This is a genomic window from Pseudomonas sp. KH_027 (assembly GCF_057838565.1).
In genome coordinates this window covers 1-437,580 of the sequence record NZ_JBYQOM010000002.1, presented here as the reverse complement: position 1 = coordinate 437,580, position 437,580 = coordinate 1, and the positions used below count along the sequence as shown (strand labels likewise).

At 57.9% G+C, this 437,580-nt stretch carries 494 protein-coding genes and 13 pseudogenes (1 of these 507 only partly in view); 370 read left to right on the top strand and 137 right to left on the bottom strand.

Going from position 1 to position 437,580, the window contains the following annotated elements:
* Positions 1-37 carry the 5' portion of a hypothetical protein gene (locus AC3IYG_RS25050; protein WP_489314151.1) on the bottom strand. Its footprint begins 980 nt before the window's first position, so the window shows 37 of its 1,017 coding nt (coding positions 1-37); the start codon lies at positions 35-37; its stop codon lies off the left edge, out of view.
* A 290-nt stretch (positions 38-327) separates the two neighbouring features.
* On the opposite strand from AC3IYG_RS25050, the gene AC3IYG_RS25045 reads away from it, so the two are divergent.
* From AC3IYG_RS25045 to AC3IYG_RS24995, 11 genes are all read left to right on the top strand, one after another.
* Entirely contained in the window at positions 328-795 is a 468-nt protein-coding gene (locus tag AC3IYG_RS25045; protein WP_489314150.1) for a hypothetical protein, read from the top strand.
* A gap of 72 nt (positions 796-867) precedes the next feature.
* A complete protein-coding gene (locus AC3IYG_RS25040; RefSeq protein ID WP_489314149.1) occupies positions 868-1,050 on the top strand; it encodes a hypothetical protein in 183 nt (60 codons plus the stop codon).
* Positions 1,051-1,055: 5 nt separating this feature from the next.
* Positions 1,056-1,508, top strand: a complete 453-nt coding sequence (locus AC3IYG_RS25035; RefSeq protein ID WP_489314148.1) for a hypothetical protein — start codon at positions 1,056-1,058, stop codon at positions 1,506-1,508.
* A complete protein-coding gene (locus AC3IYG_RS25030) occupies positions 1,477-2,037 on the top strand; it encodes a hypothetical protein (RefSeq protein WP_489314147.1) in 561 nt (186 codons plus the stop codon). The genes AC3IYG_RS25035 and AC3IYG_RS25030 overlap by 32 nt, the downstream gene beginning before the upstream one ends.
* A gap of 293 nt (positions 2,038-2,330) precedes the next feature.
* On the top strand, positions 2,331-2,672 hold the full coding sequence (locus AC3IYG_RS25025) for a hypothetical protein (RefSeq protein ID WP_489314146.1): 342 nt from the start codon (positions 2,331-2,333) through the stop codon (positions 2,670-2,672).
* Between the two features lie 33 nt (positions 2,673-2,705).
* Entirely contained in the window at positions 2,706-3,146 is a 441-nt protein-coding gene (locus tag AC3IYG_RS25020; RefSeq protein ID WP_489314145.1) for a hypothetical protein, read from the top strand.
* 141 nt (positions 3,147-3,287) lie between these two features.
* Positions 3,288-3,554 (top strand): hypothetical protein, encoded by a 267-nt coding sequence (locus AC3IYG_RS25015; RefSeq protein ID WP_489314144.1) that lies wholly within the window; start codon positions 3,288-3,290, stop codon positions 3,552-3,554.
* A 36-nt stretch (positions 3,555-3,590) separates the two neighbouring features.
* Positions 3,591-3,989, top strand: a complete 399-nt coding sequence (locus tag AC3IYG_RS25010; RefSeq protein WP_489314143.1) for a hypothetical protein — start codon at positions 3,591-3,593, stop codon at positions 3,987-3,989.
* 130 nt (positions 3,990-4,119) lie between these two features.
* Positions 4,120-4,515: an antitoxin Xre-like helix-turn-helix domain-containing protein gene (locus AC3IYG_RS25005; RefSeq protein WP_369317326.1), complete on the top strand. Its 396-nt coding sequence runs from the start codon at positions 4,120-4,122 to the stop codon at positions 4,513-4,515.
* Positions 4,509-5,207 carry an RES family NAD+ phosphorylase gene (locus tag AC3IYG_RS25000; RefSeq protein WP_489314355.1) on the top strand — a complete coding sequence of 233 codons (699 nt, stop codon included), beginning with the start codon at positions 4,509-4,511 and terminating at the stop codon, positions 5,205-5,207. Before AC3IYG_RS25005 ends, AC3IYG_RS25000 begins: the two co-directional genes overlap by 7 nt.
* 117 nt (positions 5,208-5,324) lie before the next feature.
* Positions 5,325-6,080 carry a GIN domain-containing protein gene (locus AC3IYG_RS24995; protein WP_489314142.1) on the top strand — a complete coding sequence of 252 codons (756 nt, stop codon included), beginning with the start codon at positions 5,325-5,327 and terminating at the stop codon, positions 6,078-6,080.
* Between the two features lie 9 nt (positions 6,081-6,089).
* Here AC3IYG_RS24995 and AC3IYG_RS24990 read toward each other — a convergent pair whose 3' ends face one another.
* Complete coding sequence (locus AC3IYG_RS24990) at positions 6,090-7,268, bottom strand: competence protein CoiA family protein (RefSeq protein WP_489314141.1); 1,179 nt, start codon at positions 7,266-7,268, stop codon at positions 6,090-6,092.
* 146 nt (positions 7,269-7,414) lie between these two features.
* Between AC3IYG_RS24990 and AC3IYG_RS24985 the strand changes: the two genes are divergently transcribed.
* From AC3IYG_RS24985 to radC (AC3IYG_RS24885), 21 genes are all read left to right on the top strand, one after another.
* Complete coding sequence (locus tag AC3IYG_RS24985; protein ID WP_489314140.1) at positions 7,415-7,729, top strand: hypothetical protein; 315 nt, start codon at positions 7,415-7,417, stop codon at positions 7,727-7,729.
* Positions 7,730-8,073: 344 nt separating this feature from the next.
* Positions 8,074-8,601 carry a hypothetical protein gene (locus AC3IYG_RS24980; RefSeq protein WP_489314139.1) on the top strand — a complete coding sequence of 176 codons (528 nt, stop codon included), beginning with the start codon at positions 8,074-8,076 and terminating at the stop codon, positions 8,599-8,601.
* Positions 8,602-8,737: 136 nt separating this feature from the next.
* Positions 8,738-9,082 carry a hypothetical protein gene (locus AC3IYG_RS24975; RefSeq protein ID WP_489314138.1) on the top strand — a complete coding sequence of 115 codons (345 nt, stop codon included), beginning with the start codon at positions 8,738-8,740 and terminating at the stop codon, positions 9,080-9,082.
* A gap of 143 nt (positions 9,083-9,225) precedes the next feature.
* Positions 9,226-9,780, top strand: a complete 555-nt coding sequence (locus tag AC3IYG_RS24970; RefSeq protein WP_489314137.1) for a hypothetical protein — start codon at positions 9,226-9,228, stop codon at positions 9,778-9,780.
* 237 nt (positions 9,781-10,017) lie between these two features.
* Positions 10,018-10,155 (top strand): hypothetical protein, encoded by a 138-nt coding sequence (locus AC3IYG_RS24965; RefSeq protein ID WP_305579023.1) that lies wholly within the window; start codon positions 10,018-10,020, stop codon positions 10,153-10,155.
* Positions 10,156-10,157: 2 nt separating this feature from the next.
* Positions 10,158-10,505, top strand: a complete 348-nt coding sequence (locus AC3IYG_RS24960; protein ID WP_489314136.1) for a zinc ribbon domain-containing protein — start codon at positions 10,158-10,160, stop codon at positions 10,503-10,505.
* Between the two features lie 32 nt (positions 10,506-10,537).
* Positions 10,538-10,720: a hypothetical protein gene (locus AC3IYG_RS24955; protein ID WP_489314135.1), complete on the top strand. Its 183-nt coding sequence runs from the start codon at positions 10,538-10,540 to the stop codon at positions 10,718-10,720.
* A gap of 11 nt (positions 10,721-10,731) precedes the next feature.
* Positions 10,732-10,995, top strand: coding sequence for a hypothetical protein (locus tag AC3IYG_RS24950; protein WP_489314134.1), 264 nt, complete (start codon positions 10,732-10,734; stop codon positions 10,993-10,995).
* Positions 10,996-11,013: 18 nt separating this feature from the next.
* Positions 11,014-11,241 carry a hypothetical protein gene (locus tag AC3IYG_RS24945; RefSeq protein WP_489314133.1) on the top strand — a complete coding sequence of 76 codons (228 nt, stop codon included), beginning with the start codon at positions 11,014-11,016 and terminating at the stop codon, positions 11,239-11,241.
* 142 nt (positions 11,242-11,383) lie between these two features.
* Positions 11,384-11,635, top strand: coding sequence for a hypothetical protein (locus AC3IYG_RS24940; RefSeq protein WP_489314132.1), 252 nt, complete (start codon positions 11,384-11,386; stop codon positions 11,633-11,635).
* A gap of 34 nt (positions 11,636-11,669) precedes the next feature.
* Entirely contained in the window at positions 11,670-11,870 is a 201-nt protein-coding gene (locus AC3IYG_RS24935) for a hypothetical protein (protein ID WP_489314131.1), read from the top strand.
* Between the two features lie 110 nt (positions 11,871-11,980).
* Entirely contained in the window at positions 11,981-12,172 is a 192-nt protein-coding gene (locus AC3IYG_RS24930; protein WP_489314130.1) for a hypothetical protein, read from the top strand.
* 250 nt (positions 12,173-12,422) lie between these two features.
* Positions 12,423-13,244: a hypothetical protein gene (locus AC3IYG_RS24925; protein WP_489314129.1), complete on the top strand. Its 822-nt coding sequence runs from the start codon at positions 12,423-12,425 to the stop codon at positions 13,242-13,244.
* Between the two features lie 354 nt (positions 13,245-13,598).
* Entirely contained in the window at positions 13,599-14,846 is a 1,248-nt protein-coding gene (locus AC3IYG_RS24920) for a ribonucleotide-diphosphate reductase subunit beta (RefSeq protein ID WP_489314128.1), read from the top strand.
* 294 nt (positions 14,847-15,140) lie between these two features.
* Complete coding sequence (locus tag AC3IYG_RS24915) at positions 15,141-15,749, top strand: nucleoside triphosphate pyrophosphohydrolase family protein (protein WP_489314127.1); 609 nt, start codon at positions 15,141-15,143, stop codon at positions 15,747-15,749.
* Positions 15,750-16,039: 290 nt separating this feature from the next.
* Positions 16,040-16,918 (top strand): hypothetical protein, encoded by an 879-nt coding sequence (locus tag AC3IYG_RS24910; RefSeq protein ID WP_489314126.1) that lies wholly within the window; start codon positions 16,040-16,042, stop codon positions 16,916-16,918.
* A 54-nt stretch (positions 16,919-16,972) separates the two neighbouring features.
* Positions 16,973-17,629, top strand: coding sequence for a hypothetical protein (locus tag AC3IYG_RS24905; RefSeq protein ID WP_489314125.1), 657 nt, complete (start codon positions 16,973-16,975; stop codon positions 17,627-17,629).
* A gap of 109 nt (positions 17,630-17,738) precedes the next feature.
* A protein-coding gene (locus AC3IYG_RS24900; RefSeq protein WP_489309979.1) for an IS3 family transposase occupies positions 17,739-18,913 on the top strand; the annotation gives its coding sequence in 2 pieces (ribosomal slippage) (positions 17,739-18,006 and positions 18,006-18,913; 1,176 coding nt in all).
* A gap of 251 nt (positions 18,914-19,164) precedes the next feature.
* A complete protein-coding gene (locus tag AC3IYG_RS24895) occupies positions 19,165-20,364 on the top strand; it encodes a tyrosine-type recombinase/integrase (RefSeq protein WP_001062689.1) in 1,200 nt (399 codons plus the stop codon).
* A complete protein-coding gene (locus AC3IYG_RS24890) occupies positions 20,361-21,425 on the top strand; it encodes a PDDEXK nuclease domain-containing protein (protein ID WP_003092331.1) in 1,065 nt (354 codons plus the stop codon). The genes AC3IYG_RS24895 and AC3IYG_RS24890 overlap by 4 nt, the downstream gene beginning before the upstream one ends.
* 351 nt (positions 21,426-21,776) lie before the next feature.
* The gene (gene radC, locus AC3IYG_RS24885) at positions 21,777-22,286 is read left to right on the top strand and encodes a RadC family protein (protein WP_003092330.1); all 510 of its coding nucleotides are present in this window, start codon (positions 21,777-21,779) and stop codon (positions 22,284-22,286) included.
* Between the two features lie 66 nt (positions 22,287-22,352).
* Here radC (AC3IYG_RS24885) and AC3IYG_RS24880 read toward each other — a convergent pair.
* A pseudogene (locus tag AC3IYG_RS24880) lies at positions 22,353-22,616 on the bottom strand (hypothetical protein); the annotation flags it as partial.
* Between the two features lie 98 nt (positions 22,617-22,714).
* Between AC3IYG_RS24880 and AC3IYG_RS24875 the strand changes: the two are divergent.
* Entirely contained in the window at positions 22,715-23,677 is a 963-nt protein-coding gene (locus AC3IYG_RS24875; protein WP_017846754.1) for an IS30-like element ISPsme1 family transposase, read from the top strand.
* Between the two features lie 2 nt (positions 23,678-23,679).
* Here the strand turns inward: AC3IYG_RS24875 and AC3IYG_RS24870 are convergent, their stop codons facing one another.
* Positions 23,680-25,878 (bottom strand): ATP-binding protein, encoded by a 2,199-nt coding sequence (locus AC3IYG_RS24870; RefSeq protein ID WP_489314174.1) that lies wholly within the window; start codon positions 25,876-25,878, stop codon positions 23,680-23,682.
* Between the two features lie 392 nt (positions 25,879-26,270).
* Between AC3IYG_RS24870 and AC3IYG_RS24865 the strand changes: the two genes are divergently transcribed.
* The 4 genes from AC3IYG_RS24865 (at position 26,271) to AC3IYG_RS24850 (ending at position 30,609) form a co-directional block, all read left to right on the top strand.
* Complete coding sequence (locus tag AC3IYG_RS24865) at positions 26,271-27,098, top strand: DUF932 domain-containing protein (RefSeq protein ID WP_003092327.1); 828 nt, start codon at positions 26,271-26,273, stop codon at positions 27,096-27,098.
* An 80-nt stretch (positions 27,099-27,178) separates the two neighbouring features.
* Positions 27,179-29,248, top strand: coding sequence for a ParB/RepB/Spo0J family partition protein (locus tag AC3IYG_RS24860; protein ID WP_000994919.1), 2,070 nt, complete (start codon positions 27,179-27,181; stop codon positions 29,246-29,248).
* A 61-nt stretch (positions 29,249-29,309) separates the two neighbouring features.
* Positions 29,310-29,519, top strand: a complete 210-nt coding sequence (locus AC3IYG_RS24855) for a hypothetical protein (RefSeq protein ID WP_022580212.1) — start codon at positions 29,310-29,312, stop codon at positions 29,517-29,519.
* Positions 29,520-30,294: 775 nt separating this feature from the next.
* The gene (locus AC3IYG_RS24850) at positions 30,295-30,609 is read left to right on the top strand and encodes a DUF736 domain-containing protein (RefSeq protein WP_001273857.1); all 315 of its coding nucleotides are present in this window, start codon (positions 30,295-30,297) and stop codon (positions 30,607-30,609) included.
* Positions 30,610-30,921: 312 nt separating this feature from the next.
* Here AC3IYG_RS24850 and AC3IYG_RS24845 read toward each other — a convergent pair whose 3' ends face one another.
* Positions 30,922-31,215 carry a helix-turn-helix domain-containing protein gene (locus AC3IYG_RS24845; RefSeq protein ID WP_006379425.1) on the bottom strand — a complete coding sequence of 98 codons (294 nt, stop codon included), beginning with the start codon at positions 31,213-31,215 and terminating at the stop codon, positions 30,922-30,924.
* 287 nt (positions 31,216-31,502) lie between these two features.
* Between AC3IYG_RS24845 and AC3IYG_RS24840 the strand changes: the two genes are divergently transcribed.
* The 9 genes from AC3IYG_RS24840 (at position 31,503) to AC3IYG_RS24800 (ending at position 38,961) form a co-directional block, all read left to right on the top strand.
* Positions 31,503-31,850, top strand: a complete 348-nt coding sequence (locus AC3IYG_RS24840; protein ID WP_016487838.1) for a DUF2958 domain-containing protein — start codon at positions 31,503-31,505, stop codon at positions 31,848-31,850.
* Positions 31,851-32,192: 342 nt separating this feature from the next.
* Positions 32,193-32,963, top strand: a complete 771-nt coding sequence (locus AC3IYG_RS24835) for a DUF2285 domain-containing protein (protein WP_003092318.1) — start codon at positions 32,193-32,195, stop codon at positions 32,961-32,963.
* Positions 32,964-33,074: 111 nt separating this feature from the next.
* The gene (locus AC3IYG_RS24830) at positions 33,075-33,359 is read left to right on the top strand and encodes a helix-turn-helix transcriptional regulator (protein WP_001247107.1); all 285 of its coding nucleotides are present in this window, start codon (positions 33,075-33,077) and stop codon (positions 33,357-33,359) included.
* A 14-nt stretch (positions 33,360-33,373) separates the two neighbouring features.
* Positions 33,374-34,231 carry a replication initiator protein A gene (locus AC3IYG_RS24825; RefSeq protein ID WP_003092315.1) on the top strand — a complete coding sequence of 286 codons (858 nt, stop codon included), beginning with the start codon at positions 33,374-33,376 and terminating at the stop codon, positions 34,229-34,231.
* A gap of 241 nt (positions 34,232-34,472) precedes the next feature.
* Positions 34,473-35,111, top strand: coding sequence for a ParA family partition ATPase (parA, locus tag AC3IYG_RS24820; protein ID WP_003092312.1), 639 nt, complete (start codon positions 34,473-34,475; stop codon positions 35,109-35,111).
* The gene (locus AC3IYG_RS24815; protein ID WP_000147048.1) at positions 35,108-35,371 is read left to right on the top strand and encodes a hypothetical protein; all 264 of its coding nucleotides are present in this window, start codon (positions 35,108-35,110) and stop codon (positions 35,369-35,371) included. The genes parA (AC3IYG_RS24820) and AC3IYG_RS24815 overlap by 4 nt, the downstream gene beginning before the upstream one ends.
* On the top strand, positions 35,368-35,925 hold the full coding sequence (locus AC3IYG_RS24810; RefSeq protein ID WP_023093372.1) for a DUF2840 domain-containing protein: 558 nt from the start codon (positions 35,368-35,370) through the stop codon (positions 35,923-35,925). The genes AC3IYG_RS24815 and AC3IYG_RS24810 overlap by 4 nt, the downstream gene beginning before the upstream one ends.
* The gene (locus tag AC3IYG_RS24805) at positions 35,922-36,509 is read left to right on the top strand and encodes a S26 family signal peptidase (RefSeq protein ID WP_003092304.1); all 588 of its coding nucleotides are present in this window, start codon (positions 35,922-35,924) and stop codon (positions 36,507-36,509) included. The genes AC3IYG_RS24810 and AC3IYG_RS24805 overlap by 4 nt, the downstream gene beginning before the upstream one ends.
* A gap of 448 nt (positions 36,510-36,957) precedes the next feature.
* Entirely contained in the window at positions 36,958-38,961 is a 2,004-nt protein-coding gene (locus tag AC3IYG_RS24800) for a relaxase/mobilization nuclease domain-containing protein (RefSeq protein ID WP_000132148.1), read from the top strand.
* A 66-nt stretch (positions 38,962-39,027) separates the two neighbouring features.
* On the opposite strand, the gene AC3IYG_RS24795 is transcribed toward AC3IYG_RS24800, so the two are convergent.
* The 9 genes from AC3IYG_RS24795 to AC3IYG_RS24755 all read right to left on the bottom strand — a co-directional run bounded on the left by AC3IYG_RS24795 (position 39,028) and on the right by AC3IYG_RS24755 (position 48,710).
* On the bottom strand, positions 39,028-39,627 hold the full coding sequence (locus AC3IYG_RS24795; RefSeq protein ID WP_003124411.1) for an ABC-type transport auxiliary lipoprotein family protein: 600 nt from the start codon (positions 39,625-39,627) through the stop codon (positions 39,028-39,030).
* A gap of 92 nt (positions 39,628-39,719) precedes the next feature.
* Entirely contained in the window at positions 39,720-40,649 is a 930-nt protein-coding gene (locus AC3IYG_RS24790; RefSeq protein ID WP_000433686.1) for an MlaD family protein, read from the bottom strand.
* Between the two features lie 91 nt (positions 40,650-40,740).
* Positions 40,741-41,553 carry an ABC transporter ATP-binding protein gene (locus tag AC3IYG_RS24785; protein ID WP_024944155.1) on the bottom strand — a complete coding sequence of 271 codons (813 nt, stop codon included), beginning with the start codon at positions 41,551-41,553 and terminating at the stop codon, positions 40,741-40,743.
* 5 nt (positions 41,554-41,558) lie between these two features.
* On the bottom strand, positions 41,559-42,716 hold the full coding sequence (locus AC3IYG_RS24780) for an MlaE family ABC transporter permease (RefSeq protein ID WP_000063629.1): 1,158 nt from the start codon (positions 42,714-42,716) through the stop codon (positions 41,559-41,561).
* The gene (locus AC3IYG_RS24775; protein ID WP_000837791.1) at positions 42,713-43,333 is read right to left on the bottom strand and encodes a DUF3313 family protein; all 621 of its coding nucleotides are present in this window, start codon (positions 43,331-43,333) and stop codon (positions 42,713-42,715) included. The genes AC3IYG_RS24780 and AC3IYG_RS24775 overlap by 4 nt, the downstream gene beginning before the upstream one ends.
* Before the next feature lie 15 nt (positions 43,334-43,348).
* Positions 43,349-43,696 (bottom strand): DMT family transporter, encoded by a 348-nt coding sequence (locus tag AC3IYG_RS24770; protein ID WP_038421338.1) that lies wholly within the window; start codon positions 43,694-43,696, stop codon positions 43,349-43,351.
* Positions 43,697-43,776: 80 nt separating this feature from the next.
* Positions 43,777-46,881 (bottom strand): efflux RND transporter permease subunit, encoded by a 3,105-nt coding sequence (locus tag AC3IYG_RS24765; protein ID WP_003092293.1) that lies wholly within the window; start codon positions 46,879-46,881, stop codon positions 43,777-43,779.
* A 24-nt stretch (positions 46,882-46,905) separates the two neighbouring features.
* Complete coding sequence (locus AC3IYG_RS24760; protein ID WP_223294861.1) at positions 46,906-48,048, bottom strand: efflux RND transporter periplasmic adaptor subunit; 1,143 nt, start codon at positions 48,046-48,048, stop codon at positions 46,906-46,908.
* 20 nt (positions 48,049-48,068) lie between these two features.
* Complete coding sequence (locus AC3IYG_RS24755) at positions 48,069-48,710, bottom strand: TetR family transcriptional regulator (RefSeq protein WP_431670700.1); 642 nt, start codon at positions 48,708-48,710, stop codon at positions 48,069-48,071.
* A 100-nt stretch (positions 48,711-48,810) separates the two neighbouring features.
* Here AC3IYG_RS24755 and AC3IYG_RS24750 point away from each other — a divergent pair, with 100 nt between their 5' ends.
* The 3 genes from AC3IYG_RS24750 (at position 48,811) to AC3IYG_RS24740 (ending at position 51,479) form a co-directional block, all read left to right on the top strand.
* Positions 48,811-50,214 (top strand): efflux transporter outer membrane subunit, encoded by a 1,404-nt coding sequence (locus AC3IYG_RS24750; protein WP_000078291.1) that lies wholly within the window; start codon positions 48,811-48,813, stop codon positions 50,212-50,214.
* Positions 50,215-50,307: 93 nt separating this feature from the next.
* Positions 50,308-51,213 (top strand): LysR family transcriptional regulator, encoded by a 906-nt coding sequence (locus AC3IYG_RS24745; RefSeq protein ID WP_000405670.1) that lies wholly within the window; start codon positions 50,308-50,310, stop codon positions 51,211-51,213.
* A 32-nt stretch (positions 51,214-51,245) separates the two neighbouring features.
* Entirely contained in the window at positions 51,246-51,479 is a 234-nt protein-coding gene (locus AC3IYG_RS24740) for an EexN family lipoprotein (protein WP_431670699.1), read from the top strand.
* Here AC3IYG_RS24740 and AC3IYG_RS24735 read toward each other — a convergent pair.
* The gene (locus AC3IYG_RS24735) at positions 51,469-52,431 is read right to left on the bottom strand and encodes an IS30-like element ISPsme1 family transposase (RefSeq protein ID WP_017846754.1); all 963 of its coding nucleotides are present in this window, start codon (positions 52,429-52,431) and stop codon (positions 51,469-51,471) included. The genes AC3IYG_RS24740 and AC3IYG_RS24735 overlap by 11 nt on opposite strands.
* Before the next feature lie 205 nt (positions 52,432-52,636).
* Between AC3IYG_RS24735 and AC3IYG_RS24730 the strand changes: the two genes are divergently transcribed.
* Positions 52,637-52,954: a DMT family transporter gene (locus AC3IYG_RS24730; protein ID WP_000539741.1), complete on the top strand. Its 318-nt coding sequence runs from the start codon at positions 52,637-52,639 to the stop codon at positions 52,952-52,954.
* A gap of 228 nt (positions 52,955-53,182) precedes the next feature.
* On the opposite strand, the pseudogene AC3IYG_RS24725 reads toward AC3IYG_RS24730, so the two are convergent.
* The 3 genes and pseudogenes from AC3IYG_RS24725 to AC3IYG_RS24715 all read right to left on the bottom strand — a co-directional run.
* Positions 53,183-53,362 (bottom strand): annotated as a pseudogene (locus tag AC3IYG_RS24725) (integrase core domain-containing protein); the annotation flags it as partial.
* A 101-nt stretch (positions 53,363-53,463) separates the two neighbouring features.
* Positions 53,464-53,994, bottom strand: coding sequence for an SRPBCC family protein (locus AC3IYG_RS24720; protein ID WP_000043569.1), 531 nt, complete (start codon positions 53,992-53,994; stop codon positions 53,464-53,466).
* A 281-nt stretch (positions 53,995-54,275) separates the two neighbouring features.
* On the bottom strand, positions 54,276-55,181 hold the full coding sequence (locus tag AC3IYG_RS24715; protein ID WP_023093368.1) for a LysR family transcriptional regulator: 906 nt from the start codon (positions 55,179-55,181) through the stop codon (positions 54,276-54,278).
* 305 nt (positions 55,182-55,486) lie between these two features.
* Here AC3IYG_RS24715 and AC3IYG_RS24710 point away from each other — a divergent pair, with 305 nt between their 5' ends.
* The 14 genes from AC3IYG_RS24710 to AC3IYG_RS24645 all read left to right on the top strand — a co-directional run bounded on the left by AC3IYG_RS24710 (position 55,487) and on the right by AC3IYG_RS24645 (position 68,511).
* The gene (locus AC3IYG_RS24710) at positions 55,487-57,484 is read left to right on the top strand and encodes a conjugal transfer protein TraG (protein WP_001163195.1); all 1,998 of its coding nucleotides are present in this window, start codon (positions 55,487-55,489) and stop codon (positions 57,482-57,484) included.
* Positions 57,481-57,957, top strand: coding sequence for a ribbon-helix-helix protein, CopG family (locus AC3IYG_RS24705; protein ID WP_000085131.1), 477 nt, complete (start codon positions 57,481-57,483; stop codon positions 57,955-57,957). The genes AC3IYG_RS24710 and AC3IYG_RS24705 overlap by 4 nt, the downstream gene beginning before the upstream one ends.
* On the top strand, positions 57,954-59,024 hold the full coding sequence (gene trbB, locus AC3IYG_RS24700) for a P-type conjugative transfer ATPase TrbB (RefSeq protein ID WP_023093367.1): 1,071 nt from the start codon (positions 57,954-57,956) through the stop codon (positions 59,022-59,024). Before AC3IYG_RS24705 ends, trbB begins: the two co-directional genes overlap by 4 nt.
* Positions 59,021-59,407, top strand: coding sequence for a TrbC/VirB2 family type IV secretion system protein (locus AC3IYG_RS24695; protein WP_000150010.1), 387 nt, complete (start codon positions 59,021-59,023; stop codon positions 59,405-59,407). Before trbB ends, AC3IYG_RS24695 begins: the two co-directional genes overlap by 4 nt.
* Positions 59,404-59,673 carry a VirB3 family type IV secretion system protein gene (locus AC3IYG_RS24690; protein WP_003092280.1) on the top strand — a complete coding sequence of 90 codons (270 nt, stop codon included), beginning with the start codon at positions 59,404-59,406 and terminating at the stop codon, positions 59,671-59,673. Before AC3IYG_RS24695 ends, AC3IYG_RS24690 begins: the two co-directional genes overlap by 4 nt.
* Positions 59,674-59,685: 12 nt before the next feature.
* A complete protein-coding gene (gene trbE / locus AC3IYG_RS24685; RefSeq protein ID WP_000933135.1) occupies positions 59,686-62,136 on the top strand; it encodes a conjugal transfer protein TrbE in 2,451 nt (816 codons plus the stop codon).
* A complete protein-coding gene (gene trbJ / locus AC3IYG_RS24680) occupies positions 62,133-62,876 on the top strand; it encodes a P-type conjugative transfer protein TrbJ (protein WP_003092277.1) in 744 nt (247 codons plus the stop codon). Before trbE ends, trbJ begins: the two co-directional genes overlap by 4 nt.
* Before the next feature lie 12 nt (positions 62,877-62,888).
* Positions 62,889-63,215, top strand: a complete 327-nt coding sequence (locus AC3IYG_RS24675; RefSeq protein WP_014603538.1) for a hypothetical protein — start codon at positions 62,889-62,891, stop codon at positions 63,213-63,215.
* Positions 63,212-64,579: a P-type conjugative transfer protein TrbL gene (trbL, locus tag AC3IYG_RS24670; RefSeq protein WP_001000746.1), complete on the top strand. Its 1,368-nt coding sequence runs from the start codon at positions 63,212-63,214 to the stop codon at positions 64,577-64,579. The genes AC3IYG_RS24675 and trbL overlap by 4 nt, the downstream gene beginning before the upstream one ends.
* Before the next feature lie 18 nt (positions 64,580-64,597).
* Positions 64,598-65,302 (top strand): conjugal transfer protein TrbF, encoded by a 705-nt coding sequence (trbF, locus tag AC3IYG_RS24665; protein ID WP_001211312.1) that lies wholly within the window; start codon positions 64,598-64,600, stop codon positions 65,300-65,302.
* Complete coding sequence (trbG, locus tag AC3IYG_RS24660; RefSeq protein ID WP_000776560.1) at positions 65,299-66,291, top strand: P-type conjugative transfer protein TrbG; 993 nt, start codon at positions 65,299-65,301, stop codon at positions 66,289-66,291. The genes trbF and trbG overlap by 4 nt, the downstream gene beginning before the upstream one ends.
* A 2-nt stretch (positions 66,292-66,293) precedes the next feature.
* A complete protein-coding gene (locus AC3IYG_RS24655; RefSeq protein ID WP_003092274.1) occupies positions 66,294-67,574 on the top strand; it encodes a TraB/TrbI/VirB10 family type IV secretion system protein in 1,281 nt (426 codons plus the stop codon).
* Positions 67,571-67,816, top strand: a complete 246-nt coding sequence (locus tag AC3IYG_RS24650) for a DUF2274 domain-containing protein (RefSeq protein ID WP_000108283.1) — start codon at positions 67,571-67,573, stop codon at positions 67,814-67,816. The genes AC3IYG_RS24655 and AC3IYG_RS24650 overlap by 4 nt, the downstream gene beginning before the upstream one ends.
* A 434-nt stretch (positions 67,817-68,250) precedes the next feature.
* The gene (locus AC3IYG_RS24645) at positions 68,251-68,511 is read left to right on the top strand and encodes a hypothetical protein (protein WP_489314175.1); all 261 of its coding nucleotides are present in this window, start codon (positions 68,251-68,253) and stop codon (positions 68,509-68,511) included.
* 128 nt (positions 68,512-68,639) lie between these two features.
* Here the strand turns inward: AC3IYG_RS24645 and AC3IYG_RS24640 are convergent, their stop codons facing one another.
* Positions 68,640-69,143, bottom strand: a complete 504-nt coding sequence (locus AC3IYG_RS24640) for a helix-turn-helix domain-containing protein (RefSeq protein ID WP_489332337.1) — start codon at positions 69,141-69,143, stop codon at positions 68,640-68,642.
* 464 nt (positions 69,144-69,607) lie between these two features.
* On the opposite strand from AC3IYG_RS24640, the gene AC3IYG_RS24635 reads away from it, so the two are divergent.
* The 7 genes from AC3IYG_RS24635 to AC3IYG_RS24605 all read left to right on the top strand — a co-directional run bounded on the left by AC3IYG_RS24635 (position 69,608) and on the right by AC3IYG_RS24605 (position 75,752).
* Positions 69,608-70,381 (top strand): hypothetical protein, encoded by a 774-nt coding sequence (locus tag AC3IYG_RS24635; protein WP_489314177.1) that lies wholly within the window; start codon positions 69,608-69,610, stop codon positions 70,379-70,381.
* Between the two features lie 71 nt (positions 70,382-70,452).
* Entirely contained in the window at positions 70,453-71,037 is a 585-nt protein-coding gene (locus tag AC3IYG_RS24630) for a hypothetical protein (RefSeq protein WP_489314178.1), read from the top strand.
* Positions 71,038-71,248: 211 nt separating this feature from the next.
* On the top strand, positions 71,249-72,070 hold the full coding sequence (locus tag AC3IYG_RS24625; protein WP_489314179.1) for a hypothetical protein: 822 nt from the start codon (positions 71,249-71,251) through the stop codon (positions 72,068-72,070).
* A 166-nt stretch (positions 72,071-72,236) separates the two neighbouring features.
* Complete coding sequence (locus tag AC3IYG_RS24620; RefSeq protein ID WP_489314180.1) at positions 72,237-74,075, top strand: phosphoadenosine phosphosulfate reductase domain-containing protein; 1,839 nt, start codon at positions 72,237-72,239, stop codon at positions 74,073-74,075.
* 324 nt (positions 74,076-74,399) lie between these two features.
* Complete coding sequence (locus AC3IYG_RS24615) at positions 74,400-75,119, top strand: hypothetical protein (protein ID WP_489314181.1); 720 nt, start codon at positions 74,400-74,402, stop codon at positions 75,117-75,119.
* 35 nt (positions 75,120-75,154) lie between these two features.
* Complete coding sequence (locus AC3IYG_RS24610; RefSeq protein WP_489314182.1) at positions 75,155-75,439, top strand: hypothetical protein; 285 nt, start codon at positions 75,155-75,157, stop codon at positions 75,437-75,439.
* A 67-nt stretch (positions 75,440-75,506) separates the two neighbouring features.
* Positions 75,507-75,752 (top strand): hypothetical protein, encoded by a 246-nt coding sequence (locus AC3IYG_RS24605; RefSeq protein ID WP_489314183.1) that lies wholly within the window; start codon positions 75,507-75,509, stop codon positions 75,750-75,752.
* Between the two features lie 192 nt (positions 75,753-75,944).
* Here AC3IYG_RS24605 and AC3IYG_RS24600 read toward each other — a convergent pair whose 3' ends face one another.
* Positions 75,945-76,382, bottom strand: coding sequence for a hypothetical protein (locus AC3IYG_RS24600; protein ID WP_489314184.1), 438 nt, complete (start codon positions 76,380-76,382; stop codon positions 75,945-75,947).
* A gap of 186 nt (positions 76,383-76,568) precedes the next feature.
* Between AC3IYG_RS24600 and AC3IYG_RS24595 the strand changes: the two genes are divergently transcribed.
* From AC3IYG_RS24595 to AC3IYG_RS24445, 31 genes are all read left to right on the top strand, one after another.
* On the top strand, positions 76,569-77,105 hold the full coding sequence (locus tag AC3IYG_RS24595; protein WP_489314185.1) for a hypothetical protein: 537 nt from the start codon (positions 76,569-76,571) through the stop codon (positions 77,103-77,105).
* A 314-nt stretch (positions 77,106-77,419) separates the two neighbouring features.
* On the top strand, positions 77,420-78,469 hold the full coding sequence (locus AC3IYG_RS24590; protein ID WP_489314186.1) for a hypothetical protein: 1,050 nt from the start codon (positions 77,420-77,422) through the stop codon (positions 78,467-78,469).
* Positions 78,470-78,677: 208 nt separating this feature from the next.
* Complete coding sequence (locus AC3IYG_RS24585) at positions 78,678-79,034, top strand: hypothetical protein (RefSeq protein ID WP_489314187.1); 357 nt, start codon at positions 78,678-78,680, stop codon at positions 79,032-79,034.
* Positions 79,018-79,455: a hypothetical protein gene (locus AC3IYG_RS24580; protein ID WP_489314188.1), complete on the top strand. Its 438-nt coding sequence runs from the start codon at positions 79,018-79,020 to the stop codon at positions 79,453-79,455. Before AC3IYG_RS24585 ends, AC3IYG_RS24580 begins: the two co-directional genes overlap by 17 nt.
* Positions 79,440-79,766 carry a hypothetical protein gene (locus AC3IYG_RS24575; RefSeq protein WP_489314189.1) on the top strand — a complete coding sequence of 109 codons (327 nt, stop codon included), beginning with the start codon at positions 79,440-79,442 and terminating at the stop codon, positions 79,764-79,766. The genes AC3IYG_RS24580 and AC3IYG_RS24575 overlap by 16 nt, the downstream gene beginning before the upstream one ends.
* 21 nt (positions 79,767-79,787) lie before the next feature.
* On the top strand, positions 79,788-80,930 hold the full coding sequence (locus AC3IYG_RS24570) for a hypothetical protein (RefSeq protein ID WP_489332264.1): 1,143 nt from the start codon (positions 79,788-79,790) through the stop codon (positions 80,928-80,930).
* A 140-nt stretch (positions 80,931-81,070) separates the two neighbouring features.
* Positions 81,071-81,280: a hypothetical protein gene (locus AC3IYG_RS24565; RefSeq protein WP_489314191.1), complete on the top strand. Its 210-nt coding sequence runs from the start codon at positions 81,071-81,073 to the stop codon at positions 81,278-81,280.
* 19 nt (positions 81,281-81,299) lie between these two features.
* Complete coding sequence (locus AC3IYG_RS24560; protein WP_489314192.1) at positions 81,300-81,509, top strand: hypothetical protein; 210 nt, start codon at positions 81,300-81,302, stop codon at positions 81,507-81,509.
* A gap of 38 nt (positions 81,510-81,547) precedes the next feature.
* On the top strand, positions 81,548-81,892 hold the full coding sequence (locus tag AC3IYG_RS24555; RefSeq protein ID WP_489314193.1) for a hypothetical protein: 345 nt from the start codon (positions 81,548-81,550) through the stop codon (positions 81,890-81,892).
* Positions 81,893-82,348: 456 nt separating this feature from the next.
* Entirely contained in the window at positions 82,349-82,780 is a 432-nt protein-coding gene (locus AC3IYG_RS24550; protein ID WP_489314194.1) for a phage protein NinX family protein, read from the top strand.
* Between the two features lie 24 nt (positions 82,781-82,804).
* Positions 82,805-83,209: a hypothetical protein gene (locus tag AC3IYG_RS24545; RefSeq protein ID WP_489314195.1), complete on the top strand. Its 405-nt coding sequence runs from the start codon at positions 82,805-82,807 to the stop codon at positions 83,207-83,209.
* Between the two features lie 5 nt (positions 83,210-83,214).
* Positions 83,215-83,511, top strand: a complete 297-nt coding sequence (locus tag AC3IYG_RS24540; protein ID WP_489314196.1) for a hypothetical protein — start codon at positions 83,215-83,217, stop codon at positions 83,509-83,511.
* A gap of 154 nt (positions 83,512-83,665) precedes the next feature.
* Positions 83,666-83,926 (top strand): hypothetical protein, encoded by a 261-nt coding sequence (locus tag AC3IYG_RS24535; protein WP_489314197.1) that lies wholly within the window; start codon positions 83,666-83,668, stop codon positions 83,924-83,926.
* 11 nt (positions 83,927-83,937) lie between these two features.
* Positions 83,938-84,201, top strand: a complete 264-nt coding sequence (locus AC3IYG_RS24530) for a hypothetical protein (protein WP_489314198.1) — start codon at positions 83,938-83,940, stop codon at positions 84,199-84,201.
* Between the two features lie 202 nt (positions 84,202-84,403).
* Positions 84,404-84,652 (top strand): hypothetical protein, encoded by a 249-nt coding sequence (locus tag AC3IYG_RS24525; RefSeq protein WP_489314199.1) that lies wholly within the window; start codon positions 84,404-84,406, stop codon positions 84,650-84,652.
* Positions 84,649-84,891 carry a hypothetical protein gene (locus tag AC3IYG_RS24520; RefSeq protein WP_489314200.1) on the top strand — a complete coding sequence of 81 codons (243 nt, stop codon included), beginning with the start codon at positions 84,649-84,651 and terminating at the stop codon, positions 84,889-84,891. Before AC3IYG_RS24525 ends, AC3IYG_RS24520 begins: the two co-directional genes overlap by 4 nt.
* Entirely contained in the window at positions 84,878-85,117 is a 240-nt protein-coding gene (locus tag AC3IYG_RS24515; RefSeq protein WP_489314201.1) for a hypothetical protein, read from the top strand. Before AC3IYG_RS24520 ends, AC3IYG_RS24515 begins: the two co-directional genes overlap by 14 nt.
* Positions 85,107-85,457, top strand: a complete 351-nt coding sequence (locus tag AC3IYG_RS24510) for a hypothetical protein (RefSeq protein WP_489314202.1) — start codon at positions 85,107-85,109, stop codon at positions 85,455-85,457. The genes AC3IYG_RS24515 and AC3IYG_RS24510 overlap by 11 nt, the downstream gene beginning before the upstream one ends.
* A gap of 20 nt (positions 85,458-85,477) precedes the next feature.
* Positions 85,478-85,801 (top strand): hypothetical protein, encoded by a 324-nt coding sequence (locus AC3IYG_RS24505; protein ID WP_489314203.1) that lies wholly within the window; start codon positions 85,478-85,480, stop codon positions 85,799-85,801.
* Positions 85,802-85,803: 2 nt separating this feature from the next.
* A complete protein-coding gene (locus AC3IYG_RS24500) occupies positions 85,804-86,112 on the top strand; it encodes a hypothetical protein (RefSeq protein ID WP_489314204.1) in 309 nt (102 codons plus the stop codon).
* Positions 86,113-86,533: 421 nt separating this feature from the next.
* Positions 86,534-87,109 (top strand): DUF262 domain-containing protein, encoded by a 576-nt coding sequence (locus AC3IYG_RS24495; RefSeq protein ID WP_489314205.1) that lies wholly within the window; start codon positions 86,534-86,536, stop codon positions 87,107-87,109.
* A gap of 154 nt (positions 87,110-87,263) precedes the next feature.
* Entirely contained in the window at positions 87,264-87,491 is a 228-nt protein-coding gene (locus AC3IYG_RS24490) for a hypothetical protein (RefSeq protein ID WP_489314206.1), read from the top strand.
* Positions 87,492-87,498: 7 nt separating this feature from the next.
* Positions 87,499-87,723, top strand: a complete 225-nt coding sequence (locus AC3IYG_RS24485) for a hypothetical protein (RefSeq protein ID WP_489314207.1) — start codon at positions 87,499-87,501, stop codon at positions 87,721-87,723.
* Between the two features lies 1 nt (position 87,724).
* Positions 87,725-88,159 (top strand): hypothetical protein, encoded by a 435-nt coding sequence (locus AC3IYG_RS24480; protein ID WP_489314208.1) that lies wholly within the window; start codon positions 87,725-87,727, stop codon positions 88,157-88,159.
* Between the two features lie 115 nt (positions 88,160-88,274).
* A complete protein-coding gene (locus AC3IYG_RS24475) occupies positions 88,275-89,000 on the top strand; it encodes a hypothetical protein (protein ID WP_489332262.1) in 726 nt (241 codons plus the stop codon).
* Positions 89,001-89,018: 18 nt separating this feature from the next.
* A complete protein-coding gene (locus AC3IYG_RS24470) occupies positions 89,019-89,333 on the top strand; it encodes a hypothetical protein (protein WP_489314210.1) in 315 nt (104 codons plus the stop codon).
* A gap of 15 nt (positions 89,334-89,348) precedes the next feature.
* Positions 89,349-89,792, top strand: a complete 444-nt coding sequence (locus AC3IYG_RS24465) for a hypothetical protein (RefSeq protein WP_489314211.1) — start codon at positions 89,349-89,351, stop codon at positions 89,790-89,792.
* A 16-nt stretch (positions 89,793-89,808) separates the two neighbouring features.
* Positions 89,809-90,405: a hypothetical protein gene (locus AC3IYG_RS24460; RefSeq protein ID WP_489314212.1), complete on the top strand. Its 597-nt coding sequence runs from the start codon at positions 89,809-89,811 to the stop codon at positions 90,403-90,405.
* 35 nt (positions 90,406-90,440) lie between these two features.
* Positions 90,441-91,193 carry a hypothetical protein gene (locus tag AC3IYG_RS24455; protein WP_489314213.1) on the top strand — a complete coding sequence of 251 codons (753 nt, stop codon included), beginning with the start codon at positions 90,441-90,443 and terminating at the stop codon, positions 91,191-91,193.
* Positions 91,194-91,219: 26 nt separating this feature from the next.
* Positions 91,220-91,666, top strand: a complete 447-nt coding sequence (locus AC3IYG_RS24450; RefSeq protein ID WP_489314214.1) for a hypothetical protein — start codon at positions 91,220-91,222, stop codon at positions 91,664-91,666.
* A 74-nt stretch (positions 91,667-91,740) separates the two neighbouring features.
* On the top strand, positions 91,741-91,959 hold the full coding sequence (locus tag AC3IYG_RS24445; protein WP_489314215.1) for a hypothetical protein: 219 nt from the start codon (positions 91,741-91,743) through the stop codon (positions 91,957-91,959).
* A 34-nt stretch (positions 91,960-91,993) separates the two neighbouring features.
* Here the strand turns inward: AC3IYG_RS24445 and AC3IYG_RS24440 are convergent, their stop codons facing one another.
* Positions 91,994-92,281: a DUF7740 domain-containing protein gene (locus AC3IYG_RS24440; RefSeq protein WP_489314216.1), complete on the bottom strand. Its 288-nt coding sequence runs from the start codon at positions 92,279-92,281 to the stop codon at positions 91,994-91,996.
* Positions 92,282-93,073: 792 nt separating this feature from the next.
* Between AC3IYG_RS24440 and AC3IYG_RS24435 the strand changes: the two genes are divergently transcribed.
* The 20 genes from AC3IYG_RS24435 (at position 93,074) to AC3IYG_RS24340 (ending at position 104,984) form a co-directional block, all read left to right on the top strand.
* Positions 93,074-93,757 carry a hypothetical protein gene (locus AC3IYG_RS24435; RefSeq protein WP_489314217.1) on the top strand — a complete coding sequence of 228 codons (684 nt, stop codon included), beginning with the start codon at positions 93,074-93,076 and terminating at the stop codon, positions 93,755-93,757.
* A gap of 192 nt (positions 93,758-93,949) precedes the next feature.
* Positions 93,950-94,363 (top strand): hypothetical protein, encoded by a 414-nt coding sequence (locus tag AC3IYG_RS24430; RefSeq protein WP_489314218.1) that lies wholly within the window; start codon positions 93,950-93,952, stop codon positions 94,361-94,363.
* A 336-nt stretch (positions 94,364-94,699) separates the two neighbouring features.
* Entirely contained in the window at positions 94,700-95,446 is a 747-nt protein-coding gene (locus AC3IYG_RS24425) for a hypothetical protein (RefSeq protein ID WP_489314219.1), read from the top strand.
* A gap of 145 nt (positions 95,447-95,591) precedes the next feature.
* Positions 95,592-95,921 (top strand): hypothetical protein, encoded by a 330-nt coding sequence (locus AC3IYG_RS24420; RefSeq protein WP_489314220.1) that lies wholly within the window; start codon positions 95,592-95,594, stop codon positions 95,919-95,921.
* A gap of 472 nt (positions 95,922-96,393) precedes the next feature.
* Positions 96,394-96,714 carry a hypothetical protein gene (locus AC3IYG_RS24415; protein WP_489314221.1) on the top strand — a complete coding sequence of 107 codons (321 nt, stop codon included), beginning with the start codon at positions 96,394-96,396 and terminating at the stop codon, positions 96,712-96,714.
* Positions 96,715-96,908: 194 nt separating this feature from the next.
* Positions 96,909-97,778, top strand: a complete 870-nt coding sequence (locus tag AC3IYG_RS24410) for a hypothetical protein (protein WP_489314222.1) — start codon at positions 96,909-96,911, stop codon at positions 97,776-97,778.
* Positions 97,744-98,331 carry a hypothetical protein gene (locus tag AC3IYG_RS24405; RefSeq protein WP_489314223.1) on the top strand — a complete coding sequence of 196 codons (588 nt, stop codon included), beginning with the start codon at positions 97,744-97,746 and terminating at the stop codon, positions 98,329-98,331. The genes AC3IYG_RS24410 and AC3IYG_RS24405 overlap by 35 nt, the downstream gene beginning before the upstream one ends.
* A gap of 27 nt (positions 98,332-98,358) precedes the next feature.
* Positions 98,359-98,607 carry a hypothetical protein gene (locus AC3IYG_RS24400; protein WP_489314224.1) on the top strand — a complete coding sequence of 83 codons (249 nt, stop codon included), beginning with the start codon at positions 98,359-98,361 and terminating at the stop codon, positions 98,605-98,607.
* Between the two features lie 120 nt (positions 98,608-98,727).
* Positions 98,728-99,258, top strand: coding sequence for a hypothetical protein (locus tag AC3IYG_RS24395; RefSeq protein WP_489314225.1), 531 nt, complete (start codon positions 98,728-98,730; stop codon positions 99,256-99,258).
* 118 nt (positions 99,259-99,376) lie between these two features.
* Positions 99,377-99,745: a hypothetical protein gene (locus tag AC3IYG_RS24390; protein ID WP_489314226.1), complete on the top strand. Its 369-nt coding sequence runs from the start codon at positions 99,377-99,379 to the stop codon at positions 99,743-99,745.
* Between the two features lie 163 nt (positions 99,746-99,908).
* On the top strand, positions 99,909-100,289 hold the full coding sequence (locus AC3IYG_RS24385) for a hypothetical protein (protein WP_489314227.1): 381 nt from the start codon (positions 99,909-99,911) through the stop codon (positions 100,287-100,289).
* Between the two features lie 331 nt (positions 100,290-100,620).
* Positions 100,621-101,010, top strand: coding sequence for a hypothetical protein (locus tag AC3IYG_RS24380; protein ID WP_489314228.1), 390 nt, complete (start codon positions 100,621-100,623; stop codon positions 101,008-101,010).
* A gap of 169 nt (positions 101,011-101,179) precedes the next feature.
* On the top strand, positions 101,180-101,629 hold the full coding sequence (locus AC3IYG_RS24375) for a hypothetical protein (protein WP_489314229.1): 450 nt from the start codon (positions 101,180-101,182) through the stop codon (positions 101,627-101,629).
* Positions 101,630-101,742: 113 nt separating this feature from the next.
* Complete coding sequence (locus AC3IYG_RS24370) at positions 101,743-101,997, top strand: hypothetical protein (RefSeq protein WP_489314230.1); 255 nt, start codon at positions 101,743-101,745, stop codon at positions 101,995-101,997.
* Positions 101,998-102,065: 68 nt separating this feature from the next.
* On the top strand, positions 102,066-102,506 hold the full coding sequence (locus AC3IYG_RS24365; protein WP_489314231.1) for a hypothetical protein: 441 nt from the start codon (positions 102,066-102,068) through the stop codon (positions 102,504-102,506).
* Between the two features lie 29 nt (positions 102,507-102,535).
* Positions 102,536-102,910 carry a hypothetical protein gene (locus AC3IYG_RS24360; RefSeq protein ID WP_489314232.1) on the top strand — a complete coding sequence of 125 codons (375 nt, stop codon included), beginning with the start codon at positions 102,536-102,538 and terminating at the stop codon, positions 102,908-102,910.
* A gap of 496 nt (positions 102,911-103,406) precedes the next feature.
* Positions 103,407-103,613 carry a hypothetical protein gene (locus AC3IYG_RS24355; protein WP_489314233.1) on the top strand — a complete coding sequence of 69 codons (207 nt, stop codon included), beginning with the start codon at positions 103,407-103,409 and terminating at the stop codon, positions 103,611-103,613.
* A 20-nt stretch (positions 103,614-103,633) separates the two neighbouring features.
* Positions 103,634-103,918: a hypothetical protein gene (locus tag AC3IYG_RS24350; RefSeq protein ID WP_489314234.1), complete on the top strand. Its 285-nt coding sequence runs from the start codon at positions 103,634-103,636 to the stop codon at positions 103,916-103,918.
* Positions 103,918-104,499 (top strand): hypothetical protein, encoded by a 582-nt coding sequence (locus AC3IYG_RS24345; protein ID WP_489314235.1) that lies wholly within the window; start codon positions 103,918-103,920, stop codon positions 104,497-104,499. The genes AC3IYG_RS24350 and AC3IYG_RS24345 overlap by 1 nt, the downstream gene beginning before the upstream one ends.
* 137 nt (positions 104,500-104,636) lie before the next feature.
* Positions 104,637-104,984, top strand: coding sequence for a hypothetical protein (locus AC3IYG_RS24340; protein WP_489314236.1), 348 nt, complete (start codon positions 104,637-104,639; stop codon positions 104,982-104,984).
* A 151-nt stretch (positions 104,985-105,135) separates the two neighbouring features.
* Here the strand turns inward: AC3IYG_RS24340 and AC3IYG_RS24335 are convergent, their stop codons facing one another.
* A complete protein-coding gene (locus tag AC3IYG_RS24335) occupies positions 105,136-105,843 on the bottom strand; it encodes a hypothetical protein (RefSeq protein WP_489314237.1) in 708 nt (235 codons plus the stop codon).
* A gap of 384 nt (positions 105,844-106,227) precedes the next feature.
* Here AC3IYG_RS24335 and AC3IYG_RS24330 point away from each other — a divergent pair, with 384 nt between their 5' ends.
* The 19 genes from AC3IYG_RS24330 to AC3IYG_RS24240 all read left to right on the top strand — a co-directional run bounded on the left by AC3IYG_RS24330 (position 106,228) and on the right by AC3IYG_RS24240 (position 118,336).
* Positions 106,228-106,428: a hypothetical protein gene (locus AC3IYG_RS24330; protein ID WP_489314238.1), complete on the top strand. Its 201-nt coding sequence runs from the start codon at positions 106,228-106,230 to the stop codon at positions 106,426-106,428.
* 100 nt (positions 106,429-106,528) lie between these two features.
* Complete coding sequence (locus AC3IYG_RS24325; RefSeq protein WP_489314239.1) at positions 106,529-106,888, top strand: histone-like nucleoid-structuring protein, MvaT/MvaU family; 360 nt, start codon at positions 106,529-106,531, stop codon at positions 106,886-106,888.
* A gap of 484 nt (positions 106,889-107,372) precedes the next feature.
* Positions 107,373-107,840, top strand: coding sequence for a hypothetical protein (locus AC3IYG_RS24320; protein WP_489314240.1), 468 nt, complete (start codon positions 107,373-107,375; stop codon positions 107,838-107,840).
* An 82-nt stretch (positions 107,841-107,922) separates the two neighbouring features.
* Entirely contained in the window at positions 107,923-108,717 is a 795-nt protein-coding gene (locus AC3IYG_RS24315) for a hypothetical protein (RefSeq protein ID WP_489314241.1), read from the top strand.
* Between the two features lie 203 nt (positions 108,718-108,920).
* On the top strand, positions 108,921-110,012 hold the full coding sequence (locus AC3IYG_RS24310) for a ParB/RepB/Spo0J family partition protein (protein WP_489314242.1): 1,092 nt from the start codon (positions 108,921-108,923) through the stop codon (positions 110,010-110,012).
* A 50-nt stretch (positions 110,013-110,062) separates the two neighbouring features.
* Positions 110,063-110,416: a hypothetical protein gene (locus AC3IYG_RS24305; protein ID WP_489314243.1), complete on the top strand. Its 354-nt coding sequence runs from the start codon at positions 110,063-110,065 to the stop codon at positions 110,414-110,416.
* 41 nt (positions 110,417-110,457) lie between these two features.
* A complete protein-coding gene (locus tag AC3IYG_RS24300; protein WP_489314244.1) occupies positions 110,458-111,570 on the top strand; it encodes a hypothetical protein in 1,113 nt (370 codons plus the stop codon).
* Between the two features lie 28 nt (positions 111,571-111,598).
* Positions 111,599-112,150, top strand: coding sequence for a hypothetical protein (locus tag AC3IYG_RS24295; RefSeq protein WP_489314245.1), 552 nt, complete (start codon positions 111,599-111,601; stop codon positions 112,148-112,150).
* Positions 112,147-112,647, top strand: coding sequence for a hypothetical protein (locus AC3IYG_RS24290; RefSeq protein WP_489314246.1), 501 nt, complete (start codon positions 112,147-112,149; stop codon positions 112,645-112,647). The genes AC3IYG_RS24295 and AC3IYG_RS24290 overlap by 4 nt, the downstream gene beginning before the upstream one ends.
* A gap of 11 nt (positions 112,648-112,658) precedes the next feature.
* Entirely contained in the window at positions 112,659-112,943 is a 285-nt protein-coding gene (locus tag AC3IYG_RS24285) for a hypothetical protein (protein ID WP_489314247.1), read from the top strand.
* A 513-nt stretch (positions 112,944-113,456) separates the two neighbouring features.
* Complete coding sequence (locus tag AC3IYG_RS24280) at positions 113,457-113,816, top strand: hypothetical protein (RefSeq protein WP_369317218.1); 360 nt, start codon at positions 113,457-113,459, stop codon at positions 113,814-113,816.
* Positions 113,817-113,973: 157 nt separating this feature from the next.
* Positions 113,974-114,258 (top strand): hypothetical protein, encoded by a 285-nt coding sequence (locus AC3IYG_RS24275; protein WP_369317217.1) that lies wholly within the window; start codon positions 113,974-113,976, stop codon positions 114,256-114,258.
* A 126-nt stretch (positions 114,259-114,384) separates the two neighbouring features.
* On the top strand, positions 114,385-114,993 hold the full coding sequence (locus AC3IYG_RS24270) for a phiTE_072 family protein (RefSeq protein WP_489314248.1): 609 nt from the start codon (positions 114,385-114,387) through the stop codon (positions 114,991-114,993).
* A gap of 53 nt (positions 114,994-115,046) precedes the next feature.
* A complete protein-coding gene (locus tag AC3IYG_RS24265) occupies positions 115,047-116,219 on the top strand; it encodes an ATP-binding protein (protein WP_369317215.1) in 1,173 nt (390 codons plus the stop codon).
* Positions 116,216-116,653 (top strand): GTP pyrophosphokinase, encoded by a 438-nt coding sequence (locus AC3IYG_RS24260; RefSeq protein WP_489314249.1) that lies wholly within the window; start codon positions 116,216-116,218, stop codon positions 116,651-116,653. The genes AC3IYG_RS24265 and AC3IYG_RS24260 overlap by 4 nt, the downstream gene beginning before the upstream one ends.
* An 88-nt stretch (positions 116,654-116,741) precedes the next feature.
* Positions 116,742-117,059 (top strand): hypothetical protein, encoded by a 318-nt coding sequence (locus tag AC3IYG_RS24255; RefSeq protein WP_369317213.1) that lies wholly within the window; start codon positions 116,742-116,744, stop codon positions 117,057-117,059.
* 154 nt (positions 117,060-117,213) lie between these two features.
* Positions 117,214-117,648 carry a hypothetical protein gene (locus AC3IYG_RS24250; protein ID WP_489314250.1) on the top strand — a complete coding sequence of 145 codons (435 nt, stop codon included), beginning with the start codon at positions 117,214-117,216 and terminating at the stop codon, positions 117,646-117,648.
* A complete protein-coding gene (locus tag AC3IYG_RS24245) occupies positions 117,645-117,947 on the top strand; it encodes a hypothetical protein (protein ID WP_489314251.1) in 303 nt (100 codons plus the stop codon). The genes AC3IYG_RS24250 and AC3IYG_RS24245 overlap by 4 nt, the downstream gene beginning before the upstream one ends.
* A gap of 245 nt (positions 117,948-118,192) precedes the next feature.
* Positions 118,193-118,336, top strand: coding sequence for a hypothetical protein (locus AC3IYG_RS24240; protein WP_162962046.1), 144 nt, complete (start codon positions 118,193-118,195; stop codon positions 118,334-118,336).
* 23 nt (positions 118,337-118,359) lie between these two features.
* Here AC3IYG_RS24240 and AC3IYG_RS24235 read toward each other — a convergent pair whose 3' ends face one another.
* From AC3IYG_RS24235 to AC3IYG_RS24205, 7 genes are all read right to left on the bottom strand, one after another.
* Complete coding sequence (locus tag AC3IYG_RS24235; protein ID WP_489314252.1) at positions 118,360-118,623, bottom strand: hypothetical protein; 264 nt, start codon at positions 118,621-118,623, stop codon at positions 118,360-118,362.
* The gene (locus AC3IYG_RS24230) at positions 118,620-118,826 is read right to left on the bottom strand and encodes a hypothetical protein (RefSeq protein ID WP_489314253.1); all 207 of its coding nucleotides are present in this window, start codon (positions 118,824-118,826) and stop codon (positions 118,620-118,622) included. The genes AC3IYG_RS24235 and AC3IYG_RS24230 overlap by 4 nt, the downstream gene beginning before the upstream one ends.
* A gap of 3 nt (positions 118,827-118,829) precedes the next feature.
* Positions 118,830-119,096, bottom strand: a complete 267-nt coding sequence (locus tag AC3IYG_RS24225) for a hypothetical protein (RefSeq protein WP_489314254.1) — start codon at positions 119,094-119,096, stop codon at positions 118,830-118,832.
* Positions 119,097-119,104: 8 nt separating this feature from the next.
* Positions 119,105-119,419: a hypothetical protein gene (locus tag AC3IYG_RS24220; RefSeq protein ID WP_489314255.1), complete on the bottom strand. Its 315-nt coding sequence runs from the start codon at positions 119,417-119,419 to the stop codon at positions 119,105-119,107.
* A 357-nt stretch (positions 119,420-119,776) separates the two neighbouring features.
* Positions 119,777-120,406, bottom strand: coding sequence for a hypothetical protein (locus AC3IYG_RS24215; protein WP_489314256.1), 630 nt, complete (start codon positions 120,404-120,406; stop codon positions 119,777-119,779).
* Positions 120,407-120,411: 5 nt separating this feature from the next.
* The gene (locus AC3IYG_RS24210) at positions 120,412-120,621 is read right to left on the bottom strand and encodes a hypothetical protein (RefSeq protein ID WP_489314257.1); all 210 of its coding nucleotides are present in this window, start codon (positions 120,619-120,621) and stop codon (positions 120,412-120,414) included.
* Positions 120,618-121,181, bottom strand: a complete 564-nt coding sequence (locus AC3IYG_RS24205) for a hypothetical protein (RefSeq protein WP_489314258.1) — start codon at positions 121,179-121,181, stop codon at positions 120,618-120,620. The genes AC3IYG_RS24210 and AC3IYG_RS24205 overlap by 4 nt, the downstream gene beginning before the upstream one ends.
* A gap of 669 nt (positions 121,182-121,850) precedes the next feature.
* On the opposite strand from AC3IYG_RS24205, the gene AC3IYG_RS24200 reads away from it, so the two are divergent.
* From AC3IYG_RS24200 to AC3IYG_RS24145, 12 genes are all read left to right on the top strand, one after another.
* Positions 121,851-122,534 carry a GNAT family N-acetyltransferase gene (locus AC3IYG_RS24200; protein ID WP_489314259.1) on the top strand — a complete coding sequence of 228 codons (684 nt, stop codon included), beginning with the start codon at positions 121,851-121,853 and terminating at the stop codon, positions 122,532-122,534.
* A gap of 106 nt (positions 122,535-122,640) precedes the next feature.
* On the top strand, positions 122,641-122,892 hold the full coding sequence (locus AC3IYG_RS24195; RefSeq protein ID WP_489314260.1) for a hypothetical protein: 252 nt from the start codon (positions 122,641-122,643) through the stop codon (positions 122,890-122,892).
* On the top strand, positions 122,867-123,073 hold the full coding sequence (locus AC3IYG_RS24190; protein WP_489314261.1) for a hypothetical protein: 207 nt from the start codon (positions 122,867-122,869) through the stop codon (positions 123,071-123,073). Before AC3IYG_RS24195 ends, AC3IYG_RS24190 begins: the two co-directional genes overlap by 26 nt.
* A 13-nt stretch (positions 123,074-123,086) precedes the next feature.
* Positions 123,087-123,542 carry a hypothetical protein gene (locus tag AC3IYG_RS24185; RefSeq protein WP_489314262.1) on the top strand — a complete coding sequence of 152 codons (456 nt, stop codon included), beginning with the start codon at positions 123,087-123,089 and terminating at the stop codon, positions 123,540-123,542.
* A gap of 35 nt (positions 123,543-123,577) precedes the next feature.
* Positions 123,578-123,736, top strand: a complete 159-nt coding sequence (locus AC3IYG_RS24180; RefSeq protein ID WP_489314263.1) for a hypothetical protein — start codon at positions 123,578-123,580, stop codon at positions 123,734-123,736.
* A gap of 95 nt (positions 123,737-123,831) precedes the next feature.
* On the top strand, positions 123,832-124,029 hold the full coding sequence (locus AC3IYG_RS24175; protein WP_489314264.1) for a hypothetical protein: 198 nt from the start codon (positions 123,832-123,834) through the stop codon (positions 124,027-124,029).
* Between the two features lie 17 nt (positions 124,030-124,046).
* A complete protein-coding gene (locus tag AC3IYG_RS24170; protein ID WP_489314265.1) occupies positions 124,047-124,292 on the top strand; it encodes a hypothetical protein in 246 nt (81 codons plus the stop codon).
* A gap of 392 nt (positions 124,293-124,684) precedes the next feature.
* Positions 124,685-125,500: a hypothetical protein gene (locus AC3IYG_RS24165; RefSeq protein WP_489314266.1), complete on the top strand. Its 816-nt coding sequence runs from the start codon at positions 124,685-124,687 to the stop codon at positions 125,498-125,500.
* 24 nt (positions 125,501-125,524) lie between these two features.
* On the top strand, positions 125,525-125,863 hold the full coding sequence (locus AC3IYG_RS24160; protein WP_489314267.1) for a hypothetical protein: 339 nt from the start codon (positions 125,525-125,527) through the stop codon (positions 125,861-125,863).
* Between the two features lie 31 nt (positions 125,864-125,894).
* Complete coding sequence (locus AC3IYG_RS24155; RefSeq protein ID WP_489314268.1) at positions 125,895-126,218, top strand: hypothetical protein; 324 nt, start codon at positions 125,895-125,897, stop codon at positions 126,216-126,218.
* A 152-nt stretch (positions 126,219-126,370) separates the two neighbouring features.
* Positions 126,371-127,036, top strand: coding sequence for a YiaD family glycine zipper/OmpA-like lipoprotein (locus AC3IYG_RS24150; RefSeq protein WP_489314269.1), 666 nt, complete (start codon positions 126,371-126,373; stop codon positions 127,034-127,036).
* 52 nt (positions 127,037-127,088) lie between these two features.
* Positions 127,089-127,526 carry a hypothetical protein gene (locus AC3IYG_RS24145; protein ID WP_489314270.1) on the top strand — a complete coding sequence of 146 codons (438 nt, stop codon included), beginning with the start codon at positions 127,089-127,091 and terminating at the stop codon, positions 127,524-127,526.
* A gap of 47 nt (positions 127,527-127,573) precedes the next feature.
* Here the strand turns inward: AC3IYG_RS24145 and AC3IYG_RS24140 are convergent, their stop codons facing one another.
* Positions 127,574-128,137 (bottom strand): hypothetical protein, encoded by a 564-nt coding sequence (locus AC3IYG_RS24140; RefSeq protein WP_489314271.1) that lies wholly within the window; start codon positions 128,135-128,137, stop codon positions 127,574-127,576.
* On the bottom strand, positions 128,134-128,595 hold the full coding sequence (locus AC3IYG_RS24135; protein ID WP_489314272.1) for a hypothetical protein: 462 nt from the start codon (positions 128,593-128,595) through the stop codon (positions 128,134-128,136). The genes AC3IYG_RS24140 and AC3IYG_RS24135 overlap by 4 nt, the downstream gene beginning before the upstream one ends.
* 188 nt (positions 128,596-128,783) lie before the next feature.
* Between AC3IYG_RS24135 and AC3IYG_RS24130 the strand changes: the two genes are divergently transcribed.
* The 9 genes and pseudogenes from AC3IYG_RS24130 to AC3IYG_RS24090 all read left to right on the top strand — a co-directional run bounded on the left by AC3IYG_RS24130 (position 128,784) and on the right by AC3IYG_RS24090 (position 134,082).
* Entirely contained in the window at positions 128,784-129,194 is a 411-nt protein-coding gene (locus AC3IYG_RS24130; protein ID WP_489314273.1) for a hypothetical protein, read from the top strand.
* 1 nt (position 129,195) lies between these two features.
* Positions 129,196-129,618, top strand: coding sequence for a hypothetical protein (locus AC3IYG_RS24125; protein WP_489314274.1), 423 nt, complete (start codon positions 129,196-129,198; stop codon positions 129,616-129,618).
* 143 nt (positions 129,619-129,761) lie between these two features.
* Complete coding sequence (locus AC3IYG_RS24120) at positions 129,762-129,896, top strand: hypothetical protein (RefSeq protein WP_489314275.1); 135 nt, start codon at positions 129,762-129,764, stop codon at positions 129,894-129,896.
* A gap of 547 nt (positions 129,897-130,443) precedes the next feature.
* Positions 130,444-131,563 (top strand): annotated as a pseudogene (locus tag AC3IYG_RS24115) (phosphoadenosine phosphosulfate reductase domain-containing protein).
* Positions 131,564-131,996: 433 nt separating this feature from the next.
* The gene (locus AC3IYG_RS24110; protein WP_489314276.1) at positions 131,997-132,260 is read left to right on the top strand and encodes an Arc family DNA-binding protein; all 264 of its coding nucleotides are present in this window, start codon (positions 131,997-131,999) and stop codon (positions 132,258-132,260) included.
* 94 nt (positions 132,261-132,354) lie between these two features.
* Positions 132,355-132,573 carry a hypothetical protein gene (locus tag AC3IYG_RS24105; protein ID WP_489314277.1) on the top strand — a complete coding sequence of 73 codons (219 nt, stop codon included), beginning with the start codon at positions 132,355-132,357 and terminating at the stop codon, positions 132,571-132,573.
* 84 nt (positions 132,574-132,657) lie between these two features.
* Positions 132,658-133,167, top strand: a complete 510-nt coding sequence (locus tag AC3IYG_RS24100; RefSeq protein WP_489314278.1) for a hypothetical protein — start codon at positions 132,658-132,660, stop codon at positions 133,165-133,167.
* Positions 133,168-133,266: 99 nt separating this feature from the next.
* Complete coding sequence (locus AC3IYG_RS24095; RefSeq protein ID WP_489314279.1) at positions 133,267-133,788, top strand: hypothetical protein; 522 nt, start codon at positions 133,267-133,269, stop codon at positions 133,786-133,788.
* Between the two features lie 12 nt (positions 133,789-133,800).
* Positions 133,801-134,082, top strand: coding sequence for a hypothetical protein (locus AC3IYG_RS24090; RefSeq protein ID WP_489314280.1), 282 nt, complete (start codon positions 133,801-133,803; stop codon positions 134,080-134,082).
* A 54-nt stretch (positions 134,083-134,136) separates the two neighbouring features.
* On the opposite strand, the gene AC3IYG_RS24085 is transcribed toward AC3IYG_RS24090, so the two are convergent.
* Positions 134,137-134,673 carry a DUF4262 domain-containing protein gene (locus AC3IYG_RS24085; RefSeq protein ID WP_489314281.1) on the bottom strand — a complete coding sequence of 179 codons (537 nt, stop codon included), beginning with the start codon at positions 134,671-134,673 and terminating at the stop codon, positions 134,137-134,139.
* Positions 134,674-134,869: 196 nt separating this feature from the next.
* Here AC3IYG_RS24085 and AC3IYG_RS24080 point away from each other — a divergent pair, with 196 nt between their 5' ends.
* The 5 genes from AC3IYG_RS24080 to AC3IYG_RS24060 all read left to right on the top strand — a co-directional run bounded on the left by AC3IYG_RS24080 (position 134,870) and on the right by AC3IYG_RS24060 (position 138,504).
* On the top strand, positions 134,870-135,265 hold the full coding sequence (locus tag AC3IYG_RS24080; protein ID WP_489314282.1) for a hypothetical protein: 396 nt from the start codon (positions 134,870-134,872) through the stop codon (positions 135,263-135,265).
* 164 nt (positions 135,266-135,429) lie between these two features.
* Positions 135,430-136,944, top strand: coding sequence for an IS21 family transposase (gene istA / locus AC3IYG_RS24075; protein WP_025163931.1), 1,515 nt, complete (start codon positions 135,430-135,432; stop codon positions 136,942-136,944).
* 20 nt (positions 136,945-136,964) lie between these two features.
* Entirely contained in the window at positions 136,965-137,720 is a 756-nt protein-coding gene (istB, locus tag AC3IYG_RS24070; protein ID WP_025163932.1) for an IS21-like element ISPsy14 family helper ATPase IstB, read from the top strand.
* Between the two features lie 110 nt (positions 137,721-137,830).
* Positions 137,831-138,136 carry a hypothetical protein gene (locus AC3IYG_RS24065; protein ID WP_489314283.1) on the top strand — a complete coding sequence of 102 codons (306 nt, stop codon included), beginning with the start codon at positions 137,831-137,833 and terminating at the stop codon, positions 138,134-138,136.
* A gap of 74 nt (positions 138,137-138,210) precedes the next feature.
* The gene (locus tag AC3IYG_RS24060) at positions 138,211-138,504 is read left to right on the top strand and encodes a YebG family protein (protein ID WP_489332260.1); all 294 of its coding nucleotides are present in this window, start codon (positions 138,211-138,213) and stop codon (positions 138,502-138,504) included.
* 76 nt (positions 138,505-138,580) lie between these two features.
* Here the strand turns inward: AC3IYG_RS24060 and AC3IYG_RS24055 are convergent, their stop codons facing one another.
* Together AC3IYG_RS24055 and AC3IYG_RS24050 are read right to left on the bottom strand one after the other, a co-directional pair.
* A complete protein-coding gene (locus AC3IYG_RS24055; protein WP_489314285.1) occupies positions 138,581-138,958 on the bottom strand; it encodes a hypothetical protein in 378 nt (125 codons plus the stop codon).
* On the bottom strand, positions 138,955-139,281 hold the full coding sequence (locus AC3IYG_RS24050) for a hypothetical protein (RefSeq protein ID WP_489314286.1): 327 nt from the start codon (positions 139,279-139,281) through the stop codon (positions 138,955-138,957). Before AC3IYG_RS24050 ends, AC3IYG_RS24055 begins: the two co-directional genes overlap by 4 nt.
* Positions 139,282-139,525: 244 nt before the next feature.
* Here AC3IYG_RS24050 and istA (AC3IYG_RS24045) point away from each other — a divergent pair, with 244 nt between their 5' ends.
* Both istA (AC3IYG_RS24045) and istB (AC3IYG_RS24040) read left to right on the top strand, forming a co-directional pair.
* Positions 139,526-141,025 (top strand): IS21 family transposase, encoded by a 1,500-nt coding sequence (gene istA / locus AC3IYG_RS24045; protein ID WP_489314352.1) that lies wholly within the window; start codon positions 139,526-139,528, stop codon positions 141,023-141,025.
* Positions 141,018-141,821, top strand: a complete 804-nt coding sequence (gene istB, locus AC3IYG_RS24040) for an IS21-like element ISPst3 family helper ATPase IstB (RefSeq protein ID WP_011911830.1) — start codon at positions 141,018-141,020, stop codon at positions 141,819-141,821. Before istA (AC3IYG_RS24045) ends, istB (AC3IYG_RS24040) begins: the two co-directional genes overlap by 8 nt.
* 423 nt (positions 141,822-142,244) lie before the next feature.
* Here istB (AC3IYG_RS24040) and AC3IYG_RS24035 read toward each other — a convergent pair.
* Positions 142,245-143,419 (bottom strand): IS3 family transposase gene (locus tag AC3IYG_RS24035; RefSeq protein WP_489309979.1). Its coding sequence is split into 2 segments (ribosomal slippage): positions 142,245-143,152 and positions 143,152-143,419, totalling 1,176 coding nucleotides; the frame shifts between segments, so codons are not numbered across the junction.
* A 109-nt stretch (positions 143,420-143,528) separates the two neighbouring features.
* On the opposite strand from AC3IYG_RS24035, the gene AC3IYG_RS24030 reads away from it, so the two are divergent.
* The 8 genes from AC3IYG_RS24030 to AC3IYG_RS23995 all read left to right on the top strand — a co-directional run bounded on the left by AC3IYG_RS24030 (position 143,529) and on the right by AC3IYG_RS23995 (position 156,011).
* Positions 143,529-143,924, top strand: coding sequence for a hypothetical protein (locus tag AC3IYG_RS24030; protein ID WP_489314287.1), 396 nt, complete (start codon positions 143,529-143,531; stop codon positions 143,922-143,924).
* Between the two features lie 66 nt (positions 143,925-143,990).
* On the top strand, positions 143,991-144,671 hold the full coding sequence (locus AC3IYG_RS24025; RefSeq protein ID WP_489314288.1) for a COG3904 family protein: 681 nt from the start codon (positions 143,991-143,993) through the stop codon (positions 144,669-144,671).
* A gap of 51 nt (positions 144,672-144,722) precedes the next feature.
* Positions 144,723-145,897 (top strand): IS3 family transposase gene (locus tag AC3IYG_RS24020; protein ID WP_489309979.1). Its coding sequence is split into 2 segments (ribosomal slippage): positions 144,723-144,990 and positions 144,990-145,897, totalling 1,176 coding nucleotides; the frame shifts between segments, so codons are not numbered across the junction.
* A gap of 994 nt (positions 145,898-146,891) precedes the next feature.
* Positions 146,892-147,275 (top strand): hypothetical protein, encoded by a 384-nt coding sequence (locus tag AC3IYG_RS24015; protein ID WP_489314289.1) that lies wholly within the window; start codon positions 146,892-146,894, stop codon positions 147,273-147,275.
* A gap of 433 nt (positions 147,276-147,708) precedes the next feature.
* The gene (locus AC3IYG_RS24010; RefSeq protein ID WP_489314290.1) at positions 147,709-148,461 is read left to right on the top strand and encodes a hypothetical protein; all 753 of its coding nucleotides are present in this window, start codon (positions 147,709-147,711) and stop codon (positions 148,459-148,461) included.
* 96 nt (positions 148,462-148,557) lie between these two features.
* Positions 148,558-149,358, top strand: coding sequence for a hypothetical protein (locus AC3IYG_RS24005; protein WP_489314291.1), 801 nt, complete (start codon positions 148,558-148,560; stop codon positions 149,356-149,358).
* A gap of 179 nt (positions 149,359-149,537) precedes the next feature.
* Positions 149,538-151,169 (top strand): DUF4942 domain-containing protein, encoded by a 1,632-nt coding sequence (locus AC3IYG_RS24000; RefSeq protein WP_489314292.1) that lies wholly within the window; start codon positions 149,538-149,540, stop codon positions 151,167-151,169.
* 3,678 nt (positions 151,170-154,847) lie between these two features.
* A complete protein-coding gene (locus AC3IYG_RS23995; RefSeq protein ID WP_489314293.1) occupies positions 154,848-156,011 on the top strand; it encodes a TrfA in 1,164 nt (387 codons plus the stop codon).
* Here the strand turns inward: AC3IYG_RS23995 and AC3IYG_RS23990 are convergent.
* Positions 156,008-156,502 (bottom strand): YcbK family protein, encoded by a 495-nt coding sequence (locus tag AC3IYG_RS23990; RefSeq protein WP_489314294.1) that lies wholly within the window; start codon positions 156,500-156,502, stop codon positions 156,008-156,010. The two genes, AC3IYG_RS23995 and AC3IYG_RS23990, sit on opposite strands and share 4 nt — an antisense overlap.
* 478 nt (positions 156,503-156,980) lie before the next feature.
* Here AC3IYG_RS23990 and AC3IYG_RS23985 point away from each other — a divergent pair, with 478 nt between their 5' ends.
* The 8 genes from AC3IYG_RS23985 (at position 156,981) to AC3IYG_RS23950 (ending at position 162,555) form a co-directional block, all read left to right on the top strand.
* Complete coding sequence (locus tag AC3IYG_RS23985) at positions 156,981-158,486, top strand: DNA cytosine methyltransferase (protein ID WP_489314295.1); 1,506 nt, start codon at positions 156,981-156,983, stop codon at positions 158,484-158,486.
* A 532-nt stretch (positions 158,487-159,018) separates the two neighbouring features.
* Positions 159,019-159,414, top strand: a complete 396-nt coding sequence (locus AC3IYG_RS23980; protein WP_489314296.1) for a hypothetical protein — start codon at positions 159,019-159,021, stop codon at positions 159,412-159,414.
* A gap of 143 nt (positions 159,415-159,557) precedes the next feature.
* Positions 159,558-159,806 carry a hypothetical protein gene (locus AC3IYG_RS23975; RefSeq protein WP_489314297.1) on the top strand — a complete coding sequence of 83 codons (249 nt, stop codon included), beginning with the start codon at positions 159,558-159,560 and terminating at the stop codon, positions 159,804-159,806.
* 10 nt (positions 159,807-159,816) lie between these two features.
* Positions 159,817-160,344: a hypothetical protein gene (locus tag AC3IYG_RS23970; protein WP_489314298.1), complete on the top strand. Its 528-nt coding sequence runs from the start codon at positions 159,817-159,819 to the stop codon at positions 160,342-160,344.
* A 152-nt stretch (positions 160,345-160,496) separates the two neighbouring features.
* The gene (locus AC3IYG_RS23965) at positions 160,497-160,766 is read left to right on the top strand and encodes a hypothetical protein (RefSeq protein WP_489314299.1); all 270 of its coding nucleotides are present in this window, start codon (positions 160,497-160,499) and stop codon (positions 160,764-160,766) included.
* 105 nt (positions 160,767-160,871) lie between these two features.
* Positions 160,872-161,309, top strand: a complete 438-nt coding sequence (locus tag AC3IYG_RS23960) for a hypothetical protein (protein ID WP_489314300.1) — start codon at positions 160,872-160,874, stop codon at positions 161,307-161,309.
* A 54-nt stretch (positions 161,310-161,363) separates the two neighbouring features.
* Positions 161,364-161,900, top strand: coding sequence for a single-stranded DNA-binding protein (gene ssb / locus AC3IYG_RS23955; protein WP_489314301.1), 537 nt, complete (start codon positions 161,364-161,366; stop codon positions 161,898-161,900).
* A complete protein-coding gene (locus AC3IYG_RS23950) occupies positions 161,875-162,555 on the top strand; it encodes a hypothetical protein (protein WP_489314302.1) in 681 nt (226 codons plus the stop codon). The genes ssb and AC3IYG_RS23950 overlap by 26 nt, the downstream gene beginning before the upstream one ends.
* Positions 162,556-162,993: 438 nt before the next feature.
* Here AC3IYG_RS23950 and istB (AC3IYG_RS23945) read toward each other — a convergent pair whose 3' ends face one another.
* The gene (istB, locus tag AC3IYG_RS23945) at positions 162,994-163,743 is read right to left on the bottom strand and encodes an IS21-like element IS1474 family helper ATPase IstB (RefSeq protein WP_003460139.1); all 750 of its coding nucleotides are present in this window, start codon (positions 163,741-163,743) and stop codon (positions 162,994-162,996) included.
* On the bottom strand, positions 163,631-165,316 hold the full coding sequence (gene istA, locus AC3IYG_RS23940; protein ID WP_041506137.1) for an IS21 family transposase: 1,686 nt from the start codon (positions 165,314-165,316) through the stop codon (positions 163,631-163,633). Before istA (AC3IYG_RS23940) ends, istB (AC3IYG_RS23945) begins: the two co-directional genes overlap by 113 nt.
* Positions 165,317-165,778: 462 nt before the next feature.
* On the opposite strand from istA (AC3IYG_RS23940), the gene AC3IYG_RS23935 reads away from it, so the two are divergent.
* From AC3IYG_RS23935 to AC3IYG_RS23885, 11 genes are all read left to right on the top strand, one after another.
* Positions 165,779-166,321: a hypothetical protein gene (locus tag AC3IYG_RS23935; RefSeq protein WP_489332258.1), complete on the top strand. Its 543-nt coding sequence runs from the start codon at positions 165,779-165,781 to the stop codon at positions 166,319-166,321.
* Between the two features lie 52 nt (positions 166,322-166,373).
* Complete coding sequence (locus tag AC3IYG_RS23930; protein WP_489314304.1) at positions 166,374-166,985, top strand: YheU family protein; 612 nt, start codon at positions 166,374-166,376, stop codon at positions 166,983-166,985.
* A gap of 49 nt (positions 166,986-167,034) precedes the next feature.
* Positions 167,035-167,388 (top strand): hypothetical protein, encoded by a 354-nt coding sequence (locus AC3IYG_RS23925; RefSeq protein ID WP_489314305.1) that lies wholly within the window; start codon positions 167,035-167,037, stop codon positions 167,386-167,388.
* 67 nt (positions 167,389-167,455) lie between these two features.
* Positions 167,456-168,589: a tetratricopeptide repeat protein gene (locus AC3IYG_RS23920; RefSeq protein ID WP_489314306.1), complete on the top strand. Its 1,134-nt coding sequence runs from the start codon at positions 167,456-167,458 to the stop codon at positions 168,587-168,589.
* A 28-nt stretch (positions 168,590-168,617) separates the two neighbouring features.
* Positions 168,618-168,992, top strand: coding sequence for a response regulator (locus AC3IYG_RS23915; protein WP_489314307.1), 375 nt, complete (start codon positions 168,618-168,620; stop codon positions 168,990-168,992).
* Positions 168,993-169,267: 275 nt separating this feature from the next.
* A complete protein-coding gene (locus AC3IYG_RS23910) occupies positions 169,268-169,582 on the top strand; it encodes a hypothetical protein (RefSeq protein WP_489314308.1) in 315 nt (104 codons plus the stop codon).
* A gap of 62 nt (positions 169,583-169,644) precedes the next feature.
* Positions 169,645-169,980: a hypothetical protein gene (locus tag AC3IYG_RS23905; RefSeq protein ID WP_489314309.1), complete on the top strand. Its 336-nt coding sequence runs from the start codon at positions 169,645-169,647 to the stop codon at positions 169,978-169,980.
* Positions 169,981-170,110: 130 nt separating this feature from the next.
* On the top strand, positions 170,111-170,755 hold the full coding sequence (locus AC3IYG_RS23900) for a hypothetical protein (RefSeq protein ID WP_489332256.1): 645 nt from the start codon (positions 170,111-170,113) through the stop codon (positions 170,753-170,755).
* Entirely contained in the window at positions 170,755-171,132 is a 378-nt protein-coding gene (locus AC3IYG_RS23895; RefSeq protein ID WP_489332255.1) for a helix-turn-helix transcriptional regulator, read from the top strand. The genes AC3IYG_RS23900 and AC3IYG_RS23895 overlap by 1 nt, the downstream gene beginning before the upstream one ends.
* Complete coding sequence (locus tag AC3IYG_RS23890) at positions 171,129-171,329, top strand: hypothetical protein (RefSeq protein WP_489314311.1); 201 nt, start codon at positions 171,129-171,131, stop codon at positions 171,327-171,329. Before AC3IYG_RS23895 ends, AC3IYG_RS23890 begins: the two co-directional genes overlap by 4 nt.
* Positions 171,330-171,473: 144 nt before the next feature.
* Complete coding sequence (locus tag AC3IYG_RS23885) at positions 171,474-171,872, top strand: hypothetical protein (protein WP_489314312.1); 399 nt, start codon at positions 171,474-171,476, stop codon at positions 171,870-171,872.
* 32 nt (positions 171,873-171,904) lie between these two features.
* Here AC3IYG_RS23885 and AC3IYG_RS23880 read toward each other — a convergent pair whose 3' ends face one another.
* On the bottom strand, positions 171,905-172,258 hold the full coding sequence (locus AC3IYG_RS23880; RefSeq protein WP_489314313.1) for a hypothetical protein: 354 nt from the start codon (positions 172,256-172,258) through the stop codon (positions 171,905-171,907).
* Between the two features lie 99 nt (positions 172,259-172,357).
* Here AC3IYG_RS23880 and AC3IYG_RS23875 point away from each other — a divergent pair, with 99 nt between their 5' ends.
* Positions 172,358-172,762 carry a hypothetical protein gene (locus AC3IYG_RS23875; protein ID WP_489314314.1) on the top strand — a complete coding sequence of 135 codons (405 nt, stop codon included), beginning with the start codon at positions 172,358-172,360 and terminating at the stop codon, positions 172,760-172,762.
* Positions 172,763-173,207: 445 nt separating this feature from the next.
* Positions 173,208-173,597, top strand: coding sequence for a hypothetical protein (locus AC3IYG_RS23870; RefSeq protein WP_489314315.1), 390 nt, complete (start codon positions 173,208-173,210; stop codon positions 173,595-173,597).
* Here the strand turns inward: AC3IYG_RS23870 and AC3IYG_RS23865 are convergent, their stop codons facing one another.
* Positions 173,598-173,876, bottom strand: coding sequence for a hypothetical protein (locus AC3IYG_RS23865; protein WP_489314316.1), 279 nt, complete (start codon positions 173,874-173,876; stop codon positions 173,598-173,600).
* A gap of 503 nt (positions 173,877-174,379) precedes the next feature.
* Here AC3IYG_RS23865 and AC3IYG_RS23860 point away from each other — a divergent pair.
* From AC3IYG_RS23860 to AC3IYG_RS23845, 4 genes are all read left to right on the top strand, one after another.
* Positions 174,380-175,033: a hypothetical protein gene (locus tag AC3IYG_RS23860; protein WP_489314317.1), complete on the top strand. Its 654-nt coding sequence runs from the start codon at positions 174,380-174,382 to the stop codon at positions 175,031-175,033.
* A gap of 8 nt (positions 175,034-175,041) precedes the next feature.
* Entirely contained in the window at positions 175,042-175,365 is a 324-nt protein-coding gene (locus tag AC3IYG_RS23855) for a hypothetical protein (RefSeq protein ID WP_489314318.1), read from the top strand.
* Positions 175,366-175,373: 8 nt separating this feature from the next.
* Complete coding sequence (locus AC3IYG_RS23850) at positions 175,374-175,847, top strand: hypothetical protein (protein ID WP_489314319.1); 474 nt, start codon at positions 175,374-175,376, stop codon at positions 175,845-175,847.
* 301 nt (positions 175,848-176,148) lie between these two features.
* Positions 176,149-176,601, top strand: coding sequence for a hypothetical protein (locus AC3IYG_RS23845; protein WP_489314320.1), 453 nt, complete (start codon positions 176,149-176,151; stop codon positions 176,599-176,601).
* On the opposite strand, the gene AC3IYG_RS23840 is transcribed toward AC3IYG_RS23845, so the two are convergent.
* Positions 176,598-176,882, bottom strand: a complete 285-nt coding sequence (locus tag AC3IYG_RS23840) for a hypothetical protein (protein ID WP_489314321.1) — start codon at positions 176,880-176,882, stop codon at positions 176,598-176,600. The genes AC3IYG_RS23845 and AC3IYG_RS23840 overlap by 4 nt on opposite strands.
* A gap of 623 nt (positions 176,883-177,505) precedes the next feature.
* Between AC3IYG_RS23840 and AC3IYG_RS23835 the strand changes: the two genes are divergently transcribed.
* The 4 genes from AC3IYG_RS23835 (at position 177,506) to AC3IYG_RS23820 (ending at position 182,154) form a co-directional block, all read left to right on the top strand.
* Positions 177,506-178,417: a hypothetical protein gene (locus tag AC3IYG_RS23835; protein ID WP_489314322.1), complete on the top strand. Its 912-nt coding sequence runs from the start codon at positions 177,506-177,508 to the stop codon at positions 178,415-178,417.
* Between the two features lie 161 nt (positions 178,418-178,578).
* Positions 178,579-179,166, top strand: coding sequence for a hypothetical protein (locus AC3IYG_RS23830; protein ID WP_489314323.1), 588 nt, complete (start codon positions 178,579-178,581; stop codon positions 179,164-179,166).
* The gene (locus tag AC3IYG_RS23825) at positions 179,163-180,479 is read left to right on the top strand and encodes a hypothetical protein (protein WP_489314324.1); all 1,317 of its coding nucleotides are present in this window, start codon (positions 179,163-179,165) and stop codon (positions 180,477-180,479) included. Before AC3IYG_RS23830 ends, AC3IYG_RS23825 begins: the two co-directional genes overlap by 4 nt.
* A 160-nt stretch (positions 180,480-180,639) precedes the next feature.
* On the top strand, positions 180,640-182,154 hold the full coding sequence (locus tag AC3IYG_RS23820) for a sigma-70 family RNA polymerase sigma factor (protein ID WP_489314325.1): 1,515 nt from the start codon (positions 180,640-180,642) through the stop codon (positions 182,152-182,154).
* A 2-nt stretch (positions 182,155-182,156) separates the two neighbouring features.
* Here AC3IYG_RS23820 and AC3IYG_RS23815 read toward each other — a convergent pair whose 3' ends face one another.
* Entirely contained in the window at positions 182,157-182,327 is a 171-nt protein-coding gene (locus tag AC3IYG_RS23815) for a hypothetical protein (protein WP_489314326.1), read from the bottom strand.
* A gap of 440 nt (positions 182,328-182,767) precedes the next feature.
* Here AC3IYG_RS23815 and AC3IYG_RS23810 point away from each other — a divergent pair, with 440 nt between their 5' ends.
* On the top strand, positions 182,768-183,760 hold the full coding sequence (locus tag AC3IYG_RS23810) for a hypothetical protein (protein ID WP_489314327.1): 993 nt from the start codon (positions 182,768-182,770) through the stop codon (positions 183,758-183,760).
* Positions 183,761-183,905: 145 nt separating this feature from the next.
* On the top strand, positions 183,906-184,187 hold the full coding sequence (locus tag AC3IYG_RS23805; protein ID WP_489314328.1) for a hypothetical protein: 282 nt from the start codon (positions 183,906-183,908) through the stop codon (positions 184,185-184,187).
* Between the two features lie 19 nt (positions 184,188-184,206).
* Here AC3IYG_RS23805 and AC3IYG_RS23800 read toward each other — a convergent pair whose 3' ends face one another.
* The 6 genes from AC3IYG_RS23800 to AC3IYG_RS23775 are packed head-to-tail and all read right to left on the bottom strand — an operon-like array spanning position 184,207 to position 194,329.
* Positions 184,207-185,136 (bottom strand): chemotaxis protein CheB, encoded by a 930-nt coding sequence (locus tag AC3IYG_RS23800; RefSeq protein WP_489314329.1) that lies wholly within the window; start codon positions 185,134-185,136, stop codon positions 184,207-184,209.
* Positions 185,133-190,679 carry a hybrid sensor histidine kinase/response regulator gene (locus AC3IYG_RS23795; RefSeq protein WP_489314330.1) on the bottom strand — a complete coding sequence of 1,849 codons (5,547 nt, stop codon included), beginning with the start codon at positions 190,677-190,679 and terminating at the stop codon, positions 185,133-185,135. The genes AC3IYG_RS23800 and AC3IYG_RS23795 overlap by 4 nt, the downstream gene beginning before the upstream one ends.
* Positions 190,676-191,458 (bottom strand): CheR family methyltransferase, encoded by a 783-nt coding sequence (locus AC3IYG_RS23790; protein ID WP_489314331.1) that lies wholly within the window; start codon positions 191,456-191,458, stop codon positions 190,676-190,678. Before AC3IYG_RS23790 ends, AC3IYG_RS23795 begins: the two co-directional genes overlap by 4 nt.
* Positions 191,459-191,466: 8 nt before the next feature.
* The gene (locus tag AC3IYG_RS23785) at positions 191,467-193,455 is read right to left on the bottom strand and encodes a methyl-accepting chemotaxis protein (RefSeq protein ID WP_489314332.1); all 1,989 of its coding nucleotides are present in this window, start codon (positions 193,453-193,455) and stop codon (positions 191,467-191,469) included.
* Positions 193,456-193,956: a hypothetical protein gene (locus tag AC3IYG_RS23780; protein ID WP_489314333.1), complete on the bottom strand. Its 501-nt coding sequence runs from the start codon at positions 193,954-193,956 to the stop codon at positions 193,456-193,458.
* Positions 193,949-194,329, bottom strand: coding sequence for a response regulator (locus tag AC3IYG_RS23775; protein ID WP_489332253.1), 381 nt, complete (start codon positions 194,327-194,329; stop codon positions 193,949-193,951). Before AC3IYG_RS23775 ends, AC3IYG_RS23780 begins: the two co-directional genes overlap by 8 nt.
* 131 nt (positions 194,330-194,460) lie before the next feature.
* Between AC3IYG_RS23775 and AC3IYG_RS23770 the strand changes: the two genes are divergently transcribed.
* The 17 genes from AC3IYG_RS23770 to AC3IYG_RS23690 all read left to right on the top strand — a co-directional run bounded on the left by AC3IYG_RS23770 (position 194,461) and on the right by AC3IYG_RS23690 (position 214,143).
* A complete protein-coding gene (locus AC3IYG_RS23770) occupies positions 194,461-195,159 on the top strand; it encodes a hypothetical protein (RefSeq protein ID WP_489314335.1) in 699 nt (232 codons plus the stop codon).
* A 263-nt stretch (positions 195,160-195,422) separates the two neighbouring features.
* On the top strand, positions 195,423-196,358 hold the full coding sequence (locus AC3IYG_RS23765; RefSeq protein ID WP_489314336.1) for a ParB/RepB/Spo0J family partition protein: 936 nt from the start codon (positions 195,423-195,425) through the stop codon (positions 196,356-196,358).
* Between the two features lie 65 nt (positions 196,359-196,423).
* Positions 196,424-198,310 carry a coiled-coil domain-containing protein gene (locus AC3IYG_RS23760; RefSeq protein WP_489314337.1) on the top strand — a complete coding sequence of 629 codons (1,887 nt, stop codon included), beginning with the start codon at positions 196,424-196,426 and terminating at the stop codon, positions 198,308-198,310.
* 470 nt (positions 198,311-198,780) lie between these two features.
* Complete coding sequence (ltrA, locus tag AC3IYG_RS23755) at positions 198,781-200,196, top strand: group II intron reverse transcriptase/maturase (protein ID WP_020308553.1); 1,416 nt, start codon at positions 198,781-198,783, stop codon at positions 200,194-200,196.
* A gap of 368 nt (positions 200,197-200,564) precedes the next feature.
* Positions 200,565-201,518: a ParA family protein gene (locus AC3IYG_RS23750; protein ID WP_489314338.1), complete on the top strand. Its 954-nt coding sequence runs from the start codon at positions 200,565-200,567 to the stop codon at positions 201,516-201,518.
* Between the two features lie 9 nt (positions 201,519-201,527).
* Entirely contained in the window at positions 201,528-202,910 is a 1,383-nt protein-coding gene (locus tag AC3IYG_RS23745) for a hypothetical protein (RefSeq protein ID WP_489314339.1), read from the top strand.
* A gap of 835 nt (positions 202,911-203,745) precedes the next feature.
* Positions 203,746-203,895 carry a hypothetical protein gene (locus AC3IYG_RS23740; protein WP_489314340.1) on the top strand — a complete coding sequence of 50 codons (150 nt, stop codon included), beginning with the start codon at positions 203,746-203,748 and terminating at the stop codon, positions 203,893-203,895.
* Between the two features lie 231 nt (positions 203,896-204,126).
* Complete coding sequence (locus tag AC3IYG_RS23735; RefSeq protein ID WP_489314341.1) at positions 204,127-205,371, top strand: DUF7146 domain-containing protein; 1,245 nt, start codon at positions 204,127-204,129, stop codon at positions 205,369-205,371.
* A gap of 105 nt (positions 205,372-205,476) precedes the next feature.
* Positions 205,477-206,151: a helix-turn-helix domain-containing protein gene (locus tag AC3IYG_RS23730; RefSeq protein WP_489314342.1), complete on the top strand. Its 675-nt coding sequence runs from the start codon at positions 205,477-205,479 to the stop codon at positions 206,149-206,151.
* Positions 206,152-206,655: 504 nt separating this feature from the next.
* Positions 206,656-207,153, top strand: a complete 498-nt coding sequence (locus AC3IYG_RS23725) for a hypothetical protein (protein WP_489314343.1) — start codon at positions 206,656-206,658, stop codon at positions 207,151-207,153.
* Positions 207,154-207,241: 88 nt separating this feature from the next.
* On the top strand, positions 207,242-207,496 hold the full coding sequence (locus tag AC3IYG_RS23720; RefSeq protein WP_489314344.1) for a hypothetical protein: 255 nt from the start codon (positions 207,242-207,244) through the stop codon (positions 207,494-207,496).
* A gap of 323 nt (positions 207,497-207,819) precedes the next feature.
* Positions 207,820-208,932: an AAA family ATPase gene (locus AC3IYG_RS23715; RefSeq protein WP_489314345.1), complete on the top strand. Its 1,113-nt coding sequence runs from the start codon at positions 207,820-207,822 to the stop codon at positions 208,930-208,932.
* 156 nt (positions 208,933-209,088) lie between these two features.
* A complete protein-coding gene (locus AC3IYG_RS23710) occupies positions 209,089-209,316 on the top strand; it encodes a hypothetical protein (protein ID WP_489314346.1) in 228 nt (75 codons plus the stop codon).
* Positions 209,317-209,427: 111 nt separating this feature from the next.
* Entirely contained in the window at positions 209,428-211,503 is a 2,076-nt protein-coding gene (locus AC3IYG_RS23705; RefSeq protein WP_489314347.1) for a hypothetical protein, read from the top strand.
* 171 nt (positions 211,504-211,674) lie between these two features.
* On the top strand, positions 211,675-212,895 hold the full coding sequence (locus tag AC3IYG_RS23700; RefSeq protein ID WP_489314348.1) for a DUF3150 domain-containing protein: 1,221 nt from the start codon (positions 211,675-211,677) through the stop codon (positions 212,893-212,895).
* 74 nt (positions 212,896-212,969) lie between these two features.
* Complete coding sequence (locus AC3IYG_RS23695) at positions 212,970-213,641, top strand: hypothetical protein (RefSeq protein ID WP_489314349.1); 672 nt, start codon at positions 212,970-212,972, stop codon at positions 213,639-213,641.
* A gap of 91 nt (positions 213,642-213,732) precedes the next feature.
* Positions 213,733-214,143 carry a hypothetical protein gene (locus tag AC3IYG_RS23690; protein WP_489332332.1) on the top strand — a complete coding sequence of 137 codons (411 nt, stop codon included), beginning with the start codon at positions 213,733-213,735 and terminating at the stop codon, positions 214,141-214,143.
* A 3-nt stretch (positions 214,144-214,146) separates the two neighbouring features.
* Here the strand turns inward: AC3IYG_RS23690 and AC3IYG_RS23685 are convergent.
* Positions 214,147-215,321, bottom strand: a protein-coding gene (locus tag AC3IYG_RS23685; protein WP_489309979.1) for an IS3 family transposase whose coding sequence is annotated in 2 segments (ribosomal slippage) — positions 214,147-215,054 and positions 215,054-215,321 — 1,176 coding nt in all. Because the reading frame shifts where the segments join, the coding sequence is not laid out codon by codon here.
* A 69-nt stretch (positions 215,322-215,390) separates the two neighbouring features.
* Here AC3IYG_RS23685 and AC3IYG_RS23680 point away from each other — a divergent pair.
* The 6 genes from AC3IYG_RS23680 (at position 215,391) to AC3IYG_RS23655 (ending at position 220,392) form a co-directional block, all read left to right on the top strand.
* Positions 215,391-215,561 (top strand): hypothetical protein, encoded by a 171-nt coding sequence (locus AC3IYG_RS23680; protein ID WP_489332330.1) that lies wholly within the window; start codon positions 215,391-215,393, stop codon positions 215,559-215,561.
* Positions 215,562-216,130: 569 nt separating this feature from the next.
* Positions 216,131-216,934 carry a hypothetical protein gene (locus tag AC3IYG_RS23675; RefSeq protein ID WP_489314351.1) on the top strand — a complete coding sequence of 268 codons (804 nt, stop codon included), beginning with the start codon at positions 216,131-216,133 and terminating at the stop codon, positions 216,932-216,934.
* Positions 216,924-217,814, top strand: a complete 891-nt coding sequence (locus tag AC3IYG_RS23670; protein ID WP_489314006.1) for a hypothetical protein — start codon at positions 216,924-216,926, stop codon at positions 217,812-217,814. The genes AC3IYG_RS23675 and AC3IYG_RS23670 overlap by 11 nt, the downstream gene beginning before the upstream one ends.
* Before the next feature lie 53 nt (positions 217,815-217,867).
* A complete protein-coding gene (locus AC3IYG_RS23665; RefSeq protein ID WP_489314007.1) occupies positions 217,868-218,554 on the top strand; it encodes a hypothetical protein in 687 nt (228 codons plus the stop codon).
* 5 nt (positions 218,555-218,559) lie between these two features.
* Positions 218,560-219,912 carry an ATP-binding protein gene (locus tag AC3IYG_RS23660; RefSeq protein ID WP_489314008.1) on the top strand — a complete coding sequence of 451 codons (1,353 nt, stop codon included), beginning with the start codon at positions 218,560-218,562 and terminating at the stop codon, positions 219,910-219,912.
* Positions 219,913-219,987: 75 nt separating this feature from the next.
* Positions 219,988-220,392, top strand: coding sequence for a hypothetical protein (locus AC3IYG_RS23655; protein ID WP_489314009.1), 405 nt, complete (start codon positions 219,988-219,990; stop codon positions 220,390-220,392).
* Positions 220,393-220,401: 9 nt separating this feature from the next.
* Here the strand turns inward: AC3IYG_RS23655 and AC3IYG_RS23650 are convergent, their stop codons facing one another.
* The gene (locus tag AC3IYG_RS23650) at positions 220,402-221,925 is read right to left on the bottom strand and encodes an HD domain-containing protein (RefSeq protein ID WP_489314010.1); all 1,524 of its coding nucleotides are present in this window, start codon (positions 221,923-221,925) and stop codon (positions 220,402-220,404) included.
* Positions 221,926-222,057: 132 nt separating this feature from the next.
* On the opposite strand from AC3IYG_RS23650, the gene AC3IYG_RS23645 reads away from it, so the two are divergent.
* From AC3IYG_RS23645 to AC3IYG_RS23565, 17 genes are read left to right on the top strand one after another with little or no spacing between them, the layout of a single operon-like run.
* Positions 222,058-222,972: a hypothetical protein gene (locus tag AC3IYG_RS23645; RefSeq protein WP_489314011.1), complete on the top strand. Its 915-nt coding sequence runs from the start codon at positions 222,058-222,060 to the stop codon at positions 222,970-222,972.
* 12 nt (positions 222,973-222,984) lie between these two features.
* Complete coding sequence (locus AC3IYG_RS23640; protein WP_489314012.1) at positions 222,985-224,637, top strand: type II secretion system protein GspD; 1,653 nt, start codon at positions 222,985-222,987, stop codon at positions 224,635-224,637.
* Positions 224,637-225,587, top strand: a complete 951-nt coding sequence (locus AC3IYG_RS23635) for a hypothetical protein (protein ID WP_489314013.1) — start codon at positions 224,637-224,639, stop codon at positions 225,585-225,587. Before AC3IYG_RS23640 ends, AC3IYG_RS23635 begins: the two co-directional genes overlap by 1 nt.
* On the top strand, positions 225,584-226,051 hold the full coding sequence (locus AC3IYG_RS23630) for a hypothetical protein (protein ID WP_489314014.1): 468 nt from the start codon (positions 225,584-225,586) through the stop codon (positions 226,049-226,051). Before AC3IYG_RS23635 ends, AC3IYG_RS23630 begins: the two co-directional genes overlap by 4 nt.
* Before the next feature lie 2 nt (positions 226,052-226,053).
* Positions 226,054-226,740, top strand: a complete 687-nt coding sequence (locus AC3IYG_RS23625) for a hypothetical protein (protein ID WP_489314015.1) — start codon at positions 226,054-226,056, stop codon at positions 226,738-226,740.
* A gap of 2 nt (positions 226,741-226,742) precedes the next feature.
* Complete coding sequence (locus tag AC3IYG_RS23620) at positions 226,743-228,512, top strand: GspE/PulE family protein (RefSeq protein WP_489314016.1); 1,770 nt, start codon at positions 226,743-226,745, stop codon at positions 228,510-228,512.
* Between the two features lie 26 nt (positions 228,513-228,538).
* The gene (locus AC3IYG_RS23615; RefSeq protein ID WP_489314017.1) at positions 228,539-229,033 is read left to right on the top strand and encodes a type II secretion system protein; all 495 of its coding nucleotides are present in this window, start codon (positions 228,539-228,541) and stop codon (positions 229,031-229,033) included.
* 15 nt (positions 229,034-229,048) lie between these two features.
* The gene (locus tag AC3IYG_RS23610) at positions 229,049-230,209 is read left to right on the top strand and encodes a type II secretion system F family protein (RefSeq protein ID WP_489314018.1); all 1,161 of its coding nucleotides are present in this window, start codon (positions 229,049-229,051) and stop codon (positions 230,207-230,209) included.
* Positions 230,209-230,733 carry a prepilin-type N-terminal cleavage/methylation domain-containing protein gene (locus tag AC3IYG_RS23605; RefSeq protein WP_489314019.1) on the top strand — a complete coding sequence of 175 codons (525 nt, stop codon included), beginning with the start codon at positions 230,209-230,211 and terminating at the stop codon, positions 230,731-230,733. The genes AC3IYG_RS23610 and AC3IYG_RS23605 overlap by 1 nt, the downstream gene beginning before the upstream one ends.
* Before the next feature lie 18 nt (positions 230,734-230,751).
* Positions 230,752-231,753: a type II secretion system protein gene (locus AC3IYG_RS23600; RefSeq protein WP_489314020.1), complete on the top strand. Its 1,002-nt coding sequence runs from the start codon at positions 230,752-230,754 to the stop codon at positions 231,751-231,753.
* Positions 231,754-231,762: 9 nt separating this feature from the next.
* A complete protein-coding gene (locus AC3IYG_RS23595; protein WP_489314021.1) occupies positions 231,763-232,962 on the top strand; it encodes a radical SAM protein in 1,200 nt (399 codons plus the stop codon).
* The gene (locus AC3IYG_RS23590) at positions 232,962-234,104 is read left to right on the top strand and encodes a radical SAM protein (protein WP_489314022.1); all 1,143 of its coding nucleotides are present in this window, start codon (positions 232,962-232,964) and stop codon (positions 234,102-234,104) included. The genes AC3IYG_RS23595 and AC3IYG_RS23590 overlap by 1 nt, the downstream gene beginning before the upstream one ends.
* On the top strand, positions 234,101-235,219 hold the full coding sequence (locus AC3IYG_RS23585) for a radical SAM protein (RefSeq protein ID WP_489332328.1): 1,119 nt from the start codon (positions 234,101-234,103) through the stop codon (positions 235,217-235,219). Before AC3IYG_RS23590 ends, AC3IYG_RS23585 begins: the two co-directional genes overlap by 4 nt.
* Before the next feature lie 40 nt (positions 235,220-235,259).
* Positions 235,260-235,634: a hypothetical protein gene (locus AC3IYG_RS23580; RefSeq protein ID WP_489314024.1), complete on the top strand. Its 375-nt coding sequence runs from the start codon at positions 235,260-235,262 to the stop codon at positions 235,632-235,634.
* Positions 235,635-235,640: 6 nt separating this feature from the next.
* The gene (locus tag AC3IYG_RS23575) at positions 235,641-236,978 is read left to right on the top strand and encodes a hypothetical protein (RefSeq protein ID WP_489314025.1); all 1,338 of its coding nucleotides are present in this window, start codon (positions 235,641-235,643) and stop codon (positions 236,976-236,978) included.
* A gap of 38 nt (positions 236,979-237,016) precedes the next feature.
* Entirely contained in the window at positions 237,017-238,078 is a 1,062-nt protein-coding gene (locus tag AC3IYG_RS23570; RefSeq protein WP_489314026.1) for a radical SAM protein, read from the top strand.
* On the top strand, positions 238,071-239,798 hold the full coding sequence (locus AC3IYG_RS23565) for a radical SAM protein (protein ID WP_489314027.1): 1,728 nt from the start codon (positions 238,071-238,073) through the stop codon (positions 239,796-239,798). The genes AC3IYG_RS23570 and AC3IYG_RS23565 overlap by 8 nt, the downstream gene beginning before the upstream one ends.
* Before the next feature lie 24 nt (positions 239,799-239,822).
* On the opposite strand, the gene AC3IYG_RS23560 is transcribed toward AC3IYG_RS23565, so the two are convergent.
* Together AC3IYG_RS23560 and AC3IYG_RS23555 are read right to left on the bottom strand one after the other, a co-directional pair.
* Positions 239,823-240,227 (bottom strand): hypothetical protein, encoded by a 405-nt coding sequence (locus AC3IYG_RS23560; RefSeq protein WP_489314028.1) that lies wholly within the window; start codon positions 240,225-240,227, stop codon positions 239,823-239,825.
* Between the two features lie 15 nt (positions 240,228-240,242).
* Complete coding sequence (locus AC3IYG_RS23555; RefSeq protein ID WP_489314029.1) at positions 240,243-240,644, bottom strand: hypothetical protein; 402 nt, start codon at positions 240,642-240,644, stop codon at positions 240,243-240,245.
* A 95-nt stretch (positions 240,645-240,739) separates the two neighbouring features.
* Here AC3IYG_RS23555 and AC3IYG_RS23550 point away from each other — a divergent pair, with 95 nt between their 5' ends.
* From AC3IYG_RS23550 to AC3IYG_RS23505, 10 genes are all read left to right on the top strand, one after another.
* A complete protein-coding gene (locus tag AC3IYG_RS23550; protein ID WP_489314030.1) occupies positions 240,740-242,542 on the top strand; it encodes a radical SAM protein in 1,803 nt (600 codons plus the stop codon).
* The gene (locus tag AC3IYG_RS23545) at positions 242,539-245,886 is read left to right on the top strand and encodes a hypothetical protein (protein WP_489314031.1); all 3,348 of its coding nucleotides are present in this window, start codon (positions 242,539-242,541) and stop codon (positions 245,884-245,886) included. Before AC3IYG_RS23550 ends, AC3IYG_RS23545 begins: the two co-directional genes overlap by 4 nt.
* Positions 245,879-247,540 carry a radical SAM protein gene (locus AC3IYG_RS23540; RefSeq protein WP_489314032.1) on the top strand — a complete coding sequence of 554 codons (1,662 nt, stop codon included), beginning with the start codon at positions 245,879-245,881 and terminating at the stop codon, positions 247,538-247,540. Before AC3IYG_RS23545 ends, AC3IYG_RS23540 begins: the two co-directional genes overlap by 8 nt.
* Positions 247,530-248,732, top strand: coding sequence for an SPASM domain-containing protein (locus tag AC3IYG_RS23535; RefSeq protein ID WP_489314033.1), 1,203 nt, complete (start codon positions 247,530-247,532; stop codon positions 248,730-248,732). Before AC3IYG_RS23540 ends, AC3IYG_RS23535 begins: the two co-directional genes overlap by 11 nt.
* A complete protein-coding gene (locus tag AC3IYG_RS23530; RefSeq protein WP_489314034.1) occupies positions 248,723-249,364 on the top strand; it encodes a 2OG-Fe(II) oxygenase in 642 nt (213 codons plus the stop codon). The genes AC3IYG_RS23535 and AC3IYG_RS23530 overlap by 10 nt, the downstream gene beginning before the upstream one ends.
* A complete protein-coding gene (locus AC3IYG_RS23525) occupies positions 249,364-250,116 on the top strand; it encodes a hypothetical protein (protein WP_489314035.1) in 753 nt (250 codons plus the stop codon). The genes AC3IYG_RS23530 and AC3IYG_RS23525 overlap by 1 nt, the downstream gene beginning before the upstream one ends.
* 131 nt (positions 250,117-250,247) lie before the next feature.
* Entirely contained in the window at positions 250,248-251,357 is a 1,110-nt protein-coding gene (locus AC3IYG_RS23520) for a radical SAM protein (RefSeq protein ID WP_489314036.1), read from the top strand.
* A 3-nt stretch (positions 251,358-251,360) separates the two neighbouring features.
* On the top strand, positions 251,361-251,696 hold the full coding sequence (locus AC3IYG_RS23515; RefSeq protein ID WP_489314037.1) for a hypothetical protein: 336 nt from the start codon (positions 251,361-251,363) through the stop codon (positions 251,694-251,696).
* Positions 251,680-252,837 carry a radical SAM protein gene (locus AC3IYG_RS23510; protein ID WP_489314038.1) on the top strand — a complete coding sequence of 386 codons (1,158 nt, stop codon included), beginning with the start codon at positions 251,680-251,682 and terminating at the stop codon, positions 252,835-252,837. Before AC3IYG_RS23515 ends, AC3IYG_RS23510 begins: the two co-directional genes overlap by 17 nt.
* 12 nt (positions 252,838-252,849) lie before the next feature.
* The gene (locus AC3IYG_RS23505) at positions 252,850-253,878 is read left to right on the top strand and encodes an ATPase, T2SS/T4P/T4SS family (protein WP_489314039.1); all 1,029 of its coding nucleotides are present in this window, start codon (positions 252,850-252,852) and stop codon (positions 253,876-253,878) included.
* A 96-nt stretch (positions 253,879-253,974) separates the two neighbouring features.
* Here AC3IYG_RS23505 and AC3IYG_RS23500 read toward each other — a convergent pair whose 3' ends face one another.
* Entirely contained in the window at positions 253,975-254,766 is a 792-nt protein-coding gene (locus tag AC3IYG_RS23500) for an EAL domain-containing protein (RefSeq protein ID WP_489314040.1), read from the bottom strand.
* Positions 254,767-255,038: 272 nt separating this feature from the next.
* Between AC3IYG_RS23500 and AC3IYG_RS23495 the strand changes: the two genes are divergently transcribed.
* The 3 genes from AC3IYG_RS23495 (at position 255,039) to AC3IYG_RS23485 (ending at position 261,482) form a co-directional block, all read left to right on the top strand.
* On the top strand, positions 255,039-257,720 hold the full coding sequence (locus AC3IYG_RS23495) for a PD-(D/E)XK nuclease family protein (protein ID WP_489314041.1): 2,682 nt from the start codon (positions 255,039-255,041) through the stop codon (positions 257,718-257,720).
* Positions 257,721-257,820: 100 nt separating this feature from the next.
* Positions 257,821-258,087, top strand: a complete 267-nt coding sequence (locus tag AC3IYG_RS23490) for a hypothetical protein (protein ID WP_489314042.1) — start codon at positions 257,821-257,823, stop codon at positions 258,085-258,087.
* Positions 258,088-258,164: 77 nt separating this feature from the next.
* Complete coding sequence (locus tag AC3IYG_RS23485; RefSeq protein ID WP_489314043.1) at positions 258,165-261,482, top strand: UvrD-helicase domain-containing protein; 3,318 nt, start codon at positions 258,165-258,167, stop codon at positions 261,480-261,482.
* Between the two features lie 126 nt (positions 261,483-261,608).
* Here the strand turns inward: AC3IYG_RS23485 and AC3IYG_RS23480 are convergent, their stop codons facing one another.
* The 4 genes from AC3IYG_RS23480 to AC3IYG_RS23465 all read right to left on the bottom strand — a co-directional run bounded on the left by AC3IYG_RS23480 (position 261,609) and on the right by AC3IYG_RS23465 (position 264,556).
* Positions 261,609-262,139: a hypothetical protein gene (locus tag AC3IYG_RS23480; protein WP_489314044.1), complete on the bottom strand. Its 531-nt coding sequence runs from the start codon at positions 262,137-262,139 to the stop codon at positions 261,609-261,611.
* 266 nt (positions 262,140-262,405) lie between these two features.
* Positions 262,406-263,086, bottom strand: coding sequence for a hypothetical protein (locus AC3IYG_RS23475; RefSeq protein WP_489314045.1), 681 nt, complete (start codon positions 263,084-263,086; stop codon positions 262,406-262,408).
* Positions 263,086-263,502 (bottom strand): hypothetical protein, encoded by a 417-nt coding sequence (locus tag AC3IYG_RS23470; protein WP_489314046.1) that lies wholly within the window; start codon positions 263,500-263,502, stop codon positions 263,086-263,088. The genes AC3IYG_RS23475 and AC3IYG_RS23470 overlap by 1 nt, the downstream gene beginning before the upstream one ends.
* A 70-nt stretch (positions 263,503-263,572) precedes the next feature.
* A complete protein-coding gene (locus tag AC3IYG_RS23465; RefSeq protein ID WP_489314047.1) occupies positions 263,573-264,556 on the bottom strand; it encodes a hypothetical protein in 984 nt (327 codons plus the stop codon).
* An 86-nt stretch (positions 264,557-264,642) separates the two neighbouring features.
* On the opposite strand from AC3IYG_RS23465, the gene AC3IYG_RS23460 reads away from it, so the two are divergent.
* A complete protein-coding gene (locus tag AC3IYG_RS23460) occupies positions 264,643-265,011 on the top strand; it encodes a PilZ domain-containing protein (RefSeq protein ID WP_489314048.1) in 369 nt (122 codons plus the stop codon).
* Positions 265,012-265,396: 385 nt separating this feature from the next.
* Here the strand turns inward: AC3IYG_RS23460 and AC3IYG_RS23455 are convergent, their stop codons facing one another.
* From AC3IYG_RS23455 to AC3IYG_RS23445, 3 genes are read right to left on the bottom strand one after another with little or no spacing between them, the layout of a single operon-like run.
* Positions 265,397-266,533, bottom strand: coding sequence for a peptidase M16 family protein (locus tag AC3IYG_RS23455; protein ID WP_489314049.1), 1,137 nt, complete (start codon positions 266,531-266,533; stop codon positions 265,397-265,399).
* Positions 266,526-267,650, bottom strand: a complete 1,125-nt coding sequence (locus AC3IYG_RS23450; RefSeq protein WP_489314050.1) for a hypothetical protein — start codon at positions 267,648-267,650, stop codon at positions 266,526-266,528. The genes AC3IYG_RS23455 and AC3IYG_RS23450 overlap by 8 nt, the downstream gene beginning before the upstream one ends.
* 35 nt (positions 267,651-267,685) lie before the next feature.
* Complete coding sequence (locus AC3IYG_RS23445; protein WP_489314051.1) at positions 267,686-268,624, bottom strand: DNA replication terminus site-binding protein; 939 nt, start codon at positions 268,622-268,624, stop codon at positions 267,686-267,688.
* Positions 268,625-268,775: 151 nt separating this feature from the next.
* Here AC3IYG_RS23445 and AC3IYG_RS23440 point away from each other — a divergent pair, with 151 nt between their 5' ends.
* Genes AC3IYG_RS23440 through AC3IYG_RS23430 form a run of 3 tightly spaced genes read left to right on the top strand, consistent with a single transcriptional unit; the run spans position 268,776 to position 271,216 of the window.
* Positions 268,776-270,422, top strand: coding sequence for an SEL1-like repeat protein (locus AC3IYG_RS23440; protein ID WP_489314052.1), 1,647 nt, complete (start codon positions 268,776-268,778; stop codon positions 270,420-270,422).
* Positions 270,423-270,429: 7 nt separating this feature from the next.
* Positions 270,430-271,011, top strand: coding sequence for a DUF922 domain-containing protein (locus AC3IYG_RS23435; RefSeq protein ID WP_489314053.1), 582 nt, complete (start codon positions 270,430-270,432; stop codon positions 271,009-271,011).
* Positions 271,012-271,057: 46 nt separating this feature from the next.
* Positions 271,058-271,216 (top strand): hypothetical protein, encoded by a 159-nt coding sequence (locus AC3IYG_RS23430; RefSeq protein ID WP_489314054.1) that lies wholly within the window; start codon positions 271,058-271,060, stop codon positions 271,214-271,216.
* 61 nt (positions 271,217-271,277) lie between these two features.
* Here AC3IYG_RS23430 and AC3IYG_RS23425 read toward each other — a convergent pair whose 3' ends face one another.
* Both AC3IYG_RS23425 and AC3IYG_RS23420 read right to left on the bottom strand, forming a co-directional pair.
* Positions 271,278-271,553: a hypothetical protein gene (locus AC3IYG_RS23425; protein WP_489314055.1), complete on the bottom strand. Its 276-nt coding sequence runs from the start codon at positions 271,551-271,553 to the stop codon at positions 271,278-271,280.
* Positions 271,554-271,755: 202 nt separating this feature from the next.
* Positions 271,756-272,451 (bottom strand): cyclic nucleotide-binding domain-containing protein, encoded by a 696-nt coding sequence (locus tag AC3IYG_RS23420; protein ID WP_489314056.1) that lies wholly within the window; start codon positions 272,449-272,451, stop codon positions 271,756-271,758.
* Positions 272,452-272,629: 178 nt separating this feature from the next.
* On the opposite strand from AC3IYG_RS23420, the gene AC3IYG_RS23415 reads away from it, so the two are divergent.
* A complete protein-coding gene (locus AC3IYG_RS23415; RefSeq protein ID WP_489314057.1) occupies positions 272,630-275,035 on the top strand; it encodes a hypothetical protein in 2,406 nt (801 codons plus the stop codon).
* A gap of 40 nt (positions 275,036-275,075) precedes the next feature.
* On the opposite strand, the gene AC3IYG_RS23410 is transcribed toward AC3IYG_RS23415, so the two are convergent.
* Together AC3IYG_RS23410 and AC3IYG_RS23405 are read right to left on the bottom strand one after the other, a co-directional pair.
* Positions 275,076-275,735, bottom strand: coding sequence for a Crp/Fnr family transcriptional regulator (locus AC3IYG_RS23410; RefSeq protein WP_489314058.1), 660 nt, complete (start codon positions 275,733-275,735; stop codon positions 275,076-275,078).
* A gap of 71 nt (positions 275,736-275,806) precedes the next feature.
* Complete coding sequence (locus tag AC3IYG_RS23405) at positions 275,807-276,505, bottom strand: ERCC4 domain-containing protein (protein ID WP_489314059.1); 699 nt, start codon at positions 276,503-276,505, stop codon at positions 275,807-275,809.
* A gap of 175 nt (positions 276,506-276,680) precedes the next feature.
* Here AC3IYG_RS23405 and recA point away from each other — a divergent pair, with 175 nt between their 5' ends.
* Positions 276,681-277,721: a recombinase RecA gene (recA, locus tag AC3IYG_RS23400; RefSeq protein WP_489314060.1), complete on the top strand. Its 1,041-nt coding sequence runs from the start codon at positions 276,681-276,683 to the stop codon at positions 277,719-277,721.
* Between the two features lie 67 nt (positions 277,722-277,788).
* Complete coding sequence (locus AC3IYG_RS23395; protein ID WP_489314061.1) at positions 277,789-278,358, top strand: hypothetical protein; 570 nt, start codon at positions 277,789-277,791, stop codon at positions 278,356-278,358.
* 395 nt (positions 278,359-278,753) lie between these two features.
* Here the strand turns inward: AC3IYG_RS23395 and AC3IYG_RS23390 are convergent, their stop codons facing one another.
* Complete coding sequence (locus tag AC3IYG_RS23390; protein ID WP_489314062.1) at positions 278,754-279,668, bottom strand: hypothetical protein; 915 nt, start codon at positions 279,666-279,668, stop codon at positions 278,754-278,756.
* A 248-nt stretch (positions 279,669-279,916) separates the two neighbouring features.
* Here AC3IYG_RS23390 and AC3IYG_RS23385 point away from each other — a divergent pair, with 248 nt between their 5' ends.
* The 3 genes from AC3IYG_RS23385 (at position 279,917) to AC3IYG_RS23375 (ending at position 283,401) form a co-directional block, all read left to right on the top strand.
* On the top strand, positions 279,917-281,617 hold the full coding sequence (locus AC3IYG_RS23385; RefSeq protein WP_489314063.1) for a DUF4942 domain-containing protein: 1,701 nt from the start codon (positions 279,917-279,919) through the stop codon (positions 281,615-281,617).
* Between the two features lie 153 nt (positions 281,618-281,770).
* On the top strand, positions 281,771-282,418 hold the full coding sequence (locus AC3IYG_RS23380; RefSeq protein ID WP_489314064.1) for a DUF6088 family protein: 648 nt from the start codon (positions 281,771-281,773) through the stop codon (positions 282,416-282,418).
* Complete coding sequence (locus AC3IYG_RS23375) at positions 282,367-283,401, top strand: nucleotidyl transferase AbiEii/AbiGii toxin family protein (protein WP_489314065.1); 1,035 nt, start codon at positions 282,367-282,369, stop codon at positions 283,399-283,401. Before AC3IYG_RS23380 ends, AC3IYG_RS23375 begins: the two co-directional genes overlap by 52 nt.
* Here the strand turns inward: AC3IYG_RS23375 and AC3IYG_RS23370 are convergent.
* Entirely contained in the window at positions 283,398-284,066 is a 669-nt protein-coding gene (locus AC3IYG_RS23370) for a hypothetical protein (RefSeq protein WP_489314066.1), read from the bottom strand. The two genes, AC3IYG_RS23375 and AC3IYG_RS23370, sit on opposite strands and share 4 nt — an antisense overlap.
* A gap of 908 nt (positions 284,067-284,974) precedes the next feature.
* On the opposite strand from AC3IYG_RS23370, the gene AC3IYG_RS23365 reads away from it, so the two are divergent.
* The gene (locus tag AC3IYG_RS23365) at positions 284,975-285,325 is read left to right on the top strand and encodes a hypothetical protein (RefSeq protein ID WP_489314067.1); all 351 of its coding nucleotides are present in this window, start codon (positions 284,975-284,977) and stop codon (positions 285,323-285,325) included.
* A gap of 577 nt (positions 285,326-285,902) precedes the next feature.
* Here the strand turns inward: AC3IYG_RS23365 and AC3IYG_RS23360 are convergent.
* Complete coding sequence (locus AC3IYG_RS23360) at positions 285,903-286,223, bottom strand: hypothetical protein (RefSeq protein WP_489314068.1); 321 nt, start codon at positions 286,221-286,223, stop codon at positions 285,903-285,905.
* A 174-nt stretch (positions 286,224-286,397) separates the two neighbouring features.
* Between AC3IYG_RS23360 and AC3IYG_RS23355 the strand changes: the two genes are divergently transcribed.
* The 5 genes from AC3IYG_RS23355 to AC3IYG_RS23335 all read left to right on the top strand — a co-directional run bounded on the left by AC3IYG_RS23355 (position 286,398) and on the right by AC3IYG_RS23335 (position 290,964).
* Complete coding sequence (locus tag AC3IYG_RS23355) at positions 286,398-286,829, top strand: hypothetical protein (protein WP_489314069.1); 432 nt, start codon at positions 286,398-286,400, stop codon at positions 286,827-286,829.
* A complete protein-coding gene (locus tag AC3IYG_RS23350; RefSeq protein ID WP_489314070.1) occupies positions 286,789-288,336 on the top strand; it encodes a hypothetical protein in 1,548 nt (515 codons plus the stop codon). The genes AC3IYG_RS23355 and AC3IYG_RS23350 overlap by 41 nt, the downstream gene beginning before the upstream one ends.
* Before the next feature lie 93 nt (positions 288,337-288,429).
* Positions 288,430-289,479, top strand: a complete 1,050-nt coding sequence (locus tag AC3IYG_RS23345; RefSeq protein ID WP_489314071.1) for an endonuclease — start codon at positions 288,430-288,432, stop codon at positions 289,477-289,479.
* Between the two features lie 613 nt (positions 289,480-290,092).
* Positions 290,093-290,530, top strand: a complete 438-nt coding sequence (locus AC3IYG_RS23340; RefSeq protein WP_489314072.1) for a hypothetical protein — start codon at positions 290,093-290,095, stop codon at positions 290,528-290,530.
* Positions 290,531-290,574: 44 nt separating this feature from the next.
* A complete protein-coding gene (locus AC3IYG_RS23335; RefSeq protein WP_489314073.1) occupies positions 290,575-290,964 on the top strand; it encodes a response regulator in 390 nt (129 codons plus the stop codon).
* 131 nt (positions 290,965-291,095) lie between these two features.
* Here AC3IYG_RS23335 and istB (AC3IYG_RS23330) read toward each other — a convergent pair whose 3' ends face one another.
* Together istB (AC3IYG_RS23330) and istA (AC3IYG_RS23325) are read right to left on the bottom strand one after the other, a co-directional pair.
* The gene (istB, locus tag AC3IYG_RS23330) at positions 291,096-291,851 is read right to left on the bottom strand and encodes an IS21-like element ISPsy14 family helper ATPase IstB (RefSeq protein WP_025163932.1); all 756 of its coding nucleotides are present in this window, start codon (positions 291,849-291,851) and stop codon (positions 291,096-291,098) included.
* A 20-nt stretch (positions 291,852-291,871) separates the two neighbouring features.
* Entirely contained in the window at positions 291,872-293,386 is a 1,515-nt protein-coding gene (gene istA, locus AC3IYG_RS23325) for an IS21 family transposase (protein WP_025163931.1), read from the bottom strand.
* Positions 293,387-293,618: 232 nt separating this feature from the next.
* Between istA (AC3IYG_RS23325) and AC3IYG_RS23320 the strand changes: the two genes are divergently transcribed.
* Positions 293,619-294,158: a prepilin peptidase gene (locus AC3IYG_RS23320; RefSeq protein ID WP_489314074.1), complete on the top strand. Its 540-nt coding sequence runs from the start codon at positions 293,619-293,621 to the stop codon at positions 294,156-294,158.
* Positions 294,159-294,412: 254 nt separating this feature from the next.
* On the top strand, positions 294,413-295,744 hold the full coding sequence (locus AC3IYG_RS23315; RefSeq protein WP_489314354.1) for a tyrosine-type recombinase/integrase: 1,332 nt from the start codon (positions 294,413-294,415) through the stop codon (positions 295,742-295,744).
* A gap of 12 nt (positions 295,745-295,756) precedes the next feature.
* Here the strand turns inward: AC3IYG_RS23315 and AC3IYG_RS23310 are convergent, their stop codons facing one another.
* Both AC3IYG_RS23310 and AC3IYG_RS23305 read right to left on the bottom strand, forming a co-directional pair.
* Positions 295,757-296,323: a 3'-5' exonuclease gene (locus AC3IYG_RS23310; protein WP_489314075.1), complete on the bottom strand. Its 567-nt coding sequence runs from the start codon at positions 296,321-296,323 to the stop codon at positions 295,757-295,759.
* A 242-nt stretch (positions 296,324-296,565) separates the two neighbouring features.
* Positions 296,566-297,675, bottom strand: a complete 1,110-nt coding sequence (locus AC3IYG_RS23305; RefSeq protein WP_489314076.1) for a DNA-binding protein — start codon at positions 297,673-297,675, stop codon at positions 296,566-296,568.
* 504 nt (positions 297,676-298,179) lie between these two features.
* On the opposite strand from AC3IYG_RS23305, the gene AC3IYG_RS23300 reads away from it, so the two are divergent.
* On the top strand, positions 298,180-298,719 hold the full coding sequence (locus AC3IYG_RS23300; RefSeq protein WP_489314077.1) for a hypothetical protein: 540 nt from the start codon (positions 298,180-298,182) through the stop codon (positions 298,717-298,719).
* A gap of 202 nt (positions 298,720-298,921) precedes the next feature.
* Here AC3IYG_RS23300 and AC3IYG_RS23295 read toward each other — a convergent pair whose 3' ends face one another.
* Positions 298,922-299,674, bottom strand: coding sequence for an AAA family ATPase (locus AC3IYG_RS23295; protein WP_489332325.1), 753 nt, complete (start codon positions 299,672-299,674; stop codon positions 298,922-298,924).
* 776 nt (positions 299,675-300,450) lie between these two features.
* Between AC3IYG_RS23295 and AC3IYG_RS23290 the strand changes: the two are divergent.
* A pseudogene (locus tag AC3IYG_RS23290) lies at positions 300,451-300,804 on the top strand (outer membrane protein transport protein); the annotation flags it as partial.
* A 147-nt stretch (positions 300,805-300,951) separates the two neighbouring features.
* Here the strand turns inward: AC3IYG_RS23290 and AC3IYG_RS23285 are convergent.
* The 15 genes and pseudogenes from AC3IYG_RS23285 to merR form a co-directional block, all read right to left on the bottom strand.
* Entirely contained in the window at positions 300,952-302,328 is a 1,377-nt protein-coding gene (locus AC3IYG_RS23285; RefSeq protein WP_487382932.1) for an NAD-dependent succinate-semialdehyde dehydrogenase, read from the bottom strand.
* Positions 302,329-302,547: 219 nt separating this feature from the next.
* Positions 302,548-303,303 (bottom strand): class II aldolase/adducin family protein, encoded by a 756-nt coding sequence (locus AC3IYG_RS23280; RefSeq protein ID WP_487382933.1) that lies wholly within the window; start codon positions 303,301-303,303, stop codon positions 302,548-302,550.
* 93 nt (positions 303,304-303,396) lie between these two features.
* Complete coding sequence (locus AC3IYG_RS23275; protein WP_487382934.1) at positions 303,397-304,365, bottom strand: WD40/YVTN/BNR-like repeat-containing protein; 969 nt, start codon at positions 304,363-304,365, stop codon at positions 303,397-303,399.
* 15 nt (positions 304,366-304,380) lie between these two features.
* Complete coding sequence (locus AC3IYG_RS23270) at positions 304,381-306,441, bottom strand: efflux RND transporter permease subunit (RefSeq protein WP_489332322.1); 2,061 nt, start codon at positions 306,439-306,441, stop codon at positions 304,381-304,383.
* A gap of 103 nt (positions 306,442-306,544) precedes the next feature.
* Positions 306,545-307,294 carry an IS21-like element IS1474 family helper ATPase IstB gene (gene istB, locus AC3IYG_RS23265; protein WP_003460139.1) on the bottom strand — a complete coding sequence of 250 codons (750 nt, stop codon included), beginning with the start codon at positions 307,292-307,294 and terminating at the stop codon, positions 306,545-306,547.
* The gene (gene istA / locus AC3IYG_RS23260) at positions 307,182-308,867 is read right to left on the bottom strand and encodes an IS21 family transposase (RefSeq protein WP_041506137.1); all 1,686 of its coding nucleotides are present in this window, start codon (positions 308,865-308,867) and stop codon (positions 307,182-307,184) included. Before istA (AC3IYG_RS23260) ends, istB (AC3IYG_RS23265) begins: the two co-directional genes overlap by 113 nt.
* Positions 308,868-309,070: 203 nt before the next feature.
* Positions 309,071-309,388, bottom strand: coding sequence for a hypothetical protein (locus AC3IYG_RS23255; protein WP_489332320.1), 318 nt, complete (start codon positions 309,386-309,388; stop codon positions 309,071-309,073).
* A 55-nt stretch (positions 309,389-309,443) separates the two neighbouring features.
* Positions 309,444-311,297, bottom strand: a complete 1,854-nt coding sequence (locus AC3IYG_RS23250) for a DUF1302 domain-containing protein (RefSeq protein ID WP_489332318.1) — start codon at positions 311,295-311,297, stop codon at positions 309,444-309,446.
* Between the two features lie 56 nt (positions 311,298-311,353).
* Entirely contained in the window at positions 311,354-312,712 is a 1,359-nt protein-coding gene (locus tag AC3IYG_RS23245; RefSeq protein ID WP_489332316.1) for a DUF1329 domain-containing protein, read from the bottom strand.
* Positions 312,713-312,842: 130 nt separating this feature from the next.
* Entirely contained in the window at positions 312,843-313,136 is a 294-nt protein-coding gene (locus tag AC3IYG_RS23240) for a hypothetical protein (RefSeq protein ID WP_489332315.1), read from the bottom strand.
* 104 nt (positions 313,137-313,240) lie between these two features.
* Positions 313,241-313,612: a c-type cytochrome gene (locus AC3IYG_RS23235; protein ID WP_023082850.1), complete on the bottom strand. Its 372-nt coding sequence runs from the start codon at positions 313,610-313,612 to the stop codon at positions 313,241-313,243.
* A complete protein-coding gene (locus tag AC3IYG_RS23230) occupies positions 313,609-315,066 on the bottom strand; it encodes a flavin monoamine oxidase family protein (protein ID WP_023082851.1) in 1,458 nt (485 codons plus the stop codon). Before AC3IYG_RS23230 ends, AC3IYG_RS23235 begins: the two co-directional genes overlap by 4 nt.
* 194 nt (positions 315,067-315,260) lie before the next feature.
* Positions 315,261-316,262 carry an AraC-like transcriptional regulator QhpR gene (qhpR, locus tag AC3IYG_RS23225; RefSeq protein WP_037015371.1) on the bottom strand — a complete coding sequence of 334 codons (1,002 nt, stop codon included), beginning with the start codon at positions 316,260-316,262 and terminating at the stop codon, positions 315,261-315,263.
* 209 nt (positions 316,263-316,471) lie between these two features.
* Positions 316,472-316,774 (bottom strand): annotated as a pseudogene (locus AC3IYG_RS23220) (ATP-binding protein); the annotation flags it as partial.
* 91 nt (positions 316,775-316,865) lie between these two features.
* A complete protein-coding gene (gene merR / locus AC3IYG_RS23215; RefSeq protein ID WP_003089120.1) occupies positions 316,866-317,264 on the bottom strand; it encodes a mercury resistance transcriptional regulator MerR in 399 nt (132 codons plus the stop codon).
* A gap of 74 nt (positions 317,265-317,338) precedes the next feature.
* Between merR and AC3IYG_RS23210 the strand changes: the two genes are divergently transcribed.
* Genes AC3IYG_RS23210 through AC3IYG_RS23200 form a run of 3 tightly spaced genes read left to right on the top strand, consistent with a single transcriptional unit; the run spans position 317,339 to position 318,197 of the window.
* A complete protein-coding gene (locus tag AC3IYG_RS23210) occupies positions 317,339-317,689 on the top strand; it encodes a mercuric transporter MerT family protein (RefSeq protein ID WP_003089115.1) in 351 nt (116 codons plus the stop codon).
* 12 nt (positions 317,690-317,701) lie between these two features.
* Entirely contained in the window at positions 317,702-317,977 is a 276-nt protein-coding gene (merP, locus tag AC3IYG_RS23205) for a mercury resistance system periplasmic binding protein MerP (RefSeq protein WP_003150552.1), read from the top strand.
* Positions 317,978-317,984: 7 nt separating this feature from the next.
* The gene (locus tag AC3IYG_RS23200; RefSeq protein ID WP_003089113.1) at positions 317,985-318,197 is read left to right on the top strand and encodes a GDCCVxC domain-containing (seleno)protein; all 213 of its coding nucleotides are present in this window, start codon (positions 317,985-317,987) and stop codon (positions 318,195-318,197) included.
* A 12-nt stretch (positions 318,198-318,209) separates the two neighbouring features.
* Here AC3IYG_RS23200 and AC3IYG_RS23195 read toward each other — a convergent pair whose 3' ends face one another.
* The 3 genes from AC3IYG_RS23195 to AC3IYG_RS23185 are packed head-to-tail and all read right to left on the bottom strand — an operon-like array spanning position 318,210 to position 321,856.
* Positions 318,210-321,203 carry a Tn3 family transposase gene (locus tag AC3IYG_RS23195; protein ID WP_003299771.1) on the bottom strand — a complete coding sequence of 998 codons (2,994 nt, stop codon included), beginning with the start codon at positions 321,201-321,203 and terminating at the stop codon, positions 318,210-318,212.
* A gap of 3 nt (positions 321,204-321,206) precedes the next feature.
* A complete protein-coding gene (locus tag AC3IYG_RS23190; RefSeq protein ID WP_003150546.1) occupies positions 321,207-321,617 on the bottom strand; it encodes a putative toxin-antitoxin system toxin component, PIN family in 411 nt (136 codons plus the stop codon).
* Positions 321,617-321,856 (bottom strand): ribbon-helix-helix domain-containing protein, encoded by a 240-nt coding sequence (locus AC3IYG_RS23185; RefSeq protein ID WP_003089107.1) that lies wholly within the window; start codon positions 321,854-321,856, stop codon positions 321,617-321,619. Before AC3IYG_RS23185 ends, AC3IYG_RS23190 begins: the two co-directional genes overlap by 1 nt.
* Positions 321,857-322,057: 201 nt before the next feature.
* On the opposite strand from AC3IYG_RS23185, the gene AC3IYG_RS23180 reads away from it, so the two are divergent.
* Positions 322,058-322,987: a recombinase family protein gene (locus tag AC3IYG_RS23180; protein WP_003150544.1), complete on the top strand. Its 930-nt coding sequence runs from the start codon at positions 322,058-322,060 to the stop codon at positions 322,985-322,987.
* Positions 322,988-323,021: 34 nt separating this feature from the next.
* Here AC3IYG_RS23180 and AC3IYG_RS23175 read toward each other — a convergent pair.
* From AC3IYG_RS23175 to AC3IYG_RS23130, 10 genes and pseudogenes are all read right to left on the bottom strand, one after another.
* Positions 323,022-323,759: pseudogene (locus AC3IYG_RS23175) on the bottom strand (IS1380-like element ISPa33 family transposase); the annotation flags it as partial.
* A gap of 57 nt (positions 323,760-323,816) precedes the next feature.
* The gene (locus AC3IYG_RS23170; RefSeq protein WP_258189466.1) at positions 323,817-324,461 is read right to left on the bottom strand and encodes an AraC family transcriptional regulator; all 645 of its coding nucleotides are present in this window, start codon (positions 324,459-324,461) and stop codon (positions 323,817-323,819) included.
* 147 nt (positions 324,462-324,608) lie between these two features.
* On the bottom strand, positions 324,609-325,028 hold the full coding sequence (locus AC3IYG_RS23165) for a hypothetical protein (protein WP_181087132.1): 420 nt from the start codon (positions 325,026-325,028) through the stop codon (positions 324,609-324,611).
* Between the two features lie 223 nt (positions 325,029-325,251).
* The gene (locus AC3IYG_RS23160) at positions 325,252-326,211 is read right to left on the bottom strand and encodes a WD40/YVTN/BNR-like repeat-containing protein (RefSeq protein WP_181087133.1); all 960 of its coding nucleotides are present in this window, start codon (positions 326,209-326,211) and stop codon (positions 325,252-325,254) included.
* Between the two features lie 11 nt (positions 326,212-326,222).
* A complete protein-coding gene (locus AC3IYG_RS23155; protein WP_489332335.1) occupies positions 326,223-328,538 on the bottom strand; it encodes an efflux RND transporter permease subunit in 2,316 nt (771 codons plus the stop codon).
* A gap of 107 nt (positions 328,539-328,645) precedes the next feature.
* Positions 328,646-330,319 (bottom strand): DUF1302 domain-containing protein, encoded by a 1,674-nt coding sequence (locus AC3IYG_RS23150; protein ID WP_489332304.1) that lies wholly within the window; start codon positions 330,317-330,319, stop codon positions 328,646-328,648.
* A 21-nt stretch (positions 330,320-330,340) separates the two neighbouring features.
* Complete coding sequence (locus AC3IYG_RS23145; protein WP_489332303.1) at positions 330,341-331,762, bottom strand: DUF1329 domain-containing protein; 1,422 nt, start codon at positions 331,760-331,762, stop codon at positions 330,341-330,343.
* 769 nt (positions 331,763-332,531) lie between these two features.
* Complete coding sequence (locus AC3IYG_RS23140) at positions 332,532-335,561, bottom strand: efflux RND transporter permease subunit (RefSeq protein ID WP_181087135.1); 3,030 nt, start codon at positions 335,559-335,561, stop codon at positions 332,532-332,534.
* 4 nt (positions 335,562-335,565) lie between these two features.
* Complete coding sequence (locus AC3IYG_RS23135) at positions 335,566-336,657, bottom strand: efflux RND transporter periplasmic adaptor subunit (protein WP_181087136.1); 1,092 nt, start codon at positions 336,655-336,657, stop codon at positions 335,566-335,568.
* Between the two features lie 44 nt (positions 336,658-336,701).
* Positions 336,702-336,983 carry a hypothetical protein gene (locus AC3IYG_RS23130; RefSeq protein ID WP_431657232.1) on the bottom strand — a complete coding sequence of 94 codons (282 nt, stop codon included), beginning with the start codon at positions 336,981-336,983 and terminating at the stop codon, positions 336,702-336,704.
* A 502-nt stretch (positions 336,984-337,485) separates the two neighbouring features.
* Here AC3IYG_RS23130 and qhpR (AC3IYG_RS23125) point away from each other — a divergent pair.
* The 7 genes and pseudogenes from qhpR (AC3IYG_RS23125) to radC (AC3IYG_RS23095) all read left to right on the top strand — a co-directional run bounded on the left by qhpR (AC3IYG_RS23125) (position 337,486) and on the right by radC (AC3IYG_RS23095) (position 343,262).
* Positions 337,486-338,619: an AraC-like transcriptional regulator QhpR gene (gene qhpR / locus AC3IYG_RS23125; protein ID WP_489332301.1), complete on the top strand. Its 1,134-nt coding sequence runs from the start codon at positions 337,486-337,488 to the stop codon at positions 338,617-338,619.
* 13 nt (positions 338,620-338,632) lie between these two features.
* Positions 338,633-339,070: an AraC family transcriptional regulator ligand-binding domain-containing protein gene (locus AC3IYG_RS23120; RefSeq protein WP_431657234.1), complete on the top strand. Its 438-nt coding sequence runs from the start codon at positions 338,633-338,635 to the stop codon at positions 339,068-339,070.
* A gap of 186 nt (positions 339,071-339,256) precedes the next feature.
* Positions 339,257-340,942, top strand: a complete 1,686-nt coding sequence (gene istA, locus AC3IYG_RS23115; protein WP_041506137.1) for an IS21 family transposase — start codon at positions 339,257-339,259, stop codon at positions 340,940-340,942.
* Positions 340,830-341,579 carry an IS21-like element IS1474 family helper ATPase IstB gene (gene istB, locus AC3IYG_RS23110; protein ID WP_003460139.1) on the top strand — a complete coding sequence of 250 codons (750 nt, stop codon included), beginning with the start codon at positions 340,830-340,832 and terminating at the stop codon, positions 341,577-341,579. Before istA (AC3IYG_RS23115) ends, istB (AC3IYG_RS23110) begins: the two co-directional genes overlap by 113 nt.
* Positions 341,580-341,705: 126 nt before the next feature.
* Positions 341,706-341,885: pseudogene (locus AC3IYG_RS23105) on the top strand (AraC family transcriptional regulator ligand-binding domain-containing protein); the annotation flags it as partial.
* 39 nt (positions 341,886-341,924) lie between these two features.
* Positions 341,925-342,359 carry a helix-turn-helix domain-containing protein gene (locus tag AC3IYG_RS23100; RefSeq protein ID WP_244169010.1) on the top strand — a complete coding sequence of 145 codons (435 nt, stop codon included), beginning with the start codon at positions 341,925-341,927 and terminating at the stop codon, positions 342,357-342,359.
* 396 nt (positions 342,360-342,755) lie between these two features.
* Positions 342,756-343,262, top strand: a complete 507-nt coding sequence (gene radC, locus AC3IYG_RS23095; RefSeq protein ID WP_217474408.1) for a RadC family protein — start codon at positions 342,756-342,758, stop codon at positions 343,260-343,262.
* A gap of 36 nt (positions 343,263-343,298) precedes the next feature.
* On the opposite strand, the pseudogene AC3IYG_RS23090 reads toward radC (AC3IYG_RS23095), so the two are convergent.
* Together AC3IYG_RS23090 and AC3IYG_RS23085 are read right to left on the bottom strand one after the other, a co-directional pair.
* Positions 343,299-343,526 (bottom strand): annotated as a pseudogene (locus AC3IYG_RS23090) (NYN domain-containing protein); the annotation flags it as partial.
* 185 nt (positions 343,527-343,711) lie between these two features.
* Entirely contained in the window at positions 343,712-344,290 is a 579-nt protein-coding gene (locus AC3IYG_RS23085) for a TetR/AcrR family transcriptional regulator (RefSeq protein ID WP_428617050.1), read from the bottom strand.
* A 152-nt stretch (positions 344,291-344,442) separates the two neighbouring features.
* Here AC3IYG_RS23085 and AC3IYG_RS23080 point away from each other — a divergent pair, with 152 nt between their 5' ends.
* The 4 genes and pseudogenes from AC3IYG_RS23080 (at position 344,443) to AC3IYG_RS23065 (ending at position 348,267) form a co-directional block, all read left to right on the top strand.
* Positions 344,443-345,336: an alpha/beta hydrolase gene (locus AC3IYG_RS23080; protein WP_244168998.1), complete on the top strand. Its 894-nt coding sequence runs from the start codon at positions 344,443-344,445 to the stop codon at positions 345,334-345,336.
* 10 nt (positions 345,337-345,346) lie between these two features.
* Entirely contained in the window at positions 345,347-346,183 is an 837-nt protein-coding gene (locus AC3IYG_RS23075) for an SDR family NAD(P)-dependent oxidoreductase (RefSeq protein WP_092320698.1), read from the top strand.
* Between the two features lie 9 nt (positions 346,184-346,192).
* Positions 346,193-346,390: pseudogene (locus AC3IYG_RS23070) on the top strand (DUF1329 domain-containing protein); the annotation flags it as partial.
* A gap of 50 nt (positions 346,391-346,440) precedes the next feature.
* The gene (locus AC3IYG_RS23065) at positions 346,441-348,267 is read left to right on the top strand and encodes an FAD-dependent oxidoreductase (RefSeq protein ID WP_208605339.1); all 1,827 of its coding nucleotides are present in this window, start codon (positions 346,441-346,443) and stop codon (positions 348,265-348,267) included.
* A gap of 236 nt (positions 348,268-348,503) precedes the next feature.
* Here the strand turns inward: AC3IYG_RS23065 and AC3IYG_RS23060 are convergent, their stop codons facing one another.
* Entirely contained in the window at positions 348,504-349,001 is a 498-nt protein-coding gene (locus tag AC3IYG_RS23060; RefSeq protein WP_092320697.1) for a ProQ/FinO family protein, read from the bottom strand.
* Positions 349,002-349,327: 326 nt separating this feature from the next.
* Between AC3IYG_RS23060 and AC3IYG_RS23055 the strand changes: the two genes are divergently transcribed.
* The 8 genes and pseudogenes from AC3IYG_RS23055 to AC3IYG_RS23020 all read left to right on the top strand — a co-directional run bounded on the left by AC3IYG_RS23055 (position 349,328) and on the right by AC3IYG_RS23020 (position 355,801).
* Positions 349,328-349,840, top strand: a complete 513-nt coding sequence (locus tag AC3IYG_RS23055) for an antirestriction protein ArdA (RefSeq protein ID WP_003116664.1) — start codon at positions 349,328-349,330, stop codon at positions 349,838-349,840.
* Positions 349,841-350,347: 507 nt separating this feature from the next.
* A complete protein-coding gene (locus tag AC3IYG_RS23050) occupies positions 350,348-350,719 on the top strand; it encodes a helix-turn-helix domain-containing protein (protein ID WP_092320696.1) in 372 nt (123 codons plus the stop codon).
* Between the two features lie 11 nt (positions 350,720-350,730).
* On the top strand, positions 350,731-351,558 hold the full coding sequence (locus AC3IYG_RS23045; RefSeq protein ID WP_092320695.1) for a replication initiator protein A: 828 nt from the start codon (positions 350,731-350,733) through the stop codon (positions 351,556-351,558).
* A 244-nt stretch (positions 351,559-351,802) separates the two neighbouring features.
* Positions 351,803-352,441, top strand: a complete 639-nt coding sequence (parA, locus tag AC3IYG_RS23040) for a ParA family partition ATPase (protein WP_489332295.1) — start codon at positions 351,803-351,805, stop codon at positions 352,439-352,441.
* On the top strand, positions 352,438-352,680 hold the full coding sequence (locus AC3IYG_RS23035; protein WP_092320693.1) for a hypothetical protein: 243 nt from the start codon (positions 352,438-352,440) through the stop codon (positions 352,678-352,680). The genes parA (AC3IYG_RS23040) and AC3IYG_RS23035 overlap by 4 nt, the downstream gene beginning before the upstream one ends.
* Positions 352,677-353,204, top strand: a complete 528-nt coding sequence (locus AC3IYG_RS23030) for a S26 family signal peptidase (protein ID WP_092320692.1) — start codon at positions 352,677-352,679, stop codon at positions 353,202-353,204. Before AC3IYG_RS23035 ends, AC3IYG_RS23030 begins: the two co-directional genes overlap by 4 nt.
* A 349-nt stretch (positions 353,205-353,553) precedes the next feature.
* Positions 353,554-354,633, top strand: a pseudogene (locus tag AC3IYG_RS23025) (DUF3363 domain-containing protein); the annotation flags it as partial.
* 82 nt (positions 354,634-354,715) lie between these two features.
* Positions 354,716-355,801, top strand: a complete 1,086-nt coding sequence (locus AC3IYG_RS23020) for an IS5-like element ISPst12 family transposase (RefSeq protein WP_011913346.1) — start codon at positions 354,716-354,718, stop codon at positions 355,799-355,801.
* Between the two features lie 218 nt (positions 355,802-356,019).
* Here the strand turns inward: AC3IYG_RS23020 and benC are convergent, their stop codons facing one another.
* The 3 genes from benC to AC3IYG_RS23005 are packed head-to-tail and all read right to left on the bottom strand — an operon-like array spanning position 356,020 to position 358,361.
* Positions 356,020-357,030: a benzoate 1,2-dioxygenase electron transfer component BenC gene (gene benC, locus AC3IYG_RS23015; protein WP_037018498.1), complete on the bottom strand. Its 1,011-nt coding sequence runs from the start codon at positions 357,028-357,030 to the stop codon at positions 356,020-356,022.
* A gap of 9 nt (positions 357,031-357,039) precedes the next feature.
* Positions 357,040-357,213: a hypothetical protein gene (locus tag AC3IYG_RS23010; protein WP_489332293.1), complete on the bottom strand. Its 174-nt coding sequence runs from the start codon at positions 357,211-357,213 to the stop codon at positions 357,040-357,042.
* Complete coding sequence (locus AC3IYG_RS23005; RefSeq protein WP_489332283.1) at positions 357,210-358,361, bottom strand: aromatic ring-hydroxylating oxygenase subunit alpha; 1,152 nt, start codon at positions 358,359-358,361, stop codon at positions 357,210-357,212. The genes AC3IYG_RS23010 and AC3IYG_RS23005 overlap by 4 nt, the downstream gene beginning before the upstream one ends.
* Before the next feature lie 78 nt (positions 358,362-358,439).
* Here AC3IYG_RS23005 and AC3IYG_RS23000 point away from each other — a divergent pair, with 78 nt between their 5' ends.
* Positions 358,440-359,108 (top strand): TetR/AcrR family transcriptional regulator, encoded by a 669-nt coding sequence (locus AC3IYG_RS23000; RefSeq protein WP_083236627.1) that lies wholly within the window; start codon positions 358,440-358,442, stop codon positions 359,106-359,108.
* Here AC3IYG_RS23000 and AC3IYG_RS22995 read toward each other — a convergent pair.
* The 3 genes from AC3IYG_RS22995 to AC3IYG_RS22985 are packed head-to-tail and all read right to left on the bottom strand — an operon-like array spanning position 359,080 to position 361,481.
* On the bottom strand, positions 359,080-360,318 hold the full coding sequence (locus AC3IYG_RS22995; protein WP_489332285.1) for an MFS transporter: 1,239 nt from the start codon (positions 360,316-360,318) through the stop codon (positions 359,080-359,082). The two genes, AC3IYG_RS23000 and AC3IYG_RS22995, sit on opposite strands and share 29 nt — an antisense overlap.
* Positions 360,319-360,334: 16 nt before the next feature.
* Positions 360,335-360,670 carry a hypothetical protein gene (locus AC3IYG_RS22990; RefSeq protein ID WP_489332286.1) on the bottom strand — a complete coding sequence of 112 codons (336 nt, stop codon included), beginning with the start codon at positions 360,668-360,670 and terminating at the stop codon, positions 360,335-360,337.
* The gene (locus AC3IYG_RS22985) at positions 360,627-361,481 is read right to left on the bottom strand and encodes an MFS transporter (RefSeq protein WP_489332288.1); all 855 of its coding nucleotides are present in this window, start codon (positions 361,479-361,481) and stop codon (positions 360,627-360,629) included. Before AC3IYG_RS22985 ends, AC3IYG_RS22990 begins: the two co-directional genes overlap by 44 nt.
* 74 nt (positions 361,482-361,555) lie before the next feature.
* Here AC3IYG_RS22985 and AC3IYG_RS22980 point away from each other — a divergent pair.
* The 3 genes and pseudogenes from AC3IYG_RS22980 to istB (AC3IYG_RS22970) form a co-directional block, all read left to right on the top strand.
* Positions 361,556-361,846, top strand: a pseudogene (locus tag AC3IYG_RS22980) (FAD-dependent oxidoreductase); the annotation flags it as partial.
* Positions 361,847-361,878: 32 nt separating this feature from the next.
* Positions 361,879-362,577: pseudogene (istA, locus tag AC3IYG_RS22975) on the top strand (IS21-like element ISSsp5 family transposase); the annotation flags it as partial.
* On the top strand, positions 362,574-363,341 hold the full coding sequence (gene istB, locus AC3IYG_RS22970; RefSeq protein WP_007011060.1) for an IS21-like element ISSsp5 family helper ATPase IstB: 768 nt from the start codon (positions 362,574-362,576) through the stop codon (positions 363,339-363,341). The pseudogene istA (AC3IYG_RS22975) and the gene istB (AC3IYG_RS22970), both read left to right, overlap by 4 nt.
* Positions 363,342-363,424: 83 nt before the next feature.
* Here the strand turns inward: istB (AC3IYG_RS22970) and AC3IYG_RS22965 are convergent, their stop codons facing one another.
* Entirely contained in the window at positions 363,425-364,120 is a 696-nt protein-coding gene (locus AC3IYG_RS22965; RefSeq protein WP_489332290.1) for an NAD(P)-binding protein, read from the bottom strand.
* A gap of 74 nt (positions 364,121-364,194) precedes the next feature.
* Between AC3IYG_RS22965 and AC3IYG_RS22960 the strand changes: the two genes are divergently transcribed.
* The 3 genes from AC3IYG_RS22960 to AC3IYG_RS22950 are packed head-to-tail and all read left to right on the top strand — an operon-like array spanning position 364,195 to position 366,596.
* Positions 364,195-365,049 (top strand): MFS transporter, encoded by an 855-nt coding sequence (locus tag AC3IYG_RS22960; RefSeq protein ID WP_489332288.1) that lies wholly within the window; start codon positions 364,195-364,197, stop codon positions 365,047-365,049.
* Entirely contained in the window at positions 365,006-365,341 is a 336-nt protein-coding gene (locus AC3IYG_RS22955; protein WP_489332286.1) for a hypothetical protein, read from the top strand. Before AC3IYG_RS22960 ends, AC3IYG_RS22955 begins: the two co-directional genes overlap by 44 nt.
* Positions 365,342-365,357: 16 nt before the next feature.
* A complete protein-coding gene (locus tag AC3IYG_RS22950; protein WP_489332285.1) occupies positions 365,358-366,596 on the top strand; it encodes an MFS transporter in 1,239 nt (412 codons plus the stop codon).
* Here the strand turns inward: AC3IYG_RS22950 and AC3IYG_RS22945 are convergent.
* Positions 366,568-367,236, bottom strand: a complete 669-nt coding sequence (locus AC3IYG_RS22945) for a TetR/AcrR family transcriptional regulator (RefSeq protein WP_083236627.1) — start codon at positions 367,234-367,236, stop codon at positions 366,568-366,570. The genes AC3IYG_RS22950 and AC3IYG_RS22945 overlap by 29 nt on opposite strands.
* Before the next feature lie 78 nt (positions 367,237-367,314).
* On the opposite strand from AC3IYG_RS22945, the gene AC3IYG_RS22940 reads away from it, so the two are divergent.
* The 3 genes from AC3IYG_RS22940 to AC3IYG_RS22930 are packed head-to-tail and all read left to right on the top strand — an operon-like array spanning position 367,315 to position 369,041.
* Entirely contained in the window at positions 367,315-368,466 is a 1,152-nt protein-coding gene (locus AC3IYG_RS22940) for an aromatic ring-hydroxylating oxygenase subunit alpha (RefSeq protein WP_489332283.1), read from the top strand.
* Positions 368,463-368,765: an SCP2 sterol-binding domain-containing protein gene (locus tag AC3IYG_RS22935; RefSeq protein WP_022676120.1), complete on the top strand. Its 303-nt coding sequence runs from the start codon at positions 368,463-368,465 to the stop codon at positions 368,763-368,765. The genes AC3IYG_RS22940 and AC3IYG_RS22935 overlap by 4 nt, the downstream gene beginning before the upstream one ends.
* A 6-nt stretch (positions 368,766-368,771) precedes the next feature.
* Positions 368,772-369,041, top strand: coding sequence for an HNH endonuclease family protein (locus tag AC3IYG_RS22930; protein ID WP_082209094.1), 270 nt, complete (start codon positions 368,772-368,774; stop codon positions 369,039-369,041).
* A 3-nt stretch (positions 369,042-369,044) separates the two neighbouring features.
* On the opposite strand, the gene AC3IYG_RS22925 is transcribed toward AC3IYG_RS22930, so the two are convergent.
* Entirely contained in the window at positions 369,045-369,305 is a 261-nt protein-coding gene (locus AC3IYG_RS22925; protein WP_022676121.1) for a hypothetical protein, read from the bottom strand.
* A gap of 78 nt (positions 369,306-369,383) precedes the next feature.
* Positions 369,384-370,460 carry a tyrosine-type recombinase/integrase gene (locus AC3IYG_RS22920; protein ID WP_219852819.1) on the bottom strand — a complete coding sequence of 359 codons (1,077 nt, stop codon included), beginning with the start codon at positions 370,458-370,460 and terminating at the stop codon, positions 369,384-369,386.
* A gap of 194 nt (positions 370,461-370,654) precedes the next feature.
* Here AC3IYG_RS22920 and AC3IYG_RS22915 point away from each other — a divergent pair, with 194 nt between their 5' ends.
* A complete protein-coding gene (locus tag AC3IYG_RS22915; RefSeq protein WP_037014129.1) occupies positions 370,655-371,998 on the top strand; it encodes an IS1380 family transposase in 1,344 nt (447 codons plus the stop codon).
* 87 nt (positions 371,999-372,085) lie between these two features.
* Here AC3IYG_RS22915 and AC3IYG_RS22910 read toward each other — a convergent pair whose 3' ends face one another.
* Positions 372,086-372,289 (bottom strand): hypothetical protein, encoded by a 204-nt coding sequence (locus AC3IYG_RS22910; protein WP_037014132.1) that lies wholly within the window; start codon positions 372,287-372,289, stop codon positions 372,086-372,088.
* A gap of 801 nt (positions 372,290-373,090) precedes the next feature.
* Between AC3IYG_RS22910 and AC3IYG_RS22905 the strand changes: the two genes are divergently transcribed.
* Complete coding sequence (locus AC3IYG_RS22905; protein ID WP_037014135.1) at positions 373,091-373,492, top strand: single-stranded DNA-binding protein; 402 nt, start codon at positions 373,091-373,093, stop codon at positions 373,490-373,492.
* 117 nt (positions 373,493-373,609) lie between these two features.
* Here the strand turns inward: AC3IYG_RS22905 and AC3IYG_RS22900 are convergent, their stop codons facing one another.
* The gene (locus tag AC3IYG_RS22900) at positions 373,610-373,840 is read right to left on the bottom strand and encodes a DUF6437 family protein (RefSeq protein ID WP_037014137.1); all 231 of its coding nucleotides are present in this window, start codon (positions 373,838-373,840) and stop codon (positions 373,610-373,612) included.
* A gap of 460 nt (positions 373,841-374,300) precedes the next feature.
* Between AC3IYG_RS22900 and istA (AC3IYG_RS22895) the strand changes: the two genes are divergently transcribed.
* Both istA (AC3IYG_RS22895) and istB (AC3IYG_RS22890) read left to right on the top strand, forming a co-directional pair.
* Positions 374,301-375,794: an IS21-like element ISSsp5 family transposase gene (istA, locus tag AC3IYG_RS22895; protein ID WP_011608156.1), complete on the top strand. Its 1,494-nt coding sequence runs from the start codon at positions 374,301-374,303 to the stop codon at positions 375,792-375,794.
* Entirely contained in the window at positions 375,791-376,558 is a 768-nt protein-coding gene (gene istB / locus AC3IYG_RS22890; protein ID WP_007011060.1) for an IS21-like element ISSsp5 family helper ATPase IstB, read from the top strand. Before istA (AC3IYG_RS22895) ends, istB (AC3IYG_RS22890) begins: the two co-directional genes overlap by 4 nt.
* A gap of 83 nt (positions 376,559-376,641) precedes the next feature.
* Here the strand turns inward: istB (AC3IYG_RS22890) and AC3IYG_RS22885 are convergent, their stop codons facing one another.
* Positions 376,642-377,337: an NAD(P)-binding protein gene (locus AC3IYG_RS22885; protein ID WP_489332290.1), complete on the bottom strand. Its 696-nt coding sequence runs from the start codon at positions 377,335-377,337 to the stop codon at positions 376,642-376,644.
* Between the two features lie 74 nt (positions 377,338-377,411).
* Here AC3IYG_RS22885 and AC3IYG_RS22880 point away from each other — a divergent pair, with 74 nt between their 5' ends.
* From AC3IYG_RS22880 to AC3IYG_RS22870, 3 genes are read left to right on the top strand one after another with little or no spacing between them, the layout of a single operon-like run.
* Entirely contained in the window at positions 377,412-378,266 is an 855-nt protein-coding gene (locus tag AC3IYG_RS22880; protein ID WP_489332288.1) for an MFS transporter, read from the top strand.
* Positions 378,223-378,558: a hypothetical protein gene (locus AC3IYG_RS22875; protein ID WP_489332286.1), complete on the top strand. Its 336-nt coding sequence runs from the start codon at positions 378,223-378,225 to the stop codon at positions 378,556-378,558. Before AC3IYG_RS22880 ends, AC3IYG_RS22875 begins: the two co-directional genes overlap by 44 nt.
* Positions 378,559-378,574: 16 nt before the next feature.
* Positions 378,575-379,813 carry an MFS transporter gene (locus tag AC3IYG_RS22870; protein ID WP_489332285.1) on the top strand — a complete coding sequence of 413 codons (1,239 nt, stop codon included), beginning with the start codon at positions 378,575-378,577 and terminating at the stop codon, positions 379,811-379,813.
* On the opposite strand, the gene AC3IYG_RS22865 is transcribed toward AC3IYG_RS22870, so the two are convergent.
* Positions 379,785-380,453 carry a TetR/AcrR family transcriptional regulator gene (locus AC3IYG_RS22865; RefSeq protein WP_083236627.1) on the bottom strand — a complete coding sequence of 223 codons (669 nt, stop codon included), beginning with the start codon at positions 380,451-380,453 and terminating at the stop codon, positions 379,785-379,787. The two genes, AC3IYG_RS22870 and AC3IYG_RS22865, sit on opposite strands and share 29 nt — an antisense overlap.
* Positions 380,454-380,531: 78 nt before the next feature.
* Here AC3IYG_RS22865 and AC3IYG_RS22860 point away from each other — a divergent pair, with 78 nt between their 5' ends.
* The 3 genes from AC3IYG_RS22860 to AC3IYG_RS22850 are packed head-to-tail and all read left to right on the top strand — an operon-like array spanning position 380,532 to position 382,258.
* Positions 380,532-381,683 carry an aromatic ring-hydroxylating oxygenase subunit alpha gene (locus tag AC3IYG_RS22860; RefSeq protein ID WP_489332283.1) on the top strand — a complete coding sequence of 384 codons (1,152 nt, stop codon included), beginning with the start codon at positions 380,532-380,534 and terminating at the stop codon, positions 381,681-381,683.
* Complete coding sequence (locus tag AC3IYG_RS22855) at positions 381,680-381,982, top strand: SCP2 sterol-binding domain-containing protein (protein ID WP_022676120.1); 303 nt, start codon at positions 381,680-381,682, stop codon at positions 381,980-381,982. Before AC3IYG_RS22860 ends, AC3IYG_RS22855 begins: the two co-directional genes overlap by 4 nt.
* Positions 381,983-381,988: 6 nt before the next feature.
* On the top strand, positions 381,989-382,258 hold the full coding sequence (locus tag AC3IYG_RS22850) for an HNH endonuclease family protein (RefSeq protein WP_082209094.1): 270 nt from the start codon (positions 381,989-381,991) through the stop codon (positions 382,256-382,258).
* A gap of 3 nt (positions 382,259-382,261) precedes the next feature.
* Here the strand turns inward: AC3IYG_RS22850 and AC3IYG_RS22845 are convergent, their stop codons facing one another.
* Entirely contained in the window at positions 382,262-382,522 is a 261-nt protein-coding gene (locus AC3IYG_RS22845; protein WP_022676121.1) for a hypothetical protein, read from the bottom strand.
* Positions 382,523-382,600: 78 nt separating this feature from the next.
* Positions 382,601-383,677 (bottom strand): tyrosine-type recombinase/integrase, encoded by a 1,077-nt coding sequence (locus AC3IYG_RS22840; protein ID WP_219852819.1) that lies wholly within the window; start codon positions 383,675-383,677, stop codon positions 382,601-382,603.
* A 194-nt stretch (positions 383,678-383,871) separates the two neighbouring features.
* Between AC3IYG_RS22840 and AC3IYG_RS22835 the strand changes: the two are divergent.
* From AC3IYG_RS22835 to AC3IYG_RS22795, 9 genes and pseudogenes are all read left to right on the top strand, one after another.
* A pseudogene (locus tag AC3IYG_RS22835) lies at positions 383,872-385,134 on the top strand (IS1380 family transposase); the annotation flags it as partial.
* Positions 385,135-385,658: 524 nt separating this feature from the next.
* Complete coding sequence (locus AC3IYG_RS22830) at positions 385,659-385,934, top strand: ASCH domain-containing protein (protein WP_489332281.1); 276 nt, start codon at positions 385,659-385,661, stop codon at positions 385,932-385,934.
* A gap of 126 nt (positions 385,935-386,060) precedes the next feature.
* Positions 386,061-387,176, top strand: coding sequence for an extracellular solute-binding protein (locus AC3IYG_RS22825; protein WP_489332279.1), 1,116 nt, complete (start codon positions 386,061-386,063; stop codon positions 387,174-387,176).
* Positions 387,177-387,257: 81 nt separating this feature from the next.
* Positions 387,258-387,500: a hypothetical protein gene (locus AC3IYG_RS22820; protein WP_489332277.1), complete on the top strand. Its 243-nt coding sequence runs from the start codon at positions 387,258-387,260 to the stop codon at positions 387,498-387,500.
* Between the two features lie 8 nt (positions 387,501-387,508).
* A complete protein-coding gene (locus AC3IYG_RS22815) occupies positions 387,509-387,925 on the top strand; it encodes a hypothetical protein (protein ID WP_489314078.1) in 417 nt (138 codons plus the stop codon).
* Positions 387,926-388,050: 125 nt separating this feature from the next.
* On the top strand, positions 388,051-388,254 hold the full coding sequence (locus tag AC3IYG_RS22810) for a hypothetical protein (RefSeq protein WP_489314079.1): 204 nt from the start codon (positions 388,051-388,053) through the stop codon (positions 388,252-388,254).
* Between the two features lie 117 nt (positions 388,255-388,371).
* Complete coding sequence (locus tag AC3IYG_RS22805) at positions 388,372-389,271, top strand: TonB C-terminal domain-containing protein (protein WP_489314080.1); 900 nt, start codon at positions 388,372-388,374, stop codon at positions 389,269-389,271.
* Positions 389,272-389,600: 329 nt separating this feature from the next.
* Positions 389,601-390,476, top strand: coding sequence for a site-specific integrase (locus AC3IYG_RS22800; protein ID WP_489314081.1), 876 nt, complete (start codon positions 389,601-389,603; stop codon positions 390,474-390,476).
* A gap of 35 nt (positions 390,477-390,511) precedes the next feature.
* Positions 390,512-390,991: a hypothetical protein gene (locus tag AC3IYG_RS22795; protein WP_489314082.1), complete on the top strand. Its 480-nt coding sequence runs from the start codon at positions 390,512-390,514 to the stop codon at positions 390,989-390,991.
* A 183-nt stretch (positions 390,992-391,174) separates the two neighbouring features.
* Here AC3IYG_RS22795 and AC3IYG_RS22790 read toward each other — a convergent pair whose 3' ends face one another.
* The 3 genes from AC3IYG_RS22790 to AC3IYG_RS22780 all read right to left on the bottom strand — a co-directional run bounded on the left by AC3IYG_RS22790 (position 391,175) and on the right by AC3IYG_RS22780 (position 395,225).
* The gene (locus AC3IYG_RS22790) at positions 391,175-391,720 is read right to left on the bottom strand and encodes an Arc family DNA-binding protein (protein ID WP_489314083.1); all 546 of its coding nucleotides are present in this window, start codon (positions 391,718-391,720) and stop codon (positions 391,175-391,177) included.
* Between the two features lie 7 nt (positions 391,721-391,727).
* Positions 391,728-392,570: an alpha/beta fold hydrolase gene (locus tag AC3IYG_RS22785; RefSeq protein ID WP_489314084.1), complete on the bottom strand. Its 843-nt coding sequence runs from the start codon at positions 392,568-392,570 to the stop codon at positions 391,728-391,730.
* A gap of 63 nt (positions 392,571-392,633) precedes the next feature.
* Positions 392,634-395,225, bottom strand: coding sequence for an autotransporter family protein (locus AC3IYG_RS22780; protein WP_489314085.1), 2,592 nt, complete (start codon positions 395,223-395,225; stop codon positions 392,634-392,636).
* A 373-nt stretch (positions 395,226-395,598) separates the two neighbouring features.
* Here AC3IYG_RS22780 and AC3IYG_RS22775 point away from each other — a divergent pair, with 373 nt between their 5' ends.
* On the top strand, positions 395,599-396,285 hold the full coding sequence (locus AC3IYG_RS22775; protein WP_489332275.1) for a hypothetical protein: 687 nt from the start codon (positions 395,599-395,601) through the stop codon (positions 396,283-396,285).
* Between the two features lie 91 nt (positions 396,286-396,376).
* Here AC3IYG_RS22775 and AC3IYG_RS22770 read toward each other — a convergent pair whose 3' ends face one another.
* From AC3IYG_RS22770 to AC3IYG_RS22755, 4 genes are all read right to left on the bottom strand, one after another.
* Positions 396,377-396,796 carry an RNA chaperone Hfq gene (locus AC3IYG_RS22770; protein WP_489314087.1) on the bottom strand — a complete coding sequence of 140 codons (420 nt, stop codon included), beginning with the start codon at positions 396,794-396,796 and terminating at the stop codon, positions 396,377-396,379.
* A 49-nt stretch (positions 396,797-396,845) separates the two neighbouring features.
* The gene (locus tag AC3IYG_RS22765; RefSeq protein WP_489314088.1) at positions 396,846-398,138 is read right to left on the bottom strand and encodes a Y-family DNA polymerase; all 1,293 of its coding nucleotides are present in this window, start codon (positions 398,136-398,138) and stop codon (positions 396,846-396,848) included.
* Positions 398,087-398,536 carry a LexA family protein gene (locus AC3IYG_RS22760; protein ID WP_489314089.1) on the bottom strand — a complete coding sequence of 150 codons (450 nt, stop codon included), beginning with the start codon at positions 398,534-398,536 and terminating at the stop codon, positions 398,087-398,089. The genes AC3IYG_RS22765 and AC3IYG_RS22760 overlap by 52 nt, the downstream gene beginning before the upstream one ends.
* Before the next feature lie 184 nt (positions 398,537-398,720).
* Complete coding sequence (locus tag AC3IYG_RS22755; RefSeq protein WP_489314090.1) at positions 398,721-399,452, bottom strand: energy transducer TonB; 732 nt, start codon at positions 399,450-399,452, stop codon at positions 398,721-398,723.
* Between the two features lie 186 nt (positions 399,453-399,638).
* On the opposite strand from AC3IYG_RS22755, the gene AC3IYG_RS22750 reads away from it, so the two are divergent.
* Positions 399,639-400,136, top strand: a complete 498-nt coding sequence (locus AC3IYG_RS22750; protein WP_489314091.1) for a hypothetical protein — start codon at positions 399,639-399,641, stop codon at positions 400,134-400,136.
* Between the two features lie 232 nt (positions 400,137-400,368).
* Here AC3IYG_RS22750 and AC3IYG_RS22745 read toward each other — a convergent pair whose 3' ends face one another.
* The 6 genes from AC3IYG_RS22745 to AC3IYG_RS22720 form a co-directional block, all read right to left on the bottom strand.
* Entirely contained in the window at positions 400,369-400,623 is a 255-nt protein-coding gene (locus tag AC3IYG_RS22745; RefSeq protein ID WP_489314092.1) for a hypothetical protein, read from the bottom strand.
* A 216-nt stretch (positions 400,624-400,839) separates the two neighbouring features.
* Positions 400,840-401,391, bottom strand: a complete 552-nt coding sequence (locus AC3IYG_RS22740) for a hypothetical protein (RefSeq protein WP_489314093.1) — start codon at positions 401,389-401,391, stop codon at positions 400,840-400,842.
* A gap of 211 nt (positions 401,392-401,602) precedes the next feature.
* Positions 401,603-402,157, bottom strand: a complete 555-nt coding sequence (locus tag AC3IYG_RS22735; protein ID WP_489332273.1) for a hypothetical protein — start codon at positions 402,155-402,157, stop codon at positions 401,603-401,605.
* 7 nt (positions 402,158-402,164) lie between these two features.
* Positions 402,165-402,587: a hypothetical protein gene (locus AC3IYG_RS22730; RefSeq protein WP_489314095.1), complete on the bottom strand. Its 423-nt coding sequence runs from the start codon at positions 402,585-402,587 to the stop codon at positions 402,165-402,167.
* Between the two features lie 90 nt (positions 402,588-402,677).
* The gene (locus tag AC3IYG_RS22725) at positions 402,678-402,953 is read right to left on the bottom strand and encodes a hypothetical protein (protein ID WP_489314096.1); all 276 of its coding nucleotides are present in this window, start codon (positions 402,951-402,953) and stop codon (positions 402,678-402,680) included.
* Between the two features lie 621 nt (positions 402,954-403,574).
* Positions 403,575-403,877 (bottom strand): hypothetical protein, encoded by a 303-nt coding sequence (locus AC3IYG_RS22720; protein ID WP_489332271.1) that lies wholly within the window; start codon positions 403,875-403,877, stop codon positions 403,575-403,577.
* 336 nt (positions 403,878-404,213) lie between these two features.
* Between AC3IYG_RS22720 and AC3IYG_RS22715 the strand changes: the two genes are divergently transcribed.
* The 5 genes from AC3IYG_RS22715 to AC3IYG_RS22695 all read left to right on the top strand — a co-directional run bounded on the left by AC3IYG_RS22715 (position 404,214) and on the right by AC3IYG_RS22695 (position 407,693).
* On the top strand, positions 404,214-404,795 hold the full coding sequence (locus AC3IYG_RS22715; protein WP_489314098.1) for a hypothetical protein: 582 nt from the start codon (positions 404,214-404,216) through the stop codon (positions 404,793-404,795).
* A 193-nt stretch (positions 404,796-404,988) separates the two neighbouring features.
* Entirely contained in the window at positions 404,989-405,504 is a 516-nt protein-coding gene (locus AC3IYG_RS22710) for a hypothetical protein (protein WP_489314099.1), read from the top strand.
* Positions 405,505-405,782: 278 nt separating this feature from the next.
* On the top strand, positions 405,783-405,965 hold the full coding sequence (locus AC3IYG_RS22705) for a hypothetical protein (RefSeq protein WP_489314100.1): 183 nt from the start codon (positions 405,783-405,785) through the stop codon (positions 405,963-405,965).
* 104 nt (positions 405,966-406,069) lie between these two features.
* A complete protein-coding gene (locus tag AC3IYG_RS22700; protein ID WP_489314101.1) occupies positions 406,070-407,152 on the top strand; it encodes a hypothetical protein in 1,083 nt (360 codons plus the stop codon).
* 250 nt (positions 407,153-407,402) lie between these two features.
* Positions 407,403-407,693: a hypothetical protein gene (locus tag AC3IYG_RS22695; protein WP_489314102.1), complete on the top strand. Its 291-nt coding sequence runs from the start codon at positions 407,403-407,405 to the stop codon at positions 407,691-407,693.
* Positions 407,694-407,793: 100 nt separating this feature from the next.
* Here the strand turns inward: AC3IYG_RS22695 and AC3IYG_RS22690 are convergent, their stop codons facing one another.
* Entirely contained in the window at positions 407,794-408,195 is a 402-nt protein-coding gene (locus tag AC3IYG_RS22690; RefSeq protein ID WP_489314103.1) for a TraR/DksA family transcriptional regulator, read from the bottom strand.
* A 184-nt stretch (positions 408,196-408,379) separates the two neighbouring features.
* On the opposite strand from AC3IYG_RS22690, the gene AC3IYG_RS22685 reads away from it, so the two are divergent.
* From AC3IYG_RS22685 to AC3IYG_RS22590, 20 genes are all read left to right on the top strand, one after another.
* Positions 408,380-408,718: a hypothetical protein gene (locus AC3IYG_RS22685; RefSeq protein ID WP_489314104.1), complete on the top strand. Its 339-nt coding sequence runs from the start codon at positions 408,380-408,382 to the stop codon at positions 408,716-408,718.
* An 11-nt stretch (positions 408,719-408,729) separates the two neighbouring features.
* The gene (locus AC3IYG_RS22680) at positions 408,730-409,011 is read left to right on the top strand and encodes a hypothetical protein (RefSeq protein ID WP_489314105.1); all 282 of its coding nucleotides are present in this window, start codon (positions 408,730-408,732) and stop codon (positions 409,009-409,011) included.
* 73 nt (positions 409,012-409,084) lie between these two features.
* The gene (locus tag AC3IYG_RS22675; RefSeq protein WP_489314106.1) at positions 409,085-409,357 is read left to right on the top strand and encodes an HU family DNA-binding protein; all 273 of its coding nucleotides are present in this window, start codon (positions 409,085-409,087) and stop codon (positions 409,355-409,357) included.
* A gap of 307 nt (positions 409,358-409,664) precedes the next feature.
* Positions 409,665-410,024: a hypothetical protein gene (locus AC3IYG_RS22670; RefSeq protein ID WP_489314107.1), complete on the top strand. Its 360-nt coding sequence runs from the start codon at positions 409,665-409,667 to the stop codon at positions 410,022-410,024.
* Positions 410,025-410,087: 63 nt separating this feature from the next.
* Positions 410,088-410,333 carry a hypothetical protein gene (locus AC3IYG_RS22665; RefSeq protein ID WP_489314108.1) on the top strand — a complete coding sequence of 82 codons (246 nt, stop codon included), beginning with the start codon at positions 410,088-410,090 and terminating at the stop codon, positions 410,331-410,333.
* 369 nt (positions 410,334-410,702) lie between these two features.
* Entirely contained in the window at positions 410,703-411,203 is a 501-nt protein-coding gene (locus tag AC3IYG_RS22660) for a hypothetical protein (protein ID WP_489314109.1), read from the top strand.
* The gene (locus AC3IYG_RS22655; RefSeq protein WP_489314110.1) at positions 411,200-413,368 is read left to right on the top strand and encodes a helix-hairpin-helix domain-containing protein; all 2,169 of its coding nucleotides are present in this window, start codon (positions 411,200-411,202) and stop codon (positions 413,366-413,368) included. The genes AC3IYG_RS22660 and AC3IYG_RS22655 overlap by 4 nt, the downstream gene beginning before the upstream one ends.
* Positions 413,369-413,475: 107 nt before the next feature.
* Positions 413,476-415,170, top strand: a complete 1,695-nt coding sequence (locus AC3IYG_RS22650) for a type IV secretory system conjugative DNA transfer family protein (RefSeq protein ID WP_489314111.1) — start codon at positions 413,476-413,478, stop codon at positions 415,168-415,170.
* A 102-nt stretch (positions 415,171-415,272) separates the two neighbouring features.
* Entirely contained in the window at positions 415,273-415,614 is a 342-nt protein-coding gene (locus AC3IYG_RS22645) for a hypothetical protein (RefSeq protein ID WP_489314112.1), read from the top strand.
* Between the two features lie 93 nt (positions 415,615-415,707).
* The gene (locus tag AC3IYG_RS22640; protein ID WP_489314113.1) at positions 415,708-416,052 is read left to right on the top strand and encodes a hypothetical protein; all 345 of its coding nucleotides are present in this window, start codon (positions 415,708-415,710) and stop codon (positions 416,050-416,052) included.
* Between the two features lie 2 nt (positions 416,053-416,054).
* Positions 416,055-416,405 (top strand): hypothetical protein, encoded by a 351-nt coding sequence (locus AC3IYG_RS22635; RefSeq protein ID WP_489314114.1) that lies wholly within the window; start codon positions 416,055-416,057, stop codon positions 416,403-416,405.
* A gap of 7 nt (positions 416,406-416,412) precedes the next feature.
* On the top strand, positions 416,413-416,796 hold the full coding sequence (locus AC3IYG_RS22630; protein WP_489314115.1) for a hypothetical protein: 384 nt from the start codon (positions 416,413-416,415) through the stop codon (positions 416,794-416,796).
* A 2-nt stretch (positions 416,797-416,798) separates the two neighbouring features.
* Positions 416,799-417,434, top strand: coding sequence for a hypothetical protein (locus tag AC3IYG_RS22625; protein ID WP_489314116.1), 636 nt, complete (start codon positions 416,799-416,801; stop codon positions 417,432-417,434).
* Between the two features lie 2 nt (positions 417,435-417,436).
* Positions 417,437-418,231 (top strand): hypothetical protein, encoded by a 795-nt coding sequence (locus AC3IYG_RS22620; RefSeq protein WP_489314117.1) that lies wholly within the window; start codon positions 417,437-417,439, stop codon positions 418,229-418,231.
* Complete coding sequence (locus AC3IYG_RS22615) at positions 418,228-419,766, top strand: TraB/TrbI/VirB10 family type IV secretion system protein (protein WP_489314118.1); 1,539 nt, start codon at positions 418,228-418,230, stop codon at positions 419,764-419,766. Before AC3IYG_RS22620 ends, AC3IYG_RS22615 begins: the two co-directional genes overlap by 4 nt.
* A gap of 13 nt (positions 419,767-419,779) precedes the next feature.
* Complete coding sequence (locus tag AC3IYG_RS22610; protein WP_489314119.1) at positions 419,780-420,106, top strand: TraV family lipoprotein; 327 nt, start codon at positions 419,780-419,782, stop codon at positions 420,104-420,106.
* Positions 420,094-420,585, top strand: coding sequence for a hypothetical protein (locus tag AC3IYG_RS22605; protein ID WP_489314120.1), 492 nt, complete (start codon positions 420,094-420,096; stop codon positions 420,583-420,585). The genes AC3IYG_RS22610 and AC3IYG_RS22605 overlap by 13 nt, the downstream gene beginning before the upstream one ends.
* Complete coding sequence (locus AC3IYG_RS22600; protein ID WP_489332269.1) at positions 420,582-423,470, top strand: VirB4 family type IV secretion system protein; 2,889 nt, start codon at positions 420,582-420,584, stop codon at positions 423,468-423,470. The genes AC3IYG_RS22605 and AC3IYG_RS22600 overlap by 4 nt, the downstream gene beginning before the upstream one ends.
* Complete coding sequence (locus AC3IYG_RS22595; RefSeq protein ID WP_489314123.1) at positions 423,451-423,840, top strand: hypothetical protein; 390 nt, start codon at positions 423,451-423,453, stop codon at positions 423,838-423,840. The genes AC3IYG_RS22600 and AC3IYG_RS22595 overlap by 20 nt, the downstream gene beginning before the upstream one ends.
* Entirely contained in the window at positions 423,833-425,044 is a 1,212-nt protein-coding gene (locus tag AC3IYG_RS22590) for a hypothetical protein (RefSeq protein ID WP_489314124.1), read from the top strand. The genes AC3IYG_RS22595 and AC3IYG_RS22590 overlap by 8 nt, the downstream gene beginning before the upstream one ends.
* Here the strand turns inward: AC3IYG_RS22590 and AC3IYG_RS22585 are convergent.
* Positions 425,034-425,996 (bottom strand): IS30-like element ISPsme1 family transposase, encoded by a 963-nt coding sequence (locus tag AC3IYG_RS22585; protein ID WP_017846754.1) that lies wholly within the window; start codon positions 425,994-425,996, stop codon positions 425,034-425,036. The two genes, AC3IYG_RS22590 and AC3IYG_RS22585, sit on opposite strands and share 11 nt — an antisense overlap.
* Before the next feature lie 229 nt (positions 425,997-426,225).
* Here AC3IYG_RS22585 and AC3IYG_RS22580 point away from each other — a divergent pair, with 229 nt between their 5' ends.
* The 10 genes from AC3IYG_RS22580 (at position 426,226) to AC3IYG_RS22535 (ending at position 434,924) form a co-directional block, all read left to right on the top strand.
* Positions 426,226-426,885, top strand: coding sequence for a hypothetical protein (locus AC3IYG_RS22580; RefSeq protein WP_489314173.1), 660 nt, complete (start codon positions 426,226-426,228; stop codon positions 426,883-426,885).
* Positions 426,882-427,583 (top strand): lysozyme family protein, encoded by a 702-nt coding sequence (locus AC3IYG_RS22575; RefSeq protein WP_489314172.1) that lies wholly within the window; start codon positions 426,882-426,884, stop codon positions 427,581-427,583. Before AC3IYG_RS22580 ends, AC3IYG_RS22575 begins: the two co-directional genes overlap by 4 nt.
* On the top strand, positions 427,555-428,364 hold the full coding sequence (locus AC3IYG_RS22570; RefSeq protein WP_489314171.1) for a hypothetical protein: 810 nt from the start codon (positions 427,555-427,557) through the stop codon (positions 428,362-428,364). Before AC3IYG_RS22575 ends, AC3IYG_RS22570 begins: the two co-directional genes overlap by 29 nt.
* Positions 428,365-428,376: 12 nt before the next feature.
* Entirely contained in the window at positions 428,377-429,252 is an 876-nt protein-coding gene (locus AC3IYG_RS22565; protein ID WP_489314170.1) for a TlpA family protein disulfide reductase, read from the top strand.
* A gap of 11 nt (positions 429,253-429,263) precedes the next feature.
* The gene (locus tag AC3IYG_RS22560) at positions 429,264-430,682 is read left to right on the top strand and encodes a hypothetical protein (protein ID WP_489314169.1); all 1,419 of its coding nucleotides are present in this window, start codon (positions 429,264-429,266) and stop codon (positions 430,680-430,682) included.
* 13 nt (positions 430,683-430,695) lie between these two features.
* Entirely contained in the window at positions 430,696-432,708 is a 2,013-nt protein-coding gene (locus tag AC3IYG_RS22555; protein WP_489314168.1) for a hypothetical protein, read from the top strand.
* 83 nt (positions 432,709-432,791) lie between these two features.
* Positions 432,792-433,697 carry a hypothetical protein gene (locus tag AC3IYG_RS22550; protein WP_489314167.1) on the top strand — a complete coding sequence of 302 codons (906 nt, stop codon included), beginning with the start codon at positions 432,792-432,794 and terminating at the stop codon, positions 433,695-433,697.
* A 2-nt stretch (positions 433,698-433,699) separates the two neighbouring features.
* Positions 433,700-434,215 carry a hypothetical protein gene (locus AC3IYG_RS22545; RefSeq protein ID WP_489314166.1) on the top strand — a complete coding sequence of 172 codons (516 nt, stop codon included), beginning with the start codon at positions 433,700-433,702 and terminating at the stop codon, positions 434,213-434,215.
* A gap of 17 nt (positions 434,216-434,232) precedes the next feature.
* Positions 434,233-434,658 carry a hypothetical protein gene (locus AC3IYG_RS22540; protein WP_489314165.1) on the top strand — a complete coding sequence of 142 codons (426 nt, stop codon included), beginning with the start codon at positions 434,233-434,235 and terminating at the stop codon, positions 434,656-434,658.
* Complete coding sequence (locus AC3IYG_RS22535; protein ID WP_489314164.1) at positions 434,655-434,924, top strand: hypothetical protein; 270 nt, start codon at positions 434,655-434,657, stop codon at positions 434,922-434,924. Before AC3IYG_RS22540 ends, AC3IYG_RS22535 begins: the two co-directional genes overlap by 4 nt.
* A 55-nt stretch (positions 434,925-434,979) precedes the next feature.
* On the opposite strand, the gene AC3IYG_RS22530 is transcribed toward AC3IYG_RS22535, so the two are convergent.
* The 3 genes from AC3IYG_RS22530 to AC3IYG_RS22520 are packed head-to-tail and all read right to left on the bottom strand — an operon-like array spanning position 434,980 to position 437,580.
* On the bottom strand, positions 434,980-435,528 hold the full coding sequence (locus tag AC3IYG_RS22530; RefSeq protein WP_489314163.1) for a hypothetical protein: 549 nt from the start codon (positions 435,526-435,528) through the stop codon (positions 434,980-434,982).
* Positions 435,525-436,574 carry a ParM/StbA family protein gene (locus AC3IYG_RS22525; protein WP_489314162.1) on the bottom strand — a complete coding sequence of 350 codons (1,050 nt, stop codon included), beginning with the start codon at positions 436,572-436,574 and terminating at the stop codon, positions 435,525-435,527. Before AC3IYG_RS22525 ends, AC3IYG_RS22530 begins: the two co-directional genes overlap by 4 nt.
* A gap of 10 nt (positions 436,575-436,584) precedes the next feature.
* Positions 436,585-437,580 carry a hypothetical protein gene (locus AC3IYG_RS22520; protein WP_489314161.1) on the bottom strand — a complete coding sequence of 332 codons (996 nt, stop codon included), beginning with the start codon at positions 437,578-437,580 and terminating at the stop codon, positions 436,585-436,587.

Genomic DNA, 437,580 nt, shown 5'->3' with positions numbered 1-437,580 from the left:
ATAGGCACAGATCGGAGACGCAGGCCGATTCGTTCATACACCCTCACATTCCTCGATTCAAAGGTTTGGGCTCAAGGCACCCGCCACGCAGGCAAAGGTCGGAACCCCCATACAAGATAATGGGGAGTCGAAACCCCCTTTCTGAGAGGTGCCATGTATCAAAACTGGCTCAATACTCAGGTTCGGGTCTGAGAGTGGCATGAAGCCAGGTATCCCGATTCCCAGTCCGAGCGGCGAGGATTTGTAGCTGTCTCGGCTTACCCGGCGATGACACAGACCACGACGCATGAGGATGAGCACATCCCAATCAGACAGAGGACATGCGTCATGACCACCACCACTCAAGCCCAAGCACAGCAATCAGCACTGGCTGCACGCGTAGAGCAGGGACACGAAGGCGACTGCGCTAAGCGATTCACAGGCGCCGCTGAATGCACCTGCGGGCATGCAGATGCGGAGGCCGACCTGGAAGCGCTTGGTACTGCGAGTGGAGCCACCTACTCCCTGTTCGCCCTGGTCACTGCTGCGGATACGGTCTACGTCGAAGCGATGGAGGCAGCCGAGGTAGGTTTCGGTCACTTCGTTGATACCGCCACCAGCAAAGACCAGCTCCGCCTCAGCTGTTCTGACGACTGCGACTATCACTTCGAAGACCAGCAGGTGGTGCTGATGCCCACTGGTGAGGTGATGGCTATCGAGTGCCCTACCGATCCCGAGGATGAAGCAACGACCTATCGGCTGCTCCTGACAGTGGATCGCCCCCTGAGCGCAATCGACCTACAGGCTCAGGCCTAACTCTGCACTCTGAATCAGACCCAGCGAATGCAGCGTGCTGGGCCTGATCCCCTCACAAGGAAATGCCAATCCATGAAACTGTTCTTGGAAGGACACAACGTGCGGCGTGGATACGCCGTTGGCGTTGAGTACAGCGACGATGAAATCCGGCACCTTCCGGCTCCGACCGAGCCAGAAATGCCGGTGCGTTTCTATGCCAGCCGCAAAAAGGCAGAGCGGGTGATAACGCGCTTCAATCGCCGGTTTGGGAAGTGACGGGCATGAGACTCGACTGGTCAACCCTCTCCCCCGCCGAGCTGCTTGCCGAGGCCGAAGGATTTCAGCATGACAACGACGATGGGTCAGATTGCTACTTCGACCCTTCTGAGGCGCAGTGGAGTCTTCAAGTCATCGATCCGGCCAGCGTTGACGCCTTTGAGAGCGACGAAGCTGCAAAGACCTGGATCAGCGAGGAAATAGCCGCACTACGCAAGGACGGCATGGATAGCAGGGCTGCGTTGTACGAGTCGATGATCCTGGACGGTTTTGAAGACCCGGTGATTATCGGGGCATGCAACGGTCGCCGGGCCATCTGGGACGGATGGCACCGCACAGCCATAGCCATGGTCAGGTGCGAGCTTCTGCTCGCAATCCTGGGTGATAGGCCATACCCCAGCCCAGCCCCCAGCTTAGGCGCCGAGCATGTTTCTCCTGTCGCTTTGGCTGCGCGGTGACACAGCCGTCCTGGCCTCATTCTGTGCCCATACCAACCACTACGAGGGCAAAGCCATGACCAACCTTCCCGCGATCAAGACCGAACTGGTATCCGATGAAAACGGATTCCTCGACTATGACGTGATCGCCCACCCGGTGCTTCGCCGGGCTGCCGTTCCGAGCGGTATCCGCATTGGCGAGCAGTTCAACGTCTACCACGGCGAGAGCAGCAAGAGCGGTGCTGTGTGGCGTGGCTCGGTCAACACCTCGCTCAAGAGCTGGCTCGAAGCGCAGCCCAAAGAAGTAGGCGGACTCAAGGCCATCAGTGACGTAGCCAAGGCCTTGGTTCCACGACTCGCGGAGCTGGGTTATCAGGCTGCCCCCGGCTACTGGTGCGGTCGCACGTTCTGCCTGGGGGTTGCTGTTGAGAACATCGCAGAAGCTTGCCGCCTTGGTAGCCTGCTTGGCTCGGAGGTAGGTGGCGTTGAGTGGGATCGGCAGGGGCACCAGCAGATTGTCGTGTTCCGAGACGCGATAGTGAGTTACTGAAATCAGGGGCCAGCAGGCCCCTTTTTCATGCCCGCCTGACGGCGGTCACAGTGTTATTCAGGCAAGAGCTGGGTGGTGGGGTGGCGGGCGACCAGCCCGGATCACAACTGAGCATTTGGCGGAGGATGGCGAATCAGAACCGTGCATCCCGGCATGCGAGCCAGGGCACCCCGCGAATCCTCACGCCCCAGATTCAGCTGCCACGATCTGCACGCAGCACCGATGACACAAGCCTTCCGGGATCATCATAGGCCCATCGAATCAACGACCGGGCCAAGCCCAGAGGATCAAACATGAACACTGCAACCATCGCCGTCACCAAAGAATCCGCCCTGGAAGCCGTGCAGTGCCTCGCCGATGACGTTTCCTTGCTGGCCTCGGGTGATTGGCAGGGTGACGACGAAGGCTGCGAGGCCTCTCTCGGCATGGTCGAGCGCCTGACCACCTTCATCAACACTCAGCAGTTCCCAGAGTCTGAGGAACTGGACGGTGCCAAGAAAGCTGTTGCGTGCCTAGGCGAGGATTTTGCCCTGCTGGCAGCTGGTGACTGGACACCAGACGACGATAGCTGCGAGGCCTCCCTGACCATGATCGAGCGACTACGCACGTTCATCACCGCAACTGCATCCGTTTGAACGGCATTGGCACTCACTACAGGCGAGCCCAGCATGAGCACCAGCACCAGCACCAGCACCAGCACCGAGGCGAAGTATCACCTGCACCACGGCCTCATGTTTCTTGTCCTGGCCGAGTTCCCGGAAACCGAAGAAGGGATTCGGGAGGCCAATCAGTACATGGAGGCCAACCCCGGCGTTGGGGTTCTGGCCGTGGAAGATGGCACTGTCATCCTGGTACACAACGACGACCCTGGCGCTTCGACCGATGTTGATCTGGTGATCGAGCGCATGAAGCGTGCGGCTAAAGCTGATCGGTGGGGCCGGCACGGGGAAACCGTAGGCCTCACGCTAATCATCGTTGACGCAAGCCGTAGCGGTTCGTTTGCCTGGAAGATTGCCGGTCGGCGTGTGCGGCTGGCTGAGATTCGAGCGCTACTGGAGGATGCGGCTGCGAGGGGCGAGCTACCCCGCGCAATGCCCCGCAAGTCGTAACCAGCGCCAGCACCACCAGCCGCATGCCTCGGTTCCCGCATTGGGTGCTGAGCATTGTGTTAAACAAGACCCTTGGTCACGGTGACACAGCGGTGCTGGCCTTATCGTTACCCCATCGTCAATCAACACGGGGTATCCGTCATGACCTGCCTTCATATGCGCTTCTACCTTGCCGGCTACAGCGGCCTTCTGCTGCCTCGGGCAATGCGCCGCCTACTTGCCCGGACGACCATCCACCGCGCTTGGCTGTCCGGCTACATGGGCGTGTTCCAGGAGGAATCCCCGGAAGGGATGGTAGGACGCGGCGTGTGCGACCGGCCAACCATGCACTACCGCAAGGGCTCGAACCGGGCACCAGCAAAGCTGCGCACCATCACTAAACACCTGCTTACCCCGTACAACAACTGATCCGACCACAGCGCCAGCACCGAGGCTACTGACCCGATGAAAGCTATCACCCCACTCAAGAGCGCCATTTACCGCAGCTGGGAACAAGGCGACAGCACCACCCTGATCGTTGTCGTTACCGAAGATGGGGTTTCGCTCCAGCACATCGACGACCGTCACACGGAGACAGAATCGACTCTGCTCCAGATGACCCCTAGCGAGGCAAGAGAGATTGCCGAACGAATCCTGCGCGTGCTGCGTGGAGTGCCAGCAAACAACCCTATCGATCAACCCGCCCCGCAGCTATTCGTGACGCGCAAAACCGATGGGGAGCCATACCGAGAGGGAGTGGCAATGACGCTGAGTAATGGCGACTGGATGCGTGATTTCCAGTTCAACATGACCAACGAGATTGCGCATGAACTCGCCCTCATCATGCACGCGGCAATGGACTGACAGGCGGAGTGGTTCTCGGACGCAAAGATGGGGTTTCGGGCTTGACCGCTGCCCCACGCAGGCGCACCTTGTATCTGTAGACGCAGGAATACTAGAATTGATTCTACAGACGCACACAGGAAAGGCCGTCATGGGAACTCCAGTCAAAGCACCAGCATTCACCAAGGATCAGGCCCGCGTGGTCTTGAGCACCGCGCTGAACATCCTGATGAAATGGGACGCTTCAACAGAGCAGTCCTGCAACATCTTGCGCGTTTCTCGCAGCACGGTCACTCGCGCACTCCAGGGCAAGGGCGTGGAGCTGGACGGCGATCAACTGGAACGCGCCAGCATCGTTCTGAACTGCCACGCAGCCCTGCGCCTTGTTTTCGACAACCCGGAGAACGTCTATGGCTTCCCTCGGATGGAGAATCACAATGACTTCTTCAATGGCCGCACGCCCCTTGAAATCATGGCCCAAGGCGACCTGCTGTCCCTGTTCGAGACATACAAGCGAATTGATGCCCTGCGTGGAGGTGGCTGGTGAGTCTGTCTAGCCTCCCTCTGCTGGCCGGCGACCCGGTGCAAGCCTACCGACTGGTCAACTCGAAGTTCCCGCCCATTTCCCTGTTCGAGGACGTGGCGAACGCGGAGGACTTCGAAGTGCTGTACCAAGTCCAGGCGCTGACCAATCCTCGAATCCTAAACGAGGTTGGGAGGCTGGAGCTGATCCCCCGATCCGAGATTCCTTTCGGCATTACCGGCTGCTCCTATGCCACTGCCCCCTTCACGCACGTCAATCAAGATGGCTCGCGGTTCAGCGATGGCCGCTTTGGGGTTCTCTATGCGGCTGATGACATGGACACGGCGGTTGCCGAGGTGAGCCACCACCAGACCCGGTACTGGTCGAACGTCCCAGAGCTGCGATTCGAGCGGTTCGTGTTCCGTGGCTTGAGCTGCAAGTTCACCGACGAGGGCATGCGTGATGCGTGCGGCGTGGCGATCAATGACCCGATCTACAGCCCGGACGACTACTCGTCAGCGCAGAGTCTCGGGTTTGAGGCCAAGCGTGCGGTGTGTACTGGCCTGCGTTACAACTCAGTTCGCGCACCAGGGCACATCTGCTGGGCGCTGCTGACGCCACGGGTCGTAACCTCGATCATCCAGACGGCGCACTTCGAAATGGTCTGGAACGGAGCGATCACCAGCATCAACAAGCTCCAGATGATCAGTAGCTAGGCTGCCTCCCCTATCCTCGAATCTGATGCTGGGTGGCGACGATTCGAGCAGGCTTCCGATGACACAGGGCTTCCAGCCGTATCGTATCCCCATCGTTCCCGATTGGACTTGAAAGCCATGAACAACCCGATGCTGACAAACACGCCTAACAGTGATTCTGCCTGGGATCGCGCCGCCAACTATGTGAAAGAAGAACGCAGTATGCGGGCGGTAGACAGGATCGTGGTTAAGGGCGCACTCGACGTTGTGTTCTTCCGTGCTGCTACGGCGCACATGGTCGTAGCCGGTGAGAACCAAGAAGCCATTCGAGGCATCAAGACCCGCTTCGACGGCACCAAGCTGATCATCGAGCAGGAAGGTACTTCTATCAGCGTGGCCGGTGGCAGCATCCATGTTTCAGGCTCTGGCAACATCGTGGCCGGTGGCAACATCTACATGGGCAGTCGCCGGGGTGGCGTGAGCATGCAGTTCAATGGCCCAGTCGGTGGTATAGCTACCGGCGCCGGTCGCTGCATCGTCGGTATAGCGCTGCCGGAAGCCCCGAGTATCCGCCTCAAGGGTAGCGGTGACATTACCCTCTACGATCTACAGCAAGCCGTCCTGGATATTGCAGTAAAGGGTGCGGGTGACATTACTGCATTCGGGAGCGTTGACCACCTGGAGGCCGAGGTAGCCGGCGCTGGGAACGTGGATGCTCGGAAACTGATCGCCAGGACTGCCACTCTGTTGGTTTCTGGGGCCGGCGACGTAAAAGCCCATGTAAGCGAGGCGGTGAAAGCACGGGTTTCCGGCTGCGGGGACATTGTTGTCCGGGGAAATCCTGCCCAGCGAGATAAATCTGTCTCTGGCGTCGGCAGCATAAAGTTCAAATAGCAGGCCCCCTCAGTACACCCCTTCCTCTGGCGCCAGCATGAGCATGCTGGCCCGCGCCCGATCAATGAACCTGACCTTCCATTCGGCATTACTCATCACCGATTCCACTTTTGGGGTGTGGGGTTCAACGAACCAAGTGGGTTCTAGCTTTAGAGCCGGCCTCGCATCCACATGGGCGACAACGGGCAAGGGGCACCGCACCAGCTCATCACCTGGGATGGGTGTAGCGAAGCCGCTTGTACCTCTTGTATGCACCCGCAAGCGGCACTGAGGGCAGGCGTAGTCCCGGCGATACACAGCACCAGCATTCGTTCGCGCCCTCGTAGCAATCCTGAATTCCCCAACTGTGATCCCGTAGGTTTCGGCAGCACGCCAAAAGACACTCAAGTACCGGCGCAGCTGATCCTCAGCTTCACTCATTGTGATCGAGCGCCCGCGCCTCTTAGCTGACGTGACAGAGCAAGAGGCATAGACCGGCTTGAGGTCGCCGCGAATACGGTTGGGCAGCAGAACAACACCTATCGGTCGCAACCAGCTCAACCCGCACTTGCACGCAACCTTCACCCCTATTGGCCGGGCGGGGGTCTGTTCGAAGCCACTCAGATCGTCGAAGAATGCCGACCCTGAACATACGGCTTGAGCAATGGCGGCTGCGTGGGTGGCGTCCTCAGCTACGAACACAGGGTTTGAAGCCAGCAAGTCAGCCCCAACGTGCCCCGTGCTGGCGTTTTTACCGAAAAGCCATAGCGTGGGGACACCTGACGCGGAACGCTGCTCTGTGCGCTCGTAGGTGGCTTGAGCGGACTGTCGAGTGAGCTGCACCTCGATGGCAAGGGATGGGCCGAATGCCGAAGGCCCAACCAGAACATCTGCACGCCAATCATCCATGCCGGCTTCCAGCTCTACCGTGAAACCCAGTTCTTGGAGCCGAGCGTAGATGGCCAGCTTTTGAGCTGCGTGCTCTGGGCTTTCGTTGCAGGTGTAGCCCTCGGGTGCCTCGCCTGGGAAGTGAGAGAAGAACCGGGTAATCCCGCCACGCCACCTAACGGTTTTCGCCAAAGCAGGAAGCTTGGTGTCTGGCATGAATACCTGCCTCTGCTTAGACAGCTTCACGACTCGACGCCATTCCTCATCAGGCAAGAACGCACCTATCACGCGCTTGCCATCAACGATTGCGGTGCAGCCCATGCGCCTCTATCCCCTTCAAATCTCAAATCTCAAAACCGGCATCGAGCATTAGCGGCTTATGCCAGATCGTAACCGATGACACACCCAGTACCCGGTGATGATTTGTCCCGTACCTAAGACAAGCCACAGACCAGAGGACAAAGGCAATGGGGATCAAGGCGCAGAACGGCTTCATGGCGTTAATGGCAAAACAGATCGTCGCGGCGATTAGCAACTGCGGGAATCCGTTCGTTGAGGAATACCTGGACAGCATGGATTGCAGCGTTGAGGCCGAAATAACGAACCTTGAAGCCTTCCAGCGGAGCGTTGCCCGCAATCCTGGCGGCGATCATAGCCTCGCCTCTGACGCGCTCAGGAAGTGGTTGTTCGGCTGGAAGGAAGCCGACAAGTGCCTTGCGTGCATGGGCCTCAAGTCATCTGCTGCATGGGCAGAGGCTTACTTCAAGGCCGGTCGAGCGTAAGCGCTCGTACCTGCCGTCACATCACAATCGAGGTTTTCACATGTTCAAACTAATCGCCGAACTCATCGAACGTCGCCGGCAGCGTCGCTACTGGCGGTACATGACCAAACTCATGCGTGAGTCTGGCCCGGTAGTCGTGCAGACATACCCTGTACAGCCAGCAAAACGGAAGTAGACGGCACCAGCTGGTGCCGGGTGATGGATGCTGATTTCCAATATTGGGCGACGAGCATTACCAGCTTCTTCGCCCACGCATCCGGTGACACGGCGGGACGCATGGGAGGATTCACCCCATCGAGAACACCCCAACCGCATTTAGGTTGGGTTCAGGCCTGGAGGCGATGATGCACGAAATTCAGATTGGTCAAGCCCACTACGTCCAGAGTGGTTTCCAGCTCTATCAGCACTCTGAGGCAGTGGTAGATGCGGCCAGCAAGGTTGCGTGGGCAGAAGGCGTTTTGACCGAGAACAACGCCTGGCTCACGCCTGAGAATTTGCCGGCTGACACGGCCAACAAAGTGTTGGTTCTGGCGAAAAGTGCGCTGGCACAAGCCGAGGTAATCCTCGCGGCCAATCTGCATGGCCCGGTGCTTGTACGCCCTGAGCGCCCTCTCAAACCCTCAACCGAGGCGGCACCAGCAGAGCGGGTAGCGACACTGCTATTCCAGTTCGTTGAACGCGGTTCGCTAGCAGCGCTGACACCCCTTGAGGTTGTCACGGTAGAACGAGGCGTGAACGAGCCCGACCAACTGCTGGAACTGCGTGCCCGGTGCGCCTATTTGGCCGAGTTGCAGCACATGATCAAAACTGTGCCAGCCATACGCGCCAAGCTTGCAGGCCGTGAATGGTGCCTCGATTGGACGCGGGTCTAACCCTCAACAAGCCCGAAAGTCTGGGTGGCTAACCCCGACTCCCCAACCCAGGTAGCGGGGAAAATACTGTTCGGAGCGTGACACAGCCAATCCTGCTGGATGATGGCGACACGTAAACAAACCGAGGACAGCCATCGTGAACACCACCACACCTGAACTATGCAGCGTCGATACCCAGGACAGCGCCAGCAAAGCCACCTACGCCCTGTTTAGCCTTATCGATCTGGCAGACACTGTGCTCATTGACCAGATGGACTCAGACGAAATTGGCTTCGGTGACTTCCTCCGCGACGGTCGTAACCTCATGCGAATCACTGGCGGGGATGGTGATGTGTACATCGCTGATCAGCAGGTCCGGCTGTTGGACGGCGGAAATGTCGATGCCGTTACGACCTCTAAGAACAAGGACAATGATGGAATCACTGTCCGCCTGACCTTGAAAGTTGAACGCGGCCTGACAAGCAGTGACCTGCCGGCGTAGCTCCCGCAATCTGAACCAAGAGTAAAGGGGCTGCTGCCCCTTTTTCGTGAGCGCCTGTAAGGCTATGGTGAGTTTCAGGCAAAGGCTTGATTGAGCCTACCCGTTCACCACACCAAGCAATTTCATCTTTGGAGGATCGGACTTTGAACCTGTTTGGCACGGAGACACCGAGTTTAGAAGGTAGACGCCTTGTCAAAAGGTTCGCCGAATCGTTGCAGGGGCTGGCGGAAGCAGAACGGCTTCCCGAATCCGCCTTTGAGACTTGGGGTGAGGTTTTCGCGAAAGAAAGCATGACTCTGGAAGAAGCCGAGTGGCTGGGAAACTGGTACAGCATGTACCACAAGCGCAGTCCTAGCCTCGGTTACATCATGCATGCACTGCGCAAGCTGCGTGCAGAAGGCGAGCTTCCAGAGCACATGATCGCCGGCAGCGAAGACCTACTGGCTCAGAAGATAATCAAGTTCCTGCACGATGAAGGTGCAAGCGGAGATAATGCGGTGAATAGCCTTTTCATGGCCGCTGCACTCTCTCACGTTGCGTATTACCGGAAACACCACCCGAGCATTGATCGGGTACATCTGCGCTCTGAGCTTGAGGGTAAGGCGCGGGTAAGCGATTGGATGGCAGATGAGGTGCTTGATGAGATTGAAGCCGGCGTGGGGGATTTGAAGGCGTTGAAGCCAATCTTGTTTCCTTGATCGATTGCAGCACCAGCACCCTTCCCCAATAAGCCTGCTCACGCGGGCTTTTCGTTTTCTGGCTTGGCACCGTGCCATTGCCATGAACGCCCCACGCAGCCACTCCTGCCTTTCGATCCTGACGCCTCAACATCGGAAACGAGAATATCTGCTCCCCCCTCCGTGACACAGCCATACCCGGTGGAAGATGGCCACATGCAAATCAGACCACTTACAATTGCATGGAGGGCCGAACCGATGGCCAATCAGAACAACAAGCTTCCCTCCGCCACCCAGCACCAGGGCAGCCAGCACGACCGTTACGAAATCTACCGCGCCAACGCCGAGAGCCTGGGCTGGCCGGTGAAAACCTTCGAAGAATGGCTGGACAGCTAACCATGCAGATTGCCAAAGACTTCCTGATCCTCCGGGGCATCAAAGCAGACGGGCGAATTTCCCTCGCCCTGGAGCGCAAGCCCCTCAAGGTGGCAACGCTGCTGGATGAGGAACAGTTCAACCACAACGGCCACGGCCTGCTGCACAACCGCACGGTGTTCCTCGAAGACCAGATGCACGACTGGGCATGGGAGAACGGGCGCTTTCGCTACTTCTCCCTCGTGGCAGGCGTGGCAGACGTACTGATCGTCTACGAGGTGGGTGACGTTTTCTTCTGTCCCCAGTGCGGCACCAAGAAAGAAGTCCTGGACACCCTATGTGGTAGCTGCGGGCACAACCCCGGCGCTTGACCCAGCGCCAGCTCCAAACCGAGGAAGTGAGCATGTCCTATGAACGCTGGAAGCAAGAGGTAGTGCGGGAGCTGATCGATCAGGGAGCAGACATGATCGAGGCACCCCACATCGTCGAGGAAAACGAAGATTGGTTCCGTGAGCAGTTCGATAACGGTGCTTACACTGGCATCACCGCCACCGAGTGGATGGCGCACCACTACACCCCAGAGTGAGGGACGCAGAAATGCAGAACGACCCGGCCCAGAACGTCTCGGATGACGAGATTGTCGCCGACCTTTTCCGCCTCGCCCGGTCAGGCCAATATCTGAAAGCAAAACCACTGCTGGCAGCTGGCGCGTTGTTGTACCCGCAGGAGCCCCAGGAACGAATCAAAAACTGCTTGGTGCGCCTCGGTGAGATTCTGTGGGATACCGATCATGGAGGCTTTGCGACCGAGTACAAGCTACATCGACGACACGAACGCAGCAGCCTTACTGCTAGCGCTTGACCGAACAGGGGAACAGTCATGCATACCGAACCAATCACAGATGTTGAGGTGTACCGGGCGACCCTCGCAGCTTGCGTGCAAGCCGAATCCAGCAACCAGACCAAACTGGCAAATGTGCTGCGTGCTTGGGTTGATGGCTCGCCGTTTCATGGTTGCCCGACCTGCAATGGTCGAGCGCCATGGCGTAATGAGCCGCCCTGCAAGACCTGCAACGGCGACGGCTTTGTGCCGGACGCCGAATTTTAAAAGGGGACACGAAGGCTGGCAGGATTAGCTCGGACCCCATATTGGGGTCTTAGCATTTCCGTATTCCGGCGAACTCTAGCGATGACACACCCGCTGACGCGTGATGATGACCACATCGAAAACGCACTACGGAGTGCCAGCAATGTCCCTTACAGCCGAAGAAATCCTCGCCATCGCCAACCGCCCGTCCACGCCCGTCTTCACCTTCGGTAGCCCCGAGCTGGCTGAGTGGAACAAGCAGCAACGCGGCGGCTACTCTGGCTGGTATGTCGTGCTGCATCTGACACCGCATATCCCCAATTCACCGAGTTTCCGCGTGCTCTCCTGCTGGTATTACGGTAACGGCGTTCCGCTCTCTCTCGACGTGCCCCAGTCCATCAAAGCGGCTGCGTGAGCGGCCTACCCACTCCCCCATCGAGGAATGAACAATGAGCCGTGAAGCCTGCATCATCGAAGACCGCCTCCACGCAGCGGGCTACAAGACCGAACGTATCGGTGGTGAAGTGAACGCCTACGACCCGGTGTATCGGTCTGTTGCCGGCTCCAATCAGCTGGTGCTGAACAACTGGAAGCTCCAGGAGATTCGCTCGATCAGTCAGGCCTGGGCCTTCATCCAGGAGCGCGAATGAACCCGGCCAAGGCGCAACGGCAGGAACAGATCGCGGATCACTGCTCCGGCCACATCAACACCAGCCGCACGCGGCTGACCTGATCAAACCCCAAGATTGGAAGTCACACCATGAGCGAGCTGGCATATATCGCAGTAACGAAGACTGGCTATGTCGAGGGGGCTTGCCTCGTCGATGCGGAAGTCAGTCAGTCTTGGGTTGGAGAAATGGAAAGCGCCGGCATGGCGATCCAGCAAGTGCCTATGGCCGAAGCCAAGGTCATGCTTTACACCCAACGTCCACAAGCCACTCTTGAAGCATAGGAATCGAGCATGCAGCACTCCAGCCCCATTCACGCCCGACGCGTTCTGACCTTTACCCTGCTGGTGGGATTCCTGGGCTTCCAGGTTGGCAGCCTGTTCCAGCCCGCAGATACGGCGAGTTCTGGCGCTTTAGACTGCAATTCCCCAACCGAGCTGCCACGCCTTGCGTGTGTGTCCTCTGTAAGCCCGGCAGATGCCTCTCCCCTTCCTCCGCAGGGTTAAGCCCCATAACCAGTGACAAGACCAAGACATGAAACCACTGACATTCAAAGACACCTGCGGTAAACGGATCGACACGCCTGCCATGGCCAAGATCGTCAACTTCGTTGCTGAAAAAGTGGGTGCTAACCCCGCCTTCATTTTGACCAAGAGCCAACTTGATCAGGCTATGGCGCACCTCCAGAGCATTACCCCCGAGAGTGAACGCGCCGCTCTTGCTGAAAGCCTACAAGCCCTGAATGAGCAAGCGCTAAGCGCCTATATGTCTGGCCTCAACCCGTTCGCTGCGCGAGCCGTAGAGGGGCTGATCGCAGACGTGAAGGCAGGACGTAAGCCACAGGCGGAAAGACTGGATCACATCAACGAGCTGACGAATCATTCCCGCTGGAGCGACTTCCAGGCAACAAAGACTCTGCCTGATACCTGCGGGCAAGAACTTCACCCGTTACACGCGGCGACTGTTCGCGTGGTGAGTGAGGCCTTGGCCATTCCCGAATCCAGTATTAGGACTCAGAGTCAGCTCAGTCATGCCATGGACATTCTGCGGCATACGTGCAAAGACGAAGAATCGCTGGAAGCACTCAAGCTAAAGCTCAACGAGGCTCGCTTTGCGGGCCTTGAAGAAGTAAAGCCGTTGGTGAATGGGCTAGGCAGCGAAGCGCTCAATGCCCTAACCGAGCTGGTGAAGTCCAACGGGAAGCTAGACATGGAGCATGCTCAGCGTTTGGTCATGGGTATCCAGCGAAGCATGCTGCAAGACCTCAAGCGCAAGTACCCAGACTTGGAGCAGCAGATCGCAGAATCCGGCGATGAAGAAGCTCAGAAACTATTGGCGTATCTACAGGGCAGCTGACTCGCCTACGACTTGATGCAATCAGCCCCCGCAATGGGGGCTGATACTCACGCCTCTCCCCGCATTCAACGCCCCCACCAGCCCCAGGCGCAGCAGGGAAACTGCATCGGCTTCGAGTGAAATCGCAAGGTCAGCCCCCCTATTCTCAGTAACTCAAGACGGCAGGTGTGGTTCAAGCAAAGGGCGGTTCGCCGTTCTCCGGGCGGGGCCTTCCTAGGCTCCAAGCATAGGGTTCGACGAGTTTCGTCTATCTCAATGCTGAGCCGATGACACAAGCCCTTATGGCCTGATCATAGCCACATCGCCAAAGCACATCCGCTACTGGCCCCATACAGAACTACCGAGGCACGCATCATGCTGAGCTGGAACGACGCTGACGACACTATCGAAACCGTAGAAACCGTAGAAACTGTTGCCGAAGCTGCACCAGCAGTTCAGGCCACCCCAACGCCTGACAACTACGAAGCCACCGTTGCCGCCGCTCGCATGGTATCGAGTGACGATAGCGAGGCTGTAGCTCAGGCCAAGAAAGCGCTGAATGACCTGGATATTCAGGAAGGTTTGGACGATCTGGATGGCGCCGCCGCCCGCGTTCACGTTGGCGACAAGATGATGATCAACGCTCGCGCTGACCTCAACCAGCTGGTGCCGTTCAAGTACGACTGGGCATGGCAGAAGTACCTGGACGGTTGCGCGAACCACTGGATGCCCCAGGAAGTGAACATGAACGCTGACATTAGCCTCTGGAAAGACCCAGAAGGCCTGTCTGATGACGAGCGCCGCATTATCATGCGCTCGCTGGGCTTCTTCTCCACTGCCGACTCGCTGGTGGCCAACAACTTGGTACTGGCCGTGTACCGCCTGATCACCAACCCCGAGTGCCGTCAGTACATCCTGCGTCAGGCTTTCGAGGAAGCCATCCACACTCACGCATACCAATACTGCATCGAATCGCTGGGCATGGACGAGGGCGAAATTTTCAACATGTACCGCGAAGTCCCGAGCGTCGCCAAGAAGGCTGCGTGGGGGCTCAAGTACACCCGCTCAATCTCTGATCCTCAGTTCCAAACCGGCACAGTGGAAAGCGACCGGCAGTTCCTCAAGAACCTGATTGCGTATTACTGCGTCCTGGAAGGCATGTTCTTCTACTGCGGCTTCACGCAGATTCTCTCGATGGGTCGCCGCAACAAGATGACCGGCGTGGCTGAGCAGTTCCAATACATCCTGCGTGATGAGTCGATGCACCTGAACTTCGGCATTGACGTGATCAACACGATCAAGATGGAGAACCCGCACTTGTGGGATGTGCAGATGCAGGAAGAAGCCACCCAGATGATCCTGCAAGGCACCCAGCTGGAGATTGAGTACGCACAGGACACCATGCCGCGTGGCGTGCTGGGAATGAACGCCGCGATGATGACGGACTACCTCAAGTTCATCGCTAATCGCCGTATGGTTCAGATAGGGCTGAAAGAGCAGTTTCCCGGCGTCAGCAATCCATTCCCGTGGATGAGCGAGATTATGGACTTGAAGAAGGAGAAGAATTTCTTCGAAACCCGTGTCGTTGACTACCAAGTTGGCGGCGCACTGAGCTGGGATTAATTTTTCAGCCAAAAAACGACACATAAGCTTGCACAAAACGACACATAAGTTTCCACGCAACCATTCAATCCGAACCAGGGGTAACGATCATGTTGAGCTGGGATGACGCAGAACAGAACGACGCCGAAGACTTTTTGGCCCAAGCAAACGAAGAAGGTGAGGCACCAGCACCAGCAGCCTGCCCCCTGAATCCAGAAGGGCTCGAAGGCTGCGAGGCCTGCCAAATCACGAAGAATGGACGCTGGTAGGCCCTGTGCCAGCGTCACAACCACTCTCTCAATAGCGAGAACACCCATGACCCCTACTCACCTGCAACAAGCTATCGCTCGCGCCACGGACGCGGGCGATGAAATGATGGTCGCCCTGCTCCAACGGGCCAGCCGCGACTATTTCCCTGGATCAGCTGAGATTAACCAGCTGGTGGGCAATCTTGAAAACTCCGGCTGGGAAGCCGCAGACAAGCAGATCGGGATCATCGAAAGTGAATTCCACGAAACTGCGGATGACGGGATCAAGGCCCGTAACGTGTACGAGTTACGTGACGGCGTGGGGGATTTGATCTTCACCACCCTAGGGCTTGCGCACCGTACCGGCCTGGATGCAGCGGCAGACTATGCGCAGGTAGTCGCCAGCCAGTACAGCAAGTTCGACCCAACCGAGCAGGATGCCCTCAAGACCAAGGCGAAGTACGACGCCCTGAATATGGAAACCCGCTACGAGCACCGGCAAATCCCCGGTACTGATGATTGGGTCTACGTCACCTTCTCCGCCAAGGATCAGATCGACGGCGAGGGCCGCAAGTGCGGTGCCGGCAAGTGGTTGAAGTCCTACCGCTTCGCCAACCCGGTTTTCAAAACCCTGCCGCCAGAAGTGGCAGCAAAGCTGGGCGAGAACCAGAAATAGCAGCCACCAATCACAAACAGTGCATTACCTCGGGCGCTGCGTCGCAAATTCAAGCATTTGCACCAGTGCCCAACAGCACCAGCACTGAATACCCATTCCTCGCCTTGAGAAGAACCAGCTAAAAATCCATCATCGGGCACTGATCACCAAGCACCTTGTGTGCAAATCCAACACCATTGGAATGGTGAGTGGATTTAATAGGCTGATCAAGAAAGTGTATTGAGTTCGGTGGAGCCGAAGGCTAAAGCTGGCCTAGCATCCCATTGTCTTGTAGCGGCCAGATAACACTCATGCTTGAACCGACCAAATCACCCCGCAAAAAGTATAAGAATTCAGCAATTATTCCGGCTGAAATAATCGAACTTTTCGGCATAGAAAGTGATTCTGATCTGGCTCGCAAATCCGGTTTATCTCGAAGCGTAATCCGCCATGCACGACTGGCCAGAGGCATTGAAACAAATGGTGAGCATCACCTCCCGCTAGAAATCATCAATAAGCTCGGGACTATGCGTGACGGCATGCTTGCCGACTTATGCGGGCGCTCAGAGAGCACAATACGCTCAGCCAGAGAGCGTCGCGAAATCCCAAGATTTGTTCCTAGCCACGTAAGTATTTTAATAAATGAAGTACCAGAGCCGGATACGGATGCTCATTTACAAGGGTTATTAGCCGCGCTCACTGAGGATCAACATGCCTTCCTCAAAGCTAAGATGCCTCATTGGACACTGGCGCGAATTAGCCGTGCGACCGGGCTTCATGTAAATGACCTATTTGCTTTGCGCAAGCATCTGAAAATCCCTGCATTCGCGCTTAGGGTTGCGCCAAGTCCCGCATTACTTTCTGCACTTGGTAAAGAACCGGATCGAGTGGTTGCCAGTAAATTCAACGTCAAATACTCATGGGTACATAGAGTTCGAAACGCTTATTACATCGCTCCCTACAAATTACCTGCTGCTGAGGTCAAGATATTTACTCCTTTACTAGGCAAGGTAGCAGACAAGTCACTAAGTCGTTATTTTGGCAACACACCTTATGCCTACAGATCATTGCGGAAACGCCTTGGAATACCTGCTTACCCGGTGAAGGGTAGATACAGCGGCTTACCTAACGACAACGTGAGAGAGCTGCTTGAACAGTTCTCGGCATACCGCATTGACGACAAGCAATAAGTGTTTGCCGCTTCTGTATATTGGTATTGAGAATTACCCAAGAGTTGATCGCACATGAACGACCAAGCTAAGTCTAAGAAATTACCTGGAAATTTCATTGAGAATCGAGTGTCTTGGACACCAGAGCTTTTAGCGGCGCTGGGTACTGCGATTGATTTGGATATAGCCAAACGATTCGGAACATCCAAAAGTACGATCACAAAGAAACGCATAGCGCTGGGTATACCGCCTTACGATGACCCCGAATCCACTCGAACACGCGGCCTCTATACGCCAGAAGTCCTTGCCTCTTTGGGCACAGACACAGATAGAGCGATTGCCAAGCGGTTAGGTGTATCGAAGGAAGCCGTTAAGAAAAAACGTCAACGCTCGGCAATCCCTCATTACCCGGACGCAGCGCCAGAAAACCTCGACCACCTGTTCACCCCGGATGTAATTGCACTCCTTGGCGTTGAAAGCGACGTGAAGATTGGTCAAATGCTCGAATGTGACAGCGAGTCAGTTCGTGCCCGGCGCATCGCCCTTGGCATCGCCCCGGTCGTCGTAATGACCAAACTGCCCGAAGAAGCTTACGGCCTACTTGGCACCATGCCAGACACTGAGATTGCGAAGAAATATGGCGTTGGGATTTATGCCATCCGGGGTGCAAGGAAAAAACGTGGAGTCCCGGCATTTGACTCGGGAATCGGCAAGCTAAAAGCTAAAAGCTAAAAGCTAAAAGCTAAAAGCTAAAAGCTAAAGGGCGATAACGAAGCCTGTGGTGGTCTAATTTCCCTGGACACCTCGATAGGTGGAAAATCCACCGACAGAGGAGTCATGTATGAGCCGTAAACGCAGAGGGTTCGACGCCAGCTTCAAGCTGCAAGTCGTTCAGATGGTTAAGGAACAAGGCCTGAGCATTCCTCAGATCTGCCAGGATATGGATCTTGGTGAGACGGCAGTTCGTCGTTGGGTTCAACAGTACGAAGCAGAGCTATCCGGGCAACCTGGGATAGGTAAACCGCTGACACCCGAGCAGCAGCGGATCCGCCAGCTCGAAGCCGAGAATCGTCAGCTGAAACAGGATAACGATCTGTTAAAAAAAGCATCGGCCTTCTTTGCCCGGGAAATGAAGTGATCCATCGCGTGATCGCTCAGGAGCAACAGAAGGCCATGACCACAAGGCTCTGCCGGCTGCTCGGGGTCAGCCGTTCGGGGTATTACGCCGCACGGAGCCGCCAGCTGCGGCCGATCAAGGCGTGTCCGGTGGTCGTATCCCTAAAAGCCCTGTTCATGGCGAATGGTAGGGCTTACGGCAGCCGTCGCTTGCAGGCAGCGCTCAAGGCCCAGGGCGTCTACGTGGGGCGCTATCGGGTCAGGCGAATGATGGCTCAACACCAACTCCGTCCAACCTGGAAGCGCAAGTTTGTCCATACAACAGACAGCAAGCATGACCTGCCGATAGCGGGCAATATTCTGAATCGGCAGTTCAATCCTGAAGCGGTCAATCTGGCCTGGGTCGCCGATATCACCTATATCCGCACACGCAGCGGCTGGCTGTATCTGGCCGCGGTAATGGACTTGTACTCGCGCAAGATCGTCGGTTGGGCGATGGCGCCGAACATGCCAGCAGAACTGGTCTGCTCGGCGTTACAGATGGCGATTGCGCAACGCCAGCCCGCTGCGGGACTGGTCGTTCATTCGGATCGGGGCAGCCAGTACGCCAGCGCAGCCCATCGGGCCGTGCTTGAGCGGCATGGCTTGGTGATGAGCATGAGCCGCAAGGGTAACTGTTGGGACAATGCGGTGATGGAGCGCTTCTTTCTGAACCTGAAAATGGAGCGGATCTGGCAGCGTGACTACGCCAATCACGCCGAGGCGATGACAGATATCGCCGACTACATCGTCGGCTTTTACAACAACGTGCGTCTGCACTCGAGTCTTGGCTACCAGCCGCCAACGGCTTACGAGCAGGAACAGGCAAAACAACCTATCGCAGTGTCCGAAATTATTTGACCACTACAGTCAACCCCTCAAACCGCCTATGTGGCGGCTACCCCTACGAAACCGCCTACCACTGGCGGTTTTTTGTTTCACGATGACTCCAGCCCGGTAGTTCGCTGGACTGCGACGTAGCCCGATACAGCAGGTTTATCAATAGCTTACGCGCTTCCATCATATGCCGGTGCTTTCTGAAACTTGACCCGGTTCTCCCTCGCGCCGCTCCTATCTGGCTCCTGGAATCCGGGTCGTTCCAAGGAGTCATCATGGCAAAGATCAAGCTCACCAAGACCGCCGTAGAGTCGGCGCAACCCCAGGCGAAGGACATCGAACTACGGGATACCGTCGTGCCCGGCTTCCTTTGCAAGATTACCTCGACGGGACGCCGGGTGTTCATGCTCCAGTACCGCACGAACTCTGGCCAGCCCCGCAAGCCCTCGCTGGGACTCTACGGGGAGCTAACCGTCGAACAGGCGCGGGTCAAAGCGCAGGACTGGCTGGCCGAGGTTCGCCGGGGTGGTGATCCCGGCGGTGCCAAGGCCGAGGCGCGCAAGGCGCCCACGATGGCCGAGTTGTGCAAAAAGTTCATGGAGGACTACTCCAAGAAGCGCAACAAGGTCAGCACGCAGGACGGCTACCAGGGCGTCATCGACCGCAACATCATCCCGCTGCTGGGCCGCAAGAAGGTGCATGACGTGAAGCGGCCCGACATTGCGGGGCTCATGGAAAAGCTGGCCTACAAGCCGACCGAGGCCAACAAGACCTTCGGCGTGCTGCGCAAGATGTTCAACTTGGCCGAAGTCTGGGGCTTCCGCCCGGACGGCACGAATCCGTGCCGCCACGTCCCGATGTACCCGCCGGGCAAGGAAACCCGGCTCATCGTGGACGAGGAAATGGTGCGGATCTTCCGCCAGTTGGAGAAACTGGAGGCGGAGGGGCTGGAGAACTACGTCATCCCGTTGGCGATCCGGCTGCAATTCGAGTTTGCGGCGCGGCGCTCCGAAATCTGCCCGCTCGAATGGAGCTGGCTGGACTTCGAGAACCGGCGCGTGGTGTGGCCCGACAGCAAGGTTGGCGGCATTTCCAAGCCCATGAGCGAGGAAGCCTATCGGCTGCTTTCGACGGCGCCGCGTCTGGAAGGCTGCCCTTACGTCCTGCCGTCGCCGAACGACCCGGCCAAGCACCTGACCTTTGGCGAGCACTATGGCGGCTGGTGCCGGACGCTCAAGGCCGCCAGCGTGCCGCACGTAGGCACGCACGGCATCCGTCATCGCTCGACCACCGACATTGCCAATTCCGGTGTGCCGACCAAAGTGGGAATGAAGCTGACGGGCCACAAGACCGTGGCGATGTTCATGCACTACGTCCACACCGAGGACAAGCCGGTGCGCGAGGCGGCCGAGCTGGTGGCCAGCCGCCGCCAAGCCATCACGGGCGCGCGGCAGCTTGCGGAGGCGGTGGCATGAACGGGCGCCGGCCATCAGCAGCATCGCTCGCAGCGCCCGCGGCGCTGCTGGGCGACATTCGGGCACTGATCGAGGCGGCGCGCTTGCGCGCCGCCTCGACGGTGAATAGCGAGCTTACGATGCTCTACTGGCGCATCGGCCAACGCATCCACACGCAGGTCTTGGACAGGCGCCGGGGCGCCTACGGCAAGGAAGTTCTGCCCACCTTGGCTGCGCAGTTGGTGGAGGAGTACGGCAGCAGCTTTGCAGAGCAGAACTTGCGCCGCATGGTGCAGTTCGCCGCCACCTTCCCCGACGAGCGAATTCTCGTATCACTGATACGAGAATTGAGCTGGACGCACTTCATCGCCCTGATGCCGCTGAAAGACCCGCTCCAGCGGGACTACTACGCACAGATGGCCAGCACCCAACGCTGGAGCGTGCGGACGCTGCGCGAGCGTATCGACTCGATGCTGTACGAGCGCACGGCGCTTTCCCAAAAGCCGGAAGAAACCATAGCGCAGGAGTTGGCGACCCTGCGCGATGCGCAGCGCATGTCGCCGGCCCTGGTCATGCGCGACCCGTACATCCTCGACTTCCTGGGCCTGCGGGACACTTGGCAGGAAGGCGACTTGGAAGCGGCGATCATCCGTGAAATGGAGTCCTTCCTGCTGGAGCTGGGCGCGGGCTTCTCATTCGTCGCCCGGCAGAAGCGCATTCCGATCGACGACGAGGATTTCCACCTTGACCTTCTGTTCTACAACCGCAAGCTGCGGCGGCTGGTTGCGGTGGAGTTGAAGGTAGGTGACTTCAAGGCGGCCTACAAAGGGCAGATGGAGCTTTACCTTCGGTGGCTAGACAAGCACGAACGGGAGCCGGAGGAAGCCTCGCCGCTCGGGATCATCCTTTGCACCGGCAAGAAGCGCGAGCAGATCGAATTGCTGGAGCTGGACAAGTCCGGCATCCACGTTGCCGAGTATCTGACCGCCTTGCCGCCGAGGGGCGTGCTGGTGGAGCGGCTGCAACAGGCAACGCAACGGGCGCAGTTGCAAATCGAGCAGCGCAAGACGGACAACGAGTAGTCCTGTCCCAAGCAGTCGGGCGTCCCGGCGTGCCGCCGTCGCGCTGTCGTGCTGCGCATCGAGCTTCGCTGCGCGAGTCTCGCCCCTGTCGGGCTTCCATCACTGACGCCTCCGTCCCGGCTCGTTGATCCGGGCCTGCGCGCTCCGCTTGCCAAAAATCGACTCTGTGCAGTGGGCGGGTGTGGGCGGTCTTGCTGTTCCCTTCACCGTATCACGGCGTTCTCGCCGTCAAGGGCGGCGCGCGCCATGCGCGCTTGCGTCCTGGCGGCCGTCTGCGACCCCTGACTGCTTGCGCTGCGCCGTGCTGCCGCCGGTTCCGGGCAATTCCGCCCGAGCAACCGGAGCACGATCATGTCGCAACTGTCCTTTCCCTCGTTCGATTCCTGTCTGCTGGTGCGCGACGCGCACGGGCGCTATCTACCGGCATCGGCCGACGACATTCTGGAAGCTGCGCGCCAGGTCATTGACCGGAAAATGCGGCGCGGAGCAGAGTTCACTTCGCCGGCGGCGGTCAAGGAATACTTGCGTACAAAGTTGGCCAGCTTCGAGCATGAGGTGTTCGTAGTGCTGTTCATGGATACGCGCCATCGTCTGATCGAATACAGGGAGATGTTCCACGGCACTATTGACGGTGCGTCGGTGTATCCGCGCGAAGTGGTCAAGGAGGCGCTGCGGCTCAATGCGGCGGCGGTCGTCGTTTCGCACAACCATCCGAGCGGAAACCCCGAGCCGAGCGCGGCTGACCGGGCGCTGACCCAGCGGCTCAAGGAAGCGTTGGGTCTGGTGGACGTGCGCGTGCTCGATCACATCATCGTTGCGGGCAACGAAACGGCATCGTTCGCCGAGCATGGGCTGATCTAGCCCAAGGGGCTTCGGCCCCTTTTTGCTGCGCCTGGTGGCATAGCTATGGCCCTCGCGGCCTGATGCTCAGGCCGTCGCAACCTGAATCATCTCGTCGTAATGTTTCTTGTCCACCTCTTCCAGCCACTGGAAGATGTTCCCGATGACGCTGTGGCTTTCGCCTGCCAAGTTTTCTGCGGATTCCTCTGTTATCTCAATAACGTCGCTATGTGAATACTTATTGATAAAGCGGTAGATTTTTTCTTTAAGCTCTGGTGTCGTGATGGTGCAATCTTTTAGGCCAGCCTCCATCAATTGACTAATGTCGCTTCGACGCCTTGGATATTTGAAGGCCTGAATTCATAGAATAAGTGCAACGTTTGAAACGATAGGCAGAGAGTCAGCCACCGGTAGAATCCAGGCTCTCACACCGAAGGATTCAAGCGCAGATGACTACGCATTACCGGCAGCTAACTCAGGGCCAACGTTACCAGATTGAGGCCGGTCTGAGCGCCGGAAAAAGCCAGGCAAGCATCGCGAAACAGGTTGGCGTACATCCCTCGACGATAAGTCGTGAGGTTCGCCGCAACAGCTCCCAGAAGACCTACAAAGCGGTTGCTGCGACCCATGAAAGTGATGCCCGTCGAGCGCAGGCGCGCAAGCACTGCAAGCCATTAACGTGGTTCAGCCATTATCTGCCGCTCTGGCTAAAACACGGTATGAGCCCGGAGCAGATTGCTCAGCGCCTGAAGCAAGAGCAGCCGGAGCGCGCGGTCAGTCACGAGTGGATTTATCGGTTTATCGCCACCGACAAACACGCAGGTGGCGAGTTATACAAGTATTTGCGGCACCGCAGGAAGCTGTACCGAAAACGCTACGGAAGCCACGACCGGCGCGGACAGTTGCGTAATCGCGTATCGATAACCGAGCGCCCTGCTGAGGTCGAAGCCCGCGAGCGTCTAGGTGATTGGGAGGGTGACACGGTGCATGGCGTAGGCGGCAATCTGGTCACGCTGGTTGATCGTAAAAGCGGCTACCTGAGCGCCTATCCGGTCAAGCGCAGGACGCGCCGGCAGGTAACGCGGGCGATCAATCTGTTGCTCAAGGGGCATGCTGTTCACACGCTGACGCTGGATAACGGGAAGGAGTTTGCCGGGCATGAACGCATTGCGCATCGGAGCCAGTGCCAAGTCTTTTTTGCAGAACCCTATTCATCCTGGCAGCGAGGCACTAATGAAAATACCAACGGCCTGCTCCGGCAGTATTTTCCCAAGGGCGGCGACTTCAGCAAGCTGACCGTCGAGGCGGTCAGTCGCGTGGTAACGAAGATCAATTTACGCCCGCGAAAACGCCTGGGCTGGAAGACGCCGTACGAAGTTTATGCAGGGGTGAGCGTTGCACTTATGTGTTGAATTCAGGAGGTGAAAAACGATTCAACAAGCTTTCGGGCGAGGTTGGCGGTCAAGAACGCCTCATCTCGATTGAGTGTTGTGTGCGCCCTATATTCGTAGAGCTTCTTGAAGATATAGTGGTACTCGGAACCGTAGTTCTTGAGTGAGTCGTCGGCATCCACAAGTAGGGAGTGACGAGGGGAGCCAGGTGGCGCATCCAGGCGATAAAAGAAGCAATTCTCGGCGTTGCCTTTTTTGACTCGATTCCTATTGGTGCCAGTGAACCAGTCTCTCACTAGCTTAAAGTAAGTGAAGTTGTGAGTCAGCACAAAAAGTTGCTTGGCTTCAGTGCATTGCGTTCTCAAAAACGAGTAGGCGTGAAACAAGTGATTAGAATCAAAGCTTGAGACCGGATCGTCAACGACGACGATCGTATCCTTGATGTTATTTCCATTTTCTTTGAGCTTCGTGATGAAATAGACAAATGCAATCGCAGTTTTCTCACCTTCGCTCAAATTCCCATCGTGCTCACCAACCCCGTTTCTGATGATCTCATAGCCTTTCTTCTTCTGATTGAAGTTCAGGCAAAGCTCAGAGCGGCCAATGAAGCGATGCAGGATGTCATTGAACTCCTTTGCCCCGACCGTTTCATTCGAGAGCGCCGCTTCTATGGCTCCGACCTCTAGACTAATTTTTTCAATTTCCTTATGGTCGTTCTTTGCTTCTGACTCAAGGTCATTGCACTTCTTCTCACTTCCAGCATAGTCAAACTCTTGCACCTCAGCCGCAGCAAAGTGAAGCTCCAGTGCCACCTTGCTTTTTGAGGTCTCAGATTTGAAATTTGAAGTCTTATTGTTGTGCTTTCCAACGAGAGCAACAATCGATTTCAGGATGTCATTGAAATTGGTGACATCGTCTTCAACCACATCCGAGATCTGAATGTCTGTCTTCCCAGGGTCTGTGATCTTGGCCTTCAGGGCTTCCCGCCAGGCGTCGATTTGCTGGTCGATCTTTTCAGCAGCAGTTGCGTAGTCCTTTTGAAGCTTCTCTGCCTCGGCCGATAGTTCTTTATAAAACTCGGTCGATGCGGGAAACTGATTAGCTGGAGCGCCTTGAGATTCAATCCATGTCGCCGCGTTCTGAAGTCGGCTCTGAAACTCCGTGAACTCCTTGCTGAAGTGGGCAGCAAGCGCCTCGGCACGAAGCTGGGCGAACGGAGAGCCGCAGAACTCGCAGGATTGCGAGTCGTGGTTTTTATGGATTTCCAAGCCTGCTTGAACCCATTCGCGGATTTCCGGGTTATCGGTCAGCCGCTGGATTGCTTGATTGACCGCCGTAGTCCCAATCAAATCTCTGATGCGGCCCGCCGCTTTCTTAAAGTAGTCCGGCTCAATGGCCGTTGAGGCGAAAGCAATGCTTGGAAGCTGATCTGGCTTGGCGGCATTCGTAAGGTCGATAACCCTCTCATCTGGAAGAACCGACTCCGCCTTGATAATTGTCTCGCCGTTATTCTGTATGAAGTTGAAGAGCTTGCGGCGGTCGTAATTCAAGTAATAACTGTCGCTCGTATCAATCGCCTGAAGTCCAAGCTTCATTTTCTTGGCAGCATTGGTCAGGAACTTCTCTAATGCCTCACGCTGCTTCTTGATATCGCTTTGCTTGTCGTCGTGAGCCTTCTTTTTCGACTGAAGCTCGCTCTTCAGCTTCTCCAGCTTCTGCAAGTCATCAATCTTCTCTTTCGCAATAAGAAGGATGCTCTTTACGGATTTGTCCCAATCAATGTTCTCATGCACGAAGCGTTGATTGAAAACATGAATATTCAATTGGGATGAGTGGAGTGTGGATTCCGTGATCGTTGAGCCATCCTCCAGAACTACTGAAAATTGGCCCGTGCTGAAGCGGGGAACCATCGAGCGAAGCTCAAAGCAAGAGAATAGATTCGATAACGTTGACTTGCCTGTTCCATTCCAACCATAGACCAGGTTGTACCGGCCGAACTTTTGGATCTTCGTTCCATTGAAGTCGCTGAAGATTCCGAACTGTTTGAGGCGGTTGATGCAGACAATCATCTCTATATCTCCGTGTTCTTGCTTTCCCATCATTTGCTTGCGAAACAAATGGTAAACGAAGAGTCCTCTTGCGTCTCCGCTTCGCGGATCGCGCTGCTCCAGGTTCGCTAGTCGCTCATCCCTGGCGGGACTGGCTTCGCCAGCCTTCCGCATCGCTGACGCCTACGGCCCGGCTTCCAGCTTCGGGCCTGCGCGCTTCGCTTGCGTGCGGTCAGCACAAAGGGATGGCCGTTGCCTTGTCCAGCCGTCTCCCCTGACTTCATCACCTTACCCGCGACCGTAGCCCGCGACCGTGTGCCGTCAAGGCGCGCAGGGCCGTGTCCTCGGCTGCGCCTGCGGGCCGCACCAACCCTGCGCTTGGCTCCTTGACGGCCCCCGTCCGCGCGCTCCTTTGGGCGCGGGCGATGAACTCAGGAAAGACGGTGGCAACAGGGCCAACCGGGTTCCTCGTGCCGACCGCACCAAACAGCCGAAAGGCTGGGCTCCGAATCTAGAAATCCGGTGTGCGGTGTGAACAGCAAACCTCTTTTGTCAGGAGAAAGACCATGCAACTCGCATCCCGTTTCGCTTTCCGCTCCCCCTCGCTGCGCAGCGATTACCCGCTGTCCGACGACCAGATTCACCGCGTGGCCCCGTCCATCTTCGCGGATGCCCCGCACGAGAGCCGTTCGCAGCGGTACGCCTATATCCCCACCGCCGCCGTGCTGACCGAGCTTCGCAAAGAAGGCTTCCAGCCTTTCATGGTGACGCAAACCCGCGTGCGCGACGAAGGCAAGCGCGAGCACACCAAACACATGATTCGCTTGCGCCATGCCAGCCAGATCAACGGCGCGGAGGCCAACGAAATCGTGCTGCTGAACTCGCACGACGGCACCAGCAGCTATCAGATGCTGGCCGGAATGTTCCGGTTCGTGTGCAGCAATGGCCTTGTCTGCGGCAACACCGTGGCCGATGTGCGAGTGCCCCATAAAGGCGACGTGGCCGGTCTGGTCATTGAGGGGGCTTACGAAGTCTTGAGCGGTTTCGATCGGGTGAAGGAATCGCGCGATGCCATGCGCGGCATCACCTTGGACGATGGCGAATCCGAAGTGTTCGCCCGCGCCGCGCTCGCCCTCAAGTACGACGACCCCGACAAGCCCGCGCCCATCACGGAATCGCAAATCCTGATGCCGCGCCGCTTCGACGACCGCCGCCCCGACCTGTGGAGCGTGTTCAACCGCACCCAAGAAAACCTGACCCAAGGCGGGCTGCGTGGCCGCAGCGCCAACGGGCGCCGACAGCAAACCCGCCCGGTGCAGGGCATCGACCAAAACATCCGACTAAATCGCGCCCTCTGGCTGCTGGCCGATGGCATGCGCCAGTTGAAAGCCTGAATCCCCACGCGGCAGGGGCAGGCAGCAGCCCTTGTCGCTTTCTTCGCTGCTGCATCCCTGAACCGATAGGAGTTATCACCATGAACGCCGTTACCCAAACCGAAGCCCGCGCCATCAACACCGCCGCCGCTATCCCGCTGGAAGCCGCTGATCCGACCAAGAACCTGATTCTGGTTCCGCTGTCGCGGCTGGTGTCGCGTCCCACTGGCCGCAACGTGCGCAAGACCCCGCGCATGTCCATTCCCGAACTCGCCGCCAGCATCCAGCGTGTCGGCCTGCTGCAAAACCTCATCGTGATTGCCGCCGCCGATGGCGAGCATTACGAGGTCGTGGCCGGTGACCGTCGCCTCGCAGCGTTGAAGCTGCTGGCGAAAAAGCACCGCATTAGCAAGGAATGGGAGGTGCCTTGCCTGCTGGTGGCCGATGGCACCGCCCGCACGGCCAGCCTCACCGAGAACGTGCAGCGCGAAGCCATGCACCCCGCCGACCAGTTCGAGGCGTTCGCCGCGCTCGTGGCCGAAGGCCGCAGCATCGAGGACATTGCAGCGGATTTCAGCGTCACGCCGCTGGTGGTGCAGCGCCGTCTGAAACTCGCCAACGTGTCGCCGCGCCTGCTGGCCGACTACCGGGCCGAGGCCGTGAGCCTTGACCAGTTGATGGCCCTCGCCATCACCGACGACCATGCTGCGCAGGAAGCCGCGTTCTACGATGCGCCCACATGGCAGCGCGGCCCGCACAACCTGCGCGACCGCCTGACCGAACGCGAAATCGACGCCTACCGGCATCCGCTGGTGCGCTTTGTCGGGCTGGACGGCTACGAGCAGGAAGGCGGTGGCATCCGCCGCGACCTGTTCGCGGAGGGCGACAAAGGCGTGTATCTGACCGATGCCGCACTGCTGGAACGGCTGGCGCAGGACAAGCTGGCAGGTATCGCCGCCAAGGTGCAGGCCGAGGGCTGGGCGTGGGTGGATGCCACGCCGGGCATGACCCATGCCGATCTGCAAGCCTTCCAGCGTGCGCCAAGGGAACGCCGCAGTCCGAACAAGCGCGACGCGCAGCGCATCGAGAAGCTGCAAACCAAGCTGCACGAACTGGCCGAGGCGGTGGATGCCGCGCTGGACGACGAGGACGAGGAAAAGGCCGATGCCTTGCAGGAAGAAGGCGAACGCCTGGGCGAGCAGTTGCAGGCGCTGGAAGATGGCTTGCTGGACTATGCGGCCAACGTGAAGGCCGCAGCCGGTGCCATTGTCACCATCGACCGCGACGGGCAGGCCGCGATTCATCGCGGGCTGCTGCGCGAAGCGGAGGCCAAGGCACTGCGCACGCTGGAGCGGCTGCGGCAGGGTTTCGGCAGCGAAGGCGAAGCCGCGAACGAGGACGCAGGCGAGGACGACGAGCAGCCCAAGACCGCCGCCATGTCTGACCGACTGGCGCAGCGGTTGAGCGCGCACCGTACCGCTGCGCTGCAAATCGAAGTTGCACGGCATCCGCAAGCAGCGCTGGCCGCCGTGGTGCATGGCATGGTGCAGACCGTCTTGCAGGAAAGGCACTACGGGCACGACCTGCCGCTGGGTGTGCGCCTCACGGTGCAAGACCGGCTGGAAGGCATGGCCCCGGACTGGCCGGAATCACCCGCCGCCGTGGCGCTGCGCGAACTGCAACAGGTGGCAGGCGAAACCTTGCCGGAGGACAGCGCCGAACTGTTCGCCGCGCTGCTGGCGAAATCACAGGATGAACTGGTGCGGCTGTTGGCCGTGTGCTTAGCTTCCACGGTGGACGTGGTGACGCCTCGCGCCACGCCGCACCAGCCCGGCGCGGAACTGGCGCAGGCCGTGGGGCTGGATATGGCCGCGTGGTGGCAGCCCACCAATGAGGGTTACTTCCGGCATGTGCCGAAGGCCGCGATTCTGGAAGCCGTTGGCGGGTTCGCGCCCTCGCACGTCACCCGACTGGCGAAGTTGAAGAAGGGCGACATTGCCAGCGAAGCCGAACGGCTGGCCGCTGGCACCGGCTGGATGCCCGCCATCTTCCGCTCCGAAGGCCCGCAGCAGACCGGGCAGGACGCGCCGGCGGATGGCGAAGCCGAAGCACAGGAAGAAGTGGCCGCCGTGGCGGATGACCAGCCGCAGGCCGAGGCTTTGGCCGCGTGACTTCGCACCGTAGATAGCGCCCCGGTTCCGGCCGGGGCGCTTCATGTTGAGGATGCCTGCCATGACCCACCAACCCGCAAACCGCCCCCGCATAGCTGCGACCTATGCCTCCGGCACGGTGCGCGCCCGCCGCTGGCACGGCGACGGCGACGTGCGCGGCTACCGTCCGCCGCGTGGCTGGACGGCCCGCGCCGACCTGACCGATCTGCATCCCCTCACGGGCCGCGCCTTGCCGCGCGCCGTGTGGTGGATCATCGAAACCAAGGAATAACGAGCCGCACCGGCCCCAAGCCGTGCCGCCTTGGGGCCGGTGGTCGAAAACTCCGGGCGCGGCGGTGGCCGCGCCCGGTTTCACTGCTCAAAGCCAAAACGCCCCATCGCCGCCTTCGGACAGGCGGCGATGGGGCCACGCACAAGGGCGCTCGTGCGCGAAATCCACGAAGCCAGCAAGTGTGGCGGCGCATCGCGCCGCCAACGATTCGACCGAGCCCCGCCGCAATGGGCGGGGCTGGTGTGGCTACGCCCCGGCTTGCTGCGGCAGGTTGCACGAAAGCGTGCCGTCCCCGACGCTGGCGGTTCGTTGTCTGTACGTCACGAAAGACGGTTCACCGACACGCCGCCCAGCCTCGCTTCTATGGAGCTTCCACACCACGCCTCAGTATGTGGCCGTGAGCTGCGGCAGGGGCGCTCTGGCCTTGTCGTCGGGGCATTGACCTGGCCCGCGTCAGGGCGCAAGCCGGTGCAGCCGTCACGCGGGGATGCCGAGTTGGCCACGTCTCCATTCGGGAGCGGGCGGCCTGTGCGTCCTTGTCTTGTTGTGAATCCTGGCGGTGGCGCGGCTGCGCCTTGTGCTTGATGGCCGCAACCTTGCAGCGAAAACAATTTCCCCTGCGCTGCGCGCATTCCTCGCGGGACAAATTCTTTTCGCTTCCAGGTTCTCCACGTTGTTGCGACCGCTGTGCGGTGCGACCAGCCCATCCCCCGCCGGCCGGATCACAACAAGGACGCACTGGCGCGACCTTGTTCAACCCGAAAGGAGAAACATCATGGCTAACATCGGCACCTTCACCGCAGAGAAAGACGGCTTCACCGGCACGCTTCGCACCCTGACGCTCAACGTCAAGGTCAAGCTGGTTCCCAACGACAAGGGCGACACCGAGAACGCCCCCGACTTCCACCTGCAAGCGGCTGGCCACGAAGTCGGCGCAGCGTGGAAGAAGACCAGCGAGGCCGGGCGGGAATACCTGTCCGTATCCATCGACGACCCTTCGTTCCCGGCGACGGTCTATGCCCGCCTGATCGAGAACGAGGACGGCACGCACGACCTGATCTGGTCGCGCAACAAGCCGAAGGCGGCCTGACAGCCGCTTACCGCGTCCCGCCCACTGCGGCGGGGCGCGATGCTGCTGATCGCAGCACCGCACGCGCAGGATTTCTGCTGCTGCCGCGTGCTGGATACGCCCGTCACGGCGGGCCTGCATGCGTGCCTTGTGGCTCGCAATCCGTGTCAACGAGCGGTGTGTGGCGTGTCGGCGCTGTAAGCGCCGCCGGGCTTTCGGGCTTCGCCCCGTGCCGGCAAGCCGTCACGGCCATCCGGCTTCAATCCCTCACGCCTTCGCGCCTGCGGCGCTGCGCGCTCCGCTTGCTGCAATTCAGTACCACACGCCAACGCGCTAAGGCGTGTCGGGCTCTTCCAATATCGCCCTGAGTTCCTGGCGCACCTGTGCCAGCAATTCATCAGCTTCGCGGGTGCTGTCACCGGCATAAGCCAATGTGAGCAGCGTGAGCGGATGCACTTCCATGACCTCGCACAGATCGGCCAGCTTCTGGATGGTTGGGCTTTTCAGGTCGCGCTCCAGCGTGCTCATGTAGGTGCGACTGGACACGTTGGAGAACGCTTCCTGGCTCAAACCACGCGCCTTCCTTACCGTCCGAATCGCCGCTGCCAATGAGTTCTTCGCTGCCACCTATGGTTTCCCCAAAAAACCAAGATGACAGCCCATTGCGCCCTATAGGACTACAATCTATAGTGTTCATTTGGTGGTGATGTTTTCCTTTTCCGTGCTTTTACGGAGATCCGCATCTGCGGATTTCCTCAGACCCAGGGAACCGCATCCGTGTCTTTCCTGACTTCCACCAATACGCCTTCGTGCCTCTCCGCTTTTGCGGCTTCGTGCGCTTGCGCATACGTGCATCCGTCCGCAGGCACAGATGCGCCTCGGCGATTGCGTGTGTTCGTGGAAGGGGCGCGGCCTTGACCACGCTTGTCACCGAGGAAGACCGGGTGCACCTACTGGCCCACGGCCTCACCCGCGCCGCAGGCCAGGAATGTGACCCGCTGCCCGTGGTGCGCCTGTTCACACCGGACGCACATGCGACCTGGCTATTGGCCGCGCTCGATCCGACCGATGGCGATACGGCCTACGGCCTGATCGACCTCGGGATCGGGATGCCTGCCCTGGCGACGGTGAAGCTGTCCGATCTGGCGTCCATCGTCGGGCCGCTCAAGCAGCCCGTGATACGAGATCGGTATTTCCAGCCGACGCGGCCGCTGTCGGAATACGTTCGACTGGCTCAGGAAAACGGTTCGATCACCGATTGACGCATTCCAGCGCGACCAGGCAAAAAGTATCGCATTGTGACTATTTCGGTCTTAGCCAAGACCTGGCAAGTCTTGATCCGCATGCTTGCACCAGGGTGGTGCGCTCCTGACCAAAACAGTCATGATGCCAGGCGCGAGATTCGGCACGGTGTTCAATGCTGCACCCCATTTCCGGGCGGTGCAGTCGTCGCATTTAGACGATTTCGGCAATGCACTGGAGCGAATCTGTCTTGACACCAGCAGTTAAAGCGTAACCCGAGTTTGATGACCACTTGATGGCGATTCGATAGCTCCCGCACAGCGGAATTGTGGCGACGTTCCCAGAAACAGGGAGGTTTCGCCATGACTGACCGCAGCAGCCAACACTGGTATCCCACGGCCGCGTATCTCTACACGCTGCACCTCGATGGCCCAGCGCTGGCTTGGGAGTATTTGCGCAGGAATCCAAGCTACCGGCGCGACTGGCTACGCCGGCGTCGCAAGCCTGATGCGGCGCAGGCCTGGGGCCTGCGCCTGCTGGAAGATCCCGGCCTGGATGCGCGCGACGCACATCCTGCTTGGTTCCCCGATCACGATGCCGTGGTGCAGCTATACCCCGACGCCGACCCACCACCCGATGCGCATACCTTCGAGTTCTGGCGCATTCCTGGGCGCAAGCAACTGACCCACGACGGCAAGCGCCTGGTGCTCGTATCGCATTGGCCAGGCTGCTGCGTTCGGCTGGCACTCGCACCCGACCTGGAAGATGGTTCGGCCTATCTCTACGCCACACGCGCCTGCGCCACGCCCTGTGCGCGCTACCGCACGCTCGCTGCGAAGCTGGATGCGCTATCTGCCGCAACCGTGGCCACGCCTGTGGCAACAGCCCGCTCCCGCCCCACGCCCGCCGCGCTGCTGGAACTGCATACCTTGCAAGCGCTCGACGCGACCCTCGCGGGAGCCTCCTTGCGCGAGGTGGGCGAAGGTCTGTTCGGCGCGGATGCCGTCGCGGCCGACTGGCACAAAGACAGTGCATTGCGTGCCCGCGTACGGCGGCTGGTACGCCGCGGCGATGAGCTGATGCACGGCGGCTACCGCCGACTAGCGCAGCTTCCAATGTTCCCGTCGCATTAGGAGGGACGTTTCTCGACCCGTGCGAATCGTCCCTTAGCAAGAAGCCTTGCTTTCTTGAGAGTGCCTCTATCCGGCCGCGTGGTGTGGCCGGGCTTGATGGAGGTACATCCCATGCGACCTGCTCCCTCGCGGCCTGCCGCCGCTGCCGTCACTGCGACCTCGCAGCCTCAACGCTACCTGACAAACGACGAAGCCGCCGACTACCTGCGGCTGTCGCCGCGCACGCTGGAGAAGCAGCGGGTGATCGGCGGCGGCCCCAAGTTCCGCAAGTTCGGCCGCCGCGTCATGTACGCGGTGTCCGACCTCGATGCCTGGGCCGACCAGCGCAGCTACGAGGCCACGTCCGATCCCGAATACGCCGAGCGCCACGCGGGCGACTACCGTGATGGCCGCTGATCGTCGGCGCGTGGGTGGCCTTCGCCATGTCCAGCCCGCCAGGGCAAGCCTTGCCGCAGCGCGAACAGCTCGATCTGTTCCGCGCGCTGCCGGGCGACATGGCGCCACGCGATTCCCAGGACTTGATGGCCTTTCCGTTCTTCTCGCTTGCCAAGTCGCGGCGCACGGCGCCGATCGACTTCCGCAGCGGGAACGTCACCATTCGCGTGGAAGGCACGCAGGAGCACGGCATCGCAACGATATGGGATGCCGACGTGCTGATATGGGCCGCCTCGCAGATCGTGGAGGCGCGCGACGCGGGCCTGCGCCCGTCGCGCTGGATACGCGCCACGCCTTACGAGATTTTGCGCTTCATCGGGCGCGGCACGTCCCTCAACGACTACCAGCGCCTGAAGGCCGCCCTCGACCGGCTGCAATCGACCACGGTGGCCACGTCCATCCGCGAAACCACGGGAAGGCGCTTGCATCGCTTCTCGTGGATCAACGAGTGGAAGGAACTCGCCGACGCCAGCGGCACCCCGCTGGGCATCGAGCTGATCTTGCCGGACTGGTTCTATGCCGGCGTGCTCGACGCCGCCCTGGTGCTGACCATCGACCCGGCCTATTTCCGCTTGAAGGGCGGTATCGAACGCTGGCTGTACCGCCTGGTGCGCAAGCATGGCGGGCGGCAGGAGCACGGCTGGCAATTCGACTTCCGACACCTGTACCGCAAATCCGGCAGCGCGGCCCGCTTCTCGGACTTCGCCTACGACGTGCGCGCCCTGGTGGCGCGGCAGTCGTTGCCCGGCTACGTCCTCGGCATCGAGCGGATGCCGGACGACAACACCGAGCTGCTGACCTTCCGGCCCGTGCCGCACGCGGCACGGGGATAACTGCGGGAGAACCTGTGGACGGCCTCGTGCTATCAGGAGTACCGGGTATCGTGCTATCAGGAGTACGACCCTCGTGCTATCAGGAGTACGAAAACGCCGGAAAGCCAACAACGGCGCGGGTTTGCGTTCCCTCTAACTTACCTAACAAGAAATACATAACTTTTAGTAGAAGCGCGCCGTTTCGGTGGACAACCACGAAACGGCACGGCCAGGCCGGCTTTCCAGCTCGGAGGGCCGCGCCATGATCTTCGCGTTTCTCAACCAGAAAGGCGGCGTCGGCAAGACCACGCTCGCCACGCACATCGCCGGCGAACTGGCGATGCGCGGCCTGCATGTCATCCTGCTGGATGCCGACCCGCAGGGGTCATCGCTCGACTGGACGCAGCGGCGTAGCCAGCAGGGCCTGCCCCGTCTGTTCAGCGCCGTGGGCCTTGCCCGCGAAACGCTGCATCAGGAAGCGCCAGAACTCGCCAGGCGGGCCGATCACATCATCATCGACGGCCCGCCGCGCATCGCCGCCCTCGCGCGTTCCGCGCTGCTGGCGGCCGAGCGCGTGCTGATCCCCGTGCAGCCCAGCCCCTACGACGTATGGGCTTCTGCCGAGATGGTCGCACTGATCCGCGAAGCACAGGTGTTCCGGCCAGCGCTGCGCGCGGCCTTCGTCATCAACCGGCGCGTCAGCACCACCATCATCGGCAGGGAGGCACGGCAATCGCTGGCCGAACAGCCGCTGCCCGCGCTGCGCTCGGAGATCCACCAGCGCATCGTCTTTGCCGACAGCGTAGCCGCTGGCCGGCTCGCCCGCGAAACCGCGCCCGACAGCGCCGCTGCCCGCGAGATCGCCGCGCTCACCGACGAACTGCTGCGGTGGCCGACATGACTGGGAAGCCACCACCACGCAGCAAGCGCGTCGGCATCGGTGCGCGTCCCCCAGCGAATCCGCACGCCGAAGCGTGGATTCGCCAGGGCGACGCAGATGCCGTGCAGAAAGGCGACCTCTACACCGCTCGACTGACGCTCGACATCACGCCCGCCATGCGGGCGCGCATCAAGGTGTCGGCCTTCACGCGAGGCGTGACCGTAGCCGAACTGCTGCGCGACCTGCTGGAGCGGGAGTTTCCCCCGGAGGGCACGCCGTGAACGCATCCGCTTCGACCGCCCACACCCCCAAAGCAAGTGCGCCCACGGCTGCGCCGCCGCCGGCGCCTTCGACACTCGCCGGCCAGGCCGGCAACGTGCCGCTGACGCGCGTGGCGCTGGCCTACATCGAACCGCGCTTCAAGCTCTACCTGCGCTTCGGCGAACCGGCGCGCACGCTCCAGCTCGACCGCTGGCGGCGCTGCGCCGTGTTCCTGCCGAACGCGGTTCTGTGCCGCATCCGTTGGCAGGCCAACGACTACGGCACGATCCGCTGGCAGCTCATGGTGATGCAGACCGCCACGCCGCTGGACGCCGTGCAGCGCATCCCCGGCGTGCAGCCGGGCGCGCGTCTGCTGCTGCACGCCGAAGGCGATGCCAACGTGCGCGCCGTGCTGGAACGCATCGACGGCATCGAGGCGCTGGGCATCGCAGCCGCAGACACATCGCCCGCGTACTGGCGCACGCTCGCGAACCGGCTCGCAGCGCGCTCGGCGCTACCCACATACACCGCAGAACGGCACGCCGCCTGGCTGGCCGGGAGGGCATTGCCATGACCACGATTTCCACGACCGGCCCCGTGCCGCATCCTCGCTCGCGCCTGCGCGCTCGCCTCGTGCTGGCAGGCTTCGCCACCGTCGGCCTCGCTGCGCTGGCCTGGGCGGCGTTCGTGCAGCCCCTGCCGCGAATGGCCTACAACCCGTCCGACAGCGTGGCGGTCGGTTGGTATCGCATCGAACCGTTCGACCCGCGCACCGCCTCGCGGCCACGTCCGCTGTCCGTGGACAGCATCGTGCTGATGCCGCTGCCCGACAGGGCCGCCATGCTGGCTGCGCAGCGCGGCTACCTGCCGACCCGCGTTCCGCTGCTCAAACGTGTGGGCGCAGTCGCGCCACAACACGTTTGCATCGTCGCCGGCCAGGTTCGCATCGACGGCGTGCCGGTGGCCGCCGCCCTGCCTGCCGACCGGCTGGGCCGGCCGCTGCCATCCTTGCAGCTTTGCCGCCGTCTCCAACCGGGCGAACTGTTCCTGTTGAGCGCGACCAACCCGGCGTCGTTCGACAGCCGCTATTTCGGGCCGGTCAGCGCGTTCGCCGTGATCGGCGTTGCGCATCCGATCTGGCTGGAGACACGTCCATGATGGCCGCCGATTCGCTGCACTTTGCCGCGCCTCTCATCGTGCCATCGGGCATGTCGTTCTACTGTTCGTCGCCGTGTCGTCGCGCGTGCAGTGCGGGTGCATTCGCACCGCACTTCGCGCTGCCTTCGGCGCAGCCGCCCAACGTGCAGGCGTCTTGCCTCGAACGCGCCTGGCCTGCGGCCATTGGCGTGTTCGCCGGCGGGCTGGCTGCTCGTGCAGCAGCGCCGCCGGGCCGCCGATGCCCGGAGCGGGAGCGAGGGGCAAAGGCGGAAGGCAAGACAAAAGGGTTCGGCACTCTGCCGCCCGCAAAGCCAGTCTGCACGTGGGGGTGGCGCGGCACGGCGCGGCTTCGCCGCCGTGCCGCGTGGGGCGCGAGGCACGCGCCGATGCAGGCATGTCCGCGTGCTTCGCACGCTCGGACACGCCGGAGCTTGCAGGGAGCACAGCCATGACCGACCGCGGCGACCATGATTTCTGGGTGCGCCCTGGCGCGCCGAAGAACCGAGGCAAAGGCCAGGGCCAGAGCTTCGTTTCCAAGGTGCTCAAGCAGGCTGGCAAGGCCAGCGGCGGCAAGTCGGCGGTGCGCCGTCCTACCGCTGGCGGGAGCGGCCAGCACGCCGGCCAGCGGCCCGGCTCACGGCTTGGACGCGGCCATACGGCGGCGCGCTTCGCAGGCGCAAAGCTGACCCCTATGTCACGGCGCGTGACCATCAAGACGCTGCTGGTCAACCAGCGCAACGCCAGTCCGCAGTCGCTCGCCAAGCACCTGCGCTACATCGAGCGCGACGGTGCCGGCCGGAACGGCGAGCCGGGCCGTGCCTACGGGCCGCAGACCGACGAAGCCGACCTCGATGCCTTCAAGGAACGCTGCCAGGACGACCGACATCATTTCCGCTTCATCGTCTCACCTGAAGACAGTGCGGAGCTGGACGACCTGCGCACCTACACCCGGCACCTGATGAACCGGATGGAGGCCGACCTGGGGACGCGGCTGGATTGGGTGGCGGTCGATCACTGGAACACCGACAACCCGCACACGCACCTGATCGTGCGCGGACGCGACGATACCGGCAAAGACCTCATCATCGCGGGCGACTACATCGCCCACGGCTTCCGCCATCGCGCCGCCGAGCTGGCGACGGAATGGCTGGGGCCGCGCACCGAACTGGAGATCCAGCAGACCTTGCAGCGCGAGGTGGAGCAAGAGCGGTGGACGAGCCTCGACCGCACGTTGCAGCGCGAGGCCGGCGAGGATGGCCGGGTGCAGATCGAACGCTTCAACGAACCCCGGCTGCAACGCCAGCGCCTGCTGCTGATCGGCCGCCTGCAACACTTGCAGCGCCTGGGCCTGGCCGACGAGGTGCAGCCCGGCACCTGGGCCGTCCATGCGGACGCGGAGAAGACCTTGCGTGCCCTGGGCGAGCGTGGCGACATCATCCGAACGATGCAGCGGGCCATGAGCGGCAAGCCTCGCGAGCTGGCGGTGTTCGAGCCGGGCGACGACGGCCGCACTATCGTCGGTCGCGTGGCTGCTAAGGGTCTGGCCGACGAGCTGCACGACCGCGGCTATCTGGTCATCGACGGGTTGGACGGCAAAGCCCACTACGTCGCGTTGGACGCCCGCGACGAGCTGGCGAACTATCCCATCGGCGCGGTGGTGGAGGTACGCGGTTCCGCCGAGGTGCGGGCGGCCGACAAGAACATCGCCACGCTGGCGAGCAATGGCCTGTACCGCACCGATCACCACCTGGCGATCGAGCAAGGCCGAGCCAAGCCCGGCCGCGACCCGCAAGAGGCTGTGGCGGCCCATATCCGCCGGCTGGAAGCCCTACGGCGGGCCGGCATCGTGGAGCGCGTGGCCGAGGGGTTATGGAAGGTGCCGGACGACTTGGCCGAGCGTGGCCGCCAGTACGACGCGCAGCGGCTGGGCGGCGTGGCGGTCGAACTGAAATCGCATCTGCCGATTGAACGGCAGGCCCGCGTCATCGGCGCGACCTGGCTGGATCAGCAGTTGATCGGCGGCGGCAAGGGACTGGGCGACCTGGGCTTTGGCGGCGATGCTAGGCAAGCCTTGCAGCAGCGCGCCGACTTCCTCGAAGAACAGGGGCTGGCCCAGCGGCGCGGGCAGCGGCTGATTCTCTCCCGGAATCTGCTGGAAACGCTGCGCAATCGGGAGCTGGCGCAGGCCGCCCAGCACATTGCCGCCGATAGCGGATTGGAGCATCGGCACGTCACAGACGGGCAGCGCGTAGCCGGCATCTACCGGCGCTCGGTCATGCTCGCCAGCGGTCGCTATGCGCTGCTCGATGACGGCATGGGATTCAGTCTGGTGCCTTGGCGGCCGATAATCGAGCCACGACTGGGGCAGCAGATCGCCGCGACTGTACGCGGCGGCGGTGTGTCATGGGAGGTTGGACGGCAAAGAGGTCCTGGGATTGGATCGGGGCCGTAGGCTGTCGTACCGAGTTAAGGTGTCGAGCAGCGTTTTGGCCCTAGCTTCTGTGCTCCGTTAAGACGACTAGTCTGTGCTTATCGACGACGCTGTGGGTGCATGGTTGCTTGCCAATTCCGGTGCAACTCGCAAACGCGCTGCCCCGACCTGAACTGCCCATTCAACGATCTGCCCGGCCAATATATCCGTGGCGACACCGAACGCGCTCACCACATCGGCCTCTCGCTTGCTGCCTGTGGCTTGGATTGCTTCGAAGCGTCTACTGGCAATAGCAGTCCGTTTGGCCGGATCGACCAGTTGCACATCGAGCCGAACCGCGGCGATCGCTTCAGTGCCGCGGTATTCGAGCTGGAACGCCCGCAGCGTACTGCGCAACTCCATATCGGCGCTCATTGGGGTGCTATCGGTAATCACGGAAGTCGACCGCCCATCGCGCATGAAGGCTTCGACGATTCGGTCACGCAGCAGCACCGGTGCGGGGTCGGCCCAACGCACTCCTTGCCAAGCCGACAAGCGACCATCGGGCTGCGCAATGAACAGCCGCTCCGAATCCAGGACGCGACTACTCTCAGGGGCGTAGACGCGCAGCGCCCCGGGTCCCGGAACGGCGCGCGGCGTACTCTCCGCCTGGGCGATGTGATAGTCGGGCAATTTGTAGGTGACCATTGGAGCTGCTTTGGGAAGCACACTGCACGCGGACAAGCCGAGTACTAGCGTCATAGTCACGGCAGCGACGGGAATCATCCTGGCGGAAGTGTTCACGGCTTGGTTTCCTCAATGTTCTCTCCACCGAGCAGGTATTGCGCCGGATTGCGATCCAGTCGGCGCAGCACGGTGTTTAGATTGGCCAGCGCCTGCTGGAGTTCGTGCATGGCAGGACCTGTGGCGGCCAAGCCCTGGTTCAGCGATTCCTGATTGTTTTGCAGTAGCGTCTCAACCCTGAAAGCGGCGCGTTCGAGGGATGCCGTTGCATCACGCGTGTTCACCATGATTTGCTTACCATCGTTATTTAGTAGCAGGTTGGCATCGCGAAGAGTGCTATTTGCTTGGCGCACGGCAGCTGTCGATTCTCTGCTTGCTTCGGTCAGATTGCTGATTAACGTCGCGATCTCGGCCCTCTGGTCAGCGACCGCGCCCGTGGTCTGTTCAAGATTCACCAGACTGCGGTGCACAAGAGCCAAATTCTCCTTCGACAGTAACTCCTGCGTGCGCAGCAAGATGCCGTTGAGTGTCGTCATGCTGTTCCCCTCACCGGAGACCAGGGATGCCATCGCCGAACGTGGTGCGAGGATCAACGGTTCCTCGTCCTCTCTCCGATCCAGCAATGGCACGTTTGGCCCACCGTCGCTCAACTCGATCACCGCGTTGCCGGTAATTCCCGTGATGACCAATTCAGCGCGGGTATCCTGCCGGACCGGGATGGTGGCATTGATGCGTACGCGCGCTATCGCCCGCCTTGGGTCTCGCGGTGAAAGAGAAAGTGCAACGACTTCGCCAATCGTGATTCCGCTGTACTGAACCTGGCTGCCGGGCGTAAGCCCGGTCACTGGCTCATCGAACATAATCCGGTAATACTGGTAATCGTGGTCGGAACGTGTGTCGCTGAGCCAAAGCGCGAAGCCAATACCAATCGCACCGAGCAGCACGACGAACAGACCAATGAATACATGATGGGCACGTGGTTCCATGATCAGACCACCTCGTTCTCAGAGTTTAAATATTGCGTGCGCCCAGCCCAATGCGTGCGCGACGGAAGAATGATGCAGATGCGGAGGGGTTTCATGGCTGCGTCTCTTGGCTGGAAGCACCAGTGGCCTGTGCGGCCGCACGGCCACGGGGGCCGTGAAAGTATTCCTGTATCCACGGGTGCTTGAAGCGCTCGACTGCCTCGATGCCGTCGTTGATGAGTACCTTCTGGTTCGCCAGGACCGCGACACGGTCGCATATGGTGTACAGCGTATCGAGGTCGTGGGTTACCAGAAACACCGTGAGGCCCAGTGCATTGCGCAGGGTCAGAATCAATTGGTCGAAAGATGCAGCCCCGATTGGATCCAGTCCTGCGGTGGGTTCGTCAAGAAACAGGATGTTCGCATCAAGCGCCAAGGCTCTCGCCAGTGCTGCTCGTTTCACCATGCCTCCGGACAACGAGGCCGGATACTTGTCTCCCGCTCCGGCAGGCAACCCCACCAAGCCCAGCTTGCTTCTTGCCAAACGCTCGGCAAGAGGCCGCGCCAGACCGACATGCTCGATCAAAGGAAGAGCGACGTTCTCCAAGACGGTCAGCGATGAATACAACGCGCCCTTCTGGAACAGAATGCCGAACCTTCGCTCCATACGCGCGCGCGCAAGCCATTGGGCTCGCAGTAGGTCGCGCCCCCCGATACGGACCACGCCCGAATGCGGCTTCTGCAGCCCGACGACGCTACGCAAGAGCACGGATTTCCCGGTGCCTGACCCTCCCACCACGCCAAGGATTTCCCCGCGCCGCACGTCCAGGTCTAGGTCCTGATGGACCTGCTGGGTTCCAAACCTGTTGTCCAGGCCGCGCACTTCAATAGCGTGTCGCACACCGTTGTCGGTGTCTTGCTTCACCGCGCTCACCAGCCCATCTCCATGAAGAACAGTGCAGCGATGGCGTCTATCAGGATCACCATGAAGATTGATTGCACGACACTAGACGTCGTGTGGTCGCCTACCGACTCAGCGCTACCGGCGACCTTGAACCCTTCATGGCAGCCGATAGCGGCGATCATCACCGCGAAGAGCGGGGACTTGCTCATTCCGACAAGAAAATGGCGCACCTCGATTTTTTCCTGCACGATGGCAAGGAACTGTGCGGGAGGAATTTCCAAGCTCAGTGCGCATACGGTGGCGCCGCCCGCAATGCCAGCCAAGATGCCTACTAAGGTGAGCAGTGGCAAGGACACAAGAAGCGCCAGCACGCGTGGCAGCACCAGTAACTCGATGGGGTCGAGCGCGTTGGAGCGAAGCGCATCGATCTCTTCATTTGCCTTCATCGAACCGATTTGGGCGGTGTACGCGCTTGCGGTACGGCCTGCAATCAATATGGCCGGGAGCAGCACTCCGAACTCGCGCATGAACGAGAAGGCGACCAGATGCACCGAGAAGATGCTCGCACCGAAGTTGGCCAGCACCGTTGCTCCCAGGAACGCCACCACCATTCCTACCATGAAGCTCAGTAGCGCCACGATGGGAATGGCGTCCACCGCTGATCGCTGGATTTGAGCGATCACCGAGGTCGCGCGCCAGCGACGCGGGTGACGAACGGTACGGCTCCATGTTTCGATGATCTGGCCCACGAACCCGGCCAGACCAAGACACGCACGACAGCCCTGTTCCAAGGTCAGGCCTATGCGTCCCAGACCGCGGAGCAGAGGATTCCCGCTCACCGCTGCTTTCTCCGTCTTCTGCTGATCGGTAGCAGCGGCGGCCAGCGCTCTCATTAGGGCGAGGCGATCCGAGGACAGATTTGGAGCTGCCTCCGGCCGGTCGAGTATCGAGTCTGGCCCGAGAATTTCCACCAGCAGAGCCGCGCCGGCGGTGTCCAGTCTCTGGACTTGCGTCCAGTCGAGTAAGGGAGTGGCGTACCCCTCGGCATGACTGATGCGGGCGGCGGACACGGATTTTGCCAGACTGGCGTAGTGCTCTATCGTCCAGTCGCCACCCGCCAGCCATTTGTGATCACCGCCGACCATGGCATCCTGCCGGAGCCAAGCCTGTGAAGCGTTGCTCATGGCTGCGTGTCCCGCCAAGCGCTGTCGATGCGCTCGATGCAGTTCGTGATCGCCGCTTTGGCATGACCCAGCAATGTGTACGAACCGGCGAACTCTTTAATGACGTTGCCGCGCTCGAAGCAACTGGCGGCAGCAACCCGGCGTCCCGTCCTTAAATCGACTGCTTCGAACTCTAGGCTGGCACCACCCGTCGTCACGGGTCCAACCAGCAGGGTCGTCATTGCATTGACTGCCCGATTCGGTGTCTGCAGTTCGGTGACCGCTACACGCACCCGAACCTGTCCCGCGCCACCTGGGGGGGCGGGACTTTTGCCTTCCTGGCGTTTCAGTTCGCTCGTCACATGGTCTAGCACTTCGCGCTGCTGCGCGTCATCGAGCCCATCGATGCGACCCGAGGCGGTCTTGATCTGCGCTTCTTCCACCACGACAGCGGCATAACGCTTGGGCTCGAATCCCGCTGCGCGGTACATCAGTACGTTCTCGTATCGTGTCGGCGATAACTTCTCGTAGTCGCCGAGAAATCCGGAGCGCGTCATGCTGTTGGTCGCGCATCCAGAGAGCGCGCCTGCTACGCAAAAAAAGATGCCGCCGCGGATCAATGCAGTTTTGCTCTTCATAATGGGTCTCCTTGATCAAACGAAACTAAGACAGGCAATGCCTGCTGCGATGAGGGCGGTGCCAGACCAGCGCGTTACCGATGCGACATCGCCTAGTAGGAGGGCGCCGACGCCCAAGTTTCCAAGTAGCCCGATTCCTGCCCAGGCTGCAGAGGCCGCGCTGATCGGAATCCGCTTGAGCGCGAACCACAAAAGTGCGCCGCTGGCCGCCATGCACGTCACTGCCACACAGAGGCCGACCCAGCGCATCGGACCGCCCGCCGTGATGGCCCGCAGGCCCAGTGGATAGCCCGCTCCTAGAACCCCTGCGGCAATGACAATCGACCAGGATTTCCAGATCAGCGGATGGGTGCTGAATCGCATAAGCCTAGCGAGACATACGCATGAAGCGTGGGTGCATACGAATTCTGAGAATGCGCAGCACGCGGCGGCTCGCAAGAGACTCATGAGCGATCTCCATGCGCGGTGGCGACACTCAGGTTCCACGGCCCAATTCGCTTGATTCCAAACAGGACTTCGTAAAGCAGCGGAATCAAGCCCAACGTCACCAGCGTTCCGAGTGCCAGCCCACCGATCATCGCGATCGCCATCCCTTTCCATAATGGTCCGGAGAAGAGCATGAGTGGCACCAGTCCCGAAATGCAGGTGACCTTGGTCATCACGATTGGACGAAGCCGTTGTATCGCGGCCCCAACCAAGGCTTCATGGCGTGGCAGGCCTTCCGCTAGCCCCTGGTCGATGCGTTCCAGCAAGAGCACGGCGTTGTTGACAATGATCCCGAACAGGGCCAGTACGCCGAAGGTCGCCATGAAGCTGAAAGGTGTGCCGGTCAGCTTCAGAGCCAATACCACGCCGATAAGCGTGAAAGGGATCGTCGCGAGGATCACACCGAGCTTGCGGAAAGAATTGAACTGCCATACGAACAGCATCAGCATCGCCAGAAATGCGAGGGGCATGTAGGTCGACAGCGCGGCGTTCGATTCGGCGGCTTCCTCGATCTCGCCGCCAAGTTCAACCGAGTAGCCCGCGGGCAGGTCCAGGGCAGCGACGCTAGGCGCCAGGCGGTTGATGATCTCCTGGGCGGTGTAAGAGGTGTTCTGTCCTTGCACGGTGATCGTGCGGATGAGATTGCGCCGTTGGATGACCGAGGGCTCGCTCGCGAGCGATACGTCTGCGACCTGAGCCAGCGTCACCGCTGGACCGCCGTTGGTGGGATAGATGAGCGTCGCGCCTACGTCTGCCGTGCTGCGACGCTCGCTTACGATACTGCGCAGGACGATCGGGACGGAGGTGTCACCGTCGCGAATAACCGAGATCGATCTGCCGCTGTAGCGGACATCCAGCCCGCCAGCGATGTCTTCAGTCGTCACGCCCGCCCGACGCGCGCGGTCCTGGTCGACCCGTACGTCGATGCGGCCAACGCGCGTATCCCAATCGTTCTTGACGTTGATGGTGCCGGGCAGCTTGCGCAGCGCTGCTTCGATTTTGGACGCGGCCCCCAACAATACCTCCTCATCCGGACCGCTGACGCGATAAATGGCAGTCCCTGACTCGGTCGCACCGAGCGAGAAACGCTTGGGCTCGGCGCGCACGTCGCCATGTGCTTGCGCAAAGTAGCTGCGGGTGCGGGCGAGGACGGCGTCGATGTCGCTCTTCGGCTTCAATGTGACAACGAAGTACGCGATGTTCGATGCCGGCAGTGGTGGATTCAGGCTAAGGATGAAGCGCGGGCCACCATCGGCGACGTAGCCGATGTGATCGGAGACTTCTGGATTGATGTTCGTGTCGCCCAGCCAACCACTGATCTGCTTCACGCGGGCGAGCGTTTCGCGCGAGTCGGTACCGGGGGCGAGCTGCACCGGAATCTGGAACTGAAGCCGGTCGGACTTGGGCATGAAATCGTACGGCAGGGTGGTGAAGCCATACAGCGCAATGGCAAGCGCCGCGATCATCGACGCTACATAGACCGCCTTATGGTGGAGCACCCACTCCAGTACGCGCCGGTAGCCACGGTAGAAGCGGGTGTCATAGGCGTCGCCCTGCTCCTGCTTGTGATGGGGTTTGGCGAAGTGGTAGCACAATAGGGGCGTGACAGTCAGGCACAGCAGCCACGAAGCGAACAACGTCAGTGCCAGCACGACCACGAGATTGTGCAGATACTCGCTCGTGGCGTTCTGGCCAAAAAAGAACGGCGAGAACACGATCACGATCACGAGCGAGGACGTGAGCAGCGGAATGGCGAGCGTGCGGCCCGCCTCGAGGCAGGCATGCTTACGATCTTCGCCACCGGCCAGGCGGCGTTCGATGTCTTCGGCAATCACAATGCCGTTGTCCACCAACAAGCCGAGCGCAATGATGATGGCGCCCATCGAGACGTTCTGAAGCTCGATGTTCATCGCGCGCATGACGATGAGTGCACTGAGGATCGTCAACGGCACGATCATGCCCACGATGATCCCGGTGCGCCAACCGAGAAATAGCACGACGACACCGAGGACGACGATGATCGTCTCCATCATGACGTGGTTCATTTTGCCCATCTCGTGCTTGACGACATCGGCCTGGAAAGTGACGTATGACAGATCGAAACCCGCCGGCAGCAGCTTCTCCTGGTCTGCAACCCGTGCTTTGAGCGCTTTTCCGAACTGCTCCACGTTCTGACCGGAGGCCATCGAAACCGCCATGACGACAGCGGGCTGGCCTTTGTAGATGGCAGCAGATTCCGGCGGATCGGCTGGCCGCACACTCACCTGCGCCAGTTCACCCAATGCGATCGTCGGCACGGGCGCCGTACTACTTTGCGGTCGTGGCAGCGCGATCGGCATTGCTCGCAGGGAGGGAGCGTCACGCACTTCGCCACTGACCGCCAAGGTTGCATTGATGCCGCCGACAACAATTTGTCCACCCGAAGCGACGACGTTCTGTTTGACGAGTTGGTCGATCACCCCCTGTGGTGTCAGCTCCAATCGCGCGAGCCTAGGCCGATCGAATTCGAGATAGACGCGCTCTTCCTGCAGGCCGTAGAAAGTGATGCGCTCAATACCAGGCACGGTGTACAGGCGGTCGCGCATCTGCTTGAGCGCGACGCGCATCTCGCTCATGGAGTAACCTGGTGCAGTGACCGCAATCGAGGCAACCGCGACGCGGCCGAAGTCTTCGTCGACGAAAGGCCCCATCGTGCTCTGTGGTAAGGCATCCTTCGAATCGGCGACCTTGGCCCGGACGCGCTGCCAGATCGGTGCCAAGTCGGTGTAGCGGTCCCAGATCGTGACCTGGATCATGGCGCTGCCTGCGCGCACGGTGCTCGTCACGCGCTTGACCTCTGCCAGTTCGCGCAAGCGCTCCTCGATCGGCCGGGCAATGAGTTGCTCAACGCGTTCGGCGGGCAGCCCCGGGTTCAACGCCGTGACCATCGCATCGCGGACCGTGACAGTCGGCTCCTCCTGAGAAGGAAAATTCAGGAAGGTCGCGATGCCGGCGACGAAAATGATGAGCGCTACAAAGTAGGTAAGTCGACTGGCGCGCAGCGCCATCTCGGTGATCTTCATGATGAAGTAACCTGGTGGATCGCGTTAGCGCTTGGTCAATTGAGTGGTGGCTTCCAGTGGTGTCACTGGCTGTCCATCGGTGAGCCATCCTCCTCCGGCGGCAACCACCGTCTCGCCGGGCTTGAGTCCAGCGAGGACGCGCGCGCTGTCTCCTTCCTGTACCGGCGTGAAGCGCACCGCGCGACGGTGCACCTTCTTATCTTCAGGGGTGTAGACGAAGACGGAAGCCTCGCCCGGCTTCGTGCCGAGCACCAGCGAGGCATAAGGTATGGATACAGTCTCGGGCCGAGAGGTCTTGGAGGTTGCCGCAGGTGCGTCGAGCACGACCTGTACGGGAATACCTGGCCGAAGTGCGCGCGCTTGCGCGTTATCTTCAGGCACTAGCACCACGGGTAGGAGCGAGCCATTTTCGGCGCGCAGACCGACACGACGTACCACCGCTCGGATTGGTTGTTCGGCTCCGCTCCAGCTCAGTTCTGCGCGTTGGCCGACATCTATGTGAGGTGCCTGTGTAGTAGACGCGTTCGCGATGATCTCAGTGCCACTGCGCACGCCGTCGACCTGAAATACCGGCGCACCAGCAGCAATGTCGGTGAACGCCAAAGCCAGCTTTTCCGCCACGACACCATCGAAAGGAGCGACGATCATCGTGCCACGTTGTGCTCGTTCGGCCAGGCCAAGCGCCGCCTTGGCAGTGCGCGCTTGACCCTCTGCGACCGCTAGCTGCGCCTTCGCGCTCTCGAACGCAGCAGGGGAGATGACTTCGCTTTCGAGCAACCGGCGCTGTTGATCTGTCTGTACACGTCGATCCATCAGGCCGGCTTCGGCGGCCGCCAGGGATGCTTGCGCTTGTGTCACGCGAAGCCGGTCAGGTTGCGCATCAAGTTCTGCCAGGACTTGGCCGCGGGAGAACCGTTCACCCACGTCGACGTTCAACTTGGCGATCCGTCCTCCTGTTTCAAATCCTAGGATGCTGCGCTCGGTTGCTCGCGCCGAGCCAGTCAATTCGATGCGAGAGCTATGCGGGAGATCCGACTGCGCGGCGGCGAGCTTCACTGCGCGCGGAGGCTCGGATACGGTGGATTGCGAGTTTCCGCACCCTGAGAGCAGAGTCGAAATGGATAGTGTGCAAGCAACCGCCAAGGAGCGCGGTGCGCACGCGGTCATGACACCGCTACGGACGCGACTCATGTGCGTCCTTTTGCCGGGACAAGTTCGAGATGGCCCGAGGCGAGATCCTGGAGCGCCCGAAAGAAATGCCGCCGCTCTGCGGGTGCGAGTATTGGCAAACCCAGAAGATCGGCGAACAGGGCGCCATCCAATGCCAGCATGATGAGTGCCGCGGTCTCGGTGCCACGCGGGGATCGACGCACGCGTTCGTACTGCACGCGGTACCACTCGCGCAGTGGGTCGAGAAGTGTTGGATCTTCCGCAGCTGCCGCGAGCAGCGCTGCGCCCTTCTTCTGCATCTCGTCGTCGGGCATCGCTTCCACCTGGCTCGACAGCCAGGGGTCCGGATCTCCGGCAAACCTGCGCTCGTGATTGGCTTGTACCGCGTCGAACGCCCGGATCATCTCGTCGATCAGTGTCACGAACAAATCGCGTTTGGTCTTGAAGTGATAGAGAAACGCCCCTTTGCTCAACCCGGCCCGCACAACGACGGCGTCCAGTGTCAAGCGACTGGCACCTTCCTCCAGCACCAGTTCGCGGGCGGCCTGCAGGATGCGGTCGCGAGTTCGCTGGGCTCCTTGCTGGAGGCCGGGCTGCGCATCGGCGCTGCTATGGGCAGTGGACGGGGGGGGCAACTTTGTTTTCGCGCGGGGCGGCATGGTCGTGCTCCAAAAAAGCTTGAGTCATATACAGTCCAGACGGTATAGTAGAAGCCATACAACAGTCCGTCAAGACTTTTTCGGAACGCAAGGAGCTGCCATGTCTCAAATTCTTGAACGCTATCGCCTCATTGCCATGATTTCTCCGCTACTGCTTCTTGCGGCCTGCAGCCATGCCCCGCACTCTGCCGATCCACCTCGCCTGGATGTACCGGCCCATTTCTCAAATGAAGAGGGAGGTGAAGGCATCTTGGACAAATCGTCCCGCCGTACTCTTCCCGTCGATTGGTGGACGGCCTACGGCGATCCGCACCTCAATGCCTTGGTCCGGGCGGCGCTGGAGCGCAATACCGAACTGACGATTGCGCGAGCGCGCGTGGACGAGGCATCGGCCGCCACGCGGCGAGCACGGGCCTCCCTGCTCCCCTCGTTGTCCGCGGGCACGCAGGCAACTCGAGGACGCGACTATTCAGAGAACGTTGCAATCGGCAATGATGGCCGCGCCACGTTGTCCGCATCGTGGGAGGCAGACCTGTCGGGACGGCTTTCGCAGGCAGCAGAAGGTGCGCGCCTGGATGCGGTGGCAGCCGAACAAGCGTGGGTTGCCACGCGGTGGCAGGTCGCGTTTGAAACAGTGTCGGCGGCTGTGCAGCAGCGCCAAGCCAGTGAGCTCGAAGCGCTAGCCGCGGCGCGGCTGGCATCCGCAGAACGACTCGTCTTGCTGATGCAACGGAAGTTCGAGGCCGGACAAGCTACCGGCTTCGACATCGAGCGTACCCGCGCCGGCGTCGTCGCACTGCGCGTGGAGCAAGAGCAACTGCGGCGTGCGCGCGGCGAGGCGACGCATGCACTCGATGTACTAGTGGGACAAACGCCCGGAGCGCCTGCAGCTTCCCCAACTCTTGCGTCGCTCGCCGTCCCGGACTGGACACCGACACGCATACCTGCGGACCTGCTGAGTGAGCGGCCCGACGTGCGCGCCGCCGAAGCGAAGTTCGCCGCCGAAACCGCGCGCTGGAACGCAGCCGAAGGCGAACGCTTCCCCAGGCTGGTGTTGGACCTGAGCGGCGGACGGCAGCGCGTAGAGAGTGTGGGAACCCGCATCACTGGAAACATTTTTTCACTTGGGGCCGGGGTGTCGTTGCCGATCTTCGATGGTGGCGCGATCCGTGCCGGCATCGAGACCGGAGAGGCGCGCAGCCGAGCTGCCCGTGCGGAGTTCGAGCGCACTTTGTTGAGTGCTTTGCAGGACGTAGAGAACGCATATCTCGGTTGGCATACGCAGCACGCAGCACTGGAGCATCAGGCCGAGGGTGTCGCAGTCGCGGAGCGTCAGCTCGATCGCAGCCGACGTCTGTTCGAGGCGGGACAAGTGGACGCCACGGTGGTGGCCGAGGCTGAGGCCGGGGTGCTGTCAGCGCAGGCTTCGCTGATCCGCACGCGGGCCGAGACAGCCATGCAATGGGGCGTCCTGGCAAAAGCATTATCCGGCTCTCCTGTTTGATCGCAGAAACATGCTGGAGCAGCTTGCGAAGGCTAGCTAAATAGCGTGACGCAAGGCGAAGGTGGTGAGGCCTGAGTGATGAGGAATGCGAACATGGAAATTCGACACCTGCGCTACTTTCTGGCGGTGGCAGAGGAGCTGCACTTTGCCCGAGCCGCAGAGCGCCTCCACATAGAGACATCGCCGCTGTCGCGCGCCATCAAGGAACTTGAGGAAGAGTTGGGCGTAGCGCTATTTGCGAGAACCACTCGGAGCACCCGCTTGACTCGTGCGGGCAGGCTCTTCTTTGAGAGCGTGCCGCGTGTCTTCGCAGCTTTGCAGCAGGCGCGCGACAGTGTGAACGCCGCAGCCAATGGCTTTCATTGCCAGCTCCGTATTGCATTGTCTGATGGAATCACGCCATCGCGCCTGCCTGCGTTGTTGGCGCTCTGCCGGCAGGAAGAGCCGGAAGTGGAAGTTCGCTTCTTCGAGGTGCCTTTGGCACAGCAAATCAAGGGATTGTGTGGCGAACTGTACGATCTCGGCTTCGCTCAATCGGATGAAGTCGGCGAAGGCATCATCGCCGTGCCGGTGTGGAGTGACCCTCTGATGGTAGCTGTGCCCGCACGGCACCCCTTGCTATCCCACAAACAGATTCCCCTAGAAGAGCTGTTGCGGTATCCGCTGGTGCTCTGCGACGCGGTGGCGTGTGAGGGCCATGCTCGGCAAGTTGAACGGGTGCTACGTCGCGTGGACATAGAGCCACTGATTGCCGAACGCGTGACTTCCAGCGATCTAATGATGGTCCTGGTTTCGGCGGGACTTGCACTAGGCCTCACAGGAGGCGCGCATATCACAGCCAGCAGGGAACAGGGGGTGGTCGCACGGCCGCTGACTGGACGTTCGCCAATGCTCACGACCTATCTACTACGGCCGGCCAGCGAGCCGTCAGAAATGCTGACTCGCTTCATGGAACGCGTTCATTCGATCAAATCTCCAGATGCCAAAGGTCGGCGGTAAACCATCACACAATCTCCCAAAGAAAATTAACCATGAAGAAGATTGCTCTCATATTGCTTTCCTCGACATTGGCAGCCTGCAGCCCATCTGGGAAACCAGATAAAGCCAACCTTCCGACAGTCGATGAATTAGCGCTCAATCCTGAGCGTCTGAAAGAGTTGCGCAAGCAATGCAAGTTGGATCGACCAATGCTGGGCGACCAACTATGTAACCGGGTTGCCGAGGCTACGCGAAAGCGCTTTTACGAACCTGAATTCAACACATAAGTGCAACGCTCACCCCTGCATAAACTTCGTACGGCGTCTTCCAGCCCAGGCGTTTTCGCGGGCGTAAATTGATCTTCGTTACCACGCGACTGACCGCCTCGACGGTCAGCTTGCTGAAGTCGCCGCCCTTGGGAAAATACTGCCGGAGCAGGCCGTTGGTATTTTCATTAGTGCCTCGCTGCCAGGATGAATAGGGTTCTGCAAAAAAGACTTGGCACTGGCTCCGATGCGCAATGCGTTCATGCCCGGCAAACTCCTTCCCGTTATCCAGCGTCAGCGTGTGAACAGCATGCCCCTTGAGCAACAGATTGATCGCCCGCGTTACCTGCCGGCGCGTCCTGCGCTTGACCGGATAGGCGCTCAGGTAGCCGCTTTTACGATCAACCAGCGTGACCAGATTGCCGCCTACGCCATGCACCGTGTCACCCTCCCAATCACCTAGACGCTCGCGGGCTTCGACCTCAGCAGGGCGCTCGGTTATCGATACGCGATTACGCAACTGTCCGCGCCGGTCGTGGCTTCCGTAGCGTTTTCGGTACAGCTTCCTGCGGTGCCGCAAATACTTGTATAACTCGCCACCTGCGTGTTTGTCGGTGGCGATAAACCGATAAATCCACTCGTGACTGACCGCGCGCTCCGGCTGCTCTTGCTTCAGGCGCTGAGCAATCTGCTCCGGGCTCATACCGTGTTTTAGCCAGAGCGGCAGATAATGGCTGAACCACGTTAATGGCTTGCAGTGCTTGCGCGCCTGCGCTCGACGGGCATCACTTTCATGGGTCGCAGCAACCGCTTTGTAGGTCTTCTGGGAGCTGTTGCGGCGAACCTCACGACTTATCGTCGAGGGATGTACGCCAACCTGTTTCGCGATGCTTGCCTGGCTTTTTCCGGCGCTCAGACCGGCCTCAATCTGGTAACGTTGGCCCTGAGTTAGCTGCCGGTAATGCGTAGTCATCTGCGCTTGAATCCTTCGGTGTGAGAGCCTGGATTCTACCGGTGGCTGACTCTCTGCCTATCGTTTCAAACGTTGCACTTATTCTATGAATTCAGGGAAGATGGCGATGTGCCCCACACCACGCCTAAAGAGCCGCCGAAGTTCTAAGCTGGTGGTCATGCCGGAGTATGTATGCCGGATATGAAAAATTTGAAGGAGAATCGCAATGGGTTGGATCTATCTTGTTTTGGCTGGATTGTTTGAAATCGGATGGCCGGTCGGGCTGAAAATGGCGCAAGAGCCAACATCGCGTTGGAGTGGGGTCGCAGTAGCCGTCTCTTTCATGACAATTAGCGGCGCCTTCCTATGGCTTGCTCAGCGTCAGATACCGATTGGGACTGCTTATGCGGTGTGGACGGGTATCGGAGCGGCGGGAACTTTCTTAGTCGGAATTCATTTCTATGGCGACCCAACCTCCCTGATGCGATACCTTGGCGTGGCGTTGATCATCCTGGGCGTTATCACGCTCAAGTTATCGAGTTGATCGCTAGCTCCATTGGTAGCGTAGTCGCTAGGCGACCCAGCTCCCAGAGTGGATCGGGCGCTGGGAACTCGTACGGTCACCTCCTCTCTCTAGTCGCTATGTGACGAGCTTGCCGGCGCCTCGGGAGAGTTCGAGCCAGTGCGCGTAAGGCGGTGGGAGCACCCATTCCGGGTGGCTCCACCTTCAGTGCCTGCGCCAAGGTGACCTGAGTACGAACTTTGTAGCCAGTCAGGCAGTGAGTTCGGAGGGGATGCTATCGGATTGGATCCAGTTGCGCCGGATCGTCGCCGGCGGTTTGTAAGCATGCGCGCTATGCGGCCGCTGCTCGTTGTAGAACTGTCGCCAACGTTCGATCAGCACCTTCGCTTCGGTCCGACTGCGGAACCATTCGCGGTTGAGCAGTTCGTCGCCCATCGTTGCCTGCGAAGTCAGGACCAGCAGAATCCTGAGGGGAGTTCTCATCATGGTTTTCTCCGTTCAGACGCTTGGGATCAAGCGGCCGGAGACCACTACGCCTGCTTGGCTTTGCGCGCTGCCTCGACCAAGCTGTCGAGCCAGTCCTGATGGCCGTTGATCATCGGGTTGGGTTTGGCGTTGTGCAGCTCCTCGGCCGGTTTGCCCTTCTGAGTTTCCTGCGTGAGGATGCGCACGCGCCTGCCGTCCAGGTTCTCAACCAGCCAGGCGTGATGCACATCCAGGCGCGTATCTGTGCCTTCCTCGCCGGACCAGCCGTGCCAGGCCACGCGGCCGGGTTGCCCATCCGCAGGTGGCACGTATTCGTTGCACTGCCCCTCTACCGGGAAGCCGAAGGTCTCGAAGTAAAACCGATCGCCGTCGGCCAGTACCGGGCCTTTGCCGTCATGAAAGCACACGTTAGCCGAGTTGGCGTAGTAGCTTGGCCACAGCGATGGTGTGACGAGTAGAGGCCATACGTCGGCCGCGCTCAAGCCGGCGGCGATGATCTCATTGGAGGCGAAATTCTCAGTAAAGCCCGGCGTGTAGCCTTCGGGCCAGAGGATGGCGTTCTGTTGCTTGCTCATATCGAAGCTCCTTCACAAAATGTCGATGACGCAACAGGGGTGGCTGCGTCATTCAAGTGGTCATGGAGCAAATCATGAGCCTCCATCTGCAATAAGTGAAATCCTAAGTTTCTATTTTTGATATCATAAAATATGATATCAAGGCCTAGGTTCTGCCATCCACCGACTAGGCTATCTCGCAGCGGCGCTACGAAAGGGCGCGTCTCCAATTGAGCCGACTGATTGCTTATTTGTAGTGCGAGGTAGAGTTGTGCTGAGCATGACGATAGGAGCGATCTTGCCTACTTGTTGTTAGCACAGGAAGTGAACAGCAGTGCTCGTATCCAGCGATGTGCTGGATCGTGATGGGTGCGTTCGTGCCAAGCAGCCGTCTTGGTGAACCCCGGTATCTTCACCGGCGGCAGGGAGATAGCCAGCTTGTCCATACCGGCGACCAAGCGGCTCGGCAAGATCGCAACCATGTCACTGGCACGCAGGATGTCTGGCAAGATCAGAAAGCTCTTGACCGACAGTGTGACGCTGCGTCGTTTGCCCAACTGTTCTAGCGCATCGTCGGTGACGCCGCGGAAACCTCCACCATCGTAGGAAACAAGCGCATGGTCGAGAGCACAGAACTGTTTAACGGTCAGCTTGCGCCCCATAGCCGCAGGATGGTCTTCCCGCAGGACACACACATAGTGTTCCTTGAACAGCTCTCGGGCATGCAGATTTGGCGGAGTGATCTCTGGCGTCAGGAGGGCTAAATCGATCTGACCGCGCTCAAGCTGGTTCTGTAGCTGCCCGCTCTCGACTGGCACTAATGAGACTCGTACACGCGGTGCGTGCCGTTTAAGTGCCGATAGAAATGGGACAGCAACGGCACGCAGCGCATAGTCCGTCGCGGCGATGGAGAAGGTCAGTTGTGCGGTGGCCGGATTGAAGGAAGGTGGCTGGAGCAGCGCGTCGATTTCGGCGAGCACCTGCTTGACAGGCATCCCTAGATCCAGCGCCCGCTGCGTTGGAACGATACCCCGCTGCGAGCGCGCGAAAAGCGGGTCACCGAAGCTCTCGCGCAACCGCGTCAGCATGCCACTCAAGGCCGGCTGGGTTAGTCCCAGACGGGCCGCCGCCCGTGTCACATTGCGTTCGTCTAACAATGCGTCCAGCGCCTTGAGCAAGTTGAGATCCATACTCTTGATATTTTTCATTTTTATTCCAATCTTAAATATCATCGTTTTTCATGATATCTAAATATTGCCTATGAGTGGAAGCAAGGCCCATTGACGGCTTTTTTTGGGTAACTTGCTTGGAACTCTGTATGCGCCGCAGTGCGCTTTCGCTTGCGGCGCTTTTCTTTGACTCGCCACCGCGCTCATTCTTTCTTTTCCCTCGACCATTGTGCTGCGAACGGTCTTTGACCGGCACTAGCCCAGAACCGATCCTGACGCCTGCGACACCCCCTGTGCAACGCTTTCAATGAGACACCAGCGCAGGAGAAATCGGAGGACAGGTCATGCAAGGGACGAACGTTCTGTTCGGCCAGATCGCTGTGGTAATCGGCATCGTGATCGCCGGCGTCTGGGGCGCCACACAATGGACAGCAGCGACCCTTGGCTATCAAGTACGCCTCGGATCGCCCTGGTTCGATCTTCTAGGTGTACCGGTTTATCACCCGTGGCGCTTGTTCGAATGGTGGTTCTTCTTTGATGCCTACGCGCCGCACGTCTTCGACACAGGCGGTGCGATTGCGGGTGGTAGCGGTTTGTTCGCTTTACTCGTCGCCATCGCCATGTCGGTATGGCGTTCTCGGCAGTCGCGGCTGGTTACGACTTATGGTTCGGCACGCTGGGCCGATGCCGTCGACATCCGCAAAGCTGGACTGACCCTCCCGGCGGGCGTCTTCCTCGGCCAACACGACGACCAATACCTCCGACATGAGGGGCCGGAACATGTCCTGAGCTTCGCACCCACGCGCTCGGGCAAGGGCGTGGGCTTGGTGGTGCCTACGTTGCTTTCGTGGCCGGCGTCCGCCGTCATTCACGACATTAAGGGAGAGAACTGGAAGATCACGGCGGGCTGGCGTTCGCGCTTTTCGCACTGCCTGCTTTTCAACCCCACCGATAGGCAGTCGGCCGCCTACAACCCGCTGCTTGAAGTCCGGCGCGGCGCACATGAAGTGCGCGACGTGCAGAACATCGCCGACATTCTGGTTGACCCTGAAGGTGCGTTAGAGAAGCGCAATCATTGGGAGAAGACCAGCCACGCGCTACTGGTCGGTGCAATCTTGCATGTTCTGTACGCAGGCGAGGACAAGACGCTGCGCGGCGTCGCCAACTTCCTCAGCGACCCGGCGTGTCCGTTCGAGCTGACGCTGCACCGGATGATGACGACGAAGCACCTGGGCGATGCGCCTCACCCGGTTGTCGCATCCGCTGCCCGCGAAGTGCTCAACAAGTCGGACAACGAGCGATCGGGCGTGCTCTCCACCGCCATGTCGTTTCTCGGCCTGTACCGCGACCCGACCGTGGCCGAAGTCACATCGCGCTGCGATTGGCGCATCGCCGACCTGATTTCCGCCGAGCACCCGGTATCGCTCTATCTGGTGGTGCCGCCCTCCGACATAAGCCGCACCAAGCCGCTGATCCGGCTCATCTTGAACCAGATCGGGCGGCGGCTGACCGAATCGCTCGACGGCAGCGATGGCATCGCGCGCCGGCACAAGCTGCTGCTGATGCTGGACGAGTTTCCGGCGCTGGGTCGCCTCGATTTTTTCGAGTCCGCGCTTGCCTTCATGGCCGGCTACGGCATCCGCAGCTTTCTCATCGCTCAAAGCCTGAACCAGATCGACAAGGCGTATGGGCAGAACCATTCCATCCTCGACAACTGCCATGTCCGGGTGACTTTCGCCACCAACGACGAAAGGACGGCGAAAAGGATTTCCGAAACCCTCGGCACCGCCACCGAGCTTCGCGCGCAGCGCAACTACGCGGGCCACCGCCTCGCTCCGTGGCTGGGGCACCTGATGGTGTCGCGTCAGGAAACTGCACGTCCGCTGCTGACGCCCGGCGAGGTGATGCAGCTTCCACCTGAGGACGCCGTAGTCATGGTGTCCAGCGTTGCCCCGATCCGCGCGAAGAAGCTGCGTTACTACGTCGACGCCAATTTCAAGGATCGCGTCCTGCCACCGCCCGTGCTCGCAGTCGGGAGGTACGCCGACGCGCCGCCAGCCCGCCCCGACGACTGGAGCGGCTTGGCGATCCCGGCCGTACCTACGGCGCCGACCTCGGTATCCGCCGATGGTCCGGGCGGCACCGATGACGGCGGCCCGCGCCGCCAGCTCGAACTCTCCGAAACCGTCGCCTACGAGCCCGAGTTGGACGCGTGTGCGAACGACCTGGAGCTGCTCGATGACGACGACCTGGCGCTCCCGCTTCCCGGCCAGCTCGACCCGGCCATGCAGCGCACGGCCCGGCTGGCTTCTCTCGACCCCAACGACGGAATCGACCTATGAGCCAATACCGCCTCAATCTTTTCATCCAGCCCGAGCACGCCAAGCGCCTGGATGAACTTGCCGCCAAGAAAGGCGTGTCCAAGTCCTCCATCGTCGCAGCGGCCTTGGCGTCCTGGCTGTCACCCGATGCGGGCGACCAGCGTGAGGCCGCCATTGCCAAGCGGCTGGATCGACTGTCGCGGCAGACCGAACGCATGGAGCGCGACCAGAACATCCAGATCGAAACGCTGGCGCTGTTCATCCGCTATTTCTTGACCATCAGCACGCCGGTGCCAGAAGCCCACAAGGACGCGGCCCGCGCCCAGGGCAAAGCGCGCTTCGAGCAGTTCGTCGAGCAGTTGGGTCGCCACCTGCTGCGTGGCCGCAGTCTGGTGCGCGACGTGGTGGAGGAACTGCACCCCGATCCGATGCGGATGGATGACGCAGCAGCGATGGCGTCCGCCGATGAGCGAGCTGCAGAGCGTGCGTCATGAGTGCCGTTCCGCAGATTCCGCCTGAATCTCGCTCATCCGCCGCGGCGTCCCAGGATCGCCGCATCCAGATGCTGCGCACGGCGATGGGGCCGCTGATCGCCGCTGCGCTCGAAGATCCGGATGTTGTGGAAATCATGCTCAACCCCGATCGCACCCTGTGGGTGGATCGGCTGTCGTCGGGTCGCTCGCCGCTGGGCGTGGAGATGCCCGAGGCCGATGGTGAACGCATCATCCGCCTGGTCGCCGCGCATGTCGGCGCGGAGGTGCATCGCGGCCAGCCGCTCTTGACCGCCGAGTTGCCGGAAACCGGCGAGCGTTTCGAGGGCATCCTGCCTCCGGCCGCCCCGGGGCCAGCCTTCGCGCTACGCAAGCGGGCCGTGAGCATCATCGGCCTGGATCGCTACGTGGCCGACGGCATCCTGACCGCCGGGCAGGCCGAGTTCCTGCGCCGCGCCGTGCGCGAGCGGCAGAACATCCTGATCGCCGGCGGCACCAGCACCGGCAAGACCACGCTGGCGAACGCGCTGCTGGCCGAGATCGCCGCCACAGGCGACCGCGTGCTGGTGCTCGAAGACACCATCGAGCTGCAATGCGCGGCCCGCGACCATGTGCCGCTGCGCACCCGCGCCGGCGTCGTCACAATGACCGAGCTGGTGCGGGCCACGATGCGCCTGCGGCCTGACCGCGTGATCGTCGGCGAAGTGCGTGGCGGCGAAGCCCTGGACTTGGTGAAGGTCTGGGGCACCGGCCACCCCGGCGGCATTGCCACCATCCATGCCGGCTCCGCCTTGGGCGCACTGCTGCGTCTGGAGCAACTGATCCTCGAAGTGGCAGTGAATCCGCCCCGCGCCCTGATCGCCGAGGCGGTCAACGTGGTGATTCACATCGCAGGCCGTGGCCGCAAACGTCACGTCGAAACCATCTCCCGTGTCGTCGGCTTCGACGGTGCGGGCTATCGCCTGACAGATGCGCTGGAAACGCCGTTTCCCGAGCTGCCGCCGGTTCCTCTTGCAGCCGCTGCCGCTGCGCCTTCCTCGACCCCTGACCAACCTGGAGAACTGCCATGACGCACGTTGATGCTTTCCGTCTTTCCGTAAATCCTATTTCTCGCCTGTCCAGCATGGCGCGGCTGCGCCACCTGGCCCGTCCCGCAGGGCAAGGGCTGCTGCTGGCCGCGCTGATGCTGTTGCTGGCGGGCACGGCGCAGGCCGCCGGTTCCTCGATGCCGTGGGAAGGGCCGCTGACCTCCATCCTCGAATCCATCCAAGGGCCAGTCGCCCGGATCGTGGCGGTGATCATCATCATCTCGACGGGGCTTGCGCTGGCGTTCGGTGATACCAGCGGCGGCTTTCGCAAGCTGATCCAGATCGTGTTCGGCCTGTCCATCGCGTTCGCCGCGTCCTCGTTCTTCCTGTCGTTCTTCAGCTTCTCCGGAGGGGCCGTCGTATGAGTAAGGCCACCGATCTTCCGGGCTTTGAAGTGCCGCTGCATCGCTCGCTGACCGAGCCGATCCTGCTGGGCGGTGCGCCGCGCACCGTGGCGATTGCCAACGGCACGCTAGCCGCCGCCGTCGGGCTGGGCCTGCAACTGTGGATTCCCGGCGTGGTGCTCTGGATCGTCGGCCACTCGCTGGCCGTATGGGGTGCGCGCGTCGATCCGCAGTTCATGCAGGTCTTCGCGCGGCATATCAAACACCGCCCGCTTCTGGACGTGTGAGGGGAGGACGCCATGCTGAACCTTGCCGAATATCGTCAGCGCCCGGCCTTGCTTGCCGACTGGCTGCCCTGGGCCGGGCTGGTCGCGCCGGGCGTTGTGCTGAACAAAGATGGTTCGTTTCAACGCACGTTCCAGTTTCGCGGCCCCGACTTGGACAGTGCGACACAGGGCGAGCTGATTGCCACGTCGGCGCGGCAGAACAACGCGCTTCGCCGTACCGGGTCTGGCTGGGCCTTCTATATCGAGGCCGAGCGGATGCGGGCATCGAGCTATCCGCAATCCTCCTTTCCCGAACCACTGTCCTGGCTGGTGGATGAGGAGCGACGCGCGGCGTTCGAGGAGTCGGATGGCCATTTCGAGAGCGTCTATCACTTCACGTTGCAACACCTACCGCCGCAAGAGTCTCGCGCCCGTGCGGCTGGGATGCTGTACGAGAACCGGCCCACTGAGGGTGTGGACTGGCGTGGTCGGCTTGATTCCTTCGTGGCAGAGACCGATCGCGTGTTCGACCTGCTCGATGGTGTGATGCCGGAGATTGCCTGGCTGGACGATAGCCAGACGCTGACCTACCTGCATGCCACAGTCTCCACGCGGCGCTATCGCGTCGGCGTGCCCGACGTGCCGTTCCATATCGACGCACTGCTGGCCGATGCCGCGCTGGTCGGCGGCCTGGCGCCCATGCTGGGCGATCAGCACCTGCGCGTGGTGTCGGTACGAGGCTTCCCGACCTCGACCTGGCCGGGGATCTTGGACGACCTCAACCGCCTGGGCTTTGCGTATCGCTGGAGTACGCGCTTCCTGTGCCTGGACAAAGCCGAGGCGGAACGGGAATTGGGGCGCTTGCGGCGCCAATGGTTCGCCAAGCGCAAGAACGTCATCGCGCTGCTGCGCGAAACGATCTTTCAGCAGGAAAGCCCGCTGGTCGATACCGATGCCAGCAACAAGGCCGCCGACGCCGATGCCGCCTTGCAGGAGCTGGGCAGCGATCAAGTCGCCTTCGGCTACCTCACCGCCACGGTGACGGTGCTCGACGCCGACCCGGCCGTGGCCGACGAGAAGCTGCGCATGGTGGAGCGCGTCATCCAGGGCCGGGGTTTCGTGACCATCCCCGAAACCCTCAACGCAGTCGATGCCTGGCTGTCGTCCGTCCCCGGCAACGCATACGCGAACGTGCGTCAGCCCATCGTTTCGACGCTGAACCTGGCGCACATGATGCCGATGTCAGCGGTATGGGCTGGGCCGGAGAAGAACGAACACCTCGATGGCCCGCCGCTGATCGTCACCCGCACCGATGGCGCGACGCCGTTCCGGCTGGTGACGCACATCGGCGACGTGGGGCACACCCTTGTCGCCGGGCCGACCGGCATGGGCAAGTCGGTGCTGCTCGCCATATTGGCCATGCAGTTCCGGCGCTACTTCGGCTCGCGGATCTTCGCCTTCGACATGGGGCGCTCGATGCGCGCCACCATCCTCGGCCTTGGCGGTGAGCACTACGACCTCGGTGCCGATGGCGGCATCGCCTTCCAGCCACTCGCGCGAATAGCCCACGAGGGCTACCGCACCTGGGCCGCCGAATGGGTGGAGGGCCGGCTGCTGCACGAAGGCGTGACGGTCGGCCCGGACGAGAAGGCTGCCATTTGGTCGGCGCTGCGAAGCCTTGCCGGTGCGCCAGTGGAGCAGCGCACCATGACCGGCTTGTCGGTGTTATTGCAGTCCAACGCGCTGCGCCAAGCGCTCGCGCCCTATGTGTTGGGCGGCGCCCACGGCAAGCTGCTGGACGCTGACCACGACCGGCTGGGCATGGCCGACGTGCAGGGCTTTGAGATGGAAGAACTGATGCACAGCCCCGCCGCCGTGCAAGCAGTGCTGCGCTACCTGTTCGCCCGCTTCGACGAACGTTTTGACGGCGCGCCCACGCTGCTGATCCTCGATGAAGCGTGGCTGTTCCTCGATGAGCCGTCCTTCGCGGCCCGCATCCGGCAATGGCTCAAGACGCTCAGAAAAAAGAACGTCAGCGTCATCTTTGCCACGCAGTCGCTGGCCGACATCAAGGACTCGACCATCGCGCCAGCCATCATCGAAAGCTGCGCGAGCAGGATCTTCTTACCTAACCCGCAGGCCACCGAGCCGCAGATTCGCACGATCTACGAAGGCTTCGGCTTGAACAGCCGCCAGATTGAGATCGTGGCGACCGCACAGCCCAAGCGCGATTACTACTACCAGTCGCGCCTCGGCAATCGCCTGTTCGACCTCGACCTGGGGCCTGTCGCGCTCGCATTCGCGGGCGCATCCACCCCTCAAGACCAACGCGATATTGACCGCGTGCTGACGCAGGCCGGCGCTCCCGGCTTCGCCGGCGCGTGGCTGCGCCATCGCGGCCTCGGCTGGGCCGCCGACCTGCTGCCGTCCGCTCCGGCGGCAGCTTCCTTTCTCGCTTCTCAACCGCTGGAGGTTTCACCATGAAGACCAAGCCCCGTTTGCTCTCTGTCTCACTCGCTGCCGTGCTGTCGGTATCGCTGCTGGCCGTGCAGCCCGCATCCGCGCTGACGGTGTTCGACCCGTCCAACTTCGTGCAGAACACGCTGACCGCCGTGCGCACGCTGGAACAGATCAACAACCAGATCAACCAGCTTCAGAACGAGGCGCAGATGTTGATGAACCAGGCCAGGAACCTGGCAAATCTCGACTTCAACATCGTCAACCGCCTGCGCTCGACGCTCGCCACCACCGAGCGCCTGATCGCCGAGGCGCGCGGCTTGGCCTACGACGTGCAGAGCATGGATGCCACGTTCGCCCGCCTGTACCCGGAACAGTACGCCGCCACCATCAGCGGCGACCGCATGGCACAGGACGCCCGCGAACGCTGGCAGAACACCTTGAACGGCTTGCACACCGCGATGCGGATGCAGGCGCAGGTGTCGCAGAACCTCGCCCAAGACGAAAGCGCGCTGGCCGATCTCGTGAGCCAGAGCCAGTCGGCCACCGGCGCGCTGCAAGCGATGCAGGCGACGAACCAGCTCCTGGCTTTGCAGGCCAAGCAGTCGATCCAGGCGCAGCAGCTCCAGATCACGCAAGACCGGGCCGCTTCACTGGAACTGGCGCGGCAAGCGGCGGCTATGGAGCGCGCCCGCGAAGTGCGGCGGCGCTTTCTGGGCACCGGCACGCCGTACACGCCGCAGTCCGTCAACTTCTATAACAACTGACCGGAGGCGGCCATGCGATGCGCTTCCGTCCTGATGGCCGTGCTGCTGACCGCGTGCGGCCAGCAGCCGGCCGAGAACCTGGCCGACGCCCTGGCCGCAGATCCGGTGCGGCTCAAGGCGTTGCGCGGGCAATGCGCGGCCGACCGGCAGGCCGTGGGCGAGGATGCCTGCCGCGCCGCCGCTGAAGCCTTCCGGCGGCGCTTCTTCGCCGGCCATACCGGGCCGGATGAATACAACTCGCTGGCTGAACTCCCGCCGATTCCGCCGAGCTTCGATACGCCCGCAGATGAATTGCCAGAGGGCGCCGTTCCGCTCACTCCGCCCGAGGATTCGCCATGAACGACGTGACCATCATCGACCGTTTCCTCGATACGTTCTCGCGCTACATCGACTCGGGCTTCGGCTTATTGCAGGGCGAAGTGGCATTTCTCACCGCCACGCTCATCGTCATCGACATGACGATCGCTGGCCTGTATTGGGCCATGAGCCACGCCACCGGCCAGGGCGACGACGTGATCGCCAAGCTGCTGCGCAAGGTGCTCTGTGTCGGCGCGTTCGCCTACATCATCGGCAACTTCAACTGGCTGGCGAGCATCGTGTTCCGCTCGTTCGCCGGCTTGGGAATTACCGCTACCGGCTCGGCCATCACGATGGAGAACTTCCTTCAGCCGGGCCGGCTGGCGAAGACCGGCATCGACGCAGCCGCGCCGATTCTGGAACAGATCGGGGACATGGCTGGGTTCCCCGAGGTGTTCGTGAACATCGACCCTATCGTGGTTCTGTTCATCGCCTGGCTGGTGGTGATCCTCTGCTTCTTCGTGCTGGCCGTACAGCTTTTCATCACGCTGATCGAGTTCAAACTGACTACGCTCGCCGGCTTCGTCTTGATCCCGTTTGCACTCTGGAACAAGACCTCGTTCCTCGCGGAAAAGGTGCTAGGCAACGTGGTGTCGTCAGGCATCAAGGTCTTGGTGCTGGCCGTCATCGTCGGCATCGGTTCAGGCCTGTTCGCCGAGTTCCAGGTGCATCCCGACGAACCATCCATCGACCACGCGCTGGTCGTGATGCTGGCCTCGCTCGCGCTGCTGGCGCTGGGCATTTTCGGCCCCGGTATCGCCACCGGCCTGGTGTCCGGTGCGCCACAGCTTGGTGCGGGCGCGATGGCTGGTGCTGCGGTCGGGGCTGTCGGCACCGGCGTTGCCATCGGCGCCGCCGTAACGGGCGTGGGCGGCGCCGTCATGGCCGGGGCACGAATGGCCCCGGCGGCCGCAAAGCTGGCCGGTGCCGGTGCGCGTGCCGCGACTTCGGCGGCCGGCAGTGCCCGATCGGCGTTCCAGGCCGGTTCCGCTGCGGCCGGCGGCGGTGCCAAGGGCGCGGCGGCTGGCCTCGGCAATGTCGCCAAGACTGGCGCACAAGCCGCAGGCCGCAGCGTCACCTCTGGTGCTTCCGCTGTTGGGCAGAAGGTGGCCGACTCCTTCCGCGCTGGCTGGAACGGCACAGAAGCCGGCAGCGACGGTGCTGGCCCCGGCCAGACCGCAGACGGCACCGCAGGCTCGCAGAAGCAAGAGCAACCGGCCTGGGCCAAGCGGATGCACCGCCGCCAGCAGGCTACCCATGCCGCGACCACTGCCGCCCACACGCTGCGCGGCGGCGACGGCGGCGGCTCCGGGCAAGGCCCGAGCCTGCGGGATTCCGATACCTAACCTTCAAGGAGAACACCCATGCGATTCAAACGACCGCAGGTGCGCTACGCCGATACGCCGCAGCCTGCCACCCCGTATCAAGCCGCCGCCCAGGTGTGGGACGACCGTATCGGCTCCGCCCGCGTGCAGGCGAAGAATTGGCGCCTGATGGCCTTCGGCTGCCTAGTGCTCGCGCTGTTGATGGCCGGCGGCCTGGTGTGGCGCTCGGCGCAGTCCATCGTGACGCCCTATGTCATCGAGGTCGATCAAGCCGGGCAGGTGCGCGCCGTGGGAGAGGCCGCCACGCCGTACCGGCCCGGCGACGCGCAGATCGCGCACCACCTGGCGCGCTTCGTGACGCTGGTTCGCTCGCTGTCCATCGACCCCATCGTGGTGCGGCAGAACTGGCTCGATGCCTACGACTACACCACCGACAAGGGCGCGGCGGTGCTCAACGACTACGCCCGCACCAATGACCCATTCGCCCGCATCGGCAAGGAATCGGTAACGGTGCAAATCACCAGCGTGGTTCGCGCGAGCGACACGTCTTTCAACGTGCGCTGGACAGAGCAGCGCTATGTCAACGGTGCGCCCGCCGGCACCGAACGCTGGAACGCCGTGCTTTCGACCGTCCTGCAAACCCCGCGTACTGAACAGCGCCTGCTCAAGAACCCATTGGGTATCTACGTCAACGGCCTGTCATGGAGCCGCGAACTGGATTCTTCCGAAGGAGCCAAACCATGAAACTTCGTTTCCGCCTTTACGTTGTTCCTTTGACGCTGCTGGCCCTCGCGGGCTGCGCCTCGCAGGGGAAGCCGCCGCCATCCATCTCGCTCGACGAGACGGTGCTGGCCCAGCCGTTGCCCGAACCGCCCAAGCCCGTCGAAGTCGTCGCCGTCCCTGAACCGCTGGCGCTGCCGGCGCAGTTGAAGCCCCTGCCGGAACTCGATGAGGCCCCCGTTGCGCCGGAGCCGGCCGACGAAAAGGTGCGCGTTTCCCGTGCCAATGCAGAAGCGCGTATCGCGCCTACCCGTGAGGGCTACGTCAACGCGATTCAGGTGTGGCCGTTCACCGATGGCGCGCTTTATCAGGTCTATGCGTCGCCGGGGCGCGTGACGGTGGTTTCGCTTCAACCGGGCGAGGAACTGGTAACGGTCGCCGCCGGCGATACCGTGCGCTGGATCGTGGGCGACACGTCCAGCGGCGGCGGGGCCGATCTGCGCGTCAATGTGCTGGTCAAGCCTATCCGCTCCGGTCTGAAAACCAATCTCGTCATCACCACCAGTCGGCGCACCTACCTGCTGGAGCTGACCTCGACCGAGAGGGCATGGATGGCGTCGGTGTCCTGGGACTATCCGAAAGACCGAATGCTCGCGTTGCAGCGCCAGGCGCAGGCAGCGCAGGCAACAACGCCTGTCGATACGGGCCTGTCGCTGGACAAGATCCGCTTCCGCTACGCGGTATCGGGCAGCAACCCGCCGTGGAAGCCTCTGCGCGCCTTCGATGATGGAGAGAAGGTCTATATCCAGTTCCCGCCGGGCATCGCCCAGGGCGAGCTGCCGCCGCTGTTTGTCATCGGCGCGCAGGGCGACGGGCAACTGGTGAACTACCGTTTTCGCTCGCCGTACTACGTCGTGGATCGCCTGTTCGGCGCGGCCGAACTGCGGCTGGGCGGCGATGGCGGCGACGTGGTGCGGATCGAGCGCACCGATGGTGTTGCACGGAGGAACTGACCATGAGCCAGGATGACACTCCCGACCTTGCCGCGCCGCAGGCGGACAAGGTGGCGCCGGAGGCAGTGGCGCTGCGCGCCCAGCCGCGTCCAGTCACACGCCTGAACCGGCGCTCGCTGGCCATCCTTGCCGGCGTCCTAGCGGTCGCCGTGCTCGGCGCGCTGATGTGGTCGCTGCAACCTCATCGACGCAGCACAGGCGAGCAGACCGAGCTTTACAACGTCGATCGCGTGTCAAAGTCGGAAGGACTGGATGCGCTGCCGACGGACTATTCCAAGCTGCCGCCGGCGTTGCTGCCTGCCGTTCCCGAACTAGGGCCACCGCTGCCGGGCGATCTTGGCCCGGCTATCGTGAAGTCGCAGCAACCGGCGACGGCTGCCTACGCGGCCCCCGGTCACGACCCGAACGATGCCCTGCGAAAAGAAGCCGAGGCGGCCGCGGCCTCGTCCGTGTTCTTCCGCTCGGGTGGGCAGAATGCGGCGCCGGTAGCGCAGACACAGGTGGCCGCTGCGCCGGGCTTCGCCGCCAATGCGGCGTTTGACCCGCTGGCGGCCGGGCCGGCCTCCACGGCGGCCCAACCTGCTGACCCGACAGCGGTGCAAAACCGGCAAGACCAGAAAGAGGCTTTCATGAAAGCTGGCCCCACTGAAACCCGTAATTCCGGCAATCTGACTCTGCCAATTTCGCCGTATCAGGTTATGGCCGGAACAGTGGTCGCAGGTGCCTTGGTGACGGGCATCAAGTCGGACTTGCCCGGCGACGTGATCGCCACGGTGACGGAGCCGGTCTATGACACAGCCACCGGGCGCTTCCTGCTGATTCCGCAGGGTTCGCGCATCCTGGGCAAATACAACAGCCAGGTCAGCTACGGGCAGAGCCGCGTTCAAGTCGTCTGGAACCGGATCATCCTGCCGGACACGTCTTCGCTCACGCTCGACAACCTGGCCGGCACCGACCCAGCCGGCTATGCCGGGCTGGAGGACGATGTGGACTACCACTGGGGCCGCATCTTTGCCGGTGCGGCACTCACCACGCTGCTGGGCGTCGGTGCCGAGCTGGCCGCGCCGGAGAACCGGCAGGATGGTGATCGCGTCATCATCGCTGGGCGCGACAGCGCGCAGGACAGCATCAATCAGGTCGGCCAGGAGATGACCCGGCGCAACCTCAACATCCAGCCGACCTTAACGCAACGGCCGGGCCTGCCGGTTCGCATCATCGTCAACCGGGATCTGGTGCTGCGGCCGTACCAGCCGCTGTTCTTCAACCGGGGGACTTCACGATGAGCACGACCAAGAAGCTGCGGCTCGGCCCGCTGCCGAAGACCGAGAGCACCAAGCTGACTTTCGTTTGCCCGACCAGCTTGAAAGTCGACCTCGACCGCTACGCCGCGCTACACGCGCAGGCGTATGGCGAGGCCGTTGATGCGGCGACGCTGATCCCGCATATGCTGGAAGCGTTCATGGCGGGGGATCGAGGATTCAGGAAGGGCACGGCGACCCGCAGCACACCACCGAAGCCGCCATGATTGCACCGCATGCTATTCAACGGCATCCATCGAACGCGCAGCCCAGGCTGCGCGTTCTTCATTCTGGATGCCGCCGAGCCTGTTGGGCTATGATGATGCGACAGGCCCGCCGTTCCTCGGCAATCCAGCACTACACAGTGCGATGCGGCTTTCTCTCCCAACGCTCCTATGTCGCTCCTAGCCGACAACGCCGCTCTTCTTCTAAGCGGCCCCGAAAGGAGCTAACCTACTGTCCCATATACGGTTTCAAGTCCTTCTTGATTTGCGCGAAAGAATTGACACCGGCACTTTTTTGTTGCCCGGTGCCAGGGATGGGTTTGAGCCCGAATGGAGCGAACAGGACGAATCACTCAGGACTTCTGGCTTCCAAATATGGGCACCAGGAACAGGCGCCGGGCATAATCCAGTAATTGAACATGCGGAGGTAGGCACCTGTGTCGGACAACTGGGAATTGGCGTTGATCGCTGTCGTTGAGAAGGAGCTGGACCAGCTCAAATGGTTGATCCAGTGCGAGCACGACCGTACCGAGGGTGTTGAGCGTCAGGACATACATGCACAGGTAAGCCGCTTAGGCGGACTGACAGACCTTGCACATCCCCCCGGCCTGCCGTTAAGCGAAACCTGCATAGCCAAGCTGCACCAGCTGAATGAAACCGCCATGCGGCTTGTCCGGGATGGCGTGAACGCGCTGTAGCAAGCAAATGGGCGCAATGCCCAGTGTGGGGTTCATGGGTGGAGTGTTCGGTTGCGTGGGGCACCAGCAGCGGGATACAGCACCAGCACTGAAACCCCATCGCCGGCATCGGCATTGAGAAGGAACGACTACAAGCCTAACTGCTGGCATTCATCACGCAGCACCATGCGAGCAAAGCCAGGAGCAGCAGCCTTAGCAGCTTGGATTGTCCCCAGGCTGCGCATCACCCTCCCCAAGTAGATCAACTCGAACTCAGTATTCTCGAATGACCTGCGGCACAGCAGCATCTGGTTGCCTACATACTCACGACTGGCCAGAACCGGATTGTGCTCAACCCAACCATCACTAGCGGGCACAGAGACGGCTTCTGTGTTCGCCAGTTCTTCATGTTGGGACTTAGAACGCTGCCGGGCTCTATCGAGGTCGCTTTCGGACAAGCCAGCGGTTTTGATGAGCAGATCAGGTAGATCAATCCCGTAATAGCGCAGCAAGCCGATCAACGTGTCTTGAGGGAAGCCCTGCAACCCCCGCTCAACCCGCGAAAGGCCGCTGGTGAATATGCTCAGGTCACGTTCCACATCCTGGAGTGTCCGACTCCTTTGCAAGCGAATAGCCTTGAGAATGTTCCCCATGACTTTGTGGGCGGGGCTCTTTTCTGTCATTTGTCACCAAGCCGATTTGCGTATTTCGCCAAAAGCCTAACACCCCAAAACCGAAGAAAACCCATACTTTCAGGGCACCTGTGAAAGTTTCAGGTTCAGGTATGCCAGCATTTATTCACGCTCTTACCGCACATTTGACTGAGGCTTATAAGTGGATTCGAACCTGAGTTGAAACTTGAATCTGCCTCATGCTGGATGGGCAATATCACGGCCAGACCATTACGCCTGACCGAACACACAACTGCACTTGGTTGAGTGGCTGCGGCGATCCCTCACAACCTACGATTGGGATCATGGATAAACGACTGGCAGTTTCTCAAATCCCGCGCTGCGCACTGAGCATTGGCGTTGCCAGTTGATGCTCTTTCCGATGACACAACTTGTTCACCGCGAAACTGGTAACTCAATTTCAGCGGTACAAGGCACCACAGAGTATGAACCCAACCCCATGGAGCATCGCTTATCACTCGGGCATGAGTTCCCAATCCGACTTTCGAGCCTGCATCAACACTGGGGCACCAGCCGGCGTAGTAGCCGGCCTGCTGACTACCCAGCAGCTGTTCGGGGCGATTCCCCGGTTTATCCGGGAGGGCGGCAGCCTGTTCATCGACAGCGGTGCTTTCACGGCTTTCCGCAAGGGCGAACCGATGCAGTGGAAGCGTGTGTTTCAGGTGTATGACTTGGTGATCAGCAGCACCGATGGCTCTCCCAATGTCAGCATCGTGGCACCTGACGTGGTAGGTGATCAGGCGGCTACGTTCGCGCTCTGGAACGAGCACCGTGACTTGATTTGTTCCTGGATCGACAGCGGCGTGAGAGTGATCATGCCCCTGCAAACAGGCCCGATACCTGCCGACCAGCTGCTGCATGCAGCAATCGAGCTGCTGGGCACCGACCGATTCTGCGCCGGAATCCCAAGCAACGAAGCGGCAATGTCACCAGCTGAGTGCAGCCGGCTTCGCCACCATGACTTCCACATTCTGGGCCGGGTGAAGCTCAACGACGAGGTAGCTGCCAAGGTCGCAGCACTCAAAGCAAACTCCCCAGATGCCAACCTGACCGCCGACGCCAACTGGCTGCGCTCCCGGACAAGGAAAGCAGGACGGTTGCGTGAGGCAATGCCAATCCAGATGTTCGAGAGCCGGCGTACACAGGCCGTCAGTCACCTACTGCGCGAAGAAGGGTATGCCCTCGGCGTAGAGGCATAGCCCAGCACCAGCGAACCAGAATTAAACCCAGCGTATGAGCGCTGGGGTGATACAACCAACCAGGAGACACCATGCAAAAACTGTCCAAACTGTTCCTCGCCTTTGCTATCGCCGCAACGGCTTTCACCGCCCACGCCGCCGAGGTCGATGCCGAGGCCCAGGCCCAGGCCCAGGCCCAGGCCGCGAAGCGCTTCGCCATCCATACCGAAGTCACCAAGGGTGGCAAAGTGGTGAGTAAGGGCATCAAGGAAATCCAGAACGGCGGCACCGCGCAATTCTCCGATGCCAAGTTCAAGGAAATCGATGCCCAGGTCACGGTCAACTGCCGTACCGGCATGCAGCGCTGGGTGCAGTTCTACAAGCCCCGCTGCGACGAACCCGTCCGTGAAGTGGAAAAAGTGGCTATCGGTTTCAATGCTGAGGTTGGGGCGCGAGAAGCCAACGAGGGCAATATCCTGCTCTACGTGAAGGGCAGCTATGTGGACGTGATCAGCGAGTACAACCTGAAAGGCGTCGAGGCCGACCTGCGGGCGGCTTCTTTCCGCGATTCGTCCTTAAACTCGAACATGATCATCAACCCGGGCGAAGTCGTCGAAATCACTAACGGTATCAAGACCGACGAAATCCGCCTCAAGCTCTCCATCACCCCGATCTAAACCACCGGCAGGGGCAACAGGCTTAATCCTGCGGCCCCGCCCTCCCCGCCAAGAGCTTGGCTCTGCGAGTCGTCACGCAGCTCAAAGCCAAGATGATCGATTCCTTTCCTCAAGCCCCAGGATGGGGGGCGGCAATTATTGTGGCACTGGCAGTGACACAGCTGCCGGCGCGTGAAGATAGCTCCATCGAAACCAGACCGGAGCCATCCTCATGACCAACTACGATTTCGGCCAGTTGCTGCTAACCGACAAAACCCCAACGCTGACCCAGCGTGAGGGTGTGATCCGCAACAATCTGACCCATTGGCGTCTTGAGGGCGGCTACCTCCGAGTTCACAAAGTTGTCGTCACTTCGCCGGGCGAGTTCTATGCCTGCGTGAGCTACCCGTTCCGCTCCAACACCATGCAGACCTATGTTGCCGGCACTATCCAGTGCCACCGCAAAAAAGACGGCTACTGGCTCAAGTTCGAATGTTTCCTGGCTACCGCCAGCGTCCCGTTTACCCTGATCGGTTGCCCGCGTGAAATCTTCGAGGCCGGCAATGCCATGGGCACGATGACGAAAGTGAACGAGGACTGGTATCAGGCCTGCTTGAATACGCAGCTTATCCGCGACAAGGAACAAGCCGTGAGGAAAGGTGCAGTGTTCCAGCTTGAATCCGGTGCGCCGTCCCGCGTCCTGGGAGGCGAGCGTGCGACCTTTGCCGTTGTGCTGAGCAAGTCCAAGGCCCTGTATATCAGCCCCAGTTCTCGCGCCACGGTAGAGGGCGGCATCGAAGACCTGATTAACCACTACGACCCGGTTGACGCGAAAGGCATCCCCGAGTTCTTGGAACACCAGAGCTACACCGAAGTCGGTGAGCTGCTATTCGACTTGAGCGGTACAGCACCAGCACTCAAAGGCCGTCTTTCCAAGGGCGTGAAGGCCAAGCTCTTGGCAAAGGTGCAGAAAGAGCGCGACCGCGTAATGGTAGCCGCCTACGAGGCCGCAAACCGAGTGAACCCATTCACCACCGGGGCGTGGCTTGGCTGATCTTACAAGCCCGCACCTGCGGGCTTTTTTGTGCCCGCCGATCCTGGCTCTCCCGCCTCCCATTATTCGATCTGAGCATTGTTAGGTTTCTTTGCCGGCCCCCGATGACACAGAGGCTTGGCCTTGAAGATAGGCACATCGAAAACACAGCGCCGGGATCAAAGCCATGGGCATGCAACAGACCACCATCGAACTTATCGACGTGACCACCCAAGTGGCCGTTCATGAGGTAGCCCCAGCTCCAGTGCAGCAGCTGAACCTGACCGAGAAGGTGGCCCTCGCAGTCAAGGCGATCAAGGCCCAGGTGCTGGCTGGCCGGCATCTTTCGTGCGCATTTTCGGGTGGCAAAGATTCATCTTGCACGCTTGCCATCGCACTCATGGCTATGCGTGAGTTGATCGACGAAGGCGTCAGCGTGCCGACCCTGAATGTCTGCCACTCGGATACCAAGATCGAGTCGCCCGTGGTCAAGGCCTACAACACTCAGATGATCAAGCAGATCGAGGCCTACTCCAAATCGAGCGGTATCCCTGTTCGTGTGTGGATTGCCTCGCCGGGCCTTAGCGGTGACTACCTCGTTTCTGTGATCGGTGGCCGCACCATCATGTCAGTTGGCTCCAATGCCAAGTGCTCCATGATGATGAAGGTTGAGCCACTGAATAAGCTCAAGCGCCAGCTGCGCAAGACTATCGCGGCGGAGACGGGGAAGAAGACCAAAGAGGTCGAAATCGTGACCCTGATCGGCACTCGCTTTGAGGAATCAGCCGCACGCAACCGCGCAATGACCGAGCGCGGAGAGAGCGCCCTGGAAGCCGTTGACGCTATGAGCGACGGTCAATTGGTGCTCAGCCCGATTGCCCACTTCACCACCATGGAAGTCTTCGAATTTATCGGCAACGTGCGTGCTGGCCGGCTTGAGACATACGACAGCTGGGACAGTCTGGTGGAGATTTACCGCTCGGCGAATAACGGGGATTGCATGGTCACTGCCTACATTGCGAACCGAGAGCAGGCCCGCACTCCATGCTCGGCACGCACGGGGTGCTGGGGATGCCTTCGAGTCAGCACAGACTCATCGGCAAATAGCTTCCTGAACCACGAAGAAGGCAAGTACGAGTGGCTTCGCCCGCTGGTCAACCTGCGGGAGTACATGAAGCGCAAGCACTTCGATCCGAAGGCCCGCGCCTGGGTGGCTCGCGATGTTGGTGAGGACGGCTATATCCAGCTGATGCCCAACGCCTATAGCCCCCAGTACACAAAGGAGCTGCTGGGGATCATCCTGAGCATCCAGGCAGACGAGGAAATCGCCGCCCGTAAGCTTGGCATTGAGCCGCGCTTCGAACTGCTGACGCTCAAGCAGGTCATGGCAGTCGAACTCGCCTGGGGCCGTTACGGGTATCAATCCCCATGGACAGCAATGCGCGTTTATCGCTCGGTCTACGAGGAAGGCAAGCGGTTCCGAATCCCGGATTTGGAATCCATGCCGGTGTACACCGAGAAGGACGTTTCTTTCCGTGGCCGCATCCCGTTCGCTGATGGTCAGTACGACAGCCTGTTCAGCGGCCTTCGCAACGTTGATGCAGCTGCGGCAGATGCAGAAGACCTGATGGTGACACGCGACGGGCGCTTTCTGACCCGATGCCAGACCGGCGACGAGTACGACATTGACGACGAGGGCCTGGAGTTGTTCATGGCCTTTGAGCTTGACCGCGTACTGGAGGCACCGCGCCTTAACGACGCCCCCAGCGCCGCCGTTCACTATCTACTCGGCCTGGGCACAGTCCAGCTGTACAAGGGCACCCAGAGCGACTGGGATCGAATGCTGCGTGTGTCCAACCAGCTGCACCGCCACAACCTGCTGGAGGTGCTGAACGACCCGATAGCCATCGTGGCCCGCGTAGCAGAGAAGCTGAAAGCAATCGGGAAGTCGCCATCGCTGATCACCACTAACCAGCCGGTGGCAATCAACTTGACCCCCGAGCAGGGCTCGCTATTCGACGCCTGAGCTGCCGGGGCTGGACATAGGGTCAGCCCCAGCAGTTGGTGGGGTTCAAGGCGCGGGGCGTAGCGACCACGGCGACGCCGGCAGCCCATCGGCCATATCCGCTCAGCTTTCCACTTCCCGCGCCGCGAAACCGAGCATTTCTCCGGGGCTGGCGTAGCAAAACCGAGCACTCCAAAGCCTGCGAGATTCTGGCACCCCTGCTTGGGGACTGACGATCTTCACCCATTCGCGATGCACCAGCGATGACACCGCCATTCCCCCTGGATAGTTGACCCATCGAAAGCGCCGGGCAAGCCGCCCTGCCAGAACCACTGGAGCAGCATCATGGAACTGACCGTCAACTACAGCTACATCGAGCAGATCATCCCGCCGCGTTGCCGCAATCCCCGCCCCACGCGCTTTGACGATGGTGTAGCCGTTCTCTCGATCCGTGAAGTGACCAGTGAGCAAGCGCCGGTTGCCATTATCGGTAGCGAGAAGGACTACCAGAGCGATGACTACCTGGAGCCGGTTGTATACCGCTGGTTTGAAGGCCGTCTGTGGACTAACTGTGCTGTGTCCAGTTGCTCGCGCCGCCGCGCAACCAACTACCCGGCCATTGGCCCTACCCTGAATCTGGTCAAAGACAGCGCCGTGCTCTCGGATACTGCACTGGGAATCTACGTCTGCGCCCGTGAAGGGAGGCAGGGTATCGCTGACTACCTCCAGGCCTGCACCCGCGACTGGCTGATCATCGACGGCCAGTTGCACCGCCCTGCCGGCGAACCGATGTACTTGGTGATGACGTTCGGTCTGGGCGGGAACCATGGCGGTACTGCCCTGCTGACCGATGACTTCCTGAATCCCAATATCCGGGTCGAGGCTTACTTCTCCCTGCTGGAGCTGGAGCAGGCCACCGAGTACGCACTGAAAATTGCCAGTGAGCGCGGGGACACCAAGAAGGTCAGCACGGAATCTGGCTACAAGTTCGAGCTGCTGATCCCCGAGGCGATCAAGTGGAAAAATCCTGCTTTGCGTGCCGATGACACAGCACAGGCTGCCTGATCATTACCCCATCGAAAACGCAGCCGGAGACGGACATGAACACCACTGATCTTGAGCAACGCTACGCCAACACCATCGCCGAAATGGCAGCACAGGGCCTTGTTGATGCTGCCGAACTGACCTCCCTGCAAGAGCTGGTGCAGGTGATCAAAGACACCGTGGACGACGAGCCGCTGAGCTTCGCGGACTTCGAGCAGTTCTACGCGTGGTGGGACGTGACAACCGCCTATGACCAGATGGACGCGGAAACCAGCGCAGAGCACCACAAGCCGGCCCTGGCCATCGCCTACGAGGCGCTGGTCAACGAAGGCTTCTTCTGACCCTAATCCCAATCAGCAATGCGGGGATCGACGATCCCCGTCACGCAACCAACACCGGAGACACCCCATGCGCAGCCACCTGCTAGCCGTCGAACTCGATAGCGACATGGACTTGACCATCCTCGCCTCCCCCCGCGTACAGATCGAGGCGATTGCCAACAACCGTTACCGCGTGACGCCACAGATCAAGCTGTACAAGTGCGAGGGCCACACTTTCGTTGGCCGCTACCTGCGCCGCCGCGCCCCGCAACTGGGTTGGTATGCTGGCAACGCCAGTCGGCCCACGGGCTACTTCACGACCGGCAACGTGTGATTCAAGGATAAGATCATGGCCAAGATTGACGACTTCCATTGCAAGGGCTGCCAAAAGTGGTTCGACGTGTTCAAGAAGGGCGCGAAGAAGGGCTACTGCTTGTACTGCAAACCGCGCCCGGCCCCAAGCAAATAACCCCTCCCTGGCGCCTGATCCTCGGGCGCCAGCATTGGAGCCGAGCAATCGCTATTGTCACGCAGCGTTTGCAGGCCGCTTTTCAAAGATCATCATCGAATACGCAACGACCACGATCAGTGGCACCAGCCAGAAGGCTACCGTCGCTACTGCATGCGCCATGTCACCCAGCATCTTGGATGGATCAACCATGGCGCCTTGCGGGGCACCTACTGTTGCTTCTATCGCATGAATACCGCCTACCGCAGCCACCATGACCATTGCGACCGGGAACAGCATCAGCAAGCGCTTCCAGGTGCGGGCGGCAGGAGAGGTGACAAGGAGCCCGACGCTAGCCAGGAACCCACCCAGGAAATAGATCAACCCGAAAGGGCTGATACCAAGAAGATCAAGGCCGTCCAGGAACAGCTTCCCCTGCAACACTAATGTGCCAATGATGATGGCCAGAATGTAGCCGGTGACGATTCCAGCAAAGATTTTACCGATGGTACTCATGCAGCCTCCTATCCCATTTTGAGTGGAATGATAACGGCCCATGCCGTGTCCTTCCTCAGTTCAAATGATGGGTGTTGAGCAATTGCTGGAATCGCCCGACACCCCAATGACACAGCCCTCCCCCCTAGATACTGGCCACATCCAAAACGAAGGGCACACAGCCCGACTAGGCAGGGGGAATCACTAATGACTGCTCGCATGGACTCACTTATTGGTAACGGCTACTCCATCCTAAAGTTCGCAGACCTACCGGCGCATTGCCAACTGGCGACGGTTTGGTTCAACGTCATAGAGGGTGGTGTGTGGGATGACGTAGTTCTTCCCGATTGGGAGACTGATGAAGATGCTAAGGCCGGGCTTGCCATGCTGTTGCCTGAGTACGTTGAGCGTTACGGTGAAAACCTTTATGGCTTGGTAACGCTCAGCGTTGATGCGCTCAAAGCTTCGATTATGCAGGACGAGGACTTTGCTTCGAGTTGGGAGAGTTGGGAGGAATTTCACGCTTCATACGGAACCGGCCCGTCTGACCATCCAGCAGATAACCGCTGGCCTGTACTCCTGTCTTACGACAATTACGCAACCATCTGGGATGGCTGGCATCGTTTCAATAGCTACCTTCGTGATGGGGCTACCGAAATTCAAGCTATGTTCTACCCACAGAAGCATCATCTTGCTGCATGCGGGATCATACCAACGGCGTCACCGCAACCGGGTATGCGGTAAATACCTAACTGATCACGGGAGAACGGCCAAGCCTTACAGGCGGTAACTCCTGCAAGGCCCGCAGTCGGCTTCGGCGGCGTAGTAGCTAGCAATGGCTGTGCCTACGGAGCTGCTGGCCGGCTAAGTAACTCAAGATTCTACCCGGCCAAGGCTTGGCATATTTTGTCCCGCCCCCATCCATTCTCAGGCGCCAGTATTGGGGTTGAGCAATTTCGCATTCTCAGCCCTGGCCCCGGTGACACAGCCCTTCCCCTTAGATACTGGGCACATCCAAAACGAAGGGCACACAGCCCTACCAGACAAGGGGAATCACCATGGGCTCCACCGTATCCACCAACAAGCTTGCCGCAGCGTTCAAGACCACCAGCGGCAAGACCATGTATGTCCTGTTCGAGGAAACCTACGAGTCCAATTGCCACCCGCGCACCCCGCGCTGGGGCTGCCTGATGATTGGCGAGATTGCCAAGACCATGCGCGGCATCTTCCGCTCAGCGTCGAGCTGCGAGGGCGGCATGCTCCAGGGGTCTGGCGGGCGCTACATCACGCCCGAGGGCTATGTCCAAGGCTGGCTCAAGGAGCTGGCTAACCCGGTAGTGTTCCACGATCAAACCTTCGAGCTGGCCTTGGGCGATAGCCTGTACTCCACAGTTCCCAAGGATGGCTTCGAAGACACCAAGGCACGTCTGACCGCCAACGGCTTCGAGGCAGAAGCGGCCCAGCTGGAGAACGGCGAGAAGTTGACTGTCAGCCTGTATGAGCACGCCGAGCTGCTGGCCAGCATCTATGACGGCATTGTTGGCGCTTGGCGGATCATCCAGGGCCACAACGCCCCGATCTATGGCCTGCGCAACCCTGAGCTTGGCTATGCACCTGCGAAAGCCAAAACCTTCGAAATCGAAACCCATGCCTGCATGCGCCTTTTCAAGCATCGCGAAGACGTGGCACTGAAAGACCAAAACGGTGACTGGCGCAATCGTGGGTGGGCCTACAGCATCATTGGGAACTATGTGCGAGAGCTTTGGCAGGCAGAACTGAGCGAGCCGGGGAGCTACCGTGCCCGCATCAAGAATCTGCGCAACGCCATTCAAACCGCCCCGATCATGCCGTCTGATGCTGTTGCCGTGATCGACACCACTGTGAAGCTGGAGAGCTGGACTCAGGAAACCCTGAACCGCGTAGTCAACGAGAACCCGCATACCATCGTCGGCCACGAAATCCACATCGCAGTGCCGACTGAGCCGGATCAAGCCTACAACGTGTGCTGCCTGCATGAGGATTGCACCAAGTTCGTCTGCATCCCCCTTGCGGCAGAAGAACCAGCACCAGCAGCGCCGACCCTGCAACTGGACCTGCTCGCCGGCTAGTCCCTCCCCTTGGCAACCTTCCATGCCCGCCTAGCGCGGGCATTTTCATGTCCGGCACCAGCACCCCGCGAGCCAGTCTTGCGCCACTCCCTGGACTAGGGGTTGAGGAACTGTCGAGCGATGAACCCCGGTGGCGATGACACAGGGCCGGCACCCCGATGATGGACACAACTAAATCAGCGAGGCGCATGCCTCACGGGAGCCCAACATGAGCAACTTCATTGTCCGCGTGACCTGCTTTGAACTGAATTACCTTGGCCAAGTAGCCGGTCAAATCGCCGATGCTTACGTTCCAGTCGAAGCCCAGGACGAAGACGAGGCCTGCAAGCGTGCCGTTATTTGGCACGGAGACAATGGCGTCGCGGTTGAAGATGATGACCTGCAATGGCAGTGCGTCGCTGTAGAGCGCGCCCTGTTGTTTAAGGCAACCAAGTGCCTCGAAGTCACAGGTTCCGAACTGGACGTGTTTTTGAGCCTTACCCAAGGCCTGAGCGTGGCCAAGGTCATTGGACGATCCACTTCCTCTGCCATGAGTTCGGAGGCTGCCAATGGCCAGTCACACTAAGGGCGTGTGGTACAGCCAATACGGTATCGCCCTCATGGGGGATGAAGGCATCCACATCTGCGACGTGAAAGGCCTTTCCCGCACTGACAGCGAGAACGAAGCCAATGCCGCCCGGATCGTTGCTTGCGTGAACGCGTGTGACGGATACACGACCGAGCAGCTGGTGGAGCTGAAAGGGGGCAACGTAAAGCGCGAAGTCACCTATTACGCCGACAAGCTTTGCGAAGCAGAAGGCCGCTACCTCAAGGCGGAGCTGCATCGTGACAACCTACTGGCGGCACTGAAAGCACTGCTGGAGCATGAAGGCTCAATGGTAGAAACAGGCATCGGCATGATGGAGTCCGACGAGCTTCAAGAGGCACGCAAACAGGCTCAGGTCGCAATCCGGGAAGTGGAGGCCGCGCAATGCCACATCTTCTAGAGACAAGCACCGTCACTGCCATCGACGCCGACGCCATCCGCGCTTGGGTGGCCCGGAACCTTGCCCCGCTATGCCCGGAGGATGCAGCAATCTCGGTCATTAACCGTCCGTGGCACTGCAAGGGCGAGTCGGCCTACTTCGCAGCGGTGGATGTTGAGGAACCCATCACCATTGAGCAGCTGCGCCGCCTTGAAGTCACCGAGCATTCCCGTGCGCACTACCTGCACTTCTACGTTGATGACGTTATAGCGGCGGCGGTTGGGAGTGGCGCCCTGGCCGGCGACTATTTCCACGTCCACTACCGCTGGTAGAGCAATCCTCGGGCGCCAGCATTGGGGCTGAGCATTTGCGGCAATTCTTCCCTTCCGCCGATGACACAGCCCCTCCACCTAGATACTGGGCACATCGAAAACAAGGGCGAACCGCCCGACCAGACTAGGGGAATCACCATGGGCTCTACTGTATCGACCGGCAAACTGGCAGCAGCTTTCCAGGCCACTGGCGGCAAGATCATGTACGTGCTGTTCGAGGAAACCTACGAGTCGAATTGCTACCCGCGCACTCCGCGCTGGGGCAGCTACATGATTGGCGAGCTGCCTGCCGTTATGCGCCACATCTTCCGCGCCGCAGCCAGTTGCGAGGGCGGCATGCTCAAGGGCGCTGGCGGGCGCGATATTACCCCGGAAGGCTACGTCCAGGGCTGGATGAAGGAGTTGGAGAGCCCGGTTGAAATTGCCGACCGTAAGTTCGAGCTGTATGCCGTGAACAACTACATGGCACCGATCCCGACCGAGAACTTTGCTTGGGCCAAGGCTGCCATGGTCAGCGTGGGCCGCGATGCTGACGCCGTGAAGCTGGAGAATGGCGAGCATCTGATCGTCTCGCTGTACGACGACGCAGAGCTGCTGGCGGCTGTATACGATGGCATCCACTTCGGCGCCAACCGGATCATTAAGTCCGCAGCCGACGCCCTGTATGCGCCGCGTAATCCGCGCCTCGGCTACGCGCCGGCCAAGTCCAAAGTCGTGACCATGGACACCCCTCGCTTCCTGCGGGTCCGCGAAGGCCATAGCCACATTGCCAAACAGGACGCCAAAGGCGAGTGGCGCGGTGACGCCTCGCATTGCTTCATGAATTCGTTTATCACCAATCTTTGGAAGTCGGAGCTGGCTGAGCCGCTGACCTATCGCGGCAAGATGAAGGTTATGCGCGAAGCGATTAAGAACGCTGAGGTAATGCCGAGCAACGCGAAGCTGGTCATTGATACTAAAGCCATCGCCGAGCGCTACCACCAGGAATCCGTTGACTGGGCTCTGGCAAACACTAAGCACACCAAGTCCGGCGATGAAATTTACATCGATCTGCCGACCGACTACACAGCGCTTTACCGTGTCGCGACACTCAGTGAGAAGTTCGCCCGCTACGTCTTCACCGGCAACGCACCAGCACAGCAGCTTGACCTGCTGGCCTGCTGATCAGTGCCCGGCCCCGGATAGTCTGGGGCTAACCGGCCATCCTCACCTCCCAGACCGGGGAGTATGGCCGCTCAACGGTTAAACTATGAGAACCCCCGCAGGCGCTGGCGTGCAGGGGGGCAGAGCAAGAGGGATCGAACATGAAAGAAGCGGATGGAGTGATTCTGAGTGAGGGCGAATCGCTGAGCGCCCTGAAAGACTTGCCAGCGGGCACGCCGGTTGCCGTCTGCACCAAGGGCCAGTGGTGGCCCTACAAGAGCATAGGCAACGGCCTCAACAACCCGGTCGGGAGCTATAGCTTCTCCAAGGCCGAGCACGCATTGCAGGCGGCACGCTCCAGGCTGCACTGACCTTCACCAGGAATAACCCATGTACGAAGACCTTGAAGGTTTTGAGCTGTCTTTCAGCGTCCAGATTGACGGCAACCGAGTGCTTGAGCTGCATGTCGATGAATGCGAAACCGGCGACAGCGTATGGCAGACCACAAATTCCAGCGGTCAGATTCTCGACCGCTCTGAGCGCTACGAGGATCAAGCCCGTTGTTTGCGTGACGGCCTGAACAAAGTGCTGCCTCAATAATCATTCGCCAAATGGAAACATTGGAATCGAGACTGACCATGGCATACGAGCTAACCCCCGAGCAGATTGCGTCCATCACCAAACCGGAAATGGCTTTTTCCACTCAGCGGCTCTTGCCTGCATGGGAAGACATTCCAGAGGAATTCAAGTCCGGGAACATTTACACCAATCTGGCTTCTGCCATCTTTTACGGGACTGAAATGCCTGAATGCACTGTTGCCCTCAACGATGGAATTGAGCCCAAGGCTTTGAATGAGTGCATCCGAGCCCACCTCAAGTCATTCGGGCCGCAGCACGAACACAAGATTGCCGGGGTGGGTTACATGATTGCTTGCGCATGCAAACTGATACCCCCTGGCGGGGCCGGTGCCGAGGGTCAATGATGACGAAACTATGCAGGCTGCCCCTGCTGCCTTTCGCGGTGCTCGTAGAGCTTTCGCTACTGGCGGCGGCGTGGCTGCTTGCGCTTGCCTCCCCTTCTGCTGCTTGCGCTTTCATCGCGCTGGCCAAGCAACTACCAGATGCCGACTGGTACATGGGACGCCTATAGCCTCCCCGCCGTGGCCCGTGGCATAGCGCCCAGCATAAGCCTCTAATCAGCGCCGCCCCCTCCCTCCCCACAAATCCCATCGCCGGATTGCAGGCTATCTCTGCCTGTAGTCACTCCACGCAGCACGGCAGCGCTTAGTGCCCAGGATCGATGCCAGCCTTCTCGCATCAATGCCTTGCCCGAAGCCCAGCATGGGGGTTGGGGAATTTCGTTTTATTGCTCGCGCTCCCCGGTGACACAGCTGCACCAGGATGAGAATGGACACATCAAACGAACAAGGATCACGGCAATGGTTGAAGTAGAAGTAGGCACCCTGATCGGCCCGGCGCTGGACTATGTGATTGCGACCATCGAAGAACTGCCCATCCGGCATGACCCGATGGCGTTCGGCAACACCGCTAACGGCGGTTACTGGGTCTGGGACAACCGCCCTGGCGGCAAGATGCTCCAGATCGGCCCGAAGCCCGCGAGCCATAACGGCGGCTACTACAGCCCTTCCACTCGCTGGGATCAACTCGGCCCGCTGGTCATGAAGTACCCGATTGTCATGGGCAACCATGAGTCCGGGAAAGAAGACGGGAAGTTCTGGGGTAGTGCCCACTGCTTCGATAGCGGAACTGAGTTTCAAACCACCGATGGCGTCATGGTTGCTGCTTGCCGGGCCATCGTCGCTTACAAGCTCGGCCCAGTGGTGAAAATCCCACGCAGCCTTCTTCACTAACCGCACCCCAAGAGGACGCAAACGATGAGCCAGATTCAAACCATGCAAGTCGGCGCAGTCGAACTGCGAAAGACCTCCGAAGGTTGGCAGTACCTGAGCGAAGGGGTCGGCAACGATCCCGACCGCTGGTGCGATGCAACCAGCGTGCTGGCTCCTTTCGGCGGCTCGGGTGTGAGCACCCTTCTCGACGAGCTTCTGGCGGCACGACAAGAGGCCGAACAGAAAGCCGTAAGCGTGTGCGAGAACTGCCGCTACTGGGGCCAGATGTATGAGGGCTGCTGCGACTTCATCGACACCATTTCCGGCGAGCGAGTGGCGGAAACATCGGGTTGCCAGATCATCGCCACGGTAAGTGACGACACAGGGCTCAACACGTTGTTGAAGACCGGCCCGAATTTCAGCTGCCCGAATTTCAGCAAGCAAGAGTAATCACCATGCCAGCAGAAACCGTGAACCTGTTTGTCTTGAACGCCAACGGCCATTACTTCCAAATCAACATGCAGGAAGTGGCAGTGGAGAAGGATCAGTTGCGAGAGTGCCGGTTCTTCGACAACGAGCCGGCGCTACTGGAAGCTGTATGCAGTGCAACTGGTTGTGATCTTGAAGAAGTCGAAGGCAGCACTTTCTACATCACCATGCGCAATGGCGATCCCGCGATGATCGACGACCGGGGCTTTGAGCATGCCATTGATGGCCCTGTCGAAGACTTCATTGCCGACTTTGTTCTGTGATTGACCAATAGCATGCCCTCGAAGCCGCCATTGAGCATCGAGAGTTGCGCCAGTCATGCTGCTGTAGCAACAAGCCCGCGTGACACACGAATACCAGCCCTATGATTTTCATGGCCCGATGACAAGTAGGCCGGTCAGGAGCAAGGAGAGAACCATGTCGGAAAATGACCCGAACCAGTCAGCTGAAAAACTGATTTCCATGCGAGCTGCTGTGAGCGACGGATGGAGGGCGCGCACAGTTCGTGTGGCAGACGGGAAATATCCTCTCTGCACTTCGACCTACAACTACTGCCAGGACGAAGAAACCAAGTCCGAGATAGCTCGCCGAGTGGCGGCGCTATGGAACCTTGCAACAGGCATCCCAACAGCAGAGCTTGAGGCGCTGGATGCCTCCGGCTTCAAACTCCGCAAGTGAGCGAAAAATCCATGCAGACAACCGCAATTGACTTGAGCAACAACGTCCGTCATCCGTTCGCCGACTACTCGCTTTCGGATGCCGTCACGCTGGCAAACAACAATCGCAACCTGAACCTGATGCCCCCGGTTGAGTCCCTGGCCGAGGCCCGTGAAGTGGTTCAGGGGATGAGCAGCCGTGCCGGTGGCACTTGGATCACGGGCATGGCGGCACTGGATGTTCTCGATGCCGCCATTGAGAATCGAGATTTGCGCGCATCCTGTCGCCTGATTTAAGCGAACCCGGCGTGACACACGCCGGCTAGCCCTAATATACCCATGCCCAATTGACCAGAAGTGCGGTCAGGAGGGGCGACTAGCCCGAGTCAGTAGCCAGCCTGGACGGGTATCCGGTCATTGCGAAGCCCCTGAGCTAGAGTAGCGTGCCTTGAAAAATCGTCGCCCATCCTGAACGCATTTGAGCCCGAGGATCGTACCGATGGAACAAAAACCGCTTTGGACGAAGGACGAGATTGTCGAGTTCGACGATCTTGTGGATGGAGTGTCCAGCCCGAACCAGCTTGAGCGTATCGATTGCCGCATGCGTCTGAATAAGTTCGCGAGCACCCACGGCAAAGAGAAATGCGATGCCATGTTTGCCCACCTGGAGGACGGGGGCGCGAAAGAAGACGGCCCGCTGGTTGACGTTCCCGCTGACGGATCTAAATCCGATGGGGTGGCCCCGTGAGTATCGACACCCTACCGTCCACCAGCATCCTGGCGATGCCTGTACCGGATGACTGCACCGACCGCTATGCCTCCGGCTGGGCGTTTGCAGACGGGCATGTCCGCAAAGGCGGCAACCTCAATGCTGACGCTCCAGCTGAGTGGCATGAGGAAAAGGTCAACGGCTTCTGGGATCGGCTCAGCGCAGAGCGCAATGCCAAATCCACGGATGGCAATGGAGAAACCCATGGCCACCAGTGAGCAGAAGGTCAAAGCGGTCTATTCCCGCGCCAGCAAAAAGCGCTATAGCACCCACGGTGGTGGTGGCTACTACCTCATCTGGTCTGGCTTCCCGGAAGGACGGGATAGTGTGCGCCTCGGCGAAGGCAAGACCGCTTCCGCCGCATGGGTGGACGCAGCTAAGAACATCGAACGCGTGGCTGCGCAAGCCAGCAGTGCGGTACAGGAGAAAAGCGATGGACAATGAACGCGGCAACTGCATCGACTGCGGTGAGGCACTGTGTCACCTGGATGACGACCCCAACGGCGCCCGTAACGCCTCATGCGCCCGCTGCGTGGCCCACGACGCCCATGATTTCGACGCCGAGCCCAACGCCGTATTCAACCGCTCCGGCGAGCGCATCGACGACAAGCCTCAGCGCTCGGCCATGCCCCAGAACCTGCGCTCGGTTCTGGCAAGCCTTCCTCAGCTGTCACAGCGCCAGGATTCGACAGCAGCCCAGTTGGCTGACCTGCGGGTGATTGCAAACAAACTGGGGCTTTACGACGCCGCCGACGCCATCAAAAACATGCTTGACCGACCATAACGGGCCAGAGGACAGAACCCATGTCGCAGCAGATCAAGACCGAATACCAGCTGGAGCGCGAAGCACGCTGGAAATCCATGGGCTTCACCCTGATCGACGAGGCCAAGCCCGAGATTGGGAAGCTAGTCGAGGCCGTCCGCGTTCATCAGCCTCGCGGCTTTGGCGGGGTGATCCTGCGCACCGAATTTCTGCTGGTCAACATGGTGCGCGAGGAAGAATACAGCTACACCGACACCACCAACGGCGATAAACACCTCGCCGCCAGCGAGTTCGAGGGCTGGCGCGAAATTGGTGCTGGGCAAAGCAGCAACGATGATCAAGCGGAAACCAAGGGAGCAGCCTGACCATGGCAAGTATCGGGCGTGAGCCGCTGCCGGCAGGTGCTGTGATCGAGTATTGCGGCGAACACGGCGAAGTCATCCATGATCCGGGCGGCGAAGGCCGTGTAACGGTCAAGGTCGGCGACCATCAGGCGCAATGGTGGTGGACGTTCGAGGGGGTCACTTGCTCGGTAGTGTCGCTGCCCACCACCGCATGTGGTTCGTCGGAGGTCGCTGGCTTGCGTCACACTGGATCACAGGCCGAGCCCCTTCCTCAAGACGACTTCCCACCAGCTAGCCTGGGGGCACTGTTCGATGGCCTGGGCAGATCGTAAGCACTCAGCGCGGGAGCGGGAGTTGTCAGTAGCGATCATCGTAAGGATGGTGAGCATCACCATACTTGCCAGCGCTAATGTGATGGCTGCCGTGAAGTAGGCAGCTACCCCGCCGAGCCTGTTGTTGTGCGAGCTGGTGTTCAATGCTGAATTCCTACTGGCCTAAAGCAGCGAGGTGTATTGGTCTGTCAGAGAGGATAACGGCCCTTCGGGCAGTATCAATTGCTGCCCGCCATTCTCACATCCAGGTCAGGCCTTCTCAAACTGCTTGAGCGGGGTTAATCCATTCCTTCCCTCAAGCGCCAGCATAGGGTTCGAGGATTTCTGCGATCATTCATTCGTCGCGGTGACACACCATTTGGCACCTGACAATTGGCACCTCACCAAAACAGGCCAGCCGGCCCCGACGAGGATTTACGACATGGCACGCGAGCTTTCCGAGTTCGAGCAGCATGTGCTCACTATTGTCAGGCCGCTGCACACGGCCAAATGGCAAGCAGACTATCGCTGGGACTCGCTGGAAAAGTCCTTGGCTAACCTGGGCAATGACTATGGTGGCTTGGAGTTGAATCCTGACTTCCAGCGCGGGCATGTGTGGACGGCCTTTCAGCAAGCCCACTACATAGAAAACTGCATGCGCGGCATCGTCGCGTCGAGCGGATTTCTCATCCAGCTTAACTGTGCTGATTGGGGGGAGCCTGACCCCGAATCAGACCTCCCGAAGGGCTTGCAGTGCGTCGATGGATTGCAGCGGTACACCGCAGTTACTGAGTTCGTCAAAGGCAACGTCAAGCCGTTCGGCTTCACTGCTCAGGAGCTGTCTGGCACCCAGTTCTCACCGAAGCGCATCTACATGAAGGTCGCGATCCACGGATTCACCAAGCGGGCTGACCTACTTGCGCACTATCTCGCACTGAATGCCGGTGGCACACCTCACAGCGCCGAGGAAATCGAGCGAGTGCGTGGCCTGCTGGCCCAGGCGCAGGCCTCTGCCTGACCCATCCGCAAAGTCTTCTGGCTTCCTGCTTTCGGGGCTCAGGATTTCATGACCTGATGCAACTACTCGCCGTGACACACAGCGGCCAGGGCGAGAATAGGCACATCACGAAATCACACCGTCACCAGCACCAGCCCCGGACAAGGAACCTCTCATGAGCGCCTACTTCGCAGCCTTCGTCAATCTGCCAGTCGTTATCAGCGAACCAGGGGAGTACCTGACCCGTGGCGGAGAGCGAGTCACCATCGAGCAAGCATCAACCCGGCACAGCTTTGGGTGCGTCGGTGGTTATGCTGATTGCGGCACCCAGGATCGTTGGCACAAGAGCGGACGGCTTTACGCCGGCACTGAGTCGCGCAACGACATTGTTTCACGGGTGTAGAGCAGCCATGCCTGCCGGAACCAACAAGCGCACGCACTGCGACTGCGGCACTGAGCTGGAGCATCCCGGCTCAGTCGGCGGCAACTGGGGAGACTGGAAGTGCCGAAATCCCAAGTGCTGGTTTCGGTTCTGCCAGGACTGCGGGGCGCACCTCGACCAGAACAATGAGTGCGTCAGTTACCGCGATGCCCAGGATAGCCAGTACCAGGATCAACCAGAAGGCGCGAACTGACATGATGAGCCGTGAGCACATAGCGCAGTGCCAAGACGAGGGCCTGTGCTGCCATTGCGGTAAGGCAATCCGCTGGGGTGAAGATGCCGTGTATTCCATTACCGGGGCACACTACGACTGCCAGTTCCCCGATGGGCGCGAGGCTGTGCTCGGAATGCCGGCCCTCTTGCGTCCCACCGTGGGTTTTGGCACCAGCACGATCCCAGCGCTGGCGCGGGCGAATGGCGGGCACATGCTGCACTGGGTGATTCCCAGCACGGGCAAGGGTCTGTGTGGCCACAAACCCAAGGACAACGCTTGGCGCATGAAGTCGCGGGCCAAATGGTTCCTTGTGCCGGACGGCGCGGACGTGACCGGGCGGAAGCTCTGCGGCAAATGCGTTGAGCGCCACGCCCGATTACTAGCCGACCAAGAACAATGTGAAATTCAGGGCTGAGTGGCGCTGACACACAAGAACATGGCTCAGAATGAGCCTCAATAAACCAGTACCCCGGCGCCAGCGTGAGCCTACAGCTCCACTGGTAGCGAGAAAGCACAAAGAGGACAGATTGATGGTCGATAAACAGCTGCCCACGGTGACGCCCCTTGATGGCCCTATGGATGGCGAACGCTACCGACACCCCGCCTACGGGACTATTAGCCTCATGAAGGGGACTTGCGGCCAGGGAGGACTGGAGCTGTTTGGCTCCGACCTGAATCACCGAACCGTGCTGACGATTACCCTGAGTACCGCGCACCTGGATCGCCACCTCAACCGCGACTGGATTCACTCCGACCGCAACGTTGTTTCATTCCAGATGAGCGAGGCGCAGTGGGCGGGGTTCATCAGCTCCCAAGGCGGAGCCGCAGTGCCGATCACATTCGAGAGCCGCCCGGATGATGCCGCCCCCATCCAATTGGTTCCACGCATCGAATCCCCCGAAACCATGATGGAGCAGTTCGACCGCGAGATTCGCGAGAAATGCGCCAAGTACATGGAAACTGCAACGACTCTGCTGGAAGGCCTGGACAAAGCCCTGGAAGATGGCAAGGCAAACAAGGGCACGCTTAAAGAGCTGCGTGACTTGGCCAGCAGCCTGAGCGTAGGCATGCCCAACTCCATGGCTTTTGTGCAGAAGCAAATGGCAACCGCAATGGAAAAGACCGTAAGCGCCGGCAAGATCGAGCTGGAGGCCTACGTCAACGACATGGCGACCCGCACCGGCCTGGAGGCACTGCGCAACCAGTCCGTGTCGCTGATCGAGCACAGCGCTAAACCTGAAACCCCAACCGAGTAACCGGCAGAGACGCAGCGCATGGAAACCGTGGACACCCTCACCCTGCAACCTACGCTTTACGCCAACAAGCGAATTGCGTTTCGCCTCATGTCCGATGACGGCGAGCCCTACGGCGCCCTGACCTGCAACATCGTCGCTGCTCAGATTGAAGACGACGAGATTTGCATCCCAAGCTGGAACCTCCGGGAAGACCTTCTCGCCGGCTATCTCGCCACCGGCCAATTCGAGGAAACAGGTAAAGGCGCTGTCACAGGCTACGTTGTCGCCCCGGTCTGGCGTGTGGTCTGCCCCAAGTTGCTGGCCGAGGTCGCCCGGCTTCGCCAACAGGCCTGACGCGAGACAATCGAAATGACGCCCCCACTCGAAGTAGACGCAACGCAGTTCACCCGAAAGCGCTTGATGGTCACTCTCCGGCTGCCAAAGGAGGGCGACGATCAGTCGCCACAAGTCATTCTGGAGGCTGAGGACGGCTCTGGACTGGCTGTTGCGCTATTCGGCCCGGACTCGCCTGCTGCCAGGGCTGATGCCGCAAGAGTGATGACCCTCTGGAACGCCTCGCTACCGCTGGGGGACGCGATCATCGCGGCACCGAACGACTTCCCGGACAAGTCCAGGGCCTGGATCAAAGGGCGTGCCGCCGCGATCCTCTGGGGGGATGACTGGGAGTTTGAGGCCAAGTGCCCCTACAGCGTCGGCACGACTGAGGCCTCAGATTGGGAATCGGGGATTCAGGCTGGCCTCGACTACTTTTTCGCAACCGACACTGACCAGCGCAGCCCTGTTGCGGATTAACTGGAGAACACTACGCATGAGTTTTAATCCGCTGGATAGCCTACTCGACAAGCTTGGAGAGCAACGGGCTCGTACTACCCCGATGCAGCATGACCACCTGCGCATGTACTTGAAAACGGTATGTAAGAGCTGTTGTGATCGAGTCCCGCTGAAAGTCCGCAACCTGGGCGTGCCCTTCTACTTCGCTGGCGTCAATGACACCCATATTTTCCTGGCCCATGCCGAAACCTGCATGGTCAGCCATTTCGCCTTTGACGACCTGGAGCCCGTAACGCTGGGCGCCGTAGAGGAAATCCAGGAGCTGATCATTGCTTGGCTAGACAGCGCAGAGGGCGTTGCAGCCAGGGAGTTGATCGACAGCGCCCGCATGGCTTCCCAAGCAGGGGTTCGAGTCCCAGTGACGATCCGTTGGCCAGTAGGCGGCAATCAACGCCAGGGATTCCTGACCCTCGATAGCGTTGCCCACGGCGAAGCAAAGGCAAACTGGATTTGCGCAGTAGAAACCATGGAAGGCAAAAACGTGGCTTTCAGGTACGGGCTGACCCGCATTGCACGGGCAATGCACGATGGGAAGACCCTCACCATGATGCTCAAGCCCGGAACCATCTACTAAGACCTGCATGCGACACAGCGTGGAGACAACTACTCATGAATGACAATCCGGCAGAACATTGTTTCGCGCAGCGCTACTCCTTTTTCCATGGTGGCCACAACGAGCGGGCCGACTTCGTGCTGGCAACCGAACACGACACCCTGCGCATTGAGAAAGAGAGGCTTGAGCGGGAAGTCGCGGCACTGCACCAGCACAAAAATGACTACATGGAAGCTGCCGAGGCCACGCGCCGAGCCCTGGTTTCCGATATTGAGTTCTTGCGCCCGCAGGTAGCGGCGCTGCTGGGGTTCCTCTCCGGGCGCCTTATCCATCCAGAAGCCGGCACGGAGCTTCCCGCTCAAGTAGGGGTTGCTGTCCGCGCCCTGGCTGCCTTTGCTGCATCGCCGGTTCAGACCTGCTTGACGTTTCAGTCTCGCGTTCGCCCGTGGCTGCTGGAGTGCTTTGGCGAGGCCATCGCTGTTGATGGAATGGAGCGTAACCATCGTTTCCTTGAGGAAGCTCTTGAGCTAGTCCAGGCGTGCGGATGTACCGAGGATGAAGCGATCAAGCTGGTCGCTTATGTGTACGGGCGTCCGATTGGCGAGCGCTCGCAAGAGGTCGGCGGAGTTATGGTGACGCTTGCAGCGCTATGCCTCGCTCACAAGCTGGACATGCACGGTGCGGGCGAAACTGAATTGGAGCGAATCAGCCATCCCGAAACAATCAACCGCATCCGCGTGAAGCAGGCCGGTAAACCCGCTATGTCCCCGCTTCCAGGTGCATACCCAGATAGAATACCGGCCCTGTAACCTGCCCCGCTTTTTTGGAGTTTTCGATGATCGACTATCGCCATATGAGCGCCACCCGTTTTTTCACTGAGACAGTGCTTATTGCAGTCGGCATGTGCGCTGTCACCCTGATTGTCGGATACATGCAAGGCACTGACCTTTCGCTATGGTGGCTCCTTTTGGCCTTCCCTTTTTTCTTCGGCCTCGGCTATGCCGCCATGGTGCTCTCCGGGGCTGTCATGGTCGAAACTGACAAAAAGCAGGATGACCTAAACGCCTACCCCGATCAGTGCCCGCCCGCGAACGAAGTAACGCTGCTCACCCTCGGCATGGACGAGCATGGTCACAAGCTGCGCCTGCTAGTCGATGGCAAGCAAAAGTGGGTTCGGGTCGGATTCAAAGATGTAAAAAGTATGTTTCAGGGCCAGGAAATGATGGAACGACTGCGCCAGCGCGACGCCCAATCGAACAGCTCGCGAGACAAAGCCAACTGATCGAGCATCTGCATGAATCGTCGCAACTGCGTTTGCCGCCAATTCTCAAACCCCAGCCCTAGGGGTGAAGTCGCATGACCGACCAGAGTCGAGCAATTGCCCTTTTTGACGCAGCTGATAGGGCACTGTGCGAAATGTCGAAGGATGCTCAGCGCTGGCGGTACTACGCAGGCAGGGTCGCGGCCAAGCTTGGCGTAAGCATCGAGCAAATGGCCCGCGAGGTTGACCTTGCGATGGAAGCTGATAACGCTTCATCACAGGCCCAAATGCCGGGCTCAGCCCCTACCGATTAAGCCCCTACTCGCTTTCCCCCAAGTACCGGCGTGATTAGCCAGTGCCAAGCAGCGGCAAAGCCGGCGCCTTCATCTTCATTTCCAGGATTCTGTTCGGGAGGGTGGCCACGTACTGGTTCATGTGTGCCAAAGGCGATGCCGCGTTGATGATTGCCAGGACTACGGGCTGATAGTTCGGGCTCAACCCGGCCAATAGGCGGAATCCAGTCTCCATAACCGCCTTGTCGGTTCCATGAATCCTCGCAGCCAAGGCCAAAGCTGTGATCGCAGTGAGCAGGCTGACCTGCTTGGCGGGGCTCGGGGTTTTCATGGCTACCAGCATGCTTTTCTCAGACTCGGTGAACGTTGGTTAGGTGCGCCAGCACTGCTGGCTTGGCCATGAATTTTAACGCCCCTGCCGGGCCGCTACCGCTCAACCCCATGCTGTTCGTCGGTTCCTGGCGTAGGGAGTGAGGATATTTGCCTGACGTGCTCCTTGGCCGATGACACGGGCATGCAGACGTGATCATGGGCTTACCAGTTCAGATTGCCATAGGGATTCAGATGGAACTCACAACCGAAGTCTACGTGCGAGGCCCGGCTCGATTTGATATGTGCGGGCAAAGCCTTCCCACTCAAGTACACCTAACTGACGAAGTAATCAGTAGCGGCCTTGCACAGCGCCTAAAGCGTTATGCGGAGCGGTCGCTTGATACTGAGGGATTCCTGGAGGCGGTGAAAAACTGGGAGGTGGCAATTGGCACTGATGATGCCGAGGACAGCCCGGCAGATCGCCTCTATTGGGTCAGGTGGACGAATCCGAAGGGTGCGTCGCTTTCTGTCGTTGGCATTCTGACTTCGCGGGGATGGCCGCAGCTTGATCACGGCATGCAGATTGAGCGGGCATAGGGTCGCAGTAGCTATGCACCAATTGCCGCCGCTTAGGCGGCTCTCACCCAGGCGTATCAATCACTTAATCTCAGCCTCGGAAACTGGTGATCCCCCAGCGCCAGCGAAGCCACTCGTCGGTTCCAGTTTTGGGCTGCGAGGATGTTTGCGAGGAATCACTACCCCCCGATGACACGCAGCAGTTGCCAGCATCATTTGCCCATCAAACACAGCAAGGGCACTACCCATGAACAACCAGACCTTCACCCAAGCGCAGATCGAAGCCCAAGGCGTGAGCTGCACCTTCAAGAGCCATGGCATTGAACACGCCGGCTGGATCATGCCGAATGGCACCGGAGTCGATCACACGGACGGCTCGCAGAACCTCTACTTGGCCGAGACTATCTCGACCGAAAACACTGCTGCACTGCTCCTGGCCCGCCGTGCCGTTGCACAGAGCGCGTTCGCTAGCGGCCACTACGGGGACAAGGCCACCGAGACAGGCGAATGGCTTGAGGAAGACGGCAATCTGGTAATGGTTTTCACCGCAGTCGAGCGCGGAGCCCAAGTCCAAGTGCAGGTGACTGTCAGCTTCGTGAACCGGGCAGCAGCCTGGGCCAATGTCAGCTACTTCAACATCACTCGCGCACTGTCTGTCGATGCAGACTGGAAACCATCCTACAGCCCTTGGCGTCATGGCGGCTGGTACGTCAACAACACCTACCCCAGCGGCGCGACTGGCTGCGTGAGCAATAACTATGAAGATGGCCGCTGGCGAATCGTCTGTGACCCGCGCCGGGTAAATATTGGCAAGCCTGGAGATTTCACCTTCAAGACTCGCGACGCAGCAGCCCGCGCAGAGCGCGATCTTATCCGGCAGCAAGTCCTTGCGATGCTTGCCAAGCGCGACCAGCATTCGGTAGCGGCATAACCGGGGGCACCGGACGCCTCTCGGAAGACAAAGGCCCGCATCTGCGGGCTTTGTTTTGTCTGCCTGCTGGCCTTGTGGTCGGACGCCAGCATGGGGAGTGAGCATTTCTGCTTTCTGGCACCAGCTGGCGATGACACACCCACGCAGCATTGATACTGAGCCCATCAAAGACAGCTCAACAGGAGCGCCGCAATGACCCAGAAGTCGATCACCCTCTCCCTCGAAACCTTTGGCATGGACAACCTCAGCTCCGACCTGACCCCGGAGACTGTTGTCGTTCGCTTCACAGCCAAGACCTTGGCAGCTATTGATCACTTTGTGGAGCTGCTGAACAGCAATACCCGCATCAAGTCTCTGAGCGTAGACCTCGCCGAAGATGGCTTCGAAGCCAGCTTCCTCAATGAGGATGGTGACGATACTGACTTGGAGTCGGTTCTCGACCTGGAGCTGTTCCTGGACGCCTTCAACGAGGGCAGTCATATCCGGCTGGTGCTGTCCGGTTGCGACACCGAAATCATTGAGGACGATCATGTTTACGAGGCCACTGGCGAGTTCTTTGCAAATATCGCGGTCGCCGAACTGCGCGAGCTTCTGCAAGCCAACTAACTGACCATAGGTGCCCTCATGAATCTCTCTGCTGAACAGCAACTGAAATTGGTATCCGCCCTCGGCTGCTTGATCGAGTCTGTTACACCCCAAGACCATTCGCAGTCATGCTGCTGCCAACTCTGCCAGGATATTCAGTCAGCACAGGCGCTGCTGGATGAGGTAGACCCCCAGTAGTTCCACCATGCAAGGCCCGCGAAAGCGGGCTTTGTCTTTTCTGTCTTGCTGATTGTCTTCTCGATGCTCGGGTTGGTGATCGAGGATGTATGCGCGATTGCGATGACACAGCGTCTTGGCGTGGATGATGGCTCCCTATCCATCACAAAGGACATAGCCATGAGCTGGCAGCAACAAAGCATCGAGCGCATCGACATGATCGGCATCCAGTGTCGATTCACCTCCAACGGTTACACAGCCCTGGGCTGGATCATGCCGGACGGCACGGGGGTGATTCAGGAGTCTGGGGTTATGGTTGAGTGCAGCCCGGAATCCATCGTCACCGAGCACCCAGAAGGGCTCCGGCTTGCTCGCGCTGCCTCTGCCAGCAATCACTTCAAGCGATACGAGCAGGGCTACACGATCATCGAAGCTGGCGAGTGGCAGCCGCTTGGGGACAAGTGGGTCAGGCAGTACCGCGCCGGCTTGGCTGGCAACGAAGGAGCACTGGCCGTTCACGTCCAGTTCAAGGCTGGCTCTGCTGAGCTGCTGCGCTTTTACACCGAGTACGTGAGCAACCAACGGCCAGAACCAACCGAACAGGTTCGCCAGGGCCAAGTGGGCGGCGCATATTCAGCGGGCGAAGTCGTTCGCAGCTCATCAGGGCGCCTGTGCAGCTCGTTTCCCAAGGTAGACCTTGAGGGCGAGCGAAAAGCTTCCAACACTCTCAAGCGCGTTGATCAATGGCTTATGCAGAATGCACTGGACGAAGCAGAGGCCCGAGGCGACGAGTTCAACGCCCTCCAGTTCAAGGCGTGCTTGGCGAAGCCTCAGCAAGCCGACAAGGACTGCGCCGAGCAGTACCTGTTCGGGGTTCAGCCTGCGGTGATCCCCTCGCCCCTGAAATTCCTCACCTGCAACGGTTGAGGCTGCCGCAGACCGCAACCCCTGCCCCATTGGCGGCAGGGTTTCCGCACCCCAGACTTTGGCTCGGCGATTTGCCAGCTCGACTGCTGACACAGCTTCCGGTGCCACAGAATGTGCTCAAACCAACTGAACAGAGGCAACTCCCATGGCTGCTACCGCCAGCACAGACCTACTGACCCGAGTCAACGCCGCCCTCCGCAAGCCGCCTAAGATCGTGAGCCAATTCCTGAACGCCGGCCTTGTCGCCGCTGTTCATGGTGCTGGCGCAACCACGCCAATCGGCGGGGCTCCTGCTGGGGGATCGCCCAAAGGCTGGTGGAGCAACGGCGTCTACTTGATGTTCAAGGATCAAGCTCTTGCGTGCCGTTCCAGCGGTAGCCGTGTGCTGCTGGTGCTGGAAAGCTGTGCCGCCGCTGTCGCCGGCTCAGGTCTTGTTATCGGTCTTGAGGCTGTATCCGTGGCCAGTCTTGACTGAGCCGAAATCTTCAACAGAAACGCCTGGGTGATCACTATCAGGCACCGCTGAGGGTAATGCCGTGGGGCACATCGAACACTACGAGTTCACTGATATACGGTCGGGGGCCAACGGCGTGTGCTACACCGCCCCGACCGAGGCTGAGTTGCAAATCAAGTTGCAGGTCAAAGGTGTTGTGCCGGGATATAGCGGGCCTTTCATCAAGGTAGTTCGCGCGTTCCCACCTTCACCGCCTGCATCTGTGCTTCGTGATCGAGCCGAGCGCGAGAAATACGGCTACGCCGATGGTGAGGTTCAGTGGTAAGCGGGTTCCAGAGTCCTGAGCCCGACTGCGGATAGTTCTGGATCAGGCTGCCCAGTTCACAGCCATGGTATTGACGATTATCAGCTTGGTAGACCGAGCCGCGATGACACATAGCCATTGCCCTGATGATTGCCCCGTCAACCGGAAACCCCACACCAGGAACTAAACATGATCACCACAAACATTCGCACCAAAGACCCCGAAGACGTTGGCCTGCTGTTTCATTCGATCCTCCGCTACGGCGAAGCCAATGCTGATCGTCTCGACAAGTCGATCATTTCAATCGGATACGGCACGCTGATGGATCATGCTGAGCAAGCGGCACAGGCTCTTGGCGAGCACCACCAAGACACTGGGCCTGAGTGGGATGGGTGCGTGTGGCTGGAGCGCTTGGAGGACACCAGTGAAGGCAGTCTCGCGCAGATGCTTTACGCAGATAATCCCGATGTTCGCAGTATCGTCGCTCAATGGCTGACACGGTTTAGCTAGCCACAGATCACCGAAAGCAATGAGCCTGACAACAAGGCCGCTGGCAACTCCAGCGGCCTTTTTTTGCCTGTCAGTAGCGGTTGGATTGTCGATCCTGATCCTAGGAGGGCGGGATTTTTTTGTCGCGGCAATGACACAGGCATTCAGCCCGCATTGTTGACCAATCCAATACGACCGCAAGGGGAGGCAACAAAATGATCCGCGAACTTAACGCACAGCTCGCCGCAGAAAACCTGTCACAGATCATCGACGAAGCAGTCCACGCTTTTTGGGCAGAAATTGCAAAGGGCCACCCGCATATCAAAAGCGGCGACCTTGACCCAGGCACCGTGTTCGCTTTTGAGCAGGCGGCAGAAAAGGCTGTCCAAGTCTGGCTTGAGTTCAACGACCCTAAACATGCAAGCGAGGTAGATGCCAACTCTACCCTTTTCAAGGCTCGCCGCGACGCCATGAAGACCGCACTCAAGAGCTACGACTTCAATGCTCAGGTTCGGGCTGTAGATTTCTATGAGCAGACGGAAAACGACCAGATTTTCCAGCCGGTTATGTACTCAGGTAGCGCGGAACAGAGCGCATTACGTTTCGTCGTCGATTTCTTCCCTAGCAGTGCCGCCATCAAGCAAGCCAGCGCTTTTGACGAGGCCGGCAATCCGGCTGGAGAAGACACTGCCGTGCGGCTTTACAGCGCCACCACAGCAGGAAACATTGAGCTGACCGGCGTCAGCTATGAGGATGCACATGAGGCCAAGTGGCGCTTGATTGGTCAGGGCGTTGCAGCTGATGTGGTAAGTGAATGCGGTGTGACTATCCCGGAAAGCGACCCTGTTCTGGCAGCCAAAGAACGGCTTTTCAGAATCGCGGCTGAGCTTACCACTCAGGGCCGCTACTTCGACCTCAATAGCGACCCGGCTAACGCAGTAAGCAACCGCAGTGGCTCGGCAGAGCGCTTGTTCGATGACGCCGAAACGAATTTCTTGCGTAAAGAGCTTGCTGCCGCACGCGCCGCGCTTGGAAATGAAGGATTCTTGAATGCCGCTTCTGCGATGGAACAGCCACGCAGCTAATCAAGAGCTGCACCACTCCGCACTATGGCTTCAACACCAAGGCCGCTGGCAGCACCAGCGGCCTTTTTCATTTGCCGCCAACAGGCAGTTATGGATGCCAAAGCCAGTTATTGGTCGTGACGAATTTATGCGTGGGGCGATGACACGCGCCTGTAGGCCATATCGTAACCCCATCAAAACACGCAAACAGGAAAGTGACATGAGCCACGTATTTGCCCGCGCTATCACCCTCGCCGCTTCTCACTTTGTAGACGACCAGCTGATCAATTTTGATGCTGACGAGCTTTATCCACGTATGAAGCAGCTGGCAACCGAGGGCAACTGCCTCATCGCCTGCGAAATTACCGATTTCACCGTCAGTGCGGAGTATCAAAGCCTGACCGTGACTGAGCTGGTTGAGCGCGTCGAGGTGGCTGCCAACCAAATGATGGCTTTCGGGAAGCTGATGCTGGAAGCAGCACATTCTGGCTTGGTTGAGGCGGCGATTGATGGCTCTTTGGATTCCGATGCAAACACATGGCACCTGCCGAGCTTGGCAGAAGCCCACATCTGACTGTCACACATAAACGAGGATTCGACCATGGCCTGCACCGCCTTCCAGATCACCAGCGATGACGTTGAGAACGTTCTGAGCAGCTACTCGCTCCGCGTCACCAACACCAATGGCAAGTCATTCGCGCACATGGCAGAAGCGTTGATCGACGAGCTTGACCATGAGCGCATCGAGCGTGCGGCTCTCGCTGCCTCCACCGACTTGAACGAGCAAACCACAGCTGCCTACGAGGAAATCAAGAGCAACCTCGTAGAGCTGGGGGTTCTGGAGTTCTGATCCCCACAGCAGCTGGAGCCAAATCCAGGCTTTGGGGTTGACGATATTTCCATGCCTGCCCGTGACACGCGGTGGCAGGCCAGAGAATAAGCGCTAACAAATTCATCTGAGGAACACTAAATGGCGACTATCTGCGAGTTCGGTACTGCCCCTGATCAGGCAAAAGCTGGATACCAAATCACCGGCACCACCATTGGTACTGACGCGAGCGTCATGGCTGAATACGAAGGGCGCGATGTGCGCCTTGTGCGCGGCCCCTCGATCTTCGGTGATGACGGCAAATTTGAGTTCGCGGTCATGGGTCGCGAGCATTCCATTCAGGTGAAGCACTGGGACGCCTATGCCGATAGCGACATGCCGGTTACACACCAGATGGACATTGAAGACCGGAGAGCCAGCCATGGTCAGCTTAGCCTCACTATTGGCTCCCTCGAAGGCCATGTAGACGACATGCTGTCGGTAACTGCCGAGGTAAGCACCAACCCAGAGAACGGCGTGGATCAAGTTCCAGTCGTTCACATTCACTTTGATAGTAATGCCTTGGCATTCAGCGCTTTTAAGGTCAATGACAAGATCGTGCTGCGCCTTGAAGCAGGCGTATCCATGGAGCGGTTCATAACACCGGACGGCACGCTGTACTTGGTCGAATAAATACCGCTTTCGGCCCCCGGTTTCGGGAGTAGTGATTCTATTCACGCTCCCGACTACACCCGTTCGCCAGCCGCAGTTTGAGGACAGACCGATGAGCGCTACACGCGGAAATGACGGGATGAATAGCCATACGGAAACACTCCGCAGCTCCTACACCTGCGATGGCGTCCGGCTGTTCCTTTTGTTCGATGCGAAAGCCCGGCTGTATCGCCTCGCCACCCGCTGGTACTGGCTGAGTTCCTTTGATTCGATCTGGGATGCCTGCGATGCGTTTGAATGCCTTGAGCTGATCGAAGGCAGCGAGCAGCAGATTGCTCGAATCCTAAAGTCCGAAATCAAGCGCGTACCTCGATCTACCTTCGGCAAGGCCCGTAGCAGCATGGGTCGCCTCAACTACCTGATCAACAGCGCCGAGCGCCGCTTGCAGGGGCTGCGCCCTATCCGCTGTGGAAGCAAAGGCAGTGTTGAGCGCTGGATTCCGGCATAACCCTTCAATTTCGGGCGCAATGGCCAATATGAGTTTGCCCTGGCGGTTAGGGGTTGGCCTCGCTTCCCTGGATGGGGTTCCACGACTTTCGCGATGCCCCGATGACACAAGCGGGCTTGGCTGACGATGGGCTCACTTAAACAGCACCCATGAGGATTGCCCGATGAGCCTGATGAAGACCGATTCCCAGATTGACCAAGCAGCCGTTGCGATTGTGGAAGGCGCCCTGCCGTATCCTCGCGAGCTGCTTGAGCAATGCACCAACCTGGAGTTGCCGCACATCATGATCAACGGCGATATTTTCGGCCCAGCCCCGGATAACGCGGCTGCCTTCACGCAGTACGCCGCAGACTGGACTGGGCTGGCTGTAAGCAGCCGTTGCGGCGATACCAGCTACTGGCTGTACTACCGCTGCCCTATGACTCAGGAGCTTGCGATGGCCTGCCTAGGCCCGCAGCCGAGCGTTGCCGCCGCCCTCGATGCTGCCACACTTAGCGTCCGGGCCGACCTAGATTGCTGGGGCAATAAACGCCTCGCAGCTTGACTGGAATCGCCCCGGCTTGCATGGGGCTGAACCTTCAACGGCAACGAATGAGTACCGCCGCCATGATGACCAGATACACACCGCAGATACTGCCCCGCTTGATAGATTGCGAGTCGCCAAAGCTGATAGCGATGACTACCAGCCATGACCTGCACGTCCTGAAAGTCACGCATTACGATAGCTATGACGAGGACAGCACTCCCCATTGGAGCACCGCGTGTAGCGAAGGCTGGAAGGTTGATCCAGCCGAAATCATCTGGTGGGCCTACGCGGATGAGGTTCGAGAACTGGTCGAGTCGTCTACCGCTATTGATGCACAAGGAAACTCAAAGTGAGCACCGAACAATCACTCCAGCAGTACCTCTCCAGCCTCATGGTGGGCGACACTGTTTATCGCGAAGCTGGATCAAACAGCATCGAGCGCGTCCGCATAGCAAAGATCACCAAGACACAAATCGTCATGGTGACTGGAGGGCGTTACAACCTTCAAACCGGCGTATCAATCGGCACCTCGGCTGGCTGGGGTCGAAGCGTGATCCTACAGCCCACGCCTGAAATCAAGGCCAAGTGGCAAAGACTGTATCTGGCAAACTGGGCAACCAGTAGGCTGCCGGGCATCTTTAAGTCTCTGACTGCCGAGCAACAGGCCAATCTGTATCGCCAGATCAAAGACATGGAAGCGGAGAACAATGGCTCAGGCGCTGACTCAGGGGCAGATTGATACTGGCAATGAACCCACGCGGCCACCCGCGCAGTCGGTGTTTTTCCGCGCATGCGCGGGATTTTCTTCCACGCGCCTTAACTGCACCCGCTTGAGTTGATGCTTGAATGCTCGAATCCTAAGATGCTGAGCCAGCCTTTTGGCGCATGTTTTATCAAGCGGAGCCCAAATGTCAGCCACGATGTGTGAGTTAGTTCAGTTCGCAGTTTTGACCAAACTCAACGAGCTAGCATCACTGCCAGTTGGTTTCAGCAGCGGTCGGCGTATGACAGCTGACGATCTAAGACAGCACGGGATCAACCTTAACTCCGAGCAGCTTCATGAGGCGTTGTCACGCAACTTCTCAGATGTGGCCAGTCGCCTGGGCGTTGAGTTCTTCATGGGCCTGCCTGCCGCCCTTCTTGAACAGTTCACGCTGATGAGCATAAAGCGCAACGAAGACTGTGCCGGCTTAATAAAGAGTCTGATCAACAGCTTTCTGCTGACTTACGCAACCCCAGAAACTTCTGACGATGCTTTCTCGCACCTGGAAGATTTGGAGGCGCTGCGTGCGAGCGTTGCCAAGGCACGAAACCTTACGCCAGTTTCTATGCCGCCCTTCTCAGTTCGCCACTGCTGAGCAGTGCATTTCCAGCTCCCATGATTGGCAGTGACGACTTTTACCGACAGAGGATGACACGCGACCGTTAATGCGAAGCTTGATCCCACATCAACGCATGAAGGATCACTCCCATGTCCATCGCAAGCCAATCCCTTATTGCTACACATGCCCCGTTGGCGCTCTTGTCGGAGGTCATGTTCGATGCTGGCGATGAAGTTAAGGCCAGGAGCAGCAACCTCCCCTTCTGGATGACCGTCACCTCGGTGAATCAACGCACCGGGTTCTGCCAGTGCAACTTCGGCGCATCCGGGAACTATGCAGGCAACTTTCATCATTCTGAGCTGCGCTTCCACCGTGGAAACGAGTTCGCGCAGGCGGCAGGCTGACAATCATGAATCCTAAATCACACAGCACCCCTTCCCCACGCAAGCAAGGCGCCACTGTGGCGGTCGCCGTGAGCACCCTGACCACAATCCAGATCGACTGGCTGATTGCCCAGCAGGAAGGCGTTGCGGTGATGTTCGATGGTGCCTATGTCCGCTATGCGCTGGCTGATGAGAACGCTCTGGGCGCCGTCTACTCCCCATCGACCGACCCCGCGCTCGGCCACCCGCTGCTGGAGCGCGAGAAAATCCAGCTCCGACACATCGACAGCGATGGGCATTCGCGCCATGGGCTCTGGCTGGCGCAGGACTGTCGTTTCCGGCCAACGGGGAGTAGCGTCCAATGGAGTGAGTACGGTCGCTCCTACGCAGACTTGGATTTCGGCTACATCAGCGGGCCTACGATGCTGATCGCAGGTCTGCGCTTTATCATCGCAAAGACGCAGGTTGGAAAGACGAAAGACCCGAAGGTGAAAGTCCTCCGATCCCTCAGCAAAGCGCAAGCTGCTTGACGAGCAAACCCGGCTGCGAGGTTTTAGACATGAGCAATGATTTGCTGGCGCGGTTCAAACAGTACCGCCTTAGCGTGTGCCTGGAGCGCTTGCGGCTCAGCTCAGTTCCGGCTGACTTGCTGCCGTTGGTCAAAGCTTATCGCGAAGCGCTGAGCCGCCAGCTCTCCGATCCCGAGAACGAGAGCTGGGGTAGCCTCGGTCCAAACGAGCGGCACAACGCCTTGCAGGAGGTTTACTTGGCCTTTGCGCCGAAGACTGAGCGCCCCAAGGGAAACTGCCCACGCTGCGGAGGAACAGGCCACATCCAGGCCTACAGCCATGTACGCGGTGGGACTTGCTTGAAATGTGATGGTAGCGGCAACGTCAAGCCGACGCTGGGGGGCGCTGGAACGGCATCAAGCTGACCCGCCATGTAGGCGGTGGGGTGCTGGAACGGTATCAAGCAGACCCGAACTCATCATCGCTGCCCTATCACGGGGGCATTGGTCTTTGGGTCAATACCAATAATAGGGGCTGGCAGGCCTCCATTATCAGCATGTAAGGATAGGAGAATGACCATGCCAGCTTTAACCGAAGATGCCTCAGTAACTGGTAACGAACCCGCTATGTCCCTCGAACAACGCTACGACCATCTTGGGAAGCGCGTGCGTGACGCGGCCAGGATCAATTGCGGTCTGACGCTCAGCGCTGTTGAGGTCCAGGTGTTGAGCTTGACCACACTAGCTAGTAGCTCATGGGGCGACGAAGATTCTGCGAACTGATCAACCGCCCCGGTAGATGTGTAGATTCATGGCTTCCGATATTTGGGGGTGGTAGTTCAGTTCATGCTCTATGACACACGTTATCTTGCATGAACATGACCACAGATTTTCATACCACCCCTCCATCAAGGACAACGCAATGAAGCAACTCCGCATCTGGCTGATCAAACGCAAGCTGCGTGCTGCATACCTGTCGTACCGCGACATGCTTGACCGCTCCCACGCTGGCCGGCAGATGACCGAACAGCTGCCCAGCGTCGCCTCGCAAAAAGATCGCTGCAACAAGCTTCTGGCCAAGTTGGCCCAACTCGATCCGGCTAATTGCCCGGTCACTAGCATCGGCTGAGCCTTGGAGCGCGATAAACCATGAAGAAACTGGACGAAGCATTTGCAGGCGTCACGGCCCAGTGTTGCAACCCGGAAGACGCGTGTGCGTGCAGCGGCGCGGAGCGTGTATTGCGCGGTTACGCCTACGGCCCTGCCGGCGTTCTGCCCGTGATGACGGAAGACCAGCGCACGACCTGCCTCGACGAAATTGGAGCGGTCGAAGGCTACGAGCGCCAAGACTGGGTAGGCTCTACTGACGCTCAACTGGCAGGGGGCGTGTTGTCGGCGTGGCAGGACTACTGCCGTGATATTGGGATGTTCTGATGGCACAGACCTTGGGTGATCAGACCTACGGCATGCTGTGCCCCCACGCTGAGCGTGCCATGCAGTTCCTAAGCAAAATTGGTATTGCAGTGCAGGTGGAACCCAGCGCCAGCGGATTCATCGAGCACGTCGAGGTTGTGAACGGTGGCCTTCACGTTGACCCCCGCGCCCCGGCCTCTGGCCTCTTACATGAGGCAGGCCACTTGGCGATTGTCCCAACCGGGTTCAGGCACCTTCTGAGCGGCGATCTTGACGCAGGCATGGCGCAGATATTCGAGCACCTGGACGTGATGCAGCTTGAGCCTGACTCCCACCTACAGCGAGCCATGCTCCAGACTGGAGACGCCGAGGCTACCGCCTGGGCGTTTGCGGCTGGCAGAGCAATTGGATTGCCGGACGAATTGATCATCCAGGACGACGAATACAGCGGTGAAGGTCGCTTCATCCGCAAGTCTCTGGCTGCTGGTGCCTATTTAGGGATCAACGGCATTTCACACGCAGGCTTCTGCGTGCGCAGGGCCACGCCATATCGACCGCTCCCGGTTTATCCCGCGCTCGCGTACTGGCTCCAGCATTCCTAGCCAACTCGAATCAACCGCGGCGATCCTCGTTTCCCTCGTCGGGGAATGAGGATGGTGGATTGTTTGCGGCCCATCGGTGACACAGGTCTTGCTGGTTGAAGATAAAGACTCCAACAGATCAGTCAGGAGCAACCTTGATGCATCCATCTATCGGCCAGCTCAACGGCGGCAAGTTCTACAGCTACCTTAACGGCTATAGCGACGAGCCCTTCTTCGGCACTCTGGAAGAAGTCGAAGTAGCGATGGGCATCCGGCCTCAGCCTACCCCATGCTCTCCTGAGACTGCCGTAGCCAAGCGCAAATGCTTCGACGTGACCATGCGCTTTCAGTACCCGGCCTGGGATGAGGTGGATGGGATCATGTATCGGTTAATCGAGGCGGACTGCAAAAGCGAGGCGAACGCCATGGCCAGGAGGTTGGCAGACCAGGACGGCCACCTCGTAGGCGGCAAAGGCCGGGTAACGTTCAGCGCATGCGAGCAGTAACCGACCGGATCATCTGCCCTTTGCAGTCTTCTTCGAGCGCCCCTCGGGGAAAAAGTCCCGAATATCGGCAAATCCAGATTCCAGAAAGCTTCCGGTGAATGCGAACTCCAAGTCCTGGAGGTTGAGCTGGGTGACGTGACTGTCCTCCGGCTCAATGTCGGTATTGCAGTAATAGGGGCTTCAGGATTCGCCCGCCCGTGTTGACGACCATCACGAAGTAGCTGTCGCTAATGTGAGGCGCCGTGATCACGCAAAGTGAAAACCCGGTAGGGATGCGTCTGGCGTGAATAATCAGTTCTTCGATTGACTCAAAGGCGAACACCAGACGACTGACCTTGGCCTTGTCTGCGTCCCCTACAGGGCCATCGCAAACCATAAGGCGGGTCAGGCGCTCGACCCCGTGATAAGCGTCCAAGCCGACGAAGCAGCCGCTATCGCGCACAAACTTGCGACTTTGCTCGCTCAGTGACTCGGGGGTGAGGTCGCGGTAATGGGCAAGAGCGCCGTCGCAGTAGCCGAAGAAGGCTTCAAAGCGAGCAACTGCCGACTCGGCGGTAAACAAGGTGCTCATGCGACCTACCAACTCCAGCCGAGCGCTCAGTCGCTCATTGCCGGCGAGAATGTCCGCAAGGGTGAACGTCTCGGCCTCCGCGTACTGCCCTGCCAGCGTCTTAACCACCAGGGCCACAGTCAGGTCGTCACCCACAGTCTGCGCTTGCTGGACCCGCTTGTTGGCTTGATAGAGGTCGAATGAATGCCCGCCCACACGGAAGGTGTAGGAGCTGCTATTGACGGACTTTCCGGTCAGTTCTTCCCACAGGGCGACGGCCTGGGTGCTGATGCTCGCCTGTTCGCTCATGGTGCGTATTCCTTCATCGCTTAAATTTCTGACAACCATCGAATGCGCCTACGGTTGCCCCGCAGCATGCGCTGCCCACTGCGCTCTACGCATCACGTAAGCGCAAGCGCAAGCCCATATTGGGGCTTAGCTGTACGTGTCACTGTCAGTAATGAAAAATTGCCATTTCCCAGGTTGGTTTGTGGCTCAGTCTCTGGGCGTTGTGTTGGCCTAACGGAAAGCTGCGCTTCAAACTACCGCACGTTAATGCTGCTACTCAGGTTTGGTTGAATGCCTGCTAGTCCGTCCCGGTCATTGCGCAATTAATTTGCGCTTTGTCCGATGACACGCCTTTGGACAGGAGACGATAACTACAACCCCTCCAAACTAAACAGAAGTACATAAATGCAAAAGCATAATACCCTTCCGATCACCGAAGACGGTCTTTACTGGTACTTTGAGAACGGTGAGTCTGAACCGCGCCCGGTTATGATTAACAAGAGTCGATGGGGACAGTCTATGAAGTCATTTAACGGCGCACAGCAATCCTGGCTGCGCGAAGGTGAATATCTGATTGGTCCGCAGCCGGCACCACAACCCCAGTGAACCTTACTATTTAGAGCTTGTGATTTTTCAGCATGTAGGCTTGCCTCGAAGTTGTAAGCCTGCTCTGATCTAAACCCGATAACCCAACAAGTGAGCTGATATGTCGCTTATCAACGAATACCGCACTACCGAACAAGCTATCAAGGAGCTGCAAGAGCGCCTGCAATCCCTCTCGGCTGACGACCGCCTCAAAAAAGAGCTGGAGTTCGATCAGAAACTTCGCTCTCTTATGGCTGAGCACGGCAAGAGTCTGCGTGACGTGATTTCGCTACTCGATCCGAATGCCGGAAAGCAGAGCGTAAAGGCGTCCGGTACAGGCAAACGCGCCCCTCGCGAAATGAAGCGCTACAAGAACCCCAACACTGGGGAAGTGGTAGAAACCAAGGGCGGCAATCACAAAACCCTGAAAGCCTGGAAAGAGAAGTGGGGCGCTGAGGCTGTTCAGTCCTGGCTCCAGTAACCTGAGCAAATAATTCAACGCCTAAAGGGGAGCATTGCGCTCCCCTTTTTCATTATGGCCACTAGGAAACCTCGACGAGGAAGTGTTGCGTGTTTAGCTGAAAGCAAAGATTCAGCTGGGTAATATCGAACCATTGATTCCTCAGTTCCCTGCACGGTTTTGAGCAATATCTGCCAAGAAGTCAGCGTGCCGATGCCACAACCTGTAGCAGGTGATGATGGGTTCACACGACCACACTTTCGGTGCCATCCATGCCTCAACCAAACCACTTAGCCTTCCGCATTACCTTCAATGGCACCGAACTTTTAGCAGAACCTCGGGACTGCGAATCTCTTTATGAAGCGATGAGCCGAGCTATCGAGCAGCACGCCGGCTCTCTGGTTAATCAGTGGGGTCGGTGCAAGAAACGAGGCGAACATTACATTTACCCCGTGCTCTTAAAAAGCGGCCTTCGTGGCAGCGTCCTGATTGAGGAAAGCGCGTAATGGAGTTGAAACGATACCTCCCAAACGACCCTGCAATTCAAGGCCGTGAGGTTGTTCTTGCTAGTGAAGTCGAGCAGCTACAGCAAGCACAGGCGTCGGCTTTAGCGATCTGCAAAGCCCTCGATAGCAACGCCAGTTTGGATGAACGTCTAAAGGCTGCCGGAATGCTCACCGTAGCCGAAATACTTGCAGGTGCTCCGCTTGACGCATTCATCCGCCACGCAGGTGTCCATGATCTTGCAACGTTCGGCCAATGGCTTGAGAGGCGACGGGCTGAAACAGTCAGGATGCAATCCCGTTTCGTCTTGGAGAACCGCGAGGATGACGAGCTTTACGAGTGGGTAGTCGCACATGCGGCAGCATTCAGCGAGGCGTCAATCAATTTTCGGGCGGCCTGCGCGAAGGCCGAGCTGGAAGCTCAAAGCTTAACGCCGGAACCGGCAAAGCTATCTGACACCATTCAGTGATTACTACCCGATCAGCGGGGTAACGCACTCTACTTTTACCGATACCAATATCAACTAACTCAAATCGCAGCAGGTCAAACGCATGCCAAATCCGCTCTCCGATCAGATGAAGGAAGCTATCGAACGGCTTCGCCACATCGCAACACAAGCTTCCGGCGAAGTGACAGTATCTTCTGCTGACTTGCTATTGCTGCTCACTTCCACGTCCCAAACTGAGAATCCTGCCCCTGCTTTATCGTGCGACGAAGCTTTCGCACAGCGCTACAAGGCTGACCCAGGTGCGCCGGGCTTTTCTGAAAAGCTCGAAGTTTGGCGGGCCAGCTGGACCGATGCAGGTCGCGCTTTTCAAATTGAGTCAGGCCACCAAGTTCGCATTCTTGGTCAAGCCCTTGGCGACTGCATTGTGGATGCTGGCATTGTCAAACCGGGTGTTGGGCTTACAGGGCCTGAGCTTCTGATGTTCTCCAATGACTTGCGCACCCACATTAAGCAGTTGATGCAGTCCGAAGATGCTTCCAATGCGGTAATCAATTTCATCCTGGCCAATCCTTGCGAGTCCCCAATGGAGTTCCTGCGCTGCTGGAACGAAGGCAACTTCGACTCTTTGCGCAAAGAATGGCCGGAGGCACCAGATGAAATCTACATCGGGCCTGATCAGTTTCACCCGAAAAGCATCGGGTACGACACGTACCACGATGCTGGCTCCAATTCGCTTACCTCGGTACGTCTTCTGTACCAGTGCCGCGAATCCCTGGAAGAAGGTTCCAGCGAGACTGACGCGCTCATTGCAGAGGTAGATGCGTACCTGGCTGGCCAACCATTTCCTGCCGGCCTAAATGATGCTGCTGGTGTGGTTCAAGGTGAGCGGGGGTTTTGAAGGCAAGCCTGTCCATATCAACTCACTCGACGCACGCTCCCAGATAAAGGGAGCGCCTTACTCACGTTGTCGTTTTTCTCTCGGGCTCAGCCCCAATTATAGGGGCTGACGACTTTACCCGTAAGGGTGGGTATTTATGGAGACACAACCCTTTAGGGGTTAATATTCTTTCCATCAAATCCAACCGCGAAGGGAATACCGCAATGTCCATTTTCGAGCAAACCCAACTGGCTATCGATTCGTTCGACCTGACCCTCGTACCGGGCAGCGTTAAGAAACTTATGGCTGGTATCAAGGCCACCTATGAAGGTGCCGTAGATGCAGAGCACAAGATCAAGGGTGCTGGCGGTAGCTCTGACCTGTGGAAAGTTCCAGTCAACGAACTCAAGGTTCTGGAAGGCTTCAACGTCCGCCTGCCCGGCCCCGAGCTGGACGCCCACATCGACTTCCTGGCCAACAGCATCCTTGAAGAAGGCTTCTTGCAGCACAAGCCGCTAGCAGCGCTGGTGCTGGAGATTGACGGCGTACTGGGCCTGTATGTTTTCGATGGCCACTGCCGTCTGGGCGGCACTCACAAGGCGATTGCCAAAGGCTCCGAGATTGAGCTACTTCCCGTGGTTGTTCAGGATGGGCGCAACGTAAATCTCGACGATTTATACGTTCAGATGTACCGCGCCAACAAGGGCAAGGAACTCACCCCATTCGAGCTGGGCCTACTCTGCAAGCGTCTGGCCAAAAACGGTCTGGACGACGCTGTGATTGCCAAGCGCATGGGTATCAAGCCGCAGTATGTTGATGGCCTCCTACGTTTGGTGAATGCGCCTACGCCTCTGGTTGACGCGGTACTAAGCAACGAGCTGGCAGCCTCGGAAGCCATCAAGATGATCCGCGCCCACGGCAACGGCGGCGTAGTGCAAGAGCTGGAATCTCGCCGCGCTCGCGCTCTGGCCGAAATGCAGAGCAAAGCCCCGGCAACTGCCCTAGAGCCAGTTCAAGAATTGGCCTCGGAGCAGCAGGAGCAGTCCCCGGCTACCATCGCCCCGGTTCGGCCCCGCCTGACAGCCCGTCACGCCTCTGACGCGAACGTCAAGAAAGTGGTCCGCAAGCACGGCCTGGATGCGTTCAAGATCACCCGCGCCGTCAAGGACGATCCCGCATACGCCACTCTCGCGGAGGAAACCCGCGAGAAGCTGGAGGCTCTGCTGGCTCAGCTTGAAGAAGCCGAGAAAGCCGACACCGTGCCGGCTCAAACTGAGGAAGAAACCACCGAGGGCGGCGAGCAGGCTGACGCCTGATTCGCTGCCGGCTGGACCCACTCTCCCCTCTGTAACTGCGGAACCTCGACATGCTGATTGACTTGCGCAAGGTCGCCCCTGGCGACCTGCCAAACGAAGTTTTTGATGAACTGACTGCTGGCAACAACTATGGGCCAGAAATGGTCTGCGCCCTGCGCGACCATCTGGTCAATGGGGTGGATGTGAAGGAGGCGGTGAAGCATCACGGCGTCCACGCTCACAAGCTCAAGATGCGGCTGGATAAGCTGAAAGAAGACATTCAGCGCATCGGTCGAATCAATGCCCTGCTACACCCGGAGCAAGCCCAGATTGACCTGATTTTCTCTCTCTCCAGCAAGCTTGCTGTTGCTGTTGATGAACTGCGCTCGAACCGCGCAAGCGATCCCAGCGCCAGCGACGACTGAGCGAACCACTGCACTCTCAACCTCGAATCTAGGATTCCACGATGACCACGCAGTCCGCCGACTTCACTACTTCTGTGGTAGCCCCCATCCACCTCGGGGTAAGCGATGCGCTGAACCATGCTGCTCAGCGAATGGTGCGGGACAAGTACATCATGGACAAGGCGGTCAAGGATCATCGGGCCTCAATGCTGGCCCGCGACCTCTGCGATTACGGTCCAATTCCGCATGAGCCCGCCCCATTTCTTTACCGGGTGCTGCCATTTTTCTTCTTGAGCGACAAAACTTCCCGGCCTATCCCTGCCCTGGTGCCTACTTCAAACACTCTCGGTTGTAGCTGGAAACGCAGCATGAAGAACTTCGACTATGACGATGTTCCGGCCATGACTGACAAACTTACCGACACCAAGAAGATGCTTGATGGCTCTTTGGGCGCAACCCAGTACGACTGGATCAAGCCCCTAGGGCTTATAGCGCCGTTCGAGGGTAAGAATCGGGTCGATTTCCTTCGCGGCCAGGGTATCGACTACATCCCCGCCCTTGTAACCGAGCACAGCTACCCGAGCCCTGAACGGCTTAGCCTGCACAGCATTAAGGTCAATGGTTACTCGGCCATCTGGGCAGTCCTTGATGGTCGCTGGGTCACGGGAGTTGAGAACCCAAGCTGGACGGTGCCGATGATGGAAGCCTATGGAGTGGGAGTCAGTTCTTCATGGCCATCTGACTTCCCAGCACCGGAGCTGGTGATTCAGGCCCTGTTCGGCCCCCGAGGTACGACAACAGCCCTTGGGCACCCTGACGCACCAGAAGACCCCATCGTTGACCTCGACACCCTGAAAGCGACCGAGGCATACATGACGGAGCCCATGTCGGCAAACTTCGCGAGCCTGAACAACGCAAGGATCGATCCTCGGTTTTGGTTGATCACAGCCAGCCTGACGATTCTCGGACTGCTGGGGCTCGCGCTCGCACCCGACACCTGGGATGTATTCCGGCTGGCGGCAGCGATGATTTTTTCCGGCTCTCTGGTAGCAGCTCTACTACCCCTGTCTGCCCCGATTGCACTCACTCAGCGGCGGCACATCACAGAGCACCCGTATTTACCGCTTGAGCGATCCCTCAAGCACAAAGCAACAAGCAGCCGTCACCTCGGTTAGTCACCCCGACCTCACTGGATAGTGCGTTATGTCTCGCGATCTACCTTCCAACATCACGATCCCCGCTTTCGATGCCTATCAGGTTCGCATCGTGCGGGACGGCCATGAGTATTCAGCAACGTTTGCATGGGGGCGGTATGGGTCAAAGGATCAAGCGCTAAGCGAGGCTGTTGCGTGGCGTGACCGCATGCTTGCAAAACTTCCCCCGGCTGCAACAACCATCGGCTCGTTTCGCGTCACCCCACAGAAGAACAAGCGCTCTTACAACCGAGTTGGTATTTCCCGCTACATCGGTGTTGACCGGAGGAAGCTGGGAGCCCCTGGATACTTACGGTTCGCGGTCAACTGGGTAGATGACACAGGCCACAGCCGTGTGACTACATTTCAGGCGGGCAAGGTCGGTGCCTTCTCCTGGGAGGATGAGTTGCACGCCGCATGCACCGCCGAGGCATTCAGAACGCAATGGGAATTCAGCCGAGCTACTGGACAGTCTTTTGACCCCGCCAGCTATGAGGGCTGGCGACACAAGCAGTGCTACCCATTAAATCCAGATTTGTCGGATCAAGGAGAACACGAATGACGATCAAACAGAGCCGGAAGAAGGCCCGAGACTTTGTGGAGAAGAACGTTTCGGCCCTGTCTGCTGACGTGCTGATCTGGCGCAAGAGCGCGACACTCCCGCCCGAAAGCCCAGTACATGAACTGGCGAGTCTGTGCGTGCCATTCGCTGCTGATGGTGATCAGTACATCGAAGCTGAACGCCTGATTATTCAGCAGGCACTCGAATCAACCGCCGCACTGAGTGCAGGTACTGCATCCGATACAGAAACCCCGCAGGGCCTCGCCGCACGCGATAAAGAGGCATACCAGCGCCTGCTGCCAAAACTGGTGGAGCTGGCCGAGCAGATCGACAACATGTCGGAAGATGAGTACGGCAACTGGGTGGACGCACTCCCCAAGGAAGAATTCTTCGAGTTCATAGGCGTCGCGCATAATGAGCAGACGTTTAAATCAGCCCTTGCAGCTGCGAGAATGCTGATCAGCAAATCCGGCGAAGCTATCAACGCCGGTCAATGAGAGGATCAGAAATGCCAACTCCAGACTGGCGGTATGAGAAGTCGTCGAACACTGTCAAAGCACTGTGCCGACTATTGCGGACGGGCCTGAACGAAGAACAGCGGAGTGAGGTTGCCCTCGCTTTGCACGATTCGCTCAAACTGATGTGTGACGCGATCACAGCGGATGCACCCGAACGCGGGGAACTGTGGACGCCCAGCATGGTGAAGATTTTCTTTGATCAGCCGGAGCACTGCGAGCGCTGGCTTGCGCTGATCGACGAGCCGGACTTCAAGCCGGACTACTACATCACCTAGCCGATGCTGGGCATTGCAGACAGCCTTGCCCAGAGCCCTTTCCCCTCTCGAAGTTGATTTTCCAGTGATCCGCAAGCCAGTTATCTCCCAGGAAGAAACCGTCACTCTTGCTCGATGCCCAGCATGCCAGGGCGTATCGCTGTACTGCATCCAGCGTTTCATCAAGCCAGCTGACCGCAAAGAGTTGGAACGCCTGATCAGCATCGGCTACGAGGCTGAATCCAAGCCCCTGCGCTCGGTCGGTGACGTTGATGACTGCAACTGCTCTCCCTCCACTATCGCTCGCTTCAAGGCCAAGGTGGCTGCGCCATCTAAGGTGCCAGCGAGGGCCAGCTCAAGCACTCGCCCGGTGCTCTCATTGAAGGCCCGCCGCGCTCCCCAGGATTGAACACCCCGTATTCCTGATTTCCCGTTCTGCCGAGCGGGAAGTTTCTGTTCCTGGCTCGCCTGTCCGGTGACACAGCTCTCCCCGCCGTATTGTTTACCCAGTCAAATCGAACTGGAGAGAGCGCCATGACAACTGCCACCTCTATGCCCCACATCCTGCAACACCAAGTGCATGCGTTCGTTTGCCCGTGCTGCGGGTACGAAGAAGAAACCGTTGGGGAAGGCCCGCAGGCTTTTGGTGCCGAGGTGTTCGAGACAGTCACCTGCCCGCGCTGCAAGGAATCCTGGCGTAATGAGTACCGCCTTTACGCTACCCGGCACAAAGGCTCGGACGAGGTGGCCATCGTCCAGACACAGCCCCTGGCTGCGCTGATGGCGCTTGATGCCATGTCCTGGCTCGATGAAGACCCCTGTGACACTGCCGAGCTGGCTGCGGCCAAGAAACAGGCTCGCGAGGCCCTTGCCGCAGCACAAAAGCCGAACTGAAAGTGGTTTTCACGCTGCGCCTCCCGGCCCGATGGGTCGGTTTGCCACACCCGCACTTCGGCACTGAGGATGTTTGAGCTTTTCCGCGCTGTGCCGATGACACAGGCTTAGAGGCCATATCGTTACTCCATCCCCACAAGCTCAGAAGGAGAGCGCCATGTCCGATGCCTACGTTTTCGAGGTTCACCGTGATTCCGATGTGAAAGAGGTGAACGGGCACCGAGTGGTGACGGCGAAGTACGTGTTCGACCACCAGAAGCTGGAGGCCGTCCCGAACACCGACCCCAGCCGCACGATCCCTGTTATCTCTCGCCACAAGGACGGTCGGGTCTTCGCGCACCTGCTGCGCATGGATCGGGCTGAGTTCGAGCAATCCTCGATCCCGAGTGACTGCTACATCGAGTCGGCTTATCAATGCCGGCATCGGCCCGTCGCCTGTTAAGTCGCACGCCCAGGCCCTGCCTAGTAGGGCCTCGCCCATTCCGCCGCGCACAGGAGCAACTGACTCCTGTTCGATTGTGGCGTGCCGGTGCTCGCCAATATCCTGCATTCGCCAAGGAGTGAAAACTTGAAAATTACGTCTTCCCAAGTCACGAAGCTGGTTTTTAGCGAACTGCAAGCCTACCCGTTGGACCCAGTAACGGTTTATCTCGAAGACTCTGGCCCGAGCAATCTTCAAGATGGCTCTAACCAGGGTTCGGTGGTGATTGAGTGCTACGGTAAATCCTGGGCTGCTCGGTGGGCGCGTATCGGCAACCGAACGGTCAGTAAGTATTTTCAGTCCAGCGAGCCGAGTTACCTCGCCGGGTGCTTAGCGCCCACACTGCCTATGAGCCGGTTTTCGGGACGTGTGCTATGTCGCATGGCCAGAGCCAAGGTTATCGAGCGCCGCCGCATGAGCCCCAACACTGCTGGGCATCTGACCCAGGAAGCTGCGCGAACCCTTTACGACGCCGCTTCTGATTTTGGGTTCTCGGAAAGCATTGACCAAGCGCTGGCTCATCACGGCGATCTTCTTGCCGAGTTCTTCGGCCCTGAGTGGTGGCATGAAGCGTCTACAGCCACGGAGCCACACCCTGAGTACGCCTATCTGTGCCGCATCATTCGCGCCGTTCGGGACGGGTTGGCTATCCATGACGGAGTAAATTCAACCGATCAGGTGGCCGTTCTATCGTGATTCTATCCAGCAAGGTATAAACTATCGTTGAAGCGATAAATCAGGATAGTCACATGAGCCCTACCCGCCCTATCTTTCACCGCAAGGCATTAGCCGAGTCCCTAGTGCGGGACTTGGCAGGCGAATCCTTTGCCGACTACAGCTCCGGGATGTTCCTGGCTGCGCCGCGCCGCACCGGCAAAAGTACCTTCTTACGCTCAGACCTTGCTCCAGAGTGCGAGGCCCGTGGCTGGCTGCCGGTCTATGTAGACCTATGGGAAAATCGGGAGATTGACCCTGCGGAGCTGATTGCCGGTGCCATCGGCCAAGCGCTTGCTGAGTTTGACAGCACAGCTCGCAAGACAGCAAAGAAGGCTGGCATCGAGAAGGTCAATCTCCTTCGAACCCTCAGTTGGGATTTCAGTAAACCTCAACTGCCGGCAGGCACAACCCTGGCCAAAGCCTTGGATGTGCTGCATCAAGTCTCCGGCAAGATGGTTGTGCTGATCGTGGACGAGGCTCAGCACGCCCTGAACAGCGAGAGCGGGGTAAACGCCATGTTTGCCCTCAAGGCGGCGCGTGACCACCTGAACCGAGGCGGGTCCAGCCCCGATGCCCTGCGGCTGGTTTTCACAGGGTCGAGCCGGGACAAGCTGGCAAACCTTGTGCTCAAGTCAAAGCAGCCCTTCTATGGCGCACACATTACGCCGTTCCCGCTACTGGGCCGCGACTTCGTAGAGTTCGTGACGGGGGTCTGGAACGCCCGCCTCGCTGACACCAACCAGTTCAGCGCCGACGATATGGAGTATGCGTTCGGCTTGGTAGGCCGTCGCCCGGAAATGCTCAACGCCTTGCTTACCGAGGTCAGTGTCGGCCTTGGTGAAGCCAGCAATCTAGGCGACCTGCTGCGCACTGGAGCCCTGAACCACCAAGCTGGGGTCTGGAGCGACTACGAGAGCGCCTACAACGACCTTTCACCGTTGCAGCAAGCCGTGCTGGAGGTAATGGGAGAGCGCGTCATGCGCAAACAGCCCTTCACCCCGTTCTCCGAACAGACGTTCAAGGACGTGAACCGCAAGCTGGAGCTGGCCGGTGCCGAGGCAAATGCAAGCACACCCAACGTGCAAAAGGCACTCGACGTGCTGCGAGAGAAGGAACTGGTATGGAAGGCCTCTCGCGGCGAATACGCCCTTGAAGACTCGGGCATTGCTGAATGGCTGACCCGACAGGAGAAACGCGAACAATGACCACAGCTCAACCCCTGATCGAACTCGCCCTGCACCGTGCGCTCAAGGCCTACAGCGGCAAGGTGGACAAGGCCGGCAAGCCCTACATTCTTCATCCTCTGCGCCTTGCTGCACGCCTGGAAGACCAGATTAGCCAGTCGGTGGCATTGCTTCATGATGTGATCGAGGACAGCGACGCCACAGAAGACGATCTGCGGGACGATGGCTTCCCGGAATCGGTGATCAGCGCTGTTGTGGCTCTCACGCGCCGTAAGGGTGAAAGCTATGAGGCGTTCATCGACCGCGTTCGCGTCCACCCGCTGGCCAGGAAGATCAAGCTCCTGGACATTGAGGACAACATGAACCTGTTACGCCTCAATGCTGTGACTGAGAGTGACCTGCAACGCATCGCGAAGTACCACCGCGCCTGGAAGCGACTGGACTCACCAGAGTGAGGCGGGGGTCGCTGGGCGCGGAGCTTGTGTCATTCATAGAGGTAAACGCTCTCGGTTGAGTTGCAAGCATGGTCAATGCGCAGTGAGCATGGTTTCAATCATCACAACCATGAAGGCAATGGCCATGCGGCGCTTCAACTTCACCATGAAAGGATTCACTCAAGCAGCCAACCGACTGGAAGCGTCAGTCCAGGCCCAGATAATTGGCGTAGCAATTCCGTTCCTCAAGGCAGCTTCGGTGACGGCAATAGCCCTCATCGCCCTCTTTCTGTTCAATGCGAATCCACAGGCCGTTGCATTCTCGGACTTCCTCCACTTCGTCCAATCACCGGCATATCTGCTCTACACCTGCCTCGGCGGGGTCTTTCTGCCACTTGGCCGGCTTGCCCTCACCACGAGGCTGTAAATCCTCATTGCAGCTCAGCGGCCCCACCCGCCCCGCTCGAATCCAGTGACAGGCTTTGGCGATTTCATCAATCACGACTTCCATGCCTATGACACGCGCATCTGGGGCTGACAATGGCTTCACCTAATCAAGTAAGCCTCTGCCTGGAGCCGACATGAGCAACGCACCACAGTACATCACTGGCAATTGGAGCCACATCTTTGAGGGTGAGCGCAGCGAACGCATGACGCGTGTTGTGTTGGACACAGCCACCCAGAAGGTGCTGGTGCTGCAAGTGCAGCGCAACCGCGCAGTGACCGATAGCTATGGGCATTCCACGCGCACTGAGCTGCTGGATGTTGAGGATTCGATGGTCAATGCCAACCCGGAGCTGTTCGATGATCCGGGCGCTTTCGAGTTGGAGGTGACTGACTCCATGCCGGACTGGGCCACTTCCCAGATCGAGGAATCGGCGCTGAGGATAAAGCTGGCCGAGCTTCAAGGTGAGTTTGCGGCGGCAGGTGGCCGGGGTGTTGAGTTGGCGGAGCAGATTGATGACATTCAGCGCCAGCTTGGTGAATACGAAGCCGACGAAGGAGAAGACGAATGATGCTCGAAGTGCTGGAGTGGGCTGGAACCATCTGCGGAATCGCAGGTGCCGCACTGATCGCCAGCAACGTGCGGCTCTCACCGTGGGGCTGGTGGTTGTTCTTGGCCAGCAGTTTGATTCTGTCGCTGTACGGCCTTCTGATCGGTGCCTACGGGATCATGACGTTGAACCTGTGCTTTGTGATGACGAATTTGCTTGGCTTGGTCAGGGTATTTGTCCCCTACATGCGGTCGAGAACGATCAGACCCATTTGCACCCAGCCCTCCAACCAGATCAACAAGGGAACAGCAGCGCTATGAGCACGAACGCACCCGCCATCGAACAGAACGGGAACACGCCCTGTAAGCATTGCGGCAGCCAGGATCAGTCCTGGGCGACGAATATCGTTTCGCAGGGTGAAGCACAGAATGGTCGGCTGAGACTGAGCGACGTAGCGTGTCAATTCGTACTTGGCTGCAATCGCTGCTCAGAAACGCTGGTGGTGCTGAGCGCCGACCGCGTGGCAGGCTTGATGAATGGTGCCCTGGACTGACAAGGAGAGCGCATGCGATACCTCATCAGTGTCGCCAGACACTACCTGACAGGCAAGATCACTGCCGGGCATGCCATCTATGCTCTGCGCCAGCGACCTGTAGCAGTTGCAAGCAAAGGCAAAACTTGGATCATCGACCCCAGCTTTGCCGTCTAGATAGGCACGTCAGCACTGGCGGATCATCCAGAAATCGCTTCTGCTGACCGCGCTTCTCGGAAATCCTCAGCGGCGATCCTTTCACGAAAGCCTCTCGCCTTGTCTTCTATCCAGTCGGGGGGCACATCGAGTTTCACCCCCTCCCCCCGCACTATCGACATATCCGCGATTGCCCACCCTGCGGCATAGCTGTCTGAGCAGCCTTCTGGCAACGGCATTACCAGGGGCTGAATGTGATCGGCCACCTGCCGGGCGACATACCCTTGCTTGCCCAGCGCAGTTGTCATTGCAGGCTCCGGCGATGGTTATAACGCGCGCCTACGGCGCTGGCGCAGGGCTGTTGGCTTCGCTGGCTTTCCGCGCATGCGCGGAAATAACGGACGCGGGTTCGAGCAGGACAAAGGCGCTGCCTGCTTGCTGCCACCTGGAACAGCACCAGCGCCAGCATGAAAGCCAGTATCCCGGCTATCTCGTAGATGACACCGGGCATGGGCTACTCCGCCTCGCCGCAGGCGTTCTGCGCCGCCAGCTCGAAGTCGTAAGCAGCATGAGGTTTTTCCTCCCAGATCACCCCGAAGGCATCGACGATCTTTTCCTTGAAGGATGCCAGCAGCTCGCGGTGGGTATCCGGGTCTGTGTCTGCCGAGTTGAGCAGCCAGCCTGGGGCCGTTACCTCAGCAGATTCGCCGCCGATGCCTGCTTTGGGGTTGCCGTCAGTCCAGAGGTGTAGCGAGGTCACAACTTGGGAATTGGTACTCATAGGGGCACCTACTGTTGCTGCTTGGGGTTGGGTGACTTGTCGCAGGCGATACCGCCGATAAGCCACCCATGCTTCGCTTGGACGTGCTCAGGAGCCTGGGCCATATCGAGGGTACAGGCAGGATGGCCGCTGGCGCTCGTAACTGCGCTGGCGAGCCAGCCCTCACGCTTGATGATCGTCACCTCTACTTGCTCCGGCTTCACGCCATAGAGCTGGCCAATGAAGTTTGCGGCGGTATCAGCCGGCCCGTTGTCGCCGTTGTCGGTGGCATGTGCAGCGGCGCTGAACATAGCCAGCAGCACGCAGATGAAAGTGTTCTTCACGGATGATCCTCTGATGGAGCGCCTGCATTTCTCAGGCTTATGACAATAACGGGCGTGCTTGCCCTTTTAACCGCTCAGACCCGACACCTGTCACCCGAAGTCAATTTCGGCATCCTCGGGCACTTCGTAATCCTGACCGCAGTCTTCGCACTTGAAGGAGCCTCCACGGGGATCGTTGATGAACCCCATCTGAGGAACTGAGCAATGCGGACATTCGATATAGGTGATGTGTGCAACGATCTTCACTGGCTCGCACATGGGGCAGACTCCTGTTGAACTCGTCAGCCAGAGTGCAAAGAACCCCGAAGGCGGCGCAACTGAATGTCGCTCAGTTACCCATGGCCCAATGCTGCACAATCACAGCTCTTTCACGCCCCAATGAATTTCGCCTACCGGGATCACACCGCTGCGCTCGATCTTCACTGCCGAATACTGGGTTTCAGCATCGCCGGCCAGGGCCAATGCCTGCACCTGAGAGCAAACAGCGTCGAAATCATGCAGCAGACTCCCCGGCATGAGCCCCCAGGCGTCTTGGTCGGGCGTTTTCCAGGCCACCGCAAAAGCACCTTCGATGCGGATAGCAGAACGGCCTCCCGCAAGGCTACGGTCAAGCGGGTTGGTCGCGTTCTCGTCACGAATGGCGCGAGCTAGATTCAGCAAGGCCTCACGGACTTTCGGTGAGCGGCCACCCCCAGAGAAAGGGGTACAGAACTCAACATCAGCCATTTCCCCTTCGTTGGTGATCACGGCAATGGAAACGTCTGCATCGCCATCCAGGATCAGCCGCAGGCGTCCTAGCCCCATATCGTCAGGCCGGTCGAACTGTAATAGCGGTAGTGGGTCAGCGGGATCACTGGTTTGCTGCTCAAGCAGCTCGCGTGCGGCCTCGATGACTTGCCCACCAAAGAGCGAATCTCCGAATCGCCCGCCCTCGGCAAGCTCCATTTCCGCCGCTTCTTCGATGGCCAGTCCAGTGATCAATGCCATATCAGTCAGTTCCTTTGTTGGGTATTGAGGTGTTGAGCCGACTCGACTCGCTTGAGCAACACGTCGCGCATTTCAGCAAGCTTCGACTCTCGGACAGGTTTGGTGATGTTACTCAGGCGATACCAGCCACGCTGATAGGTGATCTGAGGCAGACCGACACCAGGGTTCGCCGCTTCGAATGCAGCTCGATACCCATTCACCAGATCGACGTTCATGCGCAGCTTTCCAATGCAGCAAGCGGCCCTGGAGGCGTACCGACATATTCGCCAGTCGCGACCAAGAGCGCATCATTCAGAGCCGGTCGCTCAACTCGAATTTGACCGAGCGAGGACAGCTCTGCGGTCAGAGTCGAGAAGAACTCGTCCGCAGAGTGGTAAGGCACCTGGAACTGGAGGCCAATGAAACCGGCCCCGTCATCACTGTTCGGCGCAAGCCAATGCAGGGACAACGGATCAGTCGTGAACAAAAGACCAGGGAAAACCGGGATTTCCGTGTGCTTGTTCCCCGGAACGAGCTGGCCGTATCGATGATCAGCCTGGACCGCCAGCGTGATGAAAATATCACCCTCGAAGTCGGGATCGGAGTGCGGCCACGCCTCGCGGCAGTATATCCAGCAAGTAGCGCAGTTCAGCGGCGCCGGCAGTTCGTCGATACCCTTTCGGCTCAGTTCGATTTCATTGAAGACGCTGCCCTGGCGAACCTCTTGGGGGATCGGCAGATGGCGCAGGCCTTCCCAAGTCAAGGTGGCGGCTTGTGGCATGGATTGGATGGTCATGCTTTGACCTCGCTTGCCTTTGCAGCTTTCCGCACCGCCTTACGGTACTCCGCCTTGCCCAAGCGCAGGGCCTCGTCGGAGTCTTTCGCCGGCACACGGTAGACGGTGCAATTGGCATAGTCGGGGTCATCCGGTGCGCCACCAGTTGACCAACTACCGTCAGGGAATCGGGCTACAGTCCAGGGCTTGGCATTCATCGAAGGCATTCCTTTGGGGTCAGAGGGCAATGCCCTGAACAGTAGGTACGCTGGACGGAGCAGGCGCACCTCGCTCGAAGCCGCGAGGCTCGATCCACTGGCAACGCTGTTCGCCGCCCAGCGATTGGCAGTTCGGCACTACGAAGACAGGTACAGCCGCCGCCCGGACGGGATTGGAAGCCGTCTCGTTTTGCTCGGCACTATGGCTGGTCACACAGCCAGCCAAGAGACAAGAAAGGGAGATGCAGGCTGCGCGGGTCAGGTTGATGCGGCTCACTGGTAATCCCTCGTTTGTGTAAGTGATGGCTGCATCTTGAGGCCACCCGGCCTGTGTCATCGGGCGACGATCAAAATCGTCGCGCCCCAGCATTGGGGTTGGAAAAGTACACAAGTTAGGCTACCGCGTGGACAGTCCGCCTGTCAGGATTGCCACTATTCAGACGCCCAAGTAATGCAGTCCCTAGGGAAAGCCATGATCAAGATCACTCACTACAGCAAGACGCCGCAAGAGCATATCGGGATGCAGATCGTCAGTTTGGCGGCTGAAAATTTCACGGAAATCAGCCTGCACGGCACGACGCCAAGTAACCCGCTGTACCCCGTTCATCAAGCCGTCCTGGCATTCGAAATTGGCACCTATCTTCATGCAATGGGTGAGTCGCCTGAGCGCCCTATTGGCCTCTACGTGGCCACCGAGCAGGATGATCCCAATCTGGTCATCGGGTTCCTCAAGTACCTGCCCCTCAAAGACATGCCGGACGCCTGCGGCATCACGTACATGGCTGTCCGGCAAGAAAAGCGGAGAAAGGGTGTCGCTCGCGCATTGATGGCTGAGCTGCTGGCCCGGCACCCACATGCAGAATTGACCTGTTTCGTTGAGAAGGTGCCGCTCTATGAGCGTCTTGGGTTCCAGGTCATTGGCCACCGGGACACTCAGGTGAGGATGTGTACCCGTGAGAAGACAGCCGAGGGCGTGATGGCGGTGCTGGATACCTCGCAGCTCTACACCACGCCGGCAATGCAGATGGTCATGCACGCACAAGTCCAGAAGATGGGGGCGAAGGCGATGCGCGATGCGGAGCGTCAGTTCTCAAGGCATGTGGATCAACGCACCCGCAAGGCCAAGGAATTCGCCGAATCCCGCCTTGGGATTTGAGATTTTATTCCCTACATGGGAAGCCACCGGGCCGGAGACGTGATCATTACCTTCACTCTGATGGCCTGCCTTTGGCAGCCGTTATAACCCCAGGAGACAGCGACGAATGATGAGTGAAGTACGGCTGAGCCTTGGAATCCTGAGTGTCATGATTGCTGGTGCATGCGCTGGATTCTCTTGGATCGAAGGAACCGCCGGCTTCGGAAGTGATTTCGCCCAGCGCAATCACGAACACCTGATGCTGGCCTTCCCCACCGCCGCCGCAATTTTCGGCATGCTCGGCGGTTTTTTGATTGGAACGGCGTTGGTGCAGCGAACCAAGGAGGCGACGAATGCCGTTGATGTTGCCGTGGAGTGATCACGAGCAGGCTGATGGCAGCATAGAGGTCAGATGCGGCGGCATTCCCAAGTTCTCTATGCTAAGGGCCGGTGATTTTGGGATGTGGGAGCTGCGGCGCGTGGGTGAGGAAGAAGTCATCGAGCGCGACCAGTACAGAAACGACCTTTTCTCCGGCATTCAATCGGGCCGAATCAAATGACAGGAAACCAACGATGAAACGTACCACCACATTCTTTATCGCAGCTCTACTGGCGCCGTTATCGATGGCGCAGACTCCTGATCAGTGGCCAACAATGATTCCGAAAATGGCCGCTCTCCCGGTGATCGTTGCGTCTCCAGGCGTGCTGACAACTGCAAAGATCAAAGACTTCGGAGGTCTGAGCGGCAACGACAGTCCTATCCTCAAGGCCAACGCCAAGATGGTTGATGAACTGATTCAGCGCGATTGCACCATCACCACGCAGGTAGCCCGAAAGGCAGACGAGAGTCGCGCCTATCGCTATTTCAGCGGCGACGAAGCGGCCATCACCTGCACTGAGCACGATGGCTCGACGTGCCGCATCGTGTTGGCTGGCAATCTTGTAAGCGAGCACGGCAGCCTCGGCCTCGACAAGCTTGAGAGTGGGACCAAGGCCTACTTCCTCGCGAAGCAAGCTGGCGGCATCTGACGCTGCCTGACACAGATCAAGCCATAGGTAGAAAGATGAAGAAGCCCAAACTCAGCCCAGCTCAAGCGAAGGTCATGCACTGGCTCAGCCAGGGCTGGGGCGCACGCGTCTCGCACGGCACCGCTGTTGAAATCAACGGCGAGCGCGTATGCAACGTAGACACCATGATGCGCTCAGCCGCATGGGCCTCGTAGAGCGCGAATCTCAACATCCGTGCTGGGTGGCTACTGACGAGGGCCGGAAACTCAGCCCCAACTACACCCCACCTGAATCGGAGTGAGTGCCGGAAATGGCTCGACCAAGCAAATACGGCAACATGCCCACGGCACCACAGTTCATCGCCAAGGTGAAAGGGGACGCAGGGTCATACAAGGTCTGGGGCTTCGACTGGATGCACCACAGGGTGCTGCTGGATCGTGCAGGCCTGGAGTGGGTGCCAATCAAGAATGTCGCTCTGGAACCCGCTCCCGCCGACCTCGATGACTGATGCCTAGGAGAAGCGATATGGCACTCACCACAGTTCAGCAGGCTCTTGTGGATGCAGCATTCCCAGAGTGCCGCAGCGACATGGCTGCATACCTGGAGAAGGCCACGGATGTGGTGATCATCCGCCAGCGCGAGTGCGGGGATGATGTACCGCCGTTCGCAATTGTGGCCAAGGGCAGCGATTTCTGGATCGACTGCGCTGACACAGCCGTCGCCGCAACCAGTCGGGCGCGTGACCTTGGGCTCAACGTTGTCCCTGTCTAACACGGTGAGGACTTCGACGATCCCCACCAGCACCTTTGTTGGGTTTTACGCTCGCTTACTGCTCTGCGGCCTTATCGCGACAGCGATGTTCGGATACTGGCTGTTCTTCGGCGCCGGCTATCGTGCGATGCAACCGACTGCCTACGAACTCACTACCAGCATGCTCCTGTCCCACCCAGCAACTGCAAGCGATGCTGCCCTGGCTATTCAGGCCGATGGCTACCTTAGCATCGCCGCTCAGCACCGCCTGCTTGATCGGATCGGCAGCAGATAGGTCGGTACTCTCGAATCCCATTGCGGTATTCGGCGATTTCTCTCGATTCCGAACAACCACCGATGACACACGATTGAGTCGATGAGTATGGGTACTCCCTAAACAGAGGAATGCCCCTATGAAAGACTTCCTGAAAAGCGTGACCAACAACTCCAAGATGCTGTCGGTCTACAGCTTCGACCGCACCCCCTTCCAAGCAGGCAATACCTGGACCCGCAGCCTTCTCTCGGGCGCCATCACCACCGCCATCACCGCTATCGGGGTCTACAGCGGCTATGTCGCGCTGGACGCCAACTACGCCGCTGCCCTCGGCACGCACGCTCAGAATTTCAAGCTGACCACGGGCGCAACCATCGTTGGCTTGCTGGGCTATTCCCTGCGCGACCTGTTCCGTTCGATCACGATGGATGTGAAGACACAGATTCGCGTGGCTCGGGCCAACAGCTGGCTGATGAAGGGCAGCGCGAGCACCGTGGAGTGCTCCAGCCACATTCACATGCAGCAAACTTCCCTCAGCATGGTTCGCTACGCGGAGGTCGAGGGCGGGATCAAGGTCTATGCCATCGCCCGGCATCATGAACATGAGTCGCCGATCCTGATCGACGCCATGCTGTTCGACGAGGACTACCCGGCACTCGCGACTTTCTACACCCACCCTGCCGACATTCGCAGCGCACTGGGCGAGGCCTGCGGCGAACTGACCGGCAAAGTTGCTCAGCAGCTGGGTATCGCCCTAGCCTCCCCTCAAATCCGCAAACAGGAGCTGGCGCCGTCAAGCTTTGAAGACGATGAGCTGGTGCTGGATGACGAACTTCTCGATGACCTGGAGGCTTCTCACCCCGAGGTCTTTGGCCGAGCTTCTGCCCCCCGGCTGCGCGGCGGTCAGGCACTTCGTGCTGCTGCCCAAGTCCCAACCGAAGCTGTGAAGCACTAACAACCAAAACGAGAGGATTAGAGCATGCTCCCCAGCCACTTACTGCGCATGGTCTACCTGTGCGTCTCCGGTGACTACGCCGATCCAGGCGTGCGTCACCGGATCAAGAATCAGTGCATCCCTTACCTTCGCCAGCACCGCCGTAATGTGCTGGCCGGAAGCTTCACTGGCCGGCACACCCGGCCAGTGGGGTTCATCGGTAAGATGATCGAGGACTCTCAACTGATTCGCCGGACGCTGATCCATTCGCACCAGCAGCTGATAGCGGCTGAGCCCCGTGGCAACGTTGCTTCATTCGAGGCAGCTGCACGCCGCCGAGCGCTGACCTCGGCCATCGCGATGACACAGCACTACCATGAGTAGCCTATGGCAATTACCTATCGAGGACTAAGCCATGACTGCCCGCACCCTGACCGCATTAGAAGTGGACATGACGACCCGAGCTATAGCAGCTGCCAAGGTGGCTCTAGGCCGCGAAATCGTCATTCAATCGGATGCAGACTTCACTCCGCCCGGCAAGCGCACAGTCCGGGTTGTGCGACACCAACTGAATGGTCGCCGTGCCAGCGCACACCTACGTTGGTACGTCTCCGGTAAGGCGTATCGCTCGCTGCCACTCACGCCCGGTAGTGTTTCGCTGAGCGAGTCCTGGAAAATGGCTGGACTCACTGAAATCACACAGCCGCAGCAATCTTCCCTGCTGCCTATCGCTCCATAATTTCAACCACCTCGCCGGCATCTTCGGTTGCCAGGGGTCGGCGCCAATCTCAGCTCCCAGGTTCTGGAGTGACGAAGTTTGTTCTCGCCCGATGACACAGGCTTACCCCCGTGATCATAGGCACGAACCAACTCAACGGAGATTTGCAGTAAATGAACATTCTCAAACTCGCTGGCATTCTCGTGATCTGCCTGTCCGTAACTGGCTGCGCAACCAATCCCGCTACCGGCAACTTCGAGATTACCCGCACAGGTGTCGGTCTTACTGTCGGCGCCGTAGGCGGGGCACTGGTCGGCGCCGCGCTCGGTGACAGCTCCATGGCCATCAAAGGTGCTGCGCTCGGCGCCGCAGCCGGGGGCGGTGCTGGCTACCTCTGGGAAAAGCGCTACCGTGCCATGCAGGCGGAACTGGCTTATACCGACCTCCAGGTGCAGCAAGCCTCTGTCAGCAGTGGCCAGCAATCACTGGTTGTGACCGTCCCCGCAGACGTGTTCTTCCGCGTTGGATCATCCGACATTGCCCCTGATGCTTATCCGGCGCTGAGCAAGCTTGCTGAATCATTGAAGGCCCAGCAGTACAAGGTCGGCATCACTGGCCATACCGACGACACTGGCTTGCCCGACATGAACAACCGCCTCAGCTATGATCGAGCCCGCTCTGTAGCCGCATACCTCACAGCAGCCGGTGTTCCTTATGACCGCTTGTTTGTTCGCGGAGCTGGTGCGAACGAGCCAAAATTCAGTAATGCTAATCCGCAAGGGCGTTCTCAAAATCGCCGGGTAGAGATTGCGTTAAGCGAAGTAGCCCCCGGCGCATAGCTTTGGGGCTCAGCAATCCCTCCAGTCTTCACGCATAACTAAGGAATCTGCAATGAAGCCAAGTGACTTTTTGAGTGTTCTGCTGCTTGTGGTGGCTGGTGCAGCCGTGGCCGGAATCGTCTGTATTAAATGGGTTGCCAGTCAGATGGGGCTTTCGTTCTGGGACGTTCTCAGTGAAGCGCGGCTTCTGCTTTCAGCACCTGTAACCCTGGTAATGGTGATGGTGATCCAAGCATCTGGTGCGCCACTGCCTTTGCGAGTTTCGAACACATGGCCGGTGATTGCTGCCCTGTTCTGGGCAGGTATTCATCAGCTGATCACGATGAAGGCTGAGCAAACAGCACTCGACCAGTTTGGCGGGAGCGCGGTGGGCTATGCGCAGCATGCAGACCTGCCGTGGTTCACAGCGAACTGGTTCATGATTGCGGTCGGAGCCGTGATTGTTGTCGGTGGCTACGTGCTGAGCGCTCAGCTCAGCAGCGACACCTGACACCACCTGGACGGTACACCATCAGCCTGCGTGGGTAGGCTGATATGTCAGAGCACCCAGTGTTCTTCGACCATGAAAAGCGGGCGCCCGCCCATGATTAGCTTTATCGCGACTATGTGGGCCAGATAGTCCGCTTCTGTGAAGCCCGTCCACCTGGGGTTGGTTGCCTGGGCTGAACGGAATGCCTCCCGCGCCGGGCCAAGTGCCGTTCTATTGGCCCAGAGGTATGATCGAAGCCCTTTGAACAGCTCGGAATCAAGGGGTGGATGCAACAGCTGAACCTGCGGGTGGTCGTGGTGGCCACCGCAGACCAGCGTGGTTTTCAGGTAAATGTTGACCAGTTTCTGGGCATGTCCGAACGAAAACTGCGGCACATTCCTGCTCGAAACCGCAGCCATGATTCGGCGCATGAAATCGAGCTGCCACGCATCAACATCCTCGCCAATGTCACTTGGGCCTGTCACCGCTTCCAGCCCACTGGCGTTGATCAGTGCAAAGGCAAGTTCGTTGCCTCCCCCGCCTAGCCCCCGGCCATATGCGCTCGCGGCACACCAGCTAGCGTACTGGTGTTTAAGCGCTTCGACAGTGAATGCCCCCCTCCGCAGAGTCATCGGCGTTCTCCTGCTTGCGCACGGTGCCTGTCCAAAGCCAGTTGCAAGCACAGCTCGCTCAGCATGGCGTTGTTCACGGATGCAAGATCACAGCGGATATTCGACAAGAAGCTGTCAGGGTCATTGAGCCTGCATTCAATCAAGGCCAGCAAGCCTTCGGCTAAGGGCTTCCTGGGCGACCAGTATGGGAATCGGCGAATCACAGTAAGCATCACCATGGCATAGCCAAGCGCGATCCCGAGCATACTCAGCTGGGACAGCTCTCCGAGCATCCCCATGCCGTACACGCCGACGATCACCATCGTCACAGCCAACGCTGAGGCCTGTACCCGGCGTGCGGCTAGGACAAAGCCTAGGCGCCCCATTATCTGGAAACTGTCCAGGATCGGGCTTTGCCGGAACCCCTGTTGCAGCCCGGCAAGTGCGCGCAAACGCTCAGTGAAGATTTCGCAGTCCATCAGATTGTTCCGAGAGCTAGTAGCCTTTCGCGCCATCATATCGCCGCAGTCGATCCCAGACCTTTGAATTGAGGTGACTTACATGCTGGCACCGATTCGGGGCATGGGTTTTCGCAATATGCGAGGCCAAGACGGTGACACAGCTAATCCGCCCGGATGATGGCGGCTCCACAACAGGAGTCGCAGGCATGCCGGACAACAACCCAGAATCGCTAGAACTTAAAGCTGGAGCTGTCTTCGAGTATGGCTCCGGGACCTATCGCCTGGACGCCTTCCTTTGCGAAGTTGAAGCCACACCTCCAGCTACCCCATTTTTGGCTCAGCTAATCGCCGAGCTTAATGCCGAGGAAGACGCAAAGATTCCTCAAGGACACAGGCGCATCAAGCTTCGCTTTTGCTTGCCGCATGAGGCCACCTATGTGGCGGGCAGCGGCGTCTGTGGCTGCGTTGCTGCAATCGCTGACATTGTGATTGTTGGCGCTGTTTCCTGGACCAGCCGCGAGCTGATTGAGCACCACGAAGAAGCGCTGGCCCTCGGGCGCGAGGGGCGCCTCTTAGACACAATCGTGCGCCCATGCCGCATGGAGGTACGTGATTGACATGGCCATCACTGACATTCAATTCGACATGTTCCCGGCGTGCCCTGCATTCAACCAGGGCGATGAAACGCTGGTACTTATGCGCCCGCACAAGTGGGCTCATGGGGAGGCAACCGAGCTGGCCCTGGCTTCAATCGAGCTTGTCTTTCATGCAGGACAATGGATGTGGGCTACCTGCCTGAACTCCCGAAATAGCGCCGCACAAGGCAGCCGAGCACTGCCCAAATGGAACCGCTTTGCCTCGACCAAGACCCAGGCATTGATGCGGGGTGCCGATGAGGTTCGAGCTTTCATGCAAAGGGCAACCGATGATGAGCAGGAACGGATTGCGGCATGGCTTGCGGCAGAGGTTTCGCGAGCCTTCGCCGCTGCCGATCAGCAACTGCACTCAGTAGAGTCGCAGGCCTGCCGCCTCCCAACGTAGGGTGCAAATCTAGCTGCGCAGTCATCGGTTCTCATTGTGGGTGGTGAGCATTTTCAGAGCCACCCATATGACACAGCGCCTTTCGCTGGATCATTAGCCTCAGCAAGTCAGGCATATCCCACTAACAAAGCATCGAGGCTCAAATGACCCTTTCATTCCCCTTCTTCGAGCTGCCAGAAATCATCCTGGCAGTCGGCATCGCATTCGTCGCCGGCTTGGCTGTCGGCTCTGCTGCCACTGCTGCGGCATTCCAGCGAAATCGCGGCGAGAACCCGTAACTTAGCAACCAAACACGCCGGCCCTTCGGGGCTGGCGGCATCAGCGCTAGGCTCTACTTCGCTAGCCAGCGATGATCAAAAGCTCCAGCCGGAACAACAACCCCCCACCACTCCAATGCTTTATCCCTGAACAACTGCCAATCAGCCTCACTTACTGGCCCGTGCGTGCAAAGCCTGCACTCTGGAATGCCTCGACGCTGATCGAGCACTGAGTTGTGCAGGTCAACGCCCATTCGGCCAAAGCGCCCGACTGTACTCCCATCGTTTAGGCAATGAATCCAGACAGCATTACGGCACTCGGAGAGCTGTAGCTCGTACCCTTTTGCTTGTTTGGTGGCTGCGGATTTTGCTCGATTCATACGTCTGTCATTGGGTCATGGATTCGCTTGGCTCGAATCCTAGCAACCTCAGTCGCAGGTCGCGACTGAGGCTGGTGGATTTCCCGGAACCCAGAATGCGCGCCGGCAATTTTGCGGGGGAATCCGGTGACACGGGATACCTACCCAGACAATGGGCGCATCAAAACGAAACCTGAGCAGGTCAGCCCATGAACGCAAAAGCCAACTACCTGGATCGCTACGACGACAGCGTAATCATCCCCGCTATTGGCCAACAGCTTTGCCTGATGGGCTTTGAGCAAGAGCCTGTTGCTAAGGCCGTTGGCACCTACTTTGATGCGCCCAATATCGACCTCGGCGACTACGACCGTATCGTAGTGGCAATGTCAGGGAAGGACTCGATAGCGTGCCTGCTGGCTTTGATTGAGCAAGGGGCCGACATGAGCCGGGTTGAAATCTGGCATCACGGCCGTGGACGGTCGCGAGGGCAGCACTCTCATGGATTGGGCGTTCAACGACAGCTTCATTGAAAAACTCGGGGAAGCATTCAACCTGCCGGCCTACTTCTCCTGGCTAAAAGGGGGCATTGAGGGAGAAATGCTCAAGCAGAACTCCCACTCTCAGCCTCATGTGATACAGACGCCTGATGGTCTTGTTGAGCTTGAGCGTGACACGAATCGTTCCCAGCCTGGGACGCGCCGCCAGTTTCCCCAACAGAGCGCGAGTCTAGCTACCCGCTGGTGCAGCTCAGCAGCGAAGATTGACGTTGGTCGCCGCGCCCTTACCAACCAGGATCGCTTCCTAGGGAAGAAGACCCTGTTTGTTACTGGCGAACGCCGCGCTGAAAGCTCCAACCGAGCCCGGTACAACCAGCTAGAGCCGCACGCTGTAGACCGCCGAAGCGGACGCCTGGGTCGCCATGTTGACGCGTGGCGTCCTGTCCTCCACTGGTCTGAGGAAATGGTTTGGGACGCCCTCGAACGCCATCGAGTTGAAGCGCCTGTCCCTTATCGCCTGGGCTGGAGCCGCAGCTCCTGCATGACATGTATTTTCAACAGCGCCGCTATATGGGCAACCCTTCAACGCTACTTCCCAGATCGGGTTCGTCCAATCGCCCGATATGAGGACGAGTTCAAGAGCACCATCAGCCGTCAGCGGATCAATGTGCTCGACCTGTCTTCGACAGCTGAGGCCTTTCGCATCACAGACCTCGAAGCGCTTGCTCAGGCTGATAAATGCGAATACACCCTGCCAATCTTCACGCCGGAAGGCCAGGAATGGCAGCTCCCTGCTGGTGCATTTGGAAAAGAGGGCTGCGGGTCCGTCTGATCTACCTACTATCCAGCCGGCCTGATTTCCGCGCATGCGCGGAAAATCAGGTGAACCAATATGCTTTAGAGTTCCGTGATGACCATTGACCACACCCGAATCCTGACTCTCACCTGTAGCGCCGCGCCTCTCGGCAACCCCCTGGATGAGTTCACCTTGGCTGAACTAAGGAACGACTGTTTCAATCGACTCCAGGGGGCATTGGGCGAGTTGATCAAGCAGGGCATTTTCAGCGGAACGCTGATCTACCAGGATCGGAACCCACCAGTGAATCTGAGCTGGTCGCTGAGAGTAGCTGACCATCCAGCCCTCTCGAACCCTGGTTCTCAGGTCGCAACTTAGGGCGTGGGGATTGTCGTCGCCCATCCCTCTCCCGAGGTGAGAACGAGGCTCTGCTCGTTATCCTTTCTTGGAATTGACGAGGAACCACAACATGAAACGAAAGCCAGTCTCGCGAGCTGCCGACAAATTTGTAATCCGCATGCCGGAAGGCATGCGGGAGCGCTTCCAGGATTACGCAACCAGCAAACATCTGTCGATGAACACGTCGCTTGTTCAGGGCATGGATAGCTTTCTGGATGGCCATGCTGAGCTTCAAATGCTACTCGCTGGCACTCGACTGCTCCAGCAACAGCTCTTGGAGCGATTGCGTGCCCTAGAGCAAGAACCTGACATGGGTGGGCCTCAATCATCGTAGGGGCACCCAGCTATCAAGCCTCTACCCCCCGGCGATGACACAGCTGGGCGCTCTGTATAGTTCGCCCTACATCCAATCAGCAAGGGGCTCTCGCATGACCGCTAATCCAAACTCACAAGAATCCATCATCAATACCCTATTGGATGGTGCAACAGCTCACGCAGACCGGGCTGGTGGCAATGATGCACACATAGAGTGCTTGCAGGAATTGGTGGTTGCAGCGTTCGGATTGATGAGCCCGGATCAGCGAGAAGCATTGACCTCCACTGAAATCGGCATGAAATTGACCCGCCACATGACCGCAGTGGAATAGCTGCCTTAACAGATCGCACTTGCGGATATATCAATCGCCCGCCTCAACTTTTCGGGCTATTTCATCGAATCAGAAGTGATCCATATGGCTGCCTGGACTGACCTCACCGCGATTGAAACACCTCCCAGAATTGCTGCGCTTCCAAAGGACGAGCGCGGCTATCCCATCTTTTTCACTGCCCTGGTTTCGCCTGATGGGAAGCCGAACTATCGAGCGCAGGACTCAGCGAAATGCTCTCTAGCACTTCGTGAAGGGCTCTGCGGGATGTGCGGGCAAAAGCTAGGGAAGCAATTTGCGTTCGTTGGCGGACCTATTTCGATCAAGAACCGCCTGTTTGCCGACCTACCAATGCACGAAAGCTGCGCGGTCTACGCCATGCAGGCCTGCCCCTTCATCGCAGCCCCGAAGTTCGCATACTTGTCCAGTGAAGCCACAGGCCTATCTGTTAACCCGCTGGTTTCCGACGCCCGGCCAGAACGATTTGGCATTGGAATCACGAACAAGATGAAGCTGGTCACTATCCAATGGCAAACCGTCATCAGGGCCGGTCGTTTCTCTCGGGTCCAATTTTGGGTTGGCGGGAAGCCCGAATAGCGCTGCGTTCGTGAAACTGCACAGGGTTTGGTGGATTCTCATAGAACCCCCGAAATAGAGTGGGTTCCATACGAAAAAACTGGCACCAAGGATTCGCAAATGTCCGATCAAGACGCCAAAAAAGATCGCGTCGTTTTCCGGGTAAACCCCTCGCTCTATGCAGCTATTTCAGAGCAAGCCAGCTCTGCCAACAGAAGCGTCAATGGTGAAATCTGTACGGCGCTGGACAAGTGGCTTTATGAGCGTGACAGCATGGTCTTGATGAAAGATCGGCTGATGGCCTCTACCAGCGCTGAGGCCATAACCGTAATTCGAAAAGCTACCCCCTCTTACCTGATAGTCTCTGGCGAGGAAGCTGATACGCGCAAAACCAACGTCCGCTTGAAAGAGTCTTTGGAGGCCGATCTTCGTGCAGCATGGGAATCCCATAAAAGCGAGGTCGGTCCTGTCTCTCTGAACTCATTCCTCAAGCATGTCGTCTCTTGGTGGCTTATCTACAGCTACCAGATGGAACAGTGCGCAAAAGCCCTTCACAAGGACTTCAATAACAGCATCCGCCCACCTGCTCGCGGCGCTGCAATCATTTCCTCACTGACCTATGGCAGCCTCGCGCTTGCCTGACACTGGATAACGATGGCGGACGGTATGCGGATTGCTCGATACACCATCCATGCAGTAAATGACCTGCATGTTGTCATAACCGATGACTTGGCCGATGACGCCCCATCTGTAACAAACAGCGCAGCAAGCGTCATCGAAGACCTCAATTCCCGGCTCGGCGGGCTTGGGCGCAGGCGTGTCTTTTACAGAGATTCGGTCATGCGCTTCGACGAGTTACGCCATGAAAACGGGGTTTTCTTGGGCTTTGCGCCCGCCAGCCCCAGCCAGCAAGAAGCATTCCGCGACCTGACCTAACTTCAATATCAGCTAATCAAAAAAGGGGCCTAAGCCCCTTTTTTCATTTCAGAGTCAGTTAGCTCGGCCTGACCCAGCCGCAACCCCAAGAACAGGCTGAAACTGGCGCTCCTGAGCCGCGTAATCGCTGCTCCACGGGTACGCCCCGCTCTCGTCAGCGAATACAAGCTGGACCACCTGTAGGTTGGGCCTGTCAATTAAGGCGTAAATATCGTGACAGATTGACAGCACATCGTGCGATTCAGGGTTGGTAATCGGTAAGGCCAGGACGTTCAGATCATGGATAATCTTTGTCCGCTCACCGGCCAGAAACTCGCGATCAAAGTCATGCCCCTCGAATAGTTCTTCGACGATGCCCTTGATCAACGGAGAGGGAACCCCAGTTAGCACCAGCTCGGGAAGGTCGCGCTGGAACATGCCCACCGTCACCCAGAAGGTGGCCTCAGTATTCCCGAGCTGATCCGAGGTGAGCTGCCCGATGAACACCTTGTTTTGTTCGAGCGTTTCCTGAATGTACTCAAGGTCATCCCGGTAGTTTCGGTTCTCAGCGATCTTACGTTCAACCTGTGTTTTCGACCGTTGCAGGGCCATTTATATGTGATCCTCACTACGAATAGGGCCATTCAAGCACGGGCGCTTACGGCGTTCACCCCAACTCGGAACAGTTTCTCCTGATGCCAAATCCAGGCCTCTGAACTCGCGACTTTTCCGCCTTCTTTGTCTCTCGCGGTGACACAGCCAGGACGCTATGACTATTGCTCCATCACCAACCGGATGGAGCGATCCTTTGAACAACATCGACACCATGGCCACACGAAGTGACAAGCTGTTTACGGCTGCATTCCAGCTGGCTGTCGAAGGCCAGCACGGCAATAGCGACGAGCTACTTGAGCTGGCGCATGAAATGCGCGAATTGGAATTGCGCCTCGCGCAAATAGCAGAGCATGCGCCTACGACTTTGGCCGTGCTCCTGGTCAAGGAGGCTCTGACCGGCTTCGATGAAGACACTGACGCCGATCAGTATTTGGAAGCCAACCGCGACTCGCTCAAGTTCTATGCCGAAAATGAGGCTCAGCTCCGGCTCTTGGTGAGCGCAGCCTTGAACCCAAAACCTTACGAATGGGGATTCCATGCGCACTTGGACACCCAGTCCACGAACACTTGGACAGCGATTCCACGCTGACTTGGACACTCATTCCACGGCCCCTTGGACACTGATTCCACGAGCACTTGGACAGTGATCTCTCACTGATCCGACCCCACGCTCAGGCAGGCAGCAACGCAGGATTATTCACTACCATCGACCTCTTTTCTCGAAGCGAAGAGGTCGTCGTGGAGCGTATATCCATGCGTAAAATCCGAGAGGTACTACGCCTAAAGTTCGACGCCGGCCTGTCCGTGCGCAAAATTGCCACCAGCCTACGCATCAGCAGCGGCAGTGCCGGCAATTACCTGCACCGCTTCAACGCTTGCGGGCTGACTTGGCCCACGCAGTTGTCGGACGCCGAACTGGAGCGATGTCTGTTCCCGCCAGCGCCGACGGTTCCTAGCGATCAACGTCCGATGCCGGACTGGGCTCATGTCCATGCCGAGTTACGTCGCCCCGGCGTCACCTTGGCCCTGCTCTGGCAAGAGTATCGGCTCACCCATCCGCAAGGCTTCCAATACAGCTGGTTCTGCGAGCACTACCGCCTCTGGGCTGCCAAGGTCGACGTGGTCATGCGCCAGGAACACCGTGCTGGCGAAAAGCTGTTCGTCGATTACGCCGGCCAGACCGTGCCGGTCATTGATCGGCGAACCGGCGAGATCCGCCAGACGCAGATCTTCGTCGCCGTCCTCGGCGCGTCCAGCTACACCTTCGCCGAGGCCACCTGGTCGCAGAAGCTGCCTGACTGGCTGGGCTCGCACGTACGCTGCTTCGCCTTTCTCGGCGGTACATCGCAGATCCTGGTACCGGACAATCTGCGCAGCGGCGTCACCAAGGCGCATCGCTACGAGCCGGATATCAACCCCAGTTACCGCGATCTCGCCGAGCATTACGGCGTAGCCGTGCTGCCCGCGCGCTCGCGTAAACCCAAGGACAAAGCCAAGGTTGAAGTCGGCGTACAGGTCGTCGAGCGGTGGATCCTGGCGGTGCTGCGCAACCGCCAGTTCTTCTCCTTGGGCGAACTCAACACAGCCATCGCGCTGCTGCTGGATCGCCTCAATCAGAAGCCCTTCAAGAAGCTGCCCGGCTCACGCCGCTCGGCCTTCGAGACCATCGACCAACCCGCACTGCAACCGCTACCAGAACATCCGTATGTCTACGCCGAATGGAAAAAGGTGCGGGTGCACATCGACTACCACGTCGAGGTCGACGGCCATTACTACTCGGTGCCGTACCAGCTGGTGAAACACCAACTCGAAGTGCGGCTAACCGCGAAGACCGTCGAGTGCTTCCACGCCAACCAGCGTGTGGCCAGCCATCTGCGCTCGCCGCACAAAGGCCGCCACACCACCCAAACCGAGCACATGCCCAAAAGTCACCGCGAACATGCTGAATGGACGCCGCAGCGACTGATCCACTGGGCTGAGCAGACCGGGCCGAACACCGCTGGTGTCATCGCTCATATCCTCGAACGCCGAATCCATCCGCAGCACGGCTTCCGCGCCTGCCTGGGGATCCTGCGCCTGAGCAAACAGCACGGCGAAGAGCGGCTGGAAGCCGCTTGCCAGCGAGCGCTGGCACTGGGCGCGTGCAGCTATAAAAGCCTGGAATCGATCCTGCGCCAAGGGCTGGAACGGCTGCCGCTTGCCCAGCAAAACCTGCCGTTACTGCCCGAAGAACACATCAACCTGCGCGGCCCTGGCTACTACCACTGACCTGAAAAAGGAGCACCAAAATGCTGCCCAACCCGACACTCGACAAGCTACAAACCCTGCGCCTGCACGGCATGATCAAGGCGCTTGGCGAACAACACGCAACGCCTGACATCAACGATCTTAGCTTCGACGAACGCCTCGGTCTGATGGTCGACCGCGAGCTGACCGAGCGCGAAGACGCACGCCTGACTACTCGCCTCAAGGCCGCACGACTGCGCCATAACGCCTGCCTGGAAGACATCGACTACCGCAGCCCGCGCGGCCTGGACAAATCTCTGATCCTGCAACTGGGTAGCGGCCAGTGGCTGCGCGACGGCCTGAACCTGATCATCGGCGGCCCAACTGGCGTAGGCAAAACCTGGCTCGCCTGCGCGCTGGCTCATAAGGCCTGCCGCGACGGTTACAGCGTGCGTTATCTGCGCTTGCCGCGCTTGATGGAAGAACTAGGCCTGGCCCACGGCGACGGCCGCTTCGCGAAACTGATGGCGGGTTATGCCAAGACCGACTTGCTGATCCTGGACGACTGGGGCCTGGCGCCGTTTACCGCTGCGCAACGGCGCGACATGCTTGAACTGCTGGACGACCGCTACGGCAACCGCTCGACGCTAGTGACCAGCCAGATGCCAGTGGACAAATGGCACGCACTGATCGGCGATCCGACCTTGGGCGATGCGATCCTCGACCGGCTGGTGCACAACGCTTATCGGATCGAACTGAAGGGCGAATCGATGCGCAGACGCGCAACGAAATTGACGGCGACAGAGACTTCAGACTAACAATGCAAACCTGCGTCGCTGCGCTCCGACTGCCTGTCCAAGTGGACGTGGATCAGGTGTCCAAGTGAGCATGGAACGAGTGTCCAAATGATCGTGGGCTGAGTGTCCAAGTGTCGTGGAATCCGCATTACGAACGGGTAAGCATCGGCATCCCGGCCAATGCGTTGTCCGATGCAAGCAAGGAAGTTCTTCGCCGCATTGAAGTCGATCCAGGGCGCAAATCCGTCACTGACCCGGTGATAACACCAGCCGCCATCGCGGCAAAAACCCTTGGGTTTACCGCATTCCTCTCTGCCGGGGGCTGCTCGATCTTGCGTCAATGCCCTGATTGCAAGAACAAATACAGCACAAAGGTTCATGCGAAAACTCGCATTTACTGGCATTGCCCTCATTGCAACACGATCAAGGAAGCCTAGGCGCATCCCTCCCGCATTTTAGCGCATGACGCGGGGCGTTATATTCCCTGCGTCCGTACCTGGAGACACACAGAATGGCTGTAGAAACTCTTTACCGTAGTAGTCGCGACCCGGAGTCCCACTTCATGAACAAAGCCGAAGCCGAGTCCCATGATCGCATGCTCGAAATTGGCGAAAACCTTTCGACCGTTTTCCGTCACGTCCTGCCGGCCTTGAGCGAAGAAGATGCTGAAACTCTGGGCATTTTCCTGTCCAAACGCCGGAACGAACTGGTCGCGGCAATTAAAAAGGACCCCGGAGCAATCCTTGATCTGATCAAGGAAGGACCGGCACAGACCACAGTCGTCGCCTTGGCGCATGCAAGCTAAAAATGACGAAGGGGCGCAGTGCGCCCCTTCTCTCTTTGCTTAACAGCTTTCTGGATTGAGCACGGCAGTTGCCCGGCTACTCAGCCAGTCTGAAAACAGTGGCACCGTCACCGTCAGGTCTAACAAGCTTGATCGAGCTTTCCCCGGCAACAACAGTCCAGCGCTCAACAACAACGCCTACGCTAGTCCCTACTGAAATCTCGAAGTCTTTGACATTCCTGCCTACCACCGTGCAGTGCTTCTCCATGTTTTCAGCCTCAACGCGGCCAACCATGGAATACCCACTGTCCGGGCACCGCTCATAGCCGATCACTTGAATCTGCTTTCCCGAGTCCAGTTTTATGTAGCCTGGAGCAATGGCCATATCTGGTTGGCTCAATAGCTCGGCTCTTTCAAAGCACCCGCTGATAGCCAGCGCTGCAAAGATCAGCGACGCATGTTTGAGCCACATCATCTGCACCCATCCAATTGCTGATCTTTGTCCATGGCCGAGCCGTTCATTAGCGTTTCAAATTGATGCTGGTTCAATTTGCCTCCACTCGCATAAACACTGGCGACTGCATCAGCTGCGGCCTTTCCGCCAATCCTCAAGATAGAAAGGTATACGTGCCGGCCCAAAACCCACAGAACGAACGGCCTGGAAATTCTCTCCAATATCACAGAGGCGACAAGCAGAATGAACAGCGCTCCTGCGAAGCCAAACAGCGGCTGCAAGCTGCCTGCAAATAAGTAGCCACTAGCGGAGCAGGCGCATCCGATCACGATGATGGATGACATGCCGCCCCCAATTGGGGACAGGCACGCAAGCGCGGGATATGCGCTATTGCTGTGCGGTTCAAACGGAGCGGATGGGCGGTTATGGAATTGCATTTTTGTTCCCGGTTTTACAGCAATCGGATAGCAGCCTGTTGCCGCTGACCGAAAACTGACCCAGTAGAGGCTGTTCTGCCGACTGAAAACTGACCCAGGTGTTCAACTGCTTCTGCTCAATTTTTGAGCAGGAGAACACAGGGTGATCAGTATGGAAATGATGGGCAAAATTCGCCGGATGTATTTCCGCGACAAGCTGTCGCTGCAGGAGATAGCCAAGCGCACCGGGTTGGCGCGCAACACGATTCGCAAGTGGGTCAGAGCACCTGAGGCCAAGCCGCCGGTCTACCAACGCCGCGCGATCTTCAACAAACTCAGCCCTTTTCACGCCACGCTGGAGCAGGCGCTAAAAGCCGATTCGCTGCGGCCCAAGCAACAGCGGCGCAGTGCCAAGGCGCTGTTGGCGCAAATCAAAGCCGAAGGTTATGACGGTGGCTACAGCCAGCTCACCGCGTTTATCCGTGCCTGGCGAGGGGGACAGGGCAAGGCGTCGCAGGCCTTTGTGCCGCTGACCTTTGCTCTTGGCGAGGCGTTTCAGTTTGACTGGAGCGAGGAAGGCTTGCTGGTCGGCGGCATTTACCGGCGTATGCAGGTGGCACATCTGAAGCTGTGTGCCAGCCGTGCGTTCTGGCTTGTGGCGTATCCGAGCCAGGGCCATGAGATGTTATTTGACGCCCATACACGCTCGTTCGGCTCCTTGGGCGGCGTGCCGCGCCGGGGCATCTACGACAACATGAAGACCGCCGTCGACAAGGTCAATAAGGGCAAAGGCCGGGCGGTGAATGCGCGCTTTGCGGTGATGTGCGCGCATTACCTGTTCGATCCGGACTTCTGCAACGTCGCCGCTGGTTGGGAAAAGGGCATCGTTGAAAAGAACGTGCAAGACAGCCGCAGGCGTATCTGGCTAGACGCCCAGGACTGCCAGTTTCACTCCTTCGAGGAACTCAATGCCTGGCTGGGCCAGCGCTGCCGCGCGCTTTGGAACGAGCTGACGCACCCTCAATACAGCGGGCTCAGTGTGGCCGAGGTACTGGAGTTGGAGCGCGCCGAACTGATGCCTATGCCCGCGGCCTTCGACGGTTACGTCGAGCGGCCTGCGCGGGTCTCCAGCACCTGCCTGGTCAGTGTCGGGCGCAACCGTTACTCGGTGCCGTGTGAGTACGCGGGTAAGTGGGTCAGCAGCCGTTTGTATCCGACCCGCATCGAGGTGGTGGCCGATGATGCGCTGATTGCCAGCCATGCGCGCTTGCTGGATCGCGAACAGGTCAGCTACGACTGGCAGCACTACATCCCGCTGATTGAGCGCAAGCCCGGCGCGCTGCGCAACGGAGCGCCCTTTACTGATCTGCCAGCGCCGCTGCGTCAGCTTAAGCACGGTCTGGGGCGTCATGCCGGCGGTGACCGGATCATGGCGCAAGTCCTGGCTGCCGTACCGGTCGCCGGACTCGATGCCGTGCTGGTAGCCGTTGAGCTGGTACTGGAGAGCGGCAGCCTGAGCGCCGAACACATCCTCAATGTCGTGGCACGGCTGACAGCATCCGAACCACCACCCAGCGTCGAAACCCACTTGTCGCTCAAGGAAGCCCCCGTCGCTAACACGGCGCGCTACGACCGCCTGCGTGGCCAGGCCGAGGAGGTCGGTCATGCGTGATTTGATGGCGGAACTCAAGGAGCTGCGCCTGCACGGCATGGCCACGGCCTGGGCGGAGTTAACTGCACAGGGTGAGTCGAACACAGCCTCGTCCAAGTGGCTGCTCGAACACCTGCTGGAACAAGAGCACACAGATCGCGCCATGCGCTCGGTGAGCCACCAGATGAACATGGCCAAGCTGCCGATGCACCGCGATCTGGCCAGCTTCGATTTCAACGCCTCTAGCGCCGACGCACGCCTGATCAGCGAGCTGGCCAGCCTGGCCTTTACCGACACCGCGCAGAACGTGGTGCTGATCGGTGGGCCAGGCACCGGTAAAACCCACCTAGCCACCGCGCTGGCCGTGTCCGGCATCACCCGGCACGGTAAGCGCGTGCGCTTCTACTCCACGGTCGATCTGGTCAATCTGCTGGAGCGCGAAAAACACGACGGCAAAGCCGGGCGGATCGCCCAGGCACTGCTGCGCATGGATCTGGTCATCCTCGACGAACTGGGTTATCTGCCGTTCAGCCAGGCTGGCGGTGCGTTGCTGTTTCACCTGCTGTCCAAGCTGTACGAACACACCAGCGTGGTGATCACCACCAACCTGAGCTTCGCCGAATGGTCGAGCGTGTTCGGCGACGCCAAGATGACCACCGCCCTGCTGGATCGGCTGACCCACCACTGCCACATCGTCGAAACCGGTAACGAGTCCTATCGCCTGCAACACAGTAGCTTGGCGGCCCAGGCCAAGATCAAATCACGGGAGCGAAAGCGTAAGGGCGGCCAAGAACCGGAGGACGATGAGCCGTTCTGATTTCATGGCGACGACGGCCTGCTACATGGCTGCGTGTGGCAGGTCTTAAACAACTGAACTGGGCTAGCGAAGGAGTGGGGGCAACAGCAGCTGCGCTGGTAGACTTATCCACAGTTGCTGGTAACAAAATCAGCAATCCGCCCTGGGTCAAATTTCAATCGGCAGGGTGGGTCAATTTTCCATCAGCGCCAACAAGCAGCCCACAAAGCTACCGAATCGCCGGATGCAACTCATTCGAACCGACCGCACTTCCTACTCCGGCCTGATGGAAAACTAAGTTTCAGTCACCCCTTCCCTGCCTACAGGGGTCAGGCTGGAGTGGATGGTTTCGGTCGTTATAATCGTGCTGAGAAACGATTTTAAGGACGTTCACATCCCCAGTTCGCATTCTGGGGTGGGAGGATTCATGGCAGTCTGTAGTGGTCAAATAATTTCGGACACTGCGATAGGTTGTTTTGCCTGTTCCTGCTCGTAAGCCGTTGGCGGCTGGTAGCCAAGACTCGAGTGCAGACGCACGTTGTTGTAAAAGCCGACGATGTAGTCGGCGATATCTGTCATCGCCTCGGCGTGATTGGCGTAGTCACGCTGCCAGATCCGCTCCATTTTCAGGTTCAGAAAGAAGCGCTCCATCACCGCATTGTCCCAACAGTTACCCTTGCGGCTCATGCTCATCACCAAGCCATGCCGCTCAAGCACGGCCCGATGGGCTGCGCTGGCGTACTGGCTGCCCCGATCCGAATGAACGACCAGTCCCGCAGCGGGCTGGCGTTGCGCAATCGCCATCTGTAACGCCGAGCAGACCAGTTCTGCTGGCATGTTCGGCGCCATCGCCCAACCGACGATCTTGCGCGAGTACAAGTCCATTACCGCGGCCAGATACAGCCAGCCGCTGCGTGTGCGGATATAGGTGATATCGGCGACCCAGGCCAGATTGACCGCTTCAGGATTGAACTGCCGATTCAGAATATTGCCCGCTATCGGCAGGTCATGCTTGCTGTCTGTTGTATGGACAAACTTGCGCTTCCAGGTTGGACGGAGTTGGTGTTGAGCCATCATTCGCCTGACCCGATAGCGCCCCACGTAGACGCCCTGGGCCTTGAGCGCTGCCTGCAAGCGACGGCTGCCGTAAGCCCTACCATTCGCCATGAACAGGGCTTTTAGGGATACGACCACCGGACACGCCTTGATCGGCCGCAGCTGGCGGCTCCGTGCGGCGTAATACCCCGAACGGCTGACCCCGAGCAGCCGGCAGAGCCTTGTGGTCATGGCCTTCTGTTGCTCCTGAGCGATCACGCGATGGATCACTTCATTTCCCGGGCAAAGAAGGCCGATGCTTTTTTTAACAGATCGTTATCCTGTTTCAGCTGACGATTCTCGGCTTCGAGCTGGCGGATCCGCTGCTGCTCGGGTGTCAGCGGTTTACCTATCCCAGGTTGCCCGGATAGCTCTGCTTCGTACTGTTGAACCCAACGACGAACTGCCGTCTCACCAAGATCCATATCCTGGCAGATCTGAGGAATGCTCAGGCCTTGTTCCTTAACCATCTGAACGACTTGCAGCTTGAAGCTGGCGTCGAACCCTCTGCGTTTACGGCTCATACATGACTCCTCTGTCGGTGGATTTTCCACCTATCGAGGTGTCCAGGGAAATTAGACCACCACAGTCTACTTTTTCCTGTTCTTCGTGGCTGGGCCTATCCTGGGCGCTGTGCTGTACGGTATTTACAGCTTCTGCAAGTCCCTTTCTGCTCCGCCTGAGCCTGTCCCGTATTGGGAGCAGCCCGCAGGCCGGATTCATCTTTTCCAGGGTGATCGCTACCTAGACAGTGATCCAGAAAACCCCTACGACCACAGCGCCCTAAACTGGGCTGATGGGCGGATTGGCTGTGCGCTTGCGGTCGAGCTTGCAGAGGAACCGAAGTATCAACCCGCTCTCATTGGCACCATTCAGGTTCTAAAGCCCGAGCAAGACAAAGGCATCATTGCGGTGATCCTGGATAACGAGAAAGCAACAGCTCTCGGCCTTCCCCCTGCCGGCCTGATTAGCGGCGCTCAGATGGTCGTTGATCGGGGGCTTCCTCCGCAGACTCTGCACAAGCATTAGTCGGCATCCTCGGTTCCCATTATGGGTTTCCGCTCCCCCTAGTCCTGTTCAGCGCAGTGGAACCCTATGCCAAAGCAGCATCATCATGAAATGCGGGGATTCAGCCGCTTCTCAGAAGTCCTCATCGCTGGGTCAGTCTCACTGGCGATGAGCCTTCTGCTTTCCATTCCCGTTTCAGCCTCAAGTATCACGCTTGACGACCCTCGCCTGACTCCAGCTCGTATAGTGAGTTACGACACATCTGGATTTACGCAGGTGTTCATAGACGGGTATATCCACAAGCCCACGGTTGAGTCCTTTTCAAAAGCTGCGTTCCAAAGGGGGCAAGACTTCGGAGTCGTTTACTTCAACTCGGGTGGAGGCGACCTGACGGCTGCACAAGAGCTTGGACGCATGATTCGAGCTAAGGGGTATTCCACCCAAATCGGCCAGCTCAGCGGCGATGGAAATCATATCCGCAAGGGTGTTTGCGAGAGCGCATGCCCTATCGCCTTTTTAGGCGGCAAGCACCGACTGCTTAACACCGACACCGGGCGGCTAGGCATTCATCGGTTCTACCTTGCCAAGCAAGGTCGATGGGCTTCTGACAGTGAGAGTCTATTTTCTGCTGAGCAAGATTTACGCAAGTACATTCATGACATGGGGATCAGCGCTGAATTCTTCGCGCTGCTCATGAAAACCTCGCCCGATAAGCTCCGCTACATGGGAAAGACGGAAATCTTCAACTGGAGTCTTGTGGTGGTCTAATTTCCCTGGACACCTCGATAGGTGGAAAATCCACCGACAGAGGAGTCATGTATGAGCCGTAAACGCAGAGGGTTCGACGCCAGCTTCAAGCTGCAAGTCGTTCAGATGGTTAAGGAACAAGGCCTGAGCATTCCTCAGATCTGCCAGGATATGGATCTTGGTGAGACGGCAGTTCGTCGTTGGGTTCAACAGTACGAAGCAGAGCTATCCGGGCAACCTGGGATAGGTAAACCGCTGACACCCGAGCAGCAGCGGATCCGCCAGCTCGAAGCCGAGAATCGTCAGCTGAAACAGGATAACGATCTGTTAAAAAAAGCATCGGCCTTCTTTGCCCGGGAAATGAAGTGATCCATCGCGTGATCGCTCAGGAGCAACAGAAGGCCATGACCACAAGGCTCTGCCGGCTGCTCGGGGTCAGCCGTTCGGGGTATTACGCCGCACGGAGCCGCCAGCTGCGGCCGATCAAGGCGTGTCCGGTGGTCGTATCCCTAAAAGCCCTGTTCATGGCGAATGGTAGGGCTTACGGCAGCCGTCGCTTGCAGGCAGCGCTCAAGGCCCAGGGCGTCTACGTGGGGCGCTATCGGGTCAGGCGAATGATGGCTCAACACCAACTCCGTCCAACCTGGAAGCGCAAGTTTGTCCATACAACAGACAGCAAGCATGACCTGCCGATAGCGGGCAATATTCTGAATCGGCAGTTCAATCCTGAAGCGGTCAATCTGGCCTGGGTCGCCGATATCACCTATATCCGCACACGCAGCGGCTGGCTGTATCTGGCCGCGGTAATGGACTTGTACTCGCGCAAGATCGTCGGTTGGGCGATGGCGCCGAACATGCCAGCAGAACTGGTCTGCTCGGCGTTACAGATGGCGATTGCGCAACGCCAGCCCGCTGCGGGACTGGTCGTTCATTCGGATCGGGGCAGCCAGTACGCCAGCGCAGCCCATCGGGCCGTGCTTGAGCGGCATGGCTTGGTGATGAGCATGAGCCGCAAGGGTAACTGTTGGGACAATGCGGTGATGGAGCGCTTCTTTCTGAACCTGAAAATGGAGCGGATCTGGCAGCGTGACTACGCCAATCACGCCGAGGCGATGACAGATATCGCCGACTACATCGTCGGCTTTTACAACAACGTGCGTCTGCACTCGAGTCTTGGCTACCAGCCGCCAACGGCTTACGAGCAGGAACAGGCAAAACAACCTATCGCAGTGTCCGAAATTATTTGACCACTACATCTTGCCACTGACAGCACCCAGATTGAATGGCATAGGGATGCCTCTGGGCGGTTGGTGGGAGTTTCAGACAGTCCGACTGGGCGCATAGCCATTGCCTTCAACTGTAATGGGGGGAGCCTTCACACCCAAGTTCGTATCAAGCCTTGGTTCCCGCCCACCGCCCTGCTCAACTACGAAGTTCACAGCATTGTCGTGGATGATGCCAAGTTCCCACTTGACGAAGTGACTGCCGGATTCGATAGCGTCAGCGGAGAAATAACTTTCGACGCGCTAACCCCGCCCACAGCCTTGAGCGAACTTGCCTCAGCAAAACAGGTTGGATACAGCCTGAACTTCGAGCACTCCCCAGGTGAGTACAGGCGCTCCCTTTACTTGGAGGGGCTTGGCACAGAGCTTTCGGAAATGGCTCTTAGCTGCCCTGGCCCTTAAAGCACACGGCCTGGATGCGATGCCTCAGTTCCTGGTATGGGTTCTGACGAGTTTTGTCTCTGGGTGTGATTTTCCTTGCAGCCAAGTCCATAATTCTGCCTTGGCTTTGTTTACGCAAAAGAGGCTGTAGATGCTGCTTACGATCTTTTTCCACAAGGGCTGCATTAAGAGTCGTTTCTTACGATCCGCGCTTCGAGTGATGGATTGGGAACTCAGAGAAGCCGACGCCGCAGACCCAAAATGTCAGGCTGAGTTGGTTCAATTGAAGACGAGCGCGGGTGCGGGGAACACTCCGATTATTCCGGCTATCTACACCACATGTGGGATGAAAATAAAGTTTCATCCTTGCAAATAAAGTGTCATCCCAACGGGATGAAAGCATTGATTTTGCTGGGCTGTAGCCGTTCTTACTGCTCAAATCACTGACTTTAGGATGAAACTTTAACCATCGTAGCGGGCTGGATCGCAACGTAATTTCTGGGTTTCAAGGCGGCGAAAGGATGAAACTTTATTTTCATCCAACACCACAGAGGCCTACAGCCACGAAATTTACCCGATGATCGAGTACCTGAACGAAAGGAGCCCAGACGGGATGTACCCCGCCGACCTCCCCACTCGGCTCTATGCTCGAACACTGATTCACCGCGTTCTGAGGACGCTCTCTGCTATGTGGCCAAGCTACGTTGCAACCTCCGACCCTCAGCCGCTTCTTGCGTACTACGATGAAATCGAAGACTTGATCGTAGACATGGTAAAAAATCGTGACTCCCTGCGCGTTCTTGAAGGCAGGCCGACATTCCTCGAAATGCTGTTCTTCTCACTGCTCATCGAGGTTGTGAAGCACCGGCAGGTCAGTAACAAACCCATCCTGGGTTGGTACAAAGAACTGGCGAACGACCCCAGGCTCTACCAACTGACGCAAGAAACGGACATGAGGTGATCCTGAGCGGTTTTCCAAACTGAACCAAGCTCTCACCTCGCTAAAAGCGAAACCGTTATTGTCATCGCCACTGAGAGGCTTGCAGACAGCCTCTCAGATTCTGGACAGCCTCCCCTGCTTTGTCCGACAGAGCCGCCCTCGGGCGGCTTCTGCTTTGAGGCCCCGTCATTCGCGCCGGGGTTCTCTCCCTGGCCGGATCAACAAGTCCCATGCCTTGCTCCTGGCCTGCGCTAACTCAGCCACTCCCCTCCAGCATCGTTTCGCTTAGCGATTTGCATGTGTTGTTCAGCCCAGAACTCGCAGCTATCCCTTTTAGGGTTCAAGTCGGGTAACGGTTTCGGGCCAAATTCTCGGGTTTGACGATCTTGCGTTGGTCCCGATGACACATCGCCTTATCGCCGAAGATAGTCCGGTAGCCCAAAGGAGTTCACCGATGCGTATCTATACCTCTGCCCAGTTGCACGACTTGAAAACCGTGAAAGCCCAAGGCCTGCGCATTGCGCAAGCATGGCGTGATCAGTGCGGCCAAGAGGTCGAGGTGAAGGCAATCAAGCGCACAGACGCTTTTGCCCAGGATCGCCAGGGTGGTTTTGTGGTGCTGGAATCCCTTTTCAGTACCTATCTCTGCCACTACGAGTTCGAAGGGCTTCGACTAGTTATCACACCCGAGCAGCAACTGAGCGCGGATCACCGCTGCTACCTCAAATGTCCGGCGCGTCTTCTCTCTCTGGCTGCGCCAACTAACAGCTTCTGGCGAGAGTGCGTGCGAGCGTATAGCTCAGCCACTAAGGAGCTGACGCAAGATCGCCTGACCGGCAACGTGACCTTGTTTCTAAAAAGATGCTACGAAACCCGCGAGTACGGTGAGCCGTTCTTCATCCTGCAAAAAAAAGATGGCCAGTGGTTCGGCATTGACTGCTACGGGGAGCGAAAGGCTGTTCACCTGGGTATTTCTGACATTCATGACCACTGCCCGGTGCTTATCGATCACGCATCGCTGCGCCCAATGGAAACCAATGACCTGGCATGCGACTGCGTGAACACTGGGGAACTGATTTACAAGGAATCCAACGGCAGAGCGGTGCTCTTGGGGCGCCCCATGACTCGGGCCGAGATTGTTCGTGATCGAATGAGTTTCGTTGTCCCTGTGAAGTTCGATCTTCATGGCGGGGTTGCGTGGGCTTGATGGGGCCTGGATGAGCTATCCCCTAAGCCGACAAATGCAACAAGTTCGGTTGCTACCGCATTACAAACGGCGGCACGGTAGAGGAACGATCAAGGCATGGAGCGTATGAACCTCATGGATGAAATTGCACAGCAACTATTGAGTGGTCTTCCTGATGGCTGGAGGCCGTTCACCCAACTTACTAAGCTTCCACCCCAAACCCGCCTTGTACTAAGCGCCAGTTCTGCGGCGCACCGGCTGGTCTTTCTTCTCGTCTACGGCCAAGTCCGAACAGCTACGCCTATTTTTGAGGTCAATGCCCAGCTCAGGAAGTCAGGGTGCGAAGTGGTTTGGCTGTTCGACGAGTGCGCAATACCTTCAACGAAACACATGGTATGTTCCGTGGTTGCCAAATCCTCAGACGGTGAAATTCAGGCAGCGATTGTCAACTCGACAGATGGTGGCATTAGCACCTCGGGAAGCATTAGCCTGCCCGCCCTAGCCAAGGCGGCGGCTGAGCACCGTCTTAAAGTCCAAGGATTTAAATCAGGTCAGCGCGTGGCCGTTCGCATGGATAGCCGGAAATCGCCATGCAGCACCTGCGGCAATTGGGTCTACGAGTTGCAACGCGCAACTATTCAACCATCAGGCGACCCCTGCGCCCCAGGCCTGGAGTTGCCGAAGGAGCATATAGGCCGTTGCATCGCCGCGATGATAGCTGGCGCTGTGGACAGCGAAAGCGGTATCCAATATGCCATCGGCGGCGCGGGGCGCACCTGCAAGGTATGTACAGGAGCCCATAGAGTTGGGCTTTTCCGTTTCCAGCAGATGCCGGCGTTCATCGACGGAATCAGCCTCACCAGCAGTGCAGCCTACGAGCTTGTCAAACGCAATCGGACGCATTGGTACATCGCCTGACAAAGAGTCCGACCGCTTACGCCCCAACTAACACGCCTTATTTCCGCGCATGCGCGGAAAAACAAGCACTCTCGGCACCCATGTTTGGGTGTGGCGAAATTGCTATCGAAACCCACCTCAAGCCATGACACAGCCTGACTGAGTTGATGATTGCCTCATCAAATTAGGAGGCAAAAGCCATGACCTCGTTCCAGCCCCAGCTTTTCGAAAGCAACCAAACAGCTACCCCCCATTCAGAAATCCTAATTGCCGGGGCTTCGGAAGCGGTTAATGGTCTAGCTCCGTTCGACATGATCGATCAACTGCTTGGCCAGTACCGGCAGCGTGAGCAGGCAATTGAATCCACAAAGCAATTCATCGACTCTGCATTCACACTCGGGGTAATGAGCTACTTCATTGATGGAGCCAGAATGGCCTATGGGCCTGAGTTCCGCTACTCAATCCCCAGCGACACTGATGCTGCTAAGGCAAGCCTGAGAGCTGAGTTTTGGAACCGCTTACTGAGCGAGGCCCAGGTATTTGAGGTCATGCCTACAGCTAAGCGTGAAAAAGCCCGAGCACAGTTCAGTGGGCTGGACTGCCCGCCGTTTGATGAGAGCACTGTAAGGCCGACGCTCGAAAATCTTCTCGCGTCGCGCAATACGTACTTTGCAGAGCGTGTTGATGGAGTTTTCAGTGGTCTTAGCCGTGCCCATATAACAAATGTGCCTTCTGGCTTTTCCAAGAAAATGATCCTGGCCAATGTGTTTTGCCAAAATGGGTTTCTCAGTACCTTTAAAGCGGGTCTTATCAGCGATCTTCGTGGAGTAGTCGGGAGGCTTACAGGACGCGGTGAGCCCAGCGAATATGCTACCCGCAAGTTGCTGGACAAGATTTACCGTAGCGCGATGGGGCGCAAGGTCGCAATTGATGGTGGTGCATTTACGGTAGTTGTCTACCGAGTTGGAACTGTCCATCTTGAGGTGGCGGAAGACGTAGCAATTGAGCTGAATAGCATCCTGGCGTCGCTGTATCCCCTAGCCATTCCTGCAAAGTTTCGCACTCCAGCTCTAAAGTCGAAAAAGCCAAGCCATTTCGACCTCAAGATGCAGCGCCTCCCCATGACTGTGATTGATCTTCTGACCTCTCTGGAGCGCAGAGGTGACAGCTATTCGGTCTATGTGTACTCAAAAAGCAAAGAAGCTGTAGATCAAACAATCCAGGTGCTTGAGGACGTTGGCGCTAGCGTTAAAACCAGCCCAGACAAGAATTATCTAAACGCCAAGTTCGATTTCGACCCAAGTGAAGTTATTGATCAACTGATTTACAGCGGCTCGGTGCCGGAGAAAGCTGCGTACCAGTGGTATCCGACACGTAGCGAAATTGGCTTAGAGGCTGCACGCCTATTAGACGCTCGCCCAGGCCATCGCTGCTGCGAACCGCAGGCAGGTACTGGGGACCTCGCTCAATACCTGCCATTGGAATCGACGCTCTGCATCGAACTGGCCCAGGTGCGTGCCAAGGTTCTTGAGGCAAAGGGCTATCACGTTGTTAAAGCTGATTTCCTGGCGTGGGTTGACGAGAACAGTGATGCGCGCTTCGACCGTATTCTCATGAATCCACCATTCAGCAATGGCCGAGCGGCAGCTCACCTTTGCGCTGCGGCTAAAACACTATCCCCTGATGGACGTTTGGTCGCGATATTGCCGGCGTCGATGGTCAACTCTCAGCCGCTACACGGGTTCAATCACAGCTGGTCCAAAGTATATGAGGATCAGTTCGAGGGGACCTCTGTCCGCGTAGCAATATTGACTGCGGAGCGTATGCAGTGACCAGCACTCTTAATCGCTCTAACACAGTTGTTGCGCTCGGAAGTATCGACCCGGAAATGTTTTCTATCCAACACATGCTTCGAAAAAGTGGCTATCGAACAGCCTTTGCTCAACGGTTTGGTAAGCGGTGCGTGAGTAGCAACGCATATCTTGCGGACTCGTTATCCCGCTACTCGGAAGACCAGCAACAGATTGTATGGGTCGAGTGCAGAAGTCCTGCATATCAGGCCGGTCGCGATCTTATTGTTGACCACCACGCGAGGGTGATCCTGGATACTCAGCCCCTCCTAGCGAATATTGGGAAGGGTCATCTATTGGTCAAGTAGCCACCATGGTGGGTGCCCAACATGCTGACTTTAAGCTCGTTGCAGCTGGCGATCATTGTCTCTCTGCTGCGATGCGAGGTGAATGCAAAGGCATCGAGCCGCGTGAACTCATGAGCTGGAGGATAAGTGCTCGCGCTGCTATGGCTCGTATCCAGCCTTGGGTTCTGAGGCGGCGAATAGAGCGCGCTGCGCAACGCGTACTGGAGCTGCCGCGATTGAACATAGCAGGTACAGCGGTTGTTGATGGTAGCTTCGAAAGAACGCCTGAGCTTCGGGATGCCGCTGCCCTTGTAGGCGTTCCTATTCTCACTACTAGGACGCTCACATCTGGGCAATTGAAGGTTGGCCTCTATGGCGCTGAGCCTGATGTTGTTTCAGCGTGGCTAACTGCAATGCGTGATTCTGATTCAGTTGATCACGCCTATGGTAATCCCTTCCGGGAGTTTGCAGGCGCCGTCCTGGATCAAGCTACCTCTGACCGACTGATCTGCGCTAACCGCAGCTTTCCTCAAAACTGTTCTTAACCTGACAAGTCTTTAAAGGGTTCCAACCAAGGTTGGAACCAAGAGGGTTACAAAAAGGCTTATTAGACGGGGTTATAGAGCTTGGGGTTATAGGGTGTTGATAAAGCGCTGCATGCCACGTCGCCATTCGGCTGCCCATGTTACGAGCGCACAGGAAATAACGGTTGACGCACACAGGATTCCAGTCTGCGTACTCAAGATTCCGGTGAGCGCTCACGGGATTCCGGTCTACGCTCACAGGATTCCGGTTGTCGTACACAGGATTCCGGTCAACTTCGTTTTGAGCTAGCCGCCTGTGCATAAGCCACCCTGTTTTTGTTAGCAACCTGTTTATATCCTGTGCGTATCCTGTTTGTAAATCTCGGCTTGCAGAGAGCGTAAGCGTCTGAAACCCGCACGGTTACTAGCGCCATAAGTATTTTGCTATTGAGTGGCGCGAACAGCCTCCCGAACCTTTGATCCAGGGCCGGCAAGGCCGCCCAGACCATATCCTACCTGCCTGTTCAATCTAACTCGACGTACTTCCATACCCTTCGGCGCCGCCGATCCTGCCTCGATAGTGGTTAGGACCGGAATCAGCCGAGCACCGCCCCGCCACTGAGGTTCCCTGGATTTCCACCGCTACCGGAATCCTGTGTACGCGGCAGCCCGAATAGACCGGAATCAGCCGAGCACCGCCCCGCCACTGGGGTTCCCTGGATTTCCACCGCTACCGGAATCCTGTGTACGCGGCAGCCCGAATAGACCGGAATCAGCCGAGCACCGCCCCGCCACTGGGGCTCCCTGGATTTCCACCGCTACCGGAATCCTGTGTACGCTGGAGTCTATTCGACAGGAATTTGGTGTACGCCCGGCGCCAAAGAGGCTCTTGGCGACCGTAATCAGCCGAGCGCCTGGAGCCTCAGTCCATCTTTACCATCCAGTCCAATTGACCGGAATTTGGTGTACGCCCACTGCCACGGGCGATCCAGCTGACCGGAATCAGCCGAGCGCTTGCCGCCAGTGCCAAAGCCGAACGACCGGAATTTGGTGTACGCCTAGTGCCACGGGGCTTACGTGGAGTTTGTATTCGCGACGCCCCCTCTTGGCGACCGGAATCAGCCGAGCGCTTGTCGTCAGTGCCCAAACCAAACAGGCCGGAATCCTGTGTACGCCACATGCAGCATCGACCGGAATTTGCCGAGCGGCCACTACCAGAAACGGCAATTCTGCTTCAACTCAACTGACCGGAATTTGGTGTACGCCTAGTGCTACGGGCGTTCCAGCCGACCGGAATCAGCCGAGCGCTGCCCAGATAGACCGGAATTTGCCGAGCGCCTGCCGTCTGAATGGCCTTACACAGCCGATCCGAACAGACCGGAATTTGGTGTACGCCTAGTGCCACGGGCGCTCCAGACGACCGGAATCAGCCGAGCACTGCCCCGGCCCAGGATCACAGCAATGCACAAGACCGGAATCCTGTGTACGCAGGCAGTCTGCATCGACCGGAATTTGCCGAGCGCCGATACCAGAAACGGCTAATCCGCTTCAATCCAACTGACCGGAATTTGGTGTACGCCTAGAGCCACGGGCGTTCCAGCTGACCGGAATCAGCCGAGCGCTGCCCAGATCGACCGGAATCAGCCGAGCGCCTGCCGCCTCAAAGGCCTTGAGCTACTGCAACTGAACAGGCCGGAATTTGGTGTACGCCTAGCGCCACGGGCGTTCCAGGCGACCGGAATCAGCCGAGCGGTGCCTACCAGAATCGCCATTTACGTTTCAACCCAACTGACCGGAATTTGGTGTACGCCTAGAGCCACGGGCGTTCCAGCTGACCGGAATCAGCCGAGCGCTGCCCAGATCGACCGGAATCAGCCGAGCGCCTGCCGCCTGAGCGGCCTAACACAGCCGATCCGCATAGACCGGAATTTGGTGTACGCCTAGTGCCACGGGCACTCCAGCCGACCGGAATCAGCCGAGCACTGCCCTGCCACTGGGGCTCCCCAGAATTGCACCATGACCGGAATCCTGTGTACGCCGCTGCCTGCATTGACCGGAATCCGCCGAGCGCAGCCCGGCAGAGCACAGGCAAAAACAGACCGGAACTTGGTGTACGCCTAGTGCCACGGGCGCTCCAGCCGACCGGAATCAGCCGAGCACTGCCCCGCCACCGGCACTCCCCAGAATTGCACCATGACCGGAATCCTGTGTACGCCGCTGCCTGTATTGACCGGAATCAGCCGAGCGCAGGCCGGCAGAGCACAGGCAAGAACAGACCGGAATTTGGTGTACGCCTAGTGCCACGGGCGCTCCAGCAGACCGGAATGTGCCGATCACCGCGCCACCTCTGCTGCTCCCCAGATTCGCGCCATGACCGGAATCCTGTGTACGCGGCAGCCCGCAATGACCGGAATCAGCCGAGCGCCTACTGGCAGATCACAGGCAATAACAGACCGGAATTTGGTGTACGCATCTGCCCGAAGTGACCGGAATCAGCCGAGCGCTCGCTACCAGAAATGGCATTTTCGATTCAACTCAAGTTACCGGAATTTCATGTGCGCCTAGTGCCACGGGCCTTTCAGGCAACAGGTAGTCCCGTTTTTCTCTCTGAATGACCGGAATCAGCCGAGCGGTGTTGTGCCTTTTGCAAGCGTGGGGACTGGCACGGATCAGGCGTTATCATTCTAGGGCCTAGATAGTGCGTACACAGGATTCCGGTAATCCTTTCATTGCCCCCTCAAAGCTCCGGTTTTTATTCGAAATTGGTCTTAAATTGGGGTTTTATTGGTGGTAATGATATATATGCTGTGCCAATTAGGTTTTCCGCTGCTGTTGCTATGGAGGGAGGTATGAGTGACGACTTGGTGTTGACGCAAGAGGAAATGATCCAAGGCGTCATCGACGAGCGCCGCTCGAAGCTCCGCGATAAATTTGACTTTGAGTCTGCTCAAGGCGTTCTGCCGTTTACCAATGAGAAGTTCTTCGAGCAAAGCAATCCGATAGTCAGGTCGGCATTGTTTACAGCCGGCAAGATGAGTGCCAGTGCGAACTCGCACTACACGGAATGGACCGAGATTTTCAGTCTTGGAAGTGGGAGCATCCATTATCGAGGCCCCCAACTTACCGTGGATCATGAAGTCGTCCTGGTTCGACTAATGGTTCTTGCACGGGGCCGGTCGCTTACTAAGCCAATCCACGCTATCCAGGCCGACATTCTTCGATGGCTTGACCTAGACCTTAAATCCGGCGCGAACTACAAAAAGGCACGTCGCATCCTGGACGATCTTGCAGCTGCTGAACTTCGTATCAGCAGCAAGCCTGCATTGGCTCGGCTACTCAGCATCCTTACATCCCCGCAGTTGTCTGAAATTGCTGACGGCAATTTTTTCCAGCAATACGTGAAGAATACTTTCGGCCCCCAGTTAAAGATGATTGCGGCTGGCCTTGAGAGCGATCAGCTGGTTGATGTAAGTATGAAGTTCATCACGAAGCAAACGCATAACCCCACCACTAAGCGAATGCTGATTAACCTTGACCCAATATCCGCCATCTTTTTTGATGGTGTGAATACCACACTGCTGCCTTTCGAAATTTGGGAAAAACTGGATCGCTTTGGTAAGAAGCTGCTTTCGTTGATTGCCTCGCATCGCGACGGTGTATGGCCTACGAAACTCGAAAAATATCATGAGTTCAGCGGGTCAAAATCGGAGTACCAGAAGGTAAAGCGTCGCTTCAAGGCAGAGCAGAAGACTCGCTTCACAGATTGGGAAGCCAAAGGCTACATCGTCCCTGGCTGGAAAATTGAGAAAAACACTGAGGGCGAAGAAATTGTCACTGGGTTGAAGGCCGGTGATGCTATCCGCATCAAGTCTTCGCTTGAGCTTCCAACTGCACTGGACTTGCAGGACGCGATTGACATGGACGATGACCAAGGAGCGCAAGACCGGCTCGACGCTTTTGCAGACAGAGCGGGCATGCCGCGTCAGCGGTCACGCAAGAAAAAAGCGAGCTAACCAGTCCACTGCCTAACCCGGCCTACATCAACGTGGACAAATCCGTTCCGCGAGTAGATGCCTACACCGCCCACCCCAACCGCCTTAGCAAGGCGCGTTAAGGCATCGACTTTGAGGCCGGGGATTCTAATGTCAGCAGCGTTCCCTTTAACGTGCTCCGAGTCTTTGGCTGCCTTTGCCAGTCTTGCGTTGTGCTCTGGGGTTCTATACCCGCTGAGTATGATGATGTGGTAGGGAAGCCCGTTTACCCTTAGCCATCCCTGTATCAGAAACAGAAGATCAATGAGCTTGGGGTTCATCGCGTGAGTGACGCCACTCTTAACGTCGCGCAGCAGGTGGCAGGCTATGTTGTAGCCTTCTCGCTCGAACCCAACCCCGTATCGGTAATACCTGAACTGCCCCTTCTCCCCGGTAGCAGCCCTCTCCAGGCTGAGCCATCTATCCCGATCTAGCAGCACCTGCCGCCAGTCTTTCTGCTGGGCTGCATACAAGGGCTCGGTTGCGAGCCCCCCGACCAAGCTGGCAGTTGCTACTGCCAGTCCTAGGGATAGGAATTTGCGTCGGGATGGATTGGGCGGCGTTGACAATGGTCTTGCTCATTTGTGCTTCGTCCCGCCCATTCTCGGGATTGCTTGCTTCGGCTCAACTCAACTTGATGCAGTTCCAGGTCAGTGGCGTGCTTGGCGGTAGGTTTACTTGCCCATCTGCCGGTGTTACAAATGAGCTGTTCTATGCAGCTCTCTAACGTGCCTGCACTGTACCTAGCCTCGCGTCATCGCGTGCCTTTGTGCAGACCTTAACCTTCGCGTCATCGAGAAGGAGCGGGTAGAAATCGTCAGACCATCCTCTATCGCTCGCCCGTGGCAAGACAAACATCTTGCCCTGGGCTTGGTGTATGTCCCCGCTATGCGCGCACAACACCACATACCCGACAGGAACTTCGTTTCGCTGCGGGTAGGGAGCACACATATGTCTACTACCGTAATCAACACCCTTGTTTCTGAGTCTCGCTCCGTCCCCCGTATCTGGTTGGAAGGGCAGCACTTGGCGCATGCAGGTGTAGAAATTGGCGTTCAGTACATGCTGAATGTCTGCAACAAACTCCGCCGAATCGAGTTGCGCCCAGCGCCGCAAGGTTTCGCAGGTAAAACAGTCAGCGTGAGCAAGCGCACCAGGAATGACCGGGTTTACCCGCTCATCGAGGTTCGTGATTCGATCATTGCTGCACTATTTGAGGTTGGGACCAAGTTGCGTGTGGCCATTCACAATGGTCGGATCGTAATCTCCATGTCCCACATCGCCATGCGGGTTCAAGAGCGAGTCAATCGCTTCCTGAACAAGCTCAAAACTGGCGAACCGCTCAGTGTTATTAGCCTTTTCCACGGAGCTGGCGTAGCAGATCGGGCAATCCATGAAGGTTTTCAACGAACCGGACTGGCAAGCTACGTCAAAGTCGCTGTCGAGCTTGAAGGCGAATACATCGACGCTTCTTTGCGCAACAACCCTCAGTTGTGGCGTGACGACAGCATCGTGATTAACGGCGATATTCGTGACGTAAACATCCTGGGCAATGGCATTCCGCAGGCTGAGGCTATCGTGTCCGGTATTCCATGCACAGGAGCTTCACGCGCTGGGGCCGCAAAAAATGGCCTTAGCTGTGCGGAAGAACACTCCACGGCGGGGACCCTTTTCTACGACTTTTTGGAGTGGGTAAAGGTCACGAACCCGTGCATTGTCATCCTTGAAAACGTGGTTGAGTACAGTAAATCTGCTGGAATGACCGTCATCCGTTCTGTGCTTACTCATCTGGGCTACCAGCTGAGTGAGACGGTTCTGGATGGTAGTTCCTTGGGTTCGCTGGAAAGGCGCAAGCGTCTGTGCATGGTTGCTACCACGCCAGGGGTTTGCGGGCCGGTTGACTTCGAGCAGCTGGAGCCGGTGCGTCAAAAGGAAGAAAAAATTGCCGATGTGCTTGAGGCCATCCCTGCCGATTCTGGCATGTGGAAGGCCTATGGGTATTTGGCAGAGAAAGAGTTGCGTGACAAAACCGCTGGAAAGGGTTTCGAGCGTCAACTTCTTTCTGGGGATGAAGACGGATGCGGGGTACTTGGACGAGGTTATGCCAAGGCTCGCAGCACCGAACCTTTCATCGTCGCTCCGCATGATCCTCAACTTTCAAGGTTGATGACCCCAGCTGAGCATGCACGCGTCAAAACGATTCCAGAGCAAATGATCGAGGGACTTTCGGCCACCAGGGCTCACGAAGTTCTCGGGCAATCCGTTGTTTTCTGCGCATTCGTTGCCGTAGGCGTGCTCATAGCCAAGTCAGTATCTGGCTTGGTGGCGCCGATCCGTAATCCCCAACCTGTGAATCGAGAGGAAAAAGTAGCATCGGCCAAAACTCCGGTGCAGGCGATCAGCAAGCATGGCGTTGATACCCAGGTAACTCTGCCCCTGTTTGCTCTAACCGCTTAATCCCCTCCCCTCCCCCTCCCCGCTTTGGGCTGCACTCCAGCCTAAAGGCTCGGCGTGCAGACCCAATGCGGTCACAACGCCAAGCTTCGGGACTTGGTGTTATCCAACAAATGCCTGCCCCGACAGGTCGGATAGACCCCATGAAAACTCAAACCCTCGCTGCACATGCAGTTCGGGCCGGCATGCAGGTTTACCTTGCCGGTAGCGTTTACACAGTCGAATCGAACCTTTTCGACCGCCACGGAAAAGCTCCATATCAAGCGCTCAACATCCTCGTTTGCAACTCTCATTCAACTGGGAGCAGCTACGGGGTAGGCGAGCACTTTGGTCTTCTACCCAGCACCCCTGTTACCGCCATCACAGGCTGTCACTGAGCTGGGCTCCATCGGCGTCTGAGGTTCCTCCAGCGTTGGCCTGACTCACCCCAGGCCGCGAGGCTTGAGCTGTCAGGACCTTGTTCTGCTACAGCCACCAAGCCTTGGGCACTTGGCGGCTAACTATCTTGCCTGTGCCCACAGGAAGGACGTACCAAATGCAAAACCAGAGCAATCCTGTTGGACAGACGACGCTTCGAGGCATCGTTAGGCAGGCTGTTGATCGTGGGGTATCCCACGACGAGGACTATCGAGGACACATGGATAGCAACCCCGACCGCATCGATTTCAAAATTGATGTGATCGATGGCCCGGCTGACTTGTTTTTCGATTGGTTCGACGAAATTGGTGGGTGCAACGTCATCCGTTATGGCAACGGCGCAGGCTTCTCGGAAATCGGCCCCTCTCAATGGAACATCCAGGAGGGGGCATTGATTGAGCTGAGTTTCGACCAGTTCTTAAATGCACGAATCGAGCGGCGTGTCGCTCATGCCCGCAACCAAATCCGCTGCGAGTGTCATAAGGCGCTCATGCGGATTGGGATTCATCAATAAAGCTTCATCATCGGCCTAGGCCTGAATCAGTTCAGGCCTATAGGGCTTGAGCTGGTCAGGTTAATGCCTGCAAAACCCGCCAAGCCTTAGAGCACTTGGCGTATTACCTCAAACGCCTGCGCTCTACAGGTCGGAGTAACACTATGAAAAAGCTTTATACCTCTGTCGCACTTTGCGCCTTCGCCGCCTTTTCAGGGGTTGGCATGGGTGCCATGGATGCCTTCCAGCACAACCAAAAGAAAGAAATGCAATTGAGCGCCACATGCAAAGTTCAGCCTCAGCTGGATGTTTGTCTGGAGCGTCAGGTTGCAGCTCAGGGCGTGCGTTATTTCTTCAATGGCCAAGAGTTCAACGGTGGCACTGCTACCTCGGCTCTCGGCGCGAATGAATAAGGAGGCAAACATGAAAGCGAAAAATCTGCGCAAAGAGTTCGCCAGTCGTGCAGCTAGCTTGCGTGAAGGCTTTGGAGATTCAACCCCTCTGGCTCAGCGCCTTGGCGGCTGGATCGAAGATGCCGCAAAGGAGCTGGATGCAAAACAGGTCATTCTCGATGAAATGTTTGCGCATTTCGATGAGCATGGTTTCGGTGCCATTTACAAGAACTCGCTCAATCAGTACGGATTCGTGCTGAAAGACGCGAGTGATGAAGGTGCGTACCGTTATCAACTGTTTGATGCCAAGGGGTTCTTTGGCCACTCAACGTTCAGTAGCGCCGAAGAAGCGCTGCTTGAGCTTTGCGATAATGGGCATACCGTCATGGTTAGCCCGGATACCTTGGACAAGCTCTCGGCCACACGTTTGTGGAAGTTTTCTACCGAGGCGCTTGCGCTAAGAACTGCCGTTGAGGTTGGGAAGTACACTTGGGATGAGGCCGACCGTCTATACGCCGACCTCCAACTGAAATACGACCCTGACCTTTGGGCAGCATGATGGTCTGAATGGGAAACCCTCCACGGAAACGTGGAGGGTTTTTTTTCGTCCTCAGAATGCGGATCGATCCAGTCGATGGGCAATGACGCCTACTTCGGTTGCTATGAATTCCGTGGGCACTGTAGTTTCACGTCCACATTTTGGAGGTCCCGATGACCGAGATACTTACCAGCTCTGCTGTAGTTTTGTGTGGCCTGCTCGCACTGTCATTCGCCCCGCCGATCAGCAGGCGCCTCCCCGGTGCCCCGCGCAGCTACCAACGGAAACTCCTAAAAGGCCTGATTGGCGTGCTCATTGTTTTTTCGCTTTACGAGACTATCAGCGAGACTGGCCTGATGTACGGAGTGCTTTTCAGCTTGATCCCCTTGGTTGCTGGCGCTGTTGTCCTGCACGGTTTTGGGCGCCACACATCCACTGGCTGAGGCTTCTCAACGCAAAGCCTTGGGTCCGACGAGTTATGACCTCTAACCCGTGACACGCGGTTTGCTAGGCGACGATGGTGGCTCATTTACAGGAGGCGCCTAGCCATGAAACATGATCTGCACCCGATGCTCAGCGACTGCAAAGTGGTTTTTGCACGCAATCTCCAGGGCTTCTATGTTTCAGAGGGATGCGCGGTCTTCAATGCCCCCAGGCCACTGCTCGGCGCTAGCCATGCTTGCAGTGATTGGTGCCACGGTCGCTTCTATGCAGAGGTCAATCTCGACGATTCCTATTCGGCTGCCTTCGTCCAGAAGAACATCGATCTTGATGCTCGCCTTGTAGTGACGGTCAACGATGCCGAGGTGGTCGAAATGCTGCTGATGGACAATGCCCGTGCAGAAGATTATCGCGAGTACGATTTTGAGGATCAGCTTGAAATGCTGCTCCCTCAGCTATCGAAAATTCAGCATCTGCCCTACGGGGAAGCAATGGCGCTGATTGATACCGCACGCGCTGTCCTTGCGGCTGATGCGATCAGCTAAACAATGGATTCACCATGATGCGGCCTGTCGTTCGCATCATTAACGGGAAGGCCAATGGTTCGTGGGGTTTGCAAAGTTTTTCTGATTGGCCGAGCGGGTGCAGATGGTGATCTGCGTTATACGCCTGCCGGCCATCCCATTTTGCGGGTCAGCCTCGCAACTGAATCAGGCCTAAAGCGCGGTTCAGGCTCATCAACCGCTGATTGGCACAGGGTTATCATTACAGGCCCCCAAGCCGAATCACGCGACAATGCTGTCCGCAAGGGGTGCATGTGCTTCGTAGAAGGTACTCTGCGCACCAGGGCTATCGAGGGCAAGCCCCTCGCCCAGCGCATTACCGAAGTGGTTGTGGGCGCTGACGGCACTTTCAGGGTGTACGATACCGGCCCTCCCGTGGAGAAGGCTGTGGCAGACCATGACCGTCCAAGCCCCAGCTCGGCTTTGAGCCCCAAGGCTCGCCTACCAGGGAGTCGTCTAGCCTCCGCCTACCCAGCTCCGAATGGTAGGCCGGCAGAATCGACCGTAGTGGACGATGAGTGGCTTAGCTTTGAAGGATTATTGCTGCATGACCGAACAGACGCACCGGATTAACACTCGCAGTGCGAGGTTTCAGAAAACACCTGACGCTGGGGCGAGCATCGAAGCCTTCTCCGATGAAGCCGACTTGGCCAGTCCTTTTGTATGCGCAGGCCGCTGGAAGACCGCAGATACCTTCGCTATGCGGAGAATCGTGTCAATCAAAGACGATAGTGGTTGCCTAGTCGGCTTCCGACCCATGATTCAACAGGGGTGGGGCGCCAATCGCCAGACCCACTCTGAGGTTTTCAGGATCACGCAGGTGGTCAATGAATCTATGGCCATGGCCATGGCACAGCGCTGGCGTGACAGGAAAGAGTCGGAACTCGGCATCCATTCTGGACGCATCAGTACAAAATCGGCGTCGCGATTCGTTCCTGGCATCAGTCTAGTCGTGTCCAGTTCGAGTCCATGCAGAGCAAGCTGGAAATGGTCTTCTGCTGGGCACCCTACCATCACAAAGTACATCAGCAAGAAGCTTGGGTATGCCTCTGCTTACCACGCGCTGGTTCAAAAAATCTGCGAGGTTCTTCGCTGCCAAGCGCCTGAAAGCCTCCAGGTGCCTATGCCGAACCCGGTTCAATACACCCGGTTGCAGTCAGCTGGTATTTCCGAGCTGCCGGATCGTCGATCCACATTTCGAGCGCACGGAGAGTCGATGGGTGAGTGAGTGCTGTGAGTTGGGTGGCGCTCATAGCACCCAGCTCATAACCTTGGCCCAGGTTTCAGATAGGGCTACGCCTTGAACATAAAGCGCCACCTCTCCCCTCTCCTACTCGCAGCTTCCCTATCAGGCTTTGCCTCGGCAGCAGAGCCCACGATCCAGGCTGTCACATTCAAGCATGCAGATGGCCGCTCAGCGCCCGCAGAGATTTATATCGACGGCGAGATTACCCCCGCGCTGCCTCGGCAGCTCGCTACATCGCTGGCTGCAAACAAGATCGAGCGTGCAACGATCTACATCAACAGCGTTGGGGGTGACTTACAGGCCGGGCTTGAGCTGGGTGAGGTTATCTGCGGATTTCGGTGAACGTGACCGAGCGTTTCGCTAATACGTGACCGGTGCTTCCACCCCGGTTGCGCGGGTTCTGGATTGTAATCGCATCGGTCACGATGCGGCTTGTTCCTCGGCTTTTTTTCGGCGCAGCGACTCGCCTTTCATCGTCAGCCGGTAGGCGTTGTGCACCAGGCGGTCGAGGATGGCATCGGCCAGGGTCGGGTCGTTGATCCAGCCGTGCCAGTGCTCGATGGGCAGTTGGCTCGTCAGGATGGTGGAGCGGCTGCCAGCGCGGTCGTCGATCACCTCCAGCAGGTCATGCCGGGCTCCTTCCTCCAGCGGGGCTAGCGCCCAGTCGTCCAGCACCAGGACGTCGACCTTTGCCAGCTGTTGCAGGGTACGGCCGAAGCTGCCGTCGCCATGAGCGATGCGCAGTTGTTCCAGCAGGCGCGGGGTGCGCAGGTACAGGGTGCTATAGCCCTGGCGGCAGGCCTGGTTGCCCAGGGCGCAGGCCAGCCAGGTTTTGCCGGCACCGGTCGGGCCGGTCAGCAGCAGGTTGTGCTGCTGGCGGATCCAGTCGCCACTGGCCAGGGTGGCGATCAGACGCTCGTCCAGGGCGCGACCGGAGCGGCGGTCGAGATCTTCCAGGCAGGCGTTGGCGTACTTGAGCTTGGCCTTCTTGCGCAGCCGTACCAGGCGCTGGTTGTCACGCCAGGCCAGTTCACGGTCGAGCAGCAGGCCGAGGCGCTCATCGAAACTCAGGCTGTGGCTGGCCGGCAGCGTCCATTGCTCTTCCAGGGCGCGGGCCATGCCGTCCAGGCGTAGCTGGTGCAGTTGATTCAGGGTGTGTTGCGGCATCATCGAACAGCTCCTGTTGCGGGGGTTGGTAGTAGTCGGCGCCACGGACGTTCTCGTGGTCGCCGGGTAAGGTCGTTTCGGCGGCACGCTGGGGCAGCGGCTGTTGATCCAGGCCTTGCTGGAGCAGGTTGCGCACGCTGCGCCCGGTGAAGGCGCGCAGGTGTACGGCACGTTCGGCAGCGGCTTCCAGGCGTGCATTGCCATAGCGCCGGGCCAGCGAGAGCAGGCCGAGGCAGGCGCGGTAGCCCATCTCCGGGTGCGGCTTGTGGGTCAGTTGGTGATCGATCAGTTGGCGCGTGTAGGGGCCGATCCGCGCGCCCCAGTCGAGCAGGCGTTGTGGCGTCCATTCGCGATGCGCCTGGTGCGCCGCGGGCATGTGCTCGCGCTGGGTACTGTAAGCGCCGCGTCGCCCCAGCAGCAGGTGGCTGGCCACCCGCCGGTTGCCATGCAGCACTTCCAGGGTGTGTGCCGTCAGTCGCACGTCCACGTTCTGCCGGGCCAGGGCGGAGGGCACGCTGTAGAAGCTGCCATTGACCTCGATGTGGTAGTCGATGCTGACCTTGCAGCGCTTGAAGGTGGCGACCTCGTAGGGATGCACCGGCAGCGCTCGCAAGGCCGGGCGATCCAGGCGCTCGAACCAGTCGCGCCGGCAGCCATCGAGCCGCTTGAACGGGCGCCGATTCAGATCCTCCAGCAGCTCGGCGATGGCCTGATTGAGCGCATGCAGGCTGAAGAACTGCCGATGGCGCAGCCGCGCCATGATCCAGCGCTCGACCACCTGCACCGCCACCTCGGCCTTGGCCTTGTCCTGAGGCTTGCGTGGCCGTGCCGGCAGGATCACCGTCTGGTAATGACGCGCGCACTCCAGCGTGGCCCGGTTCAGGCCCGGCTCGTAGCGATCCGGCTGGGCGACCAGGGCGCGCGGATTGTCCGGCACAACCATTTCCGGCACGCCGCCAAAGTAGGTCAGAGCCTGGCCCAGCGAGGTCAGCCAGTCCACCTGGGTTTCGCCTGGCGTCGCGCAGGCATAGGTGTAATTCGAGGCGCCCAGGGCGGCGACGAAGATGTGCGCCCGGCGCACTTCGCCGGTGGCCGGGTCGACCACCGGCAGCGTCGGCCCGGCATAGTCGATGAATAGCTTCTCGCCCGCACGGTGCAGCTGACGCATCGAACGTTTGAGCGTCTGGGCGTAGCGCCGGTAGTGCTCGACGAACTGGGTGTAGCGGTAGGTCGGCTGGCCCGCATGCGCGGCGAGATATTCCTCCCACAGCAGCTGCAAGGTCACGCCCTTGCGTCGCAACTCGCGGTGGATGCTCAGCACATCGGGCAGCACTCGCTCACCGCGCGGCTTGTTCGTCGACGTCGGTGCAAACAAGGCGGCCGCCAGCGCGGCCTCGTCCATGGCCACCAGCGCCGGCCAGTCCAGCCCGGCCACCCGCGCCGCCGCGATGTACTTGCTAACCACGCCCTTGGACAGCTGCAAGGCACGGGCAATCTTCTCGTGGGACAAGCCGGCCTCAAACTTGAGGCGCAGACATTCTTTGATGTTTCGCATGGCTACTCGCGGCGCCGCCATCTTCCTCTCCCGAAATCGGTCGAGGATGGCGGCGCATCAGGTCATGCGCAACGAAGGGGAAGGCTTTCGCTAAGTCGTGACCGGCGATTTCGGTAAGCCGTGACCACCTGTTTCGGAACAGGCGGAAAATCGGTCACGTTGCTACCGAAATGAGCGGTCACGCGTTAGCGAAATGACCGGTCACGATCAACCGAAACGGCCGGTCACGGTGCTCCGAAATCCGCAGTTATCCGAAAGCTAGGCTTCAATACCGCAATAGGAAAGCGCGGCAGTGCGCAGGGTAAGCCAATCCCAGGCTCTTGCCAGAGCGCTTGCCTGCTTGTCTTTGCTGGCGGGGTATATCGATTCGCCGACAGCGCTACCTACTTCGGCATTCACAGGTTCTTCTCACGTCGCTCCGGGCCACAGGACCTCGCGTTAGGGCAGGTAATTTCAGCTGCCATTACCGGGTATCTAATCCGCATGGACATATCACCCCAGTTGTTTGAGAGGATGGTTAATGCTGGGCCTTCGCTCCAGAAACTGCCTGTAAACGAGGCCGTTGCTCTGAACCTCGTCAACAACGGCGTGCTTCCCCCGAAGTGGGAAATCATTGGCCGAAGCGGGAGCGTATTCCTCCAGGGCGAGCAGAAGACTTGGAATGGTACGGGTCGGCTTCAAATGGCATGCGTCAAAGCTGGCGGGCTGGAAGTAACAGCTCAGTACGACGCAGACCAGAACACCCGGAAGATCATGTCGGAGGCCAAGCATCTATCTCTCAGGCTTGACGGTGGGTTCGTCGGCATTTCACCGAGCGCCCTTGTAACGCCGACTGCGCTTTCAGGTGAGTACCTGACAACAAAGTTCAGAGTCGCGGCGAGTATCGCCTCGGCTCTTGCCCATTCGCGCTCTCTAGGGTTCGCATGGGTGCCTGCTCAGTCGTCGATTTTCTACGGTTTCGAAATCCCCACTTCCCAACAATCGGATTTGGTTTTTTCTTTTGTCACGCATTGTTCGAGGCTATGACACAGCGCTGCATCGAGGATGATTTCCTTCAATCAACAGCCGGAGGTGTAGCATGCTGATCCCCCATACCCAACTCAAACCAGAAACCCTCGATGATCTGCTGACAGATTTCGTTACTCGCGTTGGAACCTATGGCGACGCAACGACTATTGATGAGCGGAAATCTCAGCTGCTCAGCCAGCTGGAAAGCGAGCAGGCGTTCATCACCTACAACTACGAACATCAGCAGCCATGCTTGGTTGCGCGGCACCAAGTAAGCGAATCCGCAATTCGTGACTTCAAGGTGATCAAGCAAGCGTTGCTCGATGAGGTTGCTGAGGAAGCAGCTGAGCGCGAGGCCATGACCGAATTCCTCGATCTACACCGCAAGCTCAGTGAGGACGGTGTATTCCCCATTGACCTCGGTCGCACCGTAATGAGTGGCGCAACAGGCGCTTTACTCCAGGCCGGCAAAGTTCGCCTGGATCAGCTCCAGGACCTGCTCTACCGTCATTCCAAGGGCGACTACGGCTTGGTTCCTTGGACTGACAAACTGAGCAATCTAAAATCCATTGCCACGAAGGACTATATGTTGTCCCGGTACGAGATTTCAGGTGTTCATCTATACGTGGAAATGCTGGCTGACTGGCCTCAAACCATGGTCATGCTTGTAAGCGAACGCTAAGTTCTTTCGAGCCGTTTAATCCAAGAGCGCACCTAAAGGTGCGCTTTATATGTCCACTCAGCTTCGAGGTTTACGTTTGTTTTTGAAACAGCCCACCAAAGACGATTTGAGAAAGCAGCTACAAGAACAGTGCGACCGCGCACTGCTCTTAGATAACTCGATCCACACCTTGTATGCGAGTCAGCCTATCCCGACAAAGGGAAAGAAAAGGCCTCGAAAACGACCAGACAGCGCCTACGCAGCTGAGCTGGAAAAGCTTTTGTCCGCCGAAGAATCGTCTGGGCGCGAAATCCAGTCCGAAGGTATATCTGATGAAAATCTGCACTCTGCTCAAGCAGGAAGCCTGGAAGGTTCGTTAGAGCGAGAGGTTGCGGAATTCATGCGCAACCGGCATAGGAAGTGAAGGCAGTTCGGTTGAAACAGGATCAGGGGACAGGAATTCTGTGAGGGAATCTATTTAGGGCTCAGCAATGATTTCCCGAGCATCCCCTTTTCGTATGTTCCTCCCACTGACCTGCTTGCTTGTAGGCGGTTGTGCAACAACCAACAACTACGACAGCGCAGCAAATCCGTTCGATGAGCCAGCAGCACCCAAAGCATATTCTTCTGACTATTCTGCAACGCCCCAGGCATCCCCTGTACAAGCAAAACACCAAGCACAGCTGGCCGTACATTCCGGCATGCCGGCTGGCGCTGTGGCATACGCATTGCCGGCTGGCCAGGATCAAGCAATTGAGGCCAGCGCCGCGCCTTCTGGCACCAGTCCGCACCTTCAAGAAATGATTGATGAGGCGAATCGGATTGGCGCCATGGGCGACCTACAGGGCAAGGTGTCACTTCTGACTCAAGCCGGCTACTCCGGCAGTCCTTCCGCGTTCTATGACTTAGCCAGGATGTATCTCGACGGGAGCTTCCCCCAAGACATGCCGCAGGCTCTGCATTTCATTAACCTGTCGCATAGCGGGGGTTATGCAGAGGCCACCCGTGTTCTCGGTATGCTCCACCTTCGAGGGCAAGGCGTGCCGGAAGATGAGCGCTACGGTCGCCAGCTGTTAGAGCATGCAAGCAAGAGCAGTCCGCGTGCTGCACGGGAGTATGGACTACTGCTGTTAAACATTCAGCGCCCTCACCTCAATGCCCCTGATCTTGGCATGCAGTATTTGCGTGATGCAGCCAACAGGGGGGATCAGGACGCAGCGCTGGCTCTTGCCAAGGAGCTAGAAAAGACCGGCTTGAGTTACGATGCTGGCCTACCAGCAGTTCAAAGCCCCGCCGATTCCAAACCTCTCGGTAGCGCCCTCTCCGCAAGCGATTCGTTGAAGGCCAGGGCTTTGCGTGGCGACTCCGCAGCAATGCTTCAATATGCCCAGAAGGTAATGATCGGCTCCATACGCATTGCGGAGCCTGAGTTCAATGCGTACTGCTGGATGGCAGTCGCTGACAAGCTCGGCAACGTTGAAGCTGGTAAAGAGTTGGCATTCATTCGAGGGGTGCGAGCAATTAGTGACAGCAAAGCTCCAGGCCGGCTGGATCAGTGCATCAGCGACCTGCACTATCAAGTAACCGGGCAGGATTCCACGCGACTTACTGGTATTAGCCAGTAGGCTGCCACGCAGATTTTAGGAGCGTTTCATGAGTGAAAGACAACATAGGGTCATGGTGATCGACGATTCGAAAACGATCCGAACCACGACCGAGGGTTACTTGCGAGAGCTTGGGCATGAGGTCATGTGCTGCACTGATGGATTCAATGGCATTAGCCACATGATCAGTTTTCAGCCGGACATTCTGCTCATCGACGTGGAAATGCCTCGAATGAATGGACTGGAGACTGCCAGACTTATTCGGGCAAACGACCAGTTCAAATCAACACCTATCGTTATGCTTTCGTCGAAAGACGGGATGTTCGACATGGCCCTGGCCAGTGCGGCGGGCGCCAGTGACTACATCGTTAAGCCTCCGGTGAAGGACGCTATTTCCGCCGTAATCACCAAGCACCTCGGTTGATGGTTATGAGTTCAAGGCCAACCTTGCTCGTCTTCACCCAGGCCCCGGCATTTTTGCCAGCAGGTGCCCCCTTGGAGCCTTACGAGGTCACGGCTGACACAAACTGCACCTTTGAGGTGGATGCACGCGGTCGGCTGATTCGGAAGGATCGTATCGACGGGACTCGCTGGGTGTCCACGGATTACACTGGCTTCTTCACGATCACAAACGTCCCGAAGTATTCGCAGACCCCTCACATGTACCAGCTGTCCGTTGTGTGCGGAGTCGTAACCCGTATGCACCAAGTGACGCCGGGAACACCTTCTATTCTGATCACCGCCGTATGTTTGTGGGCACTTGAATCGATGGTTGTTGATCGCGATGCAGTAAGCGCCGCCAAAACCTACAAGGGCTGCCTCCAGCTTATCCAGGATGCTGAGCTTTCACTGGGGTTCAAGACTGGAGACGGAAAACTGGACTGCATGATCGCCATGGCGCTTTGCCGCCCGGAACTTCTGCAAGGTAAATCGGCTCGCGATGCGCTATCTTCCCTAGAAGATCATCAGCTCCGAGCCATTTCAGCATGGCATCGAGCCCAATTGCTCGACTGACCCTCAATCCTGCGAGTGGGGGATTCGTTTCGTCGAGCGTTCTCGACCAATGAGTTTTCCCCATGGCTAATACCCCGCAGCCCCCAATTACAGCTCCTGTTCTGCACCACGAAGCCAAGATAGGGGGCGACTTGGCCGCCAACGAGACGTGCGATGCCTTGTCGGTCGCCTCCTACCTTGAGCAGGAAATCGCTCAACTCTTGGGGGCCGATTTCGTTGCGAAGATGCCTGCGGAGCTTCTTGAAGCCTTTTGCCTCGCTACAGTTGATCGCAACCACCCTACTGCGGAGCTTCTGTATAAGCTGGTAATCAACTTCATGATCGCCTATGCGTCCTCCAGCACTAATGAGGATGCGCTCAAAGCCTTCGACTATCTCGACTACCTGAGTGACAAATAAGGGCTGAGCAACCGCTCTCCCCTCCTCGCTTCCAGGCTTCGGTTCTCACGATTTGCCCCGCAGAGCCAAGCCTCGCCCGTGACACGCCCATACATCGCTGATCATTGACTCCATCAATACGGGAGCTTCAATGATGAGCGATCTACAACTCTCCTTTCTCGATGCCGACCCCCAGGCCTTTGATGTAAACGCCATCGATGACGGCGTTGTGATGTTCGGGACCGGCCTTGATGGCGCCGCTGCGCTCACGCTTTCCCAGCGTCCTGTTGACGACTGGGTGTTCGGCCTTGGCTTTACCAACTGGAAGGCTGTCATTGATCATGCAATCCGCTCGGGTCACTACGAGCTTTTTGACGGTGAGGAAGGTTGCCTCGGTCTTCGTAAAAGCGGGTACAAGTACGCCCCCATCCCAAGGCTTCCAGCGGGCGGCGCAACCTACGTTCAGCAGCGGCTGCTTATCATCGCATCCGAACGAAGCGCGGCTTTGAGCCGGAGCGAGAGGATGGTTGCGGCAGGCGCTGACTTTTCGCACAAGTGCGTTGTTGAGGGTGGCGCTTGTGATGTGACGATTAAGCAATCTGGTTTGGTCGTCAGGGCGGCTATCCAGGTCGATCAGATGAATTTTTCTGACGTGTCTAAGGCAGACCATTCTTCACTTGCAGTCCAGCTTTGCCATGCGCTGGTGCTTGCTGGAGCACATCCAGGTGTTCAGCTTGATAAGGGGTGCCAGTCACTGGCGGGTCATATCGTCCGCATCGTGAACGGGGTCCGCTGATGCAACGCAAGAAGGGCGTTGCGGGCAGCGACATGCACCACGCAAGGAAATGGCTCGGGCTGTCTCAGCAGCAACTGGGCGAGCTGTTAGATGTATCGCGGAACACCATCCGCAGCTGGGAGGCTGGAAAGGGGCCTGCCTTCCTCCCCCTGCTGTGCCGAGGGCTAAGGGCATACAAGGCTCTACCGCACCTGTTCATCGACCTTACAGGCCCCTGTTTGGCTGACATGCGCACGCGGATGGGCATGAATCAAGAGCAGCTGGCTAGTCGCCTATCGGTGTCGAGGCCGTCTGTCTCTCGATGGGAGAATGACACCCCGCCAAAATGGGTAGTATTTGCAGTCACTGCCCTAGCTTTTTTTGGATTAGAACCATGATTACCTTTGCTCACCCATTAGCGCCGACTGTCTCTTATGATTGCGAGCTAAAGAGGTCCATTGCCCTCTACGCCGCTGACCACCTGCATGAGTACGAGGTGTTCCTTATAGAGGCTGACACCTCCAAGTATGGGATCGGCATTGAAGTTGTGGACAAGCCTACCGGCAGCCACCTGGGTGTTGTCTCAATCCATTGAATGCGCAGTTGATCACTGGATTACCCGGACTACCGTTTTCGTCCAATAACCCGCGCATGCGCGGAAAAACAGATCGGAGTATTTTCCGCGCATGCGCGGGTTTTCTGATCTTTTAACGTGTGATTGGTTTTATGAAGGTGATCCATGCGTGACGCCAGCGACCCATTCCAAAGCTTCTATCGCTTGAAGCGTCCTTGCGCGAACTGTCCATTCCGCAAGGATGGCGCTATCGAGTTAATGCCCGGCAGGGTTGATAGCATCATCAGCGCATTGACCAAAGACGACTCGCAATCGTTTCTCTGCCACAAGACCTTGAATAGCGAGGGGGCAGATGACTGCGATGACGATGACGAGTTGCAGATGGGGCGCTCCGAGCCCAAGCGACCAATCCGGGAGGCCGAGAAGATGTGCGCTGGTGCTGCTGCATACCTGTTGAAAATCGGTAGGCCGACAGTTGGTATGCGCTACGCGATGATCACAGGCAGTGTTGCGCATGATCATTGGGCTGAGGCCGAAGGTGTCACTATCGACCCGGTAGGCTAGCGCAGCGCCCAGCCACCGGGTCCCGGCTGCCGCTACTGAGCCACAGCCTTCTTTCCGCCAAGCAGCTTCCCTTCAATCTGCTCGACCACATCGTGATGCACGGTAGGTATCCCGTTATCTTGTTGCTCGATGCGGTATCTGTTGTAGAGAAGGATCGATGGCTGTTCTACGCAGCCATTCTTTGAGTCGCACTTTGAGGCCTGCTTTCTCTTTAGGGGGTCTATCTGCACGCACTCTATATCTGAGAGCCGAGCTTTGCAGTCGAACCCATCCAGTCGCAGGTCGTTGACGAGATTCCTTGTTGCCGGACTCGGTTCTTTGATCCAGGCACTGGCGCAGCCTGTGAGTAACGCGCAGAGCGCCAGGGCAATTTGTGTTTTTCGCAATTGGTTCTCTCCAGGAGCAGTGTTTCCCCACGCTACTGACTGGCCACCGTATTTTCCACTCAAGGCAGTGCAGTTAATTTGCAGGAGAGGTATTCATCTATGTCGCGAAAACGTTTGATCGCTGGTGTTGTTGCATTCGGCGCGGTCGCCTCGGTTGCCTATGCTGCATTCGGAGTATTTGAATCGAGCCCGGAAGACAAGTGGGCCGAGCTGGAGGCGTTTAAGGCAGGTTTGCCGACACTGCTCGTAGATAGCCAGGGCGATCCCGCGAAGTTCAATTTGGTGGAGCTGGGCAATCAGCTTGGAAGCATTCGGGTTGATGGCATGCAGGTGTGTGCGCATGAGGAAATATCCGCAGATCAGTACGTGAAGCTTTCGGCAATAGCCGAGTCTCTTTCGGGAAAGCCGGGCGCGTCACGACAGCTGCGCACTTTGCTGGAAAGCAGTTCGTCGGTGACTGATTGCCAGTTCCGTGTTCTGGAAGCCTCAACCGGGATTCATTGATCCATCTCTGCGCCATTTTCCCGCGCATGCGCGGAAATTACCCAATGCTATCGGGATGATTGCTTTGATAGCCTGCGTCTCATTTTGAGCGGGTCGGGAAGGGCGCTTCTACGCGAAATCTTGTCGGGGTACGTGCTGCCGATTCGGTAGATTTCACGTACAAGCGCCATGATCCACGGCGAATGCCCATCTAGCGCTCAATGTAGTGCTTATAAATCAATGGTTTACAGAGGCAACCCTGCTCGTTTCTTCTGTCACGACTGAATCGGTTTTCCACTGATTTCAGGCTCTGCGCACCTTATTTTTCCGCACATGCGCGGCTATATAGGCTCTGCCTTTTGGCTTTGCTTCGGTGATTTGTATTTTCAATGCACGCCTATCGATGACACGCGCCTTTGCCGAGTGAAATGTGGCTTCGTATAAAGAAATGGTTGGAGGGTTCCATATGTGTGATGACAGCGCCACCTACACCGAGCGCGTAAAAGCATGGCTGAAAGAGCATGAGCCGACCCCTGCTCAAATTCAGGAGGCGTACACCAAGATGCTCGCTATGTTGGCAAAGAACCCTTCGCAGCAAAGCGAGGACTCCGATGCCTGCCTGGATATTTTGATTGAGGCGTATAGCGGCGCTGGCGGCTCGGTCGATGACCTGCTGGCCGCAGATGAGAAAGTGTCCGCACAGCATGGCGGATCGCAGCCTGAGTCCTGCGCACTCGATAGCGGCCCTCTTTATGAGGTGAGCGCTTCTCCAGTCACTCCGTTGCCGCCCTCGCAGAAAAGAGCTGCATTCCTCCAGCTCAAGCAGCAACTCAGTTCAAGAAGCATCGGCGCCTAATTATTCGGGCTTGCGCCCCCTCAGTCGCTCGGTCGGCAGTGAGGGGGCATGCTTCGCTTCAACGAAAATATCCGCATCGAAGTAAGACACCAAATCTTGGAGAGTTTGCTCCTTGAGTAGGCTTGCCAGTGCTGGATTGCTAGCTTGTATCTCTCCCCATGCCTTCTTTTTCATCGCGAGCGGAAGGCCGGTCAGTCGAACTAGGCTGGCGTCACCATCATATATTTTCACCGGGACAGGCCAGTTGTCTGGTCCCGTTAGCAAGTTCTTGTCTTCCATACCCCTCCCACATTGACGACTCTATTTGAGGGGATATTCCGTCCTGGCGCATGCCAACTCACGATAGTTACTCGTTATCATCCCCGTAACGCTCCAGCCTGGGAGCAATTACGGAGTACAGGAATGATCGTTGTCGTAGCCACCAGAAGCGCTGAGACTGCCTTTCAATACACGCTGCTGCTGAATGAGCTTGGCTATGAAACTCTTGCGGTGAGAGAAAGTGCCCCCCTATTGAGTTGCATCCAACACCCCATGTCATGTCTGCTGATGCTGGAAGACGGGTTCGCGGGGAACGCGTCAGCTCACGCCCTGATCAACCGTATACGCAGCATTCCTGGTCCAAAGTCGTCACTTCCAATCTTGCGGGTTTGGAAGGGGCCGATTCTGGCTAGCGGACATGACACTGGTCCGTTGGCGACCATCAGCGCTCCAGTCACTGGCTCGTCCATTGAGAGCGCACTGCTGAGTCTCGGCTTGGGAAGGGGAGAAAAGGCATCGACTCAATGCACAAGTTCACCCTGACCGCCATTGCGGCAGTTCTTTTGGCCGGCTGCGCGTCTGCGCCGCCTGAGCCTCCTGTTTCAACTTACACTTACGATTCCAAGGTCCACTCCGGGACTGTCATCGTCACGGAGAAGCACTACTCCAGCGATTCACTCACCTGTAAGTCCAAATGGCGTGAAGGCGAGGTGTTCCAGCCAACAGGCCTTCCGCCAATGGGCTATGACACGTTCAAAGTTGGCATTGAGGTTGAGGCCAGCGGTGATGGTGACGGTTACGTCTTCACGCATGCGGCCTTGGATGTTCCTCAAGGCCTTGGCCACCGAGTTTTCGCCAAAGACCTACAGCACCAGAAAACCTTCATGCTTGGCGCCGAGTCCAATGGACTCGTTCAGCAGGGTGAGTTGTTCGAGTACCCGGAAGGCTACTACGTCCGAGTCTCGGAAGCGTCTGTGAAAGGTGATGGCTTCGTTGCCTGCATCGGCATCGACCACATGTACGTCCTGGAAGCCGATCTACAGTCTTCAACCAATCCGCCCGTCTATCTGGATCGTGTGGTTGTTCCATTCTTTATGGAGCTGGCTGATCAGCCCGTTAAAGTCTCGTTCGGTAATAAAGTCCAACATACAGCCGAGATACGAGTTCAGCCCCAATGAATGCCAGCGTGATCAAGCTCGACAACAAGCGCCTCTACATCGACCTGCCTGCTTCCATGGTTCATGAGCTGCTGGCGGATATGGTTACGCGCTACGAGAGCTTTTTCACGTTTGGCCCCCCTGCTTATCCAGCCGGACAGCCCGCGCTCTTGTTTAAGGCGCTGGAAGAAGGTTACGGGCTCGCCAGTTGCAACGAGTCGGTGGGGCTGGAAGTGGTGGACCTTGGCACGCTGAAAGTCGTGGCGAACGAATGCCCTGATCCGAAGTGGAAAGACCTCCACGTAGGGAGGATTCTCGCCGAAGCTTTCGCGAGCACCATCAACCGTACATAGGAGTTTGAATGCGCTTACAAACACTGATCTTGGCCGTAGCCGCGTCTGCATCTGGCGTTGTTACCGCCGCCAATCTTGAGGTTGCCGTTTCTCAGGGCAGCCAGGAACCCATCAAGTTCACGTATCCACTGACCAGTGAACGGCAGACACTCGATCTGCGTGATTCTGGCCGGTACACGGTAGCCATCAAAGACAAAGCCCGTGGTAAGGAAATATGCCGCGAGGCAGAGTACCGCACGGGGATGGTGATGAATCTGCGACGCATCGATGACTCAGCCCCTGGCCAGTACAAGGTCGAGGTGGTGGGGCAGGTATCAAGCCTCAAAGGCATCGAGAAAAAGGAGCATCTAGGCTGTGGTGTGAATATGCAGCCGCTGATTGAAAACGCTGCATTCTCGGACACCTCGGTTATTGAGGCTGGCAAGCCAAAGGTGCTAGTCGTGGACGGGACAACAACTCTGTTACTCACCGTCAAGGAGTAGGCGCATGAGCAAGTGGACTTACGCCAGGATAGATCGCAACGAGCTAGCCCAAGTCCACTGTGTTTTCTGTAACAGAGCCCTCCGAAGTGGGCGCCTGATCGTCCTGCGGGACGAATCAGGCACTGAGGCCTACGCTGGCCCTGAGTGCGCCAAGAAGCATCTGGGAGCCCCCGCCGAGCCTGTCCTCGATCTTTCCAGGATGGCAATGCTTCTAGTCGCCAAAGGTCTACAGCCTTCATCTGGCGACCCAGGCGACAAACTCGATGGCTCAAAGTCTAAGCGTGCCGGGAGACAGGCTGGTATGCCGTTGATCAAGGCAGACGAGGTTGTCGATTACATACGTCTCCGGGTTGAGCACATGCGTGGCTTTTCCGGCAACGCCACTCAGAAATTGCGCGATTTCCACAGCCAGCTGCTGCGTGACGCCGGCATTACCTCAGATGCTCGCCTCTATGTTGAGAGGCTGCTTGCGAAGTCCAAGCAGGCCAACACTATTTACTCCCACCGGAACGTTGAGCGCTGCATTGGCGCCGACCACTGGTTGCGCGTTGCGATTGAGCACACGAAGCCTGATCGCAGGGATTTTTTGCTTGGCATGTTACAGAGCCTGCACGATCACTGGCGCCTTACGTCCAGGCAGATCGAAGCTATAAACCGCTGGGGGGAGGGCGTTCGGAAGTCCTTTGAGGTTTTTCCGGTCTTGGATGTAACGGCATTCGAAGGCGTTCATGCACCCCGCTTTGCGCAGGCTTAGAACAGCGGCAGTTGATTCGGATTGTTCTTCAATGCCGCTGTTTCTCGCGCATAGAACTTCCTGTACCCCATCAAGTTGAATCTCGCCTCGCACCCCTTGCAGATGATGAAGTTCTGGATGTTGCTCAAGTCGTCAGGATCGACCGGCGCACGCAAGGAGTGGAGTATTACCTCGCGGCAAAGTGATTCCGCAGGCTTCTTTCTGGCTCGCTTTGAATCCAGGCACAGGTGAACGATGCCACTGTGAAGCGCGAAAGCAACTTGGGTGTTGAGGCTGTTCATGGGAAGCAGGCCGAGTGGTTGATGACTCAATTCTAACGAGTGCCACCAATGTAGTAATCCGTACTCACGACCTTTGCGCCTGTGTTGAGTGGCAACGAGCAGCCTAGATGGCAGATAGTTGGCTATCGGCGTAACGACTGAGCCCACTTGGCATGCAACCCACTATTCATTTCTATGACGGCCAGTACATAGGCACACCCGCGCTTGGTCAGCTGGTGTCGTTTGACTCGCTGGCTTGCGGGCCGGCAGGCGCTACCCACTATTCGACCCAGATCACCATACGCCCTGACGCCTCATTCAACCCGCAGTCAATAGAACAGCTGGATTGCTTTGACCTGGACCTCCGGGCTGGCGTCAGCGAGTACGAGTGGTCGCGGAAGGCTCAGGGGCTTTTTGCGACCCCGGCTACTCTGCACGTAGGGCTTGGGAGCACGTCTACGCTCGACAACTTCATCCGATTTGCCATGTACAGGTGCCTCAGCACGCTCCCTAACACCGAGCTTCCTCATGGTGCCCACTACCTCGACTTGCTTACCGTTAGCAGGGCTCTATCTCTGCTTAGGCCTGAAACGTCGCCGCTCAGCATGCCGGCCAACTGGAATGAGCAGAGGCGGAGAGCTTTCGTGCTTTCCACCTATGCAGCTGAGTCGCGTGCTGGAAGCGTGATGGAGTTTGCGAGAGCAATAGCCGAGGCCAATCCAACCCTTTTAGCGCACGCTATTGCCCACTCGTCTCCAGGGCAAATCGCCACCCTATGCGGTCTTGTTGATGGTCAGGTCGAGAGCCTTGCATTGCTCAAGCCCGTGTTTGTCTGCCACGAACAGCTTATGAGTCCAACGCAGTTCGGGATTTTCCTGGCTATCGGGACGGACCCCCAGTACCGAAATATCGTGTACATGGTTGACCTCCAGTGCGATCTGACAGAGTTGATCGACGATGGTGGGGTATCGGTCGCTCGGTTCATTCGTTCAGGAGCCGGCGAGCCAGATAAGCCGGTAGTCAGGGTCAATCTCAATCGGGTTCCGTTCGTAAGCCCTCTGGGCGTTGTAGATCGCTACACAGCTTCACGCCTCGGCATCGCCCCATCAGTGATCAAGTCGCGCTTGGCGCTGCTCCAGAGCCAGCCAGACCTCAGTCTGGCCCTCATGGAGGTTTCTGGTGCCTCAGATGCGAGCTTGGTTGCGGACCCGGACTATCAGCTCTATGGCGCTGAGTACCTAGGCCCTGATATAGCCCTGCTGGACAGTCTTCATCGTCACGGGCCTTCCGATTGGGAGCGGCTGTTGACCCAGGCGAACGATGCGCGCATCACGGCACTAGGTATGCGGCTGATCAGGCGCTGCGCCCCTGCACTATTAAGAGAGGATGAATTGCAGGAATGGCTCGCACACTGCGCGAGTCGCCTTGTAGGCCGTGGGGGGCAGCCCCGCTTGCAGGCCATCAAGGAATACTGCGCGAATGTGGTTGGCACCCCAGGCTACCCGCTGGGAATGCGGGCTGCGGCACAACACTGGTTACAAACGACAGGTCTGTAATGAGCCCAGCAACAACGTTTGACCCTTTTGATCATATGCCCTTCACGGGGTACATCGATCCTATGACCGGGAGGCAGGAGCGTTATCTGTCCCTCGCGCACTTCATTCACTCTGAGAGACTTGCGGGGGTGGATGACCACTATCGGAGGTATCTTCTGAACTTGGATGACCCCGAACTGTTCAGGCTTGAGGTCGATGGTGTCGGCTTCACGGGTGGAGATAGGCCCGAGTGGGATGGCTTGCGCCAGCCTTTGATTTACGCGGGCATCTTTATGCAGGCGCTCTCCAATCGAGAGCACTATGGCCAGTTGATTGCCAATGCCTCAAACCTCTCCATCGCCAATTGCTCATTCAGCAATGAGGCTGCCGTGGCCATGGGGGAGTTCATCGGTGACATTCAGGCTCCGCAGGATAAGTTGAAGGTGGCATTCCTTGGGGCCTGCTCCGACCTGGATTACATATCGACATGTCTTGGGGTTATCTTCGCAAAGCGCGCCCCGCAGTGTCTGTTAGCGCTTGAGGATGACGCCAGTGCAATGGGTGTTTCGGCATACGCACGGAAGAACGGCCATCCGTTCTCTCTGTTCAGCGCCTCGCTGAGTGATCAGGCGATTGCCGAGAGCATCCGGCTTCGATGTACGCACGTCTTTAACTTTGCAGGGGAGGGTGGGTCGGCACTTACACAGGCCGTGGTTGCGATGCTGCGTGATAGTGGCATGAAAGTAACCCCCATCCAGCCCAAGCCATGAAATCGCTTATGCGGGGCGCGACAGGCCGCTTGCTGCCGGTTTCTCTAGCGCTCCTGTCCGGCTGCTCTACTCCTAATCCAGCATGGATAACCGCTCCTGTAGGGGCTTTTTGCGGTTCAAGTTTTGACGCTGCGTGCTTGAGGGCCTATGCCGAGCACGCGCACTATGAGGCAACTGCCGCTGCCGCTGCCGCTGCCGCTGCCGCTGCCGCTGCCGCTGCCGCTGCCGCCGCAGAAGCAGAAGCAGATGTTCCAAAGGCGCCTATCGATGCGGCTGTGGGTTCTGATGCGCAAGCTCCCGGCAGTGATGAACAAGAGCTGGCCATGTGTTTAATCCCAGACGAATCTGGCTCTGATTTAACCCCTTCGATCCAGGCAAGCAACCTACCCGGCAACAGTGAAGTGGGTGTGGAGGGCGATTCGGCAACGTTGAAGGATCAAGAGCAGTCCAAAAAAACTGGCTCTGATGCTGAGAGTGTTGAGCTGCCAGCCGATATTGATCACGGATCGATTCCGATCATGGGTTTTGGCGTGGAGGCCATTGGCGCAAACGCCAACTATGCGGCTGGCTACAAACCCAGCGAGCAGGTGACTGAATATCACAAAGCTGGTGCTCTACTCGACCTTGGTGATGGGGTAGTCATCGGTACGCAGGTTGAGAAAGCTTTGACCATTGGCGATCCCGAACTTCGCGCTAAAACGCTCACAGCATTGCTTACCCTCTATTCGCGGCGCATGACTGATGCGCAGCTGGGCGCTGCCCTCAACGCGCTTTACGACCTGGATCGTGAGCAATATGAGACGGCCCTAATTGTAAAGCTGCCCGGCCTGTTGAAGATTGGCGATCTTGAGCGAGCAAAGGCCCTTCGGCAGGAACTTCTCAATACGGTACAGAGCCCTTCCAGGCCCTTCTCAATGCTGGCCTACGTGGCGAGCTGTTACTCGATGGCAGGCATGAGTGGTGATGCTGGTGCCATTGTTCGCGAAGCGGCGAAGCGTGGCTCTCAGCTTTCAAAGGACGATGGAAACCTCGTAAGGATGGCAGTGGAGGTTAGTCGAGGCAGCTACCCAGCCCCGCAAGACTTTTATGACTTCCGAAGCGATGAAGCTCGGCTGGAGGCGTACTTGACCTTGGCTGTGCTGGCGAGACAGATCGAGAATCCAGTGATTGAGCGCCAAGCTATCTGGGGGGCGGTCAAGTTTCTCCAGAAATCATCAGTGCGAATCGACAAGCAAAAGGCCTTTGCGTCGATCCTGATGGTGGCTCCAGGTGTTGTTCATGACGGTCACTTATCCACTAAATCTATGGATTAAGCAGTGGATAACTTTGCCAAGCTCAAGTGCCACCTGCCCTTAGCTCGGTTGGTTGGTTTTTGATCAGCTAGCTGGTGTGTTTTTTTCACCGGCCTGCGATGACACACGGTTTTGCCCATGAAGATGAATCCATCAAATTCAGCTTCCAAGGGAGCAGGCCATGAGTTCGCAAGCCAATCTGAAACAGATCGCTCAGCCAGTCGGTTTTGTCGTGCCGGCGAATCTGCCCGATTTCCCCGTAACGCCACGCGCTGGCATTCGCCTCACTTTGGAGCAGGAGCAGGCCTTCGGCTTCACCGTTTTCCAGTTGACCCTCGATCAGATTCAGGCCCTCGCTTGTGATCGGGAGGTGGTGTCTGTCCTGCTCAGTGAAATGGAAGGCGCCTTCACCAAGGAGAATAAGGCAGAAAAGGCTGTGGCCCTGGTCAACGTCAACGGCCTTTGGATTCGTCAGGGTTCTATCCCAGGAGCAGAGTTCTCGAAGATTGCCCGCGAGCGCATTGTGGCTGTGCGTCAATGCCTCGTAGCGATGGACTCACTAGAAGGAGGCGAGCGCGATCTGTTCTACGTCGAAGCTCTGGACTCCCTTCGCAAGGAGCTTGGGCGGCTTGTCCCGTATGACGCGATCCTTGCTAAAGCAATCAATACCTTTAAGTCCCGTTGCGCGGACCTGAGCGCCGCATGTCGCGACTTGGTGATGTTTCTTGCAACTGAAATGCACTTGAGCCGAGCCACCGTGCAGCATCTGTGTGAGCAGTTCTGGCTGTCAAACAAGCTCCCCGCGATCTGCTTTGGTTCGAACCGCTACGTGCAATCGATCATGCCCCTGAAAGCAAAGCGCGAATTCCGACTGGGGGTACTTGAGCGGCAGCAGCGCATTGCGAAAGTAGCTCTTGCAACAGGTGTCCCAGTGATCGAGCTGCTTGGCAGCTGGTCAACCTTCCACAGGCTCTATCAGCGAATTGATCGCCTCTCCGGTGCGTTCGCGATGATCAACGCCGGGTTGGCTGAGAAGGTTGCGCGTGAGCATCGATTCGCGTCGGACTTTGATCAGGTCCGCTCTGCTGCGTACCAGGGTCTTACCCGCGCTATCAGTCTCTATGCTCCCGAGAAGGGTATGAAGTTTTCTACTTATGCGGTCACCTGGATCAAGCAAACGATCATTCGTGGGCTGATCCAGCAAGAGCTGATCCGTCTGCCGGAAGGCAGCCACAAAATGCTTGGGCGTGTTCGTGTTGTATACGCAGACCTCCCCAACGCAAGCGATGAGTATGTATGCAAGGCTGCTGGTATCAATCATTTTGAGCTGGAAGGATTGCGTCCGTATCTGCTTGGCAACGGCGCAATGTCTATGGATACCCTGGCAACCTCGGAAGGCGACGATGCAGGCATGCACAGCTTCATCGCTGACCAGAACAATGACTTCGTTGCCGAGCTGGAAGAAGAAAGTGATGCGGCCTATATCGTCGGGCTAATTCGTGAGGCTTTGAGTGAGCGAGATTTCTTCGTTCTTGCCCATCGCACGGGCCTGGCTGGCGCCCAGGTTATTCCGGTTGCAGAGCTGGCGCAGATGCTCGATACCTCCCCGCAGAACATCAGCCGTATGGAGAAGAAAGCTCAGGCCAAGCTGGCAGACATTGCCGAGCTAAAGGAGGTTTGGGACCTCATGGAGTGAGCTTAGGCGCACTCCATCTTGAGTTGATTTGCGCTAGTTTTCTGGCCCTTGGATGCCTCTTGGTTGTCGATTACCAGTTGGCACATTTCGGCGGCGCCTTCGAAATCGCCCATGCTGAAAAACTGGCTGGCAATCTCAAGGTGAGTTTTTGCCATTGGGTCATCATCTTCCATGGCGTGGCCTTGGTCTGGCTCCACAGGCGCTGGCGCTAGAGTTTTGGTTTGCTCTGGGTTTGTGGCTAGCTTTGCCTCACGCGCTTCTCTGGCGCCGCTGCTGACGGCTTTCTGCTCTACCGGGGATAGCGAGTAACCCCTACCTGCGAGCGGTCCATTAGACGGCCCTTGAGGCGCTGCGCTTGGTTCGTCCGACTCAATGGTCTTGGACCTGTTCTTTATCGACAGCAACCACAGACCGAAGAATGCAGCCATACCGAAAAGGAGGCACAAAAGGCCGAAGAATTGAGTACCCACGGGAAACCTCAGAAGTTGATGTAGCCCAACTTTATCTTGATTGCTGCGCCGCTTCCGCCGAACTGCATGCAGTTCAGGGTCATTGGGGGTAGCACTCTAAGACATAGGCCTCAGAGGAATTCCAGGTGATAGAAGTCCTACCAATGACACGCCGCCGCTTTAACAAGTTGTCAGCGGCAGCATTAGCTGCGAGCGCCATGGGTTTAGGCGTTGTGTCTCCCAAGGCGAGGGCGCAAGGCGCCAACATCGCTCAGCTTCTAAGCATCGATCCAGCGACCTTGGAGTACAAGGTTTTCAGCTCCTGCTGCTACTACTGCCAGGACTACATGATTGTTTCCCACTACCAACCCGTCGTTCTGTGCGAGGTGATAAAAGGTGGCGGTGATACAGCCATCGGGCAGTCGGTCGGCGGGCCGCTTTCTGCTGGTGTGGACAACAACGACTACACCAGCATGCACGTTCGACTCTGGGAAGTCCCTGATTGGGCAGTCAACATCGCTATGGCTGGGCAGGGATGCAAGATGTGCGGTGTTGATGCCGCAAAGACCAGCGACACCAGCATCATGGGTGGTTCTGGATTGTGCTCCGCAGCTACGGACAAGATCGTTGCGGAGGCAACGGAGCAAATGAACGATGCACTGCCGGACTGTTTCCCTAAGCTGCTCTACACGACCGAAAGCGATCCAGCTTGGAATACAGGCTGTCGAGATTGGCTGATGATCACCCCCACAGAGGTCGAGTGCTCATCCATAGGCAGTGCAATATCAAATATGTTTGGTTTCGAACGCTGCATCGGCACCAAATGGGGTCCTCTCTATCCGCGCCAAATGGCTACTGCGAATGACAACCCTGTCATTGCCGCTGGTATTGCAGCGTATCGTGCGTTGCACATCGCACGGAAGGCATTGGGGTCATTGCCGTTCGATACCGCCATTGCGGTTGGTAAGCTCCAGCAAACATCGCCTGACGCGACCGTGGGGTTTGGGGCCGGTAGCTATGCACTCGACACATATATCCGTCTTCACAACGTAAATTTCAGCCACATCTACACGTTTGTGTGGTGGTTGCCTGTTGTTTGCTGCAAAACCTACGACGAAATATTCGGTTTCTGCGAGCCGGAAAACCCCTGCTCCTGAGAAATAACCCGCGCATGCGCGGGTTTTCTTGCCTCCCAATTCCCTCGGTGCAGATCAATTTTCCGCGCATGCGCGGAAAAACGTACTCCCTCGATGACACACGATTTTGGCGTGGATCATCAATAAACCATTGAGGGAGGTTTATATGACCAGCAGCATCCAGATAATCACAGGCCCTACGCTCAGGCAGTTCGCTACGATTGTCGATGATGAGGACCTGATAGTTACCTCGAAACTTGGGGTCAGCACCCTAAGCAGGGTGAGGTTCAAGGTGGTGGATTTCCCTTCGGCTCCTGGCGACCGGGCAGACTTCATAAGAGAACTGGTTCTCTCAGAGTATCCCGTAGTCGCCAACGTCCTAGGGGGCATGCTCGATCAGTGCATCCTCGATCAGGCCCGAGCCATAGAAAATCTACTGGATGGTTAAGGTTAAGGGGCGCCCCTTGTCACACCACCCCAACCCCGTAGCATTTCGCGAGGCGCTTAGCTAAACCGGCAGCAGCGTGGCTCTCGTCAACTACGCCTGCCTGTCTCGCAGAATCAGGCATGGAGCGAGCGGCGCACTCAGCGGCGTCCTGCGCAAGAACCATGATGGTCTTGTGCTTGATTTCTTTTAGGGCCGCAGTCCCGTCATCCCCCAGGCCAGTAAGAATGATCACGCCCACTTCGCCGGTAGAGGTGCGCCTGATGGACCGCAAAGTGGCGTTGATAGACGGGCTAGGCTGGTTGGGCAGCTGGAAGTTCCTGGTGGTCATCCGACTGCCCTCAATCGACATTACGGTGTCACGCGGGACGATGTACGCGCATCCAGGATGCAATTGCATCCCGTCACCGCCAATTTCAATACCCCAGCGATCCTGGCGGCTGCTCAGCACCTTCTGGAGGGATGCAGAGCCACTATCGCTTCCGATGTGTTGGACGATGATGAGCGAAATGGGAAGGCGGGGCAGGGCTGACAAGAACGTATTCAGCGCATCTGGACCACCGGAGCTTGATCCAATAACCCACACGTCATGAACCTGAGTTGTTTCCTTCGAGGTGTTGATTTCGGAGGCCAAGTCAGGAAGTACGCGGACTATCTCGTTGACGATTTTTTTGCGCCAAGCCAGTCGCTCATCATGCTGTAGCGGGTAGAGCTGTTTCTCCGTCAGGATCACTTTTGGCTCATCGCGGCTGATCATTTCCATGACGCACTCTTTCTCCATGATTGAGTCCACGGAGTAATCGATGATCATGACGTGGGCGTTGCTCAGCATGAACTCGCCGCAGTCCATCGCGGCGTCATCATAGACAACTACCTCGCTAACAATCGGTTGCAGCAGCTCGGCAATGATGCCGGCCTGTGTGCCATTCTTCGACGCAATACCAATTCTCATGCGGCACCTGCGGTTTGTTGATCGGGGCACACAGCGCGAATCGCTTCATTGAGCACTGTCGCGTCGTATGGTTTAGGCAGGAAGCGATTCACTCCGAGCTTGAGTGCTTCTTCCTCCAGTTGGGCGCGGGTGGTGAGCATGATGATTGGGGTCCCGTCAAAGTGCTTTATCGCCCGAAGCTTCTCTGTCAACTCCAGGCCGTTCATGCGAGGCATTTCAACATCCACGACAAACAGAGACGGGGTGCTGAGGGTCGGTAACTTGTCCAGCGCATCTTGCCCGTTATGAGCTGATGCCACTTCCCAGCCTAGGGTTTGGAAGTGGCGAGTCAGGAGTTTCTGGTAACTGCTGCTGTCGTCAACAATGAGCACAAGAGGCCGCGCCTCGCGCTTCACTCTGCGGATGCGGAACAGCTTGGCCTTGTAACCTGCGTCAGTCATTTTCAGGTTCAGGCGGGCCAGCTCGATCACATCAAGCACTAGGGCTGGCGTGCCATCGTGAATCTCGGTGCTGCCAATAATGCCTTTCACGCTACTCAAGATGCCTTCGAACTTGGTGACGTGAATCTCTGGCATAGAAACACCGCTTTCTACCTCGATTGCGAGTCGTGTACCGCTCTGTTCAACCAGTACCAGACAGGTGTGACTTGGAGCCTGTGCGCTGTTCAGTTTGAGGTCAGGCACCGCCATGAGGTCGGCGAGGTGTACAACATCGAATGTCTTGCCCTCGTAGTTGATGGAGGCTTGCCCCGGCTTTGCTTTGATCGCAAGAAGCTCGGTAGTGGGATGATCCAGAACCTGAACCATGTTGAATGTGGGGATCGCGAACCACTGATCACTGATGCGGCATACAAGTGCTCGATTAGAACCTACGGTCAGTGGCAGCTCCAGAGAGATTGTCGTTCCCTTGCCGAGCGTGGACTCGATGTGAAGGTGGCCGCCAAGACTCGCAATGCGCGTGCGAACAATGTCCATCCCAACGCCTCGACCAGAAAGCTCGCTGACGGATTTCGCTGTCGAGAAACCCTGCTCAGAAATGAGGTGGATGATTTCCTGCTCCGTCAGTTGATCCTCTGGCTTTACAAGGCCAAGGCTCAATGCCTTTTTGTGGATAGCCTTCGGGTCAATGCCGCGCCCATCGTCGCTAACCTCAACGATCAATGACTTGGCTCGGCGGCTAGCCTTCACCCTGATCTTGCCCACTGCTGGTTTGCCGGCCTTCAAGCGTTCTGCCTCGGACTCAATGCCGTGAGCGACTGCGTTGTTTACGACATGGCGGAGAGGGTCGCGGATCGATTCGAGCAGCTGTCGGTCGATGCGTGTGTCGGTCCCCAAGACCTCCAGCTCTGCTTTCTTCTGGCTCAACTGTAGAGCCCCGGCAAGGGCGCCGTTCAGGCTCGGTTTCTCGTTGTCAAACATCACCAGCCGAGAAAGCAGAAGGTCACGCTGCAAGCTGGCCACGACCTCGCCTTGGTAGCCGAAAGCGCTATCAAGCAGGTTGGACTGGGTAATCATGTCCTGGGCGTCTTGCAGCATCTGCTCGATCTGTAGGATCGACTGCGTGTGGCTGTGAGAGAGGTGGTTGAACCGCTCCAGGTACAGCCGCTCGTCATTGTTGCTGCTTTGCACGGACGAATGTTGAGCGCCGGGGTTGCCGATGTTGTTGAAGTGCCGAAGTTGCACGGTGGTTTTGTTCAGGTGCATCAGCATCAGCGACAGCTTTTCACGCAGAGCAACAACGGACAGCTGCAACTCGCGATGCAGGGTGTTCTGGCGGTAAGAGGACGCTTTGAGTTCGTTGGACAGCTTTACCGAGTTGTCGAGCAGCTGGAGTTCGACCTTGATCTTCTCAGAACCTTTTACCGACTTCTTCTTGACTCGGATTGCCTCGCGGTCACTTTCCGCTGCACGCTGGAGCAGTGCCTGGACTTGCGTGCAGACTTCCTTGTTGACGGTGGTGGTGTCGGTGTACTCGGGTTCGCCGGGATTGAAAGACGCATCGAAGACAATGCCGTCTGCAACTGGCGCCTTCTTCGCCATCTTATTCTCGTAGTTGCGCTGACGTTCGCCATAGGCGCGACCCCGAGCACCACGGTATCCACGGCGACTTCCCCGACCTGTGTCGGATGAGTCTTCATAGTCAGAATCGTCTTCGCCAATAGCTTCGTCCGAAGCTTCCGGCTGGCTGGACGGCTCTGCTGATACTTCCCGTACAGGCTCGGGCACGACTGTTTCAGCAGCCTCAGCTTGAGGTTGAGCGGGCTCTACTGGCGCAGCCTGCTCTGCTGGTGCTGTCGAGGCGCTGCCTGCATTTGGAGCGCCGTAAGTCCCCTGAATCAGGGCTGCGAGCTTATCCCCATCGACTCGGCACATATCGCATGCGTCTTCAACCAACTCAATGAGTGTCGGAATGGTGCGATAGGCCTCACGATTGCGAACGGCGTCGCTCATGGTGATAAGTTCGTTTAGAACGAAGTTTGTGAGGTCGGCGCAGTTTTTGTCAGCAGTCATTGCACCGGACGCCATGGAGTCAAATAGGGACTCCATGTGGTGAGTCAGGCTGCGGATGGCAACGGCGTTGATGATCGCCGCAGCGCCCTTGAGCGTGTGCATATTGCGGCGGATGTTGACCGTAATTTCTTTGTCCGCCATGTCAGCCATCCAGGCTGAGATATTTCGCTGTAGCTCTGGGATTACATCGTCGGCATCGGTGAGGTACAGGTCGTACATTTCCAAGTCATAGTCTGGCTCAGAGCTGATAACGATAGCGACTTGGGCCAGGGTATTGATCTGGGGGGTTTCTGGGATTTCAGGCTCAGCAGCAACAACCACTTCTTGCCCAGCAGGCTCATGCACAGGCGTGGATTCATGGGCGGCGAATTCTTCGGCAGTGCTGGTCATCGCAACCTGTTCGTGGCTGACCTCCTGGTGGGCTTCCTCGGCATTCAGAGCACCCACAAGCGAGCCGGCAGCTTCGAGCCAGTTTGGAAGCTCAGAGGTGTGTGGTTCCCATGGGAAGCCGATCTGATATTGCTCAACTTCATCAAGCAGGGCAGACAGGGTTTCAGCCTGTTCAGCAGTGAGAGAGTCATCATTCGCTTTGAGCGCGTAAAAGCGGGCTTCAAGAACGTCGAACAGGGTGCTGACAGGGTGGCACGATGCCGAGCCCGAGCAGCCGTGGATGTTGTGGATTGCCCGGCACTCGGCTTCCGTGACGAGAAGATCGCTCCTGCCCAGGTACTCACGCAGTTTCGAAAGCTGCTCTGCGAATTCCTCGGCAAACAACGCCTGTAGCTGCGGGTCATAACCTTCCGGGTACTCGGGCGCTTTTTCTACCGGAGCCTCAACAGCCGGCTCGGCAGGGCTTTCTGTTGGATGCTCATTTGCAGCCGGCGCTTGCCCGATGATCGTTGCCACTTCGCGAATAGCATCGATCAAGAAAAGGTTCACTTTGCCTTTTGCTGAGTAGTCGTCCATGCAGCGGAGAATGGTTTCGCTGGCGCGAGCAAGAGTGGATACAGCCGCCTTCGAGTCAAACGATGGGTCATCTACCCGGCCAGGGATGATTTTTGCCAGCTCGGAAGCGTTCCGGCAAAGGTCCGCCAGCTTCTTCTCGTTCTTGATCATCGCTGCTGCGCTTAGGCGCAAGCAGGCCGTAGCGTATTGGTCCAGCTGGACGTGCGCATGTGCCGAGGGCTCCTTTTGCAGTTCCTCGATATATGGGCGCAGCTCAAAGATTTCACGCAGGAGAGCATCCAGGCCGTCATCTTCGATGCTGCTAGCCTCGAATTTGGCCTCAAGATCACTGTGGCTGACAATGCGGAAATCGCTCGCGTCCTGGCCAAGCTCGCGCACTGCGTCGTTTGCTGCCTCGATCAGGTTGGCCGGCGGTTGCAATTTTGAAGTGATGTACTGGAGGTACATTTCGAGTGCGACGAGTGCGCGAGCAGCGAGAGTCAGTCTATCCGACTCGATGAGCACGCTGCCGCGCACTTCTTCGCTGATGACGTTGACGATTGCCGCAAGAATTTTGGCGATGGCCAATGAACCAGCAAACTCGTAAACGCTAGCCAGCTCTCGAAGCGAGGCAAGAGCTGTAAGCAATTTATCGGAGCCCACGCCGCTATCGACGTGGGTAGCAATGATATGGCTCACCTTCTTGAGTTCAGCGGTCGTTTCGGTCGCGATTCGCTCAATCACGTCAGCCGTCACATTCTCGATTTGGAGCTGGTCCGCCGCTTCGTTGCGGCGCATGTGCGTGAGCCTGGAGTCCAAGAACAGGATTTGGCTTTTGACGGTGTTGATGACTTCTGGCGTGAACTCGGATGGGCCTTTGATGCCTTTTACGGCATCGGCCAGATAGAAGCTGACCTCGGATAGCTCCGACTCATTGAAGATGCCGAAGATGTTGGCGATGGTGCGCATCGCCTGATCGAAGGCTTGGTTCTGTACGGCGAAACCTTCTGGGTGCTTGGCGTTTACAGCCCGCCCAAAGGCGATCATGGCGGATTCAAGGCGCGGCTTTATCTCGGTCAGTACGTCAGTAATGCTCTGGACGCTCTGAGTCGCCAACTGCTGGCGCAGCTGGGCGATTCGATCTTCCTCAACGTTTTCCTTAACGTCGAAGTGTTTGACCACCTCCGCAGCAGTAGAAGTCAGCTTGCGGCTGATGGAGAGGGCGTTCAGCAAAGACGCGAACTTTGCCGGGCTTAGCGCCTGCTTGGCCGCGCTCTCGCCTTGGGGAAGGCGCTGCGTTGCGACCATTACGACGCGAAGCGCGGTAGTCATTACCGGAGTGATGTAGCAACCATCGGCAATGATTACGTCGATGATGGCTTCGCCCACCCACCAATAGCACCCCAGCTCGGGGTCATTCGTGACCCGCTGTAGTGCTCTCAGGTGGTCGCGCATTTCGGCCCATGCGGACTCTCCCGAATCTTTCATCGCCTGCGCGTAAAGGGGGCAGAACTGGGCGGCAGCTTTCTTGAACACACGTTCGCGCTCTGCGAGGTCGCAGTCGCTTTCATGAAGGGGAGGGCTTTTGTACCCGAAGTTGAGGTTTACGGTTAGGGCAGAGTCGTCGCTGATAGCGGGTACTTCCCGGATCGACCGAAGCTCGTTGATGTAGTTCAGGAGAACACCAGGAGAATCGTGCGCCCCTTCAATGACCATGCTGATGTAGCCGGGCAGGACCTGGAGAGCGTTCTGGATGGCCAGCAGGGCCTTGTCCTGGGTGGACGAATCCTTGGAAGCAAGAACCACGCTAGCCAGCGTCCTAGCTTCGTTCGCAAGGGCGTAACCACCACTGCTGTTGATTACCGAAAGAGCAGAGGCTATGCCTGACAAAAGGCTGTTCAGTTCCTCCTGGCTCTTTTCCAGCTTCTCGTTCTGATTGGCAAACCATATCGGCTCGGCGCCGGTCGGCGGAGTATTGATCCGGTCACGCATGCTAGTGATGTTGACCATGGCCTGCTTGCAGCGCTCGATGTACTTTTCAATCGGGCTGCGCACCCACGACAGATGTGCAATTTTTACAGGGTTCATGGCTTCTTCCTAAAAACAGTTGCGGGAAGGGAGTTGAGGCGTTCAAACCCCTCTGCCTTCCACTGGGCTTCTTCGGCTGACGCTGTGATGAGGTATCCCCCATCAGCAAGCATGCAAGACAGCGTGTCGAGGATTCGATAACGCGTCTTGGCTCGGTAATAGATCAGCATGTGCTGCGTAACGATGATGTTCGGCGACGCGAAGTTGATTGGTCGCTCACCTAGGATGTTGTGCTGGTCGAACGTAACGAACTCTTTCAGCCATCCGACGAAGCGCATCGCTTTGCCGGCTTCGGTACGTGGTGCGTACTTATCCGGGATGGATTCGTTGACCTTGTAGATTCCTGCCTTGGCTGTCTGGATGCAGGGCTCTGACACGTCAGTTCCGTGGATGTGAAAGTTGGCGAAGCCTTGCACGCCCAGCTCAACTGCCATGGAGTAAGGTTCCTCCCCGGTCGAGCACCCAACTGACAGGATGCGTGGCCTCGGAAACTCCCTGGCAAGGTTCGCAACTAGCTCAATCACAGACGGATTCCGGTAGAACCGGGTTTCGTGATTAGTCGCCAGATGGATAATCTGAGCCCAGCAAGCCTGGGGCAGCTGCCGTCGATTCGCTCGCAGCAGTAGCGACTCGACTGTCTCGTTGATCGTGGAGGCGTATGATTCCAGGGCGCGGAAAAGCGCGGGCTGGCGATCCTGCGCAACCTCAATCTTGAATCGCGTGTATAGGAGGTCTACCCACGCTTGCTGATCGTCGAGTGCAGCAATAGCTTCGGCCATTACAGTTCCTAGACCTTGAAGTGGGAAAGCGTCGAGCCCACCCGCTGAGCTTGGGCGTTCAGGTTGCTGATAGCGGTTGCGGTCTGCTCGCTCGCGGAGCTGTGGTCAGAGGCGTAGTGGTGGATTTGCTCCATCGTGTCGGCTACTTCTTCGGAGCGCTGATTGAGGTCAGCTGTCTTCCCGGCAACGCTGATGATCCCTTCCACAAGCTGACTTGTTTGGTCGCTGATAGCGGTCATTGCTTTCAGAGCGTTCGAGGACATGCGGGTCAGCGCCTTAATGTCTGTCTGGCTCTCATCCAGCACGTACTGGGTGTCCTTTGCCGCGACGTTGATCGCTTGCAGGTTCGTAGCGATCTGCTCGGCAGCTTCGGAGGCGTTGTTCGTGAGGTTGGTCATTGCCTCTGCGCTGATGCGGATGCGCTTGGAAAGGTCGTCATCGGTGATGGCGTCGGCAACAAGGTGGGCGTTGTAAGCGACGGTCGCCGCTTGGTTTGCTACGCGCCGCACCACATCCACAAGGTGCTCCAGGGTCTGGATGTTCTCGGTCATCGCCTTGGCGTGGTGCATGATGTTCAGGTTGGACTGCGAGAGTTTCACAACCCCTTCGTGTACTTCCTGAACTGCGGTGGAGCCGGTGTTGATCTGGGTGCTCACCGCGATAGAAGACTCGCGAGTGTTCTTGATTACGCCGTCGAGCTGCTTGGTAAAGCTGTTCAGCTCATCTACCAGTTTGGCGATGTGCTGGATGGCCTGTACCTGCTCGTTTCTGCTCCGCTCGGTATTCCGCGCCATGCTCAGGGTTTGCTCGGATGCAGCCGACAGGCTCACGATTGTTTGTTGCACGTCCTTTACGATTTCCCGGAACTTCGGGAAAACGGTGTTCAGTGTCGAGGCGATTTCATTCGTCGATGCGTTGCCTTCGCTGAACGCAACTGTCAGGTCGCCGCTTCCGACTTCCTCCATTTCGTCAATCAGCAGTCGAAGCTCTTGCGAGCGCTCTTTCTGTGAGGACTGAATGTTGTTGGCCAGAGATTGTGCTTGCTGTGTATGTGAGCGCGATTCCCGCAGGATAAGAGTGATCCCGCCGAGCACGATCAGCAGGGCGGCACCAATCGAGCTGAGCAGGATCAGTGGCGAGATAAGCCGCGATTTGTGCTGGGAAGCAATGGCGCTCTGCATCCCGTTGATCGCTGCATCGATGTTCTCGCGTTCAGCCCAGATAGCCCGAATGTGGGGTGCGTTATCCACGGTTCCACTGGAGGCTTCGATTGATCTGAGCGTCGAGCGGGAAAGGGCCTGCGCCGTCTTGTAGCTTTTCAGGAGCGGGTTGGTAAGGTTTGCGTCCCGTGGGATGGCTCTGCCGATGCTTGCAAGCGTTGCCACGTAGTTCTTGCTCGCATCCAAAGCCAGACCCAGGTTGTCAGAGTTCGGCGTGGTCGTATTGGCCAGCACCTCAACGCCCTCAACTACAGCAGCCTTTGCCTTTTCAAGGGCCTGCTTGACTCGTTGGTCCACTGCTGGACTTGCTTCCAGCGCGATAAGTGCGTCAGAGGCTTCTGTGATCAGGCTTGAAGCCAGCTGAGTCGATTCTGCTGCCTGACGCTCAAATGCGCTGTTGCTGCCGCGAGAAGCGGAAATCTGCTCAATGGCTGCAAGCGCCCGGCCCCAGGCATCTTCGAATCGACCCAGGCTTGCCTCTCCAGGACCCGGAAGGGGAGGGATGCTTGCGTTAGGGCTTCCTTGGCGAAGGGTGCTCACCGTCGAGTTCACTTGCTCGGCAAGTTGCTGCAACTGGCCAACGTAGCTTGCATCCGTAGATGCCCGCATGGAGAGGGTGATCGAGTTCAATGCCGAGTTTTGCAGGGTGCTCGCTTGCGCCGAGTAAAACCGATCTGCGTTTACACCGCTGGTGTACTGGAATGCACTGAATGCGGCGAGGCCTCCAGACAGCGCAATGGCTGCGATGCACGATGGGATCAGGAGATTCTTGCTCATTTAAGGCCTCTGGACTGGTAATTCGACGGAGCGAAAATTCGGATCGCGGATGATGTTGTCGAGGTGGATGAGTGCCCACAGTCTCGATCTTGCGGAGACAACGCCGACGCAGTACGGCGTCAGCTTGGCCGGGATGGCCAAGTCTTCTCGGGCTGCGTCTTCAAGTTCCGCAGCCGGGATGAATGCAATGATTCCGTCCGTTTGCAGTCCGTATACGCTGCTCGAAAGGGGGTCGCGCAGAATGAGAGTTGTCGGCTTGTCGTCGTGCGCTTCCTGCTGGGCATTGCTGTTCAGGCCCAAGAACGATGGCAAGTTGAAGTACGAAACGAGGTCGCGACCGATCTTTGCATTGCCGGTGAAGTAGGGCTTAGTGCCAGGGATGATCAAGGCATTGGCCGGTGTCGGAGTCACCGCGTCGAGGTTGGAGGTTGCGCACAAGCAATGTGTTTCCCCCAGCAGGAATGCCGCAAGGCGCTGATCCTTTTCGGCGGCGCTAGTCATACATGCCCTCCATTTCTGCCAGGGCTGCTTCGATGCTGTCTTTGGAGAAGGGTTTTGTCAGGTAGCGGTCAGCACCCGCGATTAGGCCCTTTTGATGGTCAAAGATGCTCGCGGCGCTCGAAAGCATGGCGATAGGCATTTTCTCGAACTTCGGGTTTGCTCTGATGATGCTCACCAGTTGCAGGCCGTTCAGTTCAGGCATATCGACATCAATGAAGCATGCGTCAGGCTCGGTCGTGTTGATCACGTCCAGGGCCTCGAAGCCGTTCGATGCCACTACCAATTCTTTCCCCAGCTGCTGAACCAGCACCCTGTTGGCAAGGGTCTGCATCGCCCTCGCGTCGTCTACTAAGCAGATTCTTTGAAGTCTCATGGGTCTAGATTCGCTCCACCATTTACTTGCAAGTGGGGAGCTAAAGGCCACGAATCGGCAGCTTTTCCTTCTGGGGCGTGTATTTTTTTCTCGCCGTTATCCTCCTGGGCAAGTCATAACCAGGAGGCGCTATGGCCAACAGATGGGCAATTGCCAAAGACCCGAAACTGCTCGTACGTATTGCCGAGCAGGAAGCCAGAAGATCAAAGGCCGTCCCAGCCGGCTCAATAGCGATCAAGCCCGCAGCGCAAGAGAACCAAACTGACTGTGCGCCGCAGAAGAAGCAGCCATCGGCAGCTACCTTGAGGGCCGGCAGGGTGGCCCTTAACAATCAGGACTCTCGGCGTGACAGCCTTCATTACGACGAGGCGAGTAATACCCTCGCGATATTGCTGCCTGGGGCGGAGCTGCTGAACCAGAACGTGGCATTGCGGATGCACAACGCCAAGCAAAGCAAGCTCAAGGCGACATGGATAAAGCGAATTGAGGCCCTGATGATCCTCAACATGCAGGTTTATGACCGCTGGAAGGAGAATCAGCAGCGAGCCTTCCCGCTGATTCTGGAGGAAGTCTATGCGACGGGGGAGGGCAACTGCTTGGATGTGGAGAGTGTCGTGGCTGCGTGCAAGCCAGTCGTTGATGCTTTAGTTCGGGTCAAGTTCATACCAGACGATAGTCGCGAATACATCGCCCAGCCCATCGCCTATACGTTCCGCCAGCCTAACAACGGGCTGGTGCTTGTGCTAAGGCCTTCACCCAGGCCTTGGGGGATGGTGTCGGACTCAACGATGGAGCTGGCGCAATCGATGCAAAGACTGCCGCAGGCGTGATCGTGCTTCTCGGCAGGTTTTACTAATACAGGTTGGCGAGAAAACTGCGTAAAAGGCGTTACACTTGCCCTATGCGTAACATGTCACGCGCACCAAAGCTTGGTCACGCGCGTAACATGCGGCAAGCAATTTTCACCCCTGCTGCTCTCTGCGAGCCCTAGTCAATCAGGGGCTCAGGCCTTGCACTGACAGGTAGCGGAGTTGGTTTGACCTAAGCGCTCAGTCTTTTGATGGCGCATGAACTCAATGAAGGATCGGCTCATATGCGCACCCCAGACCGGCAGCCGGCAGCACCCGCGAAGCGTGCGCGGCGTGCAAATTCAATGCAGCCGGTATCCGCAGTTGCTCGCGTGAAAGTCCTTGAGGCAGATCGCTTCGACATTCGCGCCGTGCCTCAAACCTTCAAACATCTTCCAGTTGAGTTGCTTCGCCCTGGCATGTTCCAGACGCGCCGCAACTTCAAGGATCGGGGGCTTAAAGAGCTTGCGGCCAGCATTGAGACTACCGGAACCAACATCACGCCCGTCATCGTCCGGCCCCTAAAGCACATGGAGGGCTTCGAGATTATTGGGGGCGAGAGGCGCTGGCGGGCTGCGCAGTTGGTTGCGATGCCGACACTACTTTGCTGCATTGGAGACTTCTCTGACGCTCAGGCTATATATCTAAGCGCTGTAGACAATATCCAGCGCGAGGGCATCAACCCTATCGAAGAAGCCGAATCCTATAACCAGCTGCTCCTAACTGGCATGACTCACCAGGACGTTGCTGACGACATTGGCAAGTCCCGGACTCACGTTACGAGCTACACGCGACTATTGAGCCTGCCCCTCGCAGTGCGCGACATGCTCGGCGACGAGCGCTTGAGCTATGCGCAGGCGCGACCACTTTGCAGCATCACTTCGCCCGGCTTGCAAACGAACATCGCCAGAGAAGCTGTTCAAAAGCGATGGTCCTCAAAGCGCATCGCTGACGAGGTATCAAAGTTGAAGGCCCAGCGAAGGGTCGCTAAGCCTGCTGACGTTGGAAGTGGTGACGTGGATGTTCAGAGGCTTCGGGAACTGGTTTCTGAGCAGACGGGCTACCCCTGTGTGATTGTCAAAACCCAGGCTGGCGGTTGGCAGCTGGGGTTGCACGCAGGGTCTGCTGACGAGTTCCAAGGGATTCTGGACAGGCTTGGTGTCAACACAGAGCAGATGTAGAAGCAGATCAGGGGTTTTCGCTGCGCATTATCAACTTAGAGATAGCTCGCCAACTTGAGATTCACATGCGAAGCAAATTTGCCCTCACGATACTAGCCAGCTCGATCCTGCTTAGCGGCTGTGCTTCCAGCACGGCGCCAGAGGTCGCACTGATTCAGCCTCAGTCGCAATATGACGACAGGATGCTCGATTCCCTTGGGAGTCAGCGTTATACCGAACAGCAAATGCTGTACATGCGCAAGGTAAAAGCCCTTGAGCATGATCTGGACACGCTTGAACAAAAGCGCCGGGCACTTGAGTCCTCTATCGGCGTTAGCCAACTAGAGGTCGGCGCTGGCAAGCTCCAGGCGAGCGACAGTGAAGCCGCTCGGATGAACGATTTTGCAACTGCGACTCATGAGTCCCAAACACGCATAGCCCAAGAGTCTGCGGGGCAGGCAGTAAATCAGGCCCTGATCGAGAACGACCGCGACCGCGTACTGCTGGAGGCCGAGCTGGAGGCAAATCGGCGGCTGGTTGAGCTTGACCAGAAGTACACGGCCTCAATCCAGGATGCGCAGAGTGAGTCAGACAAGGCTCGCCTTCGCAGCGAATTAGAGGTCGAGAAGGCTAAGGCTGAGGCGCAGCGGAAAAAGGCACAGGCTGAGGCAGACTCGGTGCGGGACATTTCCCGGCTTGAGCATGACTACCAGTCTCGCATTTCATCCGCAAAGCAAAGGGCCGCAGCAAGTAATCAAGCCGTATCCCAAGAAACCCAGGCACAACGAATCAAGGTGGCGTTGGCCAACGCCGATGCTAAGCGTCGCGTGAAGGATGACGTTTCTGAGACAGAGGCGGCGCTGTTGCAGCTCAAGGTCGAAAAGCAGGCGGCAGCCCAGCCGGTGCTGGACGAAATCGCAAGACTTAGTGCGCAGATCAATGCCGCTCAGGGGCGACTTGCAAGCATTGAGTCGTCATTCGAGTCTCAGATTGCGATGAAGCAGTCTCACCTGGACCTGCTCAATGCTCAGGGACAGCAGCTCGCAGAAGTTGAGCAGAGCCTGATTAACGCGCCCGTAATCGGCGCTGCTGGTGGTGCTGATCTCAGTCTTTCCCAGGAGTCGCAACGACTTGAGGCAGAGCTTCAACAGGCAAAGGCTGGCCTGCTTTCGCAAAAGGCTATTCGGCTTGCGGAAATCGAAGCGGAGCTTGGGCGCGATCTTGAGGTAATCGCAAGCCGGTTGACCGCAGACCTAAACGGTCGGCCTTCGGTGGGTTTAGAGTCAACAGCGCGAATAGAGAAAGCGGTTTCTGAGAATGCTATTCGGGCGGAGCTTGCGGCTAAGAAAACCCAGATCAATAACGATGCCAGAAGCAAGCTTGCGGAGCTGACTATCAAGACTGAAATTGCCAAGGCTTCGGTTGTTGCCCCTGTACTGACAAATCGAGCTGTCTACTCGGGCTCGTATGGTGATAAGCCCGAGGCGTTTGCTGTGAAGCAGGATCGATCTACTGGTGAGCTTCTGGCAAAAGCAAAGACTATCGAGAAGCCCCAAGTCGTTGCTAAGGCTGCTCCTGAAAGCAAGCCCCTGGTGCGAGAGGTTGCTCCGCTTGTCGTTGCTTCTACTTTCGAACCTCGAAAGCCAGGACCTGTATTGAGCAATGTGGAGGATGTTGTCATTGCCTCTGGCGTCATGGCCGGTGGCGACCTCAAGCCATTGATCATAGCGCCAACCGCTACAACCTACTCGGTCATCTATCGATATGCTGAGAAGGGCAGTGCAGATAAATTCATGGAGTATCTCCGGGCCTATGGCATAACTGACTTCAACTACCAATACTCCGAACAGCTTGGCCAGCATCTGCTTTTCATGGGCAAGTACACCAGCAAGGATCAAGCTGCTGGGCGCGTTGCGTTTTTGAACAAGACTACCAACACGACAAATGCACAGATCGTCGAGCGGGACCTGTAATGCTCAATGCTCGGAAAAGCCGCCCAAAGGGCGGTTTTTTTTGCGTGCGCCAGGCATGGCGCGTTGCGCGTAAGCGCAACCAGCTTGGCTGTGGTGGCCACGCTGGTGACTTGGAGGTGAAAGTCCTCTACACACCCGGCAAGGGGAAGTGTTAGCCGGAGGCAAGGGTGTCGCGGGTGACTGCGAATCTGAAGGAAGCCCGAGGCAAAATGCTGGCCTGACGAACAGGAAGCGGATTAGGCGGCGTAGCGGGGTAAGACGGCGCAAATCGTCAAAGCCCGATACTTGCACGGAACGCTACGACGTAGATCCGACAGGCATAAGCAGGAAGGTCGCGCGAATTACCCTGGGAGATCTGCACGTTTGCCACTGTGCTACCGAGCGCCGCGAGGCGCCGGGATGAGCGTGTAGAAGTCAGCCGAAGCCGTAGTAAGTGGCGAGTGACCACGCCACCAAGGGCCGAACAGGTTATGCCGCCAGTAGGCGTCAGAGTCTCGTCGAATGTCGAAAAGCAGAAATTTCTCCGAGGGAGAACTGTGACCCCTAGTTCCGGACAGAATCCGCGGGCGACGGCTGGCAGTGCGCAGACATCGACGGCGTCTGTGGCGTGGACGAACGCGGAGTCGGACACGCTGATGGAGCGGGTGCTGGCACCCGCCAACCTTAAGCGTGCGTATCACCGCGTGGTCAGCAACAAGGGCGCGCCGGGTGCCGATGGCATGACGGTCGCCGACTTGGCGGGCTACGTGAAACAGTATTGGCCGACGCTAAAGGCAAGGCTGCTGGCCGGTGAGTATCACCCGCAAGGTGTACGCGCCGTCGACATCCCCAAGCCCAAAGGCGGGACAAGACAACTGGGTATTCCCTGCGTCGTGGATCGCCTGATCCAACAAGCGTTGCTGCAACAGCTCACGCCGATCTTCGACCCGCGGTTCTCGGACTACAGCTATGGTTTTCGTCCGGGCCGAAGCGCTCACCAAGCCATCGAAACAGCCCGTGCCCATGTGGCGGCGGGTCACCGCTGGTGCGTGGAACTTGATCTTGAGAAATTCTTTGATCGAGTTAACCACGACGTGCTGATGGTCCATATAGAGCGCCATGTTGAAGATAAGCGAGCACTCAGGCTGATCCGCCGTTACCTCGAAGCGGGGGCGATGTCGGGCGGGCTTGTCGGCCGACGGCAGGAAGGGACGCCGCAAGGCGGCCCGCTCTCGCCGTTGCTGTCGAACATCCTGCTCAACGAACTCGACCGTGAGTTGGAACGGCGGGGCCATCTCTTCGTGCGCTATGCCGATGACGCGAACATCTATGTGCGTAGTCGGCGAGCTGGCGAACGCGTGATGGCCAGTGTCGAGCGCTTTCTGAACCGGCGTCTGAAACTGACGCTGAATCGGGAAAAGAGCCGGGTGGCAAGGTCGTGGGTCTGTGACTATCTGGGCTATGGAATGAGCTGGCATCAACGGCCGAGGCTGAGAGTGGCGACGATGAGTTTGGGTCGCTTGCGCGACCGGCTCAGAGAGCTGCTGCGTGGAGCGCGGGGCTGCAAGATGGCGAACGTCATTGAGCGAATAAATCCCGTGCTGCGTGGTTGGGCAGGCTATTTCAAGCTAAGTCAGAGCAAGCGGCCACTTGAGGAGCTGGACGGCTGGGTGCGTCACAAACTTCGTTGTGTTATTTGGCGCCAATGGAAGCTGCCCTCTACGAGGGCGCGCAACCTGATGCGCCTGGGACTCAACGAAGCACGGGCCTGTAAGTCAGCATTCAATGGTCGCGGCCCATGGTGGAACTCGGGGGCGCCTCATGTGAATCAGGTGCTGCCGAAGAGGCTGTGGGATCGACTTGGGTTGGTCTCGATACTGGATACGATAAACGGCTTAGCCGCATAGTCTGAACCGCCGTATACGGAACCGTACGTACGGTGGTGTGAGAGGACGGCGGATGTAAATCCGCCTCCTACTCGATCCTGATCCCGCGCATGCGCGGAAATTAAACATCACCGTGACGGGCGCAGGCGGCATCATTTAAACGCATTGCGCGGGAATTTATGGGGTTTATGCCCGGCTGGAGCGATGTGGTCGAAAATAATTTAAGCCGACTCTAATCACCTAAAGCCTAGTGGTGTGTGGGTTGTAAGGTTTTGGAGTGGGACAAGTCATATTTGATTCTTCCGCATTGCGCGGAAAATTGCGTAAAATTGCTTGAAAAGCCGCCTCTAGCGGTTAAAGTAGTCGTCGGCACTATTAGGAGATAGGCTATGACTACTCAATCCAAAACCAAGAAACCAGCGTTGGCCAAGCTCGCGGCAGTGATTCAGGCCGCACTGACCCCTCCTGAGCATCGGCTCAGCAAGGTCATTGCCATCACTAACCAAAAAGGCGGCGTTGGCAAAACCAGCACCTCTTTCAACTTCGCTCACTACCTGAACGAGCTGGGCTATCGCGTTCTGGCGGTTGATCTGGACGGGCAGGGCAACTTTACTGAGCTGTTCTTCGATCAGAGTGTGTTGACCCAGTACGTCCACACGCCGGCTCTGGCTCTGTTCGAACAAGGTGCCTGCGATAACTTCCAGCCCTTGACTCATCCGAGCGGCATCGAGGTTCTGGCTACTCCGCGCAACTGTCACGAACTGAATGAAATCGATAGCCGGCCCATCAGCGTTGCGGAGGTGTTTTTCAACAACATCACCACTATCGCTCAGGACTACGACTTCATTCTCTGCGACACGCCGCCAGCGCCGGGTGTACGCACCACTGCGGCATGTGCATCGGCTGACTACATCTTTGCGCCCGTTCTGGTGGATACGTTCGCCGACTCCGCCCTGGAGGGTGTGATCAGCAGTATCCAGAACATCGGCCTAATGCTTGATGCTGAGCTGAGCCTGACCGGCATTCTGATCAATCAGCTGGTTCTTGACGGCACAGCAGACACTGCGCAGCAGTACAAGAACCTGGCCTCCCGTATCGGGCCGGCTCTTATCCCGACCCCGATTCGCCAAACGAAGCCTTTCAGTCGTGCGCAGCGCCAAGGTATTCCGGTTTGGCATCTGCGCCAAAGCGGTAGCGAGCGCTCCACCAGTCATGAGACTCGCCAAGCATATGGCGAAATGGCAGCGCGTATTCCTGAAATCCAGGCTGAGCGAATCGCGTTTTTCAATGAAGTGAGCCGAGCAGTACGCGCCAAAATCGCGGCTGAGGCCAAAGCGGTATAAGGGGGGGGTATGAAAGTACGTAATTTCGGGAAGCTGGGCGACAGCTCCGCAGCTGCACTGAATGCAGGCACTATCGGCATCCAGAAGGACAAGGTAGTCCACCTTGATCCGACCACTGAAATCCTCTACGACTCGGCTGAGAACATTCGAAACGGTCAAGTGGTGGATGACAGCATTGAAGGCTTGATCGCGCTTCGCCTGACTATGGATGGAGCGGAACAGCTCCAGCCAATCCGCGTCTATCCGCTGCCGCCTGAAAAGCTTGATCCCGCTAAACCGGCGATGAAGTACGGTATTGCTTATGGGCATCGCCGAACGCTGAGCTGCCGGCTGACAACTGCTGATCATCCTAACATCGGGCCTAAGCCACGCAAGGTTTCGGCAGTTATTGACGTTGACTGGCTCAAGCGTGGCCGCGCTTATCGCCTGCGTTGCCAAATTCACGAAAACACCGCCAAGGTTGACCTGAACCCTGTCGAGTTTGGGCAGGCATTGCTCGACTACCAGCGTGAACTTGGCCTGGAAGAAAAGCGCCACGTTTCTCAGAAAGAGCTGATGCAGGTTTATGACCTTCGCGAGAAAACGGTCTACAACCTACTCAAGGCTGCCGAGTTCCACCCGGTAGCTAAAGAGGTTTGCCATAGCCACCTGCTAAGCGATCTGGACACGATGGTTACGTTTGACGCCATCTGCAAGCTCAATGAGGAACTGGCGTCCGCCATCTTCGAAAGCTTGAAAGTCCCAGGCGCCCCAAACAATCGCTCACTCATTCGGCAGGCGCGAGTCCTGGCAGAAGATGAAAGCTACAAGTTCAATCCCGAAGCTTGGGTTTGGCCTGACAGCGTTGTGGGGGTTGTTGAGAAGCAAGGCTCTCAGCCTCCTGCGAAGCCAAATCCTGCCATAGCGCCCCCTCAAGTAGTCGTAGGTGCGGCAGAGCAAGCGGCAGGACAAGGCTCGCAGCTGGCGGGCGCCTCTACTGGTTCTGATGCTTCGGCTAAAGAAGGTGCTGGGAATGGCTCCCAGGAGCCCGCGAGTGTCGAGCAGACTGGCGGCGCGAAGCTGGCAGGTGCTCCGAATGTTCCACAGACCCAGACTGCTGTTCCGCCGTCGAACGCTGGTGCTGGAGCTGAAACAGTCGAATCGGCAAGCAGCACTCAGCCCCAGGAAACGAACGAATCGCCATCGAATCAGGCGGCTGCGTCTCCGATCATTATGGTCGAGTTCAAGATGGGGGCAGAGGCGAAGACTATGTTCACTGGCGAGCTGCTTGTTAGTCGTAAGCCGAAGGCAACCAGTGCTGGAGTTGTCGCTTACCTCAACGAAGAAGGTCGTGAAGAAGTCATTGAGGTTCCGCTAGCGCACATAGCGCTTGTCTCGATCAATCACTCGTAAACGCAAGTCACGCAAGCCGCGCATGCGCGGAAATCAGGGGGAGCCAATGGCTCCCCTTTTTTTTGTCAAATTGGGGACATTTCGGCCTTGTCTCTACCGCACTGAGAAGCCAATCTGTAACTGCTCCATGTGACCTGTTTCTTTACGTCATTCGTAGAGTTTGGTCACGCCTCAGAACTCATTGCGTCATCGCGATTGTTCTGGGAGCTAATGCTTGCAATGGTCTTCCTTGCTTGCGTTGGCAACCTGAATTGGGACTAGACAGCTTCGGCTTCAACTTCCAATTCCGCTCTCGGTTTTGGATTTTGATGGCTTCGGCTTGATGGTTCTGATCGAGGGTTGTCACTTAGACGGCTTGAGCTTGCTTGGGTCTTATAGGTGACAGCTGTGTCGTCCTATTTGGTTCTTGTGTGGTTCGTCCGCCTCCCAGTGGTTCGATGCAGTGGCTTTCAGTTGATGAAGGCTTGGGTTTCCCACGTCTTTTTTGACTTACGGTCCTGATCGATTTTGAAGGCTTTGGCCAGATGGTAGACCAGGATTGCAGTTTTACGGTTTGAGTTCGCTTGAGCCTATAGCTGCGCCCGGTGTCTCCCTTTTTGCCTGCGTCTCGCACGCTGGCTTGATGGATGCACTCAGATCGTTTGTGTTGAAAGGGGCTTGCTCCGATCCTCGCTGATGATCGAAATGTTGTAGATGTACACGAAATGCTTAATGTTGCGAGCACTGTGGTTTTGGCGGAAACGCTTTTGCCCCGTGCTTGTAAACGCCATCGGCGCCCTTGGTCGCCGATAGGCAGCTGTAGGGTCGCTTCCCAAGATTCATGAGGTGACTTGATATGAAACGTACTCTGCTTCTCGTCGTAAGTGTCGCTGCTCTTGCTGGCTATTTTGCTTTCAATGATGCGCGCCACGAGGTTGCAGGTGCCAACCAGTCTCGTTGTGCGGCCTATGCTGCAAATGACTTGGATTGCCCTTACAGCCCATGATGTACCCCAGAAAAACCCGAGCACTCGGGTTTTTCGCTTTAAGAGGTAGGCATCGTTAGCGTCAAGCTTTCGGTGTATGTCCAGGATGCGTGGATGGGGCTTCAAAGCCTTTGAAACAACGACTGGAAACCACGTTCAGCGTGGAACGATCTTTAACAAAGCGACACCACCAACCCATAGGGGCAGACTTCCCCTAGGGGATGCTGCCTTTTTCCTAGGAGATAGGCAGCTATGAACCGCAAAAGTGAAAAATCGAAGTTCTCTGAACCTCTATCGGTAACTGTCCAGACGCTGGTCGATCAGAGCGGAGGCTGGCTAAACGTGATCGGTCGAATGACCAACACGTTTGATCATGCCCTCGCCAAGGTAGGCCGGCTAACAGACTGTCCCTTTCCGTCACGTCACGGCAAGGGTGGAGGTAAGGGTGACTTCCGATTCTCGGATTCCACCGAGAAACAAAGCCATATCGGCAGGGCAATTTGTACCTGCATGCAAGATGGCGGTATGAGCGCAGTTGAGCTATTGATGGAAGACGGGATAGGCGGCGGCGATTATGCCAAGTGCCTGCTCGAAATCTTCAAGGCTTTGAGTCCAGCAACCAGCGGCGAGCATGTACGCAAGGAAACGGCCCCGAAAGTGGTACGCCCAGCTGAAAGCTCAAGCTCTTTGTCGCCGGACAAAATCGCTGAGAGAAAGAGGAAGCTAGACCTCATAGCCCGAGACTTAGTGCCCCTCGATCATCCAAGCGCTGCGCCTGCGCGGCAATACTTCAAAAAACGGGGTATTCCGCTTAACGCAAACATCCAGGACGTTCGTTTCCATCCAGCTCTAGAGTATTGGGTGGATGACGATAGCAACCCGGAAAAGAAGGTCCTCGCAGGGATTTTCCCTGCTGTAGTAAGTGCGTTCCGTTCAGTGGATGGACGTGTGGTGAATTTTCACCGCATCTTCATAACCGCCGAGGGAGAAAAGGCTCCAGTGAGCAAAGTCAAAAAGATTTGTTCGCCGTTGCCGAGGTTCCGGGGCTCATCCATATCTGTCGCCAAAACTGAGGGGCGTGTTCTGCACGTAACTGAGGGCGTTGAGAAGGGCTGGGCAATTCATCTGGCAACAGGTGAGTCCGTGAAAGTCGCTTACTCATGCAGTAGCTTACCCAAGCTGCATGTGGACAGGGCTGAGTACGATGCAGTTGTCATCTGGAGCGATAACGATCCGGTCAATCCGAAGCGTCGTCGTCCAGTTGGTGATGGACAATACTTTGCCTGGGAACTCGCACGTCGCCTCTACCATGAGGGCTTCGACGTGACCTTCATGATGCCTAACGGAAACCCAGCAAGCGAAAAGGGGCGAGACTGGGAAGATGTGATAGTTGAAGAAGGTGTGTTGGACCTCAAAGGGTCTTACTACCGATTCCAAACGCTCAAATCCTTTGCGGTAAAAGGTGGTGTTCTCAAGCGACATTCCAATGTCGTTTGATCGCTTTTCTGTCTGTCCTGCCGCGCTTTGCGCGGTAGGCAGGCAGCCTCCTTATTCACACCCGTTTAGACCATAATGTGCGCAACCTAACTGCGCGGCTTTTGTATGGCAGACGTATCCCCAATTATTCGAGAGCAAGAAGGCGTTCGCCTTCGTGCAGCCTTTCGCCGTGCCAAGCTTCGAAAGCGTATTACCCAGGCCGATGTTGCAGCGGATTGCGGCTGGCAAAGCGCGAGCACTTTCAATCGGGTGCTTAGTGGGAAGATCGCTCTCTCCAGTGAGGTTTTGCTCAAACTTTCGAAGTTGCTGGATTTTCATCCCGCTGAAATATCCCCGCGACTAGCGCACGCCGAGGGTTCAGTGGGGTGGCTCTCAGGTGCCCGGATGATCCCGGTGAGCTTGGTTAAGGCGGTCAGCCGGGGCAGCTGGGGAGAGCCGTTTCTAACCGCGTTCGGCCTTCCTTTCCCTACTCATGACAACAGTGCATTTTGCCTGATCTTCGATGCCGCATCTGCGCCCACTGGCCTCGATGGGTGGGCTCTTGTCGTAGAGCCGTCTGGAGTCCCAGGCGTAGGTGATCGCGTCATCATTCGCCATGGTATCGGCAACTATTCGTATGGCTGCGTCAGCGCAGCTATTGCCGAGGGTTCTTACCCTGTTGATGTTCCAGGTAAGGGGCTTGTTCTTGCTCGGGCTAAGCAGTGCATGCTTGTTACCGCATTGGTTCGCCAAGGGGCTATGCACGCTTTCCGCGCATGCGCGGAAAAAACGACGCCATAAGTGTTTGCTTGACGCTTGCGATTGTCTGGCGGATGCGATAAAAAAGGCTTGTTCTATGTGCCAAGCTTGCTTGCACAACCAGACCACCTTCGCGTCATCGCGGATGTTTTCTGGACCTAACCTCCACATGTCATCATGTGCAGGAAAGGAGACATTGCTAAACCATTTTGGCATCCAGATTTTCTCTGTCATGCCTCATCGAATTAGCCAACCGTGTCCTCAGTTGAGTAGATACGGCCAGGAGGCTTATTCAATTTTAACGCGAGCCTCGCGTTGATTTCTTTGCACCCCTTGCAAAGAAGGTCCTAGACCAATCTACCAGCCGACAACAACGTACCTGTACGCTTTGCGTCACTGGAACTTCATTTCCCATTTTGGGACTTCACGCCTCGGGCTGATCTTATTCAGCTCCGGCTGGGTATTGTCTGCGCGCTGCGTAACTACCCGGCCTCCGCGCACCGGGTATTCATTACAACCCCTGTGTGCGGCAGGTGGAGAACTGAAATGGCTTATCGCGAATATCAAAAGTGCTTAATCCATTCTGAAAGGCAAGTTCAACTGCGTCGCAAGGCGGAGCTTGAAAGTTCCTTTAAGCGTGGCTCAGCGCATGTCGCTGCCATGCTTGCAGAAGGTGTTTTGATTGATGAGGTGCTTGCGCCTTTGAAATTGAGTCACTTGGAGAAGATGGAGTACGTTGCCAACAACAGCGTTTTCATCCGTGCCAAAGATGGGCACGAAGCCATTCAGATAGTTTGTGCAGAATCACAAATTATCTGTATTCATCGTTTGCTCTCAAAGGAGTTCCGCAATGAATTTCAGGCCATGTGGCTTGGGGTTTGGAGCGAGCAACTGGAGGGGCGATCCATGGATGCAGTAGTAGCTTCTTTTAAGCAGAAGGTGGAATACCGAGTGCTTATGCGTCAAGTAAGTGGTGCAAACAGTGAGATACAATTCGCTGCTAGTCCTGCTGTAAAGATGCCGAGTTACGAATTGCGTTCTTAAAAACCTACCGGCGACGGTTTCCAACGTCGCCGGGGATTTCCTCACGCGTTGGTTTTATTAGCCGATTATAAATAGTGAGGAAATAAAAATGAGTAATAGCTCAAAAATCAAGGCTGCGGCCTATAGCATCAACGTTTTCGTTCTAGGTTTAACTGGTGGCTGGATAATACCGGCAGATTTTTACAAGCCAGTGTCCATAATCACCGCAGTTGTATTGCTGGTGATGTTCTTGTCCGACCTCAAGATAGCCTTTCCGAAGGCCAAATCGAAGGGAAAGGCCAATGTGGTCAAAACCAAGAGGAAACGTCCACCAAGAAGAAGAAAGAGAAACAAGAGGAAGTAATTCGCTCGACCTTTCTACGTCTTTTAATAGGTGAATCAAATGCTCGACATTATCGCAAATGCTGGTGTAACACTGCTGCTCATCGCTGGAACCAGTCTCTGGTTGTATGCTAAGTGGCAAGAAAACCCATCACGATAGTCGCGTAAAACATCGCCCCTAGCCTTCGGGCTAGGGGCGATAACTCTGTTACTTAGAGGGCTGCAAGAAAAACTCTTGGCCCTCTGGGCTAGGTGTTTTTCTGGAGTTCTCAATTCCATACCTAGTCCCCGCGACCTAGGTATTAAATCAATATGCACTGTTCGCGGCAGTTGCGGAGAAACAACATGACTCAAGTTAAACCAGCTAAAAAATCTATCTACGTCCACAAAGCTTTCGGTTTTAACGATCCGATCCCAGGCTTCGAGGAACTGATTCAGATCGATGCAAACCCTTCCCCTTACGTCCCTGCTATCAACCCTGAATATGTGTTTGAGCCAGACATGGTTGCTCGGGTGCTGCGTTCCTACGCGTCTTCCGAAAACATGATGTTCACGGGTGAAAAGGGCACTGGTAAGTCGTCATTTGTGCAGCAGTTCTGTGCGCGTTTGAATATCCCGCTCATGACCATCACTGGTGGTCCTGGCTTGGATGAGACGTATCTGATGGGGTCTAAAACTATCGAAAATGGCAGCGTCAAAGCTGTTGATGGTGTGTTGAGCTACTGTCTGCGTCACGGCATTGCCGTGCTGATCGATGAGATTGCAGCCATTAAGCCCAGCGTGCTGGTTTCCATCAACGATGTGCTGAACGGTGATCAAGTCATCACCCTCAAGCACCACGGCCTAGACCCTACCGTTTCGCCAGACGCTCTTGCTTTGGTTGAAGGCAACATGACCATCAAGCGGAACTCTCGGTTCCGTCTGTTCGCCACTGACAACACTGGCGGCAAGATGAGTCGTGACCCCCGCTACGCAGGCGTCAATACTCAAAACAGTGCAGTTCGTTCGCGCTTTACCAGCTTCAAAATGACTTTCATGAAGCCGTCCCTTGAGCTGAAAGCTCTGATCGGTTCCACGATGGGCATCCTGCCGGTAGAGGTTGCGAAGTTCATGGTCGAGCTGGCGATTCGCATTCGTGCATCGTTTGAGCTTGGCGAAATGACTGACACCGTTTCATTCCGCGAACTTCAACGCTGGGCACGCAAGTCCCTGGTGTACGCGAAGTTCGACGCCACTCAACTTGTTGATGGTAAGCCGAAGATGATCCCCGACTGCGCGAAAGCGTTTGTTGATGCGATCTACACCGGCATGGAGGAATCGGATCAGGAAGTCGCTGCCAACTTCTACGAGTTGGCGTTCGGCACTGAACTTGAACTACCCAATGAGTACAAGTCGTCAGCGAGCAAGTTTCTTGAACTGCTCGATGGCGGCAAGCTCAATTGGGATGAAGCTGCATAAAACACAGGCCCCCCGAAAGGGGGGGCTCTCCTGTGAGTTGGGATAAACCTCCCAGCTCACGCTGGAAGGTTTATCCGAGCCCACGGCTCAAACCTTCCAGTCTCCGCACCTGGAAGCAAAACCTAATCCACGACGCGGCGTGTGAGAGCAAAAACCATGAAAGAAATCATCAGCAACGCAAAGAAAGTGATCAGCAACGCATTCCGAACTGCTTCGTGCCGCTTGGAAATTGTTCGCGCTGTTGTGGCCTACACGGTCGCGGAAGCTCGCTTGAAAAAGCTGCACCCCGTTCGTGATGCCCGTAAGCGCGAAATGGTCGGTATGCAGTGCAGAGCCAGCCGGCTCGCCTGCGAACTTGCCATGCAGAAGCTGGGCACCATCTAAATCAACTTCCACTCAAGGGCAGGAATAGGCCCTTGGGCCTGATCCTGCACTACGGATTGGGAACTGCCCATGCTGGGCTCAAAACACCCAGCAATGGGTAAGGAGTTTGATATGCGTACTGTAAAAACTGCACCCGAAGGTTGGATTCAGTTCCTCCGCTCGCTGGCCTGTGACAACAAGCTGAAAGTAGTTGTTGGTCATAACGTTGGCGCGGCAACTGATGGCAAGACTCTGTGGGTTCCTGCGCTGCCTGAAAAACTGACACCCGATGATCTGGTGCTGTTCAAAGGCAATGCGTTCCACGAAGTCGGACACATCCGTAAGAGCAACATCAAGTTCTTCCAGGCGTTCAGCAAGGAGCATGGCTCTTTCGCTCAATTCCTTTTGAATGCGTTGGATGACGTGTTCATGGAAGGCTCGATGGCTGCTTGGAAAAAGATGGCATCCCGTTACCTGCTTGACTCGACCATGGTTCTAATCAATCGCGGTCAGTTTCGGGATGGCTCGGCAAGTTTGGGTGAAGCAGTGGCTTGCTACTGCCTCGCCTACCTGACTGCCAAGCGTTGGCCTACCGTGGGCATTGCTGAAAGCCGTATCGAAGTCAATTTGCGCAAGCATTTGGCTGAGCATGCGGACAAAGTGATTCCTGCGCTCCGCAACCTTCTGGACGCCGAGTTTCCCGCCGTAAAGTCCACTGAGGATGGTGCGGCGCTGGCTCTTAAAATCATTGACCTGCTGAAAAATCTTGCAGAGCAAGAGCAATCCCAGTCGAGCCCATCTGACGATGGTGACGAAGGCCAGGATGCTGCCGAAGGCTCCAGCTCATCCAATCAAAGCAATTCCGACGAAAGCAACGACACCAAGTCCGATCCGCAAGGCGAAGGCAAGGGTGAAGCTAAGCCGGATGAATCTCAACCTCAAGGCGAGGGCAAGGGCGACGGTAAAACTGACGACTCCAATTCTGATCCGCGAGGTGAAGGAAAGGGCGACGGCAATACTGACGATTCCAAGTCTGAGCAAGGCGGTGAAGGTTCAGGCAAAGGCGAAGATGGTGCCGACGATTCCGACTCCAAGCCGAAAGGTGAAGGGAAGGGCGAAGGCAAAGCTGAGAATGCTGGCTCTGACAGTAACAGTGGTAATGCTGGCGAAGGTAAAGGCTCCCAAAACGACAAAGGCGAAAGTCAGAGTGGTTCGGGTGCTGATGCCAACAACGGCAAGTCGCTGCAACAGCTGGTCGAGGAAATGTTGAATGAACAACTGGGCAACCAGGAGGTGTTCGACAAGGGCTCGGCAATCAAAGAACTGGCCAAAGGCATCAGCAATGGTGCCAACGAGGCCTACAAGGGTCAGCCCGTCATTGAAGGGCTGGTTTTCGACTTCGCTACCGGGACAGGTAAGGCTGATGGCTTTGCCGATGGCATGCCTGTTGTGGAAGTGGATCGTTCGATGGCCAACGTCATTGCTGATGTGACTTGCCGCAAAGCTAATGTGATGGCCAACCGCCTTCGCGCACTGCTTGCAAATCGTGAAGAAACTGACGAGTACGCTGCCCGTAATGGCCGGCTGTGCGAGCGGAATCTGCATCGGTTTGCGTTGGACGACTCCCGCGTTTTTGCGAAAGCAGAAGAACGCGTCGAGGAAACCGCTGCCGTATCTATCACCGCTGACCTCTCCGGCTCGACCGCGATGATGCGTGATGGTTCGTCAGTTGCAGAGCAGATTCGCATTGCTTTGACCCTGATTGAAAAAGTGCTGCATGAGGTGGGTACACCTCGCGAAATCTTGGGCTTTGCCCCGAGCAGTGGTCAGCTCAACTGCATGGTGAAAACCTTCGGGGATAACCACCGTGTAGCGCTGGATCGCATCGCTGGTATGCACCGGCTTGTTGGTGGCAACAGCACCCCAATCGGTGCAGCTGTCCTGCAAGCAGGCGCTCGCCTGATGGGTCATGAAGCTCAGCGCAAGCTGCTTTTCGTGATCACTGATGGATTGCCAGATGATGTTCAGCACGCCCGTGAAATGACCAATACCGTCCTCCAGGGCGGCGTAGAGGTCATCTATCTGGTGATTGGTTCGGCCAAGACTTGCTCTTGGCTGCAATCGGCAAACATCAAGTTCGCAAATGCAGAAAACGCAGAAGGACTTATTCCCGCCTTGGTTTCCAAGGTGGCTGAGTTCCTAAAGTGAGATGTGGTAACTGATCAAGCCCCCAGCAATGGGGGCTGCTTGACCCTAGTGGGCTGAAAAAACATTCGGCTCACGCCGGATGTTTCTTGAGTTCATTGCAGCTCAACACGTCCGGCATCCGCCACCGGACGTTCAAAAAATTTCCCTGTGGCGGCAGGTGAGAGAAAGGCCATGACTCAGACCTATGTTTCTAAAGTACGTACCGCTGTAAACGACGACCAAGTTGTAGTGTTCAACCTGATGATTAGCTGCATGAGTGCCGAACGTCAGTTCGACCTCACAAAGCTGGGCATCAACGTGGATGAGCTGCCAAGCGCATCCCGTAAACTCGTACAGGAGAAAATTTTCCCGAAAGAGTTTCTGAACAACTACACACGTCTCCGCGACCGCGCCAACACCGTTCTGGACCGTGGCGCTGCCGTTCGGGTCGAAATGGGCGTTGTAAGCAGTCGTTCCGAAGCTGTTGCCAAGATCGAAGACCTGGAAGCCATCAAGGCTGACTGGGCCTCGCAGATCGAGAAAGACAGCCATCGCTACGCCAGCATCTGTAACGACCGTATCTCGCTGATCGCCGCTGAGGCGTACAGCGAGGGTGTTCCTGCCGATGTTGTAAACACGCTTGTTGATGCACTCCGTAAGCGCCAACCCACCTGGGAGCACTTCGTGAGCCGCATGAACTTCGCTTACTCACCTGTACCAATCAAGCTGGAACTGGACGAAACCAAGGCCGATTTTGACCCGGTTTTGTTCAAGGCTCAGCGCGAAGGTCTGGTGGCATTGCGTGAGGGTGTGTTTGGTGCTCTGGTTCAGTACCTGACCCGTGAGAGCAACGAAATCCTGAAAGTGTTGAATGGTAAGAAGCCGCACCACGGCGTCTACACCATCAACTACCGGACGGTAGCTCGTATCGGGCAAATTACTGAAAAGCTTCACGGCCTTGCCTTCGTTCACCAGCAAGTTGCGCCGTTGGCTTCGGTCATTGACGCAGCTCTGGGCTTCATGCCGAAAAGCGTGGAGGCGGACCTGGGCTTGCAGCCGTCGCAGTTCCTCAACCTGATTGCTTGCCTTGAAGCGATGGGCGACCAGCATGAACTGCTGGCTCGTCTGCGTGACAAGCAGCCGCTTGTTGATGTGAGCAACCAAATGCCGCCAGTAATGGTGGCTAACTCGCATGCAGTCTCGAACGGCATCGCGCAGCAAGCTGTTGCTACAGCGGGCAACAACAATGGTGCAGTTCAGCAGTCCGCTGCTGTGATTGCGCCGGTTGTAACCGCTTCGGTGGCAGAAGAAGCTGAAATGGAGTCCTCGCAAGAGGTCGAAGTGGAGGCTGAACCTGCTGTGAAAAATGGCTTCATGGGCCTCGGCTTCATGGGCTCCTCGCTGTTCGATTGATCTGTAAACCCTTCCACCCCGTATGGGCACACCACGCCCTACGGGGTAGTGGTGCGCCTCTAGAGGACACCGCAATGCAAGCAATCGATCTGTTCGGCAATGTTGTCGAAACCAAAGAAGCATCCAAACCCAAAGCTCCTACGGCGTCGAAGCCTAGCGCTCCGGCAAAGATGGATCGTCGCAAAATCTGGGGGCACGGCGGATACCTCGCCACCCTGGAGGATGATGACAATTTGTCCATGACTGGAACCGAGTCGTTTACAGAGAACGCGACAATCGAGAGGTTGGAGCAAGCGCTGTTTATGGCTCCGGTTATCAGGAATGGGGAGTGGGTCGAAGATGGACTGTTCTACTCCTACCGGATTACCAAGCCTGTTATTGGGCAGCGTGAGTTCGGTAAGAGAGGTTCGCTCCTGCATGACTGCACGTTGTACATGGTCCAATCCAGCGCCCAGCGGGTTCTGGAAGAAACCTATGACGACACAGGTTCATGGCTGCCCAAGTGGGCCTACTGGTTGTTCTGTTATCGACTCCGCAAGGCAGACGAGAGAGAAGACCCGTATGAACTGCTCAAGGCCTTCACTGCTGTTATGACGCAACACGACTTCCTCGACGCATCCCGAAAGGGTGAGTCGTTGCGTCGGATCACGAAGCGTCTACACATGCAGAAGAAGCGTGCTGCTGGCCGAAATGCCGACACGCCTCATGAAGAACTGGACGATGAACTGGAACTGAAATCTGCCTGAAAAGGCAATCCCCTGCCTCTCTCGGCGGCAGGGGTTGATGCCACCTACGTGTGTGCATTATCGAGGCGACCGAGCGCCTTTGGAGAAAGAAATGAAAACTCAAACCGCTCAAATGAGCTTCGCTGAAAAAGCATTCGTTGCGATCTGCGGCCTTGTCTGGCGCATGCTTCGAATGTTCGATCCTCACCCGATCCAGCGTTACTTTGCAGCGAGGGTCAACGTAATCGGTCAGCCGATCAGCAAGCTTCACTCGCTGAGTCCGGCTGACGCTACAGACCACATCTGCCGCATCAACAACAACCGCATGAAGGAAGGCGAAGGCTTTCTCGCAAAGCGCGGTGATTTGTTGAAGGTGTACAACCCTGCTAACGGAAAGTTCGTTTATCGCTACGCCCAAGGGGCCGGCGAGCTGCGAATCCGTTACAACGAGCTGGGCCTCGACTACGACGCGAAGTTGGAGTTGGGTGTCCTCTATGATGAAGTCGTTGAACTCCAGATGTAGTGGTCAAATAATTTCGGACACTGCGATAGGTTGTTTTGCCTGTTCCTGCTCGTAAGCCGTTGGCGGCTGGTAGCCAAGACTCGAGTGCAGACGCACGTTGTTGTAAAAGCCGACGATGTAGTCGGCGATATCTGTCATCGCCTCGGCGTGATTGGCGTAGTCACGCTGCCAGATCCGCTCCATTTTCAGGTTCAGAAAGAAGCGCTCCATCACCGCATTGTCCCAACAGTTACCCTTGCGGCTCATGCTCATCACCAAGCCATGCCGCTCAAGCACGGCCCGATGGGCTGCGCTGGCGTACTGGCTGCCCCGATCCGAATGAACGACCAGTCCCGCAGCGGGCTGGCGTTGCGCAATCGCCATCTGTAACGCCGAGCAGACCAGTTCTGCTGGCATGTTCGGCGCCATCGCCCAACCGACGATCTTGCGCGAGTACAAGTCCATTACCGCGGCCAGATACAGCCAGCCGCTGCGTGTGCGGATATAGGTGATATCGGCGACCCAGGCCAGATTGACCGCTTCAGGATTGAACTGCCGATTCAGAATATTGCCCGCTATCGGCAGGTCATGCTTGCTGTCTGTTGTATGGACAAACTTGCGCTTCCAGGTTGGACGGAGTTGGTGTTGAGCCATCATTCGCCTGACCCGATAGCGCCCCACGTAGACGCCCTGGGCCTTGAGCGCTGCCTGCAAGCGACGGCTGCCGTAAGCCCTACCATTCGCCATGAACAGGGCTTTTAGGGATACGACCACCGGACACGCCTTGATCGGCCGCAGCTGGCGGCTCCGTGCGGCGTAATACCCCGAACGGCTGACCCCGAGCAGCCGGCAGAGCCTTGTGGTCATGGCCTTCTGTTGCTCCTGAGCGATCACGCGATGGATCACTTCATTTCCCGGGCAAAGAAGGCCGATGCTTTTTTTAACAGATCGTTATCCTGTTTCAGCTGACGATTCTCGGCTTCGAGCTGGCGGATCCGCTGCTGCTCGGGTGTCAGCGGTTTACCTATCCCAGGTTGCCCGGATAGCTCTGCTTCGTACTGTTGAACCCAACGACGAACTGCCGTCTCACCAAGATCCATATCCTGGCAGATCTGAGGAATGCTCAGGCCTTGTTCCTTAACCATCTGAACGACTTGCAGCTTGAAGCTGGCGTCGAACCCTCTGCGTTTACGGCTCATACATGACTCCTCTGTCGGTGGATTTTCCACCTATCGAGGTGTCCAGGGAAATTAGACCACCACAAGGTCATGAAGGCGAATACCGCCGACCGCGAGTTTTACCTCATGTACCAGGACCGCTCTGTCTCCAGCCGTCAAAGCCGTGCGCTTGGCTGGTACATGCTCCTGGGTGGTGTTTTGATCACGCTGGTTTCCTCTGCTGTTGGCGGGGTAAGCCAAGTTATCGAAACCTTCTTCTAACGTTTGGTGACTCCATAGGCCTTGGCCTGTGGGTGTCACCCCGAAGCCCATTGCGAAGTGAGTTTCGGGGTGACACCCACAGTAAGCGAGGCTCCGATGACACCGAACGTAATAGACGTAGATCACTTCCGCTCAATCGGAGTGACGTTTCTCCCGAACTTTCAAGGCGGGGCGGTAGGTGTCATTGCACGCTATGACCTCCCCAAGCTGTTCTACCCTGCGTCATTTGGTGAGCCGCAACTCAAGGTCATCATCGACAAACTGAACTGCAACTTGAGGGCGACATACCGAGGGTGTGGTTACTACGGTAGCTGCCCACCCGGAGAGCACGACTTATTCGACAGCAACGTATACGTACTGTTCGCTGACAATGAGTTCTACGAAGACTATCGAAACGGCAGTGTTGCGATCTGAGAGGGGGACCCGATCAGATTAACTGCGCGTGCGCCTGGGCACGTCGAGGGGGGTACGGTTGGGTAAGCACCGGACCCCCTGGCGTTTCTGCACACAGTTCGGTTGCGGCAGAAGCATGGGCACCTTCAACCTGTTATCAGACACAGGAGGCTCCCTTGATCCCATTCGCCGAAATCGACCACGTACTCATCTTCTTCTCGATATTCCTCTGCTTCACCCTATCGATCACACGAACTCTGAGCGCCTGGAAGGCACTCGGGGCGTTTTCGTTCGCCTGCGTTTTCATCCTTGCCGATGGGCACTTCTGGCTTGGTGAAGTGATATTGCCGGAGGGGCGAAACCCTCAAATCGCAACAGTGGGACTGATGATTCTCACGCCTATCCTGATGCTCCTTTTCGCGGTAGTTCGTTGGTTGCGTAGCTTCGACCGCATCATCATGGCCTTCGCCAGCTTGAGTGTTCTGGCCACATCGGTGCTGTTCCATTTCGTGCTCGTACAGCAGGTGCTTCCTAGTTGGGCAAAGGATGCTGCGTGGGGGAATAGCTTTATGCTCTCGACTCCCAGTGCAGCCATCAAGGCGGAGTGCAAGTCTGCCGGCCTCTCATGCTGGGGATTAGATGAAATCGTTTCTGGCGAGCTGCCAGGGGCATTCAAACAGCAGGTTGAAGGGGTACACACCTTTTACGAAGTCAACACGCCGGACGGGGAGGTGGGGCACGGGTTCGGCGTGTTCAATGACCTAGGGCAGGACGGTGTTGCTGTAGTCCTTTACCACCGGAATGGCCCGGATGTTCGTGTGATCGCTGATCCCAAAACGGGGGTCAGAATTCACGGAATGATCCGCGATCTGTTCTACCTCTTAGATACGACTGCGCACGGGGTTTGGATTGGCGGGGCGTTATTATTGATTGCATTCCATCGTAGACGTTTTGCAATTAGGGCTGCCCATGCTGGTTGACTTTGAAGGCCTTCACCGTGAATACCTTGTTGGCGCATTAGCCAACAATGTGTGGCTGTACAAGCCAACCAATGATCGCGATCCCCGAAAGGGTATTTATCCAAGCTCGCACCAGATATTCAGCAATGCAGGGTTGCAGGTCGCCCTGTGTGTGTACAACTCGGTCAACGATGCAAGACAGTGCGTAGGAGTAAGTCACTGCCTGTACCTGAACTTCTCCCGTAAGGTTGATGGGACTTACCTACTCAACAATGATCGAGCGAGGATTACATTCAACCTCGACCTTGGTGCGGCCAGCGAGCTATCCAACTTTGTAACTGGGGAGGCCGATGATTTCAGCTATCGGGCCGTCCGCTCAGGCAGAGCGCCAAAGGGTGTCAGAGGTGTTGCTGTCGTTAGGGCCGGCAAGCGTATTGTGAGCTTGTGCGCTGACGCCACGCAGGACGGGCAGGGGACTCGAATCGAGATTGAACTAGACAGAGCTGCACAAATCGCAATAGCCGCACACTGCCTCGCATATGGGAGGCTTCTTTACCCATCGCTCAGCGATGCTGCCGTCCAGTCGCTAATGGCCCCCCCTCGAAATGTCCGCGCATGCGCGGAAAAATCCACAGGCGATGGGCCGATTGCAGAGGTGCCAGACCAAGAGCGAGCGCCGACTATGCCTGCACGGGAAGCACTGTCCGGGCACGCGGCGCCTTCCCCTGAGTTGGCGCGACTTGGAAAAGTGGTTTGGGCTATCGGCAACCAGAAATGGCCGCGCATGACCCGCGATGCGCTCAAGGCAATCCAGTCCATCAAAGACGCCAGCCGTCTGCAAGAGCTAATCGATCAGGGAAATGCTGGTGACTTCCGGGGCTGGGATTCATACCTGGAATAGTTTTGCCGTCCCTGCGTCTGATTCGCTGCCCTTTTCAGGGGCACTAGATAGATATGGACATTATCGATATTCCTGCACCGACAGTTCAGCAACATAACGCTCAGCTTCCTCGCGAGGTGGAGATAGTCCGCGAGGTGGACAGAATTCTTCGCCTGCGACTATTTCCAAGCGAGCGGGTCTGGGTCGATGTGCGATTCGACTACGGCATGGCCGAGCATTCTTCGTCCAAGGTCACGCTCATGCAGATCAATGGCGAGGTTCATGGAATTGCTGAAATACGATTCCAGGGGCTATTCGTGTGGCAGGACTTCTCGACGTTCTTTCATGAGGTGGTTCCTCATGAGCTGGCGCATGTGCTGATGGAGGTTCGCTGCGCTGAGCGCGGGGTCAATCTCGACAAGGCGCACGGCGATGAATGGGTTGAGCTTGTCTTGGATATAAACCCCGACGCAGAGCCTGCCGCAAAGGTTAAAGGCAGCTTCGACGAGAGGCCAGTCAAGTTGCAGAAGGGTGGAATTGCTTGTGAGTGCGACTGTGACGATCATGCAGCATTTGTGGTTGTCCCTAATACACCGGCTACCGCAATGAAGCTAAAGGCTGAGGACTTGTGCTGTTCAGAGTGTCACTCTGCATACCGGCGTGTCCAGAAACAGCAATGGCCAGCCGTGATCGTATCTGCGCTTAGTTTTTATGAAGCCGTCATGGAGTTAAAGACCCATAACGCGCCGCTATCAAGGTAATTTGAATGTCTTCTTTTTTGCCGTTTGATGAAAAGATTCTAATTGGCTACTGCTCTCAGGGTGAGGCAATCGATTGGAGCTTCCCGCTATTAAACAATTTTAACGGGGTTTATCTAGGTACAAGCGGATCAGGTAAGACCTGGACACTGCGGAATATGATTGCTCGCGTTTATCGGCGTGGAACTACTTTTCATATTGTCGATGTTAAGGGCGACTTCCAAGCTCAGAACTTTATCTCTCAAGGGCTTGGGCATTTAGTGTCGGAAAGCGATTTCAACGTCATTAACTTTTCTTACTTCGATGGCGGTTCGTCTTTAAACCCACTTCAAGTTCCCCGCAGCCAAGATGGTGGCGGAGTAACGATGACAATCGAGGCGGTTAAAGAGCTTGCCATAAAATTCAACCCGAAGCTTGGCTCTACTCAGCTAGGCTATTTGGGAGAAGTCCTGAAATCCGTATACACGGACTTCGGCATAGATCACGAAGATGAAACCTCCTGGGGGAAGAAGGCTCCTACATTCGTCGATGTTTATGACAAGCTGACCCTTGTTTATCAGTGCATTGTCAGCGGCCTCGATTCTGGCTCTGTCGGCACCATCATGAATGAAATTGGCCGTGCAAAGCGCAAGATGCTTTCCTCAATTCGCAAGGCGGAGGACGAGGAACAGGACGCCGATTCGATTTCACTCTTGTGCCAAGAAGAAGCTGACGTTGCTTGCAATGTGATTGCAGGAATCATCAAATCCCAGCTCACCTATGATGAGCTAAGTCGTAACGGAGTTGGTGAGGAATGGCAGCACTGGAATAAGACCTCTGTTTATTCATTGAGAGATACGATTGGCCAGATGGTTGATAGCCGGTTGTTCACTGGTGAGGCCTCCAAGGTTCGCGAGGGGATGATTAACGTCTACAACATGACAAACATTTCTTCGGCGCATCAGCAGATCATGATGGACATTATCGCGAGGCGTATTTTTGCGATGGCTGTTCTAAAGACCAAGCTAACTGGCAACGTTGACCCAAAGAGCGCTGGCCACATCCTGGTTTGTGACGAAGGCAAGCACGCAAAGGCTATCTCCAAACAGCCGCTAAGCCCGGTAAACCGGATTGCAACCGAGGGTCGCGGTTTCGGACTTGGGGTCTGGATGGGTGTGCAGCAGCCTGACCAAGTGACCCAAGATCAGCTGCGGAACTTCGCGTTTTACTTTCTGCTTAAAACGCCTGAGTCCAGCTCTAAGGAAATGCAGCGGATGTTCAGCCTCAAGCCGAATCAGCTGAAACAGTTAGAGTTTCGCGAGAACTGCCTTTATAGCGCGGGGCAAAAGTACGTCTGCGTCCGACAATTCAAAGAGGACTGATTTATGCGTCAAGTCTCCATGGCTGTTCTGTTCGCAATTGCCGTAGCCGGGTGCTCTGCGCACACGGGGGGGGAAATGCCGAAGCAGAGCAAGTCCCAGCGCGAGGCGCAGATTGAGCTTGCGGCCCAGGCTGTAAAAGCCGGGAACTTCGAGCACGCGGAGCGCTTGCTTGGCAGTTACATGTACCGCACCCCAGATGGTGAGCTGCTATTCAAGTCGCTGGGGGTGAGTTCGGATGTGGAGAAGAAGGCCGTAGATACCGTTGCCCTCTTGCTCTGGGATACGGGAAGGGATGGCACGCTTGAGGTTTTTTCGAAGCGTTATCTTCGAGGGTATGAGCGTGATTCCATGCTTTGTCGTCTGGCAGAGCGTGATGGCGTATATGAGCAGGCCTACAACTGCTGGAACGATTTAGGCGATGTTGATCGGGCGCGGCGCGTAACACGCACTGAGAGCGCCCTGCGGGTTCTCAAGGATTGATAAAGGAGGCTATGCCTCCTTTTCTTTATCCGGTTCTTCTTCGTCTACGTCATTGTCGCCCTGCACTGTGTTGTCAGTCGTTGCGCTCGTAATCCGCACGCGGTATGCGGCGGCGCCCCACTTCTCTTGCAGCCCAGGCCGTAGCTTCTCTAACTCCTGCTTCTGGATCATGAGCACAGCCCTAAATCGCGTGCTTCCGATGCGGCAATCATAAAGCCCGTACTCTGACTCGAAGCTCTTGTAGCTGGTCATTAGCAGGCCTAACTGGTTCAGCCTTTGGCTGATCAGGCGCGAGGCCGGGTGAGTAAACGTGCGTGTTTCGTGGTCGAGTTGAAGTTTTCGATTCAACTCGACAGGCAGATGCTTGCCAAGAAGCTCAAGCACTGTGGACATAGGCGTGATCACATACTCCAATGCCGGAGTAGTCCACCCACCAGCATGGCCGGCTTTGTTCAGGTATCCGTTAATGTTCAGCTCGCAGATGGTGTCGAGCAGTGCTTTTTCTATGGATTCCATCTGCTCATCGGTGAGGCTTTCAACTGCTGCTGCCTTTTCTTCTTTAATTGCGTATCCGTCACACATCCTCAGTGCCTGGATCAGCGTTTCGGTTCTGTTGCTGGCGCCGATTGGTAGGTTTTCAGGGTCGTGGTAATAGCGGAGGGCAAGCACCAAGATATTTCGGTCTTCCTCTGGAAGCTCTCGGAATTCTGGCTGTGTTGAGACGATATAGGCCGCGTACTTGTTGTGGTGGGTCGCGTTTACGTTCTTGCCCCAAGTGTCGCCGTTCTTCTTGTAAGCCAGAAGCTTGTCCAAGTCGTGAGCAAGGCCTGCGATTTGAGCTAAGGGCTCAACCTTTCCGCGCTCTGCAAAGTACGCCTGTACCTTTTTTGCCACGGACAGCGAGTGCTCGAACAGGTCGGTGTCTGCGTGGTGGCCGCCGATGCTTGCGGGCACATCAGGGTGCGCCTTTAACATGGCATAAATGCAAATGTAGAGGCGCTTGTGTGGGGTCAGCTCGACACCTTCGCGAGTGCCAACCGTGGCTTTGTCGATACGGTAGAAATTCTGCTCGTAGGGTGACTTGTCGATCTTGCCGCCAGCCCATTCGCCTTTGGATTTGCCTGGGTATTTGGGAAGGATCACCATCAAATCTGAACCTTTGATTTCAGCGCTGTTGACGCCGTGAACCTGTTTGGCCTTGGTGGCGACAGGCTCATTGCTCTGCTCTGGTTTTCGAGCGAAGTGCTGAAACCCAAAGTAGGTTCCGAGGAACGCAACTCCGAAGTACAGCCCACCCTGGAGCATGATCAGCAGCAGGGCTGCGACGGTGCCCGTGAATCCTCCCGCTGAAACAATCTGCTTGGCCCAGGCGGGCTTGAACTGATACCAGTTGCCTGCGAGAGCCGCCGCCTGCACGTCGAGGTGCTGATTCGTCTGGATCAGGTAGTACGCGTACACCATCAGGGCCACCAGGGCACATACGGCAGTGGCAAAAATCCCAGTGTTTTTCTTGACCGTTGGTTTGCTCGCCATTGGGGCCTCCCGAAAATTCAGAAGCCCATGGTGGTGAAAAATTTTTCTTGATTCCACTCAACTACCTGCCGTTTTGGGGGCTCCTTGAATGCACTAGGAGAAATACACCCCTGAAAACCGTTCGAGGTAGTCGTGAAGAAAACTCTAGTCGGCCTAGCCGTTGCCCTCTCTGTAGCCAACGCACACGCATACAGCGATGCAGCGATGGCCAGCGCCGAAGGGCTTTCTGTTTTTGACCGCGTGTACGAAGCAGGTAAGGCGCAAAGCGTCACCGGCAGTGTTGAGTACCACAAGACACAGCCGGCCCCAGCTGCCGTGATCGATCTGTCACTCGATGCCCCAGTGATTTCCGTCGAGGAAACCGAAACCGAGCGTCGCTATCGCGAGGTTCTTTCTGATCTTGAGCTGAATAAGGCCAAGCTCGAAGCGGCAAGGGTCGATGCAGAGCGGGTTGTGGAAAACGCCCAGGCCGAGGTGATTGCCAAGGCAAACGAGCGCGTTGGCATTCTCGAACAACAGCGAGCCTCCATTCAGGGGCAGCTGGATCAGATCAAAGAGCAAGAGCGCCGCATCAATCAGGCGCTGGAGCTGAACGAATCTGCTATGGCGGAGGCTTCCCAGCTCAAGGCCGAGGGCGCCAATCACGTTGCGATGATTAAGCAAGAGAGCCAGCAGATTCTGATGATGGCTGAGAGCAGCGCAGTCGCTATCGAGTCGGCGGCAAAGAAGCGAGTCCAGCTAGAGCGCATCGATCCGACTGTGGTCCTCAATGAGCCGGTCAAGGCCGAGTATCAGTCCGCAACGATGGAAGAAATTGCACGCGGCCTCATGCCGGCAGGCTGGCGTGTGCAGGTGGAGTTCAGTAATCGCCCGGAGCTGGCTGATCGCCGCTATCAGTTCATTTCAACTGACCCTCGCGACCTCGCGCTGCGCAAGCTGACCACATCGGTGCGCGACTCCCGTATTCGCTTTGCCTACTTCTGGGACCTGACCGATGCCAACGGCAACCCTGCACCAATGCTCCTGATCACCGACCGCGACAAGTAAGGGACACTCACAATGATGCAAGTTAAATCGAGACTGGCCCTGGCCTTGTCATTTGCGGCAGCGCTGGCCGGGTGCGCCAGCCAATTTGATATGGATGCTGAAACCCAATATGGGGATTTGACGCCGGATCGTGAAGTGGCAATGCAAGCTGCTCGCGGTACGACTTTCGTGCGTGAGATTCGCACCGAAGACATGGCGATGCAGCGCCCAATCTTCCTCACCTCGCAGAGCATGTCCCTGCGCTCGGTACTCCAGGAAACCCTGCCGGGATACTCGATCATTCCGCGTGGCTCGGTAAGCCTTAACGACCCCATCGATGTTGCCTCTCAGGGCATGAACCTCAATGACTTTATCGAGTACATCGAAGGCACGCGTGACCTGAATATCGAGCTGGAGGGCAAGCGCGTCTATGTCTCCGACTTCGAAACGAAGCAGTGGAACCTTTCGGCATTTGCTACGACGCGTAACATCGACAGCATCGTTACTTCGAAGCAGTCTCGCGGCGCCCAGGCGGGCGACGACAGCTCCCAGGCTGAAAACGACATTACTGGATCGACTATCGGCATAAACCTGTCCGAAGACGAGTGGCAAACCATCATGGATGGCGCACGCCGGATCATCGGTGCCCCGCAGCCGGATCAAGCTGGCCCTAGCGCCCCTACTGGCGGCGCAGACAGCACAGCGGTTGGTGCTAGCGGAATGCCTTCCGGTGCCACCCAGATGCCTGATGGCAGCACGATGGTCGGCCTGAACTTCGGCCCTTCGGTTGAGCAGATCGCTCAGCCGCTCAACGATGGCCGGCAGGCTTTCATTGAGGGTATTCGTTCGGTCGGTGTTGTTACGGCAGGCGGTAAGCCCTCTCAGATGCGAATTCTGGATCGCTATCTCAAGAAGGCAGTTTCTGACGCCACCAAGATCGTGAACGTGCAGGTAAAGGCATACGATGTTGTCCTGAAAGATGGAAAGCAAAAGGGTATCAACTGGGACGCAATCAGCCTTGGCAGTATCTCGGGCAACCTGTTTAACGTAGGCCTCGCCAACCAGTCTCAAATCTTGTCTGGCGGCGGTTTCTGGAACCTCACCGGCACTTTCACCGGGGACCGTGGAAACGCGAGAGCATTCCTCAGCTTCCTCGAAACGTTCGGGCGGGTAGAACTCCAAGATCAGCCTAACCTAACCGTGCGCAACGGTGTTCCGGCACAGATTTATGCGGGCGAGGAACTGACCTATATCTCGGACGTTGAACAGAGCCAGGACGAAAGCGGCAACATCACAGTAACGCCGAAGCTGGCGCGCTTGAAGGTTGGTGTAACCCTCGCGGTCACGGTTCGCGTACTTGAAGACGAGCGTCTTCTTGTGGATGTGACGCCGGTAATTGCAAACCTCAATTCCTTCGACACCATCCAAATTGGCGATTTCAGCTTCGAGACTCCGCGCATTGCGCTGAAAGAGTTCTCCACTCAACTGATCTGTAATTCTGGTGAGTCGGTTCACCTTGGCGGTCTGATCACCGAGAAGCTGGATAAGGCGCTGGAGCAGCTGCCGTGGCAGAACAAAGTCACCAAGGCGCTCGTTAATCCGCTGTTCCAGAACCTCAACAACCAGCTTGAGCGTCGCGAGCTGGTGCTGGTTGTTACTCCGACAGTTGTTGAGGGCACTCGCTGATGGCCAAGTTCAGCCTCGGTAAGCCGATAACAATCGGTGGCGAGGAAGTCGTTGTTGTCCGCGACGTTCTAGGCTCTCTGCAAGCTGACAAGGCCACGGAAACGTTTGCGATTGTGGAGCCCCGAGGTGTAGACGGGCGCCCTGCAATCTACGTTTCCGAGAATGATCTTTCTCGCCTCCGTGATGACTATCCGGGGGTAAAGGTCTACGGCCTTTGGCAGATTTTGTTCTACAACGATGCGGTTCGCCTCGGTGCTCCGCTGGTAACGTTCCAGCTCACCGATTCAGGTGGCCTGTACCTGCTGATTGACGCAACGACTGACATGGATTCGCCGGAAAGCATCCTGTCGTCCGGCGAATACCTGAATGGCTACATCCCCGACAACTTTGATGTAGACGTTAGCACCGCGAACGTCATCAACGTTGACCTCCAGGACCTCAAGCTTCCACCTCAGCCGGCTTATACCCGCCTGGAGCAAAGCGGCAAGTTGAAGGCGGAGAACAAGCGGCGCTGGTTCGTAGTGGGCAGTCTTTGCGGGCTCATTCTGGTGGTAGCTGCTGCTGCCAACTATGGCTTGCAGACCATCTACAAGAGCCACATGGCCGACTACAACACAAAGCGAACTCTCATTGATGAGCTGGAGGGTCGTGTCAAGTCGCTGGCTTCTGAGCGCCTGATCACTCGCCCAGATGACTCAGCGATGCTGTCGCAGCTGTTCAAGTTTTTTGAGCTTTACCCCATGTCGATTACACCGCCGCTCACTGACGACATGAAGATTGGCTTCGCAGGTTCGCATGTTCTGGTTACGCCCAGAAATGCCCCCGTCGATCCCGCGTCTGTGATCCCAGGTGTCGTGTCCGAACTTCAACCAGACCTCTCCTATCGGGTCACTATCAGTGAGCCGGAAGGGGATGAAGGCATTGATTCACTGGGGGTTACGTCCGAATGAAGAAGTCGTCTGTATCGGTACTCAACGGCATGAGCAGCGGCATGATCGCGGCCATCCTGGGCACTCTGGTCCTCTGCGTTTTTGTCACTCTCAAACTGGAAGCCACTCGGGAATTGCCGAGCGATTTCGCACGTCTGGATAAGGACATTCAGGAGGCACAGGCCCATATTTCCGACTACGTGGCTGCGCCTGTTCTTCCGCCTCTGGAGGAATCCTGGCGTGAGGTATCGGCAGCGCTGGAGTTAAGCGGCCTCGAATTGAAGCCGGATGACGGAAGCATGGCGAACGGCTCTGTCAGCTCTTACGTGGGGCCGTTGCGGTACTGGGGTGGCATGGTCGATGGGGATGCAAGAACCATCTTGGCTGTTGTCAAAAAAATTCAGGAAACCGAGCCCGTTTACCTACTCGACTACAGCATGGGTGACGGTGAGTTCAAAATGTACTTGGCAGTCGTGGGTATCTGAGCATGAAAAAAGTAAGCGTATTCGCACTCGCTGTGGCAGCAACCATTTCGAGCGGCGCCTTTGCTGAGGGGGCGGAGGATAGCTTGCTATCCCGCAACCGTACCCTGCAAGAAATGGAGTACAACCGGGACCGGCTGAAAATTCAGGCTGAAATGGCCAAGTCTTTTAAAGACATGAGTGACGCCGGTTTCATCGTGGACCCGCAGGGCGTCCCGAAGGGTATCGGTGACATGGAGCGCTTGGCCCTTGAGGTTCGCCGCCGAGGTGGTGCCCCGAGCGCTCAAGGCTACAACCCATCTGACCCCTTCAACGGTGCCGACCCAGTAATCCCTGTTCCAGCTGGCCAGGGTTTGTTCGGTGAGTCTGCCTTCACGGCTCCGTTGCCTGAGCCTGTTCGCCCCGAAGCCGCAAAGCCTGCTGAGCCCGAGCAGGAGAAGGTTGAGGTGGTTGAAAAGCCTTCCGAGCGCGAGAAGGCCGAAGGCAAAAAGATTCTTCGTCTTGTCGAGCTTCGTGGGAGCACCGCTGTGTTCTTCACCAATGAGGGCTTCCAGGAGGTGCAGGTCGGCCAGAGCATTTACGACCAGAAACTCACCAAGCTGGGCGTGGACAGCGCGACCCTCAAAGGCAAAGACGGTTCTCGCGTAGTTCGTATCGACTGGACGAAATCCGTCCGTTATGCGGACGACTGATCATGAGCTATCACACGGATAAAATCCGCCATGCCCAGAGCAAGGTCTACGAGCACCTTGTAAGGGGTGGCAAGGTCACACCTCAGATCGCTGAGAGTCAGCCTGTTTCCGAATCCATGGCGGCGATCATCACTGACGCTGTTCGAGTGGCCAAGGATGACAACGCAGTTGCTGAGGCTGCCGCAGTTGCGTTGAGCATGTTCTACCTTTCGGTAACAGAAGAAGGTCTGCCGATTCACTGCGCCGGACCGCAGGATAGTTGGCTCGCCTATAGCGACTATCTCTGCGTCACGAACCCGTTTGATTCCCAGATGGTCAGCAGTGCAACTGCGTGGGCTCGCCGGGAAGATATTCCGGTCAACAGCATTGGCGTGGTTTCCAACAGCTACCTCTCTCAGGTCAGGGCTGTTTACGGTCAAGACGACACAGCCCGGATCGAAGCAGTAGATGACAAGCTAGCCCTCCAGCAAGTCGAGGACCTGATTCGTTTGGCTGCCCGCATGGACGCGAGTGACGTTCATTTTGTGCCAAACCAGTCAGACAAGGTTGATCTGCTGTTTCGCATCGACGGCATCTTGCGGGCACAGCGCAAAGTCGAGCTGCCTCTGTACGAAACGATGGTGCGTGCCGTCCTCGAACAGCGTTGCCAAGTCCCTTTGCACACCCTGGATCAGCAGGATGGAAAGTTCGAGCTGCAACTCGATAGCAACAAGTCGATCAACCTTCGTGTCTCTACTTTGCCAGTAAGCCGCCGTTCGGAAACCTCTCCGAAAATGGTAATGCGCTTGCTGGGCAACAACACAACGCTCGCCAATCTTGGTCGGCTTGGTATGTCCAAGGCTAACTTCGAAAAGCTGGTGCGTTTTGGAAACTACCCGAACGGTATGCTGGTCATGACCGGCCCTACAGGTAGCGGTAAAACTACTGCGCTTTACGCGCAGCTGATCAACATGCAGAACACCAATCCCAACCGAAACTTCCATACGGTTGAGGACCCGGTAGAAATGCAGCAGCCCGGTATGAGCCATACCGAGGTCACTGACATTCTTACGTTCGCCAAAGCTCTGCGTGCCCTTTTGCGCCAAGACCCTGACGTGATTCTTGTAGGTGAAATGCGTGACGAGGAAACCGCTGAGCTTGGCTACAAAGCAGCGATGACCGGCCACCTCGTTCTTACCACTCTCCACACGAATAACGCGCACGAATCCATCGGGCGCCTGGAGCGTATGGGGATCGGCATTGACCTCATCGTGACCAATACCACGGCGTTCCTCGCGCAGCGTCTGGTGCGATGCCTATGCCCTGCGTGCAAGGTCGAGTACCGGCTTCAAGAGGATCATGCGCGCTTGAAGCAGTACGGCCAGAATCCGGCATTTTCCGCGCTTAAAGGCGAGGCAAAGGTCTTCAAGGCAAAGGTCGGCGGCTGCGAGCAGTGCGGCTTCTCTGGAGAGAAGGGGCGCCACAGCATCATAGAAATTCTTGAGCTGACTGCTGATGTTCAGGTGGCTCTGTTGAATGGGGCAAACCCGGCAATCCTGCGTCGCAAGCAAATCGCCGAGGGCACATTCCAAGACCTTTGGGATGACGGACTTCGGCTTATTGCAGAGGGGGTTATCGGCTTCGAACAGCTTGAAGCTCAGCTCAAGCCATACGAAGTGGATCGAGTTGAGGTGAATGCACCTTTGGGTTCAGGGCAATCTACTCCTGTTCCAGTTCGAGCATCTGATCATCGTCAAGGCACGTCCGCTCAACCGAACCTTTCCTCGCTTTAAAGATTGACCACCCAGGAGAAATACCAATGCAACAAGAAGCAGTCGAACAGGCAGTACAGATGGCTAACGCAAACCCCAAGATCAAAGCCAAGAAGGCTCAGGGCGGCTTCACCCTGGTTGAACTGGTAGTTGTACTCGCAATTCTGGCGCTGATCATCGGCGTTATGTCCTCTGGCCTGTTCCAGTCCAAGGAAGATGCCAAGGTTCAGGCTGCGAAAACGCAGTTGCTGAAAGACTTCCCGAGCGCAATCACTCGTCTCGTCACCATGTCGAACAAGTGCAACAACACCACCATTACCTTCGACAAGATGGTGGAACGTGGCGCACCGGAAGAAACCGTTTTTGGCGGTGCTTGGACTGTGAGCACTGCTGGCGGCAACACGGCAACTGTGACCTACCCGCTTGACCTTCAAGACACTGGTCTGGCAACCAGCCTCAAGGATTCCCTGGCAACCGCCCCGAACGTTAAGTCGGTCACTGGCACCACTGCTCAGGTGGTTGTCGCTTACCGCTGCAACTAAGTCGGGTGACTGGAAATGGCGTACTTCGTTATCAAGCACATTGGCCCGGATGGAAGTTTCCAGGCCAAGCCCATTGAAGCACTGACAAGGGAGGAAGCCATTTCCAGGTCCGGCTTGCAAAGCCGGAATATTCAGAGCGTTGAGGTAGACCACCTTGGCGCTATCAAGGCGGCGCTTACCGAAAAGCGCCTGCCTCTAACGGAACAGGTTCTGTCGCTAGTAACAATCGCGTCGAAGCTGGAGTCTGGCAAAACGCCAGGGCGTGCAATCAGTGAGGCGGTAGACCTAAAGAAGCTAGGTCTGACCCAATCTGACCTGAGCGCTTGTGAACGGCCATCTGACTACCTCAAGGCGATGCGCTTCGACGACACGGCCATACTCCTGGCTGACGCGGGCGAAAAGTCCGGCAACCTATCCGACTCGCTGAAACGAGCGGCTACAGTGCTGCGGGATCGCATGAAGACCCAAAAGGAATTTGCAAAGCCAATGAAGACGGCTGCGCTGAACTTTGTGGTCGGTATCAGCGCCGGCATTGGCTTTCCTATTTTTGGCGGGAGCATGCTGCGTGAGTTCATCTACAAGCAGAAGTTTCCGATCACTCCGACTTCTCTGAGTCACCTGCTCATGTGGCTCGAAAATTTTTACATGACCTATTGGCCCGTCATGGTTGCCATCCTGGTTGCTGCATTCATTTTCAGAACCAAGGTTTGGGATTCGTGCCGCAGATGGCCTGTTTTCAGGCTTTTTGATGACCGGCTTCGATGCAAGCGCGGCCTAGAGTTCGTGCAGACATATCAGCTGCTAACCGCATCCGGGTTTACCACGCCCCAGGTTCTTCGGTTCATGCTTGAGCGGTCTAAGGGCCGTCAACGAGCCTTGTATGAGGATGCCTTGGAGCGGAACAAGGAAGGGCGCGAGCTTGGCTTGGTCTTTGAGAGTGATGAGTGGCCGCAAATCATTCAACAGAACCTCAAAGGATTCGAGCAGCAGCAAGTTGATGGCCGGTCCCGAATTCTCTCCAACCTTTCAGAAGCTCTGACTGAAATGTTCATTCAGTATTCCGAGAAGATTGCAGGCGCAATGTCCCGAGGTGCGATGGCTGTATTGATCAGCTCCATCCTCCTTTTCGCTCTGGGGTTCTATGTCCCGATGATGACCATGCGGATGAGCATGTGATGAGAGCGAAGCAGGCCGGCTTTACTGCAATCGAAATGGTGGTGGTCTTGGCGATCATCGCCATCATTTTGGCTTTCATGCTGCCAGTCATAGCTGAGCCAATTGATCACGCAAAAATTAAGGGGGCTGTTTCCCAAGCGAAGGAAATCGTCACGGCCTGCAACGTTGCTCGCGTGTCGCCGACCTCTACCACTCGAAACAGCACTACCTTAGTTGTTTCGAGCACATACGGGCCGACCTATACGAGCTGGACCAACGTTTCAGTGCTCAAGGGAATGCTTTCATCCAACTACGTCATTCCAGACGAAAACCCTTTCGGGAATCCCTACTACTTCAAGATGACCGACAGGTCCTGCACCGTGGCTGTTGAGCTGGACTGGGAGGTTGATGGTTGGGAGGGCTACGACCTGGAGTCTGTAGGTGCTCGATCAAGGATCATCGTTGCAACGCCAGCAAGAAGCACCGCAGGTCCGGCCTGGGTGCAGCATCAGAAAAGACTTTTGACTGGCGAGTCCATTCGATAAAGGTACGGTGAGGTTCACATGAAGAATTCAAAGGCAGGGAAGCAGTCGGGCTTTACGCTGATCGAGCTGGTGGTCGTTATGGCGGTAATGGCACTGATTGCCGCCCTCATGACGCCCAACATGATGGAGGAATTGAACCTTCGCCGTGCAAACCTGACGGCGGAAGACACCTCTGCGATTCTGGATGCAGCCAGAAGCTATCGTGTGGCCACAGCTACGTGGCCGGGCGGTGCTGCATGTGCCACCGCTATCAACGTTCTTAAAACGGGTGGCTATCTGGGTGCAATGAGCACCGACAATCGCTACAACAATCCGATTACTACCAGTTGCAACTCAAGGACCTTTTCCGTTTCTCAGTCAGCTGTTGAAGACTGGGATGGCTATTTGGTCAACAGCATCGCAGGGACTGAAATCACAGCCCCGGCAACGTTCCAGATCACATCGACCGTTGGCATACCAGGTAGCGAGCCCGCACTGAGCAGCAAGCTTTCTCGCGTTGCCACAGGCAACCTCGAAGACAACCGCATGCGCACCACGCTTTACATGGGCGGGCAGGACGTAAACGAGGCGGGCGACATTAACTTTTCTCAGGCAAACCCTAGGCTTACTGCGCAGTCAGGGAGCTTGACGTTAAGCGCTCAGAACGGGCAGATCGTTATCCCAGCTGGTCAGACCCTGACAGTTGATGACGTGGTGGTCCGTTCCAGGGGTAATCGCTTGTTGTCCGCTAGTCTGCCCAACTTCGTTCACATCGGAACTTACATTGTTCGGGATGGCTGGCTTGTTCAAATGCCGACTTGCGCAGCAGGGGGCGTACCCAAAGGAGCACTTCGCCCTGGGGCAATGCGTGGCGGTTACTCCGGTTCATATGATCCAGCCTTCGTTGGTCGTTATGGTTTCAATTATCGACTGACGCCAGCCGGTGGTTACTGGAGCGTGACGGCTGTAGCCGAAGGGTATGCCGCTGACTATGCGAACCTTGACTCACTTGTAGACGTTTTCTGCTACTACCCAACCTGAGATTTCGTAATGCCCTATTCGGTGGTCATAGCTAAGCCAACCAAGGAGTGCAATGCTGACTGCACTTACTGCTCTGCGCCACCGGACGGTGCGGCTCGATGGTCCCTGGATAGCTTCAAAACCATCCTTGATCGCCTCCAGGGGAACCTGACGCCAAAGGTCGATTGGATTTGGCACGGCGGTGAGCCGATGCTGATGGGGCCGGAATTTTTCCGCGCATGCGCGGATTACGCAGAGTCCCAAGGCGTGAATCTGAACTTCGCCATCCAGACCAACCTGTTGGGTTACAACTCTGGTCGCTGGAAGTCTGTCTTCGAAGAAGTATTCGAGGGGCGTATTTCGACCAGCTTTGACCCCTACAAGAAATACAGGACGGTCAAGGGCCAAGCCGGAACATACGACCGAATGTTCTGGCGAGCTATGGATGATGTGATTGCCGATGGTTTCCGCCCCCTAGTAATTGGTGTTTACGATGAGGGCGCGGCTGACAGAGCGCTGCTGATGTTTGATCGAGCCAAGGCCTACGGAAACTTCGGCTTTGATATTCGGTTCAACTATGCCTACCCCGCAGGCAGGGTTCGTGATGCCGGGATGTTGATCCAGCCCGACACTTATGGGCACATGCTCATTGATCTGTACAACCGCTGGATCAGCGAAGTCCCGAGTTTCAATATCACGCCGCTGGATCAGATGCTCAGCAAGGTAGCTGGCTTTCGGGCCTTGCTTTGCCCGTGGACGAAATCCTGTGGTGGAAAGTTCCTGACAATTGACCCTGACGGTACAGTGTTTAACTGCTCAGAGTTCAGTGACCTCGGCGACCCTGCTCACCGATTCGGGAACATCCTCACCGGGGCGGTTCAGGTCGCTGCCCAGCCCGTTCAGGTTCAGTATTACTCTGGCGCTGATGTGGTCCCCGCTCTGGCTGCGTCGCCGGCTTCTCGCGAGATAATTCTGCGCAGTCGCAACGTTCCCCCTGACTGCAAAACCTGTCGTCACTTCCAGGAATGCCAGGGCGGCTGCGCCCGTGATGCTGTTTTATTCGAGCGCGGCATGGGAGGGAAATTTGCTTATTGCCAGTCATGGAAGATGGTTTTCGACAGGCTCAAGGAATCCGTTCAGACCGGCGAGGCTGACAGGGTTCTTTATCGGCTTGGAATAGACCCTGTTGCGGCTCGATACAGGCTCGAAGCTGGGCTTGGTGCCGCCTGATGCTGACCGTCTACCTCAAGCCTACGAATTATTGCAATGTCGGCTGCGACTTCTGCTACCTGCCGGAGGACGTGCGAGCTAACAAGTCAAAAATGTCGCCAGATACGATGGATGCGACATTGGAGCTTATTCATGACCTCGCCTTGCGCGAAGGACATGATCGCATTGCGGTTCTATACCACGGTGGCGAACCGCTTAGCATGAGTGCCGAATCGCTCATCTGGTACTCAGACAGAGTGCGTGAAGGGCTCTCTAGGTTCGAGATTCAAGAGACGGTTCAGACAAGCCTTATCCCTCTCCGAGAAAGCCACATTCCGTTTATCACGGAGCGCTGTGGCTCTTTCGTTGGCTCGTCGCTGGACTTCACTGGAAGGACCATCAACGGCTCGAATGAGCGTTACGTTGACCTTTGGTTGCGGAAGGTGGATTTAGCCAGGAAGCATGGAATTGCTGTCGGGCCAATCATGGTTCCGACAATCAATGAGACTTCAAATCCAGCGAAGGTTTACGACTGGTTCAAGGCTCACGGTTTCGATTACTTCAACATCGAGCGCTACAACGCATATGGTGCCGCCGCCGACCGCCCTGATAACCGTCAGCACAGCGACTTTCTAAAGGCGCTCTTTGACTTGGCAATGGGCGATATAGCAGCGGGCCGGCCTTTTGTGGCCAACAATGCCGTAGCTGCCTCCATAGGGGGCGTGCTTCATGGTCAGCCCGGCGAAAGATGGGGAGGCAAGTGTCAGCGCGACTTCTTGGTGGTCAACCCTGACGGCTCCCTCAACACTTGCCCAGATCGTATTGAGTATGAACAGTCCGAGTGGCCAAAAGTCCAGGATGGCATCGATGCCTTCCAGTCCAGTCCAGTGCGCAAGAACTGGATAAAGGTGCAGATGATTGACCATGTGGCAAACCACTGCCGAACGTGCTCATTCAGAAGCTTCTGCAAGTCAGGCTGCCCGATAACTGAACATCAGGTCCATACCGGAAGCGGTGAGTGCGCGGGCTATCGTTCTCACCTGAGCCACGTCCAGTCCTATGTGAGCACTCCACTTGGGCGGCAGCATGCTTCGGCCTACCTAGCGGGCGCCGGCCATATCGCCTTTGATCCTTACACCTATGGAATGGAGCGCATCCGTTGATCGAGGGTGGCAAAGAATTCGACCAGATGGTCTACGTGCGCCTTATCGAGGCGTGCAACCTTCACTGTGAGCATTGCTTCATTCCGAACAACCCAAAGCGCATGCAGTGGTCGGACATTGAGGCGATTCCGCAGCGCGTTCGGCAGTTTGCAACACCAGGACAGGTTTTGCTTTTCCAGTTCCATGGTGGTGAGCCGACACTGGTCGGGGTTGAGTTTCTGCGCCGTGTCTGCGTGTACCTGACCAGTGAACTGTCGGAGTTCTCGGTACGTTTCAGCATCCAGACCAACCTCATCACTTTCGACCTCATATGGGCGGAGTTGTACCGGGAATTTTTCGGCAATCAGGTCGGCATTTCTTGGGACCCCGGTATTCGGCTGATGCGAAAAGGCCGACCAGAATCCAATGCAGACTTCGAGCTGGTGTTCTGGAAGCACGTAGTTGAGTTGCAACAGCTCGGCATTTCCCCTTACATGGTCATTACAACGACAAAGCCCCTGCTTGAGAGATTCAAGAACCCACGCGATTTGATCGATTTCCTACTTGATAAGGGCATTCGACTGGTGCATTTCGAACGCTTAACCAAGACGGGTTATGCCATCAAGAATTGGGATTGGCTTGGTGTTTCGAATCGCGAGTACAGCACCTGGATAGGCCGCTTTGCTGTAGCCTACATGCGCTTTGTTCGAGAGGTGCGGGCTGGCTTGCAGCCTCTAAATATCTCACCCCTGGATGGGCTAATCGACAGTGTTCAGAGGCTGCGCGGTGGCAAGGCGGGGGGGTATGGTTGTCTGTCTGGGAAGTGCGACACGCGATTCCATACATTTGACCAGACCGGGTATTACTCAGCGTGTACCGCGCTCACTTCCGAGGTTAGTAATCGGAATGCGGTAGGTGTTGCGGTTGTCGAAGCGCATGGTTTGACCGAGGCCCGTCAGGATAGGCAAAAGTCCTGTTTTGACTGCCAGTTCAAACCGATCTGTTCAAGTGGGTGCATGGCTACACCGAAGACAGACGAGTCGGGGGAGTGTGCTGGCGGTTATCAGGCTTTCAAGTTACTTAATGCCTGCTTGGCTGCTGCACAGAACCCTAGCCTTATTGCTGTCGCAGGCTGAATTGATGACCTCGGGGTCACATTGAAACAGGAGAAGGGGTATGAAGGGCAAAACCGTAAACCGAGTTCTCGTCGGTTTGGCAGTGAGTGCGGCTGTGTTCGCTCAGCACTCTCAAGCATCGACGAGGATTACTCTCGACAAGACCGTTGCAGAACTTGCGTCTGATTCAGAAATTAAGCGCTACCGTGCAATGCTCGAATTGAACCCGATCAAGCCGGTGGTTGATCAGTACCAGGACGCGCTCAAAGGCTTGGTGGTCAGTAACGAGTATGTTGGCATCGACAACCTGCTACTGGCTGCTACTGCGACCGCGAAAGATCGCGACTCAACCGATGTTGGCGCATGGGGATATTGCCACACGGCCTGTCATGGTGCGTGTCATGGCGCGTGCCATGGCTCCCGTGGCTGGAGGTAATCAGCCATGACAGCGAGTATCGGTGGCGCCCCGATGGAAATCGCAGGCGGCGATCAGCAAGAAGGTATCCAGGGGCAGCCACAGCCTAAACAGGCTTTCGTCGTCGGCAAAACTGCCTCTGAACTGGATGCTGTTTTTCAGAGTCAGTCCGAGGCAATCAAGGCTGACCCAGCATTGAAGTTTGAGCGAACTGTTCACTACGCCCTTGTTGATTGCGACACCGAGTTGCAGCGCATTCCCTTGGATGCGCTTTCGCTGGGCCTGAGCGTTCGTGTGAGTGAAGATGATCCAGGCGTGCTCGATGAAAATTTCATTTTCAGTTTGCTGCTCGCAACTGGAACGCTCAGTCGCTGCACCATTGACGTTGGCCCTGACTGCACCGTCGATCCTGCACTCGTCTTGGCTGAGGCCGAGGCTCAAGGACTCAACGTTCGCCTGATGCTGCCGCAATCCCCTAGCAGCATCGAAGCGGTTTCTGGTTACGTCGAACGCCTTGAGCGCTATTCCGCGCTTTGGCTGAGCATGGGTAGCGGCAATTTCAGTCTCACGCCTCTTGATGGCTACCTGGAATACAAATTCTCCGTCGCCCTTGGCCACACCCCACAGGAAATCACCACTAATCGCGAAATGAAGCTCCTGTTCACCGACGAGGTGCCCATGGAGGTCATGGATTACATCAAGGCTCGACTCGACGTGGTGATTGAGCGCGAGCTTGGTGGCGATGAATTCTTTGTGGCGGAGGCTCAAAAGCTTGGTGGGGCACTACGGCTCAAGGAGGCGGAGCTGCGTGACGCCCGAAAGAGAATGCTTGAGGAAGAACTGGATTCACGCACGCCGGTTCCCAACCTCATTCGAGCCACCAGCAAGATGACCGGCCTTTCTATTTCAGATGCCGCTGGCTTCATCTACGAGTTGAAGAACAGTGTCCACACAGTTCTCGACAAGTACCTTCCCAAAGGCCCAGACGAAGACCTTGAGGCATTCACACCGAGCAATGCGCAGATTGCTTTCGCTCAAAACCTCGCTGACGCATTGAGAGCTGGTTTTGGCGGTGAGGAAGGCCTCGTTGGGGCTTGGGATCAGCTGAGTTCTAAGTCGCAGCTCAAGCAGATCGTTGACCTCGACCGTGGCGTTGCAGAGCCATCGGCTTCTGCGCAGCACGCTGCGGTCGCTATCGGCGTTGAGGGCAAGGTCGCAGCTATGGCCGCAGCTGAATTCGTCGGCCTCATTGGTGCCATCTTGAAGGCTGGTGGAGCCATAGCCGAAATAGGCCTTGAGCGGCCTAAGCCGGTTGCCGAGCCAACAGCTGTTACCCCTTCGAGCAACATCATCGCAATCGGCTGAAAGGCTAGCGCCCAGGCGACTGGGCGCTATGGGGTGGAATGGATACGAAAGAGGCTGTCGGCTTTATCAACGTTACGCGCCAGTGCAACGTCGATTGCAAACGTTGCTACCTGACCGAGACGCACAGGGCAGCTAAAGAGCGGTTGCCACTTCGCACCCTAGAAAACTTCCTCGACTCGTTGTTCTGGCATGGCAGGCCAGTAACACTCATCTGGGAGGGTGGTGAGCCTACCGTTGTCGGCCAGGAGGCGATGAAGTCCTACTGCGTCGCTGCTCGTCGCGTACTGCCACATGCAGAACAGACGATGGTCACGAACTGCTTCAACGTACCCCACTGGCTAATCGATTTGGCGCTGGATGAGTTCGGCGGGGGTCTCGAAACCACCTACGCATTCGCTCACAAGTATTCGCTGTCCGGCGATGGGGCTCACTACCAGCGTAAGTTCTTTGAGGGCCTTGATAAGCTCTGGAATGCAGGGGTTGTGTGCCCCGTGAACGTCGAATTGAACATAGAGACGATCAAGGCTGGCCCAGCGGCATTAGCCGCGGTCATTCTCGCTTCCAAGTGTAGGGTTTGGGAGTTCGACGTTTCGGTGGATTTCCGGTCGTTTCTATCTGCGCCGGCCTATACCGCTGACAGCGTTCCGTTACTTCCACTCACGGCCACCTACAGGGAGCTGTGGGATTTCCTCCGGGCCTTGGATGCCGGTTGGGGGAGAGCATTCAGTGAAGCCGGCATATCTATCGGTGCGTTTCAACAAAAGATCGGCCAGTTGAACAACCAGTTCAACGTCGCCTGTGAGAGCCGGTTTTTGACTCTTAACCCGGATGGCACCGTCACCACGAACCCTCTCTACTCTGACCTCCAGGGCACGTTCCTTGGGAACGTCAACGAGGCTGGGCTGGAGCCTATCCTGCGATCCCATTTGAGGAAGTCACGGATCATGGCCGACCGCACGCGTATAGCACCATGCAGAAGCTGCCAGCATGCCTCTTACTGCAAAGGTGGGCCATCGCACGTCCCTGTCTCGGACGGCTCTGGTGAGTGCGCTGGCGGGCGCGGCATGTGGGATCAGATATTGGAGAGAAGCTGTGCATAAGGCCCGGACACTCAATCAGGCAAACGTCAGCATCACGGCAACCCGTTGGTGCAACCGGCGCTGCACTCACTGTTACATCGATCCCAAGGAACTGGCCAATCGGTCGTTCATGAGCCACGACACCTTCAAGGCCATTTTCCCGCGCATGCGCGAGCTGCTGGCGCTCGATCAAGGGCTTGAGGAAATCGAGTGGGAGTTAATTGGAGGCGAGATTACTAGCCTGCCCGTGGAGTATTGGCAGGAAAATCTGCCATACGCGCTGGATCAGTGCGCCGACTTCAACAAGGTGCTCAAGACGCCGGGCTCAATAAACGTCCTGTCTAACCTCATCTTCTCTGATGAGCGAAAGCGCCGTGACTACCTGGACCTTTTCGCCAAGTATGGCGAGCGCGACGAAATGTGCCTCTACACTTCCTGGGAGCCTGAGACGAATCGGTTTGGCAAGAACATGGCGCTGTTCGACCGCTGGAAAGAAACGGTCAAGGAAGCAAACGTCAGGCAGAAAATCCTCGACGTGATCCTCACGCGCACAGTCGTAGAGTTAGGACCCGAATACCTGCTGGAGACGTTCTTGCCGCTTGGCATCAAAGACTTTTCCATCAAGATGATCAGCCCGTTTGGCTCTGGGCGCACCTTCTGGCAGCCGAACATGGTTGAGTTCGAGCGGATGAGCGACTACCTCACTCGATTGTTCGAAATTATCCCGCAGGGGATCACCTTTACGCCGGCTGACGAAATGAGCAGCGCGGTATTTCGCGGGACCAGCTACCAGTGCATCGGAAATTTCCGGTATGACCTCGCCATTGAGCCCGATGGCCTCACTACGTTCAACGCAAACCAAACTACGAATGAGGCCTCTCTGGGAGCAGGGCTGATCTACCTCAACGATCCAGACTGGAGCTGGAAGGTCCTTGCGGACAACACTCAGGAGCTGGACAACAAGCTCTCCGCGTACCATGACTATTGTTTCCAGTGTGAGTTTCACTCGCACTGTGCCGGGGGCTGGTATCACTACCGTACAGCGGCACCAGAGGACGTGCGCGCATGGGATAGCGGAGATTGCCCTGGCTACAAAAAGCTATGGCGCCAGATCAAGTCCCGCTACGGGTCATTCAACCGATCGATCCATGTTCACCGTGATGCGTTATCTCGCTTGAGAGAAAATCCAGGCCGACTGGCAGCAGATTCAGTGCCGGTACTGGAGTCAGCCGGTGAGAACCTTAACTTTGCCCAGTGGCTCAAGAAGACTGCGGGCGGGGTCATTCAGCTCTCCAGCTCTGCTGGAGTGCAGAAACCTATGGTTCAGCGAATCTGGGCATATCAAGCAGTTGGCACCCTAAGCCTTCTGCCCGAGTCCGAGTTCTTGACGCTCAGCGCCAATGAGCAGCGAGTGGTCGTGGAGCATTTGGTCTATGACGACTTTTTCAGCCTGACCATTAGTAAGGACGTTGTGTGGGCGTGGTGCGACGGAAACCCAGCCGATCCGCTGGCCCAGTTGCTGGTTACAGGTGCAGGCAACGTTGAGTCAGGTAGTCTCGGAGAGAGCTTGATTGCCGCAGACCACAATGCAGAGTTGCTGCGCTGGGTTGTGCGTAATCGGCGCCATTGCGACAGCTATGACGATCTTGAGTCTGCCGCACCGGAGGTGAGGTCTAGCGTTCTTCGCCTGAGAACCGAGGATAGGATTTCCCGCAGCAGAATGGCCCGCGCCCCTGCTTGAGAGCAGGGGCAGCTGCCATTCGAACTACATAGGTGTTGTGGCGGGGCAGGAGAACCAGGATCGTGCCAGTTCGCGGAATGTGCTTTCCATAACTGACGCCTGCTCGATTCCGGCTTGGACGTTTTTATGGTGCCCGCCTGCATTCCCGCTTACCCAGTAGCGGTTGGCATACTCCACCATCTGGTCTGCTGTGCCGCCGTCATTGCCGATTTTTAGACAGCGCATAGCTGCCCCCACATGATCGCCGGCCCCTGGAATACGCTGGTCGCCTAGCGCAGCACACCAGCCATGCTCAGTGGCTTTAGAGGCGGACGAGTAGTCATGGAAAACAGCCATGATCGCTGCGGCTAGCACCATAGGGTGGCCCGGATAGACCGGCCCGTCCCCGGTCACTTCTTGGATGAAAGTGTCACCTTGCACGGTATTCATTCAAGTGCCTCGCATTCAGCTTTGCTTATGCTGGTTGATCAAGTCGTTCAGCTTACGGATACCTGCCCGTGCTCCTGGGCGGATAACGTCATACAGCTCGCCCTTCATGCTGGCCTCGGGGCCTGCTGCGTCGAACTGCTTGCCTGATTCCCAGCGGGTAATGCAAGCCATCGCTTTGTCACATGTGGCCTGAGCGTTCCGTAATGCCCGCGATAGATTTTCGATGAGGTCTGCTGCTTCCTTCCGTTCACGGGTCATGTCCATCCTGCTCGGCCCTCCATTGTCGCTAGGGTCAAGGCGAAGCCGCGAAACCAGTTGTTCAATTTCTGTCATGTCGATACCACTTGCGGCCTTAGCCAATTCACCTGTGAGCGGGGTAGGGTGTTCGTTCAACGCTATCGCTTTGGAGCTAAGCATAACGCCTGCGCCAGAGAATCCCCTCGCCCCTCTGATATTGATGGCTGCTTGCCTCAATGCCGGAAATGGTGCCTTTTCCAACGCACTATGAAGGTATGAAGATCAAGCCTTACAGCCTTCCCCGAAATCGTTCGATTGAGATGATGAGCACCACTATCTCAACGAACCTCAACTGCAATATGTCGTGCAAGCATTGCTACATCCAGCCCGAGCTGCTTCGGGTGAAGGAGTACATTGACGAAGCGACGTACAGACGCTGCGTGGAAGTGATCATTGAGTCATTCCACCTGGACGAGTCGGTTTCCTACCTCCACCTGGACGTGCTCGGTGGCGAGGCGACCCTTATGCCGTTCGAGTTCTGGGAGCGCAACTTGCCGTGGACACTCGATAGGATCAGCGAGCTAAACGATGCGGGTATCCAGACCGAGTTCACGTTCTGTAGCAATCTGATGTGGCGCGATGAGCGCTACCTCGATCTGCTGCGAGCCCATCGCCACCATCCGGCCATGGATATTGCCATTAGCTTCGAAGGCCCTGAGAGCGGTCGTTTTGGCCGAAACATGGCCATCTTCCCCAAGTTCTTGCAGAGAATCGAAGCTCTAGGTGACTGCAACATGCTCAATCTGGTGTTGATCATGGGGCAGGGCATTATCGACTTGGGGCCGCAGTACATCATCGACACCTTCGTTAAGCGCGGGATAACTGACGTGACCTGCGACATGATCTTCCCGTGGGGGTCTGGCAAGTCGTACTTCGATAAGTACCAGCCCCAGTATTCGGATGTAGCGAGGTTCATTGCCGACCTTACGGACCTCGGTAAGCCATACGGCCTGACAGTCGATCACCTGGACGATATGCAGAAGTCGCTCCGCACGCTGTCCCGCTCGCAGAACACCCTCAATGACGCCTATGAGTATCACTGGGATCAGCGAGGCAGTCTTTCGCTCAACCCGAACCAGACCGGCACTGAGGCGGTGAGGCCCGTTGTGGGCCTGCACGCTTGGGATGCCAACGCCGCCCTCAAGATCATCTGGGGCAACAACACAGAGCTGGATAACAAACTCAGTTTCGAGCACGACTTCTGCCGGGACTGCAAATACCTACAGGCTTGCAATTCGGGCTGGTATCCGCACAAAGGAATGGAGCCTCAACAGGTTCGCAAGTACATGGAAGGCTCGACGCCGGGCTTCTCCTGCCCAGGATTCTTCGAGCTATGGGAGCGAGAGGCCGAAGCTAACTTCGATCCTGTGGGCGTCACTCGATACGGCGATGAAAGACGGGTGCGCAAGGCGAAACGTGCTCTGCGTGCAGAACAGAATCATGCCTTCATGCGTGAGTCCGACTACGCCAACGACTATGAGGGGTTTTTCGAAGCTGTTAAGGCCGGGCCGAAGGTCGAGGTATTTGATGGTCCCCTTTTTGGCCTCAGCCCCCGCCAGCGCCTTTGGTTCTACGACCGTATAGGCATGCCTGTTGTATTTGCTGGGGGAATGGCTGGATTCGCCGAGGCGTCGTCGATCATTGCGCACTCCATAGCAGGCAATTACCACACCCTAGAAGTGGAGCTGGACGAGGTGATGCGCTTCGCTGCCCTGCACCCTCAGCAGGCCCTCACTGGATACTTGCGCGATGCACTGGGCGTTGTTCAGCAGTGGGAGCAGGCGCCTATTGAAATTAGATCGGGGTTTGCAAGGCACGGGGAGTCTGGGCTGGAAGTTTCGTTCAAGTACGAAGACCTCCTTATCTGGATGATGCGATTCGCGGAGAGAGTGGCCGGCTCCGCCGTTATCGTCCCCACTACCGATGTGATGCTCACACCGGATTCCTATGACTATATGCGACGGATCAAGGCTAGCGCCTACAAGGTTGCGCGTATCCTCCAGAGCGGTTCCAAATGACAAAGCACATCGTCCCTGGCTTGTTTCTACTTCTGGCGCCAAGCATTGCATTTGCTTTCCCAGTCGCAGTGGGAGTCGTTGGTATTGGGCTAATGGGGGCGTTTGCGCTGCCATTTGCTCTACTGGCCGGCGCGCTTTTAGTTGCGAAAAGGTTCGGCGCAAAACTGATCCATCTTGCGGCCATGCTCATGCTGGGCACTCTTTGCATACTGCTGTTGCGTGACTATGGCAGCGAGCAGCCCTCAACAGCGGTGCTGTTTACTGGCGCAGACACTACTTCGCTCTCGCAGCCAATCCCGTTTCCGTTCTTGGATGCTGGCGCACAGGCTCAGTCGTCTCAGGCTGTCACTCCTGCGGAGTTTATGAGGGGGCTTAAAGCAGGCCACTTCAAGGCGCTCAAAATCAGCACCTACCCGAGCCTTTTCACTTCGTCGGGACAAGTCTCCGTAGATGACTTCTGGCGCAACAAGGATGTTCTTGCTGATGCGGTCAATCAGTTGGACGGACGCGTTGTGCTGGTAGATGAGTTTGGGGGCATTGCTGGCTCAGTCGCCGAAGCTGCCTCTCGAAACTTTGGCCTGAATCTTGGCTTCCTCCAGGGCGGATCAGCTGCGCTATCCCAGCAGGGGTGGAAGATGGTGGACAAAGGCCTTCCGTTGGGAGGTCGCCAAGTGCCCGTTGAAGGGTACAGGGACTGGATTGAGTCGAACCCTGACTCTTTCGTCATGGGCGTTACGACAGATCGTGAGTTCGTAAGTGACGGCTGGCTCTTTGGTGACATGACGCTCACGTTGGCTGATTTCATGGCCAATTACAGCAGCCTGATCACCTCCCTGGCTGATAGGCGGGTATTTGTGGTCGGCTTCGAGACGAATGACTCCGGCGCCACTCCCGTCATAGTCAGCATGCTTTCCGAGGCGGGTATCGACGTGTCCTACGTCATGCCCAATCCAGATGAAATTCTCATCAAGCAGGCTTACTACGACAATTATTTTAATGACTCCCGGTTGGTCAGCGTGGAAGACATGAAGCGCTACATCCGCTACCGGCAGGATGTTGTGTTTCTGGACTTTGGCGAGCGGCCATGGGGCGAAGGCGGTGAGTTTTTGAGGGGGCGCTATCGTCACCTCCCCATGAGCGACGTTGCCAAAGGCAGGCTTGGAGACTTTATCCAGGGCCTCGATCCGGCCATGACCTACATCGGTCTGGCATTCGACCGGCGAACGGCATACCACGCACTGCTGGCCGGCGACCTGCTGAGTAAGCGCGGCGGTAATTGGCTGGGGCGTTTCACTCAAGCCGGCAGCTTCACAGATGCTTATTTCGCTGTGGAGGAACTTAACTCCCCAATCGAGCATGCCGCCTACTTCGTTCGGGACGCGCTTGCTCGGTTTGGATTTTTCCTGCTTGGGTCTGGGTGGGTGGTCGCCGGCCTTGCAGGATTTGTTCTCGCAGCGCCTGCGCTGATGGTTCGCAGTGCAAACCCCTACCTTCGCGCCACTTCGTACATGGCAGTTCTCGCCACGCTGGCCTGCTTGCTACAGGCGCGATGGGATTACCCTTCGCTACAAGGTGCGTTCACGGGTTTCTGTTTGGCCAACGGGGCGGGCCTGATGCTTGCCGCAATCACCCACTGGCTCGGGGCGAGGCCGCCGATTGTTGCGCTATCCGCCTACACCCCGGTGTTGCCACCTAAAGCGGACCTCCTGAATCTTGCGGCAAAGCATGGTTTTACGGTTGCGAAAGGAATTGTTGTTGCCCCGCAGGACATTGAGCAGTTGCGAGGCGCCAAGCTTGGGTCTGGCCGCTACATTGTCCGATCCGCGATGATGCTTGAGGCTGGGGATCATGGCGCTACTGCCGGGTTGTTCGAATCATATCCGTGCGACAGGGCAGATGATGTGCCGGCGATGACAGCCAAGGTCTTCGCAGGATTCACTAGCGCCCATGTAGATGGCCATGTCCTGGTGCAGCGTTACGTTGAGGCTGATTGGTACGGCGTCGTGCAGTTCCAAGACAGCGAGCGGTCGCCATACGTTGTCTGCGAATTAGGTCCTGCTGAGTTGGTGACTTCGGGCTCGGGTAGCGTTCAGCTTTTCCAGTTCCCCGTCTGGGAAGTCTCAAAGGCTCCGAAGTTGATCCGTAGCGCTGCTCTGGCTCTGCTTGAACTGAGTGCGGCTGGTGCTCATTCGATTGAGTTTGCACTGCGCAAGGGGCGACTCATTTTGTTGCAGGTAAATCAGTCAAAAAACCGCGCATGCGCGGAAAAAAGACTGATCGAGGTTTCCGGCAAATCGGTAGTTGAAGTTGGTTCCGCCCATCCTGATCCACTTTCGGCTGCTATCGTGGCTGCGCTTTCGCCGGGGCACGTATTCGCTTATGGGAATCGGCGATTCAGTGTCGTTCTGCCTACTTGGCACCTGCGTAGGGTTCTGGAGTCTGACTTGCGTGAGTTGGGGTTTAGCCCTCGCAAGGTGGAGCCCAAGCACCTTGTTGCCTGGATTGATCGTGCCTCAAGGGCTCCGAGTTGCCCTGAGTGGTGCCAGCCCAGCGTGCAGGATGTGGTTGCTGCCATCAAAGAGACTGCGACTGCGATTGGTCGGATGAATCGCGTGGCTACCGCAATGCTCGCGTTGAGCCATCAAACAAAGTGGGCGGGTGAGCCAAGAATTCTCGCCTCGTCGCAAGTTGGTAGTGCGGTGCATGAAGGCGGCGGGGCGTCATGGCTTGGGCTGCCTGCTTCGCCATTGGCGGGCTTTGCTGTGACAGCGCAACGCAATGACTTTTCCGCAGACGAGCTGCCGATTAGCGTGATGATTGCTGACTCGCCCATTGCGTGGGTGAAGGATGCTGCCAGTACATTGCTGGCAGTCAGGCTATCTGCCATGCGACCCGCAATTGAGTCGCTTGTAGCAGAGGGTAAGTCCCAGCAACTCATGGAGGCTCTGGAGTCCCAGGTTGGGGATTGGTGCGCATTGTCCCCTATGACTATCAGGAATCCTGAGTACCAGTCCGCAGTCCGGTTCTCTGTTGTGCTGCTGGGCGAGCCGGCTCCCGAGCTGGTGTGGCGAATTCCAGCTGCGGGTATTGAAGGCCATATCACAACGCCAAGCTGTGGCGTGGCTGGCGGCATCCTACTGGTTGACCGATGCAGCATGAGCTACCTACAGCCTATGGCTCTGTCTAAGGCGGTGATTGCACGGCAGGGCTCTATAACTTCGCACCTCATGCAGCAGGCAACTGTCATGGGGATGCCCGTGATCATCGGCGGTGAAATCCCCGATGATCTTGCTCCCGGTGATCGGGTATCGATCAAGCCAGACGGGGAGATAGTCCGTGCATAACGCCCTGGACATGCTCAACGTCTGTATTGCGCCAACTCGCCTCTGCAATCTTAGGTGCGATCACTGCTACATCACTCCTGAGCTGCTGAGCGATAAGGCGATGATGGCCGAGGCGGTATACCGCCAGACGTTTGACCGTATCGAGCAGCTGTTCAAGGCGGATCGTAAGGTCAGCAAGATCAATATCGAGCTGCTTGGTGGCGAGCTGACGATGATGCCCCTGGAGTTCTGGGAGAGAAACCTGCCCTGGACACTTGAGCGGATGGCCTCATGGGACTCGCTTTACGACGCAGAGGCGGCGCTGATCTGGTGTACCAACCTGATTTTCAAGGATGCCGGCTACGTCGATCTGCTCAACCGTATGGGTGAGCGCTTTGGTCACGGGCTTGATCTGTTCGTGCCTTGGGAACCTGACACCAATCGCTTCAAGAAGGACTTCAAGCTGCTGCCGCGCTACCTCGCAACCCTTGAGGTCATCACGAAGATCAAGCGCAAGACGCTGTGTATCACCATGAGTCGGGCTGTAGTCGAACAGGGACCACAGTTCATCGTGGATACCTTCATCAGCAAAGGGATCACGGACGTTACCTGCGACATGCTTTACCCAGCCGGGTCGGGGAAGGCGTACTTCCAGCGTAATTGCACCTACGGCCAAGTCTCGGATTTCATCATTGAGCTGCGTGGGCTTTTGCCGAGCCACGTCGAGCTGAGCCCACTGATCGAAATGGAGTCCGCATGTCGAACGCTGACCCATTACCACTATCCAGGGAATGACACCTACGACATTGAGGTGGAGCCGAATGGCGAAGTGACATTCAATTCGAGCTACACGGGTGACGAGAGCATATTTGCAACCCAGACGCTCTCGGTTGGCGATGATGCCTTTGCTGCCAAAGCGGTGTTCAATAACACGCCTGAGTTGCGCCTTCGCCACAGCATGCCTTACCCCGCCTGCGGGGCTTGCGAGTTCGCTGTTGTTTGCTCCGGTGGCTGGGCATGGCACAAACAGCTAAGCCCCGAAATGGCTGGCCTGATCAGTCACGGAGACTGCGCAGGATTGAAGCGTGTTTGGCAGTTCGCGAAAACCAGGGCGGGGGTTTCAGAGAGCGACCGCAGCCAGTACCTGTCCATGGTTGAGCGTCGCCAGCGCCGAGGTGCAGCGGAAGCCCGCCGCCTGGAATCATTCATAGACCGAGGTCTTGATGTTCCATTGGTAGAGGACGCCTTTGCCGGCGACTACGAGGGCTACTTCGAACAACTCTCGCGCCCACGACTTGTCGTTATGACTTCTGGCCAATTGCATGGGAAGACCTGGACCGAGCGCCTGTTTTTCTACGACGCTATCGGCTCTCACGTAATGCTTGATGCCGGTTGGTTCGCAAGGGCTGCGGACGAAGGCGGCGAAGAACTTTTCCGGCACATCGTTTATCGCAACTACCACCACCTCGCCTTCCCGGAGAGGGCAGTGGCTGATGAGGTGCTGAGCAGGCCTCACTGGCCGCTCTGTCGGGTTTTTCAGCGCGTGCTCAATAGCATGCAGGAAGGTAAGGGCTCAATGCTCAGTGCGGACGGAGGGCGGCACGACGAGCTTATTGAGTTCGCATATCGAATCCTCGCCGCCGAGCAGCGTCAGGAGGTGAGCCTTGCAGGCTAATCCACTCACCCTGCACATCCGGCTTACCAAGCACTGCAATGCAGATTGCTCGTATTGCAGTAGCTGGCAGGAGTCCCCTGATTCCCGGCTGACGCCGGCTGCGCTTGAGCAGTCAGTCACCTTCATTCTCGATACTGCCCCCGAGGCGCTTGGCGTCGCCTTCACTCACGTCACGGCTCAATTCCTAGGCGGCGAAATCGCGATGGTTCCGCGTGGAGAATTGGACGAGCACATCCGGCTTATCAAGGCCATATGCGCAGAGCGGGGATTGGGTTGCGTGGTCGGAGCACAGAGCAACCTTATCGTGTCCGAGGCGAAGGCTGCCCGACTTTACGACCAGTTTGAGGGGCGACTAGGGACCAGCATCGATCTGACCAACGGCACCAGGACAATCAAGGGCGACCCGGAGAAGTACCGCCTGATCTGGAAGTCGGCTGACCAGTACCTTCGGAAAAATCGCAGCACCCCAGGTGCAATCTATGTAGTGGAGCCGGAGTCATCCGCTGATGCAATCAAGCATCTGCGTGAGGCAGCAAGGTCGCGGCGCGTTATTACGTTCCGGCCAATATTTAAAGGCGGGATTGAGGCTGTGCAGCTCAACTCGGCAGAGCAATTCAGGGACAGCATGCTTGATCTGTTCGATGAATGGTTTCTGCGCTTGCCTGTCATTGCCGAGCCATTCTTTCAGCTGTGTCAGGCCCGAGTCTCGGAGGTGAGCGGGTTCGGCCATGTCCAATCCACTGCCTGTGCTTTTCAGCAGGACTGCACACGCAAGAGTGTGAACATAGAACCGAACGGTGATCTGTACGTGTGCCTCGAAATGGCAGATGCCGGGCTTGCGCCAATAGGGAATGGCATCCGTGGAGAATGGTTTGCTGACGCACTGGGCGTCTACGCAAGCCGCGCCGACAGTCTGCCGCAGTCATGCCGTGAGTGTCCGTTCGTAAAGTCGTGCCACGGTGGGTGTATGTACGAGGCCATATCACAAGGCCAGGGCGTACAAGGGAAGTCATACCACTGCTCTGCCTGGAAGGCCCTTTTCAGCCGCATAGATGATGCGATTACTGCCCACGGCGCCGAGCACGTCCACGAATGGCTCCATCGTCTCGCTACCCGGCATGAAAATGCGAGAGAGGAAGGTGTGGCCAAGGGTTTAGACCACCAGCTTGAGGGGGTGAGTAAGTGCAGCTGAATCAGTTGTTCAAGGATGGCTTTTTCGTATCCTCAATCGAGCTGGATGTTGCTGACAAGCTGCTGGCGGAGGCCAAGGCCGATACGTTCTGCGCTGATAAGCCAGGGAGCCCGGATATTGCGGTATGGGAGGCGGACAACCCGTCGCTCAACAACCAGATACCCCCCGTGTACTTGGCCTTCATGGAGCAACTGGGGCTCAGTGATGCAACGCAACACCTAAGAGCGCACATGGGGGATTGGTCGCGAACCAACTGCATGCTGCAACGCGGTAGGAAGGGGGACTCGATGGTATGGCATCACGACAGCTATGACCCGATGCACCTGATCTGCTTGGTATACCTCAGCGATGACGTGTGGACGCCCGAAGACGGCGGCATGTTGCAGTTGGGGGAGGGCGATATAGACGAGCATGGTTTCCTGCTCGATCCAGAGTCTGTGTCTATCAAGGCATCTGTTCCCCCAAACCATGGAACGTTGGTTTGGGCGATCAACACGAACCCGCGCTGGGTCCATCGTGTGACCGAGATAGTCAGCGACAAGACGCGCTACACCATGGTGGGTCAGTTCGGGTATCGCGAAAACGTTATGCGCACGCGAGTCGCGCAAAAGTACGGTCTGAATTGGCGCTGATGAAGACGATCACACTCAAGAAGTTCCAGGTACAGGATGCGATCAGAACCGCGCCAAAGGATATGGGGCTGCTGAGGTTGTTCGCTCGCATTGCAGGAACCTTTGCCGACAGCCTGTATGGCAAGGCGGTATTCGACGCCGTTGTTGTAGGTGACGATCCCCTCGTATCGCTATGCCTTGCTGCCACCCTACAGCGAGCCGGCAAGACGGTACTGCTGGCTCCCGACTCCCTTGGCACCCAGGACTGGCCCACAAAGGACTGGGGCTACCAGTTAGCTCAGTCGGTGAACTTTTTCGACGAGTCCGTTGCTGCCGTGCTGGCCGAGAACCTGAAAGACTTCAACGATCAAGACGGCTACATGAAGGCCTTGTCCCTGCTGATCGGCGAGTGCTCGAAAACTGGTCAGGTGATGATCTTGCAGGGTGATTGCTTGCAGTCGAGTGAAGGCGTCATCAAAGGCTGTGATGAGCTGATTTTTTTTCCGCTGCGTGGGGAGTATGAGCATGTACCTCTCATGAACCCCCTGTGGAGGATGGTGCGAGAGCGTGTCGAGTGCCTGGTATTTCGGCACGTTGAAATCGAGTTTATTCAGGCTCGACGACTCCTTGCCACTACGCCGACTTCAAGATTTATCGATCCCAAGAGCGCAACCAGGGTTGGCCTCGCTCGCGAAACCAATGTGGACCGAAATTACTACACCCGCGCCGACAACGTTTTGTCGTCTTTTGCACTAAATCTGAGTGAGCACTAATGCAGCCAGGACTATCCAATGTCGGCATGGGCCGCACTTCGTTCTTGTTTCAGATCAACGTCACCCGGCGCTGCCAGCTCCGCTGTAGTCATTGCTACATCTTGTCTGACAAGAAGGACAAATCGCCTGACATGAGCGAAGCCGAGTTCTTGCATGTAGTGCAGGGCATCGTCGATCACATGAAGCTCGACTACGAATTTTCTCGCCGCTATACCTTCGTTGACATTCACGTCATCGGCGGTGAGCCGTCCATGCTGGGTGTCGAGTTTTTCAAGTCGGCGCTTCCCAAGGCGAAGGAAATGCTCAAGCAAATCCCCCAGGAAGTGGCATTCAGCATTGTGACGAACCTAGTCACAGCCGAGGCGCTTGAGGTTGCTCGGCTGTTCGACAAGGTGGCCACTTCCTACGAGCGCACCACCCGTTTCAACAAGCGCAAGCAGGAAGAAATCTGGCGCCACAACGTCAGGACTCTGATGGCTGAATCCAAAGACCCGGCCCTGCCCGGTCCCAAGGACTTCTCTGTGACAACTGCGCTGGTGAAGCCAGTCGTTCAGGCTGGCGCCGCGTCCATGATTGAAGAACTGGTTGAACTCGGATTTACCAAGATGCACTTCGGTTTCTTCATCCCCAGCGGGGATGGTGATTTGAATTCGAAGCTGGTGCAGCCCAAGCACAGTGAAACGGCCCAGTTCTACTGTGATGCCTTGGATTGGTACATCGAGAACCGGGACCGCATACCCGACTTATGGGTGAACCCATGCGAGTCGTGGCTGATGGCTGTTCACCAGGATCAACCGATGGATGACGTGGTTTGCCCCATCGTCCACGGTGCCCTCGATATTGACTCCGATGGCCGCACGATCAGCTGCATCGAAAAGGGCGGCACCAACGACTATCACTCGCACGGGAACCTCTTTGAGACAAAGGAGGTGATCAAACCCGATGGGGTCAGCGAGGTGCAGTTCACAACCACGATCCACGATGTGCTCACTTCCCGCAGCTACCTGCGAGAGGTGATGAAGGCAACACGTCTGCCGGAAGCATGCCGGACATGTGACGAGCGCCTGATCTGCAAGGCCAACTGTGGCGTTCTGCATTCGCAATGGAACGGAGAGGGTGAGTGCCCTGGCTTCAAGTCGTTCATCAAGTATGCGCGTAAGCGTGTAAGCGAGGGGGTACTCCCCCAGGCGCTATTGATGCGAAACGCGGCACTCCCCGATCACCTGATTGCGGTTGGTTGAGTGATGGTCGATATAGACAAGCAGGGCTTGGAGCCGGCACCGAGGCAGGTCGGCTTCTTCGCCATATTCCCGATCCTTGGAAGGTTGCTGTGGCGTTACGGGCGCCGGCTATTTAGCGTCAATACCATCGTGGCCATGGAGAAGTCACAGAGGGGGGGAAGTGGCGAGCGCTCGATTGAAGACGAACTGCTTGAGCAATCGCTAGAGCGCAACAAGCACCATTACCACGTTGACCCGGTTGAGTTGGGTCTTCGCACAGAGATAGCAGCCAAACCCAGTGATCTGAGCAGCCCAGTCCTTTACGTGCGGAAGGAGGGCGGCGATGACCGTAATGGCTAGTCAGTTTGGCCACGATGTGCCGGACACCATCGAAAACGGCTATTTCGTCTTCACGATCATGCCCACGCTGCATTGCCCTTACAACTGCAAGCACTGCTATCTGTCCGTCGATCAGCGCCGTGACACCACGACCATGACAATCGACCAGATGCGAGACGTGTGTCGAAAGGTGGATGCCTATTGGGATCAAGTGCAGCCGCCAAGTCGCGTTGTCCTCGTTTACAACTACGGCGGGGAGCCCACAAGCACAGGGCCTGAGTATTTCGAGAGTTACGTCCAGATGATGGCCGAGGAATTCCCAGCGTCGAAGGGCTATGAGGTCAAGCACGTCATGCTCACCTCGCTTCTCGGGGTTGACCTGGATATTTGGGCGCCCCTATGGCACCGACATACCGATGGCTACATCCAGACCTCCTATGACGGGTCAATGCGCTCGAATTCCTATGTTCGGAAGTGGGAGGCCAAGGTGCGTGAAGCCGTCTCGCGTGGACTGCGAGTGGCTACCATCAGCGTGGTGAACTCAGACCTTCTGTCACAGGGTGCCGCAGAAACTCTAAATATCCTCTCTGACCTGGGCGTGTGCGAGACGGGCTGGCTGCCCTTCATGTTGAACGACCAGAACTCGGTGCCCGGTAAGTACGACCGATACGCACCGACGATGACGGCTTTCAATGACTACATGATCGCAATGCTCGATCACTGGTATTCGCTCAAGTACAGGGGCCTGAATCCACCGTCAATTGGGGAGGCGCACTTTGCAGTGGATCGGTCGAAGCGCTCACCCATGAGCAACATGTGCGGCCAAACGCTGTTCCTCCTGCCAAACGGTGATTTCGTGCTGCCGAACTATAAGGACGGCTACAAGGAGTACATGCACCGATTCGGCAACATCCTGGATGGGGCAACAAGCTTCCACGACATTCTGGTTTCACGCGAGCGGCGCCTGTACATGCGCCGACAAGTGACGCGGAACAGCAATCCTGAGTGCCAGGGGTGCGCCTACAAGAACGCCTGCTTGCTTGAGTTTGCCAAGCCTAACAAGTCAAACGACGAGTGCTTCGGAGCGAAGCGTTTCGTCCAACATGCAATTCATAGGAACTCGCTTGATCCATTGCTGGACGGGCCGGTCACGCTTTACTGAGAAGGGGGTTACGTGAGTTACGCATCGCAAGTGGAAATAGCTGACGAGGATAAGGTCGAGCATGCCTTGAAGGTCGGAAGGAATATTCTTCTCTCCGATAACTATGTGGAATCGACGGACTTCCACGGGATCACGACCTTTGGCCGCACGCCGCCAGTCTGGCGAGATTTCTTCCAGCAGAACCTTGCTCAAAAGGGCAAAGGTTTCAACACCCGCAGCTCTCACTACACTACCGAGTTCATGGGCTACCGCTACCGCTGCTGCCTTGCCAACTCGCAAAAGGGCTGGGGCATATCCATTCGTCACCTGCCTTTGAAGATTCCGGCACTGCGCGATGACCTGGGGCTGGACTGGAATCTGATTAGGCCGCTGACCGAGGGTGCGGGCCTGACCTTGTTTGCTGGGCGGATGGGTTCCGGCAAGTCCACGACGATGGCCGCAACTATTGGCCAGCTTGATCCTCGTTCAGCCCAGATCGCGACTGTTGAAGACCCCATCGAGGTGATCTACCCCAGTCACTCGATCATCCAGCGCGAGATTGGAACCCACGTTGAGTCATTCCCCGAGGCGATTCGAGATTGTGTTCGCCAGAGCCGAAGCACAATCGTTGTGTCTGAAATCCGAGACTCGGAAACGGCAAACGCAGCCTTGCTCGCAGCATCTACCGGGCACAGCGTCTTCGCGACCATCCACGCTGATAGTGCCTTCGATATTTATACCCGAATGCTTGCGCTGGTCGATCAGCGCTATGAGCGCGTCCTTGCGAGAAACCTTCGTGGCCTGTGGTGGCAGCATGTTGTCCGCTTCGGGACTCAGGACCGTAAGCCGATTCCAATCTATGAGTCCCTGCTGGTCGATACGGAAGCGCGGAATATTTTCGAGAAGGGGCTTACCGCTTTGCCAATGCTTGCCAGCGTGATGGATAACCAGGGTCGCAAGAGCATGGCAGAGGTGGCAATGGCCCAGGTCGCCCGCCGTAATGCCACACGCGATGAGCTGTCTGAGTTCATCCAGCGCCGCAACCGTATTTCCATCGACTGATTCGCCGGAAATACTCCGGGCATTCTTTACCACCGAGGCCAGGATTATTCCTGGCCTCGGTGCGTCTGGGCTGTCGTTCAGTGCGTGGTGGTAGGGTTAAGCAGGGAGGGAGAGGGGGACGCTGGAGGTATCAGCAATCGGGAGCATGATCCTCTTGCGAGTTCCTGGCGTTGGCAGCTCAGAGAATGGGCTGGGAGCCCACAAATGGAAGCCCTGGTAGTAGTCTGCCTCTAGCACCTTCACCACATTCAGTTCGCGGGCGCCCTCTATGCCCTCGATGACAACCGTCTTGCCATTGCTTTTGCACCAACGGATCAGCCTTTCTACTGTATCAAGATAGAAGGGGTCTTTGAGCATTCGCATGGTTGAGTTGTGGGATAGCTTGCAACCTGCGATCAGGTCAGACCTCAGCAGATGTGACTTGGCGAATCCGTCCTCAATATCGTCAATGACAACTGCGATGTTCTGGTTGTTGAGCAATAGAATGCTCTCCAGAAGCATCGGCACCCTACCGTCAGCCGTCTCAGTTATCTCGACTGTAACCCTGCCCGAGAGGCCGTGATCGACAATTACGTTCGCGATGCGCTTTGCTATGCGTGGGGTGCTAAGCGTCACTTGTGACATGTTCATCCAAAGATTCATGCCTTCAAGTTGCGCCGCGTCTGTGCAGGCTATTTGCGCTATACGTTCGTCAAGTGACGGGATCGTCCCGGTTCGCTCGGCGTTGGTGATCACGGACAAGGTTGTGTGGTTATCGTGGTTCGCCCCCACCCTCAAAAGTGACTCATACGCAACGACCTCCAGCTCATCCTGGATAATCCGGGCCACAGGCTGATAGACCATGTGGATAGGGGGGGCGGCAGTGTCCACCACTGATTTATTGTCCATTCAGTACCTACAAGGGGCTCTGGTCTTTTGGCTCATAATTACTAATGCCCCCCTCGCATCCCCCAAATCGGGGGGTGATGCGCCCAACATGAGTTGTTTTTTGTGCAAGCAGGCACGCCGCTGAGTCCAGAGGTTTTGGTTTCGTGCAATGCCGCGACCTTTGTTGATACGGGCAGCCTGAAATCCTGGGATGGGGACTGACGAGTTGCTTAGGTGGGCGGATGACACCCCGTTGTCGGCGTTATCTTTTGGGCATCAAAGGAGAAATGCCCATGTCCCTGTTCGATCATCTTCAAACACTCGACGACGACACTCTGGTACTCGCTGCAACCGAGCGTGTATCTCGCCACATCAAGATGCAGGCAGCTCTGTTGCAGTCCATTGCGGGCAAGCGCTCTTGGTTTGCCAAGGGCAAGGTCAGAACCATTACTCAGTGGATCGAGGAAGTTTGGCTGGAGCAGTTGCCGAGTGAGCAGTTGCTGTATCCCGTGCAGGAGTTGGCTGTCGTGAAAAGCGTGGCTGACCGTTCTGGCCTGCTGCCTGAAAACTTGATTTCATCGACCAGCACCGCACGCCGAATCGCTCAGGCGTACTCGACGTTCATCAAGTTCAAGCTTCCGAATGACCCGGATCGTTTTCGCTTCAAGCGCGAGTACGAGGTTTTCTGGCAGTGGCGTTCGCTTATCGAAACTGACTGCCGCAAGAACGGCTGCGTGTTCCGGGCGGAGCTGCCGGCCCTTGTTCTGTCCGCCATCGAGTCTGATGGGCTGGTGCTGCCACGCAAGGTGGTTATGGTCGGTGTGCTTTATATGAACCCTTCGGAGCGGGCGATTCTCGATGCACTCCAGGCCAAGGGTGTTGAAGTGGTCGAGCTGGATTTCGAGGGTGAGGCATGCACGCCCAAGCTGCGTCGTGCAGTCACTCAGTCTGACGAATTCGAGCAAGTTGCAGAGTGGGTGAATTCCACGCTCAAACCATATATCGACACCCCGCATGCAGCGCCTTCGATTGCGCTGCTAGTACCGTCCATGGATACGCATCAAGCCCCCCTGATCGAAGCGCTAACCATGTCGGTAAGCCCGGCGTCACTGCTTCCTATGAAGGATGGGGTAGAGGTGCGAGAGCCTTGGGATATTTCCAGTGGGGCAACGTTGGGCGCTCGGCCAATGATCCGCGCAGCGATGGGCATCCTGTCGATTACCAATCGAGAAGCTGATGCCGATGTATTTAGCCGCGTGCTCCGATCCAGCTGGGTGGGAGGGCATGCGGTAGAGGGTGCTCAGCGGGCGCTTGTTGATATTTGGCTGCGTGAGAACAACGGGCTCAACATGGGTGGCAAGGACTACCTCCGCGCACTGGCTGCGTGCAAGGCCAGTTGCCCAATTTTTACTGAGAATCTGCGGCATGTACTGGCCTCTCAGGAGGATGAATCCTCTGATCGCTATCCGTCTGAGTGGGCCGACTTTTTCACGGCAAGTCTCGCCAAGATGGGCTGGCCGGAGTCTGAGTCGCTTTCCAGTGCCAACTACCAGACCCTGGAGGCTTGGGAGGAAGCGCTCAAGGTATTCCGCTCCCTGGACTACCAACTGGGCCATTGCTCCTACCCGCGAGCCTACATGTGGCTTCGTGAAATAGTTGATTGCCAACAATTCCAGCCGCGTATCAGTCATGTAGCGCCTGTCGCAATCATGACCTATGCCGATGCCGTGGGCCTGAACTTTGATCATGTGTGGATGCTTGGTGCCACCAGCAAAGTGCTGCCGCTGCCTGCTGACCCAAATCCGTTTCTCCCCCTGGAGCTTTTGACTGTTGCTGGCGTGCCAGAGGCTACGAGCGAGGGGCAGCTTGAGAAGGCTCAGCGTGTGGTGCAGGCTCTAATGGCTACCAGCAACGACATTACTGTGTCCTGCTTTGAGCATGATGATCGCGGCAGTAGCGTTGGCCCGTCTGTTCTGTTCGGGGATTGGCCGGCGCCTCTGCGCAGCGCAGTAGAGTGGAAGGGCTTTGCCGGAAATCAGGTGGGCACCCTGAACCGAGACGACTATGACGAGGAAACGATCCCCGCCGTAGGCGACGAGGAACGTCAGCGCATTAAGGGCGGCGTGAGTGTCTTCCAGAACTACGCGGTAGAGCCATTCTTTGCCTTTGCCTGCAATCGCCTGGGCGCCAAGGAATTCCCGGTTCCAGTGTTCGGCCTTGACCCTCGCATTCAGGGCACCATGCTGCACCTGTGCCTTGAGGTGTTCTGGAAGGCTGTTCGCACTCAGGAAAAGCTGAAATCTTTCAGCCAGGATCAGCTTTCGGCGGAGGTGGCTCAAGCTATTGAGTTGGCCAGCATCGGCCTGCTTTACAAGCTCCAGTGGCGTTATGGGCGTCGCCTGATTGGTCTGGAGCAGGGCCGTTTGCACACGCTCCTGATGGCCTGGATGGAGGTTGAGAAGGCTCGGGAGTACCCGTTCGAGGTAATTGGCTTTGAACGGCGGACTGAGGTCAACGTCTTCGGCGTAGAGCTGACAGTCAGCCTAGACCGGATCGATAAGGTGTTCCCGCCTGATGAGAAGACTTACGCGGTGCTGTTCGATTACAAGTCTGGTGCCAACTTCACATTCAAGCGTCTTAATGCCGAGAAGCTGCTGGAACCTCAGCTGCCGATCTATGCGACCAAAGTGAAGCCTGCCGACCTGGGGGTGCCCTCTATCGATGGCATTACGCTGGCGCAGATCAACCCCAAGAAGCTGCATATGCATACGCGAAGCTCTTTCACCGCGAAGCTGGATGGTGGCGCTGCGGGTAAGAACGATGTGTGCCAACCCTCGGAGTGGGCTGCGCAGGTCGAAGCTTGGAATAGCGCTCTTGAGGAAATGGCTGACGGCTTCCTCTCTGGCAATGGGCTCCTTTCGGCCTTCGACAAGGCGCTGCCCATGGGTTATGAGCACCTGGAGCCCCTGCTGTAACCTTTCGCTCTCTTGAGGCTGGCCCTGCCGGGCCAGCCAGCATTTTGGAGTTTGCCGACATATGTCTTTTCAATCGCTTGGGCTGCATAGGCCTACGTTCATGGGTGCCTTTACAGCGGCAAGCCGGCTGTTGATTGTCGGGCTACTGGTTTACCTGATGATGGAATTCGCCGGTATTTCAGGCTGGTGCGCTTCGGCCCTATTGTGCGGGGTCGCGGGCGCCGAGCTGGCCGCAATGTGCGGCGTGGCGTTCAAGAGGCAAGGCTTCCTGGCGCTGGCGCTGGTGGGCCTCAGCTGCGCTCTACTGGTTGCTTGCATTCTGATCATCGCATACGCCTGCGGCGCGATTCCTCACATCCTCGGCTAGGTTTCCACGACTTTCTTCGGTCATCGGTGACACCGTGCCTAGGCCGTTATCTTGGAGCTATCTGAAAGGAGAGCCCCATGACTGCTCAAGCCCGCATCGAATCCAAGCTGTTCCACTTGACTCCAATCATGGCAGCAATCGCTGCCACCAATCCGCACGATGCTTATGTTCGTGCTCTCTCGATTGACCCTACGCGCTCGGTTGCGCTTCTCGCGCCGGCAGGCTCTGGCAAGACAACCCAGCTGCTGTATCGATTCTTGGCGTGCCTGACAGTGGTGCAGCGCCCGGAAGAAATCCTGGCAATCACGTTCACTAACAAGGCTGCTGGTGAAATCGTCGAGCGCGTGACTGGCGCCCTGGCATTGGCCGCGTCGGGAGTAGAGCCCGTAGAGCCCCATGAAAAGCCGCTGTACATGCTTGCCCGTCTGGTACTGGAGCGTGATGCCTTGCTGGGCTGGAACCTCGCTCTGAACCCATCCCGCCTGCGCATTATGACCTTTGACGCTTTCTGCGCTCAGATCGCCGCCAAGATGCCAATCATGTCCGGGCTGGGAGGCGGTCGTACCACTGATGATCCGTCTCTGATTTATCGGACTGCCATCCTCAATACGCTAGGCAGCGTCAACGACGAGTCCATCCCTCAAGTGTTGCGCGAAGCGCTTGAAGCGGTGCTGGGCTTTGCGCGTAACCAGTTCGAACTGCTGGTGCCGATGTTTACCACTCTACTGACCAAGCGTGACCAGTGGGTAGGCGAGCTACTAAACCTGAGCAGCGAGGAAATCTCTGAGGCGCTGCGTGAAATCGTCGAATCCGAAATGGCCAGCGCAGTTGCAGTGCTGAACAAGTACGACTTCGACGCCTGCTGGCGCATCTACGCTGATGCCAGCGGCGTGCATGAGCATCACGCATGGGCCTCCTATGGCTGCATCGACATGACCGATGAAGGCCGCGACTTCGCCCGCCGTGCGGCCAAGGCGTTGCTAAAGGTGGATGGCATGATCCGCAGCAAAGTAACAGCCCGTGAAGGCTTCCCGGCCAAGGAGGCGCTTACCTCGCGCATGAATGGTTTCCTCGGTTCCCTGAATGGCGATCCAGAAGTTGATGAGGCTCTGACCGTTCTCCGCGACCTGCCTGACCCTGAGTATCCGGCTGAGTCCGCCCGCATGATGGAGCACCTTACGGTAATCCTGCGCTACCTGATGGCCAACCTGATGCTGGCCTTTGATGGCTCCGCGTCGGTTGACTTCCCCGAGGTTGCCCAGCGGGCAATCCTATCCCTCGGTGCTGGTGTTGAAGTGGGCGATGCCCTGCTTGACGAAGACCGTGTTTGCCATCTGCTGGTAGACGAGAACCAGGATACCTCGCCGGCTCAGTACCAGCTGCTGCGCTGCCTTGTGCAGGCGTGGGAAGAAGATGACGAGCGCAGTGTTTTCCTGTGTGGCGACAAATACCAGTCGATCTACCAGTTCCGTGGCGCAACCGTCAGCCTGTTCACTGATACTGTCGATCAGGCCTGCTTCGGCCCCAAGCGTCTCGACGTTTATCACTTGCAGGTAAATTTCCGTTCTTCGCCTGCCATCGTTGAGTGGAACAACAAGGTATATGGCGAGCTTTTCCAGGGGGCAGGCAACAGCTTTGTACCCTCGATTCCCTTTCGCTCGAATCCAGGCATGGTGACAGTCGAAGCTTTGCCAAGCTCTGAGGCGGAGGCGCAGCGTGTTGTTCAGCTTGTCCAGGATGCCTTCCGTGAAGACCCCGCCCAGTCCGTAGCCATCCTCGTTCGCGGTCGCTCGCACCTCAAGTACATCCTGCCAGCGCTAAAGCAAGCCGGTATTGGGGCTAGCGGTACTGACATTGATCCCATCGCCGACTCCGCTCCGGTTGCGGAAGTAGTTTCGATGATCCGTGCCCTTTGGCACCAAGCAGATCGCACCTCATGGTTGGCCTTGCTGCGGGCTGCATTCGTGGGTTTGAGCTGGGAGGACTGCCTTACTGTAAGCATGGGGCATGAGGTGATCCCGGTTGCGCTGCGCAAGAGTGAGGTTCAGGCGAAACTGACCCCAGAAGGTCTGGTTCGCGTTAAGCGCCTTGTCGATGCCCTGGAGGGCGTTGATAAGTCGTCACGCAGCGATGAGCTTGCATGGAAGGCCCGCGCTCTGTGGCTGGCCCTTGGGGGTATGTCCACCGTTGACCAAACAGAGCTTTCCGACATTAAGACTGTCTTCAAGCTGCTTGGCACCCATACCGCTACAGGCGACCTGGACAATCCGCAGGCATTCTTCAATGCGCTGGCGAATCTGTATGCGTCGCCGAAAGCTGGCGTGGTTCAGATCATGACAATTCACAAGTCCAAGGGCTTGGAATACTCGACTGTGATCATCCCGGCGCTGCATAAGAGCGGCGGCAGTGATGACACGCCGCTGTTCTACTGGCGCACGATCAACGGGCGCTTCTTCCTGGCTCCCAATATGGGGGGGGAGGATGCAATGTCCCCGGAGAGCCGACTGTTTAAGTTCCTAGGTGGCCGCGTGAAAGCGGATCACCGCCAAGAGCTGGAGCGGGTCGCATATGTGGGCACAACCCGCGCCAAGTCTCGCCTGCACCTGACCGCGTGCAAAGATGTTGCGGATGATGAGGCTGGTGGCTCTAACTCCCTTCTTGGCAGCCTCAAGCGAGTATTGGCCGACCAATTCGTTGAGGCGGATGTGGATGCAGTTGAGTTGGAGGTGTTGGGCGGCGTGCCGTCGAAAGCGCGCCTGGATGCCGGTCACAGCGTTGATTTGCCTACTGACTGCTTCATCCCCGCAGCCACCAATGAAGCACTGCCGACCGAAAGCGAGTTGCACGATGAGCTACGTGAGGGCGAGGGTGACGACCACAAGGCGAAGGTCGAAGGCATCGTGTATCACCGTGTTGTTGAAATGATCGCCAAAGACGGCCTGGAGAAGTGGAGCCTCGAAAAGCTGCACGGCAAGGCCCAAGCCGTAGCGGCTCTGATGCGCCGAGAGGGCTACCCCATTCGTGACATTCCGGCAGGGCGCGACCGGATCATGGCTCTTTTGGTTACGACCTTGACCAGCGAGAAGGGTCGCTGGATTCTGTCAAAGCATGACGAGGGTGGTCAGGAAGTTCAGGTTAGCGGCTTCCGCAACGGGCGCTGGGTGCATCGCTACCTCGACCGTCCGTTCGTTGATGCTGGTGCTTACTGGATCACCGACTGGAAAACTGGTGAGTGTCCTGATGGCGTAGAGGTTGAGTCTTTCATCGCAGCAATCGCAGCTCGTTACCGCAAGAAAATGGAGGAATACCGGGATGTGGTCATCGAGGCTGGCGTGACATTGCCGGTCAAGCTGGGTCTGTATCTGCCTGCTGTTGATCGGTTCGTTGTGCTGTGACAAGCCGCGTTGGCAATGAGCACCTGCACAGAGTGCAAGGGATACATTTCTGAGCATCAACCAGTAACAGGCGACACGCATAAAAAGCCCAGCTTATGCCGGGCTTTTTTGTGGGCGACTTTATGGCTACAGGCTTGCAGACAACCGTAGGCTTCTGTTCTGAGAGGCGACATTCATGCGTTTGTGGAGGGGCCGGCTATCCGCTACACGCTTGTACCTGACAGTAATCCAGTATTCATCACGCAGGCCCAGGAGGGCTTCATATACTGCTGGGTCGAAGTTCACTAGAACACGGCCATCGGCATACGCTAAACAGCCAACAACCTTGTGGCGGGGGTACATGGCCTGGATATGGCCAAGGTAAAGTTGGACTTGGTAAAGCTCAACCAGTCGCACTTGATTGCGGTACTTGCGACTCTTGAACTCGCCTACCAGAATTTCCTTACCCGAGACGGCCTCAAAAACAGCGTCGGGGATACCGTTGATGCCGAACCGTGCAAGCTTCAACCGCCCCTCGGATTTGCCCAGGTCTGTGCTGATCAGCCGATGGCTCGATTCCCGGACTCCGAACCGGGAGTAGATCGCGCCAGATGCCGAGTTCTTCTGAAAGAAGAAGATGATCGCCAGCAGTAGAAGGGCGCAAGCTAAGTACATCATCAGATTACGCCTACCATTCTTGCGGCAACCAGCAGCAGTATTGCGATACAGATAAACAAGGCCACGCTAGGCCCCCTGCCTATGGCTGCATGGGCTCGGTTTCCATAGCGTGTGGCGCCTGCATCAGCCTTCTCGAATATGCTCTCCGGGCTGCTCGCATATCGGGCCAGCTTGCTGATACTGATAGTTGCTCTTTTGGATTTCACCTGACTAAGCCTCAAGTCATGGAACTGGAATTGAAGAATCGGTAGCGGCTGATAGCGGTGCTACACCTTGAAGAACAGGCGCTTGTATCCGTAGAAGCTGACTTCTCCAGCATCCTCTAGCGCCCGGAATGCCCGTGTCGCGGAGCGCTTCTGTACGCCCGCGAGGTCACGGATCAGTTGTTTGCCGGCCTCAATCTCGCGCCCGAGTTTGGAGTCGATGGCAGTTGGGTGGCCTGCAAGGATCGATAGGACTCGACGAATCTTGTCCTGGTCTTTGCCCTGCGATTCACTGACGGCTTTGGTGAAGGACTGCGCCAATTCTGCGCACAGGATGGGGAAGCACTTATCCCATGCGTCGAAATCCCTCCGAAGCGAACTTAGGGCGTCTTCATGGACGATCAAGCACGTTGTCCGGCAGTGGGGGGTCAGGGTGATATGCAAGTTACTGCTGATTGTTGGTGTGAAAAGATCACCACGGCGCAAGAAGTCGATGAGCAGTGCTCGGGTATCAGTGCCTGGGGGGCTGTCGGTTGCATAGAGCCCGCCGTCTACAAGCAAACCTATTTCGTTGGGCTTCAATTGGAGCTGTTCGCCCTTGCGAAGAACATCGATTGCCCCGTGCTTGATCATCGCGAGCAGAAGCTGGCCCCACTGAGCAAAAAGACTTGCGTCTTTCTTGATCCAGGCTGGCGCGGGCACATCCATCAATCCATTGGACCCAGCAAAGCTAATGCTTGCCATCACCTATCCTCCCTGAGTTCGTACTGGTTCTCGTAGGGCTCAATCCTGATATTCACATCTGATGGCAGCTCTACACCTATCAGGCCAGTCATGAGGTCGTTTGTGGGGGCGATGACGAGCAGTACGTTCCTGTATCGCAACGGCTGCGAGAGGTATACCCCCTTCGAGGTGTCTGGCTGACGCATTTCACGCATCCGCATCCAGCGGCGCCGTTCAGTCTTGAGCGCTTTGGGGCCACGGCAACGCACGCCATCCCATTTGCCAACATAGGATTTGAGCGCGTGCGAGGCCGCCCTCACAGACTCGCTACGAATTCCGTCTACGACGATGTAGAAGCTCGCCGCTGAGAAACGCACCTTCTGTGTCTTCTTGTCCGCCAAATCCCATGGGGTGGCGCTTTTGGCTTCTGTGAGCATGTGGGCTGTCGAGTTGGGCAATATCTGATAATGCAAACCCGTAGCCCCCAAATTGCCGGGTGATACCCAGCTATTTGCTCGCCCGCGAACGCCTCGACTGGTGCATGAATACGATCATCATCCCCCCGAAGAACCAGACCATGCCGAATGCTGTAGAGAAGATCACCAGTGGCCGGGTTACGACCAAAGCAGCCTCTCGCGGGGATTCATGGTCGATGACCACTCGATTCAGGTCATGGTTCTTGAAGTAGGTGATCAGATACTTCTGGGCAGCATCGACGCCCCGGAACACGGAGTCGTTTGGTACTGAGAGGGTGCCGATGTAACCCGTGGTGTTCATGACAACCCCAGCATGGCTTTTGATGACTTGGACAAGCCCTTCATCCTGGAGCAGCTTCGAGGGGATGTTGTCACCCTCCCAGCTGTAGCAGGTCCACTGCCCCTGATCGCATTGATATTGAAATCTGCCCTCGTATGTGGATGTGAACTCTTTCTGGTAGTTGAGCTGCGGTTCGAGGATCGCTGACTGGATTTGGTAGGGGAATGTGTAATGCAGCCAGAGCTGGAAAAGGGTGTAGAGAAGCAGGAAGGCTGAAATGTGAATCCGAAAGAAGCTCTTGAACCCAGGCCGGAAGAACCGCGCCAGTAGCGATAGCGAGACAAGCATCAGGACTGTCACGTCGCCGCGCTGGCGCTCTGACGAGTCAATCTCCCGGTCAAACCAGAGGTTGATGGTCTGGTAAGTCTTATTCAGCAGGTTCACTTCCTCCTGCCATAGGGCAACGGCCAACAACAGCATAAGCCAGGGGAGGGTGATGCTTTTCTGGAAGTGAGCAAACAGGCCGCACCATACGGCGAAGAACAAAAGGAAGACCCCAAAGTCCTCCAGGCATTGATTCAGGGTAAGAGCGCCGATGCCGCCCTCGCTAAATGGGATAGAGCTTGCAACTGTCACAATCCAAAATACGGTGCAAAGCAGCAGACTTTGCATTTGCCAAGTGACAGTGTTCAGGAGGCAATTCATTCTCGTAATTAAATTGTGGATTTGCTGCATGGTGCTCGCTCAACAGGGTTTGCGCCCAGTCTCGCGATATGGCCTTGCAGCTTCCACCGAATCTAATGCAGTTGAGTGAGTGGCATATGTCTGAGTCTGATCGTCGCTTTCAACGGTATGTCCTGGCTCCTGATGCGTTCACAAGTCAGCGTGCCAAAGGTGCTGGGCTGTCTTGGCTTATCAAAGGCTGGAAGGATTGCCGAGTAAAGGACATGTCCGCAGCCGGAGCGCTTGTGCTTACGAAGCAGGACTTCTCGCTTGGAGACAATATCGAGGTTGAGCTGACGGCAAAGGAAGGGCAGAGGATGGTCTTTCAGGGTGAGGTCGTGAATCTCGGCAAAGATCACAGTGCAGGCTTGAACAAGCTTGGCATTAAGCTTGGGCATCCTGCTCGCGGCTCAGTTGAAGAACGTTTCCTGGAGGGGCTGGAGGCACGTTTCCGTCCAAGCCACTAAAACAAAAAGCCCAGGTGGTCAGAATAACCAACGGGGCTTTGGGTAAGTCGGGAACCGCCAACACCACAGAATGCAGCAGAAGGGGGGAGCGTGAGATAGGAGGTATTCCTACGGCGATTCCCTTAAAGCGTCCGGCCAAAACCAGTGAGCGGATGTTACCGCAGCTGTTCGGGATTTGCACTGTTTGCACGCAGATTGGAGACTAACCGGCGTGAGTCTGTTCGTCTATCGAGCGAACATAGTGACAGTAGTTTCGTTTCGAAAGCATGACGAGTGTCAAAAATGCCGTACACATGCCTTTTAAGGCAATATCAGTGCCAAAGCCGAACGCCAACTGGTTCTATGCCAACCCTTCCGGCTCGTATTTCCGCGCATGCGCGGGAATTTAGGAGAGCAGGCTGGCGAAGAAAGCCCTGATTTTGAGTAGCAAGCTTGGCATCCAGTCGTCTTTTTGATCTGACGACTCTGAGACAACGGGGCTTCCAATCGGTTCATCGGCGATCACCGTGCCATTCGCAATCCATATCAGGTCGTTTCCGTAGGCCGAAACGTCCACAGCGGCCATTGCGGTCTTAGCCACGCCAAGCAACTCCTGTGTCTTGTCGCTTCCAACCCCAGGAACTTCAATCCGTATCCAACCGCCTACAAGACTTTGATCCACAAATGACCGTGCAGCATAGAGCTGGTATTTGCTGCGGATGTGGGCCTGTACTTCAAGTCGAGCTTGGTCAGCGAGCGCGGACGCAGCCTCGCCAGAAAGAGACGTGCGCCCGGCAATGGGGAAGATAAACTCGACCACGTTTGCGTGGCCATTGATTTGCAGTGTCTGGGCTGACTCTCGCGGCCCATCCTGGGAAGTGAGGATGGGGGCGGCTTTCTGCGCACCAATGGCGCTCCCGATAGCCTCAAGGTCAAATGTTCCGGGTGAAGCTTGGGCCAGAACCTTGACGCTCGGCGGCGTGTACATCTGTCGATAGATTGCCTGAACGTCCTCGTAGCGGTAGTCCAGAAACGGCACTGTGTCGGCAGCGCATGGCTTAACACCGTTGGCATGGGTGGCGATGAAACGCTCGTACAGCGTAGGTGAGCTGGTGTATGCCTCGCCGCCCATTACCTCGCTGACTATGACTCGCTTCTCGCTCTCGAAGCCCGTATTGGGAAGTGAGGGGCGCGAAAGGAAAGTCACAAGCGCCTCACTCATTAGGTCGGCTTCGCTTGCCGGCCCCTCCAGGGTGAACTCAGTGAAGTCGCTATGGGTCATGGCTGAAAGCTTGACCCCCTTCGAGCGCAAGGTGAGGATCGCATCTACGGGCGATTTGCCGAAGCGAGTTTCACTGAGTAGCAGGTGCTCGATCAGGTGAGGCGCTTCGCGCATCCCGCATGAACTTGTTGTCCCGACGCTGATCACTGCATGCAGTGATACGGCCTGCTCTGGGAGCGGCGCAGGCTGAGCCGCCCCGCTTGTGTTAGCAGCTTGGATCGAGGCCGCGCACAGCGCGAAGATGGTGCAGCGTTTAAGCACGTATTGCGTCCTTCATGCGTTCCAGCAAGGTCTTTGTTTTCTCGTCATCGGGGATCAGGTCCATCGCGCCGAAGCGGCCACCGGCCTGCTCCGAGTGATACAGGTACTGCATCTTTCCACGCTTGAATCCAACGTAGGGGGACGCATACCCAATGTACTTGTCCATGTCCAAGTACGACTCCTGAATATCCGGGTCGAAACCGAAGATGAGGTGGATGCCAGTTCGCTTCCACAGTTCAGCATTCGGCTCCCTGACTATAACGACTACGTGTATGCCTTTCTCTGTCGCAGCAGAAAAGCCAGCATCGAGTTCCGTGGGGTTCAGGTTGAGGTCCTGCACATCAATGATGAGCGAGCGACCGTCATCTGAGTCTTGTGTCAGGAGGTCGGTGTGGAGGGCGACAAGACTTGGCAGCGAATAGGTTGCAGGCTTGACCAGTGAAACCAGCGCATTACTGTCGCCGAGTGCTTCGGTAGTTCGCTGCACGTAAGAGGCGTCCACATCCCCTCGCGTTGACTTGACTGCTTTTGACATAACACTGAGCCAGTCTGCGCCGCTTGGGGCGTCGCGAAGAATCACCACCTTGGTGTTCTCCAGCGGATTCAGGACCAGCTCCTGGTCGATGAATCGCTGAGCTTTAGGAGCGTCAGGCTGGATGATGAGGCAGTGCTCATGGATATAGCGCCCGAGCACGTATTGGATGGGTGCGTAATACCCGAACCGTTCCTCGAACTTGGCCAGCATATTGCGATCAGTCGAGTTGGGGTCAACAGGATCAGAGCGGGAATAGTTCAGCAGGGCGTCGAAATTTGAAAAGCCGCTCATGGCGGCAACGATGTTCCGCTCTGGAATACCCTGGCGTACATCTTCATTTTGCGAGAGCGACAGGTTCAGGGACATTCGCATGAAGTCCATCAGCTGATGGACCGGGTCTTGTTTGAGCATTTCCCGGTAAGGCCGAACGTATTGAAGGCCGTCAACATGGTCGCTCAGTTCTAGAGTCTTCATGTCCAGATTGCGGTAGCCATATGCACGCGCAACCGCTTTCGCTGCCTTCTCAGTGGTGAACTGGCCGGGGTACTTGGCGGTCAGTCGTGCTACTTGTAAGTCGTGCATGGTGCTTCCATGTTGATGTGCCTCCAGGCTCCGCCTCAGTCGCCAAATCGGTATTCAGTCAAGTAGCGATGCAGGTAGAGGGCTTCCACAAAGGGCTCTGTTTCGATTCTTGCCCGAACTGATCTGCTAGGGCTGGGGCTTGATGGCTCCCAGTTTGATAGTGGGGTGATCGAGGGCACCGGATCGTCTATGGGGTAGACGATTGGGGTCGGTGCAGGCCGGATGATCGGTTTCACCTTGTCGATGAAAGTGACTCTCGCTCTGACGTGTGGTTGCCCGGATCGGAATGCCGCGATCTTTTCTCTAGGGTCCACGTCAGTGCCGTGGCCGCTCAGCATGCTTATTGCGACGACGAATTTGCGCGAACTGTCCCCGTCAAGAAGCTCGTCCAGCAATGGTACATACCCATAGAGTTTCTTGAGGTGCTGCGTGAAGGTTGCAACCCACTCGGCGGCGGTCTTGTTTTGGATGGAGGGCGCAGAGTCCCAGTAGAAACGAACTTTCGCTGGGCCGCTCACAATCCATGTCTGTCGCATGGTCTGTAGGCTCGAAAGGTATTTCATTGAGCCCCAAATCTTCATACGGTCGTACTGGTCGGCGATGCTCGCCACCAGTTGCTCGATTTCCTTTTTGATGGCGTTCAGCTCTTGAAGCTCTGCCAGCCAGTCTTCGGGGAGGGCGATGGCGCCTGGGACTCTGAGGGTTTCGCGGGGGTTCTGCTTGCCTTGCTCAATCCTGATTGAGGTGAGGCCATAAATTGCGTGGTCAATTGCGTCATGTCCGGCAAGCTGAGTGGCCTCAATGCCCTTCTTGTCATCAACGGTCGCCTGATCCCGGAATGGGATATGGAACGCTGCGTCCAGTCTGAGGCGGTCAGGGCGGGCACGCATTCGGTTGGCGAGCATGTCCAGGCGCGGCTCAAGCTTGTTGACCAATTCTTTGATGCCCTGTTGCGGACTGATGTAGATCGCCATGGTCCCTCGCCGAGTGATTCTTTCTGCTCTCATCATAACGGCTGGGGCTGCTTGGCTCGCGGGCTTCATTGGGGCGCAACTACTTCCTGTTCGGGTGAAACGCATAGTCTTTATCGTGACAATTACACCCACTATCGAACAGGAGTCCAGAGTGAGCCTGAGCAAGGTCTTCAACACTGCCCCAAACCTTGGGGTTGTAGCCACGAAGTGGCATGCCGCACTCGAAAAAAGGTTTGAGGCTGCCGGCATACAGGTGACGGTAAAAACTGGCATCGACGGAGCGGCATCTTTGCTGGCGCCTGCGGCACTGATCGCTCAGCTCATCAAGCGAGAAAGCCTGCCAGAGAGCCGCCCCGTAAGAGTCCTGATGATTTCAGATGATCCCGTCGCTGTGATGGACGAGGGTATATGGCTCGGAGTTGCTGCTGATCTTGCAGGCGTGAGCGCCGTTGAGTGCTACAGCACCTGTACTCAGGTTCTTCACTCCAGTCTCTATGATGCGGCGACGCAGCTTGGCTTGAAGGGCTATAGCCCGGTGTCCGTTGATGATGCCAAATGCCAGTCTTGGGATTTGGCGCTGTGGGTTCACCCTGCAATCGAGGCGGGCGAGAGTGACCACCTTGTGGGGTTGATCAAGGCCCTTTCATCTTCCGGTGTGCCTGTATACGCCTGCATGTACAACGAGCTGGATGCCCTAATCCAGAGCCATGGTGTCTTCAATGACAGCCTGGAGTTCAGCTGGTTGGACGGGCCGCTTTCCAGTACGGATTTCAGTCGTGCAACGGTCAACAGGTTCGGGTATTCAACTGCCGAGGTCGGCATCGAGGGCGGCTGGGGCGCGGTTCTGACCAAGGTCCAGCCGGCCTCGCTTGTATCCAGCGACGTGGATTGGGAGTGCATCAAGACCGCAATGGCGCTGTACAGGCTCGATGGTTCTACCTCGGGGTCGTGGACGTTTGGGCAGGTGGTGGCCGGTGTTGCCTTCAACAAGTGCCAGCCAGTGGGGCTGATCGGCAACCTCGCGGTAGACCCGGAAACTGGAGTGCTAGTGAGGGAGTGCCCGAACACGAAAGTCCTCATGGAAGTGGGGCACCTTTGGCAGCTGCCATTGCAGACGATGCCCAAGGCAAGATTCGAGCTGGTGCCTTGGGCTGCGCGGGTGAAGTTGCTAGCCTGCAATCAGCTGACCAAGGAGGACAAAAAGCGTGCAGAGAGCATCGAGCTTCTGTCTAAGGCGTTTGAGTCCGGCATGGTGGAGGCGGGGATTGCACTGGCCAGGGGGTATGAGTCAATCGCTACCGAGGGCGCAAAGGCCAAGGCTGCCAAAATCTATACCGAGATTGGGCCAAAGCACCCAATGAGCGCCTACTACCTTGCCCACAAGGCTCTGGCAGCCGGCGACCACCAGCTTTTAGTGAGCCTGCTCACTGCGTCAGCGGAGCAAGGATATGTTCCCGCTCTCTCAGACCTGGGCTGCTTGAAGTTGGATGGTGGTGATGGCGAGACTGCTGTTCGCCTTTTTACCGATGCGATGAATCTTGGCGATGCCGAATCAGCCTTCCGATTGGGCGAAATTGCCATCAAGGCCGGCGAGTACGAAGACGCCCTCGGTAAGCTCAGGTTTGCATGGAGCAAGGGGCATCCAGACGCTCTGAACGTAGCCCACTGGCTCTGCAACGAGATGTTGAAGTTCGGCCTGGGCAAGACGAGCCGCCTCAAGCGTGAGTTGAAGGAAATCAAGTTTTCGATTGGCAAGCGGGTTCGCTACGAGAATATTGCGGAGCGCTCTTGTGCGTGAGGGGGCTATGAGGTTGCTGGTGCTGGTGCTGGCGACAACGGCGCCGTCGATTGCACAAGCCCAGCCAGAGCCGCTGATAAATTTCCAGATACGCCATTACGATGTGGCAGGCATGAGTACGGCAGAAATTTCGCAGTCCGTATTCAAGAACACCCCGGTCGGGATCAATGGCGGTCGTTTCGCCGCAGTTACGCACAGCCGTTTCTCAACAAGCTACTCGGCGGTTACGAACTCGCAAGGTGGTTGCGAGGTCAAGAATGCTCGGGTGGTCCTAGACAGCACCATCGTGCTCCCTCGGCTCATCGGTGCCGGCCAAAGCTCTGTGGTTAAGGCCGAGTGGAATCGCTACATCGGCGCACTTCGTGCGCATGAGCAACTGCACGCGAGCAACGGGAAATACACAGCAGAAACCTTGGCGTCCCGGCTCTATGCCTTTAAGTCACACCTGCCATGTCAACAAATGCGGGTAAAGCTTGATGAGGCAGTAGACCGTCTTATACAGAACATGGGGGAGTGGGATCGTCGCCTCGATTCAGAAACCCAGCACGGCAAAAGCCAGGGCGCATTCCTGCGGCCAGTCTTTAGATAGGTCTACGAGAGGCGAATATTCGCGCCGATGAAGGGAGGGAAGGTCGATGGTGGAATGGGTAACGAGCTTGCTGTTTAACGATCAGTGCGGCCCCGCTGCGGTGAACTGGTGGGGCTGGCTGATCTTGGGCGGGCTGTTTGGTGGTGGTGGGCTGCTGCTTGGCGCTCTGCTGACTTCGCCGGGATTCTTTGGCGACTGGCATTGAGTTGCATGGCGGCTAAAGCTGCGTGTTGGCAGTGGAGCCGCCGTTCAGGGTCGGAAGCGGCTTAAAGCATGAAGTAGCCGACGCAGATGGCAACCACCAGGACAAGCCCGGCCAGGGTCCCCACTGCTGTTTCAGCCCCGTCATGGGTGATGCCGTCGAAGACCTTGTAGACGTACCAGCAGATCGAGGCAACAAGCGCAGTAGTGAAGCTGTCGATTACTGTGGCCCCCGGCATCGCAAAGCTATCTACCATGTACCCGAGCGCGCCTACGATGACGGCTACTAGGTGCGCTTCTTTGTGCAATGGGGAGAATCGAAGAAGGGCGAGACTAAACATCAATTCCTCTGCTCGGTTCTGAGTGTCTTGGGTTGGTGAGTTGTGAGGTACGTGACCCCGGCCACGATGATCGCGAGTAGCCACACACTTGGGCTGCCCGCTGCTTCACCAGGGCTCATCAGGAATAGAGCATAGGCAACGACCAAGTTGGCCATGCAAAGCGCTAGAAGCATCGCCGCAAGGCGGCTGGTCACTGTATGGCTCATGCGCATGCTGCTCGGGTTCCGGCTGTGGCTTCAAATGGCAGGCCATGTCGTATTCCGTTGACGACGATACAGCTTCCTCTAGCCTCAATCAGGCCCTGATCACGCAGCCTCTTGATAGATCGACCTGCGCTTTCCCGTGTGCAGCCGGCCATCTGTGCCAGCTCTATCCGTGTCAGCGAAATCTGCATGCCATTGGGGTGGGTTAAAGCGTCAGGCAGACGAGTTATCTCGATTAGAGACTTGTAGCACCGCTGATCCACGTCATCGAATAGCATCTGGATAAGTTTGTCGGTCGTCTCGCTCAGGCGCTTGTTGATATGCGTGGACAGCTCGTAGTAGATGCTTGGCGAATTCTTCGCAGCTCGTTTCAAATCATCGTGAGATAGGCACACCAACTCAACGTCCGTGCGCGCCTGAATGCTTGCCGTGGCGTATTGCATAGGGGTCGAATCAAACACTCCTTGCTCGCCGAACATATCTCCTGGTTTTAGATGGCTGATGCACAGCACGCCATCGCTTTCTGGGTTGCTCAGAATTACCCGCAGGCTTCCTTGGACAACGAGGCAAAGGGTCTTCGGGCTATCCAGAAGGGGGATGACTTGAGCATTCTTCTTGAGCTTCCGATTTCTACCGCAAGCCTTGAATAGACGGTCTAGAGCACTGCAAGCAGTTGAAGGTTGAGCTTGGCTCACTACCTTTTCTCCCGTTCAGTGAGGTTTAGTGAATTGGCATCAAGCTATGGAAACCGCCCGTTCAAATCCACCGAACTCGAAGCACTTTGTCGCAGCTGAATCTGCACGCGGTTGAGTGGTATTGATGGAACCCCTTCGCCATGATCCCAGGTAATTCAAAACTTCGAGGGGATTCTGAGTGAGTGACAAAACCGCGCCCGCATCAGGACTTGATGCCAACAACGGAATGGTCGCTACGTTTCTTGCGACGCTGCTCAGCGCATTTAACGGTAAGCACCCCGAATCCTTTCGAGTGGGTTTCAAGCTCGGCTATTCCAGGGGGAAAGAGTCTGTGCGTGCGACGCAAGTAGTCCCTCCGGCTGCGCGGAAGGAAATTGCAATCCGACTGGAGGATGCCAGGGGCAGCTCTGAGGCTCGGGTGCAGTACGACACGCTGCTGCTGGATGACGGGCGCCTGAAAATAACCCCCGGTGTAATTTCTCGATTCAAGGCTGATGCGCTGCTCAAGCTCGGAGAAGATCACCAGCCGACCGATGAGCAGTGGAAGGCAATCCTGTCACCCACTACCAGCGCAGTGACCATTGGTATCGCGGGTACTGGAAAGACCTTCGTGATGATGCTCCGTGCGATCCTGCTCCACGTCTATCTCGAAATCCCATTGGAGGATATGACAATCCTTGCCGTGACCAAGGACTGCCGAATGGATGTGATGGCAGAGCTTTCCCATCTGTTCGGGAAGTGGGGGGTCAACCTTTCGCAGGAGCAGGCGTGGTCTTTGGTAAAGACACCCCGAGGGGCGCTACTACAGCTCATTCGCGCAGTCCCGCCGCTGCGTGAGGTGGTGCCTTTCGAACTGCTGGGGACAATCGATTCTGGTGATGAAGATGGCCGGGCGTTCGACCCCAGGCTGACCAATGAGCAGATGGATATGGTCGAAAAGGCTTACCAACATGCTTACGCCCGGAGTAGTAACTTCGCCCGCAGCATTCAGGCGCTTTTCGCAGAGACTGTCGCCCTCCCAAGGGCTGCCCCAGACAGCGCTCAGCTCATCCGCTACAGCGAATTGGGTAGCGCCCAGATCGGCGCTGACGAGTTGCTGACGAAGGCTGTTACGAGCAGCTGGTACAGCGCCGGCCACTGGCCTGTTCCAGAGATTGAAGCTCAGATGACGACGCTCTCAGTCATGGGGCGAACCGTCCACGTCAATGGATACTTCCCCACCCTGGACGCGCACGTTGTGCTGGGTTTCCCGAAAGGGCTGGCACGCGACTTTTGCCGCACTGGCTCAGACACACCGCTGTATGAGGAATGCCTTGCCAAGCGTGCTTACCTCCAGCGCTTTGGGTCACACCGAATCATCTGGTGCGATTCACCAGAGCAGCTGAATTCAATCGTGGCATCCGCATTTGCGCTCCCTGATACCGCGCCTAAATTTGCAGCGCGGGTGAAGGGCCTCGATAGAGCTATGAGCATTTCCGAATGCCTCTATCAGACGGGGGCGCTCATCGAGACGCTTGGTCTGAATCCGGCAAAGGCCATTGCTGACCTCAAGTTCATGCCCAACGATCCAGATGCTGGCTTCTTCGATGCTGCCGCGATGTTCTGGCCGATCTTCGAGTCATACCTTCTCGATGCGACACCGAAGGTCATGACGTTCAACAGGCTGTTCCTCACCTTTGGCGAGCAGGGTCACAACAACCTCAAGGCGGTTCCTACAGAGGCTTTGAGGGGGCTACGGAACATCCTTACGGACGAGCTGCAAGACATTACGATATTCACTGGCGAGTTCATCAAAGCAGCGATGGCCGAGAACCGCTATCGAATCGACGTAGAGGGCGCAGATGATGCCGTCATGTCGGTTTTTGCATGTGGTGATGACTTCCAGACGGCTCATGGTACTCAAGGCGCCACGCCCCGATACCTCACCGACTTCCGCAAGCATTTCCCGTCCAAGGGCTACGTCCTGAACCTGCTGGGGCTCAACTTTCGCTCGCAGCAGGGGATCATCTTCTCTGCTCACTCCCTGATCCTCGGCATCCCTGCGGTAAGCACGCTGGCGCCGGCCAGTGCCGCGAACGAAGAAGTGAATCCGGTGGAGGTTTATGACCTGTCTCCGGCCACCTTCATGAGGCTATTCGACATGCACTACGCTGCCGGCGAGAGCATTCTCATCCTGGCAGCTAACCCAGACGATTACCGCCAGCTCGAATCGGTGGTCAACTTGGTTGTGGATCGAGACAAGGCTGACAACCAGGACAACAGACAGGTGAGGGTACGCGCAGCTCAGCGTTCCAAGGGGCTAGAGGCGAGCGTAGTGATCATCCTGGGCGACTTTGTTGCAGCCAGCTCGACCTGGGCCAAGAACCAAGTGTTCCGCGCAGCCAAGACCGTGGACACAGACGACCAGTCGCCGTTCGACGTGATCCAGCAAAATGAGCTGTATAGGCTGGCCCATATTTCGATCACCCGAGCCCGGAAAAACTGCTACTGGCTACTGTCGAAGGAAGGCCCGGACTCCGCGCATAGGCTCAAGGCCTCGACTCGGATTTCAGGGGTTGCTGGGAGCTTTATAGACCGGCGCTGAATCTATGCCGCTGCGTGTGTGCCCATGCGCAGCGGCCAACTCAGTTGTTGGCAGGGTACAGGCTGCTGAGCAGTCCACTGTTGACCTTGATGCTTCGTCCTATCAGCTCCACCTCCCCGGTGTGGTGAAGCTCACGAATTAGGCGACAGATGCGGTCGCTAGAAACCCCAATCCAGGAAGCCAGCTCAGCCCGGCTTACTTTTATCGTCCGGCTTCCGCAGGGGTTCGGTTTGCCCAGGCCCTTGGCGAATGTGCATAGGGCGAACCGGGTCTTTTCCAGGCTTGATCTTTGGGCATATTGGGCAAGGTGGAACTGGACGATCTGGAGTAGCTGAGACTCTTGCTCTATCACCCAGTTGTACAGGTCGGCCTGCTCTCTGCTCAGTGAATCCCAATGGTCGCGGGTCAGCATCCTCAACTTCACGTCATGCCTGACCTCTATACCGAATCGATCCGTCCTGCTGAGTAACTGGGACATGCGTTGAGGTGTGAATACATGCCCTGCGCCAATGATCGATAGGTAGTACCGAGCGCCCTCTCCGTTGGTGGCGTACAGGAGAAAGGCGCCTTCCTCGATCAGTACGAACTCGTCCCGTGCGAGATGCAGTTCCCCGCCAACAGCGGCGCCTCTCGGCAGTGTGACGCACCTACCGATGTGAGGATCAATGCCGAGGGTATGGGGTTTTCGAGTGTCGAGCATGGCCAGCAAATGCGTCTAGGGGAACTCCATCGTAGCCGTAGGAGAATGCTGATCAACTCAACTCGGTGCGGTTACTCGCTATGGCCCGCGCTAGGGGAGGTGGCGTGTTCTTCGTGTGCTGCGGAATTTTCCCAGCGAATGCTGCTGTGAATTCTCTCCGCCTTTTTGGGGCCGATGCCAGGGATTTCCGTCAGCTGGTCAACTGACGCTGTGATGAAGGCGTAGACCGACCGGAACCGCTCCAGCGCCTTAGCAGCGGTTGCTGGGCCGATACCAAAAACGCTCTCCATGGTGAACAGGGCCTGCTCCCGGCCAGGGCTAACTTTGGCTCGCTGGAATGCCATGCCATAGGTCTTGTCCTTCTGCGCTTGCTTGGCTAATCGGAACAGTAAGTCCGCCGTTGCGGATGGGTTTCGGACGTACAGCACCGATGCCCCCTGTACGCCGATCAGGAATGCGATGGCGCCGTCAATTGCCTCACGGGATATGGGGGCGCGGGTCGAGTATGCGTCGCCCTCAATCATGAAGACAGAGCGCGGGAAGTTCAGGCTCATCTTGCCCGCCTTATGGTGCAACCACCCATCCATGATGCTTTCGACAAACTCGGTTGCTGTCATGCGGAGCACTACGGTTTCGCCGCTTATGACATGCGTCCCCGTCTCCAAGTCGCCAAGGCGGACGTGGGCGCCGAGTTGCTTTAGGCGCAGGAGGACTGGGCTTTGAGTCTCACTGGCGTCGGCCAAGATGGTGACGATCTGATCTTCGGACATGGCAGTCTCTGGCTATTCAATCTGCCATGAATATAACGGCCAGCTTCCTGGCTCCACCGAAGTCGTGTCAGTTCCCATGCTTCGCTCTGACGATTTGCGGTGTCTCGGCGGAGACACACGCGGTTCGTCGTTATCGTTGCTCTCAGAAATTCAACAACCCGTGAGGATCATGATGATGGACGAGCAGAAGAAGAAGGCGCTGGCCTCAGCGCTGGGTCAGATCGAAAAGCAATTCGGCAAGGGTGCTGTTCAGCGCATGGGCGATGCCCCGCGAGTTAAGATTGATGTGGTGCCGACAGGCTCCCTGGCGCTCGATGCCGCACTGGGTATTGGCGGGCTACCGCGAGGCCGGATCGTGGAAATTTATGGACCAGAATCCAGCGGGAAGACCACCCTGACGCTGGAGGTTATCGCCCAAGCTCAGCAGCTCGGCCATACCTGCGCATTCGTCGATGCAGAGCATGCACTTGATCCCGACTACGCCGGCAAGCTGGGTGTGAATGTCGATGACCTGCTGGTGTCGCAGCCCGATACCGGGGAACAGGCGATGGAAATCACGGACATGCTGGTGCGTTCGAACGCAGTTGACGTGATCGTCATCGACTCCGTTGCGGCGCTGGTGCCAAAAGCCGAAATCGAGGGGGACATGGGTGCGAATCACGTCGGACTTCAAGCGAGACTTCTCAGTCAGGCCCTGCGTAAGCTGACCGGCAACATCAGCAACTCGAATTGTCTGGTGATCTTCATTAACCAGATTCGTATGAAGATCGGTGTGATGTTCGGGAGCCCCGAGACAACCACTGGTGGCAATGCGCTCAAGTTCTACTCGTCTGTGCGCCTCGATATTCGTGGGGTTGAGACTGTGAAGGATGGTGATGTAGCGATTGGCCGGCGAGCGAAGGTCAAGGTCGTGAAGAACAAGGTGGCGCCGCCGTTCCGCGTGGCTGAGTTCGTCAATATATTTTCGCAGGGCATCGATTGGGCTACTGAGCTGGTGGAGCTGGGTGTCGAGCATGGATTCGTGGAAAAGGCCGGCGCGTGGTACAGCTATAACGGCGAAAAGATCGGGCAGGGCGTGAAGAATGCGGCAGCGTATTTCTCGCAGAACCTGGATGATGCCAAGGTGCTGGATACCAAGCTGCGCGATAAGCTGTTCGGGGGGTTAGCCAGCCTCCCCCCGGCAAGTGAAGAAACGCCGGCAGCAGAAGTAGCCTGAATGCCCCAAAGGCCCCTAAGTTAGGGGCCTTTTTGCGAGCGCAGCAAATTGATACGAGGGAAGCCACTTGGATACCAGGATTTACGACTTTACAGCCCTGTACAACATGCTTTGGTACAGGGACTTCCCAGTCGCGCTGGGCAGTATCGAGTACGCCAAACGGGCGGACTGGACGACCCACATCGCATCTACTGTTCGGCAGGTGGCGAGCATATCCGGGCTCTTTTCTTGCTTCGAGTCTGGAGGCCGGACGGACGCAGAGTTGCAGTTCGCGGACAGGTCGGTATGGGCGAAGCTTGAGTGGGAATGGGACGAGCCACGGCAGGAAAGTGTTGGTGAGCTAGCGAAGCTTGCTGGTGCTGCATACGCCTGTGAGTTTTGCGTCTTCATCGGCTACAGCCAGACGAAATACCTCGATGATAATTTGGCGAAGATCAAGGCTGAGTGGGCGGGCGTACCAAAGCCGCTACTGGTGATCCTGGTGACGTTCGATCTTGAAGGCGAGTGGCGATACTTCGACCGAATCCAGACCTATCGCATCGACGCGATTGGTGCCGAGCTGGTGCGTGATCAGCCGGCGCTGCCATGGTGCGTGCCCAACAGCCGCTGGCAGTCGCTTGGTAGCCTTGAGGGGTAGGGGAGTGATCGATTCTTAGGTCAACAATGCGAGGACCCATGATGGGGATTCAGACATGCGATAACTGCGACAAGCCATTCGATGTGCAGGAAATCGGTGGTGGTCAACCTCACAAGCCTGAGCGGGAGTCAATCGACTGTCCGTACTGCGGGCATAAGACTTGGAGCCGGTCTACAGGCTATTTCCAAACCTCGAAGCTGCCCAGTGGGAAGCGGAAGTCTTGACCGGCAAGTGCGAATGGAGCATCGTTGATGCCGGCGCCGCAATGCCACCCCGTGCTACTGGGAAACGCGGCAATTGACTCTTTGAGTCGGGAAGCACGCCCAACAAAGAGCCCCGCTGTCAAAAGCGGGGCTTTTTCATTTCCGGTGCGTGGCCCGCGCATTAGCAGACCGTCACTCTATCGATGCCGGCCCCTGTACGCCAAAGTTCGACGGGACCTGTTTCGCTGCTGCTTGGATGTACGGCGCTGCTATCTGGCTAAGTTGCTGTTGTTCGGCCTCGCGGTTTGCCGCAGCCCTCGATACGGACTCGTTCAGCTTGTTCAGTGTGGCCTCAACTTTCTCAGCCGCCTTCCGGCATTGATCGGCTGCGTCATCCAGCTTGCCCATGTTGATCCAGGAGAAAATATCGAGCGATGGAGCTATGGCAAGGTCCACAAGCAGGTCGAACAAGTCGTCTGGCTCAGCAAAGCTCTCCGAGCTGGCGCGTTTTGGCAGCGCTTCGGAAAGAGCCTGTAGCGCCCGTGTTGCTCTGCGAACTGAGTCCGCAGCAGATGAAGTGTTAAAGCTCGATATGACTGATACGGCCTTGTTCGAGGAAAAGAGGTCGATCATTTCGGTTGTGGACGCAGAGCTGCAATCGTCAGCAGCCCTAAGTAGATGGTTGTGGGCGTCCTGGGCTAGCCCGTGCCATTTGTCGGTCTGGTTGTAGCGCTTGGTGGCCGTTGCCACGCGCTCCCGTTGAGCCAAGTATCGCGCATAGTCCGCCTCACAGCCGGCAAGCGCGGTTTTTGCCGTGCTAACGACCCACTGGCCGGCGAATGTCTTCGCTTGAGCCAGCACATGGGCAAGTTCCGCTGCGGCCAGTTCCTCAGTCTTCTTGGCCTTAGACTGGAGCAGTAGATCGGCGAAACGAGCCCAGAATGAGTGCTTCCGTGCTTCCTTATCCGCTCGCACTCTCTGCTGCGCGATGCTCAAGGCAAGGGAGGCAGTACGCAGCTTTTCAGACCAAGCATGTAGTTCAGGCGAACAGTTCCACGGTGTTTCCTCAAATGGCGACCATTCAAGGGTAACGGGACCAGGGATCAAACTCCCCTCAACTCAATGTCGAATCTCGATGTTGCAGGGTAAAAGCAGCTAGGGGCGTGTGCTGGTGCTGCGTGGGCGAGCGCAAGATGCGCGGATTTGATTCACTGCGACCCGGTGTTTTGCACAGTGGTATCAACCCTCGATTCTTGTGCTGGGGTTTGGGGACTTTTGCGTTGCCATCCCGCTTCGGCGATGACACGGCGATGGGCGTTAGAACATAGCTCTAGAACTTATTGGAGCTGCCAAGAATGCTTGATTTCAACCTGCCCATATCCGCCATCCCAGCCAACTACCGCAACTTCCTGCCAAGCCTAACTACCCCAGCGGTAGATGACTTGCTGCATCAGTATGAGCGCGGTGAGCGTGAAATGCGTCGCCTGCATGCCGAGCTGATGGGGACTGAGAACCGTGCGGCACTGATGAGCTTTGCCTACGGAGCAGAGGTGTATCACGACAGCAAGGCGAAGGGGCGTTTCTGGGCAATGGACCTTATCGAAATGTTCGATCTGCCGCGTGCCATTAACGCCCGCCAGGAGCATTTTTGGTTCCAACTGTTCGACATGTGTAGCTTCACGAACATTCTGCCAACCAAGCTCTGGGAGCAGTGGAAGGAGTCATTCACGGCTTGGCGCCTAAAGGGCGGGGCAGGGATACCCAGCTTTGACCGCGCAACCGTGTACCGCTGCCTGTCCATGGTGGAAGCTCACCGTGCAAATTTCTTTTCCATGCGGGTTGAGGCTGTATGGGATGGCCTTTCACCCTCCCATAAGACGAATGTGGGGTCCGGTTTCTATGAGCGAATGATCCTTGACTGGATGTACTCGGATCACGGCACGCCAACTTCAAAGGATCGTGTTTTCTGCGATCTGATTAACCTGTGCTCGGTTGTTATGACTGGCGCCGAAGACCCATTTTTTAGCGGCTACGGCGTGCTGCGTGATGCTCGGAACGAGCATTGCGGTGAGTGGGTGGAGGCGCTAGACGGCGCACTGCAAATTCGTGCCTTCAAGAAGGGCACGCTCCATGTGGACATTCATCCCGAGGTTGCCAATCGGCTCAACATCGCGCTGGCATACATACGCCCGAATTCCCTCCCTGACGAGGCTACCCTTAAAAAGGCCCGTCGCAGTTCTGGTTTTGGCTCTACCCAGCTGGTGAAGTGCGCAATTCCTCGGCAAGTCCGCAGCTATCTGCATTACGTCATCCAGGAGCAGCGCGAGGATGGCCTGTGGATGCTTAGGCCCAACGGAACCCCGAGCGTGAATGAGCGGTTGAGCGGGGCGGTGAAGGGCATGGTCGATGAGGTGCTGGCTCAGATTGGTGGCTTGCGCGAGGGTAATGTTCATCTGTTCGACTACCCACCCATGGAAGTTGTGAGCGTGCTTGTAAGCACTGGAGAAGTCCCTGACAAGCTGTCGCACCAGTATTTCAGTACACCGGCAAACTTGGCCCAGGAATTCGTAGAGTGGGTGGGGGTGGATCAGCAGGCGATTTGCTACGAAACCTCGGCGGGCACAGGCGGCATTGCTAAGCACATGCCCCTACAAACCTACTGTGTTGAGGTAGACCGGCTGCGTGCGCTGGCGCTCGACAAGATGGGGTTTGAGGTTAAGCACGCGGACTTCCTGACCCTAATGCCTAATGACCTTCACGGTTTGGCAGATGCCGTACTGATGAATCCGCCATTCGCTGGCCGAGCATGGCAGGACCATCTGGAGCACGCTCGCAAGTTTGTCCGGGCAGGGGGCGTGATCGGCGCCATTCTGCCGGAGGGTGCCCGTACCAAGCTCACTGCTCTCGAAGGTGGCGAGCTGGTCTACTCCGCCCCAATGAAGAACCGCTTCAAGGACGCTTCGATTTCGGTTGTGTTTGCTAAGTGGGTGAGGGGTGGCGCTGCCGGAGAGCAAGGCCTCGATGCTGAGCAGGAGGGGTTGCACGCAGCTGCGTGAGTCTGGGCGCCATGATCATGTAATATGGCGCTGGAAAGCTGGCCCCAAAAATGTGTATCAGTTAGATGGCTGGAAATCAGGAACTGCAAGGCTTATAGTCAGTCTACGTGTCAGAAACTGTATGTAATCGTTCTGACGTAATGGGAGTCAGCCATGTCAGTCGCAGAGTCTATCTCGAACCGTATCAAGCACATGCCCAAGGGGAAGCCCTTTGCCGGCGCGGTCTTCGCGCAGGCGGGTTCCCGTGCGTCGGTAGACAAGGCGCTGTCTCGGATGGTGCTCAGCGGGTCCCTGGAGCGTGTTGCTCGCGGTGTGTACATGCGCCCCAAGCAGAGCGAGTACACGGGGAAGAAGGTCCGTCCCAGCCCGATTGCCATCATGGAAGTAGTCGCAAAGGCCAGAGGGGAGACTATCCAGATTCATGGCGCAGAAGCTGTCCGCCGTCTGGGGCTCAGCACACAGATGCAGGTTCTGCCGACTTACTACACCAGTGGATCGACGCGTGAAATCAAGATTGGCAATGCGGTGGTGCGGTTGCGACATGCGTCCCGGCAGCGCCTCCAGCAGGCCGGCACGAAGGTTGGCGTGGCACTCATTGCCATGCTTTACCTAGGGAAAGAGGGGCTGACTGAGCAGGCGGTAGGAAAAATCGCCAGCTCCCTCAGCGTTGAGGAATTCAACAAGCTCATGGCCTGCAAACTGCCTGAGTGGATGCGGTCGGCATTGGCCGGTTCCGCTAAGGAATATGCGTGCCAAAGTCGTACTTCGAACTACCCCAGGCTGGTCAGCGCGAAATCCTAGACGAGGCTTTCAGCGAGACTGGTCGCTCGCCCAGCGTCATCGAGAAGGACATATGGCTGACGCTGGTGCTCCAGCTACTGTTTGCCATGCCCGGTCGCAAGGCCATGGCCTTCAAGGGAGGGACGAGCCTATCGAAGGTTCATGGCGTGATAGAGCGCTTCTCCGAGGACGTGGACATTACAGTGGATTTCAGGGGGCTGGGCTGCAAGCAAAGCATTCCTGACCTGCTACAGCTCTCCGGTGGGAAGCGTCGCAAGGTAAGTGATGCCCTGGTCGCAGAAGTGGGTCGCTACACCCGCGATGCCGTATTGCCGTATCTGAACGATCAGCTTCAAAGCTACGGCTGTGCTTCGGAATGCCAGCTGTCCGTGAGCGATGACGGCGAGTCGATCCACGTCCACTACCCAGCGATGGCTGCCGACTCAAAAGGCTATTTGCGTGATCACGTACTGGTGGAGTTCGGCGGAAGAAACATTATCGATCCGAATGCGGTCCACGCCATCCAGCCAGATATTGCCGGCATGTTCGAAGGGATCACCTTCCCAAACGCCGAGCGGGTTGTGGTGCTCTCGCCGGCCAGGACTTTCTGGGAGAAGGTCACGCTGATCCATGCGCAGTGCAACAAGCCCATTGCCGAGGGCAAGGATAGAATCTCGCGCCACTGGTATGATTTATCCAGGCTGCTCAACCATGAAGTGGGTGCTGCCGCCAAGAATGACCTCGAACTGCTCGATGACGTGATAGCGCTCAAGTCCGTTTTCTACAACAGCGGAACAGCACACTATGGCAAGTGCGTTTCTGGCGAGCTGAACCTGATCCCCGATGGCGAAAACTTTGCGCGGCTGGAGAGTGACTACTACGCAATGGAGCGCTCGGGGATGCTGAACGGTCATTTCTACCCGTTGGGAGGCATCATGGAAGACCTTGCTGCGCTCCAAGAGCATGTCAATCAGCTGGCGCTGCGTCGGAAGGTGGCCGTCTAGGGCTGCGTGGTGGTGAAGCCGGCAGGGTAGGCCTCCCATTTCCTTTTCGGCTCTGCGACTGTCTCAACAATGATCTTTGTTCGTCGCTTCTCTTTCACGCTAACGGGTCCTACTGAGTGCATTGCCGGATCGCGGAACCAGAGCTTCTGGTGCCGATAGATTTCACGCATGCCCAGCGGCTTCTCGCCGCTTGGGAGCTTGCCTGCCAGCATATTAAGGCCTTCCTGGCTGGCGCTGATCCTGGTGAGGTCAATGCCGTGCAGCAGGCAGTTACGATGCAGCGCATCCCTGATCCTTTCGCCTTCACCGCTCGCGTGAATCCGGTCCAGGATCACATAGAACTCCTGGTTGTGTACCGAGCCGTCATATCGCCTCCCTAGGATCACCTGGACGAAGTGCCCGAATTCGTGAGCCATGGTGTGGGCAAGGACATTCAGCAAGTTAATCTGGCCGTTGAAATACTTGCGCTCATGTACCTCCCGCGAGGTGAGCCACTTGCAGATGTAGTTCGGGTCAGATTTGCTCGCGACCATCTTGATGCCGTAGGTCAAGGTCATGTGGGCGTTTGTTGCCACGTCGCGGGAGTGGGAGAGGTAGGTTTTCTTACCGCTGCCGACGCGAATCGTCAGCCGCGCCTTGGGGTTGTGCTTGGCAGCCCATGCCATCCTGGGCCTCCAGAGCAATTCTTCTGTGATCCGGCACATGGCCAGGGCAACAGTGTGGTGGTTCATCCGGCACCCATTGAACAGGTCGATTTCGATAGCCGCAGGCGCTAATGCGCTGGCAGGGTAGAGCCATCGGTGTTTCAGTGCTCTCGAACCCCATTCTGCGAGTTCGCGGTGCCGGCTTCACTCCAGAGCAGTGCAGTTACTCTCCGGTTAAGAAGGCCGGGGCTGGGCGCTCCACTTAACGCACTGGGTTGAATTGTGAAACCCCAGCAGGCCGTTATCCTATGCGGTACTCAAGGGAGAAATCAGCAGTGACCCAACTCACTCAATCGCAGCACCTCGCGCTCAAGTACCTGGAAAGCAAATGCCCGGAATTCGTGTCGCCAACCGAAGTTGGTCGCGAGGTTGGGAATCAGCTCGGTAAGGAAGGGCGCCACAGTTCCTTTGGCTCGCCGTTGTGCCAGAAACTGGTGAAAGTAGGGCTCGCAGTGAAAAACGAAGCTGGGCACTACGCTGCGGCAACGAAATAGGGGCTCTAAATGCAGTTGCGATTACATCATGATCTTAGGCTTATTACGGTTCCGGCTGACCCATTACTTGAAAGTAAGCGTGATGACAGTAGGCGTAACCTTGTTGTTACATTGCATGCTGTCGGAAAGTCATCATTAACTATCGCTGTTGCTGCTTGCTCATTTTCGAGGGTGCGTGCAATGCGAGCAGGTAGAATGTTCTCGCTGGAGATTTCACCCGGAAACTTAATTTGTAATGAACATTAGATACGGCGCGTGGTTACGTCATAAAACACTGCATGCTGACGTTGTGGCTTGGAGTGGTGGTGCGTCAGCCGATGAACGCGCCTAGCTCTTTTTATCCAGCAGTTATTTGCTAATGGCCAGGAGTTCTCTATGGCGAAATTAAGAACAAACCCACAGCTAAAGCAGGCTCAGGCTGTGCTCGCTATCATTGAAGCAATTTTAGAAGAAGACTCTCCTGATCTGGTCGATATTCATGTTAGATATTTCAGAAATTATCATGATATAGGGCTCCAATTGAGCATTTGGGATGGCTCAAGGAAGTGCAACCTATTTGCCTGTCCTGATGATGAATCTTTCGTAGTTAAGACTGGGACTTTATTGGATTTCTGGGCTAAATCAGGCACTTCAAAGGAAAGCGCAGAGAAACACTCATTCGGCTGTAACGAACACCGTGCGGTCGCAGAGTTTGTTGTTGGTTGGCTTTGCAACGGAATTAAATAGCATGCATAGCAAGGTATGTGAATGGTTTGGCCATGTCCCAGAGAGCCTGGGTCGAGACACGACTTCTGACTTTCCGTCAGAAAGCTTCAAATGCACGCGTTGCAGCCTGAGCTATAGTGTGAATCAGTGGGGCATTGATCAGCCCAGGCCAAAGATAGTGGTTTATGGTTTCCGCTTATTGCTATTGCTTGGAGCGCTCTGGTTTTTCTCAGTTTTGGTGTAGGTGACTCTTAAATATCGTAATTATGCTATCTCATTGAATTTATTATAAAAAAACCTAAAGTGATTTTTATATCCTGTAAAAAAACAAACTAAAAGGTATTTTTTACATTTTTCAAAGACCAGCTACGCTGATAACGAACTGTGATCTATCGAAGGATGCAGGGAGGGAACATGGGGCAAATTTTGCTGCGGGAGGGCTTGGTGGAATGAGCGCCAAGAGGGCTGAGCCAGCGACTCATTTATCTAATTAGTTTTATAATTAGTATTTATGGCTGTGGGCTGGGAACCCACTCGGAGGCCGCATACTGGCCCGAAACGACATTGAATCAGGGCGCGGCAATCGCGCCCTGATCGTTTACGCCGGCAGCAGATCACCATCTTGACCTTCAACCCGGCGCTGATCCTTGATCAGGGCCTTGGCCACTTTCTTCGGAATGGGTGTTCCCGAGAGGCAGTCGTCGTAGAGATTTTGCAGTTGTTCTGCAAAATCGGCGCTGTAGCGATGGCCTTTCTTGCTAGTCGCAGTCAGCTGCGCCGCGATCACTGCTGGATAGATGCCTTCCTTCCCCATGGCGAAGGCGCGTTCGCCTGTATGCCCGAACCGGCCAGTTGGGCCGGATACTTTCTCCAACAGATCATCGATCTTGCTGGAGGCTTCATCAATCACCGAATTCATGGTGATACCTCCGAAATGCACGCGTGGAATTACGCGTGCTCCACCGATTATGGACAGCAATAGCTTTAGCGCAACCTGACAAGCGGGTGCTCATAGAAAGTGCTGCTGGTTCGAAGGCACGGTCATGCCGCAGGCGCATATCCTCCCCGATCACAGCCCTTATTGGAGAGATTCATGCTGCGCACAGAACTCACGTCCGATGATCGGATTTGGCTTGCTCAGCAGGCGGAAGCACTTCGCCTCAGCTGCGACTTCATGCTGCACGACCTATTCCACCAGGAGGCCCCCAGTCTTCTAGCTCGCGCAAGCATTGTGCCCATCTGGTTTGGCGACAAGTACGTGCCGGCGAGCACAGTGCTACGCCATCTGGAGGCATCAGTTCCGTATAGCCAAATCTTCGAGCAGTGGCAGGCGCGTGTGTATCACGCTGTTGAGACGGCCTGCCGTGGTCTTTCGATGCACGATGCCCGAGTCCTGTGGGTCGCGGCTGGCTTCCATACCGTCACAGAGGCTGAGATTTACGATGCAGCCGGCGAGGCTGTTCAGGAGGCCTGGGATGCGCTCTATGGCGAGCCTGATGGCTCTTTCGACGAAGATGGGGCCTAGGCGCATGGGTACTGCAAGCAACGCTCAGGTGCGCTTTGACGCCAATGCGAAGGAATGGGTTCTCAGAAGAACCTGGGCATTATTCGCAGCAGCTCTGCTATGGAGCGCGTGGCTACTGCTAGTCGGCGCACTGCCGCATCTGATTTCCGGCACCTCCCTCAGCTCCCTCACATTCGAGTACAGGGACTACTTGCTTCGCGCCTTCGTTGTCTTCGCGGTCGCTCACATGTTCGTGCGTAAGACCAACGTCAGGCTGTTGCTGGCAATACCTCCCGTGACGCTGGCGCTACAGATCGGGCTCAACGTCTATGACTTCTCGGAATGGTACTCCAGGACGTTTCGAGTCAACCTTCATGAGTTGAATGCCCAACTTTTCGTTGTGCCTGTGCAGCTTGCCGTTCTAGCGACTGGTGTCTACTTCTGTTCGAGGGAGCACCTGCGGACGACGACTAGGATTTTCGCTACGGTCATGCTGGGGGGTAGCATTGTTTCGACACTTGGCTTTCACCTGTCCATCGTGAATGTCACGTACAAGCCTATTGAGCGAGTCTACGCGGATAACCTGAACAGTCTTGCCGGGCTCGATGATCCGGCTGACACCTGTCAGGCAATGGATTTCGACTGTCAGTACATCAGCCTCGGTGGGCTGAACTGGGCAGACGACCATCTGCTCGATCCTCAGCTCCCGATTGCACACAAGGCAATTTTCGCCGAGGCGCTGGCTACCCATGCTTGGGTGCGACGTGGGGACGGCATCGACCATTGGTTGGGGCTTGCCACGGTCAAAGGACAAGGAGTTCGTGTATCAGAATCACTTCTCCCGCTGAGCTGGCTCTCTCCATTGATGGAATCCGCATACGGGGGGCCAGGATGCGATTCGAGTGGAGTCGCTAGATGTTTCGCGTTGAATGATGATCACCCTGAGCTACTGCCGTTCTCAAAGTCGATCATCGCTACCTTGCTTGAATCCGAAGCCTTCATACATGCGTGGCTCCACGCTTACGACTTCGATGATGACGGCTTCGTTGAGCCGGCTCTGTTTGCTGCTGGGCGCCGCTCAGGTGCAGAGCCCCGGCTTGTGGTTTCACCACTTCCGGCCAGCGCTCTCGAACCTCTGGCATCAGCTCTTGGTCGCGAGGTATGCGACGACGACTGTTGGACCGCATCTAAAGCGTCAGAAATCCAAGAGGCAAACTTGCCGCCGTCAGTGCTGGTGCTGCTGGAGCAGGCGCTCGCACAGACCTACGAGTCACCGTCAAAGCTGTGGGTCGATAAGGCTCTTTCGAGAAACCCAGTGCTCTACATCAACAGGCCGGAGTTTCTTCGCGTCTATGCCTTCAAGGATGGAGCGATTCGAGTATTCACGACGCCAAAGGCGTTCTCTGATACGACGCTCGACCTCAAACTGACTTTCAACCTGATCATCGCCCTTTTCTCAATTTCGTGGCTCACGTTCGGCGTGTTCCTGATTCTGTTCCACACCAGGAGGCAACTGCTCGCGTCCTGATAGGGACGCGACAATCTGCACTGAGTAGAGGCGACGCAGCCTGCACCAGACGTTACCTTTTTAAATCCGATAGCAGGCAAAGGTGACGAACAGGTGCAGCAGCTCAATACCCAAGGATGGATTTGGCGGACAGGTAGCGAGTCCATTCACGCTTTCTTTGTTCGAGCACAATGCCGATTGAAAGCCATTGCCACGCTGGCAATTGTTCTCACGGCATTGCCCGTTGTCGCCGCGCCCGACAATTTCTCGGAGGCAAAGCGCCTGCTTCGCCAGCACGTTTACCAAGATCAAAATCGCTCCGAAGCCGGTGACTTCTACTGCGGCTGTAAATGGCAGTGGGTTGGTAAGTCCGGTGGGAAGATGGAGCTATCCGGTTGTGGGCTTCAAACGAACAAGCATGTAGATCGATCCGCACGACTTGAATGGGAGCATGTGCTGCCAATTTCTGCCGTTGGCCAACAGCGGCAATGCTGGCGCAGCGGCGGCAGGGATAACTGTCAGCGGACTGATCCGGTTTTCAACATGATGGAGGCCGACATGCACAACCTTGTACCTTCCGTGGGCAGCCTTAACGCCCTCCGCTCCAATATTTCCTATGGCATGGCATCTGGCGCATCGCTGCCATTGGGGGCATGTACAACGAAGGTGAGCACATCGTACCGGGTCGTCGAGCCACGGAATGAGGTCAAGGGCATGGCGGCTCGCATAACCTTCTACATGGCTGACCGATACAGCATCAGGCTCAGTGAGAAACAGCAACAGGTGCTGATTGCTTGGGATAGGAGCTATCCAGTTTCGGCCTTGGAGCGCGAGCGAGACAGGCGAATCGCTTACGCGATGGGCCACCACAATCCGTTCGTTACTGGCGAGCGGAAATGGGTTCAGGGATACAAACCGCAGGCTCTGGGAGTAGCGCCAAGCACAAGGCAGCAGCCCAGCATGCAGCGTTCGGCGTCAGCCCAGCAAGGCCAGTTAGCAGTTCGTCAGGCAGGGCCTGTGTACGGTAACAAGCGCAGCGGTGTCTATCACCTGCCGCAAGGCTGCCCGAGCTATGCCCAGGTCGGCACAAATAACCGGGTCCTGTTCGCAACCGAGCAAGAAGCCGTTGCGGCAGGGTTCCGCAAAGCTGGCAACTGCACCTGATGGTTGACGGTCGTGCTGGGATGCGTGAATGAGAATTCGCAAGGATGGAGGGCGTGCGTGATTAGTGATCGACGGCTCTCGATGTGGACTGTGTACGAAAGGCCGCTCGATTTCCCAAGTCAGTTTGTGGTCCGTAGATGGCTTGTGGGCTCAACGGTAGACTCAACTGCTGATGTGCTGTTGGCTGACGATCTGGCTACGATTCGTGAGAAGTTGCCGCAGGGCCTGTTTCGAATTCCGGCGCATCCAGGGGATGATCCGGCCATTGTCGAAACGTGGCCGTGAGAACCTGCCCTCTCCCCCAGCCAATAAACCGGCGCAGCAGGCTTACGCCATCAAGTCGTTGATTACATTGGATATTTCGCTTATTGAATTGTGAATTAGCGATTCCCCTGGATCGGCTGATGAAAGTGCATCGAGTTCGGATGATTCATCCTCCAAAGCTGGATAACGTGTGCAGGCCTCAATCAGCGGCGAAATGACTGGTTCTGCGCCCTCCTTCGTCGATTCCCGTGTTGGTTTTTGGGGATTTGAGTTGGCTCAGGTAGCGGGCGTTTAGCCGAGGCTTGTGTTCGTTATACCTATTGCATCACCACCAATAAGGCAGCTCCAAATGATGCACATCAAACTCCCCTTCTTCGCCCTGGTCGGCGCTCTGATCATGGCCACTGGTTGCACCACTCATCTGAGCGACGGGCAAAAGCGTGAGCTGGATGCTTACGAGAAGAAGGGGCTCAAGGTCGAAGAAAAGAGCGTCGGCACTGCTGCGGCTCTTGGGGTGCTCCCGATGGCTGGGTACTTTTTTACTGGCCACCCAGTCCTTGCGGTAACTACCCTGCCCCTCTACCCCTTCCTCGGGCCGATCTGGATGCCCTACGACACGGCCCAGAGCGCGAAGAACCGCAACTACTACGCGACTCAAGAGTTCGTTGAGCGGGAAAAGCGCAAGGCCCTGAGCGTGATCGACCAGCAGATGGAAGATAAAAAGCTCAGTTACGAGCAGCACATCCGCGAGCAGCGCCTCATTGAGGCGAAATACTCGCCCTACTAACCACCCCTCTGGAGCAGGCTTTATGCCTGCTTTTTGGTGATTTGATGAAAGTAATTATCCTCGACGACTCTCGAACCGACTCGTACCTTGCCACTCAGGTGGCAAAGAACTACTTCACCGAGGTGGAGGTTTATGGCACGCCGTCAGAGTTCCATGCGGGCCTCAAGCGCGAGCCACATCCTGATCTGATGCTCATGGACGTTCATATTGGCGACCTGCATAACGGTATCGGTGAGCTGGCCAGTATCAAGGAGCAGTACAACTCCACCAGCTTCATCCCGATCATCATCGTGACTGCATCCACAGACTCCGCCCTGCATGAGCTGGCTCTGAACCGTGGTGCGGACGCAGTAATCGTGAAGCCGATCAGCAAAGAAAAACTGGAGCCGATCCTGCGCGATCTTCTCCCTCAGATCGAAGTCGGGGGCGAGTAAAGTGTGCGGATTCCACGACACTTGGACACTCAGCCCACGATCATTTGGACACTCGTTCCATGCTCACTTGGACACCTGATCCACGTCCACTTGGACAGGCAGTCGGAGCGCAGCGACGCAGGTTTGCATTGTTAGTCTGAAGTCTCTGTCGCCGTCAATTTCGTTGCGCGTCTGCGCATCGATTCGCCCTTCAGTTCGATCCGATAAGCGTTGTGCACCAGCCGGTCGAGGATCGCATCGCCCAAGGTCGGATCGCCGATCAGTGCGTGCCATTTGTCCACTGGCATCTGGCTGGTCACTAGCGTCGAGCGGTTGCCGTAGCGGTCGTCCAGCAGTTCAAGCATGTCGCGCCGTTGCGCAGCGGTAAACGGCGCCAGGCCCCAGTCGTCCAGGATCAGCAAGTCGGTCTTGGCATAACCCGCCATCAGTTTCGCGAAGCGGCCGTCGCCGTGGGCCAGGCCTAGTTCTTCCATCAAGCGCGGCAAGCGCAGATAACGCACGCTGTAACCGTCGCGGCAGGCCTTATGAGCCAGCGCGCAGGCGAGCCAGGTTTTGCCTACGCCAGTTGGGCCGCCGATGATCAGGTTCAGGCCGTCGCGCAGCCACTGGCCGCTACCCAGTTGCAGGATCAGAGATTTGTCCAGGCCGCGCGGGCTGCGGTAGTCGATGTCTTCCAGGCAGGCGTTATGGCGCAGTCGTGCGGCCTTGAGGCGAGTAGTCAGGCGTGCGTCTTCGCGCTCGGTCAGCTCGCGGTCGACCATCAGACCGAGGCGTTCGTCGAAGCTAAGATCGTTGATGTCAGGCGTTGCGTGTTGTTCGCCAAGCGCCTTGATCATGCCGTGCAGGCGCAGGGTTTGTAGCTTGTCGAGTGTCGGGTTGGGCAGCATTTTGGTGCTCCTTTTTCAGGTCAGTGGTAGTAGCCAGGGCCGCGCAGGTTGATGTGTTCTTCGGGCAGTAACGGCAGGTTTTGCTGGGCAAGCGGCAGCCGTTCCAGCCCTTGGCGCAGGATCGATTCCAGGCTTTTATAGCTGCACGCGCCCAGTGCCAGCGCTCGCTGGCAAGCGGCTTCCAGCCGCTCTTCGCCGTGCTGTTTGCTCAGGCGCAGGATCCCCAGGCAGGCGCGGAAGCCGTGCTGCGGATGGATTCGGCGTTCGAGGATATGAGCGATGACACCAGCGGTGTTCGGCCCGGTCTGCTCAGCCCAGTGGATCAGTCGCTGCGGCGTCCATTCAGCATGTTCGCGGTGACTTTTGGGCATGTGCTCGGTTTGGGTGGTGTGGCGGCCTTTGTGCGGCGAGCGCAGATGGCTGGCCACACGCTGGTTGGCGTGGAAGCACTCGACGGTCTTCGCGGTTAGCCGCACTTCGAGTTGGTGTTTCACCAGCTGGTACGGCACCGAGTAGTAATGGCCGTCGACCTCGACGTGGTAGTCGATGTGCACCCGCACCTTTTTCCATTCGGCGTAGACATACGGATGTTCTGGTAGCGGTTGCAGTGCGGGTTGGTCGATGGTCTCGAAGGCCGAGCGGCGTGAGCCGGGCAGCTTCTTGAAGGGCTTCTGATTGAGGCGATCCAGCAGCAGCGCGATGGCTGTGTTGAGTTCGCCCAAGGAGAAGAACTGGCGGTTGCGCAGCACCGCCAGGATCCACCGCTCGACGACCTGTACGCCGACTTCAACCTTGGCTTTGTCCTTGGGTTTACGCGAGCGCGCGGGCAGCACGGCTACGCCGTAATGCTCGGCGAGATCGCGGTAACTGGGGTTGATATCCGGCTCGTAGCGATGCGCCTTGGTGACGCCGCTGCGCAGATTGTCCGGTACCAGGATCTGCGATGTACCGCCGAGAAAGGCGAAGCAGCGTACGTGCGAGCCCAGCCAGTCAGGCAGCTTCTGCGACCAGGTGGCCTCGGCGAAGGTGTAGCTGGACGCGCCGAGGACGGCGACGAAGATCTGCGTCTGGCGGATCTCGCCGGTTCGCCGATCAATGACCGGCACGGTCTGGCCGGCGTAATCGACGAACAGCTTTTCGCCAGCACGGTGTTCCTGGCGCATGACCACGTCGACCTTGGCAGCCCAGAGGCGGTAGTGCTCGCAGAACCAGCTGTATTGGAAGCCTTGCGGATGGGTGAGCCGATACTCTTGCCAGAGCAGGGCCAAGGTGACGCCGGGGCGACGTAACTCGGCATGGACATGAGCCCAGTCCGGCATCGGACGTTGATCGCTAGGAACCGTCGGCGCTGGCGGGAACAGACATCGCTCCAGTTCGGCGTCCGACAACTGCGTGGGCCAAGTCAGCCCGCAAGCGTTGAAGCGGTGCAGGTAATTGCCGGCACTGCCGCTGCTGATGCGTAGGCTGGTGGCAATTTTGCGCACGGACAGGCCGGCGTCGAACTTTAGGCGTAGTACCTCTCGGATTTTACGCATGGATATACGCTCCACGACGACCTCTTCGCTTCGAGAAAAGAGGTCGATGGTAGTGAATAATCCTGCGTTGCTGCCTGCCTGAGCGTGGGGTCGGATCAGTGAGAGATCACTGTCCAAGTGCTCGTGGAATCAGTGTCCAAGGGGCCGTGGAATGAGTGTCCAAGTCAGCGTGGAATCGCTGTCCAAGTGTTCGTGGACTGGGTGTCCAAGTGCGCATGGAATCCCCAGTAAAGTGAGCGTTGCAGACCTCTCGAACGGATGGATTGTTGTGCTCTGGTTCGGTGTCTTGGGCCTTTGCGTTGGCTCGTTCGTGAATGTCTTCTGCTATCGCTGGCCGATCATGAAAGGGCTCGGCGAGTACGCGGATGGGGTCGTACTCCAGCAGCTGATGGCCAAGCACGGCAAGTTCACCTTGGCATTTCCCCGATCTGCTTGCCCATGTTGTGATTCCACGGTGAAGGTTCAGCACAACATTCCAGTTATCGGATGGCTGCTGCTGCGCGGAAAATGTAATGACTGCGGCGCTCGTATCAGCTGGAAATATCCAGCCATTGAGCTGCTGTTTGGGTTGGTATTCGCAGGCTATATCTGGATTGAGGGTCTTTGGATTGCCGGCCTTTTATCCCTGCCGCTGATGAGTATTGCCTTCTGTTTCTTATGGGTGCGGATTGCCCATCGGCACAACGTGAAGATGCTGATGTGGTTTTATGTGTTCACTGTGGTAGCCCAGATTGGATTAAGTGGCATGGGTTACAGCGCATACGCACAGTAATCGATCAACAGCGTTTGGCAGGCCCCGCGCCTGCTTTTTTTTGCCTTGAAAAATGTGAGTTTCGAGCTTCTGATGGAGGCGCGTCGCAGTCGCCAAAAAATAATTAAAAAGCAAATCATTTCAGCCATTTACGTTGATCCTTTCTGCTATCAGACATTGCTCTAAGACTATGTTGTTGTTTGCTCTCCCCTCCCCCTCGGTTAGCTTTATACTGGCTCTAGCTCCTATGGTTGAGACTTGGTGTAATCGTGAATATGCAAGCCAATCCTGCACTCAAGCCCGAACGTAATTCGAAGACTGCCCTGAGTGGTTCCGCCAGCATTCGATTTATTCCCCTGTTCGATACGCATGCGAAAGTCACAAACTCCGGCGTTGATGAGTATGAGGATGACCGCCCCTACATTACTGAATACTTGGCAGGGTTCCAGTCTAAGTTCGATGCGCGTGCGGATTACGATGCCGTTCGTAAGTTCTTGAATGCTTACGACGACACGCCGACCACGTTTAACAATTACCGCACCCAAGTGGAGAGGCTTCTCCTTTGGGCCTGGAACATTCGAGGAAAGTCGTTTCGCGAGTTCCTACGCAGTGACGTGGAGGACTTCCTCAGTTTCTGCAAGAAGCCCGACCCTAGCTGGATCGGTACTGTCATTCATGCTCGGTATATCATGATCGACGGGCTGTATGAACCCAATCCGGCTTGGCGCCCTTTCTTGATGCGGACGCAGAAGTCTGCCAGCAAGAACGCCCTGGAGAGTAACCGAGAGGTGCCTGCTCCAACATTCAACATGGCCGATAGCTCGCTCAAGCAGGTCTACGCGGTTCTCAACTCCCTGTTCAGCTACTGTGCTGCTGACCGGGTGATGGACAGCAACCCATGCGTCCTCATCAAGCGAGACATGAAGAAGAACAAATCCAAGACGCTCAAGATGCCCAGGCAGAAGTCGCTCTCGAAGTTGCAATGGGAGTTCCTGCTTGAAACTGCCGAGCTGATGGCGCAAGAGTCACCCAGTCCTGGAGAGCGGACGCTGTTTTGCATCGTCATGATGTTCGGCTGCTACCTGCGCGTGAGCGACCTTGCAGGTAATGGCGAGTGGGTTCCAGAAATGGGATCGTTTGTCCGGGAGCGCGATGCTTGGTGGTATCACGTTGTCGGTAAGGGGAACGTCCAGGCTCGTATCGCAGTGAAACCGGACTGCATCGACTACCTGATCCGCTTCCGCCGCTTCCGTGGTCTTTCTGACTACCCTGCTCCCGGAGACGCTGTGCCGCTGCTAACTACCGTACACGGTCGGCCCGGATTGAAGGCTCGGCAAATCAGCGCCGATGTTCAGGCTGTGCTGGATCGAACAGTTGCCAGGATGAAACAGGAAGGCTTCCCGGACTATGAAGTTAGCGAGCTGCGCTCTGCCAGCCTGCACTGGCTTCGCCATACTGGGGCCACCTTCGACGCCCCGCACAGGAATCCGAAAAACCTCCAGGCAGACCTGCGGCACAAGAGCTTGGCTACGACTCAGAACATTTACTACCACTCCCTGGATGACGAGCGCAGCTCTGAGGTTGCGGGCCTTTCTCTGCGGCGCTGATCAAGGCCCCTATCAGCTGGGCTGAGTCGTGCCCATTGTCTTTCGATCTGGGCGTTTACCATTCCGGTGTCGTTGCAGGTAGCGCAACACGCTCAGAGCCATCCGGGCATCGGCCATGGCGCGGTGAGCGCCCCCAGTTTCCGTGCTGCACTCGGTCGCAGCCTCGATCAGTTTCAGCCAGCGCCAATGCTCATGGCCTTTGTCCCATTCACCATTCCAGGTGGCAAACATCCGCATCAAGCATGCGGTTGTGAGGGCTGGCGCTGGCAGACCATGGAGTTGGTGGGTTTGTCGAATGAGCCGTTCATCAAAAGCAGCGTTGTACGTTACGACTGTGCGGCCCCTGACCACAGTCGCGAATTGCTCGGCTATATCGGGCCAGCTCGGCGCGTTGGCCGCCATGGCGTCGGTGATGCCGTGGATTGCTGTGGCCTCTTTCGGTATCGGCTTGTTGGGGCGAATCAGTGTGTCGAGAAGCGGATTGCCGTCTATATCGACAATGGCAATCTCACAGACCTCATCGTTGGAGCCAAGGCCTGTGGACTCGGTATCCATCACGACACACTGCTGATCGATCAAGCCTTGTGCCTGAGCGGAAACTGATTGGCGACGCCGCTGGGCTGGCCCAGGTGCCCATCGCCATGGCACGCAATCCTCTACGGAGTATACGTTGTAAGCCCCCTGTCCCTGCCAGACAGTCCCGGCAGGCCGGGCGTCCGGGGCCGGCATTAAGCGTAAAGCTTTCAGGTAGCTCCGACAGCGAAGCCCTTTCTCAGCAGCCTCGGCAGGGGTCAGATGAATTCTTTGCTTGGTCATAGCGATCAGGCCTTATGGAAAATCCGCTCAATCTCGCGCTGTGCAATGGCCAGCTCTTTGAAGTCAGGGCTTTCCTTGGCCTTGGTATGGTTTGCAAGCTCGAACACTCGGCGAGAGTGTTCTACAAGGTTGGCGATCACCGAGCGATTGTCAGCAGCCATATCATCCAGCTGCTTGGCACTGCGAGCCTGCACTTCAATGATCTGCGATTGCATGCTGGCAAGCTGGCGCTGTAGCTCGCTGCTGGTGCTGACGGCGGCGGTCAGTTTGTCCTCGCGCTCTTTTTCGCGGCGCTTGAACTCAAGCTGCTCGACCGAGAGGTCGCTGACCAGAGCTTCCAGTCTGGTTTGCTGTGCTTCTGCATGACCCGCTCGGCGAGCGAGTAGTTCGCCATCTTTTGTCAGGCGATCCAGCTCCCGCTTCGCGTTGCCCAGCTGCTCAGTTAGTCGAAGCTCATTTACGTGAGATTCGCGGAGGCTGCTCTCCAGGCCCTCGATCTGTTTTCCATGCCTACGAGCATCTTGCTCTCGCTGGATAGCCACCTGCTGCTCGTAGTGCTCAGCCATAGCCTTCATTTCGACGATCTGGCTGTTTTGGCCTAGCAGTCGCTCATTCAGCTGCTCGTTCAGCGCCTCGGCGACGCCGGCACGTTCTTTCTGTTCATCCCGATCAGCAGTGACGGATTCGAGCTTCGTTGTCAGGGCCTCCAGGCGCTGCGTGAGGTCCGTGGTGATCCGTTTCTCCGCCTCGAAGGCGTTGACCGCCGTCTCTTTCTCCATCAGCAGGGTGTTCCAGCGCGCCTCGATGTTGCGCCTCACTGCCTCCACTTCTGCCCGCTCTTTGGCTACTCGCTCATCGGCAAGGTCGCCGAGGGTTTGCACCATTTCCCGACATAGGGATTCGAGGCGGCTTGGGAACTCGTCCAGGTGCTGCTGTGGGCTGGCGCTGCCAGAGCGGACCATATCGATGAAGCGCATGAGGGTGGTGTTCGAACCCCGGCCAACCCTGGCCCTGACTGCCCTCACGGATGTATCGGTGCCTTCCTCTTGCAGCTCCCGCATGGCCTCAGCGACCTCGGCCAGGGTGACGGGCTGCTGGCGTTTAATTGGCGTCATGGCGGGATTCTCCGAATTTTGATTTTGCGCCGTGTAGTAACATAGAGGATAACGCAAATAACGATAACACATAAAGAGTAACGCGCCATTGCTGCGCCGCAAAACCTGAGATTTGATAAAGAATAGAATCAAGTGCCAGAGCCAATGTGCAGCCAACGCGGATAGCGATACTCGGATTTCGGCCTTTTAAGGGGTGTAACGACCGTACAGGTGTTACATGCGGCTCAAGCTGTCTGGTGACAGTTAAGGGCGGTGCCTGGGCCAGCGCCGGCAAGTGCTCCGGGTTGGGTGGTGGCTGGCAAGTTGTCGCCGTTATGCTCCTGGTTGTGCTGGTTCAGGTGAGTGCCCTGAGCGGAACCCGGTAGTCCTGCACGCGGAACTGGCCACAGGGATGGGCTGACGTGGCAGGAGGCCCCTTCGCAGCGACAGCAAACGCCGGCAGGTGTCACCAGGGCGCTCACCTGAACCAGGGGACGAACTTCATCTTCAAACCGAGGGGTCAGAATGGGCTGGAAATCACTCAAGGATGCCTATGGCATCGACCACATCGTGTGCGTAACGCCCAAGGGCATCTGCATTGGCAGCCGCTACGTCCACGACCTTGTGATCATCGATCCAGTGAGCGGGCGAGTCCGAGAGAACGAAGCTTTTGGGCGGTTCCTCAATAAGAGTTACCCAGCGTTAGCAAGCGCATCGCCAGCGGAAATACTCGCTCACCTCCAGGCCGAAGACACCTTTGGTGCAGCTATCCCAGTCTTCACCTACGAGGGCGCCGACATTATCGAAAAGTCGTGCGAAGCCCTGGGCTGGCCTAACACGACGCATGCCGGCGACTTAATGTATGACAACAAGTACAGCGCTGATCGCGATGAGGTCATTGGCTGGGCTAAACGTTATGCGCATCTGGAAGCGAAACACCTTGATGAGGCGATTGCGCGACTGCAAACGGAGCTTGCCGATTTGCAGAATCGCCTGACCAATTCTCGGACCTGCCAAGAACGCCTTGATGCCGAGCACCCGACTGTGCCGGCAGCATCCTACTAATCAGGGAGCGATTTTATGAAGCGCATTGTCATCCGCTGCACTGCTGCATCTATGGTCCTGTTTTTGGGTGTTGTTGGATTCCAGTTCTTCAACTACTCGGGGGTTGGGGAGCAATGGAACTGAAAACCAACGTAAGCCGAATTAGAGTTCGTTTTACTCGTCAGCGACTGCGAATTAACGAACTTTGATTCGTGAGAAAGGTTTATTGCACTGATTTTCGGGTGTTGGTGACCTTTCCTCGCGATAGCGGAAACGGTTTCATAAAACGGTCGTTTTTCGAAACTATCCAGACGTTGCAAGGGTTTGCGGGGCAGCGACTGAGCTTAAGTGCACTTTCTGTTCCGTTGCTCCCCCAACCCCGATAACTGCCGTCGATGGTGTTCAGGGCTTTCACTCGCTCGCGCAGATCAGCCAGGCGGGCCTTAGTGTCCATCGTGGTCCAGGTCAGCCCCTCGCTCACCAACCCTGGCGAGTCATCCCAACCGATGGTCTTGTAATTAGCCGAGCTTCCCGCACGCTGAAGCGCCATGGCCAATTCGGTCAGGAACACGGCGTCATGGGTGAGCACTAGTACCTGCCGTGTTTCGGACAAGGTCACTAAGCGTCGGGCGATGGCCTGGCGAAACACATGGTCCAAGGAGGTGGAAGGATCGTCGAACACCACCGTTGACGTGTGCGGCAGCGATTCGAGTTCAGCCAGGAACATGGCCAACCCCAAGGCGCGCTGTTCACCTTCCGACAGCACCTTGGAGGCTTTTGCGCTGATGTCCTTCAGGCGCAGCGTCACCTTGGTCACGCCGAGATCGGTACGCCCGGTCAGGTCCGGTTGTACCCGGCGCTTGTAGCCCAGGGCCTTCAACTCGGCATTCATGGTGGTGGCCAAGGCCTCGGTCACATGCGTCGCGGCCAGGGCCGTCAGTTTTGCGTGACACCGCCTGTGGGTTGAGCGCGCCATGACAGCAGCTCAGGTTGTCATGCACCTGGCTGTCCTGGATAAAACGCTCAACTGCAGCGCGATGGCCGGACAGGCGTTGTCGAGCCTCCAGCTCCGCCAGCTCCCGGGTCAGGGCCAACCGTACGGCGGGATCAGCGGAGTCACGCAGGGTCTTGGCGTCCGCGCGCAGCGAGGCGGTCTTGGCGGCGAAGACACCATCCAGGTTCGCTTCCGGCGGAAGCGGCGCTGACTCCGGGGCCATTTCCCGGCTTCCAAGGTTTGGGTGACCCTGGCGTGCCGGGCGGCCCAGACGGACTCCGCTGCCGTTATGGCGACATGCAGATCAGGCAGACGCTCAGCCACCTCAGCCAGCGTGGGCGCGTCCAGAACGCTGCGATCGACCGCCTTTACCTTCTCGAGCGCCTCCAGGCGCGCAACGTTGGCGGCTTGGGCGTCCGCAGTGGCGCTATCGGCCACGAAGGCTGCGAAGCGACGCATGCGCTCGGCCGCGTCCGCTGCGTAGGGTTGCTGGCAAAGCACACAGTGTGCGTCCGACTCCAGGTGCGGGAACGGGTGGGCGGGATAGGCGGCCTGCCGCGAAAAGGCTTCAGCCGCCCGATACATCGTTTGCCACAGCGCGTTGCCCGTCCCCTCCAGCAACATAGCTGTCCCCCAGGATTACTGGATTATTCTCCTGGTTGAGCTGCACCATGAGATTGAGGTGATGCAGCTGAGCGAGACAAAGCAACCGCAAGCGCTGGCACTGCCAACTTGCAGGCGCCTGCTTGTCCCTTACTGGTAGACACCGTACCGTCGACCGCCAATACAAGGACACTTGGCACGCCTCGGTAGGCGCCCAGTATCAGATTAATCCACAGCTGCACTGGAACATGGGCCTGTGCTATGACAGCTCGGCGGTCGACGACAAGGACCGCACCGTGGACAACTCCATGGGCGAAACCTGGCGCCTGGCCACGGGGGTCAACTATCAGCTTGAAGAAGGCCTCGACGTGCACTTGGCCTATACCCTCGCCTGGCTCGGTGACATGGACAACGAACAGACCTAGAGCCGGTTCGGCACTACCCTTTCCGGCAGTTACCACAACGTTGCGCTGCACATCATCGGTGGCGGCGCGACGTGGCGCTTCTGATCTAAGGCTCCTCGTTGACAGGCACCTGTCTCTAGAAGTCCCAGGCAAAGAACCAACGAGCTATCAGACCGCCTTCAAGAGACTTCAGTCGAAGGGGATAAAGTGCAAGTGACCCTTGATGGAGGGTCACTTGCACTCAGCGCTCCACTATCCTGCGCTGGCGACTCGGATCAGCTTGCGATTGACGAACTCAGCAATACCTGCCGCACCCAGTTCGCGGCCAAAGCCGGAGTTTTTCACGCCTCCAAATGGAGTTTCCGGTCCGGTATAAACACCAGAGTTGATGAACACCATGCCAGCTTCAATCCGTGCTGCTACGCGTTTTGCACGCTCTAGGTCAGCTGTCATTACAGAAGATCCCAACCCGTATGGCGTGTCGTTGGCTACGGCAATGGCTTCTTCCTCGGTCTCGACGATGTATACAGTCAGGACCGGGCCGAATGCCTCCTCCTTGTGGAGCGGGTTCGTTTTGCTGATACCGGTAATGATCGTCGGCTCGAGGTAGAAACCTGGACGATCAATGCGTTTACCGCCCGTAACGAGAGTAGCTCCGGCTTTGACGGCACCGTCAATTTGTCGAAGCAGATTGTCTAGGGCTGCTTCTGAGAAAAGCGGACCGATGGTGGTAGTCGGATCGGCGGGGTCGCCTGCCTTCATGCTGTTGAAGACCTTTACAAGGCCGTCGAGAACCTGCCCACCACGCTCCTGACCTACAACGATGAGCCGCTTGGTAGCCGCGCAGGCTTGGCCCATGTTGAGCAGGCGGCTGCCAGCAGCCGCTGCGATGACAGAATCGAGCGGAGAGTCTTCCAGCACGATCATTGGATCGCTGCCGCCGAGCTCGAGAATGACCTTCTTGAGTGCTCGCCCTGCACGCTCCGCAACTGCTGCCCCCGCACGCTCACTGCCAGTCAACATTACGCCGCGAACACGAAAGTCGTCGATCACATGACCAATCTGATCAACAGTGCAGAAAAGGTTCGTGTACACTCCTTCCGGTGCGCCAGCTTCCTCGAACAGACGCGCAAAGGCCAATGCACATTGAGGGACGCTGGGAGCATGCTTCATGAGCAAGACGTTGCCTGCAACCAGTTGAGGGCCAGCAACTCGAGCGAGCTGGTAGTAGGGGAAATTCCAGGGCTCAATCCCCACCAGAACACCGATCGGTTCAGTGACAACTAGCGATTCGGATGCACCTGGCAGCTGCTGCGGCTTCAGGAACTCTTCAGCGTTATCCGCGTAATAGTCGAGGATCGCCGCCGACAACTCTACCTCATACTCAGCTTCGGCGATCAGCTTCCCCATCTCCAGGGTCAGGTAGCCCGCGTACTCTTTGGCGTTCTTGCGAAGGATGGCAGCTGCGCGCTTTACGATTTGAGCCCGGTCAGCAACAGACCGAAGTTTCCAGTCTTGCTGATAGGTTTCATCGGCAACGTTCAGCGCCGCCGAGACCTGCGAATCAGACTGAAAATCAAAGGTTTTGATGAGTTCACCGGTTGCGGGATTAAGCGTCTGGAAGATCATTGTCAAACTCCGTTCTTATAGCATTTCAATTAGGCCGTTTTCGTTCAGGGCGGTTAGATTCGAAGGCGTTACTTCTGTATGAGCCCCTCCCCTAAGGGCTGCCTCCAAATCCTTTGCAAGACCTGACTCAAACTTGATTAAGGATTGCCTTCACACTGCAGAGGCTGCTGCTGATGCCTTGATCGAACTGACCAATTCATCGGTAGTCAGGATTTTCCCTTACGAACAATACGACTCGCGCTGGTCTTCAATCAGCGTCAAGGCCGCTTCCCAGGCCATGTCGATAATGCTGTCGATATTCTCCCCTTCGAACTGCCGCGCCGTGTGTTCGCACACTTCCTTCGTCGGGTAGACCAGCTTGCTACTGCCGGCCAGTGCCTGGATCTGCGCCTGGCAAGCACGCTCCAGAAAATGGATTTCGTGGAACGCCTTGGCCACGCTGCCGCCCCCCACCAACAGGCCGTGGTTGCGCAGGATCATGGCCTTGTGCGTCCCGAGATCGGCAATCAGTCGTTCGCGCTCATCACACGAAAAGGCGATGCCCTCATAGGTGTGATAGGCCACCTTGCCGTAGAACTTCAGCGCATGCTGGCTGATCGGCAACAGCCCCTGCTCCTGGGCAGCTACGGCTATCCCGGCCGCTGTGTGCGTATGGATCACGCACATCAGGTCTGGCCTGGCCATGTGCACGGCCGAGTGAATGACAAAGCCGGCCGCGTTGACCCGAAGGTCTGTCCCCCTGCTATCGACCACCTTGCCGTGCTGGTCGATCAAGACCAGATCGGACGCCTTCATCCTGTTGAACAGCACCCCATAACGGTTGATCAGAAAGTGGTGCTCTGGCCCCGGCACGCGCAGGGTCAGGTGGGTGTCGATCAGGTCGGTCATGCGAAAGTGCGCGATCAATCGATACAGCGCGGCCAAGTCGCAGCGAGCCTGCCATTCGACGGTACTCATAATTTCAGGCTTGTTCATGGGTATTCCTTTTGACGAGTAGCCCCAGGGAGGCCAAGTGACGGCTCCCTGCGGCGAAATAGTGGGTGCTCTTCAGCGGGGACGGTTACCGGACTACTGGGCTGACTTCCCCGGCGCCTGTGTGGCTGACTCGGGAATCACGCCGGACTCTCCCAGCATCAGCAGCTCGCCATTGTGCAGCGGTGCCAGGGCAGCCAGGTTCTGTCGATCCGGACGCATGGCTGTGGTGAATCCGGCAAGGTCGCTATCGGCGATCGCAACCAGACCACCGTTGCCCACCAGCGCCACTCGTCCATCTGCCAGCGCACGGATGTCGGTGATCGCGTTGGTGCTTCCGGTGTCGATTTCACGCCAGCTGTCGCCCAGGTCGTCGCTGAGCAGCACGCGGCCACTCATGCCCGCCAGCAACACTCGACCATCACGCAAGGCGGTGCCGCACCAGAGCGAACCACTCGCACCCGTGTCCATTGCCTGCCAGGTCTGTCCGTTATCAAGGGAGCGGTAGGCGTTTCCGCCCTCGGCCGCGATGAACAGACTGTGGTTCGCGCCTGGGAATATCTGGTTGAGGTGGTAGTCGTCACCTTCCGGGCTGACCGTCAGGCGATTCCAGGTAGTGCCGCCGTCGCGGGTTTCGCTGGCATAGCCATAGGCCCCCACCACGATCCCGTGCTGTGCGTTCTCGAACCACACCGAGAGCAGCACCGGCGCATCCTCCAGCCGCTGTTGAAGTGTCCAGGTCTGGCCACCGTTCGTGGTTCTCAGCAGTACACCGCCATGGCCGACGGCCCAGCCGTTCTGTGCATCGGCAAAGCTCAGCGCGGTGAGCAGTGTGTCCACCGGCACCTTGTCGGACTGGGTCCAATTCAGGCCATCGTCGGAGAGCGCCACCACGCCATGGTCGCCCAGGGCGACCAATCGATTTCCAGCAGCGACCACGGCAACCAGCGGTGCTTCCTGCGGCCGGTCCAGGCGCATGGCTGGCGATTCGGCGGCGACACTGGTGCCGGCGGCCATCGCCAGCAACAGGGTCGCCAGCAGACGCTTCGTTTCATTCTTGGGCATCTGGAGTTTCCTCTGTCAGTGGGCGATCAGGGGCGCCCGTACCGGGCTCCGTCGCGGAATTCGCAGGTCGAGCAACACCGCGATGGCCGGCAGCAGGGTGATGGCCATCAGCATGTTGATCATGAACATGAAGGTGAGCAGCAGGCCCATATCGGCCTGGAACTTCAGCGCCGAGAAAGACCAGGTAGCGACCCCGACCGACAGGGTGAGCGCCGTGAACACCGTGGCGACGCCAACCTCCCGCAGGGCCAGCTGGAAGGCGCCGACGATGTCCATGCCCTCCGCCAGGTGCAGCTGCAGGCGGTTGTAGATGTAGAACGCGTAGTCCACGCCAATGCCGACCGCGAGCACCATCACCGGCAAGGTGGCAACGGTGAGGCCGATGTCCAGCTCCTTCATGAACCAGTAACCGAGGAAGGTCGCCAGGGTCAGCGGCAGGCAGCAGGCAACCATCGCCCGCCAATCGCGATAGACCAGGAACACCAGCAGCACGATGGTCAGGTAGACGTAGAGCATCATCGGCAGCTCGGAGGTTTCCACCACTTCATTGGTGGCCGCCTGGACCCCGGCATTGCCGCTTGCCAGGCGTACCGTCACGCCCTCCAGGGGATGCTCGCTCCGATACTGCTCGATTGCCGCGACCACCTGCTTCAAGGTGCTGGCCTTGTGATCGGCCAGGTACAGGTTGATCGGCAACAACGTGCACTCGGCGTTGTACAGGCGCAGCGCCTCAGGCACCTGACGGACCGCCTCGGCGAGGGACGACTCATCAGCCGGCAACTCCGCCCACTTGGGATTGCCCTCATTGACGCCCGATGCCGACAGCTTGGTCAGCGCCGGGAGGGACTGCGCCGACAACACGCCCGGCACGTTGCCGAGGTACCAGGTCAGGCGGTCGACGTACCTCATCACCTGATTTTGGTAGCAGCCACCCTGGGGCGTTTCCACCGCCACGGTGAACAAGTCCAGCCCGAGTGAGAAGTGACTGACGATGCTTTCCACGTCCTGGTTGTAGCGGGAGTCGGCATGCAACTCCGGCGCCCCCGGCAGTACGTGGCCGATATGACGCCCCTGGCTCTGCCACACGGCGAGCGCCATCAGGCACAGGCACAACACACCGCCTATTGCCGCGTTGCGCGGTTCGGCAATGCGACCGAGCCGCTGCATGGCCGCGTCCCGCTTCTCGCGCAGTCGCTCGATGCGGGCGACGTAGGCGGCATCGAAACGGAAGTAGCTCGCCAGTACCGGCAGCATGATCAGGTTGGTGACGATCTTGTAGAGCACGCCAACCGAAGCGGTGATGGCCAGTTCGCGAATCATCGGAATGGGCACCAGTACCAGCGTGGCGAAGCCGACGAAGGCAGTGATCAGCGCCAGGCTGCCGGGTATCAGCAAGCCAACGAAGCTGCGCCGCGCGGCGGTCATGGCGTCGGCGCCGGCACAGACTTCCTTGGAAATGAAGTTGACCTGCTGCACCCCGTGGGAAACCCCGATGGCGAAGACCAGGAACGGCACCAGGATCGCCAGCGGATCGAGGCCGAAGCCGAGCAAGGTGATGGTGCCGAACTGCCAGACCACTGACACCAGCGAGCAGAACAACGGCAGGAAGGTCAGCACCCAGGAGCGGGTGTACCAGTAGACCGCGAGCAGGGTCAGGACGAATGCCAGCGCAAAGAAGGCCACGACGCTCTTCGCACCGGCACCGATGTCGCCCATCTGCTTCGCGAACCCGATGATCTGCACATCGAAGTCGGCATCGCTGTAGCGGGTGCGCAGCTCGTCTTCGAGTCGCTGGCTGAACTCCAGGTAGTTCAGGCGCTGTCCCGTCGCGGGGTCCGGATCGGCCAGCTCGGCGACCACCATCGCCCCGGCATGATCGTTGGCCACCAGGCTGCCGACGAATCCGCCGATGATGGTGCGTTCACGGATACCCGAGATGGCCCCTTCATTGAGGTTGCCAACGGTGACATCGCCGCCTACCACGTCTTCGGCCTTCATCCCCTCTTCGGTGATCTGCACCGCGCGGGTATTCGGCGTCCACAAGGAGGTCACGCTGCGGCGGTCAACGCCAGGCATGAAGAACAGGTGCGGATTTCGGTGAACGTGACCGAGCGTTTCGCTAATACGTGACCGGTGCTTCCACCCCGGTTGCGCGGGTTCTGGATTGTAATCGCATCGGTCACGATGCGGCTTGTTCCTCGGCTTTTTTTCGGCGCAGCGACTCGCCTTTCATCGTCAGCCGGTAGGCGTTGTGCACCAGGCGGTCGAGGATGGCATCGGCCAGGGTCGGGTCGTTGATCCAGCCGTGCCAGTGCTCGATGGGCAGTTGGCTCGTCAGGATGGTGGAGCGGCTGCCAGCGCGGTCGTCGATCACCTCCAGCAGGTCATGCCGGGCTCCTTCCTCCAGCGGGGCTAGCGCCCAGTCGTCCAGCACCAGGACGTCGACCTTTGCCAGCTGTTGCAGGGTACGGCCGAAGCTGCCGTCGCCATGAGCGATGCGCAGTTGTTCCAGCAGGCGCGGGGTGCGCAGGTACAGGGTGCTATAGCCCTGGCGGCAGGCCTGGTTGCCCAGGGCGCAGGCCAGCCAGGTTTTGCCGGCACCGGTCGGGCCGGTCAGCAGCAGGTTGTGCTGCTGGCGGATCCAGTCGCCACTGGCCAGGGTGGCGATCAGACGCTCGTCCAGGGCGCGACCGGAGCGGCGGTCGAGATCTTCCAGGCAGGCGTTGGCGTACTTGAGCTTGGCCTTCTTGCGCAGCCGTACCAGGCGCTGGTTGTCACGCCAGGCCAGTTCACGGTCGAGCAGCAGGCCGAGGCGCTCATCGAAACTCAGGCTGTGGCTGGCCGGCAGCGTCCATTGCTCTTCCAGGGCGCGGGCCATGCCGTCCAGGCGTAGCTGGTGCAGTTGATTCAGGGTGTGTTGCGGCATCATCGAACAGCTCCTGTTGCGGGGGTTGGTAGTAGTCGGCGCCACGGACGTTCTCGTGGTCGCCGGGTAAGGTCGTTTCGGCGGCACGCTGGGGCAGCGGCTGTTGATCCAGGCCTTGCTGGAGCAGGTTGCGCACGCTGCGCCCGGTGAAGGCGCGCAGGTGTACGGCACGTTCGGCAGCGGCTTCCAGGCGTGCATTGCCATAGCGCCGGGCCAGCGAGAGCAGGCCGAGGCAGGCGCGGTAGCCCATCTCCGGGTGCGGCTTGTGGGTCAGTTGGTGATCGATCAGTTGGCGCGTGTAGGGGCCGATCCGCGCGCCCCAGTCGAGCAGGCGTTGTGGCGTCCATTCGCGATGCGCCTGGTGCGCCGCGGGCATGTGCTCGCGCTGGGTACTGTAAGCGCCGCGTCGCCCCAGCAGCAGGTGGCTGGCCACCCGCCGGTTGCCATGCAGCACTTCCAGGGTGTGTGCCGTCAGTCGCACGTCCACGTTCTGCCGGGCCAGGGCGGAGGGCACGCTGTAGAAGCTGCCATTGACCTCGATGTGGTAGTCGATGCTGACCTTGCAGCGCTTGAAGGTGGCGACCTCGTAGGGATGCACCGGCAGCGCTCGCAAGGCCGGGCGATCCAGGCGCTCGAACCAGTCGCGCCGGCAGCCATCGAGCCGCTTGAACGGGCGCCGATTCAGATCCTCCAGCAGCTCGGCGATGGCCTGATTGAGCGCATGCAGGCTGAAGAACTGCCGATGGCGCAGCCGCGCCATGATCCAGCGCTCGACCACCTGCACCGCCACCTCGGCCTTGGCCTTGTCCTGAGGCTTGCGTGGCCGTGCCGGCAGGATCACCGTCTGGTAATGACGCGCGCACTCCAGCGTGGCCCGGTTCAGGCCCGGCTCGTAGCGATCCGGCTGGGCGACCAGGGCGCGCGGATTGTCCGGCACAACCATTTCCGGCACGCCGCCAAAGTAGGTCAGAGCCTGGCCCAGCGAGGTCAGCCAGTCCACCTGGGTTTCGCCTGGCGTCGCGCAGGCATAGGTGTAATTCGAGGCGCCCAGGGCGGCGACGAAGATGTGCGCCCGGCGCACTTCGCCGGTGGCCGGGTCGACCACCGGCAGCGTCGGCCCGGCATAGTCGATGAATAGCTTCTCGCCCGCACGGTGCAGCTGACGCATCGAACGTTTGAGCGTCTGGGCGTAGCGCCGGTAGTGCTCGACGAACTGGGTGTAGCGGTAGGTCGGCTGGCCCGCATGCGCGGCGAGATATTCCTCCCACAGCAGCTGCAAGGTCACGCCCTTGCGTCGCAACTCGCGGTGGATGCTCAGCACATCGGGCAGCACTCGCTCACCGCGCGGCTTGTTCGTCGACGTCGGTGCAAACAAGGCGGCCGCCAGCGCGGCCTCGTCCATGGCCACCAGCGCCGGCCAGTCCAGCCCGGCCACCCGCGCCGCCGCGATGTACTTGCTAACCACGCCCTTGGACAGCTGCAAGGCACGGGCAATCTTCTCGTGGGACAAGCCGGCCTCAAACTTGAGGCGCAGACATTCTTTGATGTTTCGCATGGCTACTCGCGGCGCCGCCATCTTCCTCTCCCGAAATCGGTCGAGGATGGCGGCGCATCAGGTCATGCGCAACGAAGGGGAAGGCTTTCGCTAAGTCGTGACCGGCGATTTCGGTAAGCCGTGACCACCTGTTTCGGAACAGGCGGAAAATCGGTCACGTTGCTACCGAAATGAGCGGTCACGCGTTAGCGAAATGACCGGTCACGATCAACCGAAACGGCCGGTCACGGTGCTCCGAAATCCGCAAACAGGGTCTGGGTCAGGTCGTAGAGCTTGGTCAGCGCTTCCTTATTCCAGATATCGCCGTGCCTGGCGTGCAGCACCACGATGATGCGGTTGGCGCCAAACAGCACATCGCGGTACTGGTTGAAGGTCTTGATGAATGCGTGTTCCTGGGGCAACTGCTTGTCGAAACCGGCAGACATTTCCAGGCGCGTGGCGAACAACGCCATGAACAGGGTAACGACCCCAAGCGCAGCGAGAGTCGCCAGACGATGGCGGAACAACATGCGTTCGAGCCCGAGCACCAACGAAGAGAGCATGAGAGTGCCTTCCTGAAAAACGGAGACAGGCCCCTCTCGCGGAGGGGCCCCAGGTTCAGAACGAGTAGGAGATGTTGCCGCTGAGGAAGTCGCGGTCGGTCATCAGGTTGTTGTCCCCACCGCCCCAGTACTGTACCCACTGCAGACCGCCCTTCCAGCGGCCGCGGTAGTTGAACAGCAAGGATGTGGTGAGCGACTTGCGACCTTCGATGAAGGGCAGCGCGTTGGGCGTGGTGCCATTGACGTCGTGGGCGAAGTCCAGCTGCGGCGTGACGGTGATCCCGCTATCGAACAGGTTCGGGTAGTTGATACCGAGCTCAGTCACATAGCCCCAGGAGGTCTTGTCCGGCAGCGAATAGTCCGGCAGGAAGTACGGCGTCTCGCCGGAGGTATCAAGGTCCGGATAGTGGGCCACCACCGCCTCCGCCATCAGGAAGCCGTCGGACGCACCGAGACTGCTGGGAATGAAGCCAAGCGGGTCGCTAGCGGAGAAGGTGTAGATGGCATTGACGTCTGCCTGCCATTTCTTCTCTTCGACGAAGCCTGGGTGCTCGCCAGTATCGAACACGCTGAACTTGTTGAACGTGCCGGTGAAGCCCCGGCCGAACGCAACGGTCGGGTCGATGCCGACGCTGTCGTTGGGGCGATAGGACAGTTCTCCGGCGACCGCGACCGGACCGACCATGGTGTTCATGGACAGGCCGAAGAGGTCCTTGTCTTCGCCGTAGTTGATGAAGAAGTTGTCGATCACCAGCGCATCGGGATTTGTGCGCGCGGTGTAGCCAACGAAGGGCAGCTTGTCGTGATAGCGCTCGTAGAAGAAGCCGAACTCCGTTTCGATTTCCTCGACGGTCCAGCGCAGCGCTATGCCGTACTGGCCGCTGTTCTTCGCCGCGCGTTCACCGCCATAGGGCGCCGCCAGCCCTGCGGCCACCAGCGTTGCCTCGTCCAGGCCGCTGATCAGCGGATCACCGCAATGCCCGGTGGGCGTACTGGCCGCGCAGGTTCCTGCCCCCAGCAGACCATCGATGTAGCTCGTGGAGTAGAAGATCGGCTGCCTCCCCTCACCCACCACGGCGGTGTTGGAGTAGTAGGTACCCACCGGATCGAGTCCGTAGGCGTTCCACTTGAACTGGTAGTAGGCCTCGAGGTTCAGGGTGTCGGTCAGGCCCACGTTGAACGAGGCCATCGGCGCGGGGATGAACACCTCTTTCAGCTGGGTGCCAGGGGTGTGGTACTTGGGCAGGCTGAGGGCATTGATCTGGTTGATGCCGCCGGTGACGAAGATTTCCTCACCCCAGCTGATGACCTGGTTGCCCACCTTCACCTTGGCCGGCATGTCGCCAATGTCGAAGCTCTTGGCCACCCACAGGTCCAGCAGGTCCAGGCGTTCGGTGGCGTCGCGCTCGGCCTGGTCATCCAGTTCGGTGCGGCGGGTGTCGTCCATCTTGAAGTCTTTCGCCCAGGCAAAGCGCCCCAGGGCACTCCAGCCATCGCCGAACTTCAGGCTCAGCTCATGGGTGCCCTTGATCACATGGGAAAAGACATCGTGCTTGTCGTAGTTGAGGTCGCCGTCGTCAGCGTTGGAGAAGTTGATGTCCTTGTTGACGTAACCGTTGCCCCTGCCCAGGTTGTAGAACTGCCCCAGTTCCGTGTTGGTGCCTTCGTTACAGCCGCCGCTATCGCCGCCAAGGATGTGGCAGTCGCGCGACTCCAGCCGCTGGGCGAAACCGTAGGACAGCGTGGAGTCGAAGCTGCCGGAGATGCCCTCCTCCGAGCCGAAACGAAACGCATGGCTGGGCTCCATCCAGAGCAGACTGGATGCAGCCATCACCGCCAGGGCGAGGCTGTTTTTGGCGCGCGGGAAGCCCGGCGCGGCGAAGGCCGCGCCCTTATTGTTGTTATGCATGGAGATTCCTCTAACAGTCGTAAAGCCGCTCCACGCTCGCGAGCGTGGAGGGACTCTTAACGTTCGCCGCGGCGACGCAACTCGTTGGGATTGAACATCTTGTCGCTGACTCGCCCGTCCTGCGCGGCGGTCAGGTCCAACACCTCGCCTTCCTGGGTGAAGTAGTCAGCGATGTAGCGCCGGGCGATCAGGTCGTAGCTGGTGTACTCGAAGTTGGTACAGGCCTGCAGTTGCGGATCGGCCCACAGCGTGCCTTCCTGCACGCGCCAGAGATTGCCCTTGGCGTCGTACATGTCCACGTGCAGCAGTGCCCAGCTGTCTTCGTCGATGAAGAACACACGCTTGGCGAAGGAGTGACGCTTATCGGCCTTGACCGTGCCTTCCACCACCCAGACGCGGTGCTTCTCGTAGCGCTGCACATCGCGGTTGAGGTAATCCGGCCCAACCAGGTCGGCGTACTTGTTGGACTTGTCGACCAGCTTGTAGGAGTTGTACGGCACCACCATCTCGCGCTTGCCGATCAACTTGAAGTCGTATCGGTCGAGGGCACCGGTGAACATGTTCATCTGATCGACGAAGAACAGGCTGTCGGTCCCGGCGATCGGGTTGTCATACGCGAACGACGGCGCGCGGCGCACGCGACGCTGACCCGGGAAGTAGATCCAGGAGTCCTGCGGCTTATCCAGGTAGCCGTGCACCAGATACATCTCGCCGGCGCGGGAAGACGGCGACAGCACGTCATAGAGCAGCTTGGCCTCGTAGCCCCCGGCATCCGCCGGCGATTTCACTGCCGGGTCGTTGTAGGGGTAGTACTCATAGTCCCACTGCTTGAATTCCGACAGCGTCCCGCTCTTCTCCCTCAGCAGCAGCGATGCCTGCACGCGGCGGCCCTTGCCCATGTAGCGCAGCTTGTAGTTCCACATCACCTCGACGCCGCTTTGCGGCATCGGGAAGGGGATCGCCAAGCCGGGCGCCTGCTCCAGTTGCCAGCCATCGGCGGCGATCCGACTCTGCCCGGCAAACTCGCGGGTACGCTGGGCGAGTTGGTCCGGGAAGGTGCAACTACGGTGGGTCGGGTAGACGTCCATGCGGTAGCCGGGATAGGTCTTGATCAACTGGACCTGGCCTGGCGGCAGCTCGGCTTCATGTTGGGCAAGATTGCCGGCATCGATGCTGTAGAGCGGCTTGTCGCCGGCGTAGGGATCGCCATGACCAGGCGCCCAGCCTTCCGGCGCCTTCGTCAGGCCACCCGTCCAGGCCGGAATGGAGCCATCGGCATTGCCGGCCTTCTCGGCGCCGAAGGGAGTCAGCTCGGTGCCGAGCTTGCTCACATCGACAGTGGCGGCCTGCGCCCCAGCGGATAGCAGCGCCAGGGATACCGCACAGTTCAACAGGGATAGCTTGAAGATGTTCATTACGTTCTCCTACAGGAGATTCTTGTTGTGCTGAGGATGAGTCTGCCCCGTGCGCCGGTGGCGACGAGCAGGGCAGAAGGTACGAAGGGGCTGGAATCCGGTGATATCAAAAAAGTGCAAATCGCTTGGATCAGGAAAGGCTTTCGCGTACGGCGCCATTCCTGGCGACTTGCATGGCGCACCAGAGGAATCCCAGGCCGGAGCCGAGGTACACGGCAATCAGCCCCCAACCGAGCACATTCATCAGCCCGGCCAGTTGCACCTGGACCAGCAAGGCCACGACGGAACAGTCGACTGCGGTCAGAAGCAGCGCGTTGCGCGCCGGCAGGTCTGAGTTGCTGCGGACGAACCACAGCTCGATGGCGATCCCCAGGTAGACCAGGCCCAGAATGCGGCCCAGCAACGTGCCGGCGTCACCCAGCACCAATCCCGTCCACTAGAAGATCAGGTTGGGGTCGAAAGCCAGCAGCAGGGCCAGACCGACAGTCAGCACGCTCTTGGGGCGAGTGAAGAGAGTGATGTTCATGACTAGCTCCTGTTCTGCTGTTCGAGGAAGCAGATGATGTTTTGCCGATCGTCCTGCTTGCGCAGGCCGCCAAACGCCATCGCGGTACCCGGCAGGAAATTCATCGGGCCGCTCAGGAAGGCATCGAGCTTTTCCGCGTTCCAGGTGAAGCCGGCCTGCTCCAGGGTCGGCGTGTAGCCAAAGCCCTGCGCCGTACCGACCTTGCGGCCATACACGTCATGCAGACGCGGACCGACCTTGTGCTCCGCCAGCGAATGGCAGGCGGTGCACTTGGACTCGAACAGCTTTTGGCCGGCCGCGGCATCGCAAGCCGCCGCGGCCGTGCCGGAGATGGCGCAGAGGCCAAGGGCGAGAAGGAAACCAAGCTGCTTCATCCCAGCAGCTCCTTGACGAGCAGGGCCGCCTTGCCGCCCCCGCCGATGGCGCCGTCGATGAATCCGCGCCAACCCTCGCCGTGGTCGCCCTGGGCGAAGAACATGCGGCTACCCGGAGCCTTGCCGAAGTGATCGGCATACTTGCCGTACCAGCCGGGTCGGTAGCTGGCCCAGGTTCCCCGGCTGTAGGGGTCGAGGTTCCAGTCGTAACCGAAGCAGTCTTCCACTTCCATTTCCGGGAAGAAGGACTGCATGACCTGCTGCACGGCGTCCCGATCCAGGACGTCGAGCTTGGCGGGATCGTCGCCAAAGCCGATGAACAGCGTGTGGTCCTCGGCCTTGGCGTAGGTGAACACCACATTGAGGGGATGATCCGAGTCGGCCAGACCATACAGCTTGCCTTCCCCACCGACCTTGCCCTTGACCTTGATGACCGCCTTGACTCCGGTGCCGGCGTGCCGTTCGTGAGCGGCCTCGATCAGCTTGGGGTCCAGCGCCGGAGAGAACTCGATGTTGGGCAGCACGTTCATCGGCAGCGCCAGGACCACGCTGCCCGCCACAATGCGCTCACCCTTCTGGGTGGTGACGACCACGTGGTCGCCCTTGTCCTCGACCTTCTTCACCGGCGTAGACAGCCGCACTTCGGGCTTGCCGTCTTCGATCATCGCGTTGATCAAGCTGATGGTGCCGTCCTTGAAGGTGTAGCGAGTGAGCGAGTCGTTGAGGACCGACAGGTTGTAACCCGGCAGGGCCCACCAACGTGCCATCTCGTTGTAGGAAACCTGGTCAGAGGGGCAATGGGACATACCCACCAGATACGAGTCCACGGCAGCGCGATGCACAGGGTTGAGCTTCAACTGGTCGAGGCGATCACGGGCACTCAGGCTGTCCTGCGCCATGAGCTTGTTCCAGCGGAAGCGGGAGTCGTAGGGACGTTCCCAGATGTCGCGAGCGTCCGCGAAGTAGGTATCGAACGCTTGCAGCACCGGCAGCAGCTCTTCGCCAGCAAGTTGCGTCCGCTTGCCTTCCGCCAGGATCACCATGGTTTCCAGTGACGATTCAGCGCGTTCCGGGGATTCGATGACCTTCAGGCCATAGCGCTGGGTCTCGGCCCAGACGAAGGGCTGGGTCCAGTGAATCCAGGTTCCGCCCAGCTCCACCTTGTGGCCGGCGAACTCGGTGCTGAAGGTGCGACCGCCAAGGCGATTGCGCGCCTCCAGCACCAGCGTCTTGTAGCCATTCTTGCGACAGTCACGGGCGGCGGTGACACCGGCGAAGCCGCCGCCGATCACCACCACGTCGTAATCGCAACCCGCGGTCTTGCAGCCTTTCTGTTCAGCGCCCATGGCATTTGCCATGACCCCTGCGCCTGCCACCACAACCGCGCCAGCCCCGGCGCCACGCAGGAAACCACGACGACTGACGCCCTTGGCGTCGTCTTTTTCATCGGCCATCGACCCACACCTCATTTGTCATTGTTCTTGAAGTGAAGGGCGCAAGAAGCTGCCAGCTGAGCGATGTACGTCAGCCTGAAGTCACGCCCATCTGCGGGGATAAGCTATGCGACGCCCCCAGGCGCAGGCTTGGCAGCTCATGACAAAATCGTTGGCAGCGGATGACAATCCGCTCGGAAGGTGGGCGGCTCGATTCAGGATCGGCCGCGTTGGCGGAACTGCTGGGGAGTCAGTTGGGTCCAGCGGCGGAAGGCTCGGCAGAAGGAACTGGCTTCGGAGTAACCGAGCAGCAGTGCGATCTCCGTCAGGCTGTAGTCGGATTGCATCACATAGCTCTCGGCCAGGGAGCGGCGCACATCCTCCACCAACTGGCTGAACCCGACGTTCTGCTCGGCCAAACGCCTCTGCAATGTACGAACGCCAATCTTCAGGTCGCTGGCCACCTGCTCCAGGCTGGCACAGCCACTGCTCAGGCTGCTGGCAATGTGGTGGGCGACCTGGCTGAGCACGTCTGTCGACGCCGCCCGGCTTTGCCGCTGCTGTTCAAGGAAGGGCTCGAGGGCCTGGAACAGGCGCTGATCGGCGGTGCGGATTGGCATGTCCAGCAACTCGCGTGAGAAGTACAGCCGATTGTCCGGCTGCTCGAAGCGAATGGGACACCCAAATACCTCGCGGTGGGAGGCCAGGTCGCTGGGGGCCCGATGCTCGAAATCCACTCGAACAGGTGACAGCTGCGGATTCCGGGTCACCTCACGAAGCAGGTTGAGGATGGTGCAAATGGTGAATTCCGCATCCTGGCGACGCTGCACGATGGACGCGTCGGTGACCCGATAGGCCAGGCTAATCCGCTTGCCGTTGTCCTCGAAGTCCAGTTGCGTGGCCTGGGTCAACACCACCATGAAGCGGCTCAGGCTCCGCAGTACCAATTGCATGGAAGGGGCACAGCGTATGGCATGGCCATAGGCACCGAACTCACTGCTCTCAGTGCGCATGGCCACCTCCAGGCCAATGGTCGGTGAAACCTCGCTACCAAGCACCTCCCAGAGGGCGACGTACTTTGTCACTGGAATTTCTGATTCCGGTGCGCTGAGAATCTGCTCGCGCAGTCCGACAGCAGCGAGGTGCGGGCGAAACAACTCTGCGTTGCGACGGAAGAAGCTTTCGGCAAGGACGGTATGGCAGCTAGACGACGGCATTGAACGCCCTGGGATGTTGGTGCTGATGGAAAATTGACCCACCCTGCCGATTGAAATTTGACCCAGGGCGGATTGCTGATTTCTATATCAGCAACTGTGGATAAGTCTATCAGCGCAGCTGCTTTAAAATCCCTTCCTTTCGATCGCCCCAAGTGGCGACTGAAGACCTGCCACATGTCGTCATGCAGCAGGCCATCCTTTCCCTAAAATCAAAACGGTTCGTCGTCCACCGGCTTCTGATCGTCCTTGCGTTTTCGCTCCCGTGATTTGATCTTTGCCTGAGCCGCCAAGCTGCTGTGTTGCAGGCGGTAGGACTCGTTGCCCGTTTCGACGATGTGGCAGTGGTGCGTAAGCCGATCCAGCAGGGCGGTGGTCATCTTGGCGTCGCCGAGCACGCGCGACCATTCTGCGAAGCTCAGGTTGGTCGTGATCACGACGCTGGTGTGCTCGTACAGCTTGGACAGCAGGTGAAAAAGCAGAGCACCGCCAGCCTGACTGAATGGCAAGTAACCGGGGTTTGGGGAGCAATGGAACCAAAAACCAACGTAAGCTCTGAATCCCACCGTAAAGGGGCTTTCCGATCTCCAGCTCACCCGCCAGGCATTACTCTCTGATCAGTGCCTCGATGATCGGGCAGATCGTTCCGCCGTCTCCCGCATCACATTGCTGCACCAGTTCGCCTAACAGTTGCTGCATGACGACCAAGTCGGCCATCTTCTGCTCGATCAACGCGAGCTTGCGTGCAGCCCGTGCTCGCGTTTCGGCACAGGCGCACGACTCATCCAGCGTCAGCAGTCCACCGACTTCCGAGAGCGTGAAACCCAGCGCCTGAGCCCGCTTGATGAAACGCAGTCGCTTCACCATGTCCACCGGATAGCGCCGATGGCCACCCAAGGGTTTGGCTGGTTCATCCAGCAGCCCGCGTCGCTGGTAGTAGCGGATCGTCTCGACGTTCACCCCGGCGGCGTCTGCCAGCTTGCCAATGGTCAGCTCTGTGGCCATCACTTTCTCCTTGATTCCGTACTTTGGTACGGAGTTTAGAATAGCACCTAGGCAATCAGGCTCAGGAGATGGGAATGGGGATGCAACTCACCGGGAAAGGCTCGCTGGTCGCGAGTTCGCTGACCGCCATCGGTGCGTCGGTGTGCTGTGTCGGGCCACTGGTGCTGTTGGCACTCGGTGTCGGCGGTACGTGGGTGGGCGCTCTGACCATGATGGAGCCACTACGCCCCCTCTTCATCGGGTTGACTCTACTGTTCCTGGGATTGGCATTCCGCAAGCTCTACCTGGTGCCACAGGTTTGTACGCCAGGTACACCCTGCGCCGATCCGCGCACGCTCGTGCGACAGCGACTCGTGTTCTGGATCGTCAGCGTGCTGCTGCTCGGCCTATTGGCCGTGCCGTGGCTCGCCCCGCTGTTCTACTGAAGGAGATTAACCATGCGCAAACTGCTGATCGCCGTGCTTTTCGCCTTGCCCTTCGTGGCGCTGGCGGCTCCCCCGAAAACCGTCACGCTCGACGTGCAGAACATGACGTGCGGACTCTGTCCGATCACGGTCAAGAAGTCGCTGGAGAAGGTGTCCGGCGTGAGTGACGTCCAGGTCAATTTCGACCAGAAGACGGCGACCGTCACCTACGATCCCGATAAGGCCCAGCCCGAGGCACTGACTGAGGCGACCGCGAACGCGGGATACCCCTCCACAGTGCAGAAGTGAGGTCACGATGAGCGCCATTGTCCTTGAGTCCGTGCTGACTTGCCCGCGCTGCGGCTTCGCCAAGCCGGAAACCATGCCCACGGACGCCTGCCAGTTCTATTACGAGTGCAGCAACTGCAAGGCGCTGCTGCGCCCCAACCCAGGGGATTGCTGCGTTTTCTGTTCGTTCGGCTCGGTGAAGTGCCCGCCGATCCAGCAGCAGCTTGGGTGTTGCTCATAGCGTTTAGGGGGATCACAGGTCGTCGTCTGGATTACGCAGTGGCCGCAGCTCGCCGCGCGCAACTTCTTCCGGTACCGCAAAGGAATACCGCCCGAGCATGTTGATGTGCTCGTAGATCAGCGGCGATAGCCGGGCCAAATCCTCTTCCAGCACTGGATAGCCGTGCTGCTTGAGCCGTTCCACGGCCGCCGTCATGTAGAGGGTGTTCCACAGCACGATGATGTTCACCACCAGGCCCAGAGCACCGAGCTGGTCTTCCTGGCCTTCGCGGTAGCGCTGGCGGAGCTCGCCGCGTTTGCCGTGGAACACGGCGCGGGCCAGGCTGTGCCGGCCTTCGCCTCGGTTCAACTGGGTCAGGGTGGCGCGGCGCTTGGACTCGTCGTCGATATAGGTCAACGTGTGCAGAGTCTTTTCGATCCGCCCGAATTCGGCCAGCGCCTGGGCCAGCCGGGTGGGTCTATCTCCCGTTTGCAGCGTGCGCATGATGCCAGTCGCCGGCACCCGGCCGAGTTTGAGCGAGCCGGCCAGGCGCAGCAGGTCGTCCCAGTGCTCGGCGATCAGGTCGAGTTTGACCGACTGGCGGGCCAGCCCGTTGAGCTTGCCGTAGTCCGCGTCCGGGCGCGTGCGCCAGAAGCGGGTACCGCCGACATCGGCCAGCCGCGGACTGAAGTGGTAGCCAAGTAGGCGGAAGAGCCCGAACACCACATCGCTGTAGGCCCCGGTGTCGGTCATGATTTGCGTCGGCTGCAACTCGGTCTGCTGTTCCAGCACGACCGCCAGCAACACCAGGCTGTCGCGCAGCGTGCCGGGCACGGTGATGGCGTTGAGGCCGGAGAATTGGTCGGAAATCAGGTTGTACCAGGTGACACCCCGGCCGGTGCCGAAATACTTCGGATTGGGGCCGGCATGCACGGTGCGCACCGGTACGACGAAGCGCATGCCATCGGCGGAGGCGACCTCGCCGCCACCCCAGACTTGGGCCAGTTCCAGTTGGCTTTGCGCTCCGACCAGGATGGCGTTAGCCGCTGACAGGGTGTCGTCGCGGATATAATTCTGGCTGACCCAGGACAGCCGGTCACGGCGCAGCGCCGGGTTGTCGGTGCGGATCAAGGGCTCCAGGCCGGTGTTGCAGGCCCCGCCCAACAGCACCGCGCAGAGGCTGGTGACCAGGTTGTCGGCGCGTGCATTGCGTTCGGAGACATGGGTGAAGGCCTCGGAAAAGCCAGTGCGGGCGGCGATTTCCAAGAGGATTTCCGGCAGATCGACACGCGGCATCAGGTCAGACACGGCCGCCCGCAGTTGCAGCAACGAGCAGGGCTCGTCCAGCTTGTCCAGCGCCCCGAGCGACAGTTCGGTCTTGCCCTCGGTGTTCTCGCTCAGTTGAATCGCCGGGTTGTCGGGCAGGCGCGCGGCTACTGCCAGCCAGGTTGCATCCAGCTCGACGGACAAGGCGTCCAGGGTGGTTTTGGCGTCGATGGTCAGGCCCAGTGACCGGCAGATGATCGGTCGCGCCGCCAGCCATTCGGCACCGTCGAGCAGGCCAAGGCGCGGGTCGGCATAGCGCCAACTGGGCGAGACGAAGACATCGCGGCGGCGCAGGGCCGTGCGCAGCGCATCGAGCGTGCAGAACACATAGGCACCCATGTCGAGGGAGCCATCTTCGCGGGTGATGTGCTTCTGCCAAGCCTTGGCCACGATCTCCTGCGGCGCGTCATCCTCTGGCTTCCGGCGCGGCAGGTTCAGTTGCAGCCACTCCAGACTAGCCGCCACGCCCTTGCCGGCCGGGCTGAAGCCGAAGCGGATGTGCTTGAGCAGGTCGGGCAGGAAGCGGCGCACGCTGCGGTAGCGCGCTTCCAATGCAAGAAAATAGACGTCATCTACCGGGCGGATCAGCGCGTTGACCTCTTCCAGGGCCTTTTCCAGGGTGGTCCTCGGCAGGTCGTTGAACAGCCGGGCGCGCACGTTGTCATCGCTGATCGAGCTGTCCAGCACGACCTTGCACGCGGCGGCGAGCGTCGCGGCCGACCGATCCAGGTCTTTCAGGCTGCGCATGCGGGCTTTCTTGTCGGCCTTCTCCGCGTTGCTGAACAGGTCGCGCAGCAAGGCCTCCAGGACTTCCAGTGCGTCGTCGTGCGCAGTCGCCTCCAGGCAGAGTGCGAAGGCCACCAGTGTCGCCATCCGCCGCGACGCCGGCAGCCGATTAATCGCGGTGACCTTGGCCGTGTTGGCGAAGCGGGCCAGGGCGGCGATACGGCTGGGAGGGATGTGCGCCGCCGCCGGCAAGGTGATGCCGATGCCGCGCACGTCATCGAGCCGGCGCAGTGCCCGAATCAACGCGGGGCCACTGACCATGACCGGGCCGGAGCGCAATTGATCCAGCCGGGAGCTGCGGTTGCCTTCGGCCACCGTCAGCAAGTCTTGCAGTTGCAATCGCTGTTCCTCAGTCACGCTGCGGCCCAGCGTAAACCAGAGGCGTTCTTCGACCCGACTGCGCAACTGGGCGATAAAGCGCTCTAGTTGAGACACACCAGGCAGGAGGACTTTCTGTGTGAACAGCCACGAGGTGGCTCGCTCAAACAGCACTCCCGGCCGGTCGGTGCCCGTCCAGCAGAGGGCATACAGCCAGCGGCTCAAGCGAAAGCCGATGCCCGGATCGGTGAAATGACGATAGCCAAAGCGGTTCTGAATATCGGTGGCATGTATCCAGCGGCGATGATCGCTATAGCGCTGGAGGCAGTCGGGGTCTGGAATCGCCAGTTGTCGGCAAAGCACCTGCAGGACTTCCACCGGCACGGCGGCGGGCTTGTCCGGCAGAACGCCAACGAAGCGGACGGTGGTCAGCAGAACGGCATAACCCAGACGGTTATGGTTACCCCGCAGCACCTGGATGGCTTCACGGTCTTCATCGCTCAGGTGGAAGTAACGTTCCAGCTCTTCACGGCTGGGCGAATCAACATAGCGGCCAAAACCGTCGCGTTGCTCTTGAGTCAGAAAACCGACCGGCATTGATCACAGCACCTCGACGCAGAACACGGCGGGCGTGACGATCCGCGTGCGTTCGATGTGCCCGCGTTGCAGCAGGCCGGCGCGGCGATCACCGGTTACCAGGTAGTCCGCATCGCCCGCCAAGGCCATGGCCAGCAAAAACGAGTCATCCGGATCATCGGCTTCGACCTCGATGGTCAGGCGCTCCAGTACCACAGCCCGTTGCAGGTTATTGATCATGGCGCCCACCTTGGCGGGCTGTAGGATGGCCTGAAGCTTGGGATAGCGGCTGGCTCGACGAATTTCATCGAGTTGCATCCGCGAGGTCACCACCTCGAAACGCGCCGCCCGCCAGGCACGGTAGATCGCATCGGGCGCGCCATGTGGCGAGATCAGGGCGCTGAACAGGATGTTGGTATCCAACACGACCCGCATCAGCGCTTACGTGCCCAGTCGAGCGCTTCGTCAACCGCGTTGGTCAATTCTGCCTCACTCAGATGGGCGTTAGCGGCCTTGGCCTGCTCAGCGCTCAGCTCCAGGATGTGTGCCCGTACCGCTTCTTCGATGAAGCGCGACAGGTCGCCCTTACGGCCGCCGCCCTGGCTGGCCAGAAACATCCGAAGCGACTGGTCGGTGTCGGCCGAGACGGCGACATTCCAGCGAATGGTATTCATAGCGTTCTCCGCTAATAGGTGTTTGTGTGTTTATACGCCAATCACAAAGGGCGATGCAATGGTTCGACAAAACGAAGGTTTTGCCGAACTCTATCGAGGAATGGCTCGGTTCGTTAAGCTCCCCGCGCTACGGTTCAAATAACTGGTACGCTTAATCAAAGTTCAACTATTACTAACGTAGTCGAGTAAACAGTACTTTTGATGAAGATCGGTTATGCGCGAGTGAGCACTCGGGATCAGAAAGCCGACCTACAAGTCGATGCCCTGAAACAGGCCGGGTGCGAACGCATCTACCAAGACATCGCCAGCGGCGCGAAAAGCGCCCGGCCGGAGTTGGACAAACTGCTGGCCAACGTGCGGCCGGGTGATGCCGTGGTGATCTGGAAGCTGGATCGCCTTGGGCGTTCCCTCAAGCACCTGGTCGAGTTGGTCGGCGAGCTGGCAGAGCGCAAGGTCGGCTTACAGAGCCTGAATGACCCCATCGACACCACCCACGCCCAAGGCCGCCTGGTGTTCAACCTGTTCGCCTCGCTGGCGGAGTTCGAGCGCGAGCTGATCCGCGAGCGGACTCAGGCGGGTCTGTCGGCCGCACGGGCGCGTGGCCGGATCGGTGGCCGTCCCAAGGGCCTGCCAGCCAAGGCTGAGGCCACCGCCATGGCGGCCGAAACCCTCTACCGCGAAGGTCGCCTGAGCGTCAGCGCGATCGGCGAGAAGCTGCACATCTCCAAGAGCACGCTGTACAGCTACCTGCGCCACCGTGGTGTCGAGATCGGCGCGTACCAGAAGAGCGCCAGGTCACGCGACCAGCAGCCTTCGGCCGCGTCGCCGGCAGAGCCGCCCGCCGCCGAGCGGGTGGCCACCGTCACCCTGCGCCTCGCGGTGGTGAATAACAGCAAGTTCGTGCGCGGCCGGAAGCGGGCCACGGAGAACATTGAGCGCTACTGCCTGGAGCCCTATGGCATGAAGCGGCTGGATGCCGGCCACTATGAGTTGACCATTCCGTATCGGAGCGACGATGAGCTGGACAAGAGCGTGCATGACCTGCTGACCGAGATCAGCCAGGAGGCCGACATGCGCAACTGTTTTGTCGAGATGGGCGCCTGGGAAGAAGACACCGAAAAGCGTTGGTAGGGCTTACGTTGGTTTTTGGTTCCATTGCTCCCCAAACCCCATAATCCACCTGCTTGCGGTCACACCAGTCGAGCATGCGATGTCGGCAAAAACCGCCGTCACCGCGGAACACGATGCGGGTCTCTGGCCAGAAGCGGCGAATGAACTTGACCAGCAGTGCCAGGATGGCCCAACTGTGTCGGGCGCCATCGATGTTGCTCGGGCGCAAATAGCTCACCAGCAGATGGCGACCACAGAACACATAGAGCGGCAGGAAGCAGTAATGGTCGTAATAGCCATGGAAGAAGCGCCCTTCCTGATCACCATGCACCGGCACATCGGTCGCATCGAAGTCGAGCACGATCTCAGCCGGCGCCTGGTCATGCTGGGCGATGAAGTGCTCCCACAGCAGGCGATGGGCTTGCACCACCGTTTCGCGATCGGCTTGCTGTTCCAGGCGCCCCAGAGTGGATTTGCCGGCCAGCGGTTGCAGGCGGTTGACCGCAGTCTGCAGCGCGTAGTCATGGCGCAGGCCGTCATGATCGTTGAGATCCTCGTAGCCGGCGGCCAGTGCATAGATACGCTGGGCGAGCAGTGTCTGCAGTCCATGCTGGACACGCCCAGGATCACGCCGATCGGGAACGATTTTGGCCAGGCGGCGGGTCAAGCCATGTTGCCGGTCGACCTCGCGCAGCAGCAACAAGCCCGCATCCGAGGTGATGTGACCACCGGTGAAAGAGGCCTCGACGAGGCGGCGAGAGAGGGGTGAAAAGTGGAGTTTTTCTGGTAGCATTTTGTGCGCGGCTGAAGACTTATGGGGCTTTGTTTGGCGACAAGAATCATAAGGCTTTCAGCCGTTTTTGTTTATGCGGTCATGAGAAATCCGGGTTAGGATCGGCATCTCCAGCAGGCCAAGAGCAAACTCTATTCGATTATCGGGCCTATTGAAAAAAACCGGACAGCCAAACACCCCCTGGTAGACCGAATCATTGCTCAGCTTATTGTGCTCAAACTCCACCCGAAGGGGCTTAAGCGAGGAACACTTAGTTAGCTCACGCAGAATAGTGAGCGTTGCACTTATTGCATACTCGGCATCTTGACGCCGCTCAGTTACAAGTGGATCCACAACTTGGTAAATCAGCGTAACGGATTTGTCATCCACGCCAACTTCGATTCGCATACCTTGCGCGATCACCGCATAAAAATGACTGACGCATCGAAGCGCCAGTTGCATTGATGGCGCGCTACGTACCGCGTGGCCATAGGCACCCCAGTCGCTGCTTTGAGCCCGGGAGCCAATTTGCATGCCAATACTGGGCGAAACCTCACGCCCTACTACTTCCCACAAGGCCATGTACTGCGAAAGTGGAATTTCTGCATCAGGAGACTTCAGAAACTCTTCATCAAGCCCGACAGCCGCCAAATATGGTGCGAAGAGCTCAGCGTTCCGCACGAACAAACTTTCGCAAAAAACCGTGTAACAACGATCAGTCATAGTCAACATTCACCAAAGACGCGGCAAGAACAAATATTCCGGCACGTCCACACCAGATATTACTCCATCTACAGAATCCCTAGAGTCATTAAGCATATTCAGCTCCTGATAGCTGCAGCAAGCGAACAACACCAAGATTACTCTGCCTTATCGTGCGAGTTCTGACACACGAATGGCCTCATCACAGGCTGAGGAGTCTTCTGCCCATCGACGCTGCATGTATTTCATTGCCCTATCGTTGCCCCCACCCTGTGCACAGGCGTACGCATAGCTCTTGACGTTTACCAGAGACTGACGGCAGGCATGGTATGAAGTAAGAGCCTGCTTCTTCTGATAATGGTCTGGCCAACCGTCAAGCTTTCTCACGACGTCCTCTGCGACTTCATAGAGAAGGCCAGTGGCAGAGGGATTACGACAGGCCTCGTCCACCTTGATATACAAGGCCCGGGCTTCCCCGACCAGCACCTTGGCCTTACTCGCCGCTTCTGCATCAACATATCGGTCTTCAGCATGTGCCCACGCACAGGCTGGCCATGCCATAGCCAGGATTAAGTGAAAAGTTTTCATCTCTCGGCATCCTCTTGCGTAGCCCGATATCGTTGCGAGAGACATCGAGACATCCACATCCCTTCGCATACCCTCAATAGTCATCCAGCGCCTCTTCACCGTCGCCGCGCCGCCGAGATCAACGACGAAGGGGCTCTGACCCGCGGCGCCCTCTTCGACGGATGGAGGCCACAATCTGCCGGCAACGACTCGCGGTTTCAGCGCGAGTCGAACTGGACTGTCCTCAATCTTTTAATGGGACTACACCGCGACGTGAAAACAGCACAGGACGATCACCGTCGGCGAGTAACACTGCAGTCAGCGAGGCGCCCTCCGCGTCCTGCTGCTGAAACGAATGCCCTCCGTTGCGGCTACGCACAAGCAAGCCGTCAAGACCGGCGACCAGCACCTGGCGCCCCCCGGCGACTATCGCGGTGACCGAACTCTTGCTCTGCAGCGGCACCCTCCGCCAGTCGCTCCCATCTGCCGGGCCGTGCAATAAGGTGCCGCGCTGGCCACCAACCAGCAGCGAGCCATCGGCCAGCACAGCGCCCGCCCAAAGGGTGCCCTCGTAGCCGGTGTCCAGGTAGCGCCAGCTCTTGCCGAAATCAACGGAGTGCAGTAGTTGGCCACGCTCGGCGGTCGCGTACAGGCCGCCTTTGGCGTCGGCGAACAAACCCATCAGGTTGAGGTCGGCCCGCCCATAGCCCGGCGGCGCGTCCAGGGTCTGTTCGCGCCAGGTCTGGCCGCCATCGTCGGTGGTCAGCACCAGCGACCAAAGGCCGACTGCCACGCCCCGCCGGGCGTTGAAGAAATGCACGGCGAATAGCGGACGGTCCTCTTCGGTCGACAAGCGCTGGATCTGCCAGGAATCACCGCTGTCGGTGCTGGCCAGGATCGCCCCCCAGTGACCAACCGCCCAGCCATGCTGCGCGTCGGCGAAGCTGACTCCGGTCAGCGGTGTGGATACTGGCACCGCGCGGGCCTGGCGAAAGCTCTGGCCCAGGTCATCGGACAGCAGCACCACGCCATGGTCGCCCACGGCCACCATGCGCTCGCCCGCCCACACGGCATCGAGCATGGTCGCCGCACTGGCATGGCTCACCGGCAGGGCTCGCTCGGCGCGCAGCGGCTGCGCTTGCAGGATGGTGATAGGCAGCGCTGCGGCGAGCAGCGCGCTCAGTATGAAAAACGCGTATCGCATCTGCTCTCTCCTCAATGCGCCAGGGCGCCGATCATGCGCACCGGGCGCTTGCGCGGGAACACCCGCTCCAGCCAGACGGCAAAGGCCGGCAGCACGGTCATGGCCATAACCATGTTGACCATGAACATGAAGGCCAGCAGCTTGCCCATGTCGGCCTGGAACTTGAGCTCGGAAAACGCCCAGGTGGCCACACCGATGGCCAGGGTGATGGCAGTGAAAATGGTCGCCACGCCGACCTCGAGCAGCGCGTGCTCGACGGCCTTGACGATCGGCTGGCCATTGGCCTGGTGCAGTTGCAGGCGGTTGTAGATGTAGAAGGCGTAATCCACACCGATGCCCACCGCCAGCACCATCACCGGCAGGGTGGCGATGGTCAGGCCGATCTGCAGCTCCTTCATGAACCAGTAGCCGATGAAGGTGCCGATGGTCAGCGGCAGACAGCACACCAGCACGGCGCGCAGGTCTCGGTAGACGGCGAACACCAGCAGGGCGATGGCGGCGTAGACGTACAGCAGCATCGGCATCTCGCTCTTCTCCACCTCCTCGTTGATGGCCGCCAGTACCCCGGCATTGCCCGAGGCCAGGCGTACCGAGACGCCCGCCATAGGGAACTCGGCGCGAAACGCCTTGGCCGCCTCGAGCACACGGTTGATGGTGGTCGCCTTATGGTCGGCCAGATACAGGTGCACGGCGGTCATGCTGCAGTCGCCGCGCATGATCCCGGAGAGACGCGCCACCTCGGTGACCAGCGAGGAGTAGTTCATGGCGTCGATGGGCACCGCGCTCATCTTCGGGTTGCCCTCGTTGTAGCCCTCGTTGAACTGGCGCATCGCGCTGGAGAAGGAGGCCACCGAGAGCACCCCGGGCACCCCCTGCATGGCCCAGACGAAACGATCCTGGTACTGCCCCAGGGCCACGTTCTCGCAGGCGCCATTGACCTCGCCGGATCCGTCCGGCTGGACCTCGAAGACCACGCTGAGCCAGTCCAGGCCGATGTCGTAGCTGCCGGCGATGGACACTGCGTCGCGATTGAAACGGGCGTCCTCACGCAGCTCCGGCGCACCGGCCTGCAGCGTACCGACGACCCGGTCGTGGCTCTGCCAGACAGCCACAACGAACACCAGCAGAGCGACACCGAGCACCAGCTGGGCGTTGCGCCATTCGGCCAGGCGCGCCAGGCCGTGCAGCCAACGCGCACGGCGCTCGCGGGAGACTTCCTCGGCAGCAGCGTAGCTGCCGTCGACCTTGAGCATCGAGGCCACCAGTGGCAGCATCACCAGGTTGGTGATGATCTTGAAGGCCACGCCAAGCGAGGCAGTGATGGCCAGCTCGCGCACCATCGGAATCGGGATCAGCAGCAGCGTGACGAAGGACACCAAGGCCGTCACCAGCGCCAGGGTGCCCGGAATCAGCAGGCCGCTGAAGCTGGAACGAGCCGCCTGCTCGGCGCTCTTACCACAGGCGATCTCCCGCACGATGTAGTTGATCTGCTGCACGCCGTGGGACACGCCAATGGCGAACACCAAAAAGGGCACCAGCACAGCCAGCGGATCGAGGCCGTAGCCGAGCAGGCGCAGGCTGCCGAACTGCCAGACCAGCGAGGTCAGCGAGCAGCCCAGCGCCAGCAGGGTGAAGCGCACGGAATGGCAGTACCAGTAGACCGCCGCAGCGGTCAGCAGTAGCGCCAGCAGGCAGAACTCCAGAACCGCGGTGGCGCCGTCGGCAATATCGCCGATCTGCTTGGCGAAGCCGATGATCTGGATCTCGAACGCCTCGTCCTCGAACTGGGCGCGGATCTGCTGCTCTAGCACTTGGTTGTAGGCCACATAGTCCAGCTGCTGGCCGTTCTCGTCGAGTTCGTTGAGTTCGGCGGTGATCATCGCGCTGCTCTGATCACGCGCCACCAGCGTGCCGGTAAAGCCGCCCTGGGCGGTGGAGCTGGCGATTCTGTCGACTATCCCCTGGTCGAGACGCTCGGGCGTCACAGTGCCGGGGATCAAGGGGTCTGCACGAAAGCCTTCCTCGGTAATCTCGTTGACGAAGGAGTTGGGCGTCCACAGTGACTGCACGCTGCTGCGCGATATCCCGGGCAGGAAAGTCACAGCCTGGGTCACCTCGTACAGCCGCTTGAGCCCGGCTACATTCCAGATTGAGCCATCGCGGGCCTTGACCACGATGGTCAGGCGGTTCGCCCCGATAAGGTCGCTGCGGTAGGCCTGGAAGGTCTCGACGTACTCGTGGCCAAGGGGCAGCTGCTTCTCGAAGCCGGCATCCATGCGCAGCTGTACGGCGAACCAGGACATACCCAGGGTGAACAGGGCAAGCATCGCCAGCACCAGGCGGCGCCGACGGAACAGCCAGTCCTCCAGGCGTGGCAGCACGCCACGCCCCCTTTCGTCGGACTTATCTACAACAGGAGTATTCACAGCGTGCCTCACATCGAGTGCGAAACGGACAAGCCCACGTAATCGCGATCACGCAGCGGCTGGTCGTAAGGGGTGTCGGCGTCGTTGAACTTGGCGTAGTTCAGGCTGACCTGCCAGTTACCCGGGTTGCGCACGAAGTTCAGGTACAGGTTCATCGCGCTGGCATCACGGGTGTAGGTCGAGTTCACCGAAGGCGTGCGTCCGTTGCCGAGCGCCTGCTGATAGTAGATACCGGGGGTCACGGTCCAGCCGGGGATCAGTGTGCTGTCATAGGTCAGGCTGAAGTCCAGGTGAATGCCCGAGGAGGTCGCATCGCCACGCGACTTGGGCGGGAACTGCGACATGTCCTCGACCCAGCTGTTGGCGCCCGGTGCGAGCAGCTCGCCGTCGTAACTGTCGTGCAGTCCCGGATACTTCACCAGCACCAGCTCCGTCAGCAAGGTCCCGGTGCTGGCCCCGGTGAACTCGAGAAAGTCCGGAGAGTTGGCGTTGGTCAGGCTGTAGATGCCGGTCAGGTGCCACTGGAACTTCTTGGTGTCTTTCCAGCACTCCCCGTCCCGCCCCGAGCAAGGCGCTGGGCCGAATGCGAAGCCCGGCAACGGGTTGAGCGGCACCGCTTCCTTGGGGCGGTAGGACAGCTCAGTGCCCACGGCCCAGTCGCCGACCGGCAGGTTGGCGCTGATGCCGTAAAGCATGCGGTCCTCCGGGTAGATCCAAGTGGGTGCGAAGCTGGCCTGGTCGTAGCGCTGCTGCGGCAGCTTGTCGTGATAACGCATCACGTAGAAACCGTAGTTGACGTCACTGTCCTCCGGCTGCCAGCGTACCGAGAGGCCCCACTGGCCACTGTCACGGGCGTCTTTGTCGTCGAAGCCGTACTCCTGCATGCCCTCGCCGATCACGTTGTAGGTCGACCAGTAGCTGCCCACCGGCGGCAACTCGCTCTTATTCCAGGCAAACTGATAGTAGAGCTCGACGTTCACACCATAGCCCAGGCCGCTGGCGACGCTGAGCATCGGTGCCGGCAGCAAGGCCTCCTTGAGCTGCACCCCTGGGTTCGATAGCGCCTGGATATCGTAAGCGTTGGTAGCGTTGATGCCGCCCACCGCGAACAGACTCTCGCCCCAGTTGATCACCTGGTTGCCCAGGCGCGCCCGCGCCCGGTGCTCCCCCACGTCGAAGCCCTTGCTCACCCACAGGTCGAGCAAGCGCGCCTTGAACTTCAGATCGTCACGCGCGTCATCGGTCAGCCCATCGCTGCCGATATCCGAGCCCATGGCCTGCCAGAACTGGGTTTCGGCACCCAGCGCCCCGGTGGTATGAGTGGCGGCGAAGTCGCGCTTCCAGCTGCCGCGCGCCATGAACGTAAAGTCCTCGGGGAACTTCAGCAGCAGCTCGTGAACGCCCTTGAGGTAGTGGGTGAACAGGTCGCCCTTGTCATAGTTGAGGTTGCCCTGATCGCCAATACCGGAAACGGTCGAATCCAGACAGGCAGGGGCGCCGCTGCCAGCAGCACCGGCGTTGACCAGATCGCAGCCCTGCGACTGGGTGCGCACGCCCATGCCCCAGCCGATGGTGGAATCGAACGAGCCACGGACATTCTCTGTCTCGAAGGTGAAGCCCATGGCCAGAGGCGTTGTGCAGGCAATGACCAGCCCCGATGCTTTAGCAATTATTTTATTCATATCGGATCCCAAGAGTCGCGATTAGCGTTCGCTGATGGCGCGCAGGTTGTCGGAGGTGTAGAAACCGCGCTTATGCCGCGGATTGCCTTCGCTCTCGGTCAGCCAGCGGAGATCCTTGCTGGCGCCGATGGTGCTCAAGTCGAAGAGGTAACGGCCGTCCGCCAGGTTGTACTGCACCAAAGCCTGCGTATCGCAAGCACCGGTCTCGTACACAGGAATCGTGAAGCCTTCGCGCACCTTCCAGATCTGCCCTTGCTTGTCGTAGTCGACGGCCATCACGGCGTTCCAGCTGTCTTCATCGATGTAGAACAGACGCTTCGGCGCCTGGTGGCGCATGCCCTGGCGGACATTGGCCTCGACGACCCACACTCGATGCAGTTCATAGCGGCGCGACTCGGGCGCGATCGAATCGTCCTGGGCAACCTCTTCGACCTTGGCGGACGTGTCGTAGGCGCCAAAAGCGTTGTAGGACACGATCAACTCCTGCTTGCCGACCAGTTTCCAGTCGAAGCGATCCAGGGGACCGAAGAAGATGTTCGCTTCATCGACGCTGTACTGGTTATCCATACCGATCTGCGGCGTGTCATAGGAGTAAGCGGGCATGCGCCTTACGCGCCGCTGGCCGGGAAAGTAATAGAAAGTAGTTGCCTGCTCACCAGCCACAGCGCTCTGCACGGCAGCCTGACCCGCCAGGGCAGCCGGCTCCAGGAAAGAAAAGTAGGTGGCGTTTTCTATCCGGCCGACGGAAGAGAACAGCGCACTCCCCTTCTCCCCCCAAGGGGTAAAGAAGGACACATCATTCGAAGCACGCAGCCAATCCCCTCCCGCCTTACGTGGGGAGATCCCGGCGATGGACTTGGGAATGTCGAGGCCGACGCCACGGTAGCGCATCTTCATGTTCCACATGACCTCGGCGCCGGTCGTAGGCATCGGGAACGGAACGCCAGGAACATAGGCTTCCTTCAGCGCAAGACCATCACTATCGAGGGTAGCGAAGCCGACGTTTTTCCTGGTGTTCTCGGCAACGAAGTCCGGCACGCCGCAGCTGCGACGGGTGGGGTACACATTCATTCGATAGCCCGGGATCTTCTTGAACAGCTCAAGCTGGCCCGGCGACAGCTTGCTCGCGTGCTGCGAGACATTACTCGCGTCGATACTGTAGAGCGGCTTGTCGTCCTTGAACTTCCAGTGCTGGCCACGCACCTCACCGTAAGTCCAGTCACCACCCTGAGGGCCGGGCTGCGTCCAGGCCGGAATCACCCCATCAGCACTTGCCGCTACCTCCCCTCCCAGCGGCGTCAATGCCGTCCCCAGCAAAGCAGGATCCTGCTTCGCAGCCTGAACAGAACCCATTGCAGTCGACGCTACAACGGCCACGAGCAGATGCCTGACGCCACGGCGGTTAACAACGCCGACTTCTGGGCGCTCAATCACTTCTTTCATTGGGGTGTCCTCACGGGGCTTTGACTGGCGGCACTACCTTCCCGACAGGGAAATCGGCTTGCGCCTAGATTACTAATCAAATGACATAGTCATTTGAACAAGTCCTTTGACAAGAAAAAGCAATCCACATGCCAAACCCTAAAGCCCAGTTAAAATCATTATTTATCAGTAGCTTATAGATACCAGTGAGGAGTCATGCGGTAGCCTCTTGTCCTCGACTGCACCAGCATGTAGCAGTACGCCGCACCATTTTGAGAATTATTGGAACACCTGTTACGAAGATATACGGGCGTAAAAGGGTACGAGCGACTGTCATTCGCAGAACCCGCTCGTGAGCTACGGATACTCGAAGCAATCCCACGCAGCGACCGCATGGCGGCAAAGAGAGTCCCCGCCGGGGGAGATTCATAGGCGCGATTGAGCCGCGAAGTAAGTGGCAGAGGCTGTAGGCGTTGTGACTGCCTGGAGAGATCCGGGAGCTAAGCTCGGCTCCTTCCACATATCCGCGCGCAGCTGCTGCCACGCTGACGTGCAGAACGCATCACCGGCCTCATCGGTAGCAGGAGCCAGGCCAGATTCGGAAGGACGCCAGAGAATTGGTTGATCCCGGCCACGACGCTCAGACCAGGGAAATGTGAACAGCGCACAACTCTTCTGCCCGCACGAAGACTCATGCCGAGCCGGCGAGATCTGGTGACCGTGTCATCTGCGGCGGCTTGTGGAATGGACCCAGGATCGGGGCGGCTCTCAAGCCGCCCCAACGGAGGCTTTACGGCGCGCGGTAGATCAATGCGTAGAACACCGGCAGCACGACCATGGTAAGAACGGTGGCGAACAGAAGCCCGCCGATGATGGTGATGGCCATGGAGACGAAGAAGGCGTCGAACACCAGCGGGATCATGCCTAGCGCCGTGGTCAGCGCGGCCATGGCCACCGGGCGCAGGCGGCTCGCCCCAGCATCGACTATCGCCGGCAGCAGCGCCTTGCCCTCCTCGCACTCCAGATCGATCTGCTCGATCAGCACGATGGCGTTCTTGATCAGCATGCCGATCAGGCTGAGGAAGCCGAGCAAGGCCATAAAGCCGAAGGGCTGTCCGCTGACCAGCAGGCCGGCGGTTACCCCGATCAAGGCCAGCGGCACGCAGAGCCAGATCACCAACGGCTGTCGCAGCGTGTTGAACAGCATGATGGTGATCAGGACCATGACCACGATGAACACCGGGATGCTCGCGGCCAGCCCGGCCTGGGCCTTGCCGGCGTCCTCGTACTCGCCGCCCCACTCCAGGCTGTAGCCGGGCGGCAGCGGCAAGGCCTCGACCTGCGGGCGCAGCCGCGCAAACAGCTCGCTAGCATTACCTTGCCTGGGGTCGGCGTAGACGGTGAGCGTACGCTTGCGGTCTCGACGGTGGATCATCTCGTCCTCGAACACGGTATCGAACGAACGCACCACCTGCTGTAGCGGGATCATCTTCTGCGCCACCGGGCTCCATATCTGCAGATTGGCCAGGTCGTCGATGGCGTTACGTGCTGCGTCATCGACGCGCACTATAATCGGCAGCAGTAGATCAGCCTCGCGATGAACGCCCGCGGTCACGCCCTGGAAGCCCTCGCGAATCGCCGCTGCCACCATGGCACGGGTGATGCCATTGACGTTGGCCTGTTCGTCGGCCAGGGTCGCTCGTACCAGCTTTACACGTTGCCGCCAGTCGGTACGCACCGCCTTGGCATCGGGATCACTCTGGTAGATCTGCTGCACCTGATCGCCAAGCCGGCGCAATTCATCCGGGTCAGGACCGCTCAGGCGGGCCTGGATCTTGCCGCTCACCCCGGTGCCCAGCTCGAACGGCGAGGCATAACTCAGTGCATCCGGGAAACGGCTGGCGAGTTCGTCTTCGACCTTCGCCATCAGTTGGGGGATCAGACGGTAGTCGTCCACACCAACCAGAAACTGTGCATAGGCCGGGTTGGGCTGTTGTGGCTGGTAGGTAAGCAGGAAACGCAGCGAGCCTTCGCCGAGGGTGGTGGTGACGTGCGTCACGCCCCCCTGCTCCAGCAGAAAGCGCTCGATCTCTTCGGCATCGGCGCGCGTAGCATCTATGTGAGCGCCCTGGGGTAACCAGTAATCCACCATAAACTGGGGTCGGGTCGAGCTGGGGAAGAAGCTCTGCTCGACCATGCTGAAGCCCCACAGGGCGACGGCGAACAGGCCGGCCACGCTGGCAGTACTCAAGTAGCGGCGACGGATGCAGATACGCAGCAACTCCTTGTAACGCCGATAGAAACCACCGCCGTAAGGGTCTGCAGTCGCCTGGTCGGGCGCCGGAGCCTTAAGAAACATCACGCACAGCAGCGGCGTCACCGTCACCGCGGTCACCCAGCTCAGCAACAGCGAAACCATTACCACCTGAAACAGCGAGCGGCAGTACTCGCCGGTCTCGTCGTTCGAAGTGCCGATCGCCGCAAAGGCCAGAATGGCGATCAGGGTGGCGCCGAGCAGCGGCCAAGCCGACTGTTTGACGACGATTGAGGCGGCCTGCTCGGCACGCTCGCCGCGCTGTAGACGGACGAGCACGCCGTCGACCACGACGATAGCGTTGTCCACCAGCATACCCAGGGCGATGATCAAGGCCCCCAGAGAGATGCGCTCGAGTGCCACGCCCATGGGATCTAGAAAAAGGAAGGATCCCGCTATGGTCAACAGCAGAACGAAGCCAATCAGCAGCCCGCTGCGCAGGCCCATGAACAGCAGCAGCACCGCCACGACGATGGCCACGGCCTGTAGCAGACTCTCGACGAAACCCGAGATTGCTGTGGTGACGGACTCCGACTGCTGGGAGACGATGCCGAACTCCATGCCGACCGGACGCTGCCCCTCCAGCTCGGCCATGCGTGCCTGCAGCGCCTCGCCCATGGTCACCACGTTGCCACCGGAAACGGTAGAAATGCCCAGGCCGATACCGGCCCGGCCGTCAAAGCGGATCTCGGCGGCGGTAGGTTCTACATAACCGCGCCGGATCCGTGCGAGATCACCAAGCTGGAACTGCCGTCCGTCGCCACCATGAATCAGCAAGGCCTGAAAGTCGCCGATCGAACTGAGGCCACCCGAAGGCGCCAGAGTGACGAAAGCTTTCCCTACCCGCGCTCGCCCGGCATCCGTCGCCAAGCCTTTCTGGCGTAGCTCCTCGATGATGGACGCGGGCGCGATACCCAATTGCGACAGGCGGTCACTATTGAATTCGACAAATATGGCTTCCTGGCGCTCGCCGAAAGTGGTGATCTTGCCAACATCTCGTACCAGCAGCAGCTCACGACGTAGCTGATCGACATAGTTCTTGAGTTCGGCGTAGCTATAGCCGTCGCCGGTGACCACCAGGAACGCGCTATAGACGTCTCCATAGTCGTCAAGCACGATCGACGGCCCAGCACCCGGCGGCAGCTCGCGCTGCACGTCGTCGACCTTGCGCCGCAATTCGTCCCAGACCTGGGGCAGACTTTCGCGGTCGTAGTTGTCCTTGACGGTAACGGTCAGGGTCGACAGGCCCCGCTCGGACTTCGAGCTCACGCGCTCCAGTTGGCCGAGCTGTTGCACGGCCTTCTCCAGGCGGTCGCTGACCTCCTGCTCCACCTCCAGGGCTGAGGCGCCCGCATAAGGCGTGACGACAAGTGCCTCCTTGATAGTGAATTCCGGATCCTCCAGACGGCTCATGTCCTGATAGGTCCACAACCCTGCAACGAGCATCGCTGCAGTGAGCACCAGGGTGACCAGGCGTTTCTTGATGGCAATGGCGGCGATATCCATCGACTCAATTCTCCAAGACGTGCACGGGGAAGCCGTCGCTGAGCGTATGCACGCCCGATACCGCAATGCGATCACCCACCTGCAAGCCGGAGGTCACGAGCACGCTGTCGCCGCTCAGTTCTCCCAGGGTCACGGGGCTACGCTGCACCGTGCCGCTCTGCGCATCGAAACGCCAGACCTGAGGACTATTGTCGGGAGCGGCGAATACCGCATCGGCGGGAATGTACAAGCCAACTGCGGCATCCCCTGCTGGCAGATCGTAGGCGACGTGTCCAGTCATCCCGGGGCTAACGCTAAAGCCAGGCGGCGGCTCGAAGCCGACGGTAACGCGGAAGGTGCGCGTCACCGGGTCGGCCATGCTGGCGAAGGCAGTGATTTTTGCCGCAATCGGTTGTTCGGGCAGCGAGCTCAACACCACGCGGATCTGCGAATTGAGGTCCTCGATGTGTGCCGCCGAGTCGACCTGCGGCGAGCGAGCCCAGAGCACCTCGGGAACTTGAACGCGCATTTCCATGCCACCCTCGCTTTGCAGTATCAGCACCGGCTGCTTGGCCTGCACATTGGCGTAGTCCTCCACCAGTTTGCGCGCTACACGTCCGGCGAAGGGCGCACGCAGCACCGTGTCCTCAATAGCCTTGTTGGCCTGACGCAGGCTGGCATTGGCAACCGCCAAGTTGCGGCGGGTACGATCGACCTCCTGCGCCGCGACGGCCCTGGCCTTGAACGCCGCCTCGTATCGATTGAACTCCAGCTGAGCGGCGTTGCGTTCAGCCGTCGCCCTGTCCCTTTCGGCCTCATAGTCACGAGAGTCGAGTCGTGCCAGCACAGTACCGGCCCCAACTAGCTGCCCCTCGGTGACCGGAAGGTCGATGATTCGCCCGGGGACTTCGAACGCCATGTCCGATTGCTTGACCGCCGAGACGCTGCCGGGAAACCGCAGCGTTCGAACAGCCTCAGCTTGCCCTAGCGTGAACAGTTTTACCGGTCGCGACACCGGTTGGGCCGCTTCCTGCTGCGGGTCGTTGCAGGCAGTAAGTGCCAAGACTATGGCCAGGCACAACGTGGCCGACCGGATGATTCGATTGTTCAGCTTCATGTTCGTCCCCTTCGACGATTCAATGTAAGAAGACTAGTCCCGGCTTAGCTGCTGCACGCCCGATGACCACCCTCGGTCGCCAGCAAGTTATAGCTCATGAAGGCACCGACATCGCTGGTCAGAAGGGACGGCCCCGACCAGCGCATCGGCGCCACAGCGCGGACATAGCTGTAGTCCTGATCTCGGTTGAAGAAGGCCTGGTTCATACCGGATTTGAAGTCGCCCGGGCCCGTGGCGTTGACCCGGATACTGACTCGCGCCAGCGAGTTGCTCAGTAGCACCACGTGACAGACAAGGCAGAGGTTCTGGACGTAATCAGGACTCATGGAAAACCTCGGACAGCAGTGAAACACCTCGCCCTTGAAGCTCAGCGTATCTACTGGCTCGGGATGGCTAGGCCGATTGGCGTAATGGGGCTCCAACTGGCATGACCAAGAGAGGCCGGATGCCACGCATAGGGAGCAAATTTTTCAGCGCACGCGCTGCGAAAGCCTCTGGCTTGTCCCAGCTTTCAAAACCGAGACTTGCTCGATTCGCGTGCTACAGACGGAGGCAGCATTTGGCCCGCCAACAAGGTCGGAAGAAGTCTCCGAAGCTGCCGAACGGATACGCCGGCTGCGGCTGTTTGACGGTAACGATCCTGAGCGAGAACAAGATGGAGGTAGATACCTACAGGGCCGAGCTCATACAGGCGCAGAAAATCGACGCACGGCAAACCTCCATCATTCGGCCGCAGCCAAATGCAGTGTCTTTTATTCTTGGAAGATAGAATTCTGCGCGCCCCCCAGGTCTGGCGCTTTGCATATCACGCCATAAAATATCCAAATAATGTCACCTACCAGCCGCCTAAGCTGTTCTGGAAAATTCGTCGAACGTCCACGGGAGCACGACAATGGACACTCACCGGCCAGCGGTCTTATTCAATCGAACGTTCGAGCATTCGCGATGAATACCTTTGTAAATGGCATCGCTCTGTTAGGCTTCGAAGACTTCGCGCTCGACCAAGGCCTGAATCCATCCGCTGTACTGACCGAGATCGGACTACCCGTCGACGCCAGACTTAGTGTGATAGGGGGCGCCCAATTCAACTCCTTGCTCGAGCTTTGCGCACAGCGATCAGCCGCCCCACTGTTCGGCCTGCAATTTGGTTTACGGCAGGGGGCTCAGGCACTGGGCAATCTGCTGTACCCGATTCAGAATGCCGGTTCGGTGGGCGAAGCACTGCAGGCGCTACAGCGCTACTTTCACGTTCACAGCAACGGCGCCGAGCTGCGCCTCGAGCGCCACGGCAGGTACGCTCGGCTGGTGTATGAAGTGACGGATGGCGGTGCCTATTCAGTCCGCCAGACCGTAGAGCTGGCCATAGGGATAAGTGCCCATTTGCTGCGCAGCCTGCTACAGCACGCCTGGAAGCCGCGAGGCCTGCTGCTTAGACACGCCCCCGGCGCCGAGCTAAGCGCATACCGCCACCTGCTGGGCATTACGCCCCGCTTCGACAGCCCGGACAATGCCTGGGTGTTCGACGAGGCGCTGCTGGATATTTCGCTTAGCACTGCAGACGAGCGGCTCTGCCAGCTGGCCAGGGAGCATCTCGATGTACTGGCACGAATTACCCTGCGGGAATTGCCCGATTACGTGCAGAAGCTTCTTCGCACTTGGCTGCCCGCTGGCCAGGTCACCATCGAGCGGGTCGCCGAGCATCTGCAGGTCAGCCCACGCACCCTGCAGCGCTATCTGCAGACAGAGGACACGAGCTTTCAGGCCTTGCTGGACGACACGCGACAGGCCCTGGCGACGCGCTACCTGCGTGACTCATCGCTGAACCTGACTCAGTTGGCCGCGCTTCTGGGCTATGCAGATCTCAGCACCTTCTCACGCGCCTTCAGGCGCTGGAACGGCATCAGCCCACAACAGTGGCAGCGCTCATTGCTATCCGTGCCAGCCGCCGACTCGTCCACCTAAGGGGCGTATAACCATGTCCGTTAATCCCTTCGTCCGCGCGCTAGGACTTATTGGCTTTGCCGAGTTCGCCATAATGCAGGGGCTCAATCCAGTGCAGATGCTGCGACTTGCAGAACTGCCCCAAGACAGCCTGCAGCACCCCGAAGGCATCTTTGCCTTCCGTCGCTACTGCGCGCTCCTGGATATCTGTCAACGCCATTCAGGCAACCCTTTATTCGGCCTGCAGTTCGGGGGCTTTCAGGGGCTCGATGTATTTGGCGAGCTGCTCTATCTGATTCGCAACGCGCGTACGGTAGGTGACGCCCTCGGCGAGTTGCGCGGCAACTACGCGCTGTACGATGGCGCGGCAGATATAGGTCTCGACAGCGACGGAGACACTACAATCCTCAGCTACCGGGTCGGAGAACTAGACTGCGGATTTCGGAGCACCGTGACCGGCCGTTTCGGTTGATCGTGACCGGTCATTTCGCTAACGCGTGACCGCTCATTTCGGTAGCAACGTGACCGATTTTCCGCCTGTTCCGAAACAGGTGGTCACGGCTTACCGAAATCGCCGGTCACGACTTAGCGAAAGCCTTCCCCTTCGTTGCGCATGACCTGATGCGCCGCCATCCTCGACCGATTTCGGGAGAGGAAGATGGCGGCGCCGCGAGTAGCCATGCGAAACATCAAAGAATGTCTGCGCCTCAAGTTTGAGGCCGGCTTGTCCCACGAGAAGATTGCCCGTGCCTTGCAGCTGTCCAAGGGCGTGGTTAGCAAGTACATCGCGGCGGCGCGGGTGGCCGGGCTGGACTGGCCGGCGCTGGTGGCCATGGACGAGGCCGCGCTGGCGGCCGCCTTGTTTGCACCGACGTCGACGAACAAGCCGCGCGGTGAGCGAGTGCTGCCCGATGTGCTGAGCATCCACCGCGAGTTGCGACGCAAGGGCGTGACCTTGCAGCTGCTGTGGGAGGAATATCTCGCCGCGCATGCGGGCCAGCCGACCTACCGCTACACCCAGTTCGTCGAGCACTACCGGCGCTACGCCCAGACGCTCAAACGTTCGATGCGTCAGCTGCACCGTGCGGGCGAGAAGCTATTCATCGACTATGCCGGGCCGACGCTGCCGGTGGTCGACCCGGCCACCGGCGAAGTGCGCCGGGCGCACATCTTCGTCGCCGCCCTGGGCGCCTCGAATTACACCTATGCCTGCGCGACGCCAGGCGAAACCCAGGTGGACTGGCTGACCTCGCTGGGCCAGGCTCTGACCTACTTTGGCGGCGTGCCGGAAATGGTTGTGCCGGACAATCCGCGCGCCCTGGTCGCCCAGCCGGATCGCTACGAGCCGGGCCTGAACCGGGCCACGCTGGAGTGCGCGCGTCATTACCAGACGGTGATCCTGCCGGCACGGCCACGCAAGCCTCAGGACAAGGCCAAGGCCGAGGTGGCGGTGCAGGTGGTCGAGCGCTGGATCATGGCGCGGCTGCGCCATCGGCAGTTCTTCAGCCTGCATGCGCTCAATCAGGCCATCGCCGAGCTGCTGGAGGATCTGAATCGGCGCCCGTTCAAGCGGCTCGATGGCTGCCGGCGCGACTGGTTCGAGCGCCTGGATCGCCCGGCCTTGCGAGCGCTGCCGGTGCATCCCTACGAGGTCGCCACCTTCAAGCGCTGCAAGGTCAGCATCGACTACCACATCGAGGTCAATGGCAGCTTCTACAGCGTGCCCTCCGCCCTGGCCCGGCAGAACGTGGACGTGCGACTGACGGCACACACCCTGGAAGTGCTGCATGGCAACCGGCGGGTGGCCAGCCACCTGCTGCTGGGGCGACGCGGCGCTTACAGTACCCAGCGCGAGCACATGCCCGCGGCGCACCAGGCGCATCGCGAATGGACGCCACAACGCCTGCTCGACTGGGGCGCGCGGATCGGCCCCTACACGCGCCAACTGATCGATCACCAACTGACCCACAAGCCGCACCCGGAGATGGGCTACCGCGCCTGCCTCGGCCTGCTCTCGCTGGCCCGGCGCTATGGCAATGCACGCCTGGAAGCCGCTGCCGAACGTGCCGTACACCTGCGCGCCTTCACCGGGCGCAGCGTGCGCAACCTGCTCCAGCAAGGCCTGGATCAACAGCCGCTGCCCCAGCGTGCCGCCGAAACGACCTTACCCGGCGACCACGAGAACGTCCGTGGCGCCGACTACTACCAACCCCCGCAACAGGAGCTGTTCGATGATGCCGCAACACACCCTGAATCAACTGCACCAGCTACGCCTGGACGGCATGGCCCGCGCCCTGGAAGAGCAATGGACGCTGCCGGCCAGCCACAGCCTGAGTTTCGATGAGCGCCTCGGCCTGCTGCTCGACCGTGAACTGGCCTGGCGTGACAACCAGCGCCTGGTACGGCTGCGCAAGAAGGCCAAGCTCAAGTACGCCAACGCCTGCCTGGAAGATCTCGACCGCCGCTCCGGTCGCGCCCTGGACGAGCGTCTGATCGCCACCCTGGCCAGTGGCGACTGGATCCGCCAGCAGCACAACCTGCTGCTGACCGGCCCGACCGGTGCCGGCAAAACCTGGCTGGCCTGCGCCCTGGGCAACCAGGCCTGCCGCCAGGGCTATAGCACCCTGTACCTGCGCACCCCGCGCCTGCTGGAACAACTGCGCATCGCTCATGGCGACGGCAGCTTCGGCCGTACCCTGCAACAGCTGGCAAAGGTCGACGTCCTGGTGCTGGACGACTGGGCGCTAGCCCCGCTGGAGGAAGGAGCCCGGCATGACCTGCTGGAGGTGATCGACGACCGCGCTGGCAGCCGCTCCACCATCCTGACGAGCCAACTGCCCATCGAGCACTGGCACGGCTGGATCAACGACCCGACCCTGGCCGATGCCATCCTCGACCGCCTGGTGCACAACGCCTACCGGCTGACGATGAAAGGCGAGTCGCTGCGCCGAAAAAAAGCCGAGGAACAAGCCGCATCGTGACCGATGCGATTACAATCCAGAACCCGCGCAACCGGGGTGGAAGCACCGGTCACGTATTAGCGAAACGCTCGGTCACGTTCACCGAAATCCGCACTAGACCTGCCGGGCCTGGCGCAAGTCGAGGAATTGGTCTGCTCCGTGGGGGTGCAATTACTGCGTGCCCTTCTAGGCGATACCTGGCGCCCTTCGGCCGTCCTACTGCGGCACCGTGCGCTTGGTGATGAGGCAAGCTATCGGAGGGTACTCGGCTCCCAACCCCGCTTCTCGGCCCATTGCTGCGGCATCGAACTGGCGACCTCCGCGCTTTCAAAGCCGCTGAGTACCGCCGATAACGGACTGCACCAGTTGATCGTTGAACACATGCAGAAGATGGAGCGCCTATCTGCCGACGACCTGCCTGGCTACGTCCGGCAACTGCTCCGCCACCTTCTACCCAGCGGCCGCGCCACCGTTGAGAAGGTCGCCGACAGCATGGCACTCAACAGCCGTACCCTGCAGCGTCGCCTGAGTCAGGAAGGCACATCCTTCCAACGGCTGCTCGATGAAACGCGCCAGGACCTGGCCAGCCGTTACCTCGCAGACCCGTTCATTAGCATGATGCAAATATCGGGGCTGCTGGGTTACTCCAATCAGAGCGGGTTCTGTCGGGCGTTCAGTCGCTGGTTTCAAATCACACCATTGGAATGGCAAAAGCAACATTGTTCCAATCGGCAGCCCCGCCTGCTGCGCGCCTCCCGCTTGAACGCACTGCATAGGCGAATCGAAAGCAAGAGCTTATAGGTGCTCGGCCTTCTAGGACTCTATAGCGCGAATATTTCGGTAGCGGCCGTCTGCCAATCGTTTTGATAGGGCACAGGCTACAAGTGGCGACCAGCGTCGTTCCTTTCTCGTTGTTGGTGCAGGCCACATCTGCAGTTCTACTGCTCGCCAACAACGCCTCAGGGCGTTTTAGTCCGTACCGATAGAGCCTGCGCGCTGCGCTTGCTGACGGCGCCTGTGAGATCGGTGGAATGGCGGTCTTGCTGTTTCCTCTCACCCTATCACGGCGTTCTCGCCGTCAAGGGCTGCACGCGCTTCGCGCGCTTGCGGCGGGGCCGGCTATCGCCCCCTGACTGCTGCGCTGCGCCGTGCTGAGCCGGTTCCGGGCAATTCCGCCCGAGCAACTGGAGCATGATCATGTCGCAGCTTTCTCTCGCCTTTGACGCTTCCCTGATGATTCGCGACGAGCAAGGTCGTTATTTGCCTGCTACTGCGGAGCAGATCCTGAACGCTGCTCGCAGGGTGATCGATCAGAAGGTTCAGCGAGGTGCAGCCTTCACGTCTTCGGAGCTGGTCAAGGACTACCTGATCGCGAAGCTGGGTGGCTTTGAGCACGAGGTTTTCGCAGCGCTGTTTCTGGATGCCAAGCATCGCCTGATCCAGTACGTCGAGATGTTCCGCGGCACCATCGACAGTGCGTCTGTGTACCCGCGCGAGATAGTCAAGGAAGCGCTGCGCCTGAATGCAGCTGCTGTGATATTCGCGCACAACCATCCAAGCGGAATTCCAGAGCCAAGCCAAGCTGACAAGGTGCTCACACAACGTTTGAAAGAAGCCTTGGCGCTAGTAGATGTCCGCTCGCTGGATCACATCATCGTGGCAGGCCAACGCACCGTATCTTTCGCTGAGCTTGGGTTGCTATGAACCAAGGGGGCTGAGCCCCCTTTTTGCTGCGCCCTTTCAGGCATGCGCAGCGTGTTCAGCCGATTCCTCTTCCTTCGCTGCCAGCCCCACCGTCCAATGCCCACCGTTCTCTTGGATCAGGTGCAGCAGGTCGTAGGTTCTGATCATGTCGAGCAGACCAGAATGGCCATAAGCAGCACTCTCAAAGGCCGACTTTTTCAACAGAATCGACCTGAAGCTGCCAGTCGCGACGGGCAACAACCGGCCAGAAGCAGCCGTTCCTGCTCATGGATGCTTGAACGCTAGAATGGTGCGACGGGCAACATCAATGATCTCGGCCTTCGAGAATGGCTCCCCTATTAGAACCCCACGAAAGAACAAGGGGGATGAAGCCAGCTTGAGGAATTGGCGTGGATTCGTTGAGAGAGGCAGCTCGCCGCGCTCTATTGCACATTCAGCAGCAGAAATTGCTAAAGGCGGCGACTTCTCAAGCCAGACTGGATGATTGTCAGTGCTGACTGCACAAGAGCCTCGCGACTGACTGACTCCGACCGCAAGGCGTCATCCCGCAACGCCAACGTCAGCACGCCATTCATCATCGACCAGACTGCGTTTGCTGTGCTGTCAGGATCAATTTCTGGATCGATCCATTCCTCTGCAATCCCATCGCGAATGATCGCCGCCATGTGCGCGATCTGCTCCCGCGCCATCGCGCCAATGCGAGAAATAGCCTCAGGATCTTCTGGGGGGTTGGCCAGGATGCGGAACTGATGGGGCCGTTCCATTGCGAAGCTGACGTACGCATTGAAGATTCGCAGACCCCGCTCTTCAGGTGTCCCCTTACCGTCATACGCCTTATCGACGTAGGCACGGTTTTCCTCCATCGAGCGCTCGGCAATAGCGATGAGCAGCGCGGGCTTCCCACCCACCCGGTTGTAGACCGTTTGCAGGGACACGTCGGCCCGACGTGCAACCTCATCGGCTGATACAGCCGCCATCCCCCCCTCAATCAGCAAGGTCTCGGCGATCTCTACCAGGTTCTGGCGCATGTCAGCTGCGCGGCGTTGGGTGCGGGTCAAATTCACGGTCGTCATGGCGGTTGACGGTATCACACTCAATGGATAGAGTCATATCCAACGTTGTAATAGACTCCAACGTTTGAGTTAAAACAATTTCAATACACGACTCCAGGATCATGACCATGAACCGTCTCGATGTTGAGTTCCTGGCTGAGGGCAGCCGCTGTAAGGCTTGGCTCTATCTGCCGAAAACCAAGAAACCTGCTCCAGTCATCGTCATGGCTCATGGCCTGGGGAGCACGCGTGTGATGCGACTCGGTGCCTATGCCGAGCGCTTTAGAGACCTCGGCTATGCCTGTCTGGTTTTTGATTACCGGCATTTTGGTGATAGCGAGGGTGAACCGCGTCAGCTGCTGGATGTGAACAAGCAGTTGCAGGATTGGAAGGCTGCCATCGCCTTCGCACGGACGCGCACTGATGTGGATACAGACAAAGTCGTCCTCTGGGGCACATCCTTCAGTGGAGGTCATGTCATCGCGACTGCCGCCGATGATCAGAGAGTCGCTGCGGTGATCTCCCAGTGCCCCTTCACCGACGGCATGGCCTCCAGCATGGCTGTCCCGCCCCTGACCTCGATCAAGGTCACCATCCGCGCCCTGACAGACAAACTGGGTTCCTGGTTTGGTGCTGCGCCAGTAACGATTGCCCTGGCGGGCAAGCCTGGCTCAACCGCAATGATGTCGGCGGCAGACTGCGAACAGGGCTATCTCCAGCTGGTTCCTGATGCCGCAGCCAAGCAGTTCCCCAACTACGTCGCTGCCCGCATCGCACTGCAAATCCTTACCTACTTCCCTGGTCGGAAAACACCGCAGCTGAATTGCCCGACGCTTTTCTGCGTCTGTGAAACCGACACGGTAGCTCCAGCAAAAGCCACCCTTCGCCATGCCCGTCGTGCTCCCCGTGGCCAGATCAAGATCTACAAGGAGGGGCATTTCGATATCTATCTCGGCGACTCCTTCGAGAGAACCATCGGCGACCAAATCGACTTTCTCCAACGCACCGTTCCCCTGAACTGAGGATCCAATAATGGCTTTTTACAATCTTGATGGGCGCGTTATTGCGATCACCGGTTCGACAGGTGGGCTGGGCTCAGCCGTTTGCCAGGCACTGCTCGACAAAGGTGCCAAGCTCGCATTATTCGACATGGATGGTGCGGCGGTTGAGGCTCAAGCAACAGCCCTCGGCGCCAACACCCGCGCCTGGCAGGTGAATGTCTGCTCGATGGAAAGCATCGACACTGCAATGGAAGAAGCAGCAGCGCACTTTGGCGGCATCGATGTGGTGATTGCGAATGCCGGCATTACTGCATTCGAGCCCCTGGTGACGGGTGATCCCAAGGTCTTCGAGCGGGTGATCGACGTGAACCTACTCGGGGTATGGCGCACCTTCCGTGCCGCCGTAGGTCATGTGCAGAAGCGTCAGGGCTACCTGATGGCGATCTCGTCATTGGCTGCTTTCAGCCATTCACCGTTGCAGGCCTCGTATACCTCAAGCAAGGCCGGCGTATGGGCCATGTGCAACAGCATTCGCCTGGAGCTTCGCCACACGGGTGTCGGCGTCGGTAGCGTGCATCCCACGTTCTTCCATACACCGCTAATGGATCAGACCTTCAAGAGCGCTGCGGGCAGCAAGATCTGGAAAGGAAACAATTCAGGACTCTTCAAAATGGTGGCCCTGGAAGATGTGGTGAAGAGCATCGTGAAGGGCATCGAGAACCGCTCCGACATGATGTTCGTGCCCAAGGAAAACTCCTTCGTCGCACACCTGCCACGTCTGTTCCGCAAGATCCTTGAAGCGGTTGAGTTCAAGGACAGTGAAGTCGCAGCAATGGTCGAGGCCGCCAAGCCCGCTCCAGCCAAATAGAGCATTTCCTTAGCGGAGGCCCACTCCCAGTTCTACTACAACACGCAAGTGCCCTGGTACACCCTGGAAACCATTGCTGACCTGCAAGCTGGCCGGTATCTGGCGATGGGGATGAAGAACGAAGAGAAGCAGGCCTACGACTTCAGTTACACCGCCTCGGAAAGCGATTACACCCCAGCGGCATTACGCCTAGCGGGCGTGCGTTGAGTCGAACCAAGCCACAGCGGTGATTCTGTACAAGTAATGGAGTAAGAGAAGTGATCAACCCAGCCAACATGAGCGAGTCTCCAGCAAACATCCTGATCGAGGCCGAGGATTTTGATAGCTATGGGGGCTGGGTTCTCGACTCCCAATTCGAGACCGTCATGGGGTCGCCCTATCTGCTTGCCCACGGCCTGGGGCGCCCTGTTAGCGATGCCTCTACAACGATTAATCTTGAGCGCCAAGGTGCGTACCACGTCTGGGTGCGAGCGAAGGACTGGGTGCCATCGCATCATCCTGGGCGCTTCACCGTATCGATTAATGGAGTGGTTCTCGACACGGTATTTGGTGCGAATAGCGAGGATTGGTCGTGGCAGCCAGCGGGCAAGATTTCGCTGGAACCAGGCGCCACTACCGTGGTGCTTCATGATCTGACCGGCTTCGATGGCCGCTGCGATGCAATCTACCTGTCAACCGATGACGTAGCCCCACCCAATGAGGTGAATGCCACCAGCCAAGCCTGGCGTAAAGCACTACGCGGCCTGCCAGATAAGCCGCTCGATGCCGGCCATTACGATGTGGTTGTGGTCGGCGGAGGTATCTCGGGATGCGCTGCTGCGTTGACCGCTGCTCGTTTGGGGCAGAGCGTCGCTTTGATCCATGACCGTCCGGTGCTTGGTGGCAATGCCAGCAATGAAATCGGTCTGATGCCGAGAGGCTCACAGGGCGCTCTGCTCAACGAGCTGGCCCAGCGTTCAGCGAACGGTGATCTGGCTGCACTATCACTGCTGGAGGCTGAACCAACCGCCAAGGTTTTTCTCGGACACCGCATCATCAGCGTCGAAAAGCAGGACTCTAAAATCACTGCGGTTCAGGCGATTCAGGCACGTGGCGGCCACGAGCGCCGCATTACCGGCTCGGTGTTCATCGACGCCAGTGGCACGGCCATTATTGGCGTGCTTGCCGGTGCCGAAACGTTGTTCGGGCGGGAGGCTCGCGCTGAGTTCAACGAGCCTTATGCGCCGGAAGTGGGCGATGACATGCACCACGGCAATACGCTGTTCTTCCGCACTCGCATGGCAGAACACCCGGTTTCATTTCCCGAGGTGCCATGGGCAACCGAAGTATCCAAGGACTACGCCAACCTGAGCGGTCAATTACTGGAGGCCGGCGTCGAAAATGCTCCTGGGCCACAGGCAGGGGCCAATCCGAGCACACCTGAGTTCAGATTCGGCAGCAAAGCCGACGTGTTTCCTGCCACTCACTTCTGGGAATACGGCCAATGGCTCGACCCATACACCAATGGTGAGTTGATTCGCGACTACCTGATGCGTGCGCTCTACGGCACGTTCTCGAACGTCAAAAAACTCGAACCGGAAAACTATGCCAACCTGGAGTTCGAATGGATGGCCTTTGTCGCGGCGCAGGGCGAGTTCCGGCGCTATCGCGGCGACTATGTGCTGTCGGAAAATGACATCCGCAACCACACCAGTTTCCCCGATGCGTTGGTGCCCAACGATGGGGCCTTCTGCATCCACTGTGCGTGGGAGCCAGGCGAAGGTAAGTACGACTTCCGCCTAAAGGATTGGATCTGGGACATGCGCGACAAACAGGCCTATGGGATCCCATACCGCTGCCTGTACTCCGCCAACATCGACAACCTGCTGATGGCTGGTAAGCACATCAGCGTCACCCACGTCGCTGGCTCATCAACCAAAACCATGGGCAACGGATCGCAGCACGGCATTGCTACCGGTGCTGCTGCGTTCCTGTGCAACCAGCACAAATCATCGCCGCGCGGCCTCTATGAGAACCACCTCGGCGAACTGAAAGCGCTGGTCGACCAGTTGACCGCTTGCGATCACGAGCACCCACCCAAGTGATGCTACAAAGCACTCTAGGGTGTTTCAGGAGGTAGGCGTATCTGAACGTCTCCTTCTGGCCGGTTTCTGCCTGATGTGAATGCCCGCTAGCTAGATGTGCGGATGCACCGCTCATGGCCGATAGCGAGCACTTCTGGTAAGCGGTGCCGGCCATTTGCAGCTCTTCGAACAGCCTCGCGCACCTTGCCAATGATTGGGCAACTCGGTGCCGAGCGCGAGTAGTGTGAATCCACAAACTACTCGACAGCTGTCTCTGCGGCGGAGCCCTGTATACGCTCTTTCGGCTTCGACTGATTACGTCGTGCTTGTCCGCGCTGCCGCTTGGCCTGCTGCTTCGCATGCAGAGCCTGAGCCGCCGTCACCATGCCAACTGCCCGACCGCTCAAGTCCAGGCGCGGCGCATTCTCCGTCATGCTTGCCCAGTATCGACTTCCTCGACACCAGGTAGCGATACCCTGCTTGAGCTGTTCGCTGGATATTCCGAGCAACTCCAGATGTTGCTCGGCATCCTTGAGAATGCCCTCCTTTAGGGGAACCTTGGGGGCCGGGTTAACCGGAAAGGCCAATGGAAAATGCTTCTGCAGTCGCCAGATCGCTTCCACCGCAGGATCTTGCTCGCGAGGCTTCGTCTGCGGAGAAGGCTTCCGCACACGCTGCTTCGGACTATCCGTCTTTACCTGCACTTTTTCGGCTCGCAGGCGGTCGCGTAGCTCAGCTAGTTGTTCAAAACCCATCGTTCAGTTCGCAGCTTCATGGTTGATTCGTGGCGCAAGGTTATCTCATGCAGTCTTTCGGCACAGCCCGGAGCCGACTCCGGTCAGTTACCCACTGGCGAATCAGGCATGCCGTCACCACCCATGGTGACGCTCTCCCTCTTTCCAAAGCAGGGGTTCTTGCCCCCTCAAAATCAAGAAAAATAGACGGTTTCCACCCGGACGCTGCGCTGGGTGGAGCCTCCGCGATTTTTCCTGATTTTTTCACGACCGCCTTAGTCGCCCTAGTCGGCAGGGGTTCATGCGCAGCGCAAGCGCAGAACCCTGAAGACGAAGGAGCGAAAGCCATGAGCGAAGAAATCAGGATCTACGTTGCCGACCTGGCCGCGTACAACGCCGGTCACCTGCATGGCGTCTGGATCGACGCCACCCTGGAGCTGGACGACCTCCAGGCGCAGGTCAGTGCCATGCTGGCGGCCTCCCCTGTCGAGGGTGCGGAGGAGTATGCCATCCACGACTTCGAGGGCTTCGACGGCTACCGCCTCGGTGAGTACGAGGGCCTCGAAAACGCCCATGAGATTGCGTGCTTCATCGAGGAGTACCCCGCGTTCGGCGGCGCCCTGCTCGCTCACTTCAACGACCTGGAGCAGGCGCGCAAGGCGGCTGAGGAAGATTATTGCGGCTGCTACAGCTCGCTGGCCGACTACGCCCAGGAGCTGACCGAGGAAACCACCAGCATTCCGCCGCACCTGGCTATGTACATTGACTACGGTGCCATGGCCCGCGACATGGAATACAGCGGCGACGTGTTTACTTTGGAGACCGGCTTCGAGCAGGTGCATGTGTTCTGGAATCGCTAACCCAGCGGAAGGCACCGGGAAGACCCGGTGCCTTGTTTTTTTTGCGCCCCTGTCCTGCCGGCCACCCGCGCGCCCCACCCGGACGGCTGATGCACAGGCGTCTGCACCCAGCGATCAGCCTGGAGCAACCTCGTTGGGTCGTCCGCTGATTGAGACCGTTACGGTCTTACGGTTTTGCCCAAATCCGTCGATCCGTATCCACGGATTTACGGGTTTGTGGAGAAGCGGATTTACGTTTTTACGGATTTACGGAAATCCGCCGATGCGGTTTTCCGGTTTTGTGGAAAGCCGTAGACCCGTAAATCCTTAGGCTGCACGCACGGAGCTTGGCGTGCTTGGGAACCATGGCCGGTGACACGCGTAGATAGGCGTACCCGGTCAGCGTCCAGACCTTCTCGGTATCAATCCTCGCCACTCCTGCCTGCGCATTCGCCCAGACCCAACCCGGCATGATCGAGCGCGACGGCTGCCGCACGGTGCACCTCCCACGTCAACGGAGAACACACCATGTCGCACTCAACCAATCTTTCCCATCACTCGCGTCGCATCGATCTCGATGCCCCGCTGCACCGCAAGGCCGGGCCGATGACGCATGCCATGCAGCCCGTGGAAAGCGCTGGCGAGGCGCAAACATCACAGGCCTGCCCTACCCCTCGTTACCTCACCAACAGCGAAGCCGCGGCCTTCCTGCGGCTGTCGCCGCGCACGCTGGAGAAGCAGCGGGTAATCGGCGGCGGACCGCGCTTCCACAAGTTTGGCCGGCGGGTGATGTACGCGGTTACCGACCTCGAAGCCTGGGCCGGTGAGCGCAGCTTCGAGACCACCTTCGATCCCGAGTACATCGACCGCCACCCGGGAGTGCAGCGTGATGATCAGTGAAACCTTCGCTCATGAATCGTCAGCATCTCGATTTGACTTCGCAGAACGAGCAACTGGATCTGTTTCGTGCCCTGCCGGGGGATTTGGCGCCACGCGACGCCCAGGATCTGATGGCGCATCCGTTCTTCTCGCTGGCCAAGTCGCGGCGCACCGTGCCGATCGACTTTCGCTCGGGCGAGGTGACGGTGCGCGTGGAGGGCACGCTGGAACACGGCATCGCCACGATCTGGGATGCCGACATCCTGATCTGGGCGGCCAGCCAACTTGTAGAGGCGCGCGATGCGGATATCCCCACTTCGCGGCTGATGCGTGCAACGCCCTACCAGATCCTGCGCTTCATCGGCCGGGGCACCTCGCTGCGCGACTACCAGCGCCTGAAGGCCGCCCTGGATCGGCTGCAATCGACCAGCGTGGCCACGTCGATCCGCGAGACCACCGGCCGGCGTCTACATCGTTTCTCCTGGATCAACGAGTGGAAGGAGTTAGCCGCGGCGGATGGCCGGCCACTGGGTATCGAGCTGATCCTGCCGGACTGGTTTTACAGCGGGGTGCTGGATCAGGCTCTAGTGCTGACCATCGACCCGGCCTACTTTCGTCTCACCGGCGGCATCGAGCGCTGGCTGTATCGCCTGGTGCGCAAGCACGGCGGCAAGCAGAAGGACGGCTGGCAGTTCGACTTTCGCCATCTGTATCGCAAGTCGGGCAGCTCGGCGCGCTATTCAGACTTCGCCCTCGATCTGCGTGCGCTGGCGGCTCGCCAATCGCTGCCTGGGTATCGCCTGGAAGTGGTGCGTCTGTCGCGTTCGACCGAGCTGCTGGCCTTCCGGCACGTGCCGTAGACGGCACGGGGATATCTTCTGGAAAAGCTGTGAATCCAGACGTGCTTTCAGGCGCATGCCGGCCCGTGCTATCAGGAGCACGGCGCACGTGCTTTCAGGCGCACGAACGCCTCTGCAGGCCAAGGCTGGCGGGGCCGACAGCCTCCCTTAACTTAACTAACTTAAAAGCTCTAACTTGTTATTGGGGCAGCGCCGGATTGTGGACAGGTGCTGATCGGGGCAGTTTGGCCGGGGAGATCCGGCCATGATCGTCGCCCTGCTCAACCAGAAAGGCGGGGTGGGCAAAACCACCCTCGCCACCCATATCGCCGGTGAACTGGCCCTGCGTGGAAAGAACGTCATCCTGCTCGATGCCGATCCGCAAGGCTCGGCGTTGGATTGGACACAACGGCGCAGCCAGCAAGGTTTGCCGAGATTGTTCAGTGCTGTCGGCCTGTCGCGCGAGACACTGCACCAGGAAGCCCCGGAGCTGGCTCGTCGTGCCGATCACATCATCATCGACGGGCCGCCGCGCATCGCCGCCCTCGCCCGCTCGGCGTTGCTGGCGGCCGATCGCGTGTTGATCCCGGTGCAGCCCAGCCCCTACGACCTGTGGGCCAGCGCGGAGATGGTCAACCTGATCCGCGAAGCGCAGGTGTTCAGGCCCACACTGCGCGCAGCGTTCGCCATCAACCGCCGCGTCAGCACCACGGTGATCGGCCGTGAAGCGCGCGGCGCCTTGGCCGACCAACCGCTACCGGCACTGCAGGCCGAGGTACGCCAGCGCATCGTCTTCGCCGAGAGCGTGGCAGCAGGTCGCTTGGCACGCGAACTGGCGCCGGACAGCGCCGCCGCGCGCGAGGTCAGCAGTCTGGTCGACGAGCTACTGAGGTGGTCGCCATGAGCAGCAAGCGCATCGGTATCGGCGCACGCCCGCTGACCGATCCGAACGCCGAAGCCTGGATACGCCAGGGCGCCGCCGTCGACAGCGGCAAGGCCGAGCGCTACAGCGCCCGGCTGACGCTGGACGTGACGCCGGCACTGCGCACGCGCATCAAGCTGGCGGCCTTCAACCGCGGCGTGACCATGACGGAGATGCTGCGCGAGGTGCTGGAGCGGCAGTTTCCGGAGGCCACTGCATGACGCCGGGTACTCGCGGCGCGCGGTGGCCACTGGCGCTACTCGCCGTCGGCTTATTTGCCCTGGGTTGGGCAACGATTGCGACGTCGCCACCGCGGCTGGTCTACAACGCGTCCGACAGCGTGCCCGTCGGTTGGTACCGCATTTCGCCGGCCAACTCGTTGGCGCCTGGCGACCTGGTGCTGGTTCGCCTGCCGCCGGAGGTGAGGTCGCTGGCGGCGCGGCGCGGCTACCTGCCGGCGAACGTGCCGTTACTGAAGACCGTGGCGGCGATGGCGCCGCAGCAGGTATGCGTGCAAGGCCGCCAGGTGCGCATCGATGGCGTCCTTGTGGCCAAGCGCTCGAGATGGGATCGACAGGGTCGCGCGCTGCCAAGCTGGCAGGCGTGTCGGCGTCTGGTTGGCAATGAGCTGTTCCTGCTCAGCAGCAGCAACCCGGCGTCGTTCGACAGCCGCTACTTCGGCCCAATCTCTGTCGACGCGGTGATCGGGCGGGCGCGGCCCTTGTGGCTGGAGTCGCGTCGATGAACAGGCCTTCTCCGTGTCGATCCGCCTGCGGAACGCACGCGCTCGGTGCGCACAGTCGCGGGCCGCCAGGCTGCAGATACTTCGGCCCTCGCCTGCCGACCAGGGGCTTTGGAAGTCGCCATTCTGCCTCCCCTGATTACCCAGCTCAGCAGCGCAAAGGCACGGAAAAAGCGGAGGGCAAGATAAAAGGGGGCGGCACTTCGTTGGCCTGGAAAGCAGTCTGCACGGGGGTTGGCGGCGACACAGCGCCGGTGTCGCCAGGTGCCGAAATAGTGCTCGCCCTACAGTTTCACTGGCCGGGAAGCGTGCCTGACACGCCGTACTGCGATCAACTTGGAGGAGTCCAAACATGAGCAAAGGGAGTCGTCAGGACGACGAATTGCGTTTTCGCCCGCAGCCGGGCAAGCCGCAGCAACGCGGTCAACCCTTCGTCAATCAGGTGCTGCGCCAGGCCAACAAGGCCGGCACCGGAAATCCGCGCAAGGCGGGCCACCAGCCCGGCGCCCGCCTCGGCCGCGGGCATGTCGCCGCTCGTTTCAGCGCGCAGCAACTGCCGTCCAACGCCCGTCGCGTCACCATCAAGACACGCTTGGTAAACCTGCGCCAGGCTGGCAAGCGCTCGACGCTCAGCCACCTTCGCTACATTGAGCGCGACGGAGTCAGTCGCGAGGGCGATCCGGGTCAGGCCTATGGATCATTGACCGACCAGGCCGACCTCAATGCGTTCGAGGAACGTTGCTGGGATGACCGCCACCAGTTTCGCTTTATCGTCTCGCCCGAGGACGCTGAGCAACTCGACGACCTACGCACCTACACCCGCCACCTGATGAGCCGGATGGAGGCCGACCTCGGCACCCGCCTCGACTGGGTGGCGGTCGACCACTGGAACACCGACAACCCGCACACCCATATCGTCCTGCGCGGCAAGGACGACACCGGCAAGGACCTGGTGATCGCCCGCGACTACATCGCCGAGGGCATGCGCAACCGTGCTTCTGAGCTGGCCACCGAATGGCTGGGGCCGCGCACCGAGCTGGAGATCCAGCAGAGCCTACAGCGCGAGGTGCAGCAGGAGCGTTTCACCAGCCTGGATCGCAACCTGCTGCGCGAACGCCTGGCCGGCGGCCTGAGCCTGAAAACACTTGCAAACCATCCACGTCGGCAACTGCTGATCGGCCGCTTGCAGCATCTGCAGAAGCTTGAACTGGCCCATGAAGTTCGACCTGGGCATTGGCTCCTGCATGACGACGTCGAGGCGACCCTGCGCGCCATGGGCGAGCGCGGCGATATCGTGCGTACGATGCAACGGGCCATGGGTAGCCTGCAGCGCGAGCTGGCGGTCTTCGAGCCGGGCAAGGATGGTTCTGTTGTGGTCGGTAGGATCGTATCCAAGGGCCTGGCCGACGAGCTAAACGACCGCGGCTATCTAGCAGGCCGTTGAAAAAAGCCAGAGCCCGCGTGGCTCTGGCAAAATGGCGGCCATCCTCTTCTGCCGAAGCCAGCCCAAGCCGATGCGTGGACTCGACCTCAAACAAAACGAGCTGTTCAGTTATACGACGCTGGAGCAGCGCATCCCGAACGATCACCCGCTGCGTCCCCTGCGAGGCCTGGTCGATACCGTTCTGGCTTCGATGGATCGGGACTTCGACGGGCTGTACTCCACCCTGGGACGGGCCTCGATTGCGCCGGAGCGGCTGCTGCGCGCCTCGTTGCTGCAGGTGATTTACACCATTCGCTCCGAGCGGCAGTTGGTCGAGCAGATTGATTTCAACCTGCTGTTTCGCTGGTTCGTCGGCTTGTCGATGGACGAGCGCATGTGGGATCACTCGACCTTCAGCCAGAACCGTGACCGCTTGTTCAACCAGGATGTAGCGCGGCTGTTCTTCCAGCGCATCAAGTCGCTGGCCGCATGGTCCGAGTACGCCAGCAACGAGCATTTCAGCGTCGATGGCACGCTGATCGACGCCTGGGCCTCGCACAAGTCCTTTATCAAGAAGGATGGCGGCGACCCACCGGAGGATGGCACGCGCAACCCCGATGCCGACTTCAAGGGCGAGAAGCGCAGCAACGCGACCCACCAATCGACCAGCGATCCCGAGGCCCGGCTGGCGCGCAAGAGCAATGGCGATGCCAGTCGTCTGGCGCACATGGCCCACACGATGATGGAGCACCGCAACGGTCTGATCGTGGATGTGGAATGCACCGAGTTCAATGGACGTGCCGAGGTAGAGGCGGCGCTGGAGATGCTGGAGCGCACGGCCAAGCCGGGCAGCACGGTAGGTGCAGACAAGAATTACGACCAGAAGCGTTTCGTGCAGAGGGCGCGCGAGCTGAAAGTGACACCGCATGTGGCGCAGAAGCGCAAGGGCAGCGCCATCGATGGGCGCACCACGCGGCATCCGGGGTATGCCGCCAGCCAGAAGATCCGCAAGCGGATCGAAGAAGGTTTTGGCTGGCTGAAGACGGTTGGCGGCCTGCGCAAGACCAAGCTGATCGGTCGCGCCAAGCTGAGTGCTCAGTTATTGCTGGGTTTCTCGGTCTACAACCTGATCCGACTGGGTAGCCTGTCGGGTTGGTGGCGAGGATCGCATGTATAGGGCGAGTTACGCCCAAAAAACGCCGAAAGGCGTGAACGTGGTGCTGAAACCTGTCAAAAAGGCCTGAAGTCAGGCCTTGTGTGGACTCCGTTAGGCCAAAGCGCTTGAAAAAGCGCCAAACCGGACGGGTTGGGGCAGTTGAAGCCGAGTTTTTCAACGGCCTGCTACTGCACGAATAAAACAGGCCCGCTCACCAAGTAAGCGGACCAAAGGAGCCTCTAGGCGCTGGCGGCGAACTTCTCATAATAGAAATTGGCCGGCTGGATGCCCTGTGCGCGAATGTACTGACTGACCGCCTCGACCATTGGTGGCGGACCGCAAAGGTAGACATCTACCTCACCGCCGTTGAGGTGTTTGGGCTCGATGTACTGGGTCACATAGCCCTTTTGCGGATAGGCGCTGTCCGGGCTGGCGACGCAGGCGCTGTAGCTGAAGTTGGGAATGCGCGCGGCGAATGCCTCTAGCTTGTCCATTTCGACCAGGTCGTGGTCATGGGTGACGCCGTAGATCAGATGGAGCGGGTGCTCGCTGCCCTGCTCGGCGATCTTCTCCAGCATCGCGGTGAACGGCGCTAGGCCGGTACCACCCGCCAGCAACAGCAGCGGCCGCTTGATCTCGCGCAGATAGAACGCGCCCAGCGGTCCAGCCAGACTGACGCTATCGCCGACCTTGGCGAGGCTGGTCAGGAAGCTGCTCATCAGCCCGCCCGGCACGTTGCGGATCAGGAAGCCGACCTCGCCATCCTTTTGCAGCGAGCTGAAGGAATAGGCGCGGGTCTGGTCGCTGCCCGGCACTTGCAGATTGACGTACTGGCCCGGCAGAAACGCCAACTGGTTCAGCGATGCGCTTTTGATAGACAGCGCGATGGTGCTCTCGGACAGCTGACGCACGTTGCTGATCGCTGCCTGATAGCTGGCCTGCTGGGTCTTACAGACGTCCGATGCGGCCGGAACGCGAATCACGCAGTCGCTTTCGGCGCGCATCTGGCAGGTCAGCACGTAGCCCTGCTCGGCTTCGGCTTCGCTCAACGCATCCTCGATGTATTCCTCGCCGAGGTCGTAGCGGCCGCTCTCGGCGAAGCATTTGCAGGCGCCGCATGCACCGTTTCGGCAGACCATGGGTAAATTGATGCCTTGGCGGTAGGCAGCATCAGCAATAGTCTCGCCAGCATTAGCATCGATGAAACGAGTGACGCCGTCTTCGAAGTTCAGTGCAACCTTGTGTGTCATGGCGGCACCTCAGACGTGGTATACATCGATGAACTGGCGGACGTAGTCGTTCTTCAGAACGACCTTCTTGGCCTTACCGTCAAGCAAGACTGCGCCATCATCGCCAAAATCAATAGCCACCCGCGCTCCCGCAATCCACGCGCGGTTTTCGGCCATTTGCCCGATCAGCTCGTCAACGGTCATGCGGCATCCGCCCCGGCCATTTGCCGCGCGATCCAATCGTGAAACGTTTTCACATTATATTCTTCTGGCATCAGGACGCCAGCCTTAAACGGACTGGTGCGCAGACCGCGCTGGTTCAATTCGCACACTTCTTCATCTTCATTTTGCACCTGTTGATTGAACGCAACAATCTGGTGCAGATCGAAATTGGGGTCGGCCAAAGCCGCTGGCGCCACCAGCACCTCGCCGGTGACTTCGGTCTGTTCCGGCCCCTTGGGGCGATAGGACACGATGCTGATATAATCGACATGCGCGACGATGAACAATGTTGGCCAGATCACACAATAGACCTGGCCAGCGTTGCGCTGGTCCTCTGTCAATCCAGGAAATTCGGCGGTGGCGGCCGCTCCGCTTAACGTCCAGCTGCGTGCGCCATCACGCAAGCCATGTTCGGGTTCCATGCTGTCGGGGGTCCAATCGGGCGCATCAGAATAAGCGAGCAGCCCTTTTCTATGGATTGGAATGAGGTCGCATAGCGATGGATGAACACCCGGACAATGCAGGCATTCGTTGAAATTTTCCCACAGAATTTTCCAGTTGCATTCAACCAGATGGGTTTCGCGGCTTGCGGTTACCAGCTCGCGCATTGGCCAGTTATCAAGGTCATGCAGGCCAAAGGCATTGTCTGCGCCAAAATCATCGCTGCTTTCCACCGGGCGGACAAACAGCAGCCCATTCCAGTCGATCAGACCAACGCTGCGCAGACCATGATCCGCTTTGTCGAAATCGGGCGCGTGACTGGCCGCAGCGGTACTTGCCAGTGTGCCGTCGGCGTTAAAGCTCCACGCATGATAGGGACATAATATCCGTCCGCCGCGCAAAGGTTGTTCGTCGGCGGTGCACAGTTCGGATCCGCGATGCGGACAGACATTGTGATAGGCGCGGACATCGCCGTCTTTGGCTCGAACCAGCAGGATATTGGTGCCTGCCACATCCACCCGGCGCATCGTGCCAGGGGCTATATCCGACAGCGGCCCGACATAATTCCAGCCTTTTTTCCATATATTGTGCAATTCATCGGCATAAACGTTCCCATCGATATAGCGCGACGGCGGCAGCGACGGGGTGGCCTCACGCAGCAGCGGGGAGAGGGGATGGATCTGTTGCATGATGGCGTCCTGTGTTCTACCTCAGATAAGTACACTTTACCTGTCAGCTGACAGGCTGTCAATTCCAGAGCGTCGCTTATGCAAAATGCCAATTCTCATATTACGATTGACGGGGGCGTTAGCCTGCAAGAGGCGATATCTGGCATTCGCGGACCGCGCCCGGCGCATACCGCTACAGCGTGTGAAATCTTGGATGCCGCTGTGGCGCTGGTCGAAGAAGTGGGCGCAGAAAATTTTTCGGCGCACAAGGTGGCGGAACGTTCGGGCCTGAAGCTGGCTTCGGTACAATATTATTTTCCGACCCGCGCGGCACTGGTGCGCGCAATGATCGAATATTGGATCGATGATTATCATGACCGCCTGATTACCAAACTGACGGGTCAGTCGGCTGATCCAGCAGCAGCCATGCGCGATTATCTGGATTTTCTGATGGTTGAGTCGCTCGCGCTGCGCGGCCGCGCATTCTGGAATTATGTCTGGTCCCTTGCCGATCTCGACGCCGACGTCAGCGCCGCACTGACGCAGTTTATGACGCTCTATCGCTCGTTGTTTGCGCTGCTGATCCGCCGGGTCAATAGCGCGCTCTCCGAACGGGAAGCCCTTCGCTTGGCAGCGGCGCTCAGCAGCATGATCGACGGGATTGGATCGGTGGTGGGGGAAGGCAGGCCGACCGACGCTGACCTTGCCGGCATTGAGGATATGGTCAAGTCCTTGGCATTCAGGATTGCGGTGGAGGTACCCCGTTAAGGTTGCGTGACCATGCAGCAGCGGCGAATGCCGGGGCTGCAAGCAACAGAAACGCGACGGCGATGCTCACTGACCACAGCGGCCCGTGCGATATATCGGCCGTCAGGCCAACCGCCGCTGGCCCCGCCATCATGCCCGCCGCCTGTACCGCAGGCATGAGCGATGCCGCCGCCGAAGCATCTTTTTGTCCGGCTAGCGCGCCCAATTGAAATGGCGCGATAAAGGCACTAGCGCAGGCCCCGATCAGATAATAGCTGACGTAAGTCGTTGGGCCAAGCACAAGGTAGAGCGGGGACACGCACAGCAGGATGATCGCCGTTCCGCCGATAAAGGCGGGTAGACGCCCGATCCGTTGGCCAATCGGTGCAGCCGCGAGGCTGCCGATCACTGCAAGCACAGTCGATCCCACCAGCAACTGGCTCATTCCCGACAATGACATGCCGACATCGCTGCCGAGCACTTCGGAAAAAGCCCATGATGCCTGCGTGGATGCCGAGAGCAGCGCAATGGACAGCAACAGCAACCAGCTTGGCCGGGTGAGACTGGCAGCCGGTACCACCAACGCCGCCGGGTTTGCTGACCTCTTTGGCAGCAAGCCCACTAACGGCAGCGCTGTGACGAAGCATCCTGCGAGCAATATGATAACGCCGGTCCAGCCAAGCGCATCGCCAGCGACCGGTAACAGCAACAGCACCACCAAACCGATCACCAACTGTGCCGTAAAAGCATAAGCAAAATTGCGATCAGGTGCGGCGCTTTCGGACAGCACAACGATCGCAATGACGATCAACGGACCGCCGCCGAATATGCTGGCTGTCGCGCGGATGATAAGCAAGACGTCAGGTGAGAGGGTAAACGCCGTCGCCACGATCCCGGCGATCATCACCAGCAACGCCGCCAGCGCGGCTGCCCGCCAGTTGAAGCGGGTTATCCACCAGCGCGCGGTGAGCGCGGCGATCACACCGCCCAGTGACTCTGCACCAGCGAGCAGACCGATTTCGCGCTCGGTCAGCGGCACCCGCTGTGCCAGCAGCGCAAGATAAACCGGGGTTATATAGGTGATGAGCGGGGCGAGCGCGTAGAGCAGCCACGCGGCGCGCGCCGCAAGAACCGCGGGCCGTTCTTCAGCATTGGCGGGGTCAAGCGCCAGCAGCGTGGTTGTCGGATCGCTGCGGCGGGTCAGCTTCATAATCGACTGGAATAACGACATTATTTTGTTTCCGGCGTCATTGGGTGTCGCCGTGATCGCCACGCGGCAAATTCGGGCGCAGGCGCGCCAAAGGCCATGCCAGCAACAGCAGCGGCCCCAGCGCCCATGCTAACCCCCATTGAGTCGACAAGCCAAGGCCAAGGCCACCCAGCGCAGGCGCGATCGCCCCGCCGACGGTATAGGCCGCGATGACGATCGATACCGCCAGCGACTGCCCGCGAAACGAGCGGCCTACATGGATCATCGTCAGCGTATAAATCGCGCCGCCCGCGCCGCCCCAGATAATGGCGGCAAGCCAGATCATCGCATCAATGCCCGATCCCAACGGCGCTGCCAGCAGCGACAGTAACAAGGTAGCGCACAATATCTGCATCATCGGCCCGATGCAATATCCGGTCGGCCAATCGCCCGACCGGATATTGCATCACCAAGCTGGCCACGGCGATGACGCCGGTAAGGATGATTGCGCTATCAGTGGCGATAGCGCCAAGCCGTTCAGCTTGAATCGGGGCCAGTACATTCAACCCGACCTCAAAAACACCGCCGATAAAGCCTAGCGCTGCGAGCGGAAGAAAGACGTGCCACGACGCGTTGCCGCCGGGCGTATCATTTGTGGCAAATTGCACCTTTTCAGCCGTTCCGCCTATCAGCACCGGCAGCCATGATGCGACCGCAAGCCCAATCGCGACATAGCCCGCGCTATCGAGCGTCAGCGCGAACAAAGGCACCAAGAACGGGCCGATGGCATAGGCGGCGGCGACAAGCGTTTGATAGAAGCCAGTTACGCGGCCCAGACTGTCTATCGGAGCAGACCATGCGATCATCGCCTCAACCGCGCTCCAGCGATAGGCGGCGCCAATGCCGACCAACCCCGCGCCGAGGCACAGCGACGCATAATCGCGGCTAAGCGCCGACATCACAATTCCCGCGCTCGACAAGAGCAACCCCGCGCCAAACATCCTGCCAAAGCCGAAACGGCGCATAGCCAGTGGCACCAGCGGCAAGTTAACCAGCAAGGCAGCAAACGGGACAGCTGCATAAAGCCCGACATAGCCGGGGGTCACGCGCTGTTCGTTCATGAACAGCGCGATCAAAGGCAACATCATCGCCACTGCGACAACATCGATCAGGGAGGAAAAAGCGAAGCGCCAAACTGTTTGCATCTAATCGACGGCGCTACCTGTCACTTGACAGTGTGTCAACTGACAGGTAGCATTGTGATAATGGAAGTCATGACATGATTACCCGGCGAGCCATGATGGCAAGTGCTGTCGCAGTCGGAGCGATCTCGTCACCGCGAGCTTGGGCGCAGGCGGGCCAATCGATTTCCCGTTCGACAGTTTACGACGTCGCCATCATTGGCGCTGGGGCTGCCGGTATTGCTGCCGCACATGCCTTTGCGGGGACAGGTGCGCGGGTGATCGTGCTGGAGGCACGCGGGCGTCCTGGCGGTCGCATCGTCACCAACAGTCAAGCGCTTGGCATGCCGTTCGACGTCGGAGCGAGTTATATTCACAACGCGCCGATCAATCCGATTATGGCGCTTGCGGCGCAGCAGGGCGTTGCCGCAAGCGCCAGCAGGACAAGGTGCGCGGGGAGAGCGAGACGATCGGTGAGCGCTTGCAGCGCGATCTGGCGGCCATGCAGCCTCTGCCCGCTACACCCTTCGAGGCCTGCGATCAGACGAGCGGGCGGGTCTCCTCGCAATCTCTGGTGCGCTACAAGACCAACGATTATTCGGTTCCGGTAGTCTGGGGCCATCAGGAGGTCTGGATCAGGGCCTATGTCGATGAAGTGGTGATCGGATGCCGCAGCGAAGTTATCGCCCGTCATCCTCGTTGCTATGCCCGCGAGGAGGTTATCTTCGCCCCGCTCCACTATCTCCCGCTGGTCGAGCAGAAGATCAACGCATTCGACCAGGCCGCCCCTTTGCAGGGCTGGGATTTGCCCGAAGCGTTCGGGACGCTGCAGCGGTTGATGGAAGGGCGCATGCACAAACATGGCAGGCGCGAATATGTGCAGGTGCTGCGCCTGCTGGAAACGTTCACCCTCGCCGATCTCCAGGCGGCGGTGGAACAGGCCATCGCCCTTGGCGCCATCGGCTTCGATGCCGTCAAGCACCTCGTCCTGTGCCGGGTCGAACGCGTACCGCCCAGACTGGACCTGGACATCTATCCCTTCCTGCCTCGCACCACGGTCGAGAAGACCGTTGCCAGAGCCTATCTGAGCCTGCTCTGCGACAGGCAGGAGGCCGCATGAGCGATCAGGCACCGGAGATTCTTCTCGCTCACCATCTCAAGGCCCTCAAGCTGCCTACGTGCCTGCGAGAGCATCACAAGCTCGCCCGGCAATGTGCCGCTGAAGGCGTCGATCATATCCGCTTCCTCGCCCGTCTCGTCGAGATGGAGATGATCGACAGGGAGCGTCGTATGGTCGAGCGGCGCATCAAGGCCGCGCGCTTCCCCGCCGTCAAAAGCCTCGATAGCTTCGACTTCGCCGTCATCCCCAGGCTCAACAAGATGCAGGTGCTCGAGATGGCGCGCTGCGAGTGGATCGAGCGGCGTGAGAACGCCATCGCTCTGGGGCCATCGGGCACCGGGAAGACGCACGTAGCTTTGGGGCTCGGACTGGCAGCATGCCAGAAAGGACTGTCGGTGGGCTTCACCACTGCGGCGGCGCTGGTCAGCGAGATGATGGAGGCGCGCGACGAGCGGCGTCTCCTGCGCTTCCAGAAGCAGATGGCCGGATACAAGCTGCTCATCATTGACGAACTGGGCTTCGTACCGCTCTCCAAGACCGGTGCCGAACTGTTGTTCGAGCTGATCTCCCAGCGCTATGAGCGCGGCTCCACCTTGATCACCAGCAACCTGCCCTTCGACGAATGGACCGAAACCTTCGGATCCGAGCGCCTCACAGGCGCGCTCCTCGATCGTCTGACCCATCACGTCAGCATCCTCGAGATGAACGGCGAAAGCTATCGCCTCGCTCACAGCCGGGCCCGAAAGGCCAAAACCAGACCCTGAAAATCAAGCCAATGCCGGGGGGAGTGGCCTTCGGGCTACGCCCTCACGCCACTCCCCCCGGCATGTAACACCGTGGCCTGGTTTTACGCCGCCGCATGGCCGACTTTTGCTCCGCCGTTGACAGGCAGGCCGGTTGCAGCGCGCATCATCATCGTACCAAAACCGCCAATCGGGAAGCGGTCATCAGTCGCGCCAGCGCTTGCAATATCAAGCACCGACACCCGATCCGCGTTGGCAGCGATATCGGTGGCACAATGGAGATCAACGAATCGGCGTTCGTAAATGTCGCGCGGCACGGCACTGAATGGTTGGTCGATGCCCGATCGCGCGATGCGTTCGGCGCGCCGCGTTAGCCGCTGGTCAGCGGCAACATAGCGATTGACGACTGATCGAGGCTCGTCGCGGCTATTGGCTCGCAGCGCCAGCGATTCGCGATCGCTGGGGATGACAGTAACGCCCTGCTGCGCCGCAAGCGCCATAATCGGATTGATCGGCGCGTTGTGAATATAACTCGCTCCGACGTCGAACGGCATGCCAAGCGCTTGACTGTTGGTGACGATGCGACCGCCAGGACGCCCGCGTGCCTCCAGCACGATCACCCGCGCACCTGTCCCCGCAAAGGCATGTGCGGCAGCAATACCGGCAGCCCCAGCGCCAATGATGGCGACGTCGTAAACTGTCGAACGGGAAATCGATTGGCCCGCCTGCGCCCAAGCTCGCGGTGACGAGATCGCTCCGACTGCGACAGCACTTGCCATCATGGCTCGCCGGGTAATCATGTCATGACTTCCATTATCACAATGCTACCTGTCAGTTGACACACTGTCAAGTGACAGGTAGCGCCGTCGATTAGATGCAAACAGTTTGGCGCTTCGCTTTTTCCTCCCTGATCGATGTTGTCGCAGTGGCGATGATGTTGCCTTTGATCGCGCTGTTCATGAACGAACAGCGCGTGACCCCCGGCTATGTCGGGCTTTATGCAGCTGTCCCGTTTGCTGCCTTGCTGGTTAACTTGCCGCTGGTGCCACTGGCTATGCGCCGTTTCGGCTTTGGCAGGATGTTTGGCGCGGGGTTGCTCTTGTCGAGCGCGGGAATTGTGATGTCGGCGCTTAGCCGCGATTATGCGTCGCTGTGCCTCGGCGCGGGGTTGGTCGGCATTGGCGCCGCCTATCGCTGGAGCGCGGTTGAGGCGATGATCGCATGGTCTGCTCCGATAGACAGTCTGGGCCGCGTAACTGGCTTCTATCAAACGCTTGTCGCCGCCGCCTATGCCATCGGCCCGTTCTTGGTGCCTTTGTTCGCGCTGACGCTCGATAGCGCGGGCTATGTCGCGATTGGGCTTGCGGTCGCATCATGGCTGCCGGTGCTGATAGGCGGAACGGCTGAAAAGGTGCAATTTGCCACAAATGATACGCCCGGCGGCAACGCGTCGTGGCACGTCTTTCTTCCGCTCGCAGCGCTAGGCTTTATCGGCGGTGTTTTTGAGGTCGGGTTGAATGTACTGGCCCCGATTCAAGCTGAACGGCTTGGCGCTATCGCCACTGATAGCGCAATCATCCTTACCGGCGTCATCGCCGTGGCCAGCTTGGTGATGCAATATCCGGTCGGGCGATTGGCCGACCGGATATTGCATCGGGCCGATGATGCAGATATTGTGCGCTACCTTGTTACTGTCGCTGCTGGCAGCGCCGTTGGGATCGGGCATTGATGCGATGATCTGGCTTGCCGCCATTATCTGGGGCGGCGCGGGCGGCGCGATTTATACGCTGACGATGATCCATGTAGGCCGCTCGTTTCGCGGGCAGTCGCTGGCGGTATCGATCGTCATCGCGGCCTATACCGTCGGCGGGGCGATCGCGCCTGCGCTGGGTGGCCTTGGCCTTGGCTTGTCGACTCAATGGGGGTTAGCATGGGCGCTGGGGCCGCTGCTGTTGCTGGCATGGCCTTTGGCGCGCCTGCGCCCGAATTTGCCGCGTGGCGATCACGGCGACACCCAATGACGCCGGAAACAAAATAATGTCGTTATTCCAGTCGATTATGAAGCTGACCCGCCGCAGCGATCCGACAACCACGCTGCTGGCGCTTGACCCCGCCAATGCTGAAGAACGGCCCGCGGTTCTTGCGGCGCGCGCCGCGTGGCTGCTCTACGCGCTCGCCCCGCTCATCACCTATATAACCCCGGTTTATCTTGCGCTGCTGGCACAGCGGGTGCCGCTGACCGAGCGCGAAATCGGTCTGCTCGCTGGTGCAGAGTCACTGGGCGGTGTGATCGCCGCGCTCACCGCGCGCTGGTGGATAACCCGCTTCAACTGGCGGGCAGCCGCGCTGGCGGCGTTGCTGGTGATGATCGCCGGGATCGTGGCGACGGCGTTTACCCTCTCACCTGACGTCTTGCTTATCATCCGCGCGACAGCCAGCATATTCGGCGGCGGTCCGTTGATCGTCATTGCGATCGTTGTGCTGTCCGAAAGCGCCGCACCTGATCGCAATTTTGCTTATGCTTTTACGGCACAGTTGGTGATCGGTTTGGTGGTGCTGTTGCTGTTACCGGTCGCTGGCGATGCGCTTGGCTGGACCGGCGTTATCATATTGCTCGCAGGATGCTTCGTCACAGCGCTGCCGTTAGTGGGCTTGCTGCCAAAGAGGTCAGCAAACCCGGCGGCGTTGGTGGTACCGGCTGCCAGTCTCACCCGGCCAAGCTGGTTGCTGTTGCTGTCCATTGCGCTGCTCTCGGCATCCACGCAGGCATCATGGGCTTTTTCCGAAGTGCTCGGCAGCGATGTCGGCATGTCATTGTCGGGAATGAGCCAGTTGCTGGTGGGATCGACTGTGCTTGCAGTGATCGGCAGCCTCGCGGCTGCACCGATTGGCCAACGGATCGGGCGTCTACCCGCCTTTATCGGCGGAACGGCGATCATCCTGCTGTGCGTGTCCCCGCTCTACCTTGTGCTTGGCCCAACGACTTACGTCAGCTATTATCTGATCGGGGCCTGCGCTAGTGCCTTTATCGCGCCATTTCAATTGGGCGCGCTAGCCGGACAAAAAGATGCTTCGGCGGCGGCATCGCTCATGCCTGCGGTACAGGCGGCGGGCATGATGGCGGGGCCAGCGGCGGTTGGCCTGACGGCCGATATATCGCACGGGCCGCTGTGGTCAGTGAGCATCGCCGTCGCGTTTCTGTTGCTTGCAGCCCCGGCATTCGCCGCTGCTGCATGGTCACGCAACCTTAACGGGGTACCTCCACCGCAATCCTGAATGCCAAGGACTTGACCATATCCTCAATGCCGGCAAGGTCAGCGTCGGTCGGCCTGCCTTCCCCCACCACCGATCCAATCCCGTCGATCATGCTGCTGAGCGCCGCTGCCAAGCGAAGGGCTTCCCGTTCGGAGAGCGCGCTATTGACCCGGCGGATCAGCAGCGCAAACAACGAGCGATAGAGCGTCATAAACTGCGTCAGTGCGGCGCTGACGTCGGCGTCGAGATCGGCAAGGGACCAGACATAATTCCAGAATGCGCGGCCGCGCAGCGCGAGCGACTCAACCATCAGAAAATCCAGATAATCGCGCATGGCTGCTGCTGGATCAGCCGACTGACCCGTCAGTTTGGTAATCAGGCGGTCATGATAATCATCGATCCAATATTCGATCATTGCGCGCACCAGTGCCGCGCGGGTCGGAAAATAATATTGTACCGAAGCCAGCTTCAGGCCCGAACGTTCCGCCACCTTGTGCGCCGAAAAATTTTCTGCGCCCACTTCTTCGACCAGCGCCACAGCGGCATCCAAGATTTCACACGCTGTAGCGGTATGCGCCGGGCGCGGTCCGCGAATGCCAGATATCGCCTCTTGCAGGCTAACGCCCCCGTCAATCGTAATATGAGAATTGGCATTTTGCATAAGCGACGCTCTGGAATTGACAGCCTGTCAGCTGACAGGTAAAGTGTACTTATCTGAGGTAGAACACAGGACGCCATCATGCAACAGATCCATCCCCTCTCCCCGCTGCTGCGTGAGGCCACCCCGTCGCTGCCGCCGTCGCGCTATATCGATGGGAACGTTTATGCCGATGAATTGCACAATATATGGAAAAAAGGCTGGAATTATGTCGGGCCGCTGTCGGATATAGCCCCTGGCACGATGCGCCGGGTGGATGTGGCAGGCACCAATATCCTGCTGGTTCGAGCCAAAGACGGCGATGTCCGCGCCTATCACAATGTCTGTCCGCATCGCGGATCCGAACTGTGCACCGCCGACGAACAACCTTTGCGCGGCGGACGGATATTATGTCCCTATCATGCGTGGAGCTTTAACGCCGACGGCACACTGGCAAGTACCGCTGCGGCCAGTCACGCGCCCGATTTCGACAAAGCGGATCATGGTCTGCGCAGCGTTGGTCTGATCGACTGGAATGGGCTGCTGTTTGTCCGCCCGGTGGAAAGCAGCGATGATTTTGGCGCAGACAATGCCTTTGGCCTGCATGACCTTGATAACTGGCCAATGCGCGAGCTGGTAACCGCAAGCCGCGAAACCCATCTGGTTGAATGCAACTGGAAAATTCTGTGGGAAAATTTCAACGAATGCCTGCATTGTCCGGGTGTTCATCCATCGCTATGCGACCTCATTCCAATCCATAGAAAAGGGCTGCTCGCTTATTCTGATGCGCCCGATTGGACCCCCGACAGCATGGAACCCGAACATGGCTTGCGTGATGGCGCACGCAGCTGGACGTTAAGCGGAGCGGCCGCCACCGCCGAATTTCCTGGATTGACAGAGGACCAGCGCAACGCTGGCCAGGTCTATTGTGTGATCTGGCCAACATTGTTCATCGTCGCGCATGTCGATTATATCAGCATCGTGTCCTATCGCCCCAAGGGGCCGGAACAGACCGAAGTCACCGGCGAGGTGCTGGTGGCGCCAGCGGCTTTGGCCGACCCCAATTTCGATCTGCACCAGATTGTTGCGTTCAATCAACAGGTGCAAAATGAAGATGAAGAAGTGTGCGAATTGAACCAGCGCGGTCTGCGCACCAGTCCGTTTAAGGCTGGCGTCCTGATGCCAGAAGAATATAATGTGAAAACGTTTCACGATTGGATCGCGCGGCAAATGGCCGGGGCGGATGCCGCATGACCGTTGACGAGCTGATCGGGCAAATGGCCGAAAACCGCGCGTGGATTGCGGGAGCGCGGGTGGCTATTGATTTTGGCGATGATGGCGCAGTCTTGCTTGACGGTATCGCGCAAGGCGTCCGGTGCGCGGAACTGGGGGAGCCAGCAGACACACATATCGCCGTTAGCTGGACCGACTGGCTGGCGCTGACGCGCGGCTCGCTTGACCCACGCCGGGCTATCAACAACGGCAAGATTGTCATCACTGGCGATATGAACAACGTCGCCAAATTGATCGAGCTGGGGCACCGCATGTTTTGATGGGAGATATTTCATAGGAGCATCACGGGTCACCGATTGCTGCACTGTATCGGCAACCTTACTCTGGCCACGCCCGGCTATAACTCGACTTTGAGTAATTGTGCCTTTGCCGAGAAGCGCCCAGAAATCGCAGCAAACAGCAGTTTGATGCTGAACAGCTATTTCCAATTGCTGACCGATCAAGACGTGTGGGATGAGGCCGTCCTGCAAAAGCGAGCGCAAGGTTTATTGCCCTTGGCAATCCAGCTGTGGCCTCGTCCTGCGAGCATTCCGTAGGTTTCAAATCACTTTATTGCGCCACTCTGAATTCGCCAGCGGCGTAGCGGCGACAACTGCGACGAAGACGCGGGCAAAGGGGTGCTTGAGGCTCGGCGCGCCTATTTCCGTTGCCCGCTTGGCCCATGTCCCGATCAAGTGCGCCAGCGGCGCATCGGGATACGGGCGGAAAGGCTTGCATGGCAGGTCGCATTGAAGCTCGATGCGCCATAGGTCTGCAAAGCAATCTGCACCGATCTGCTTAACCAAGAATGCCAGCGGCATGTCGGCGACCGGCGATAGGAGCCCACGCGGCGCATCGCAGCGCGACGCTGTTAGGGCGCGGCCTGATAGGAAGGTGATTTACTGCCGTGGCGTTCGCGCCCGGTGAGTTGGCGTCGCGAGCCGTGCCTTTGCCCCTGCCGATGCGCGGGCCGTGCCGCCACTGTCTGCCGGATCGCTTATCATCGGCTCCCATCCACTCATGCCCTGCAAAACACGGTCGGCATGTTTGATGGTGTTCACATGCCCATAATACTGCTCGATCATCTTGACCGACGTGCCCATCTGCTCGGCAAGGATATAGACATCGACACCTTCGCTAAGCCGGAAGGTGGTATAGGTATGCCGGAAGCAATAGGTTGAACGCGGAGTGCCGTTCGGCCCGATTTTGAGTTCAGCCTCGGTCAGCAGTTTCTCAACGGCGTCTTCATACAGGAATTTGACGGGTTTGCCGGTAATGGTGGTGAATACCGGATCATCGGGTAGCGTGGCTTTTGAGATGGCGCGAATACGGTCGAGATAATCACCCACGCTCTTCGGCGCGACCAGCTTGCGCGACTTGCCCTTGCCCTGGACGAATAGGACGACGATTTCTTTGCCGTCACGATCCTTGGCAACCATGATGTCGCGCCAGCGCAAGTTCTTCGCCTCGGGTGGACGCATCCCGGTGTTGCACATTATCAGCATGAAATTGTAGCACATGGTGCGCGCCCATGCGCTCGGCGCTTTTGTGGCCTTGGCAATCCATGCGCGCCCAACCGCATGCAGCTTGCGATATTCTTCCAACGTGAATTCGTCGCGGCGCATGGTTTTGAGCTTTGGCTTACCCTCGAAGCGTTGGCTGGCGGGAACATAGCGTTTGCTAATTGCGAAGTTCATGGCGGCGTTGAACGCGCCCATCTCGAACTCAATGGTGGCATCGCTGATCTGGGCGCGGTGTCGGCCCGTCCCGTTCTCGCGCCGCCAAGTCGGATATTGTTTCCAGCGATCGGGCCCTATGAGGTGAACCTGTGTGCTGCCCACATAGCGATCAAGCGCGCCAAGAAGGACATTTTTGAGATTTTTGACCCGCGCGGCGGAAATCTCGCCTGTGTCAGCGCGACGCTGCTGCACGGCGATATATTCCTCCGCCACTTTCCGGAACGAGCGATTGAACACGGGATGGTCATGTTTGAGCAAAACGCGGATTTCAGCATCTTTATCGACGGCCAGCTCGCGGGCGGCTCGCAGATCGGTCGTACCTAGCCCGAAAAATTCATCGGGGGTTGGCGGATGTAGCGTAAAGCCATGATTTGACGTATGATTTGGTTGCTTAATCCGATCAACGTCATTTCTGGAGAGCTACACCCGCCATGGACGATCTTACGCTACCCTTTCCCGGGCTGTCACCTGTTTCTGGCAAGCGGTTGGATGTCAGATTTGACGGCGGCATGCTGTCATCTGATGGCGGGATTTTGCTGTTGCGCGAGGTCGAGCAGCGCCTTGGCGTGGCCGATCGTCTGGCGGCCTGTATCAAGGATCCGCGCTCGCCCGAGCACATCACGCATAGCCTTGCCGACATCATCGGGTTCCGGTTGATGATGATCGCTGCAGGCTATGAGGATGGCAATGATGCATCCAGCCTGCGCGTCGATCCGATGTTCAAGATGGCGCTCGATCTGACACCCTCTGGGACCCGCGCGCTGTGTTCGCAGCCGACCATCTCCCGTCTGGAGAACCTGCCCGATACCCGGGCGTTGTTGCGCATGGGGCGTGCGATGGTCGATCTGTATTGCGAAAGCTTCCCCACAGTGCCCAAGCGCATTGTGCTCGACATTGATGACACCTTCGACGCTGTCCACGGCGGCCAGCAGTTGCGCCTGTTCAATGCCCATCATGACGAATACGGCTTCCAGCCCATTGTCGTGTTCGATGACCAAGGCCGCTTCATCACCGCCGTACTGCGCCCGGCCAAGCGGCCCAAGGGCACAGAAATCAGGGCTTTCCTGCGCCGCTTGATGCGCGCAATCCACAGCCATTGGCCAAAGACACAGATCCTGTTGCGCGGCGACAGCCACTATTGCTGCCCCGAAGTCATCGACTGGTGCCGTGCAGGCGGGCACGACTTCATCCTGGGTGTTGCGCCGACTTCGACACTACGCCGCCATATCACCGATCTTGAAGCCAGCACCAAAGCGCGCTTTGCGGCATCACCCACCGAGGGCAAGGTACGCCGCTTCAAGACCTTCAACGATTGCGCCAAAAGTTGGAGCCGGGTCGAGCGGATCATCGCCCGCATCGAAGTCGGCGATCAGGGCGCTGACACGCGCTTTGTCGTCACCAATCTCAAGAAAGGCTCGCCCCGCTGGCTCTATGAACACGTCTATTGTCGGCGGGGCCAGGCCGAAAACCACATCAAGTCGTGGAAAACCCATCTCGCCGCAGATCGAACATCGTGCTCCAGAGCCACAGCCAACCAGTTGCGGCTGTTCCTTCATGCTGGCGCCTATTGGCTGATGTGGGGCTTGCGCACTGCCATGCCGAAACGCTCGATCTGGCGCACCGTCCAGTTCGATACCTTGCGCTTGCGCCTGATCAAGATCGCCGCCCGTGTTACCGAGCTGAAGACCCTGATCCGCATCCAATGGCCAACAGCCTGTCCCAACCAGCAGGTCTTACGGATCGCCCTTGCCCGCATCCCCAGACTTGTCACCTGAGCGTTGCGGCAAGCGCGCCAAATCAAACCCCTCCCTTCAACCTGTAAACTTTCATCCACCGAAACCCTGGCTCACCGCCGGCGACGATCAGGTATGCTCGGACGACGCCAAATGCTTGAAACTGAGCGCGCCAAACTCAACCGGATGAATTATGCGGGCTAGCGCAATGGTCTTATAGCGGTCCGCCTTCGGGAGCTTGATGCGGCAGTAGAAATGGCTGTGCGCGACATCACCGCGCCGGAAGATGATCAAGCCGGGTTTGAGTTCCTCTTTATCGGCGATAAACGCCATCGCCATCCTCCACTGTGCAGAATCCGTGCAGATCGGCGGCGTAAGTGTTTGATTTGCCATAGCTGTGCAGGGTCTGTGTAGATGTTTATATATGTTTTTCTTGTTTAATCATAGAATTTTAGATAAATGCTCTCATCCTGCCCTGAATGCGGCTGCTGCGCCATATGGTGATGGACCAGCCTTCGGGCTAATTTCGTTCGCTTGAGCCTGCGGCGATCAACATCTGCAAGCCATGCTGGCGACCGGACATGGCCTGGCTTCTAAGCCTTCCACCGATGAACTTTGTATGCGCTTGGACCGAGGTCCATTCCCGGCTCAGGGGTAGCACGTCCGTCCGGATTGCCCACATCCTCGCATGCAAAATGGCGCCGTCAGCGCCGGCCGTCGCAGTACCCCGAGACGTCTCCCGGCGGTGTCGGTTCTGGTCGCGGTCGCGGTCGCAGTCACAGGCGCGCCGCAGCTGTCTCAAAGCGGCATAGCGCAGGAACCAGCTGCCGCGCGGACTGGGGGGGGGCACATTCAAGGCCTCAGAATGCCACGAAATGGCAGGTCATCTGCTCGGCACAAGTCCGGGGCCATCCGGCTCTTCGCGAACCCCTCCCTGAAGGCGGCGTCAGCCCCTCGCAACCCTGATCCGGTCCGGCCGTGTTGCCGCTGCGCGGCTGCCCGCACCACCCGGTCCCGATCCGGGTTCCCCTCCCGTCGCCCTTGGCGCCGTTCGGTGCGAGCGGCTGCCGCCCCCTTCTGACGGTCAGTTCGCAGCCGGGATGGCCCCGGACCTGCGCGATCAGGAGAAAACCCATGACCAATCTCGTTATCCTCGTCGGCCGCATCGCCCGCGATCCCGAAACCCGCACCACCACTGGCGGAACCAGCATCACCAGCATCTCGGTTGTGACCGACCGGCCCGCCCGCAAGGACGGCAAGACCTACAAGGATGAGAACGGCTACACCGCCAAGGATAGCGAATTCCACCGGATCACCTGCTTCAATGGCCTCGGCCAGAACGTCGCCAAGTTCTGCAGCAAGGGCCAGATGGTGACGGTCGAGGGGCGCATCCACTACACCCAGTGGGAAGACCAGACCGGCACCAAGCGCTACGGCTGCGAGATCATCGCCGACAAGGTGGATTTCCTGACCAAGGGCCGGTCAGATGGCAACAATCGCAGCAATGAAGAGGCGCCCGATATCGACGAGGACTGAAAGCCGATATGGCTGGAACAAGGCCCCGATGGCACACGCTATCGGGGCCTTTTCTTTTGTACACCGGCGTTAGCAGCGATGCGGGGCATCGAGCCCGCGCATCGCTGCATGGAGTGCTTATGCGGGGGCGAGGCGTTGCAATGCTGCCTCGATCCCGAGCGTCATCGACGCACGGACAAGCTGTTTCAGGTCTGCGGGTTCGATCATTTCCGCGCCGCATTCGATAAGAATCTTGCCGAGTTCGGCGGCGGTTTCGTCGCGAAGCTGTGCCTCCCTGACATCGAGTTCGCCCCGCTGTTCACGAAGTTTCTTGAGCGCGTCGCGTGCGCTGGCTTTGGACCTCGCCATGTATCTCGCCTTTCGTTGGCCATTGATCCCCTCCACACACAGGTTTGGCACATGGCAAGCGTGTAGGAAAACCGCTGGCGGGGCCGGCGTTGGCGTAATCCCGCTGACGTTGGAGAGGTCTCTCTCACAGAGATTTCAAGGGTGATGCGGGCTTTGGAGACGCGTCAAGGACGACGGGGCCCCACCATTTTTGCCGGGCAAGCCCGGAAAAATCGTTACCCCCATCGCCGCTTCGCGGCCGCGTTCCGCGGTCCCTGACCCGTCTCGTCGCCCACATCCTTCGATCTCCTGATGCGACGCATCAACCATCAGGAGGAAAAACCATGTACGCTTCATTGAATGAGAACGGCGGAGCAATATTCGGCCACGCTAGCGGCGGGATAGTCCTGCTGCGGGCGGCGTAAAAGTCGTCCACCTTGAAGCCTTTCTGCCAAGTCAGGGAGGTGTGGGGATCTACAGCGTGGAACTTTATCTTCAGGTCCGTTTGGCTTGCGCGGATGGCATGAGCCAGCGGGCGGCGGCGAAGCGTTTCAATGTGTCGCGCGATACGGTGCGCAAGATGCTGTCGTTTTCATCGCCGCCGGGTTACCGGCGTCAGTCTGCACCGCAGCGCCCGAAGCTGGACGGGTTTGTGGGGATCATCGATGGATGGCTTGAGGGGGATCGCGGTGTCCCGCGCAAGCAGCGCCATACGGCGAAGCGGGTATTCGACCGTTTGCGCACCGAGCATGGTTTCACCGGCGGCTATACGATCATCAAGGATTACATCCGGGAGCGCGAGCAGCGCAGCCGGGAGATGTTCGTGCCGCTGGCGCACCCGGCGGGAGATGCACAGGCCGATTTCGGGGAAGCTCTGGTGGAGATCGGCGGGGTGGAGCAAAAAGCCTACTTCTTCGCGCTCGATCTGCCGCACAGTGATGCCTGCTATGTGCGAGCCTATCCGGCGGCGGTGGCGGAGGCCTGGGTGGACGGACATGTCCATGCCTTCGCGTTCTTCGGCGCGGTGCCGCGCTCGATCGTCTATGACAACGATCGCTGCCTTGTGGCGAAAATCCTGCCAGACGGCACGCGCAAGCGTGCCACGCTGTTCAGCGCTTTCCTGTCGCATTACGTGATCCGCGACCGCTATGCCCGCCCGGGCAAGGGGAACGAGAAAGGCAATGTGGAAGGGCTGGTAGGTTACTGCCGCCGCAATTTCATGGTGCCGATCCCGAAGTTCCCGACCTGGGAGGCCTTCAACCTGTGGCTGGAGGAGCAATGCCGCAAGCGCCAGCAGGACAAGGTGCGCGGGGAGAGCGAGACGATCGGTGAGCGCTTGCAGCGCGATCTGGCGGCCATGCAGCCTCTGCCCGCTACACCCTTCGAGGCCTGCGATCAGACGAGCGGGCGGGTCTCCTCGCAATCTCTGGTGCGCTACAAGACCAACGATTATTCGGTTCCGGTAGTCTGGGGCCATCAGGAGGTCTGGATCAGGGCCTATGTCGATGAAGTGGTGATCGGATGCCGCAGCGAAGTTATCGCCCGTCATCCTCGTTGCTATGCCCGCGAGGAGGTTATCTTCGCCCCGCTCCACTATCTCCCGCTGGTCGAGCAGAAGATCAACGCATTCGACCAGGCCGCCCCTTTGCAGGGCTGGGATTTGCCCGAAGCGTTCGGGACGCTGCAGCGGTTGATGGAAGGGCGCATGCACAAACATGGCAGGCGCGAATATGTGCAGGTGCTGCGCCTGCTGGAAACGTTCACCCTCGCCGATCTCCAGGCGGCGGTGGAACAGGCCATCGCCCTTGGCGCCATCGGCTTCGATGCCGTCAAGCACCTCGTCCTGTGCCGGGTCGAACGCGTACCGCCCAGACTGGACCTGGACATCTATCCCTTCCTGCCTCGCACCACGGTCGAGAAGACCGTTGCCAGAGCCTATCTGAGCCTGCTCTGCGACAGGCAGGAGGCCGCATGAGCGATCAGGCACCGGAGATTCTTCTCGCTCACCATCTCAAGGCCCTCAAGCTGCCTACGTGCCTGCGAGAGCATCACAAGCTCGCCCGGCAATGTGCCGCTGAAGGCGTCGATCATATCCGCTTCCTCGCCCGTCTCGTCGAGATGGAGATGATCGACAGGGAGCGTCGTATGGTCGAGCGGCGCATCAAGGCCGCGCGCTTCCCCGCCGTCAAAAGCCTCGATAGCTTCGACTTCGCCGTCATCCCCAGGCTCAACAAGATGCAGGTGCTCGAGATGGCGCGCTGCGAGTGGATCGAGCGGCGTGAGAACGCCATCGCTCTGGGGCCATCGGGCACCGGGAAGACGCACGTAGCTTTGGGGCTCGGACTGGCAGCATGCCAGAAAGGACTGTCGGTGGGCTTCACCACTGCGGCGGCGCTGGTCAGCGAGATGATGGAGGCGCGCGACGAGCGGCGTCTCCTGCGCTTCCAGAAGCAGATGGCCGGATACAAGCTGCTCATCATTGACGAACTGGGCTTCGTACCGCTCTCCAAGACCGGTGCCGAACTGTTGTTCGAGCTGATCTCCCAGCGCTATGAGCGCGGCTCCACCTTGATCACCAGCAACCTGCCCTTCGACGAATGGACCGAAACCTTCGGATCCGAGCGCCTCACAGGCGCGCTCCTCGATCGTCTGACCCATCACGTCAGCATCCTCGAGATGAACGGCGAAAGCTATCGCCTCGCTCACAGCCGGGCCCGAAAGGCCAAAACCAGACCCTGAAAATCAAGCCAATGCCGGGGGGAGTGGCCTTCGGGCTACGCCCTCACGCCACTCCCCCCGGCATGTAACACCGTGGCCTGGTTTTACGCCGCCGCATGGCCGACTTTTGCTCCGCCGTTGACAGGCAGGCCGGTTGCAGCGCGCATCATCATCGTACCAAAACCGCCAATCGGGAAGCGGTCATCAGTCGCGCCAGCGCTTGCAATATCAAGCACCGACACCCGATCCGCGTTGGCAGCGATATCGGTGGCACAATGGAGATCAACGAATCGGCGTTCGTAAATGTCGCGCGGCACGGCACTGAATGGTTGGTCGATGCCCGATCGCGCGATGCGTTCGGCGCGCCGCGTTAGCCGCTGGTCAGCGGCAACATAGCGATTGACGACTGATCGAGGCTCGTCGCGGCTATTGGCTCGCAGCGCCAGCGATTCGCGATCGCTGGGGATGACAGTAACGCCCTGCTGCGCCGCAAGCGCCATAATCGGATTGATCGGCGCGTTGTGAATATAACTCGCTCCGACGTCGAACGGCATGCCAAGCGCTTGACTGTTGGTGACGATGCGACCGCCAGGACGCCCGCGTGCCTCCAGCACGATCACCCGCGCACCTGTCCCCGCAAAGGCATGTGCGGCAGCAATACCGGCAGCCCCAGCGCCAATGATGGCGACGTCGTAAACTGTCGAACGGGAAATCGATTGGCCCGCCTGCGCCCAAGCTCGCGGTGACGAGATCGCTCCGACTGCGACAGCACTTGCCATCATGGCTCGCCGGGTAATCATGTCATGACTTCCATTATCACAATGCTACCTGTCAGTTGACACACTGTCAAGTGACAGGTAGCGCCGTCGATTAGATGCAAACAGTTTGGCGCTTCGCTTTTTCCTCCCTGATCGATGTTGTCGCAGTGGCGATGATGTTGCCTTTGATCGCGCTGTTCATGAACGAACAGCGCGTGACCCCCGGCTATGTCGGGCTTTATGCAGCTGTCCCGTTTGCTGCCTTGCTGGTTAACTTGCCGCTGGTGCCACTGGCTATGCGCCGTTTCGGCTTTGGCAGGATGTTTGGCGCGGGGTTGCTCTTGTCGAGCGCGGGAATTGTGATGTCGGCGCTTAGCCGCGATTATGCGTCGCTGTGCCTCGGCGCGGGGTTGGTCGGCATTGGCGCCGCCTATCGCTGGAGCGCGGTTGAGGCGATGATCGCATGGTCTGCTCCGATAGACAGTCTGGGCCGCGTAACTGGCTTCTATCAAACGCTTGTCGCCGCCGCCTATGCCATCGGCCCGTTCTTGGTGCCTTTGTTCGCGCTGACGCTCGATAGCGCGGGCTATGTCGCGATTGGGCTTGCGGTCGCATCATGGCTGCCGGTGCTGATAGGCGGAACGGCTGAAAAGGTGCAATTTGCCACAAATGATACGCCCGGCGGCAACGCGTCGTGGCACGTCTTTCTTCCGCTCGCAGCGCTAGGCTTTATCGGCGGTGTTTTTGAGGTCGGGTTGAATGTACTGGCCCCGATTCAAGCTGAACGGCTTGGCGCTATCGCCACTGATAGCGCAATCATCCTTACCGGCGTCATCGCCGTGGCCAGCTTGGTGATGCAATATCCGGTCGGGCGATTGGCCGACCGGATATTGCATCGGGCCGATGATGCAGATATTGTGCGCTACCTTGTTACTGTCGCTGCTGGCAGCGCCGTTGGGATCGGGCATTGATGCGATGATCTGGCTTGCCGCCATTATCTGGGGCGGCGCGGGCGGCGCGATTTATACGCTGACGATGATCCATGTAGGCCGCTCGTTTCGCGGGCAGTCGCTGGCGGTATCGATCGTCATCGCGGCCTATACCGTCGGCGGGGCGATCGCGCCTGCGCTGGGTGGCCTTGGCCTTGGCTTGTCGACTCAATGGGGGTTAGCATGGGCGCTGGGGCCGCTGCTGTTGCTGGCATGGCCTTTGGCGCGCCTGCGCCCGAATTTGCCGCGTGGCGATCACGGCGACACCCAATGACGCCGGAAACAAAATAATGTCGTTATTCCAGTCGATTATGAAGCTGACCCGCCGCAGCGATCCGACAACCACGCTGCTGGCGCTTGACCCCGCCAATGCTGAAGAACGGCCCGCGGTTCTTGCGGCGCGCGCCGCGTGGCTGCTCTACGCGCTCGCCCCGCTCATCACCTATATAACCCCGGTTTATCTTGCGCTGCTGGCACAGCGGGTGCCGCTGACCGAGCGCGAAATCGGTCTGCTCGCTGGTGCAGAGTCACTGGGCGGTGTGATCGCCGCGCTCACCGCGCGCTGGTGGATAACCCGCTTCAACTGGCGGGCAGCCGCGCTGGCGGCGTTGCTGGTGATGATCGCCGGGATCGTGGCGACGGCGTTTACCCTCTCACCTGACGTCTTGCTTATCATCCGCGCGACAGCCAGCATATTCGGCGGCGGTCCGTTGATCGTCATTGCGATCGTTGTGCTGTCCGAAAGCGCCGCACCTGATCGCAATTTTGCTTATGCTTTTACGGCACAGTTGGTGATCGGTTTGGTGGTGCTGTTGCTGTTACCGGTCGCTGGCGATGCGCTTGGCTGGACCGGCGTTATCATATTGCTCGCAGGATGCTTCGTCACAGCGCTGCCGTTAGTGGGCTTGCTGCCAAAGAGGTCAGCAAACCCGGCGGCGTTGGTGGTACCGGCTGCCAGTCTCACCCGGCCAAGCTGGTTGCTGTTGCTGTCCATTGCGCTGCTCTCGGCATCCACGCAGGCATCATGGGCTTTTTCCGAAGTGCTCGGCAGCGATGTCGGCATGTCATTGTCGGGAATGAGCCAGTTGCTGGTGGGATCGACTGTGCTTGCAGTGATCGGCAGCCTCGCGGCTGCACCGATTGGCCAACGGATCGGGCGTCTACCCGCCTTTATCGGCGGAACGGCGATCATCCTGCTGTGCGTGTCCCCGCTCTACCTTGTGCTTGGCCCAACGACTTACGTCAGCTATTATCTGATCGGGGCCTGCGCTAGTGCCTTTATCGCGCCATTTCAATTGGGCGCGCTAGCCGGACAAAAAGATGCTTCGGCGGCGGCATCGCTCATGCCTGCGGTACAGGCGGCGGGCATGATGGCGGGGCCAGCGGCGGTTGGCCTGACGGCCGATATATCGCACGGGCCGCTGTGGTCAGTGAGCATCGCCGTCGCGTTTCTGTTGCTTGCAGCCCCGGCATTCGCCGCTGCTGCATGGTCACGCAACCTTAACGGGGTACCTCCACCGCAATCCTGAATGCCAAGGACTTGACCATATCCTCAATGCCGGCAAGGTCAGCGTCGGTCGGCCTGCCTTCCCCCACCACCGATCCAATCCCGTCGATCATGCTGCTGAGCGCCGCTGCCAAGCGAAGGGCTTCCCGTTCGGAGAGCGCGCTATTGACCCGGCGGATCAGCAGCGCAAACAACGAGCGATAGAGCGTCATAAACTGCGTCAGTGCGGCGCTGACGTCGGCGTCGAGATCGGCAAGGGACCAGACATAATTCCAGAATGCGCGGCCGCGCAGCGCGAGCGACTCAACCATCAGAAAATCCAGATAATCGCGCATGGCTGCTGCTGGATCAGCCGACTGACCCGTCAGTTTGGTAATCAGGCGGTCATGATAATCATCGATCCAATATTCGATCATTGCGCGCACCAGTGCCGCGCGGGTCGGAAAATAATATTGTACCGAAGCCAGCTTCAGGCCCGAACGTTCCGCCACCTTGTGCGCCGAAAAATTTTCTGCGCCCACTTCTTCGACCAGCGCCACAGCGGCATCCAAGATTTCACACGCTGTAGCGGTATGCGCCGGGCGCGGTCCGCGAATGCCAGATATCGCCTCTTGCAGGCTAACGCCCCCGTCAATCGTAATATGAGAATTGGCATTTTGCATAAGCGACGCTCTGGAATTGACAGCCTGTCAGCTGACAGGTAAAGTGTACTTATCTGAGGTAGAACACAGGACGCCATCATGCAACAGATCCATCCCCTCTCCCCGCTGCTGCGTGAGGCCACCCCGTCGCTGCCGCCGTCGCGCTATATCGATGGGAACGTTTATGCCGATGAATTGCACAATATATGGAAAAAAGGCTGGAATTATGTCGGGCCGCTGTCGGATATAGCCCCTGGCACGATGCGCCGGGTGGATGTGGCAGGCACCAATATCCTGCTGGTTCGAGCCAAAGACGGCGATGTCCGCGCCTATCACAATGTCTGTCCGCATCGCGGATCCGAACTGTGCACCGCCGACGAACAACCTTTGCGCGGCGGACGGATATTATGTCCCTATCATGCGTGGAGCTTTAACGCCGACGGCACACTGGCAAGTACCGCTGCGGCCAGTCACGCGCCCGATTTCGACAAAGCGGATCATGGTCTGCGCAGCGTTGGTCTGATCGACTGGAATGGGCTGCTGTTTGTCCGCCCGGTGGAAAGCAGCGATGATTTTGGCGCAGACAATGCCTTTGGCCTGCATGACCTTGATAACTGGCCAATGCGCGAGCTGGTAACCGCAAGCCGCGAAACCCATCTGGTTGAATGCAACTGGAAAATTCTGTGGGAAAATTTCAACGAATGCCTGCATTGTCCGGGTGTTCATCCATCGCTATGCGACCTCATTCCAATCCATAGAAAAGGGCTGCTCGCTTATTCTGATGCGCCCGATTGGACCCCCGACAGCATGGAACCCGAACATGGCTTGCGTGATGGCGCACGCAGCTGGACGTTAAGCGGAGCGGCCGCCACCGCCGAATTTCCTGGATTGACAGAGGACCAGCGCAACGCTGGCCAGGTCTATTGTGTGATCTGGCCAACATTGTTCATCGTCGCGCATGTCGATTATATCAGCATCGTGTCCTATCGCCCCAAGGGGCCGGAACAGACCGAAGTCACCGGCGAGGTGCTGGTGGCGCCAGCGGCTTTGGCCGACCCCAATTTCGATCTGCACCAGATTGTTGCGTTCAATCAACAGGTGCAAAATGAAGATGAAGAAGTGTGCGAATTGAACCAGCGCGGTCTGCGCACCAGTCCGTTTAAGGCTGGCGTCCTGATGCCAGAAGAATATAATGTGAAAACGTTTCACGATTGGATCGCGCGGCAAATGGCCGGGGCGGATGCCGCATGACCGTTGACGAGCTGATCGGGCAAATGGCCGAAAACCGCGCGTGGATTGCGGGAGCGCGGGTGGCTATTGATTTTGGCGATGATGGCGCAGTCTTGCTTGACGGTATCGCGCAAGGCGTCCGGTGCGCGGAACTGGGGGAGCCAGCAGACACACATATCGCCGTTAGCTGGACCGACTGGCTGGCGCTGACGCGCGGCTCGCTTGACCCACGCCGGGCTATCAACAACGGCAAGATTGTCATCACTGGCGATATGAACAACGTCGCCAAATTGATCGAGCTGGGGCACCGCATGTTTTGATGGGAGATATTTCATAGGAGCATCACGGGTCACCGATTGCTGCACTGTATCGGCAACCTTACTCTGGCCACGCCCGGCTATAACTCGACTTTGAGTAATTGTGCCTTTGCCGAGAAGCGCCCAGAAATCGCAGCAAACAGCAGTTTGATGCTGAACAGCTATTTCCAATTGCTGACCGATCAAGACGTGTGGGATGAGGCCGTCCTGCAAAAGCGAGCGCAAGGTTTATTGCCCTTGGCAATCCAGCTGTGGCCTCGTCCTGCGAGCATTCCGTAGGTTTCAAATCACTTTATTGCGCCACTCTGAATTCGCCAGCGGCGTAGCGGCGACAACTGCGACGAAGACGCGGGCAAAGGGGTGCTTGAGGCTCGGCGCGCCTATTTCCGTTGCCCGCTTGGCCCATGTCCCGATCAAGTGCGCCAGCGGCGCATCGGGATACGGGCGGAAAGGCTTGCATGGCAGGTCGCATTGAAGCTCGATGCGCCATAGGTCTGCAAAGCAATCTGCACCGATCTGCTTAACCAAGAATGCCAGCGGCATGTCGGCGACCGGCGATAGGAGCCCACGCGGCGCATCGCAGCGCGACGCTGTTAGGGCGCGGCCTGATAGGAAGGTGATTTACTGCCGTGGCGTTCGCGCCCGGTGAGTTGGCGTCGCGAGCCGTGCCTTTGCCCCTGCCGATGCGCGGGCCGTGCCGCCACTGTCTGCCGGATCGCTTATCATCGGCTCCCATCCACTCATGCCCTGCAAAACACGGTCGGCATGTTTGATGGTGTTCACATGCCCATAATACTGCTCGATCATCTTGACCGACGTGCCCATCTGCTCGGCAAGGATATAGACATCGACACCTTCGCTAAGCCGGAAGGTGGTATAGGTATGCCGGAAGCAATAGGTTGAACGCGGAGTGCCGTTCGGCCCGATTTTGAGTTCAGCCTCGGTCAGCAGTTTCTCAACGGCGTCTTCATACAGGAATTTGACGGGTTTGCCGGTAATGGTGGTGAATACCGGATCATCGGGTAGCGTGGCTTTTGAGATGGCGCGAATACGGTCGAGATAATCACCCACGCTCTTCGGCGCGACCAGCTTGCGCGACTTGCCCTTGCCCTGGACGAATAGGACGACGATTTCTTTGCCGTCACGATCCTTGGCAACCATGATGTCGCGCCAGCGCAAGTTCTTCGCCTCGGGTGGACGCATCCCGGTGTTGCACATTATCAGCATGAAATTGTAGCACATGGTGCGCGCCCATGCGCTCGGCGCTTTTGTGGCCTTGGCAATCCATGCGCGCCCAACCGCATGCAGCTTGCGATATTCTTCCAACGTGAATTCGTCGCGGCGCATGGTTTTGAGCTTTGGCTTACCCTCGAAGCGTTGGCTGGCGGGAACATAGCGTTTGCTAATTGCGAAGTTCATGGCGGCGTTGAACGCGCCCATCTCGAACTCAATGGTGGCATCGCTGATCTGGGCGCGGTGTCGGCCCGTCCCGTTCTCGCGCCGCCAAGTCGGATATTGTTTCCAGCGATCGGGCCCTATGAGGTGAACCTGTGTGCTGCCCACATAGCGATCAAGCGCGCCAAGAAGGACATTTTTGAGATTTTTGACCCGCGCGGCGGAAATCTCGCCTGTGTCAGCGCGACGCTGCTGCACGGCGATATATTCCTCCGCCACTTTCCGGAACGAGCGATTGAACACGGGATGGTCATGTTTGAGCAAAACGCGGATTTCAGCATCTTTATCGACGGCCAGCTCGCGGGCGGCTCGCAGATCGGTCGTACCTAGCCCGAAAAATTCATCGGGGGTTGGCGGATGTAGCGTAAAGCCATGATTTGACGTATGATTTGGTTGCTTAATCCGATCAACGTCATTTCTGGAGAGCTACACCCGCCATGGACGATCTTACGCTACCCTTTCCCGGGCTGTCACCTGTTTCTGGCAAGCGGTTGGATGTCAGATTTGACGGCGGCATGCTGTCATCTGATGGCGGGATTTTGCTGTTGCGCGAGGTCGAGCAGCGCCTTGGCGTGGCCGATCGTCTGGCGGCCTGTATCAAGGATCCGCGCTCGCCCGAGCACATCACGCATAGCCTTGCCGACATCATCGGGTTCCGGTTGATGATGATCGCTGCAGGCTATGAGGATGGCAATGATGCATCCAGCCTGCGCGTCGATCCGATGTTCAAGATGGCGCTCGATCTGACACCCTCTGGGACCCGCGCGCTGTGTTCGCAGCCGACCATCTCCCGTCTGGAGAACCTGCCCGATACCCGGGCGTTGTTGCGCATGGGGCGTGCGATGGTCGATCTGTATTGCGAAAGCTTCCCCACAGTGCCCAAGCGCATTGTGCTCGACATTGATGACACCTTCGACGCTGTCCACGGCGGCCAGCAGTTGCGCCTGTTCAATGCCCATCATGACGAATACGGCTTCCAGCCCATTGTCGTGTTCGATGACCAAGGCCGCTTCATCACCGCCGTACTGCGCCCGGCCAAGCGGCCCAAGGGCACAGAAATCAGGGCTTTCCTGCGCCGCTTGATGCGCGCAATCCACAGCCATTGGCCAAAGACACAGATCCTGTTGCGCGGCGACAGCCACTATTGCTGCCCCGAAGTCATCGACTGGTGCCGTGCAGGCGGGCACGACTTCATCCTGGGTGTTGCGCCGACTTCGACACTACGCCGCCATATCACCGATCTTGAAGCCAGCACCAAAGCGCGCTTTGCGGCATCACCCACCGAGGGCAAGGTACGCCGCTTCAAGACCTTCAACGATTGCGCCAAAAGTTGGAGCCGGGTCGAGCGGATCATCGCCCGCATCGAAGTCGGCGATCAGGGCGCTGACACGCGCTTTGTCGTCACCAATCTCAAGAAAGGCTCGCCCCGCTGGCTCTATGAACACGTCTATTGTCGGCGGGGCCAGGCCGAAAACCACATCAAGTCGTGGAAAACCCATCTCGCCGCAGATCGAACATCGTGCTCCAGAGCCACAGCCAACCAGTTGCGGCTGTTCCTTCATGCTGGCGCCTATTGGCTGATGTGGGGCTTGCGCACTGCCATGCCGAAACGCTCGATCTGGCGCACCGTCCAGTTCGATACCTTGCGCTTGCGCCTGATCAAGATCGCCGCCCGTGTTACCGAGCTGAAGACGGGGGTTGGGGAGCAATGGAACTGAAAACCAACGTAAGCCGAATTAGAGTTCGTTTTACTCGTCAGCGACTGCGAATTAACGAACTTTGATTCGTGAGAAAGGTTTATTGCACTGATTTTCGGGTGTTGGTGACCTTTCCTCGCGATAGCGGAAACGGTTTCATAAAACGGTCGTTTTTCGAAACTATCCAGACGTTGCAAGGGTTTGCGGGGCAGCGACTGAGCTTAAGTGCACTTTCTGTTCCGTTGCTCCCCCAACCCCTACTCCGTCCAGCTGGCTCGCGCAAGTGAGGGTGTCCTCGCTGCATGGGAGAAGAATCCCGCTCAGAGTGCTGATGTTGCACTCTACCGAGCTGAATGCCTTTCAAGCCCGGCCCCTGATCCAGATAACAAGATTCCGGTTCGCGCAGAGTCACACGGTGAATGCGCGGCCCGAATTGGCACCCTGGCCTTGGGGGCGGCAGTAGAGAGTGCAAATGCCAATGTGCCAGTCCCTGCACCACTCCGCTGGCTTTGACGCAGGGGGTGCTGATGGCCACGCTGACCCTTCCGCTCAAGCGCGAGTATTTCGAAGCCATCAAGGCGGGCGAAAAGCCAGAGGAATACAGGCTTGTCACGCCCTACTGGCGCAAGCGGCTTGAGGGGCGGTGTTACGAAGCCATCGAGCTGACTTGCGGCTACCCAAAGCGGGATGACAAGAGCAGGCGGCTAACTCGCCCCTGGAAAGGCTATAGGATCACGACATTGACGCACCCACATTTCGGGCCTGACCCGGTGCAGGTGTATGCCATCAATGTGGAGCAGTAGCGCCTAAACCCACCTGCGATCAGTGTGTGGTGGCCACCTAATAGCAAGTGCGGCGTGTTGGATGGAAGCTGTCTAGAGGCCGCATTTATTCTCCGCTGAATTCACAATTCACAACGGAGAGTGCTGGTGATCAAGCAGAATGCGCCCAAGGCGGCTCTTGCGGCTGTAATGATGGCCATGGTTAGCGCAGTGAGCGCAGGCCAAGAAATTCACGTCGCAAACTGGAACGACTACATCGACCCAGCTCTGATCGAGCGATTCGAGAAAGAGTCGGGTATCAAGGTCCACTACCAGACTTACGAGACTGGCGATGAAATGGACGCTCTCCTAAAGTCGGGCGAGCCGCTGGATGTGGTGGTGCCAGCTACTGATCGGCTCCAGGAGTTGATCAGTGAGAGCCTTATCAGACCCTTCGATGCCTCTAAGATCGACGGCTTTTACGATATGCAGCCGCTGATCCGCAGCCATCTATTCACCCATGATCGGACTTTGAGCTACGCAGCTCCGTATTTCTGGGGGCGTGTTGGTGTGCTGCTTGATCGGGGCAAGGCAGAGGCCGCGCTCGGCAGCTCAATTGCTCAGAGCTGGGGCCTTTTGTTCGATGAGACAGCAGTCGAAAAACTCAGCTCTTGTGGGGTTAGCATTCTCGAAGGCCGGGAAGAAATCTATTCGCTGATCATGAACTACAAAGGGCGGAGTCTTGATTTCGCCACAGAACGTTCGCTCGACGTTTTAGATCAAGCATTGACCTCCTTGAAGCCCCACTACGCGATGGTTGATAGCGCTGAATATCGCGAGGCCATGGCGGCAGGAAAGCTATGCGTCAGCATGGCGTGGGAGGGTGATGCCAGAGCAATGATAGGGGAACATCCGGGGCTGGAGTTCATCCTGCCGGACGAAGGGACTCTGTTTTTCCTCGACACCATGGCGATACCGGCAAAATCCCAGAACTACGAGTCTGCGCGTATGTTCATCAGCTTCTTCATGCGAAGCGACGTTGCGCAGCAAAACGCCGAATACACGCTTTACAACACCCCTAGTGCGAAAGCTTTGGAGTCCATGAAAGCAGTGGCAGGCGGCACGCAAGCGCAGAGCCTGATCTGGGAAAAAGGGGTCCAGGTGTTCACCTACAAGGCTCCGCGCCCCGAGCTGGAACGAAAGTTTCGAGATAGCTGGAGCCGTTTCGTAGAGAAACCGTCAAAGCTTGCGAGCCGGCCCGTCACGGCAGACGTTATAAATTAACCATTCCCTGGACCATCGCGTCTGGCATTTGCCAATACGGCAAAAAGGCTCCGCATCCCTATTTAGAATCAAGGACTACCAATGACCGTTTCAAACCAGCTCGTAGATTTCATAGCGTCGGCACTGGCAGAGGCTGACGCATCGTTCGTCGATGATTTTGTCCAGAACGGCCCGCTCCCAGGTGGGGCTGATGGCGCATACCGCTATCTGTTGGCAGTGGCATTGCGGAAGTTGAGTGCAGCTGAATTTGCGACTCTTACGGGTGTCAGTGAGGCCGTCGCTGTGCGCCTGCTTGCGTGGCTCGAAAATGGGACACGGGGTTGAGTGAGTCCATGGGCGAGGTAGTAAAGGTATCGCGAGAGAAAGTAGACGAGGCAATTCACGCCCTCACCTCGATCAATAGTGGTAAAGGCCATGAAATCCGCGTCCCGCAAGATGACGAGCCCGTCTATTGGCAGCGCCGTGAATGGGTCAGCTGGGTGGTTCAGGTCGGAAAAGAGCTAGCGGCTGATGTTGCCCAGAAGAATAGCGCTCTGCCTCCAGGGCCGGGGAAACCCAGCGACATGACGTGCGTCCCTTCCGATGCCATCACCCTGCTCAAGATATGGCAGACCCACTTGGGCTCCTGCCGCGAGAGCTGTGACGATGCCGGCAAGCTGCTGTGGGACCGAATTCATGCGGCTATAGAGCGAGCGCAACCTGTATGCGATCAGCAAGTGCAGTCTCTTGAGCTGGCCAAGGGGGTCTAATGTCAAGGCATACCATTGAACTCCCCTCCACTACTTCGGCTGGCCGAGCAATCGTTGTGATTGGCTTTCAGGTCGGGGCAAGTGGCCCTCATTACTTCTGCTACGTGTTCGACGCAACTGAGCCGATGACCACCCCCATTTGGAACTCCATGTTTGCACCTGGGTATGGCACAGCGCAGGAGGTGGACGCCTTCGATGAAGTGCTCAAGTCCTGGGGAGTGACACTGCCTGATTTCATCAAGCGTGCGCTGAGTGAAGACTGGGTGAAGACTCAGCTCAACACCGAATACTGCTGGCAATCGGATGGATGCTTCGACCAGATTCGCTGATCAGGATTGGCGCTAGGAAACGCACTACCTCTGTCTGAGGAACTGCATGTAGTTGGGATGAAGCGCATGCGCAGCGGGCGTAGAGTCGCCGCATATGTACTGCGGAGGATGCGCCCCTTGAACGAATCGAAAATGACCTACATTGCGCTGGCTCTCGGTGCCGGCGCACTTGCTGTAAGCGCTGCCTCAGCAGTCCTCAGCGCCCTTCCCAACAGCAGCAAGATCGATGCGCTGTCTACCGAAGTAAAAGAGCTGCGTGAGCTGAACACTTCGCTCCAGGACAAGCTCGCCATTGCCAACCAGAACCGAACACGTATCGATGAGCTGGATATTGGCCTGACAGCGATGGCCAACGTGATGAACATCGACCGCCAACAATTGGCCAAGGCCATGATGGCTATGAAGACTGGTGGTGCGGCGGTGCCGCCCTCACAGCAGAGCCCGGCTGAAACCCCGAAGGCAATCCAGGCACCGACTGCCGCTGATCTGCCACAGGGCACTCAAGCCAAAACGCCGGCTTCATCGCTAGAGGTAAAGCCTTCCTCTATCTCGGCTACACCAGTGATTCCTGCTGAGGCTAAACCGCCAAAGCCAACTGCCAAGGCCTTGGATGCGCTTCTCGAATCGGATAACCCTTTCGAAGGCGAACCGGATACTTCTACGAATGCAGGTGGGCAGGTTCCCGCGCTCATCGCCAATGTGCCTGTCGATGCCCCTACGCTGACAATCCAGCATGTCGATTCGATCCTGGCAAAGCGGATTTCCGAGAACTGGTATAAGCCGGCTGGTGCCTCGGCGAATCTGAACGCGATCATTCAGTTGAAGATGAGCCGCGAAGGCAAGGTTGAGTCCGTAGAGCTGACTCGCCCTTCTGGTAATCCAGAGTTCGATGGTTCTGTGATCAGCGCGGTGAAGTCCATTGGCGCCATAAACGAAGTGCAGCGCCTGTCTGATGCTGATTTCCAGAAGGCCTACGCCAACAGAAATATTCAGTTCACTCCCCAGATGGGGGGCTGAGGAAGGCCGCGGCGATTCTCGCTTCCCAATCTGCGGCTTGAGGTGGTGCCTGCCCAGTGCAATGGATGCAGGCGCCACAGCGTTATACTCAGGGCACACATCACTGAGTTATCCCCCTAATGAAATCCCCTTTCCCAGACTCTCCAGGCGCTACTGAGTCCGCACTTGATCAGGTCCGCCCTGGCGCTGAGATAGAGGATTTGGTCGCCCGATACCATCAAAGCGGGAAATCGGCGAATACCGAGCGGACTTACAAAGCTCACATCAGCCACTACCGCTACCAATGGGGCGGATACCTGCCTGCAAACGAAGATGCTTTGTGCAGGTACTTGGCGACCTATGCCCAGAGCTTGAAAGTCAGCACTCTGCGTCAGCGGCTCTCGGCACTTTCCAAGTGGCATAAGCAGCAGGGCTTCATCGATCCGACAGCCAGTCCTACGGTCAAGCAAACGATGAGGGGCATTGCCAAGGAGCACCAGGATGCCCCCAAGCAGGCTTACCCGCTGACATTCAGGCATTTGCTCACCATCTGCGACCAGCTTGAAGCTGAGAAGAAGGCTGCCATTCAGGCAGGCGATCAAGGGGCCATTCTTCGCACACATCGCGACCTCGCCCTGGTCCTGGTTGGGTTCTGGCAGGGCTTCCGAAGCGATGAGCTGAGCCGGGTCGCCGTTGAGAACGTGAAGGCAAGCCGCACCGATGGGATCAGCATCTTCCTGTCTCACAGCAAGACAGATCGAGACGCAAGCGGGCGCATATACGAAATGCCAGCGCTCAGGGCCTACTGCCCTGCCTCCGCCTATATCGACTGGATTCAGGCTTCTGGCATCACCTCGGGGTTGGTGTTTCGCTCAATCAACCGCTGGGGGCGGTTGGCCGAAACCGGAATCCACAAGCAGAGCATTGGCCACATCATCAACAGAGTGGCAAACGCCCTTTTCCCCGGTGAGTCCCATTTCAGTACCCACTCCCTTCGACACGGCTTCGCAGACTGGGCGGTACGAGCGGGTTGGGATATGACCATGCTGATGGAGCACGTTGGGTGGCGCTCCATCGAGAATGCCAAGAGGTACATGCCGAAGCGCAAGGATTTTGGAACGCTTGCTCTCAACCAGCCGGTTTTACCAGCGGGTGGCGATCTGAGTAACGCCGGCAACGCGAACACCCTGCTCTCACATTTCCAGTCGTTGCCAGACAGCGACTGATCCCGGTTATCAGCTATCAACACATTGGAGTGGCAATGGAAGCACAAGCAAAGCTCGATAGGGCAGACGAAAAGAACAAGCGGCTGATTGCTAGTGTGCTCAGAAGCCCTTTCATTCGTGGACTGCACGCGGACCCCGAGTGGCTGATCATGCACGGGAGCCCAGGCGAACGGGCAGCGTTCGTGCGACTGGCTCGGCGCCGTTGTTTCCTCATGCTGGGTGGTGTTGCGCTGATCGTTGCCGTCATTGGATCGTTACCGTCTAAGCCAGTTGCTCCGCCTCCAGCCCCCACCTTTGAGTCGGCAGGCTCTGTTGTTCGGATTCAGCTTCACGAAAGCGCCTTCTCAAGCTCATCCTCGGTTGAGACAACGGATGGTGTCTTTCAGGTCCAGGGCGCTGTGACTGGTGCATCCGGTGACGTGGCCACGATGAAAACGGTCGATCAGCACGGGGTGGTTAAACGCGAGCTGTGCATCGAGTCCAAGTTCAAGTCTGCGTGCTACACGCTGCTGTAGCGGCGCTTCGATGCCGCTGATTTGTCAGCAGCCTCGAAATCGCTGAGAATGGCTCCACGCGATTGCGTAGTCAGTGATCGAGCAGTGGTCATGGATGATGTAGAAAACTCGCTCACAGAATAAAGGCGCCCTATGGCGCCTTTGTTCTTTCTGGGGCAGGAGCAGTGCTGCTTTCCTGGGTCACTACGCCCCTATTGCTATCTGCTCCATCGCTATTGATGCCATCAACAGCGCATATTGCTGGCGCTGTGAGTTGACCCATTCCACCAGTGCATCGAGCACCCATGAGTTCATCGAGCCGCCGCTGCCGCCCTTCACAGCGACAGCGTTTGTCACCCCCTCGCGGATAGTGTCGCGGACACTCGGGGGAAGGCGCAAAACGAAGTTGCGTGGTGTGCTGCACTTGGTCAAGTCGAAGTCAGGGACTTCCGCCAGCACTCTGCTTGCCACTTCCGCGCCAATATGAGCCTTGAGGATTCCGGTTAGCGCTGCGTTGCGCCGTTGGCCGGCTAGCGCCTCCAGGATGGCAGCCACAGCCTCGGAATTCATGCTCCGCCCCTGGTGCTTACCAATGGCGTCCAGTTCGGCAAACAACTCTGCGTACCCACGGATCACGAACTTGTCGGCGGTTCGGCTGTTGTACTTAGGCCGTGGCGTTGGGCTTTTTCTGGCCGCAGCAACGGCACGGTTGAGCGCTGCTATTGCTATGGGGTTCATCAAGCTACTCATCACTTCCTCACTTCGCGCTATTGCTTGCAGGTGGCTCGCAAGACACGGGCTTGTCCCGGATTAACTCCCAGCTGGCCTCATATCCCGAATGGTGGTCAGCATCGACGAAGATCGTTTCACCGCAGTTCGGCTGGACCTTGAGCATGTAGGCTTGGCTCACTTCTGGAGGAACAACTGTGTCGTTCATGCCAATCAGGTGCCTCTGAGGGATACCCGCCAGCCTTTCTGCATAATCGACCGGGTTCAACGAGCTGGTCAGCGGTGACAAACCTTTCATCTGCGTCCAGGCAAGCGGATCGATGTTGCCGGCGATGGTCTGAACCTGCACCACATCTGAGCGAGTTGCGGCCAGCAGCAAGGCGACAGCCCCACCACCGGAATACCCAACTAGCTCGAATTGCTGAACCCCATGTTGGGATTTGAGGGTGTCGAGCACTTCGCTCGCTGCGTGGATTGCCTCTTTGCCGAATCGACCCGAGGTCCACATTTCTTTACGGCAGCTGGCGCCCAGAATGAACTGGCATGGCCGGGCCATGTAGACGGCTGGAGCTGGGTCGGCAATCGCCAAGCTGGGCATCATGCTTTTTACCGGCGTAGGGTCATCGCTCACCGTCCGGCTGGTGATCCAGGCGCGGCCATCGCCCTCGATGTAAACGCGCAGGGTCTGCACTCGCAGTTCGGTCGGCTGTAGTGTCTGGATGGTGTACTTCGACGTTTTGACTGCAACAGGCCGCAGCTCGCTGCCATCGCTGATTCTGGTGAGGTCCATTGGCTTCATGGCGCAACCAGTTGCCAGCAGTAGGCTGGCAAGCATCCCTGCCCTCAGTAGAGGTTTGTGGACTGCTTTCATGTGTGAATCCCCCTTAAAACAAACCCGCCGTGAGAGGCGGGTCTGTTCGTTCCGAGCTGGCTGTTAGAAGTCGTAACGGGCCTTGAGGCTCACGGTGTCGGCGTTGAAGTCGGCCTTACGGGTGTAGTCGTAAGACGCGCCGATGGTGTAGTTGCCCTTGGTCCAATCAAGGCCGATACCAGCTTCGTAAGTCCATGCGGTCGCCGGGGCGCCAGTGGTCGCGAAGGTGGTGCCGCCGAGCGCGTAGGCCGAAGTGCTGTCAGCCGAGTCCTGAGCAAAGTCGTGGAAGGCCATCAGGCGAGCGTTCGGCTGGAAGTCGCCGTAGACGCCTTCCAGCTTCACGCCAGCGCCCACGTCGAAGACTTCCAGAGACTGACTGCCAGAGCGCAGAGCTGCTTGGGTGCCCTTCTCGGTGAAGCTGTCGATCTGCACCTTCGCGTAACGGGTCGCAATGGTCGGGATCAGGTCCAGGTTCTCGTTCAGCTTGATGGTGTAGCCGCCGCTCAGGTCAGCAGCCAGGACGTTGGAGTCGTAGTTGCCTTCGGCCTTCTCGCCAGCAATGTAGCGCTTCGACTCGTTATCGCTCTGGCCGTAGGTCAGGCTGCCGATCACCGAGTAAGGGCCATGCTCCCACGAACCGTAACCAGTCAGCAGCGTGGTGGCCACATCGGTTTTGTTGTCAGTGTCGGAGGAAACATCGGTGCGAACGTGGCTCAGGGCAAGACCAAGAGTGGTCTGCTCATTCACCTTGCCATCAGCGCCGATAATCAGACCGCTGGAGTCGGCGTCGTAGCCAGCAATACCGTCGCGCTCGCCCTGGTCGCTGTTGCCGTGAAGCGCTTTAACCCATACGCCGGTTTCGATCAGTGCATCACCGGAGTTTGCACCCAGCGAGGAAGCGCGACTGCCGATGGCCGAGTTGGTCAGGCCGGTGGCTGCCAGCGAGGCGGACTGCGCTGCGCGGTTGGTTTCCGGCTGGAGCTGACGAGCCAGCTGGCGCAGTTCAGCGTCGTTGGCGTTCAGGAAGGTCTGATACAGGTTGCTGTCTACAGGCAGCTTGGCCAGCACGCTGTCGATGAACGCTTTGGTAGCGGCAATGCCGTTGGCGTCTACGCCGGCATTCGCCAGACCTTCACCGGCTTGGGCGCCAGTGGCGAGGCCAATGTCGGCGCTGATGTTGTTGCTGCCGAACTCGACGTTGGTAACAGCCAGCAGCGGAGTCAGGGTCTTCACTTGAACACCCAGGTTTTCCAGCTGGTCAGCGCTCACCAGAACATATTTGGTGGAGGCTTTGGTGAACTGCCCCGGCAGCGTGGTCAGACCGATGACGCTGCCCTGCTCCAGGGTCAGCTTGCCATCAACTTCAACCATGGCCTTGCTCGGATCGGTGCTGTTGTTCACGAACAGGCTCAGGCCGGCGCCATTGCGCACGAACATATCGCCAGTCACGTTGGTGACTTCTGCGACGTACAGCTTGCCTGCAACCACATCCAGCTTGTCGGCTTCGATCAGCTGGGAGTAGATGGCCACGTTGCCGTTCACGAAAGCATCGCGGATGCCTTCAATGTCACCGATGACGGTGCCGCCGTTCAGGTGCAGGATGGTTTGACCGTTGCCATCAATCGCAGCGTCACCGCCGCTGATCACGCCGCCGTTCTGGGTGATGCGGTAGAAGTTATCGGCGTTGCTGGTTTCGCCGGGGCCGGTTTGCAGCAGGTCGTTGGTGATCTTGATACCCACGCCATCCGAGGCAATGGTGCCGCTATTGATGATGCCTTGGCTCAGCGCGTTGTTGCCGAACGACTCGCGTACTTCGATGGCGACGGAGTTGGCGCCCTCGGCGCGGATGGTGCCGGTGTTCATGATGCGGTTGTAGTCGGAGCGATCCATGCGCAGGGCGACAGCATTGGAGCCGCCGACACTAATGGTGCCGCTGTTTTCTACGTCCTGGCCAAAGTTGACCATGTTCAGTTCGATGCCGCGTGCATTGGTGCCGCTCACGCTGATGGTGCCGGTGTTCACCACGTCACGGTCGATAGTCGCGTATTTGGCGAGGTCGCTCGGGTCCTGGTCCTGGCCGTCCACTTTGACGCCCCAGGCATTGCGGGCATTGACGGAGATAGTGCCTTTGTTGATCACGTCGCCGGACAGCTGGACATTCTCCAGCATGATCGCTGCCTGTTCGTCCGTGGGGGCATTGCCCGAATTATCAGTAACCCGGATGGTGCCGTTGTTGATCACATTGCCAATGGCGTCGTCTGCTACGCCGTTCTGGCCGATAACGGCATCAGAGATATTGATGCCGGAAGCGTTGTAGCCGCTGGCGTTGATCGTACCGTTGTTGATGAAGCTGCCACCGATGGCGCCATCAGCCGAGTCGTCTTCGATACCGATGGCGTCAACGAAATCGCCGGTCAGGTTGTAGTTGGCATCGTTGACGAAGTTGCCAGACACCTGTGGGCCATCGAGGTCGATACCGTCCTGGCCTGCATCGCGATTTGCGCTGCCGTTGAGCGTGATGCTGTCAAAACTGCCAGTGGCGACCTCGATGCCGGTGCTGCCGCTGACGTTGATCTGGGCTGGCGCTGCGTGGGCGGCGGATGCCGTCGCGATTGCCAGTGCCAGGATGGTTTTTCTGCTGATGATGGTCGCCACGTATTTTTTCCTTCTGGTTTCGTCCGATTTAACCCAGCATCGGGTGGCAAGTGCCGGGCATATTGCTTTTGCGGAACAGATCATAACGACCGGGCGCCGGGAATCCACTCCCGCTCATTGCTTTTTCTTGTCGGAGAAGTGACGGAAAATCAGTCGGTTAGGTTTGTGACCTATTTCCTGGCGTGAGGGTTGATTTTTTTGGCGTTGAAATCCCGTCGCCATGCTGCCAAAATGGTGGCACCTCGAAGCCCATGATGGGTTTTGAGCATAACTATTAAGGCTTTCCTTGATGCCCAGCTGGGCACGGGTAAGCCAGATGACAGCGCAAGAGACGTAGGTGTATTCACTTCGCTAGCGAGTCTGCATCGCAAGCATGAGTGGCCTTTGTCTTCTTGAAACCAAGGGGATTTTGGTAATGCAGCATGCTCAAGCTGGAAGGGCACACCTCGACGTGTCCGACAACCTAATGCTGGCTCGGGAACTTGAAGTTGCCGAACGCATTCGAGACAAAAGCGGTATGTTCACCATCCGTCAGGTGGCGAGCATTCATAAGATGAGTATCCCGTTCCTGCGTGAATTCGCAGAGCGTCACGGGATCACGTTTGTGGGGACAGATGGCAGTCGGACGAAGCGTATCTCCAGCGCCGTCATCGCCAGAGAACGTCGCCACACATCAACAGTCGTTGCTCGATCCTTAACTCGAAAGCCGGTCACTTCCCTCGACTCCGATAAGTTGACGCCTGAGCTGCGTGAACGCGCTCGCCGCCGCGATCAAGAGTCGGTCAACGGGTTTATCGAGCACCTTCGCGATCTGTCCCAGACGCATACCAGGGAAGAAGCTGCAAAGAAGGTAGGCATCAGCCCAACATTTATGCGCCGACTAGCTTACGACCAGGAACTGGTTTTTGTTGGCGAAGTCGCTCCTGCTACACAGTGCGCCTCGCCATCGGCTATCAAGAAGCTCCAGAGCACCTTGTTCCGCCCCAGCAAAAAGATGAAGCCGACGACCTCGCGCCTGATCCGCAACTTTGTGATCAGTGACGTTCAGGATGAGCTGTAGCCGCACCGGCTGTTGATGGGTGGCGCGGCGCAACTCGGTTCCGTCGCAGCCACCTCGCTTCGGGTTCTACTCCCCGTCCCTCTCGACTAGCCTAGCCCTCATCAGCTCCGCTACAGGACTCCAGCCTTGCATAGCCCTGCTGCTGCGCCCGCATTGCTTTCAGGGCTGCCATGAATCGCTTTCTGCGGTTTTTGCTTCGAGCAGTGCCCAGGCCCTTGTATTCATTGAAAAGGGCAATGGACTCTCTGGCGATGATCATTGCGATAAAGCTCTTGTAGATCAGTCTCGGCGCAGCACTCTTGCCGCTACCGCCAAACATGATCGTCTCTCTATCGAAGTGGTGAACTATGCCGTTAAAGGATGCGCCGCAGGTAGAAAACAGCGTCAGTTGGACTCGGTTGCACTGGCAGTGCTCTAAGAAACGATTCTGCTCGCGGACAGTCCTGTCTACTTCTGTCTCAATGGCGTAATTGAAACGCATCCCTTTTTTGGGCTTCGCTTTACGCGCCATCACCTCTCCCTGTGCAAGGAACCTGTTCTCGCAATTTTTGAAGGAGCCTCTATGTTGCTTCGGGAAGCTCAATCCATGAGGTTGTGAAGCGATTTGAGCGATACTGCCGGCGTACTAGCTGATCTAGGCTTCGCCGTTCGGAACCAAATCGAATCGTGCCGTATCCAGATAATTGATTGATCTGGTCTAGCGTCTCCATCAACTCCTGGCTGCGTGGGCGTGCCTGCGGAGTAAACAAATCAGGCGTGAAATTCTTCTCAGGGATGGCTTCGATGACCATGAGGCCTGCTCGAATCCAGGTGACTCCTTCCCGGTGAAGTGACCTCAAACAGCTCATTGCCGCTTCGATCAATATTCGCGTGTCATTTGATGGACTTGTCAATTCGATTGTTTCAGATTTAGTCAATGATGTCATTATCGAAGTACGGGCGGGCTGAATGAAAACCCGGATTGCGGCAGCCAGGATTTTCTCCCTACGTAGCTTCCTGCCGATGATCGCAGAAAACGTTGCAAGGTTTGATGACAAGTCAGAGTAGAGGCTTGTTGGTGCTGGAAACGTCCGTGAGCAGGTCATAGATTTCCTCGGGCTCCCGTCATTTTCCGGGCCGATGCAATAATCCCAGTTCAGCTCCCGAATGGTTCTGGCGAGGCCGACGCCGTGAAGCTTTTGAATCCGGGCCGCGTCTGCGTCTGCGAGCTGTAGCGCTGTGATGATGCCGTAGCTGTGCAGGTGCTCGGTAAATCGGCTGCCAACTCCCCAAACATCCTTCACTTCTGCCAGAGCCAACAGCTTGCGCAGCCTCTCATGCTCAGTGAGAGCAACCACCGAACCAGTTTGGCGCTTCCACTTCTTGCTGGCCCAGTTTGCGAGCTTGGCGGTTGTCCTGTTTCGAGAAATGCCGACCCCTACTGGGATGCCCACCGACTTGAGGACATGGCGCCTTATGTCTGCGCCGATGGCTCCCAGGTCGCCAGTCATGCCCGTCATCAATACGAAGCACTCGTCCACACTGTAAACGTCCACAGCAGGAACCATAGAGCCGATTGCGGCCATAAGGCGCCTGTGAATGTCCTGGTACAAGGCGTAATTGGAGGATCGGAGAATCAGCCCGTGGCGCCTAACAAGGGGCTCCAGCTCCGAGCGCTGCTGGCTCATCCCTACCCCCAGCGCCTTGGCCTCGTCAGATCGACTGACCACGGCGGAGTCGTTGTTTGACAGGACGACCACCGGCCTACCCTCTAAGCGAGGCTCGAAAAGCCGGTGGCAGCTAACGTAGTAGCAGTGTCCGTCTACAAGCCCGATAACCTCGGACGACCTCTTTTGAGTCGGTGTAGGTTCCACGCGACAACTCCCCAAATTTCAACCTGTTCATCGTCACCAAAGAAGATGGGTGCCATAGCGCGGTTCTCTGGGATGAGCGCGTTTCGGCCATCGACGCTACCCACGCGCTTCACTGTGAAGCCACCATCGACTACGGCAACCACAACATCATCGAGCACGGCCTCAAGGCTCTTGTCCACTATCAGCAGATCGCCATTCCTGATCAGTGGGTACATTGAGTCGCCTCGCGCTCTCACCATGAACATGGAGTACGCCGAGACACCCACAAGCTCATCGAGCGACAGCGGCAGTTCTTCGTAGTCGGCAGCCTGAGAGGGCCAGCCGCAAGCCACCCCAAGGAAAAGACGCAGCGGTATCGGTTCGTCAGTCAGCGCTATGCGCTGCGCAAGATCGGTCATTTGCGGTCGCCTCAATGCTGTTTATGCGTACAGTATATGCGCCGACTGAGGCAAGAGGGAGGTAGTCCGGCAGAATGCTCAATTCTGATTCGCCGGGCGCTGGCAATTGCACACTTTTCGTGTTTGCCGCAGATAGCAAAAGGGCTCCGCAATGGAGCCCTTTGTGTTTTTGACTGTTGCGCAGTTACTTCATGTGCTGCGGTGCTACGGCCAGTCGGAACACCTTGATCTGCGCGTAAGCCTGATCGCTAAGGCGGGCAATCTCCGGGATCGAGTTCATGCGCAGTGCTGCTTTGACAGCGCTGTTGTCGAACTCTATAACACCGCTGGTATTGGCGACTTGCACATCCGTGACCCAGCCATTTCGGTCAACGGCGAACTGGAGAACTACGGTGTCCTCGTCATCAACATGCTCTCGGCCAGGACGCACGGGCGGCGCTTCCCAGTGCTGCTTCATGCGGGAGCGGACGAGGCTGTCAAAACGCTCGTTCACTCCGTTCTGCAACGGCTGCTGCTCGGTTTTGGCTGCCGCCTCTTGGCTTCGTGCCTCTTGGTTCACGGCTTCAAAACCAGACGGCACCTTGGTATCTGTTCGCGCCTCGGATTTGAGAGAGCGCAGGTCTTTGATTTCAGCTACAAGCGATTGAACAAGCCGCTGCTGCTTCGTCAGCTCGCTTTGGAGAGCCTGGAGCGCGTGGTCTTGTTTCCCGTCCGCCCGCTCAGTAACGCCTTGGAATGATTCCAGGTTGTCGATCTTGTTCGACATTTTGGCGTAGCCGACAGAGTTGATGGCCGTGAAGGTATGCCCGCCGATGCTGATTACCAGGGCAAGGCTTGCGATGGTGCCTGGGAACCACTTCGCTTGCAGGAATGACTTGGCCTTGGCCATATTGTCCACGCTGTGCTGCTGTTCCATAACGCCCCTTACGTGCTTGATGCGGTTGATAGGGGGAAGTCTTCCCATTTGGCTTGAGCCCAGCAACTCAACTCGATGCCTTTACTTCCATGGGATTAGAGCAACTGCAACGACCGCAGTGGCGTATGGGTGGCTGAATCCAGAAACTGGAGGTGTCTTATCAACATACGTCCAGAGTCTCAGCACATGACCAAACTTCAACAGTCGCAGAAGCCACGCGGCCTCAACATGCTCGCGCAAGCAACAGCGGTCGCAATGCTCGGCGCCGTGATCGGCAGTGGCGCAACGGCATTTACCTATCATGCGTTGCTTGGCGGAGCCGAGAAGATCGAGAAGTTCGAGAAGATCGAGCAAGTGGCTCTAACTGTGGAGCACAGCCGGATAGTCAATGATGAGGTCCTGGCGGTGCTCAAGCAGATCGAGGCCAAACTGGATGAGGCCCCTAAAGCTGTAGCCCCAACCATGCCCCCGCTTCCATCAATGCCCGCTCAGCACCAGATTGATGCCGCTATTGATGGTCTATTCGAATCGCTAGGCGATGAAGATGCCGCGCCAAAGCCAGCTCAGGTAGACACCCAGGCAGGTGCTGCGAGCAATGTTCAAGGCAGCAATGCTGCTGAGGGGGATGGTATTAAGAAGAATGCCTCGGGTGAGGCTGGTGCAGTACAAAAGGGCAATGAATAAAACGCTTGGGGCCAGCTGGCCCCAATCGCTCCCATCACACAAGCGCTAGGCACAAACCTAAGCACTCCCCTTCTGTCACATTGCAAATCCTATGCAAACGTAAGCCATTGCTTATCGCGTCCTATATCGGCTCTGTGAACCGTCCTTAGTCGATTAGGAGCTACCAATCGAATCTGGAAATTTTACCAGAAGCTGTAACAGATGCCCAATTGCGGATTACAAAACGTAACAGTTAGCCGGCGAGGTTTGCCGTCTCTGTGGGCAGGTCCAGCAGCATGAATTTGGCCAAAATCGGACTGAGAACGGGCAGCTCGATTTCAGCGCCCTGATGCTGCCATCCCGCATATTCGCCGGGAGTGAATACTCCGTGCGGAACAGATGACTCATCACCAAGCCACATACGCGCCCTGTAGTCGATCAGTCGGCCATCGTGCAGCTGAATCCAGAAGTGGGTCGGCGACTGCCTATGCCCGTCAGCCGAAGTCACACGCCCCACCATGCAGGCGTGTGGGATTCCCGCTTGCTCCAGGGCCGTGTGGGCGAGCCGAGTGAACCCGTCGCACTCAACAGGCGCGTTGATATAGGGCTCTAGCAGTTGGTGTATGGCGTCTGGCAAGTGCCGTCCTGGGCTGTGGTTCATGGGAGTCCTACTTCGGCAAATGGACGGCTGCGTGGAGGATCGTGCAGGCCCGCCGCCCCACCCTTAGGAGGCGGTTGCAGGGGCTGGCACGACACCCGCCAGCAGGTTGTCATACACACGGCGTGCGCTCAGCCGCCAGCACTCCGGGGCGTTGGCAAACACGGTTGCGAGGTACATGTACGGGTCTGCATCGGGCTTCTCAAAAAGCGCCTGTGCAGCCCCGGCCCATGCTTGGCTCCCATGTTGGGATTTGACGATGGCGGTGACTTCTTCTACGAACAACGCCACGTCCAAAGGATCAAGTGCCTTGCGCACGATTTCGTAGCTAGCCTTGATGCGCCGCTCGACGTGCGCAGCTGCGAAGTTCGGCTTCACTTCCTTGAACAGACGATAGCCGGGGTACACCACCAAAGGAATGCTCAACCAGGACGGAAGGCCAACAGCGACGAGCACAGCCGCGCAGACCCCGGACGCAGCCAGCGCCATCAGCATAGGAGCCGTGGTCATTTGGGCATGATCGATGGCGTTTCGGGCCAGCGCAGGGGCAGTCGCCTCAGTGCGGATGCTGAGGTTGAACGCCAGTGGGGCGAAGGTCTGAATGTGGTTTTGTTCCATGTTCCCTTCCTCCGGTTATAGATAAAAACCTGGGATTTGATGTGAGGATAACGTGGGAGGCGTCCTACTCCACTTGCCACGCCAAAAAGCCGATCCGGCTATTCTGCCCTGCCCAACCTGAGCTTGCACCCGACCGGATTAGGTCGGAGCTACAGCTGCATCGGTCAGGTTGTCTGGCATGAAAAAGGCGCCCTTGGGCGCCTTCGTTGTCTCACGCAGCCTGTGAGGGGCTGGCTATCTTGAACCCGCAATCGTTGTTGCCCTGCGTGTCGTAGACCACCGGAACAATGGTCAGCTGTAGGGCTTTGGCTTCCTCCATGCTGAGGCCTTCGGCCTCCAGGTACTTCATGGCCTCGGCGGCGGCAACTGAGAAGCTGGTGAAGGCATCGCCAGCTCGCGCAATCGGCTTGAAGCTCGATGCGCCGGGTTCCAGCACCAGCACGCGCTCTGGCTCGCCGTATACGGGTTTTTCGGGCTTGTGGATGAGGTACATGTCGCCCTGAACCCAAGGGCGCCCAAAGAACGCCTCATCAACGATCAGGCGAGGCAGTATGGTCGCGTGGCCACGGTCGCCATTGAGCACAGATTGCCCCTTGAGCATGGTGGTGATGACCTGGGCCAGCAGGCCTTGGAAGTTGCTGGTGATGCCGCCCCGGTCCCAGCCTGGGAACTGGGTGTCGAGGGCTTCGCATGCCTTCGCTGTTGCGTCTTCGATAGCTTTAGCAACAGCTGGGTCGCGCTCGAACTGTAATGCGGTCATGGCCACGCTCCTTCTATTTGGTGATCGACCGATAGTAGATGATGCCAAACGCAGAGTAACGTCCGACAGCGGGTGCTACAGCGATAACCTCAGCCTCGCCGTCCCCCAGCAGCAGATTGATGTACTCCTGTGCAGAGACTGTGCTTTGGTCCCCGCAGCGCCCTTCGACAACCTCGTTTTTGGAGTAATACCTGATCCGCTCGGGCAGGATGTGTCCAATGGACGGCGGGCAGTAGATCATTTCGGCGCCGCGCCAGCCTACCCCGTCCACGAAGACATAGCCGGTGGCCCCGATGACCGGGCCACCCATTGCAGCTGGCAGCGACTGATCATGCTTATCCGTTGGAACAGCGACTGCGGCTGAAACCGGCGTCGCGGCCACCACCAACGGCACGCAGATGGCCATCAGCGCCCAGAACCCTCTCAAAGAGCCCATACCTACCTCCACATCAATGAAACAGCGTCGTAAGCCCCCGGAGGGCTGGTGTGGCAGGCCTCGCGGGAGGCCTGCCGGCGATAGCCGGTGTCAGACCTCGACTTCGGCACCGTAGGCGTCGTGCAGCAGCTTGGCTGCGTCAAAATAGGCCTTGTGCATCAGCTGCCGGGCATCAGGGCTGAGCGGCATCTTGCCGTTGGTGGCGATCATGTCGAAGACGTGCGCACGATCGATGAGTTCCTGGGCAACTTCCGCGTCACGGGGCTCATTCTCCAGGTGGCCGGCAGCTAGGGCGATAATCTCGACCTGCATATCCAGCAGGGCGCTTTCCCACTCGGCGAGGGGGGTGTGTTGGGTCGTGGTCATGGTGAAACCTCATGCGTTATCGGACAGGGCCGAAGGGCCAGTTCTGCGAATGCGCGGTAGCGTCAATCGGACAGGTAGTGGCGTTTCATGAAGGCTCCATGGCTGGTGAGAACACCCTTCCCCGGTTGGGAAAGGCTGCCCTCAGTTGTCGGTGGGTTGCGACGATGATAACGACTCGGTGTCGTCATGCTCCATCGCCCAAGGCGACCCGGTTTCGAGCCAGCGGTCCCCGCACATCGCTGGTGCATGGCATTCGCTGGCATTAGGTGTGCGTTCGCCGGCATCCAGGGCGCTAGTGCCGAACAGATCGAGCTGCCCCGCCTTGCCTAGCCCCGCACCACCTCACTGGATTTCATTATCCCTATACCATCATAAGAAGGGGTATCCCTTAACCTGGGAATCTCCCCCTCTAGCTACGTGCGAGCCTGCCCCATCGCAAAAGCCCGCCTGTGATACCCCGGCCATCCCGCAAGAGCTGCGCTGCCTGAAACAACCAATCTGACCCTGCAAAACGCAACCTCTGTAGTGACGCTGACCGCATCTGAAAAAGCCGAGCCTGGACTGCCCTGCCCTACTGAAAACCCAATGGCCTGGGAGTTATAACGGCCACACCTCTCTCGCTCACCTCAACTCGGTGCAGAACATACACACCACCCCAATCAACACGCTTTTCAACCGCTCAAGGCACCCACAAATACCGGCCAGGGCGCTGACGAAAAAGAAAAAAGAAACCGACGAGAAAAAAGAAAAGAACGCCCGTGCGGCTACGCCGCACAGGCAAAAGGAAGAAGAAATAAAGAAAAGATGCGGAGAAAGGCGCCACCAAGGCGTGCCGAAAAGGCCGAGCAAAAGCGAGTGATCAGGGTGGGTGTGCCCGAGCTTCGGTTTTTCAGGAGGAACACCGAGAAGGCTCAAAGATTCCACGGTTTTTCAGGAGGAACGCGGCTGGTAGGGATTGGGTATCCCTTCTTATGATGGTATAGGAATGTAGGGGCTTGCTGTCTTGGTGATCAGCGCATTGGCCGGCAGCACCAGTCTCAAAGCTATCTACTGGTGCCGTTGCCCAGGACGAACTGCCCTCGCTTGTGGCGACAGGTTATGACCATGGCATGCCCTGCACTCCCATCAGTGGACAGGCCGCGAGGAATGGGGGCATCTGCATCGAGTCGGATCGCTACCAGCCTGCTGAATACATAAGCTTAGGAAGTACCTGGAGCGATAACACATGCCAGCCTAGCCGAATGACTATTGGGAGAGACAATGCAAGGTTTCGTACTACGACAGAACATCGCCAAGCACCATCACAAGATTTGGGCCGGAGTGATGCTCATAGTTTGCGCCGGATGGGCTAGTACCTACATCGATCTACGCAAAGCAGAAACAGCGGGCGGTTATGCGCAACAGTGGTGGGCTGCAAGCCATACCGCATTGCAGTACACGTATGAGCATGACCATAACCCCCTCTCAGAGGAATTTTCGGTCGCCCGTGAACACATGCTGGCAGAGGCTCGGGCAAACCCCGAGGGCGCTTTGCATTTGCTCCAGGCTTCTAGAATGGCCGGTGATTTGGCACTTCATCATCAGCTAGTCAAAGAAATTGCAAACGTTAGCTCTCAGGGACGACTGGCAGAAATTGGCAACTGGCTGCTTGAAGAACTGGACCAAACCAGCGCCATGGTCAAAGTATCAACGAAGGCTGACGGCCTCCTGACGATGGAGCAACGTAAAAAGCTCGACGACTGTTACAACCGGGCAAAGCAAGGCCAGTACAACCAAGTGGCGTTCAGAGCGCAAATTTACGGCATCCCCGACATGACAAAACCTGCCAACTGCCAGCTTTGAGCCTCGTTCCGCAGCGGGGGGGCCTGCTGCGTCTCGGGCTCTCCAGAATTGTCTTGCGGCGTTCGGTCATGACTGCCGCAAGATGCCAGATGAACCTAACTACCAGGACTTCGGAGGCGAGCTGCATATCCGGCTCGTTAGAATCACCTTTGTGGGCCGGACAGGCTGGCCCGACAAAGGATGATTACCCTCCATGACCCTTCTCAACTCGCCGGCAGAGTCGGCCAATGATTCGAAACGCGACAAAGTGCTGCGCAATTCACACTTCGTCGTCTCCGCAGTCATCCTGTGTGTCGCAGCCCAGGTATGGATCGGCGGTGAGGGCAACGCGGCCCTTGGTTTCCTGCTCGCGGCCTTGAGCCTGCTGCTCACCAGCTTTGGCGCCCTGAACATGTCCCACCTGTCGAGCACCGCACGCAAGGGCTTGATCATCCTGAGCCTCGTTGTCGCCGGCCTTGGTGTCTTCACCTTCATCGAAGGCCTGCGTGAAGCCGCGCAGCATGGCCCGCGCATCTACGATGTGCAGTACAAGTTCAATGCCGTGCAATACGAGGTGAAAGGTATTTCGGATATGCCCTGCACCCAGCAAAACACTTCGAACCCGGCAGAAGTCACCTGCGCAGTGGAAGTAACCCCGCTGAACTCTGCGCCGGTCGCGACGAATGAGGCTCAGCCAGCCGACGCACCGACGCAAACAGCCGAGCAGTGATCTGTCACTGACCGAAATACCGACCCACGCAGCCCGGCATGACAAAGTGCATCGCATTGAGTGGATCGATTCGAGGTGGTGGCATACCGTGGTGATCTGTTCATCGCACACGGAAGTGCCCTTAAAGGTTTTTGCCCTCCCCGCCCGGAGGGTTTTTTTTTGCCCGCGATAACCAGTCGAGCACCGCGAATACCGTGCAGCGGACGTTATCTTCGATGGGGCAAGGTTGCGGGATGCAATAAAGTATCGTCCGCCAATGCCTAACCGGAGGCTTACGAATGCCCAGTAGCGAAGTGAAAAAGGCCGACATGCTGGAAATGGCCCTTCGAGCAATCGTCGAGGCCGTTGCGGCACAGAGTCCAGTAATCACCGATTCAGGGATGGTGCAGGTATGGCTGGACGCGGGGCTGATCGACGCGGCGCGTAAAGCGCTCCATCCAGAAGTGAAGAATGACGCCTGACACACGCTCTGGGTTCACGGTACGCCGCCCCACGCAGCCTATGCGAGTGAGAAGGCGTAGTCGTTATGGTAGATGGCCCTTCCACCCTGCTCCTGGACACACGCATGCAGACAGAACAGGTCGCCCCACCTCAAGCCGGGCATAACGACGCCGCCTCATTGCGCTGGACCAATCAGCGCGATCTAGTGCGATGGGTAAGGGCATTCCAGGTGTATTTCCCGAGGAAGGCCCACCTTGCGAAAAATGCGGCAGCAGCAGTGGCAGGCGTTGCCAGCTTCGACGATCTGTTCGACGGGTTAAGCAAATCAGAACCGCCAGCCGGTGCCGCAGATAGCACCGACCGGCTCTACTCGAATCGGCGCATGGTGCGTTTCAAAGAAGACCGCCTCACGCTCATTCGTGACTTCCGTATCCTGCCGGACGCAGCGGACCACTTCCTCGCCAACTGCCCGGTTGGGTGCCGTGATTGCTTGTTCGATGGCATCAAGGATCACTACTACGACGAGGCCTTGTGCTACTACCGTGACGATCAGTCTCCGTCAGCAAAGACCGAGGCTATTGTCGAGCAGCAGTACCAGACAGCTGCCGGTCAAAGTCTCCGCATGGTGGATGGCACAACTCGCCTCGGTGAGTACCTGCCACCTCAGATGGTCTTCGACCTGTTCAACTTCCTGCGTCTGCCCTTCACGCCAGATTTCATTGGCGAAGATGGTATCGACCCTGTGGTGCCCGCTGCCAGGATCGGTTGGGTGGACGACGCGGAGCTTGGCCGGCTGGAGTGCTTCGCTATGGCATTCACGGCGCCGCCTAACTGGTGCCGTGACGAGGTTTTCTTTTCGGTGTTAGCGCAGATGAGCATGTCTCGGAATCTCGACAACCGCCCGGTACTCTTGCTGAACAATCTCCCTCAGCAGCTGGTCAGTGCGGGGCACATCTACACCTCATACGGATGGATCGTCTCAGCGGCAAAAGTCTTCCCGTTCCTGGTCAGCCATCGCCACGTCACCGTTGCTGATCTGCTGGTGGAGCTGGCTACCTTCAATGCTGGTACATCTGGGGCCATAGCCGACGATAACTGTGTGGCTCTGCGCGTGTACTGGGACCTGCTGCGTCATAATTCGCCACTCCCCCTACCCGAGTCCCCGGCTTTCTGCTCCATGCCCGATAACTGGATGGTCATCCGCTAGCAAAGCCCCGGTAGGAATTTGCACTGTGGCAATTCACCCCCCTGATCTTCGTCGGTGCCCCTGGTGCAAATCAGCGGCAATCCTTGAGCAAGACTGTGATGAATCCTGGCATGTCTGCTGTTCGCTCAAGGGCTGCCCCGTAAAACCCATCACTCACGGCTACAAGTACCGGCATGAGGCGATAATGGTGTGGAACTGCTGCGAGCAACCCGACCTCATGCCCAAGCCAATCTGCTAAAAGGGAACCTCTATGGCTTCTGCAACCACCCACATAATGGATCGAATGCTACGGATTACAGCGGCGCTGTGCTTCGTGTTTGGCATCGTCGCCCTGACGGAGTATTTCAGCCTTTTCCGAGCTGCGGGCGTGATGTGCGCCGGCATTTCACCCATCGCCTTTGGATACGGCTACCTAACTGGGAATCGTTTGGGCGCTTGGATCGGAGGCGGATTGCTCGCGACCGGCATCTTGTTCTGGTTTATCAATGCTGATCTGGGCTGGCAGGACCGCTACTGCGTTCTTTCCCCACTGGTGTGCTAGTTCCTTGCGGGGCCAATGGATGGAGTCAAGGAACTTCAAATGCCGAACAACAAAAAGGGCGCCGATGGGCGCCCTTTTCATTTATGGGTGGCTAAACGTCTTAGGCCGCTCGCTGGTGACGGCTGCGCGACTCGCGGGCCTGCATGGCTTCAACGCAGAGCAGTGATTCCGGGATAACCAGGAGGCGCTGGAGGGTGATCGGTTCGCCAGTATCGGCGCAGTAGCCGTATTCGCCGTCAGCGATGGCCTGGAAGGCGGCGTCGATCTGCTTGAGAGTTTGGAGGTCCATTTCGATCAGGCGAGTCGCTTTGGCGCGATCTTCTTCGGTGCTGGCGGAATCGGCTTCGTCCGGCTGGCGCTCGATCTTGCAGAGCGCCTGATTGGTTTCAATACGCTCACGCAGCGCCGCAGCCTTACTGGTGAGCATCTGACGGAAGAATTCGATCTGTGCTTCGTTCATGTAATCGGCAGCGCCCTGCGCCAGCAGTTGTTCCGCGTTCATAGATACCTCTCAGATTCGATAGAAGGCCTTCCGGTGGAAGGGTGATCGACAACCCAGAATAACGACCGCAAAGCTCAAATCCACTCAACCGACTGTAGTTACCTCATCCTCGCTTTTTTTATTCACCAATGCGGATTTTGGGAATCGAGGCGTTATGGTCATTGTGCATCCAGAAGGAGGCCATATGGCCGTTGAGTTTAGAGTTGAGGCACTGCCGGTAAAGTTTGTCTTCGGCGCAATTGCTCCACGCGTCATGGCGAACCTTGCAGCACGGTACAGCGACGAAGCGCGGGTTGAAGTCCGCCACTGGGCTATGTGGGTGTTCGAGAACGGATGCTCAGTTCCCGTGCCGACCCAAATCGATAGCTCAACATTTCCGGGTGTGAGGGCTTGCCAACTTCTCAGGCAAACGCTTGAGGAAATAGCGCAGGTTGAAATGCACACTCTGGGTGAGGCTGATAGATTCATAATCAGCACTGTAATCGGCCAGCTGGACGAAATTCGTTCCCTTGGCACCGTGTAGGAGAACAAGCAATGCTGAATCACCTGACTACCAAGATCAGCAACAAGCGATTCATCGCCTATGTTGCCCTGCTTTACCTCCTGGCCTTCACAGCTAGCGTCTGGGTGCCAGCATCGAGCCCGATCTTTCCTTTCGCGCCCTATGTGAAGCTCATCCTGTTGCCTCTGGCGCAGATGTTCCTGCTCAAAGGAGCACGCCCACGCTGGCCAGAGAACTACGGCGTTATCGTCGCAGCGAGCACTGCGTTCTACGCCGGTATGATCCTGAGTACCGTTACCTCGGTCGTCTTCTGAGAGAAGAAGGCCATTTCTGACTGGTGAGCGATTGGCTCACCTCAATCAAAGCACCACCCCATAAGGAAGCCCCATGAATAAGACTGAACTGATCGACGCCATCGCCTCTCAGGCCGACTTGCCGAAAGCTGCCGCCGCTCGCGCCCTGGATGCCTTCATCGACTCCGTTACCGGCGCCCTCAAGGCAGGTGACTCCGTTACGCTGGTGGGTTTCGGCGCCTTCGAAGTGAAAGAACGCGCCGCCCGCACTGGCCGCAACCCGCAAACCGGCAATCCGATCAGCATCGCTGCTGCGAAGGTCCCCGGCTTCAAAGCGGGTAAGGGCCTGAAAGACGCGGTAAATTAAACGCAGATCGTTTCATTTTCTGTGGATAGTTTCTGGAAAGCCCCGTTAATCGGGGCTTTTCTCTGTCCATTGAAATCCAAAATCTTGATGGTGTTTCATTCCGAAAGCAAAAAGAAAAGTGATCGTATTGGAATGACGGCGTGTCATTATTGACGCCTTTCCTGCTCAGCCCATCCGATTCCCTCACCGAGGGTATCTCCACGATGGCACCCAAGACCTGGACATTCGCTACCTAGTCGAGAGGGTTGCTAAGCTGTGACCCACACATTGGGCGTCGCCAGAAGCTAGGAAACGTACAGGGGACACTATGAGCAACCAACGCCAACCGAATCTCCAGCCGCTTGCCGCGCTCCAGGTCATAGCGGAGGTCATCGACGGGCAGATCAAAACGCTAGAAGACCAGTGCATCGCTCTCCAGCAGGCGCACGATCAACCCGGTTCGATGGATGATCGGACAATCGAACACGTGCTGAGGGTGTTCGCGGAAACGAAGCAGTTGATGCCGGTCTATGATCTACAGCTCGGATATTGGCGAGAGAAGTGCTCCCCTTCGCCCGCTCAACATCAAGAGATCGATAGGCTTGCGACACAGATTGCAAAGTCTCACTCTGCAATCGAGCTGATCTTGGGGTTGGCCACCAAAATCAAGGCCGAAACCATTCTCTAGCTACTTGAGGCAACCGGAGCACACCTAGCTTTCGCGCTCGCGAACGATTAGGAACCCGACCCTATGTGCCCAACTGAAACTCCTGCCACGTTGAAGGCGCACAAGCTGGCCGAACTACGCGCGGTCTTAGCCCGCGCGGTGCAGGAGCCGCAGTCGGACTTGCGCATATGGTGGCAAGGCGTGTTGCATGGGCGCCTGTTAGAGTTGGAGGCGGCTGGCGTGCTGGGCGCCGAGGACAGCGCGGCATTTGCCAACCTGATGCAGCAGGCGTTTACTTCGCCCTTGCCTCCCGCCAACGACCCCGCTTAACCCGTAGGTCCACAAATTCCTTAGCGTACGATTTTTCCCGAAATCTGCGGGCTCCCCTAGGGGGTCTGAAACGATGTGACCAAAGGCCGTGGATTATCATTAGTAAGCGCATGTTTTCTAAGGGGTTTTAGTGAGCCTTGGATTTTGAAACATTTGCTCAATTGTTATTGAAAGACGCTGTGAACTAAGCGCCCCGGTCAGTAAAAAGCCCCGCATCTGCGGGGCTTTTTCGTTTTTCCCTCCACGCAACACCGCAACCAACCCTCTCCCCTTGCGATCTTGATGAATCGCTAATGGCTGACTTATGCCATTACCCCCAGAATTGGGGACTTCGCCACTGCAATAACAAGTAGAACAACGGAGTTCCCGATGACGCTTATTCACTCAAGGCAAGCGCAGTCGTTTCTTGTCCCTGGTGACGCCCTGTACAAGAGACGACCGCCCCACCAAATCATCCCCTACATGGTGAGGATGAGCAGTGCCGTTCGCAGCACCTCAATGAACAACAGGACCGGCGCCGTGAAGATGGTGCAGGCAAACATGCTTGAAGCCTGGGCAAAGATTCACCGCGCAATGCGCCCCTACTTCTTCATGCCTATCGACGATGTGCTGGCGAATTATCCCAGCAGCCCAATCGAGCTTCCCTCTCTGGACGACATGCCCCACATCCATAGCTCTATGCACTTCTGCCTGGATGTTCTGGTGGACCTGGATCGTCTAACGATGATCGTTCAGTCGGACGCAGATGCGGTCGATGGCGACGAGACTATTTTCGGCTGCTGGAATGCCGTCTACAGGGCTACCGGCAGAAGTGAGGGCATCGAGAGGCGGATCAAAAGCGGTAAGGGATTCAAGAACGAGGACGTATGACAGCTGCTGCAAATATCGGTGATCGCCAGGAAGCAACCCTGGTAAGCGTCGTATTTCGATCCCCTACCAGCCCATGGGGCATCTTTCGCTTTCGCAGAGAGGATGGCACCACCTTTGAGGCGACAGGCGACTTCGGCCATTCCGTTCTGTACGAGGAATTTGTCCTCTATGGCCGGCGCGTACCCGATATTGAAGGCGGCGATTTCATTGTCAGCAAATTCACCTCCAGCCCGCCTCGATCACCGAAGGCTATTTCGGGATACCTGAGCGAGCTGACCGGCGCCAGCCGTGCCGCAACGGTAAAGCTCGTCGAGCACTTCGGCGAGAGAACCATTGATGTGCTCGAACGCTCGCCGGACATGATCGGCGATGCTGGAATCCCAGAACGGGATATTGAGCGGCTTACCACCCGGTGGAAGGAGCTGCGCTCTGACAGGCTGACCCTGGCCAAGATCGAGGTAAAAGGCATCCCTCTGTACAAGCTCTCCAAGCTGGAGCGCTTCTACGGTAACGATGCCGATCTGAATCAGGTGATCAAGTCGGACCCGTATGCGCTGTACGTGTTTTTCGATGACCTCCCCTTCCCCAAAGCCATGGCGCTGGCCAACCAGTTGGGCGTCCCCAACCAGTCCGAGTCGGCCATTCGCGGCGCAGTGATCGCCGCCCTTCGGCGCGAGGCGTGGCTCGGTCACTCGGTCATCGAAGGCAAGCAGCTCGGGCAGTTGGTGGTTAAGCTGCTTCGTGTCCACCCTGATGTAGTACGGCCACTCCTGGCGCCAGCTGTCGCGGAGCTTCGCCGGCTGAACCTGATCCAGGTTGATGAGCGGCGAGTACAACTCAAGCAGCTGCATGAGGCAGAGCAAAAGCTGTTCAGTCACATCGCCAAATGGTCACAGCTCAATGAGGAAGACCTAGACCTCGACCTAGTTCCATCCGAGCAGATGGGGCTCAAGATGCTCAAGAGCATGAAGCTCAAGCCGGCCAATACCAAGCAGCTGCTTACGGGCCTTTCGGCCCTGCTCTCAGAGTGCTTTGCGATTGTGCAATGTCAGACGTTTGAGGATCAGGTGTTCGTGGCCAAGGCCTTGTCGCTGATCTTTGAGGCATATGGGGCCGATGCAATCATCACCACCTATACGCTGGAAATGCTCATTGAAGCCTCGCCCCAGCTTGGGTGCTCGATCCCCAAGATGACCTACGCAGAGCTTGTCGGCCTGGATGATGAAACCGGCATCCCCCTGCAACGAGGGGCGAACCCCATTGAGGCCGATGCCATTGTTGTGATCGGCGCCGACGCACTAGGCGTGGAAGAAATGAATTACCTGATTGAGGCCGCCCCACTCGACGGGCGCCTCTACCTGCTCGGGTGCCCGCGAGACTTACCGAGCCTTTCAGTCGGCCAACCGTTCGCAGACCTACTCGATTGCCGGCAGTTCAAAGCATTCCATTCCCGCTTCTGGGGTATTCCAGGCACTGCCAAACACGATGCTCAGGAGCAAATATGGGCGGGCACTGTAAGCCCTGACCTTGAGGACTTTGACCCCACGCAGCCAATATCCTGGCTTGATTGTGCCGCAGAGGAACTACCGAACTTAATTCCGGCACTGCTCAACGAAGTGGCCAACGCCCTTGCACTCGATCCGCTTGCGGACATACGCCTTGTGGCTCCCAGCACCAGCAACAAGACGGTCAAAGCCATCCAAGACGCCATCATTGCCGAGTTCGCAGATGAAGGCCTGCCAATCAAGTTCCAAGGCCGGGAGTACCGCATCGGTATTCCAGTGGTAGTCCGCCAGCCGCTGAACTCAACGTCCTGTCCGGCATTCTCGGTCTACTGGCCCACCGAGATTTTCCCCACGTCACTGACCCTTCAAAGCATGACGGGCGCCGAGGCGAAATTAACGACAGAAGACAGGATCGACGTATTTGACGCCCTGGTCATGACGCCGAAGTTCGTGCGCGGGCGGCGCTATGAGCTGGTGGTGCTGATTGCCCTGGCAGACCAGTGCGAAACCATCAACCAAGAGCTGGTAAGCAGCTTGATGAACACCTCTGCCAGATCACTGATCGTTGTAGGTGAAATCCGTGATCTGGCTAAAGGATTTGCTGATCGGCAATCGAGCCGCACCCGATCCAAACTTCTGAACTGGGTATCTGACAAATGACAATCCGATCAGCTCGCAGAGACGCACAGGAAAAAATCAGGGAGAAGCTGACCAGACAACGAAAGCTCGCGCTCAGCTCGGCTGTTGTAGGGTCTGCCATACCTTTTATGCCTGCGCCGATTGCAATCGCAATGGGCGTCGCAGCTGCCCATATGTGCCTGGGCATCGACAACCGACTGGCTGAAAATGACAAGCCAATCGTGTGGGACTCTCTGCTCGAAGAAAGCGAGTTGGCGGACTGCGACCTGCGCCGCAACACCTACTTCGGGCAAGTGATGCCCTACTCCGAATGGAAGGCAAGCATCGAGGAAGTCCGAAACGAAAAGGGCGTTGTAACAGCCAACGATGTTCGAAAGACCTTGAACGAGGTCTACAAGGACATGATGCCCTTCATGCTCACAGACGACCTGATGACGCGCCACGTAGCGCTTCTGGCGGCGACCGGCACCGGCAAAACGGAGCTACTGCTGGCAATCATCCAGCAGCAAATTCGAAAAGGGGCTGGCCTAATTCTCGTCGAGGCCAAAAGCGACTCCGACTTCTCGGGCTCAATCTACTCGATGATGAAAGAGGCAAACCGCCTCGATCAGTTCAAGCTGATCAACTTCGAATTCCCTGAGCAGTCTCACACCTACAACCCGGTCTTCTCCGGTGGCGTTCGTGCGACGCTCTCTACCCTGATGAAAATCCAAGCCAACTCATCCGAGGAATTCTGGACTGACATTGCTCGCTACACCCTCACTGCGGCGACGTTGACGTTGAAGCTCCAGCCCGGCTCGCCGGCTTTCAACATCAAAGACATGATCGCCCTGCTGATGGACTTCGACCTGCTGCTCTCCTACACGAAGCGGATCAGACCCGACGAGAGCAAGCAGCACAAGGAAGGCATGGACTGGCTGTTCAGCTACCTGCGCAATTGGTGGAAGGATGGCGAAGGCTGGAACTACAACTCGTACAAAACACTCACGCAGGGTCTTGTTTCCAAGCTGTCGGCATTCGCCCACTCTGAATACTCCAGCATCGTAAACACCTACGCCCCAGACGTAGACCTCAAGCAGGCCATCCTGAACAACGAGGTCGTAGTGCTCTCCATGTCGAGCCTCGCTGACAAGGACGGTGTGGAGCTATTTGGCAAGCTGTTCATTTCAGACTTGGCCCGTGCGGTCGGTGAGATTCAGCTGGAGAAATCCAAGCCCCTCACGATGTGCCCCGCCATCTTCGACGAATACCCAAGCTTCATGGACGAGTCTCAGGTTCAGCTCTTTCAGTTGGCCCGCTCAGCCAACGTACCGATCATCATCGCATTCCAAGGGGTGGGCTTCCTGGAGAACATATCGCCGGCATTCGTAGAAATGGTCCTGGGTAACTGCTGGCACCACCTCTACTGCGACATTCGAGACACAAAGACCCGAGAGTTTGCAGTGAAGCTAGCCGGCTCTGTCATCACGAAGATGGAATCGACCGCAGAGGGGCAAAGCGTCGGAGCAAGCCACGCATCCAACGAGGCCGGGCTGGTAGCCAACCAGTCTGATGGCGAGAGCGCGTCTGTCACTACCAAGTCTCAGCGCGAGGAATTGATCCAGCCGGAGGACTTCGGAACCCTGGACCAAGGTGATGGGATCATCGTCGGCAAATCTGGCACATACCGGGTCCGCATGCCGATGGTGAGGAATAGCTTCCCGAACGTTCCTTTCGGCGAAATGCAGCTTGTTCGTCGGCGCCCGCGTGGCCGCCCCGGAATCTATGCGTGGGATGAGTTCACTCGCAAGAACAAAGACATGTTCTCGCGCCTGCTCGGATAACACTTGCCCCACGATACCGGGGGAAATTGATACAGGCGCCTGCCCGGCGCCTGACATGAAAACCATAATTTTCCCGCGCATGCGCGGAAAAAAGAGGATGCGATGGCTACTTGGACCGACAAACTTCGGGAATGGAATTACGACTTGGCACCCGTTGCCTCATGGCTTATGGATACGGTTCAGTATCAAGCGGCTCGGCACGGCCCGATTGCATACCTAGTTACAGCCCTAACAGTGATCCTGATACTTCTATCGTTCCCGCCATCACGCAGCCTGACAAAGGCTTTCTGTGCCGGCGTGTTCAAGCTGGTTCTGAACTTCATCCAGCTGGCAGGGGCACTGTTGTTTGTTCAGGCAGTGGGCTTTATCGCTCGGCTAGGCCTAACCCTGTTCCACAAGGCAAGGGTTTGGATAGTCGAGACTGCTCGCCGCGCACGCGAATAGCCCTGCTTAAAAAAAAGATCACACCCTCGCGCATTTAGGCCCCGAAAAGGGGCCATCACCTTTGCACTGTGAAAGTGTAAAGGAGATTTTTCTATGCGCTTGCTCTACCTGTGCCTGACCGCCCTGCTTTCTTCGCTGGCAGCCAATACCGCCTTGGCTGCTGATGCGTACCTGCTCGACCAGCGCGACCCCGCCTATCAGAAATCGATAGAGCATCTAGCACGCGCCTCCCAAGCCCTTGCCGTAGCCAGAAAAGAACTGGCCAAAGCAGATGGCGCCTACCCGCTTCCCGGCCTCAATGCTCAGCAGATGCAAGAGCACTTACGGCCACTGGAAGACACCCTCGCGGTGTTGCTTGTCCCTGAAAAGAAAAGAATGGCTCACCAGACGCTGGCGCCAGACGGAATCTTTTTCACCCCCATCAAATCTGGAGACTAATCGTGGACTTCTCGAACGTACTTCCCCGTTGGGGCACCCGCGAACATAAGCAACTCGGACTGCTGCTGGTCACGTTGCTGGTTGTCGCGGTGCTCTTTCTCATCCCTGATTTTGCATTCGCCGCCTTCGACGGCACCGTCAAGCCTGACGCAAAGGTCGGCACCAACCTGGACGGCTCTTTCCGAGCATGGTGGAAGTTCCTGGCGAAGCCGGGCTTCTGGGTTTCCATGATCTGGCTAGCCGTCTGCGTACTGGCATTCAGCTCCCGTGGCTGGCAGCTGCCTTTCGTCCTGGGTGCGATCTTCCTGTTCGGTGAAATGGTCGTCGATGGATTCCAGTCGTTGATGGGCTGAGGTTGGTATGCACCTGAGAGTCACAACAGAAAGCGACACCTACGTGTACGCAACATCCCCGCTGCGCATCGCCGGGCTCGACCCAGAAGATTTCCTCATTCTGGCCTTCCCCGTTGCCGTCCTGAATACAGTGGATGTGAACCCAATCATCTGCTTGATGGTGGGGTTCTTCTGCTTGTGGCTTTTCAAGCAAGTGACCGTTGATCAGCCGTCAGGATTCCTGTCGGTAGCTTTTGCTCTCGCGGTGGGTGAACTGCTGAACAACCCAGTTGTTCAGCAGATTCCACCACTGCGGGGATTGCTCCACTGGACAGTCAAGAAGATCAACAACATTTGGCTCACCAGCGGCCTTCTACCGCTGCCTAGCTATTGCAATCTGTACGAGCGCTAGCAATGTCAAAACCAACTAAATATGGGCCACCCATAAAGCTGTTCAACATTCTGGGCGCTTCGGAACTCAGGCAGAGCCGGATCATGGTCGCCCTGCTGTTCATCATCGCGGCTGCGGCTGCAATCATCGGCTTCATGGTCTTCCAGGTCGTCGAGCTTCAACGCGCTAATGCGCAGCTCAGTGGCGACCGAGTGATGTACGGATACCCTAACGCCGAAGGAGTTTTCGTAAGCGAGAAGGTGATACCGCGCCGGCACGTTGAAGGCTTCGTGAGCTGGTACATCCAGAACTACTACAACTTCACGCCAGATTCTGCTGAAAGCAATGCCACCGAAGCTCTGCGCATCATGTCGCCGAAGCTACGAGTGAAGCAGGAGCCGGCTCTTAAAACTCTTGCCCGGCAGTCCATCGAACAGGAAATCACCCAGGTTTTCGCCCCGGAGACTTCCTACAAGATCGAGTACAAGCCGGGCACGGGGTACATCGTGTCGTTCAAGGGCACACGTATCCGAGCAACGATGAATCGCGTGTTCAATCAACGCCAATATGACGTGAAGCTGCTGCTCAAGCCCGTCAAACCTTCCGCCCACTTCGAATGGGCATTGGTCGTAGACGACTACATCGCGCAGGAGATTTGAGTTTGAAAACCCCAATTCTAGCTGCCCTGGTTGCAGCAGCTATCAGCATGCCTGTACTTGCCAACGACGAGTGCAACCGCTCGCCTCGCACCATTGTTTATGACAACAAGCCGGTTGACGTGTTCATCAGCAATGACACCCAACGCGCAGAAGTGACTTTCCCGGAGCCCTACCTGGAAGGCATTTACGTTGAAGTCACTGAGGGCATGAATTTCTACAGAACCCCGATCAACAACAAGATCGCGTTCATGTCGGAAGACCCGATGTACACAGGCCTTGTGACCATCGACGGCCCCAGTAAAAAATCGTACATCGTGCGACTGATAACCCGCCCCGGCTGCGCTGATAGCCAAGTCACGATTCAGGATCAGCCACTTGCAGACCGGAGTCAGGCCGCAGCTAACAGTTACGGGCACAAGAAGGGCCTTATGAACTATATGTTCGACGGCAAGCTCCCTTCTGGCTACCGGCAGGCCGACTTCTCTGGAATGTCAAAAGCAGACCGGACTGTATTCCGCCAAGGCTCGCTGGAGTTCGTTCTGCACAGCCAATTCATCGGCCCGAAATACATCGGAACTACCTATGAAGTGATCAATAACGGGCGCACTGCAACCAAGGTCGCCATTGACCAGATCGACTACAGCAACCCCGCCGTGCGCGAAACCCTTGGGATCGCCCGTCAAGTATCGATGCTCCCCTCATCCCGCATCCTCGGGCCTTCACCTGACTTCCTCACAGAGGTTTATGCAGAAAGCCATCGCGGACTCCTGTTCATCGTTTCGGAGAAGCAGAAGTGAGCGACGCGGACAACAAACAAAACCCGATGATGGAGAAAAAGACTCTCATCGTTGCGGGTGTCATTGCCGTTTGCCTAGCTGTCGCATTCCTGGGTAGCGGCTCGAAAACGGTCGAGTCTGTCGATGTGGCAGCCAAACCCATCGAGGTTGGCACAGACACGATCAACGACATCAGCGTCAAGGACAAGGACGCTTCTCTGACGGTGTTTGCCAAGCAGTTCGAATCCTTTGATCAGAAGCTGACCATTCAAGAGCGAGAAGCTGCTGAAAAACTTGCCGCGCTGCGCGAGGAAATGAAGGACTCGAACAACGAAGTCAAATCAATGGTTTCGTCCTTGGCCAGTGAAGTCCTGTCTCTGCGGGCTAACGGCATTGAGGACGTTTATAAAGAGGCCAATCAGAAGGACAGCAAGACCCCGCCTACGCTCCCGGACAAGCTACCTGACCTTGGCATGGAGGGTGGGCTGAATTTTGACGGCCTCAACTTCGACATGGAGGCCCCAAAACCACAGGTAGAGCAGGCCGTTCAAGGCGTAGGTCCATACGGGCCTAATTACTTCATCCTAAAGCCCACAAACGCCGGCACAACTGTCACGAACAAGAGCGGTGGCGACTCCCTGAGTGCGAGCGAGAGTGACCTGTTCGCCTCGATGAGCACCCCTGCCCCTCAGAACCCGAACTTCTCTAATCCGACCGCTGTGCAGGGCCAAGCTGTAACTCAAGAGCCACAGAAGCAGTTCGCAAGCGCTGCCGAGGCCTACGCGGACCAGCAGAAGAATACCGAGGAAGCGGCTGGGCAAGTGACAACCGGCCCAAAATTAGAACGAATCACGATCCCGGCGTTCTCGTTTGTCGAGGTCACAACGTTGCATGGCGTGGCATGCCCTATAGGCGCCAACTCACCAAACGCCAAAGGCCAGACCGAGATTCCAGCAAGGCCTGTTGTGCTTCCTGTGCGCGGTATTTTCCGTGGCCCTAATGGATCAAGCGTGGACGTTGGGAACATTCACCTAATGGGTCTATGTGCGGGTCGCCGCACATCGAGCAACAGCGCAGGTCGCGCCACAGTTCGCGTTGAGCAAATGTCCTATTGGGATGAAGGTGGCGACTCGCAAATGGCTGCAAGCACCGGCTACATCGTTGACACCCGCGACAACGAACAAGATGTGTATGGCCGCTTGGATAAGGCCTCGGGAAGAACTCTGGCGTTGGAGTCGGCGGCAGCAGCTGGAGCCGCATTCGCTTCTGCTCTTTCTCAGAGCGAATACACCACACAGAACAGCCTGACTCCTGACGGCGCCAGCTCAGTACAGCAACTTACTGGCGACGCCACTAAAGCAGCAACCCAGCAGGGTATCGCCGCGATCTTCAACAAGATTGCTGAACGATTTGAGCAGGAAGCGAATTCAGCAATCGACACCGTTGTTGTGGAGCCAGGGATTCGACTGCGCTTCGTCACCGACCAACCCATTTATATCTACAAACCTGCCGAAGCGTTCGACCTGGACGCCGGAAGCAACGACGTTTTGCTGTAAGGAGCCGCCTGGAATGAATAAGCCGCATATTGCCGTCGCCCTCGCTGGTCTGACCATGCTCGCAGGCTGCGCCTCGGAGCCAACCTTCCAGAATCAGGCGTCCATGGATGATGTTTACGATGCTGTGCATGCAACAGCGCAGCGCGAAACGGTCAGCCTTCTCCGACAGGGGCTTCGCGCTAGACCTGAGCTTGGCAGTTCTGAGCCCTACTACCCTATCCGCCAACCAGATGTGGTTGCTCCAGTGTGGATCGTGCCATACGCCGATAAAAAGTCCGGCGTGAAGCACGGGGGTAGCTGGAACTACATTGTGGTCGAGGAAGCGCAATGGGCCGAATGATCATCGCGCTTGCGATACTGGCCAACACCAGCATCGCATTAGCACAAGGCGTTCCTCAGAGCATTCCTCAGCAGCAGATGGATGCAATCCGAGAGCATCACACAAAGCAGATTCTTGGTAGCAGCCAGAGCCTGACCAGCCTGCAACCCGATGTTGTTCTGTATCGGAAGTTTTTTGAGCGCCGAGAGAACACTCTTGATCAGATGAAGCAGGTGCCGCTCGACCCAGTTCCTATGGCGCAAGTGTTCAAGGCGCACGACCTCACATTGGGCCAACTCGCAAAGGTCGCAGCAGCAGCTAGCGGCTACGACGCGGTGCTGCACCCTCAGATCAACCAGCAGCAAATCGTCAAGATGAACTCCCAACCGAACTCACTTACGGATATAGCCGAGTACCTGACACGCGTCACTGACGCTCAGTTTACCGTCTACCAAGAGAGCCGGGCTCTGATCGGGCTGCCCAAAGGACTCACGCAATGACCGAAACCACACAGCGGGATCAACTCCATCTGTTCGACTCGGACCTACAGGCGCTCGCACGACGCAACTACCAGGGCGGAATGCCAATCGAGTTACTGAGTGACGCCTATCTGTTCGAGGAACACGGATGTTATTTCCACACCGTGGATGGGCGATTTGCGAAGATTTGGCGCATCCAAGGCGCTGATGGAGCCATGCTTAACAACGATGAGCTGCATGGCGTATGCGGTGCGTTTGGTGAAGCACTTAACAAGTACCCATACGGCAGTTCGGGCCAGTTTATTCGGCATACTCATCGCGATATTCGCGGCCTCATGTCTACTTACGCCAACAACTTGGACGCGGACCTTGGCGAGTTCGAGACGGCCCTGGCCGACTCGATCATCAAACGCCAGTACAACGCGGCAATTGCCCCGAACGGCTTCTTCGCAAAACTCAGCTCCGGCGCACTGAACAAGATGCGTCAAGACGCTATGTCTGCGCTCGACAACGAAGAAAGTGATGACGTTCGAGCCAACGTATCGAATGCAATCCAGCGCGAAATCAATGAAGGACGCTACCCATTCGTTTCGAGCTACTACCTGATCTTCATGTGGGAACCACAGTACATGTTTGGCAAGTTTATTGACCAAACCTGGAAGGCGGCGCTCGCATCAGTAGGGTTGGCAGACGCTGATACCCTCGCGTTCGAGGCATATTCCAAGCACTGCGACCAGTTTGGCATTCTCTGCAATGGGATAGCCCAGACACTAGCTGCACAGGGTTTCAGCCCAGAGGAACTGAACGGCCAAGGTTTCGTGAACTGGCAGTATCAGTTATTGAACCCAGTGCGTTACTACAACATGGAACCTCCGGTATATCGCCCTGATATGCCCGTATATGAGTGCCTGAAAACTCCTGACATTACGCCAAGCCATCAGGCAATCAACTCTGCAACAGCGTTCTCACACGTCAGGACGAGCAGTAAGGGCTACACAATTCACGATGGCGGTCATGAATATTACATTCGAGCCACATCAGTGATCGGAAAGCCCGCCAAGTCTGCCCCCGGCATGCTGCAACGCGCAATGCGCGGCGTTGAGTGCGAGTCCCTAATCACACTCAATTGGTACGTCCCAACAAAAACGAAAGTAATGACTCGCCTTGCTGCGCGAGGGAAGCTAATTGCTTCCAAAAAAGGGATGCGTCTCGGCGACAAGCTTACGCTGCAACAACAAGAAGACGACCTCGATGCAGTGAAAGGGAAGGTTTCCAGCGAAAACGTTGTTGGCCGCGAACAGTTCTTTGATGCTTCCATCCACGTATGCCTGATGGGATTTGACAGCGAAAAACTTGAAGCCCAAACGGAGCAACTGGAATCCCTGCTTTGGCGAATCGGTTCCGCAGAAAAGCTGCGTGGCGATGCCACGGTGCGCAGCTCGTTCCCACTTAATTATGTCGAGAAAAGTCGGTCCCTACTCCGCCGCGATACGCCGCACCTGACTGAAAGTCTCTCGCATATGTGCCCTATCTTCATGGAATACCAGGGTGTCCCCGACCCTGGCTTGATCATGAACAACCGGCTAGGCCAGCCGATTTACCTTGATCTATTTGGCCGGCTTGTTGTAACCGCACACTCCCTGATCGTTGGCACCACCGGCAGCGGGAAATCGTTCGCTTTCAACAACATTCTGATGGGCACAAGGGTCAAATACCGTCCAAAGGTTTGGATCATCGACAAAGGCGACAGCTATGAATCGCTCTGTATTGTCCTGGGCGGCAACTATATCCGGCTTGCAACTGAGCCGTTCGTAGAGCGAGCAACAGGCCGGACGATCTACCCAATCTGCATCAATCCGTTCTACCTGAGCAAAGACGAAGACGGCAAAAACGAGGTCCCAAGCGCCGAAGACACCATGTTTATTGCTGACCTCCTTGTGATGGCAATGACAACAGGCAACGGTGACTCGAATGCAGCTGTGCATACCAAGTCCCGACCTTTGCTTTACACGGCTCTGTCAGAGTTTTTCAGCGAGTGGGTTGAAACTAATCCACACGACGAGCCAATCATGAGCAACTTCATGCCTAAGCTCGCCCAAACGAACTTTACTGACCTTTCAGGTCAAGACTTGGTTGAGCGCCTGACTCTGTTCTATGGCACTGGACCATACGCAGCTATCTTTGACGGCAAACTGCAAGTTGACTGGGACAACGACTTCACCGTCCTCGAAACTCAGCGGATGGCGAAGTCTGATGCACTCCCCATTGTTACTCTGGCCTTGTTCCGCCAGATCGACATGTACTGCAAGTTCAAACTCGATAAGGACAGAAAGAAACTAATCGCGGTGGACGAAGCCTGGGCAACGCTTTCGTCGCCCACAGCGGCTGCGGCACTAGCTGGTTTCTATCGTGAAATGCGTAAGTACAAAGCTGGCTGCTTGCTCATCAGTCAAACTGTCAAAGACTTCGTTCGCATTCTTAACGCAGAAGCGAAGGGTACTGGTGAGCAACAAGAAGGCATTCTGGAGAACACCAGCCATTACTTCTTCCTGGCTTGCTCGGAATCAGACTACAAACTAGCAAAGAGCGAACTTAGTTTTTCTGACGAGGAAATCGAACTGTGGCGTTCGCTAGCGTCATTGCCCCCGCTCTACTCAGAAGTGTTTTACAGGATGCGTACAGAGCAGGGGATTTATTACTCGGGCGTGTTCCGTCTCTTTGCTAGCTCTGTATCACTCTGGATTGCATCTTCTGCACCAGAGGACTACGTGCTACGCGAAAAGAAAACTCAAGAAATCATCCAGGCACAAGGCGTAGACGAAAGGATCGCCCGCCAACGCGCCATCGTCGAACTCGCAAACGAATACCCATACGGAGCCAGATTCCATGTCCAAGACGCTGCTTAAAGTCGTCCTTGCCTTTTCTGCTGCAATCGCCCTCGCGGGCTGTTCGTCTAAGTATGAGCCGAGAGAAAGCATCGTCGATGACGCCAAGGCGGCAGAGAAGGAAAAAATAGTTGCTCCACAGTCTGTGCTTGAGCGCCAAGCATACGAAAAAGGGGTACAGGACGTTCTCATTGATATGAAAGGGAAGATGAGAGCCCGCGACAGATTCACCTGGGAGCCACCAATCATTCAGTGCGGTGTAGAAGTCCCAGGACGAGTAGTCAACGGAATGATGGTCCCCACACACGAAGAATGCGTTCAGATCGCACCTGGACGCTGGATTGAAGAAGCGCCGACTTTTCTGCCGGCTCTAGGAGCAAACGATGAGTGACAAATCGAGCATGCTTGGAAACCTCGGAAAGCGACTTCGTGAGGGCGTATCCAGGATGAACCAAGAGGCCAAGGACAAAGCGGAAGGCCGAAGCCAGCCAAGCAATGATGGGCACCAGGACGATGCAATCGACGACGCCTTGGATGATGTGTTGGTGGCTGACGAGGCGATCAGCGACAAGGAACGGATCGTTCCAGGCCATGACGAACCGATTGACGATGCCTTCATCATCGAAGGTGAAGCACAGCAGCAAAAGCCAAAACCAAAAGGGCTCGATAAAAAGCAAAAGCTACTGGTTATCGCAGCGCTGGTGATGGGTGGAATCTACTGGACCCAAAGCCAAGAACCGTCCCCCCTCCCCACTGAGGTGGCAGAGACTGAACCCGCGCAAAGCGCGGAAAAAACACCTGATGTTGATGGTCCAGCCTTTGACCTAGGCATTACGAATACCGCCGAAACCCCCATCGAAACTGTCACAGAATCCAGCGAGCTTGAGACACAGGGATTCGATAGCGAAGATGGCGCCAAGGATGCTGCAAATGATCCGCTTGCGACCGACCTGCTGACTGCGGACCTGAACGAGCAACTGACAAGCATCGAGGACGAAAACAATGAAATCCTCGATCCCTTTACTGGGAAGGTTAAGCCTCAAGAGCAAGCAGCACCGCTGCAAGTTTCTGCCGAGCCGGCCAAGGAGCCAGCCAAAGCAGCGGAGGCAAAATCGGATGAGCAACTTGATTTAGCAATGATCGGCGGCTCAGGTGACAGCCCTTTCGACGAGGTAGATAGCAACTCCACCGAGTTGAGTGGCACGCAAATTCAAAATGCGGATAGTGGGACTGGCGAACTGAAAGATCAGGGCGCGAACGCTGACGTGGCAGGCCTCACTGCAAAAATTGCAGAGAAGGACGGTCGGATTAGCGAACTGGAAACTGAGGTGAGCAAGCTCAAGACTGATCTTGAGAAGGCTAAAGTAGACGTGGCCAAGCTGAATAAGAGCGAAACCCCATCGTCCAAAACCTCTACACGCCAGGCCGCAAAGCCGACACAAGCTCCGCAGCGCTCGCCCTCAACGCAACGAGTAGCCTCTGCTCCTAAAGCCATAGCTCGACCGCAGGTATGCGTTACAGCCGTGGCCCAGGCAGCACGAAACTGCACCACTTGCGTCCCGCACGCCTTCATCACCCCTGAATTCAACACATAAGTGCAACGCTCACCCCTGCATAAACTTCGTACGGCGTCTTCCAGCCCAGGCGTTTTCGCGGGCGTAAATTGATCTTCGTTACCACGCGACTGACCGCCTCGACGGTCAGCTTGCTGAAGTCGCCGCCCTTGGGAAAATACTGCCGGAGCAGGCCGTTGGTATTTTCATTAGTGCCTCGCTGCCAGGATGAATAGGGTTCTGCAAAAAAGACTTGGCACTGGCTCCGATGCGCAATGCGTTCATGCCCGGCAAACTCCTTCCCGTTATCCAGCGTCAGCGTGTGAACAGCATGCCCCTTGAGCAACAGATTGATCGCCCGCGTTACCTGCCGGCGCGTCCTGCGCTTGACCGGATAGGCGCTCAGGTAGCCGCTTTTACGATCAACCAGCGTGACCAGATTGCCGCCTACGCCATGCACCGTGTCACCCTCCCAATCACCTAGACGCTCGCGGGCTTCGACCTCAGCAGGGCGCTCGGTTATCGATACGCGATTACGCAACTGTCCGCGCCGGTCGTGGCTTCCGTAGCGTTTTCGGTACAGCTTCCTGCGGTGCCGCAAATACTTGTATAACTCGCCACCTGCGTGTTTGTCGGTGGCGATAAACCGATAAATCCACTCGTGACTGACCGCGCGCTCCGGCTGCTCTTGCTTCAGGCGCTGAGCAATCTGCTCCGGGCTCATACCGTGTTTTAGCCAGAGCGGCAGATAATGGCTGAACCACGTTAATGGCTTGCAGTGCTTGCGCGCCTGCGCTCGACGGGCATCACTTTCATGGGTCGCAGCAACCGCTTTGTAGGTCTTCTGGGAGCTGTTGCGGCGAACCTCACGACTTATCGTCGAGGGATGTACGCCAACCTGTTTCGCGATGCTTGCCTGGCTTTTTCCGGCGCTCAGACCGGCCTCAATCTGGTAACGTTGGCCCTGAGTTAGCTGCCGGTAATGCGTAGTCATCTGCGCTTGAATCCTTCGGTGTGAGAGCCTGGATTCTACCGGTGGCTGACTCTCTGCCTATCGTTTCAAACGTTGCACTTATTCTATGAATTCAGGACCCACAAAGGTGTTGAAGACATGGTGGGCCAGGGTGATTTCCTAGAGGGGCTTCGCGTTAGCATCGTTGGGGACAGACTTGATCTACAGAACGCCAAAGGCGAAGTAGTTCATAAGTTCTGGAGTTCACCCAATGGCTGTGCCGCAGGTTAAACAGACACTCAAAATCCAGCCAACGGAGAAAGACAATCTCCAGCTCCAACAGTGTCTGGCGGCAATTAACAAAGAACGATTCAGTAATAAGTTGACGGTCAATGCGCGCTGGGACTATCCCAGCGCGGTTGAACCTCGCGATCCGGCAGAAGAATTAAAGTTGCTCCCGGAGGACGAACAAGAACGCATAGCACAAGCGATTCAGGCTTATGCAGAGCGTGATTGGAGTGCCGCGAAGAAATTACTAACCCCTTTCTGTCATTACGAGCTGAGGCACATAAACAGCCTCTACATCAGCACATTACGCCACCTGAAAGAGCCTATTTGGTTCAGCACTTCCCAGGCAATCTGGCATAACGACCCAGAATCAATAGCCCCAGCGGTTGCCAGCATCGAAATAAAAAACGATGTTGAGGAAATACTTGTATCCCCTGCTCTATCGAGTATTGGATACAAAGCGCCTCGCTATGTACTTAGTTACGTGTTATTCCATGAAGGACTTCATAAAATTCTTGGAACGAAGAACTATAACCCCCACCCTCCCCTATTCCGTAGGCTAGAAGCAACTGCGTATCGCCGGGATTGCGCTGTAGCGTGGCTACGTAAACATCGGTTTTCGACAATAGAGGACCTGAGTTGATTCGCCTCTTTGCTGCATTACTATTTCTATTCTCGGTCCAAGTTGGGGCTAGCCCATACGATCCGCTAATAGATTCTGCCGCCCGCCGTCACGGGATCGATCCAATCGTAATGAGAGCAATTGTACAAAAGGAGACTGGCAAGACTCCCTGGACATTTAACTGCGATGGCGAAGGTTTCTACTTTAACCAGAAGAACCAAGCTGTTTGGGCTCTATGGCAAATTAGTAAGAACCCATGGATGGTGAAGATAGTTCCAGCAAAAGGTGAAACTGTAAGGCAGTTTTTCCATACATCAGGAGCTGCAAAGGCATTCCTATCAAGCTATCTGCAATCGCAGATAAATGTAGGGGCAAGACCCGTGACCCTACGTCACGATGACAAGAAAACTGTAAATCGTGGTGAAGCCAGAATCAGGCAGCTATGGGTTGTAAATACTGACATTGGTATTGCACAAGTAAACTACAGATTTCATGGTGTTAGCAGAGCAAGAGTACAGCAGTGGTTTGAACCATCATACAACTTGGACTATGCAGCATCGTTGGTCGCAAAACATAAACAGCAGGGAAAATCAGACCTACAGGCAGCCGGCGACTATCACTCGAAAACACCTGGAGTCCGATCAGTTTATATGAAAGCGCTATTGCCAATTTACCAAAGAGAGAAAGCCCGTGCGATTACTACTCTTGCTACTAACTAGCGCATTGATCTTTTCTCAGCCTGTATTAGCGTCAGAAGCCGAGGAAATTAGCCCAGCGGAACAGCTCAAATCAGGGTTGATTGCATTGCGTAGCGGCGATAAAGGGAAGGCATGGGAATTATTGTTCCCCCTTGCTCAAGCTGGTGATGTTCAATCGATGTACTACCTTGGCGAAATGATGCTCAGATCACCTGAGTACGGCGACAATCTTGAACGAGCCTTTAAGTTCTTCAAAGTCGCAGCTTCCAAAGGTCACGATGGCGCCAAAGCAATGCTGCCGCGTGTCAAGTCAATGATCGAGCAAAAAGTGAATGGCGGCATCCCAACTATCGGTGGAGCCAATGGCATTCCAAGCAAGCAGGACATTGACGCTGTAAATATGAAGCTTGCGCAGTATAAAGCTGAGGTTCTCCGTTTTACGGATAATATGGTTGAAACCCCAGACATTCCTAGAATTGATGTATTAGTTTTTATAGACAAAACTGATTCTACAGCTGAACGCCTGTACACAATGACTGAATCCCTACAAAGTAAGTTTGGCAGCAAGATTCGTACAAAGTTTTTTGTAGTTATAAAACCAGCAGAATGGAAGACAGACTCCCCGCCTACAGGTGGTACTTCATTGCCTCCGGTTGGTTTTACCCCAGATTTCAAAGGAAGTCTTGCTGCTCAACATGGAGTTAAAAAGCTTCCATCAGTAGTAGTGCTTCCTCCCAACGGGCAACCGCGAGTAGTGGACGACCTTTCTTCTCTTTCGAACCTAATCACAAGTTTGCTTTAAGCGAGGCTTACAATGAACTCTAAGCTTAAAATTGGTATTGCATTTATTGCTGGCGGCATAATTTTTAATGCTCCATTTGCCGTATCCAACAGCACCTCAACAGAAGAAGTCCTCGCCAAGGCTATGGCTGGCGCCATGAAAACTGTGGCTGACTATCAGCTTGAGCGCGAAAGTGCAGAGTTGGAAAAACTGCCGAACATTATGGATTGCCAAAATATGCAGTGGATGAAGAACTGCACAGAAATCAATAAGCAGGCTAAGAAGAACCCAAACGCGCCGATAAGGGTAACTAACCCTGCTGGATTGGAATTTAATTTTGTGCCAGGAACACCTTCCGCAGTAATGCGCCTACAGCTTGAGCAAACCCCGGAAGCTGCCATGGCAGCAGTCAAATACATGGACTCAACCTGGGGGGAATACAAAAAATCAGCGGGCCTATATCAGGCCGCTATGTGGGACGCAGGACCATTAGACAACATCATCGGACTGGATAAGGCCAAGCAACAATTCGATGCACCGAAACCTATAAACACCCAATCATTAGCTGTATCAGTTTTCGTGCATAGCATGTGCGGAGCATGCGAAGTTCAGCTTACCACCATGGCTAAGCTACAAGAGCGTTATCCGACTCTTAAAATTTCGGTATTCCAATTTGACGATAACCCAACTGGATTTAAGGCAAAAGTTACTGATCGCGGCCTGAAAGGACGAATTCTGAATGCACTTGAAGCACGCAATGCTCTCAAGGCCGGGGTGGATAAGTGGCCGACCACATGGATTGACAATATGCCTCTGAAACAACGTGAACCGCTTGCAGGCGTAAGGAGCATTGTCCAGCTCGAAGAACGTCTGCAAGGCATCAGCCACAGCATCACAGCCAAGAAGTGAGAGCACGCCAAATGAAACTGAATCAATTCGCGACTGCAAGCACCCTGGCGTTAGCACTCACCCTGCTTGGTGCTGTACCGGCTCATGCTCTCGGCGGCGGCTCGAACGTCTCGACAACGACACAAACTAAAATCGAAGACCCCTACGCCGATGACCAGTCCAATTCGCCTTGGACAATGAGCATGGAGAACGTAACCACCTATGGGGGTAGAGAAACCCGTGGCGATTCCACTCTAGTGGATAGCCAAGCCTACAAAGGCTTTGGGTCCTACACTCCATACTTCCCCGACAGGACAACAGCTCTTAGCGGATATGGCTCCAGTCAGGTAGGTATTGGCTGTGACGGCATCAACCTAGGCGGAGTCATCGACGGGCAGCTAGCCCAGTATCAACAGATGGTGGAAGGCTTCATCCAGAACGCCCCGACCCTGGCCATCATGTATCTTGCCTACTCTCAGCCAACGGTGAAGGCTGTAATCGACGAGCTTAACAACGTAGGGCAGTTCGGCCTAGACCTGACCAACATGAGCTGTTCCGGTGTCCGCGCCATTGCGGACAAATCGGCTGAGGATAAGGCACAAGCCATGGCGGAGGCGCGCTGTACTGCTGAGGCCGGCTTCAAAGACCCTGAGTGCATGGCCGATGACGGGTTGCTCTCGAACGTATCGAAGGTGATGAAGGATACCAAGCAAACCGTAACGGAGCGCAGCAGCCATTACCTCGGAAAAGTAAGCAGTGCCACTGGTGGGCTGGTGCAGATCAATGCCGGCGTGAACGGGAACAACTCCAACTCAAATGGCTCGTCTGGTAGCAACTCCGGGAGCAATTCGACCTCGAATGGTGTACGGCTCCAAGCCTGCAACAATATCGAGAGCGAAGGCCTCCGAACCATGATTCTGGCCGCGAGCGGCATCCCTTGCGACGACATTAAAAACTACGGCCCATTGCTGCCGGACTACCAGATAACCGACAACGGTGAAAGCGGCGTTATTCCCCGCACCCTTACTCTACGAAAGCTCGCTGCCGACCTCGTAGTGAAGTACGAAGGTTGGACGAATGACGTATTGGGTGCCGAGGAAGCAGACTTCATCAACACAGAAGGCTTCAAAGCCATCTACAACCGCAGCAGTGTGGCCATTACAGTGAGTCAACACAGGAAGATCAAATACCTGATGAAATCCAACCCAGCTCAAGGGTTGGCCATGATTAGGAATCTGTCTCAGTTGATTGCCCTGAAAGACTTGACGTTTATAGTCAACAATCTTGAAGTAGCCGTACTGACCGGCATTCAAAACCAACCTGATGACGAAGTAATATCCGATCTACGTAAACGTCAGTATGTCCACGCGACTAACAGCCTCAAGGCCGAGCTTTCAAACCTGACAAACGAAATTGATCTTGACCTAAAGCGCAACCAGATCATCAAATAGTCGAGTAGATTAGATGGAAAAGGATTTTATTGAGTGGATGTACCTCAAGTTCCTCGTAGGGAACTTTGAGGGTATGTACCAACATTATTTCGTAACCATGGCTTACCTCGCACCGCTGTTCAGGCAGGCGGCTGTTGGAATTCTTTATTCTCTTGGGCTTGCATGGGCCGCCCTGTGCTTTTTCAAGGCGCCAGTTGATAGACTACAGGCTGGCATTGGCGTTTTAGCGATGGTTTTCTTGAGTGGTTATTTAATAAGTCCGACTACAAATACTACGAATTTAGGGAGTGCATCGGGCACTGAGCTGTCTATTGGCGGCTACTACTCATTCGTATTGGCCGGATCAATTACAGCGCATTTTGATAATGTCGTTAGTGCGGCCTGGAAAGCAACCATCGTCGAGGCAGCTGGCGGTGGCGGCGGGCCAAATAAAGAAGCTCTATCCATAGCCTACAACGACAAAGCCACAGAGTTCGCGGATAAATTCCTTAAAGGTGAGGGCAAACAAGCAGTCAAAGACTTTCACCAACTTTGCGGATCGCCAGCTTTAACTTCGGCAACCTCTAGGAAGCAGTTGAATTCGCTTCGAAGCATCGGGATTGGCGCTAACACTCTAGGCATGGACCCGAGCGAGCCGCTTACAATTGCTGAGTACCTCGATGCTTCTGACGACAAAGACAGTTTTTGGACGAAGATGGATTCCTTTGGTAGCGAGTACCTTGGAATAACATCGGTTCACAATTCAACTCAGAATGAGATTAGGCACTTTGACCGGCGACGTGGCGAAGCACTTGACTACATCAAGAATCTACCTGCTGCAAATAGTAAAATTGATGGGACCAGGGGCTACCGTATTCCAACATCAGAACACTACAAAACTATTTTCTCATCAAATGATGCTAGCGACGACACGTCAAATAACGCGTTAAAAACCATATCCAACTCACCTGCTGAGTTCCAAACAATGCTGCCAAATGGCGCAGTCAAGGTAACGCCAAACTCCGAGGAAGACTACGTTTTCTACCCCAAGAACTGCTACGACCTTTATCTAGTTGCCAACGAAACCATGCGCAGCCTACGGATCGGTGCGCAAGGAGTAAAAGGCTACGAAAAACTTAACGTTGCTGGCACTTACAATGCCGCAACGGCAGCCAATAAAGTTCGTGAAGGCATCAATAATGACATGAACAAGGAAATGAGTGAGCTGGGCATTGATAAGCATGTAGGTGAAACTGCTACTGAGGCACTAGCCGATACTGTTATGGGAGCGGGTGGCAGCCTGGGTAACGCGTATGCAAAGTGGATGCTGGAGTATAAGATTCCTACTGTAATTTCCAGCATGGCAATGATTGTGGCCCTGCTTATTATCACGTTCCCGGTCTTTGCAATTATCTCAGTGATATTTGGGCACAAACCTTTAGTCTCCTACCTCAAGTTGATGGCCTTCCCCTTTCTGGTTGTGTTCATAAACAATCTTCTCCTTTTGCTGTCGGCTAATCTGATCACATACAGTAAGTTGTATGAGCTTCAATCGGAAACATTTGCTCTGGGCGGAGTTGATGTACCTTCCATGATGAGTCTTATGAACTCGGAAGCAATTATCTACTCCGTAATAACAATATGTGAAGTGGCTATTGTGAAATTCATACTTTGGGATGACGTTCGTGCAGTCACATCCTTCAACCCAGGCCAAGCAAGTACGGCTGCTGTAGCCAGGGGTGCCGGCATGGTCGGTTCTGCCATTTCTCTCTTGGGGGGCGCCTTCGGACGCGCCGCAAAAATAGCGGCGGCAAGCAAGTCAGGTGCAGCCACATCGGCTCTTAACCAGACTATTGCCGGCATAAGCAAACAGGTCACACACATTGCCAACTCTGGAAACCGCTCGCAAAATCGTTCGTCCGGCTTGAACGGTGGAAGCAGCGGCCAAGGTCGCGGTGCTCAAGATGGTGTGGGCAGAGGGGTAAATCCGGGTGGAGGTCAAGGTGGCGGTAACTCCCTTAACCCACCTACCAAACCAACTGATTAACCATTCTATGTTTAAGGCCCTTCGGGGCCTTTTTTATTGATTCCACAGGATCAGTCGTTATAAATATGGAAAAGGAGGAACCCATGAAAAAAATCAAATTCGCCACTCTGGTCATTGCGGTAGCTTTAGTAGCCACCGGATGCCGCGAAGACAGCCCTATGAACGAGGCCGGCTTGACCGAGAAAACCTACCGCCCCTCTCGCGTGAAAGTCGCTGCTATGACATTCCCAGGCGGAACCCAAACCGTTTTCAAAGCCTACGGCAACTACAAAGATAAGAAACTGCCCGAACCCTACAAGCAACCTGACGCATGGGTCGTCTACATGGCCGCTCCGGGTTGGACGGATGGGGGCACGCCGATTGTTGACCGCCTCGCTACTGATGCAGTGGCCGTGTCGCGGGTGAAGAAATTCATTCAAGACAACCAACTGGGTGACAAGGTAAAAGTTGCTTGGCTCCAGTATGACGAGAACCCTAATCCATTGTACGTTGAAAGCCTTGAAAAAGTTCCAGACAACTTTATCCCGCTGTTCCTCAAACCACACGGGCCGCACGGTGTCGATTTCTACATTTATTCGCCAGCAGTGCGCTATGGCTCAAGCAATAAGTCTATGCGCTATGACCAGTGGCTAAAGCCATACCTACCGTTTGCCAAGCAAGCAGCCGGGGACTATGTTGGAGCCAATGAATTCCAGGTCAGCCGGGGTTTTAACGACCCGGATGGCAAATACTGGGATAGCTGGGCACGTCATTGGTTCATCGTGAACCCACAGGGCGACGTGGTAGATGCCTACTTCTCCAACCTAGGCAATTACTTTGTTGAAGGGGCTGACAAACCGATCAACAGCTTGATTCACCACCTCAATCTCGACTCGGAAAGTCTCATTATCCCAAGGATTATATCTACGAACTATGAGTCAATCTATACGAAACCTTACTGGGACAAGGCTGATGCCGAACTTCGCGGTCAGCTCGGTTTGAGCCAGTAGCGATGATCACATTCAGTTATTGCCTCGACGCAGCAGGCAACCTAATCAGACTCGAACTCGGCCAGCACCAGGACGCCCTAATCCCCGGCGCGGCAGAACTCACTACTGCGGCTTCGGAATTGAGACATTCCTTGCCCTGGACGAAAACGGTGGCTGATGCAGTCAACGATATACGGTTTGTCCCGCGACCGCATGTCGTTGGCACGGATGCTTTGAAGGTACATGAATCACGAAATATTCCGCAATCGCCTTACGTCTTTGTGCCGCGATCCATTGACTACGCCGCTGACGATCAAGTCATGGACATGATTGGGCTCTTTGACGAATTACCCGCTGAAAGTGAGGGGCGCCAACATATACTGATCGCATTGAGCACAGTGGGGGTTCAGCAAATCCCATACATAGCCAAGTTCGTCCCTCAGCTTCACACCGGCACGACTGGCGGCGCTATTTCGCAATACCTGCGACCAGGATGGATTTCGTACTCGAAGGTCTACCGGAAGGTGACACTAGCATGAGCATCGGATGCGACCCCATGGATAACGATCTGTTCTATGTGCCAGAAGAAGGATTCTGGGCGGGTATCGACAAGCTGTCATTTGAGGCTGCACGTATCGAAGCAGAATGGCCTGAGCCATCTAACCCGTTCATTCGCCGCATGGCGTCTGAACTCAAATCAAGCCGTGGCTTCCACAACGTAAATCTCGACGACTTCATTCAGATGGTCGGCTGGCTCGTTACAGATGGTTCTGATCTGGTTTACAGGTTCATTCTTGTACCCATGGGACCGACAGGTACGAAGTTCTCAGTCAGGCTCATAGAGGCCAATAATTCATTACCCCCTCTACGCTCTGACAACATCTGCTCAATTCGTATTGCCACAAGCTGGATGGCCGAGCGCTACGATCATTTTGAGCTGTCTTGCAGTGTCGGCGGGAGCTACTGGGTCCATAAACGATGATTACCTTTGATAGCGCCACAGACCTTGCTCACTCTTTGATCCAGGCTGCGAAAGCAAATCGAGCGCGGCTGACATTCAATGTCGATCCAGCCGCCCTCTCTGCTCGCCTCGCTGTAACGTCTAAATCAACCGTACCGATGCTGATTGGCCACGGTGATAGAGCGGCCTTGGGTGCTTTGATCCATTCCTACCACCAGTGGGGGGACACCATTAGAATCAACATCATCCATTCAGATGGACTTGCCAGCTACTGGATCGAAGATTAGATAATTGACTGCTGGACTACCGGCGTTCGGACTAGCCCGAACGCCGGCTTTCCATTCAAAGTCCAACTTGATGCAATGACAGTGGATCGACGGCCAGGGTCATTGAGCTATCACCAACCCCTTCTACCGATTGCACACGCTCGACCTCGATGGGTTGCTTCTGCTGCTCAGAACTAGCTACCTCGGCTTGCAGAACAGCAATGCCATCTTTGGCAACAGCAGCCACAGATTCATCATCGAGCGTGCCCTTCCAGTAAACCTGCTCCAGAAGCTGCCTGTTCCCTTCTACCAGTTGAACGTAGTGGTTCATCAGGTTGACGCTAACCAGGACACGCGAGCCATAGGGCAGCTCCCTGTAGAAGTCCCAGAACATTGGGCAAGCATCTTTATCAACCTTGATCGCGATCTTCCGACCCTTTGCTTCTCCTACCTCGGGGTGAGGCAGGAATAGAGCAAGGTTGGGCTTATAGGTCGGCATCAATGCTTCGCACAACCGCAGGAGTAGCTTGTTCACAAACAGCTTTGGATAGGTTTCGTAGAACGCTATCAGTGCATCATGCTGGCCTTCAAACAGCTCAGCTTTGATCTGGAAGACCTTGCTCATTGTTCGATCATCGGCATGATTTGGGTTTTGGCGTAACGGAAGAAGCCGCGAACAATGCTCAGCTCAGGGGTCTTGGCCTGATACACAGGGCAATGAATGTACTGCTTGAACACATCCATTCCCAATACCGATGCACCGCCACCAGCCAGAATGATGCCGGCCAGGAAATCGGTAGAACCCCAGACTTTCTCGATACAGCGGGGCAACACATCCTTGGCGAATTCGTTTCGTGCAGGCGAGCTGATCGCCTTCATGTCGAGCTTTTGCCCGCGCCAGGGAATGAAGCCATCGCGGAGCCACTGGTCTATGGAGTATTCAGTAGTCTGCTTGTCGAGGCTGAATTCTTTCGGGATCAGCGCTGTCTTCTTACCTTCGGCTACCAGAGATTCCGGCTTTGTCTTCAAGGCAGTGAAGATTGCCTTGTGAATATCCGAAACCCCTTTCGACTCCCCGTGGCGCTTATCAGAGACGCGGCCATTGTTGAACTGGCCAACGTCAGTTGTCCCCTGGCCAATATCGATGATGCCCCACTTACCCTTGAGGACCAGATCAAGCGGGATGCGCTCACCAACTTCGCTCTCTAGTTGGTCGTCAAACCAAGGCCCTGCCCACTGAGGAACGACCTTCACACCCTTTACCTGGAAGCCTTCGCCCTTAGCCCAGCGTCGGATATTTTCCTCGAAATTCTTGACCTCCTTTTCGTAGAACTCAGTCGGAAGACCAGTAACGATGACTGGATTCTTGATACCGCTGTCATGCAGCACCTTGAGCAACAGGATGTGGATTGTGTTTGACGAATAGAAGGACGAATCGGTGCTACGTGATGGAGCGCCTTCGTCTCGGCAGCTTTCCCCCACCAAGTAACTCTTACCGTCCTTGGTAGTGAATCCTTCCTTCGCAACGCCGAGGCCAAGCCCGCTGGTGTCTTTATAAGGAGTGACGAGCGAAGGGAAACTACCTTGCTTGCCATTGCCAGCAATATAGGAGGTGGTTCCGTTGCCCAGATCGATAGCAATCAGGGACTGTTCAGTCGTGGTGTTGGTCATGGTTTCCCCTTCATCGTGGAAGTAGTGCTTGCAGCTGCGCCCGCATTTCGGTCCAGGGCTGCATAGCGGCTACCAGTTTTTCTTGAGCTTCAAATACATCGTTGATCGATCTTCCTAGGTAGCAGGCCTTGATCACATCCTTGGTAATCCACTCAGTCTCTGCCCTAGGCCGGAGTGCTTGTAATGCCTCCTGAACCTCAGCCTTATCAGGGTCACGGCCAAGCTCGCGCCTGAGCTTTTGTCCAATCCGTTTTTTCTTCAATGCCTTCTTGAAGTCCTGAATCAGGTTGTAGCGACGGCGGCGAGTGGCTGGATTGAGGCTTGTGACGACCTTGAGTGCGGGGTTCGCCGGCCCCAGAAGGTCAAAATCATCGATGCTGTATGTACAACGAATTGAGCGGTATCTCACCGGCCCCATGGTCGCGTTGAACTCGAACATGGCTTCATCTAGCTCAGCCGTAAGCGATTGGAATCTGTCGAATGCTGCTTCCAGAGCTGGGCGGCATTTAGTCCCGTAGGCATGCAGAAGCTCGAACCACCGAGGTAGGACTGGGCCACTTGCCGTTCCAGGTTCAAGGTCAACGCCGAAGGCACGAAGCGCTGCGACCCGATCATTGAATTTATTGAAGGACTGGAATGCAACAGCGTGAGCCTTCGCCTCGGCTGCATTGCAGTGGGGAGTTAGCGCTTTGACCACATCTGCCAAGCTGGCTTTGGAAAGGTCTATCCGCATGGAGTCTGTACGAAGCGCGACCCCGAGCACCCCATATCGCTTAGGCGACGTGTGTATGTCGTACACGATCCTGTAGGTGTTATCTGCTTTCTTTCGAGGGAACAGTGAAACCATCGGCTCGATCTGAATGAATGCGAAGGCTGCGTTCTCATCCAAACGAGATACCCAGTCGATTGCCTGACGCCTCGACACGATGAGGCGGTTACGGGCTGCATCGAGCTGGGCCAGATACGCTTCTTTCTCGAAGGCGTTCTGAGTGGGTTGTTGAGTCAT

What these genes read in the sequence shown, in the direction of transcription:
- AC3IYG_RS23080 (WP_244168998.1), top strand. Translation starts at nt 344,443, where the DNA reads ATGAACCGTCTCGATGTTGAGTTCCTGGCTGAGGGCAGCCGCTGTAAG.
- AC3IYG_RS22965 (WP_489332290.1), bottom strand. Translation starts at nt 364,120, where the DNA reads ATGATTACCCGGCGAGCCATGATGGCAAGTGCTGTCGCAGTCGGAGCG.
- AC3IYG_RS23690 (WP_489332332.1), top strand. Translation starts at nt 213,733, where the DNA reads ATGAAAACTCAAACCGCTCAAATGAGCTTCGCTGAAAAAGCATTCGTT.
- AC3IYG_RS23970 (WP_489314298.1), top strand. Translation starts at nt 159,817, where the DNA reads ATGAAAGCGAAAAATCTGCGCAAAGAGTTCGCCAGTCGTGCAGCTAGC.
- AC3IYG_RS23785 (WP_489314332.1), bottom strand. Translation starts at nt 193,455, where the DNA reads ATGAGCAAGAATCTCCTGATCCCATCGTGCATCGCAGCCATTGCGCTG.
- AC3IYG_RS24695 (WP_000150010.1), top strand. Translation starts at nt 59,021, where the DNA reads ATGACGCACGTTGATGCTTTCCGTCTTTCCGTAAATCCTATTTCTCGC.
- AC3IYG_RS24350 (WP_489314234.1), top strand. Translation starts at nt 103,634, where the DNA reads ATGAAGAAACTGGACGAAGCATTTGCAGGCGTCACGGCCCAGTGTTGC.
- AC3IYG_RS22660 (WP_489314109.1), top strand. Translation starts at nt 410,703, where the DNA reads ATGACGCTTATTCACTCAAGGCAAGCGCAGTCGTTTCTTGTCCCTGGT.
- AC3IYG_RS24965 (WP_305579023.1), top strand. Translation starts at nt 10,018, where the DNA reads ATGGCCAATCAGAACAACAAGCTTCCCTCCGCCACCCAGCACCAGGGC.
- AC3IYG_RS24585 (WP_489314187.1), top strand. Translation starts at nt 78,678, where the DNA reads ATGAGCAACTTCATTGTCCGCGTGACCTGCTTTGAACTGAATTACCTT.
- AC3IYG_RS23255 (WP_489332320.1), bottom strand. Translation starts at nt 309,388, where the DNA reads ATGCTCTCTTCGTTGGTGCTCGGGCTCGAACGCATGTTGTTCCGCCAT.
- AC3IYG_RS23885 (WP_489314312.1), top strand. Translation starts at nt 171,474, where the DNA reads ATGCGTGACGCCAGCGACCCATTCCAAAGCTTCTATCGCTTGAAGCGT.
- AC3IYG_RS23625 (WP_489314015.1), top strand. Translation starts at nt 226,054, where the DNA reads ATGAAAAAAGTAAGCGTATTCGCACTCGCTGTGGCAGCAACCATTTCG.
- AC3IYG_RS23360 (WP_489314068.1), bottom strand. Translation starts at nt 286,223, where the DNA reads ATGAATTCGGTGATTGATGAAGCCTCCAGCAAGATCGATGATCTGTTG.
- AC3IYG_RS22710 (WP_489314099.1), top strand. Translation starts at nt 404,989, where the DNA reads ATGACCCTTCTCAACTCGCCGGCAGAGTCGGCCAATGATTCGAAACGC.
- trbG (WP_000776560.1), top strand. Translation starts at nt 65,299, where the DNA reads ATGAAACTTCGTTTCCGCCTTTACGTTGTTCCTTTGACGCTGCTGGCC.
- AC3IYG_RS24505 (WP_489314203.1), top strand. Translation starts at nt 85,478, where the DNA reads ATGTCGCAGCAGATCAAGACCGAATACCAGCTGGAGCGCGAAGCACGC.
- AC3IYG_RS24485 (WP_489314207.1), top strand. Translation starts at nt 87,499, where the DNA reads ATGCCTGCCGGAACCAACAAGCGCACGCACTGCGACTGCGGCACTGAG.
- AC3IYG_RS24735 (WP_017846754.1), bottom strand. Translation starts at nt 52,431, where the DNA reads ATGACTACGCATTACCGGCAGCTAACTCAGGGCCAACGTTACCAGATT.
- AC3IYG_RS22630 (WP_489314115.1), top strand. Translation starts at nt 416,413, where the DNA reads ATGCACCTGAGAGTCACAACAGAAAGCGACACCTACGTGTACGCAACA.
- AC3IYG_RS24945 (WP_489314133.1), top strand. Translation starts at nt 11,014, where the DNA reads ATGCATACCGAACCAATCACAGATGTTGAGGTGTACCGGGCGACCCTC.
- AC3IYG_RS22775 (WP_489332275.1), top strand. Translation starts at nt 395,599, where the DNA reads ATGAGTGGCCTTTGTCTTCTTGAAACCAAGGGGATTTTGGTAATGCAG.
- AC3IYG_RS23160 (WP_181087133.1), bottom strand. Translation starts at nt 326,211, where the DNA reads ATGCGATACGCGTTTTTCATACTGAGCGCGCTGCTCGCCGCAGCGCTG.
- AC3IYG_RS24750 (WP_000078291.1), top strand. Translation starts at nt 48,811, where the DNA reads ATGTCTCAAATTCTTGAACGCTATCGCCTCATTGCCATGATTTCTCCG.
- AC3IYG_RS23430 (WP_489314054.1), top strand. Translation starts at nt 271,058, where the DNA reads ATGGTGGAATGGGTAACGAGCTTGCTGTTTAACGATCAGTGCGGCCCC.
- AC3IYG_RS24930 (WP_489314130.1), top strand. Translation starts at nt 11,981, where the DNA reads ATGAGCGAGCTGGCATATATCGCAGTAACGAAGACTGGCTATGTCGAG.
- AC3IYG_RS24355 (WP_489314233.1), top strand. Translation starts at nt 103,407, where the DNA reads ATGAAGCAACTCCGCATCTGGCTGATCAAACGCAAGCTGCGTGCTGCA.
- AC3IYG_RS23935 (WP_489332258.1), top strand. Translation starts at nt 165,779, where the DNA reads ATGGACATATCACCCCAGTTGTTTGAGAGGATGGTTAATGCTGGGCCT.
- AC3IYG_RS24450 (WP_489314214.1), top strand. Translation starts at nt 91,220, where the DNA reads ATGATCGACTATCGCCATATGAGCGCCACCCGTTTTTTCACTGAGACA.
- parA (WP_489332295.1), top strand. Translation starts at nt 351,803, where the DNA reads ATGATCGTCGCCCTGCTCAACCAGAAAGGCGGGGTGGGCAAAACCACC.
- AC3IYG_RS22910 (WP_037014132.1), bottom strand. Translation starts at nt 372,289, where the DNA reads ATGGCGTTTATCGCCGATAAAGAGGAACTCAAACCCGGCTTGATCATC.
- AC3IYG_RS24925 (WP_489314129.1), top strand. Translation starts at nt 12,423, where the DNA reads ATGAAACCACTGACATTCAAAGACACCTGCGGTAAACGGATCGACACG.
- AC3IYG_RS22950 (WP_489332285.1), top strand. Translation starts at nt 365,358, where the DNA reads ATGTCGTTATTCCAGTCGATTATGAAGCTGACCCGCCGCAGCGATCCG.
- AC3IYG_RS23910 (WP_489314308.1), top strand. Translation starts at nt 169,268, where the DNA reads ATGCACCAAGTGACGCCGGGAACACCTTCTATTCTGATCACCGCCGTA.
- AC3IYG_RS23355 (WP_489314069.1), top strand. Translation starts at nt 286,398, where the DNA reads ATGCTGCGCACAGAACTCACGTCCGATGATCGGATTTGGCTTGCTCAG.
- AC3IYG_RS24335 (WP_489314237.1), bottom strand. Translation starts at nt 105,843, where the DNA reads ATGAGCGAACAGGCGAGCATCAGCACCCAGGCCGTCGCCCTGTGGGAA.
- AC3IYG_RS24560 (WP_489314192.1), top strand. Translation starts at nt 81,300, where the DNA reads ATGTACGAAGACCTTGAAGGTTTTGAGCTGTCTTTCAGCGTCCAGATT.
- AC3IYG_RS24530 (WP_489314198.1), top strand. Translation starts at nt 83,938, where the DNA reads ATGCAGACAACCGCAATTGACTTGAGCAACAACGTCCGTCATCCGTTC.
- AC3IYG_RS24155 (WP_489314268.1), top strand. Translation starts at nt 125,895, where the DNA reads ATGACTGCCCGCACCCTGACCGCATTAGAAGTGGACATGACGACCCGA.
- AC3IYG_RS24640 (WP_489332337.1), bottom strand. Translation starts at nt 69,143, where the DNA reads ATGGGGAACATTCTCAAGGCTATTCGCTTGCAAAGGAGTCGGACACTC.
- AC3IYG_RS22600 (WP_489332269.1), top strand. Translation starts at nt 420,582, where the DNA reads ATGACCGAAACCACACAGCGGGATCAACTCCATCTGTTCGACTCGGAC.
- AC3IYG_RS23545 (WP_489314031.1), top strand. Translation starts at nt 242,539, where the DNA reads ATGACAAAGCACATCGTCCCTGGCTTGTTTCTACTTCTGGCGCCAAGC.
- AC3IYG_RS25020 (WP_489314145.1), top strand. Translation starts at nt 2,706, where the DNA reads ATGAGCACCAGCACCAGCACCAGCACCAGCACCGAGGCGAAGTATCAC.
- AC3IYG_RS23590 (WP_489314022.1), top strand. Translation starts at nt 232,962, where the DNA reads ATGCTGACCGTCTACCTCAAGCCTACGAATTATTGCAATGTCGGCTGC.
- AC3IYG_RS22725 (WP_489314096.1), bottom strand. Translation starts at nt 402,953, where the DNA reads ATGACCACGACCCAACACACCCCCCTCGCCGAGTGGGAAAGCGCCCTG.
- AC3IYG_RS24540 (WP_489314196.1), top strand. Translation starts at nt 83,215, where the DNA reads ATGCCAGCAGAAACCGTGAACCTGTTTGTCTTGAACGCCAACGGCCAT.
- AC3IYG_RS24285 (WP_489314247.1), top strand. Translation starts at nt 112,659, where the DNA reads ATGCCAACTCCAGACTGGCGGTATGAGAAGTCGTCGAACACTGTCAAA.
- AC3IYG_RS22855 (WP_022676120.1), top strand. Translation starts at nt 381,680, where the DNA reads ATGACCGTTGACGAGCTGATCGGGCAAATGGCCGAAAACCGCGCGTGG.
- AC3IYG_RS24175 (WP_489314264.1), top strand. Translation starts at nt 123,832, where the DNA reads ATGGCTCGACCAAGCAAATACGGCAACATGCCCACGGCACCACAGTTC.
- AC3IYG_RS24990 (WP_489314141.1), bottom strand. Translation starts at nt 7,268, where the DNA reads ATGGGCTGCACCGCAATCGTTGATGGCAAGCGCGTGATAGGTGCGTTC.
- AC3IYG_RS23960 (WP_489314300.1), top strand. Translation starts at nt 160,872, where the DNA reads ATGAAACATGATCTGCACCCGATGCTCAGCGACTGCAAAGTGGTTTTT.
- AC3IYG_RS23200 (WP_003089113.1), top strand. Translation starts at nt 317,985, where the DNA reads ATGAGCGCCATTGTCCTTGAGTCCGTGCTGACTTGCCCGCGCTGCGGC.
- AC3IYG_RS23140 (WP_181087135.1), bottom strand. Translation starts at nt 335,561, where the DNA reads ATGGATATCGCCGCCATTGCCATCAAGAAACGCCTGGTCACCCTGGTG.
- AC3IYG_RS24440 (WP_489314216.1), bottom strand. Translation starts at nt 92,281, where the DNA reads ATGCTGGTAGCCATGAAAACCCCGAGCCCCGCCAAGCAGGTCAGCCTG.
- AC3IYG_RS22810 (WP_489314079.1), top strand. Translation starts at nt 388,051, where the DNA reads ATGACCACCCCCATTTGGAACTCCATGTTTGCACCTGGGTATGGCACA.
- AC3IYG_RS25025 (WP_489314146.1), top strand. Translation starts at nt 2,331, where the DNA reads ATGAACACTGCAACCATCGCCGTCACCAAAGAATCCGCCCTGGAAGCC.
- AC3IYG_RS23800 (WP_489314329.1), bottom strand. Translation starts at nt 185,136, where the DNA reads ATGAGAATTGGTATTGCGTCGAAGAATGGCACACAGGCCGGCATCATT.
- AC3IYG_RS24565 (WP_489314191.1), top strand. Translation starts at nt 81,071, where the DNA reads ATGAAAGAAGCGGATGGAGTGATTCTGAGTGAGGGCGAATCGCTGAGC.
- AC3IYG_RS24210 (WP_489314257.1), bottom strand. Translation starts at nt 120,621, where the DNA reads ATGAACGTCGATCTGGTGAATGGGTATCGAGCTGCATTCGAAGCGGCG.
- radC (WP_217474408.1), top strand. Translation starts at nt 342,756, where the DNA reads ATGTCGCAGCTTTCTCTCGCCTTTGACGCTTCCCTGATGATTCGCGAC.
- AC3IYG_RS23655 (WP_489314009.1), top strand. Translation starts at nt 219,988, where the DNA reads ATGCCGAAGCAGAGCAAGTCCCAGCGCGAGGCGCAGATTGAGCTTGCG.
- AC3IYG_RS24870 (WP_489314174.1), bottom strand. Translation starts at nt 25,878, where the DNA reads ATGCGGAAGGCTGGCGAAGCCAGTCCCGCCAGGGATGAGCGACTAGCG.
- AC3IYG_RS24165 (WP_489314266.1), top strand. Translation starts at nt 124,685, where the DNA reads ATGAAAGACTTCCTGAAAAGCGTGACCAACAACTCCAAGATGCTGTCG.
- AC3IYG_RS24250 (WP_489314250.1), top strand. Translation starts at nt 117,214, where the DNA reads ATGAGCAACGCACCACAGTACATCACTGGCAATTGGAGCCACATCTTT.
- AC3IYG_RS24315 (WP_489314241.1), top strand. Translation starts at nt 107,923, where the DNA reads ATGCCAAATCCGCTCTCCGATCAGATGAAGGAAGCTATCGAACGGCTT.
- AC3IYG_RS23005 (WP_489332283.1), bottom strand. Translation starts at nt 358,361, where the DNA reads ATGCAACAGATCCATCCCCTCTCCCCGCTGCTGCGTGAGGCCACCCCG.
- AC3IYG_RS24330 (WP_489314238.1), top strand. Translation starts at nt 106,228, where the DNA reads ATGCAAAAGCATAATACCCTTCCGATCACCGAAGACGGTCTTTACTGG.
- AC3IYG_RS24610 (WP_489314182.1), top strand. Translation starts at nt 75,155, where the DNA reads ATGAACACCACTGATCTTGAGCAACGCTACGCCAACACCATCGCCGAA.
- istB (WP_007011060.1), top strand. Translation starts at nt 362,574, where the DNA reads ATGAGCGATCAGGCACCGGAGATTCTTCTCGCTCACCATCTCAAGGCC.
- AC3IYG_RS23735 (WP_489314341.1), top strand. Translation starts at nt 204,127, where the DNA reads ATGAACCGCAAAAGTGAAAAATCGAAGTTCTCTGAACCTCTATCGGTA.
- AC3IYG_RS22785 (WP_489314084.1), bottom strand. Translation starts at nt 392,570, where the DNA reads ATGAAAGCAGTCCACAAACCTCTACTGAGGGCAGGGATGCTTGCCAGC.
- trbJ (WP_003092277.1), top strand. Translation starts at nt 62,133, where the DNA reads ATGAAGACCAAGCCCCGTTTGCTCTCTGTCTCACTCGCTGCCGTGCTG.
- AC3IYG_RS23000 (WP_083236627.1), top strand. Translation starts at nt 358,440, where the DNA reads ATGCAAAATGCCAATTCTCATATTACGATTGACGGGGGCGTTAGCCTG.
- AC3IYG_RS23915 (WP_489314307.1), top strand. Translation starts at nt 168,618, where the DNA reads ATGAGTGAAAGACAACATAGGGTCATGGTGATCGACGATTCGAAAACG.
- istA (WP_025163931.1), bottom strand. Translation starts at nt 293,386, where the DNA reads ATGCGTAAAATCCGAGAGGTACTACGCCTAAAGTTCGACGCCGGCCTG.
- AC3IYG_RS24125 (WP_489314274.1), top strand. Translation starts at nt 129,196, where the DNA reads ATGGCCATCACTGACATTCAATTCGACATGTTCCCGGCGTGCCCTGCA.
- AC3IYG_RS23635 (WP_489314013.1), top strand. Translation starts at nt 224,637, where the DNA reads ATGGCCAAGTTCAGCCTCGGTAAGCCGATAACAATCGGTGGCGAGGAA.
- AC3IYG_RS22690 (WP_489314103.1), bottom strand. Translation starts at nt 408,195, where the DNA reads ATGAACGCGGAACAACTGCTGGCGCAGGGCGCTGCCGATTACATGAAC.
- AC3IYG_RS23985 (WP_489314295.1), top strand. Translation starts at nt 156,981, where the DNA reads ATGTCTACTACCGTAATCAACACCCTTGTTTCTGAGTCTCGCTCCGTC.
- AC3IYG_RS23705 (WP_489314347.1), top strand. Translation starts at nt 209,428, where the DNA reads ATGCGTACTGTAAAAACTGCACCCGAAGGTTGGATTCAGTTCCTCCGC.
- AC3IYG_RS23630 (WP_489314014.1), top strand. Translation starts at nt 225,584, where the DNA reads ATGAAGAAGTCGTCTGTATCGGTACTCAACGGCATGAGCAGCGGCATG.
- AC3IYG_RS22610 (WP_489314119.1), top strand. Translation starts at nt 419,780, where the DNA reads ATGAATAAGCCGCATATTGCCGTCGCCCTCGCTGGTCTGACCATGCTC.
- AC3IYG_RS22740 (WP_489314093.1), bottom strand. Translation starts at nt 401,391, where the DNA reads ATGGAACAAAACCACATTCAGACCTTCGCCCCACTGGCGTTCAACCTC.
- AC3IYG_RS24265 (WP_369317215.1), top strand. Translation starts at nt 115,047, where the DNA reads ATGAGCCCTACCCGCCCTATCTTTCACCGCAAGGCATTAGCCGAGTCC.
- AC3IYG_RS24650 (WP_000108283.1), top strand. Translation starts at nt 67,571, where the DNA reads ATGAGCACGACCAAGAAGCTGCGGCTCGGCCCGCTGCCGAAGACCGAG.
- AC3IYG_RS24920 (WP_489314128.1), top strand. Translation starts at nt 13,599, where the DNA reads ATGCTGAGCTGGAACGACGCTGACGACACTATCGAAACCGTAGAAACC.
- AC3IYG_RS22545 (WP_489314166.1), top strand. Translation starts at nt 433,700, where the DNA reads ATGATCACATTCAGTTATTGCCTCGACGCAGCAGGCAACCTAATCAGA.
- AC3IYG_RS23210 (WP_003089115.1), top strand. Translation starts at nt 317,339, where the DNA reads ATGGGGATGCAACTCACCGGGAAAGGCTCGCTGGTCGCGAGTTCGCTG.
- AC3IYG_RS24780 (WP_000063629.1), bottom strand. Translation starts at nt 42,716, where the DNA reads ATGAGCAACGCTTCACAGGCTTGGCTCCGGCAGGATGCCATGGTCGGC.
- AC3IYG_RS24190 (WP_489314261.1), top strand. Translation starts at nt 122,867, where the DNA reads ATGCCGTTGATGTTGCCGTGGAGTGATCACGAGCAGGCTGATGGCAGC.
- AC3IYG_RS23055 (WP_003116664.1), top strand. Translation starts at nt 349,328, where the DNA reads ATGAGCGAAGAAATCAGGATCTACGTTGCCGACCTGGCCGCGTACAAC.
- AC3IYG_RS23900 (WP_489332256.1), top strand. Translation starts at nt 170,111, where the DNA reads ATGATGAGCGATCTACAACTCTCCTTTCTCGATGCCGACCCCCAGGCC.
- ssb (WP_489314301.1), top strand. Translation starts at nt 161,364, where the DNA reads ATGGTTCGTGGGGTTTGCAAAGTTTTTCTGATTGGCCGAGCGGGTGCA.
- istB (WP_003460139.1), bottom strand. Translation starts at nt 163,743, where the DNA reads ATGATGCCGCAACACACCCTGAATCAACTGCACCAGCTACGCCTGGAC.
- AC3IYG_RS22960 (WP_489332288.1), top strand. Translation starts at nt 364,195, where the DNA reads ATGCAAACAGTTTGGCGCTTCGCTTTTTCCTCCCTGATCGATGTTGTC.
- AC3IYG_RS24100 (WP_489314278.1), top strand. Translation starts at nt 132,658, where the DNA reads ATGGCTGCCTGGACTGACCTCACCGCGATTGAAACACCTCCCAGAATT.
- AC3IYG_RS24405 (WP_489314223.1), top strand. Translation starts at nt 97,744, where the DNA reads ATGCCGCTTCTGCGATGGAACAGCCACGCAGCTAATCAAGAGCTGCAC.
- AC3IYG_RS22580 (WP_489314173.1), top strand. Translation starts at nt 426,226, where the DNA reads ATGGCTGTGCCGCAGGTTAAACAGACACTCAAAATCCAGCCAACGGAG.
- AC3IYG_RS23370 (WP_489314066.1), bottom strand. Translation starts at nt 284,066, where the DNA reads ATGGCATGGGCTGCCAAGCACAACCCCAAGGCGCGGCTGACGATTCGC.
- AC3IYG_RS23555 (WP_489314029.1), bottom strand. Translation starts at nt 240,644, where the DNA reads ATGCTTAGCTCCAAAGCGATAGCGTTGAACGAACACCCTACCCCGCTC.
- AC3IYG_RS25040 (WP_489314149.1), top strand. Translation starts at nt 868, where the DNA reads ATGAAACTGTTCTTGGAAGGACACAACGTGCGGCGTGGATACGCCGTT.
- AC3IYG_RS23275 (WP_487382934.1), bottom strand. Translation starts at nt 304,365, where the DNA reads ATGCCCAAGAATGAAACGAAGCGTCTGCTGGCGACCCTGTTGCTGGCG.
- AC3IYG_RS24715 (WP_023093368.1), bottom strand. Translation starts at nt 55,181, where the DNA reads ATGAAAAATATCAAGAGTATGGATCTCAACTTGCTCAAGGCGCTGGAC.
- AC3IYG_RS22945 (WP_083236627.1), bottom strand. Translation starts at nt 367,236, where the DNA reads ATGCAAAATGCCAATTCTCATATTACGATTGACGGGGGCGTTAGCCTG.
- AC3IYG_RS23995 (WP_489314293.1), top strand. Translation starts at nt 154,848, where the DNA reads ATGAGTGACGACTTGGTGTTGACGCAAGAGGAAATGATCCAAGGCGTC.
- istB (WP_025163932.1), bottom strand. Translation starts at nt 291,851, where the DNA reads ATGCTGCCCAACCCGACACTCGACAAGCTACAAACCCTGCGCCTGCAC.
- AC3IYG_RS24425 (WP_489314219.1), top strand. Translation starts at nt 94,700, where the DNA reads ATGAGCTGGCAGCAACAAAGCATCGAGCGCATCGACATGATCGGCATC.
- AC3IYG_RS22645 (WP_489314112.1), top strand. Translation starts at nt 415,273, where the DNA reads ATGGCTACTTGGACCGACAAACTTCGGGAATGGAATTACGACTTGGCA.
- AC3IYG_RS22760 (WP_489314089.1), bottom strand. Translation starts at nt 398,536, where the DNA reads ATGACCGATCTTGCGCAGCGCATAGCGCTGACTGACGAACCGATACCG.
- AC3IYG_RS24875 (WP_017846754.1), top strand. Translation starts at nt 22,715, where the DNA reads ATGACTACGCATTACCGGCAGCTAACTCAGGGCCAACGTTACCAGATT.
- AC3IYG_RS24185 (WP_489314262.1), top strand. Translation starts at nt 123,087, where the DNA reads ATGAAACGTACCACCACATTCTTTATCGCAGCTCTACTGGCGCCGTTA.
- AC3IYG_RS23595 (WP_489314021.1), top strand. Translation starts at nt 231,763, where the DNA reads ATGCCCTATTCGGTGGTCATAGCTAAGCCAACCAAGGAGTGCAATGCT.
- AC3IYG_RS23550 (WP_489314030.1), top strand. Translation starts at nt 240,740, where the DNA reads ATGAAGATCAAGCCTTACAGCCTTCCCCGAAATCGTTCGATTGAGATG.
- AC3IYG_RS23085 (WP_428617050.1), bottom strand. Translation starts at nt 344,290, where the DNA reads ATGCGCCAGAACCTGGTAGAGATCGCCGAGACCTTGCTGATTGAGGGG.
- AC3IYG_RS23965 (WP_489314299.1), top strand. Translation starts at nt 160,497, where the DNA reads ATGACCGAGATACTTACCAGCTCTGCTGTAGTTTTGTGTGGCCTGCTC.
- AC3IYG_RS23840 (WP_489314321.1), bottom strand. Translation starts at nt 176,882, where the DNA reads ATGAACAGCCTCAACACCCAAGTTGCTTTCGCGCTTCACAGTGGCATC.
- AC3IYG_RS24010 (WP_489314290.1), top strand. Translation starts at nt 147,709, where the DNA reads ATGCGTATCTATACCTCTGCCCAGTTGCACGACTTGAAAACCGTGAAA.
- AC3IYG_RS24960 (WP_489314136.1), top strand. Translation starts at nt 10,158, where the DNA reads ATGCAGATTGCCAAAGACTTCCTGATCCTCCGGGGCATCAAAGCAGAC.
- AC3IYG_RS24980 (WP_489314139.1), top strand. Translation starts at nt 8,074, where the DNA reads ATGCACGAAATTCAGATTGGTCAAGCCCACTACGTCCAGAGTGGTTTC.
- AC3IYG_RS24905 (WP_489314125.1), top strand. Translation starts at nt 16,973, where the DNA reads ATGAACGACCAAGCTAAGTCTAAGAAATTACCTGGAAATTTCATTGAG.
- AC3IYG_RS23410 (WP_489314058.1), bottom strand. Translation starts at nt 275,735, where the DNA reads ATGCTCGACACTCGAAAACCCCATACCCTCGGCATTGATCCTCACATC.
- qhpR (WP_489332301.1), top strand. Translation starts at nt 337,486, where the DNA reads ATGTCACCTACCAGCCGCCTAAGCTGTTCTGGAAAATTCGTCGAACGT.
- AC3IYG_RS22770 (WP_489314087.1), bottom strand. Translation starts at nt 396,796, where the DNA reads ATGGCGCGTAAAGCGAAGCCCAAAAAAGGGATGCGTTTCAATTACGCC.
- AC3IYG_RS24910 (WP_489314126.1), top strand. Translation starts at nt 16,040, where the DNA reads ATGCTTGAACCGACCAAATCACCCCGCAAAAAGTATAAGAATTCAGCA.
- AC3IYG_RS23770 (WP_489314335.1), top strand. Translation starts at nt 194,461, where the DNA reads ATGGCCAACAGATGGGCAATTGCCAAAGACCCGAAACTGCTCGTACGT.
- AC3IYG_RS25045 (WP_489314150.1), top strand. Translation starts at nt 328, where the DNA reads ATGACCACCACCACTCAAGCCCAAGCACAGCAATCAGCACTGGCTGCA.
- AC3IYG_RS24765 (WP_003092293.1), bottom strand. Translation starts at nt 46,881, where the DNA reads ATGAAGATCACCGAGATGGCGCTGCGCGCCAGTCGACTTACCTACTTT.
- AC3IYG_RS24370 (WP_489314230.1), top strand. Translation starts at nt 101,743, where the DNA reads ATGTCCATCGCAAGCCAATCCCTTATTGCTACACATGCCCCGTTGGCG.
- AC3IYG_RS22540 (WP_489314165.1), top strand. Translation starts at nt 434,233, where the DNA reads ATGGATAACGATCTGTTCTATGTGCCAGAAGAAGGATTCTGGGCGGGT.
- AC3IYG_RS23445 (WP_489314051.1), bottom strand. Translation starts at nt 268,624, where the DNA reads ATGGCGATCTACATCAGTCCGCAACAGGGCATCAAAGAATTGGTCAAC.
- AC3IYG_RS23700 (WP_489314348.1), top strand. Translation starts at nt 211,675, where the DNA reads ATGACTCAGACCTATGTTTCTAAAGTACGTACCGCTGTAAACGACGAC.
- AC3IYG_RS23365 (WP_489314067.1), top strand. Translation starts at nt 284,975, where the DNA reads ATGGCGAAATTAAGAACAAACCCACAGCTAAAGCAGGCTCAGGCTGTG.
- AC3IYG_RS23180 (WP_003150544.1), top strand. Translation starts at nt 322,058, where the DNA reads ATGAAGATCGGTTATGCGCGAGTGAGCACTCGGGATCAGAAAGCCGAC.
- AC3IYG_RS24235 (WP_489314252.1), bottom strand. Translation starts at nt 118,623, where the DNA reads ATGACAACTGCGCTGGGCAAGCAAGGGTATGTCGCCCGGCAGGTGGCC.
- AC3IYG_RS22585 (WP_017846754.1), bottom strand. Translation starts at nt 425,996, where the DNA reads ATGACTACGCATTACCGGCAGCTAACTCAGGGCCAACGTTACCAGATT.
- AC3IYG_RS24460 (WP_489314212.1), top strand. Translation starts at nt 89,809, where the DNA reads ATGAGTTTTAATCCGCTGGATAGCCTACTCGACAAGCTTGGAGAGCAA.
- AC3IYG_RS23920 (WP_489314306.1), top strand. Translation starts at nt 167,456, where the DNA reads ATGATTTCCCGAGCATCCCCTTTTCGTATGTTCCTCCCACTGACCTGC.
- AC3IYG_RS22880 (WP_489332288.1), top strand. Translation starts at nt 377,412, where the DNA reads ATGCAAACAGTTTGGCGCTTCGCTTTTTCCTCCCTGATCGATGTTGTC.
- AC3IYG_RS24500 (WP_489314204.1), top strand. Translation starts at nt 85,804, where the DNA reads ATGGCAAGTATCGGGCGTGAGCCGCTGCCGGCAGGTGCTGTGATCGAG.
- AC3IYG_RS23695 (WP_489314349.1), top strand. Translation starts at nt 212,970, where the DNA reads ATGCAAGCAATCGATCTGTTCGGCAATGTTGTCGAAACCAAAGAAGCA.
- AC3IYG_RS23950 (WP_489314302.1), top strand. Translation starts at nt 161,875, where the DNA reads ATGACCGAACAGACGCACCGGATTAACACTCGCAGTGCGAGGTTTCAG.
- AC3IYG_RS22650 (WP_489314111.1), top strand. Translation starts at nt 413,476, where the DNA reads ATGCCTGCGCCGATTGCAATCGCAATGGGCGTCGCAGCTGCCCATATG.
- AC3IYG_RS22925 (WP_022676121.1), bottom strand. Translation starts at nt 369,305, where the DNA reads ATGCCGCTGGCATTCTTGGTTAAGCAGATCGGTGCAGATTGCTTTGCA.
- AC3IYG_RS23295 (WP_489332325.1), bottom strand. Translation starts at nt 299,674, where the DNA reads ATGGCGCGCTCAACCCACAGGCGGTGTCACGCAAAACTGACGGCCCTG.
- AC3IYG_RS24095 (WP_489314279.1), top strand. Translation starts at nt 133,267, where the DNA reads ATGTCCGATCAAGACGCCAAAAAAGATCGCGTCGTTTTCCGGGTAAAC.
- AC3IYG_RS24495 (WP_489314205.1), top strand. Translation starts at nt 86,534, where the DNA reads ATGGCACGCGAGCTTTCCGAGTTCGAGCAGCATGTGCTCACTATTGTC.
- AC3IYG_RS23495 (WP_489314041.1), top strand. Translation starts at nt 255,039, where the DNA reads ATGTCCCTGTTCGATCATCTTCAAACACTCGACGACGACACTCTGGTA.
- AC3IYG_RS23475 (WP_489314045.1), bottom strand. Translation starts at nt 263,086, where the DNA reads ATGGCAAGCATTAGCTTTGCTGGGTCCAATGGATTGATGGATGTGCCC.
- AC3IYG_RS23895 (WP_489332255.1), top strand. Translation starts at nt 170,755, where the DNA reads ATGCAACGCAAGAAGGGCGTTGCGGGCAGCGACATGCACCACGCAAGG.
- parA (WP_003092312.1), top strand. Translation starts at nt 34,473, where the DNA reads ATGATCTTCGCGTTTCTCAACCAGAAAGGCGGCGTCGGCAAGACCACG.
- AC3IYG_RS23560 (WP_489314028.1), bottom strand. Translation starts at nt 240,227, where the DNA reads ATGAATACCGTGCAAGGTGACACTTTCATCCAAGAAGTGACCGGGGAC.
- AC3IYG_RS24595 (WP_489314185.1), top strand. Translation starts at nt 76,569, where the DNA reads ATGACTGCTCGCATGGACTCACTTATTGGTAACGGCTACTCCATCCTA.
- AC3IYG_RS24935 (WP_489314131.1), top strand. Translation starts at nt 11,670, where the DNA reads ATGAGCCGTGAAGCCTGCATCATCGAAGACCGCCTCCACGCAGCGGGC.
- AC3IYG_RS24015 (WP_489314289.1), top strand. Translation starts at nt 146,892, where the DNA reads ATGATCGAGTACCTGAACGAAAGGAGCCCAGACGGGATGTACCCCGCC.
- AC3IYG_RS23825 (WP_489314324.1), top strand. Translation starts at nt 179,163, where the DNA reads ATGAAATCGCTTATGCGGGGCGCGACAGGCCGCTTGCTGCCGGTTTCT.
- AC3IYG_RS23335 (WP_489314073.1), top strand. Translation starts at nt 290,575, where the DNA reads ATGAAAGTAATTATCCTCGACGACTCTCGAACCGACTCGTACCTTGCC.
- AC3IYG_RS24410 (WP_489314222.1), top strand. Translation starts at nt 96,909, where the DNA reads ATGATCCGCGAACTTAACGCACAGCTCGCCGCAGAAAACCTGTCACAG.
- AC3IYG_RS23170 (WP_258189466.1), bottom strand. Translation starts at nt 324,461, where the DNA reads ATGACTGATCGTTGTTACACGGTTTTTTGCGAAAGTTTGTTCGTGCGG.
- AC3IYG_RS23480 (WP_489314044.1), bottom strand. Translation starts at nt 262,139, where the DNA reads ATGATGTACTTAGCTTGCGCCCTTCTACTGCTGGCGATCATCTTCTTC.
- AC3IYG_RS24420 (WP_489314220.1), top strand. Translation starts at nt 95,592, where the DNA reads ATGGCTGCTACCGCCAGCACAGACCTACTGACCCGAGTCAACGCCGCC.
- AC3IYG_RS22535 (WP_489314164.1), top strand. Translation starts at nt 434,655, where the DNA reads ATGATTACCTTTGATAGCGCCACAGACCTTGCTCACTCTTTGATCCAG.
- AC3IYG_RS25030 (WP_489314147.1), top strand. Translation starts at nt 1,477, where the DNA reads ATGTTTCTCCTGTCGCTTTGGCTGCGCGGTGACACAGCCGTCCTGGCC.
- AC3IYG_RS23165 (WP_181087132.1), bottom strand. Translation starts at nt 325,028, where the DNA reads ATGAAAACTTTTCACTTAATCCTGGCTATGGCATGGCCAGCCTGTGCG.
- AC3IYG_RS24395 (WP_489314225.1), top strand. Translation starts at nt 98,728, where the DNA reads ATGGCGACTATCTGCGAGTTCGGTACTGCCCCTGATCAGGCAAAAGCT.
- AC3IYG_RS22865 (WP_083236627.1), bottom strand. Translation starts at nt 380,453, where the DNA reads ATGCAAAATGCCAATTCTCATATTACGATTGACGGGGGCGTTAGCCTG.
- AC3IYG_RS24605 (WP_489314183.1), top strand. Translation starts at nt 75,507, where the DNA reads ATGCGCAGCCACCTGCTAGCCGTCGAACTCGATAGCGACATGGACTTG.
- AC3IYG_RS24860 (WP_000994919.1), top strand. Translation starts at nt 27,179, where the DNA reads ATGAACGCCGTTACCCAAACCGAAGCCCGCGCCATCAACACCGCCGCC.
- AC3IYG_RS23405 (WP_489314059.1), bottom strand. Translation starts at nt 276,505, where the DNA reads ATGTCCGAAGATCAGATCGTCACCATCTTGGCCGACGCCAGTGAGACT.
- radC (WP_003092330.1), top strand. Translation starts at nt 21,777, where the DNA reads ATGTCGCAACTGTCCTTTCCCTCGTTCGATTCCTGTCTGCTGGTGCGC.
- AC3IYG_RS24170 (WP_489314265.1), top strand. Translation starts at nt 124,047, where the DNA reads ATGGCACTCACCACAGTTCAGCAGGCTCTTGTGGATGCAGCATTCCCA.
- AC3IYG_RS23610 (WP_489314018.1), top strand. Translation starts at nt 229,049, where the DNA reads ATGGCGTACTTCGTTATCAAGCACATTGGCCCGGATGGAAGTTTCCAG.
- AC3IYG_RS23270 (WP_489332322.1), bottom strand. Translation starts at nt 306,441, where the DNA reads ATGCCTGGCGTTGACCGCCGCAGCGTGACCTCCTTGTGGACGCCGAAT.
- AC3IYG_RS24090 (WP_489314280.1), top strand. Translation starts at nt 133,801, where the DNA reads ATGGCGGACGGTATGCGGATTGCTCGATACACCATCCATGCAGTAAAT.
- AC3IYG_RS24475 (WP_489332262.1), top strand. Translation starts at nt 88,275, where the DNA reads ATGGTCGATAAACAGCTGCCCACGGTGACGCCCCTTGATGGCCCTATG.
- AC3IYG_RS22755 (WP_489314090.1), bottom strand. Translation starts at nt 399,452, where the DNA reads ATGGAACAGCAGCACAGCGTGGACAATATGGCCAAGGCCAAGTCATTC.
- AC3IYG_RS24130 (WP_489314273.1), top strand. Translation starts at nt 128,784, where the DNA reads ATGCCGGACAACAACCCAGAATCGCTAGAACTTAAAGCTGGAGCTGTC.
- AC3IYG_RS24615 (WP_489314181.1), top strand. Translation starts at nt 74,400, where the DNA reads ATGGAACTGACCGTCAACTACAGCTACATCGAGCAGATCATCCCGCCG.
- AC3IYG_RS22670 (WP_489314107.1), top strand. Translation starts at nt 409,665, where the DNA reads ATGAGCAACCAACGCCAACCGAATCTCCAGCCGCTTGCCGCGCTCCAG.
- AC3IYG_RS24345 (WP_489314235.1), top strand. Translation starts at nt 103,918, where the DNA reads ATGGCACAGACCTTGGGTGATCAGACCTACGGCATGCTGTGCCCCCAC.
- istA (WP_041506137.1), bottom strand. Translation starts at nt 165,316, where the DNA reads ATGGCGGCGCCGCGAGTAGCCATGCGAAACATCAAAGAATGTCTGCGC.
- AC3IYG_RS24215 (WP_489314256.1), bottom strand. Translation starts at nt 120,406, where the DNA reads ATGGCATTGATCACTGGACTGGCCATCGAAGAAGCGGCGGAAATGGAG.
- AC3IYG_RS22640 (WP_489314113.1), top strand. Translation starts at nt 415,708, where the DNA reads ATGCGCTTGCTCTACCTGTGCCTGACCGCCCTGCTTTCTTCGCTGGCA.
- AC3IYG_RS23150 (WP_489332304.1), bottom strand. Translation starts at nt 330,319, where the DNA reads ATGAATAAAATAATTGCTAAAGCATCGGGGCTGGTCATTGCCTGCACA.
- AC3IYG_RS24955 (WP_489314135.1), top strand. Translation starts at nt 10,538, where the DNA reads ATGTCCTATGAACGCTGGAAGCAAGAGGTAGTGCGGGAGCTGATCGAT.
- AC3IYG_RS24625 (WP_489314179.1), top strand. Translation starts at nt 71,249, where the DNA reads ATGACCAACTACGATTTCGGCCAGTTGCTGCTAACCGACAAAACCCCA.
- istB (WP_007011060.1), top strand. Translation starts at nt 375,791, where the DNA reads ATGAGCGATCAGGCACCGGAGATTCTTCTCGCTCACCATCTCAAGGCC.
- AC3IYG_RS23760 (WP_489314337.1), top strand. Translation starts at nt 196,424, where the DNA reads ATGCGAAGCAAATTTGCCCTCACGATACTAGCCAGCTCGATCCTGCTT.
- AC3IYG_RS23925 (WP_489314305.1), top strand. Translation starts at nt 167,035, where the DNA reads ATGTCCACTCAGCTTCGAGGTTTACGTTTGTTTTTGAAACAGCCCACC.
- AC3IYG_RS23775 (WP_489332253.1), bottom strand. Translation starts at nt 194,329, where the DNA reads ATGAGACTTCAAAGAATCTGCTTAGTAGACGACGCGAGGGCGATGCAG.
- AC3IYG_RS24590 (WP_489314186.1), top strand. Translation starts at nt 77,420, where the DNA reads ATGGGCTCCACCGTATCCACCAACAAGCTTGCCGCAGCGTTCAAGACC.
- AC3IYG_RS24000 (WP_489314292.1), top strand. Translation starts at nt 149,538, where the DNA reads ATGACCTCGTTCCAGCCCCAGCTTTTCGAAAGCAACCAAACAGCTACC.
- AC3IYG_RS24805 (WP_003092304.1), top strand. Translation starts at nt 35,922, where the DNA reads ATGACCACGATTTCCACGACCGGCCCCGTGCCGCATCCTCGCTCGCGC.
- AC3IYG_RS24225 (WP_489314254.1), bottom strand. Translation starts at nt 119,096, where the DNA reads ATGAGTACCAATTCCCAAGTTGTGACCTCGCTACACCTCTGGACTGAC.
- AC3IYG_RS24865 (WP_003092327.1), top strand. Translation starts at nt 26,271, where the DNA reads ATGCAACTCGCATCCCGTTTCGCTTTCCGCTCCCCCTCGCTGCGCAGC.
- AC3IYG_RS24060 (WP_489332260.1), top strand. Translation starts at nt 138,211, where the DNA reads ATGGCTGTAGAAACTCTTTACCGTAGTAGTCGCGACCCGGAGTCCCAC.
- AC3IYG_RS22685 (WP_489314104.1), top strand. Translation starts at nt 408,380, where the DNA reads ATGGCCGTTGAGTTTAGAGTTGAGGCACTGCCGGTAAAGTTTGTCTTC.
- AC3IYG_RS23305 (WP_489314076.1), bottom strand. Translation starts at nt 297,675, where the DNA reads ATGACGCCAATTAAACGCCAGCAGCCCGTCACCCTGGCCGAGGTCGCT.
- AC3IYG_RS23195 (WP_003299771.1), bottom strand. Translation starts at nt 321,203, where the DNA reads ATGCCGGTCGGTTTTCTGACTCAAGAGCAACGCGACGGTTTTGGCCGC.
- AC3IYG_RS22860 (WP_489332283.1), top strand. Translation starts at nt 380,532, where the DNA reads ATGCAACAGATCCATCCCCTCTCCCCGCTGCTGCGTGAGGCCACCCCG.
- AC3IYG_RS24150 (WP_489314269.1), top strand. Translation starts at nt 126,371, where the DNA reads ATGAACATTCTCAAACTCGCTGGCATTCTCGTGATCTGCCTGTCCGTA.
- AC3IYG_RS23350 (WP_489314070.1), top strand. Translation starts at nt 286,789, where the DNA reads ATGGCGAGCCTGATGGCTCTTTCGACGAAGATGGGGCCTAGGCGCATG.
- AC3IYG_RS24620 (WP_489314180.1), top strand. Translation starts at nt 72,237, where the DNA reads ATGGGCATGCAACAGACCACCATCGAACTTATCGACGTGACCACCCAA.
- AC3IYG_RS24255 (WP_369317213.1), top strand. Translation starts at nt 116,742, where the DNA reads ATGGTTTCAATCATCACAACCATGAAGGCAATGGCCATGCGGCGCTTC.
- AC3IYG_RS23010 (WP_489332293.1), bottom strand. Translation starts at nt 357,213, where the DNA reads ATGACCGTTGACGAGCTGATCGGGCAAATGGCCGAAAACCGCGCGTGG.
- trbF (WP_001211312.1), top strand. Translation starts at nt 64,598, where the DNA reads ATGCGATTCAAACGACCGCAGGTGCGCTACGCCGATACGCCGCAGCCT.
- AC3IYG_RS23660 (WP_489314008.1), top strand. Translation starts at nt 218,560, where the DNA reads ATGTCTTCTTTTTTGCCGTTTGATGAAAAGATTCTAATTGGCTACTGC.
- AC3IYG_RS22605 (WP_489314120.1), top strand. Translation starts at nt 420,094, where the DNA reads ATGGGCCGAATGATCATCGCGCTTGCGATACTGGCCAACACCAGCATC.
- AC3IYG_RS24055 (WP_489314285.1), bottom strand. Translation starts at nt 138,958, where the DNA reads ATGATGTGGCTCAAACATGCGTCGCTGATCTTTGCAGCGCTGGCTATC.
- AC3IYG_RS24760 (WP_223294861.1), bottom strand. Translation starts at nt 48,048, where the DNA reads ATGACCGCGTGCGCACCGCGCTCCTTGGCGGTTGCTTGCACACTATCC.
- AC3IYG_RS24545 (WP_489314195.1), top strand. Translation starts at nt 82,805, where the DNA reads ATGAGCCAGATTCAAACCATGCAAGTCGGCGCAGTCGAACTGCGAAAG.
- qhpR (WP_037015371.1), bottom strand. Translation starts at nt 316,262, where the DNA reads ATGCCGTCGTCTAGCTGCCATACCGTCCTTGCCGAAAGCTTCTTCCGT.
- AC3IYG_RS23870 (WP_489314315.1), top strand. Translation starts at nt 173,208, where the DNA reads ATGTGTGATGACAGCGCCACCTACACCGAGCGCGTAAAAGCATGGCTG.
- AC3IYG_RS23030 (WP_092320692.1), top strand. Translation starts at nt 352,677, where the DNA reads ATGACGCCGGGTACTCGCGGCGCGCGGTGGCCACTGGCGCTACTCGCC.
- AC3IYG_RS24555 (WP_489314193.1), top strand. Translation starts at nt 81,548, where the DNA reads ATGGCATACGAGCTAACCCCCGAGCAGATTGCGTCCATCACCAAACCG.
- AC3IYG_RS24655 (WP_003092274.1), top strand. Translation starts at nt 66,294, where the DNA reads ATGAGCCAGGATGACACTCCCGACCTTGCCGCGCCGCAGGCGGACAAG.
- AC3IYG_RS23795 (WP_489314330.1), bottom strand. Translation starts at nt 190,679, where the DNA reads ATGAACCCTGTAAAAATTGCACATCTGTCGTGGGTGCGCAGCCCGATT.
- AC3IYG_RS22885 (WP_489332290.1), bottom strand. Translation starts at nt 377,337, where the DNA reads ATGATTACCCGGCGAGCCATGATGGCAAGTGCTGTCGCAGTCGGAGCG.
- AC3IYG_RS23790 (WP_489314331.1), bottom strand. Translation starts at nt 191,458, where the DNA reads ATGGCCGAAGCTATTGCTGCACTCGACGATCAGCAAGCGTGGGTAGAC.
- AC3IYG_RS23185 (WP_003089107.1), bottom strand. Translation starts at nt 321,856, where the DNA reads ATGAATACCATTCGCTGGAATGTCGCCGTCTCGGCCGACACCGACCAG.
- AC3IYG_RS22700 (WP_489314101.1), top strand. Translation starts at nt 406,070, where the DNA reads ATGCAGACAGAACAGGTCGCCCCACCTCAAGCCGGGCATAACGACGCC.
- istB (WP_011911830.1), top strand. Translation starts at nt 141,018, where the DNA reads ATGCGTGATTTGATGGCGGAACTCAAGGAGCTGCGCCTGCACGGCATG.
- AC3IYG_RS24600 (WP_489314184.1), bottom strand. Translation starts at nt 76,382, where the DNA reads ATGAGTACCATCGGTAAAATCTTTGCTGGAATCGTCACCGGCTACATT.
- AC3IYG_RS23285 (WP_487382932.1), bottom strand. Translation starts at nt 302,328, where the DNA reads ATGATCTTCCAGACGCTTAATCCCGCAACCGGTGAACTCATCAAAACC.
- AC3IYG_RS22655 (WP_489314110.1), top strand. Translation starts at nt 411,200, where the DNA reads ATGACAGCTGCTGCAAATATCGGTGATCGCCAGGAAGCAACCCTGGTA.
- AC3IYG_RS24400 (WP_489314224.1), top strand. Translation starts at nt 98,359, where the DNA reads ATGGCCTGCACCGCCTTCCAGATCACCAGCGATGACGTTGAGAACGTT.
- AC3IYG_RS24675 (WP_014603538.1), top strand. Translation starts at nt 62,889, where the DNA reads ATGCGATGCGCTTCCGTCCTGATGGCCGTGCTGCTGACCGCGTGCGGC.
- AC3IYG_RS24740 (WP_431670699.1), top strand. Translation starts at nt 51,246, where the DNA reads ATGAAGAAGATTGCTCTCATATTGCTTTCCTCGACATTGGCAGCCTGC.
- AC3IYG_RS23905 (WP_489314309.1), top strand. Translation starts at nt 169,645, where the DNA reads ATGGCTAATACCCCGCAGCCCCCAATTACAGCTCCTGTTCTGCACCAC.
- AC3IYG_RS23050 (WP_092320696.1), top strand. Translation starts at nt 350,348, where the DNA reads ATGTCGCACTCAACCAATCTTTCCCATCACTCGCGTCGCATCGATCTC.
- AC3IYG_RS22750 (WP_489314091.1), top strand. Translation starts at nt 399,639, where the DNA reads ATGACCAAACTTCAACAGTCGCAGAAGCCACGCGGCCTCAACATGCTC.
- AC3IYG_RS24120 (WP_489314275.1), top strand. Translation starts at nt 129,762, where the DNA reads ATGACCCTTTCATTCCCCTTCTTCGAGCTGCCAGAAATCATCCTGGCA.
- AC3IYG_RS22915 (WP_037014129.1), top strand. Translation starts at nt 370,655, where the DNA reads ATGGACGATCTTACGCTACCCTTTCCCGGGCTGTCACCTGTTTCTGGC.
- AC3IYG_RS23060 (WP_092320697.1), bottom strand. Translation starts at nt 349,001, where the DNA reads ATGGGTTTTGAACAACTAGCTGAGCTACGCGACCGCCTGCGAGCCGAA.
- AC3IYG_RS24300 (WP_489314244.1), top strand. Translation starts at nt 110,458, where the DNA reads ATGACCACGCAGTCCGCCGACTTCACTACTTCTGTGGTAGCCCCCATC.
- istA (WP_489314352.1), top strand. Translation starts at nt 139,526, where the DNA reads ATGGAAATGATGGGCAAAATTCGCCGGATGTATTTCCGCGACAAGCTG.
- AC3IYG_RS24535 (WP_489314197.1), top strand. Translation starts at nt 83,666, where the DNA reads ATGTCGGAAAATGACCCGAACCAGTCAGCTGAAAAACTGATTTCCATG.
- AC3IYG_RS23380 (WP_489314064.1), top strand. Translation starts at nt 281,771, where the DNA reads ATGTCAGTCGCAGAGTCTATCTCGAACCGTATCAAGCACATGCCCAAG.
- AC3IYG_RS24915 (WP_489314127.1), top strand. Translation starts at nt 15,141, where the DNA reads ATGACCCCTACTCACCTGCAACAAGCTATCGCTCGCGCCACGGACGCG.
- AC3IYG_RS23730 (WP_489314342.1), top strand. Translation starts at nt 205,477, where the DNA reads ATGGCAGACGTATCCCCAATTATTCGAGAGCAAGAAGGCGTTCGCCTT.
- AC3IYG_RS23860 (WP_489314317.1), top strand. Translation starts at nt 174,380, where the DNA reads ATGCACAAGTTCACCCTGACCGCCATTGCGGCAGTTCTTTTGGCCGGC.
- AC3IYG_RS23805 (WP_489314328.1), top strand. Translation starts at nt 183,906, where the DNA reads ATGACCAGCAGCATCCAGATAATCACAGGCCCTACGCTCAGGCAGTTC.
- AC3IYG_RS24200 (WP_489314259.1), top strand. Translation starts at nt 121,851, where the DNA reads ATGATCAAGATCACTCACTACAGCAAGACGCCGCAAGAGCATATCGGG.
- AC3IYG_RS23130 (WP_431657232.1), bottom strand. Translation starts at nt 336,983, where the DNA reads ATGAGTCCTGATTACGTCCAGAACCTCTGCCTTGTCTGTCACGTGGTG.
- AC3IYG_RS24940 (WP_489314132.1), top strand. Translation starts at nt 11,384, where the DNA reads ATGTCCCTTACAGCCGAAGAAATCCTCGCCATCGCCAACCGCCCGTCC.
- AC3IYG_RS22595 (WP_489314123.1), top strand. Translation starts at nt 423,451, where the DNA reads ATGTCCAAGACGCTGCTTAAAGTCGTCCTTGCCTTTTCTGCTGCAATC.
- AC3IYG_RS23500 (WP_489314040.1), bottom strand. Translation starts at nt 254,766, where the DNA reads ATGGACAATAAATCAGTGGTGGACACTGCCGCCCCCCCTATCCACATG.
- AC3IYG_RS23280 (WP_487382933.1), bottom strand. Translation starts at nt 303,303, where the DNA reads ATGAACAAGCCTGAAATTATGAGTACCGTCGAATGGCAGGCTCGCTGC.
- AC3IYG_RS24770 (WP_038421338.1), bottom strand. Translation starts at nt 43,696, where the DNA reads ATGCGATTCAGCACCCATCCGCTGATCTGGAAATCCTGGTCGATTGTC.
- AC3IYG_RS23665 (WP_489314007.1), top strand. Translation starts at nt 217,868, where the DNA reads ATGGACATTATCGATATTCCTGCACCGACAGTTCAGCAACATAACGCT.
- AC3IYG_RS23520 (WP_489314036.1), top strand. Translation starts at nt 250,248, where the DNA reads ATGAGCGAAGCCGAGTTCTTGCATGTAGTGCAGGGCATCGTCGATCAC.
- AC3IYG_RS22795 (WP_489314082.1), top strand. Translation starts at nt 390,512, where the DNA reads ATGGAAGCACAAGCAAAGCTCGATAGGGCAGACGAAAAGAACAAGCGG.
- AC3IYG_RS23580 (WP_489314024.1), top strand. Translation starts at nt 235,260, where the DNA reads ATGAAGGGCAAAACCGTAAACCGAGTTCTCGTCGGTTTGGCAGTGAGT.
- AC3IYG_RS22715 (WP_489314098.1), top strand. Translation starts at nt 404,214, where the DNA reads ATGCAAGGTTTCGTACTACGACAGAACATCGCCAAGCACCATCACAAG.
- AC3IYG_RS24950 (WP_489314134.1), top strand. Translation starts at nt 10,732, where the DNA reads ATGCAGAACGACCCGGCCCAGAACGTCTCGGATGACGAGATTGTCGCC.
- istA (WP_041506137.1), bottom strand. Translation starts at nt 308,867, where the DNA reads ATGGCGGCGCCGCGAGTAGCCATGCGAAACATCAAAGAATGTCTGCGC.
- AC3IYG_RS23155 (WP_489332335.1), bottom strand. Translation starts at nt 328,538, where the DNA reads ATGCTTGCCCTGTTCACCCTGGGTATGTCCTGGTTCGCCGTACAGCTG.
- AC3IYG_RS24580 (WP_489314188.1), top strand. Translation starts at nt 79,018, where the DNA reads ATGGCCAGTCACACTAAGGGCGTGTGGTACAGCCAATACGGTATCGCC.
- merP (WP_003150552.1), top strand. Translation starts at nt 317,702, where the DNA reads ATGCGCAAACTGCTGATCGCCGTGCTTTTCGCCTTGCCCTTCGTGGCG.
- benC (WP_037018498.1), bottom strand. Translation starts at nt 357,030, where the DNA reads ATGACACACAAGGTTGCACTGAACTTCGAAGACGGCGTCACTCGTTTC.
- AC3IYG_RS23460 (WP_489314048.1), top strand. Translation starts at nt 264,643, where the DNA reads ATGTCTGAGTCTGATCGTCGCTTTCAACGGTATGTCCTGGCTCCTGAT.
- AC3IYG_RS24705 (WP_000085131.1), top strand. Translation starts at nt 57,481, where the DNA reads ATGAGCCAATACCGCCTCAATCTTTTCATCCAGCCCGAGCACGCCAAG.
- AC3IYG_RS24550 (WP_489314194.1), top strand. Translation starts at nt 82,349, where the DNA reads ATGGTTGAAGTAGAAGTAGGCACCCTGATCGGCCCGGCGCTGGACTAT.
- AC3IYG_RS23340 (WP_489314072.1), top strand. Translation starts at nt 290,093, where the DNA reads ATGATGCACATCAAACTCCCCTTCTTCGCCCTGGTCGGCGCTCTGATC.
- AC3IYG_RS24240 (WP_162962046.1), top strand. Translation starts at nt 118,193, where the DNA reads ATGCGATACCTCATCAGTGTCGCCAGACACTACCTGACAGGCAAGATC.
- AC3IYG_RS23815 (WP_489314326.1), bottom strand. Translation starts at nt 182,327, where the DNA reads ATGGAAGATGATGACCCAATGGCAAAAACTCACCTTGAGATTGCCAGC.
- AC3IYG_RS23820 (WP_489314325.1), top strand. Translation starts at nt 180,640, where the DNA reads ATGAGTTCGCAAGCCAATCTGAAACAGATCGCTCAGCCAGTCGGTTTT.
- AC3IYG_RS23435 (WP_489314053.1), top strand. Translation starts at nt 270,430, where the DNA reads ATGAGGTTGCTGGTGCTGGTGCTGGCGACAACGGCGCCGTCGATTGCA.
- AC3IYG_RS22625 (WP_489314116.1), top strand. Translation starts at nt 416,799, where the DNA reads ATGTCAAAACCAACTAAATATGGGCCACCCATAAAGCTGTTCAACATT.
- AC3IYG_RS24160 (WP_489314267.1), top strand. Translation starts at nt 125,525, where the DNA reads ATGCTCCCCAGCCACTTACTGCGCATGGTCTACCTGTGCGTCTCCGGT.
- AC3IYG_RS24575 (WP_489314189.1), top strand. Translation starts at nt 79,440, where the DNA reads ATGCCACATCTTCTAGAGACAAGCACCGTCACTGCCATCGACGCCGAC.
- recA (WP_489314060.1), top strand. Translation starts at nt 276,681, where the DNA reads ATGGACGAGCAGAAGAAGAAGGCGCTGGCCTCAGCGCTGGGTCAGATC.
- AC3IYG_RS24280 (WP_369317218.1), top strand. Translation starts at nt 113,457, where the DNA reads ATGACAACTGCCACCTCTATGCCCCACATCCTGCAACACCAAGTGCAT.
- AC3IYG_RS22905 (WP_037014135.1), top strand. Translation starts at nt 373,091, where the DNA reads ATGACCAATCTCGTTATCCTCGTCGGCCGCATCGCCCGCGATCCCGAA.
- AC3IYG_RS24525 (WP_489314199.1), top strand. Translation starts at nt 84,404, where the DNA reads ATGGAACAAAAACCGCTTTGGACGAAGGACGAGATTGTCGAGTTCGAC.
- AC3IYG_RS22790 (WP_489314083.1), bottom strand. Translation starts at nt 391,720, where the DNA reads ATGAGTAGCTTGATGAACCCCATAGCAATAGCAGCGCTCAACCGTGCC.
- AC3IYG_RS23120 (WP_431657234.1), top strand. Translation starts at nt 338,633, where the DNA reads ATGTCCGTTAATCCCTTCGTCCGCGCGCTAGGACTTATTGGCTTTGCC.
- AC3IYG_RS22560 (WP_489314169.1), top strand. Translation starts at nt 429,264, where the DNA reads ATGAAACTGAATCAATTCGCGACTGCAAGCACCCTGGCGTTAGCACTC.
- AC3IYG_RS24180 (WP_489314263.1), top strand. Translation starts at nt 123,578, where the DNA reads ATGAAGAAGCCCAAACTCAGCCCAGCTCAAGCGAAGGTCATGCACTGG.
- AC3IYG_RS23780 (WP_489314333.1), bottom strand. Translation starts at nt 193,956, where the DNA reads ATGACTAGCGCCGCCGAAAAGGATCAGCGCCTTGCGGCATTCCTGCTG.
- AC3IYG_RS22705 (WP_489314100.1), top strand. Translation starts at nt 405,783, where the DNA reads ATGCCCAGTAGCGAAGTGAAAAAGGCCGACATGCTGGAAATGGCCCTT.
- ltrA (WP_020308553.1), top strand. Translation starts at nt 198,781, where the DNA reads ATGCCGCCAGTAGGCGTCAGAGTCTCGTCGAATGTCGAAAAGCAGAAA.
- AC3IYG_RS23465 (WP_489314047.1), bottom strand. Translation starts at nt 264,556, where the DNA reads ATGCAGCAAATCCACAATTTAATTACGAGAATGAATTGCCTCCTGAAC.
- AC3IYG_RS22935 (WP_022676120.1), top strand. Translation starts at nt 368,463, where the DNA reads ATGACCGTTGACGAGCTGATCGGGCAAATGGCCGAAAACCGCGCGTGG.
- AC3IYG_RS24005 (WP_489314291.1), top strand. Translation starts at nt 148,558, where the DNA reads ATGGAGCGTATGAACCTCATGGATGAAATTGCACAGCAACTATTGAGT.
- AC3IYG_RS22820 (WP_489332277.1), top strand. Translation starts at nt 387,258, where the DNA reads ATGACCGTTTCAAACCAGCTCGTAGATTTCATAGCGTCGGCACTGGCA.
- AC3IYG_RS24205 (WP_489314258.1), bottom strand. Translation starts at nt 121,181, where the DNA reads ATGACCATCCAATCCATGCCACAAGCCGCCACCTTGACTTGGGAAGGC.
- AC3IYG_RS24755 (WP_431670700.1), bottom strand. Translation starts at nt 48,710, where the DNA reads ATGCCGCCCCGCGCGAAAACAAAGTTGCCCCCCCCGTCCACTGCCCAT.
- AC3IYG_RS24415 (WP_489314221.1), top strand. Translation starts at nt 96,394, where the DNA reads ATGATCACCACAAACATTCGCACCAAAGACCCCGAAGACGTTGGCCTG.
- AC3IYG_RS25005 (WP_369317326.1), top strand. Translation starts at nt 4,120, where the DNA reads ATGGGAACTCCAGTCAAAGCACCAGCATTCACCAAGGATCAGGCCCGC.
- AC3IYG_RS23640 (WP_489314012.1), top strand. Translation starts at nt 222,985, where the DNA reads ATGATGCAAGTTAAATCGAGACTGGCCCTGGCCTTGTCATTTGCGGCA.
- istB (WP_025163932.1), top strand. Translation starts at nt 136,965, where the DNA reads ATGCTGCCCAACCCGACACTCGACAAGCTACAAACCCTGCGCCTGCAC.
- AC3IYG_RS23250 (WP_489332318.1), bottom strand. Translation starts at nt 311,297, where the DNA reads ATGCATAACAACAATAAGGGCGCGGCCTTCGCCGCGCCGGGCTTCCCG.
- AC3IYG_RS23315 (WP_489314354.1), top strand. Translation starts at nt 294,413, where the DNA reads ATGCAAGCCAATCCTGCACTCAAGCCCGAACGTAATTCGAAGACTGCC.
- AC3IYG_RS23720 (WP_489314344.1), top strand. Translation starts at nt 207,242, where the DNA reads ATGAGTAATAGCTCAAAAATCAAGGCTGCGGCCTATAGCATCAACGTT.
- AC3IYG_RS24515 (WP_489314201.1), top strand. Translation starts at nt 84,878, where the DNA reads ATGGCCACCAGTGAGCAGAAGGTCAAAGCGGTCTATTCCCGCGCCAGC.
- AC3IYG_RS23890 (WP_489314311.1), top strand. Translation starts at nt 171,129, where the DNA reads ATGATTACCTTTGCTCACCCATTAGCGCCGACTGTCTCTTATGATTGC.
- AC3IYG_RS24800 (WP_000132148.1), top strand. Translation starts at nt 36,958, where the DNA reads ATGACCGACCGCGGCGACCATGATTTCTGGGTGCGCCCTGGCGCGCCG.
- AC3IYG_RS22940 (WP_489332283.1), top strand. Translation starts at nt 367,315, where the DNA reads ATGCAACAGATCCATCCCCTCTCCCCGCTGCTGCGTGAGGCCACCCCG.
- AC3IYG_RS24790 (WP_000433686.1), bottom strand. Translation starts at nt 40,649, where the DNA reads ATGGAACCACGTGCCCATCATGTATTCATTGGTCTGTTCGTCGTGCTG.
- AC3IYG_RS24480 (WP_489314208.1), top strand. Translation starts at nt 87,725, where the DNA reads ATGATGAGCCGTGAGCACATAGCGCAGTGCCAAGACGAGGGCCTGTGC.
- AC3IYG_RS23850 (WP_489314319.1), top strand. Translation starts at nt 175,374, where the DNA reads ATGCGCTTACAAACACTGATCTTGGCCGTAGCCGCGTCTGCATCTGGC.
- AC3IYG_RS22675 (WP_489314106.1), top strand. Translation starts at nt 409,085, where the DNA reads ATGAATAAGACTGAACTGATCGACGCCATCGCCTCTCAGGCCGACTTG.
- AC3IYG_RS23710 (WP_489314346.1), top strand. Translation starts at nt 209,089, where the DNA reads ATGAAAGAAATCATCAGCAACGCAAAGAAAGTGATCAGCAACGCATTC.
- AC3IYG_RS23975 (WP_489314297.1), top strand. Translation starts at nt 159,558, where the DNA reads ATGAAAAAGCTTTATACCTCTGTCGCACTTTGCGCCTTCGCCGCCTTT.
- AC3IYG_RS23810 (WP_489314327.1), top strand. Translation starts at nt 182,768, where the DNA reads ATGACACGCCGCCGCTTTAACAAGTTGTCAGCGGCAGCATTAGCTGCG.
- AC3IYG_RS24995 (WP_489314142.1), top strand. Translation starts at nt 5,325, where the DNA reads ATGAACAACCCGATGCTGACAAACACGCCTAACAGTGATTCTGCCTGG.
- AC3IYG_RS24445 (WP_489314215.1), top strand. Translation starts at nt 91,741, where the DNA reads ATGACCGACCAGAGTCGAGCAATTGCCCTTTTTGACGCAGCTGATAGG.
- AC3IYG_RS24745 (WP_000405670.1), top strand. Translation starts at nt 50,308, where the DNA reads ATGGAAATTCGACACCTGCGCTACTTTCTGGCGGTGGCAGAGGAGCTG.
- AC3IYG_RS24835 (WP_003092318.1), top strand. Translation starts at nt 32,193, where the DNA reads ATGACTGACCGCAGCAGCCAACACTGGTATCCCACGGCCGCGTATCTC.
- AC3IYG_RS24830 (WP_001247107.1), top strand. Translation starts at nt 33,075, where the DNA reads ATGCGACCTGCTCCCTCGCGGCCTGCCGCCGCTGCCGTCACTGCGACC.
- AC3IYG_RS22550 (WP_489314167.1), top strand. Translation starts at nt 432,792, where the DNA reads ATGAAAAAAATCAAATTCGCCACTCTGGTCATTGCGGTAGCTTTAGTA.
- AC3IYG_RS23245 (WP_489332316.1), bottom strand. Translation starts at nt 312,712, where the DNA reads ATGAACATCTTCAAGCTATCCCTGTTGAACTGTGCGGTATCCCTGGCG.
- AC3IYG_RS24140 (WP_489314271.1), bottom strand. Translation starts at nt 128,137, where the DNA reads ATGACTCTGCGGAGGGGGGCATTCACTGTCGAAGCGCTTAAACACCAG.
- AC3IYG_RS23385 (WP_489314063.1), top strand. Translation starts at nt 279,917, where the DNA reads ATGCTTGATTTCAACCTGCCCATATCCGCCATCCCAGCCAACTACCGC.
- AC3IYG_RS24795 (WP_003124411.1), bottom strand. Translation starts at nt 39,627, where the DNA reads ATGGTCACCTACAAATTGCCCGACTATCACATCGCCCAGGCGGAGAGT.
- AC3IYG_RS23980 (WP_489314296.1), top strand. Translation starts at nt 159,019, where the DNA reads ATGCAAAACCAGAGCAATCCTGTTGGACAGACGACGCTTCGAGGCATC.
- AC3IYG_RS24260 (WP_489314249.1), top strand. Translation starts at nt 116,216, where the DNA reads ATGACCACAGCTCAACCCCTGATCGAACTCGCCCTGCACCGTGCGCTC.
- istB (WP_003460139.1), top strand. Translation starts at nt 340,830, where the DNA reads ATGATGCCGCAACACACCCTGAATCAACTGCACCAGCTACGCCTGGAC.
- AC3IYG_RS24630 (WP_489314178.1), top strand. Translation starts at nt 70,453, where the DNA reads ATGCAAAAACTGTCCAAACTGTTCCTCGCCTTTGCTATCGCCGCAACG.
- AC3IYG_RS25035 (WP_489314148.1), top strand. Translation starts at nt 1,056, where the DNA reads ATGAGACTCGACTGGTCAACCCTCTCCCCCGCCGAGCTGCTTGCCGAG.
- AC3IYG_RS23075 (WP_092320698.1), top strand. Translation starts at nt 345,347, where the DNA reads ATGGCTTTTTACAATCTTGATGGGCGCGTTATTGCGATCACCGGTTCG.
- AC3IYG_RS22520 (WP_489314161.1), bottom strand. Translation starts at nt 437,580, where the DNA reads ATGACTCAACAACCCACTCAGAACGCCTTCGAGAAAGAAGCGTATCTG.
- AC3IYG_RS23620 (WP_489314016.1), top strand. Translation starts at nt 226,743, where the DNA reads ATGAGCTATCACACGGATAAAATCCGCCATGCCCAGAGCAAGGTCTAC.
- AC3IYG_RS24340 (WP_489314236.1), top strand. Translation starts at nt 104,637, where the DNA reads ATGCATCCATCTATCGGCCAGCTCAACGGCGGCAAGTTCTACAGCTAC.
- AC3IYG_RS24375 (WP_489314229.1), top strand. Translation starts at nt 101,180, where the DNA reads ATGTCAGCCACGATGTGTGAGTTAGTTCAGTTCGCAGTTTTGACCAAA.
- AC3IYG_RS23515 (WP_489314037.1), top strand. Translation starts at nt 251,361, where the DNA reads ATGGTCGATATAGACAAGCAGGGCTTGGAGCCGGCACCGAGGCAGGTC.
- AC3IYG_RS22695 (WP_489314102.1), top strand. Translation starts at nt 407,403, where the DNA reads ATGGCTTCTGCAACCACCCACATAATGGATCGAATGCTACGGATTACA.
- AC3IYG_RS24295 (WP_489314245.1), top strand. Translation starts at nt 111,599, where the DNA reads ATGTCTCGCGATCTACCTTCCAACATCACGATCCCCGCTTTCGATGCC.
- AC3IYG_RS24385 (WP_489314227.1), top strand. Translation starts at nt 99,909, where the DNA reads ATGAGCCTGATGAAGACCGATTCCCAGATTGACCAAGCAGCCGTTGCG.
- AC3IYG_RS24085 (WP_489314281.1), bottom strand. Translation starts at nt 134,673, where the DNA reads ATGGCCCTGCAACGGTCGAAAACACAGGTTGAACGTAAGATCGCTGAG.
- AC3IYG_RS24730 (WP_000539741.1), top strand. Translation starts at nt 52,637, where the DNA reads ATGGGTTGGATCTATCTTGTTTTGGCTGGATTGTTTGAAATCGGATGG.
- AC3IYG_RS23490 (WP_489314042.1), top strand. Translation starts at nt 257,821, where the DNA reads ATGGGTGCCTTTACAGCGGCAAGCCGGCTGTTGATTGTCGGGCTACTG.
- AC3IYG_RS24850 (WP_001273857.1), top strand. Translation starts at nt 30,295, where the DNA reads ATGGCTAACATCGGCACCTTCACCGCAGAGAAAGACGGCTTCACCGGC.
- istB (WP_003460139.1), bottom strand. Translation starts at nt 307,294, where the DNA reads ATGATGCCGCAACACACCCTGAATCAACTGCACCAGCTACGCCTGGAC.
- AC3IYG_RS25015 (WP_489314144.1), top strand. Translation starts at nt 3,288, where the DNA reads ATGACCTGCCTTCATATGCGCTTCTACCTTGCCGGCTACAGCGGCCTT.
- AC3IYG_RS24430 (WP_489314218.1), top strand. Translation starts at nt 93,950, where the DNA reads ATGACCCAGAAGTCGATCACCCTCTCCCTCGAAACCTTTGGCATGGAC.
- AC3IYG_RS24245 (WP_489314251.1), top strand. Translation starts at nt 117,645, where the DNA reads ATGATGCTCGAAGTGCTGGAGTGGGCTGGAACCATCTGCGGAATCGCA.
- AC3IYG_RS23425 (WP_489314055.1), bottom strand. Translation starts at nt 271,553, where the DNA reads ATGTTTAGTCTCGCCCTTCTTCGATTCTCCCCATTGCACAAAGAAGCG.
- AC3IYG_RS23740 (WP_489314340.1), top strand. Translation starts at nt 203,746, where the DNA reads ATGAAACGTACTCTGCTTCTCGTCGTAAGTGTCGCTGCTCTTGCTGGC.
- AC3IYG_RS23510 (WP_489314038.1), top strand. Translation starts at nt 251,680, where the DNA reads ATGACCGTAATGGCTAGTCAGTTTGGCCACGATGTGCCGGACACCATC.
- AC3IYG_RS24110 (WP_489314276.1), top strand. Translation starts at nt 131,997, where the DNA reads ATGAAACGAAAGCCAGTCTCGCGAGCTGCCGACAAATTTGTAATCCGC.
- AC3IYG_RS24105 (WP_489314277.1), top strand. Translation starts at nt 132,355, where the DNA reads ATGACCGCTAATCCAAACTCACAAGAATCCATCATCAATACCCTATTG.
- AC3IYG_RS22870 (WP_489332285.1), top strand. Translation starts at nt 378,575, where the DNA reads ATGTCGTTATTCCAGTCGATTATGAAGCTGACCCGCCGCAGCGATCCG.
- AC3IYG_RS22680 (WP_489314105.1), top strand. Translation starts at nt 408,730, where the DNA reads ATGCTGAATCACCTGACTACCAAGATCAGCAACAAGCGATTCATCGCC.
- AC3IYG_RS22995 (WP_489332285.1), bottom strand. Translation starts at nt 360,318, where the DNA reads ATGTCGTTATTCCAGTCGATTATGAAGCTGACCCGCCGCAGCGATCCG.
- AC3IYG_RS22665 (WP_489314108.1), top strand. Translation starts at nt 410,088, where the DNA reads ATGTGCCCAACTGAAACTCCTGCCACGTTGAAGGCGCACAAGCTGGCC.
- AC3IYG_RS23470 (WP_489314046.1), bottom strand. Translation starts at nt 263,502, where the DNA reads ATGCTCACAGAAGCCAAAAGCGCCACCCCATGGGATTTGGCGGACAAG.
- AC3IYG_RS24895 (WP_001062689.1), top strand. Translation starts at nt 19,165, where the DNA reads ATGGCAAAGATCAAGCTCACCAAGACCGCCGTAGAGTCGGCGCAACCC.
- AC3IYG_RS24985 (WP_489314140.1), top strand. Translation starts at nt 7,415, where the DNA reads ATGGGGATCAAGGCGCAGAACGGCTTCATGGCGTTAATGGCAAAACAG.
- AC3IYG_RS24135 (WP_489314272.1), bottom strand. Translation starts at nt 128,595, where the DNA reads ATGGACTGCGAAATCTTCACTGAGCGTTTGCGCGCACTTGCCGGGCTG.
- AC3IYG_RS23450 (WP_489314050.1), bottom strand. Translation starts at nt 267,650, where the DNA reads ATGCACGACTTACAAGTAGCACGACTGACCGCCAAGTACCCCGGCCAG.
- AC3IYG_RS22530 (WP_489314163.1), bottom strand. Translation starts at nt 435,528, where the DNA reads ATGAGCAAGGTCTTCCAGATCAAAGCTGAGCTGTTTGAAGGCCAGCAT.
- AC3IYG_RS23230 (WP_023082851.1), bottom strand. Translation starts at nt 315,066, where the DNA reads ATGGCCGATGAAAAAGACGACGCCAAGGGCGTCAGTCGTCGTGGTTTC.
- AC3IYG_RS24635 (WP_489314177.1), top strand. Translation starts at nt 69,608, where the DNA reads ATGAACCCAACCCCATGGAGCATCGCTTATCACTCGGGCATGAGTTCC.
- AC3IYG_RS22845 (WP_022676121.1), bottom strand. Translation starts at nt 382,522, where the DNA reads ATGCCGCTGGCATTCTTGGTTAAGCAGATCGGTGCAGATTGCTTTGCA.
- AC3IYG_RS23575 (WP_489314025.1), top strand. Translation starts at nt 235,641, where the DNA reads ATGACAGCGAGTATCGGTGGCGCCCCGATGGAAATCGCAGGCGGCGAT.
- AC3IYG_RS23235 (WP_023082850.1), bottom strand. Translation starts at nt 313,612, where the DNA reads ATGAAGCAGCTTGGTTTCCTTCTCGCCCTTGGCCTCTGCGCCATCTCC.
- AC3IYG_RS23145 (WP_489332303.1), bottom strand. Translation starts at nt 331,762, where the DNA reads ATGAAAGAAGTGATTGAGCGCCCAGAAGTCGGCGTTGTTAACCGCCGT.
- AC3IYG_RS24775 (WP_000837791.1), bottom strand. Translation starts at nt 43,333, where the DNA reads ATGAAGAGCAAAACTGCATTGATCCGCGGCGGCATCTTTTTTTGCGTA.
- AC3IYG_RS24145 (WP_489314270.1), top strand. Translation starts at nt 127,089, where the DNA reads ATGAAGCCAAGTGACTTTTTGAGTGTTCTGCTGCTTGTGGTGGCTGGT.
- AC3IYG_RS23680 (WP_489332330.1), top strand. Translation starts at nt 215,391, where the DNA reads ATGAAGGCGAATACCGCCGACCGCGAGTTTTACCTCATGTACCAGGAC.
- AC3IYG_RS23300 (WP_489314077.1), top strand. Translation starts at nt 298,180, where the DNA reads ATGGGCTGGAAATCACTCAAGGATGCCTATGGCATCGACCACATCGTG.
- AC3IYG_RS24195 (WP_489314260.1), top strand. Translation starts at nt 122,641, where the DNA reads ATGATGAGTGAAGTACGGCTGAGCCTTGGAATCCTGAGTGTCATGATT.
- AC3IYG_RS24710 (WP_001163195.1), top strand. Translation starts at nt 55,487, where the DNA reads ATGCAAGGGACGAACGTTCTGTTCGGCCAGATCGCTGTGGTAATCGGC.
- AC3IYG_RS24325 (WP_489314239.1), top strand. Translation starts at nt 106,529, where the DNA reads ATGTCGCTTATCAACGAATACCGCACTACCGAACAAGCTATCAAGGAG.
- merR (WP_003089120.1), bottom strand. Translation starts at nt 317,264, where the DNA reads ATGGCCACAGAGCTGACCATTGGCAAGCTGGCAGACGCCGCCGGGGTG.
- AC3IYG_RS24470 (WP_489314210.1), top strand. Translation starts at nt 89,019, where the DNA reads ATGGAAACCGTGGACACCCTCACCCTGCAACCTACGCTTTACGCCAAC.
- AC3IYG_RS24050 (WP_489314286.1), bottom strand. Translation starts at nt 139,281, where the DNA reads ATGTCATCCATCATCGTGATCGGATGCGCCTGCTCCGCTAGTGGCTAC.
- AC3IYG_RS22555 (WP_489314168.1), top strand. Translation starts at nt 430,696, where the DNA reads ATGGAAAAGGATTTTATTGAGTGGATGTACCTCAAGTTCCTCGTAGGG.
- AC3IYG_RS23600 (WP_489314020.1), top strand. Translation starts at nt 230,752, where the DNA reads ATGAAGAATTCAAAGGCAGGGAAGCAGTCGGGCTTTACGCTGATCGAG.
- AC3IYG_RS24815 (WP_000147048.1), top strand. Translation starts at nt 35,108, where the DNA reads ATGACTGGGAAGCCACCACCACGCAGCAAGCGCGTCGGCATCGGTGCG.
- AC3IYG_RS24510 (WP_489314202.1), top strand. Translation starts at nt 85,107, where the DNA reads ATGGACAATGAACGCGGCAACTGCATCGACTGCGGTGAGGCACTGTGT.
- AC3IYG_RS22985 (WP_489332288.1), bottom strand. Translation starts at nt 361,481, where the DNA reads ATGCAAACAGTTTGGCGCTTCGCTTTTTCCTCCCTGATCGATGTTGTC.
- AC3IYG_RS24435 (WP_489314217.1), top strand. Translation starts at nt 93,074, where the DNA reads ATGAACAACCAGACCTTCACCCAAGCGCAGATCGAAGCCCAAGGCGTG.
- AC3IYG_RS23845 (WP_489314320.1), top strand. Translation starts at nt 176,149, where the DNA reads ATGCCGTTGATCAAGGCAGACGAGGTTGTCGATTACATACGTCTCCGG.
- AC3IYG_RS24490 (WP_489314206.1), top strand. Translation starts at nt 87,264, where the DNA reads ATGAGCGCCTACTTCGCAGCCTTCGTCAATCTGCCAGTCGTTATCAGC.
- AC3IYG_RS24455 (WP_489314213.1), top strand. Translation starts at nt 90,441, where the DNA reads ATGAATGACAATCCGGCAGAACATTGTTTCGCGCAGCGCTACTCCTTT.
- AC3IYG_RS24690 (WP_003092280.1), top strand. Translation starts at nt 59,404, where the DNA reads ATGAGTAAGGCCACCGATCTTCCGGGCTTTGAAGTGCCGCTGCATCGC.
- AC3IYG_RS24305 (WP_489314243.1), top strand. Translation starts at nt 110,063, where the DNA reads ATGCTGATTGACTTGCGCAAGGTCGCCCCTGGCGACCTGCCAAACGAA.
- AC3IYG_RS23930 (WP_489314304.1), top strand. Translation starts at nt 166,374, where the DNA reads ATGCTGATCCCCCATACCCAACTCAAACCAGAAACCCTCGATGATCTG.
- trbB (WP_023093367.1), top strand. Translation starts at nt 57,954, where the DNA reads ATGAGTGCCGTTCCGCAGATTCCGCCTGAATCTCGCTCATCCGCCGCG.
- AC3IYG_RS22565 (WP_489314170.1), top strand. Translation starts at nt 428,377, where the DNA reads ATGAACTCTAAGCTTAAAATTGGTATTGCATTTATTGCTGGCGGCATA.
- AC3IYG_RS23135 (WP_181087136.1), bottom strand. Translation starts at nt 336,657, where the DNA reads ATGAAGCTGAACAATCGAATCATCCGGTCGGCCACGTTGTGCCTGGCC.
- AC3IYG_RS24310 (WP_489314242.1), top strand. Translation starts at nt 108,921, where the DNA reads ATGTCCATTTTCGAGCAAACCCAACTGGCTATCGATTCGTTCGACCTG.
- AC3IYG_RS23570 (WP_489314026.1), top strand. Translation starts at nt 237,017, where the DNA reads ATGGATACGAAAGAGGCTGTCGGCTTTATCAACGTTACGCGCCAGTGC.
- AC3IYG_RS23615 (WP_489314017.1), top strand. Translation starts at nt 228,539, where the DNA reads ATGCAACAAGAAGCAGTCGAACAGGCAGTACAGATGGCTAACGCAAAC.
- AC3IYG_RS24890 (WP_003092331.1), top strand. Translation starts at nt 20,361, where the DNA reads ATGAACGGGCGCCGGCCATCAGCAGCATCGCTCGCAGCGCCCGCGGCG.
- AC3IYG_RS24390 (WP_489314226.1), top strand. Translation starts at nt 99,377, where the DNA reads ATGAATAGCCATACGGAAACACTCCGCAGCTCCTACACCTGCGATGGC.
- AC3IYG_RS22590 (WP_489314124.1), top strand. Translation starts at nt 423,833, where the DNA reads ATGAGTGACAAATCGAGCATGCTTGGAAACCTCGGAAAGCGACTTCGT.
- AC3IYG_RS23875 (WP_489314314.1), top strand. Translation starts at nt 172,358, where the DNA reads ATGTCGCGAAAACGTTTGATCGCTGGTGTTGTTGCATTCGGCGCGGTC.
- AC3IYG_RS23715 (WP_489314345.1), top strand. Translation starts at nt 207,820, where the DNA reads ATGACTCAAGTTAAACCAGCTAAAAAATCTATCTACGTCCACAAAGCT.
- AC3IYG_RS22525 (WP_489314162.1), bottom strand. Translation starts at nt 436,574, where the DNA reads ATGACCAACACCACGACTGAACAGTCCCTGATTGCTATCGATCTGGGC.
- istA (WP_041506137.1), top strand. Translation starts at nt 339,257, where the DNA reads ATGGCGGCGCCGCGAGTAGCCATGCGAAACATCAAAGAATGTCTGCGC.
- AC3IYG_RS23765 (WP_489314336.1), top strand. Translation starts at nt 195,423, where the DNA reads ATGCGCACCCCAGACCGGCAGCCGGCAGCACCCGCGAAGCGTGCGCGG.
- AC3IYG_RS24855 (WP_022580212.1), top strand. Translation starts at nt 29,310, where the DNA reads ATGACCCACCAACCCGCAAACCGCCCCCGCATAGCTGCGACCTATGCC.
- AC3IYG_RS24320 (WP_489314240.1), top strand. Translation starts at nt 107,373, where the DNA reads ATGGAGTTGAAACGATACCTCCCAAACGACCCTGCAATTCAAGGCCGT.
- AC3IYG_RS23485 (WP_489314043.1), top strand. Translation starts at nt 258,165, where the DNA reads ATGACTGCTCAAGCCCGCATCGAATCCAAGCTGTTCCACTTGACTCCA.
- AC3IYG_RS23725 (WP_489314343.1), top strand. Translation starts at nt 206,656, where the DNA reads ATGGCTTATCGCGAATATCAAAAGTGCTTAATCCATTCTGAAAGGCAA.
- AC3IYG_RS23525 (WP_489314035.1), top strand. Translation starts at nt 249,364, where the DNA reads ATGAAGACGATCACACTCAAGAAGTTCCAGGTACAGGATGCGATCAGA.
- AC3IYG_RS24465 (WP_489314211.1), top strand. Translation starts at nt 89,349, where the DNA reads ATGACGCCCCCACTCGAAGTAGACGCAACGCAGTTCACCCGAAAGCGC.
- AC3IYG_RS24360 (WP_489314232.1), top strand. Translation starts at nt 102,536, where the DNA reads ATGAGCAATGATTTGCTGGCGCGGTTCAAACAGTACCGCCTTAGCGTG.
- AC3IYG_RS23750 (WP_489314338.1), top strand. Translation starts at nt 200,565, where the DNA reads ATGACTACTCAATCCAAAACCAAGAAACCAGCGTTGGCCAAGCTCGCG.
- AC3IYG_RS22815 (WP_489314078.1), top strand. Translation starts at nt 387,509, where the DNA reads ATGGGCGAGGTAGTAAAGGTATCGCGAGAGAAAGTAGACGAGGCAATT.
- AC3IYG_RS23650 (WP_489314010.1), bottom strand. Translation starts at nt 221,925, where the DNA reads ATGGCGAGCAAACCAACGGTCAAGAAAAACACTGGGATTTTTGCCACT.
- AC3IYG_RS23020 (WP_011913346.1), top strand. Translation starts at nt 354,716, where the DNA reads ATGCGTGGACTCGACCTCAAACAAAACGAGCTGTTCAGTTATACGACG.
- AC3IYG_RS23035 (WP_092320693.1), top strand. Translation starts at nt 352,438, where the DNA reads ATGAGCAGCAAGCGCATCGGTATCGGCGCACGCCCGCTGACCGATCCG.
- AC3IYG_RS23605 (WP_489314019.1), top strand. Translation starts at nt 230,209, where the DNA reads ATGAGAGCGAAGCAGGCCGGCTTTACTGCAATCGAAATGGTGGTGGTC.
- istA (WP_025163931.1), top strand. Translation starts at nt 135,430, where the DNA reads ATGCGTAAAATCCGAGAGGTACTACGCCTAAAGTTCGACGCCGGCCTG.
- trbE (WP_000933135.1), top strand. Translation starts at nt 59,686, where the DNA reads ATGCTGAACCTTGCCGAATATCGTCAGCGCCCGGCCTTGCTTGCCGAC.
- AC3IYG_RS23190 (WP_003150546.1), bottom strand. Translation starts at nt 321,617, where the DNA reads ATGCGGGTCGTGTTGGATACCAACATCCTGTTCAGCGCCCTGATCTCG.
- AC3IYG_RS23670 (WP_489314006.1), top strand. Translation starts at nt 216,924, where the DNA reads ATGCTGGTTGACTTTGAAGGCCTTCACCGTGAATACCTTGTTGGCGCA.
- AC3IYG_RS23745 (WP_489314339.1), top strand. Translation starts at nt 201,528, where the DNA reads ATGAAAGTACGTAATTTCGGGAAGCTGGGCGACAGCTCCGCAGCTGCA.
- AC3IYG_RS24275 (WP_369317217.1), top strand. Translation starts at nt 113,974, where the DNA reads ATGTCCGATGCCTACGTTTTCGAGGTTCACCGTGATTCCGATGTGAAA.
- AC3IYG_RS23045 (WP_092320695.1), top strand. Translation starts at nt 350,731, where the DNA reads ATGAATCGTCAGCATCTCGATTTGACTTCGCAGAACGAGCAACTGGAT.
- AC3IYG_RS24230 (WP_489314253.1), bottom strand. Translation starts at nt 118,826, where the DNA reads ATGCCCGGTGTCATCTACGAGATAGCCGGGATACTGGCTTTCATGCTG.
- AC3IYG_RS24025 (WP_489314288.1), top strand. Translation starts at nt 143,991, where the DNA reads ATGCCAAAGCAGCATCATCATGAAATGCGGGGATTCAGCCGCTTCTCA.
- AC3IYG_RS25010 (WP_489314143.1), top strand. Translation starts at nt 3,591, where the DNA reads ATGAAAGCTATCACCCCACTCAAGAGCGCCATTTACCGCAGCTGGGAA.
- trbL (WP_001000746.1), top strand. Translation starts at nt 63,212, where the DNA reads ATGAACGACGTGACCATCATCGACCGTTTCCTCGATACGTTCTCGCGC.
- AC3IYG_RS22730 (WP_489314095.1), bottom strand. Translation starts at nt 402,587, where the DNA reads ATGGGCTCTTTGAGAGGGTTCTGGGCGCTGATGGCCATCTGCGTGCCG.
- AC3IYG_RS23865 (WP_489314316.1), bottom strand. Translation starts at nt 173,876, where the DNA reads ATGGAAGACAAGAACTTGCTAACGGGACCAGACAACTGGCCTGTCCCG.
- AC3IYG_RS22830 (WP_489332281.1), top strand. Translation starts at nt 385,659, where the DNA reads ATGGCCACGCTGACCCTTCCGCTCAAGCGCGAGTATTTCGAAGCCATC.
- AC3IYG_RS24720 (WP_000043569.1), bottom strand. Translation starts at nt 53,994, where the DNA reads ATGAGCAAGCAACAGAACGCCATCCTCTGGCCCGAAGGCTACACGCCG.
- AC3IYG_RS24290 (WP_489314246.1), top strand. Translation starts at nt 112,147, where the DNA reads ATGACGATCAAACAGAGCCGGAAGAAGGCCCGAGACTTTGTGGAGAAG.
- AC3IYG_RS22900 (WP_037014137.1), bottom strand. Translation starts at nt 373,840, where the DNA reads ATGGCGAGGTCCAAAGCCAGCGCACGCGACGCGCTCAAGAAACTTCGT.